The following is a 433,504-nucleotide window of genomic DNA, read 5'->3' as shown; positions in this document are numbered from 1 at the left end:
GCGGCTGCTGCGGGCGATCTTCGGTGAGAAGGCGCGTGAGGTCCGTGACACCTCGCTGAAGGTGCCGCACGGCGAGCAGGGCAAGGTCATCGGCGTCCGGGTGTTCTCCCGCGAGGAGGGCGACGAGTTGCCGCCCGGGGTGAACGAGCTGGTCCGCGTCTATGTGGCGCAGAAGCGTAAGATCACCGATGGTGACAAGCTGGCCGGCCGGCACGGTAACAAGGGTGTCATCTCCAAGATCCTGCCGGTCGAGGACATGCCGTTCCTGGAGGACGGCACGCCGGTCGACATCATCCTCAACCCGCTGGGCGTGCCCGGCCGGATGAACGTCGGGCAGGTGCTGGAGACCCATCTGGGCTGGATCGCGGCCCGAGGATGGGACATCGAGGGACTGGACGAGGCGTGGGCCGAGCGGCTGCGCGACAAGGGCTTCGGCCAGGTCGCCGCCCGTACCAACGTCGCCACCCCGGTCTTCGACGGTGCCCACGAGGACGAGATCACCGGCCTGCTGAACAACACCCTGGTCAACAGGGACGGGCAGCGCATGGTCGGCGTCAACGGCAAGGCGAGGCTCTTCGACGGCCGCTCGGGCGAGCCCTTCCCGCACGAGATCTCGGTCGGCTACATCTACATCCTGAAGCTGCTGCACCTGGTCGACGACAAGATCCACGCGCGTTCGACCGGCCCGTACTCGATGATCACCCAGCAGCCGCTGGGTGGTAAGGCGCAGTTCGGCGGTCAGCGTTTCGGTGAGATGGAGGTGTGGGCGCTGGAGGCGTACGGCGCCGCCTACGCCCTCCAGGAGCTGCTGACCATCAAGTCCGACGACGTCACCGGCCGCGTGAAGGTCTACGAGGCCATCGTCAAGGGCGAGAACATCCCCGAACCGGGCATCCCTGAGTCTTTCAAGGTGCTCATCAAGGAGATGCAGTCGCTCTGCCTGAACGTCGAGGTGCTCTCGAGCGACGGCATGTCCATCGAAATGCGTGACACCGACGAGGACGTGTTCCGCGCCGCGGAGGAGCTGGGCATCGATCTCGCCCGGCGTCCTAACGAGGGTGCCATGAGCGTCGACGAGGTCTGATTCAAGAGGGGATGAGAAGTGCTCGACGTCAACTTCTTCGACGAGCTGCGAATCGGTCTCGCGACGGCCGACGATATTCGTCAGTGGTCCCACGGCGAGGTGAAGAAGCCGGAGACCATCAACTACCGGACCCTGAAGCCCGAGAAGGACGGACTCTTCTGCGAGAAGATCTTCGGTCCTACCCGGGACTGGGAGTGCTACTGCGGTAAGTACAAGCGGGTTCGCTTCAAGGGCATCATCTGTGAGCGCTGTGGCGTCGAGGTGACCCGGGCGAAGGTGCGCCGTGAGCGGATGGGCCACATCGAGCTGGCCGCTCCGGTCACCCACATCTGGTACTTCAAGGGCGTTCCGTCCCGGCTGGGCTACCTGCTGGACCTCGCCCCGAAGGACCTGGAGAAGGTCATCTACTTCGCGGCGTACATGATCACTCATGTCGACGCCGAGATGCGGGACCGCGACCTGCCGTCGCTGGAGGCGAAGATCTCCGTCGAGCGGCAGCACATCGAGCAGCGTCGCGACGCCGACGTGGAGACCAGGCAGAAGAAGCTCGAAGGCGACCTGGCCGAGCTTGAGGCGGCCGGTGCCAAGGGCGACCAGCGCCGCAAGGTCCGCGAGGGCGCCGACCGCGAGATGCGCCAGCTCCGTGACCGGGCCCAGCGTGAGCTGGACCGGCTGGAGGAGGTCTGGACCCGGTTCAAGAACCTCAAGGTCCAGGATCTCGAGGGCGACGAGATGCTCTACCGCGAGATGCGCGACCGTTTCGGCCGCTACTTCCGCGGCGGCATGGGCGCCCAGGCGATCCAGGAGCGGCTGGTCTCCTTCGACCTCAACGCCGAGGCCGAGAACCTGCGCGAGACCATCCGCAGCGGCAAGGGGCAGAAGAAGGCCCGCGCGCTCAAGCGGCTCAAGGTCGTCTCGGCGTTCCTCAACACGAGCAACTCGCCGAACGGCATGGTCCTCGACTGCATCCCGGTCATCCCGCCGGACCTGCGCCCGATGGTGCAGCTCGACGGTGGCCGGTTCGCCACCTCCGACCTGAACGACCTGTACCGCCGGGTCATCAACCGGAACAACCGCCTCAAGCGTCTGCTCGACCTCGGCGCCCCCGAGATCATCGTGAACAACGAGAAGCGGATGCTCCAGGAGGCCGTGGACGCGCTGTTCGACAACGGCCGCCGCGGTCGCCCGGTGACCGGTCCCGGTAACCGGCCGCTCAAGTCGCTGTCCGACATGCTCAAGGGCAAGCAGGGCCGGTTCCGCCAGAACCTGCTGGGCAAGCGAGTCGACTACTCCGGCCGTTCGGTCATCGTCGTCGGCCCGCAGCTCAAGCTGCACCAGTGCGGCCTGCCCAAGCAGATGGCGCTGGAGCTGTTCAAGCCGTTCGTGATGAAGCGGCTCGTGGACCTCAACCACGCGCAGAACATCAAGTCGGCCAAGCGGATGGTGGAGCGGGCCCGTCCCGTCGTGTGGGACGTGCTCGAAGAGGTCATCACCGAGCACCCGGTGCTGCTGAACCGGGCGCCCACCCTGCACCGCCTGGGCATCCAGGCCTTCGAGCCGCAGCTGGTCGAGGGCAAGGCCATCCAGATCCACCCGCTCGTCTGCACCGCGTTCAACGCGGACTTCGACGGCGACCAGATGGCCGTGCACCTGCCGCTGTCGGCCGAGGCCCAGGCCGAGGCGCGCATCCTGATGCTCTCGACCAACAACATCCTCAAGCCGGCCGACGGCAAGCCGGTGACGATGCCCACCCAGGACATGGTCATCGGGCTCTACTGGCTGACCACGCAGAAGGACGGCGCGCCCGGCGAAGGCCGGGTCTTCGGCTCCATCAGCGAGGCCCTGATGGCCTTCGACCGGCGCGAGCTGGACATGCAGGCCAACATCCAGATCCGGCTCAAGGACGTCCCGCCGCCGCGCGGCTGGGCCGCTCCGGAGGGCTGGGAGGCCGGCGAGACGCTGCGCCTGGACACCACGCTGGGCCGCTGCCTGTTCAACCAGACCCTCCCGGCCAACTTCCCGTTCGTGAACTACCAGGTCGGCAAGCGCCAGCTTTCGGCCATCGTGAACGAGCTGGCGGAGACCTACCCGAAGGTCGAGGTCGCGACGGCGCTGGACGCGCTGAAGGACGCGGGCTTCCACTGGGCGACCCGGGCCGGTGTCACGATCTCCATCGAGGACGTCGTGGCCCCGCCGAACAAGGCGAGCATCATGGAGTCCTACGAGCGCAGGGCCGACAAGGTCCAGCGCGAGTACGAGCGCGGCCTGATCACCGACGAGGAGCGCCGTCAGGAGCTCATCGAGATCTGGACGCACGCGACGGCCGACGTCGAGACCGACATGGTCAACGCCTTCCCGGCGACCAACTCGGTCTGGATGATGGTCAACTCCGGCGCCCGCGGTAACAAGATGCAGGTCCGGCAGATCGCGGGCATCCGTGGTCTGGTGTCCAACACCAAGGGTGAGACGATCCCGCGGCCGATCAAGTCCTCCTTCCGCGAGGGCCTGTCGGTGCTGGAGTACTTCATCTCCACCCACGGCCAGCGGAAGGGTCTGGCGGACACCGCGCTGCGGACCGCCGACTCCGGTTACCTGACCCGTCGTCTGGTCGACGTCGCGCAGGACGTCATCGTGCGCGAGATCGACTGCGGCACCGACCGCAGCGTCCCGCTCCCGGTGGGCGAGCGCGACGCCTCGGGCAACCTCGCCAAGGCCGAGAACGCCGAGAGCAACGTGCACGGCCGCATCCTGGCCGAGGACGTCGAGGTGGACGGCAAGCTGGTCGCGGCCGCCGGTGTCGACATCAACGACAACACGGTCACCGCGCTGGTCGAGGCCGGCGTGGAGACGGTGCGCACCCGCAGCGCGCTGGTCTGCGAGGCCAAGATCGGGGTCTGCGCGACCTGCTACGGCCGCTCGCTGGCCACCGGCAAGCTGGTGGACGTCGGCGAGGCGGTCGGCATCATCGCCGCCCAGTCGATCGGTGAGCCGGGCACCCAGCTGACGATGCGGACCTTCCACACCGGTGGTGTGGCGGGCGCCGACATCACCCACGGTCTGCCCCGTGTCACCGAGCTGTTCGAGGCGCGCATCCCCAAGGGTGTCGCCCCGATCACCGAGGTCACCGGCCGGATCAGGATCGACGAGACCGACAAGACGCGCAAGGTGGTGATCGTTCCGGACGACGGCTCCGAGGAGATCGCCTACCCGGTGTCCATGCGGTCCCGCCTGCTGGTCTCGGAGGGGCAGCACGTCGAGGTGGGCAACCAGCTCATCGCCGGTGCGGTCAACCCCAACGAGGTGCTGCGCATCCTCGGCCCGCGGGCCGTGCAGCTGCACCTGGTGGCGGAGGTCCAGCAGGTCTACCGCTCGCAGGGTGTGTCGATCCACGACAAGCACATCGAGATCATCGTCCGCCAGATGCTCAAGCGCGTGAACGTGCTGGAGTCCGGCGACACGGACCTGCTGCCCGGCGAGCTCGTCGAGCGGCCCCGGTTCGAGATCATGAACCGCGAGTGCGTGGCGGAGGGCGGCCAGCCGGCTTCCGGCCGTCCCGTCCTCATGGGCATCACCAAGGCGTCGCTGGCCACCGAGTCGTGGCTGTCGGCGGCGTCCTTCCAGGAGACGACCAGGGTGCTCACGGACGCGGCCATCCACGCCAAGTCCGACTCCCTGCTCGGCCTCAAGGAGAACGTCATCATCGGTAAGCTCATCCCGGCCGGCACGGGCATGCCCCAGTACCGCAACATCCGGGTCGAGCCCACCGAGGAGGCCAAGGCCGCCATGTACACGGTGGGCGGCTACGACGGTTCCGCGGCCGACTACACCTTCGGCACGGGCAGCGGCGAGGCCGTCCCGCTGGAGGAGTACGACTTCGGTCAGTACAACCGCTGATTGATCGCGAAGCGCCCGAAACCACTACGGTTTCGGGCGCTTCGCGCGTTTCCCGGGTGAAACCGGGCGTACGGCAGGCCGACCCGCGACAGGTGGCGAATGGGACGCGGCACCGGGGAGGAGCGGGTAAACTTTGCCACGGGCCATTTGTGGCCGGATGGACACCGGCCGCAAGACCTGTGGCGCGAAGAGACCGCCGTCGGTAACGGCGGTCGAGGGACGCAGCCGTTTTGACGTGTTGCGATGGGCTGGGTAGTCTTTCCCTTCGTGCCCGTGTCTTCATGGGCTCTCATGCGTGCGCATGGCCGGTCGCTCTTTTCAGGGCGTCCCGGACGAGGCGCGACATGACCTCTCCCCAGGGTCCGGCCTAGCCGGGAGTGTTGCGAGCAGAGTGCGACACGCCCGAGCGCGGGGGTCGGCGCTGGAAGAAAACCAGCAGGTCAAGACACCGGCAGAACCTGCGAATGCACGACGACACGAATCACCGGCCAAAGCAGGAACGGAGACGCGGTGCCCACGATTCAGCAGCTGGTCCGCAAGGGCCGCCAGGACAAGGTCAGTAAGACCAAGACACCGGCGCTCAAGGGGAGCCCGCAGCGGCGCGGCGTCTGCACGCGCGTTTACACGACTACTCCCAAGAAGCCCAACTCGGCGCTCCGCAAGGTGGCCCGTGTCCGGCTCACCAACGGCATCGAAGTGACGGCCTACATCCCGGGTGTCGGTCACAACCTTCAGGAGCACTCCATCGTGCTCGTGCGTGGCGGTCGTGTTAAGGACCTGCCGGGTGTTCGCTACAAGATCATCCGTGGTTCGCTGGACACCCAGGGTGTCCGCAACCGCAAGCAGGCCCGCAGCCGTTACGGCGCGAAGAAGGAGAAGAGCTGACATGCCGCGTAAGGGTCCCGCGGGGCGCCGCCAGCTGGTCGCCGACCCCGTGTACAGCTCGCCGCTGGTGACAGCGCTCATCAACAAGGTGCTGCTGAGCGGCAAGCGCTCGCTTGCCCAGACGATCGTCTACGACGCCCTGGAGGGCTGCCGGGAGAAGACCGGCAACGACCCCGTGGTCACCCTCAAGCGGGCGCTCGACAACGTGAAGCCCACCCTGGAAGTGCGCAGCCGCCGTGTCGGTGGCGCGACCTACCAGGTGCCGGTCGAGGTGCGCGCGGCGCGCAGCACCACGCTGGCCCTCCGCTGGCTGGTGCAGTACAGCCGCGCCCGCCGCGAGAAGACCATGACCGAGCGGCTGATGAACGAGCTGCTCGACGCGAGCAACGGCCTCGGTGCCAGCGTCAAGCGGCGCGAGGACACGCACAAGATGGCCGAGTCCAACAAGGCCTTCGCCCACTACCGCTGGTAGTGCCCTAAAGGCCGGCCGGGATCTCCGTCCCGCGACGGCCAAAGCTCTAGAGACGACGAGGACGCGAGAGAAGTGGCCACCACGACCGCTCTTGACCTGGCCAGGGTCCGAAATATCGGGATCATGGCCCACATCGACGCGGGCAAGACCACGACGACCGAGCGCATCCTGTTCTACACCGGGATCAACTACAAGATCGGTGAAGTCCACGAGGGCGCTGCCACGATGGACTGGATGGAGCAGGAGCAGGAGCGCGGCATCACCATCACCTCCGCCGCGACCACCTGTAGCTGGCTTGATCACACGATCAACATCATCGATACGCCCGGGCACGTGGACTTCACCATCGAGGTGGAGCGCTCCCTGCGCGTCCTCGACGGCGCCGTCGCGGTCTTCGACGCCGTCGCCGGCGTCGAGCCGCAGTCCGAGACCGTGTGGCGCCAGGCCGACCGGTACGGCGTGCCGCGGATCTGCTTCGTCAACAAGATGGACCGGGTCGGCGCGGAGTTCCACCGCTGCGTGGACATGATCGTGTCCCGCCTGGGTGCCACGCCGCTGGTCATCCAGCTCCCGCTGGGCGTCGAGTCGGACTTCAAGGGCGTCATCGACCTGGTGAAGATGAAGGCCCTGGTGTGGAGCGCCGAGGCCGCCAAGGGCGAGATGTACGACACCGTGGAGATCCCGGCGGATCACATCGACGCCGCCCGCGAGTGGCGCGACAAGCTCATCGAGACGGTCTCCGAGAACGACGACGAGCTCATGGAGCTCTTCCTCGAGGGCGTCGAGCCCACCGAGGAGCAGCTCGTCGCGGCGATCCGGCGGGCCACGCTGGCCAGTGCGATCAACCCGGTCCTGTGCGGCACCGCGTTCAAGAACAAGGGCGTGCAGCCCCTGCTCGACGCGATCGTCGCCTACCTCCCCGCGCCGACCGACATCCCGGCCTTCAAGGGCTATGCGGTCGGCAACGAGGAGCAGATCATCGAGCGTCACGCGGACCCGAAGGAGCCCTTCTCCGCGCTCGCGTTCAAGATCATGAGCGACCAGCACCTCGGCCGTCTCACCTACATCCGGATCTACTCGGGCACGCTCGAGACCGGCATGGCGGTGACCAACTCGGTCAAGGGCAAGAAGGAGCGGATCGGCAAGATCTACCAGATGCACGCCAACAAGCGCGAAGAGCGCGCGTCGGCGGCAGCCGGTTCGATCGTCGCCGTGATGGGCCTCAAGGACACCACCACCGGTGACACGCTGAGCGACCCGAACAACCAGGTCGTGCTGGAGTCGATGACGTTCCCGGCGCCGGTCATCAACGTGGCGATCGAGCCCAAGACCAAGGGCGACCAGGAGAAGCTCAGCACCGCGATCCAGCGCCTGGCCGAGGAGGACCCCTCCTTCCAGGTCCGCCGGGACGAGGAGACCGGGCAGACGGTCATCTGGGGTATGGGTGAGCTCCACCTGGAGATCCTCGTCGACCGGATGCGCCGCGAGTTCAAGGTCGAGGCCAACGTCGGCCGCCCGCAGGTCGCCTACCGCGAGACCATCCGCCGCAAGGTGGAGAAGGTCGAGTACACGCACAAGAAGCAGACCGGTGGTTCCGGCCAGTTCGCGCGCGTGATCATCGACCTGGAGCCGCTGGGCGAGGGCAACGACGGTTACGAGTTCCAGAACAAGGTCACCGGTGGCCGCATCCCGAGGGAGTACATCCCGTCGGTGGACGCGGGCGCGCAGGAGGCGGCCGAGTTCGGTGTGCTCGCCGGCTACCCGATGGTCGGCGTCAAGGTCACCCTCCAGGACGGGGCCTTCCACGAGGTCGACTCGTCGGAAATGGCCTTCAAGATCGCCGGTTCGATGGCCTTCAAGGAGGCCGCGCGCAGGGCGGACGCCGTACTCCTCGAGCCGATGATGGCCGTAGAGGTCACCACGCCCGAGGACTACATGGGTGACGTCATCGGTGACCTCAACGGTCGCCGCGGGCAGATCCAGGCGATGGAGGACCGGACGAACGTCAAGGTCATCAAGGCGCTCGTCCCGCTGTCGGAGATGTTCGGCTATGTGGGTGACCTGCGGAGCAGGACCCAGGGCCGGGCCGTGTACAGCATGCAGTTCGACTCCTACGCGGAAGTGCCTCCGGGCATCGGCAAGGAGATCGTCGCGAAGGCTCGGGGCGAATAGCCTCCCCGGTCCCGGACCCGGCGACGGGTCCGGGACCTGAGCCCGAGTGAAGAGACGCAAGTCAAGTCAGAATCTCTAAGGAGACAGAGCAGTGGCCAAGGCCAAGTTCGAGCGGACCAAGCCGCACGTGAACATCGGCACCATTGGGCACATCGACCACGGCAAGACCACTCTGACCGCGGCGATCACCAAGGTGCTTCACGACCGTTACCCGGACCTCAACGAGTCGACCCCGTTCGACAAGATCGACAAGGCTCCCGAGGAGAAGGCGCGCGGTATCACCATCTCCATCGCGCACGTCGAGTACCAGACCGAGAAGCGGCACTACGCCCACGTGGACTGCCCCGGTCACGCCGACTACGTGAAGAACATGATCACCGGTGCCGCGCAGATGGACGGTGCGATCCTCGTGGTCGCCGCCACCGACGGCCCGATGCCGCAGACCAAGGAGCACGTGCTCCTGGCCCGTCAGGTCGGTGTGCCCTACATCGTCGTCGCCCTGAACAAGGCCGACATGGTGGATGACGAGGAGATCCTGGAGCTCGTCGAGCTCGAGGTTCGCGAGCTGCTGTCCGCCCAGGAGTTCCCGGGCGACGACCTGCCCGTGGTCCGCGTCTCCGCGCTGAAGGCGCTGGAGGGCGACGAGAAGTGGGCCGACAGCATCATCGAGCTCATGACCGCCGTGGACGACAACGTCCCCGAGCCGACTCGTGAGACCGACAAGCCGTTCCTCATGCCGATCGAGGACGTCTTCTCGATCACCGGTCGCGGTACGGTCGTCACCGGCCGTATCGAGCGCGGTATCGTGAAGGTGAACGAGACCGTCGACATCATCGGCATCAAGGACACCAAGACCACCACCACGGTCACCGGTGTCGAGATGTTCCGCAAGCTGCTCGACGAGGGCCAGGCCGGTGACAACGTCGGTCTGCTCCTCCGTGGCATCAAGCGCGAGGACGTCGAGCGCGGTCAGTGTGTCATCAAGCCGGGCACCACGACCCCGCACACCGAGTTCGAGGCCCAGGTCTACATCCTGGCCAAGGACGAGGGCGGCCGTCACACGCCGTTCTTCAACAACTACCGCCCGCAGTTCTACTTCCGTACCACGGACGTGACCGGCGTGGTCAACCTGCCCGAGGGCACCGAGATGGTCATGCCCGGTGACAACACCGAGATGACCGTCCAGCTCATCCAGCCCATCGCGATGGAGGACGGTCTCAAGTTCGCCATCCGTGAGGGTGGCCGCACCGTCGGCGCCGGCCGGGTAACCAAGATCATCAAGTAGCACGACCGCGGGGCGGCGGTCGGCCCGTACGGGCCGACCGCCGTACCACGAAAGGGGACCTGGTCCGTATGGCCGGGTTCCTCTGCGGCCCGACGCGACCTGGGCCGTGATCTCGCAGCGGTTTCGACTCGTTCGAAACACCTGCAAGTTCACGGAAAGAGGTGGCTGGGCCGGCGGCGACAGGCCGCACGAAGCTTTTACAGGACGACAGCGAAGGACACCGAGGCCACTATGGCGGGACAGAAGATCCGCATCCGGCTTAAGGCCTATGACCACGAGGTCATCGACAGCTCGGCCAAGAAGATCGTCGAGACGGTGACGCGTACCGGAGCGAAGGTCGCGGGCCCGGTGCCGCTGCCGACCGAGAAGAACGTGTACTGCGTCATCCGCTCGCCGCACAAGTACAAGGACAGCCGCGAGCACTTTGAAATGCGTACGCACAAGCGGCTGATTGACATCATCGACCCGACGCCGAAGACCGTCGACTCGCTCATGCGACTCGACCTCCCCGCAGGCGTCGACATTTCGATCAAGCTCTGAGGGAACGCACTGACATGGCTAAGCAGATCAAGGGCGTCCTGGGCAAGAAGCTCGGCATGACCCAGGTCTTCGACGCGGACAACCGGATCGTCCCGGTCACCGTGGTCGAGGCCGGTCCGTGCGTGGTGACCCGGGTCCGCACTCCCGAGAGCGACGGCTACTCCGCCGTCCAGCTCGGGTTCGGACAGGTCGACCCGCGCAAGGTCAACAAGCCGCTGGGTGACTACCTGCGCAAGCACGAGATCACCCCGCGCCGCTACTTCGCCGAGATCCGCACGGACGACGCGAGCGAGTACACGATCGGTCAGGAACTGCTGGCCGACACTTTCGAGGCCGGCCAGTTCGTCGACGTGACGGGCAAGAGCAAGGGCAAGGGCTTCGCGGGTGTCATGAAGCGCCACGGCTTCGGTGGTCTGGGGGCCTCGCACGGTACCCAGCGCAAGCACCGTTCGCCCGGTTCCATCGGCGGCTGCGCCACTCCCGGCCGCGTTTTCAAGGGTGTGCGCATGGCGGGGCGGATGGGCAACGTCCGCACCACCATCCAGAGCCTCAAGGTGCACGCCGTGGACGCCGAGAAGGGGCTCATCCTGATCAAGGGTGCGATTCCCGGCGCCAACGGCAGCCTGGTCCTCATCCGCACCGCTGCCAAGAAGGGGGCCGCGAAGTGAGCACCGTTGACGTCCTTGACGCGAGCGGTGAGAAGACCGGCTCGGTCGAGCTGCCGGAGGAGATCTTCGGCGCCAAGGTCAATGTCCCGCTGATCCACCAGGTCGTCGTGGCCCAGCTCGCCGCTCGCCGGCAGGGCACCCACAAGGCGAAGACCCGTGGTGAGGTCAGCGGTGGCGGCAAGAAGCCGTACCGCCAGAAGGGCACCGGTCGCGCCCGTCAGGGTTCGACCCGCGCCCCGCAGTTCACCGGTGGTGGCGTCGTGCACGGCCCCGTGCCGCGCGACTACACCCAGCGCACGCCCAAGAAGATGAAGGCCGCCGCCCTCCGCGGCGCCCTGTCGGACCGGGCGACCCACGGCCGCGTGCACGTGGTCAGCACCCTGGTGAGCGGCGAGACCCCCAAGACCAAGTCGGCGCTCCAGGCGCTGCGCAAGGTCACGCAGTCCGCCCGCGTGCTCGTCGTCGTCGAAGAGAACGACGAGGTCACCTGGCTGAGCCTGCGTAACGCGCCCGAGGTCCACCTGCTGGACGCGGGCCAGCTCAACACCTATGACGTGCTCTGCAACGACGACGTGGTCTTCACCCAGGCGGCTTACGACCAGGTCGTGGCGAGGCTGAGCCAGAGCGGGAAGGATGACGCCTGATGGAGAAGATCGCCGACCCGCGCGACATCATCATCAAGCCGGTCGTCTCTGAGAAGAGCTACGGCCTGATCGATGAGCACAACAAGTACACGTTCCTGGTGAGGAAGACGGCGAACAAGACCCAGGTCAAGATCGCCGTCGAGCAGATCTTCGGCGTCAAGGTCACCAGCGTGAACACCATCAACCGGGCGGGCAAGCGCAAGCGCACCCGCACCGGCTACGGCAAGCGTCCCGACACCAAGCGCGCGATCGTGAGCCTGGTGGACGGCGACCGGATCGACATTTTCGGTCAGGTCGGCTGAACCGCCGACAGCCGTAGTGCTAACCGACGAAGGATGAACGAAAAAGATGGGCATCCGTAAATACAAGCCGACGACCCCGGGTCGCCGCGGCGCCAGTGTCTCGGACTTCGCCGAGATCACGCGTAGCACGCCCGAGAAGTCGCTGCTTGCCCCCCTGCACAACAAGGGCGGCCGTAACGTGCACGGCCGGGTGACCGCCCGGCACCAGGGCGGCGGCCACAAGCGCGCCTACCGGATCATCGACTTCCGGAGGAACGACAAGGACGGCATCCCGGCCAAGGTCGCTCACATCGAGTACGACCCGAACCGGACCTCCCGGATCGCGCTGCTGCACTACGCCGACGGCGAGAAGCGCTACATCATCGCGCCGACCGGCCTCAAGCAGGGGGACCGCATCGAGAACGGCCCGGGCGCCGACATCAAGCCGGGCAACTGCCTGCCGCTGCGCAACATCCCGACCGGTACCTTCATCCACGCGGTGGAGCTCCGTCCGGGCGGCGGCGCCAAGCTGGGCCGCTCCGCGGGAGCGCAGATCCAGCTCCTCGCCAAGGAGGGCCAGTACGCCACGCTGCGTATGCCCTCCGGTGAGATGCGCATGGTCGATGTGCGCTGCCGGGCCTCGGTGGGCCAGGTCGGCAACGCCGAGCAGGCCAACATCAACATCGGTAAGGCCGGCCGTAACCGCTGGAAGGGCAAGCGCCCGACCGTCCGCGGTGTCGCCATGAACCCCGTCGACCACCCGCACGGTGGTGGTGAGGGCAAGACCTCCGGCGGTCGTCACCCGGTGAACCCCAAGGGCAAGCCCGAGGGTCGTACCCGGCAGGCGAACAAGGCCAGCGACCGGCTGATCATCCGTCGTCGGAGCAAGAGGAAGAAGCGGTAGGAGCAGCCGATATGCCACGTAGCCTCAAAAAAGGCCCCTTCGTCGACGACCACCTGATCAAGAAGGTGGAAGTCCAGAACGACAAGGGCACCAAGAACGTCATCAAGACGTGGTCGCGGCGCTCCATGATCGTGCCCGACATGCTCGGTCACACGATCGCCGTACACGACGGCCGCAAGCACGTCCCGGTGTTCATCACCGAGTCGATGATCGGCCACAAGCTGGGTGAGTTCGCTCCCACGCGGACCTTCCGCAGCCACGTCAAGGAAGACCGCCGTAGCCGGCGATAGCAGCCTTCAGAAGCACTAAGAGGAGTAAGCGATGGAAGCCAGGGCTCAGGCGCGGTTCGTCCGTGTCACGCCCCAGAAGGCCCGCCGTGTGGTGGACCTCATTCGCGGGCTGCCCGCTTCGGAGGCGCAGGCCGTGCTGCAGTTCGCTCCCCAGGCGGCGAGCGAGCCCATCTACAAGGTGCTCTCCAGCGCCATGGCGAATGCGGAGCACAACTACCAGCTCGACCGCGACACGCTGGTCGTGAGCCGCGTGTGGGTCGACGAGGGCCCGACACTCAAGCGGTTCCGTCCTCGCGCCCAGGGCCGCGCCTATCGGATCAACAAGCGGACGAGCCACATCACAGTGATCGTCGAGTCCCGGCCCCAGGGCCAGGGCAAGCCGAAGGGAAGGACCCGCTAGTGGGCCAGAAGGTTAACCCGCACGGGTTCCGCCTCGGCATCACGACCGACTTCAAGAGCCGGTGGTACGCCGACAAGCTCTACAAGAGCTATGTCGCCGAAGACGTGTCGATCCGTCGCATGCTGCAGCGCGGCATGGAGCGGGCCGGCATCTCCAAGGTGGAGATCGAGCGCACCACCGACCGTGTCCAGGTCGACATCCACACCGCCCGGCCGGGCATCGTCATCGGCCGTCGCGGCGCCGAGGCGGACCGCATCCGTGGCGACCTCGAGAAGCTGACCAAGAAGCAGGTTCAGCTCAACATCCTCGAGGTCAAGAACCCCGAGATCGACGCCCAGCTCGTCGCCCAGGGCGTGGCCGAGCAGCTGTCCAGCCGTGTCTCGTTCCGGCGGGCCATGCGCAAGGCCATGCAGTCGGCGATGAAGAGCGGCGCCAAGGGCATCCGGGTCCAGTGCTCGGGTCGTCTGGGCGGCGCCGAGATGTCCCGTTCGGAGTTCTACCGCGAGGGCCGCGTGCCCCTGCACACGCTCCGGGCCGACATCGACTACGGCTTCTACGAGGCCCGCACCACCTTCGGCCGGATCGGCGTGAAGGTGTGGATCTACAAGGGTGAGGCCCCGACCTCTCGCGCCGAGCGCGAGGCGGCGGCGGCCGGTGCCCGGGCAGGGCAGCGCCGGGACCGCACCGACCGGCCGCAGCGCGGCCGCGGCGGTGACCGTCGCGGCGGCGGCGGTGGCGGCCGTGACGGCGGCCCCCGCGGCGGCGGCCGTGGCCCGAAGACCGAATCCACCGCGCCCGCTGGGGCGCCCGACTCCGGCCCGGCGGAACAGCCGGGTGCTGAAGGGAGCTGACCATGCTGATCCCGCGCAGGGTCAAGCACCGCAAGCAGCACCGGCCCGACCGGCACGGCGCGGCCAAGGGTGGCACGAAGGTCGTCTTCGGCGAGTTCGGCATCCAGGCGCTTGAGCACAGCTACGTGACCAACCGCCAGATCGAGGCCGCTCGTATCGCGATGACCCGGCACATCCGCCGTGGCGGAAAGGTGTGGATCAACGTCTACCCGGACCGTCCGCTCACCAAGAAGCCGGCCGAGACCCGCATGGGTTCCGGTAAGGGTTCGCCCGAGTGGTGGATCGCCAACGTCAAGCCTGGCCGCGTCATGTTCGAGCTTTCGGGTGTGGCCGAGCCGGTGGCTCGCGAGGCGCTGCGGCGTGCCATGCACAAGCTGCCCATGAAGTGCCGGTTTGTGAAGCGAGAGGTCGGTGAGGCGTGATGGCTAAGGGCCTGACCGCCGCTGAGCTGCGGCAGAATGACAAGGACGAGCTGGTCACCAAGCTGAAGGAAGCCAAGGAGGAGCTGTTCAACCTCCGCTTCCAGGCCGCGACCGGTCAGCTGGAGAGCCACGGGCGGCTCCGCGCCGTTCGTCGTGAGATCGCCCGTATCTACACCGTGATGCGGGAGCGGGAGCTTGGCATCATCACGGAAGTGAAGGAGCCGAGCGATGGCTGAGACCACCGAGCAGACCGCGACCGAGCAGCGTAACTACCGCAAGACCCGTGAGGGTCTCGTCGTCAGCGACAAGATGGACAAGACCGTCGTCGTCGCCGTCGAGGACCGCGTGAAGCACCCGCTGTACGGCAAGGTCATCCGCCGCACCACCAAGTACAAGGCGCACGACGAGGCCAACGAGTGTGGCGTCGGCGACCGCGTTCTGCTCATGGAGACCCGGCCGCTGTCCGCGAGCAAGCGGTGGCGCGTCGTGGAGATCCTCGAGCGGGCCAAGTAGAAACGCGTTCCGTGGGGGCTGCGGCCCCCACGGAGACGTCCAAGGGTGCGACGCCGAGAGGTGCCGTACCGCCTGCGGCGGCGGTCGCCGGTCGGGAGACCGGGGCTGACGCCGGGGGACCAAGACCACAGTAGGTTCCGCCAGGCTCACCACGAAGGTGAGAACCGGCGCGACACACAGGAGTTGACGTGATCCAGCAGGAGTCGCGACTCAAGGTCGCCGACAACACGGGTGCCAAGGAGATTCTCTGCATCCGTGTGCTCGGCGGCTCGGGTCGGCGCTACGCGGGAATCGGCGACATCATCGTCGCCACGGTGAAGGACGCCCTTCCCGGCGGCGGTGTGAAGAAGGGTGAGGTCGTCAAGGCTGTCGTGGTGCGCACCCGCAAGGAGCGCCGCCGCCCTGACGGCTCCTACATCCGCTTCGACGAGAACGCCGCGGTCATCATCAAGGACAGCGGTGACCCCAGGGGCACGCGTATCTTCGGTCCGGTCGGACGCGAGCTGCGCGAGAAGAAGTTCATGCGCATCATCTCGCTCGCTCCGGAGGTGTTGTAAATGCCGAAGCTGCATGTGAAGAAGGGTGACCTCGTCCAGGTCATCTCCGGCAAGGACAAGGGTGCCAAGGGCCGGATCATCGCCGCCTACCCGCGGGAGGACCGCGTGGTGGTCGAAGGCGTGAACATGATCAAGAAGCACTCCAAGGAGACCCACCAGGGTCCGCGTGGCGCCAAGACCGGCGGCGTGCAGACCTATGAGGCTCCCATCCACGTGAGCAACGTCAAGAAGCTCAAGGATGAAAAGCCGGAGAAGGACGAAAAGCCCGCCGCGAAGGCCGAGAAGGCCGACGAATCGGGTGAGGACAACTGATGACCGCCACCACTGAAGAGCGCACGATCCCGCGCCTCAAGCAGCGCTACCGCGAGGAGATCATCGCGAAGCTGCGTGAGGAATTCGGCATCGAGAACATCATGCAGGTGCCCACGCTCACCAAGATCAAGGTGAACATGGGCGTCGGCGAGGCCGCTCGCGACTCCAAGCTCATCGAGGGCGCGGTCCGCGACCTCACCGCGATCACCGGCCAGAAGCCGGCCGTGGCCCGGGCCCGCAAGTCCATCGCGCAGTTCAAGCTCCGCGAGGGCATGCCCATCGGCGCGCACGTCACGCTTCGCGGCGACCGGATGTGGGAGTTCCTCGACAGGCTGCTGTCGCTGGCTCTGCCTCGTATCCGTGACTTCCGCGGTCTGTCGCCGAAGCAGTTCGACGGCAACGGCAACTACACGTTCGGTCTGACCGAGCAGGTCATGTTCCACGAGGTCGACCAGGACAAGGTCGACCGGCAGCGTGGCATGGACATCACGGTCGTGACCACCGCGACGAATGACGAGCAGGGCCGGGCGCTGCTGAAGCTCCTCGGGTTCCCGTTCAAGGAAGCATAGGAGGGGCGGATCATGGCGAAGAAGTCGCTGATCGCCAAGGCGTCGCGCAAGTCGAAGTTCGAGGTGAGGGCATACACTCGGTGCTCCCGCTGTGGCCGGCCCCGCGCCGTCTACCGTAAGTTCGGGTTGTGCCGTGTGTGCTTCCGTGAGATGGCACACCGGGGCGAGCTGCCCGGCATCACCAAGTCGAGCTGGTAGACGCCACGGCACTGCCGTAGCACAAGTAGTCATATCAACCGGGCGCTGCCTCAAGCGCCCATGACCGCGCCGTAGGTCCACATCGAGTGGAAACCGCGGCGAGGAGGGCCACCGGCCATGACGATGACCGACCCGATCGCAGACATGCTGACGCGTCTGCGTAACGCGAACTCGGCTTACCACGACACCGTGGCGATGCCGTACTCGAAGATCAAGGCGCATATCGCCGAGATCCTCCAGCAGGAGGGTTACATCCAGGCCTGGAACGTCGAAGACGCCCAGGTCGGTAAGAACCTCGTGGTGGAGCTGAAGTTCGGGCCGACTCGCGAGCGGTCTATCGCGGGCCTGCGCCGGGTGTCGAAGCCCGGACTGCGGGTCTATGCAAAGAAGGACAATCTGCCTCGGGTTCTGGGGGGGCTGGGCATCGCGATCATCTCGACGTCCGGCGGGCTCATGACCGACAAGCAGGCCGGCAAGCGTGGCGTGGGCGGGGAAGTCCTCGCCTACGTCTGGTAACGAGGGGAGGAATCTCAGCATGTCGCGAATCGGACGGCTGCCCATCCCCGTACCGAATGGTGTGGACATCACCATCGAGGGCCGGGATGTCACGGTCAAGGGGCCTAAGGGCACGCTTTCGCACAAGGTCGCCGAGCCCATCGACGTGGCTCGGGCCGACGACGGCACCATCACCGTCACGCGTCCCAACGACGAGAACAAGATCCGTGCGCTGCACGGCCTGTCCCGGACGTTGATCGCCAACATGGTCTCCGGCGTCACCCAGGGGTACTCCAAGACCCTGGAGATCGTCGGTGTCGGTTACCGCGTCCAGGCCAAGGGCCCGACGCAGCTGGAGTTCTCGCTGGGCTTCAGTCACCCGGTGACGGTCGACGCCCCCGAGGGCGTGACCTTCCGCGTCGAGCGTCCCACGCTGTTCCACGTGGACGGCATCGACAAGCAGAAGGTCGGCGAGGTCGCCGCCAACATCCGCAAGTTGCGCAAGCCCGACCCGTACAAGGGCAAGGGTGTGCGCTACCAGGGCGAGGTTATCCGCCGCAAGGTCGGAAAGGCTGGTAAGTAGGCATGGCTCCGAAGGCCGCGTTCGGCAAGCACACGGCTGCCCGCGCCGTCTCGCGGGCCCGCCGGCACACCCGCGTCCGGAAGAAGGTCGTCGGTACGGCGGAGCGGCCGCGTATGGTCGTCAACCGCTCGACCCGGCACATGTTCGTGCAGATCGTGGACGACACCGCCGGTCACACGCTGGTGAGCGCGTCCACCATGGACGTGTCCATGCGCACGACCGAGGGTGACAAGACCTCGAAGGCGAAGAAGGTCGGCGAGCTTCTCGCTCAGCGGGCCAAGGCCGCCGGGATCACCGCTGTCGTTCTCGACCGCGGTGGCAACCGCTACGCGGGGCGCATCGCAGCCCTCGCGGACAGCGCCCGTGAAGGTGGGTTGGACTTCTAGTGACCACCCGTCTTATGAGCAACGAGAAGAGGAACCACTGATGGCTGCAGCTCCGCGCCGCGGCGCAGGCGGCGGTGGCGAGCGGCGGGACCGTCGTGACGATCGCCGCGGTGGCGCCGCCGACAAGGGCGTCTCGTACATCGAGCGCGTCGTGAAGATCAACCGAGTGGCCAAGGTCGTCAAGGGCGGTCGGCGTTTCAGCTTCACCGCCCTGGTCGTCGTCGGTGACGGCAACGGCCTGGTCGGCGTCGGCTACGGCAAGGCCAAGGAAGTCCCCGCGGCCATCGCCAAGGGCGTCGAAGAGGCCAAGAAGCACTTCTTCAAGGTGCCGCGCATCCTCGGCACCATCCCGCACACCGTGCAGGGTGAGGACGCCGCCGGCGTCGTCCTGCTGCGTCCGGCCTCGGCCGGTACCGGTGTCATCGCGGGTGGTCCGGTGCGCGCCGTCCTGGAGTGCGCCGGCATCCACGACGTGCTGTCCAAGTCGCTCGGCTCGGACAACCCGATCAACATCGTGCACGCCACCGTGGCGGCTCTGAAGGGCCTCTCGCGCCCCGAGGAGATCGCCGCCCGGCGTGGCCTGCCGATCGAGGACGTCGCGCCCAAGGCGATGCTCAAGGCCCGTGCCGAAGGCATGGCCGAGGCCGCCGCGGCGGCCAAGGCGGTGAGCTGACCATGGCGCGTCTGAAGATCACTCAGGTTCGCTCCAAGATCGGCGGCAAGCAGAACCAGCGTGACTCGCTGCGGTCGCTTGGCCTGAAGCGCATCGGCGACGTCGTCGTCAAGGAGGACCGCCCGGAGATCCGTGGCATGGTCACCGTGGTGACGCACCTTGTCACGGTGGAAGAGGTCGACTGATCATGTCTGAGAACACTCCGCTCCGCATTCACGACCTGCGGCCCGCCCCGGGCGCCAACAAGGCCAGGATCCGTAAGGGTCGCGGCGAGGCGTCCAAGGGCAAGACCGCCGGCCGTGGTACGAAGGGGACCAAGGCCAGGAAGACGACTCCGCTCGGCTTCGAGGGTGGCCAGGTTCCGCTCCAGCGCCGGTTGCCGAAGCTCAAGGGCTTCTCCAACGCGCTGTTCAAGACGACCTACCAGGTCGTCAACCTGGACAAGCTCGGCGAGCTGTTCCCCGAGGGTGGCGAGGTCACCGTCGAGACGCTGGTCGCCAAGGGCGCGGTTCGCAAGAACCAGCTGGTGAAAGTCCTCGGAACCGGTGACATCTCCGTCGCGGTGAACGTGCAGGTGCACGCCTTCTCCGCGAGCGCCAAGGAGAAGATCGCCGCGGCCGGGGGATCGACCACCGAGCTGTAATCGCACGAAGAGGCGCGGGGGCTTGTTATGGGCCTCCGCGCCCCTGGTGCGTTAGAGTTCGCTGGGCGGCGGCCGTTCCTTGAAGGCTCTTTGACGGGAATCCCCCTCGGAGAGTCATGTCGCGGGACGTCCGCGTCTGACAAGCTCGACTACAGAGATATTCGATGGACCACCCCCGCACCATCGCTGACCGATACCGCCTTTCAGGCGCGCAGGAGGGCCCGTGCTGACCGCGATTACCCGAGCGTTCCGTACGCCGGACCTGCGAAAGAAGTTGCTCTTCACTCTGGGCATCATCGCGCTGTTCCGGCTCGGCTCGGTGCTTCCGACCCCTGGCGTCAACGCCGAAAACGTCCGCCGCTGTCTGGAGCAGGCGCAGTCCAGTGACGCCGGCAACATTTACGGCATGGTGCAGCTGTTCAGCGGCGGGGCGCTGCTGAAACTTTCGGTGTTCGCGCTCGGCATCATGCCGTACATCACCGCGAGCATCATCCTGCAGCTGCTGGTCGTGGTGATCCCACGGCTTGAGGCCCTCAAGAAGGAGGGCCAGGCCGGCACCGCGAAGATCACACAGTACACGCGTTACCTGACCATCGGCCTCGCCATCCTCCAGTCGACCGCGTTCATCGCGCTCGCGAGGACCGGCCAGCTCTTCCCGCAGTGTCAGGAAGAGGTCCTCCTCAACCAGGAGATCTTCACCATCGTCACGATGGTGATCACCATGACCGCGGGCACCGCCGTGATCATGTGGCTGGGCGAGCTCATCACCGACCGCGGCGTCGGCAACGGCATGTCGATCCTGATCTTCACCCAGGTCATCGCCGTCTTCCCGTCCGAGCTGCTCAACATCTACCGGCAGAGCGCCTTCACCTTCGTCGCGGTGATGGTGGTCGGCATCTTCATGATCGCCGCCGTCGTCTTCGTCGAGCAGGCTCAGCGCCGCGTCCCCGTGCAGTACGCGAAGCGCATGGTGGGTCGCCGGATGTACGGCGGGACCTCCACGTACATCCCGCTCAAGGTCAACCAGGCGGGCATCATCCCCGTCATCTTCGCCTCTTCGCTGCTCTACCTCCCGCAGCTCGTCACCACGCTGTTCGCCAGCGCGGAGAACCCGAACGTGGTGGTCCAGTGGATCTCGGAGCACCTGGTCACGGGTGACACGCCGGTCTACATGGCCACCTTCTTCCTGCTGATCGTGTTCTTCACCTACTTCTACGTGTCCATTACCTTCAACCCCGTTGAAGTCGCCGACAACATGAAGAAGTACGGTGGGTTCATCCCGGGCATTCGCCCGGGCCGGCCGACGGCTGAGTACCTCAACTACGTGCTCACTCGTCTCACCGCTCCCGGGGCGTTGTATCTGGGCCTGATCTCCATGGTGCCGATCGTCGCCCTCGCGGTGGCCGGTGCGAGTCAGAACTTCCCGTTCGGAGGGACGAGCATTCTGATCATGGTTGGTGTTGGACTTGACACCGTGAAGCAGATCGAGAGCCAGTTGCAGCAGCGTAACTACGAGGGTTTCCTCAAGTAGTGCGTGTCGTCCTGGTCGGGCCCCCCGGAGCGGGCAAGGGGACACAGGCCCAGTTCATCGCATCGAACCTGTCCATCCCGAAAATTTCGACAGGTGACATTTTCCGTGCCAACGTTTCGGGCGGCACGGAGCTCGGCAAGCTCGCCAAGGAATACATGGACCGTGGCGACCTCGTACCCGACGAGGTCACGATAGCCATGGTCCGCGACCGCCTCTCCGAGGACGACGTGCAGGACGGTTTCCTGCTCGACGGCTATCCCAGGAACGTCCCCCAGGCCGAGATCTTGAAGAAGATGCTCGCCGAGTGGGGGGCCGCCCTGGACATCGTCCTGGAGCTGGTCGTCGACGACGAGGAAGTGGTCCGCAGGCTGGCAGGGCGCAGAACCTGCAGCCAGTGCGGGCGCATCTGGCACGTCGAGTTCGACGACAAGCAGGACGACATGTGCGACGCCTGCGGCGGCCGGCTCTTCCAGCGCGACGACGACAAGGAAGAGACCATTCGCCACCGGCTGGAGGTGTACCAGGAGCAGACCTCGCCCCTGATCGCCTTCTACGCCGACGAGGGCATCTTGGTCGGGGTGGATGCCACCGGTCCGGTCGAGGAGGTCACTCAGCGCGCGATGGAGGCCCTTCGGCCCTTCACCGATTGACGCCTTCGTCAACACGCCACTCATGGAACCCCATGAGTGGCGTGTTGGCGTTTAGGGCACAATCGGGGGAATTGGACCACCCTTTCAAACCACCCCAGGGGGTGTCTCAGTGTTCAAGAAGAACCGGCACGGAATTCAGATCAAATCGCCTGAGCAACTGGAGAAGATGCGGGCCGCCGGGCTCGTCGTCGGCCGGACCCTGGAGCTGCTCAGGAAGACCGTCGAGCCCGGCCTCACCCCGCTGGATCTGGACGCCGTCGCCGAGAAGGCCATCAGGGACGAGGGCGCCATCCCGTCGTTCAAGGGCTACCAGGGCTTCCCCGCCACGATCTGCGCCTCGGTGAACGAGGAGGTGGTGCACGGCATCCCCGGCGAGTCCCGCAAGCTGCGCGAGGGCGACATCATCTCCATCGACTGCGGCGCGATCCTGGACGGGTGGCACGGCGACTCGGCGATCACCGTGCCGGTCGGCGAGGTGGACCCGGAGCTGACCGAGCTGATGCGGGTGACCGAGGAGTCGATGTGGGCGGGCATCGCCGCGCTCACGGTCGGCCGGCACCTGTCCGACGTCGGCTACGAGGTCGAGCGGTACGTGCGCCGCCAGGGCCGTTACGGAATCCCCCAGGAGTACGGCGGGCACGGCATCGGCACCGAGATGCACATGGACCCGTGGGTGGCCAACCACGGCAGGCCGGGACGCGGCCCGAAGTTCGAGGCGGGCATGTGCTTCGCGATCGAGCCGATGGTCAACCTGGGCACCGACCGGACCAGGGTGCTGGCCGACGAGTGGACCGTGGTGACGATGGACGGCCGGCCGTCCGCGCACTTCGAGCACAGCGTCGCCGTCACGCATAATGGACCGTGGGTGCTCACGGCTCTTGACGGAGGCAAGGAGCGCCTGCAGGGTCTTCTAAGCGCGGGAGCCGATGGCGATGGCGATAAGTCCGGAGATGCGGGCCTCTGACGGCGACCGGGAGCGGGTGGCGGCAGAACTGCGCGAGCACTGCGCCGACGGCCGCCTGACGATCGACGAGTTCCACGAGCGGCTGGACCAGGTCTTCAGGAGCAAGACCCACGCCGAGCTCCAGCTGCTCACCGCCGACCTGCCGGCGACCGACCTGCGGGCCGTGGCGGAGCGGGCGCAGACCGCGGCCGAGGTCGAGAAGAAGCCCGCGCGCAACGAGCTGCGCGACGGCTGGCGGACGTGGGCCTTCGCGAGCGGTATCAACTGGATGATCTGGGTGGCCGCCAGCCTCAACTCCGATGGCTTCGTCTACCCCTGGCCGTTTTGGGTCATGATCCCGTGGGGCCTGGTCCTGCTTGTCATGGTCGGCAAGAGCAGGGGATCCAAGGGGTAGGGGCGCGTTTCCGCGCCGCGTGCGCGTGCGGCCGGCGGGGCCGGTGGCGATCCGGGGGGAGCCCGCTTCGGGAGCCCGCTTCGGGAGTCTGTCGCGACACGGCGGCGCCGGGCCTTCGCCGTCCCGGTAAGGGCCGCGGGTACGGTACGCTGGAAGTCACTAGGTGTCCTGACACCGGTCGTTGAGTTTCGCTTTTTCATCGCTGGTGCCGTACACTTCTTTGTCGGCTCACTATGACCATTGCGCTATCGGCGGCCCTCTCGGCTGCCGCTCTCTCGAAACGCGTGGTCGCGGCTGCGTAGTGATCCGATGCCTCAGACGACCGATCAGTGAAACGCGAGGGACATTGCCCAAGAAAGACGGCGCCATCGAGATCGAGGGCACTGTGGTCGAGTCGCTCCCGAACGCCATGTTCCGGGTGCAGCTCGACAACGGGCACAAGGTCCTGGCCCACATCAGCGGAAGGATGCGGATGCACTACATCCGGATCCTGCCCGACGACAGGGTTGTCGTCGAACTGAGCCCCTACGACCTGAGTCGTGGGCGGATCGTCTACAGATACAAGTAAGCCGTCTGAGGAACGACAAGGACTATGAAGGTCAAGCCGAGCGTCAAGAAGATCTGCGACAAGTGCAAGGTGATCCGCCGGCACGGTCGCGTCATGGTGATCTGCGACAACCTGCGTCACAAGCAGCGTCAGGGCTAGTCGCGCACGGCCCCTCTGAGTCCGCTCCTGGTAGCGGACTCGACGCATGAAGGGACCGTGCACAAAGTAAGCGCGTCTCACACCTGCGCAGGCGGCGTAAGCCGTACCACGCGGGCGACCCCCGGTCGGAGGCCGGGGCCCTCACCCCGGGCATTGGGGAGGGGTAGTGAGGTGCAAGACCTCCGCCACAAAGAAGGAGAATGCCCGCCATGGCTCGCCTGGTTGGCGTCGACCTCCCCCGCGACAAGCGGCTCGAGGTCGCTCTCACCTACATTTTCGGCATCGGCCGGACCCGCGCGCTGGAGACCCTTGAGGCCACCGGCATCAGCGGTGACATTCGTGTGCACCAGCTCACGGACGAGGAGCTCGTCCCGCTGCGTGACTACATCGAGGCGAATTTCAAGATCGAGGGTGACCTCCGCCGCGAGATTCAGGCCGATATCCGCCGCAAGATCGAGATCGGCTGCTACCAGGGCATCCGGCACCGCCGCGGTCTCCCCGTGCACGGTCAGCGCACGCAGACCAACGCGCGCACCCGCAAGGGCAAGAAGAAGACCGTCGCCGGTAAGAAGAAGCCCGGTAAGAAGTAGTCCCGCGCAGCAGGACCGACCACCTTTCGGAGATAGCGTTACATGCCTCCTAAGAGCCGCCAGGGTGCACCGAAGAAGGTGCGCCGCAAGGAAAAGAAGAACGTCGCTCACGGGCACGCCCACATCAAGAGCACGTTCAACAACACGATCGTCTCCATCACCGACCCCCAGGGGAACGTGATCTCGTGGGCCAGCGCGGGCCACGTCGGGTTCAAGGGCTCCCGTAAGTCCACCCCGTTCGCCGCGCAGATGGCTGCGGAGAACGCCGCTCGCCGCGCCATGGAGCACGGCATGCGCAAGGTCGACGTCTTCGTCAAGGGTCCCGGCTCCGGCCGTGAGACCGCGATCCGCTCCCTCCAGGCCACCGGCCTCGAGGTCGGCTCGATCCAGGACGTGACCCCGGTTCCGCACAACGGCTGCCGCCCGCCCAAGCGCCGGCGCGTCTGAGGCCCAGGAGACTAGAGAAATGGCTCGTTACACCGGAGCGGACTGCAAGCTCTGCCGCCGCGAGAAGACCAAGCTCTTCCTCAAGGGCAAGAAGTGTGAGTCCGCCAAGTGCCCCATCGAGATCCGTCCTTACCCGCCGGGTGAGCACGGCCGCGGGCGCCCCAAGGAGTCCGAGTACCAGCTTCAGCTTCGTGAGAAGCAGAAGACCCGCCGGATCTACGGCGTGCTGGAGAAGCAGTTCCACAACTACTACGTGGAAGCCAACCGCAAGACCGGTAAGACGGGTGAGAACCTCCTCCAGATCCTGGAGAGCCGTCTCGACAACGTCGTCTACCGCGCCGGTTTCGCCGAGTCGCGCGACGCCGCCCGCCAGCAGGTGCGCCACGGCCACATCCTGGTGAACGGCAAGAAGGTCGACATCCCGTCGTACCGGGTGCGCGAGCACGACATCATCGAGGTCCGCGAGAAGTCGCGCAACCTGATGCCGTACGAGGTGGCCCGCGCCACCGCCGGCGACCGGACCGTCCCGGCCTGGCTGGGCGTCCTGCCCGAGGCGATGCGCATCCTCGTGCACCAGCTCCCTGTTCGCCAGCAGATCGACACGCAGGTCCAGGAGCAGCTGATCGTCGAGCTCTACTCCAAGTAGTAGCGCTTTTTGCCCATGCCGTACGGCTTTCGTCGCCGTACGGCATAGGCTCGTATACCGACGGCGTCAAATAGCGGGCGTCGTGGAGAAACAGGGGAGATCCCAATGCTGATCGCTCAGCGTCCGACCCTCCTCGAGGAATCCCTTGAGGAGACCCGGTCCCGGTTCGTCATCGAGCCGCTGGAGCCGGGCTTCGGCTACACCATCGGCAACTCGCTGCGGCGCACGCTGCTGTCCTCCATCCCGGGGGCGGCCGTCACCAGCATCCGCATCGAGGGCGTGCTGCACGAGTTCTCGACCGTGCCCGGGGTCAAGGAGGATGTCACCGACATCATCCTGAACCTCAAGGAGCTGGTCGTCTCCTCCGAGCACGACGAGCCGGTCGTGATGTACCTCCGCAAGCAGGGGCCCGGCGAGGTCACCGCCGCCGACATCGCGCCGCCCGCGGGCGTCGAGGTGCACAACCCCGAGCTGCGCATCGCCACGCTGAACGGCAAGGCGAAGCTGGAGATGGAGCTGACCGTCGAGCGCGGCCGCGGTTACGTCTCCGCCGCGCAGAACAAGCAGCCGGGTCAGGAGATCGGCCGGATTCCGATCGACTCGATCTACTCCCCGGTGCTCAAGGTCACCTACAAGGTCGAGGCGACCCGAGTCGAGCAGCGCACCGACTTCGACCGTCTCATCCTCGACGTCGAGACCAAGCCCAGCATGAAGCCGCGCGACGCCGTGGCCTCCGCGGGCAAGACCCTGGTCGAGCTGTTCGGTCTCGCCCGCGAGCTGAACGTCGAGGCCGAGGGCATCGACATCGGCCCGTCGCCGACGGACGCGGCGCTCGCCGCCGACCTGGCGCTGCCGATCGAGGAGCTCAACCTCACGGTCCGGTCCTACAACTGCCTCAAGCGCGAGGGCATCCACACCGTGGGCGAGCTGGTCGCGCGCAGCGAGCAGGACCTGCTGGACATCCGCAACTTCGGCGCCAAGTCGATCGAGGAAGTCAAGCAGAAGCTGCACGAGATGTCGCTGGCGCTCAAGGACTCCCCGCCCGGGTTCGACCCGAGCGCGGTGGCCGGCGACTACAGCGACGACGACGACAGCCGGTACGTCGAGACCGAGCAGTACTGAGTTAGATCATCGGGGGCGCCCTCTCCACGGGGGGCGCCCGCCGGCCCGACCCCGGTACCTCATACGGCCGGGGCGGGTTCACTCACAAGGAGAACGCAATGCCCAAGCCCACGAAGGGTGCCCGTCTCGGCGGCAGTCCCGCGCACGAGCGGCTCATCCTGGCGAACCTCGTCACCGAGCTGTTCGACCACGGCCGCATCCGGACCACCGAGGCCAAGGCCAAGCGCCTGCGCCCGCTCGCCGAGCGCCTGATCACCAAGGCCAAGAAGGGCGACATCCACAACCGTCGCCAGGTCCTCACGGTTGTCAAGGACAAGGGCGTCGTCCACCACCTGTTCACCGAGATCGCGCCGACCTTCGCCGAGCGCCCCGGTGGCTACACCCGGATCACCAAGATCGGTCCCCGTAAGGGCGACAACGCGCCGATGGCCGTGATCGAGCTGGTGACCGAGCCGCTGAACCCGGTCACCGTCTCCCGCCAGGCCCCCGCCGCCGCGCCTGCCGCTCCCGCCGAGGAGCCCAAGGACGCCGTCGAGGAGCCGCAGGACACCGCGGAAGAGCCGAAGGACGCCGTCGAGGCGAAGGACGAGGCCGCCGAGGCGACCGACGCTCCCGCCGACGCCGACGCTCCGGCCGCCGAGTCCAAGAAGGACGAGGCCTGACCGCATCGCACGTGAGGCCCGGTGTCCCGTTCCCTGGGGCGCCGGGCCTTTCTGCTGCTCCAGGTGGTTTGCTTACCGTGTCTCCGAGGTGGGTGATTCTGTGACTTCCGGTGCGAGTTCGCCGGTTCCCTCCGGCAGCGTGCCTCCCCCGGCGCACGCGTCCTCCGCTCCGGAGGAGGTCGTACGGGTGCGGCTCGACCTCGGGTACGACGGCACGGAGTTCTCCGGCTGGGCCGTACAGCCCGGGAGACGGACCGTGCAGGGCGAGATCGAGGCGGCCCTGGGCCGGATCCTGCGGCTCGATCCGGCGCCTGCCCTGACGGTGGCCGGCCGTACCGACGCCGGGGTGCACGCGCGCGGTCAGGTGGCGCACGCCGACCTGCCGGTGGCCGCGGTCGAGGCGATGAACCGCAACCGCCGCAAGGACGCCGAGGCGGAACCCGCGGGAATCGCTGAGCGGCTCCCTGGACTGTTCCGCAGTCTCGCCGGGGTTCTGCCGCCCGATGTGCGAGTTCATCGCCTTAGCGTGGCTCCTGAGGGCTTCGATGCCCGGTTCTCGGCGCTTTCGCGGCGATATGTGTACCGGGTGAGCGACGCGCCGGGCGGGGTCGATCCGTTGCGCCGGCGCGAGGTGCTCTGGCACCCGCGCCCTCTGGACACCGCCCGGCTCAACGCGGCGGCGGCGCGACTGCTGGGCGAACACGACTTCGCCGCCTTCTGCAAGCAGCGCGAGGGCGCCACCACCATCCGCGAGTTGCAGCGGCTCGACTGGGTCCGCGGCGCGGACGGCATCCTCGCGGCCACCGTGGTCGCCGACGCGTTCTGCCACTCGATGGTGCGCGCCCTCGTCGGCTCGCTGCTCGCCGCGGGCGACGGCCGCCGCGAGGTGGCATGGCCGGGCGAGGTCCTGGCACACGCCGTACGCGACTCCGGCGTTCACGTGGCTCCCGCGCACGGCCTGTGCCTGGAAGAGGTCCGCTACCCGGCCCCCGCCGACCTGGCCCGCCGCGCCACCCTCACCCGCCGAGTCCGCACCCTCCACCTCTGAGCCACCGACCCTTAAGCCTTCACCGGCTCTGAGCCTTACCACCTCTGAGCCTTCACCGGCTCTGAAGCCTTCAGTGGCCGGGTCCGTGCGAGGTGCCTGCCGCCGCTGGGCCTTCGGCGAGGGGCCGGACGGTCCGGGTTTTCTTCCGGGGGTGGGACGCGGGACGCCCGCGCCTTCGGGGAGGAGGGCGCGGGCGTCGGGGTTGGCGGGGTCAGCCGGTGATGCGGCGTTCCAGGACCAGGGCGGTGGTGTCCCTGAAGCCGCCGCTCACCTTGCCGAGGCCGGTCTCCTTGGGGGTAGGGGTGTGGCCGTCGGCGTTCGTGGCATAGCTGAAGACGATGTAGCGTCCCCAGACCAGGCCGGAGGCGTACCCGCCGGCGATGTGCACCCGGTCCGCCCCCGACGCCGCCGAACCGGGGAGCGGGCGGAACCACACGTTCCCCATGAGGTTCTTCGCCTTGTCCGCGTGCAGGGCGTCGTCCAGGGACGGCAGTACGGCGATGCCGGTGGTGATCGCGTAACGCTTCTTGGCGTCCACGTACGTCGCGCGCAGGACCCGGCTGCACTTGTTGTCGCGCAACGCCGTCGCGAACGCGCCCGTCGCCGCCGTGTCGCATTCCATCGTCATGGCCGTCTTGACCCGGGTGAACGTCGCCCCGGACACCTCGATCTGCCGGTCCGGGAACGCCTCCGCCAGCGTGAGCGCCTTCGGATCGGTGGACTCGGTGTTCAGGATGGACGTGACCCGCGAGTCGGCGGGCCCGGGGTCACCCGGCGGCGGCGTCGGCACCGGTGCCGCGCTGACCGGCTCGGGCGCCGAGATCGCCTGGTAGCCGAAGTAGCCGCCGCTGCCGACCACCGCCAGCAGCGCCAGCGCGCCGACCCCGATCAGCACGGCCTTCCTGCGGCTGCCGCGCTCCCGCTGCGGGCCGCCGAAGTCCGTCCCCGGCGGAAAGCCCGGCTCCGCCGGACCCGGCGGCGGCGTGAACGGCCCGCGCGGCTCCGACGACAGCGGCGGCGGCCCGCCGGGAGGCATCCCATGCGGCGGCGTCGGCCACTCCGCCGGACCCCCCGGGAACGTCACCCCACCTTGGCCCTGCCCCTGTGCCTGACCCTTGACGAGGGTTGTCGTGTCTTCGTTGGTTTCCCCGCCCTCCGGGGACCCGGGGGCTTCCCCGGGCTGCGGTCCGTTGCCGCCTTGGGGGCCGGTTCCGGCGGGGGCCGCCGTTCCGGGGTGGGGAGGGATTCCGGCTGGGGACGTGGTTTCGGCTGCGGTTTCGGGTTGAAGGGTGCCTTCGGGCTGAGTTGTGCTTGCGGCTTGGAGGCCGGGTTCGAGGTGGGTCCCGTTCATGGCCTGGGTACCGTTCACGCCCTGGGGCCCTGTCACGGCCTGGGTTCCGTTTACGGGCTGAGTCCCGTTCACGGCCTGGGTTCCGGTTACGGGATGGGGGCCGCTTGCGCCCTGAGGGGCGTTTGTGCCCTGGGTTCCGCTTGTGCCTTGGGTTGCGTTCGTGCCGTCGGGGCCGGGTCCGGTCTGGGGGGTTCCCGGGGTGTGGGGGCCGGTGCCGTTGAGGGGGGCTTCGCTCGTGGAGGGTGCATGTGCGCCCGGCGTCGTTCCGGGGGCCTGCGGGGTGGCGGGGCCGCCGGGAGCGTCGAGGGCGGAGGGACCCGGTGGCAGGGCGAGAGCGGACGTGCCGCCTCCGGGGACTGTGGAGCCCGTGGAGCCCGTGGAGCCGGAGCCCGTGGAGTCGGTCGAACCAGTGGAGCCGGAGCCCGAGGAGCCCGGCGAGCTGGTGGCGCGTGGGGAGTCCGCGCCATGGCGTACGGGGACGGTGGCGTCGCCGGGGGCCAGGGGGAGGGTGCCGTCGGAGGGGGTGGGACCGGTCGGCTGGTGGCCGGGGTCCGTACCGGAGGGCGGCCATACGGGTACGTCTTCCACGTCGCGCTGCCGCACCGGCCGGGTCAGGCCGGCGTCGGCGATCTCACCGCCGGGGCCGTCCAGGACGTCGGGCGAGGGCCGGTCCGCGGAGGCGTCCTTGGGCTGGTTCCAGGAGGCCGTGTCCTGCGGCTCACTCCACCACGCCGCGTCCGCCACCGCGTCCCGCGGACCGGCGTCCCCCGGCCCCGACGCGCCGGGCGTCCAGCCGGGGGTGTCCTTCGGCTCCGAGGCGTTGGGCGTCCAACCGGGGATCTCCTGCACGCCCGATGCGCCAGGGGTCTCTTTGGGGTCGGTGGCGCCGGGGGTCCAGCCGGGAGTGTCCTTGGGCTCCGGAGAGGTGGGGGTCCAGCCCGGGGTGTCCTGGCGTTCAGACGCGTTCGGGGTCCAGCCGGGGGTGGCGGGGCGGGGGGAGCCGGGGGGCCAGGTCGGTGTTTCGACCGGTTCGCCGGTGGCGGCGGGCCAGGTGGCCTGGCCGGAGGTGTCGGAGGCGGTGGGGACCGGCATGCCGGCCGCCGCCGCGGTGTAGGCGGGCGGGGGCTGCCAGTCGGCGGGGTTCAGCGACCCAGGACGCGGCAGGTTCGGGAACGGCGGCTCGGGCTGCCTGTGGGACGGCGGGAGCGCCCCGGGCGGGACCCACGGCTGCGGACCCCCGGGTACGGCTCCGCCGGGCCCCTGGGCGCCGGGGATGGGACCGCCGGGCAGAAGCGCACCGGGCAGCGGCACACCGGAAGGCGTCCAGGGCACCGCCGGACCATCGCCATCCGCACCAAAACCAGAGCCTGAAGCACCACCCCCGCCAGAGCCGACCCCACCAGGGCCGACCCCGCCAGGGCCGAGAGCGGCGGCCGTACCGGGGCCTTGACCGGGACCGAAACCAGGGCCGGGACCGGTGCCGGGGTTGGAGTTGGGACCTGTCGCAGAGGCATAGCCGGGGCCAAGGCCACCACCAGGACCTGTACCGGGACCAAGGCCACCACCAGGGCCCGTCCCAGGACCGAAAGCAGGGCCGGGACCCGCGCCCGTGCCGAAGCCGGGGCCAGGGTTGGGACCCGTCGCGGGACCATAACCGGGCCCGAAGTCACCGCTTACAGCACCGGGGCCACCGCCAGGGTTCGTGACGGGACCGGGGCCACCGCCGGGACCCGTTCCGGGACCGAGGCCGCCGCCAGCGCTGGGACCGAAATCACGGCCGGGGCTCGTACCGGGGCCGTGACCGGGACCCGCGTTGGGTCCGAGGCCGGTACCGAAGCTGGGGCCCGGACCTGTACCGAGGCCGGGACCCGCGCTGGGGCCGCCGGGGCCGAGACCGCTCCCGGCGCCATTCCCTGGACCGAGAGCGCCGCCATTCCCCGGGCCGAGGGCGGCACCGTTCTCCGGGCCGAGGCCGTTGGGGGATGGGGGGCCGAGGTTTGGGGGTGGGGTGGCGTACCAGTCGTAGGGGGCGGCGTCGCTGGGGACCTCCCAGGGTTGGGCGGACGCGCCCCAGGGTGCCTGGTCGACGTCCGGCTCCGGGCCGGGTCGGTGGGCCGCCGCATCGCCCGTGGTGGGGGAGTGCGGTGGTGGGTACGTCTGTGCACCGGTCCGGAGCGGGGGAGACGTCGGCTGGCCGAAGCTCGGCGGGGGTGTCGCCGGTGCGGCCGAGCCGTTGATGTCAGGTTCGTGCTCGGACGACCGGGAATCCTGGCCACGCATATGCGGAAGAGTATCGAGCATCGGAGATCATCAAGCCGGTATGACCGGATCCGTTGCCCTTTTCGTTGCTCTTGTGGGCTGAATGGGGCCTTTGCTGGCTCAGCCGGGACGGCGTCCGGTGAGCGCGCGGGACTCCAGCGCCGGGTAGACGGTGACATCCGTGATGCTCACCGCGGCCTGGGTGAGCTTCTTCTGTTCCGCCTTGCTGGGCGCGTGGCCGTCCTTGTACTGGAACCACAGCAGCACCGCGTAGTGGCCGAACCGCCAGGCTCCGGCGTTCGCCTGGCCGCTGCCGAGGGCCTTGGTGACGTCGTCCTTGCCGGGGAGCGGCTTGACGTAGTCCTCCAGCTTGCCCCCGGCCGCGGCTTCGACGACCTTGGTGGCGCCGCTGCCGTTCGACAGGTTGGCCACGCCCACCGTTCCGATGATTTTTCCGGACTTGTCGCGGAAGCTCGCCCGCAGCATCTGGGTGCACTTGGCCGACGACAGCGCCTTGGTGAGCTTGTCGCCGGTGGCGCCGTTCTTGCAGGACTTGTCGCTGCGCCGGACCGTCATCTCGTAACTGCCGTCCTTGGTGGTGATCTTCTTGCGGGCGAACAGCTCGTTGAGCGTCAGCGGGTACTTGTCCGTCTTGCGCGAGGCGGCGAAACCCTCCTTGCCGCCCGGCGCGGCGGGTGCGACCGGGGCGCCCACCGACGGCGCGGGCTCCGTCGTGGCGGTGGTGTCCGAATCCCACGACGCCATCACGGTGAGCCCGTACCCGCCGGCGGCCAGCAGGAGCAGCGCGGCGACGGCGTAGTAGATCGGCCGGTACGACCGCGGTCCCTCGTCGTAGGGGCTCCACATGTCCCGGCTACGCCGTTCCTGGGGCACCTCCGACTTCTTGCCGTCGCGGCGCTTGCCCTCGGGCAGACCGAAACCCAGCTCCCCGCCCTCGGACTCCTCCCGGTCGTCGTCGATCCGCGCGAAGGGCCCCGTGCCCCCCGCCTGCTTCGCCGCCCTGCGCCCGGACGGCCCCGCGCCCTCGGGAGACTGCGCGGCCTGCGGGCCACCGCCCCGGCCGAAGGGCCCGTCGTCCGGCCCCGCGCCGAAGCCACCGGTCTTGTCCGCCCCCGAACCGAAGGACCCGGTGCCATCCGCCCCCGCGCCGAAGGAACTCGTCTTCTCCGCCCCCGCGCCGAACGAACCGGTGCCGTCCGGCCCCGCGCCGAAGGAGCCGGTGCTTCCCGGCCCCGCGCCGAAGGAGCTCGTCTTGTCCGTCCCCGCGCCGAAGGAGCCGGTGCCGTCAGGTCCTCCTCCGCCGAAGGGCGCGCCGTTCTCCGGGCCGGTGGGGCGGCCGAAGGAGCCGGTGCCCTCTGAGCCCGTGACCCGTCCGAAGGAGCCGGTGCCCTCCGGGGCGCGGGTGGACGGTCCCGTGCCCTCGGGCGCGGGGGTGGTGCCGGTGATGCGGGCGAAGGGGCCGGTGGCGGCGAAGTTGGCGGCCGGGTCTTCGGCGGGCGGCGAGCCGTACGGCTGCCCGGCGCCCGGAGACGGCTGCCCGAAAGGATCCTGGGACGGCCCGCCGAAGGGATCGGCAGGCCCCTGGCCGAAGGAGGACGGCTGACCGGAGGACGGTTGGCCGGGGGAGGGCTGGCCGAAGGGGTCGGAGGGGCGGCCCGGCGTGGGCGTCCCCTGGCCGAAGGCGTCGGGTCGGCTGTATGTGCCGGTCTGTGCCTGGCCGAAGGCGTCGGGCCGGCTGTATGTGCCGGTCTGCGCCTGCCCGTACGGGTCGGTACCGGGTTGCGCCTGTCCCGACGAGTCGGCGCCGGTGGCGGGCTGGCCGAAGGGGTCGGTGCCGCCACGGGGCTGACCGAAGGGGTCGGTGCCACGGGGCTGGCCGTACGGGTCGGTGCCCGAGCGGGGCCGGGCGTACGGGTCGGCTCCGGTCTGGGGCTGGCCGAACGGGTCGGTGCCGCTGCGCGGCTGGCCGAAGGGGTCGGTGCCGCTGCGGGGCTGGCCGAACGGGTCGCCGCCGGGGAGCGGTTGGCCCTGGGGGCCGGACGGCGGCAGGCCGGGGGACGGGGGACCGCCGGCGTCGGGGCGCGGGCGGCCGTAGGTCTGGCTGAGGCCGCCGTCGTACGTGCTCCCGGAGCCGGACCCGGGGAAGCCGGGCACGGAAGAGCCGGGACCCGAGGAGCCGGGGCCCGAGGAGCCGGGACCGGAAGGCCCGGGCCGGTCCGGGCGGGACGGCTCGGAGGGTCGGTCGTGCGTGGAGTCGAACCAGCTCTCCCCAGGAGGGGACGAGTCGGGTCCGGCGTACGGCTGGCGGCGCGGCGGTTCCCCGGGAAAGCCCATGCGGTCGAGATTAACCGTCCAACAGAGCTGAACCGGTCACGAATACCCGAAATCCTGCGTCCACCACGGGCCGCCCGCCCCGTCCGAGACCCCTACGCCGATGGCGACGAGGTCGCAGTTCACGATGTTGTTCCGGTGGCTCGGGCTGCCCATCCAGCCGCGTACGGCCTGGGAGGCGCTGGAGTAGCCGCGGCCGATGTTCTCGGCGCCGCCGCTGCGGTAACCGGCCCGCTCCATCCGCTTCCACGGGGAGCTGCCGTCCTTGGAGTTGTGCGAGAAATAGTCGAACGCCGCCATGTCGGCCGAGTGGCCCTTGGCCGAGCGGACGAGCCGGGAGTCGACGCGCAGCGGCCGGCAGCCCGCCTTGCGCCTGGCGGCGTTGGTGAGCTTGACGACCTCGGACTCCACCGGGCTCAGCCGGCCGTCGGCTTCGTCGTCACCGAGGTCGGGGCCGATGACGGTGCCGCCGCCGTCGGTCCCGTAGGAGCCGTCGATGCTGTTGCGCGGGGTCTTGGAGACGCTGACGGTCGGGCGCGCGCGCTGACTGCGGCGGGGGACGGCCGTGGGGCGGACGACCTCGCCGAGCGGGGCGCGGGTCTTCTCGGCGCGGACCTCGGCCTGCGCGCTCGGCGTGGGGGTGCCGGGGGCGGCGTTGTTCAGGAAGACCTGTTCCGGCGCTTCGGAGCCGGCCGAGACGCGTCCGATCACGATGCCGCTGATCAGCGCGGAGATAAGAAGGCAGGCGAAGACGCCCACGTGGTTCCGGCGTCGGCTGGGCCGCTGGGTGTGCCGGGGGTGAGGGGTCTGCCACATACCGCAGTCAACGATAGAGATGTTAGGTCTTGGGGAAGAAGAGGTTAGCGGGAACGAGATGCAACCGTTTGTCCACTCCCATCGAGAAATCCGGGATTTTGCGCGGTCTCGCCCGCCGTACCGGCCCCGGTAGACTGCTGTACGGATCGCCGGGTTTCCTCCGCGTCGCTTTGACCCATGAGCGTCACGGCCGGTAGTCTGCTAGTTCGTTGTGTGCGAGTCGGTCCTTGCGTGACCGAAGCGCGGCGCGTCCGGCGTCATCTCCCGTAGTGCGGAGACGGAAGGTCCGGGCCGTCGTGTGCCCGCACCCTCCGACCAGAGCTGTCACATCCGACAGCGCCGAAGACGCGAGCAAAGAAGGCTTACGACCGTGCGCACGTACTCACCGAAGCCCGCCGACGTCCAGCGTCAGTGGTACGTCATCGACGCGACCGATGTCGTCCTGGGCCGGCTGGCCAGCCACGTCGCGACGCTGCTCCGCGGTAAGCACAAGCCGACCTTCGCCCCGCATGTCGACACCGGTGACTTCGTCATCGTCGTCAACGCCGACAAGGTCGCGCTGACCGGCAACAAGCTTGAGCAGAAGAAGGCATACCGCCACTCGGGCTACCCGGGCGGTCTGCGCGCCGTGCCCTACAGCGAGCTCATGGAGAAGCGGCCCGACCGCGCCGTGGAGAAGGCCGTCAAGGGCATGCTCCCGAAGAACGCCCTCGGCCGGAAGATGGCCAAGAAGCTGAAGGTCTACGCCGGTGCCGAGCACCCGCACAAGGCCCAGCAGCCGGTTCCGTTCGAGATCACCCAGATCGCCCAGTAGCACCGTTGGCCGACGGCTGACGTCCGAGTAACCGAAAGTAAGAGGAGAACCGTGGCCGAGCCCACCGGTGTCGAGACGCCCATCGAGGGCGAGCTGGAGGAATTCTCCAGCGAGGAGTTCCCGTCCGAGTACACCACCGAGTCCGCTGGCAGCAGTGAGGCCGCCGTCCGCAAGCCCATCACGACGGGCAACTCGTACGGCACCGGCCGCCGCAAGGAGGCCATCGCCCGGGTCCGCATCGTTCCGGGCACCGGCAAGTGGACGATCAACGGTCGGTCGCTGGACACCTACTTCCCGAACAAGGTGCACCAGCAGATCGTCAACGAGCCCTTCGTGACGCTCGGCGCCGAGGAGCAGTTCGACGTCATCGCCCGCATCGACGGCGGCGGCGTGACCGGCCAGGCCGGTGCGCTGCGGATGGGCCTCGCCCGTGCGCTCGCCGTGCTCGACGTCGAGACCAACCGCCCGCCGCTGAAGAAGGCGGGCTTCCTGACCCGCGACGCGAGGGCCAAGGAGCGGAAGAAGTACGGCCTCAAGAAGGCCCGTAAGGCTCCGCAGTACAGCAAGCGTTGACGAGCCGTCTTTTCGGCACCGACGGGGTACGTGGGGTCGCGGGCCGCGACCTCACGGCCGAGCTCGCCCTGGACCTGTCCGTCGCGGCGGCGCACGTCCTCGGCGATGCGAGCGCGTCCGAGGCCACTGGGCGGCGTGACCGCCCGGTGGCCGTCGTGGGCCGGGACCCGCGTGCCTCCGGTGAATTCCTGGAGGCCGCCGTGGTCGCCGGCCTCGCGTCGTCCGGGGTCGACGTGCTCCGGCTGGGCGTGCTGCCCACCCCCGCAGTGGCCTATCTGACGTCCGCGCTTGGCGCCGACTTCGGCGTCATGCTGTCCGCGTCCCACAATCCCGCGCCGGACAACGGCATCAAGTTCCTCGCCCGCGGCGGCTTCAAGCTGCCCGACGCGGTGGAGAACGAGATCGAGCGGCGGCTCGGTGAGAAGTGGGACCGCCCGGTGGGAGCCGCCGTCGGCCGCGTCCGAGAGGCGTACGGCGAGGCCGACCGCTATATCTCCCACCTGTTGACCTCCCTGCCCCGCGGCCTCGACGGGCTGAACGTCGTGGTCGACTGCTCCCAGGGCGCCGCCCACATGGTGGCCCCCGAGGCGCTGCTGCGCGCCGGCGCCACGGTCGAGGCCATCGGCGCCCGCCCGGACGGGCTGAACATCAACGCCGGGTACGGCACGACGCACATCGAGCGCCTCCAGCAGGTCGTCGTCTCGCGTGGCGCCGATCTCGGCGTGGCCTACGACGGCGACGCCGACCGGTGCATGGCGGTCACCCACACCGGCGAGGTCGTCGACGGCGACCAGATCATGGCCATCCTGGCGATGGCGATGCGCGCCGAGGGACGGCTGGCGCACGACACCGTCGTCGCCACGGTCATGTCCAACCTCGGCTTCAAGATCGCCATGCGTGACGCCGGGGTGAAGGTGATCGAGACGGCCGTGGGCGACCGTTACGTCCTGGAGGCGATGAAGGCCGGGGGGTACAACCTCGGCGGGGAGCAGTCCGGGCACGTCCTGCTCCTCGACCACGCCACCACCGGTGACGGCCTGCTGACGTCGCTGCACCTGCTGGCCGAGGTGGCCAGGCAGGGCCGCACCCTCGCCGAGGTGGCGTCGGTGATGACCCGCCTGCCGCAGATCCTGGTGAACGTGAAGGGCGTCGACAAGGCCAAGGCCGCACAGTCGGCCGAGCTGAAGGCGGCCATCGCCGACGCCGAGGCCGAGCTGGGCGACGAGGGCCGGGTGCTCATCCGGCCCAGCGGCACCGAGCCCATGATCCGCGTCATGGTCGAGGCCGCCTCCGAGGCCCAGGCCAAGGAGATCGCCGCGCGTCTCGCCGACGTGGTGAGCACCACCTGCGGCTGACATCGCCCTGACCGCCCGTGTCCCCTTCCCGGGGGCACGGGCGGTTCGGTGTCACTCGTCGCCGGTGACGGAGAAGGACCGCAGGCGCTGCCCGGTCCACAGCAGGGCGCCGACGGTGACGATGATCAGGGCCGGGATCGCGAAGCCGAGCGTGACGTCGGTGCCGACGAACGCCGAGCCGGAGAGCCGGTCGGCGATGGCGTTGGCCCACTGCTGGACCGAGAACTGCCGGGCGCCCGGCACCAGGCCGCCGACGAGGCCCTCCCAGACCAGGGCGTAGGCGAGGCCGATGGTGACCGCGTGCCGGGTGAGGGTGCCGAGCAGCAGGAACACCGCCGCGTAGGCGATGCCGCCGACCAGGGCGCCGAGGCCGAAGCCGACCGCGATGTTCTCCTCGTTCCGCACCAGCAGCCAGGCCGCGACATAGGTGGGCAGCGCGGCGAAGACCGCCAGCAGCGACGCCGCCACCAGGAACTTCGTCAGCGCGATGACCGGGCGCGGGATCGGCTTGGCGAGCAGGTGCACGATGGTGCCGTCGTCGATCTCCGGGCCGATCACCCCGGTGCCCGCGATGAGGCCGGTCAGCGGCAGCATCGTGCCGATCGCGAACGTGCTGAGCAGGGTGCCGGCCGTGGCCTCGTCGGCGCTGCCGACCAGGCGCAGCAGCACGGCCAGGCCGATCAGCACCAGAGGCAGCAGGAGCAGCAGCCAGATCCTGCGCCGCCCGATCACGGCCCGATAGCTGATCCCGGCGACTGTGGTGTTCATCAGGTGCTCCGGGTGATGAGGTAGGAGAAGACGCTTTCGAGGTCCTCGTCGGCCGGGGAGACCTCCCAGACCCGCACGCCGGCGTCGCGGGCGACCCGGGGGAGGAGCCAGGTGAAGCGCCGGAAGTCGACCGCCTGCACTTCGAGGCCGGTCCCGGCGAGGGAGACGGCGCCCGCGGAGGCGTCGGCGATGAGGGCGGCGGCGAGGCGCCGGTCGTCGCTGGAGCGGACCTTGAACAGGTGCGGCCGGTCGGTCATCCGCCGGCGGATCTCCCTGAAGTCACCGGAGGCGGCGTGCCGCCCGGCCACCATGACCTCGATGTGCCCGGCGACCCGCTCGACCTCCTCCAGGATGTGCGAGCTGAACACGATCGTCTTGCCCGCGGCGCCCATCGCCTTGACGAGGTCCATCAGGTGCAGGCGCTGGCGGGGGTCCATGCCGTTGAACGGCTCGTCGAGCAGCAGCACCTGCGGGTCGTGCACCATGGCGGCGGCGACCTTCACCCGCTGGCGCATGCCCTTGGAGTAGGTCTCGATGCGCCGGTCCTTGGCGGCCTCCATCTCGACCGTGGCGAGCGCCCGCCTGGCGGCCTCCACCGGGTCGGGCAGGCGGTGCAGCTTGGCGCTGGAGAGCACGAACTGCCAGCCGGTGAGGAACCCGTACACGGCCTCCCGCTCCGGGACCAGGCCGATCAGCCGGTAGATGTCGTGGTTGCGCCAGACGGGCCGACCGTTGAGCGACAGCGTGCCGCCGGAGGGGGCGAGGAAGCCGGCCATCATGTTGAGCAGGGTGGACTTGCCCGCGCCGTTGGGGCCGAGCAGTCCGGTCACGCCGGGCCCGATCGTCATCGTGACGTCGTTGACCGCGACCACGTTGCCGTACCAGCGCGACACCTGCCGCAGCTCGACGGTGGCGGGGCCGGTGGCCGGCGGGGTGGGTACGGCTTGCGCGGTCATGCCGAGGCCGCCTTCCGGTAGCGGGCGGCCAGGGCGAGCAGGCCCAGCGCGACCCAGCCGAGCACGCCGAGCAGGGCGACGGGTCCGCCGGCGCCGCCGGGGTAGGGGAACGGTGCGGCCGGCTCGCTGCCGAACAGCCACACCTGGACCGCGTCGACGAGGAAGAACGGGTTGATCAGCAGCATCCACCCGGCGGTCGCCCGGTCGGTGAGGGACGCGAACACCCCGGCTAGCACGGTCGAGACGCCGGAGGCGAGCAGGTAGAACGCGATGACCGAGGCGACGCCGAGCCCGCGCCTGGGCGTGAACGAGGCGATGGCGAGGCTCAGGGCGGCCAGCAGCACGGCATAGATCACCGATGTGGCCAGCGCCCCGAGGTATTCGCCGGTGCGCGGCGGGCCGGGCATGTTCACCAGCAGCTCGCCGACGAACGTCACCGTGATCGGCGTGGCGATCAGCAGGAGCACGGCCGCGATCATCGCGACCACCTTGGCGCCCACGTAGTCCGGCACGGTCACCGGCCGGGACAGGTAGAGCGGCAGCACCCGGAAGCGCAGGTCCGGGGCGACGAGGTAGGGCGACTGGGCGGCCAGGAAGATCATGACGACCGGCTGCATGAGCGTGACGTAGTTCGAGTAGCCGATCGAGCGCTGCTGGGCGAGCGCCATGACCGCGATGGCCACGACGGCGGGCAGCAGCATGACGATCACCAGCAGGAAGGGCACGATCTTGGAGCGGGCGGTCCTGCCGAGCCCGAAGGCGCCGCGCAGGCTGTGCACGACCAGCGCGGTGAACGCGTGCCGCCGGCCGAGCCGCGCGCCCTCGTAGCGGCGGTAGCCGATGTCGTGGATGACTCCGGTGCTCATGCGGGACCCCGCCCTGTCGTCGCCATGTCGTCGTCCGCGCGGCGGGGCTCGGCCGCCGAGTCGCGGAACACGTCCTCGATGCGCCTGCGTCCCTGTTCCAGCCGGATGAGGGACAGGTCGAGGTCGCACACCGCGTCGCGTACGGCGTCGTAGGTCTCGTCGCCGCGCACCTGGACGGCGAGCAGCCGCCCGTGCGGGACGACGCTCTCGCCGAGCTCGCGCAGCCGCGCGGCGAGGACCGTCTCGCCCTCCTCCACCTCGACGGTCACGGTCTGGGTGGCCTCGGTGAACTCCGAGATCGACGAGGAGCGCAGCAACCGCCCGCCGTCCACGACGATGACGTGGTCGCAGACGCGTTCCAGCTCGCCGAGCAGGTGGGAGGTGACGAGCACGCTGATGCCGAACTCGGCGCCGATCCGCCGGATCAGGGCGAGCATCTCGTCGCGGCCCTGCGGGTCGAGGCCGTTGGTCGGCTCGTCGAGGAAGACCAGCCGCGGGTCGTGCACCAGCGCCTGGGCGAGCTTGACCCGCTGTTTCATGCCGGTGGAGTAGCCGCCGATGGACCGGTAACGCTCCTCGTGCAGGCCGACGTGGCGCAGCGTGTCCGCGGCCCGCTCCCGGGCGGCCGTGCGCGGCAGGCCGGACATCTGGGCCATGTGCACGACGAACTCGGTGGCCGACACGTCCGGCGGCAGGCAGTCGTGCTCGGGCATGTAGCCCACGGCCCGGCGGATCTCCGGGGCCTGGGTGGCGATGTCCATGCCGAGGACCTGGGCGGTGCCCGCGGAGGGCTCCAGCAGGCCGAGGAGGATCTTGATGAGGGTGGACTTGCCCGCGCCGTTGGCTCCGACCAGGCCGGTGACGCCGGGGCCGACCGTGACCGTGAGCCGGTCGAGGGCGGTGACCCGGGGAAATCGTCTGGACAGCCCCTCGGTGGCGAGGATCGTCGAGCTGCGCATGGTTCCGAAGGCTACCGCCGCGGCCCCCTGGCGTACCTCGTCCGAACGGACGAAGCCCGGGTCATCCCCGGGGGCGGGTCTCCGTCATCAGGGTGCTCCTGAGGCGCTGCGGGGCGCTCCTGCCGTAGCGCGACCACAGGAAGCGCTGGATGTACAGGGTGGCGGTGCCGGCGACGGCCATGGCCGCGATGTTCATGGCGAGCTGGGCCAGGGAGCCGCCCACGTCGTCCCAGTCGCCGAGCGCGACGGCCAGCGCGACGTAGCCGGCCGCGGGCACGGTGGTGACCGAGATGAAGACGCCGACCAGCGGCGAGGACTTGCCCGCCGTGATCGACAGGACGCCGGCCGCCCCGGCGAGCACGGCCACGATGAACGACCAGCGGTCCGGTTTGACGATGAACTGCACCGCCTCCCGCTCGGACAGCATCCCCGGGTCGAGCCAGCCGAGGCCGCGGGAGACGAAGGCGCAGGCGAAGGTCACCGCGATGCCGAAGGCGAACCCGACGAGCAGGGTGCGCAGGGACGAGCCGATCAGCCCCCACCTGCGGCCCAGCAGCCCGAAGCAGATGGCGGTCACCGCGCCGAACTCCGGCCCGAGCACCATGGCGCCGACGATGAGGACCGTCGAGTCGACCACCACGGCGATCGCCACGAGCTGCACGGCGATGGCCATGAAGGCGAGGAACGCCCAGGTGGTCCTGGACTCGGACGCGGCCCGGTCGGCGAGCTCCTCCCAGATGACCGCGTCGTCGCTCTCGCCGGGCGCCTCCTCCCGGGCCTGCTCGGCGACCTCCGACACCGACAGGTCCACCCGCTCGACCGCGATGGAGCCGACGGAGTCGAGGCGGAACTCCTTGAGGCGGGCGATCACGTCGTTGGCCGCCTCGCGGGCGACGTCGCAGATCAGCAGGTCGCCCGCGGGCCGCCTGGCGGCGCCGGGGAGCACGGCGAGGTTGGTGACGCCGGTGGCTTCGGAGAGGTAGCCGGTGATCTCCTCGGTGAGCGACGGCGGACTGATCACTCGCATGTGCAGCACGTGGCGACCTCGATCAGGTACGGCGCAGCCGCACCCGGCGCACGGCGTGGTCGGCGCTCTTCTGCAGGACGAGCCCGGCCCTGCCGCGGGTCGGTGCGATGTTCTCCACGAGGTTGCGTTCGTTGACGTCGCGCCACACGTTCTTGGCGAACTCGGTGGCCTCGTCGTGCGGCATGTCGGCGACGTACTTGAAGTAGGACTTCGGGTCGGCGAAGGCGGTGCGCCGGAGCTTGTGGAAGCGGTCGATGTACCAGTCGCGGACGTCCTCGACCTTGGCGTCCACGTAGATGGAGAAGTCGAAGTAGTCGCACACCGCCAGGGAGGTGGGCGGGGCGGGCTGGAGCACGTTGAGGCCCTCGATGATGAGGATGTCGGGCCGCCGGATCGTCTGGACGGCGCCGGGCACGATGTCGTACCCCAGGTGGCTGTAGACCGGCGCGCTCACCTCGGCCGCGCCCGCCTTGACCGCGGCGACGAACCGCACCAGCGCCCGGCGGTCGTAGCTCTCGGGGAAGCCCTTGCGGTGCGTGATGCCCCGGTCGGCCAGCACCTGGTTGGGGTAGAGGAAGCTGTCGGTGGTGACGAGCTGGACCTTCGCGTGCTCGGGCCAGCGGGCCAGCAGCGTGTGCAGCAGCCGGGCGGTGGTGGACTTGCCGACGGCGACGCTGCCCGCGATGCCCAGGATGTAGGGCGGCGGTGACGTCTTCTCGCCGAGGAAGGCGCTGACCGCGGCGCCGCGCTGCCTGGCCCCGGTGAAGTGCAGGTTGAGCAGGCGGGTGAGCGGCAGGTAGATGTCGGTCACCTCGGCGAGGTCGATGGGGTCATCGACGCCGCGCAGCTCTTCGAGCTCGTCCTCGGTGAGGGTGAGCGGGGTGTTCTTGCGCAGATCACGCCACTGCTCGCGGCTCAGCTCGACGTACGGCGACGCCGTCACCGCGGGAGACCCGTTGACCATGAACGGAAGCCTACTGACCGGCCGCCGGACGGTGCCCGGTGGGTCCGGACATGTCCACACCCTGTGGATAAATTCGGGGGATTATGGGCGACCCATTTGGGGTAATGCCTGGTCAGGGTAACGGGATGACGTCCAACTGGCGACCAAATCGGAGATTTCGGTTAACGAGCCGTAAAGCGGGTTCGCCGCCTGTGGACAACGGGCCGCACGCCGTCGCGTCGGTGATCGACGAAGGATAACGTCTGCGTCATGCGGACCGCGTACACCTCGGACCAGATCAGGACCGCCGAGCGGGCTCTCATGGCCCGGCTGCCCGACGGCACGCTCATGCAGCGGGCCGCCGCGGGGCTGGCGGTCCACTGCGCGGCCGAGCTGCGCCGGGCGCGCGGCGTCTACGGCTCGCGCGTCGCCGTCCTCGCCGGCGGCGGCGACAACGGCGGAGACGCGCTCTACGCGGGCGCCAGGCTCGCAGCCAGGGGCGCCCGGGTGGACGCGGTGCTGGCCGGGTCGCGGACCCACGAGGGCGGCCTCGCCGCCCTGCGCGCCGCCGGCGGCCGGGCCGTGCCCGCCGGGAGCGACGCGGCGCGGCGGGCGGTCGAGCGGGCCGACCTGATCGTGGACGGACTCGTCGGGATCGGCGGCTCGGGGGCGCTGCGCCCGCCGTACGCGGAGCTGGTCTCGCTGGCGGGCGGCGCACGGGGCCGGGTCGTCGCGGTGGACGTGCCCAGCGGGGTCGCGGCGGGCACCGGGGAGGTCGAGGGGCCGGCGGTCAGGGCCGCGGTCACGGTGACCTTCGGCGCGCTCAAGACCGGGCTGCTCACCGACCCCGGCGCGGAGCACGCGGGCCGGGTGGAGCTGGTGGACATCGGCCTCGGGCCTTATCTGCCCGGCCCCGACGCGACCGCGCTCACCGACGCCGACGTGGCCGAGCGGCTGCCCAGGCCGGGCGCGGAGTCCGACAAGTACCGCAGGGGAGTGGTCGGCGTCGCGGCCGGCGGGGCCCGGTTCACCGGCGCGGCCGTGCTCGCCGTGGGCGGCGCGGTCCGCTCGGGGGCGGGCCTGGTGCGCTATGCCGGGCAGGAGACGCCCGTCGGTTACGTCAGGGACCATTGGCCGGAGGCGGTCGTCACCACGCTCGCCCCTGGCCAGGGCGTCGAGGAGGTGGGCCGGGTCCAGGCGTGGGTGGTCGGCCCCGGTCTGGGCACCGACGACGACGCCCTCGCCGTGGCCCGCTCCGTGCTGGCGACCTGCGTCCCGGTCGTCGTGGACGCCGACGCGCTCACCCTGGTCGCCCGCGAGCCCTCCCTGCTGCGGCGCGGCGCGCCCGTGCTGCTCACCCCGCACGCGGGGGAGCTGTCCCGGCTGCTCGGCGTGCCCAGGGAGGCGATCGAGGAGCGCAGGGTCGAGCACGCCCGCGAGGCGGCGGCGCGGCTGGGCGTGACGGTGCTGCTCAAGGGGTCCACCACGGTGGTGGCGGAGGAGGGGCTGCCGGTGCGGGTCAACGCCACCGGCACGCCCTGGCTGGCCACCGGCGGCACCGGCGACGTGCTGTCCGGCGTGGCGGGCACGCTTCTGGCGGCCGGGCTGAGCTGCTACGACGCCGGATCGTGCGCCGCCCACCTGCACGGCTCCGCCGCCCGGATCGCCGCCGACGGCGCTCCGATCGCCGCGGGAGACGTGGCCGGGGCGATCCCGGCGGCCATCCGGGCCGTCCTCGGCGGCGGCACCGGGCGTCATGCAGCCTCATCGGCCTGAGATGCCTGCCAGACTGGGAAGATGAGTTCTCCGATCAGCTTTCCCGTGGCGGCCCCCAGCCAGGCGCGGGTCGACCTGGCCGCGATCCGGCACAACGTCGGGCTGCTGCGCGAGCACGCCGGGGGAGCCGAGACGATGGCGGTGGTCAAGGCCGACGCCTACGGTCACGGCCTGGTGCCCTGCGCCCGCGCCTGCCTGGAGGCCGGCGCCGGCCGGCTCGGCACGGCGCTGCCCGCCGAGGCGCTCGCGCTCAGGGCGGCCGGGATCACCGCGCCCATCCTGTCGTGGATCATCACCGGCGGCGAGCGGATGGACGACGCGCTGCTCGCCGACGTGGAGCTCGCCGCGGGCGCGGTCTGGCTGCTGGACGACCTCGCCGCCGCCGCGGCGCGCACCGGTCGCACGGCCCGGGTGCACCTGAAGATCGACACCGGCATCACGCGCGGCGGCGCGACGGCGGCCGAGTGGCCCGCCCTGCTGGACCGGGCGCTCGCGCTGCGCGCCGAGGGCCTGATCGAGATCACCGGTCTGTGGACCCACATGGCCTGCGCCGACATGCCCGGCCACCCCTCGATCGACGCCCAGCTCGACGCCTTCGACGAGGCGGTGGCGGTCGCGGAGAAGGCCGGGGCGGCCGGTTCACAGGTGATCCGGCACCTCGCCAACTCGGCGGCCACGGTGACCCTCCCCCGTGCCAGGTACGACATGGTCCGGCCCGGCATCGCGGTCTACGGCCTGAGCCCGATCCCCGAGCTGGGCGACTTCGGGCTGCGCCCGGCGATGACCCTCACCGCCAGGATCGCGCTGGCCAAGCGGGTCCCCGCCGGCACCGGCGTGTCGTACGGGCACCTGTACGTCACGGAGCGGGAGACGACGCTCGGCCTGGTCCCGCTCGGCTACGCGGACGGCATCCTGCGCCAGGCGACCAACACCGCCGAGGTCCTCGCGGCCGGCCGGCGCAGGCGGATCGCGGGCCGGGTCTGCATGGACCAGTTCCTGATCGACGTCGGCGACGACCCGCTGGCCGCCGGGGACGAGGTCGTGCTGTTCGGCCCCGGTGACCGGGGTGAGCCGACCGCTCAGGAGTGGGCGGATTCCCTCGGAACGATCACCCATGAGATCGTGACGAGGATCGGTGCGCGGGTGCCGCGCGTTTACCGGTAGGGAGCATTGGCAGGAAGGTCATGGCGGTTCGGAGGACATCACCGGGGGTGGCCTTGGCTAAACGTGACATTCAGGGCACAATGCCCCAAACGTCGCATGTCCGGCAACCATCGGAGGGCGGACATCGCGAGGTGGCTGGGAGGCCGGGATGAGGACACGGCGGAGGATCGGGATCGCCAGCGCGATCGTGGGCGTCGCCTCCGCGGGCGTGGCGTCGGCCGCGCTCGCCAAGCGCTATGCCGTCGGGCGTATCCGCCTCGGGCCCGACCCCGAGGCGCACGAGCCGTTCGGCGAGCTGCACGGCCGCGAGACGCTGGTCACCACGTCCGACGGCGTGGAGCTGCACGTCGAGGTGGACGGGCCGGAGGACGGCCCCCTGACCGTGGTCTTCTGCCACGGCTACACCCTCAACCTCGAATCCTGGCACTACCAGCGCCGCGACCTGCGCGACACCTGCCGCATGGTGCTGTGGGACCAGCGCTGTCACGGCCGGTCGCAGCGCACCCCGGCCGAGGACTGCACGATCGACCGGCTCGGCGACGACCTGGCCGAGCTGCTCGAAGCGCTGGTGCCGGGTCCCTGCGTGCTGGTCGGCCACTCCATGGGCGGCATGACGATCATGGCGCTGGCCGACCGGCATCCCGCGCTGTTCGCGGAGCGGGTCCGCGGCGTGGCCCTGATCTCCACCTCCGCGGGCAAGCTCGCCGAGATCTCGCTCGGGCTCCCCGCGTTGCTCGCCAAGGCCGTGCACAAGGTCGTGACGCCCACCGTCTCGGCGCTGGGCCGGCGCGGCACCCTGGTGGACAGGGGCCGGGAGGCGGGCACCGACCTGTCCTTCCTCGCCGTGCGGCTCTTCGGCTTCGGCGACTCCAAGAGCGTCAGCCCGACCGTCGTCGACTTCGTCGAGTCCATGATCCGCTCGACGCCCACCGAAGTGATCGCCAACTTCTACCCCGCGCTCATGTCGCATGACAAGCTGTCCGCGCTGGACCTGCTCACCGACGTGCCCGTCGCCGTCATCGTGGGCGACCGGGACTGGCTGACCCCGCCCGACCACAGCAGGGCGATCGCCGCGGCGCTGCCCCAGGCGCAGCTCACCGAGGTGCCGGCCACGTCGCACCTGATCCAGCTTGAGCGCCCGACCGTGGTGAACGACGCGCTGCGCGACCTGTTCAAGCGGGCAGCGGGAAAGGAGGGCCCATGACCAGACCGGTGGCCACCGCCGAGGAGATGAAAGCCTTCGGCGCCGAGCTGGCCGGGCTGCTGGGACCCGGTGACCTGGTGGTGCTGTCCGGGCCGCTCGGCGCGGGCAAGACCACCCTGGTCCAGGGCCTCGCCGACGGCCTCAGGGTGCGCGGCCCCATCACCTCGCCGACCTTCGTGATCGCCCGGGTGCACCCGTCGCTGTCCGGCGGCCCGGCCCTCGTGCACGCGGACGCCTACCGGCTGGGCGGCGAGCTGGAGATGGACGATCTCGACCTGGACGCCTCGCTGGACGACTCGGTGACCGTCGTCGAGTGGGGCGAGGGCCTGGCCGAGGGGCTCGCCGACGACCGCCTGGAGATCTCCATCGAGCGCGCCGGAGACGGCGACGAGCGCACCGTACGGCTGCGCGGCGTCGGCCGCCGCTGGTCCGACCTCGCCGTCAACTGAACCTCCGGCCAGAGTTGCGTTTTCCGCCGTCGCTCCCGGCGGAATCCTGGCACGCTTGACCTCAGTCCCACTTGGTATAGATCATCGACATTGAAGATCGCTTGATGCGGGTCGCCCTGATTTTTCTGGGTATCTCGTCAGAAGCGGTCGGGTCGGACGGTGAATGGAGCGCGCGGTGTCAAGGGTCAGGCATGTCGCGGTTTTAGGGACCGTTCTAGGAGCCGTCGCCGTGTTCGGCATCACGGGATGCACGGCGGAGGCGGGCACGGGCAACCCCTCGGGGGCGCCGACCACTCCTGCCGCCCCCGCCGATCCCAGCGGCGCGGCCCGCGAGCCGATCGAGGTCCGGCTGAACCCGGACCGGGTCATCGCCGGGGAGCGTTCCTCGGTCTGGGTCCTCGCCAACTGCCCGGTGCCCACCGCGGGCCCGGACCTCAGCGGCACCGCCAACTCCGACGCCTTCCTGCGGGCCGTCACCCTCGATCCGGTGCCCCCGCCCACCCCCACGGCCACCCCGACCGGCACCGCCACCGGGGCGCCGCTGCCCTGGGTGCGCGGCGAGGCCACCGTGTCGCGGACCGCCGATCGCGGCACCTACGACGTGGAGGTGCGCTGCGAGGGCACCAACGACTCCGGCACCGCGCGGCTCCGGGTCGCGGCCGAGCCCTCGGTCGTGCCCACCAGGGCGCCCCGCGCCGGCGGCGGCGGCACCGCGGCCAGTGGCCCGCAGGAGGAGTCCGGCATGAACCCGGCCGGGCTCGCGATCGCCGCCGTCCTGGCGGGCGGCGTCGCGGTCGCCGTCGTACGGCGCCGCCGGTCCTGAGTCCACGGCATGGCAGGTTCCTCCGGGTGGACCAGGATCGTCGTCGCGGGTGTGATCACCGGCTTCATCCTGGTCGCCGTCAGGTCCAACACGACGGATGACGCCGAGACGCCGGCCCGGGCCTCGGTCGTGCCGCGCAGCCTGGACATCCCGGCGCTCAAACTGGAGGCGCCGCTGATGAAGCTCGGCATGACCGACGACGGCGAGGTCGAGCTCCCGCCGTACGAGAAGCCGAAGACGGCGGGGTGGTTCGAGCACAGCGCGGTGCCCGGCGACGAGGGCGCCTCGGTGATCATCGGGCATGTGGACACCAAGACCGCGCCCGCCGTCTTCTACCGGCTCAAGCACATGCGCAAGGGTCAGAAGATCCGGGTCGAGCGCAGTGACGGCAAGGTGGCGGAGTACCAGGTCGACTCGGTGGAGCAGGTGCACAAGAACGACTTCCCCGCCCGCCGCGTCTACGTGGACGAGGGTCTGCGCCTCGTCACCTGCGGCGGCACCTTCGACTGGTCCGACCACCAGTACCGCGACAACGTCATCGTCTACGCCTCCATGGTCGCCCCGGCCCGCTGACCGCCGGGGGCGGAAGAGACCGGGTGGTGGTCAGGACCGGCTAGGCTTGGCGTTCGTGCTGGTCCTGGCCTTTGATACCGCGACCCCCGCTGTGACCGCCGCGCTGCACGACGGCGAGCGGGTGCTCGCGGAGTCCACCACCGTCGACGCGCGCCGCCACGGCGAGCTGCTCGCGCCCGCCGTCCAGGAGGTGCTGCGCGCCTGCGGCGCGGCGCTGGACGAGGTCACCGCCGTCGTCGCGGGCTCCGGCCCCGGCCCCTACACGGGGCTGCGCGTCGGCCTGGTCACCGCCCAGGCGCTGGCCACCGCCCTCGGCGTCCCGGCGTACGGCGTGTGCACCCTCGACGCGGTCGCCTACGGCAGCGGGCTGTCGGAGCCGTTCGTCGTCGCCACCGACGCCCGCCGCAAAGAAGTCTTCTGGGCGCGCTACGCCGACTCCCGCACCCGCCTGTCCGGGCCCGCGGTGGACCTGCCGGGCGAACTGCCCGCGGGGCTGCCGCTGGTGGGCGCGGGCGCGCGGCTCTACGCCGGGATCCTCGGCGAGGAGCGGATCGTCGCGGGCGCGCCGGAGTACCCGTCGGCGGGCGCGCTGGCCGCGCTGGCCGCCGAGCGGCTGGCGGCCGGCGCCGAGCTCCCCGCCCCGCTGCCGATCTACCTGCGCCGCCCCGACGCCAGGGTGCCCGGCGCCCCGAAACGGGTGACGGCGTGACGCCCGGCGGCGTGGTCCTGCGCGGGATGACCTTCGACGACCTGCCCGCGGTGCTGGCGATCGAGGAGAGCACCTTTCCGCTGGACGCGTGGAGCGAGGGCATGCTCCGCGGCGAGCTGGCCGACCAGCCGCGCACCCGGCACTACGTGGTGGCCACGGTGGCCGGGAAGATCGTCGGATACGCCGGCCTGGCCGCCGCCGGCGACCAGGCCGACGTGCAGACCATCGCGGTCCTGGCCGAGCACCAGGGGACCGGCATCGGCGGCGCGCTGCTGACCGAGCTGCTGGCCGAGGCCGGGCGCAGGAGCGTCGACGCGGTCTTCCTGGAGGTGCGGGCGGACAACCCGCAGGCACGCGCGGTCTACGACCACTACGGATTCGAGAGGATCGGTGTCCGGCGCGGTTACTACGACGACGGCACCGACGCGATCATGATGGTGAGGAAGCTCAATGGCTGACGAACCTCTGGTGCTCGGCATCGAGACCTCCTGCGACGAGACCGGCGTCGGCATCGTCCGCGGCCACACCCTGCTGGCCAACACGATCGCCTCCAGCGTGGAGGAGCACGCGCGGTACGGCGGCGTGGTGCCGGAGGTGGCCTCGCGCGCGCACCTGGAGGCGATGACCCCCACCGTGGAGCGCGCGCTGGAGCAGGCCGGGCTGCGGTTCGCCGACATCGACGCGATCGCGGTCACCGCCGGCCCCGGGCTCGCGGGCGCGCTGCTGGTCGGCGTCGCCGCCGCGAAGGCTTACGCGCTGGGCCTCGGCGTGCCGGTCTACGGCGTCAACCACCTGGCCGCGCACGTCGCCGTGGACCAGCTCGAACACGGCCCGCTGCCCAAGCCGGCCATCGCCATGCTGGTCTCCGGCGGGCACTCCTCGCTGCTGCTGGTGCCCGACGTCGCCCGTGACGTGATCCCGCTCGGCTCGACCGTGGACGACGCGGCGGGCGAGGCGTTCGACAAGGTCGCCAGGGTGCTCGGCCTGCCGTTCCCCGGCGGCCCGCACATCGACCGCGCCGCCCGCGAGGGCTCGGGCACGGCGATCGCCTTCCCGCGCGGCAAGTACGACGACGGCACGCTCGACTTCTCCTTCTCCGGGCTGAAGACGGCGGTCGCCCGCTGGGTGGAGGCCAGGGAGAAGGCCGGGGAGTCCATCCACGTGCCGGACGTCGCGGCCTCCTTCCAGGAGGCGGTGGTGGACGTGCTGACCCGCAAGGCGCTCACGGCCTGCCGCGAGCACGGCGTGCAGGATCTGCTCATCGGCGGCGGCGTGGCGGCCAACTCGCGGCTGCGCGCCCTGGCCCAGGAGCGCTGCGACGCCGCCGGCGTACGGCTCCGCGTGCCCCGGCCGGGACTGTGCACGGACAACGGCGCGATGGTGGCCGCGTTGGGCGCCGACCTGGTGGCCGCCGGAGTGACCCCCTCCGCGCTCGACCTGCCCGCCGACTCCTCCCTGCCGGTCACCGTCGTCAACGTGTGAGCCGGCCGCCGGGAGGCGCGGTCAGTCCTTGCCGGCGCGCACGGGGCGCAGCAGCGCTTCGGCGAGGGCGAGCATGGTCTCCTCCAGGGCGCCGAGTCGGCGCGTGAGGTCGGCGTGCGCCGGCACCACGATCTGGCTCAGCGCCTCGGTGAGCCGCTCGGCGTCGGGACGGTCGCGGACCGCGTCCATGAGCGCCCCGGCCGCCTCGCCGAGCGCGTCGAAGCGCTTGGTGTGGTCGTCGCTCTGTGCGGCGAGCAGCTCGCCGACCCGCTCCCGGATGTTGAGCGCGGCGGGGAGCTGGCCGATCCGCTGGTTGACCGCCTCCACCCGGTCGTCCACCGCCTCCAGGTGCTCGGTGGCCGCCTCGGCGTGCGCCGACAGGGTGGTGAGCCGGCCGTCGAGGCCGTCGAGCCGCCCGGCGAGCGCGCTCTCCACCTCCTCCAGCCGGCCGTCGAGGATGTCGAGCCGGTCGTCGTGGTGCACCGACGCCTCCACGACCCGCCCGTCCACGGTGCCCACCCGGGTGTCCACCACGGTGAGCCGCTCGTCGAGCGTGGTGAAGCGGCTGTCCACCCGGCCGTCGAGCGCGGTGAACCGGCTCTCCATCCGCTCGCCGAGCGCGTCGATCCGCTGCGCCTGACCGCCCAGCCGCTCGTCCACCTCACTCAGCCCGGCGTCCAGGCCGGAGAGCTTGGCGTCCATGCCGCCGACCCGGCCGCCCAGCTCGGCGATGCCGGTGTCGACGCCGGTCAGCCGGGAGTCCATCCTGCCGAGCGCGTCGTCCAGGCGCTCCTCCAGCACGCGGCCGAGCCGCTCGTCGAGGTGCCCGGAGATCGTGGCGGCCGACTCGTCCAGCCGGGCGGCCAGGCCGTGCAGGCCCTCCTCCACCCGCACGGTGCGCGCGGTGAGGTCGGTCACCGACTTGTCCAGGCGGGAGAAGCGCTGGGTCGCGGAGTCGACGCTCTCCTGAAGGTGGCCGAGGTGCCTGGCGAACTCGCCGATGCGCTCGGAGATGCCGACGGTGCCCTCGACGATCGTCTGCAGCCTGGCCAGCGCGGAGTCCATGCTCTCGCTGACCGCGCTGACGTCCGCCCACAGGCTGGGCAGCTCGGAGACCGGGGTGACCTGGTGGCCGACGGAGTCGACCCGGTCGCCGACGGCACGCACCGTGTCGCCCACCGTGTCCACGTGGTCGCGGACGGCCTCGACATGCTGCGCGAGCCCCTCGGCCCACTCGGGCGGCCGGGTGCTGATCTCGTCGAGCTTGCCCGTCACGGTGTCCAGCGACCCGCTGAGCCCGCCCAGCTCGCGCTCGCGCACCTCGCGGAGCAGCCACTCCATGCCTTCCAGCCGCTGGCGGATCTCGTCGAGGACCGCGCCCTGCGTGCGCTGCTCGTACACATGGTCCTGGGCCGCGCGCGCGAGCAGCTCGCGCATGCGGTCCGATATGGCGGTCTGGCTGCCCGCTTGGAGCAGGGTGCGGTTGGAGTGATCCACCGGAAGCTCCTTCACTCGCCGACGGCGGGCGGCGCACCGGTGGGATGATCGCGATCATCGAAGCCGAGGACGCCCGCCGGCAATGAAACAACGGGAAAGGCCCGTGGCCCAAGACTTTAGCCGTCGTGGGGTAGGGCGTACACCAGTAATGGAAAAGGCCATGATTAACGGGAGATTGTCCCGTTTAACTGGGTACTGCTTTGCTCAAGGGAGGACATCGGTTCGCAAAGCAGTGCGATTGGTTTGTCCGAGATGCGAGTCAAGACCACGACGAGCGAATTGTCCCCGGATAGTTTGAGGTCCTTCCGCAGGCGCTCGATGTCCACGGCGGAGCCGCGCTTCTTCAGGGTGACGTTGCCGACACCCCGTTCTCTCAGTGCGGCCCGCAATCGCTTACCGGAAAAGGGCATCATTTCCACTATTTCGTAGCATGACGCCCACGGGGTGGAGACGCGATCGTCCGCGGTGATGTACGCGATGTGCGGGTCGAGCAGCCGCCCGCGCACCATCGCCGCCACCTCCGCCACCAGGTGCGCCCGGATGGCGGCGCCGTCGGGCTCGTAGAGGTATCTGCCCGCCTTGCCGTGCTCCGCGGGCCCGAGCCGCGGATCGGCCACCAGCGTCTCCCCCGAGGGCAGCAGCGTCGCCCTGCGGGTGAACGGCTCGCCGCCCGTGCCGTCCCATCCGTCCGCGGCGCCCGTGCCGCCCGCGAGCGTCCCCAGCCAGAGCGCCGCCTCCTTGACCTCCCCCCGGTAGGAGACCCACTCGGCCTCCGCCCCGGCCGGCACGAACTCGTACGGCAGGCCGGGTGCGACCTTGAGGCACGCGCCCGGCGCCGCCCCGGCCAGCGCCAGCGCCTCCGGCAGCGTGGGGGAGTAGGCCAGCGGGTCGAACACCCGCCTGCCGGAGACGCGCCGGGCCGGGTCGAGGAAGACCACGTCGTAGTCGCCCGGGTCGGCGTCCTCCGCGCTCGCCGTACGGATCCGGGCGCGCGCCGAGAGGCCCAGGGCATCGGCGTTCGCCGCGGCGACCGCCGCGGTCAGCGGGTCGCGATCGGCCGCGTCCACCGCGCAACCTGCCCTGGCCAGCTCGATCACGTCGCCGCCGATGCCGCAGCACAGGTCGGCGACCCGCGGCCCGGAGCCGGTCACCTCACGGCCGGGGGCGGAGCCGGTCATGTCACGGTCGGGGGCGGTGCCGGTCATGTCACGGTCGGGGGCGGTGCCGGTCATGTCACGGTCGGGGGTGGAGCGGTCGGCGGATCGCGGGGCCCCGGAGGCGGGGGTTCGGGGGGCGCCGGAGGTGGGGGTTTGCGAGGGGCCGGAGGCGGAGGGGTGGGGGGCGCCTGAGGCGGAGAGGCGGCGGGCACGGTGGGCGGCGACCTCGGGGCGGGTGGCCTGTTCCAGGCCGGCCGGGGTGAAGTACATGCGGGCGGCGTCGGCGCCGAACTTCGCCGCCGCCCGCGCCCGCAGGCCCGCCTGGACCAGCGCGGCCGAGGTCAGATCGGCCGGATGGGAGCGGCGCAGGGTGCTCGCGGCGGTCACCGGATCGGTCCTCGACACGAGTTCCCCGGCTTCGGCCAGGGCCCGCTGCCCGTGGTCGGTCAGGAGCTCAAGAAATGTGTCAAGGTTCATGTTCCCGACGTTATCGTCACCCGGCGCCCGGCTGTGCCGTGGACTGCTGAGCGGCTGGACAAACATCCCCATTCGGGACATTGATTGATCAACATGTCTAGAGCGCTCAAGTCAAATCCCTCGCCACGCAAACAGGTAGCAAGAGACTCGTACCCGGTAAATGGCTGCCCTCGTTTGCCCTATACGGCAGAGCGGTATTGATGACGACGGAAGTCGATATGGCGGGTCGATTGATCCCCTTGGATGCGATCAAATCCCGTCTGAAGAGCGCGATTCATGGAGTTGCACCAGAATGATTAAGAAGATCGTTACCGCCGGTGCGCTGGCGACCGCCCTGGGTATGAGCTGCGCCCAGGCATATGCCTCTTCGACCCCGGTCGGACCGGTCGAGGGTAATCCCCCGAACGTGCACGTGCTTTACCACATCTACCTGTGCGGTGTGACCAACGTCAACACCGGCGACAAGTGGGCGTCCAAGATCTACGAGTACGCCGACGAGAAGAAGCCCGGCAGCCACTGCAACAACCACGACTCCTTCAAGAAGGCCGAGGACTTCCTCAACAAGAAGGTCGAGATCGAGGACTCCTTCAACAAGACGGCCCAGGACTTCAACAACAAGAAGGTCGAGGAGTCGTTCAACAAGACGGCCGAGGACTTCAACAACAAGAAGATCGAGGATTCCTTCCAGAAGACGGTGGAAGTCGAGGAGTCGTTCAACAAGAACTCTCTGAACAAGGACTCCCACGACAAGGGCTCCTTCTACAAGGACTCCTGCCACCGGCAGAACTACTACAAGAACTCCTGCCACAAGGAGACCTTCAACAAGGACATCGAGAACTCCTTCAACAAGGACATCGACGAGTCCTTCAACAAGGACAGTGACAAGTCCTTCAACGACGACAACAAGTTCGACGAGTCCTTCAACAAGGACAGCGACAAGTCGTTCAACGACGACAACAAGGTCGTCGACGAGGACACGCACGTGAACTGGTCGGACGACGACAAGTGGTCCTTCCACAGCGAGAAGAAGTGGTCCGACGACGACAAGTGGTCCTTCGAGGACCACAAGGACGACCACCACAAGGACGACCACAAGAAGGACGACCACAAGAAGTGGGACGACGAGGCGAGCGGTGACTTCGCCTGGGCCGGCGTCTGAGACAGCGCAAGATCATGGGGGGCCGGCGCACACGCGCCGGCCCCTTCGTCGTGGCCCCTGGTCCGCGCCGCCCGGGTGGACGGGGGCACGGATGTTCAGGGGACTGGGCGCTTCCGGGGGCGAAGGCGGGTGCCGGGGCGCCGGGGCGGTCACCGTTCACCCGGTGCGCGCCGAGCCGGTCGGAGAGCGGGGCTCGGTTACGTCGGCGGGCTGTTTCAGCCTGCAATTTGCCGTGGCGACAAGAGCCTTGAAGGCAAATGTCGCCGTAGAGGTTCTGATGGAGCGGGTCCGTTTCATAGCGATACGGTAAGCCCGATATGCCGTTCTTGTTGTGCTAAATCATGCTGACTAGTGCTTGATGATTCTTTACCGCTATTCGCTTGACCATTGTGCCGTCTGTCCGTTCTACTAGTTAATGGCTCGATCCTCGGATGAGTGGCGAGTCGGACTATTAGAGCGATATCGATCGGATAACACATATGTTCAGGAAGCTTCTAGTCGCTGGTGCAGTTGTCTCGGGGTTCGCGGGCCTCGCCTCTCCTGCTCAGGCGGGTGGCCACTGGCCGCCTCCGGACCACGACAACATCTCGACGCAGTCCGGCAACACCGCCGTCTGCGGTAACGAGACCATCGGCGACATCACGCTGGGCCTCATCACCCTCGCCCCGGTGACGGCCACCGGCAACGAGCCGGTGAACTGCAACTTCACGGTTAACCAGCACTAAGGGCGAGTCGATGGGCCTCGCGGCCGGCGGTCTGCTCCGCGGAGCGATGATCCGGGCCGGGGTGCGCGTGCGGAGGCGACGGGAGGGTCGTCCGGTTTCCCGGGACGCGCGGTTTTTCGGCCCGACATCGATGACGTAAAGATATTTCTTCCGGAGGATTCGGTCATTTCGTGAGGTAAGCGCAAGGAATGCGGGCGCCGCGGCAGACAGCCGCGGCGCCCGCTTCTGTGTTCGCCCGATGTACGCACCGGAGTGTCGGCGCGGGCGCGGCTCCGGTGAAACCGGTGGGGGAGGCAGGGCGCGCGAAACGTTTCCCGGAAATCGTCGTCGCTACACCTCACATTCACGCTAAGAGAGCTTCGGAGGTGATTTGACGTTTCTTTAAGGTTTGGCGGCGGCTGTTGGCTTGCTATCCGTGTCGCCCGTCGGTCTACTTGCTGTCTGGCTCGTACCTCTGGCGCGAGCCGAATCCTCAGACCGAGATCGATCGGGAGATTTAAATGCTCAAGAAGCTCGCACTTGGTGGGGCCGTCCTCACGGCCTGGGCCGGACTGGGCCTCGCCACCCCTGCCCAGGCGGACGCTCCGTGGCCCAAGCCGGGTGGCGACAACGTCGCCGCGCAGGCCAACAACGTTGTCGTCTGCGGCAACAAGGCCATCGGCGACATCTCGATTCCGCTTATTCCTCTCCAGCCGGTGACTTTCAACAACACCCAGCCGGTGGACTGCAGCATCCGGGCCTACCAGAACCAGGACTAGGCCCTGCCGGGAATCAGCGAAAGCTGATCGGCCGCGGGAGGCCGGCACCGACGGGGCCGGCCGCTTGCGGATCGCCGATCCGCCTTCCGGGGGAAGGCGGATCCTCCCGCCGGACCTGGCCGGCTTGTTCGAGACCGGCTCATGGGACGGCCACAGGCGCTGCGCTCGATGTGAACGCAGGGCTTAGAGGCTCTCTGGAACGTCTCCTCTTCAGGAGACGAGTCGGCCTGCTGGTTGGCGTTCAGGCTGGTGGACACCGCGACGGCGTCGCGGTGTCCACTTTTTTTGTTCGCGCGGATCCGGGGGCCGGCGGGGGCGGAGGCAATTCAGAAAGTGCTCGTTGTATAGGTTGACCGACATGTCGTATTTGCGGCAAGAGTGAATGTGTCAGGCTCTTGGGAATCTCGCCGGTTATTTGATTTTTCTTTAATCCGATCGATCGGTTGTCGGCTTGAGATTCCTCGCGTGGATGGGTCTACTGGCTTTGGGCTCGTCTTTTTGGTGCGAGCCGAATCCTCAGACCGAGATCGATCGGGAGAATTAGATGCTCAAGAAGCTCGCACTTGGCGGAGCCGTCCTCGCGGCATGGGCCGGGTTGGGGCTCGCCCCCGCTCACGCGGCTGCGCCGTGGCCCTGGCCGGAAGGCGGCGACAACACCGCCGCGCAGTCCAACAACGTGATTGTCTGTGGCAACCAGACCATCGGTGATATCGCGGTCACGCTGCTCAACCTCGCCCCGGTGACGTTGAACAACAAGAAGCCGGTGGACTGCAGCATCCGCGCCTACCAGGATCAGGACTGAAAACTGCGGAGGTCGGCGCAAGCTGATCGGACCGCCGGGGCCGGCGTCGATGGGGCCGGCCCCCGGCCGTCCGCGGATCGCCGAACCGTTTTCAGGGAAGGTGGGGCACTACGACGTCGGTCGTAGTGCCCCCCTTTTTTTGTTTTGGGGCCGATAACACGATACGGAGGAATGTTTCTTGCGGGACCGGTCAAAACGGGCCTTGCGCGCTTCTTCCCCGGACCGGCGGGATTCGTTGGGCGGGACGACCGAGTTTGACCTTTCTTTAATTCAATCGACGTCCGTTGGGTTGATATTCGTCGCCGCTGTCGGTCTACTTGCTGTCGGCTCGGACTTTTGGTCCGAGCTCAATCCTCAGACCGAGATCGATCGGGAGAATTAGATGCTCAAGAAGCTCGCACTTGGTGGGGTCGCCCTGGCGGCTTGGGCTGGACTGGGTCTCACCCCCGCCGAGGCGGCCGCGCCTTGGCCCGGTGGCAACGCCGCCGCGCAGAACGGAAACACGATCCAGTGCGGCAACAGTGCCATCGGTGACATCACCGCCCTCCTCGTTCCGCTGACTCCGGTGACCTTCGCCGGGTCCAAGCCGGTGGACTGCAGCATCCGGGTCTACCAGAACGGCTAAGGGCCGCCGTACCGGCGAGACCCGATGATCGTCGTGGGGTCCGGGGCGGCGCGGTGGCGTCGGGCCGGCCGCGGGGGAGCGGTGTGGCGGAAGATCGCCCCTCGTCGCCGGCCCGGTGGCTCGACCGGCTCCCGGCTGTCCGAACGCACCGAAAGTACAGGAAGTGCGTTTTTATTCGTGTTTTCGGCGTTATCACAATCCGGTTCATGAATTGCACTGGACAGATCGGGCGAGACGTACATAGCGCGGATCTAGTGGATCTTCAGGGTGAATAACAGGGTTGGCTACTATAAGTATTCCGAGCGCATCCCCGTACTAATGGCGATGGTCGGTGGAAATCGACAATGGCCTGCGGATGATGCAGGGCCCCTGTAGTTTCACTCTGCGACTGAGCGGCATTCATTGTGCCGAAGGTCAACTGGCAAGCCAGAGGCAGATTAGACCGATCAGCCTCCCCCCGATCCAATCGAGCTATGGAGTCTCACGCATGAAGAAGCTGGCAGCCACCGGAGCCATCCTCGCCGCCCTGGGCATCTCCCTTGCTGCTACCCCGGCGTACGCGCAGCCGTGGCCCGTCGGCAACGGCGGCAACGACGTCGACCAGAGCGTGCACATCCTCGACCACGTTCAGCTCTGTGACGCCCTGAACGACGTCAGCGTCGTGGAGCTGCTCGAGCTCCAGGGCGTTCTCGGCAGCAGCAACAAGGCGCGCAACTTCGCGTGCTTCAACGACACGTTCAACGACTCGCTGAGCGGCTGATCTAGCAGGTTCACCGACAGGGGGCCGGCGCGCGGGGATGCGCCGGTCCCCTTCGGCGTGCGCTCCCCTGTTCACGGCGCCGGTCAGGCCGGGCTCCGCGGCCCGGCGCGGTCGCCGCCCTCCGCCCGGTTCCTCTACCAGCGGACACGGTGGTGGCTGACCTGCGGGCGGTTCGTGTTGACGAGTCGCTGAGGCTTGCATACTGTTTCGTGTTGGCACTCAACCATTGAGAGTGCCAATAGCGACGAGGCAGGTCTGACACCCGCGACGGCAGGCCGCTGGTCGCCTCTTCAGCTCTACATAACCATCTGAAGGGGAGGTCCGATCGTGACGACCGCCACTAAGGTTCCCGTTAAGCCGCTCGGCGACCGCATCGTGGTTCAGCCGCTTGAGGCCGAGCAGACGACCGCGTCCGGCCTGGTCATCCCGGACACCGCGAAGGAGAAGCCCCAGGAGGGCAAAGTCCTCGCCGTGGGCCCGGGTAACTGGGACGAGGAAGGCGAGAAGCGCATTCCGCTCGACGTCGCCGAAGGGGACATCGTCCTCTACAGCAAGTACGGCGGCACCGAGGTGAAGTACGGCGGCGAGGAGTACCTCGTGCTCTCCGCCCGCGACGTGCTCGCCATCATCGAGAAGTAAGCGCCCCAGCCAGCGGGACTTACCAAAAAGGTGACGTGTCGGGCCCCGGGCGCTTCAGGTGAAGCCCCGGGGCTTTGATGCGCTCAAGGAGGAGTGCTCAATGCCCAAGATCCTGGAGTTCGAGGAGGACGCGCGCCGCGCTCTGGAGCGCGGCGTCAACGCCCTCGCGGACGCCGTGAAGGTTACGATCGGCCCGCGCGGCCGCAACGTGGTCATCGACAAGAAGTTCGGTGCCCCGACCATCACGAACGACGGTGTCACCATCGCCCGTGAGGTCGAGCTGGAAGGCCCGTACGAGAACCTCGGCGCTCAGCTCGCCAAGGAAGTGGCCACCAAGACCAACGACGTCGCCGGTGACGGCACGACCACCGCGACCGTGCTGGCCCAGGCCATGGTCCGCGAGGGTCTGCGCAACGTCGCGGCGGGCGCCCAGCCGCTGTCGCTGAAGCGCGGCATCGACCTGGCCGCCAAGGCCGTCAGCGACAAGCTTCTCGAGTCGGCCCGCCCGGTCGAGGACAAGAAGGAGATCGCGAACGTCGCGACGATCTCCGCCCAGGACGCCAAGATCGGCGACCTGATCGCCGAGGCGTTCGACAGGGTGGGCAAGGACGGTGTCATCACCGTCGAAGAGTCCAACGCCATGGGCATGGAGCTGGAGTTCACCGAGGGCCTCCAGTTCGACAAGGGTTACCTGTCGCCCTACATGGTCACCGACCAGGAGCGGATGGAGGCCGTCCTGGAGGACGCCTACGTCCTGCTCCACCAGGGCAAGATCGCCTCCATCGCCGACTTCCTGCCGCTGCTGGAGAAGGTCGCCCCGACCAAGAAGCCGCTGTTCGTGGTCGCCGAGGACGTCGAGGGCGAGGCCCTCGCGGTGCTCGTCACCAACAAGATCCGCGGCACCTTCACCTCCGTCGCCGTCAAGGCGCCCGGCTTCGGTGACCGCCGCAAGGCGATGCTGCAGGACATGGCCATCCTCACCGGCGGCCAGGTCGTCAGCGAGGAGATCGGCCTCAAGCTGGAGCACGTCGGCCTTGAGGTGCTGGGCACCGTCCGCCGCGTCGTGATCACCAAGGACACCGCGACCCTGGTCGACGGCGCCGGTGACGCGAAGGCGATCGAGGACCGCGTCCGCGAGATCAAGCTCGCCATCGAGCAGAGCGACTCCGACTGGGACCGCGAGAAGCTCCAGGAGCGTCTCGCCAAGCTCTCCGGCGGCGTCTGCGTGCTGCGTGTCGGCGCGGCCACCGAGGTCGAGCTCAAGGAGAAGAAGCACCGCCTTGAGGACGCGATCTCCGCGACCCGCGCCGCGATCGAGGAGGGCATCGTCTCCGGCGGTGGCTCCGCGCTCGTGCACGTGAGCAAGGTTCTCGACGACCTCGGCCTGACCGGCGACGAGGCCACCGGTGTGGCGATCGTCCGCCGCTCGCTGGTCGAGCCGGCCCGCTGGATCGCGGTCAACGCGGGCCTTGAGGGCTACGTCGCCACCTCGAAGATCGCCGAGCTGGAGCCGGGCCACGGCCTCAACGCCGCCACCGGCGAGTACGTCAACCTGCTGGAGCAGGGTGTCATCGACCCGGTCAAGGTCACCCGCTCCGCGGTGCAGAACGCCGCGTCCATCGCCGGCATGCTGCTGACCACCGAGGCCCTCGTCGTGGACAAGCCCGAGGAGGAGGCCCCGGCCGCCGCCGGTCAGGGTCACGGCCACGGCCACGGCCACTGATCGAGGTCACCGATCCAGGTCACCGATCGAGGCTTCGAGCGGCACGGCCCGCGTCCCGTCCAGGGGGCGCGGGCCGTTCTGCGTTTCCGGTCCGACCGGGCGGTACGGCGCGGCCGGACCAGACGAGAAGGATGTAGCTCTGTTTAGCCGTAAACCGGGCGAGGGCCCAAAGCGTCACGCGAAGTCACTCACAATAGTTGCAAAATACCTAATGCCATGAAATATTTCACACGGCATAATCCATAGAGTTGCCAATTGATTACCGCCCGTTATCGTCCCCTCAATGTGACCAATCCGTAGCCGTTCGCGATGACGACAGGCCCGATCAGGGCGGGCATCATGCCTATCGTGACCGAGGGACGCGTCGCCGACGCCATAAGTGGGGTAAGGCTTGCGACGAGATCGGACGAGCCCGACCTCAGGGAACTGACGAGCCTCGCCGTTCAGGGAGATCGCCGTGCGATCGAAACTCTGCTCGGGCACTTGCGCCCGATGGTGGTGCGTTATTGTCGCGCGCGCCTCGGCCGAGTTTCCGGTCAGTATCACATTGCCGATGACGTGGCCCAGGAAGTCTGCATAGCGGTGCTGTCGGCGCTGCCCCGCTATCGCGACATGGGCCGGCCGTTCGCGTCTTTCGTGTTCGGCATCGCGGCGCACAAGGTGGCCGACGCGCTCAGAAGCTCGGTGCGCTCCGCCGTACCGACCCAGGATCTGCCGGACGGGCCGGACGAGGGGCCGGGGCCGGAGGAGACCGTGGTCCGCTACATCGAGGCGGAGCACGCCCGCCGGCTGCTGTCGCGGTTACCGGACAACCAGCGGGAGCTCATCATCCTGCGGGTGGTCTCGGGACTGTCCGCCGAGGAGACCGGTAATGTACTCGGTATGTCGCCCGGCGCGGTCCGGGTCGCCCAGCACAGGGCGCTGGCCAGGCTGCGGGCGATGGCGGAGCTGGAGTCGATCGCCTGACCCCCGTGCGGTCAGCCGGGGCCGGCGAGCTAGCGGAGGAGTGGGAGACGAAGCGGGATCAGCGTGAGACCGGGGCGGGTGCGGCCCCGGATCGGCCGGCTCGGGTGGGCGGGCCGGCGCAGGACGACATCGGCGTCCTCGCCACCGACGCGGTCCTGGCCACCGACGCGGTCCTTGCGGCTCTGTCCCGGCGGGAGGGCGTCGATCCGGGCGAGAAGGACCCCGCGGTGCGGCTGCTGGCCGCGCTGATCGACGACGTGGATCAGCGGCGCTCTTCGGTGTCGATGACCCCGTCGACGTAACCCCGGGCGTATTCCCAGCTCACATAGTGGGCCGGGTCGGGCTGGAAGGCCGGCTCGTGCACCTGGGGCTGACCCTCGTCGATCATCTGGCGCAGGTTGCCGCGCAGCAGCTCCCAGTCGAAGTAGTGCTGCTCCCCGCACTCCGGGCAGTCGAGGACCAGCCCGAGAACCCCCTGCGGTTCGAGCAGGGAACGGAACACCTCCACGTCGGCGAGGTCGGTGATGGCCTCGTCGCGCTCCGCCGGGGTCAGGGGCTCGTTGTCCTCAAGCCCGCCCAGCGCTTCCGTCGGGTCTTCTGGATCGTCCGCGAACGGGTCGCGGGGCAGATCTTCCACGCATCCCACCTTGTCAACGACTATGGGGAAAGAGCCTATAGGCTGCTCACCGGTCGTGCTTGGCATGAGACGCCGGGATGGATCAGTGTTTGCCCATCGCGTCCCCGTCCAGCCATCCCCGCCTCGCGGCCTCCACGCCGGCGTGGAACCGCGACTGGGCGCCCAGCTCGGTCATCGCGTCCGCGAACCGCGCGCGTACGGTGCGCACCGAGACGCCCAGGTGCCGGGCGATCGTCTCGTCGCAGAGCCCCTGGGCGGCCAGCCTGAGCACCTGGATCACCCCGTCGCCGCCGCCCGCCCACGGCAGCGGCGCGGCCCGCGCCCACAGCTCGTCGAAGAGCGACCGCAGCACCCCCACCAGGATGGGCGCGCGCACGGAGTAGAACTTGTAGGCGTGGTCCGGCGGGTTGCCGCCCCACTGGGCGGGCAGCCCGGCCGCGTCGGGCCCCGCGGTGAAGAACCAGCTCGGCACCCGGTCCAGGGTGCGCACCCGGGCGCCGCTCGCGGTGAGCACGCACAGCTTGTCGCGCAGCCCGGGAACGGTGAGGGCGTCCACCGGGATCAGCGCGCGCAGCGAGAGCAGGCCCCGGCGGTGGGCGTCGATCCAGGTGTCCGCGTACTTCCTGGCCAGGTCGGTCATCGTGCGCTGGTCCGGGATCGCGGTGCACAGGTCCAGCGGCGGGGCCTCCACCGCCAGGCCCACCACGCTCTCGTACAGTTCGTCGGCGCCGGTGACCAGCTCGGCGGAGAACGGGCCGCCGACCTGGTCGTGGCCGGAGTCGTAGTCCCTGATGAGGGTGCGCAGCGAGCCGAGGACCGTGTCGATCTGGCGGCTCTCCGCGGCCAGCCGGTCGAGCCGTTCGGCGATGAGCCGGCCGAGGGCGCCCGCCGGGTGCCTGGCGAAGTACTCGCCGGACCGCTGGTCCACGACGCCCAGCCGGACCAGCGCGGCCAGCTGCTCGCCGAGCGGTTCCTCCGGCCCGTCTACGGCCTTCGCCAGCTCGGTGAGCGACGCCCGGTGCAGGCGCAGCACCGCGGTGTACAGCGTGGTCTGGGCCGGGCTGAGGCCGAGGCTTTCCAGCGGGTCGGGCAGCGTGGGGGAGTTGGGCATGAACGGGGCTCCTGGGGGACGACACCCTGGGGGAGACGGCGTGCGGCCGAGGATAACCGCGCACGGGTCCGTTGTCCGGACCTTGACCGTACTCGCCACCCCCACCCGCCGCCGGACCCGCCGCACCGCCCGCTGCCGGACCCCGCTCGCCGCCGCCTCTACCCGCCGCCGCCGGACGTCGCCGCCCCCACCCCCCCGCCCCCGCCCGCCGCCGGAGCCCGCCGCCGGAGCCCGCCGCGGGCGGTCGGTCATCGTACGGGCGGGTCGCGGGGTGGCGGGTGCAGGTTCGTGCAGTTGCACGTTCTCACGTTGCGTGGGAACGGTTCGTGACGCAGTCTTGACCCAGCGTCGGCACCGGTCGTGCGCGCCGCCCGCCGTCGGGAGACGGAGGGGGATCCTGCGGCGGGCGGCGCGGTGGTGCCGGTGGCCGGGGGATCCGGAGTGGTCGTCGACCGTGCCGGACCCCCGGCTGACACACGTGGGCCCGCGACCGGGCGGCGGTTCGTGGGGATCGTCGCCCACGCGGGCCCATGCCCTACCTGCCCGGCCTTTCCGGACTCCTGGGGCTCCTGAAAGGCCGTGGCAGCCCCACCCTGGGTGGAACCCCTGAAAGGCGACGCCGGCCGCCCACTAAACTGGGCCGAGGGGTCGGCGCCTTTCCCCACCCATAGCGCGCCGCGGCAGAGGGGTTCCCAGCATGGCGAAGTTCACCGAGACAGGTCTCACGTTCGACGACGTTCTGCTCGTCCCGGCCTATTCCGACCTGCAGCCCGGTGAGGCGGACACTTCGACCAGGCTGTCCAGGTCGATCACGCTGCGCATCCCGCTCGTCTCGGCCGCGATGGACACGGTGACCGAGGCCCGGATGGCGGTGGCGATGGCCCGCCAGGGCGGCATCGGCATCCTGCACCGCAACCTCTCCGTCGAGGAGCAGGCCCAGCAGGCCGACCTGGTGAAGCGGTCCGAGGCCGGCATGGTCACCAACCCGGTCACCTGCTCGCCCGGCGACACGCTGGCCGACGTCGAGGTGCTGTGCGCCCGCTACCGCATCTCCGGCGTCCCGGTGACCGACGAGACCGGCGTGCTCGTGGGCATCGTGACCAACCGCGACATGCGCTTCGAGACCGACCACAGCCGCCCGGTCAGCGAGGTCATGACCCCGATGCCGCTGGTCACCGCGCCGGTGGGGGTGTCCAGGGACGAGGCGTTCCGGCTGCTGCGGTCCAACAAGGTGGAGAAGCTGCCGCTGGTGGACGCGGGCGGCCGGCTGCGCGGCCTGATCACGGTCAAGGACTTCACCAAGAGCGAGCAGTATCCGCTGGCGACCAAGGACGCCGACGGCCGCCTCGTGGTGGGCGCCGCGATCGGCGTGGCCGACGAGGCGGAGAAGCGGGCCCAGGCGCTGATCGAGGCCGGCGTCGACGCGATCGTGGTGGACGTCGCGCACGGCCACTCCAAGGGCCTGGCCGACATGGTCGCCAAGCTCAAGGCCAACAGCAAGGTCGACGTGATCGCGGGCAACATCGCCACCCGCGCGGGCGCCCAGATGCTGATCGACGCGGGCGCCGACGCGGTCAAGGTGGGCGTGGGCCCGGGGTCCATCTGCACCACGCGGGTCGTCGCCGGGGTGGGCGCGCCGCAGGTGACCGCCATCCACGAGGCTTCCCTGGCCTGCGGCCCGGCCGGCATCCCGATGATCGGCGACGGCGGCCTGCAGTACTCCGGGGACATCGCGAAGGCCATCGCGGCCGGCGCCGACGCCGTGATGCTCGGCAGCCTGCTGGCCGGGTGCGAGGAGTCGCCGGGCGAGCTGATCTTCATCAACGGCAAGCAGTTCAAGTCCTACCGCGGCATGGGGTCGCTCGGCGCGGTCCGCAACCGGGAGCGCGGCGGGGTGTCCTTCAGCAAGGACCGCTACGCCCAGGCGGGCACGAGCGGCGAGGACGCCTACATCCCCGAGGGCATCGAGGGCCAGGTCCCCTACCGCGGTCCCGTCGCCGCGGTCGCCCACCAGCTCGTCGGCGGCCTGCGTCAGGGCATGTGGTACTCCGGGTGCCGCACGATCCCCGAAATGCACGCCAGGTGCGAGCTCATGCCCATCACCGCGGCGGGTCTCAAGGAGAGCCACCCGCACGACATCCAGATGACGGTCGAGGCTCCCAACTACCACCGTCGCTAGGCTTCGCACATCCGGGGTGTCCGGCCCCCGTTTTCAGGAAAGACAGGCAGCATGACTCAGGTGGAGATCGGCAGGGGCAAGAGCGGCCGCCGTGCCTATTCGCTCGACGAGATCGGCATCGTGCCCTCCCGGCGTACCCGCGACCCGGAGGAGGTCTCGATCGCCTGGCAGATCGACGCCTACCGGTTCGAGCTGCCGATGGTGGTGAGCCCGATGGACAGCGTGGTCTCGCCGCACACCGCGATCGAGGTGGGGCGGCTCGGCGGTCTCGCCGTGCTCGACCTCGAAGGGCTGTGGACGCGTTACGAGAACCCCGAGGGGCTGCTGGCCGAGGTGGCCGAGCTCCAGGGCGAGGCGGCCACCCGCCGGTTGCAGGAGATCTACGCCGCGCCGATCAGCGACGAGCTGATCGGCCGCCGGATCGAGGAGATCCGCGGGGCCGGGGTGACCACGGCGGTCCGCCTCTCGCCGCAGCGCACGGTGCAGCACCACAAGGCCGTGATCGACGCCGGGGTGGACATCTTCGTCATCCGCGGCACCACGGTCTCGGCCGAGCACGTGTCCGGCCGGGCCGAGCCGCTCAACCTCAAGCAGTTCATCTACGAGCTCGACGTGCCGGTGATCGTCGGCGGCTGCGCGACGTACACCGCCGCGCTGCACCTGATGCGGACCGGCGCGGCCGGCGTGCTGGTGGGCTTCGGCGGCGGCGCGGGTCACACGACCAGGACCGTGCTGGGCGTCGCGGTGCCGATGGCCACCGCGATCTCCGACGTCGCCGCCGCGCGCCGCGACTACATGGACGAGTCGGGCGGCCGTTACGTGCACGTGATCGCGGACGGCGGCATGGGCACCTCGGGCGACATCGCCAAGGCGATCGCCTGCGGCGCCGACGCCGTCATGGTGGGCTCCCCGCTGGCCCGCGCGGCCGAGGCACCCGGCCGGGGCTTCCACTGGGGCTCCGAGGCGCACCACCCGGACCTGCCGCGCGGCAGGCGGGTGGGCTTCGACACCATCGGCACCCTGGAGGAGATCCTGCACGGCCCCTCCACGGTGGCCGACGGCTCGATGAACCTCATGGGCGCCCTGAAGCGCACGATGGCCACCGCCGGTTACTCCGACATCAAGGAGTTCCAGCGGGTCGAGGTCGTCATCGCGCCCCAGACCCGCTAGACCCAGACCCGCTAGACACAGACCCGCTAGACCCAGACCCGCCGGACCCGGACCCGAATCCGCTGAACCCGGACCCCGCTGGACCGGCCCGCCCGGCTCACCGGGGTTCGGTGAGCCAGGCGCCGCGGCGCATCACGCCCTCGACCTCCAGCTCCTCGGACAGCACGACCAGGTCGGCGTCCTTGCCGACCGCGATCGAGCCGATCCGGTGGTCCAGGCCGAGGATCCGGGCCGGGGTGAGCGAGGTGATCCGGGCCGCCTCGGGCAGCGAGAGGCCGACGAGGCGCACCGCCCGGCGGAAGGCGACGTCCATCGTGAGCGTGCTGCCCGCGATGGCGCCGCCGTCCACCAGCCGGGCCACGCCGCCGGCGACGGTCACCTCCATCGTGCCGAGCACGTAGGTGCCGTCGCCGACGCCGGTGGCCGCCATCGCGTCGGTCACCAGGGCCGTACGGCCGGCGCCCGCCACCTCGTAGGCCAGCCGGACCATCGCCGGATGCACGTGCACGCCGTCGTTGATGAGCTCGACCGTGACCCGCTCGTCGGCCAGCAGGGCGGCGATCGGCCCGGGGTCGCGGTGGTGCAGGGCGGGCATCGCGTTGTACAGGTGGGTGGCGACCGTGCCGCCCGCGTCGATGCCGGCCAGCGTCTGCTCGTAGGTGGCGTCGCTGTGCCCGATGGCGGCGATCACGCCCGCGGCGGCGGCGTCCCGGATGACGTCGAGGGCGCCGGGCAGTTCGGCGGCGACGGTGAGCATCCTGGCGTGCCCGCGCCCGGCCTTGACCAGCTCGGCGAACTCGCTCCGGCTCGGCGGACGCAACTGGGCGGGGTCGTGCGCCCCGCAGCGTGACCGCGCGATGTAGGGCCCCTCGAAGTGCACGCCGGCCAGCACCCCGTCGTCGCACAGGTCGGCCAGCGCGGCCGCGGCCCTGGTCAGGTCGTCGTGGGAGCCGCTGACCAGGCTCGCCACCACGGTGGTCGTACCGTGCCCGGCGTGGAAGCCGGCCGCTCGCCGCGCGCCCTCCTGGTCGCCCGAGGGGAAGGAGGCGCCCGCTCCGCCGTGGTTGTGCACGTCCACGAAGCCCGGCACGACGTACCTGCCGGAGAGGCGGTGCCCGTTCCCGGGCGCGTTTCCCCGGCCGACGTGGGTGATGCGGCCGTCTTCGATGGTGAGCCAGCCGTCGTGGACTCCGTCCGGGGTCACGACGCGGGCGTCGGCGAGTGTGATGCTCATGAGGAAAGGATCACAGATCGCGGGGCGCGCGGGGGCCGCCGGGGGCCTTTTCCGGTGGCCCGCCACGGGCACGGAGGCGCTGGTCACACGCGGTGTCCGGGGGATGTTCGCCAAGGTAGGGTGCGGATGGTTGCCGGTTATGGGGTGAGAAAGACTACTTCCCGGCTAGTAGCGAACCCGTAGCGCGGGTACCGCCTCCGGTTAGGTACGACCGGGTGAAGAGGGTAGATAAGCAATGCAGAGCGAATGCCGAGGGGGAGCATCATGACCGCTCGAATGGGCACCGCGAGGCTGGGTCCTGCGGAGAGGTCGGCCGCGCTGGCGCAGATGGCCGGGCAGGAGTTCGACGTCGTCGTGGTGGGCGGGGGCGTGGTGGGCGCCGGCGTCGCCCTCGACGCGGCGACCAGAGGGCTGAGCGTGGCCCTGGTCGAGGTCCGCGACTACGCCTCGGGCACCTCCTCCCGCTCCTCCAAGCTGATCCACGGCGGGCTGCGTTATCTGGAGCAGCTCAACTTCGACCTGGTGCGGGAGGCGTTGCAGGAGCGGTCGCTGTTGCTCCAGCGCATCGCGCCGCACCTGGTGCGCCCGGTGCCCTTTCTCTTCCCGCTCACCCATCACACCTGGGAGCGGCCCTACGTGGGGGCGGGGCTGGCCCTCTACGACACGCTCGGCTTCGGGTTCGGCTTCATCAGGGGCGTGCCCGGTCACCGTCACCTGTCGCGCCGGCGGGCCCTGCGGGTGGCCCCGGCGCTGCGCCGCTCGGCGTTCACCGGGGCGGTGCAGTACTGGGACGCGCAGGTGGACGACGCCCGTTATGTCGTGACGATGCTGCGCACGGCTGCGACGTACGGGGCGCAGGTGGCCTCACGCAGCCAGGCGGTGGGCTTTCTGCGCGAGGGGGAGCGGGTCACCGGGGTGCGGGTGCGCGACCTGGAGACCGGCACCGAGTTCGACGTGCGCGCCCGGCAGGTGGTGAACGCCACGGGCGTGTGGACGGACGAGATCCAGGCCCTGGTCGGCGGCCGGGGCCAGATTCATGTCAAGGCGTCCAAGGGCGTCCACCTCCTGGTGCCCAGGGACCGGATCCACTCCTACAGCGGCATCATCCTGCGCACCGAGAAGTCGGTGCTCTTCGTGATCCCGTGGGGCCGGCACTGGATCATCGGCACGACCGACACCGAGTGGACTCTCGGCAAGGCCCACCCCGCCGCCTCCCGGTCCGACATCGACTACGTACTCGACCACGTCAACGCCGTCCTCTCGGTACCCCTGACCAGGGACGACGTGGAGGGCGTCTACGCCGGGCTGCGCCCGCTGCTGGCGGGGGAGTCCGACGAGACCTCCAAGCTGTCCCGGGAGCACGTGGTGGCGCATCCGGTGCCCGGCCTGGTCATGATCGCGGGCGGCAAGTACACCACCTACCGGGTGATGGCGAAGGACGCGGTGGACGCCGTGGCGCACGGGCTGGACTACCGCGTCCCGCCGTCCTGCACCCACCAGGTCCCGCTGGCCGGCGCCGAGGGCTACCAGGCGCTGTGGAACTCCCGGCACCGGCTGGCCGTGTCCTCCCGGCTGCACGTCGCCAGGATCGAGCACCTCCTCCAGCGGTACGGCTCGCTGATCGACGAGATCCTCGTGCTGATCGAGAACGACCCCTCGCTCGGCAGGCCGCTGACCGGCGCGGAGGACTACCTGCGCGCCGAGGTCGTCTACGCCGCGACCCACGAGGGCGCCCGGCACCTGAACGACGTGCTGACCCGGCGCACCCACATCTCGATCGAGACCTTCCACCGCGGCCTGGCCGTCGCCCAGGAGGCGGCCGAGCTGCTCGCCGGGCCGCTCGGCTGGGACGACGAGCAGGTCAAGCGCGAGGTGGAGCACTACACCAAGCGGGTGGAGGCCGAGCGCGCCTCCCAGGAGCAGGACACCGACCAGGAGGCCGACGCCGTCAGGATGGGCGCCCCGGACATCGTCCCGGTGGACGTCCCCACGGCGACCCCCTGAGCCGCTGAGACGACGTCTAAGCGATCTAGGAGCACAGAGGACGCACGCATCACCACACACGCGAGAGACGCTCACGTGCGCACAGACGCGCACAAGCGCAAGAGGACAGACGCATGCTCAGTTCGCGCACCAGATCGCGCCGCGACACCGCCGCGCCGCCTTGCGATCTGGGGAGTGGCCTGCCCTCAGATGAGGGCGGCTTCGCGCAGATTGGCGGCGGCCTGGGGGGAGAGTTGGGCAAGGGCGTCGCCCAACTGGCGAGCTTGCGTCATCAGGAGCGGCACCCTCCGGTGTGCGGGAACCTCGGTGACGGCGGCCGCAGCTACGGCCGCGGCCTGTCCAGCCTCGCCTTGGCCGATCAGGTAGCGGGCGCGGTCCAGCAGGATGAGCGGCCGGTCCATGGGGTCGTCGTCGGGGTAGGCGGCCAGCGCCTTATCCTGCTCGTTCCATGCCTCCGGCTTTCCGGTCAAGCTAAGCACCTGCGAGCTGTACATGGTCATCTCCGCCTGCGGGAAGCCGAAGAATGGCTCGGTCCGCTGCTCTGCGGTGAGCCGGTCGAACGTGGCGTGCGCGTTGGCGAGTTCGCGGGCCGCCTCCTCACGCTGGCCGAGGCGGGCGTAGGCACGTGCGGCCAGCCCGGTCAGCTGTGCGGCCGGGGCGCTCGGGGCGTCACCGAGCATCGCGCGGGCGCGGCCGACGATGGTGATGACCATCTGCGGTGTGGGGCCGTAGTAGGCGCTTATCGCCTGCGCCATGGCGATCCAGTAGCGCTGAGTGGTGTCGCCAGACAGATCGGCGTATCGCCGGGCGGTGTGCAGCCAGTCGCGGGCGGTGCGTTCCTGCTCCAAGTCGGTGGCGGCGGCGCCGACGAGCCCGCACAGGCGCGAGGCGATCAGGTGGAGTTCACGCTGGTGAGGATATCGGTCGGCGAAGCCCGCGATCTCGTGCAGATCGGGGCTGAGGGCATCCAGCAGCCCCTGGGGTGGCACGGTGCCGTAGGAAGCGACGTGCCCGGCGGTCACATCGGCCCAGTGGTCGAGATCCTGCGCGGGCAAGACGCGGCGCAGCCCGGCTTCCATGCGTGAGCGTGTGCTGTCCAGGCTCCAGATCATGGGTGCGGCAGCAACGACAGAGAAGAAACGGCGACGGTCCACGTCGTCCTCCAGCTCGGGATCCGGTGCCTGTCCCATCAGAGTAACGATCGGGTCCTCATCTGCCAGCCCCAGTCTGTCCAGGGGGCAACGGAACCATAGCGCCAGATACCGGCGGTAGAACCTGCTGGGCGTGCCGTGGCCGTTCTCCCAGCGAGAGTAGTGCTGGATAGAGGGGTTTCCTCTGGAGCAGGGGTGACCGTCGTCGGCCGCCAATCCCCGCACGCCGGCGATCACCTCGGCCTGAGTCTGTCCGGCGGCCAGCCGCCACGCCATCAGAAGTGATCGGGTCTCGGCCTTGCCGTGGATGGCCTGGACGAGCTGCCACGGAGTCCAGTCCTCGGCCGCTGCCGTTGCGCGGAGATCAGCAGAGATCACAAAGCGTGACTGGGGATCCACGACCGCACGGTAACACCGTGACCCGTTCCCGCAAGGGGTCCTGAGCGGGTTGCGGGCGGGTGGCAACCCCATTGCCAGTAAGTGGCAATTCCCCGACACCGTCTGACCAGGTTCGGTTGAGAGGAAGGGGAACCGCCGCCAGCGGCAAAGGCGGGACCCCGCACTGTCACCCACGCCCGGGTGCACACGAGCGAGCACTCGGGTCGTCGCTCAACGAGAGGAAACCGTAAATGTCCAACGAGAACCTGTACGAGCAGGTCGTCGCCGGCCCGTTCAAGAAGCTCTGCGGCGGTGGCGACAACAGCGACGGCACGATGGAGGACTGCCTCACCGTCGCCCCCTTGTCCGGCGGAGGCTTCGCGCTGGGCGACTCCAAGCCGGCCGGTGCCGGTCGTGAGCTGCGCATGTCCAAGGTTGAGCTCACCAGCTTCGCGAGGGCGTGGCTGAGTGGGCTGGCCGAGTAGTCCGCCGATTCGCTTCGACGTCTGACTCGTGGGCGCTCAGCGGCCAGTCGCCGCGGGGCGCCCACCCGCCCCCGCTTCGCAGACCGGAGACCATGATGCTGAAGTCCCTGATCGACAACCCCGACGAGGTCACGAAGGCGTGGCCACAGCAGCCACGGCTGTACCAGCGCACCCCTGCCTCCTTCCAACACCTGCTGACGTTGAAGGAGGTGGAGCAGTTCGTGGACGCCGAATGTCTCGCCCTGCGCAACGTCGTCCTGCTCAAGGACAGCGTCATCAGCGATCCGTGCCGCTACACCGATGAGGACCTGCCGGGCATGCCGCGGCGGGGAGCGATCCGCGCGCACCTCGACAACGGCGGGACGATCTCCCTGCGGGGCCTGGAACGGTTCAAGCCGTCGATCGCGGAGCTGCACGCCGCCCTGACCCAGGAGACTGGTTACCGCGTCCACGCGAACGCCTACCTCACTCCGGCGGGCGCCCAAGGGATCAAGTACCACTATGACCCCTACCTGACATTGATCGTCCAACTGCACGGCCGGAAGGCGTGGCCAGTTCATGCGCCGTGCGTGGACAACCCCGTCCGCGAACACGGCTCCTTCCACCTCATCGGATTCACCCCGGAGCAGCGGCATTACCTGGAGCACACCCCTCCGGAGCAGACCTTCATCCTGGAGCCTGGCCAGGTGCTGTGGCTTCCGCGCGGCTGGATGCACTCCCCATACACCGTGGGGGAGGAGCCGTCGCTGCATCTGACGATCGCGTTCAAGGAACGGACTCCCCACTGGGCGGCTCAGCAGGTCATCGCCGAGGTTCTCACGCTGGCGTTGCAGGACCCGCAGATGCGCGCCACCCTTCCGCCCGCCGCGATTGTCGGCGATTCGCGAACAGCCGTCGCCGAGGCACGCGAGTATCTGATCGGCTCGCTGGTGACGATGGACATCGAGGAGATGGCCGACCTACTTCGAACTGCGGCACGCCGCCGCGAGTGACCTCCGACTCGGCGTAGCCGCCGCTAGGGTGAGCAATCCGGAGATGAGGGAGACCGCTGTGCCCGACGAACGTTTCGTGCACCTTCACGTCCACACCGAGTACAGCACGTTGGACGGAGCGGCCAAGATGAAGCCGCTGTTCCAGGAGGCCGAGCGGCTGGGGATGCCGGCGATCGCGATGTCGGATCACGGAAACGTGTTCGGGGCGTATGAGTTTTTCCAGACGTCCAAAGACAGTGGTGTCAAGCCGATCATCGGCATCGAGGCGTACGTGGCGCCCGAATCACGGTTCCACAAAAAGCCGGTGTTTTGGGCGCCGGGCGGCAAACGGTCCGTCTCCGGAGATGACGACAGCAGCGGCAAGGACGTGTCCGGCGGTGGCCGGTACACGCACATGACCATGTGGGCGAAAGACGCTGCGGGCCTGCGCAACCTGTTCCGGTTGTCGTCGCTGGCCTACTACGAGGGTTTCATCTCCAAGTGGCCGCGCATGGACCGCGAGCTGATCGCCGAGCACTCGGGGGGGATCATCGCCACCACCGGCTGCCCGTCAGGGGAGGTGCAGACTCGGCTGCGTCTCGGGCAGTACGACGAGGCGGTCCGGGCCGCCGCCGCCTATCAGGACATTCTCGGGAAGGACCACTACTTCCTGGAGTTGATGGACCACGGCATCGACATCGAGCGGCAGGTTCGCGGCGACCTTCTGCGCCTCGCCAAACAGCTCGGCATGCCGCTGCTGGCGACCAACGACTCCCACTACGTCACCGAGGACCAGGCAGACGCCCACGACAGCCTCCTGTGCATCGGCACCAACAACCAGAAAGACGACCCCAAACGGTGGCGGTTCAGCGGGTCGGGCTACTACGTGAAAACCGCCGCCGAGATGCGGAAGCTGTTCGCCGACCTGCCGGAGGCGTGCGACAACACGCTGCTGGTCGCCGAGATGGTGGGCGACTACGGCGATGTGTTCGAGTACGTCGACCGGATGCCGCAGTTCCCCGGCGTCCCCGAGGGTGAGACGCAGGAGTCCTGGCTGCGCAAGGAGACGGAGCGCGGCCTGGAGATGCGGTACGGCGTTCCGATCCCGGCCGAGGTGCGGGAGCGGTACGAAACCGAGATGAAGGTCATCGGCCCGATGGGCTTCTCCTCCTACTTCCTCGTCGTCGCCGACATCTGCACCTATGCGCGCGACAACGGCATCGCTGTGGGGCCGGGACGTGGTAGCGCCACCGGCTCGATCGTCGCCTACGCTACCCGCATCACCGAGTTGGACCCTTTGGAGCACGGCCTGCTGTTCGAACGGTTCCTCAACCCCGAGCGGATCAGCCCGCCCGACATTGACCTCGACTTCGACGACCGCCAGCGTGACCGTATGGTGGCCTACGTCACCGAGAAATACGGTAGCGGGGCGACCGCGCAGGTCAACACGTTCGGTACGATCAAGGCCAAGGCCGCCGTGAAGGACGCGAGCCGGATCCTCGGCTACCCCTTCGCCATGGGCGACAAGATCACCAAGGCGATGCCGCCCGACGTCATGGGCAAGGGCGTCCCCCTGAAAGATCTCTTCGATGAGAACCACCCTCGCTACAACGAGGGCGCCGAGATCCGCGCGCTGTACGAAAGCGACCCGGACGTACGAAAGGTCCTCGACACCGGACGCGGCGTCGAGGGTCTGATCCGGGGTACCGGCGTGCACGCCGCCGCGGTCATCTTGTCCTCGTCTCCGTTGCTGGACCTGATCCCGATGCACATGCGGGCCAAGGACGGCGTCATCATCACCGGCTTTGACTACCCAAGCTGCGAAGCCATGGGCCTGATCAAGATGGACTTCCTGGGCCTGAGAAATCTGGGCATCATCGACCACGCCATCAAAATCATCGAGCAGAACCGAGGCGTGAAGCTCGACACCCTGACCATGCCGCTCGACGACAAAACCACCTACGAGTTGCTGGCCCGGGGCGACACACTGGGCGTCTTCCAGCTCGACGGCGGCCCCATGCGGTCACTGCTGAAGTTGATGGAGCCAACCCGGTTCGAGGACATCGCGGCGGTGCTCGCCCTCTACCGGCCGGGCCCGATGGCGGCCAACGCGCACACCAACTACGCGCACCGCAAGAACGCCCGGCAGGACATCGAGCCGATCCACCCGGAGCTGAAGGACGCGCTCGAACCTATTCTGGGCACCACCTTCCATCTGCTCGTCTACCAAGAGCAGATCATGGCCGTCGCCCGGGAACTGGCCGGATACACGCTCGGCGGCGCCGACATGCTGCGCCGCGCCATGGGCAAGAAGAAAAAAGAGGTCCTGGACGCCGAATGGGACACCTTCTCGGCCGGCATGCGCGCCAACGGCTACAGCGACGAGTCGACCCAGGCGCTGTGGGATGTCATGCTGCCGTTCTCCGGCTACGCGTTCAACAAGTCACACACTGCCGGCTACGGCCTCGTCGCCTACTGGACCGCCTACCTGAAGGCCAACTATCCCGCCGAGTACATGGCCGCTCTGCTCACGTCAGTGGGTGATGACAAGGACAAGGCGGCCCTCTACCTTGCCGAGTGCCGCAAGATGGGCGTCCAGGTGCTCCCGCCGGACGTGAACGACTCCCAGCTCGACTTCGTCGCGGTCGGTGACACGCAGGTCCGGTTCGGCCTGGGCGCGGTCCGCAACGTCGGGGAGAACGTCGTCGACGGAATCGTGAAGGCCCGTGCCGAGGTGGGACGCTTTACCAATTTCAACGACTTCCTGGGCAAGGTGCCGCTGACCGCTTGCAACAAGCGCGTCATCGAATCGCTGATCAAGGCCGGCGCTTACGACTCCCTCGGCCACGAACGCAGGGGCCTGCTCATGGTCCACGAACAAGCCGTCGACTCGGTCATTGACGTCAAGAAGAACGAGGCGCACGGTCAGGACTCGCTGTTCGGCGGCATGGCCGACGACGACGGCGCGACGTTGTCCCTCACCATCCCCGAGGGCGAGTGGGACAAGAAGACAAAGCTCGACTTCGAACGGGAGATGCTCGGCCTGTACGTCTCAGACCACCCACTGGCGGGCACGGAGCGGCTGCTCGCGCGCAACCGGGACACCACGATCGCCGACCTGCTCGACTCCGGCCGTGACGACCGCGGCGACGTCCGCGTCTGCGGCCTCATCACCAAGGTTGACAGGCGCATCAACAAGGCTGGCAACACGTGGGCGATCATCACCGTCGAGGACATGGACGCGGCGATCGAGTGCCTGTTCTTCCCCAAGAGCTACGAGCTGTACGCCTCCGAGCTGCGCAGCGATGTCGTGGTCTCGGTGGGCGGGCAGATCAACAACCGCGATGGCGCCATCTCGGTCTTCGCGCAGGACCTGACGCCGCTCGACGTGTCCGGCATCACCGGTGAGTCCGGGCATCCCGTCGTCATCATCCTGCGGGAGGAGCGCGTGACCGCTTCCTTGGTCGAGGAACTGCGCAACATTTTCACGATGCACCCGGGCAAAGTGCCGGTCCACATCCACCTACGACGGGGCGGCGGCAAGACCGTGATGATGGCGTTGCCGGACTACTTCGTGGCCGCGGACTCGTCGTTCGCCGGAGACATCAAGGCGCTGGCCGGACCGGAAGCCATCTCCCTCTGAGATGGGCGTGAGGGATCACGTCTCGAACGCGGCGGCTACTCTGGGGAAAGCTGTCAGCTCACCTGGCAGACGCCCGCCGTCGCGGGGACTTCCCCGATCTGATCGACACTGTGCGCGAGATCCACGCCCCACTGGCCTACGCCGATCCCGAAGAGATCCTCGCGCAGGTCCCCGACCTGATCCTGGCCGACTGGATCGCTCGGACCGGCGGCGGTTGCTGGGCTTCAGCGTGAGCGCCGTTCAGTCAAGGGAACGGGCAGGGCCCGCGCCACCGGATGTGGCGCGGGCCGTGCGGGTGCGGGCGGATCAGCGGATCAGTGTTCGAACGCCTGGAACTCGGCGGCGCGCACCTGGTTCCTGGCGGCGCTGGCGGTGGCGCAGTCGGTGGAGGAGTTCGGGTCGTTGTCCTGCTCGCCCAGGTAGAGCGGGTTGCCGGTGCACTGGCTGGTGACCGTGCGGAGCATCAGGTGGGTCGCCTTCGCGCTGCGCACGTCGAAGGACTTGATGAGCAGGTCGGCGCCGCGCGGACGCGGGTTCCTGGTGGGGAAGGCGTCCTGCTTGCTCTTGTAGATGCTGGAGTAGGCGGCCGGGTCGGCGCAGTTCTTGCCGGCGGCGCTGTTGCAGGCCAGCACCTCGAACGAGCGGAGCGCGCTGAAGCGGTTCTGCGCGCCCGGGTCGGCCGGGTTGCCGTCGTTGGGCCGGAGCATGGCGCTCACCTGGACCCGGCGGACGTCGACCGGGTCGGTCCCGGCGAGGTCCACGGTCACCGAGCGGCCCGCGACCGGCGCGGTCAGCGAGGCCCACTGGGTGGCCTCGGTCTCGTCGATGAGCAGGGCCTGGTTGACGCCGTCGCCGGTGGCGGTGGCGCCCGCCGCGGCGGCGGCGAGGTTGCGGTCCAGGTCCACCTTCAGGGTCGCGTTCTCGCCGCGGCGGAAGTCCTCCTTGAACCGGGTGTGGCCGAAGCCTGCGCCGACGGCCAGGAAGGAGTAGTCGCCGGGCACGGCCTCGAAGGTCTCGTCCAGCTCGGTCGCCGGGTCGGTGTCGGCCACCGGGGTGGCGCGGGCCTCGTAGTCGCCGATGTAGAGGCGGACCGGCTTGCCCGTGGCGTCACCGGACGGGCGCAGGGTGATCGTGGCGTTGTCCGCCCGGGGCGAGGCGAAGCTCGCCGTCGGGTCCTGGTCGGACGGGCCGTTGCTGGCCGCGCCCTCGCCCAGGCCGCGCTTGGCGAAGGAGTTCCAGATCAGGTCCTGGTTCTTCCCGCCGAACCGGATGGTGTCCGCCGCCAGCAGCGCGTCCCGGTGGTCCACGTAGGAGACCGCGCCGGAGGCCATCAGCAGCAGCGCGTCGAAGGAGATCTGGGCCCAGCGCCGGTTGCCCGGGCACTTCTCCACGGCCAGTTCGCCGTCGGCGCACGCCTCCTGGGTCTTGGCGTTGCCCTTGCCGTAGCGGTCGATGAACGCCTCGCGCAGGTCGTACTGCGTCGCCGTCCAGATCTCGCCGTCGGCGTGCACCTGCGCGCCCACCAGGTCGTAGGCGATGTCGCTGTAGTTCAGCGGGGAGCGCGACATGTCGTAGTTGCGGATGCCGGCCTTGTCGTCCCTGGTGACGTAGGCGCCGATGACCGACGGGGTCTCACCCGCGGGGCGGAAGCCGTACTCGGCGAGGTACTCCATGGCCATCAGGTCGGAGTTGCTCTCGTTCATGGCGCCGGCCTGGGCGCCGCTCCACCCGGCGTTCGGGCCGCCGATCATGCGGCCGGAGATCGCGTGGGTGTACTCGTGGCCGATCACCGACATGTCGTAGTCGCCGTCCACGCAGGCGCCGTAGAAGGCGCCGGCCTGCGGCTGCCAGAGGTACATGTTCGTGATCGGCGCCACGCCGTCCGGCGGGGTGATCTGGTTGGCGTTGTTCCGGACGCTCAGCACCCGGGCGCCCGCCTGGGCGTTGCCCTGCTCGGGGTCGTTGCCGACGCCGCCGCGGTCGCCGTTGTCGGTCTGCATGTTCCACGCCGTCTCGGTGAAGCCGAGACGGTAGGACCAGTCGTGCAGCCGGTTGTGCATCACGCCGAGGTTGGCGATGGCGGCTTCGAGGTCGGCCTCGCCCGGCTGGTCGAAGGTGGCCGGGTCGCACTTGGCGGTGAACCACTTGTTCGTCCACGGGAAGCGGTACACCCGGTCCGGCGTGGCGGCGCCGGTGCGGGTGCCGATGCTGTTGCTGTTGCCGCTGGCCCGGTTCTCGAAGGTGCGCGCCGCGTTGCCGAGGCTGGTGCCGGTCGGCTGGCCGGTCGCGTGGTCCACGTCCCACGCCTTGCCGGTGGCCGGGTCGCCGCCCACGACGTAGTCGCAGCCGGGCGCCTTCTTGGCACACCAGGTCTCGCGGACGTCGGCGGAGGAGTAGTTGCTCCGCGGGTTGGCCGGGAACACCTCCCAGCGCGGGTTGTCCGTGTCCTGCCCGTGTCCGTGGCCGTGTCCGCCCGACTGGAGGTCGGCCGCGGGGTCGGTCTCGTGGTCGGTCTCGTGGTCGGTCTCGTGGTCCACGAGGTTGTCGCGCACCAGGATCTCGCCGGTGACCGCGTCCACGTGCGTGGTGTAGCCCGCGGCCTCGTCGGCGCCGCCGACCAGGGTCACCTGGAAGGCCCGGTGCACGCCGTCCGCGGCGGGCACGGCCACCGCCGTGACCTGCTTCGCGGTGGCGGTCGCCAGGTCGATGCCGCCGTCGGCGGCGGCGATCTCCAGCGCCCGCTGCTCGGTGATCGCGGCGGCCGGGGGCGCGCCGGTCGCCCGGGAGAGCGACGAGGTCACATGGATGATCTTGCCGTCGAAGACGCCGATCGCGACCTGGCCGTCGACGCCGGAGGGCAGGTCGCCGAAGCGCTGCCGCAGGAGTACGGCGTGGCCCTGGCCGAGTGGGTTGACGGCGACCTTCTCCAGCGCGTCCACCGCTTCGGGAGCGAGGCCGAACAGGGTCTGGTTCGCCTTCAGGTACGCGCGCGCCGCCTGCTCGGGATCGGCGCCGAGCCCTTCGGCGAGGGGGACGCCCGAGGTGACCACGGCGGGGGTGCCGAGGGTGTTCCAGCGGACGGTCGCGTTGCTCTGTGCCCGCAGCATGGCGGGCGGGGCCACCGAGCCGCGCCTGTTGTCCAGGTCCGGCTTGCCGTGCCCGTTCACCTCCGCCTGGAAGTCCACGGGGTTGGCGGCCTGCGCGGGCTCGCCTTGGGCGGTCCCGGCCAGGGAGAGCGTCAGAGTAGCGGCGACGGCGGTGGTGAGGGTGGTACGTAACCAGGGCTTGGAAGGCAAGGATCCTCCTGCAGACGCGGCCGGCGTCGGCCAGGTCTCGACGGGCCGCACGGGGTTGCAGGGTCCGCGCGGCCCGACACGCGTTGATCACGCGCGTTGCGCAAGAGGTAGCACCCATTCACAAGTTATGACAAGACCTTGTAAAGGGTGATATGTCGGTGTAATAGGGGTTAGTTGAACGGGATCCATGCCTGGTCAGCGAGGGTGTTCAGGTCGCTCGCCTTGAGACCCGCCTCGGATACCGTCCACAATGTGTCACCGATCACAAGGAACCGGCGGATGACCGGCTCCATCCGCTGATCGGTGCCGGGCAGCTTGATCTCCGGATGCCGCACCTCGCCCACCCGGTCCACCGCGTCCGCGCCGACCCGCAGCACCAGCGCGCTGTTGGACGCCTCGGCGCCGTCCGCGCTCCAGGAGCTGAGCGGCACCACGACCAGGTCCTCCCAGGACAGGAAGGCGTGCGGGTCCCACTCGGCCTCGGTGCCGGAGTCTTTCTGGAAGAGCTGGGCCAGCCGGCGCGGGGCGGCCGGATCCCGCACGTCGAACAGCGAGATCTGCATCCCCCGGGTGCGGCCCTGCTCGGTGGCCTCCTGGCCGACGCCGATCAGCCGCCCGTCGCCCGCCGGGTGCAGGTAGGCGGAATAGCCGGTGATCTTGAGTTCGCCGGTCACCCTGGGCGCCTTCGGGTCCCGCAGGTCGAGCGTGTAGAGCGGGTCCACCTGGCGGAACGTGACGACGTAGCCGACCGGCCCGATGAACCGCACCGAGTAGATCTGCTCCCCCTTGCCCAGCCCGGTCACCCTGCCGACCTCGCCGAGCGTGGCGGTGTCCAGCACGTGGACGCCGCTCTCGGAGTCGGTCCGGGAGTTCGTCGTGGTGGTGGCGACGCGCAGGTGCCCCTCGTGCTCCGACAGCGAGTACTGGTTCAGCAGCCGTCCCGGCACCACGCCGGAGGCGACGTACCGCGGCGGGCCGGACCCGGTGATGTCGAACCGGTGGATCTCGCTCTGCTCGGGGGGAGGCGGGGGCCCGGCCGATCCCGTGGCGGTCGGAGTGACAGCCGTCGGGGTGACAGCCGTCGGGGTGACGGGGGAGGGACTGCCGGGCGGGGGCGGCTCGGCGGGGGTGGGCTCCTGGGCGGGGGCGACGCTGGACTGGGTCGGCGCGGGCTCGGGCAGCAGCGTCGGCATCTCCGGGTCGCCGGGGGGCGCGGTCGGGGTCTTGACCGGCGGCGGCGCCTGCGAAGTGGCGGGCGGGGCGTCGGTGGGCACGGGCAGCGGGGCCACGTCCACGGCCGGCGGGAACTGCGGGCGCGGGTTGCTCGCCACGTAGAGGCTGGTGGCGGTGCCGTAGACGTTCTCGCCCTCGGCGGCCACGCTGATCGGCTCGTCGGTGGTCAGGGTGCGGTCGCCGGCCGCGAGGTCCAGGGTGTGCACGGTCACCATGGACGTGCCGGTGTACTCCTCGGGATGGCTGACCCGCTCGCACGGCACCGTCTCGACCCGCTCCTCGCCGGCGGCGTCGGTCACCGTGTAGGACGGCAGCCACGCCGACAGCGGAGCCTTCATGACCAGCTCCCGGTTCCGCCTGAGCAACTCCTGCTCGCTCGGCTGCTTCTCCTGGGGCAGGTTGAAGTCCGGGTGCGGGAAGTCGATGACGGGGGCGCTCCTGACCACGAGCCTGATCGTCGAGCCGATCATCCGGGCGTCCACGTGCGCGCCGTTCGGCTTGATCGAGCCGGCCACCGACGGCTTGCCGGACAGGTCCACGAGCACGTAACGCGTCTCCGCGCCCGCCACCCGTTTCACGCTCGCGTCGAACGGCACGATGCCGCTGCCGGAGAAGAGCACCAGCGCCCGGTCACCGTTCAGCAGCAGGTCGCTGGGCGCCCAGCCGGCCTGCCCGGCAGGCACCAGGCGGACCGTGCCGGTGATCTTCCGGGACGCGGCGTCGATCACCCGGAGCACGCCGCGGTCCACGGTGACGATCCGGGTGCCGTCGGTCTTCACCATGTCCGGCTCGTCCACCCCCGCCTCGTGCACGTTGGTGGTGGAGCTCGCCGGGGCGCCCGACTTGAGGGTCCGCGCGTCGGCGGCGGGACCGCCGTCCTGCACGGCGAACGCGTACGGCTGGAGCAGCCCCCACGGGGAGACCGACTGCGCGGTCTTCTCGCGCAGGCCGGCCAGCAGGTCGTCGCAACTGGAGTAGGCCACGAGCCTGGCGGCGGAGAGGTTGACCGGCGGCGGCCCCGTACGGCCGGCCTCCCGGTCCGAGCCGGACAGGCTGCACGCGCCCGCCGTCGCGAGCACGGCGGCGGACAGGGCGGCGGCTCCGGTCCTGCGGATCAGAGAGCTCATGCCCTAACGACGGATCCCGCGGCCCGCCGGTTCAGTCGGTGCCGGTGGGCCTGCGGGTGAAGTCCACGTCGAGTTCCACGTCGGCGGGCGCCTCCAGCAGGGTCCGCACCGTGCGGCCCTGCATGTCGACGACGTTGACCTTCTTCGTGTCGCCGACCTCCCAGCAGTACAGGTGGTCGTCGTCGTACCAGCCCAGCACGTTGCCGCAGTCGGTGGGGAAGCGGCTGGTGATCTGGGCGGTCCCGGTGTCCCAGATGCACTGGCGGTTCGTCGTGTCGTCCGGGCAGCCGGTCACGAAGGACTCGCCGGAGGGGGAGAAGACGTCCAGCGAGGCGGGCACCCGGCCGACCCGCCCGATGTCGCGGACCTCGGCGCCCTTCGCGTCGAAGAAGCGCAGCGACTGGTTGTCCCCGGTCACGGCCACCGCGACGGTGCCGTCCGACGCGCCCGCCCAGCCGTAGTAGGACTTGTTCACCTCGGTGTCCTTCTCCTTGACCACCGCGACCTTAGGGTCGCCGACGGTGAGGACGGCGAACCCCTCGGTCGTCCATGCGTCGGTGCCGCCGCCGCGTTCGATGACGAGGAGGAGCCGGGTGCTGTCCTTCGACCACAGCCAGACGGTGGCGATCAGCGGATCCTTGACGGTGTTGTACGAGGTCCGCTTGCCGGTCTGCCGGTCGGTGATCACCACGGAGTCGTAGCCGTCCTCGGTGTAGGACTTGCCGCGGCCGGCGAGGTAACGCCCGTTGGGCGACACCTTCGACTCCCAGTTGTTCGGATATTTCGTGAATTTTCCGGTGAGGGAGCCGCGGGCGTAGTCCACCCATTCCTTCGACTTGGTGTCCAGCACCTCGTAGGAGGTGAGGATGAGCCGGTCATCGGGGTGCTCGTACAGCTTGGTCTGCCCGCTGCCCGGCAACGTGGTGACCGCGAGGCCGGCGGTCGGCACCGGGGACGGCACGGGCGTCGTCGGGGTGCCCGTAGGGTCGGCGACCGCGGTGGTGCCGTCGCCCGGCGTCCGGTCGTCCGCGCCCTGGCCGCGCATCACCACCACGGCGACGACGGCCACCAGCACGACCGCCAGCGCGCTGCCGAGCGCCACGGTGACCCTCCTGGCACGCCGCGGACGCCCCTCGGGACGCCCCTCCGGATGCCCCGGACCGCCCTGCTGGTGCGCCGCGTAGGGCGCGGGCGGATAGGACGGCCCGCCGTACTGGCCGGGCCCGTAGGGACCCTGGGAGGCGTACGGCGGGGCGTGCGGCGGTGACTGTGGCGCGGACTGTGGCGCGGACTGTGGCGCGGACTGTGGCGCGGAGTGGGGCGCGGAGTGGGGCGCTGGCTGTGACGTGGAGTGGGGCGGCCTGCCGTACGGCGGGGCGGCGCCCGTCGGGGTCCAGGAGCCGGGCTGGGCGGAAGGGCTCCAGGCGGTCGGCTGGCCCGGCCCGGCCGGCGACCCGAAGGTGGACGGCTGGCCCGGCGAGGCGAGGGTGGACGGCTGGTCCGGGTCCCCGCCCTCGGCGCGGAAGGCCCCGGAGACGCCGGAGGGACGGTCCTCGAAGGCTCCCGGCGCTCCGTGCGCCCCCGGCGCCCCTGGCGCCCCTGGCGCTCCGTGCGCTCCCGGTGTGGAGGCGGGGCCGGGGGCCTCGGTGGAGGAGGGCCGGGAGGAGCCGGGCGGGTCCTCCGGGGTGGCGACGGCGGCGGCCTCCCTGATGAGGCCCACGGGGTCGGCGGGCGCGGCCGGGTTCTGCAGCAGGCCGAGGATGACCTGCTCGGCCGGCGGGCGCTGGGCCGGATCCTTGCTCAGGCAGGCGGCCACCAGGTCGCGCAGCCGTCCCTCCAGGCAGGAGAGGTCCGGCTCCTTGTTCAGCACCCGGTTGATCACCGCGGGCAGTGTGTCGCTGCCGAACGGCGCCTTGCCGCTGGCCGCGAAGACCATCGTGCTGGCCCAGGAGAAGAGATCGGCCGCCGAGCCCACCGTGTGGCCGAGGATCTGCTCGGGAGCCATGTATGCCGGGGTACCGATCGGCATCGAGCTGATCGTCGAAGTGGCGTCCAGGGCGCGGGAGATGCCGAAGTCGATGACCCGGGGCCCGTCGGAGGCGAGGATCACGTTGGCCGGCTTGAAGTCCCGGTGCACGATCCCGGCCTGGTGGATCGCGGCCAGCGCGGTCGCCGTGCCGATGGCCAGCCGGTGCAGCCCGGCGCCGGTGCGCGGCCCCGACCCGGTGACCACGGCCTGTAGCGAGGTGCCCTCGATGAACTCGCTGACGATGTAGGGCCGGTCGTCCTGCACGCCGGTGCCGAGGACCTGCGCGGTGCAGAAGGGCGCGACGCGCTGGGCGACGGCGACCTCGCGGACGAAACGCTCGACCATGACGGGGTCTCCGGCGAGCTCGGGGCGCAGCCACTTGACCGCCACCTGGTTGCCCGCCTGGTCGGCCGCGAGGTACACGACACCCTGTCCGCCCTCGCCGAGCCGTCCTCGGAGGTCGTGGTCTCCCAGCCGTGCGGGGTCTCCGGATCTCAGGGGCGCTGTTGACGGCATAAGGGGATTGTGGCGGTTCGTCGTGGCGTACGGCCACCTGACCGGGAACCCCCGGGGGCGTCGTTATCGCTTGGTGGCCGGGGGTTCATCGTCCCGACGTGTGCCAAGCCCGCTGGTCAATGCTCTCTCAGGCGATCGAGATCGGACTCCATCTGCATGATCACCTTTTGGTAGCCCTCCCAGCCGTACAGCCGCACCAACTCGGCCTGCACCCTGAGCGTCTCCTCGCGGACCGCCTCGGGACCCTTCAGGTGGAGGTCGTCCAGCGCCCGGTGCGCGCGCTGCTGCCGTTCGATCGGACCTTCTTGTCGGAACACAGTCGTCCTGCCCTTTGCGCCTGCTTCGAACCAGTGGTCTACTCCTGACGCGTACCTGCCGCACTTGGTTGACCGGACTCTGTAAGCCTTACGAGTCGTTGATAATGGGGCGCATGGCGGGATACGGGTGGGCGGCCGGTGCGATCTCGAAACTCGAGGAGGAGTCGCTCCGGTGCGGGCCGACCCCGCTGCGCGAGTTCCCGCTGCCGGCCGGCTGGGGCGTGCGGCTGTGGTTGAAGGACGAGTCGGCACACCCGACGGGCAGCCTCCGGCACCGTCACGCGCGGGCGCTGTTCCGGTTCGCCATCGCCTCCGGCCGGATCCACGGGTACACCACGGTGGTCGAGGCCACCGGCGGCAACTCCGCGGTCGCCCAGGCATACTTCGCCCGGCTGCTCGGGCTGAAGTACATCGCGGTCATGCCGGGAGACCGGGAGCGCTCGGCCGGGCAGGCGGCGATGGTGGAGGAACTGGGCGGCGAGTGCCGCTTCCACAACCCGCCCCCGGCGATCTACGACGAGGCGCGGCGGCTCGCCGAGGATCTCGGCGGCCACTACCTGGACCAGTTCACCTGGGCCGAGCGGGCGATCGACTGGCAGGATCCCGGCCTCGCCGGCGAGCTGTTCGACCAGATGCCGGAGGAGCCCGAGTGGGTGGTGGCGGGCGCCGCCACCGGCGCGACCTCGGCCGCGCTCGGGCGCCGCGTCCGGGTCGGCGGATACCGCACGAAGGTGGCGGTCGCCGATCCTGAGAACTCCGCGTACGACCCGGGCTGGCTGCTCGGCGTCCCCGACTACGCGACCGGCATGCCGTCCAGGATCGAGGGGATCGGCCGGCCCAAGATCGAGCCGGGCTTCATGTTCCCGCTGGTGGACCTGGTCGTGCCGGTGCCGGACGCGGCGAGCGTGGCCGCCGCCCGCCAGTTGCGCGCCGTCACCGGGCTGCCGGTGGGCGGGTCCTCGGGCACCACGCTGTGGGCGGCGGTCGAGCTGCTGGCCAAGATGCGGGCGCGGGAGACGAAGGGCTCGGTGGTCGCGATCCTCGGTGACGCCTCGCCCCGGCACCTGCGTACCTACCACGACGACGGCTGGGCCGCCGGCAAGGGCCTCGACGTGCGCCGCCGGGCCGCCGCGCTGGACCGCTTTCTCGCCGAGGGCGTCTGGTAGCCACCCCGTCTCGGCCAACCCCGTCTCGGCCAACCCCGTCTCGGCCACCTCGATCTCGGCTTTTGGCTGCCGGGTCCGGTGGCCGTCAAGATTTCCCCTATGTGGGATATTGCGGAATTCGAGCGGGCGGCGCACGCCACCGTCGCCAGCCTGTCGGCTTACGTGGACGAGAGCACCCGCGGGCTCACGCCGGTGATCAGGACCCGCCCGCCCGCCGAGCTGTCGGCGCTGCTCGGGCTGCGGCGGTGGATCAGCGAGGGCGGCATGGACCAGGAGGGCTACCGGGACTTCCTGGCCGGGTACCTCGCCGAGGGCACCCGGATGCACCACCCCGCCTACCTGGCCCACCAGTGCCCGGCGCCGGACTTCCCCGCCGCGCTCGCCGACTTCGTGCACGGCGTGACCAACAACCCGATGGCCATCTACGAGATGGGCGCCTCGGCGGCGACGGTGGAGTTCGAGGTGCTGCGTTGGATGCTGGACAAGGTCGGCTTCGGCGTCTCGGGCGGCGGCGTGCTCACCCATGGCGGGTCGCTGGCCAACCTCACCGCGCTGCTCGCCGCCCGCGCCGCCGTGGCGCCGTCCGCGTGGACCGACGGCGTGCCCGCCGACCTCGCGCTGCTCGCGCCGCCGTCCGCGCACTACTCCGTGACCCGCGCCGCGGCGATCCTCGGCCTCGGCGAGCGCGCGGTCTTCCCGCTGGAAACCGACCCGCTCGGCCGGATCGACCCGGCCGGGCTGCCCGCCGCGCTGGACCGGGTACGGCGGGCCGGACGGCGGCCGATGGCCCTGGTCGCCTCCGCCTGCTCCACCGGCACCGGCCTGTACGACGACCTGCGCGCGATCGGCGGCTTCTGCGCCGAGCACGACGTGTGGTTCCACGTGGACGGCGCGCACGGCGCGTCCGCGCTGCTCAGCGAGGAGCACCGGCACCTGCTCGACGGCCTGGAACTGGCCGACTCGCTGATCTGGGACGCGCACAAGATGCTGCGCGTGTCCAGCCTGGCCGCGGCCGTCCTGGTGCGCAGGGAGGGCGACCTGGACCGCGCCTTCCAGCAGGAGGCCAGCTACCTCTTCTACGGCGACCGCGGGTTCGACTCGATCGGGCGCACCGTCGAGTGCTCCAAGGCCGAGCTGGGCCTGAAGATCTTCCTCAACCTGGCCTGGCGCGGCGAGCGCGGCCTCGGCGAGTACGTCGCGGGCGGCTACGCCACCGCCCACCGCCTGTGGCGGCTGGCCACGGCCCGCCCCGGTTTCAGCTGCCCCTACGAACCGGAGAGCAACATCGTCTGCTTCCGGTACGGCTCCGCCGACGTGGACCAGGCGGCGTTGCGCAGCCGGCTGATCGACGACGGCACCTTCTACCTGAGCTCGGCCGAGGTCGGCGGCGTACGGCACCTGCGGGCCACCGTGATGAGCCCGGCGACGGACGACAAGACGCTCGAAGCCCTGCTGGACGCCGTCGCCGAGGTGGGCGATCGGGCGGGTGACAGACCGGGAACCGGGCGATAACGTGCGTCAATGAGCGAACTCGAGGGGCGGCTGCGCGCGGTCTGCGACCTGATCGTGGCCGAGGTCAGGGAGGCCGCGGGGCGGCACGAGTACGACGGAGAGGTCCAGGACCTCTCACCGGACGGCGTGCGCGCGGGCGTGGCCGCGCTGGGCACGGGGTCCCTGCCGCAGGACGCCTACGACGCGGCCCACCTCCAGGTCTTCGAGCAGGCGCTGAAGGTCAGCTTCGGCGACCTCGAACTGCACCGGAGCAACCTCCTTGACCACCTCGGCAACCTGGACGCGGCCTGCTACGACCGGGAGTACGCGCCGGAGGCCGAGCGCGCCGAGGCCCGGCGGTCCCACCTCGCCCGGTGGCCGGAGGCCATCGACGGCTCGATCGCCTCCCTCGACCGGCTGAGCGCGCCGGTCGCGACGGCGCTGCTCGGCGCCACGCGCGGGCTGGCCGCGGGCGTCACCGACGAGGCCGCGCTGAAGGCGCACGCCCGGCTGGTCGGGCACGTCGAGCGGGCCGCGAAGGAGGGCGCGCCGGAGGCCGCGCTCGGCGGCGAGGCGCTGGCCGCGCTGATGAGCGCGGGCGACGGCCTGCCCGTCGACCTCGGCCGCCTGGCCGAGCGCGCCGACGCCGAGCGGGACCGCCTGCTGGCCCGGCTCGCCGACGCCTGCGCCCGGTACGGCAGGCCGGCCGAGCCGCCCCTCGACGTCGCCCGCGAGCTGGTGCGCGACCACCCCGACGCGGACGGCGTGATCGACACCGCCCGGCACTGGACCGAGAAGGCGATCGCCTTCACCAGGGAGCGCGATCTCGTGCCCTACCACGACGGCGAGTGCCGGGTCGGCCTGGCGCCCGAGTCGCGGCGCTGGGCGATGGCCATGATGAGCTGGGCCTCCCCGGGCGAGCCCGAGGGGCCGTCGTGGTACCACATCACCCCGCCCGACCCGTCCTGGCCCGAGCGTGACGCGGAGGAGTGGCTGGAGGTCTTCAGCGCCACCACCCTGCCCGGCATCACCGTGCACGAGGTCGCGCCCGGCCACTTCTCGCACGGCCGCGCCCTGCGCCAGGCGCCCACCGACGTGCGGCGCATCCTGCAGTCGTCGGCGTTCATCGAGGGCTGGGCGCACTATGCCGAGGAGCTGTGCGTCGAGGAGGGCTTCGAGGCCGGCGACCCGCGGTTCGAGATCGGCGTCTGGCTGGAGGCGCTGGTCCGGGTGACCCGGCTGGCCTGCGCGATCGGCGTGCACACCGGCGCGATGACCGTGCGGGACGGCGCCGCGAGGTTCGCCGCGGACACCCACCTGGCCGGGCCCGCCGCGCTCGCCGAGGCCGGCCGGGCGACCTACGACCCCACCTACGGTCGTTACACCTGGGGCAAGCTCGCCATCATGGACCTGCGCGAGGAGGCCAAGGCCGCCTGGGGGACCGGGTTCACCCTGCAGCGCTTCCACAAGGCCATGCTCGACCTGGGCTCCCCGCCGCTCGGCCTGCTGGACCGCGTCCTGTAGCCGCCGCGGCCGGGGGCTGTTGCTCATCCAACCTTCGCCTCGCGATCAACTCGCATACGTTCGCCGGTCGCGCCGCTCACGGATCTTGGGCGGCGGGCCGGTGGTCCTCTCCGGCCGGTGACGACGGCTACGGGTAAGGGCGGACAGCGGATGCGCGCATGGCGGAAGGTCGCGGCGGCCATATTGGCCGGGGGCATGGCCGGAGGGGCGGTCGTCGCGGCGCCGGGGGCGGCCTCGGCGGACGGCGGGCACGGGCGGCAGCGTGATCTCGACCTCCAGGCGCACCGGGGCGGGATCGGGCTGGTGGTGGAGTCCACGCTGCCCGCGTTCGCGAACGCGCTGGAGCTCGGGGTGACCACCCTGGAGCTGGACATCCAGATCACCGAGGACGGCCAGGCGGTCGTCACCCACGACCGCCGGATCAACGGCGCCAAGTGCCGAGACACCGCCCCGGTCACCGCCGCGGACCCGGAGTTCCCCTACGTCGGCAAGTACCTCAACACGCTGACCCTGGCGCAGGTCAGGACCATGGACTGCGGCTCGCAGACGCTGCCGCAGTTCCCCGGGCAGCGCGCGGTCCCCGGCGCCAGGATGCCGCTGCTGCGGGAGGTCTTCGACCTGGTCAAGGACTACCGCGCCAAGGACGTGACGCTGAACGTCGAGACCAAGGTGGAGGCCGGCGCCCCGCAGGAGACGGCGCCGCGTGAGCAGTTCGTCCAGGTCGCGGCCCGGGAGATCCGCCGGGCCGGGCTGCTGAGGCAGGTGACGATCCAGAGCTTCGACTGGGGCGCGCTGATCCGGATGGGGCAGGTCGAGCCCCGGCTGCCGCTGGTGGCGCTGACCAACATCGACTTCCTGCAGACCGGGCAGCCGGGCGCCTCCCCGTGGCTCGGCGGGATCGACATCGACGACTTCGGCGGCGACCCGCTGAGGGCGATCAAGTCCTTCGGCGCGGACGCGTTCTCGCCGGTGCACGGCACCCCGCAGGACGGTAAGATCACCGACCCCGGCTACCGCCCGTACGTGACCAGGGAGATGGTCGACCGGGCGCACCGGATGGGGCTCAAGGTGATCCCGTGGACCATCGACGACGAGCCGACGCTGAACAAGCTGATCGACGACGGCGTGGACGGCATCATCACCGACTATCCCGACCGGCTGCGCAAGGTCATGGCCGAGCGCGGCTTCAAGCTGCCCAGGCCCTACCGCCCGCGGCACCACGGGCACGACGCCTGAAGCCACCCGCGCCGCGGTTCAGCGGTCGACCGCCGTGGCCCCGCCGTCCACCACGAGGTGGGCGCCGGTGACGAACGACGCCTCCGCGCTCATCAGGAACCGTACGGCGGCGGCCACCTCCTCCGGCCTGCCGAGCCGGCCGAAGACCGACTTGGCGGCGAAGGCGTCGAGGAAGGCCGTGTCGTCCCCGACGACCTTGGTGAGCAGCGGGGTGTCGATGTAACCGGGGCAGACGGCGTTGACCCGGATGCCGTCGGGGGCGAGTTCCTGGGCCATCGAGCGGGTCAGGCCGAGCAGGCCGGCCTTGGAGGAGCAGTAGGCGGGCAGCCACGCGGAGCCGACCAGCCCCTCGATGGAGGAGATGCCCACGATGGCCGCCTGGTCCGCGGCGCGCAGGTCCGGCAGCAGCGCCCTGGTGAGCATGGCCTGGGCGCGCAGGTTCACGTTGAGCACGGCGTCCCAGCGCTCGTCGGTGAGGTCGTCCACGGTGGAGGGGCCGGCGACGCCCGCGGCGTGCACGAGGCCGCCGATGGGGCCGATGGCCTGCCGGGTGGCGGTGATCGCCGCGGGGAAGGCCGCGCTGTCGGTGACGTCCACGCCGATGCCGAAGGTGGGCAGCGGGGTCAGCATCCCCGCCTCCTTCGCCACGCCCAGCGCGCCCGGCTCGTCGATGTCCCACACGGCCACGAGGCGTCCCGACTCGGCCAGCGCGAGCGCGCACGCCCGGCCGATGCCCGACGCCCCACCTGTGACGATCACTCCGTTCACGGCGAACTCCTTCTCCCGGCGGCTGAGCGGCTGATCCGGCGACTGCCGGCGTCATTCCCGGCAACCGGGGTGGCTTACCCCTTCCGCGGCGTTTCTCACCCGGGCCGGGCGCCCCCGGCCGTGCCGCCCACCGCCGGGGCATCGGCGCAGGCCGCGCCGATAGACTGGGTCAAACCGCGTTCCTGCCTTGGGGGGTCCTCAGGTGTCTGAGTTCGACACCGTCCTAGTCGTCGACTTCGGTGCGCAGTACGCGCAGCTCATCGCCCGCCGGGTGCGTGAGTGCCACGTCTACTCGGAGATCGTCCCCTCGACGATGCCGGTCGAGGAGATGCTGGCCAAGAACCCGAAGGCGATCATCCTGTCCGGCGGTCCCTCGTCGGTCTACGCCGAAGGCGCCCCCGTGGTGTCCGCCGGGCTGTTCGAGACCGGGGTGCCCACGTTCGGCATCTGCTACGGCTTCCAGGCGATGGCGCAGGCGCTCGGCGGGCGGGTCGAGCGGACGGGGACGGCCGAGTTCGGCGGCACCGACCTGACCGTGGAGCGGGAGGGCGTGCTGTTCGCCGGTCTGCCCGTCGCCCAGCGGGTCTGGATGTCGCACGGTGACAGCGTCGCCAGCGCGCCCGAGGGCTTCGAGGTGACCGCGTCGACGAGCGAAACCCCGGTCGCCGCCTTCGAGCACCCGGGCCGGGGGTTGTACGGCGTGCAGTTCCATCCCGAGGTGTTGCACTCCGACCACGGCCAGACGGTGCTGAGGCACTTCCTCGACGCGGCGGGCTGCCGGCCGTCCTGGACCATGCTCAACATCGTGGAGGACGCGGTCACGGCGGTGCGCGAGCAGCTCGGCCCGCACGGCAGGGCGATCTGCGCGCTGTCCGGCGGGGTCGACTCCGCGGTGGCCGCCGCCATCGTGCAGCGGGCCATCGGTGACCGGCTGACCTGCGTCTTCGTCGATCACGGGCTGCTGCGCAAGGGCGAGGCCGAGCAGGTCGAGCGGGACTTCGTGGCGGTCACCGGGGTGCGGTTGCGCGTCGTGGACGCGGCCGAGCGCTTCCTGAAGGCGCTGGACGGGGTGACCGACCCCGAGGAGAAGCGGAAGATCATCGGCCGCGAGTTCATCCGCGTCTTCGAGGACGAGCAGCGCGCGATCCTCGCCGACGGTCCCGCCGACTTCCTGGTGCAGGGCACCCTCTACCCGGATGTCGTGGAGAGCGGCGGCGGCACCGGCACGGCCAACATCAAGTCCCACCACAACGTCGGCGGCCTGCCGGACGACCTGAAGTTCGAGCTGGTCGAGCCGCTGCGCTGGCTGTTCAAGGACGAGGTGCGCCGCGCGGGCGAGGAGCTCGGCCTGCCCGCCGCGATGGTGTGGCGGCAGCCGTTCCCCGGTCCCGGGCTGGCCATCCGGATCATCGGCGCGGTCACCCGCGACCGGCTCGACCTGCTGCGCGACGCCGACGCGATCGCCCGCGAGGAGTTGTCCCGTGCCGGGCTGGACCGGGAGATCTGGCAGTGCCCGGTGGTGCTCCTCGCGGACGTCCGCTCGGTCGGCGTCCAGGGTGACGGCCGCACCTACGGCCATCCGATCGTGCTGCGGCCGGTCACCTCGGAGGACGCCATGACGGCCGACTGGGCCAAGGTGCCCTACGACGTGCTGGCCCGCATCTCCACCCGGATCACGAACGAGGTCCGCGAGGTCAACCGGGTCGTGGTCGACGTCACCAGCAAGCCGCCGGGCACCATCGAGTGGGAGTGACCCCTCAGAACGCGGGCGACTCCAGCTCGCTCGGCTTCACATCCGGGTCGGGGTAGATCTCGCCCGGCTGCAGCTTCTTGCCGTTGCGGAGAAGCTGGGAGACCGTCACCATGTGGTAGCCCTGCTTCTCCAGCTCGGTCAGCAGCTTCGGCATGACCTGCACGGTCTGCTCGACCCAGTCGTGCATGAGGATGACGCGGTCGCGCTTCGCGTTGCGCAGCACTTCCTTGTAGATCGCGTCGGTGTTCTTGGTGGCCCAGTCGCGTGAGCCGCCGTTCCACAGCACGAGCGGCATCTTCATGTCCGCGGCGACCTGCTGCACGTCGGCGTTGAACTCGCCGTACGGCGGGCGGATCACACTGGAGCGCTGCCCGGTGGCCTTGACGATGGCCTCCTCGGTCCGCTCAAGCTCTTCCCTGATCTCGAACGGGGCGAGGTCGCGCAGGTGAGGGTGGGTGTAGCTGTGGTTGCCGATCTGGTGTCCCTCGGTCACCATGCGCTTGGCGAAGGCGGGACGCGCCTTGACGTACTGCCCTTCGAGCATGAAGGTCGCCTTGGCGTTGTGCTTCTTGAGGGTGTCGAGCAGGGTCCCGGCATACTTGCCGGGGCCGTCGTCGAAGGTCAGCGCGATGCACTTGACCTTCGCGCAGTCGACCGGGGTCGGCTTCGCGGGCGCCGCCTTCGTGGGGGCCTTGGAAGGAACGGGGGTAGGGGCGGTGCCGGCCTGGGCGGGTGCTGCCGCCAGGCCGAGCATGGCGGACGAGAGTGCCACGGCAAGGGTGAGCCGGGCGCGCTGATGGCGAGCCATCGCGAAAAACTCCTCGTGATCTTGGGGGAACTACTCGGAGCGGCCTACCGTATCGCCACTTCCTGTGAATTCCGTAACATGCGCCCCAGAAGTCACGATGGATACTGCTCGCCGGCCTCCAGTTTCCTGTCTCCCAGCACTGACGACACCGTGACCACGTGGTAGTCCCGTTTCCGCAGCTCGGACAGGATGCCCGGCATCGCCTTGACCGTCTCGGGGACGATGTCGTGCATGAGGATCACCCCGTTGGGCCGGACCAGGCTGAGCGCCTTCCGGGTGATCGCCTTCGTGTTCCGCAGCTCCCAGTCCCGGGTGCTGCCGGTCCACAGCACCAGCGGCAGCCCGGCCGTCTGCACCGCCGCCCGCACCCGCTGGTCCGTCGCGCCGAACGGCGGGCGCATCAGCTTGGGCCGGATCCCCGCCGCCTCGTGCACGGCCTCCTGGGTGCTGGACAGCTCCGAGACGATCTCCCCGTCCAGCGCGTCGGTCAGCCGGGTGTGGTCCCAGGTGTGGTTGCCGACCTCATGCCCTTCGCGGACCATCCGGCGCACCACCGAGGGCCGCTTCTCCACCTGTCGGCCGACGACGAAGAACGTCACCTTGACCTTGTTGCTGCGCAGCGTGTCGAGCAGCGCGCCGGTGTACGGCGAGGGGCCGTCGTCGAAGGTCAGCGCGATGCACTTGACCTTCTTGCAGTTCACGGCCGCCGCCTTGCCCGCCGCGGCGGACGCGCTCGGCGGCGCCGCCACGGTGGACGCCAGGGTCGCCGCCACCGCGATCCCCAGAACAGCACGAACCCCTCGCCACATCGCACATCCGCCCTTCAGCCGGTGAAAACCAGCCGAACGCTATACCACCCCGGACCTTCCCGGCACGGCGGCATTCCTCCTTGGTATCGGGCGAAACGGTGTGCTCATCCAGTGATCGTTACCAGCCGGGTGAACTCGGTCAGCAGGTGGACGCCGTCCCAGACGCCGTTGAAGGTGAGGGCGGAGCCGATCGGCACCATCCGGTCCAGGCCGCGCCCGGCCAGCGCGTGCGCCAGGGCGTGCAGGTCGGCCTGGCCGAAGCCGAAGTGCGTCATGGTCTGGTCCTTGCGGTGGACCACGGCGCGCAGGTCGTCCAGGGTGTCGATGCGGGTGTGCGCGAAGGTGCCCGCGCCCATCCAGCGCCGGGGCAGGGCGGCCGGGCCGGTCAGGTCGATCTCGGCGAGCGCGTTGCCATGGAAGGTGATCTTGTCGGCGAGGCCGTCCGCCGCCAGGCCGTACGCGGCGACGCGCTTCTCCACGGCCATCGCCGGGTCGATCGGCCGGCGGTCGGCGACCCGGTCGGCGAGCCTGGCGGTGAAGTCGGCGCGGGCCGCGCGGGCGGCGTCCGCCGGGCCGACCCAGAAGACGGCCCGCGGGGAGGCGCAGGCGGCCTGGTCGAACCAGTAGGCGTCGTTCACGAAGCCCTCCACGGCGCGCTCGCGGGTCTCGCCCGGGGCGGCCAGCCACGCGGCGGCGGCGATGGCGCAGAACGACGACCGGTCCGGGAAGATCAGGTCACGGGCGTGCGCGGCCAGCGGATGCCGCCGCAGGTCGTGCACGGCCGCGTCGCCGCCCCACGTCACCCGCAGGTCGCAGGCCCGGGACAGCCGCGCGGTCACCTCGTCGGACCGGTCGTAGGAGATGATCCGCTGAGAGGCGGCCACCGCCGGGTGGGTGTCGGCCAGCGCGTCCAGCATGATGCCGAGCACGGCCATGGCCGCCCCTCCGGCGCGCGGCGACAGCCGTACGACGTTGTGGTTGCCGGCCAGGGCGGACAGCGCCCAGGAGTAGACGAAGACGGTGTCCACGTTGGCGGGCGGGATGTGGAAGACGAGGCCGCGCGGCATCCGCAGCCCGTCGGCGGGGGACAGCCGGTCCAAAGCGCGGGAGATCTCGGCCCGGCGCAGGAAGAAGCCGAGCGCGGCCAGTTCGGGATGGGCGCGGGCGACCTCGACGGCGACCAGCCGCCGGGCGACCGCTTCGAGGAAGCCGCGGATCCGCTCGTCGCCGACGGCCAGCGGCCCGCCGGGAGGCTCGGCCGCGGCCTCGTCGACCAGCGCGCCCACGGACAGACCGGCCCGGCCCTCGGGGAACCGCGAGTGCACGATCATGCCGCCCGCCCGTACGTGTCGCCGCAGCCGCGTGCCTCGGCGCGGGCCAGCCTGCCGAGCACCGAGAAGCGTTTCCCCGGCCACACGCCGTCGTCCACGCCGTGCACCACGCCGAGATCCTCGGTGAGCAGCACGTGCCCCGGATAGGAGGTGGGCAGCGTGCTCACCACCTCGATCAGGCCGGGGGTGCCGGTCGGCGCCTCCTGCCAGGTGCCCGGGTCGCGGATCACCACGTCGGCGAAGTCGGGGCAGTAGAGCGATCCGCCGTCGGGGCCTTCCAGGAAGACCGTGCCGATCTGCTCCACCATGCCGTAGAAGTCGTGCGTCCGGCGCAGCCCGGTCTCCTCGGCGAGCCGCCGCCGGAACTCCCCGCTGCCCACCGCCCGCTCGGCCAGTCGTTTCCATCCGCCCGAGTGGATCAGCACCCCGGACGACAGGTCCAGCCCGTGCCGCCGGGCCGGCTCGAAAAGGTGCAGCCAGACCATGTAGGTGAACCCGAAGACGAGGTACGGCCGGCCGCCGTGCCGGTCCAGGAACCCGCGCACCGCGCCGAGGTCGAGCTCGCCCCGCTCGTCCAGCGCGAAGGCGTGATCGCGGCCGAAGCTCATCATGCCGAGGACGCCCGCGCCGCGCGCGCTCAGCGTCGGGCGCCTGGTCACCGAGCGGCTGTCCACGATCAGCATCGGCAGCCGCGCCGGGCCGAGCACCTGGCGCAGGGTCGCGGCGAGCGCCCGGGGCTGCGCGGCGGCCGCCTCGCGGTCGAGGAAGATCCGGCTCGGCCGCTGCCCGGTGGTGCCGCTGGAGGTGAGCACCCGGAAGACCCGGTCGTCGGGGACGCTCTTCAGCTCGTGCGTCTTGAACAGCCGGACCGGCAGCCACGGCAGGTCGGCCACCCTGTCCCACGGCGGCGCCGCGCCGATCGCGTCGAGCACCCGACGGTAAGGCGGGCAGGCGCGCCGGTGGTGCTCGGTGAGCGCGGCCAGGGCGGGCAGCAGCCGCGCCTCCTTCTCCCGCTGCCGCAGCGTGAACACCGACGTGAACACAGGCGCGGACGCCGCAGCGGACACAGATGCGGACACAGATGCGGACACAGATGCGGATACAGCCGCGGACGCAGGCGCGGACGGCATGCTGGACACGGGGGTGACGGGCTCGCTCACGTGCGCTCCTCCAGGGTTCGGTAGTCGACCTTGCCGGTGCCGAGCAGCGGCAGCCGGTCCACCGCGCGCACGTCGAACCCGCTCCAGTGCAGCCCGAGGCGGGCGCCCAGCTCCTTGGCGACCTCCCGGCGGGCGGCGGCACCCGCCTCCTCCACCCACACGACCACCCGGTCGTCGCCGGCGACCGCGGCCACCGGCCCGTGACCGGGCAGCAGCCACTCCAGGTCGTCGAGGTTGACCCGGACGCCGAAGACCTTGCCGATGCGCCGCAGCCGGCCGTCGATGTAGAGGAAGCCCTCGTCGTCCAGGTGGCCGAGGTCGCCGGTGCGCACCATGCCGCCGAGGTCGTCGCCGCGCATCAGGTCGGCGGCGTGCTCGGCGTAGCCCATCATCACGTTGGGCCCCCGGTAGACGACCTCGCCGTTGTCGATCGACAGGGCGCCGCCCGAGATGGCCGGCCCGACCGAGGTGGGCTTGTCGGCGAGCCGCTCCGCGGGCAGCATGCTGATCCGCGGCGCCTCGGTCATCCCGTACATCTTCACCAGGCCGCCGCCCGCCTCGGACATCCGCCGGCCGAACTCGGTGACCAGCTCGCCGCGCAGCCGCCCGCCCGCCTGGGTGATCATGCGCAGCTTGGGGTGCGCCGACGGGTCGAACCGCAGCCGGCGCAGCATCTCGAAGTGGTACGGCACGGTGGCGAGCACCGTGGCGCCGAAGGACTCGGTCAGGGACCAGAACGGCCGGTCCAGCAGCCCGTGCTCGGTGACGAGGACGCCGGCCCCGGCCGCCAGGTGGCAGTTGAGCGTGGTCAGCCCGTAGGTGTAGTGCAGGGGGAGGGTGGTGGGCCACAGGTCACCGGGGGCCAGGCGCAGGGCGCGGGCGACGGTGCGCGCGTTGGTGAAGACCGCGGACCGCGACAGCCGTACCAGTTTGGGGTTGCCGGTGGAGCCGGAGGTGGTGAGCAGGACGGCGAGCTGGTGGTGGGGCTGCGGCGCGCCGGGACACACCCAGGAGTCGCCGTCGGCGCGGTAGCCGTACGGCGGCGCGAGCGCGGCGGGCGGGCCGGCGACGACGGCGGGGGTGAACCGGGCCACCAGGTCGAGCAGGAAGTCGGCGGGCAGGCCGGGGTCGAGCAGCGCGACCGGCCGGCCTGAGGCGAGGGCCGCGAGGTAGCGGATCACCGCCTGGGTGCGGGTGGGCATCGTGGTGAGCATCAGCCCGGGAGGCTGGGCGGTCAGCCGCTCGGCGGCGGCGGCGATCTCGCCGACGAGCCGCGGCCCGGCCAGCTCGGTGCCGGTGGGGCCGTCGACCAGCCGCGCGGAGGGATGGGGGAGCGCCGTCACCGGATCACCTCACCGAGCACGCCGGCCACCGTCACGGGACCGCCCCGCTGTGGTCCGAGCGCCGTCACAGGACGGCCCTGCTGTGGTCCGAGCGCCGTCACAGGACCACCCCGCCGTCCACGCCGATCACCTGGCCGGTGACGAACCGGGCGGAGTCGGACAGTAGGAAGGACACGACGGAGGCGACGTCCTCCGGCTCGGCGAGCCGGCCGAGCGGGGTCGCGCGGACCCGCTCCCGCGCGGCGGCGTCGTCGAGGGAGGCCAGCATGGCGGTCCGCACGAAGCCCGGCGCCACGGCGTTGACCCGGATGCCGGCCGGACCGAGCTCCTTGGCCGCGGCCCGGGTGAGACCGGCCACCGCCGCCTTGGTCGCGCCGTAGACGGCCTGGCCGGGGGAGCCCTTGGTGCCCATGACCGAGGAGACCAGCACGACCGAAGGCGCGACGCCGCGGCGCAGCAGCCGGACCGCCTCCTGCAGCGTGTGCGTGGCGCCGACGGCGTTGACCTGGAACAGCCGGGCGACCGCCGGCCCGCTCATCATGCCGAGCGGCCCGGCGTCGTGGATGCCCGCGTTGACCACCAGTCCGTCCAGCCGCCGGTGCAGCCGGTGCACCTCGCGCATCATGGCGGCCACGGCGGCGAGATCGGCGACGTCGCCGTGCACGGCGGCGATCTTGGCTCCGGTCTCCGCCGCGAGCGCCGCCGCGGCGGCGGCCACCGGGCCCTCGGTGCGCCCGTGCAGGACGACGGGGTGCCCGGCGCGGGCGAGCGTGCGGGCGATCGCGTGGCCGATGCCCCTGGTCGACCCGGTGACCAGGGTGACGCGTGGCTCAGCCTGCGGTGACGACACCGTGCTTGTCCAGGAGCGTGACGGCCTTGGCGAAGGAGCTCAGATCGAGCACGTCATCGGTGTCGATCATGATGTCGAACTCGTCCTCGATCGCGGCCACCAGGGACATGTGGGCGAGGGAGTCCCACTGCGGGATCGCGCGGTACTCAAGGCCGTCGACGTCGGCGTCGGGGGCGTCGGGGGCCAGGTCGAGCGTGCTCCTGAAGACGGCGCGCAGGCGGTCCAGATCATCCATGTCGCCTCACCATATGTGTAGGGATAACAACGGAGTGTAGTCCTCTCGTGTCGACAGGTCTCCCGCATCCGCCGTCTGACGGGACCGGTGGGTTAGTGTTACCTGTCGCGACCGGATGATCACGCATCGTGATGGACCAAGGTAATGGAAGCGTATAGGCCGCCGCGCGCCTCCCGGAAGCCGTGCTTAGGTCGTGCCGAGGAGCCGCCACGGGCCGTCGTGGTGTCGCTCAGGGGGTGCTGAGGGGGTGTGATGGACGAGTCCAACCACTGGTACGGGCATTCGCGGATCCTCGCCCGCTACTGCGGGGTGGAGTCCGGCGAGGTGCCGCGCGTTCAGGGGTTCGTGCAGCACGGGTGGAACTACCTGCACGGGTTCCCGCCGAACGACCGCTGGTGCACGCCGGGCTATCCGCGGTTCGTCTGGTCCGACGTGCTGCGCAGGCGCGGCTGGTCGATGGGACGGCGCGGCCACTACGTCATCGGCTCCCCGTGGGCCTACCTTCTCACGATGGAGCCCGACCTCGGCTACGTCCCGGAGGACGAGCGGACGGGGACGATCTGGTACCCCTTCCACGGCTGGGAGAAGGCCGCGGTCCGGGGTGACCACGCCCGCCTCGTGGAGGAGATCCGCGAGGTGGAGCGGGGGCCGGTGACCGTGTGCCTGTACTGGCTGGAGTACCGCGAGCCGGAGATCCGGCACCAGTACGAGACGGCCGGTTTCCGGGTGATCTGCCACGGCGACCGGGGGAGCCGCTGGGACGCCCGCGGCGCGCACTTCCTCCGCAACCAGGCGGCCGAGCTGCGCCGCCACCGCCGGGTCGCGTCCAACCGCCTGGGCAGCGCGGTCTTCTACGGCGCCTCCCTCGGCTGTGACGTCGCCGTCTACGGCGATCCGATGGTCCTCGCCGACGAGCGCCCCGAGTACGGCGGCGCCGGGCGGCGGACCCGGCTGTGGCCGGAGCTGCACGGCCCCGACGTGGACCGGCGGACCGCGCGGGAGATCGCCGACGCCGAGCTGGGCTTCGAGCACCTGGCCGGTCCCGACGAGCTGCGCCTGCTGCTGGGCTGGGCGAGGGGGGTCGCCGCGTGAACGCCGCCGATGACGCCGCCGAGACGATCCCGCCCAACGTCCACCTCGTGGGCGGCGAAATGCTCCTCTGGTCCGACATCCCCGTCATCCCGTCTCCCGCCCCCGACCCCGCCACAAGCGACCCCGCCACCCTTGCCCCGGCGGACCCCGCGACGGCAGACCCTGCGACGAGGGGCGTCGCGAGCCCCGCTCCCGCCGCCCCCGTCATCCCCGGCCCGGCAGGCCCCGCGACGGCGGGATCTGCGCCGGCGGGCCTCGCGCCGACGGGCTCCGACGCGGCGGGCGCCGACCCGATCGGAGACCCGCCCGGACACGTGGCCGGAGATCCGGCCGGAGACCCGGCCGGAAGCGTGGCCGGTGGGGTGGTCGATGGGGCGGCTGTTTGCGTGGCGGGGGTGGGTGTCTCCCGGGATTCCGGTGCGCGGGGGGTTCCCGGTGCCGGCTGTGGGGAGGTGCTGCGCGAGCTGGTGCGGCGGGCGAGCCCGGCGCCCGGCCGGGTGTTGCTGCTGGGGCCGCACCCGGATGACTTCGTGGACTGGCTCGTCGGGCGGGCCCGGTCGGTCGCGGTGGCGCTGCGGTCGTTCCCGGACGCCCGCCGTCTCGGGGAGCGGCACGCCGGGCGGGCCGGGTTCGCCGTCTACTGCGGGCAGTTCACCAAGCTCGCCGGGATGGAGCCGTTCGACGTGGTGCTCGCGCTCGACGGGTTCGAGCGGGTGCACTCGGCCGAGTCCGCCGAGCATCCGTGGCGGGACACCCTCGCCGAGGTGGCCGCCCTGGTCGCGCCCGGCGGCACGGTGGTCATCGCCACCCGCAACGAGCTGGGCGTGCAGACGCTCGCCGACGCCCGCCCGCACGCGCGGGCCGACGGCGACTGGTTCCCCGGCGGCTTCGACGAGACCCGGCCCGGCGGCCACGAGCGGCTGATCGGCGCGCTGGAGTCGTACGGGCTCACCGCCGGCGCCTGCTACGCGGCCTTCCCGACGGCGGAGGCGCCGCGGGCGCTGTTCGCGATCGACGCCCTGCTGCACGAGGGCCGCCCGCTGCCGGACGCGGTGACGGTGCCGGCGTGCGCGCGCGACCACGACGGCAGGTCCGTGGTGGCCGACCCGGTGCAGCTCGCCAGGAAGGCGTTCCGCCGCGGGCTCGCCGCCCGGCTGGCGCCCTCCTGGGTGACGGTGGCCCGCCGCGTCCCGGCGGCGGAGGGCGGCGAGGTTCCTCCGGCGCAGAACGAGCAGGCTCAGGCGGCGGAGGGCGAGCAGGTTCCCGCGGCGAAGGGCGAGCAGGCTCTTGCGGTGGAGGGCGAGCAGGTTCGCGCGGTGATGGGCGAGCAGGCTTATGCGGTGGAGGGCGAGCAGGTTCCCGCGGTGAAGGGCGAGCAACTTCCTGTGGCCGGGGGCGGCGAGGTTGCTGCGGCCGGGCGCGGGGAGCTGCCGCTCGGGCTGGCCGAGGACGACGTGTGCGGCCCGCCGTGGACCCTGGTGCAGGAGCTGCGCAGGGACGGGCGGGGCCGGTGGACCCGGCACGTGCCCGGTGACGCGGCGCCGGTCGCGCTGGACCGGGTGCGCCGCGACCCCGCGATGCTCTCCGGCGCCGTGCCCGAGGGCAGGGTGCTGGCCGAGGTGCTGCTGACCGCCTGCGCCTACGACGACGTGCAGACCATCAGGCAGGTGCTGCGGCAGCTCGGCGGCTGGCTGGCCGCGCGCTCGCAGGACGGGATGCTGCCGGGAGAGCTGGTCTTCGCCACCGCCGACAACGTCGTCTGGGACGGCGAGCGGCTCCAGTTGCTCGACCCGAGCTGGGCGCTGGCCGAGCCGGTGCCGCTGGAGGTCGCGCTCACCCGGGTCATGCGCCGCTTCGCCGTCGCCCTGCTCCGCTCCGGCGGCCACCACCCGTGGCCGTGGTCCGCGGACCCCGAACGGCTGACCGCCACCCTGCTCTCCTTCTGCGGCCTCACCCTCGACCGGGACCACCTGGAGCGGGCCGTCGCGCTGGAGGAGGAGATCCGCGCCACTCTCGGCGCCGCCGCGCCCGGCCGGCAGGCTTCGCCGGAGAGCTACCGGCGACTGCTCGCCGTACGGGACCGGTTGAGCGAGACGCTCGCCGACGCGCAGGCGCGGATCGACCGGCTGGAGGTCAAGCTCACCGCCAGGGAGCGCGAGCTGCGCAGGGCCAAGATCAAGTTGAGGAACACCCGCAGGCGGCTGCGGGCGCTGCGCCGTAGCTTCGGCAAGCGGGTGGTGCAGGGGATGTCCCGCCCGCCCGGCATGGCGGCGCGGCTGCTCAAGGCGCTGCGCGGCTGAGGGGGGAGCACTGATGCCGCGCCCGCTGCTCTCCGTCGTCGTCCCCTTCCACAACGTGGAACGGTACGTGGACGCCTGCCTGGCCTCGATCACCGCCCAGACCCTCACGGATCTGGAGATCGTCTGCGTGGACGACGGATCGGCCGACGGCAGCGCGGACATCGTCGCCGGTCACCTGGCCGCCGATCCCAGGATCGTCCTGCTGACCCAGCGCAACCAGGGGCTCGGACCGGCGCGCAACGCGGGCGTGGCCCGGGCGACCGGGCGCTACCTCGCCTTCGCCGACAGCGACGACCTCGTGCCGCCGCACGCCTACGAGCGCCTGGTCGCCTCGCTGGAGGCCACCGGCTCCGACCTGGCCTGCGGGAACGTACGGCGGATCGTGGACGGCCGGCCGCGCGGGTCCTTCACCCACCGGGACACGTTCGCCGTGACGATCCTGGGCACCCACGTCCGCGAGCACACCGGCCTGGTCCGCGACCGGATGGCCTGGAACAAGGTCTACCGGCGCGACTTCTGGGACCTGCACCGGATCGCCTTCCCCGCCCGGCTGTACGAGGACCAGCCGGTGACCATCCCGGCGCACGTCCTCGCCCGGTCGGTGGACGTGCTGTCCGACGTGGTCTACCACTGGCGGGAGCGCGACGGCGCGGGCGGCGCGTCGATCACCCAGCGCCGGCTGGAACCGGCCAACCTGCGCGACCGGTTGATCTCGATCCAGCAGACCGCCTCCTTCCTCGCCGTGCGCGCGCCCGAGCTGAAGCCGCTGCTGGACAAGGAGTCCATGGAACGCGACCTGCCGGTGGCGGTCGAGGCGATGACGCTGCTCGGCGCGGCGGACCGGGCGCCGCTGCTCGACCTCGCCTGCCGCTACCTGGACGGCGTGGACCGGCGCACCTGGCGGGAGGTCGCCGCGCTCACCCGGCTGAAGCTGCGGCTGCTGCACCGGCGGATGATCCCGGAGATCGCCTCCGTGCTCGCGTACGAACGGGCCGAGCCGGTCGTGCTGGTGCGTCCGCGCGGGACGCTGGTGCGGCGCTGGTACGCCGACTACCCGCTGCGCGGCGACCGGCGGCTGACCGGTGACTGCCATGACGTCACCGCGGAGCTGGAGGTGGCCGGCGAGATCGACCGGCTCGGCTGGCGGGACCGGCGGCTGACCGCGCGCGGCCGGATCCGGGTGCCCGGCGTCCGGCCCGCCGACCTGGCCGGCGGCACGCTGAGCCTGGTGCTGCGGGAGGGCGGGGACGACGCGGCGCTGCTCGTGGCGGCCTGCCGGGTGCCGCGCCCGGGGCGCGCCTTCGCCGCGGGGCCGGGAGCGGTGGCGTTCCGGCCGCACGGGCAGGGGTTCGCGTTCGAGGCCGATCTGACCAGGGTGCTGACCGGGCCGGGCGGCGAGTGGCGGGAGGGGCTGTGGCAGCTCTGCGCCGAGGTGGCCGTGCGGGGCCTGCGGATCACCGGCCGGCTGGCCGCCCCGGTGGGCGACCGGGTCTTCTGCCGCGGTCCGCTGCGGGCGGGCGACGGCCTGTGGATCATCCCGTCCGCCGGTCCAGGCCGCCGCTTCCGGATCCGGGTACGGCAGGCGAGGGCGGCCGTCACCGACCGGGCGTTCGGGCCGGGCGGGCTCGCGGTGTCCGGATGGGCCTCCGGATGGGCGTCGGGGTGGGCGTCCGGCCGGGCGCGCGGGGCCACGCCGGGGACCGCCGAGATCAGCCTGATCAGCGAGGACGACGAGGAACGCGTGCTGTCCTTCCCCGCCAGGACGGACAGGACGGAACGGGCGGACGGCGGGACGCGGTTCTCCGCGATCCTCCCGTTGCACTCCGTCGCCCCGCTCGCCGGCTCCGGCTGGCGGCTCGCGCTGCGGCGCGCGGACGGCCGGGGCACGCCGCTGGCCCTCGACGCGGCGGCTCACCTCGAAGGGACCTCGGGGCAGCGGCGGTTCGTCGTGACCAGGTCCAGCCAGTGTCACTTCCTACTGCGAGAAAGGACCGAGATCCGTTGACTGCACTGCCCGCGTCTCCGTGGACGCTGGACAGCGTCCCCGGCTCGTTCACCGAGACCGACATGCGCGTGTTCGAGTGGCTGCTCAGCTACCAGGCGCGCCGCCACACGCCCGGCGACCTGCTCGAAATCGGGGTGCATCTCGGCAGGAGCGCCATCGTGCTGGGCCGCCACCTCCGTGAGGGCGACGTGTTCACCGTCTGCGACCTCTTCGGCTCCCCGGCGCCGGGCGAGGACAACCGGCGCGAGGTGACAGAGCTGTCCCCGGCCCCGGACCGGGACGCCTTCGAGATCAACTACCTCGCCTACCACAGCACGCTGCCCGAGGTCGTGCACGGACCGTCCGCGTCGGTGGCCTTCCATGTGAAGCCTGGTTCGTGCAGGTTCGTGCACCTGGACGCCTCGCACCTGCACGCCGAGATCAGCGCCGACCTCGCGGCGGCCCGGGAACTGCTCGTCGAGGGCGGCGTCGTCGCCGTGGACGGCTACCGCTGCCGGCGCACGCCGGGCGTGGCCGCCGCGGTCTGGGAGGCGTTCTCGGCGGGCGGGCTGCGGCCGGTCTGCCTGAGCCCGGGGAAGTTCTACGGCACCTGGGGCGACCCCGGCCCGATCCAGGACGAGCTGGTCGCCTGGCTGGCCGAGCGGCCGGACGAGTGGACCGTCGCCGAGGAGACCGTGGCCGGTCGGCGGGTCATCCGCCTGGACCGCGACCCCGCCGACGCCGCCGCGCCCGGCCAGACGCTGCCGCTGCCCGAGGTCGCACCGGAGGCCGCGCAGGAGGCCGCGCCGGACAGCCCCCAGGAGGGTACGCCGGCGCCCGCCCCGGTGAAGGCCCCCGCGTGGACGAGCACGCGCTCCGCCAAGTCGCGCCGGGCCAAGGGAAAGGCGGGCAGGGGGAAGCGGAAGAAGTCCTGGCGCCACCGCCTGGCCAGGAAACTCGTGCCGAACGCGCTGCGCAGGCTGCGCCGCCGCTGAACCCGCCCCGATCGGACCGCCCGATCGGACCGCCCCGATCGAGCCCATCACGATCGAACCCGTCACGATGCCACCGGGACCGCGCCGGTGGCATCGCCTTGCCCGCCCTCAACGCCCGCCCACAACGCCTCCCCTTCAGCGCAGGACGGTGGCGAGGGACTCGGCGACGTGGTCCTGCTGGGCCTCGGTGAGACCGGGGAAGAGCGGCAGCGAGAGCTGCTCGGCGTAGTAGGACTCCGCGCCGGGGCACATGCCGCGCCGGTAGCCGAGATCCTCGAAGGCCGGGTGCCAGTAGGCGGGGACGTAGTTGACCTGGACGCCGATGCCGGCCGCGCGCAGCCGGTCGTAGACCTCGCGCCTGCGACCGTCGTGCACCCGGACCGGGTAGAGGTGCCAGGCCGGGTCGGCGTGCGCCCGCCGTACCGGGAGGCTCAGGCCGGGGAGGCCGGACAGCAGGGTGCCGTAGCGGGCGGCCAGGGCGGCGCGGCGGCTGCGGAAGGCGGCGAGGCGGCGGAGCTGGCTGACCCCGAGCGCGCACAGCACGTCGGGCAGCCGGTAGTTCAGCCCGAACTCGTGCACCTCCTGGTGCCAGCCGCCGTGGCCGGGTTCGCGCTGCCGCGCCGGGTCGCGCACCAGGCCGTGGTTGCGGAACGCCGCGGCCCGCGCCCGCCGCGCCGGGTCGGGCACGGCGACCGCGCCGCCCTCGGCCGTGGTCACCGTCTTGGTGGGGAAGAAGGAGAACGTCGTCAGGTCGGCGAGTGAGCCGACCGGGCGGCCCCGGTAGGCGGACCCGATGGAGTGCGCTGCGTCCGCGACGAGCACCGCGCCGGCGGCGTCCGCCACCGCGCGCAGCTCGTCGTACTCCGCGGGGTGGCCCGCGTAGTCCACCGCGGTCACCGCCCGGGTGCGCGAGGTCATTGCCGCCCGCGCGGCGGCCGGGTCGAGGTTGGCGGTGTCCGGCTCCACGTCGGCGAAGACCACCCGGGCGCCCAGCAGGTGCGCGGTGGACGCCGTCGCCACGAACGTGATCGGCGAGGTGACCACCTCGTCCCCCGGCCCGATCCCGGCGGCGGAGTAGGCGACGTGCAGGGCCGCCGTGCCGGAGGTGACGCTGACGCACGGCACCCCGCCGGTCCACAGCGCCAGCTCCTCCTCGAAGGCGGCCACGGCCGGCCCGGTCGTCAGCCAGTCGCCGCGCAGCACGGCGGCGACCGCCTCGACGTCCTCCTCGGTCACCGACTGCCTGCCGTAGGGCAGCATCAGTCCTCCACGGCGAGTATGCCGCGCAGTTCGTCGGCCGACAGCCAGGACTCGTTGCTGTCGGAGCGGTAGGAGAAGCCTTCGGGCAGCCGCTCGCCGTCGGTCGGCGGGGTGTACCCCCAGGTGGCGATGGCCGGCTGGACGACGTAGCGGTCGGCGAGGCGCAGGGTGCGGCGGCCGTCGTCCGGGGCGATCATCTCCTCGTGCAGCTTCTCGCCCGGCCGCACCCCGATCTCGTAGATGGGGCAGTCGGGGGCGAGCGCCTCGGCCAGGTCGATGATCCGCATGCTGGGGATGCGCGGGACGTAGAGCTCGCCGCCCTTCATGAGGTCGAAGGAGTCGACGACGAAGCGGACCGCCTGGTCCAGCGTGATCCAGAACCGGGTCATCCGCTTGTCGGTGATCGGGATGCTCCCGCCCTCGCCGGCCAGCCGGAGGAAGAGCGGCACCACCGAACCCCGGCTGCCCATGACGTTGCCGTAGCGGACGACGGCGAACCTGGTGGGCCGGCCGGCCGCGTAGTGGTTGGCCGAGACGAAGAGCTTGTCGGCGACGAGCTTCGTCGCGCCGTACAGGTTGATCGGGCTGGACGCCTTGTCCGTGGAGAGGGCGACGACCCGGTGCACACCCGCGTCGATCGCCGCGTCCACGACGTTCTGCGAGCCGGAGACGTTGGTGCACACGTATTCGAACGGGTTGTACTCGGCGGTGTCCACCTGCTTCAGCGCGGCGGCGTGCACCACGTGGTCGATCCCGTGCATCGCCCGGGTCAGCCGGTCGCGGTCCCGCACGTCGCCGATGAACCAGCGCAGCCGCTCGTCGGCCCCGAAGAGCCGGCGGGCCTCGTACTGCTTCAGCTCGTCGCGGGAGAAGACCACCACCCGGCGCGGGTCTTCGTGCCGCAGGACGTGCCGGACGAACGCCCTGCCGAAGGAGCCGGTGCCGCCGGTGATGAGAATCGACGATCCGGTCAATACGCTCAACGGTTCTCCCTGTGACTGGACTGCGCCGGTAGCATAGCGCTACCGATCGACTACGGATTGTCACAATGAAGAATGGGGCATGGGTGCGCATCGCCGGGATCGTGCAAGCCCGGATGGGGTCGTCGCGGCTGCCGGGGAAGGTGCTGCGCGACCTGTCGGGCCGTTCGGTGCTGGGCTGGGTGGTGCGGGCGGCGCGGGAGTCGGGGGCGCTGGACGACCTGGTCGTCGCGACCACCGTGGACCGGGCCGACGACGCGGTGGCCGCCGAGTGCGGGCGGCTGGGCGTGCGCTGTCACCGCGGGCCGGTGGACGACGTGCTGACCAGGTTCACCCAGGTCGTCGAGGGTGACCCGGTGCCGCCCGACGCGGTCATGCGGTTCACCGCCGACTGCCCGCTGCTGGACCCGGCGGTGGTCAGGGAGGCGGCGCTCGTCTACCGGGCGGTCCCCGGGCTCGACTATCTGAGCACCGCCCTGCCCGCCACGCTGCCCCGGGGCACCGATGTGGAGATCGCGAGCCGCCGCGCGCTGGCCGAGGCCGACCGCCTGGCCGCCGGCCACCACCGCGCGCACGTCACCTCCTACCTCTACACCCATCCGGAGTCCTTCCGGGTGCTCGGCCTGACCTACCTGCCCGCCGCCGCCGACCTGCGCGTCACGCTGGACACCGAGGACGACTGGCGGCTGATCGGCGAGGTCGCGGCCGAGTTCGGCGACTGTCCCGTGCCGGTCCGCGAGCTGGTCGGCTGGCTCCGGCTCCGGCCGGAGGTCACCGCCCTCAACGCGCACGTCCGGCAGAAGGCGCTGGAGGAGAGCTGACGCCGTTCTGGATCCTGGCCAGGAAGCCGAAGGTGCGGGGCATCGACCCGGTGTATATCGGGCGGGTTGACAGGGGCGGTCGCAGGTGCGAGCCTGCGGGCCCATGTCCTCCCGTTCCGCTCGTACCGGGCGACAGCCGAGGGAGCCGGCCGCGCCCGAGATGCCCAAGACGCTCGTCGACGCCGTCCTCCCCGAACACGACCTCGACGACGAAGGGGCCTATCTCTCGCTGCGGTTCGCCGGCCTCGACCTGACATCCCGCCAGGTGAACGCGGCCGAGTTCGAGGGCTGCCGGTTCGTGGACGCGAGACTGTCGGGCACCAGGTTGCGGCGCACCCGCTTCCTCGACGTGGCGGTCGAACGCTCCGACCTGTCCAACCTGCGGGCCGAGAGCTCGACGATGAACCGCGTCCAGGTGGCCGGCAGCCGGTTGACCGGCATGGTGTGGTCGGAGTGCGCGTTCCGCGACGTCACCTTCGAGGGCTGCCGCGCCGACCTGGCCGACTTCCGGTTCTCCGTCTTCAAGGACAGTGTCTTCCGCGACTGCAAGCTCACCGAGACCAACTTCCACAACGCCGACCTGCGCGGCGTCCGCTTCGAGGAGTGCGACCTCACCGGCGCGCAGTTCTCCGGCGCCCAGATGTCCGGGGCGAGGTTCGCCGACTGCGTCCTCCTCGGCATCGGCGGGGTCACCAGCCTCAGGGGCTCGACGATCAGGAGCCGCGACGCCCTCGGCCTCGCCCACACCCTCGCGGGCGCCCTCGGCATCACCGTCGACGACGACGCCCCCTGACGGCGTCCCCGCTCCGGCGGGTGACGGTCGCCCGGTCGCCGGTGGGGGCGGGGCTGGTTGGCTGGGCGGCACGGCGTCTGCGTTCGGGGGCGAGTGGTGGTACGGGTCGGGATGCGATGTGACGCCGGGGCGCGGATAGGGGTCGGGCATCTCGTCCGGTGCGTGGCGCTGGCCGAGGAACTGCTGGGACGCGGCGTCGAGGTCGTCTTCCTCGGCGACCTCGGCGGCCTCCCGTGGGCGGCGGCGCAGCTCGGCGGCAGGGGACTGGCGCTGCTGCCCGCCGCCGCGCCGGAGGACCTCGCCGCCCAGGCGGCCGTCCTGGGGCTGGACGCCGTCGTGCTCGACTCCTACGACCTGCCGCCGGGCACCGGCGCGGGCCTGCGCCGCGCGGGGATCCGGGTCCTCGCGATCGTGGACGGCGACCGCCGCGGCCTCGACGCCGACGTCTATCTCGACCAGAACCTCGGCGCGGAGACCCGCTACCCCGAACGGGACCGCGCCGAGGGCCGCGTCCTCGCCGGCGCCGCCTACACCCTCCTCCGCGACGCCGTCCGCCGGTTACCGCGCGGAGGGGGCGGAGGGAGCGGGGGCGGGGGACAGGGCGAAGCGGACGGGGGGTCCCGGGACGACGGGGACGCCGTCCGCCGGTGGTCGCGGGGCGAGGGGGACGGCGGCCCGGAGGTGGTACGGGACGGCGGGGACGGTGGCCCGGAGGTGGTACGGGATGGCGGGGACGGTGGCCCGGGGGCGGGGTGGGGTGGTGGGGGCGGTGTTCGTGGGAGGGAGCGGGGGGAGGTGCCGCGGGTGTTGTGCTTCTTCGGGGGGACGGATGCGGCGCGGGTGATGCCGGGGTGGCTGGGGGCGCTGGCGGCGACCGGCGTGCCGTACCTCGGGACGGCGATCGGCGGGGCGGAGGTGGTGGCGCCGGACGGGGCGCCCATCGAGGTCATTCCGCCGACGGACCGGCTGCCCCTGCTGATGGCGCGCGCCGACCTGGTGGTCACCGCGGCGGGGTCGGCGATCTGGGAGCTGCTCTACCTCGGCGTGCCCGCCGCGCTCACCTGGGTGGCCGGCAACCAGCTCATCGGGTACGAGGCCGTGGTGGGGCGGGGGCTCGCGGCCGGGCTGGGCACGGATCCGCGCGCGGCGGTGCCGCTGCTGCGCCGGCTGATCGCCGACCCGGCCGCCCGCGGCCCGTACGGCAGGCGCGGCAGGGACCTGGTCGACGGCCGGGGCAGGGAACGCGTCGCCGACGCCCTCTTGGACCTCACCGGCCACCGACGTCCGGCGGCGCGGGCGTGACGGCCGCAGGGGAGGCCCGGGTGCTCGCGCCCGTGGCGGGGGCGCGAGCGGTTGGCGGGGTGTGCTGCGTCAGCGGCAGTGGACCTTGGTGAGGTTGACCTTGGTCTTCTCGATCCAGCCCGAGAGGCTGATGCACTTGTGCCGGGCCGAGACGTACACCGGGCCCGCGTACTTCTTGAAGTTGCCGTAGTCGTGGTCGGCCTGGGTGCCGTCGGTGACGCTGATGGTGACCGACTTGTAGGTCGCCTTGCCGTACGTGCTCCCGTAGCCGTACGCGAGGGCGCAGTTCTTGCCGGTCCGGGAGCTGTAGTAGACCCGCAGGACTCCCTTCTTGGGGCCCTTGGCCGGGATGTTGTAGGACTTGACCTCGGCGTAGCCGCTGCCACAGGGGCCGGTCGCGTCGGCCGGCGCGGCGGCGAAGGCCACCAGGCCGGTGGCGAAGACGGCCGTGCTCGCCAGGGCCGCGAACTTGCTGCGAATGTGCACTGCGTTCCTTCCGCTGATCGACACCGTCGCTGCGCGGGCCCACGCGGGCCCGGAGGACGGAGGCGCGGAAGATCCTATATGTGCAATAGGGGGCATATGGGGCGTTTGTGTACCCTGGTGTTCCGGTCAGAGAAGATCCCAGGTCAGGGGGGTGCCCTTGGCGGCGTCCCGGGTGAACCTGCGGCCGAGGACGGTGGCGGCCAGGTCGGGATGCAGGCCGCCGGCCGGGCGGATGGAGCGGATGTTCAGCTCGGTGACCGGTTCCCCGGCGCGCACGTCGCGCACCACGTAGAGCGAGCGGCGGAACCGCAGGCCCTCCCGCTCGCCCGGACGCGGCCCGATGCGCGCCTCGCCCAGCGCCCGCCAGGCCCGCTCGCTCTCGGTGACCAGGGCCGACAGCTCGGCGGGCTCCAGCGAGAACGCCGCGTCCACCCCGCCGTCCGCCCTGGACAGCGTCACGTGCTTCTCGACCAGGCAGGCGCCGAGCGCCACGGCGGCGACGGCCGCGCCGATCCCAGGCGTGTGGTCGGACAGCCCGACCACCGCGCCGGTGATCTCCCGCAGCAGCGGCAGGGCGCGCAGATGGCTCTCCTCGGGCCGGGCGGGATACGACGCGGTGCAGGCGAGCACGGCGAGCTCGGCGCACCCGGCCTCGCGGGCCGCCCGCACGGCCGCGCAGACCTCCTCGACGGTGGCCATGCCGGTGGAGACGATCAGCGGCTTGCCGGTCCGCGCCGCCAGCCTGATCAGCGGCAGGTCCACGATCTCCGACGACGCGATCTTGTAGGCCGGCACGCCGAGCGATTCGAGCAGCTCGACGGCGGTCGGGTCGAACGGCGAGGAGAACGCGGCGAGCCCCCGCCGCGCGGCGTGCGCGAAGATCCGCTCGTGCCACTCCCACGGAGTCTGCGCCCGCTCGTACAACCGGTAGAGGCTGGCCCCGCCCCACAGCCGGTGGTCCGCGCCGATCCGGAAGGCCGGCCCGTCGGCGTCGATCGTGATCGTGTCGGGGCGGTAGGTCTGCAGCTTCACCGCGTGCGCCCCGGCGCCGGCCGCCGCGTCGACGATGGCCAGCGCCCGGTCCAGGTCGCCGCCGTGGTTGCCGGACATCTCGGCGACGACGTACGGCGGGTGGCCGGGGCCGATCGGGCGCCCGGCGATCGAGATCACCTGGCGTCGGCCCGGTCGAGCCGCATCTCCACGACCTCCCGCATGACGCCGTCGACGTTCCGATGGTGGGCGCCCACCTCGACGAAGCCGAAGCGGTGGTGCAGCCGCCGCACCGCCATGCTCTCCGCCAGCAGCTCGCCGCGCAGGACGAGCAGGTCGAGCGTGTCGAAGGCGTGGCCGATGGCGGCGCGCTCGATGCCGATCCAGGCGTTGAGCAACTGCTTCGACCGCTCCAGCGCGGCCAGGTCGAGATAGAAGCCCCAGTGGGCGCTGCGCTCGGCCGAGCCGAGGCCGGTGAAGGTGACGACGCCGGTCGCCGTGTGCGCGTGCTCGTAGATCAGCACCCGGCGGCTCGGGTCGTCCCGGATGCCCGCCCACCAGCACGCGTGCTCGGCGCGCCGGATCTCGTGCGTGGTGAAGCTCGCGGCCCGCACCCGGGGGTGGTTGCGCCACCGCCGCAGGGTCTCGACCTCGTGATCCTCGATGAGTCGCAGCATGCCCGCCCCTGACAACCTAGAGCGCCCGGTGATGATGCAGAGGGTAGCGAAGGAGTCTCCGATGGTGAAGCCAAGACTTGGGTAAAGCCGGGATAAGCACGCGGTAGTGCCATCCTCTCGGCGGGCCCCGGGAAGGCACTCTGGGCGCATGCCGCCATTACTCAGTGTTGTCGTTCCCTTCCATGACGTGCAGCCCTACCTGGAGGATTGCCTGGCCTCGCTGGCCGCCCAGACGCTCGACGATCTGGAGGTCGTCATGGTCGACGACGGCTCGCTGGACGGAAGCGCGCTGATCGCCCAGCGGTTCGCCGCGGCGGACGGCAGGTTCGGCCTGCTGCGCGCGGCCCGGCGCGGCGGCCCGGGCCTGGCGCGCAACCTGGGCATCGCCGCCGCGGGCGGTCGCTACCTCGCCTTCGCCGACGCCGACGACGTGGTGCCGCGCAACGCGTACGCGCTGCTGGTGCGCAGCCTGGAGCGGAGCGGCTCCGACCTGGCCTGCGGCGCGGTGAACCGGCTGGACGCCGACGGGCTCACCCCCTCGCCGCTGCACGCCAGGCTGTTCCGCCGTCCCGAGGCCGGCACCCACATCAGGCGCAACCCGCAGCTGATCAGGGACCGCACGGTGTGGAACAAGGTCTACCGCCGCGCGTTCTGGGACGCGCACGACCTCGCGTTCCCCGCCGGGCTGTACGAGGACCTGCCGGTGGCCGTCGCCGCGCACGTCTACGCCGCCAGGGTGGACCTGCTGCGCAAGGTCGTCTACCACTGGCGGGTGCGTGAGACGGGGGCCACCTCCATCACCCAGCGTCGCGGGGAGGCCGCGAACGCGGCGGAGCGGATCGCCTCCCTGGAGCGGGTCCGGGCGTTCCTCGGCGGGCTGGTGCCGATGCTGCGGCCCGCCTTCGACCACATGGCCGCCTCCTGGGACCTCGGCATCGTCGCCGGCGCGGTCGAGACGGCCGAGGAGGACGAACGCGACCGACTGCTCGACGTGACCGGCGCGTTCATCGACCGGCTCGACGAGGAGGCGGTCGCCGCCCTGCCCGCGATCAGGCGGCTGGAGCTGCACCTGCTCCGCGCCCGGATGCTGCCCGAGCTGGCCCGGGTACGGCAGGTCAGGCAGCACGGCCCGCCGCAGACGCCGATCGTCAGGCGGGGACGCGAGACGCCCCGCTGGTTCGCCGCCTACCCCTACTTCGGCGACCGAGCCCGCCGCCTCCCCGACCACCTCTACGACGTCACCGCCGAACTCGAACTCCGGGCCAGGGTGGAGAGCGCCACCCTGGACGGCGGGCGGGTCCGGCTGTCCGGGCACGCCTGCATCAGGCTCGCCGAGTCGCTGCCCGCCACGCTGCGGCTGCACCTGGTGGACCAGGACTCCGGCCGGCGCGTCCCGCTGGTGGCGGTCCGGATCCGCGGGGCGGAGGAGCCGGAGACGGGGTTCACCGTCACCGTCGATCCCGCCGCGCTGACCGGCCCGGGACCCTGGACGCTGCACGCCGAACTGCGCGCCGGGGACGGCCTGGTGCGCTCGGGCCGGGTCCGGGGCGGCCGGCTGGTCGCCGAGGAACGCGACGGCGAGCTCACGGTCATCCCGGCGAGCCGTCGCAAAAGGCGGGCCAAAAGATCTGGCCAAGTCATGGGACGGAGCACCGGCAAAGCCGCCGATAAAGGCCCCGGTAAAGAGTCGGTCAGGACAGCTTCCCAAGGTGGCCAGGCTCCAGTGGCACTACGCCCCGCTTCATCATGCTGGCACTCATGACGACGTACTCGCTGGCGGACGTACGTGCCGTGTGCAAATCACGTGACGCCTGGTGGACCGTGCTCCTGGTGGATCCGATGGCGTGTCGGCTCGTCCGCTTTCTGGCCAGCCGTACCTCGGTCACTCCGAATCAGGTCACCGCCGTCGCGTTTATGTTCGGCGTGTGCGCGGCGGCCTGTTTCAGTATCGGGGAATGGCGCTTCATGGCATTGGGCGCCGTGTTCTTTCACCTGGGATTCGTCGCCGATTGCATCGACGGGAAACTCGCCAGGCTGAAGCGGAACGGCACCGTCTTCGGCCTGTGGCTGGACTTCGCGCTGGACCAGGTGCGCCTGGTGATGTGCTCCTTCGCCCTCGCCTACGGGCTGTACCTGCAGACCGGGCGGCCGGAGGCGGCTTTCCTCGCCGGGGTCATCATCGCCTTCGACCTGGTCCGCTACCTCAACGGCCCGCACATGGCCAAGGTGCGCAAGGCCATGAAGGAACGGCTGGTCGTCGCCCTCAACGTCGCGGGGGACACGCGGGGCGGCCGGGTCAGGCCCTCGGCCAAGGAGAAGGCCGAGGTGCGCGACCGGATCAGGGAGAACCCTTCCACGCGGGAGGAGGCGCAGCGCGGGCTGCAGACGGGATTCCAGGCGCGTTTCCCGTGGTATCTGCGCATGCGGCAGCGGCTGCTCGCCCGCCGTATCCGCACTCACCTGGTGAGTGGCATCGAATATCAAATGGCCGTTTTCGTGGTCGGCCCGATTCTCGGGCCCGCGGCCCTGCCGTACGTGGTCGGCGTCTTCGGGACGCTGCTGATGGTCTTCGAATCGGCCCTGGTTTACAAGCTCTGGATGTCGACGCGTGACTTCAACCGGGCCATGCGGCGCATCGAGTCACGGGAGGAGAGCCGCGCCGGCGCCCCGCTCGTCCGCTGAGACGGCGGCTTTCTCCATCGGTTACAAAGCATTCAAACGGGGGTTTCAATGCAATCGGATCGACCGATATTCATCGTCGGCTGCCCGCGGTCGGGGACCACGCTGCTGCAACTGATGATGCACGCGCACCCGCGGATCGCCATCCCGCCGGAGACCCGGTTCGTGGTGGGGGCCTACCAGCGGCGGCTGTCCTTCGGCGACCTGCGCGAGGCCGACCGGCGCCGCCAGCTCGCGAAGTGGATCGTCCAGCGCCGCCAGAGCAGGTTCTACGAACTGGGCCTGGACGGCGACGACATCACGGAGAAGATCATCGAAGGGCCGGGCACGCTCGGCTCGGCGCTCGGCATCATCCTGCGCGCCTACGCCGAGCGTTTCGGCAAGCCGCGCTGGGGTGACAAGCGCCCGTCGTACTTCCAGAACACCGAGGTGCTGCTGCGCCTCTTCCCGGACGCGCAGTTCGTGCACCTGATCAGGGACGGCCGGGACTGCGTGGCGTCGCTGAAGGAGATGCCCTGGTACAAGGGCAACATCTACAGCGCGGTGTCCGGCTGGGCCGAGGCGATCGACTTCGCCAGGAACGGCTCGCAGCGGCTGCCGGCCGACAGCTACCACGAGCTCCAGTACGAGCACCTGATCAGCGACCCGGCGACGACGCTGAAGGCGCTGTGCGAGTTCATCGGCGAGGACTTCGACCCGGCGATGTGCGAGCCGCACCTGGTGGCCAGCGTGGCGGTGCCGGAGCGCAAGACCTGGCACGCCCGCACGCACGGCGCGGTGACCACCTCCCGGTCGGGGAGCTGGCGGCAGCGGCTGGAGCCGTGGGAGATCTCGCTGTGTGAGACCGTGCTCGGCGAGCGGCTGGAGTCCTACGGGTACGAGCTGGCCGGCGCGCCGAAGGCGCCGATGTCTCGGCTGGCCGCCTACGAGCGGACGGCGGCGCGGCGCAAGCTGTCCCGGATGCGGAAGAAGACCTTCGACCGTTTCGTCCGGATGCGCGAGCCGAACCCGATGGGCGCCCAGCTCACCTCGGCCCAGCTCGCCATCGCCGGGGTGCCCCGGCAGCGGACCCAGTCGCCCGAGCTGGCCTCGAAGTAGCGTCCGGTTCACCGGGTCATGTGGGCGAACATCCGCTCCCAGTCGTCGAGGACCCGTTCCAGCCGGAAGGTCTCGGCGTGCACCCGAGCGGCGGCGCCCATCCGCCGCCGCTCGCCGGGCGAGGCCATCAGCCGGGCGAGCGCCGCGGCCAGCCCGGCGGTGTCGCCCGGTGGCACGAGCAGCCCGGTGTAACCGTGTCTCACCAGTGACCTGACCCCGCCGGACACGTCGAAGGCCACCGCGGGCACGCCGTACGACGCCGCCTCCGCGAGGGCCGGCCCCAGGCCCTCGTGCTCGCTGGACAGGCCGAGCAGCGCGCCGCCGAGGTACTCCTCGGCCATCGCCCCGGCGGGCACCCGCCCGCGGAACACCACCCGGCCGGCCACGCCCTCGGCGCGGGCGTGCCGGCGCAGCCTGCCGAGCTCCGCCCCGTCCCCGATCAGGTGCAGCTCCCACGGCTCCCCGGCGTCCCGGCGGGCGGCGGCGAACGCCGAAATGAGCCGGTCGAACCGTTTGACGCCCTCCAGCCGCCCGACGCCGAGCACCCGGTGCCCGTCGAGCGGCGCCTGCCGGCGCGGCCAGCCGGGCAGCGGGTTGGGGATGGTCCACACGTTGGGCAGCAGGGCCTGGTCGGCGAACCTGGCCGCGTCGTCCGCGCTGAGGAAGACCGCCTGGTCCAGCCGCCACCAGTGACGTCGTACCGAGGCGAGGTGCCAGCAGCCGCGGGCGTGCTCGAAGGACCCGTGGTAGTGCCCGATCGGGGACAGGTGCGGCGGCAGCAGCGCCAGCAGCCTGTTCACCGCGCCCGGCGAGGTCATCACGATGTGCCCCGGGGCCAGGGCGTCGAGCAGCGCGCGCAGCCGCCGGTCACCGAGGCGGCGCGGCAGGCGGCCGACCCGTTCCTGTGGCGCGCGGTGGATGAGGTGCCGCAGGTAGGCGGGCCGTTCGACGTACCTGACCGGCTCGGCGGCCCGGTGCAGGCCGAGCACGTGCACCTCGTAGCCGCGCCCGGACAACCCTTGCGCGATCGTGTGCGTCACCCGCTGGACGCCGCCCAGCGCGTCGGCGTCCAGGCAGGCGAACACCACGGTGCCGGGCTCTCCGCGGTCGGCCGCCCTCACCGGCCCTCACCGGCGGGCTGCCGCCGGGACGCCCCCTGCGGCGGCATGTCCGGCGGCGGCGCGTCCGGCGGCGGCGCGTACGACCGGCCGAGGAAGAAGGCGTCCACGACCCGGGCGGCGGCGTGCCCGCGCTCGTCGGCGCACCAGACCCGGCGGAACTCCGCATAACGCTCGGCGAAGGCGGCCCGGACCCCGTCGAGGTCGCCGAGCGCCTCGATCACCTGCGCGGTGGTGGTCAGGCACGGGCCGGGCGCGATGGCCGGCAGGTCGTAAAGGCTGCCGCGCTCGCACCGGCGGTACTCGTCCCAGTCGTCGATCAGGAAGAGCATCGGCCGCCCGGTCACCGCGTAGTCGCACATCAGGGACGAGTAGTCGGTCATCAGCACGTCGGAGGCGAGCATGAGGTCGTTGACCTCCGGGTACGAGCCGGCCGCGCGGACGAAGTGCCGCACCTCCTCCGGCACCTCGCAGGGCTCGGCCGGGTGGGTGCGCAGCACGAGCACCCATTCGCCGGCCAGCGCCTCGGCCAGCTCGCGCAGGTCGGCCCGGACCGACCGGCCGGAGCCCCCGTCCCGGCAGGTCGGCGCGTAGAGCAGGATCCGCCTGTCGTCGGGGATCTCCAGCCGCCGCCGCACCCTGCGCGGCGCGCCGGGGTCGCCGTGCACCAGCACGTCGCAGCGCGGCGAGCCGTGCCGCAGCACCGGCCCGGCGTACTCGTTGGCGGGCAGGAACGTCCGCTCGAACTCCGCGCCGGGGGAGACCAGCGCGTCCCAGCGGGCCACCGCGGCACGCCACCGGGCGCGCGTCCCCGGGAGGTCGGCGCGCAGGCCGGGGGCGTCGAACCCGACCGTCTTGACGCCCTGGCCGTGCCAGGTCTGCAGGTAACGGGTGCCGGGAGGCTTGGGGAAGTCGAGCGGGAAGCCGTGGCTGTCCACCCAGTAGCCGGCGCGGGCGAGCGTCCAGACGTAACGCCAGCTCATCCGGCGGACCAGCGGGGCCTCGCCGGGGAAGTCCGGCCCGCGCCGCGCGGCCGACCAGACCACTTTGAGCGGCAGCCGGCGCCTGCGCAGTTCCTCGTAGATGTACCGCGGGTTGCCCGTGTAGCCGCGGCCCACGTCGGACTCGAACAGCGCGAGGTCGGGGCGGCGCGGCAGCACCCGGACGAGCCCCCGGTAGACCCGCAGCTTGCCGGTCCGGCCGCCGAGCCGCGCGGTGGCCCGCCTGCGCAGCCGGTTCAGCCGGGGCACCTGGCGGAGCACGCCCTCGCGCCGCCACCGCATCCGCAGCACCGCCGCCGAGCCGTCGGGCAGCACGCTCACCGTGTGCCCGGGGACGCGCACCTCGATCGGCCGCATCGCGGGGCTGACCAGCAGCGCGTCGCTGGTGGTGTGCCCGTCGGGCCGGGTGAAGGAGATCCGCGGCTCCTGCCGCCCGTCGAAGCCGAGCAGGGCGCGCAGCCTGCCCTCGTCGCCGCCGCGCACGGTCGTGGCCAGGTCGACGAGGACCTCGCTGAGGTAGCTGCCGTCGTCCTGGCGGCGCGGCGCCAGCCGGATCCGCAGGTCCCTGACCCGCAGCTCGGCCCGCCAGCCCGCGTGCAGCCGGGTGTCGAGCACGCAGAAGGGGTCGTAGGTGCGCACGGTCATCGCCAGTGTCGGCCCGGCCACCGACAGCTCGGTGACCTCGTGCCGCAGCCTGCTGGCGCTGAACGGCCGCTCGGCCAGGTGCAGGGAGGTGATGTCGAGCCAGGGCTCGGGCGCGGTCCCCCAGTAGGTGCGCCCCTCCCGGCGTACGGCACGCCGCGGCGCGGCCCGCGGGCCGGTGAGCGAGCGGGCGGCGACCTCCAGCTCCTCGATCCGGTCGGTCATGATCAGGTGGCAGCACACCCGGGCGACGGGGTCGATCCGGTCGAACAGCTCGGGGTTCTCACCGGCGATCTCGGTCAGGTACGGCCGGGCGAGCGCGGCGAACTCCTTGACCCAGACCCGGTCCCCGGCGGGCAGCGGATCGAGGTGGACCCGCAGGTCGTGGCGGAGGAAGCGGTGCCGCCGCGCGGGCACGAGGTCGGCGAAGCCGCGCTCGCGCAGCACCTCGTCGGAGAGCCGGGCCGCGTGCAGGCGCTGCCGCACGTTGTCCGGCTCCCTGACGTCGAGCGAGAAGGACGGCTCCCCGGCTGCGTGGTGCCGGTCGTAGACCACCCACGGCACCACCGCGAACCTCCGCGTAGCGCAGAACAGCTTCGCGGTGAAGACGTGGTCCTCGAAGAGGATGCCCTCCTCGAACCACAGGTCGTGCCGGCGCAGGAAGTGCGCACGGAAGAGCTTGTTGGTCGCGAAGGCGTCCAGGAACATCGCGGGGTCCTCGCGGATGCCGTTGACCGCGCGCCGCCGGTAGATCTCGGGGTGGTAGAGCCGCCGGCGCCCGTCGTGCCCGGCTACCAGGCAGACCTGCCCGGTCACGAAGTCGGAGCCGGTGCGCTCGATCTCCAGCAGCATGCTCTTGCAGGCGTGCCGGGTGAGCCGGTCGCCGCTGTCCAGGAACGTCACGTAGGGGGAGGCGGCGGCGGCGAGCCCGTCGTTGCGCGGCGCGCCGCATCCTGAGCTGTTGACCGTCCTGCGGATCGACCGCACCCGGGCGTCCTCCCGGCACAGCGCCGCCACCACCTCGGGGGTCCTGTCGGTGCTGGCGTCGTCCACGATGATCACTTCGAGATTGCGCAACGACTGTCCGAGCACGGACCGCACGGCTCGTGTCAGCCGTGCGGCGTCGTTGTATGTGATCACAACAACACTGCAGTCGGGCATGTGGACCCCCCCGAGTGAACGTTGGTCCTATATATGACTGTAAGTGAGGGTTTGTCCGTTCAGTGGGGAGGATTGCCGTGTTTTTAGGCGATAGTGCCATTCATTCGAAAAGCACTGTATTTGGCCTTTTTTCGGGAAAAACGCGCATAAGTCAGCGATTGGGGGATGGGGTGGGCTGGAAGGCCGGGTAGCACGGCAGCGAGGGCACGTCCCAGTCGGCCGCCACCTCGCGCAGCAGCAGCCCCATCGTCTCCGCGAACGCCGGGTACTCCGTCAGCTCGCCCGCCTCCTCCCAGCGGTACCGGAGCAACTGGCGCAGCGTCGGGACCGGCCGCCGGATCCGGTGCGTGGGACGGTCCGGCGTGCTGCGCGGCAGCAGGTGCACCGTCGCGTTCACCGTCCAGGCCGCGACCGCCCGCCGTACCCCCGGCCGCCACAGGCCGTCGTCCGCCAGCGGCGGGTACACCTCCGCCACCTCGGCCCGGTAGGCGTCCTCCACCTGCGCCGCGACGTCCCCGGGCAGCCGGAAGACGCACCAGCAACTGGAGAACGGCATGCGGAAGTAGGCGGCCGTCAGGAAGACCGGGGCGAAGGACGCGCTCTCGAAGTCGATCAGGACCGGGCCGTCCGGGGTGAGCAGCACGTTGTCGGCGCAGGTGTCCCCCGGCGTGAAGGCGCTGAACTCCGGCCCGCTCACCGCCCCGATCGCCTCCAGGTCCGCCGCCAGCCCGTCCGGCGCGGTGATCCCCGTCCCGGCGAGCAGCGCGAGCAGCCCGTCCGCGTCCTCCGCGAGCCACGGCTCCTCATCCCACCCCGGCACGCCCTTGTGGAACCGCGCACGCAGCCCGGTGAACCGCCGGCGGTGGCGCACCGACTCCGCCGCCAACCGGCCGAGCGTCGCCGCCCAGCTCAGCAGCCCCTCCCGCGCGGCCCCGGCGTCGCCGCCGAGCAGCACGTCCACCAGCGTCGGCAGGTCCCCCAGGTCCCGCATCACGACCATCGGGTACTCCGGGTCCACGCCCAGCAACTCCGGCCCGGCGACCCCCAGCGACAACCCCGCCGCCTCGGAGGTGAACGCTCTCAGCGCGTCCCGCTCCCCGGTGTAGGCTTTCACGATCACGCTCCCGCCCGCCGCCGTACGGCAGCGCAACACGGTGCTGCGCGGGTTGCCTCCCAGATCCACCGGGTCGGACAGTTCCGTCCCCATGAGCGCCCCGGCGGCCCGCATAATCGCTTCCATCCGCGCATCCTCGCACCGCCCGTCTCGCGGCCGCACGCCATTTCCCGCCGCTCGCCGGGCCGGGCCGAGCCGCGGCACCGGGGCGGCGGGATGCGCCGGGCGTGGTGGTGGCCGAGGGAAGGACGTACGGGCGTGAGCGTGGAGGCCGTGGTTCCGGCGGGAGTGCGGGAACGGGTCGCGGAGCTGGTGAAGGCGGGGGAGACACCCGCCTTCGTCTACGACCTGGCCGGGTTGCGGGAGCACGCCGGGCGGGTGCGGGCGGCCTTCGCCGCCGGGCCGGTGGAGGTGTTCTACGCGGCCAAGGCCAACGCGGACGCGCCCGTGCTGCGGGCTCTCGCGCCCCACGTGCACGGGATCGAGGTGTCCTCAGGGGGTGAGCTGGCCCACGTGCGCGACGTGCTGCCGGAGGCGCCGCTCGCGTTCGGCGGGCCGGGCAAGACCCCGGCGGAGCTGGCCGCGGCGGTGGCGGCGGGGGCGCGGATCCACGTGGAGAGCCCGGCCGAGCTGGCCCGGCTGGGCGCGCTGGGCGAGCCGGTGGAGGTGCTGCTGAGGGCCAACCCGCCCCTCGCGGTCGCGGACGCGGCCCTGGCGATGGGCGGCGCGGCCACGCCGTTCGGCATGGACGAGACGCAGCTCGCCGCCTGCGCGGACCTGCTCCGCGACACCCCCTCGGTACGCGTGCGCGGCCTGCACGCGCACCTGGCCTCCGGACTGGACGCGCCGCAGCTGGTGAAGCTGGCCGCCCGCCTCCTGGACTGGGGCAGGGACTGGTGCGACCGGTACGGCGTCGCCGGCCCGGAGTTCAACCTGGGCGGCGGGATGGGCGTGGACTACGGCGACCCCGGGCGGCTCTTCGACTGGGCGGCGTACGCGTCCGGGCTGGGCGGCCTGGCCGGGGCCGGCGAGCGGCTGCGGATCGAGCCCGGCCGGGCGGTGACCGCCTACTGCGGGTTCTACGTGACCACGGTTCTGGACCTCAAACCGAGCCACGGCGAGTGGTTCGCGGTCCTCCAGGGCGGCACCCACCACCTGCGCACCCCCGTCACCAAGGGCCACGACCAGCCCTTCGCGGTGCTCCCCGGCGGCGGCGACCCACACCCTGGGTCACGCGAGCTGCCCCCGCCCGCCCGGCACGGCGCCCCGGTCACCCTGGTCGGGCAGCTGTGCACCCCGAAGGACGTCTTCGCCCGCGCGGTCACCGCCGGCCGCCTGGAGATCGGCGACACCGTCGTCTTCGCCATGTCCGGCGCCTACGCGTGGAACATCTCCCACCACGACTTCCTCATGCACCCCAAGCCCGCCTTCCACTACGTCGGCGGCTGACCGGGGATCAGCTGACCGGGCCCAGCTGATCGGGCTCAGCCGACCGGGCTCAGCGGTGCCGCAGGGCGCGGCGGACGACCCAGGCGACGGCGAGGAGGACGGCGAGCAGGCCGGCCACCGGGGCGAGGCGCTTGAGCAGCGGGCTGCCGGCGATCTCCAGCAGGTCGAGCGCCTCCTCCTCGGGCGTGCGCGAGGTGCGCGCCGTGCCGGTCGGGACGGTGTCCACCCGGGCCGGCGCGGCGTGCGCGGCCTCCTCGCGGACGCCGGTGTGGCGCGGCTCGGCGGGAACCGCGGACAGGTGCCGGGACTCCGCCGGCCTGCCCGGCTCCGGCCCGGCGGCCTTCCCCGCGTCCCGCTCCGCCTCGTCCCGTCCCGCCGCCTCGTCCCGCTCCGGGGCGGGCACGACGGCGGGCGGCGGGACCCGCCCGGCGCCCCCGGAGGGCTCGGCGTGCGCGGGGAGGTCGGGGTGGGCGGAGAGGAGGTCGGAGAGGTTGGCGGAGAAGCGGCCGATGAGCTTGCCTGCGACCTCGGCCATGACGCCCCTGCCGAACTGCGCGGGCCGGCCGGTCACGTTGAACGAGGTCTCCACGGTGACCTTGGTGGCGTCGCCCTCGGGGTGGAGCCGGGCGCGGATCGTCGCGTTCGTGGTCCCGGTGCCCCTGACCTCCTTGCCGGCCGCCCTGATGGAGACCGTGCGGGCGTCCTTGTCCACTTCCTCGAACACGGCGGTGCCCCGATAGGTGACCGTGATCGGGCCGACCTTCACCTTCATCCGGCCGGTGACCTCTTCACCCTCGACGGACTCCACGCTCGCCCCAGGAAGGCACGGCCCGACCCGCTCCACGTCGAGCAGGGTCGGCCACGCCTGCTCGACGGGCACCGGAACCGTGAACTCGTGCTCGAAACGCATCGCCATCGAACCGCTCCTTGGTGTGCCTATCCAGTGACAGTACGACTCCGCGTCGTCGATGAGTAGTCCTGTGCCCCGCAGGCGGGCCCGCATGCCGCAGGGGGAGAGGAGCGTCGCCCCTCTCCCCGGGCGCCCGGACGGAGGTCAGGCGCGGGCGGCGGCGCGCACCGCGCGGTGGGTGAGGGCTCTCGCGAGATGCCGCCGGTAGTCCGGCTGGGCGTGCAGGTCGGACGGGGGCGAGGAGCCCGCCGCCGCCTCCCCGCAGGCGTCCCTGATCGGGTCCGCGCCGCCGTCGTCCGGCGCGGCCGGGTGGATCCCGGCCCCGCGCAGCGCGTCCTCCACCCCGCGGGCCCGCAGCGGGGTCGGTCCCATGTTGGTCAGGCCGATCCGTGCCTCCTCGACGACGCCGTTCGACCGGCGCACGGCCGCCGCCACGCCGACGATCGCCCACGACTGGGCGGTCCGGTGGAACTTCTCGTAGTGGTATCCCCAGCCGGGTCCGAGCTTCGGCACCCGGATGCCGGTGAGGATCTCGTCCGGGGCGAGCGCGGGTTCCAGGTAGTCGACGAAGAACTCCGCCGCCGGGATCTCCCGTTCGCCGTTCGCCGAGCGGGCCGTGAACACGCAGTCCAGCGCCACCGCCACCGCGGGCAGGTCGCCCGCCGGGTCGGCGTGCGCCAGGGCTCCGCCGAACGTGCCGCGGTGCCGTACGGCCGGGTCGGCGACCGTGGCGGCGGCCAGCGCGACCAGCGGGCACGCGGCGTTGACCAGCGGCGAGCGCACCACGTCGTAGTGCGTGGCGCCCGCGCCGATGAAGACGTGGTCGCCGCCGTCGCGGATGTCGTGCAGCTCCGTCAGTCGGCCGACGTCGACGAGCGTGCTGGGGAAGGAGAGCCGCAGCCGGAGCAGCGGCAGCAGGGACTGGCCGCCGGCCAGCACCTTCGCGTCCTCGCCCGCGTCCGCGAGCGCCTCGCACGCCTCGGCGAGGGATTCCGGGCGGACATAGTCGAAGGCGGCGGGGATCATGCGGCACCTCCGCGCACACCGGCCAGGGTCCGCCATATCCGTTCCGGCGTGCACGGCATCCGCACGTCGTGCACGCCGTGCGGGCGCAGCGCGTCCACGATCGCGTTGACCACCGCGGGGGTGGACGCGATCGTGCCGGCCTCGCCGACGCCCTTGACGCCGAGCGGGTTGCTGGTGGCCGGGGTCTCCGTCCGGTCGGTCACGAAGTCCGGCAGGTCGGCGGCCGTGGGCATCAGGTAGTCGGCCATCGTCGTGGTCAGCAGGTTGCCGTCGGCGTCGTAGACGGCCTCCTCGAACAGCGCCTGCGCGATGCCCTGCGCCAGGCCGCCGTGCACCTGGCCCTCCACGATCAGCGGGTTGACCACCTTGCCGACGTCGTCCACCGCCACGTACGAGCGGATCCGGCTCTGCCCGGTCTCGGTGTCCACCTCGATCGCGCACAGGTGGGTCCCGTGCGGGTAGGAGAAGTTCTCCGGGTCGAAGGTGGCGTCCGCGTCCAGGGCGGGCTCGAACCCGTCGGGCAGGTCGTGCGCGGCGAAGACGGCCAGCGCGATCTCCTGGATGCTCCTGCCCGCGCCGGTGCCCCGCACCCGGAACGACCCCTCGGCGAACTCCAGATCCTCCGGCGACGCCTCCAGCAGGTGCGCCGCGACCTGCCTGGCCTTCTCCTTCACCTTGTCGCACGCCTGGAGCACCGCGACGCCGCCCACGGCCAGCGAGCGGGAGCCGTAGGTGTCCATGCCCCTGGGGGAGACGGCCGTGTCGCCGTGCATCACCGAGACGTCCTCGAACGGCACGCCGAGCGCGTCGGCGACGATCTGGCTCCACGCGGTCACGTGGCCCTGCCCGTGCGGGCTCGACCCGGTGACCACCTCGACCTTGCCGGTGGGCAGCATCCTGACCGAGGCGTGCTCCCAGCCGCCCGCGCCGTAGGACAGGCTGCCCAGCACCCGGCTCGGCGCCAGCCCGCACATCTCGGTGTAGGTGGACACGCCGATGCCGAGCTGCACCGGGTCCCGCCGCTCCCTGCGGTCGGCCTGCTCGGCGCGCAGCTTGTCGTACCCGAACAACGTCGTCGCCCGCTCCGTCGCCGCCTCGTAGTTGCCCGAGTCGTAGGTCAGGTTGGCGATCGTCGTGTAGGGGAACTCCTCGTGCCTGATCCAGTTGCGCCTGCGCAGCTCCAGCGGGTCGAGCCCGACCTCCGCGGCCAGCTCGTCCATGACCCGCTCCAGCGCGTACGTCGCCTCGGGACGGCCCGCGCCCCGGTAGGCGTCGGTCGGCATCTTGGTGGTGAAGACGCCGGTGCAGCCGAAGTCGTAGGCGTCCATCTTGTAGATCCCGTTGTACATGAACGCGCCGAGCAGCGGGATGCCCGGCGTCACCAGCATCAGGTAGGCGCCCATGTCGGCCAGCAGGTCCACCTTGATGCCGCGCAGCCGCCCGTCGCGCTCCGCCGCCACCGAGATGCGCTGGAGCTGGTCGCGGCCGTGGTGCACGGTCATGTTGCCCTCGGACCTGGACTCGGTCCACTTGACCGGCCGGCCGAGGCGCCTGGCGAGCAGCAGCGCGAGCACCTCCTCGGCGGTGACCTGGAGCTTGGAGCCGAACCCGCCGCCCACGTCCGGGGCGATCACCCGCAGCCTGTGCTCGGGGATGCCGGTGGTCAGCGCCAGCATCACCCGCAGGATGTGCGGGATCTGGGTCGCCGAGTAGAGCGTGAAGGCGTCGCCGTCGGTGGCCGCGACCACCGCCCGTGGCTCCATCGCGCTCGGGATCAGCCGTTGCTGCACGTACGTCCGGTCCACCACGACCGGCGCGTCGCGGAACGCCGCGTCGATGTCGCCGTTGCCGAACCGCCAGGTGAAGGCCCGGTTCCCGGCCTCGTGCACCTTCGGGGCCGTGTCGGTGAGCGCCTCGGCCATGTCGAGCACGGCGGGCAGCTCCTCGTACTCGATCTCGATCGCGGCGAGCGCGTCGGCGGCCTTGTACCGGTCGGTGGCGACCACGCAGGCCACCGCCTCGCCCACGTACCTGACCTCGTGCACCGCCATCGGCGGATGGTCGGGGATCACCACGTCCTCGCTGACCGGCCACGCGCACGGCAGGCTGCCCTGCTCCTGCGCGAAGTCCCGGCCGCTGAAGGCCGCGACGACGCCCGGCTCGCGCCGCGCGGGGCCGGTGTCCACCCGGACGATCCGGGCGTGCGCCATCGGGCTGCGCAGGTAGGCGACGTAGAGCATGCCGGGAAGCTGGATGTTGTCGGTCCACTGGGTACGCCCGGTGATCAGGCGGGCGTCCTCCTTGCGGCGACGGGCACTGCCCACCTCGGTCATGACGCGCTCACCTCCCGGCCGCTCATCGCCTGGGCGCCGCGTCGTACGGCGCGCACGATGTTGCAGTAGCCCGTGCACCGGCACAGGTTGCCCTCAAGCCCTTCGCGGACGGCCTCCTCTGAGGGGTCGGGGTCCTCCTTGAGCAGGTCGAGCGCCGCCATGATCATGCCGGGCGTGCAGTAGCCGCACTGGAGCGCGTGCTCCTCGTGGAAGGCGGTCTGCAGAGGGTGCAGCCGGCCGTCGGCGGCGAGCCCCTCGATGGTGAGGACGTCGCAGCCGTCGGCCTGGACGGCGAGCACGGAGCAGCTCTTGGCGCTCCTGCCGTCGAGCATCACGGTGCAGGCGCCGCAGTTGGTCGTGTCGCAGCCGATCGGGGTGCCGGTCCTGCCCAGGCGGTCCCTCAGCAGGTGCACGAGGAGGAGCCGCGGTTCCACCTCTTCCTCGTACGTGACGCCGTCGACGGTGACGGTGATTCGTGGCATACGTCCTCCAAGCGCGAGGTGCTGAGCGCGAGCGCACCTACGGGGGGTAGGAGTGGTGAGAGCCGATAAGGCTGAAAGTACGCCGCTGTTCCCGCCGGTCAAGCCCCATACGATCGGCGGGACGCGTATTTGGTCCTTACCTGTGGCGTATTTGGCCTTGTCGACGGCCGCCTGGATCCCACTCCGTCCCGTAGACGGTCACTTCCTGCGCGTCACCCGCGCGATGACCGCCACGAACCCCGCCAGGCCCAGCCCGGCCACCAGCGCGGGCAGCGCCGTCGTCAGCGGATCGCCGATGTCGCCGCCGACGAACCCGATGCCGAGCACGATGAACAGGATCCCGCTCAGCAGCGCCATCCAGTCGGTCCGGTGCACCCGGCGCGGGCGCTCCTCCCGCGACTCCCAGACGTCGCCGTACGGATGCTGGGGCTCATGCGCCACGGCGCACCTCCAGGTCCCCCACGCCCGCGGTGAGACGCAGCACGACGGTCGCCACCTGCCCGTCCGGCGGCACCTCGGGAGCGAGTGTGGTGTTGAACCTGACCTGCGACCCGCCGCGCATCGACTGGTCCACCGTGATGTCGCCGACCCGGTTGGTCGCGAACACCTCCGCCCGCACGTCCGGCGGCAGGATCACCTCCAGGCTGCCCACCGACACCGAACCGGTGACCTCCGTCCGCGAGCCCGGCGGCGGGTCCAGCGCGGTCAGGTCCAGCCGGCCCTCGCCGACCCCCACCTGGAACGGCGTCGCGACCGCCGCGACGCTGATCGGCCGCCACGCGCGGCTGCCGATGTTCTCCGGCACGCCGCCCACGGTCGAGGAGACGATGAGCGCGAGCGTCACCAGCGTCCCGGCCACCACCAGCCCGGCCCCGCGCCCGAACCACGCGGCGACCAGCAGGCCCGCGCCGATCGTGAGCAGCACCGCTCCGCCGGCGACCGGCACGCTGACCGCGTCTCCCGACGCTGACTGGACCGCCATGACGATCCCTCCCACGAGGATGGCGAGAAACACGGTGATCGTGCCGAGGAAGGTCCGCGGCCGCCGGGGCCGCCGGGGCCGCCGCGCCGGGGCGGCCGGGTAGGGACCCGGGAAGCCCTCCCGCCGCCGCGGATCCAGCGGCTGGTAGGGCCCGTAGGGCGCGAACGGCGCCCCCGTCGAGTCGTACGCCGCCGTCACCGGGTACCGCGGCCGGTCGTCGGCCGCCGGGTACGTCCGGGTCGGCGGCGTCCGCGTCGCCGGGTTGTCCTGCGGCAGGGTGTCGTGCGTGGTCTGTGCGGCGGGCGCGTCCTGTGGCTCCGGCGGCGTGGCGACACCGGCGCCGCGGTACGCCTCCGGGCCGAGGTGCGCGGGCATGTCCTGCGGCGGGCCGTACGGGGGCGGGTTGTCCGGCCGCGGGCCGTACGGCGGCGGGTCGTGCGGCGGGTCGTGCGGCGGGTCGTGCGGCGGAGGCGGGGCCTGGGTGCCGTACCGGGACGTCGTGTCCTGGGGGTGGTCATGCGGTCGGGCGGGAGCGGCGGGGCGGGACGGGGCGAAGGCCGCGTCCGGCGCGCCGGCGAAGTCGGCGGACCCCGCGTGGACCGGCGCGGGCTGACCCGCACGCGAGCCCTTCCTGCCGGTGATCCGGTCGGGCATCGAGCGGAGCAGGGCGAGGATGTCCACCCCGCCCGAGTGCGCCGCCAGCAGCGCCACGGCGAACAGCGTGCCGACCACGAGCGTGCCGGGGCCGATGCCGCCCGAGGCCAGGTTGACGACCAGGCCGAGCGCGAAGACGCCGCACAGCAGCGCCATCACGCTCTCGGCGTCGAAGGACCGGTGCGTGAACTGCTCCGCGTAACCGGGACGGCCGTCGCTGTCGCGCATCAGCAGGAACGCCGCGATGTACAGCAGCACGCCGATGCCCGACCCCAGCACCAGCACCCCGAAACCGACCCGGAGCAGGATGGGATCGACGCCCATGTACCGCCCGAGCCCCGCGCACACCCCGGTCAGCAGCCGTCCCTCGGAGCTCTTGGCCAGCACCTTCTCCGCACCCGGCCACTGCCCGGCCTGCTCACCCTGCCCCGTGGCGCCCTGCCCTGTGGCGCCCTGCCCTGTGGCGCCCTGTCCTGCGGCGGTCTGTCCGGAAAGGCCCGGGTCGGCGGCGCTTTCTCCGGCGGTTTTCTGTCCGGGGGCGCCTGGGTGGGCGGTGGTGGCGTGCTCGCGGGCGCCGGGCTCGGGGGCCTCGGCGGGCGGGGGGCCGTCGTGGCTCGCCGGGGCCGTGGCGTCGCGGTCGTCGCGGGCGTCGTTCCCGGTGTCGGTCATGGGTCCATCGTGGTCCCCGGCAGGGTAGCGTCGCATCCGGGACACCCCTGAGTCTTCCCCGAGCGGTGACCGGCCGGTCAGGGACGCATCAGGGGAACGCCTGATGCGCTCGTCCCAGGAGCGTGTGACCATGCTGACATATGGCTGACCGACCGACATTCCGCGACGCGCCCCCCGCCTCCCCGCCGGAGGCCGAGGACGCACCCTTCCCCCGGTTGACGCGACCGGTCGAGGGGCGGCTCGTCGCGGGCGTGGCCCAGGGCGCCGCCCAGCAGCTCGGCCTCGACCCGGTGGTCATCCGGCTCGCGTTCGTGCTGCTGACCGTGGTCAGCGGGATCGGCGTGGTGGCCTACGTGGCGCTGTGGGTGTTCACCCCGCGCCGGCCGTTCGAGGGGCACGAGCCGCCGCGGGACTGGAGCCAGTTCACCGCCTTCGCCGCGATCGGGCTCGCGCTGACCGGGTTCGGCTGGCTGACCGGCACCCCGACCGGGGGGTTCGGCACCTGGCCGATCGCGGTGGGCGGGATCGGCGCGCTCATCCTGTGGCAGCAGGCCGCGCCCGACCGGCGCAAACGCTGGATGAGCGGCGCGGTGCGCGGCGTGCGGCACAACTGGATCCGCTCGGCGCTCGGCATGGGCCTGGTGGTCATCGGCGGCATCGGCTTCCTCGCCGTGCGCGGCGAGTGGGTCCGCCCCGGCCTGCTGTTCACCGCCGTCGTGGTCGGCGGCCTCGCGGTGATCGGCGCCCCCTGGCTGGCCGGCCTGTGGCGGGAGCTCCAGCTTGAGCGCCGCGAGCGCATCCGCCAGGAGGAGCGCGCCGAGGTCGCCGCGCACGTGCACGACTCGGTGCTGCACACGCTCACCCTCATCCAGCGCAACGCGAACGACCCGCGCGAGGTCCAGCGCCTCGCCCGCGCCCAGGAGCGCGAGCTGCGCAACTGGCTCTACCAGCCCGTCCAGAACGCCGACGCCACGTTCGCCGGAGCCGTACGGCGGGCCGCGGCCGAGGAAGAGGACGCGCACGGCGTCCCGATCGAGATCGTCTGCGTCGGCGACCAGGACCTCGACGGCCCGCTGCGCGCGATGGTGCAGGCCGCCCGGCAGGCTATGGTCAATGCGGCGAAGTACTCCGGCGCGTCGGTGGTGTCCGTCTACGCGGAGGCCGAGCCGGAAGAGGCGACCATCTTCGTCCGGGATCGAGGCAAGGGCTTCGACCTGGACGAGGTGCCCCTCGACCGGATGGGCATCCGCGAGTCCATCATCGGGCGGATGGAGCGCAACGGCGGGACCGCCCGCGTGCGCACCGCGCCGGGTGAGGGAACGGAGATCATGTTGACCATGAAGCTGGAGCGGCTGTGACCACCAAGGTTCTTATCGTGGACGACCACCGGCTCTTCAGGTCCGGGGTGCGGGCCGAACTCGGCGACTCGATCGAGGTGGTCGGGGAGGCCGAGGACGTCGAGTCCGCGGTCAAGGCGATCGCCGAGCTCCGGCCGGACGTCGTGCTCCTCGACGTGCACATGCCGGGCGGCGGCGGCCAGGAGGTGCTGCGCCGGGTGCTCGGCTCCGGCTCGCAGGTCCGCTTCCTCGCGCTGTCCGTCTCCGACGCCGCCGAGGACGTCATCGGCGTCATCCGCGGCGGCGCCCGGGGTTACGTCACCAAGAACATCAGCGGCAACGAGCTCACCGAGGCCATCCGCCGGGTCGCCGAGGGCGACGCCGTGTTCTCCCCGCGGCTCGCCGGCTTCGTGCTGGACGCCTTCGCCTCCTCCGAGGCGCCGCCGATCGACCCCGAGCTGGACTCCCTCACCCAGCGCGAGCGCGAGGTGCTCCGCCTGATCGCCCGCGGTTACGCCTACAAAGAGATCGCCAAGGAGCTGTTCATCTCGGTCAAGACGGTCGAGACGCACGTCTCCTCGGTGTTGCGGAAACTCCAGCTCTCCAACCGTCACGAGCTTTCCCGATGGGCCACCGCGCGGCGCCTCGTCTGAGGTTCCGCTTTTCCGGTGAATTCCGCCGGTGACCGCGCCGGATCGGATGTCGATTTTTCCGCGTGGGTGGCTGCCGTTCTTCGTCGTCATTGGAATAATCGGCGGTGCCGGACAATGGGCCCGGCGTCCTCGCGTATTCGCGCGGGCAACCGTGCCCACCGGCATTCCCTGCTCGCGCCGAGACGCCGGGAGGTCGTCATGCGGGGGGTTATACCGGAGATCGCCTGGGCGCCGCGGGGCGCCTGCCGGGACAGCGATCCGGACCTTTTCTTTCCGCTCACCTCTTCCGCCGAGCAGGAGGAGCGGGCGAAAGGCGTCTGCGCCGGCTGCCAGGTGCTCGCCGACTGCCGGGAGTACGCGCTCCGCACCGGCGAGCCCGACGGCATCTGGGGCGGCCTCACCGTCGAGGAGCGGCGGCGGGCCCGGTTCCCCGGCGGATGGCAGCACGCCACGGCGGGCCGCTGACGTAGCGTGCGAGGGTGACCTTAGGACGATCCGTGGCCGTGCTGGCCGCCGCCAACGTGCTGAACAACCGGGTCGCCCCGCGGCTCGGCCCGCTGACCTCGGCACTCGCCACCGGCGCGCTGGTGGCCATGGCCAGGAGGTCCGGGCTGAGCTGGGAGGAGCTCGGCTTCCACCGTTCCGGCCGGGGCGCGCGCACCGGCCTCGCGCTCGCCGCCGCCGTGGCCGGGGTGTACACGGTGGGCGTCTCGTTGCCGGCCACCCGCAGGTTCTTCCAGGACGAGCGCGCCCTCGGGCTCTCCCGGGCGCGGGTGCTGGAGGAGGCCCTGCTCCAGGTGCCCGTCGGCACCGTGCTGCTGGAGGAGGTCGGCTTCCGCGGCGTTGTGTACGGCCTGGTGGCCCGCTCGCACGGCACCGGCGCGGCCACCGCCGCCTCCTCGCTGCTCTTCGGCCTCTGGCACGTGCTGCCGGCGATCGACATGGCCGGCGCCAACCCCGCTCTCGGCCACCTGACCGCGGGGAAGGGCGTCGAGGAGATCGCCGGGGAGGTGCGTCACCCCGGCACGGAGCCCGCCCCGCAGGAGGCGCCGGGCCGCGCCGACGTGGTCCGCGTGGTCGCGGGCAGCGTCGCGATCACGGCCGCGGCCGGCGTCCTCTTCTGCGAGCTGCGCAGGCGTGAGGGCCTGCTCGCGCCGTCCCTGCTGCACACGGCCACCAACTCGCTGGGCTACGTCTTCGCCCGCCTGTCCAGGCGGCTGGCGCCCCCCGGCGAGGTCAGCCGGTGACGACCCGCTGGAACGCCTCGGCGTAGCGCCCCTCGCCGAGGCCGCCGAGCCGGGCCGTCTCGCCGAAGCGCGCCCTGACGAACGCGTCGAGGTCGTCCCGGTGCGCCACCTGGCTCACGTGCGCGCGCAGCGCGGCGATCTTGTGCTCCAGCGTGGCCGTGATGTCCACGTAATGGTCGGGGGAGGGGCCGCCGGTCAGCCACACCTCGCGGACCGTCCAGGCGTCGAGCCCCTCGTCGGTCAGCAGCTCGGGGAAGGTGTAGGGGTTGCGCGCGTCGGGATACACCGCGTCGAGGGTGGAGCCGCCGACCGCGCGGTGGTCGGGGTGGCTGGGGAAGACGACCGCGTAGTTGCGCTCCGGGCTGTGCGTGATCACCAGGTCGGGCCGCACCTGGCGGATCACCCGGGTGATGTCGCGGCGCAGGCCGAGGCTCTGCTCCACGAGGCCGTCGGCGTAGCCGAGGAAGCGCACGTCGCTCACGCCCACCGCCTTGGCGGCGGCCGTCTGCTCGGCGCGGCGCAGCTCGCTCATCCCGCCGTTGTCCAGCTCCCGGTCGAAACCGCCGGCGTCGCCCGCGGTCACCAGGCAGTAACTCACCTCGACGCCGCGCCCGGTGAGCGACGCGATCGTGCCGGCCGCGCCGAAGTCCACGTCGTCCGGATGGGCGGTCACCACCAGAACCCGGTTGACCTCGTTGTCCTCCAGCACGGTCCCTCCTCGCACGATCTCTCCGGACTGTTCGCGGCAACGCCGCGACCACCGCGACTATTCCAGCCCTGGCCCCGGTTGTCGGTGGGCGGCCATAACCTAGGGACGTGCCCACCCGAACCTCTGTCGACCACCCCTTGCTCGACGGTCTCAACCCGCAACAGCGCGAGGCCGTCGTCCATCACGGCTCGCCCCTGCTCATCGTCGCCGGGGCAGGTTCGGGCAAGACGAGGGTGCTGACCCATCGCATCGCCTACCTGCTGGCCGAGCGGCAGGTCCGGCCGCCGGAGATCCTCGCGATCACTTTCACCAACAAGGCCGCCAGGGAGATGAAGGAGCGGATCGACAAGCTCGTCGGCCCGCGCTCGGCCGCCATGTGGGTGATGACCTTCCACAGCGCGTGCGTGCGCATCCTGCGCAGCGAGGGCAGGCGTCTCGGCTTCCCGAGCAGCTTCACCATCTACGACCAGGCCGACTCCCAGCGGCTGATGGCGATGGTGTGCCGCGAGATGGACCTCGACCCCAAGCGTTACCCGCCGCGCTCGTTCTCCGCCCAGGTCAGCAACTTCAAGAACGAGCTGATCGACTACGAGACGGCGATCGACAAGGCGGGCACCCACCTGGAGAAGACCCTCGCCGAGGCATATCGCGGCTACCAGCAGCGGCTGACCGAGGCCGGCGCGATGGACTTCGACGACCTCATCATGCTCACGGTCAACCTGTTCCAGGCGTTCCCCGAGGTGGCCGAGCACTATCGGCGGCGGTTCCGGCACGTCCTCGTCGACGAATACCAGGACACCAACCACGCCCAGTACATGCTGATCCGCGAGCTGGTCGGCCTGCCGGAGGCGCGCACCGCCGACGGCGACGTGGTGCGCGAGGGCGTCGACCGGTCCGAGCTGTGCGTGGTCGGCGACGCCGACCAGTCGATCTACGCCTTCCGCGGCGCGACGATCCGCAACATCCTGGAGTTCGAGCGCGACTATCCCGACGCGCGCACGATCCTGCTGGAGCAGAACTACCGCTCCACCCAGACCATCCTGACCGCCGCCAACGCGGTGATCGCCCGCAACGAGGGCCGCAAACCGAAGAACCTCTGGTCCGACCAGGGCGCCGGTCCCAAGATCGTCGGCTATGTGGCGGACAACGAGCACGACGAGGCGATGTTCGTCGCCCAGGAGGTCGACCGGCTCAGCGACGACGACGGCGTGCAGCCGGGCCAGGTGGCGGTGTTCTACCGCACCAACGCGGCCTCCCGCGTCTTCGAGGAGATCTTCATCCGGACCGGCCTGCCGTACAAGGTCGTGGGTGGGGTGCGGTTCTACGAGCGCAGGGAGGTCCGGGACCTGCTGGCCTACCTGCGGCTGCTGGCCAACCCCAACGACGTGGTGTCGCTGCGCCGGGTGCTCAACGTGCCGAAGCGGGGCATCGGCGAGCGGGCCGAGGCGATGGTGGAGGCGTTCGCCTCGCGGGAGCGGATCCCGTTCTGGGAGGGGCTGCGGCGGGCCGAGGAGGCACCCGGCCTGGCGACCCGCTCGCTCAACGCGATCAAGGAGTTCGTCGCCCTCATCGAGGAGCTGCGCGGCAAGGCCGAGGGCCTCCCGCCTGCCGCCACCGCCGAGGAGGTGCTGACCAGCACCGGCTACCGCGCCGAGCTGGAGACCTCCGGCGACCCGCAGGACGAGAGCCGCCTGGAGAACCTCGACGAGCTGATCTCGGTCGCCGCGGAGTTCGAGGAGGCCAACCCGGAGGGCACGCTGGTCGACTTCCTGGAGCAGGTCTCGCTGGTGGCCGACGCCGACCAGATCCCCGAGGGCCACGAGGGCCAGGGGGTCGTCACGCTGATGACCCTGCACACCGCCAAGGGCCTGGAGTTCCCGGTGGTCTTCCTGACCGGGCTGGAGGACGGCGTCTTCCCGCACATGCGCTCGCTGCACGAGCCGCGGGAGCTGGAGGAGGAGCGCCGGCTCGCCTACGTCGGCATCACCCGCGCCCAGCAGCGCCTCTACCTGACCCGGGCCGCCGTCCGCAGCTCCTGGGGCGGCGCCCCCGCGTTCAACCCCGCCTCCCGCTTCGTCGCCGAGGTGCCCGTCGAGCTGCTCGACTGGCGCACCGACCCGGAGAAGACCGCCTGGCAGGCCGCCACCGCCCGCCGCGACCCTGCCCCGGCGCGGAAGACCTCCGCGGGCGGCAGACCCATCCCCAGCCTCGACCCGGGCGACCGCGTCACCCACGACGCCTTCGGCCTCGGCACGGTCGTCTCGGTGGACGGCGCGGGCGACAAGACCAAGGTCAAGATCGACTTCGGCACCGGCGGCGAGAAGACCCTCCTCCTCGCCTACGCCCCGCTCGAAAAGCTCTGACCTCCGTACGGCCACCGCGCCTCGCGACGCCCGCTGACCTCCGTACGGCCACCGCGCCTCGCGACGCCCGCTGACCTCCGTACGGCCGCCGAACCTCGTGGCGGCCGTACGGAGAGCGGATTACCTGGGTAGCGGGAGCAGCTCGACGGGCGGCTCGAACGTGAGCGCCTTGTCGAGTTCCTCCTCGCTGATCACCTGGGCGGCGGGCGGCGCCTTGACGGTGATCTTCGAGTTCCAGCCGCTGATCCGCAGATCGCTGGTCGAGGTCCTCCGGTCGGTGCGCAGGCCGACGGTCTTCTCCGTCCAGGAGCTCCAGACGCGTCGCGGAAGCTGGTCCTTGCCCAGCCACAGCCGCCAGGTGACCTTGAGCACGGCCGACTCGCCGACCGGCTTCTTGCCCAGGGCCTTGCGCAGCGTCGGCGACACCGCGTAGAGGTCGCCGAGTGCGGTGGTGCCCTGGTAGAGGGTGGTGCGGGTGCCGTCGATGGTGCTCGACGGGCGCTTCGTCGTCGCGCTCGTGACCAGCTTCCGCACCGTCGCCGGTTCGAAGACGTCGACCAGCCCGGAGGTCGTCCGGACGTCAATGATCGCTGAGGAGAGGAGGGAGTCGCGCTTGGGAGCGATCCAGTGCTTGCCCTCCGGGAGAAACTCGGCGAAAAGACCGCTCCGCAGGTACGCCTTGCCCTCGGAGATGATGTAGCGCGCCGGGGTCTCGTCCTTGGCGCCCACGCCGCTGGTGACGTCGACGGCGCGCAGGGAGCCCTTGGCGAACTCCAGCACGCCGTGGGACTGGTACTTGATGCCCGCGAGGGGCCCGGTGGACGCGTTCGTCTCGGTGAACCTCACCCCCTGCCGGCCGGCGAGCCTGCTCTTCAGCACGGCGGCGGGGTCGGGGGCGGCGGTGCTCGCGGCCGGTGCGGCCGCGGTGGCCACGGCGCTCGCGGGCAGCGCGGGAACGGCGGCCAGCGCGGGGGCCGCCACGGCCACCGCGAGCGCGGTGATCCATCGCTTCATGGGGGATTCCTTCTGGTTGCGGGGCCGTGGCCTCAGCCGGTCGTGGAGACCTCGCGGAACGCGTCCTCGATGTCGGTCTCGGTGTCGACCTGGGCGGCGGCCGGCGCCTTGACGGAGGGGCGGGTGCCCCAGCCGCTGTAGCGGGTGTCGCTCACCTCGCGCCAGGTCGCGGTCCGGCTGAGCTTCTCGGTCGTCGAGCTCACGACACGGCGCGGCAGGCCCTTGCCGTCCACCCAGAGCTGCCACTTCAGAACGGTCTTGGCCGCGGACTTGCTCAGCTTGCCGTGCAGCAGCCGGAAGGTCGGCGAGACCTTGTTCAGCTCGCCGAAGGTGGTGACGCCGGAGTAGAGCGTGGTACGGGCCCCGTCCACGACGCCGCCCGCGCTCTTGCGATCGACGTCGGCGAGCAGGGCCTTCAGCGTGTTCGGCTCGAGCACGTTGACCTGCTGGTAGGCCGTTCTCAACGGAGCGGCGTGCGACGCGCTGCGGGCGGTGCCCCAGGTCTTGCCGTCGGCGAGGACCGGCGTGAGCGCAGGGTTGGAGACGTAGGCCGTCTTGTTCTGCCAGATGATGCGGGTCGGCGAGGTGACCAGTTTCAGCAGGTCGACGTCCGACTCGTCATCCTCGAACTCCTCCGCGAGCCCCGTACGGACGGACTTGTCGTAGGAGGGGCGCACGGTCAGGTCGGACGCGGTCACGCCGTTGGCGCCGAACGCGTACAAGCCGGCCAGCCGCTCGGTGATGAGCGTCTTTCCGGACGAGGTCGCCTTGGAGATCTCGGTGACGCGCAGGCCGGTGCCGTTGTTGAACTGCTTCTTGAGGGCGTCCACCGGGTTGGCGGGCGCGGCCGCGGCCGCGGGGGAGACCGTGGTGACCGTGGCGAGCGCGGGCGCGACGAGCGTGGCGGCCAGTACGGCGATGAATCGCTTCATGGGAGTCATGTCTCTCGTTGGCTCGGGGACTTACGGGACGTGCGAAGGCCCGCCGGGGGAGCGGCGGGCCGGGACAGGTCCGGGGACCTGGGAAATTACTTGATCACGTTGAAGAGCTGCGGAAGCTCGGGGATCTCCTGGAGGGCGTCCTTCTCGGTGAGGACCTCCGCGGCCGGCGGCGTCTTGATGGTGAGGCGGGAGCCCCAGCCGGTGTAGCGGGTGTCCGACACGCTGCGCGTGGTGACGCCGGAGACCTTCTCGTCCGTGAAGTTGACCACGCGGCGCGGGAGGTTCTTGGCGTCCAGCCAGAGCTGCCAGTTGACGACGCTCTTGGCCTGGCTCTTGTCCAGCTTGCCGAGCTGACGCAGGGCGGGCGACACCTTGTACAGCTCGCCGTAGGTGAGCTTGCCGGTGTAGAGGGTGGTGCGGGCGCCGTCCACGTTGCCGCCGGGCTTCTTGCTGGAGACGTCGGAGAGGAGCGCCTTCAGCGTGGCCGGTTCGAGCACGTTGAGCGTCTGGGCGACGAGCACGCGACCGCCGAGCGTGGACGACGGCAGGCCGACCCAGCTCTTGCCCTCGGGGAGCACCGGCGCGATGGCCGGGGTGGAGAGATAGGTCCCCTTCTTGGTCGAGACGAGGCGCATCGGCGAGGTGATGATCTCCAGCAGGCTGACCTCGCCCTCTTCGGTTTCGCTCAACTCCTCCAGCGAGTCGCGCGTTTCGTCGTCGATCCTGAGACGCAGAGTGGTGTCCGACGCCGAGATGCCCGAGGCGCCGAACTGGTAGGCGCCCTTCACGTCAGCGAAGATGGACGACTTTCCGCCGATGATGCTCTTCTCGACGGTGAGGAACTTCACACCGGTGTTGCTCTTGAACTGGTTCTTCAGAGCGTCCACAGGATTGACAGGTGCGGCCGTTTGCGCGCTCGCCGGGGAGACCGTGGCGAGAGCGGGCGCGATAAGCGCAGCGGCCAGGATGGCGACCAATCGCCTCATGGATGACTTTCCTCCTGTAGTGCCTTCGGACCGCCCGAAAGGCATTGCCGACACATGATGGCGGAACATGATCACCCGTGCATCCGATATTTACAGATTTATCTAGAAAATCCGTGAATCGTGATCCCGGTCCCTCTTGGGGGGGTGCGGGTGCGCCCCGGTGGGACCGCGGCGGGTGGCGCGGTTACGCTGCGGGGGACGGGCACCACGTGTACGGAGGTTCTGTATGGACGCCACGGCAAGGATCCGGGTCGTCGTCGCCAAACCTGGCCTGGACGGGCACGATCGAGGTGTCAAGATCGTGGCGCGGGCGCTGCGCGACGCCGGGATGGAGGTCGTCTACACCGGGCTGCACCAGACCCCCGAGCAGATCGTGCAGACGGCTGTCCAGGAGGACGCGCAGGCGATCGGCCTGTCGATCCTGTCCGGCGCGCACATGACGCTCTTCGCCCGGGTGCTGGAGCTGCTGCGCGAGCAGGACGCCTCCGACATCGTGGTCTTCGGCGGCGGCATCATCCCCGAGGCCGACATGCCCGAGCTGGAGCGGCTCGGCGTGGCCCGGGTGTTCACCCCCGGCGCGACCACCCAGGAGATCGTCGAGTGGGTCCGGTCGGCGATACCGTCCCGCGTTTCGTGAGACGCCTGCGGTAATTTATGGGCCTTTGTCGTATCTGTCGAACTGCTGACCTGGGGTAAACCCGCCCCCGATGACCCGCGGGGGCCGTTGGGCGGCTAGGCTTCACAGGCGAAAACGCCAGGCTTTCGGCAGATCACGATGGCCCTGGGCCTGGCCCCGTGAAAGCACGGGCAACTGAACCAGATCAGCCGGACAAGCAAGGACGGACCCTCGTGGACCTGTTCGAACATCAGGCGAAGGAGCTCTTCGCGGCCTACGGCATCCCGGTGCCGCGCGGCGTCGTCGCCCACACGGCGGACGAGGCGCGCGCGGCTGCGGTCGAGCTCGCCGGCCGCGTCGTCGTCAAGGCCCAGGTCAAGACCGGTGGCCGTGGCAAGGCGGGCGGCGTGAAGCTCGCCGATGACGCGGCCGACGCCTACCAGAAGGCCACCGAGATCCTCGGCATGGACATCAAGGGCCACACGGTGCACAAGGTCCTGATCGAGGAGGCCAGCGCGATCGCGGAGGAGTACTACTTCTCCTTCCTGCTCGACCGCGCCAACCGCACCTTCCTGGCCATCTGCTCCGCGGCGGGCGGCATGGACATCGAAGAAGTCGCCCACACGGCGCCCGAGAAGGTCGCCAAGATCGCGATCTCCCCGCTGGACGGCGTCGACCGGGCCAAGGCCCGCGAGATCGCCGAGGCGGGCGGGCTCCCGGCCAACGCCCTGGAGGGCGCCGCCGAGCTCATCGAGAAGCTCTGGTGCGCCTTCGTGGACGAGGACGCCACCCTGGTCGAGGTCAACCCGATGATCCTGTCCGCCGACGGCCAGGTGAAGGCCCTCGACGGCAAGGTCACCCTCGACGACAACGCGCACTTCCGCCAGGCGGACCACGAGCGTTTCGTGGACGTGGCGGCGGAGGATCCGCTGGAGGCGCGGGCGAAGGAGAAGGGTCTCAACTACGTCAAGCTGGACGGGAGTGTGGGGATCATCGGCAATGGTGCGGGGCTGGTGATGTCGACGCTGGACGTGGTGGCGTATGCGGGTGAGGGGTTCGCGGGGTCGCCGCGGCCGGCGAACTTCCTGGATATCGGGGGTGGTGCGTCGGCGGAGGTGATGGCGAATGGTCTGGAGATCATTTTGTCGGATCCGTCGGTGCGGTCGGTGTTCGTGAACGTGTTCGGTGGGATCACGGCGTGTGATGCGGTGGCCGATGGTGTGGTGTCGGCGTTCCGGTTGCTGGAGGGTCGTGGTGAGGCGGTGAGTCGTCCGCTGGTGGTGCGGTTGGACGGGAACAACGCGGAGCTGGGGCGGCGGATTCTGGCGCAGGCGGCTTTGCCGGGTGTGGAGCTGGTGGACACGATGGATGATGCGGCTCGTCGGGCTGCCGATCTGGCTGCGGTGGGTGTATGATGGCGATCTGGCTGACCAAGGACTCGCGGATCATCGTTCAGGGGATGACGTGGTCGGAGGGTTCGAAGCACACGCGGCGGATGCTGGCTTCGGGTGCGCAGGTGGTCGGGGGGGTGAATGCGCGTAAGGCCGGCACGGTGCATGAGGGGTTGCCGGTGTTCGGTTCGGTGGCTGAGGCGATGTCGGTCACGGGGGCGGATGTGTCGGTGGTGTTCGTGCCGCCGGCGTTCACGAAGGATGCGGTGAAGGAGGCGGTGGATGCGCGGATTCCGTTGTGTGTGGTGATCACCGAGGGTGTTCCGGTGCATGACACGGCGGAGTTCTGGGCGTATGCGGTGGCGGCGGGTGGGGTGACGCGGGTTATCGGGCCGAACTGTCCGGGGATCGCGTCGCCTGGTGCGTCGAATGCGGGGATTATTCCTGCGGATATCACGTCGCCTGGTCGGGTGGGGTTGGTGTCGAAGTCGGGGACGTTGACGTATCAGCTGATGTATGAGCTGAGGGATCTGGGGTTCTCGACGGCGGTGGGGATCGGTGGGGATCCGGTGATCGGGACGACGCATATTGATGCGTTGGCGGCGTTTGAGGCGGATCCGGAGACCGATGCGATCGTGATGATCGGTGAGATCGGCGGGGATGCGGAGGAGCGGGCGGCGGCGTTCATCGAGAGGTCGGTGTCGAAGCCGGTGGTGGCGTATGTGGCGGGGTTCACGGCGCCGGAGGGTAAGACGATGGGTCATGCCGGGGCGATCGTGTCGGGGTCGGCTGGTACGGCTCAGGCGAAGAAGGAGGCGTTGGAGAAGGTCGGGGTGCGGGTGGGTAAGACGCCCAGCGAGACCGGCCGCCTCCTGCGCGAGGTGCTCCAGGCCCGCTGAGGCCCGTTTCGCGACGCGGACGCCCGGTGAGATCTCACCGGGCGTCCCACGCTTCCGGCGCATAATGCGGCCCTTCGGCGGGAGAGCCGTACCAAAAGGGGCTCAACACCGCGACACGCGGACGCAGGAACCCGGCGGAAGCCGTACACCCTGAGACCATCGACTACTGTGACGGCCCTTCTCGACCGGCTGCGGACGGCCCCCCGGAGCATGCTCAGCAGAATCCCCCTGCCCGGTGTCACCGACGACGACGACGTCCGCAGGCCGCTTCCCGTGTCGGGAATGCTCGCCGCGGCCTGGACCCTCGGCGTCGGGCTCGCGGTGCTCACCACGCTCACGCTGGTCGGCTGGATCGCGGCGCCGCGCTCGGCGGCGTTCGGCACCGGGCTGCCCGGCGTGTTCCGGACCGCGGCGCAGCTGTGGCTGGCCGCCCACCACGCCGGGTTCGCGATCCCCGGCGGCCGGGTCGGGCTGCTCCCGCTGGGCCTGATGGTGCTGCCGGCGCTGCTGCTCTACCGGGCGGCGCTGTGGATGGCCAGGGACGCCGACCTGCGGGTCCGGCTGCCCGCCCGGCTGCCCAAGGGCAGCCCCAAGGACATGGCGAGCGCCCGGCGCAGGGCCCAGCTCGTCCTGGTCGCCCAGGCGGGCATCTCGCTGGCCGCGCCGTACGCGCTGCTCGCCGGGCTGATCGCGCTGGTCGCGCGGAACGAGATCACCCAGCCCCACCTCGGCGAGGTCCTGGTCAGCCACCTGCTGCTGGCGTTCGTCGCCGGAGCGCTGGCCACGGCGCGGACGATCGGGCCGTGGCGGACCATGCTCCGCCTGCTGCCCGAGCGGGCGCGGGCCGTCACGATCGGCACCGCGGCCGCGCTGGCGATCATGCTGTCCGCCGGGCTGCTCCTGGTCCTCGGTTCGATCGTGGTCAACTTCGCCCAGGTCAGGGAGCTGTCCGACGGGCTCGCGCCGGGTGTCGTCGGCGGCACGCTGCTGCTCCTCGTGCAGGGCCTCTACCTGCTGAACGGCGTCGTGTGGGGGATGGCGTACATCGCCGGGCCCGGGTTCGCGATCGGCACCGGCACCCTCGTCGCGCCGACCGGCGTCCAGCTCGGCCACGTGCCCAGCCTGCCGGTGCTCGGCGCACTCCCGGACGCCGGGACGACCTCGCCGTGGGTCATGGCGGTGCTCGCCGTGCCGTTCGCGGCGGGCGCGGTGGGCGGCCTGCTCATCGTGCGCATCGCCCCGACGCCGTCGTACGAGATCGCGCCCCTGTGGGGGTTCGTCTGCGGGATCACCACCGGCGTCGCCGCGGGCGCGCTGGCCGCGCTGTCCGGCGGCCCGCTCGGCGACGGGCGGATGTCGGCGATCGGCCCCTCGCCGTGGGAGGTGATGCTCTCCGTCTCCCTGGAGGTCGGCGTCGCCGCGGGCATCGCCGCCGGGCTGTCCAACTGGTGGCTGGTCTTCCGCGCGGCCCGCGGCCACGCGCCCGCCCTGGCCCGGCTGGGTACGGCTGCCGCCCCCGTGCGCAAGGCCGGAGCGGCGATCGCCAAGGTGGCCAGCAGGGTCGGGTTCGCCGAGCCCGGCGAGCCGCACCGGCTGCCCGGCCACTGGATGGACGCCACCGAGACCGACACCCAGCCCATCCCGGTGGTCAGGGACGACTGGGTGGACGAGCACGCCTCGGCCGCCGCCGAACTGCTGGCCGACCCCGGCTTCCGCAAGGCCGACCAGCAACGCCCGCAGCGCCGCGACATCGTGGACGAGACCGACGACCGCGGCGGCCACGTGATCTACGTGGACCCCTACGCCTGGGACCGGGAGTGACCGGTCAGGGCGCGATGGGGAACTGCAGCTCGCCCGGCCGCAGGAACGGCACCCGCTGCTCCATCGAGCGCTCCAGCCGCTCGACGCAGTCGCTCTGCGCCGCCACCGTGCCCGCGCCGATCTTGCACTCGGTGTAGGTGCTGAGCTCGGACGCGAAGTAGAGCTGCAACCCCGTGGTGCCTACGGCGATGAACGACGCCACCGACGAGATCACCACCCCCACGATCGCGACCGTGGCCGGTTTGCCCGCCCGGCGCAGCAGACCCACCGCACGAATCCCGATCACCAGGGCGATCAGGCCGAGCACCAGGCCGCCGACGGGGAGCAGGAAGGTCACCACCAGTGCTAGGAAGGCATAGAGCATCGCCCGTCTGCCCGCGGCTTCGGGGGGCCGCTGCCCGGTCGGACTCTGGACGGGTGTCGCCACCTGACCTCCTCTGCGTCGTTTGACCGGTCAGCCGGATACCCTGGTTGCGGCGTGCGCGACCGTGCCGGCACGTCACCCGATCAGCACCGACTGGAGCGCTCTTTGTCTGACCAGGCCATTCGGCTCGTGGTTCTCGTCTCCGGTTCTGGAACCAACCTACAGTCCCTACTGGACGCGGTGGCCGACGAATCCTACGGCGCCGTGATCGTCGCGGTCGGCGCCGACCGCGACGGCATCGAAGGACTGGCCCGCGCGGAGCGGGCGGGTGTGCCGACGTTCGTCGAGCGCGTCCGCGACCACTCCGACCGCGCGGCGTGGGACGAGGCCATCGCCGCCAGAATCGCCGCCCACAAGCCGGATCTCGTGATCTGCGCCGGGTTCATGAGGATCCTCGGGGCGCCGACGCTGTCCGCGTTCCCCGTGGTCAACACCCATCCCGCGCTGCTGCCGGCCTTCCCCGGCGCGCACGGGGTGCGAGACGCCCTGGCGTACGGCGTGCGGGTGACCGGCTGCACGGTCATGTTCGCCGACGCGGGCGTGGACACCGGGCCGATCATCGCCCAGGAGACCGTCCGCGTGTACGACGGGGACGACGAGGACACGCTGCACGAACGGATCAAGACCGTCGAGCGCGGCCTGCTCGTCGAGACGGTCGGCCGCATGGCCCGCGAGGGCTGGACGGTCACCGGCCGGAATGTTCGCCTGGGTTCGCGGACCCGGGGTGACGGAGAACCAGGGAGGACCACGAAGTGACCCGCATCGCCGTCAGGCGCGCGTTGATCGCGGTGTATGACAAGTCAGGGCTGGAGGAGCTGGCCAGGGGGCTCGACGCCGCGGGCGTGGAGATCGTTTCTACGGGGGGCACGGCGGCGAAGATCGCGTCGTTCGGCGTGCGGGTCACCCCGGTCGAGGCGCTCACCGGGTTCCCCGAATGCCTGGACGGCCGGGTCAAGACGCTGCACCCGAGAGTGCACGCCGGCCTCCTCGCCGACAGCGGCAACCCGGCCCACGTCAAGCAGCTCGAAGAGCTGGAGATCGAGCCGTTCGAGCTGGTGGTGGTCAACCTCTACCCGTTCAGCGCGACCGTGGCCTCCGGCGCGGCGCCGCAGGAGTGCGTCGAGCAGATCGACATCGGCGGCCCGGCGATGATCCGCGGCGCGGCCAAGAACCACGGCACGGTGGCGGTCGTCACCGACCCGGCGTCCTACGGCGACGTGCTCGCCGCGGTCGCCGCGGGCGGCTTCACCGTGGACGAGCGCCGCCGCCTGGCCGGGGCCGCCTACGCGCACACCGCCGCGTACGACGTGGCCGTGGCCTCGTGGTTCTCCTCTGTCTACGCGCCGCAGGACGGTCCGTGGCCGGAGTTCATGGGCGCCACCTGGGAGCGCGAGGCCGTGCTGCGGTACGGCGAGAACCCGCACCAGGAAGCCGCGCTCTACTCGGCGGGCACCGGCGGCCTGGCCGGCGCCGAGCAGTTGCACGGCAAGGAGATGTCCTACAACAACTACGTGGACGCCGACGCCGCCTGGCGGGCCGCCTGGGACTTCGCCGAGCCGTGCGTGGCGATCATCAAGCACGCCAACCCGTGCGGCATCGCGGTCGGCGCCGACGTGGCGCAGGCGCACCGCAAGGCGCACGCCTGTGACCCGCTGTCGGCCTACGGCGGCGTCATCGCGGTGAACGGCGAGGTCACCGAGGAGCTGGCCCGGCAGATCGCCGAGGTGTTCACCGAGGTCGTGGTGGCCACCGGGTTCGCGCCCGAGGCGCTGGCCGTGCTCACCCAGAAGAAGAACATCAGGCTGCTGCGCTGCCCGGCCGGTCCCGCCGGTGTCGCGGAGTTCCGCCGGATCGACGGCGGCCTGCTGGTGCAGACCGTGGACCGGGTGGACGCGCCGGGCGACGATCCGGCGAACTGGGAGCTCAAGGTGGGGGCCGCCGCCTCCGCCGAGGTGCTGGCCGACCTCGCCTTCGCCTGGCGGGCCTGCCGTTCGGTCAAGTCCAACGCCATCCTGCTCGCCGCCGACGGCGCCACCGTGGGCGTCGGCATGGGACAGGTCAACCGGGTGGACTCCGCCCGCCTCGCGGTCTCCCGCGCCGGCGACCGCGCCACCGGTTCCGTCGGCGCCTCGGACGCGTTCTTCCCGTTCCCCGACGGCCTGGAGGTGCTCGCCGAGGCGGGCGTCCGCGCCATCGTCGAGCCCGGTGGCTCGGTGCACGATCCCGAGGTCATCGAAGCCGCCGAGAAGGCCGGCATCACCCTCTACTTCACCGGCACCCGCCACTTCTTCCACTGAACCCCGCCCGCCCGGCCGCCGCGCTCCGGCGGCCGGGCCTGCCCGGGATTTCCGCGTTGGGGTGATCTCCCGGCTGATCTGGGTAGTGGGGATGGTTCGGGTGTTTCGGGGCCGCAGGCCGGATGGGGCAGGTACCCTGAGGCTTCATCGTCTGTTTCCTCCCTCGGAGTACCCGCATGTCCTTGATCGATCTGGTTCTGTACGGCGTCGTCCTGGTCAGTGGGTTCCTCCACAGCCCCTTCGTGCTCGTGATCTTCGCGGGCCTCGGGGCGTATCTCGGCAAGGTCGCCGTGGAGACCATCCCCTTCACCAGGAGGATCATCGAGCGGCGCGAGGCGGCGGCTCGGGAGGGCAGCCGGTAGGCGGCCCATATGATGGGCTGACATGAGCGCGCAGAGACTCGATGGCAAGGCCACCGCGGCCAAGATCAAGGCCGACCTGACCGCCCGGGTGGCGGAGCTGAGGAAGCGCGGGGTCGCTCCCGGGCTGGGCACGGTGCTCGTGGGCGACGATCCCGGCAGCCAGATCTACGTCGCGGGCAAGCACCGCGACTGCGCCGAGGTCGGCATCGCCTCCATCCGCAAGGACCTGCCGGAGACCGCCACCCAGGCCGAGGTCGAGGCGGCGATCGACGAGCTCAACGCCGACCCGGCGTGCACCGGCTACATCGTGCAGCTCCCGCTGCCACGCGGTCTGGACACCATGGCGCTGATCGAGCGCATCGACCCGGGCAAGGACGCCGACGGGCTGCACCCGGTCAACCTGGGCCGCCTGGTGCACATGATGGACGCGCCGCTGCCGTGCACGCCGCGCGGCATCGTGGTGCTGTTGCAGGAGTTCGGGGTGCCGCTGAAGGGCGCCGAGGTGGTGGTGGTCGGCCGCGGGATCACGGTGGGCCGCTCGCTGGGCCTGCTGCTGACCCGGCGCAGTGAGAATGCCACGGTCACCCTGTGCCACACCGGCACCCAGGACCTCGCCGCGCACGTGCGCGGGGCCGACGTCGTCGTCGCGGCGGCGGGCGTGCCCGGGTTGATCACCGCCGACATGGTCAAGCCGGGGGCCGCGGTGCTCGACGTCGGCGTCTCCCGGGTCGAGGGCAAGATCGCCGGAGACGTGGCGCCGGATGTCGCTGAGGTGGCCGGCTTCCTCACCCCCAATCCCGGCGGCGTCGGCCCGATGACCCGCGCCATGCTGCTCACCAACGTCGTGGAGGCGGCCGAGCGCCGGCACCCGGCGTAAGGGCATGCATGCCCGGCTCCGGCGTGGCACGCCGCCCCGGCATGCGGGCATGATGAAGCCCCGCCCGTGACCGGCACGGGCGGGTACGCCTCAGGACGCGCGGCGGCCCGCGGTCGGGTGCGGCTGTCCCTCCGCCGGGGTGCCCGCGGAACGCTGCGGCGGGACCACCGGTGTCGGCCGGACCAGGCCGAGGGCGACCACCTCGTTGGCCAGCCGGGTGCGCCTGTTGGTGCCCTCGGGAATCCGGAACTTCTGGTAGAGGCGGAGCAGATGCTGCTTCACCGCCGCCTCGGTCACCACCAGGTCGTCCGCTATCTCCCGCGCGGTGGCGGGCGCGACGAACGCCTCGTCGGACAGCGCCGGGCGGCACAGCGAGGTGAGCACGTCCACCTCCCGCCGGGTCAGCTCCGGGGCCGCCGCGCGTCGCAGCTCGACCTCGGGGGTGAAGTCCTCGCGGGGCACGCCTCCCACCCGGCAGCGCGCGGCGCCGAAGGACACCACGTCGCCGTCGTCGAGCACCCTCCGGGCGATCGGCCTGCCGTTCACCCGTGTGCCGTTGCGGGACAGGCCCAGGTCAACGACGTACAGGTAAGGTCCCCGCCGGACGAACTCGGCGTGCAGCCGGGACACGCTCGGGTCCGTCAGCCTGATGTCCGCACCACGGCCACGGCCGACCGTAGTGATCTCGGGCCGCAACGGGACGACCTCGCCGGTGTCCTCGATGCGTATGAACGGCCCCTCCACGGCAGTTCCTCCCCAGGTAGCCCGCCGTATCTTCTGCTATAGCTTCGGCTTACCCAAACGAGGGGATGGGGAATCGCCTTTGCCGTAAGGAGAATCCGACGCGAAATTGGTCTGGACCTCTGGAGAAGGTTTTGCCTGCTCACGGGTAGACTTCGGGCGAAGATAAGCGGAGGAAACACACATGGCGGACAAGCCCACCAAAGGCCTCGCCGATGTCGTAGCCGCGTCCACAGCGCTGAGTGACATCGACGGGAAGGCCGGTCGCCTCTTCTATCGTGGCTACGACATCCACGATCTGGCGGGGCGCACCACATTCGAAGAGACCGCCCATCTGCTCCAGTGTGGCGCTCTCCCCACCCGGGACCAGCTCGCCGCCTACGGCGCGGAGCTGGTCAACGGCCGCTCGCTCGGCGCGTTGGTCGAGGCCAACATCTCCGAGATCGCCGAGAAGCAGGCCCCCATGGAGGCCCTGCGCACCCTGGTCTCCCTGTCCGGCGCCGAGAACCCGGACAAGGACGCCAACAGCGCGGAGGCCAACCACCGCAAGGCGGCGCAGCTCACCGCCCAGCAGCCCATTCTGGTCGCCCGGTACCACGCCGCCCGCACCGGCGCCGAGATCCCCGATCCCGACCCCGGGCTGAGCATCGCGGCGAACTTCCTGCTCCAGATCACCGGCAAGGTCCCGGACCCGCGGCAGGTCGAGATCTTCGACACCTGCCTCGTCCTGCACGCCGACCACACGATGAACGCCTCGACGTTCGCCGCCCGGGTGTGCGCCGCGACCCTGTCGGACATGCACTCGGCGATCGTGGCCGCCATCGGCACGCTGAAGGGCCCGCTGCACGGCGGCGCCAACGAGCAGGTCATGCGCACGCTGCAGAGCATCGCGCCGGACCAGGTGGCCGGGACCGTCCGCGACAAGCTCGCGAACGGCGAGAAGATCATGGGCTTCGGGCACCGGGTCTACAAGACGGAGGACCCGCGCGCGACCCATCTGCGCAGGATGTCCGAGGAGCTGGCCCAGGCCGCCGGGGACGACACGTACTACCGCATGTCCAAGGAGATGGAGGAGGTCGTCCTCGCGGAGAAGGGCCTCTACCCGAACGTCGACTTCTACGCGGCGACCGTCTACCACTACCTTGGTATTCCTACCGATCTGTTCACCCCCGTGTTCTCGGTGAGCCGCATGTCGGGTTGGACCGCGCACGTGATCGAACAGCACGCGGACAACCGGCTGATCCGGCCCGACAGCGAATACATCGGTGAGCGCGACCAAAAATGGAAGCCGATCGACGAGCGTTGAACGAGCGACAGCAGGCAGGCTGGGGACCGTACCCTCTCATCGCACTGGGGACGGTTCTCGGCCTCGCCTCCATACTTCTAGGGGCATCGCCGTCGGTCGGCATGCCCGTTGCCGGCGGCTTCCTGCTGCTCGGCGCGCTGATCAGGGTGATACTCCCTGAGCGGCGCGCGGGGTGGTTCGCGATCCGCGGCAAGACGACCGACGCGCTCACCCTGACCACCTTCGGCGCTCTGCTGGTATTCGGCGGGTTGATCCTGCTCGTGGAGCGTGAATGGATCGTCGGGATCCTCGGCTTCATCCGGATCGTCGGATGACCGGGTGGCCAGCGAGGTGTTCGAACCGGTCCGATAGCCTCAACGGCCAGTGAGCCTCAAAAAGGATCGTCTGGTCAGTGTTAGTTCAGAAGGGGAACCACACGCATGCCCAAGATCAAGGTAGAGGGGGCCGTCGTCGAGCTTGACGGCGACGAGATGACCCGGATCATCTGGCAGTTCATCAAGGACCAGTTGATCCTTCCCTACCTCGACATCGATCTGAAGTACTACGACCTCGGCATCGAGCACCGCGACGCCACCGACGACCAGGTCACGATCGATGCCGCCAACGCGATCAAGCAGTACGGCGTCGGCGTGAAGTGCGCCACCATCACCCCCGACGAGGCGCGGGTCGAGGAGTTCGGCCTGAAGAAGATGTGGAAGTCCCCGAACGGGACGATCCGCAACATCCTCGGCGGCGTCATCTTCCGCGAACCGATCATCATGTCCAACGTGCCGCGCCTGGTGCCCGGCTGGACCAAGCCGATCGTGGTCGGCCGTCACGCGTTCGGCGACCAGTACCGCGCCACCGACCTCAAGATCCCCGGCGAGGGCACGCTGACGCTGACCTTCACCCCGAAGGACGGCAGCGAGCCGATCGAGCTGGACGTCTACGACTTCCCGGGCAGCGGCGTCGCGCTGGCGATGTACAACCTGGACGAGTCGATCAGGGACTTCGCCCGCGCCTCCATGCGTTACGGCCTGAACCGTAACTTCCCGGTCTACCTCTCCACGAAGAACACGATCCTCAAGGCCTACGACGGCCGGTTCAAGGACATCTTCGCCGAGGTCTACGAGACCGAGTTCAAGGGCGAGTTCGAGGCGGCCGGGCTCACCTACGAGCACCGCCTGATCGACGACATGGTCGCCGCGGCGCTGAAGTGGGAGGGCGGCTACGTCTGGGCCGCCAAGAACTACGACGGCGACGTGCAGTCGGACACGGTGGCGCAGGGCTTCGGCTCGCTGGGCCTGATGACGTCGGTGCTGATGACGCCGGACGGCCGCACGGTCGAGGCCGAGGCCGCGCACGGCACGGTCACCCGGCACTTCCGCCAGCACCAGCAGGGCAAGCCGACCTCCACCAACCCGATCGCCTCGATCTTCGCGTGGACCCGTGGCCTGCAGCACCGCGGCAAGCTCGACAACACCCCCGAGGTGGTCGACTTCGCCACGAAGCTGGAGGAGGTCTGCGTCGAGACCGTCGAGAGCGGCCAGATGACCAAGGACCTGGCGCTGCTCGTCGGCGGCGACGCCGAGTGGCTGACCACCCAGGACTTCCTGGCCGCGCTGGACGAGAACCTCAAGAAGAAGATGTCCGTCTGATCTTCTCCGGGTCAAGGGCCGCCTCCGGGCGGCCCTTTCGCCTGCCCCCGTCCTGTCTCACCGAGGCACTCCCAGGGTCACGTAGGTGTAACGCCCGGCAAGGGGCCGTGTGAAACGGTGATGGGGCCGTAAAGTTTGCCTGGTCGGAATCCACGCGACCTTGTTAGGGAAAGCGCATGCCGCAGATCGCGCCGCTCGTGGCGGGGGATCCCACCCGGCTGGGGGGCTTCCGCCTGTCCGGACGGCTCGGCGAGGGCGGCCAGGGAGTCGTCTACCTGGGGGTCAGCGAGTCCGGCGAGCAGGCGGCGGTCAAGCTCCTGCACGTGAAGTTCAGCGGTGACACGACCGCCCGCTCCCGCTTCGCCCGCGAGCTGCGCGCCGCCCAGCGGGTCGCGTCCTTCTGTACGGCCCGCGTCATCGACGCCGACCTCGAAGGGGACACCCCCTACATCGCCAGCGAGTTCATCCAGGGCCGCTCGCTGCGCGACGTCGTGGACGACGACGGCCCGCTGCGCGGCGTGGCGCTGGACCGGCTGGCCATCGGCACCGCCACCGCGCTCACCGCCATCCACCGAGCGTCGATCGTGCACCGCGACTTCAAGCCGGACAACGTGCTCATGGCCGTGGACGGCCCGCGGGTGGTCGACTTCGGCATCGCCCGCATCCTCGACTCGACGGGCACGATCACCAGCCGGGCGATCGGCACCCCGGCCTACATGGCCCCGGAGCAGATCGCCGGCGACGACGTGGGCCCGCACACCGACATCTTCGCCTGGGGCGCGACGATCACCTTCGCGGCGACCGGCGTCACCATCTTCGACGGCGGCTCGATCGCGGCGGTGCTCAACCGGATCCTCAACCACGAGGTCGACCTCAGCATGCTGCACGAGCCGCTGCGCAGTGTGGTGCGCTCGTCGCTGTTGAAGCCGGCGGCGAGCCGACCCTCGGCCGACCAGATCCTGCTGCGCCTGCTCGGCCGGCCCGACAGCGCGGGCGCGTCGCCCGACGTGCTCACCCAGGGCGTCCAGATCGCCACCCCGGCCGACGACGGGGACACCACCCGGCAGGCCAGGATGCCCACCTCCACCGGCCGGTCGGGCGCGCCGCCGCCCGCCCGCCCCGCCCCCGGCACCGCCACCGGCTTCGAGCCGCCCCCGCAGCCGTTCCCGGCACCCCAGCAGCCGCAGAAGCCGCAGAAGCCGCAGGAGTCGCAGCCCGGTCACCAGCAACCCCGCCGACAGCCCCAGCCGCCACACCAGCAGCAGCAACCCCGGCACGACCAGCACTCCCGGCCGGTGCCGCAGCAGGACCCCTGGGCCCGCCCGGCGCCCGGCAGGGACTTCGCCGCCGAATCGCCGACGCCCGCGCTCATCCCGCCGCCGAGCTGGCAGACGCCGCCCCCGGGAGGCCGCGGCGGGGAGCCGTCCACACTGGTGTCCGCCGAGCCGGCGCGCCGGAAGACCGGGAAGAAGGTGTGGGCCGTCCTGCTGGCCATCGTGGTGCTGCTCGCCGGCGGCGCGGGCGTCGCGTACGCCGCGGGCTGGCGGCCGCCGTTTCTGCAGGCGTCGGCGAGCACCGGGGGAGGGGAACCCCGCTCCTTCGCCTCGGTGGTGGACAAGGCGGCGGCGACGAAGACGCTGACCGTCGGCCTGCGCAACTTCCTGCCCGGCATCTCCCTCCAGTCCACCCAGAACGGAAGCTGGACCGGCTTCGAGGTGGACCTCGCCACCGAGATCGCCAAGGCGCTGGACGTGCCGGCCGAGGGCATCACGTTCCGCGAGACGAGCCGCGCGGAGCGGCCCGGCCTGCTGGCGGACGGCAAGGTGGACATGGTGATCGCCACCTACCCGGTCAACGACGCCGACGACGTCGTGTTCGCCGGCCCGTACTACCTGGCGCACGTGGACGTGCTGGTCAAGGACGGGTCGTCGATCCAGACGCTGGCCGGCCTGGAGGGCAGGCGGCTCTGCCAGCCGGCGGCGAGCGTCTCGGTGGGCGTGGTGCAGCGCAGGGTCGAGCGGCTCGAACTCGTGCCGGCCGACACCTACACCGAGTGCGTGAACATGCTGACCGCGGGCACCGTCGACGCGGTCCCCGGCGACGACCTCGTGCTGGCCGGGTTCGCCAACCGGGAGAGCGTCCGGTTCAAGGTGCTCGGGCTGAAGCTCACCGACGAGCGTTACGCGGTGGCGCTGAAGCCGGGCGACGAGGGCGGCTGCCGCGCCGTACGGGCCGCGATCACCGCGCTCTACGAGAACGGCGTGATCAGAAGGCTGCTCGGCAAGCACTTCTCCAACGTGGAGTTCGCGCCCGAGCTGGCCATGCCGGCGCTCGCCCCGTGCGGGTGAGCGTCGCGGGCGGGCCGTTCACCGCGCGGACGGCCGGGCGGTGACGTGTCCCGGCACCCGTGCGGGTAGCATCCCACCCGTTCACGAAATCATCCGCGAGTTGGGGGAAGGCAATGCCTGACACTCCCGTCAAGGTCACCGTCACCGGCGCAGCAGGCCAGATCGGCTATGCGCTGCTCTTCCGTATCGCCTCGGGCCAGCTGCTCGGCGCGGACGTGCCGGTGAGGCTGAGCCTGCTGGAGATCCCGCAGGCGGTGAAGGCGGCCGAGGGCACCGCGATGGAGCTCGACGACTGCGCGTTCCCCCTGCTGCGGGGCATCGAGATCACCGATGACCTCACCACGGCCTTCGACGGCACCAACGTGGCGCTGCTGGTCGGCGCCCGCCCGCGTACGGCGGGCATGGAGCGCGGCGACCTGCTGGAGGCCAACGGCGGCATCTTCGGCCCGCAAGGCAAGGCCATCAACGACCACGCGGCCGGCGACATCCGCGTCCTGGTGGTCGGCAACCCGGCGAACACCAACGCGCTGATCGCCCAGAAGCACGCCCCCGACGTGCCCGCCGACCGGTTCAACGCGATGACCAGGCTCGACCACAACCGCGCGCTGTCCCAGCTCGCGACGAAGCTCCGGGTCCCGGTCAGCGAGATCAGGAAGATGACGATCTGGGGCAACCACTCGGCGACCCAGTACCCCGACCTGTTCCACGCCGAGGTCGGCGGCAAGGTCGCCGCCGAGCAGGTGGACGAGGGCTGGCTGCGCGACACGTTCATCCCGACCGTGGCCAAGCGCGGCGCGGCGATCATCGAGGCGCGCGGCGCGTCCAGCGCGGCGTCGGCCGCCAACGCCGCGATCGACCACGTCCGCGACTGGGTGAACGGCACCGCCGAGGGCGACTGGACCTCCGCGGCCATCCCCTCCGACGGCTCCTACGGCGTGCCGGAGGGCCTGATCTCCTCCTTCCCCGTGGTCTCCCGGGGCGGCGCGTGGGAGATCGTCCAGGGCCTGGACATCGACGCCTTCTCCCGTGGGCGCATCGACGCCTCGGTGCAGGAGCTGGCCGAGGAGCGCGAGGCCGTCCGCGGCCTGGGCCTGCTCTGAGCCCGCGGAGTGTGACGTGAACGAGGCCCCGGGCACGCCGCCCGGGGCCTTCGCGCATGGCGGGGACCGGTCAGCCGAGCGCTGCCCAGGCGTCCGCGACCATCTCGCGCAGGGAGGCGCGGTCCGGCTTCCAGGCCAGCTCCTTCTGGATGAGCTCGGAGGAGGCGACGAGGACGGCGGGGTCGCCCGGCCGCCTGGCGTCCGTCACGACGGGGATGTCGTGCCCGGTGACCTCGCGGCAGACCGAGATGACCTCCTGCACGGTGAACCCGGTGCCGCTGCCCAGGTTGTAGATCCTGTGCGTGCCCTCGGCGCAGCCGGCCAGCGCGAGCTGGTGGGCGCGGGCCAGGTCGGCGACGTGGACGTAGTCGCGCACGCAGGTGCCGTCGGACGTGGGGTAGTCGGTGCCGAAGACGCTGACCGGCTTCCCGCCGCCGCGGGCGACGGCCAGGACGTTGGGGATCAGGTGCGTCTCGACGGTGTGCCGCTCGCGGTAGACGCGGCCGTCGGCGGCGGCGTAGGCGCCCGCCACGTTGAAGTAGCGCAGGCTGGTCGCACCCAGGCCGTGCATCCGGGCGAACGCGGTGAGCGTCGTGTCCACGGCCAGCTTGGAGGCGCCGTAGGGGTTGGTCGGCAGGGTCGGGTCGGTCTCCAGGATGGGCGTGCGCTCCGGCTCGCCGTACACGGCCGCGGTGGAGGAGAACACGATCCGGCGCACGCCGGCGACCCGCATGGCCTCCAGCAGCGCGAGGGTGCCGCCGAGGTTGGCGTCCCAGTAAAGGCCGGGCCGGGCCATGGACTCGCCGACCAGCGACTTGGCGGCGAAGTGCAGCACGCCGTCGAAGCCGCCGCCGCCGAGCACGCCGGCCGCGTCGGTGACGGGGGCGCGGACGAACGTCGCGCCGGCGGGCACCGCGTCCTCGTGACCGGTGGACAGGTCGTCGAGCACCACGACCTCGTGGCCGGCCTCGACGAGCTGTGCCGCGACGACGCTTCCGATATAGCCGGCGCCTCCGGTGACCAGCAGTTTCACGATGCCACTCCCGTGTTCGTCCATGTTGGATTATGTTGGAATTTGTAAGGCCAGCGGGCCCAGCATACGCGTTCCCGGACCCGCACGCCGTAAAGAGGACGGGTACGCTGGCAAATCAATATCGGCCCGTGCGGAAACGGGTAATCGCGTGAACTATGTGCTCGCCAATATCGCCCTGGTCCTCATCTTCATCCTGATCGGAGGGTTCTTCGCGGCGGCCGAGATGGCGATGGTCTCTCTGCGGGAAGGCCAGGTCCGCAGCCTCAGCAGGCGTGGCCGCAGAGGCGCCCGGGTGGCCCGGCTGGCCCGCGATCCGAACCGCTTCCTCTCCTCGGTCCAGATCGGCGTCACCGTCGCCACGATGCTGTCCGCCGCGTTCGGCGCGGACACCCTCGCCTCCGAGCTGGTGCCCGCCCTGCTCGGCTGGGGGCTGCCCGCCGGGGTCGCGACCCCGGCCGCGCTGGTCCTCGTCACCCTGGTGATCTCCTACTTCTCGCTGGTGCTCGGCGAGCTCGCGCCCAAGCGGCTCGCCCGCCAGCGCGCGGAGGGCCTGTCGCTGCTCGTCGCCCCCCTGCTGGACGGCATGGCCCGGCTCTCCCGCCCGGTCATCTGGGGACTGTCGAAGTCCACCGACCTGGTGGTCCGGCTGCTCGGCGGCAACCCGCAGGCCGACCGCGAGGAGATGAGCACCGAAGAGCTGCGCGACATCGTCGTGGGCCACCACGAGCTGGCCGACGACGAGCGGCGGCTGATCAACGAGGTCTTCTCGGCGGGCAAGCGGCAGCTCCGCGAGGTGATGCTGCCGCGCACCGAGGTGGAGTTCATGTCCGCCGACACGACGCTCGCCGAGGCGGCCGTGCTCGCCGCGACCATGCCCCACTCGCGCTTCCCGGTCTTCCGCGACTCCTACGACAACGTCATCGGCTTCGTGCACGTGCGCGACCTGCTCGACCCGGTGCTCACCGGCCGGGTCGAGCCGATCAGCGAGCTGGTCAGGATCCGCCCGGTCAAGCTGGTCCCGGCCAGCAAGCGGGTGCTGCCCACCCTGTCCGAGATGCGCGACGAGGGACACCATCTGGCGCTCGTGGTGGACGAGTACGGCGGCACGGCGGGCATCGTCACCCTGGAGGACCTCGTCGAGGAACTCATCGGCGACATCAGGGACGAGTACGACCTGGAGGACGCGCAGGCCGTACGGCTGCCCGCCGGCCAGATCGAGATCGACGGCCTGGCCAACCTGGACGACGTGGCCGAGCAGACCGGCATCCGGCTGCCCGACGGGCCCTACGAGACGCTCGGCGGCTTCGTCATGGCCGCGCTCGGCCGCCTCCCCGCGCTCGACGACAAGGTGGAGATCCCGGGCTTCGAGCTCACCGTGACCGAGATGGACGGACGGCGTGTCGCCCGGGTCCGCATCGAGCACGGCGGCCCGCCCGCCACGCCGGAGCGGACGGGGCCGGAATCCGACTCGGAGGGGCCGGAGGGGCCCGTCGAGTCGCAAGACGACAAGGATTCCTGACACAATCTGGAGCTATGGCCCGTCCTCGCGTTCTCTCCGGCATCCAGCCCACGGCAGACTCCTTCCACCTGGGCAACTACCTCGGTGCGGTCCGTCAGTGGGTCGCGATGCAGGAGACGCACGACGCCTTCTACTGCGTGGTGGACCTGCACGCGATCACCGTCCAGCCCGACCCGCAGGAGCTGCGCCGGCGCACCCGGGTGGCCGCCGCCCAGCTCTTCGCGGCCGGCCTGGACCCCGAGCGCTGCACCGTCTTCGTGCAGAGCCACGTGCGCGAGCACACCGAGCTGGCCTGGGTGCTCATCTGCCTCACCGGCATGGGCGAGGCGGGCAGGATGACGCAGTTCAAGGACAAGTCGGCGAAGTACGGCGAGGGCGCGGCGAGCGTCGGGCTGTTCACCTACCCGATCCTGCAGGCGGCCGACATCCTGCTCTACCACGCCGACCAGGTCCCGGTCGGCGCCGACCAGAAGCAGCACCTGGAGCTCACCCGCGACCTGGCCCAGCGGTTCAACCACCGGTTCGGCGACACCTTCACGCTGCCGTCGCCGAGCATCCTCAAGGAGGTCGAGAAGATCACCGACCTCCAGGAGCCGACGGCCAAGATGTCCAAGTCGTCCTCCAGCCCGCAGGGCATCCTCGACCTGCTGGAGCAGCCCGGCGCGCTGCGTAAGAAGGTCATGCGCGCGGTCACCGACACCGGCTCCGACGTCCTCGCCGACGACGAGAACAAGCCCGGCGTCACCAACCTGCTGCGCATCCAGTCGGCCCTGACCGGCACCCCGATCCCCGACCTTGAGGCGCGTTACGCGGGGCAGGGCTACGGCACCTTCAAGAAGGACGTCGCCGAGGCCGTCATCGAGGTCTTCACCCCGATCAGGGAGCGCGCCGAGAAGCTGCTCGCCGACGAGCACGAGCTGGACCGCATGCTCGCGATCGGCGCCGAGCGCGCCGGCGCCGTGGCCGCCGAGACCATGGCCAAGGTCCGCGACCGGGTCGGCTTCCTGCCCCGCCTCTGATCCTCCGGCCCCCGGGCCGGGAGGCGGCGGCGATCTCGGGTAGGAGCCTGCCGTGGGCGGTCTGGTCAGGCGGGTTCAGGAGCGGATGGCTCGGCTCCGGGAGCGGGGTCACGGCGTCCTCGAACGCGCCCGGGTCAGGTGGGCGTGGTTCGACCACCTCATGCTGACCGTGCACCGGTACCACGTGCAGTCCGGCGACCGGCTGGCCGGCGCGGTGACCTACTTCGCCTTCCTGTCGTTCTTCCCGATCGTCGCCCTGGCGTTCGCGTTGTTCGGCTACGTGGTCAGCATGCGGCCGGACGCGCTGGAGACGCTGGCGAGGGCGATCGACGAGCAGTTGCCCGGCCTGGCCGAGCGGCTCAACCTGCGGCTGATCGCCGAGTCCAGGACCGGCGCCGGGCTCGTCGGCCTGCTCGGCCTGCTGTACGCCGGCCTCGGCGCCGTGGAGGCGCTGCGCGGCGCGCTGCGGGCCATCTGGATGACCACCGAGCCGGCGCTCAACTACTTCCTCGGCAAGCTGCGCGACCTGGTGGCGCTGGTGCTGATCGGGCTGACCCTCGTGGTGTCCGTGGCCGTGAGCGGCTTCGCCACCGGCGCCACCGGCACGGTCGCCGGGTGGCTCGGCCTGTCCGCCTCTGGGCTGGGGGAGAGCCTGGTCTGGCTGGCCGGCATCACCGTGAGCGTGTGCGCCGACACCCTGGTCTTCCTCATCATCCTGGGCTGGCTGGGCAGGGCGGCCCAGGCGTTCGGCACCGTGCTGAAGGGCGCGCTCATCGCGGCGGTCGGCTTCGGGCTGCTCAAGCAACTGGCCGCGCTGCTGCTCTCGCACGTGCTGGGCAACCCGATCTACGGCACCTTCACCGTCATCGCCGGGCTGCTGATCTGGATCAACCTGGCCACCAGGCTCACGCTCTACGCGGCGGCCTGGACGGCCACGGCGAACCTCGGCCCGCCGCCGGAACCGTCCCCCGTCCCCTCCTCGGACGGCGGCGTCACCCCCGTGCCGTGAGGCGCACCTTCATGGGGTCACCGTGACCCGGCCCGCCTGCGGCGGCGCATGCCGTACCCGAGCCAGGCGAGGCCGGCGAGCACGGCCGCGCCGATGACCAGGGGGGCGGCCATCCGGGTGGCCGGGTGCTCGGTGCTCGCGGGCCCGGCGCCGGCGCCGGGTGCGGAGACGGCGGCGGGCGGCGGGCTCGACTGCACCTTGCCGACCGGGGCGGTGGCCTGGACGGCCGGGTCGGGCAGCGGATCGACCAGTTGCCCGACCGGGGTGGCCCGGCCGCGCGCGGCGAACCCCCAGTCGAGCAGGTCGGCGACCTCGTCCCAGAAGTAGCCGTCGTGCCGCATGATCGCCACGATGATCGTGTGCCCGTCGCGCTTGGCCGCGCCGACGAAGCTGCCCATGGCCTTGGAGGTCCAGCCGTTCTTGACCCCGATCATGCCCTTGTAGCGGAACAGCAGCTTGTTGTGGTTGCTGATCTCGTAGTAGCCCTTGGGCGCGGGGAATTTTGCGGACTTCATGCTGACATATCGCCGGAAGTCGGCGTTGGCGAGTCCGGCTCGGGCGATCAGCGCCAGGTCGTAGGCCGAACTCCGCTGGCCCGGCAGGTCCAGGCCGCTGGGCGTCCTGGCCACCGTGTCGAGCGCCTGGAGCCGTTTGGCCTCGGCGTTCATGTCCTTCATGGTCTGGGCCAGGCTGCCGTTGGCCTCGGCGAGCGCCATGGCCGCGTCGTTGCCCGAGGACATCATCAGGGCGCGGAACAGGTCCTCGACCCGGTAGGTGCCCTTCACCGAGATGCCCACCGCGCTGCCCTCCTGGTTGGCGGCGTTGCGGCTCGGCCGTACCTTCTCGTCCTTGTCCAGCTTGGGGATGAGGGTGAGCGCGGTCAGGGTCTTGAGGGTGCTCGCTGGCAGGTAGTGCCCGTGCGGGTCCTTGGCGGCGAGCACCTGGCCGGTCTCGGCGTCCGCGACCACGTAAGCCTTGGCGCCGGTCTTGGGCGGCGCCTTGATCCCCTCGGGGGCGACGATGCCGCGGGCGCCGAGCAGCGCGCCGCCGATCGGCACGGCCGCGCCCCGCGCCGGGGGGCGGTCGGCGGGCTGCGCGCCGGGAAGCGGATCACCCGACGGCGCCCCGGTGGGCGCCTGCGACGGCGGTTGCACCGCAGGCGGCGCGTCGGGGGGCGGCTGCACCGCAGGCGGCGCGTCGGACGGTGGCTCGGTCGGGAGCGGTGCGTCGGGCGGCGGTGAAGGAACCTGTGGCGCCAGGGCCGCGGCGCGGGCGGGGGGCGTGCCCTCCGGCACGGCGGTCGCCCGCGCCGGGGGCTGGGCGAGGGCGGCCGTGGCCAGCACCGCCATGGTGAGCAGCGCCGTGCGCGGCATCAGGTGGTTTGTCCGCATAACGGACTCAGGTTAGCTTCGAGCCGGATCGCATGTGCGGTCAGTTTCCTCCCGGGGTGCCGCGGACACCCGACCCGCCGAGGGCTTGATACTGGGCGCATGCAAATGTCACGAAGGATCGCCGGATTTCTCCTCGCACTTGCCGCTTTCATGGTCTTCGAGTGGATCAATCTTGGATTCAATCTCGCGGACGGCCACGAGACGTCGTTCTACGTCGTGCACGGCATCCTGATCGCGGTCAACATCCTGCTGGCCCTGGCACTGGCCGTGATCGGCTGGCGCGGGTGGCGGGGCGCGGCGGCCTGAGACAGCCCAGGAGGGGCTGGGACGGCACCCCGGGTCAACGCCCCGCGCCGAGTGCCCGCAGGGTCCGTACGTGCAGCTCAGCGGCCTCCTTGGTGCTGTCCGCGATGCTGGTGAAGCCCACCTTGCCGTACTCCGTCACGGCCCCGAGCAGGTGCAGCACGTTGCCGGTGCGCCGGTCGCGGTCGAAGCCGAGTCCGAGCTGCTCAACCATGCGCACCACCTCGCCCGGGCTACGGCCGCGCAGCAGGGAGGAGGCGCAGTTGTCCGTCGCCGCGTAGTGCTTCGGCCGGCCGTCCGCCACCAGTGTGCCGCCGACCGGGTCGTAGGACGCGCCGGTGGTGAGCAGGGCGGCGCCGAAGGGATGTGTGGTCCCGCCGATGCGCAGGTTGATCTCGCACAGCAGCGCGCGGTAGCCGGCGTCGGTCTTCAGCGCGAAGAAGTCCATCCCGAACATGCCGATGACGCCGCGCTCGGCCAGCACCCGGCTGATCCGCTCGGCGCACTCGCTCACCTGGCGGCGGTACCGCGCCCGCGCCGGGAACGTGCAGCCCTGGAAGACGTCGGCGTTGGCCCCGCCCAGCACCTGGTCGTGCGTGGCCACCACGTCGAAGTGGCCGCCGGGGGTGATCCTGGCCAGCGCGCTCGGGAAGTAGAGCGGCCGGTCCTCGATGAACTCCTCGATCACCGCGCCGCGCTCGCAGATCTTGTCCGCGAAGGTGTCCCAGGTCTCGCCGTGCGCGGAGAAGCTCGTGGGCGAGTCGGCGAGCGCGCGCCCGCCGGCCGTCTCGACGACGGCGTTGCCGAGCCCGGAGTAGCCGTCGTTGAGCTTGACGATGACCCGCCGGCCGGGGTTGAGCGCGCGCGCCGCGTGCTCGATCTCTGGCAGCGAGCGCAGGTCGGCGAAGCCGCGGGCCATCGGCACCCCGGCCTCCTCGCCCACCCGCCGGGAGCCGGTCTTGGAGCCGAGGTCGGCGAGCTCCCGGGACGGCCCGTAGATCGGGACGGACAGCGCCTCGGCGAGCCGGTGCTCGTCCTCGCCGACGACGAAGGGCAGCAGCCAGGCGTCCTCACCGCCGCCGACCAGGCCGCGCAGCCGGTCGAGCACGCGCGACCGGTTCAGCACCGAGCGGATCAGCGGCTGCGCGCCGGGGGTGTCCGTGCTGACCATGTGCAGCCGCCCGCGGGCGCCGGCGGGGTCCTCCAGGAAGCCGAGGTAGTAGTCCACGATCGCGGGGTCCACCGGCACGGAGGACACGTAGATCACCCGCACGCCGGGCGAGCGCAGCGTGAGCAGCAGGAAGAGCAGCCGTTCCTCGTACGCCTGGACGGCGGTGATCCGGCGCAGCTCATCCTGGGGCAGGGACAACGAGGGGACGATCACCAAGGTCCCTTCGCTGGGTTCGAAGATGCTCAATTTTGAGTATTTCTCCGCGAAGGGGATATTAGTGATCATACAGGGAGTGAACCATGCATTCTTCTCACAAGCATGAGGCGACAAGGTGCGATGACTAGCACTCATGGTCAGGCAATTGGCAGGGTTCGGCGGGTTTAAGGCCGTGGTTTGGGTCGTTCGGCGCCCCCAGGGTCTGAGCAGGGACGGAGTCGGGTGGGGCTATAAACGGACACCCGTACTGACTATACGGTCCTGACACGTACGGGTGGTTCTCCGGTCATTCACGGGGAGGTCATCCCTAGCCCTTCCCGGTGGCCCCGGGTGCGTTTCCTGTGGCCCTGGTGGTATTCGGGGGCTGTGTGGCGGGCGTCCCCACGTTGAACAATTGCAGGGGATGTCACCGCCCGGGTCCAGGGGAGAGATACAGTCGAATACATCGCCAACGTCCGCGCGGGCCTACCTGTCGCGCATGGGACGCCCGGCGACCTGCAGCCCGCGCCGGGACGGCCCGCGAACCACGGCCCTCCGGCGGGGCGCTCGCTTTCTAGAGGCACCGCGATCCGGGGCCGCCGCATTCGGCGAGCGGAGAGCGGAGCTTGACATATCGATGATCGTGGCCAGGACGCGACCATCCACCGGCCGGTTCACCCGGCCAGGCGGGGGAGGCACGGCTCGCGGCCTCCCAGGAGGCGTACTGGGCGCGACGGCAGATGGGACGGTGACTGATGCGGGCACGTGAACTGCGGGGGGAGCTCGACGCCTACCTCGCCGAAGTCGAGCCCGGGCTGGTCGACTTCCGGCGTGACCTGCACATGCACCCGGAACTCGCGTTCGCCGAATACCGTACGACGCAGCGCATCGCCGCCCGCCTCAGCGAGGCCGGGCTGGTGCCCGCCGTGCTCCCCAAGGGCACCGGGCTGATCTGCGACGTCGGCAGCGGCGACGGGCCCACGGTGGCGCTCCGCGCGGACATCGACGCGCTCGCGCTGGCCGACGAGAAGGACGTGCCCTACCGCTCCACGGTGCCCGGCTGCTGCCACGCCTGCGGCCACGACGTGCACACCGCCATCGTGCTCGGCACCGGGCTCTTCCTGGCCAGGCAGGCCGCCGCCGGGCTGCTGCCCGGCCGGGTGCGGCTGATCTTCCAGCCCGCCGAGGAGCTGCCGGGCGGCGCGCTCGAGGTGATGGCGGGCGGCGGCATCACCGGCGTCGACCGGATCTTCGCCGTGCACTGCGACCCGAAGGTGGACGTGGGCCAGGTCGGCCTGCGGGCCGGCCCGATCACCTCCGCCTGCGACAAGGTGACGATCAGGGTGGCCGGTCCCGGCGGGCACACGGCCCGCCCGCACCTCACCGTGGACCTCGTCTTCGCGCTGGCCAAGATCCTCACCGAGCTGCCCGCGGCGCTGTCCCGCCGGGTGGACCCGCGCTCGTCGCTGAGCCTGGTCTGGGGCCGGGTCGAGGCCGGGTCGGTGGCCAACGCGATCCCCGACGACGGCATCGCCCAGGGCACCGTGCGCTGCCTCGACGAGACGGCCTGGCACGGCGCCCCCGACCTGATCAAGTCCCTGCTGGAGTCGGTCGCCGGCGCCTACGGCGTCGAGACCGAGATGGACTACACCAGGGGCGTCCCGCCCACCATCAACGACGAGTCGAGCGTGCAGATGCTGCGCGAGGCGGCCGAGCGGGTGCTGGGCGAGGGCTCGGCCATCCCCACCGAGCAGAGCCTCGGCGGCGAGGACTTCGGGTGGTACCTCGAGTCCATCCCCGGCGCGATGGCCCGGCTGGGCGTGCGCAAGCCGGGTTCGACGTCCCTGGTGGACATCCACCAGGGCACCTTCGACGTGGACGAGTCCTGCATCGGCATGGGCGTGCGGTTCATGGCGGCCACCGCCCTGACCGCCCTGTGGGAGGGCCACCGCGTCAGCGCCGGGGAGCACGTGGCGGAGGCCCTCACCTGATCGGGCGTCAGAGCCTGCCCTCGGCGACGGGCAGGCTCAGCACGCTCCGCTCCGGCTGCACCTTGACCACGGTGCCGGCCGGGTAGCGGAGCGTGTAGTCGTAGTCGGTGGAGATCAGCACCACTCCGAGCCGGTGCCCGGCCTTGAACACGTAGTCCTGGGCCTGGAAGTCCCACCGGAAGTCGTACGCCCTGCCGGGCCTGAGCGGCTCGGTGCGGTCCGCCGCGTTCCGGTTGCGGGTGTCCAGCCAGCCCCTGGTCACGATCTTGAACGGGGCGGTCTCGGTGACGTGCTGGCGCAGGATCGTGCAGCCGGTGTCCCCGGGCACGCCCTGCCCGTAGCAGAGCTCCTCGCCGGTGCTGCGCAGCGCGCCGGTCGCCCGGGTGTCGGAGCCGTAGTCCACGAGCAGCGCGGTGAGGTACGGCGAGCGACCGCCCTCCAGCGAGGCCCGCACCTTGATCGTCGGCGTGCCGGAGATCCGCAGGTCGTCCTTGAGCACCGGGGACAGGTAGGCCAGCCGGTTGGCGTCGGCCGTCTCCGGCTCGGCGGCCAGTTCCTCGGCCCGGCGGGTCCGCTGGTCCACGAACGAGTCGACGTCGTGGGCCGACCGCGCCCCGCGCGACCCGAGGGAGTCCAGCGGCGTCGAGACGTCACGGGTGCGCGGCAGCGGCCAGGAGGCGTGCCGGCCCCACTGGCCGGGGGCGAACTCCACGTCGGCCTGCGGCTCACGCATGATCCCGTTCTGGATGCCGTAGAGCCAGTAGTCGAACCAGCCGTGCAACTGACGCAGCCACTCGGCGGTGCGCACGTTGAACGGGCTGGTGTGCGCGCCCTGGTGCAGCCAGATCTTGCGCGGGGTGCCCTGCTCGGCGAGGGCGTCCCACCACTGGGCGGCCTGCTTGGTCTTCACGTTCCAGTCGTTGAGACCGTGCACCAGGAAGACGCTGGCCTTGACCCTGCGCACGTCGTTGAGGTAGTTGCGGTCGTCCCAGAAGTCGCTGTAGTCGCCGGTGAGCCGGTCCTGGTCCTGCCCGATCCGGTCGATCAGCCCGCCGCATACGGCCTGGCCGTCGGCCCGGGTGAGCACGTACTTCGCCAGCACGTCGGCGTCCTCGCCCTGGAAGCCGCCGGGGGCGAGCACGCCGCCGTTCGCGCGGTAGTAGTCGTACCAGGAGGAGATCGCGGCGATCGGCACGATCGTCTTCAGCCCGTCGACGCCGGTGGCCGCGACGGCGTTCGGCAGGGTCCCGTTGTAGGAGACGCCGATCATCCCGACCTTGCCGGTGGTCCAGTCGGCGCGCACCCGGTTGCCGTCGGCGTCGAAGCCGCGGGCGCGGCCGTTCAGCCAGTCGATGGCCGCCTTCGGGCCGAGCGTCTCGTTGCGGTCGCCGGTGGTCGGGCAGCCGGTCGCCCGGCCGCTGCCGAGGTTCTCCACCAGGGCGACCGCGTAGCCGCGCGGCACGAAGTAGTTGTCGTAGTAGCTGTCGAACGGCCCGGCCTCGGCCCTGGCGATCTCCGACTTGGTGGTGACGCCGGCCTCCATCAGGTCGGCCAGCTTGTTCCGCGCGGTGCGGCTGCCGGAGCGGCCCTCCTCGTCCGGCTCGATGTCCACGTCGTGGTTCTGCACGTCGTTGCCGCCCGCGTAGTACGGGCTGGCCTCCATGATGACCGGCACCTTCAGGCCGCGCTCGGTCTCCCTGGGGCGCATGATGTCGACGGCGACGCGGTCCGGCCTGCGGTCGAAGTCGCTGTCCACCCCGGCGACCTCGACGTAGACGGTCTCGACGATCGCGTCCGCCCGGGAGAAGACGGGTTGCGTCGCGTGCGCGGCCACGCTCGACGCCGGCGGGGGTTCCGCCGAGGCCGGCATGGCCGTGCCCGTGATCGCGAGAAGCACGGCTAGCGGGACGGCGGCGGCCTTCCAGGTGCGCATGGGGTCTCCAGTGACACGTGTGGGCAATCTCCACGACTGCGAGCAATGTCCGTCAGGAAACCTTCTGACGCAAGATCTCGACAGAAACCCATCTTTCGATCAAGCTTGTGCCCGAGCCCTCGGTTGCGGACGGGGCCAGGATGGGTTTCGGCGCTGGCTTGGGCGATATGTCGGCTTTGCGGGGCGGGCTGGGCCAGGGGTGAAAGTACCGGCTCGTGATGGTTGGTCCGGCTTCGGTCTGGTCACAGACGTGCTTGAGGTCGGTAACAGAGCAGTTGCGGACCTCTTCCCGGCTTTCGTTTTCCCTGGTCAAACAACTATCTTCCGTGCAGGGTCGCTGCGCGGTCAGCATCGCGCGCGACGGAAGCAGTATGGCGGGGAACTGGGAGGAGTCACCTTGCTCCGCAAGAGATTCGGCAGGCTGGCCGTAACCACGCTGGCCGGTGCCATGCTCATGGCCGTCACCGCCTGTGGCGGCGGGGGCGACACCGGGGCGACAAGCGCGAGTCCGGGCGCCTCCGACGCGGGCGCGGGCTCGGGCCTGAAGGTCGGCCTCGCCTTCGACGTCGGCGGCCGGGGCGACAAGTCGTTCAACGACTCCGCCTACGCGGGCCTGGAGCGGGCCAAGACCGAGCTGGGCGCCGACATCAGGGAGCTGAGCCCGGCGGGCGACGGCTCCAACCGGGGCGCGATGCTTCAGCAGCTCGCCGACGCCGGCTACAACCCGATCATCGCCGTGGGCTTCGCCTACGAGCCCGAGCTCAAGACGGTCGCCGCCGAGTACCCGGACGTGCAGTTCGCCATCGTCGACGCGGGCTCCGTCGGGCCCAACGTGACCGGCCTGACCTTCGCCGAGCAGCAGGGGTCCTACCTTGCCGGCGTCGCGGCCGCGGCGAAGACGAAGACGAACCACATCGGCTTCGTCGGCGGCCCGGAGAGCAAGCTGATCCAGAAGTTCGAGGCGGGCTACGTCGCCGGCGCGAAGGCCACCAAGCCGGACATCAAGATCGACATTTCCTACCTGGGCGCGGACGGCGACTTCGCCGCCTTCAAGGCCCCGGACAAGGGCAAGATCGCGGCCGAGAAGATGTACCAGGCGGGCGCGGACATCGTCTACCACGCCTCCGGCGACTCCGGCCAGGGCGTCTTCCAGGCGGCGGCCGCGGCCGGCGCCGACAAGTGGGCCATCGGCGTCGACTCCGACCAGGCGCAGACCGTCAAGGAGCCCGAGCTCCAGAAGATCATCCTGACGTCGATGCTCAAGCGGGTCGACAACGGCGTCTTCGAGTTCATCAAGGCCAACAAGGGCGGCGCGAAGGGCGGCCAGACCGTCGCCTACGACCTCAAGGTCGACGGCGTCGGCCTGAGCACCACCGGGGACCACCTCTCCGACGTCCAGGCTCAGATCGACGAGGCCAAGCAGAAGATCATCAGCGGCGAGATCACCGTCCCGGAAACGCCGTGACCTCATCCCGCGTGACCGTGCGGTGAACACCAGGGCCCGGGGAGCGGCTCCACCCGCCCCCCGGGCTCCCGCTTGTCCCCGCCCAGCCACTCGACTCCCGTCCCGCCCCCGGGACTTTCAGGAGAACGCATGTCGACGAGCTCGGAGACCCTCAAACCGGCGCGATCCGCTGTGGAGCTTGAGGGCATCACGAAGCGCTTCCCCGGCGTCGTCGCGAACCACGATGTCCGGATCACCGTCGAACCCGGCACCGTGCACGCCATCGTGGGCGAGAACGGCGCGGGCAAGTCCACCCTCATGAAGATCCTCTACGGCATGCAGCGCCCGGACGAGGGCCGGATCAGGGTCAACGGCGAAGAGGTCGTCTTCCGCACCCCCGGCGACGCCATCCGGGCCGGCATCGGCATGGTGCACCAGCACTTCATGCTGGCCGACAACCTGACCGTGCTGGAGAACGTCGTCCTCGGCGCCGAGCCGAAGAAGGCCGGCCGGCTGGACCTCGCCACCGCGCGGGCCAGGCTCGCCGAACTGGCCGAGGCGCACGGCCTGCGGGTCGATCCGGACCGGCTGGTCGAGGACCTCGGCGTGGGCGACCGGCAGCGGGTCGAGATCCTCAAGGTGCTCTACCGGGGCGCGCGGATCCTCATCCTGGACGAGCCCACCGCGGTCCTGGTGCCGCAGGAGGTCCAGGAGCTGTTCGCCAACCTGCGCGAGCTCAAGGCGGGCGGGCTCACGGTCATCTTCATCTCGCACAAACTGGACGAGGTGCTGCACATCGCCGACGCGATCACCGTGATCCGGCGCGGCACCACGGTGGCCAGCGTGCTGCCCGGCGACGTGACGGCCCGGCGGCTCGCCGAGCTGATGGTCGGTAGCGAACTGCCCACCCCGCAGACCCGCGAGTCCACCGTCACCGACCGCGTCGTCCTCGGCCTGCACGGGGTGACCGTCACCGGCGGCGACCGGACCGTGCTGTCGGAGGTGACCTTCCCGGTCCGCGCGGGCGAGGTCGTCGGGGTGGCCGGGGTCGAGGGCAACGGCCAGACCGAGCTGATCGCGGCCATCATGGGCCTGCGCCCGCTGGCCGCCGGCCGGATCACCCTCGCCGAGGAGGACGTCTCCACCTGGTCCACCCGGCGGCGCAGGGAGGCGGGCATCGCCTACGTCCCCGAGGACCGCCACCGCGAGGGGCTGCTGCTGGAGGCCCCGCTGTGGGAGAACCGGGTGCTCGGCCACCAGACCAGACCCCCGGCCCGCAGGGGCCCGTGGATCGACCGCGCCGCCTCCCGCAAGGACACCGAGCGCATCGTCGCCGAGTACGACGTGCGCACCCCGAGCGTGGACACCCTGGCCCTCGCGCTGTCCGGCGGCAACCAGCAGAAGCTCATCGTCGGCAGGGAGATGAGCGGCGACCCGAAGGTGCTGATCGCGGCCCATCCCACCCGGGGGGTGGACGTGGGCGCCCAGTCCGCCATCTGGGGCCACCTGCGCGACGCCCGCGCGGCCGGGCTCGCCGTCCTGCTCGTCTCCGCCGACCTGGACGAGCTGATCGGCTTGTCCGACACCCTCTACGTCATCTACCGCGGCCGCTTCGTGGCCGACCTCGATCCGAGCCAGGTCACCCCCGAGCAGCTCGGCGGCTACATGACCGGCGCCATCGCGAAGGACCAGCCATGACAACGGCCGGAGGACTCCGTACGCATCCCGTGAAAGGCCGGCCGTGAGGAGCGCGGCGCTGCAACGTGCGGCGCTCACCCTGGCCGGCGCGGTGGTCGCCGTGCTGCTGGCCTTCGTGGTCTCCAGCGCCGCCATCGTCATCGCGGGCGGCAGTCCGGTCACCGCCCTCCAGGCGATGTTCGACTTCGGCGAGACCACCGTCGCCGTGGTCAACGCCGTGACGCAGATGCTCAACCGGGCGACCCCGCTGTTCATCGCCGGCCTGGCGGTGGCGATCGGGTTTCGGATGAACCTCTTCAACATCGGGGTCGAGGGGCAGTACCGCATCGCCGCGATCGTCGCCGCCTTCGTCGGCGGCCAGCTCGCGCTGCCCGCGCCGATCCACCTCACGGTGATCATCCTCGTGGCGATGGTCACCGGCGGCCTGTACGCGCTGGTGCCCGCGATGCTCAAGGTCTACCGGGGGGTGAACGAGGTCATCTCCACGATCATGCTGAACTTCATCGCCCTCAGCATGGCCGCCTACCTGGTCCGCGGGCCCTTCGCCGGCGGGCAGGAGGAGGGGCTGACCACCTCGACCCCGCCGCTGCCCCCCTCCGGGCAGTTCCCCAACGCCAACTTCCTGTTCCAGATGTTCGGGCTGCCCGCCCCGCGCGGCACAGGACTGTGGGGGTTCCTGCTGGTCGCGGTGCTGGTCGGGGTGGTCATCTGGGTGCTGCTCGAACGCACGAGGTTCGGCTTCGAGATCAGGGCGAGCGGGCTGAACGGCCCCGCCGCGCTGGCCTCCGGGGTGAACCCGCGGCAGATGGTCATCTCCGCCATGGTGCTGTCCGGCGCGGTCGCCGGGCTGATCGGCCTGCCGGAGATCCTTGGCCGCACCTACAGCTACGGGACCGGCTTCACCCCGCAACTCGGCTTCCTGGGCATCGCGGTCGCGCTGCTCGGCCGTAACAAGCCGCTCGGCATCGCGCTGGCCGCGCTGCTGTTCGCCTTCCTCGACCGGGCCGCCACGCCGTTGCAGTTCGCCGACATCCCGCCGTCCGTGGTCTCCATCATCCAGGGAGCGATCGTGCTCATGGTCGTCATCGCCGGCGAGGTCACCCGGCGGATCGCGCTCCGCCAGGAGGAACGGCGGGCCGCGGCCGGCGCCGCCGCCCCGGCTCCCGCCGGAGTGAACGCATGAGCGCCGCGACCGCGACCGCCGCCGCCGCGCGCCGGGTGCGCCACTACCATCTGGCGCTCATCGGCGCGGCGCTGCTCGTCCTGCTGCTCTCGCTGGTCAGGATGGTGTCCGGCAACGCCGACCTCACCTCCTCGGGCACCTTCGCCGCCGCGCTCGGCCTCGCCGTGCCGATCGGCCTCGCGGGCCTCGGCGGCCTGTGGGCCGAGCGCGCGGGCGTGGTGAACATCGGCCTCGAAGGCATGATGGTGCTCGGCACCTGGTTCGCCGGGTGGGCGGGCTACCAGTGGGGGGCCGCCGCCGCGCTGATCGCCGGTCTGCTGGGCGGCGCGCTGGGCGGCCTGGTGCACGCCGTCGCCACGGTGTCCTTCGGCGTCGACCACATCATCAGCGGCGTGGCGATCAACCTGCTCGGCCCCGGCATCACCCGGTTCCTGTCCGAGGTGCTCTACGCCGAGGGCACCCACGCCGCGGACGCCGGCGGCGGCATCACCGCCTCGCCCACCCTGGCCTGGCAGGCGCCGCAGGTCAGCCTGCCGCTCCTGTCGTCAGGCCCGGACTGGCTCGGCGACCTGGAACGCACCCACTGGTTCCTGCTCTCCGACGTGGCCGGCATCCTGCGCGGTCTCACCTGGAACATCAACGTGCTGGTCATCCTGGCCGTCGCGCTGATCCCGGTGTCCTACTACGTGCTCTGGCACACCGCCTTCGGCCTGCGGCTGCGCTCCTGCGGGGAGAACCCGTGGGCCGCCGAGTCGCTGGGCGTGAACGTCTACCGGACGAAGTACGTCGCCACCGTGATCTCCGGCGCGTTCGCCGGGCTGGGCGGCGTGTTCCTGGTCTTCGTGACGACGAAGTACGTCGAGGGCCAGACCTCCGGCCGCGGCTTCATCGGCCTCGCCGCGATGATCTTCGGCAACTGGCGGCCCGGCGGGCTGGCCGCGGGCGCCGCGCTCTTCGGCTACGCCGACGGCCTGCAACTGCGCAGCTCCCAGGCGGTGACCGGGCTGTTCCTCTTCGGCGCCCTGCTGCTGCTCGCCTACGCGATCATCCAGGTCCGGCGCCGGCTGACCGCCCCGGTGGCCGGCGGCTCCGTCTGCGGGTACACCGTCGTCGCGGTGGCCGCGCTGGGCGCCGTCGTGCTGTTCTGGCTCTGGCTCACCGTGGACGCGCTGCCCGGCGAGTTCGTCTTCATCACCCCGCACGTGCTCACGCTGCTGGTGCTGTCGGTGGCGTCGCAGCGGCTGCGGATGCCCAAGGCCGACGGCGTCCGCTACCGTCGAGGAGAGCAACATTGACCGACATGACTGATTCCAGGCCGGCCGAGGGCGCCGAGCACAACGTGGACATCGACTGGGAGGCGTTGCATCGTGCCGCCGCCGAGGCGATGACGCGGGCCTACGCGCCCTACTCGAAGTTCCCGGTCGGGGCCGCGGCCCTGGTGGACGACGGCCGGATCATCTCCGGCTGCAACGTGGAGAACGCCTCCTACGGCATCGGGCTGTGCGCCGAGTGCGGTCTCGTGTCCACGTTGCACGCCACCGGAGGCGGCCGGCTGGTGGCCTTCACCTGCGTGGACGGGCACGAGGAGCTGCTCATGCCGTGCGGGCGCTGCCGCCAGTTGCTGTTCGAGCACGGCGGCCCGGAGTTGCTGGTGGAGACCGTGGACGGGCCGAAGCGGATGGCGGACATCCTGCCGTACGCGTTCGGCCCCGACGACCTGAGCCGAGGAGCCTGACCGGCGTGAACGTCATCGATGTGATCCTGGCCAAGCGCGACGGCGGGGAGCTGTCCGCCGAGGAGATCGGCTGGGTGGTGGACGCCTACACCCGGGGCGCGGTCGCCGACGAGCAGATGTCCGCGCTGGCGATGGCCATCCTGCTCAACGGGATGAACCGGCGGGAGATCGCCGACTGGACCCAGGCCATGATCGACTCCGGCGAGCGGATGGACTGGTCGGCGCTGGACCGGCCCACCGCCGACAAGCACTCCACCGGCGGCGTCGGCGACAAGATCACCTTGCCGCTCGCCCCGCTGGTGGCCGCCTGCGGCGCCTACGTGCCGCAGTTGTCCGGGCGCGGCCTCGGCCACACCGGCGGCACCCTGGACAAGCTGGAGTCCATCCCGGGCTGGCGGGCGTCGCTGTCCGACGACGAGATGCTCGGCGTGCTGCGCGCGGCCGGCGCGGTCGTCTGCGCGGCGGGCGGCGGGCTGGCCCCCGCCGACAAGAAGCTCTACGCGCTGCGCGACGTCACCGGCACGGTCGAGTCGATCCCGCTGATCGCCTCGTCCATCATGTCGAAGAAGATCGCCGAGGGGACGGGGTCGCTCGTCCTGGACGTCAAGGTCGGCTCGGGCGCGTTCATGAAGACCGAGGACCGGGCGAGGGAGCTGGCCACGACCATGGTCGAGCTGGGCACCGACGCGGGCGTGCGCACCGTGGCCCTGCTCACCGCGATGGACCGGCCGCTCGGCCTCGCCGTGGGCAACGCGCTGGAGGTCGCCGAGTCGGTCGAGGTCCTCGCCGGGGGCGGCCCCGCCGACGTCGTCGAGCTCACCGTACGGCTGGCCCGCGAGATGCTCGAAGCGGCCGGCGTGGAGGGCAGGGACCCGGCGCAGGCGCTGAAGGACGGCTCCGCGATGGACGCCTGGCGCCGCATGATCTCCGCCCAGGGCGGCGACCCGGACGCGCCGCTGCCCAGGGCCGCCGAGTCCGAGGTCGTCACCGCCCCGGCCTCCGGCGTGCTCTCCCGCCTGGACGCGCACGCCGTGGGCGTGGCCGCCTGGCGGCTGGGCGCCGGCCGCGAGCGCAAGGAGGACCCGGTGTCCTTCGGCGCGGGCGTCACCCTGCACGCCAAGCCCGGCGACACCGTACGGCAGGGCGAGCCGCTGCTGACCCTGCACGCCGACGACCCGGCCCGCTTCCCGCGCGCCCTCGCGGCGCTGGAGGGCGGCTACACCGTCGGCGCCGCGGACGGTGACCGGCTCCCCCTGATCATCGACCGGATCACCGCGTAACACCCTCGGGTCACTCCTCGGCCAGGATCACCGTGCGGCAGGCCAGGTGGAGGGCGAGACGGTCGTCGCGGTGGGTGAGGCTGACGCCCAGCAGGTGTTCGACGCGGTCGATCCTGGCGGCGACGGTGTTGCGGTGCACGCCCAGCACGGCGGCGGTCTCGGCCAGGGACGACTCCGCGTCCAGGTAGGCGGCCAGGGTGTGGATCAGGTCGCCCGGGATGCCGTGCAGCGGGGAGAGCAGGGCGCGGGCCGCGGGTTCGAAGGTGTCGGTACGGGTCCACTCCAGCAGCAACTGGGCCATGCCGAGCTGGTCGACGTGCAGGAAGCGGCCGGTCTCCGGGCGGGTGGCGGCCAGCCGGGCGGCGTCGGTGGCCTCGGCGATCGTGCCGGCCAGGCCGTCGGGGAGCGGGTGCGGCCTGCCGACGCCCATGTGCGCGCCCATCGTCCGTTGCAGCTCCCGGTGCGCCGCGCGCAGTCCCGCGGCCAGGGTGCGGACCCGGGTGGCGGTCGGTTCGTGGTCGAAGGTGGTCCAGGCCGTCCAGCCGGCGCCGTGCTCGACGACGACCGCCTCGATGCCCTCGGCGCGCAGGGCGCGGGTCACCTCGGGCCCTCTGGCGACGTTGTCCAGGGTGGACGGGGTGCCGACGCGGATGCCGACGTGCCATCCGCCGAGCGGCCAGCCCGCGTCCGCGGCACGCCGGCGCAGGTCCGCGCTGGGCTCGCCGTCCAGCCTGAGCAGGTCGCCGAGCAAAGCCGTACGGGTGCGCGCGTCGCGTTCGGTCTCCAGGCGGTGGGCGAGCAGCCAGCGCTGCACCGCGCCCGCGGCCACCGCGAGCGCCGGGGGCAGGATGCCGGCGGCGGCGGCCTCGGCGCCGCGTACCTCGGTGGCCAGCCACAACGCCGGCCGGGTCGCGCCCGGCAGCAGCACCGGGTGCGCGAGCAGCACGCCGTCGGCCAGTTCGACGCGTTGCGGCACCGGCCCGTCCACCCGGACCTGGGACGGCTCGGCCAGTTCGCCCGCCAGCGGTTCGCCGCGCTCGTCGAGCACCGCCACCGGCGCGTGGAACAGCGCGCGCAGCGTGGCGGCCACCTCCTGCGGCGGATGCAGCCGGGTCCCGAGCGCCCGGTGCGCCGCCATCACCAGCTCCGCGCCGTCCAGCTCGGGCACCGCCAGCGCCAGCCTGGCCGCCACCACCAGGTCCAGCGGCCCGGCGCCGGTCACCAGCAGCGGCATGCCGAGCCGGTCCGCGAGCATCCGGGTGGCCAGCAACGGCACGTCCTCGCCGCCCCGCTCGCGGTAGAGGACGGCGGCGCCGCCGGCGTCGGCGGCACGGCGCAGCAGGGCGTCGAGACGCCAGTCGCCGGGGTCCACCGGGCCGACCACGGTGAGGAGTTCGCCCGCCGTCAGGGGGTGCTCCGCGCCGGGGTCGGTGATCGGGCTGACCCGCCGCACCTCGCGGTCGAGGCCCCGGCCGCCGGCCGCGACCCGGACCGCCCCCGCCCATTCGGCGAGCGCGAGCAGCCGGCGCACGCTCGCGCTCACGCCGGTCCCGGGAGGAGCCGGCGCCCGGTCGCGCGCCCGCCGGCTGCGGGGAGGAGGACGGGGTCCGCGTCGATGCCGAAGGCGCGGGGGGCGAGCACGGGGAGCCGGGCCGGGTCGGTCCAGAAGGGGGCGGCGGGAAGCTGGAGCACGGCCACCTCGACGCCGTGCCGTACGACGTCGCACAGGATCGGCGCCCCGGTGCGGCGGTCCAGCACGGCGAGGATGTCGGGCGTGGAGGCCACCGGCGTCCCGTCGCGCAGCGCCAGCAGGTACTCGTTCTCCATCTCCAGCCTCAGCAGTTCCTTCGTGGCGTGGTCCTCGACGGTCACGCTGCCCCGGCCGAAGCCGGCGCGGCCGTACCGGGCGGGGCCGAGCCGGCGTGAGACCTCGGCGACCCGGCCGAGCGCGAGGACCCGGCCGCCGGTGGCCGCGGCCAGGGCGGCGGGGTCGGGGTTTTCCCCGGCGGCGAGGGCGCGGCGGCCGAGGGAGAGCGCGCCGCCGAGCGTGCCGAGCACCGCGCAGCCGGGCAGCTCGCCGGCGGGGACGGGGGCCAGCACGAGCGCCGCCCAGCCGCCCGTGCCGGCGAGGAAGACGCGCGCGGCGCGTTCGACCTCCGCCGCCGAGCCGCCGTCGATCAGGACCACCTGCCCGCCCGGCTCGGCGAGCACGGCGGGCGTGAGCCCCCTGCCCACGGCGGCGACGGAGAGCTGGTCCAGCCGGGGCACGCCGCGCCCGGACAGGTCGGCGTCCACCGTGGCCAGGCCCAGGTCGGCGGCCGCCACCAGGGGGATGATCCCGTTGAGCCCGCCGATCTCGATGGACACGGCGGCGGCCACCGGCGTGCCGGTCCAGCGTTCCATCGCGGCGACCGCGGCGCGGAACTCCCCGCCGCCGGGCAGTTTCTCGGTGAACACCGCGGTCGCGCCGACCACCCCGACCGGGGCCACGCCCGCCGACGGGGGCAGTTCGCCGCAGGACGTGACGGTGATCTCCCGCCCGGCGGCGAGTTGCCGGCGCAGCAGGGCGGCGGCGGTGATGGTGTCACCGCCGCCGCCCGAGCCGAGCAGGGAGACGCCCCGTTCCAGGGCCGCCACCTCCGGCATCGCGATGCGCATGGGGACAAGCCTGCCCGATGCGACAAACTCCTACAAAACGGACGACGGGACCAGTTGTTCGACCGGCGTGAAGTCGTAGGGGAGTTCGAAGGCGGAAGGGCCGAAGACGGCGAGGGCCTCCGGGGTGCGCATGATGCCGGGGGTGGAGATGCCCACGACCGTCACCCGCTGGCCGTAGCGCAGCGTCTCCGTGGTGATCGGCTCGGCCCGCTCCGCCTCCAGCACGCACACCAGGTCCGGCACCACGCAGCGCAGCTCGCCGTCCACCAGCGCGACGAGGTTCTCGTTCTGGAAGACCAGCTCCAGCTTGTGCTCGCCGTCGAACGACACCGCCGCCGCCCGGCCCCGCGCGAACCCCGCCTCGGTACGCCGCTCGACGTCGGCGATCTTGCCCCGGAAGAGCACCCGCAGATGCCGGTACAACGTCCCGCCCAGCGCGTCGGCGAGCCGGGCCACCGGGTCCGCGCCCGCCTCCCTGGCCTCGCGGATCGCCCGGCCCACGGTCAGCGCCAGGGTCAGCGTGCGCGGGATCGCCGTGCGCTTCACGTCCGCGCCGCGCATCGAGTACTCGGCGATGTGCGCGGCGCCGCCCAGCCGTACCGTGACGCCCCTGGCCAGCCACTCCATCCGGCGGTTGTCGGCACCGGTGTCGATCACCGCGGTCTCCCCGCGCTCCCCGGCGATGGCCATCGGGGAGCCGGGGACGCCGTACACGCCGAAGGTCTCCATCTGCAGCTCCGGGAACGCCCGGCCCATGCCGTCCGCGTCCACCACGGGCAGCCCGGTGCGCGCGCCCACCACCAGCGGGATCATCGAGTTGATCCCGCCGCACTCGATGGGCATGGTCGCCGACGCCCGCTCGCCCAGCCGGTCCTCCAGCGCGCGCAGCGCGGCCACCGGCTCCGTGCCGCGCGGCAGCTTCTCGAAGACCACCGTCGGCGCGCCCATCTGGGCCGTCGGGATGACCAGCGCGTCGTCGTCCACCTCGTCCGGGTCGAGCACCGTCACCGGGCCGAACTCGCGGATCGCCTGCCGCACGAGCAACTGGCCCACGTGCGGGTCGCCGCCGCCACCCGTGCCCAGCACCGCCGCGCCGCGGGCCAGATCGGGCAGCTGCTCCTCGGTCAGCAGCCAGCTCACTGGAACACCTCCACCGGGTCGATCTCGTAACCGAAGTAACGCGGCCCCACCAGTTCCAGCCCGCCGGGAGTGTGCCAGCGCGGGTCGGCGGGCGCGGCGATGACCGCGAGCCGTTGCCCGAACCGTAGCGACTCGGTGGTGATCGCCTCACCCGTTTCCCGGTCCAGGGTGCAGATCAGATCCGGTACCGAGGCCACCGGCACGCCGTCCCGCTCGGCGATCAGGTGCTCGTTCTGGAAGCGCAGCACCAGCTCGGCGCCGGAGTCGCCGTCCGTCCCGGTCAGCGTGGCCTCCCCGCGGGCGAAGCCGGTGGTCGTACGGCGGGCGACGTCGGTGACCTTGCCGGTGAACAGCGCGTGCCCGCCGAGCCGGTCCACCACGGCGGCCACCGGGTCGGCGTGCCCGGCCCTGGCCGTGCGCAGCAGGGCGCCCAGCTCGGCGCACAGGCTCAGCGTGCCGGGCACCAGGGACTCCCTGGCCTGCCCGCCGGTCATCGCGAAGAGGCTGATCATCGCCGAGCAGCCCATGTCGACGGTGACGCTGCGGGCCAGCCGTTCCGCCCAGTGGTTGTCCACGGTGTCCAGGACGCCCCGGTTGCCCTTCTCGTCGGCGATCGCCATCGGCGTGGCCTGGATCCCGTACAGCGTGGGCAGCACCATCTGGAGCTCGGGGAAGGCCCGGCCCATCGCGTCCGCGTCCACCAGGGGCAGGCCGAGCTGGGCGGCGGCGACCATCGGGATCAGCGAGTTCACCCCGCCCGCCTCGGCGCAGGCGATGTGGGTCAGCTCCCTGCCCAGGTAGGCGGCCAGGGTGCGGGCGGCCAGCGCCACCTGGTCGTTGGAGGGCAGCTTCTCCACCATCACCGTCGGGGCGCCCATCATGGCCACCGGCAGCACCGACGCCCCGGGCGGCAGCTCGTCCAGGGTGACGAGGCGGACCGGGCCGTGCTCGCGCAGCGCGGAGGCGGCCAGCAGCCGGCCGACGTACGGGTCGCCGCCGCCTCCGGTGCCCAGGATGGCCGCGCCGCGCGCGATGTCGTCCAGGTCGGCGACGTTGATCTCCCGCATGTCAGGCTCCGAGCTGGAGGTCGCCGACGGCCTTCACCCTGATCCGGGTCGCGTTGCCCGGAAGGTAGGGGATGGGCACCTCGTCGAAGTCGACGATGTCCACGGTGGACGGGCTCGCCCCGGCGGCGACCGCGCGGTCCACCGCCTCCTGCTTGGCCTCCTCGACCACCGCGTCCCTGCGGCCCGGCTCGATCGCGTACACCCGGTCCACCTCGCCGCCGATCTGCGCGATGGCGGCGCCGATCGCGTTGGCCACCGCGTAGTTCTCCGGCCGGTGCACCTCGCCCACGCCGGCCAGCTCGCCGGGCAGCAGGATCGAACCGCCGCCGACCGCGACCACCGGCAGCGGCTCGGCCGAGGTGCGCATCCGTTCGACGGCGTCCGCCGCGTCGCGGGCGATCCGGTCCAGCGCGGCCCGCACCAGGCCGGGGTCCAGGTGCGCGACCCGGCCGGGGTCGCCGATCTCGGCCAGGCCGGCGGCGACCGCGATGTCGGTGGCGGTGAGGGTGTCCCCGCCGAAGACCAGCGCCCGCGAGGTCAGCTCGTAGCCCACCGAGTCGGGGCCGACGGTCACCCCGGCGCCGGCCGCCGTGCCCCCGGCGGGCTCGCCGCGGACCAGGCTGCCGCCGCCGATGCCGATGGACAGCACGTCCGGCATCCGGAAGTTGGTCCGGATGCCGGCCACGCTCACGTCGGTGGTCGCCTCGCGCGGGAAGCCGTGCCGCAGCACGCCGATGTCGCTGGTCGTGCCGCCCACGTCCACCACCGCGCAGGTGCCGAGCCCGGAGAGCACGGCGGCGCCGCGCATCGAGTTGGTCGGCCCGGAGGCGAAGGTGGCCACGGGGTAGCGGCGGGCGAAGTCGACGTCCATCAGGGTGCCGTCGTTCTGGCTCAGGTACAGCGGGGCGGTGATGCCCGCGCCGGTCACCGACGCGGCGAGGCCGTCCACGATCTGGGCGGCCAGCTCGCGCAGGGCGGCGTTGATCACCGTGGCGTTCTCCCGCTCCAGCAGCCCGATCCGGCCGATCTCGTGGGACAGCGAGATCGCCACGTCGGGCAGCACGGCCGAGATCACCTCGGCGGCCCTCAGCTCGAACTCCGCGTTCACCGGGGAGAACACCGAGCTGATCGCCACGCTGCGGATGCCGGCCTCGCCCATGTCGTGCGCCGCCCTGCGCAGCTCGGCCTCGTCGAGTTCGGCGATGTGCCTGCCGTCGAACTCGTGGCCGCCGTGGCACAGGTAGCCCCGGCCGCTGATCGCGTCCACCAGCCGCTGCGGCCAGTCCACCATCGGCGGCAGCGAGGCGCCGGCGGGCAGGCTGAGCCGGACCGCCGCGGTGGGCGCCAGCCTGCGCGCCTCGACCAGCGCGTTGATGAAGTGCGTGGTGCCGATCATCACGGCCCGCACGCCGGCCGGGTCGAAGGCGTGCTGCCGTTGCAGGCCGTCCACGGCGGCCACGATGCCGGAGGTGACGTCGGCGGTGGTGCTCGTCTTGACCGCGGCGAGCACCCGCGTCCCGTCCAGCAGGACGGCGTCGGTGTTGGTGCCGCCGACGTCGATTCCGATACGCACGGGTCATGACTCCTTGTCGGGAAAGGGGCGGGTCATCCGGCCGTGGGGACGGGCTCGGCGTCGGCGGTACGGCTCGCGCCGACCCCGCGCACCAGGCCGAGCTTCCCGGCCACGATGTAGAGCACGAACGCGACCACGAGGGAGTTGATGCTGGGCAGGCCGAACTCGACGAACCTGCCGACCAGGGCGGAGACGAGCCAGATCACCAGCGTCATCGGCACCCAGACGGGCGCGTCCCGCGGGACGGTCCCCGCGGCGCGGGCGGTCTCCAGCTCGCCCCGCCAGCGCCGCACGACGAAGTACTCCGCGACCATGATCCCGGCGATCGGCGGGAACGCCACGCCCAGCGTGGTCAGGAAGTCGGTGAACCGGTCGAGGATGCCGGCCGCGGCGAGCACGCTGCCGACGACGCCGACCAGCGCGGTGGCCACGCCCCGGTTGATCCGCCTGCCGAACACCGTGCCGACGAAGTTCACCAGGCCGAGCCCGGAGGAGTACAGGTTCCAGTCGTTGATCTTCAGGGTGCCCGCGACGACCACGAGGACGCCGACCCAGCCCACCGAGGAGGTGATGATGGTGGTGACGTCGGAGGACCGGGCGGCGTGCGCGAGCAGCACCCCGGCCAGGCCGATCACGTACTCGCCGAGGGTGATGCCGATCAGCGTCTGCTTGACCACGTCCGCGATCGACCGGTTGAACCGGGTCATGTCCGGGGTGATCACGGCGCCGACGATGAACCCGCCGGCCACCAGGGTGGTGCCCTCCAGGAGGGAGAGCTGCGGCCCTGGCGGCGCCGAGGCGACCAGGGCGCCGACGTCGTGCCTGGACAGCTCGGTGACGATGGACCAGCCGACCAGGACGAGGAACGCGGGCACGGTGAGGTAGGCGGTCCAGGCCATCGAGTGGAAGCCGCGCAGCACGATCGCGGTGACCAGCAGCCCGAACAGCAGCGACCAGCCCCACTCGGGCAGCCCGCCGACCAGCGCGGCCAGGCCCTCGGCGGACACCGCGGACTGGATGCCGAACCAGCCGACCAGGCTGATCCCGATGGCCAGGCCGATCAGGGCCGACCCGGCGCGGCCGAACCCGGTCCAGCGGGCCAGCATGGAGGTGGACAGGCCCTCGCGCACGCCGATCACGCCGACGAAGACGGAGACCACCTCCAGGACCACCGCGCCGAGGGTGAGCGCGAGGAACGCCTGCCAGAAGCCCATGCCGAAGCCGAGGGTGGCGCCGAGCAGGAACTGGCTGAGCGCGGACACCTGGCCGAACCGCTGCACGGCGATCGACCACCAGGAATAGCGGGCGCCCATCGGCACCCTGGTCAACGCATGATCATCGACACCGACGGACGACGCCATCGCCGACCTCCTTATCGCACGGAGGAGTGTTGAGCCGTACGGTAGGCGGCGGCGTGCCGGGCGTCAGTGTGCGAAGTGCACGGCGGGGCGGCTCACAGTGTGCGGGGTGCACATGTGGGCGCGGCGGGGGTCCTCTAAGTCCCCTAGGCGGAGGGGAGGATGGCGCTGAGCACGGCCCGGTGGGTGGGCAGCGCGGCGGCGTGCCTGGCGCGGCCCTCGGAGGTGATGCAGACGAAGACGCCCCTGCGGTCGGAGGGGCACATGTCGCGGCTCACCAGGCCGGCCTTCTCCAGGCGGGCGACCAGCCGGGACAGCGCGCTCTGGCTGAGGTGAACGCAGTCGGCGAGCTCCTGGACGCGGTATTTGTCGCGGCCCGCCTCGACCATCCGGTCCAGGACCTCGAACTCGCTCGGCCCCAGGTCGTGGCGCTCACTGAGCTCGCGCTCCAGGGCGCACCACGCGGCGGCGTGCTGGGCCAGCAGCCGGCGCCACGCGATGATCACCGCTTCGTCGCTCACAGCCGGAGTGTACCACGCGTGAACATAAGCTGCACACGCATTAAATGCTGGCGCATTAGATGCGTACGCATGTATTGTCTCTCGCATGACTCCCTCCTCCACAACCACGGAGCACTGGAACGGGCGCCTGTGGGGAGCGCTCACCGTGCTCTGCGTCGTCATATTCCTCGACGCGCTGGATGTCTCGATGGTGGGCGTCGCGCTGCCCTCCATCCAGGCCGACCTCGGCATGACCACCTCCTCGCTGCAGTGGGTGGTCAGCGGTTACGTGCTCGGGTACGGCGGTCTGCTGCTTCTCGGGGGCCGGACCGCCGACCTGCTCGGCCGCCGCCGGGTCTTCCTGGTGGCTCTCGCGCTGTTCACGGTCGCCTCGCTGCTCGGCGGCCTGGTGAACGACGGCACGCTGCTCATCGCGGCGCGCTTCCTCAAGGGCATCAGCGCCGCGTTCACCGCGCCCGCCGCCCTGTCCATCATCACCACGACCTTCGCCGAAGGCCCCGCCCGCAACCGGGCCCTGAGCATCTTCACCGCGTCCGGCGCGAGCGGCTTCTCGCTCGGACTGGTGCTCAGCGGCCTGCTCACCGAGCTGGGCTGGCGCTGGACGTTCCTCATGCCGGCGCCGATCGCCGTCCTCGCCCTGATCGCCGGTTTCAAGCTGCTGCCCAGGCACACGGAGGAGCGCGCGGAGGGCGGCCACGACCTGCTCGGCGCGATCACCATCACCGGCTCCATGCTGCTTCTCGTCTACGGCGTCGTCGAGGCGCCCGAGGTCGGCTGGGCCTCCGCGCGCACCATCGCCACCCTGGGCGCCGCCGTCGTGCTGCTCGCCGCGTTCGTGCTCACCGAGAGCCGGGTCAGGCATCCCCTGGTACGGCTCGGCATCCTGCGCTCCGCCCCGCTGGTCCGGGCCAACCTCGGACTGGTGATCCTCTTCGGCTCCTACGTCGGCTTCCAGTTCGTCGCCATGCAGTACTTCCAGAACCTGCTGCACTGGTCGGCCCTGGAGACCGCGCTCGCCTTCCTGCCCGCCGGGCTGCTGGTGGCGGTCAGCTCCACCAAGATGGGCGACCTCGCCGACCGGTTCGGCACCGGGCGGCTGATCGCGATCGGCGCGGCGGCGCTGGCCGGCGGTTACGCGATCTTCCTCAACGTCGACCACTCGCCGAGCCTGGCCACCATGATCATTCCTGGCATGGTGCTGCTCGGCATCGCCTTCGGCCTGTCCTTCCCCTCGCTGAACATCCAGGCGACCAACGGCGTCGCCGACGACGAGCAGGGCCTCGCCTCCGGCCTGCTCAACACCTCGGGGCAGGTGGGCGGCGCCATCGTGCTCGGCGTCGTCACCGCCGTGATGACCTCCAGCACCGCGGCCGACCCGGTCGCCGGCATCCGCTCCGCGATCGTCGTCTCCGCCGTGCTCGCCCTGGTCGGCCTGGCCATCGCGTTGACCGGCCTGCGCCGCCCCGCCCCCCGTACGGCGGGCACGGACGCGGACGCGCCGGTCCTGGAGACCGTCTGAGCACTCACACCTACCCCGCATCCGGGCTCCGGGTGCGGGGTAGGCCCGTTCCGGTCTGGGGCGTGAACGATCGGCGGGTTCGGGGCATCTAACAGGTCATGAGAGGCAGCCCATGAACCGCACGCGCATCGTCCTCGCGCTCATCCCGCTCGCGATGTTCGCCGTAGCCTGCGGCGAAGGCGGCGTGACCTCCCAGCCCACCCGGGAGGTCACCACCGCGACCGCCACCGAGCCGGCCCCCTCCGCGGGCGCCGCGAGCCCTCCCGGCGCGACGGCGAACGGCGCCGCCGCCCTGGGCCCGCCCACCAGCATGGACGAGGTGGAGGTGACCAAGGAGCCCGCGGAGCCGCCGATGATCACCGGGGCGCGCTACGCCAGGCATCCCGGCTTCGACCGCGTGGTGCTGGACATCGACGGCTCCCTGCCCGGTTACACGGTCAACTGGACCGACGAGGTCGTGCAGGACGGCTCGGGCGACCCGGTCGACGTGGACGGCGGCGCCTACCTCCAGATCAGGATGACCCCGGCGCAGGCGCACGACGAGGACGGCGAGGTGACCTGGCCGGGCGGGCCCGTCTTCCAGGCCGGCCTCCCCAACGTCCGCACCGTCGTGCGCAACGGCGACTTCGAGGGCATCGTCAGCGTGGCGATCGTGCTGGACCGCCGGGCCGCCTTCCGGGTGCTGGAGCAACGAGCGCCGAACAGGCTGGTCGTGGACGTCGCGCACTGAGCCCCGGCGCGGGACCGGTCGCCGGTCGCGGCGGCGGCCGTGCCAGACTGGCCCGCGTGGGACGACTCATCAACACCGCGACCCGGATCCCGGTGCCGGGCGGCAAGATCATCGACGAGCATGTCGGCAGAGTGAACACCGGGGACGACCGCGTCTCGATCGCGCGCATGGTGGCTCCGGCGGGCTGGTCGGAGCCCGCGCAGACGCCCGAGTTCGCCGAGTACACGCTCGTGCTGCGCGGCGCCGTGCTGATCGAGCACGACGGCGGCACCGACGAGGTCACGGCCGGTCAGGCGTTCGTCAGCGAGCCCGGCGAGAAGATCCGTTACAGCACCGGCCCCGAGGGCGCCGAGTACGTCGCCGTCTGCCTGCCCGCCTTCTCCCCGGACACCGCCCACCGCGACGAGTAGGGCGGTCCCCGTCAGCCGCGGCCGGCCCGCCCGAGCGGCTCGGCGGCCTCCTGCCGCAGGCCGGCCGGCCGGTGCCGGCCGCGCAGCGCCGAGGCGACCGCCGAGATCAGCGCCATGCCCGCGGCCACGCCGAACACGATCACCAACCCGTGGTGGAACGGCCCGGAGACCAGCCCGGGGAAGAAACCGGACCCGGTCAGCGTGTCGCGCTGCGCGGCGGTCAGCCCGGACAGCGTCTCCGCGCCGAGCAGGTGCCGGATCGGGTTGTCGCCGAGGAACGTCGCGAACAGCGTGCTCACCGGCGGCAGCGACGCCACCCGGTGCGCGGTGTCCGCGGGCACGCCGTTCGCCTGGAGCCCGCCGCTCAGCGTGGCCGGCAGCGACGACGCGAGCCCGGAGACCATCAGCGAGAAGAACACGCCGATGGACAGCGCGGTGCCGGAGTTCTGGAAGGTGGACCGCATCCCGGACGCCACCCCGCGGTGCTCCGGCGGCACGCTGCCCATGATCGAGGACGTGTTGGGCGAGGAGAACATCCCCTGGCCCAGGCCGTTGAGCAGCAGCAACAGGGCGAACGCGGTGTAGTCGAAGTTCACCGGCAGCAGGAGCAGGCCGACGAACGAGCACGCCACCACGACCAGCCCGGTGGTGGAGAACAGCCGGGCGCCGAACCGGTCGGACAGGTAGCCCGAGAGCGGGCCCGCGACCAGGAATCCGAAGGTCAGCGGCAACATGAAGATCCCGGCCCACAGGGGCGTGTCCTCGAAGGCGTAGCCGTGCAGCGGCAGCCAGATCCCCTGCAACCAGATGATCAACATGAACTGCAGCCCGCCGCGCGCGATCGCGGTGAGCAGCGCCGCGAGGTTGCCCGCCGCGAACGCCCGCATCCTGAACAGCGCGAGCTTGAACATCGGCTCCGCGGCCCGCACTTCGACGACGCAGAACACCGCCAGCAGCAGGACGCCGCCGAACAGCCCGGCGAGCACCTTCGGGTTGCCCCAGCCGGTCGCGCCGCCGTCGTACGGCTGGATCCCGTAGGTGATGCCCGCCAGCAGGATCCCGGCGCCGGCCGCGAACGTGACGTTGCCGAGCCAGTCGATCCGGCCGCGCCGGCCGGACGCCGTCTCGCGCAGGCTGAGGTAGGACCAGACGGTGCCCGCCACGCTGAGCGGCACGCTCACCCAGAACACCGCGCGCCAGTCGACGGCGGCCAGCAGCCCGCCCGCGAGCAGGCCGAGGAACTGCCCGGCGAGCGCGGTGATCTGGTTGACGCCGAGCGCCATGCCGCGCTGGCCGGGCGGGAACGCGTCGGTGAGGATGGCGGCCGAGTTGGCGGTGATCATCGAGCCGCCGAACGCCTGGACGACCCGCCAGAGGATGAGCCACATCGCCCCGCCGCCGCCCGTGAACGGGTCGAGGGACAGCGCGACCGACGCGACGGCGAAGATCAGGAAGCCGAGGTTGTAGATCCTCACCCGGCCGAACATGTCGCCGAGCCGGCCGAGCACGACGACCAGCACGGCGGACACCAGCAGGTAGCCCAGGATCATCCAGAGCAGATAGCCGATGTTGCCGGCGGCGAGCGGATCGAGCCCGATGCCGTGGAAGATCGCGGGCAGCGAGATGATCACGATGGAGGCGTCCATGGTGGCGATCAGCACGCCGAGGGTGGTGTTGGACAGGGCGATCCACTTGTAGCGGGGGCCGCCGTCCACCGTGCTCCTCACAGCCGGTCCGCCAGCCGTTCCAGGAGGGGCATGACCTCCGCCAGCCGCTGCCGCTCGGCCGGGGTGAACTCCCCGTCGAGCACCTCGGCGAGCCGCCGCACCGACTCGGAGCGCCGCTCCCCGAGCACCCGCCGCCCCTCCTCGCTGATCGTCATGACCGCCCGCCGCCCGTCGGCCGCGTCCTGGCCGCGCCGGACGAGCCCGCGTTCCTCCAGCGCGGCGAGCGTGGTCGCCATGGCCTGCGGGCGTACCCGCTCCAGCTCGGCGAGCGAGCCCGGCGAGTCCGGGCCGTCGGCGGCGAGCCGGGAGAGCACGGACACGCCGGCGATCGTGACGTCTCCGACGGCGTGCGTCTGGCGCAGCCGGCGGGCGATGCGGGAGACGGCGAGCCGCAGGGCGGCGCCTAGCCGGGCGCCCTCAGTGGTTTCGGGTGATTCGTCCGGATTCATAGATACTTACAATAGATTTATCAATCAACCGTAACTACATCGGGGTGCCCGCAGGACGTCGACGGCGGACACCGGGAGACCCGCTCTAAGATGTCGGGATGAGCCAGCCGACGCTTGACGAGATCCGCCGCGCCCCCAAGGTGCTGTTGCACGACCATCTCGACGGCGGGTTGCGCACCGAGACGATCGCCGACCTGGCCCGGGAGAGCGGCTACGACCGGCTTCCGACCGCCGACCCGGACAACCTGCGCGCCTGGTTCGAGGAGTCGGCCGACTCCGGCTCGCTGGAGCGCTACCTGGAGACCTTCGCGCACACCGTCGGCGTCATGCAGTCCCGCGAGGCGCTGACCCGGGTGGCGGCCGAGTGCGCGGAGGACCTCGCGGACGACGGCGTCGTCTACGCCGAGGTGCGCTACGCCCCCGAGCTGCACACCTCCACCGGCCTGTCGCTGGACCAGGTCGTCGAGGCCGTGCTCGAAGGGTTCCGGCTCGGCTCGGCCGGCCGGACGATCAAGGTGCGCTCGCTGCTGACCGCGATGCGGCACCAGGCCAGGTCCAGGGAGATCGCCGAGCTCGCCGTCCGCTACCGCGACGCGGGCGTGGCCGGGTTCGACATCGCGGGCGCCGAGGCGGGTTACCCGCCCACCAGGCACCTCGACGCCTTCGAATACCTCCAGCGGGAGAACGCGCACTTCACCATCCACGCCGGCGAGGGGTTCGGGCTGCCCTCCATCTGGCAGGCGATCCAGTGGTGCGGCGCCGACCGGCTCGGCCACGGCGTGCGCATCATCGACGACATCGCGGTCTCCGGCGACGAGGCCAAGCTCGGCAGGCTCGCCGCCTACGTGCGGGACAAGCGCATCCCGCTGGAGATGTGCCCGACCTCCAACCTGCAGACCGGCGCCGCCGCCTCGATCGGCGAGCACCCGATCGGCCTGCTGCGCGGCCTCAACTTCCGGGTCACCGTGAACACCGACAACCGGCTGATGAGCGGCACCACGCTCTCCCTGGAGTTCGCCAAGCTGGCCGCGGCGTTCGGCTACGGCTGGGACGACCTCCAGTGGTTCACGGTGAACGCGATGAAGTCCGCTTTCATCCCGTTCGACGAGCGGCTGGCGCTCATCAACGGGCTGATCAAGCCGGGGTTCGCCCAGCTCAAGTGGGCGGTGGAGGGCGCGTGAAACAGGTCTTCCGGTCCAAGGGCGCCTACATCCTCGCCTGGCTGTGGGTGGTCTTCGCGGCACTGATGGCGTTCGACCTGGTCCGGCGGTACAACGGCGCGCCGTCGCTGGTCGCCGCCGCGGTGCTCGCCGTGCTGACCGCGCTCATCTACGTGACGTCGATGCGCCCGGCCACCGTGCTGCTCGAAGACGGCGTGCGGGTGCGCAACCCGCTGCGCGACACGTTCGTCCCGTGGGTGCGGATCGACGACGTGCGGGTGTCGCACGCCATCCTCATCGAGTACGGCGAGCAGTCCGTGCGCTGCTGGACCCCGCAGTCCTCGGCCCGCGAGCGCGCCTCCGCGGCCCGGCGCGGCACCGGCGCCCCGCGCCGCGGCCGGTTCCAGACCGAGCCCGTCCGCACCTCGGGCGAGCAGGCCGCCCTGGAGGCGCTGGCCGGCCGCACGCACGCCGACTTCGTGGCCCAGCAGCTCACCGAGCGCGCCGAGCGGGCCCGCCGTACCGCGCAGTTCGCCGACGCCCCCGCCGCCGAGAGCGTGCCCGTGCCCGGCACCACCTGGTCCTGGGACGCCGTCGCCGCCTGCGTGGCCGCGGCCGGCTTCGTCGTCGCCGCGATCATCGCCTCCTGAGCGGCGCCGCCCCTCAGAGGGCGAGCACCGCCGACAGGTCCTCCGTGACGGCGGCCAGCGCGCGGGCGGCCTCGGCGCGGGCGTCCGCGACGTCCCCGGTGACCGGGACGACGACCTCCAGATAGCACTTCAGCTTGGGCTCGGTGCCGCTCGGCCGTACGACGACGCGGGCCCGCCCGGACAGCGTGTAGCGCAGGGCGTCGGTGGGCGGCAGGCCGGCGGAGCCGGCGGCGAGGTCGTCGGCCGACTCGACCGCGCGCCCGCCCAGCGACGCGGGCGGAGCCTCACGCAGCCGCCGCATCGCCCCGTCGATCAGGGACAGGTCCGCGACCCGCACGGAGAGCTGGCTCGTCGCGTGCAGCCCGTAGCGCCGCGCCTGGTCGTCCAGCAGGTCGAGCAGCGTACGGCCGGCCCGCTTGGCGGTGGCGGCCAGCGCGGCGACGGTCAGGGCCGCGCCGATGCCGTCCTTGTCGCGCACCGGCAGCCCCTGCCCGGAGCCGACGCTGTAACCGAGGGCCTCCTCGTAGCCGTAGACGAGTCCCTCGCCCGCCCGCATGATCCACTTGAAGCCGGTGAGGGTCTCCGCGTAGCGGGCGCCGTGCGCCGCGGCGATCCCGGCCAGCAGGGAGGAGGACACGATCGTGGTCGCGACCAGCCGGGACGGGTCGCTCGTGTGCGTGAGCACGTGCTCGGCGAGCAGGCCGCCCAGCTCGTCGCCGGTCAGCATCCGGAAGCCGTCAGGCGTCGGGACGCCCACCGCGCAGCGGTCCGCGTCCGGGTCGTTGGCCAGCACGATGTCGGCGCCGATCCGCGCGGCCAGGCCGAGCGCGAGGTCCATCGCGCCGGGCTCCTCCGGATTGGGGAAGGGAACCGTGGGAAAGTCCGGATCCGGCTCCGCCTGGGCCGCCACCATCTCCGGCGCCGCGAACCCGGCCCGCTCGAACGCCGCCGCCAGCGTCGCCGCCCCCACCCCGTGCAACGGCGTGTAGGCGACCCGCAGCTCACGATCCTCGCCGAGCGGCAGCGCGGTCACCGCGGCCAGGTAGGCGTGCACGACGTCCTCGCCGAGCGTCGCCCACGGGCCCCGGGGCAGCTCGCCGACCGGTCCCACGGCGTCGATCGCGGCCGAGATCTCCCCGTCCACCGGGGGCACGATCTGCGACCCGTCGCCCCAGTACACCTTGTAGCCGTTGTCCCGCGGCGGGTTGTGGCTGGCCGTCACGGTGACCCCCGCGTCGGCGCCCAGGTGGCGCACGGCGAAGGCCAGCACCGGCGTGGGCAGCGGGCGGGGCAGCACCGAGACGCGCAGCCCCGCGCCCGCGAGCACGGCCGCCGAGTCGTGCGCGAACACCTCGGAGTTGTGCCGGGCGTCATACCCGATCACGACGTGCCCGCCCGGGCCGAGCACCGCGGCCAGGCCCGCCGCGGCCCGCATCACGGTGACGCGGTTCATCCGGCCGGGGCCCGCGCCCAGCTCACCGCGCAGGCCGGCGGTGCCGAACTCCAGTTTCGCGCCGAAACGGCTCTCCAGCTCGGCCAGGTCACCGGAGTCGAGGATCTTGGCGAGTTCCTCCCCGGTCTCCGGATCGGGATCCTGGGCCAGCCATTCCTCCGCCTGCCGCACGAGATCGCGCACCACGGTCTCCCTCAGAGTTTGCCGACCACGTCCGCCAGCAGGACGCCCATCCGGGCGGCCGTCGCGCGGCCGACCTCCAGGACCTCCTCGTGGTTGAGCGGCTCGCCCACGAGGCCCGCGCCCGGGTTGGTGACCAGCGACAGGCCGAGCACCTCGGCGCCGCCCTCGCGGGCCGCGATCGCCTCCAGCGCGGTGGACATGCCGACCAGGTCGCCGCCGATCGCCCGGCACATCCGGATCTCGGCCGGCGTCTCGTACGTCGGGCCGCGGAAGGCGACGTAGACGCCCTCGGCGAGGGACGGGTCGGACTCCTTGGCCAGCGCGCGCAGCCGGGGGCTGTACACCGAGGTCAGGTCCACGAACCGGGCGCCGGTGAGCGGGTTGGCGCCGGTGAGGTTGATGTGGTCGCCGATCAGGACCGGGTCGCCGACCCGCTGCGTCTCCGGGCGCAGCCCGCCCGCCGCGTTGGTCAGCACCACCGTGCCGGCCCCGGCGGCGAGCGCGGTGCGCACGCCGTGCACCACCGGCTCCACGCCGAGACCCTCGTACAGGTGGGTACGGCCGAGGAAGATCAGCGCGTTGCGGCCGGTCCCGGTGGTCACGGCGCGGATCCGGCCCGCGTGGCCCGCCACGGCCGGCGGCGCGAACCCGGGCAGGTCGGTCACCGCGATCTCCGCGACGGTCGTGCCGATGGCCTCGGCCGCGGCGACCCAGCCGGATCCCATGACCAGCGCGACGTCGAAGGACTCGACACCGGTGACGTTCTTCAGTGCGGCCGCGGCGTCGACGGCGAGCGCATAGGGGTCTTTGCTCACATGCAGGAGGTTACCGGTCCGGCCGGCGAAGGTCCGCGGCGCTCCACCGAGCGAACCCCAGGCGGGGTGACAGGTACACGGCGCGTTACGAGTCGGGTTCGTCATCACATGGGCTTTCCGTGAGGAGGGTGGTGAAACGATGGTCCAATCGCCTCTCTGCCTCCAGGTGGCGCGCCAACTCCCCCAGGGTTGCCCCGTATCGGACATCGGACATACCGAGCCGCTGTGCGTATGTGGAGATGAAGGTGCGCAGCGCATACCAGCCTCCCCCGACCGCCTCGCGAATCATCCAGGTTCGCCCGAAAGCATGCATCAGTTCTGCGAGCGTCACCGGCCGCGCGCTCCAGCCGGTGCGCCACAGAATTTCTGCCCGTCGCACCAGACGACCACGCCCACCCAGACGGACACCAGTGCCAGGTTGTGCCCTTCAAGTACATCGGCGGTGATGTGCCGACGTCCGAGTTCGAGCCGCAGTGACTCGGCTGCCTCCAGAGGCGTAACCATCTTCCGACCCGTCGCCTCATTCACAGCTGTCGCCTGCATGTACAGACACCTACTCATCTAGAGGAGCCCGCGCCCATGCTCGGCAACGGTCAGTCCTTCGCCCTGGATCACCTGCAGCGCATTGCGGATGGTCATCCGCGCGACGCCGTAATGTTGCATGAGCCGGGCCTCCGAGGGCACCTTGTCCCCCTCGGCGAGCACGCCGTGCTCGATCGCGGTACGGAGGTGGTCGGCGATCTGCCGGAAGATGGCCCGGTCGCTGGTCGGGTCCAGATCCGGCAGCGGCAGCTCGGCCACGACCACTCCTCAACTCGTACGTACGTACCGCAGTCCGAGAATAGCGACCGGCGGCCCCGGGAGGTCATGCGATGGATCATCACAACGCACACTCCGTGAGCGTGGCCGGTGTGATCGTCGACGATCAGGGCCGGGCACTCCTCACCCAGCGCCGCGACAACGGCCACTGGGAAGCCCCTGGCGGCGTCCTGGAACGCGACGAGGACATCACCAGCGGCCTGCTCCGCGAGATCCGCGAAGAGACCGGCCTCGACGTCGAACCCATCGCCCTGACCGGCGTCTACAAGAACATGACCCGCGGCATCGTCGCGCTGGTCTTCCGTTGCAAGGTCATCAGCGGCCATCTCACCGAAACCGACGAGACCCGTGCCTTCCGCTGGGTCACTGCCGGCGAGGTCGGGCAACTCGCCTCCGAGGCATTCGCCGTTCGTGTCCTCGACGCCATGCACCACACCCAGCCGCCGGCCGTCCGTCACCATGACGGCACTTATCTGCTCGGCACGTAAACCCACTGGCGAACCGCTCTTCAGAGCGCACCGGGCAGCAGCCCGCCGGTTGGCTAGCTGCCGAGCGACGTGCACGGACGGCCGCGCAGGTCCTTCACGTAGTCGTCCGGTGCGCCCGCCTTCTCGGCGGCGTCGGACAGGATCCCGAGGTAGCGGGCCGAGGGCAGGCCGCCCTCGTAGTCGTCCAGCACGTAGAACCAGGCGACCACCTCGCCCTCCAGCGTCTGCACCCGCAGCCGCACCTTGCGGTACAGCCCGAGCGCCGCCCCCTCCCACTGGTCCAGGGAGGGCTCGTCCCACTCCGGGACGTCGTAGAGGACGACGAACACCTGCTCGGCCGCATCCTCGGCGATGGTGGCGAGCGCGCCCTCCCACCCGACGTCCTCACCGCCGAACGTCAGGCGCCAGCCCTCCAGCCAGCCGGTCACCCGCATAGGGGAGTGCGGAGCCCGCTGGGCCATCTGCTTGGGGTCCATGTTGCTGCCGTAGGCGGCGTAAACAGGCACGGCACACAAGAATAATCCAAGATCCCGCACTGATCCCGCTCCATCGCGCGGTACCCCGGCCGTGTTGGGGACATGCCGACCGGCTGCCGTACTCCGGCCCGCGTGCCGCCCGGGGGAAACGGGTGTCCGCCTGGGGATGTCGCCGGGTCCTTCTGTGCCGGGGAGGGCGAGTCTCCGCGGGATCCGGCCCGGGGCGGGCAGTGGTCAGGGGCTTATACATTTGGGTGGGGGATTTGTGCCTCCATCGGTGGAGTACTCGTGGGCATGCGGAAGGATAGGGACCGTGACGAGGATCGTGATCATCGGTGGCGGGCCAGGCGGATATGAGGCGGCTCTGGTAGCCGCGCAACTCGGCGCCCAGGTCACGGTTGTCGAACAGGAGGGCATCGGCGGCGCGTGCGTGCTCACCGACTGCGTGCCCTCCAAGACGCTCATCGCCACCTCCGTGCGTAAGCAGGCCCTGCTCGACGCCGAGTCGCTCGGCGTGCACTTCACCGGCGGCGACGACGGCGACGTGGGCGGGGTGAGGGTGGACCTGCCCCTGGTGAACAAGCGGGTCAAGGAGCTGGCCCAGGCCCAGTCGGCCGACACCGCGGCCCGGGTCGCCGCCGAGGGCGTCGAGGTGATCAGGGCGACCGGGCGGCTCGTGGACCCGCAGGTGGTCAAGGCGGGCGACCGTACGATCAAGGCGGACGTGGTGATCGTCTCGACCGGGGCGACGCCGCGCGTGCTGCCGGGGGCCGAGCCCGACGGCGAGCGCATCCTCAACTGGCGCCAGCTCTACGACCTGCCCGAGCTGCCCGAGCACCTCATCGTCGTCGGCTCCGGCGTCACCGGCGCGGAGTTCGCCGGCGCCTACCGCTCGCTCGGCTCGGAGGTCACGCTCGTCTCCAGCCGCGACCGCATGATGCCCAACGAGGACGCCGACGCCGCCGAGGTGCTGGAAGAGGTCTACCGCCGCCGCGGGATGAACGTCATGGGCCGCTCCCGCGCCGCATCCGTCCGGCGTACCCCGCACGGCGTGCAGGTCACCCTCGAAGACGGCCGCACCGCCGAGGGCTCGCACTGCCTGATGACGGTCGGCATGGTGCCCAACACCGCGGGGCTCGGCCTCGCGGAGGCCGGGGTCGCCCTCGACGCCAACGGCTTCATCCAGGTCGACAAGGTCTCCCGCACCTCCGCCCCCGGCGTCTACGCGGCCGGCGACTGCACCGGCGTGCTCATGCTCGCCTCGGTGGCGGCCATGCAGGGCCGCATCGCCGTCTGGCACGCGCTCGGCGAGGCCGTGCAGCCGCTCCGGCTGGCCACGGTGGCGGCCAACATCTTCACCGACCCCGAGATCGCCACGGTGGGCGTCGCGCAGAAGCAGATCGAGTCCGGCGAGATCGAGGCCAACGTGGTGAAGCTGCCGCTCGCCACCAACGCCAGGGCCAAGATGCAGGGCTTCAACGACGGCTTCGTCAAGCTCTTCTGCCGCCCGCACACCGGCATCGTGCTCGGCGGCGTCGTCGTGGCGCCGCGCGCGTCGGAGCTGATCCTCGCGGTGTCGATCGCGGTGCACGAGCGGCTGACCGTGGACCAGCTCGCGCACACGTTCGCGGTCTACCCGTCGCTGGCCGGTTCGGTCACCGAGGCCGCCCGCCGCCTCATGCAGCCCATGACCCCCACCGGCATCTGACCCCCGGGCCTCCCACGGCTTCGGCGCGTCCCCGCCGGGGCTCGCCCGAGGCCGGGGCTCACCTGAGGCGGTCGTGGCCGCGCAGGCGGTCCAGGGCCGCGCGCCCGTCCCGTACGGCCTGCGTCACGAAGAGCAGCTGTTCCCGGGAGCGGGCCCCGGCCAGCGCGTTCTTGGCCGCCTCGTAGGCGTCCAGCGCATACCGCCACTCCCGGTCCGCCGACATGCCGCCGGAGGTCCCGGCGAGCTGGAACTCGTAGTCCAGGCGGTCGATCTCCTCGCCCAGCCGGGTGACGTCCTCCTCGGCGGCCCGCAGCGCGGCGCCGAACGCCGCGGCCGCGCGGGTCCGCCGCCGGTACGACCCCGCCCACAGCAGCGCCGTGAGCGCGAGGCCGACGGCGCTGAGGATCACCAGGACCAGCCCGGCGGACAGGCCGCCCGCCCCGTCCTCCGCGCCCCGCGGGTCCTCGCCGGTGAGGCCGCCGGGGAACAGGTCGCCGATGGCGGGGATGACCGGATCGGCGGACGGGACGCCGCGCGCCTCGGCGGGCACATCTTGCGGTGTGCCCTTGGCCCCGGTCAGGTCCAGGTCGTCGGCCTGGCTGAAGGACGCGTCCTGCACCTGCGCGCCGGTGAAGTCCGCGCCGTCGAGGTCCGCCTGGGTGAACTCGGTCTCCCGCAGGTCGGCGTCCTTGAAGGTGGCGTGCTGCAACTCGGCCTGACCCAGCTTGGCCTCACGCAGGACGGCCCGGGTGAAGTCGGCCTTGCGCGCCTTGATCTGGCCGGGCGAGGCGTCCGTCAGGTCGGCGCCCACAAGCTTGGCGTCGGTGAAGTCGGCCTGGGCGAGCTCGGCCCTGGTGAGCCTGGCCCCGGTCAGGTCGGCGTGCGGGAACTCCGCCTGCCCGGCGTCCGCGTCCACCAGGACGGCCTTGCGCAGGTCGGCGTGGTCGGCCTGCAGTTGCCCGAGGTCCGCCTCGGTCAGGTTCGCGCCGCGCAGGTCGGCGTACTCCAGGTGCGCCTGGGTGAGGTTGGTCTCCTTCAGCGACGCGTCGCGCAGGATGGCGCCGGTGAGGTCCTTCTGGACCAGGGGGAGGCCGTCCAGCCTGGCCTTGGTGAGGTTGGCGCAGCGCAGGTCGTCGGGCAGCGCCCGGCCCTTGGTGAAGTCCTTGCCGCGCAGGTCCGCCCCCTGGCCGGGCCTGCACGGCCCCGCTGCGGCCGTCGCGGCCGTGGCGGCGGCAGGGAGCCAGGTGACCGCCACCAGGGCGGCCACGGCCGTGCTGAGGGCCAGGGGGATGGGACGACGCAACGGAGCCTCCTCGGGAACAGCTCCGATCATGGCAGCGGCTGATTACATTCCGCTTGCACCCCACCTACATCCGCGAAACCTTTCCCGCGGATCGCGCTCCCATGGACGCTCCGGGGTCGGCGTCCCCGGATCTGGAACGCCGGGCGATCGCCCCCGGGCACGGAGGAGCCCCGGCGACGGGTGCCGCCGGGGCTCGATATGGGAACCGGATGTCCGGATCGGGGCCGGTTACCAGTCGCCGCCGCCGAAGTCGCCGCCGCCGAAGTCTCCCCAGCCGCCGCCCGCGTCGCCGCCGCCGAAGTCGCCTCCGTCGCCGCCGAAGCCCGCGTCGGCCATGCCCTGCTCGTAACCCATGCCGTAGCCGCCCATGCCGTAGCCGCCCATCATGCTGCCGAGCAGCGTCCCGACCAGCATCAGGCTCATCACGTCACCGAAGCCGCCGTAGTAACCGTAGGCGTAGGGCTGGTAGGCCGGGCCGGCGTCGTAGTAGGGCCGGCGCTGGCCGTTGACCATGACCTCGCGCATCTGCGGGTCGAAGCCGTGCTCGATCGCCTCGGCGTCGGCCGCGCAGGCGGGCACGTCGCGCAGCGCGCCGCCGGGCGGGGCCCAGCGCACGTCGCGGACGGAGGGGCCGTGCTGCGGGTTGAAGAAGCAGGGCGCCCGCCGCTCCGGCACGGGCTGCTGGTTGACCCTGGCCTTCACCACGGCGAGCGCGTAACGGCCGTCCACCAGGGTGGTGGTGACGGCGCGCACGTCGTCGGGCCGCTTGACGGCCGCGAGCTCGGCCTTGGCCTTCTCGTAGGAGTCGAGGGCCTGCTGCCACTCGTCGAGGTGCCCGCCGCCCGCGCCGAGCAGCTTGACGTCGGTGTCGAGCGCGGTGATCTCCTCACCGAACTTCGTGACGTCCTCCTCCACGGTCTGCTTGACCGCGGCCAGCTCGGCGGCCTCGCGGGCCTCGCGCTGCTGCTTCTTCTTGCGCGAGTAGAAGAACAGGCCGGTGCCGCCGACCACGGCGAGGACCAGGATGGCGATGAGCACGCCGGTGCCCGAACCCGAGCCCGCCTGGCTGCCGGACCGCAGAGCCTGGCGCACGTTGCCGTCGGCCGCGGAGTCCACCCGCTTCACGAGGTCCTGGGTGACCGCGACGACGTCGCCCGGGTTGTTCGAGGCGGCCAGGCCGGAGATCCGGCCCGCGACGTCCTGCCGGATCGCGGTGGAGCCGGCGAACACCGTGGTGCCGTCGAGCACGACGACGGTCGCCTGCGGGCGCCCCGCGGAGGCGAGCGCGGCTTCGAGCTGCTGGATGTAGGGGCCGGCCGTCTGCACGTTGGGGAACGTGCCCTCGGGCAGCGCGGCCATGTAGATCTTGGAGTCGGCGGACTTCAGCGCCTCGGAGACCTCGGGCCGCTGACCCGAGGACAGGGCCGCCCCGGACTGCACGAAGAGCGGGTCCTGAGTGTCGTGCCAGGCTGAGACGACCGAGTTGGCGTCGGGCGGTGCCGCGGCACTCGCCGCCGGCGCCAGAGCGAAGAGCGTGAGAATCCCTGCGAGCAGCGTGACGAACGCTGCGCCCGCACGGCGAACCGGATGGGTCATGTTCACGGCAGCAAAGCCTCCTTCGCCCATGAGGACGAACGGCCGATCGACGGAGTTCCCTCCCCAGACCGTACCTCTCTCCGCCCTCTTCCGCCCTTACGCCGCTCCCTTCCCCGGCGGGGAAGGATCAGTCGGCCTCCGGACAGGCGGGATGCCCCGCCGCAGCGGGATCCGCCCTCCCGGTGGGATATCCGGATTCGGGTCCGTTTCCTCCCAAATGGGCATCTGTCCACGGGGGCGTCGTACCGGAAACCGCGCGGAGCGAGCCGCCTCTCCTCACTGCGGCGAGCGCCCGCCGGCGCGGGGCTCCCTCGGGCGGGCGCCGGCGGGTCAGGCGTCCTTGATCTCGCAGATGGCGGCGCCGGCGGTGACCGTCTGGCCGACGGAGGCGTTGAGGCCGGTGACGGTGCCGGCCTTGTGGGCGGTGAGCGGCTGTTCCATCTTCATCGCCTCCAGGACGACGACGGTGTCGCCGGCCGCGACCGTGTCGCCGTCGGCGGCGACCACCTTGACGATGGTGCCCTGCATCGGGCTGACCAGCGAGTCCCCGGTGGCCACGGCCTTCTGCGCGGCCCGGCCGCCGCGTCTCGGCGCCTGCGCGCCGCCGCCGCCGCGGCCGGTGCCCGCGCCGAACCCGGCGGGGAGCACCACCTCCAGGCGCCGGCCGCCGACCTCGACCGTGATGCGCTCGCGCTCGCCCGGCTCGGCGGCCTCCGCCGCGCCCTCATAGGGCGGGATCGTGTTGTCGAACTCGGTCTCGATCCACCGGGTGTGCACGCTGAACGGCTCGCCGGTGAACGCGGGATCGTCCACCACGGCACGGTGGAAGGGGATGACGGTGGGCATCCCGTCGATCTCGAACTCGCCGAGCGCCCGCCTGGCCCGCTCCAGCGCCTCCCGCCTGGTGCGCCCGGTCACGATCAGCTTGGCGATCAGCGAGTCGTACGCCTGCGGGACGGTCATGCCCGCCTCGTAACCCGCGTCGAGCCGGACTCCGGGGCCGGTGGGGGCGTGCAGGGTGGTCAGGGTGCCGGGGGCGGGCAGGAAACCGCGCCCCGGGTCCTCGGCGTTGATCCGGAACTCGATGGAGTGGCCGCGCAGCGGCGGGTCGTCGTAGCCGATCTCCTCGCCGGAGGCGATCCGGAACATCTCCCTGACCAGGTCGATCCCGGACACCTCCTCGGTGACGGGGTGCTCGACCTGGAGCCGGGTGTTGACCTCCAGGAAGGAGATCGTGCCGTCCTGTCCGACGAGGAACTCGCAGGTGCCGGCGCCGACGTAGCCCGCCTCCCGCAGGATCGCCTTGGAACTGGTGTGCAGCAGCTCCATCTGGGCGGCGGAGAGGAAGGGCGCGGGGGCCTCCTCGACCAGCTTCTGGTGGCGGCGCTGGAGAGAGCAGTCCCGGGTGCTGACCACGACGACGTTGCCGTGCGCGTCGGCCAGGCACTGGGTCTCCACGTGCCGCGGGCGGTCGAGGTAGCGCTCGACGAAGCACTCGCCGCGGCCGAAGGCGGTGACCGCCTCGCGGACCGCGCTCTCGTACAGCTCGGGGATCTCCTCGCGCGTCCTGGCGACCTTCAGGCCGCGCCCGCCGCCGCCGAACGCCGCCTTGATCGCGATCGGCAGGCCGTGCTCGTCGGCGAACGCGACGACCTCCGCCACACCGGCGACCGGGTCGGCGGTGCCCGCCACCAGCGGCGCGCCGGCGCGCTGGGCGATGTGCCGCGCCGAGACCTTGTCGCCGAGCGACATGATCGCCGAGGGCGGCGGGCCGATCCAGGTCAGCCCGGCGTCGATGACCGCCTGGGCGAAGCCGGCGTTCTCGGCGAGGAACCCGTAACCGGGGTGCACCGCGTCCGCGCCGCTGCGGGCGGCGACGTCGAGCAGCTTGTCGATGGCGAGGTAGGTGTCGGCCGGGGTCTGCCCGGGCAGCGCGAACGCCTCGTCGGCGACTCTCACGTGGAGCGCGTCCAGATCGTGGTCCGAGTAGACGGCCACGCTGGTCAGCCCGGCGTCGCGGCAGGCGCGGGCCACCCGGACGGCGATCTCGCCGCGGTTGGCGATCAGGACCTTCTGCACCGAACGTTCCTTCCTCACAAGGGCGGCGGGCCTCCCACGGAGTGTAAGCGCCTGCTGATCGCACGGTGGCGGGTGCCCCCCGGAAGCGCGTTCGCATCTTAGTGTCCGGCCGCCCGTCGCCCGCCGGTACGGCTGCCCGCCAGCGGTTGGGGACACCATTAGCGTACATATTCGGTCATGTCCCTTTTTGCGATTAATGTAGGCCAGGAGGAAAACCGGACCATTTCGTGATTCCATTTCTCATAGCCAGTCGGCATAACCGGCCGTCGGGGGGCGATCTGACGTATCGTGAGGTCGCTTGGCTGCCCCCTACTGTCACCTTGACGAGTCGAGCCACAGTCGATCCAGAAGGAGACCTGCATGAGCCAGAGCTTGCTCGGTGGTAATCCCGCGGAAATGCAGCAGATGGCCACCCAGTTCACCCAGCAGGCCGATGCGGTCCGCACGACGATGGCGGCCCTCGACCGTGAGGCGGCGAAGGTCGGCACGGCGTGGACCGGCCCCGGCGCCGAGCGCTTCCGCGACTCCTGGCAGACCTACCGCGCCGCCTTCCAGCGGATGTCCGAGGAGCTTCAGGAAGCCGCCCGTGTCATCAACACCTACCGCGGCAACATCGAGTCGGCCACCCGCTGACCTGGCCTCTCAGCCCCAAGGCGCACCCTCACGGAAGAGGGTGCGCCTTTCGCGTCTCCAGACGGCCCGCACACGGCGGCCTGCGTACGGGGGCGCGCGTACGGCGGCAGGGGGTAGCGGCCGGGGGTGGCGGCCGGGGGTGGCGGACGGGCCTCAGGACGGCAGCGCGGCCTGGACCGGGACGGCCGTGCCCAGGGTGACCAGCAGGCCGCGCCCCGACGGCCCGCCGACCGCGCCGCGCGGCAGCCGTACGTTGAACAGGTCGCCGTCGGCGGGGCTCTGCACCGACAGCAGCAGGCCGGTGCGCGACTTGCGCGCCTCCGCCACGAAGCCGCGGTAGGCCGCGGTCAGGTCGCCGGTGGTGCCCGCGATGATCAGGCCGTGCTCGGCGTCCCTGCCCGAGCGCAGCACCTCCTCCAGCGCCATTCCGAGCGCCGAGTCGGCCGAGACCAGTTCCGCGTCGTCCACCAGCACCACGTAGCGGTCCTGCCCGGCGACCAGCGCGGGCAGGTCGGCCGCCTGGCCGCCGAGCACGGCGAGCACGCCGCGCTCCTCCGCCAGCGCGCGGAGCGGGCTGCGCCGCGGGGCCACCACGACGAGCGGCGTGCCCTGGGCGAGGAGTGAGCGGGCGGCGGCGAGCAGCGCCGACGAACGGCCCGAGCGCGCCGGCCCGGCGATGACCGCCCCCGGTCCCTGGGCCAGCAGGTCCACGCCGAGCGGCTCCAGCGCGTCGCCGCCGACGCCCAGCAGCGCCCACAGCGGGGACGGCGGGACGAACGACGGGGACAGCTCCATCGCCTGTTCCACGGTGATCCGCATCGGCAGCGCGTCCACCCGGATCAGCTCCGCCACGCCGCCGGCCGCCGACGTCCTGGCCAGCGCCTGGAGGGCGGCGACCTGGGCGGGACCGGCCGGATCTTCGGCCAGCAGGGCGATCTGGCTCTCCACGACGCCCTGCTCGCCGACGGTCAGCCCCCGCCCCGGCGGCATCGAGGACGGCAGGTCCTTCAGCGGCAGCCCCACCAGGCCGTAGTCGGACGGGTCGGCGAGCCGGAGCACCAGGCGGTCGTCGAACACGGTGGAGACCTGCCCCAGCAGCCCCGACCGGTCGGCCGTGACCACCGCCCGCAACCCGACCGCCGGCCCCTCCCGCAGCAACTGGAGCATGGCGTCGATCAGCCTGCCGTAGTCGTAGTTCTCGAACGCCGCGAGGAATCCCTCCCACCGGTCCAGCATCAGTACCAGCCACGGCGGCACCCCCTGCCCGGCGATGTCGTGCCCGGCGGCGCGCAGTTCGGTGAGGGAGGCGTAGCCGGCGGAGGCGAGGAGTTCCTGACGGCGTCCCACCTCGGCGCGCAGCCGGCCGATCAGGCGTTCCACCCGGTCGAGCTGGTCCCGGGTCACCACGGCGCCGCAGTGCGGCAGCGCCACCAGCGGCAGCAGCGCGCCGGAGCCGCAGTCGATCGCGTGCACGTGCACGTCGCCGGGGCCCGCCTGCCGGGCGATCACGCCGGCCAGGGTGCGCAGCGCCGTCGAACGCCCGCTCCGCGGCGCGCCCGCGATCAGCAGGTGCCCGCCGTGCGCCAGGTCCAGCGCCAGTTCCCGCCGCCCCTGCACCCACGGCAGGTCGGTCAGCCCGAACCCCAGCGGCGCCACGTCCCCCGCCACCCGGCGCCCCGTCCCGAATTCCGAGGCGGCCGTCTCGGCGCGGACGCCGTCCAGGGTGATGTGCTCGGGGAGCGGGTCGAGCCAGGGGGTGGGCTGGGCGGGGACCTGGAGGAGGCGGGCGGCGTCGATCAGGGCCTGGGTGAGGGCCGACAGGTCGCTCTCCGCCTGGCTGTCCGCCGTGGCGGCGGTCGCCGGGACGGCCGGCGGATGGCCGAGCGCCCGCCAGTCCAGCGTCACGGCGGACACCTGCCCGTCGGCGTCGCCGCCGCCGCTGCGCCTGCCGCCGATCCTGGCGGTCTGCACGGCGGTCGCCCCGCCCGCCCCGGACTTCACGTAGCAGCGTCCGGGCGTGGACTTGGAGATGTGGGCCGCGTCCGGCCGGTCGATGATGTCGGAGGACTCGACCGCCTCGGTCACCCGCAGGGCGATCCGCAACGACGTGTTCGCCTGGATGTCGGCCGTCACCACACCGCCCGGCCGCTGCGTGGCGAGGATGAGGTGGATGCCGAGCGAACGGCCACGCCGCGCGATGTCCACCAGCCCGGTGACGAAGTCCGGCAACTCGGTCACCAGCGCGGCGAACTCGTCGATGATCAGCACGAGCCTGGGCAGCGGCGCACGCCTGCGGCCGGGCCCGGCGGCGAGTTCCTGGTAGTCCTCGATGTCCTTGGCGCCCGCCGCCAGCAGCAGGCGTTCCCTGCGCCGGATCTCGGCGGCCAGCGAGGACAGCGCCCGCCCCGTGAGATGGCCGTCCAGGTCGGTCACCATGCCGACCGTGTGCGGCAGCCGTACGCACTCCTTGAACGCCGCGCCGCCCTTGTAGTCGATCAGCACGAACGTCATCTCGTCCGGCCGGTTGGCCGCGGCGAGCGAGCAGATCAGCGTCTGCAGCAGCTCCGACTTGCCCGCGCCGGTGGTGCCCGCGATCAGGGCGTGCGGGCCGTCCAGGCTCAGGTCCACCGCGAACGGGCCGTCGGGGCCGGCGCCGATCACCGCGCGGGTGGTCGCGCCCCGCCAGCGCCTGGCCACGGCGGGGCCGGTCGGGTTCGGCAGGTCCAGGAGGTCGAGGAGGCGGGCCGCGCCGGGCAGGGCGGAGCCGGCGTCCTCGCGGCTGACGTCGCGGATCGGGGCCAGCGACCGGGCCAGCCGTTCGCACCAGGGCACCGGCACCTGGTCGCCCCTGATGTCGCCGAGCGCGTCCAGGCCGCCGCCGCCGAGCCGTACCAGGCCGTCCGGGCCGCAGGCCGCCACGGTGGCGCACTCCTCGGGGAGCAGCCGCTGGTTCTCGTCGAGCGCGAGCGTGTAGACCCCGGCGCGCGGCCCCTGCCTGAGCACCTGCGGCATGCCGGGCAGGGCGCGGAGCACCTGGGCGCCGTCGAGCACGACGAGGACGTCGTAGGGGCGTTCGTCGTAGGAGGAGAAGGCGGGTTCCTCGGTGGCGCCCCGGCCGTTCCTGGGGGCGCCCCAGCCGAGGTCGTCCCAGCCTGCGGGCATCTTGCCGAGGGAGGCGGCGCCGTTCTCCTCGCCGAGGCGTTCGTCGATCAGCGCGGTCAGCTCGGCGACGCGCCGGGCGGCGGCCTCCGGGTCGGCGCCGATCAGCGCCACGCAGTCCTCGACGCCGTGCGGGGCGCAGTGCGGCAGCCAGCGCGTCCAGCTCCACCGGGCGCCGCCGTCGGCGTGCGCGGACAGCACCACGATCGCCAGGTCGCGCGGGCTGTGCAGCGCCGCGGCCTGGCCGACCAGCCAGCGGACCAGCCCGGTGGCGGCGTCGCGGGAGCCGGTGACGCCGGCCACGCCGAGCCGGCGCATGGCCAGCGCCACGGGTACGGCGTGGCACAGCGGCGGGTCGGGCACCGGCGAATCGTGCGGCGCCCCTCGCTCCGGCACCAGTTCCAGGTCCGCGGGCAGGTCGGCCAGCCCGACCCGTAGCCGCAGGGCGTCGGCGTCGTGGATCCGCCGCTCCCACAGCCGCCGCCGCGGCCCGGTCGCGGTCAGCAGCAGCTCGGCGGGATCCGGCGCGCCCGCCCTGCGGACCACCTCGTCCGCCGCCCTGGCGGCCTCCAGCGCCTCGTCGAAGGCGGCCAGCCGCTCCTTGTACTCCTTGACCGCCTGCCGGTACTGCTTGCGCCCGTGCCGCTTGTCGCTCCACCACTGGCCGATCATGATCAGCGGCGTCATCAGGGCGAACAGCAGGAAGTACCACATCTGGAACACGAAGGCGAAGCCCAGCCCGAGCACCGCCGGCAGGAACGCCGCGAGCAGTTGCAGCCGTACGCCCTCGCCCCTGCGCGGTTCGGCCGGCACCTCCAGCCGCCGCACCGGGTCGGGGCGGCGCAGCCGGGGCGGCCGGTTGTAGGCGTACCCCCCGTCCGGGCGAGGGTCCAGGTGCGCGTCCGGCGCCTCGATGTCCACCAGCGTGAACGCCGAAAGCCCGCACGCCACCAGCGCCCCCCGCGGCCAAGGCGTGGCCTCCTCACCCTCCACGGGCCCCTCCAACGGACACCCGTCCAGCAACGGCGGCGAACCCCCCACCCCAAGCCCCGCCTCCAGCCCTGCCCCGAGCCCCGCTCCTAGCCCCGTGCCGAGCCCCGCTTCCAGTCCTGTGCCGAGCCCCGCTCCCGGCCCTCCCGGCTTCCCCGGATACCACCCCCGCACTCCGCCGTACTCGCCGCCGTCCTCCACGCCACCGCGCCGCGCCCCCATCCCCGCCCCGCCCTTCACACCTCCGCGCCGCGCCTTCCCCCCGTCCTTCCCATCGCCGCGCCGCGCCTTCGCCCCCGCCCTGCTCTCCGCACCACCGCGCCGGGCGTTCGTTCCCGCCTCGTCCTGCACACCGCCGCGCCGGGCGTTCGTCCCTCCGGTTCTCGGCCTGTTCTTGCCGCGCCTGCGGAACCAGCGGCGGCGGCGCTCGGCGCCGTTCGGCGCGGGCGGCCCGTACACGGCGGGGACCGGCTCCACGCTCACCCCGTCCGGCGTCACCCGCACGACGAGCGCCTCCGGCGGCAGCCGCCCGTCCGGCACGGCCACCGCGCACGCCCGCGAGGAGCCGATCACATGCGCGCCCGGCCCGAGACGGTGGACGCTTCCCGCCGCGGGCCCGCCGACCACCCGCACCTCGACGATCCCGCCCGGCTCCGCCACCACCGTCGCGCCGGCGAGCCCGGCCTCCAGCGTGACCAGGTCGCCGTCTCGCAGCAGCCCGGCCATCGCGCCGTCCGGATCGAGCAGCCTGCCCTTGGACCACAGCTTCTCCCGGGGCGCCGGGGGCGGCGGGGGAGCCTTCCGCAGATGCCGGTCCATGCCGTACGGCGCCCGCGCCCGCGGCAACCGCACCACCTTGGCCAGCCGCTCCCCTCCGGCCCCCTCTCCACCCACACCCCCACGCCCCACGCCCCCCGACCCGCCGAGCCCCGGGCCACCCACACCCCCACGCCCCACGCCCCCCGACCCGCCGAGCCCCGGGCCACCCACACCCCCACGCCCCACGCCCCCCGACCCGCCGAGCCCCGGGCCACCCACACCCCCGCGTCCGGCGCCGGCCCCTCCGGCGCGGTCGGTGGACGGCTGCCCGAAGCCGGGGGACCAGGTGTCACCTGCGGGCGGGCGGGGGCCACCCCGGCCGTCGCCGCCGGGGTGGATCCGCCCCGCGTCCGCGGACCGGGCGGCCTCATGCCGTGCCACGCCGTCCGGGGCCGCACGGTCGTAGGGAGGGCGGTCGTGAGACGCGTGGCCCGATGCCGCGCCATACCGGTCCGCGCCGTACTTGTCCGCTTCGTTCTGGCTCGCTCCGTATCGGTCCGCGCCATACCGGTCCGCTCCGTATCGGTCCGCGCCAGACCGGTCCGCTCCGTATCTGTCCGCTTCGTTTCGGTCGGTGCCGTTTCGGTCGGCGATGTTTCGGTTGGTGTTGCTCTGGTGGGGGGTGGGGGTTCTGGAGGTGGTGCGGAGGGCTGCGGCGAGTTCGCCCACGGTGGTGGACTTGCCGGCCTCGACCACGACGTCACGGGCGCCGTGGCCGTCCAGCACGGTGAGCATGATCCGCATGCCGTCTCCTCGGGTTTTCCGACCCCGGCTCGACATGGCGACCGGCAGCCTTCGAGCCGCGCTCTCTCGCCTTCGCATGGTCACCCAACTCCGGGCCGCGGTCCACCGACTCGCGCGGATACGCAGCACGGGAGGCCCCGCGTGCGGCGGTTCGCGGTCGAGGGTGACGAAACGTGGAACCGGCGTGACGGTGAGTGCGTATCGTGGCTGGGGACCTACAGGGTCAAAGAAGTGGGAATTATGGTGCGCTTGTTACTCGTGTTAATTACTGTCGCATATCACGATTTTTCATTGCGAACCAGGTGTTCTAACGAATCGGTCTTGCTCGACAGGCGTTGACGTGGTCGGCTCAAGGAAACGAGTATGGATCCTCGCATTTGTCTCCAGACCCGACGCCACTGACACATAATCAGCGTGAATTCCCCCATTCACGTTCGTCCAATAGTGTGATCACAGCCCTCGCTTCCCGCGTGGGCGGATCCTCCGATCACCGGGAGCCCCCGACCCATGAGGATCAGTGAGAAGTCCGCCCGCGACAGCCGCACTCCTGTGACCGGCGCCGCGGGTGCCACCGGCGCGCTGTCCGGGCCCGCCTCGCGCAAGCTGCCCGTCCCGCCGCGCGAGCGCAGGCCCGCGCTGGCCGCGCTCGCCGTGCTCCTCATCCTCGGCGGCGCGCTCACCACCACGCTGCTGGTGCTGCGCAGCGGCGACCGGATCTCGGTGATCCGGATCAGCCAGCAGGTCGCCGCCGGGCAGCCGCTCAGCGAGGGCGTGCTGGAGGAGGTGCAGATCGCCGACACCGGGATCGAGCACGTGCTGTGGGCCGAGCGCGGCGAGGTGGCCCAGACCTTCGCCCGGGTCACCCTGCTCCCGGGCACGCTGCTCACCGAGTCCATGGCGGTCACGGCGAGCGAGGAGCTCGGGCCGGGCAAGGCGCGGGTCGGCCTGGCGCTCAAGGCCGGTCAGATGCCCACCCGGCTGCGCAGGGGCGACCGGGTCCAGGTGATCCACGTGTCCGGGCGCAGCGAGAGCCGCGAGGGAGACGTCGAGGTGCTGGCGCAGAGCGCGCTGGTGGACAGCGTGGGCGCGCCGGAGCGCAGCGGCTCCAGCGGCCTGGTCACCGTCATCGTGGACAGCACGGTCTCCCCGCAGGTCGCCGCCTACGCCTCCAACGGTCAGATCGCGCTGGCCGAGCTGCCCGGAGCGCACTGAGGTGGCGCTCATCGTGCTGGCCGCCGACAAGGGGGCGCCGGGCGTCACCACCGCCGCGACGGCGCTGGGGGCGGTCTGGCCGCGCCCGGTGCTGCTGGCCGAGTGCGACCCCGCCGGCGGCGACCTCGCCTACCGGCTGCCCGCCCAGGACGGCGGGGTGCTCAACCCCAGCAAGGGCCTGCTCACCCTGGGCGCCGTCGCGCGCAAGGGGCTGCGGCCGGACCAGATCCACGAGCACACCCAGAAGATCATCGGCGGTCTGGACGTGCTGGCCGGGCTCACCCACGGAGAGCAGGCGGCCGGCCTGACCTGGCTGTGGGGGCCGCTCGGCCGGGCGCTGGCCGCGCTGCCGGACGCCGACGTGCTCGCCGACTGCGGTCGTCTCGGCGGTCACCCGCAGCTCAACGACCTGATCGCCGAGGCCGAGCTGGTCGTGCTGTTCACCCGGGCGAGCCTCGACCACGTGGCGCACCTGCGGGAGCGGCTGGTGTCCTTCGGCGGCGGCCCGAAGCTGGGCGTGGTGGTGATCGCCGACCCCCGGCAGTACCGCGCCTCCATCGACGACGTCCGGCGCATCGTCGCCGCCACCGGCACGCAGGTCGCCTTCGTCGGCGGCGTCGCGCACGACCCGAAGGGCGCCGAGCTGCTGCGCGGCCAGTGGGGCGGGCGGCTGGACCGTTCGCTCCTCATCCGCACCTGCCGCGAGCTGGCCGGGCGCCTGGCCGCCCAGGTCGGCAGCGCGCAGCCGGCCCACGAGCGGGGGGTGAGATCGTGACCATGGACCACTCGCTGGTCAAGCGCTTCCGCCAGGAGGTCGGCGACCGCCTGGCCCACCAGCGCAGGCTGGACCAGGCGAGCGGCCTGCCGCCGATGACGAGCGAGGACGAGCGGCAGTTCGCCAGGGCGCTGATCGCCCAGGTGCTGGAGGAGTTCGCCAGGGGGGAGATCGGCGTCGGGCGCACGCCGCCGTCCGCGGAGGAGGAGGAGGCACTCGCCGCCGGCATCCACGCGGCGCTCTTCGGCGTGGGCCGGCTCCAGCCGCTGCTCGACGACGCCGAGGTCGAGAACATCGACATCAACGGCTGCGACCGCGTCTTCGTCGGGTACGCCGACGGCCAGGAGCTCATGCACGAGCCGGTGGCCGACTCGGACGAGGAGCTCGTCGAGCTCATCCAGATCCTCGCCGCCTACAGCGGCCTGTCCAGCAGGCCCTTCGACACCGCCAACCCCCAGCTCGACCTGCGCCTGCCCGACGGCTCCCGGCTCTCGGCGGTCATGGACGTCACGGTACGGCCGGCCGTCTCGATCCGCCGGGCCAGACTGGGCAAGGTCTTCCTCAGCGACCTCGTCGGCAACGGCACCCTGACCCCGGAGCTGGGCCGCCTGCTGTCCGCCGCCGTCGCGGCCAGGAAGAACATCATGATCGCCGGGTCCACCAACGCGGGGAAGACGACCCTGCTCCGCGCCCTGGCCAACGAGATCACGCCCACCGAGCGCCTGATCACCGTGGAGCGCGCCCTGGAGCTGGGCCTCGACCAGTTCCCCGAGCTGCACCCCAACGTCGTCGCCTTCGAGCAGCGGCTGCCCAACTCCGAGGGCCAGGGCGAGATCACCATGGCCGAGCTGGTCCGCCGCAGCCTGCGGATGAACCCCAGCCGGGTCATCGTCGGCGAGGTCCTCGGCGACGAGATCGTCACCATGCTCAACGCGATGACCCAGGGCAACGACGGCTCGCTGTCCACCATCCACGCGAACTCCAGCATGGAGGTGTTCAACCGCATCGCCACCTACGCCCTCCAGGCCGCCGAGCGGCTGCCGATCGAGGCGACCCACATGCTCATCGCGGGCGCGATCGACTTCGTGGTCTTCATCGAGAAGCGCAACGACTACGCCCAGGGCGGCACGCTGCGGCGTTACGTGTCCAGCGTGCGCGAGGTGACCGGCTGCGACGGCCGGGTGCTCTCCTCGGAGGTGTTCCAGCCGTCGGCGAGCGGCATCGCCGTACCGCACGCGCCGATCTCCTGCATCGACGAGCTGGCCGCGCACGGCTACACCCTCGGAGGCTGGTCGTGACCGGGATCCCGCCCGGACTACTGGACCCGCTGGTGCTGCTGGCCGGCGCGGTCGCCGGCGGCGGCCTGTTCCTGCTCGCCCTCGCGCTGTACGGCACGCGTCCCCGGCCGCCCTCCCCGGACCGGCGGGCCGACCGCCGGCGGCTGCTCAGAGTGCTGTCCACCCGTTCGGCGATCGCCTCCATCGTCGGGGTGGGCGTCCTGCTGCTCACCCGGTGGCCGGTGATGGCGGCCGGCGCGGTCGCCCTCGTCCTGGCCTGGCGCGGGCTGTCCGGCGGCGCCGCCGAGGAACGTTCCGCGATGCGGCGGCTGGAGGGGCTCGCGGCGTGGACCGAGTCCCTGCGTGACACCATCGCCGGCGCGGCCGGCCTGGAACAGGCGATCCCCTCCTCCATCCGGGCCGCGGCCCCCCAGCTGAAGCCGCACCTGCGGTCGCTGGTCGACCGGCTGCACACCCGGATGGCGCTGCCCGACGCGCTGCGCCTCTTCGCCGACGAGCTGGACGACCCGTCGGCCGACCTGGTGATCGCCGCGCTGATCCTGAACTCCCGGCTGCGCGGCCCCGGCCTGCGCGACGTGCTGGGCGCGCTCGCCGTCTCGGCCCGCGAGGAGCTCGACATGCGCCGCCGGGTCGAGGCCGAGCGCCGCGCGACCCGGCGCAGCGCCCAGATCGTGGTCGGCACCGCCCTCGCCTTCGCCGGCGTGCTCATCGTGTTCAACCCGTCCTACGTCGCCGAGTACGACGACCCGCTGGGCCAGGCCGTCCTGGTCGTGGTGGGCGCGCTGTTCGGCGCCGGGTTCGCGTGGATGCGCCGGCTGGCGCGGTTCGACAAGCCGGCCCGGCTGCTCTCGCCCGCCGACGGCCCCGGCGCCCGCCCCGCCGCCGACCCGGCGGCCAACGGCGCGGGCCACACCGCCGGCAACGGCGCCTCCCCCGCGGGCGCGTACGCGGCCCGGGTGGCGGGCGCCGCCGCCTGGAAGGAACGCGGAGGCGCCCATGAGTGAGACGACCGGCCGCCCGCGCACCGGCCGGCGGCCCGCACGGGACCCGGAACGCATGACGGCGCCGGGCTGGAGGCGGGCATGACCGAGGGACTGCTGGCCGGCGGCGTGTTCGGGCTGGGGCTGTTCCTGCTGGTGCGGGCGCTCTTCCCGGCCAGGCCGGGACTGGTCGCCCGGCTGCTGGCGCTCGACGCGGCACGCCAGGGCGGCGACGCGCCCAAGATCCAGCTCGTGCTGCCGGACGAGGAGGTCAGCGCGTTCCGCCGCGGGCTCGGCGAGCGGCTGGCCCGGATCTACGCGGCCCGCGGCTGGGAGGCCAGGTCCGTCAAGGCCGACCTCACGCTGCTCGGCCGGTCCTTCGAGGGCTTCCTCGCCACCAAGGTGCTGCTCGGCGCGTCGGGGCTGCTCGCGTTCCCGCTGCTGCTCGGCTGGCTGGCCCTGATGGGGTGGGGCACCTCGTTCGCGATCCCGCTGTGGGCCGCGCTGCTGGTGTCGTTCGTCTTCTTCCTGCTGCCCGACGTGCAGATCCGGCGGGACGCGGCGGCCAGGCGGCGGGACTTCCGGCACGTCGTCGGAGCCTTCCTCGACCTGGTCTCGATGAACCTCGCGGGCGGGCGCGGCGTGCCCGAGGCGCTGCTGCTGTCGGTGTCGGTCAGCGGCGGTCCCGACGAGGCCAACTGGCCGATGGCGCGGATCCGCGAGGCGCTGTCGAACGCCCGGATCGTCGGCATCACCCCCTGGCAGGCCCTCGGCCAGCTCGGCGACGAGATCAACGTGGACGAGCTGCGCGACCTGTCCGCCGCGCTCGGGCTGGTCGCCGACGACGGCGCGAAGGTCCGCGCGTCGCTGTCCGCCCGCGCCGCGACGCTGCGCAGGCGGGAACTCGCCGAGATCGAAGGCCGGGCGGGGGAGCGCTCACAGTCCATGCTCGTGGCCCAGCTCCTGCTGTGCGCGGGCTTCGTGGTTTTCATCACCTATCCGGCCGCGATGAAGATGTTGGGGTTCTGAATGTTCGGACATCCGTGGATCACCTATGTGACGGCGCTGCTCTCGGTACGGATCGAACGCGCGCGCAACGCCCCCACCAGGGGCGCGTCGGCGGTCGAGTGGGCGATCATCACCGCGATCATCGCGGGCGTCGCGCTCGGGCTCGCCACCCTGATCCGGACGCTGGTGACGAACCAGCAGGCCGAGATCGAGAGCAACTTCGGCGGTGGCGGCGGCGGTGGTGGCGCAGGCGACGGCGGCGGCGGGGGTGGTGACACCGAGCCGTGAGCGACCGCCGGGAGCGCGGCGCGACCGTGATCGAGCTCGCCATGATCATGCCCGTGGTGCTGGCGGTGATCCTGCTCATCGTGCAGGTGGCCCTGTGGTTCCACGGCAGGCAGGTGGCCGACGCGGCGGCCCGCGAGGGCGCCAGGATCGCCCGCTCGGCCGGCGCCGAGTCCTCCGGCTGGGAGGGCGAGGCGGAGGACCGCGCCCGGCAGATCGTGGAGGCGGTCGGTCCGCGACTGCTGCGCGACGCGGACATCACGGCGTGGGAAGACGCCGACCAGCGAGGAGTCGAGGTGACCGGTCAGGTGGTGCAGGTGGTCCCGCTGCTGCCCGAGCTGACCTTCACGATCACGTCCAGGTTCGGCGGGCCGGTGGAGTGCTTCCGGCCGGATGTCGAGGGCGGAGGCGACGAGTGCGGCTGACCGGACCGTCCCCGCGTACGGCACGGCGGGCGGGCAGGCGGGACAGGGGGTCGATGTCGGCGGAGGCGGTGCTGCTCGCCCCGGTCTTCCTGCTGTTCCTCATGTTCCTCGCCGCCGCCGGCCGGGTGGTGGAGGCGCAGGGCGAGGTCAACGGCGCGGCCAGGGACGCCGCCCGCGCCGCGTCCGTCCAGCGCAGCGAGAGCGACGCCGAGGACGCCGCCACCGAGGTCGGGACGACCGTGCTCGAAGGGCAGTGCGACGGCCCGCGGGTCAGCCTGGCCGGTTCCGAGTGGGAACAGGGCGGCCAGGTCGAGGCCGAGGTCACCTGCACGCTGGACCTGGGCTTCCTCGGCTTCGGCGCGGCCGTCGACATGTCGGGCACCTCGGTGGTCCCGCTGGAGGTGTACAGGAGGGTGGAAGATGCGGGCGGGTCGTGACCGGCCGCGCGAGGCCCGGACCGGCAATGGGCGCCGGCGCCGCGCGGGCCGCGAGCGCGGGTCGATGTCGGTGTTCACCGTGCTCTTCTCCGTCGCGGTCTTCCTGCTCGCGGGCCTGCTCGTGGACGGCGGCGCCGCCATCAACGCCCGGCTGCGCGCCGCCGACATCGCCGAGCAGGCGGCGCGGGCGGGCGGCGACCGGATCGACGTCGAGTACCTGCGGGAGACCGGCCAGGCGCGGCTGCTCGGCGACGGCGAGGTGTGCGACCGCGCCGAGGAGATCGTCGCCGCGCACGACGACGACGGTGTCCAGATGGCGGACTGCTCGGGCGGCGCGGGACAGACCGAGGTGACGGTCACGGTGAGCGTGACATGGGAGGCGTTCTTCCTGGCCGCGCTCGGCTACGCGGGCACCGAGATGGAGGCGTCCGCCACCGCGGGGCCGGACACCGGCGAGCCCGCGGGCGCGCCCTGACCGCATGAGCGCCGGCCCGCGGGGGTGGCCGGTGGGAGGAGCGCCGGCCCGCGGGGTGACCGGCGGGAAGGCTTCGAGGAGGAAGGAACACGGCATGCCCACGCGACAGCCGCAGCGCATCACGTCCCGGCGCACCCTCGGCGACGTGCTGGCCGGCATCGGGGCGCTGGTCATGCTGCTGGCACTGGTGGGCGGCGTGCCGTACGCGCTGCTCCGGCTGGCCGGGCCGCCGGTCGCGCCCGAACTGCTCGACCTGGACCTGCTGACCAGCACCGTGGGGACCGGCACGGTGATCGCGATCCTCGTGCTCTTCGTCTGGCTCGCCTGGTTGCAGCTCACGCTGTGCGTGATCGTCGAGGTGTACGCCGGGTTGCGCCGGGTGGGGATGCCGGCCAGGGTCCCGCTGTCCGGAGGTACCCAGCTCCTGGCCAACAAGCTGGTCTCCGCGGCGCTGCTGCTGTTCACCGCCTCGGCCGCGGTCGTCCCCCTGGCGAAGATGGGCGGCCCGCCGCCGGCCGGGCCCGCCGTGACGGCCACCGGCGTGCTCGCCCCCGCCGAGGCCGCGCGGGCCGCGTTGCACGAGGTGGGCGAGGTCAAGAAGGTCTACGTGGTACAGCCGCCGCACGGCAGGCACCACGAGAGCCTGTGGGAGATCGCCGAGAAGTGCCTGGGCGACGGACGCCGTTATCCCGAGATCTACCGGCTCAACCAGCACAAGGAACAGCCCGACGGCACCCGGCTGCACATGGCCGACCTGATCCGTCCCGGCTGGGTGCTCGACATGCCGAAGGACGCGGTCAACGTGCACGTCGTCCCGGCCGACCGGCCCCGCGCGGAGATCCTGGCCGACCACCCGCGCAAACCGGCCGAGCTGGACGGCCGTACCCAGACCGTCCCCGTGGGCCCGGCCCACACCCTGAAGGACCCCGCCGAACGCACCGTGCCCGACCGTGTCCCCGATCGTGTCCCCGATCGCGTCCCCGACCTGTCGCCCGGGGGGACCGCGGACCCCGCCCGCGACCTGCGGTCCCCGCTCTCCCCGCCGGAGGAGCCGGCGCGGCCGGGGACGGCGGCGGACCGGGACCAGCCACGACCGGACGCCGCGACCGCCGACGGCGGCGCCGCGACCGGGGACGGCGGTACAGGGGCCGGGGACGGCGGTACGGAGGCCGGGGACGGCGGTGCGGCGGGTGAGGGGGACGGGTTCGCGGCGGGCGACTACCTCATGGTGATGTCGCTGGCCGCGGCCGGGCTGCTGCTCGCCCTGGGCAGGAAGCGCAGGGAGCAGTTGTGGCACCGCGCCTTCGGCCGGCGGGTCGCCCGGCCGACCGGGGACGCGGCGGCGGCGGAGATGGAGCTGCGGCTCGGCGCGGACGGGCCGGGGACGCGGATGCTCGACGTCGGGCTGCGGGTGCTCGGCAGGGCGCTGGCGCTGCGCGGCCGCACACCTCCGACGATCTACGCGGCGCACCTGTCCGCGGCCGGCCTGGACCTGTGGATCCACCCGGCGGAGCCGGACGCCCCCGCGCCGTGGACGGCGCACGACGGCGGGCAGGTGTGGCGGCTGGCCGCGCACGAGGGGCGGATGCTGGACGACCACGCCGTGGCCGACGCGGCGGCGCCGTACCCGGGGCTGGTGTCGCTCGGCGTCGACGCCACCGGCAGGGTGCTGGTGGACCTGGAGGCCGCGCACGGGCTGATCAACATCCGGGGCGCGCACACCACGGCCGCCCTGGCGGCCCTCGCCGTCGAGTTGGCCACCAACCGCTGGTCGGACCGGATGCGGATCACCCTCGTCGGGTTCGGCGAGGAACTCGTGGCGATCGCGCCGGAGCGGATCGCCTGCGCGGGCAGCCTCGCCGAGGTGCTGCCCGCGCTGGAGGACCGCGCGCGCGAGCACGAGGGCGCGGGCGACGTGCTGACCGGCCGGATCAACGGGCGGCCGGACGACCCCGCGTGGTCGCCGCACTTCCTGCTCTCCGCGATCGGCCCGACCCCGGAGGAGGCCGGACGGCTGGCGGTGCTGGCCAGGACCGGCACCCGGATGGCGGCCGGGTACATCGTCGCGGGCGACGTGCCGCACGCCACCTGGACCTGGCAGGTCTCCGAGGAGGGCCGCGGCTCGATCGACGCGCTCGGCTTCGAGGTCCGCGCGCAGCTTCTGCCGCGCAGGCAGTACCGGGCGCTGGTGGAGCTGTTCCGCACGGCCGCGCGGCACGAGGGCGAGCCCGTCCCCGCCGCCGCCGAGATGCCGCCCACGGCCCGGCCGCCCGCGATCGAGGTGCGCATCCTCGGCCCGATCGAGATCTCCTGCCCGCATCCGCTGGAGGAGGGCAGGCTGGCCCTGGCCACCGAGCTGATCGTCTACCTCTCCACCCACCCGGGCGGCGTGCACCCCGTCGTGCTCGGCGGCGTGCTGTGGCCGCGCGGCGTGCAGCCGGAGGTGCGCGACGCGACGATCGCCAGGGTGGCCGAATGGCTCGGCCTGGACAGCGCCGGCCGCCCGCACCTGTCCGGCGACTCCTCCGGCAGGATCCGGCTCGGCCCGGAGGTGCGCACCGACTGGGCGCTCTTCCGCGAGCTGGTCAGGAGGTCGCACGGCGACCCGGCGGCCGGCGCCGTGCTGCTGGAACGGGCCCTCGGGCTGGTCCGCGGGCCGCTGCTCAACGGCCGCCCGCGTGGCCGCTACACCTGGCTCGCCGACGACGACCTGGAGTACGACGTGACGGCCGCGGTCGCGGACGCGGCGCACCGGCTGCACGAGATACGCATGGCCCAGGGGGAGACGGCCGAGGCGGTCGCCGCGGCCCGGGCCGGCCTGCTGCTGGCCGCCGACGACGAGGGCCTGTGGCGGGACCTGCTGCGAGCCACCCACGCGAGCGGCGACCCGGCGCGGCTGCGGGCCGTGGTCGACGCGCTGCACCGCAGGGCGTCCTCCCACCCGTACGGCGGAGGCATGGCCCCGGAGACCGAGGCCCTCATCGACGAGTTGCATCCCTCCTGGCGCATTTCCTCGGTGCCGTCGGCGTGAACGGGAGAAAAGTGATGGACGAAGAGCCATGCCGATCCGCGCATAGCGGTGGTCGCCGTTCAGGTGGGCGGCCTAGCGTGAACGGTGTGCGCGGGCTGCTGATCACGCCGCTGGCCGGCGCCGTCCTCGCGGCCGGATGCGCCGCGCCCGGCGCCGGAAACTCCTTCGATCCCGGAGACCTGCCGGCCACGTCCGGTGCGCGGGCCGCCACCGGTTCGCCGGTCCCGTCCGCCGAGACGGTCGAGGTGGGCGAGGGGCTGAAGCTCGTGGTGGAGTGGCCGGCGGCGGTCCCCGCCGAGCACAGGAAGATGTTCGAGACCTACCGCGACACGCAGACCCGGCTCTACCGGGCGGTCCTCACCCGCGGGGAGGAGGAGGGGTACGCCGCACGGATGGACGCCGAGGTGGCCCAGGAGTCCTACCGGTGGGTCAAGGACTTCCTGGACCAGCGGCGTTCGCTGAGCGGCACGGTCCGGCTCTACCACCTCCGGGTGCCCTCGGTGACCGGCGACGGCGCCCAGGTGGACGTGTGCGTCGACCAGACGGGGCTGCGGCTCACCGACGCGCGCACCGGGAAGGCCGTCACCACACAGCCCGCCTGGGCCAGGCCGCCCGAGTCCACCTACCTGCAGTCCGCCTTGATGCACCGGCAGGACGACGGGACGTGGCGGATCAGGTCCTACCGCCACGCCGTGCCGCCGCACGAACGCGCGAAGGGATGCCAACGATGAAGCGTCTGCCCGCCCTGGCCCTCGCCCTGGCCGCCATGATCGCGTTTCCCGCCCTGCCCGCCGAGGCGGCGCCCGCCCCGCCGGGCACCCCGTACGGCGAGGGGTGGCAGGAAGGGCGCAGGGCCGGTGTCACGCTGCGCAACTCGGAGATCGTCATCACCGGCGACGGCGTCGACGGCGGGCGCGGCGACGGCTACCGCGTCCCGCAGCCGTGCTGGTACGAGCCCGGTCCCAGCGCCGAGGAGATGCTCAGCAGGCAGCAGGGCGGCAGCAAGACCTGGCACATGTTCAACCGGGCCAACCCCGACGTCCAGGCCGACTTCGAGGAGCACCTGAGCCAGTACGAGGAGCGGGTCGGCGAGGACGGTCGCTGGTGGAGCTCGGCCGCCAACGACGCCGACCCGGACGCCGCGTCCTGTTACGCCGACCTCCCGCCCTACGTGTGGGTGCCCGAGGGCGAGACTCCGGCGGCCGGGATCACCATGCAGGAGCTCGCCGACCTCGCCCGCGCCGCGCTCACCGTGCCCGAGCCGCAGATCCGGCTCAACCCCGCCGCGAAGAGCTACGTCAACCTGGACACCTGGGTCTGGCTGGAAGGCGCGGGCGACACCTCCCGGTCGGTGACCGCGACCCTGCCCGGCGTCATGAGCGCGACGGTGACCGCCACGATGGACAGCCTGGAGATCGACCCCGGCACGGAGGAATGGGCGAAGGTGGTCGACGAGGGTTGCGGCCAGACCGGGACGCCGTACACGCCGGGCGGGGAGCTCACCTGCGGCGTCCGCTACCTGCGCGCGTCGCTGAACGAGCCGCGCGAGGTCTACGAGCTGACGGTGACCTCGATCTGGGAGATCACGGGCGAGGGCGAGGGCGGGATCGCGCCGTTCGCCTACGACCCGATCGAGGTCGGCGCCACCGTGGACGTGCCGGTGGGCGAGGTGCAGAGCACGGTCAGGCGGTCGGGCTCGTGACCCGCGCCTCGTGGGCCAGCAGCCATTCCTTGACCGGGGTGCCGTAGTAGTAGCCGCCGGCCCCGCCGGACGCCGGCAGCACCCGGTGGCAGGGGACGAAGGGCACGATGAGGTTCTGCGAGCAGGCCGACGCGGCGACCCTCGCCGAGCCCCGGGACAGCCCGGCGCGCTCGGCCAGCTCGGCGTAGGTGACGGTGGTCCCGGCCGGGACGTCCCGCAACGCGGCGTGCAGCCGCTGCCGGGTGGGCGAGCCCTGCCGCTCCACCGGCACCGCGTCCAGCGCGGCGAGGTCGCCGCCGAGGTAGTCCCGTACGGCATGCGCGACCGGTCCCAGGTCGCCGGACGGGGCCAGCCCCCCGGCCCGGACCGCGGGCGACAGCCGGGCGAACAGCTCGGTGGGGTCGGCGGTGAAACCGGCCGCGACGACCACCTCGCCGCGGGCCAGCAGGGACAGCGCGCCGGCGGGCGTGGGGATGACCTGTGCTTCGATCACTGCGTGCTCCAGAGGTGCAGCGCGGCGTAGGCCCGCCAGGGCCGCCACCGCGGGATGTGGTGTTCGGAGATGGCCAGGCAGCTCATGATCCGGCGGAGGGCGATGTCGCCGTCCGGCCAGGCGTCCGGGTCGCGCAGCGCCCGCATGGCGATGTAGCCGGCGGTCCACGGCCCGATGCCGGGCATCCTGAGCAGTTCCCGGGTCGTGGTGGCGGGGTCCTGCGCGCCGTCCAGGTCGATGTCGCCGTCGATGATCGCCCGGGCGATGGCCTTCAGGGACGCCGCCCGGCCGGGCGGGATGCCGGCGCCGTCCAGGTCGGCCCCGGCCAGGCTCTCCGGCGTGGGGAACGGGTGGGGGCCCGGCCGCCCGGCGCCGGCCAGCCGGCCCAGGATGCCGCGGGCGGTCGCCGGGGCGAGGCCGCGGCCCACGACGGCCCGCACGGCCAGCTCGAAGCCGTCCCACGCGCCGGGGACCCGCAGGCCGGGCCGGGCCAGGAGCAGGGGGCGCAGCGCCGACTCACCGAGGGTCTCGCTGATCGCGGCCGGATCGGCGTCGAGGTCGAGCAGGCGGCGGCAACGGGCCACGATCCTGGCCAGATGTCGGGTGTCGGCCACCGCGACCTCCAGCCTGACGTGCCCGTCCACCGGGGTCAGCGTGATCGTGCCGCCGGGCACCGTCCTGGCGTACCGGGTGGCGTCCGCGCTCTCCAGGCCGGGGATCGCCCGGGTGGCCAGGAAGCGCAGCAGGGGTCCGCCGTCGAACGGCGGCCGGTAGTTCAGCCGCAGCGTGAGCACGGGGCCGCCGGGCACGGAGCCGGTGTCCTCGGCCACGCCCGTGCCGCGCCGGCGCGGCCCCGCGGTGGCGCGCAGCTCGCCGGGGGCGAAGCCGTACGTCTCCTTCATCGTCGCGTTGAACTGCCGGACGCTGCCGAAACCGGCCGCGAACGCGACGTCGGTGACCGGCAGGGACGTCTCGGTCAGCAATTGCTTGGCGAGGAGCAGGCGTTTGGTCCTGGCCACGGCGAGCGGGCTCGCGCCCAGGTGCGCGGTGAACAGCCGGTGCAGGTGGCGCTGGGTGATGTGCAGCCGGTTCGCCAGCCCGGCCACCCCGGCGTCGTCCGCCACCCCTTCGTCGATCAGCCGCAGCGCACGGGAGACCAGGTCGCCGCGGACGTCCCAGCCGGGGTCCCCCGGGCTGATCTCCGGACGGCACCGCTTGCACGGGCGGAACCCCGCGGCCTCGGCGGTGGCGGCGTGCCGGTAGAACCGGACGTTGCGCGCCTCGGGCGTGCGCGCCGGGCAGATCGGACGGCAGTAGATCCTCGTCGAGGTGACCGCGGTGTAGAACCGCCCGTCGAACCGGGCGTCCCTGGCCGCCAGGGCGCGGTAGCACGCGGAGAAGTCGAGCTCGGTGGTCGTGGTCACGCCTCCGACACTATGCGCATCTCAGGGTGGCCGACCGGCGGGAATCGGACCTCGCCGTGCCACCCTTCGGACCGGCCCCGGGAGCGCTTACGCGGAGCCGACGCGTGGGGTCACTTGGACGAGACGCCCACGCCGAGGTCGAACTCACGGTAGACCCTGGCCCAGAAGCCGTCGCGCAGCCACACCCGGGCCTCCGGGTAGGGACGCAGGGAGTGGCCGAGCTCCTTCTCCGCCTCGATGAGCAGCTCGGTGTCGATGACCGTGGGCAGGATCGGGCCGGGCAGCAGGTCGCGGATGTTGTCCCGGCCACGGGTGAGGATCCACTTCTGCGCCACGTGCTCGCCGACCTCCTCGACGTGCGGCCGGCTCGGGCCGAGCTTGGCCACCTGGCCCGTCTTGACCGGCGGCTTCGCGCCCAGCGCGGTGCGGCCGGCGAAGACCTGGGCCGGCGACGGCGTGGCCGGGGCGGCGGGCACGGCCTGCGGGGTGCGGCTGAAGAACGGCCGCAGGAAGTCGGCGTTGATCACCTCGACCGTGTCGGCCTCCCACACGAGCCGCTCGGCCTGGTTGGTGCCGTAGGGCGGCTCGACCCCCCACAGGTGCACCCGGACGCCGAACGCCTGGGCCGCCTCCACCGCCGGCACCATGTCCTCGTCACCGGCCAGCAGGATGGTGTCGCTCACCGCGTGGTGCCGGGCCAGTGCCTCCAGGTCGCTCCTGATCTGCGCGTCCACGCCTTTCTGCTGGCCGCGCGCGTTCAGGTTGCCGAGGCGGACCTTGACCCAGGGAAGCTGGGCGATCACCCGTTGGTCCACGGTGGGCACCCGGTCACGCGCGGCGTCGTACCAATAGATCCTCAGCAACTCACCGGAAATGCGTTCTTCGGCGTGTTTCTGCAGGGCCTGGATGAGCGCATCGGCGGCGACCCGGTATTCCTTGCGCTCCTTGGCGCCCAGGAGGACCTCGCCGGCCGCGGCGTACAGATAACCGACGTCGACCAGGACGGCGTACTTGGCCGCCACAGGATGTGGCATGAGGTCCGGGATGGCCATGTCGTCCTCCAGGCCTCGGGACTAGGTGATCGGCTGACTATATTCGCCCATTTCTAGATAGTCCCAACACTTGGGGAAGTTGACACCCCATTCCGTGGACGCATCTGGTCTAAATCGGGAGGGAGCTACTCCGCCAAGCGCCAGGCCCGTGGGCCAGCGGCTTTCGCATCCTATGCGCGGGGTCACGCCAGGGGTGCCTGACTGGGAAACTCGGGCTCTCGGGTGTGGCGTCGCGCCCGGTGAGCGCGATGACGAGAGCGGCGATCTCCTCGGGGCCGGCGTCTCCGCGCACTATGCGCAGTCGCGGCTCGGTCATGCTGGTCCTTTCCGTCCTTGGACTTGTCTTGGGCTTACGCCGGTTCGCCTCGGGCCGGCGAAGTTAACTCTTCCCCATGCGCCTTGGCCGAACCCTTGACGAGATGGGCGTGGTCAGAGAGGAATGTTGCCGTGCTTCTTGGGCGGCAGCGTCTGGCGCTTGTTGCGCAGGGCGCGCAGGGCCTTGGTCACGTGCGTCCGGGTGGCCGAGGGCGCGATCACCGCGTCCACGTAACCGCGCTCCGCGGCGAGGTAGGGGTTGGCCAGCGTGTCCTCGTACTCGGTGACGAGCCTGGCCCGCTCGGCGTCGGGGTCCTCGGCGGCGGCGAGTTCCCGCCGGTAGAGGATGTTGACCGCGCCCTGGGCGCCCATCACCGCGATCTGCGCGGTCGGCCAGGCCAGGTTGATGTCCGCGCCAAGGTGCTTGGACCCCATGACGTCGTACGCGCCGCCGTACGCCTTGCGGGTGATGACGGTGACGAGGGGGACGGTGGCCTCGGCGTAGGCGTAGAGGAGCTTGGCGCCGCGGCGGATGATGCCGTTCCATTCCTGGTCGGTTCCGGGCAGGAACCCTGGCACATCTACAAATGTGAGCACAGGAATGTTGAAAGCATCGCAGGTGCGTACAAACCGTGCGGCTTTTTCGGAGGCGGCTATGTCCAGGGTCCCGGCGAAACTCATGGGCTGGTTGGCCACGACGCCGACCGAGCGGCCTTCCACCCGGCCGAAGCCGACCACGATGTTGGGTGCGAATTGCGCGTGGATCTCCAGGAATTCGCCCTCGTCGAGAACGTGCTCGATCACCTCGCGCATGTCGTAAGGCTGGTTCGGCGAGTCCGGGATCAGCGTGTCGAGGACGCGGTCCGCGGTGGTGATTTCCAGCGCCGGATCGGCTTCGAAGGCGGGCGCCTCGTCCATGTTGTTGCTCGGCAGGTAGGAGAGCAGCGCCTTGGCGAAGTCGAGGCAGTCCTGCTCGTCCGCCGCTTCGTAGTGGGCGACGCCGGACTTGGAGTTGTGCGTGTGCGCGCCGCCGAGTTCCTCGAAGGTGACCTCTTCGCCGGTGACCGTCTTGATGACGTCGGGCCCGGTGATGAACATGTGCGATTTTTCCTGAACCATCAGCACGAAATCGGTGAGGGCGGGGGAGTAGACCGCCCCGCCCGCGCACGGGCCCATGATCAGGGAGATCTGCGGGATCACGCCCGAGGCGTGCACGTTCCGCTTGAAGATCTCGGCGTAGAGGCCCAGGCTCACCACGCCCTCCTGGATCCGCGCGCCGCCGGAGTCGTTGATGCCGACCACCGGGCAGCCGGTCTTGAGCGCGTGGTCCATCACCTTGACGATCTTCTCGCCGAAGACCTCGCCCAGCGAGCCGCCGAACACCGTGAAGTCCTGCGCGAAGACCGCCACCGGCCGCCCGTCCACCGTGCCGTGGCCGGTCACCACGCCGTCGCCGTACGGCCGCTCCCGGTCGAGCCCGAAACTGGTGGACCGGTGCCGGGCGAACTCGTCGAACTCCACGAAGCTGCCCGGGTCGAGGAACGCCTCCAGCCGCTCGCGGGCCGTCATCTTGCCCTTCGCGTGCTGCTTCTCCACAGCCCTCGCGGACCCCGCGTGCGCCGCCTCGTAGATGCGGCGCTCCAGATCGGCGATCTTGCCCGCGGTGGTGTGTATGTCGATGCCGTCTGGCACAGGCTGCGTGCTCATGAGCAGCACGATAATCGCAGTTCCTGAGGTTAGGAGCCGGGTGGGGTCGCCTTGGGGCAAGATCTGGCAGAGTGAGGTTATGAGTGAGGGCATACCCGATTCGGTGCGAACGCGAGGATTGTTCAAACGATTCGGGCAGCAGGTGGCCGTCGCCGGAGTCGATCTCGTGGTGCCCCGGGGCAGCTTCGCCGGCCTCGTCGGGCCGAACGGCGCGGGCAAGACGACCACCCTCAGCATGATCACCGGTCTGCTCCGCCCCGACGGGGGGATCACCGAGATCGACGGCGTCAACGTCTGGCGCGACCCCGTGCTCGTCAAGTCCCGCATCGGCGTGCTGCCCGAGGGACTGCGGCTGTTCGAGCGGCTGTCCGGCCGCGAGCTCCTCTCCTACAACGGGCAGCTCCGCGGGATCCCCCGGCAGGAGGTGGAACGGCGGTCCGAGGAGCTGATCAAGGTCATGGACCTCGCCGAGTCCGCCGACAAGCTCGTCGTCGACTACTCCACCGGCATGCGCAAGAAGATCGGCCTGGCCGCCGCGCTGCTGCACAACCCAGTCGTGCTCTTCCTCGACGAGCCCTTCGAAGGAGTCGACCCGGTGAGCGCCAACACGCTCGTCGAAGTGCTCCAGCGCTACACCGCCTCCGGCTCCACCGTCGTCTTCTCCAGCCACGTGATGGACCTGGTGGAACGGCTGTGCGACTGGGTCTCGGTGATGAACCGCGGCCAGATCGTGGCACAGGGCCCGCTCCAGGAGGTCCGCGGCGGGCGCAGCCTCAACCAGGCGTTCCTCGACCTGGTCGGGGTCCGGGGCGGCGGAGAGGAGGAAGGGCTCACATGGCTGGGGTCCACTCCGGCGTGAGCGCGGCGCCCCCGGCCGCCGCGCCGCTGGGCCTCGGCCGGACCGTGGGACTGTTCGTCCGGCTCAAACTCCGGCTCATCGCGGGCAACCTGCGCGGCGAGCTGACCTACCGGATCGGGTTCCTGTTCACCCTGCTGGCCGCGGCGGCGGTCGCGGTGATCGGCTTCCTCGCGATGTCCCTGCTCCGCCTGGTCCCCGCCGGCATCGCCGTGGACCTCGGAATCGTCGCCTTCGCCCTGGTCTTCCTCGGCTGGGCGGTGCTCCCGCTGCTCGCCTTCGGCCTGGACGACACCCTCGACCCGGCCAGGCTCTCGCTGCTGCCGCTGCGCACCCGCCAGCTCGCGGCCGGCCTGTTCGTCACCTCGGCCATCGGGCCGTGGCCGTTCGCCTCCCTGGTCGTCACCAGCGGCGCGATCATCGGCCTGGCCGCCGGGGCGGGCGGCGCGCTGCTCGGCATGCTGGCGGTCCTGCTGCAGTTCGCCCTCTGCCTGGTCGTCTCCCGGCTGATCACCACCTCGCTGTCCAGGGTCCTGCGCACCAGGCGGGGCAGGGACCTGCTGGCGGTGGCGGCGATCTTCGTCGTGGTGCTGGCCCAGCTGCCCAACCTCGTCATCAACCGCGGCCTGTCCGGCGACTGGGCCGGCATGCTGGCCGACACCGCCGCCGTGCTGCGCTGGACCCCGCCCGGCATGGCCGCGCACGCCATGGCGGACGGCGGCCCCGCCGCCCTCGCCGAACTCGCCCTGCTCGCCGTGCTCGCCCTGCTGCTCGGCCTGCTCTGGATCGAGGTCCTGCGCCGCGCCCTGGTCACCGCCGACGCCTCCACCCAGGCCGGCGGGGTGCGCCGCTCGCGCGGCGGCGTGGCCCGCCTGCTGCCCGACGGCCAGCTCGCCGCCGTGGTCACCAAGGAGCTCAAGTACGCCAGGCGCGAGCCCAGGGGCCGGGTCGGCTGGTTCGCCTCGGTCGCGGTGACCGCCGTGCTCGGCTTCTCCCTCAGCGGCCAGTCCGACGAGTGGGCCGGCGTCGAGGGGGCGGCAGCCCTGGTGGTCGTGCCGGCCGGCCTCGGCGCCCTGATGATCGGCCTCCAGTCGTGCAACGCGTTCGGCATCGACGGCCGCTCCCTGTGGATGAACTCCGTGGTCTACGGCTCGGAGCGGGAACTGCGCACCGACCTCGCCGGCCGCCACCTCGCCGTCTCTCTGATCGCGTGCCCGCTGCTGGCCGTCCTGTCGATCATCGCCGCGCTGCTCGCCGGGAACCTGCTGTGGAGCCTGCCCGCGACGCTGACCGCCTGGGGCGTGCTCGGCCTCGCCCTCGGCGTGGGCGCGGTGACCAGCGTCATCTTCCCCTACACGACACCCGACCGGCTCAACGCCTTCACCGGGGCCGTGCCGGGCCAGGGCGGCGTCGCCTTCCTCGGCTCCTTCGCCGCGATCATCGGGACGAGCGTGCTGGTCGCGCCCATCGTCGTGCCGGTGCTTTTCAGCCTGCCCTGGCTCAGCGTGGCGGCGGTGCCGTACGGGCTGGTCGTCGCGTGGGGCGGGCGGCGGCTCGCGGCGCTGATCGGGTTCGCCCGCTTCCCTGAGTTGCTGGCGGCGGTGTCGCGCTCCGCGTGATCCACAGTGGTCTAGTCCAATGGGTGCCCCGGTATCCGGTCGGGAAAAGCCGGTCGCTACCCTTCGAGTCATGGCCGCGATCGCTTCCCAGCGGGCAGACCACGCCTCTGCCGAACGCCACAGCGCTGTCACCGAGATGCCCGATGAGCTGCGCGCCAACGTGCGGCTCCTCGGCGAGCTGCTCGGTCAGGTGATCGCCGAGCAAGGCGGTCCCGACCTGCTCGCCGACGTCGAACGGCTGCGCAAAGCCGTGATAGCCGCCCGGCAGCGGCGGCTGCCCGCAGACGAGGTCGCCGCCCTGGTGGCCGAGTGGCCCGTCGATCGCCTCGTGGAGATCGCCAGGGCCTTCACCTGCTACTTCCACCTGGCCAACCTCGCGGAGGAGCACTACCGGATCGGCATCCTGAACGAGCGCGACACCGGCGCCGTCCCGCTGGACGGCTCCCTCGCCGCCGCCGTCCAGGAGGTAGGCCCCGAACGGGTCGCCGACCTGGTGAGCGGCCTGGAACTGCGCCCCGTCCTCACCGCGCACCCCACCGAGGCGCGGCGGCGCGCGGTCGCCACCGCCATTCAGCGGATCAGCGCCAGGCTCGCCGAGTACAACACGCCGGGCGCCGCCGCGGCGGGCGTCAGCGAGCGGGCCGAGACCAGGCGCAGGCTCCTGGAGGAGATCGACCTGCTCTGGCGTACGGCACAGCTGCGGCACACCCGGCTCAACCCGCTGGACGAGGTCCGCACCGCGATGGCCGCCTTCGACGAGACGCTGTTCCGCGTGGTGCCGACGGTCTACCGCTCGCTGGACGCCGCGCTCGGCGCGGGCACCGGCACCCGCCCGCCGCTCGCCCGCGCCTACATCCGCTACGGAAGCTGGATCGGCGGCGACCGCGACGGCAACCCGAACGTCACCGCCTCCGTCACCCGGCAGGCCGTCCTCATCCAGGCCGAGCACGTGCTGACCGCCCTGGAGAACGCCGCCACCAGGATCGGCCGCAGCCTCACCGTCGGGGCGATGTTCGCGGCGCCGTCCGCCGCCCTGCGCGGCGCCATCGCCGAGGCCGCGGACGCCCACCCGGAACTGCTCGCCGAACTCGGCACCCGCTCGCCGCGCGAGCCGCACCGGCAGTGGCTGCTCTACGTCGCGGCCAGGATCGCCGCCACCCGCCGCCGCGACCTCGACCTCGCCTACCTGTCCCCGGCCGACCTGCTGAGCGACCTGCGGCTGTGCCAGGACTCGCTGGCCAGCGGCGGCGCGCCCCGGCAGGCGTACGGAGAGATCCAGCACCTGATCTGGCAGGTCGAGACCTTCGGGTTCCACCTGGCCGAGCTGGAGGTGCGCCAGCACTCCCAGGTGCACGCCGCCGCCCTGGCCGAACTCGCGGAGGGCGCCCCTTCGGAGCGGACCGAGGAGGTGCTCGCCACGATCCGGGTGATCGCCTGGATCCAGGAGCGGTTCGGCGTCAAGGCGTGCCCGCGTTACGTCGTCTCCTTCACCAGGAACGCCGGGGACATCGCCGCCGTCTACGACCTGGCCGAGCACGCGCTCGGCGAGCGGGCGCCCACGCTCGACGTGGTGCCGCTCTTCGAGTCCGGCGAGGACCTCGCGAACGCGCCGGACGTGCTGTCCGGAATGCTGGAACTGCCCGCTGTCCAGGCCAGGCTGGCCGCGACCGGGCGGCGGCTGGAGGTCATGCTCGGCTACTCCGACTCCGCCAAGGAACTCGGCCCCGCCGCCGCCACGCTCAAGCTCTACCAGGCGCAGGAGGCGCTGTCGGCCTGGGCCCGCGAGCACGACGTCAAGCTGACGCTCTTCCACGGCCGCGGCGGCGCGCTCGGCCGCGGCGGCGGCCCCGCCAACCGGGCGGTGCTCGCCCAGGCCCCCGGCTCGGTGGCCGGCCGGTTCAAGGTCACCGAACAGGGCGAGGTCATCTTCGCCAGGTACGGCCACGCCGCCATCGCCCGCAGGCACATGGAACAGGTGACCAACGCCGTCCTGCTTGCCTCCACCGCCTCGGTCGAGGAGAGCACGGCCGCCGCCGCGGACAGGTTCCGCGCGCTCGCCGAGCAGGTCGCCTCGGCGTCCGAGCGGGCCTACCGGGGCCTGACCGAGGCCCCCGGCTTCCCCGAGTGGTTCGGCCTGGTCAGCCCGCTGGAGGAACTCGGCTCGCTCAGCCTCGGCTCCCGCCCGGCCCGGCGCGGCCTCGGCGCCCCCCGCTCGCTGGACGACCTGCGCGCGATCCCGTGGGTCTTCGCCTGGGCGCAGACCCGGGTCAACCTGCCCGGCTGGTACGGCCTGGGCAGCGGCCTGTCCGCCGTGGTCGGCACGGACTCCGGCCTCGCGGAGCTGAAGCGGGCCTACGCCGAATGGCCGCTGTTCGCCTCGCTGCTGGACAACGTGGAGATGTCGCTGGCCAAGACCGACCGCGCGATCGCCGAACGCTATCTCGCGCTCGGCGGCCGAGCCGACTTCGCGGCCCAGGTGCTGGAGGAGTACGACCTGACCCGCAGGCTGGTGCTCGCCGTGACCGGCCACGGGCGGCTGCTGGAGAACCGCCGGGTCCTCTCCCGCGCCGTCCAACTGCGCGACCCCTACGTGGACGCGCTCTCCCACCTCCAGCTCCGCGCACTCTCCGCACTCCGCTCAGGCGACCCGCTGTCCGACGACGAACGAGAGCGCCTCTCAGTCCTCCTCCTCCTGACGGTGAACGGCGTAGCCGCCGGCCTGCAGAACACCGGCTGACACGCCCACCCAACAGCAACCGGCCCCCCACCAGTGCGCGGGGCGCCGGTTGCGGGTGTCGGGTGTTGGTGGGGCGTCCCCTGATGGTGGAGCCTCCCGTGTTGGGGGGTGTCGGGTGTTCGTGTGTGGGGTGCTGGTTCGGGGTGTCACAGGTCGAGGCGGCCGGGGTCGGTGTAGACGTTGAACCGCTCTCCGCGTAGAGAGCCCACCAGCGTCATGCCGAACTCCCCGGCCAGGCTCACCGCCAGCGACGAGGGCGCGGCCACCCCGCACACCACCGGCACCCCCGCGACCAGCGCCCTGCGCACGACCTCGTAACCGACCTCGCCGCCGACCAGCAGAATGTGCCCGGCCAGCGGCAACCGGCCGGCCAGCAGCCCCCACCCGGTCAGCTTGTCCACCGCGTTGACCGCGCGCACATCCGTGCGAACGGCCACCGGCGTCCCGTCGAACCCGAACAGCCCGGCGGCGAGCAGACCACCCCCCTTGCCCTGCGCCATCCGCTCCGGCAGCCCGCACAGCACCTCGGCGGAGATCCCCCCACCCGTCTCCCCGAGTGGAACCGCCCCCCGCCCCCGCAACGCCTCGATCCCCGCCGCCCCACACACCCCGCCCGCCGCCCCAAGCAACGCCCCAAGCCCAGGAGGCTCAGGCGGCCCGGACGGCTCAGTCCCCACCGGCTCGGGCGCTGGAGGCGTCGGCCCCACCGGCTTTGGCGCCCCTGACTCGGGCGCCCCTGACTTGGGCATCACTGGCTCGGGCGCTGGAGGCGCCGGCCCCACTGGCTCAGGCCCTACTGGCCGAGGCCCCACCGGCTCGGGCCTGGGCGGTGCAGGCGGTGGCCCAGGCGGCTCAGGCGGCCCGGCAGGTCGAGGCGGCCACGGCGGCCCGGGCGGGTTCCGAGGCTCAGCCGGCCTGGGACGCTCCGGCGGTCCTGACGCTCCTGATGGTTTAGGAAGCCCAGGAGGCCCGCTCGGTGCTGACGGCCCAGGAGGCTCGGGAGGCCCGCTCGGTCCGGAGGGCTTGGGTGGCTCGGAGGGAGCGGGTGGTATGGGGTGTCCCAGTGCTCTTTGGGGTGCTGAAGACTCAGGTGGTCCGGGCTGCTTCGATGGTTCGGACGGTTCGACCGGTCCGAAGTGATCCTTTGCTTCGATTGGTGCGCCGTGTTCTTGTGGTGCTGGTGCTGGTGCTGGTGCTGGTGCTGGTGCTGGTGCTGGGGTCGGGGTCGGGGTCGGTGTTGGTGGGTGGGAGCGGAGGCGGACGGTGACGGTGTTGTAGCGGGCCTCGGCGGGCACGTCTTCGTCCGTGCAGTAGCCGATGGCGGCGATGTCCCCTTCTACGGCCACGCCCTCGCCGTACAGGAAGCCCGCCGCGAGCTCGAAGTCGGCGCCCGGCGTGCGCATGGTGACGGTCAGGGTGCGCCACGGTGCGTCCGGCCCTTGGCCCGCCTGGACCCTGATCTCCAGCGGCTCCTCGGTGGCAAGCTCCTCGCGCCGCTCCCGGGCCACGCCGCCGATCACCTCCCGGATCCGCGCCCTGGTGGCGGGCCCCGGCCGCCAGGCGGTCACGCCCCGCACCCCTCACCAGCCGACCACCCGTCCCCCGGCCGCACACCCCTAGGCCGCAAAGCCCTCGGCCCCACGACCTCAAACCCCACGACGCTCAGTCCCTCAACCCTCGACCCCACGACGTTCAGGTCCACGCTCTCCGGCCTCTGGGTCTTCAACCCCGCGACCGTCGGCCGTACGGTTTGTGGGCGTCGGTTTGTGGGTGTGGCGGGTGTTCTGGGGTGGCGTGCGGGGACGGGTTGGGTGGTCACCGGAGCCTCCTTGCCGGGGTTTTCAAACACTTGCGCGATACCATCCGAGCGTACACGAGGGTGTGCGTTGCGTTGCGGAGCGTGTGGACGTCGTGTTCAGCGGGCCGGAGGCGAGATGATGGCCTCGTGTCCGAATCGCCTTACTCTGATCTTGAACGGCCGCCGCTCTCGGAGCAGGCGCTGAACCGTGCCCTGGTGCGTCCGGGCTCCCTGTGGTCCGCGATCGGCGTCGTAGGCGAGACCGGGTCCACCAACGCCGACCTCGTCCGGGCGGTGCGAGACGGCGCGGGGGAGGGGACCGTGCTCGTCGCGGAGTCGCAGACGGCGGGTAGGGGAAGGCTCGGGCGGACGTGGTCCACGCCGCCGCGCTCGGCCCTGACGTTCTCGATGGTGCTGCGCCCGGTCGTGCCGATCACCCGGTACGGCTGGCTGACGCTGCTCGTCGGGGTCGCCGTCGCGACGGCGGTGCGCAGGCTTGCAGAGGTGGACGCCCGGCTGAAGTGGCCCAACGACGTGCTGATCGGCGAGCGGAAGCTGGCCGGCGTGCTCGCCGAGCGCGCGGGGGACGCCGTGGTCGTCGGTGTCGGGCTCAACGTCAGCCTGCGCGAGGAGGAGCTGCCGGTGCCGACCGCCACCTCGCTGACCCTCCAGGAGGCGGCCTGCACCGACCGCGACCCGTTGCTGCGGGCGGTACTGCGCGAGGTCGAGAGCCACTACCGCGACTGGACGGAGGCGGACGGCGACGCGGACGCCTGTGGGCTGCGCGCGGCCTATCTCGCGTCCAGCGCGACGATCGGCTCCCGGATCAGGGTCGAGTTGCCGGGCGAGCGTACGCTGACCGGCCTGGCCGCCGGGATCGATCCCGCGGGGCACCTCGTGGTCACCCCCGACGACCCCGCCGAGGGCCCCGAGCGCGTCCTGAGCGCCGGCGACGTCGTCCACGTCCGCCCCCGCACCTGAGACCCCAGCGGTCGTTCACACAGGGCCCGGTCCTCGCGGTCGTCCACAGGTCGGGCATTCGCCGTCGTCTACAGGTCGGGCATTCGCCGTCTTCCGCAGGTCGTGCAGGTGTATTCGCCCGCCGTCCACAGGCCGGGCAGGTGTATTCGCCGTCGTCCACAGGCGGGGCGAGTGCGTGGCCGGAGGGCGGGCGGGCGTGCCACGATTTGGCACATGGGTCTGCCCGATCACCACCTGACCGACGGCGAGACGCTCGTCAGCTCCTTCCACCCACACTGGAAGCGGCTCGTCGTGCCCGTCGTCGCGTTCGTCCTCATCGTCGTCGCCGCGGCGGCGGCGATCTGGTTTCTGCCCTCCGACTTCTCCTATGCCTTCCAGGCGCGGATCGCGGTCGCGGTCATCGCCGTCCTTCTGCTGATCGTCTGGTCCGTCGTGCCCTACCTCCAGTGGCGGACCACCTCCTATCTGCTGACCAGCCACCGCTTCACGATCAGTTCCGGCCTGCTCAGCAAGTCCACCGACGAGATCCCCATGAGCAAGGTCAACACCGTCAGCTCGGACCAGACGCTCGTGGAGCGGCTGTTCGGCAGCGGCACGCTGGTGGTGGAGTCCGCGGGGGAGCGGGGACAGCTTGCGCTGAGGGACATCCCGCGGATCCAGGAGGTGCGCTCACAGCTGTTCCGCCTGGTGGAGGACGCTCCAGACGAAACCCCGGATTAAAGGTGAGGTCCCCTCATATGGGACGTCGGGCGGGGTCGTGGCGTAATGTCCAGGGCTGGGGGGATGGATGGGTGATTCGGAAGTGGCCGGGCGTTCCGTGCCGGAGACTGCCAGGCGTGGCGGCGCGGACGGTTCGGGCCGTCGTGTGCCCGGCGACGCCTCTGTCACAGGCGATCCCGCCGTGACGGCAGACGCCGCTTCCGCCGTCGTGGGACATATCGCCGTTGCGGCAGACACCGCCGTCGTGGGGCATGCCGCCGTCTCGGGAGACGCCGCCTCCGCCATCGAGGGAGACGCCCCCTCCGTCGTCGCGGCAGACGTCGGGGTCGCGGGAGATTCCCCCGTCGCGGGAGATTCCGTCGTCGTGGAAGGTTCCGCTGTCGTGGGAGATTCCTCGGTCGTGGAGGATGCCGCTTCCGCCGTCGTGGACGGCGGGGGCGGGCGGTCTCTGTTGGACGGGGGTGGGATTCCGCTGGTGGGGGCGGCGGGGCGGCCCACGGCGGAAGAGGTCGAGCAGGTCTTCGTGGGTCCGACGGCGCGGTACACCAGGATCGAGGTGGCCGCCATCGCGGGCGTGCCGCAGAGTCTGGCCGAGCGCATCTGGCGGGCACTGGGCTTCGCCACCCGCGCCGACGACGCCGTCGCCTTCACCGACGCCGACGTGGCGGCGCTCCAGCGGGTCCGCACGATGCTGGACCGGGGGCTGCTGAACGAGCGCACCGTGATCCGGATGGCCAGGGCGCTCGGCCAGACAACGGCCCGGCTCGCCCAGTGGCAGGCCGAGATCATGATCGACGCCGTGCTCGACGGCCGCAGGCACCCGGCGGACGAAGACCTCGCCAAGGTCCTGTCCACCGCCGAGCGGTTGCTGCCCGACTTCGAGCACGTGCTGCTGCACGTCTGGCGGTCCCAGCTCGCCGCCGCGGGCACCCGCCTGCTCACCGTGACCGACCTGAACGACGAGATCGTGCCCACCCGGCTCACCCTCGCCGTGGGCTTCGTCGACCTGGTCTCCTTCACCCAGGTGTCCAGGGAGCTGGACGAGCACGCGCTCGGCGACCTCGTGGAGGGGTTCGAGGCGCGCGCCGCCGACGTCATCGCCGCGCACGGCGCCCGGCTGGTCAAGACGCTGGGCGACGAAGTGCTGTTCACCGCGATGACGCCGCGCTTGGCCGCGGAGATCTCCCTCGACCTGGTCGAGGCCATCACCGGCGCGGGCGACGGCCCCAACGTGCGGATCGGACTGGCCCACGGCCCCGTCGTGCCCATGATGGGCGACGTGTTCGGCACGACGGTCAACCTCGCGGCCCGGCTCACCGCCATCGCCCGGCCGGGCACGATCGTGATCGACGGCAGCATGGCGCAGGCGCTCGACGACGCACCGGATCTGGAGATCCACCGCATTCGCCGCCGTCCCGCCCGCGGTTTGGGAGTCGTGCAGCCATATGTCTTGCGACGGCCTCCCTGATCGGTGGTAAGCAAGGGCAGAATCGCGATCGTTGGTTTGTCGAGAGTGAGGTGCGGGCGATGCCGTACGAAGTGCGTGGTGTGGTGGCGCGGGGCAAGGGGGAGGCCGTCTCCCTGGAGACCGTCCTGGTGCCGGACCCCGGACCGGGTGAGGCGGTGGTGAACGTCCAGGCGTGCGGCGTCTGTCACACCGACCTGCACTACCGGGAGGGCGGCATCAACGACGACTTCCCGTTCCTGCTCGGGCACGAGGCCGCCGGGGTCGTGGAGGCCGTCGGGCCCGACGTCACCGGCGTCGAGCCGGGCGACTACGTGATCCTGAACTGGCGGGCCGTGTGCGGCAACTGCCGTGCCTGCCTGCGTGGCCGTCCGTGGTACTGCTTCGCCACGCACAACGCCGCGCAGAAGATGACGCTGGCGGACGGCACGGTGCTCAGCCCGGCGCTCGGCATCGGCGCGTTCGTGGAGAAGACCCTGGTGGCGGCCGGTCAGTGCACCAAGGTCGACCCCAAGGCCAAGCCCGCCGTGGCCGGTCTGCTGGGCTGCGGCGTGATGGCCGGGCTCGGCGCCACGCTCAACACCGGCAACGTGACCCGCGGCGACAGCGTGGCCGTGATCGGCTGCGGCGGCGTGGGCAACGCGTCCGTGCTGGGCGCGTCCCTGGCCGGCGCCTCGAAGATCATCGCGGTCGACGTGGACGACCGCAAGCTCACCTGGGCGCGCGACTTCGGGGCGACCCACACGGTCAACTCGCGCACGACCGACCCGGTGGAGGCGATCCGCGAGCTGACCGGCGGCAACGGCGCCGACGTGGTGATCGAGGCGGTCGGCCGCCCGGAGACGTACAAGCAGGCGTTCTACGCCCGCGACCTCGCCGGGACCGTGGTCCTCGTCGGGGTGCCGACCCCGGAGATGACGCTGGACCTGCCGCTGCTCGACGTCTTCGGCCGGGGCGGCGCGCTCAAGTCCTCCTGGTACGGCGACTGCCTGCCCAGCCGCGACTTCCCCATGCTCATCGACCTCTACCTGCAGGGCCGGCTCAACCTCGACGGCTTCGTCTCCGAGACGATCGCCATCGACGAGGTGGAGGAGGCGTTCGCCAAGATGCACCGCGGCGAGGTGCTGCGCTCGGTGGTGGTCCTGTGAGCGTTCACGCGGAGCGGGCGGGCGAGAGGAGCGGCCGATGAGCATCGACCACGTGGTGACCTCGGGCACCTTCAGCCTGGACGGCGGCACCTGGGAGGTCGACAACAACGTCTGGATCGTCGGCGACGACCAGGAGGTCGTGGTGATCGACGCCGCCCACGACGCCCCGGCCATCCTCGACGTGGTGGCCGGTCGCCGGGTCAAGGCGATCATCTGCACCCACGCGCACAACGACCACGTCAACGCGGCGGGCGCGCTCGTCGAGGCGACCGGCGCCCCGGTGCGGCTGCATCCCGCCGACGACATGCTGTGGAAGATGGTCTATCCCGACGCGCCCGGCTACGCCCCGCTGGCCGACGGCGACGCGTTCACCGTCGGCGGGATCCGGCTGGAGGTGCTGCACACGCCGGGCCACGCGCCCGGCGCGGTGTGTCTGCACGCCCCCGAGCTGAAGACGGTCTTCACCGGCGACACCCTCTTCCAGGGCGGCCCCGGCGCGACCGGCCGGTCCTACTCGTCCTTCGACACGATCATCGAGTCGATCCGCGGGCGGCTGCTCAGCCTCCCTGCGGACACCGTCGTCCGCACCGGCCACGGCGACTCCACCACGATCGGCGCCGAGGCCCCGCACCTGGAGGAGTGGATCACCCGGGGACACTAGCCCCGGACCTAGCCCCGGACAGAGAGGGACCCGCCGCGCAGGTGCAAGGGCGCGGCGGGTCACACGTCGGTCGTGGAGGCCGCGGCATCGCGTGAGGAATGCCGCGGGGATGGAGACCGCAGCGCGGGTGGATAAAGCCGGACGGGCCCAGGTCCAGGGCAGGGCCGAGGGCACAGCGTGGGTGGCCGGCGTGGCGTGAGTGCAACGGCCAGGTGGGTGCGGGGCGCGGCAGGGTGGGAGACCGTAGCGCGCGGGTGCCGGAGCGAGACGGGTGTGGGTCTGCGGTGGGGTGGATGGGCGCGGTGGGGTGAGGTGGGGGAAAGGGCTGTGGTGGGATGAGGTGGGGGAAAGGGATGTGGTGGGGGGAAGGGCTGTGGGGGGGTTATGCGGCTGGGGCCGGGTGGCCGGTGTCGCGTTCCGTCGCCGGTGTTCGCTGGGCGCGGGGCTCGTGGCGGTACAGGATTCCCCGTGCGGCCACCACGACGCAGCACACGCCTAGCAGCAGCCCCCACAGGACATCCGTGACGAAATGCATGCCCCGGTACAGCCGGGAGAAGCCGACGATGAGCGGGACGGCCGCGCCGAGTGCCCAGATCGCCACCTGGAGCGGCCGGTTGCGGACGCGCGTGCTGAGGATGAGCGCGACCGCGCAGTAGAACCCGACGGCGGCGCTGACATGGCCGGAGGGGAAGCTGGAGGTGGGTGGGGCCGGGTCGAGGTGCCGTACCGGCGGCCGGTGCCGGTCGATGAGCACGGTGGTGGTGAGGAAGACCAGCGACTGGCTCCAGACGGCCACGACGAGGAACGCCGACTCGCGCCAGCGCCGGTACGCGAGCCGGAAGACGATCGCGCCGATCGCGGTGAGCGCCACGATGTACGGGGTGTCCGACAGGCTGGTGCCGTAGTCGGTGAGCGTGTTCCACAGGGCGGTGCGGTCGGCGGCCATGCCCCTGCTCACGGCCGCCTCACCGGTGGGCCACGCGAGGACCAGCCGCCCCGCGCCGTACGTCATCGCGGTGAGCAGGAGCAGGGGTGTGACGATCGACAGAGCGTAGTACTTCACATGTTCACTTATGGCCATGGCGTACCCTCACCGACTCGGGTTCCAGTCCTTCGGTCAGCGGCGTGGCGGGCTCGCGGCCCTGCTCCCGCCGCCATGTTTCGAACGCCGCCGTGGTGGCCGCGATTACGGCCGCGCCCAGTACGATCCCGGCGACCACGTCGCTCACCCAGTGCACGCCGAGCGCGACCCTGGTGTAGGCGACCGACAGCACCAGGAACCACGCGACGCCCCAGGCGACGGGCCGCCCCCGCCGGGGCAGCGTGGGCAGCAGGAGCAGGACGATCACCCCCGCGCCGAGGGTCACGGTCATCGCGTGGCCCGACGGGAAGGAGTCGCCCGGCGCCAGTGCGACGGGGTCCGGCAGGTGCGGCCTGGCCCGGGCGATGATGATCTTGAGGACGAGGCCGAGCAGCCCGCCCACCGTCACCGTGGTGATCGCCCACAGGGCGAGCCTGGGCGCGCCCCGGTACAGCAGCCACGCGGCGAACGCGCCGACCGAGACCCGCCACGGCCACGGCCCGAACACGTCGGTCCACACGATGAGCAGCCTGGTCACACCGGGATGGCCGAGCGCGTACGCGTGCAGCGCCTGGGCGACCCCGGAGTCCAGCCGGTTGACGGGCATCTTGGCCACGACGAGCAGCAGGCCGAACGGGATCAGGACGAGGGCCGCCGCGACACCGGCGACCGCCAGCCGCACACCCAGATCGCGGTCGCCGGCCCGCAGCCACGGGCGGCTCACGGCACGGCCCTCCCGCGGCCGGGACCGGGCGAGGGCCGGGCCGTCTCCCCGTCCCGGCCGGGCCGGCGGGCGTCGTCGTCTCCGGTGAGACACCGTTCCTGGTTTCGCATCCGGTCACGATTACCCCGGCGGTGGCCGCTGATTCCTGCCCGGCCGGAGCGGACGGGGATCGCATGTAAACCGCCGCCGAGGGTAATCGGGGAGCATGTCCCCCACCGTGGCGGTTGTCGCGCATCGTAAGAAGACCCTCGGCGCCGGCCTGGACAGGCTGCGCGTGCTGCTCTCCGAGCAGGATGTCGGCGACCTGGTCTGGTACGAGGTGTCCAAGAGCAGGAAGGCGCCGAAGAAGGTGCGTAAGGCGCTGGAGAAGGGCGCCGGGCTGGTGTTCGTCTGGGGCGGCGACGGCATGGTGCAGCGGTGCGCCGACGCGATGGCCGGTTCCGGCGTCCCGATGGCGATCCTCCCGGCCGGCACCGGGAACCTGTTCGCCGGCAACCTCGGCGTCCCCGCCGACCTGGAGGAGGCGGTGCGGATCGGCTTCCACGGCCGGCACGGGAAGCTGGACCTCGGGCTGCTGAACGGCGAGCACTTCGCGGTGATGGCCGGCGCCGGGTTCGAGGCCGAGATGATCGCCGACGCCGACGGGCGGGCCAAGCGGCGGCTCGGCAAGCTCAGCTACGTCCGGGCCGCCGTCCGGCACGTGGACGGGCCGCTGGTGCCGATGGAGATCGAGATCGACGGGACGACCTGGTTCGAGGGGAAGGCGAGCTGCCTGCTGCTGGGCAACGTGGGCACGATCGCCGGCGGCATCGAGGCGTTCGACGACGCCCGGCCGGATGACGGCTGGCTTGAGGTCGGCGTGTCCACCGCGCAGGGGCCGATCCAGTGGGCCAGGGTGCTCGGTAGGATGGCCACCGGACGGTCCGAGGAGTCGCCGTTCCTCCGGATCACCCGTGCCAAGCAGGTGTCCGCCCGCTTCGGGGCCCCGCTGAGGTACGAGCTGGACGGCGGCGAGCGCGAGGCCACCACCCGGCTCAAGGCCGAGGCCGTCCCGGGCGCGCTCACCGTCTGCCTGCCCGAAGCGCGGGACTGAGGCGCCGTACGGCCGGCCGGCAGCGTAACTGATGGGCTGCGGTCTGCGGTCTGCGGTCGGTAACGATGGGCTGCGGGTTGCGGGCTGCGGTCGGCCGTCTGCTCGTGGCGGGGCGGCCGGTAAGGGGCGGGTTGCGGGCGGGAGGAAAGGCGGCGCGGGAGAGTGTGGCCGTCTTCACATAGGCAAGGCTTACCTGTGGTGGTACCTTAGGCATGCCTTACCTAATTGGCCCCCTTTTCCTCCCCTCCCCACGAGAGGCTTCCCCCGAAGATGTACGTGTGCGTCTGCCGTGCCGTGACGGAAAGTGAAGTGCACGACTGCATCTCGGCCGGTGCGAAGAGCGCGCGGCAGGTCCGCGACGCTACCGGTGCCGGCGGGGACTGTGCGTCATGTGTCAGGAAGATATGTGCGATCCTGAAACGGTCTGAGGAATTGATGGCGACCGCATAGACACAAGGGGCCCCTATGCAGGGCGACAAGCAGATCATCGAGCTGCTGAACGAGCAGCTCACATCGGAGTTGACCGCGATCAACCAGTATTTCCTGCACGCCAAAATGCAGGAGAACTGGGGTTTCACCAAGCTGGCCGAGCACACCCGCGCCGAGTCCATTGACGAGATGCGGCACGCGGAGCGGCTCACGGACCGCATCCTCTTTCTCGAAGGACTGCCCAACTACCAGCGCCTGGGCACGCTGCACATCGGGCAGACGGTGGCCGAGCAGCTCAGGGCCGATCTGGACCTCGAGCTCGGCGTGGTGCAACGGCTCAAACCGGCCGTCATCCTGATGCGCGAGAAGGGCGACGCCACCTCCGCGCGGATCTTCGAGGACATCCTCGAAGACGAGGAGCGCCACATCGACTACCTGGAGACCGAGCTGGGGCTGATCGAGAGCCTCGGCGAGAAGCTCTACCTCGCGCGCTACGCGGAGCCGCCCAGCGCGGAGTGACGCGTGGGCGCGCCGCCCGCCGCGACCGGCGGCGAGCACGGACGGCCCCGGCCCCGCGGTGTCCACGAGACGCCGCGGGGGCCGGGGCCGCCGTCATTCCGGATGTACATAATGGGCGTACGTTGAGATGGTCGGCTTTATCGATAATGCGGCGACACGCCAGTAGAGTGCCGTACGGCCAGGCGATGTCCCCTCTGGGGATTATGTGATAGGTGAGGTTGTACGATCCGTGGGCGTACGCATGTGACGGCTACCCGGGAGGGTGCGAGCCGTACCCGGAAATCTACAACCGTTGCGTGACCACTAACCGTGATTTATCAGTGTTTGCCCAGGTCAATGGATAGGTCAACGACGAGTCAAACCGTGCGCTGTGCCCGGGAAACGATCCCCTAAGGTCCTACGATCGGTTCATGACCTGCGTACTTCTCGCCGAGGATGACACCTCGATCTCTGAGCCGCTGGCGCGCGCGTTGCGCCGGGAGGGCTATCAGGTGGAGGTGAGCCCCGACGGCCCGCAGGCCCTGGAAAGGGCACTGTCGGGGGGCATCGACCTCATAGTTCTCGATTTGGGCCTGCCTGAAATGGACGGCCTGGAAGTCGCCCGCCGGATTCGGGCGGAGGGACACGGCACGCCCGTGCTGATCCTCACCGCCCGCGTCGACGAGGTCGACACCGTCGTCGGACTCGACGCCGGGGCCGACGACTACGTCACGAAACCGTTCCGGCTGGCCGAACTTCTCGCAAGAGTCCGCGCGCTGCTGCGGCGCGGCACGTCCGAGACGCCCGTGGTCCAGGGTGTGCGGATCGACGCCGACTCCAGGCGGGCCTGGATGGGCGACAAGGAGCTGCACCTGACGACCAAGGAGTTCGACCTGCTCAGGGTGCTGGTCCGGGACGCCGGCAAGGTGGTGACCCGGGAGCAGATCATGCGCGAGGTGTGGGACACCAACTGGTGGGGTTCCACGAAGACCCTCGACATGCACATCTCCTGGCTTCGCCGGAAACTCGGCGACGACGCGGCCAAGCCCCGTTACATCACGACGGTTCGAGGGGTCGGCTTCCGGTTCGAGCGAGAATAGGTAATGCGCCGCCGGCTACTGACCTCCACCTTGGTCGTCGCGGTCATCGCTGTTCTCCTGCTCGGTGTTCCCCTTGGCGTCGTCGTGAGTCGGCTCATAGTCGACGAGGCCGGGCAGGCGTTGCAGTCCGACGCGAGGCGGCTGCTCAAGGAGGTCGAGTATGCCCGACTCCAAGATGAACCCATCAACTCCGAACAAATAGGACGAAACTACCTCGATCGCTATATTCAGGTATATGAGGGCGGCAATCCCCCTAAAGCCACCATTGTGGGGAAGGAGCCGTCCGCGGATCACAAGATGACCGCGGACGCTCACTCGGAAAGCGGTGTGTGGGTCCAGGTCAGCCGGGACCGAGCCGAGGTGGAGCAGGACGTGCGTGCGCGGCTCCTGCTCATCGTCGCGCTCGCCGCGGCCGCGCTGGCGGTCGCCGTCGGGCTGGCCATCGTGCAGTCCCGGCGGCTGACGCTGCCCCTCCGGGACCTCGCGATGATCGCCGAACGCCTCGGGTCGGGCGACGCCCGGCCGAGCAAGCACCGCTACGGGATCCAGGAACTTGACCGGGTCGCCGAGGTCCTCGACCGCAGCGCCACCCGCATCTCCGATCTGCTGAGCAGGGAGCGGGACTTCGCGACCGACGCCTCACACCAGCTCAGAACCCCCCTCACCGGCCTGAGCATGCGCCTGGAGGAGATCGTCGCGGCGGCCGGTGATCCGACGGTCGTGCGCGAGGAGGGCGAGGCCGCCATCGTGCAGGCCGAGCGCCTCACCGCGGTGATCGACGAGCTGCTCGCCGCCGCGCGCCGTCAGCGGCACGCCCAGGCGGCGCCGATCGACATCGACGAGGTACTCAAACAGCAGCTCACCGAGTGGGAGCCGGCCTTCCGCAGGGCCGGCAGGAAGCTGATGCTGGACGGCGACCGCGGCCTGCGGGCGATGGCCACCACCGGAGGTCTCGGCCAGGTCGTGGCCTCGCTGCTGGAGAACTCGCTGGAGCACGGCGGCGGGCCGGTCGTGGTCGCCACGAGCAGCAGCGCGAAGTCCATCGTCATCGAGGTCGGCGACCAGGGGCCGGGCATCTCCGAGGAGCTCGTGCCCCGGGTTTTCGAGCGGAACGTGAGCGGCGGCGGCGGCACCGGCCTCGGCCTGACGCTCGCCCGCGCCCTCACCGCGGCCGACGGCGGACGGCTGGAGCTCGTACGGCCGCGTCCGGCGGTCTTCGCGGTCTTCCTGCTCCCCGTGCGGGAACACGACCGCAAGCGCCGCGTGGTGAGCGGCCCCGCCTAGCGCGAGGGGGGAACGGGCTCGGGCTCGGTGAGCGTGTCCGGGAGCGCGGGCTCCAGGAAGACCCACTTCTTGTAGGACCAGAACCGGAACAACGTGCCGAGCCCGGTACCGATGATCAGCGCGATGTTGTAGCTCAGCGGATCGTGCAGGTTGAGCGTGTAGCTGACGAAGCCGATCACCAGCAGCGAGATCAGCAGCCCGATCCCGTTGAGCACGAAGAACAGGATGTACTCCCTGGCCATGCCGTTCTGCTCGCGGTGCCGCCAGGTCCAGAACCGGTTGCCCAGGTAGGCGAACGTCGCGGCGATCACGGTGGCGATGACCTTGGAGATCATGGGGCCGAGGTCCAGGCCGTAGCGCGCCCAGTTGGTGACGCCGAAGTCGATGACGAAGGCCACGGCGCCGATGACGCCGAACTTGGCGAGCTCGTGGAAAAGGACCGCGAAGCGCTGCTGGGCGCGTCGAAGAAGTTTCACGACTCCTGACGGTCCTTTCGTTCGCCGACTCCGCCTGCCTCGCCGAGCGTGGTCGGGGGTTCCCTTGGACTGCTTGGTTCAGGCTACCGGGGTCCACGCCTGCACGTTGAAGCTCCCGGGAGCACCGGCTCCCTACCCCAAGATCAGGCCATATGTCACCAAGCGACGATCTTTGACTGATATTTCAGTCAATAAGCCGATACTCTAGAAGAGTCCGGTGGAGCGCAACTCCACCAAAGTGGCACTCGGCCGCCTTCCGTGCTGCCACCTCGCCTGAGGGCCGCCCGCGCCCGAGCCGGTAGGCTCGTGCGACGTGAGCAGCAGTAACACCCACCTCGTAGGCCCGGTCGTCGGTATGGTCGGCGCCGGCCAGCTGGCAAGGATGACCCAGCAGGCCGCCATCGCGCTCGGCATCGACCTGCGCGTCCTCGCGGCCTCCCCGGACGAGAGCGCCGCCCGCGTCGTCTCTTCAGTACGGCTAGGCGACCACCGCGACCTCGGCGACCTGCGCGACTTCGCCAAGGGCTGCGACGTGCTCACCTTCGACCACGAGCACGTCCCCACCGAGCACATCCGCGCCCTGGAGGCCGGTGGCGTCGCCGTACGTCCGGGGGCCGGCGCGCTGGTGCACGCGCAGGACAAGGCGGTCATGCGCGAGCGGCTGACCGCGATCGGCGCGCCCTGCCCCGCGTGGCGGCGGGTGGCGTCGGCGGCCGACGTGACGGAGTTCGCCGCGGAGCACGGCTGGCCGGTGGTGCTCAAGGCGGTGCGCGGCGGGTACGACGGCCGCGGCGTCTGGGTGTGCGACGGTGAGGAACAGGCGGCCGAGGCGGTGGCCACCGGGATCCCGCTGCTCGCCGAGGCGTTCGTGCCGTTCGAGCGCGAGCTCGCCGTGCTGGTCGCCCGCTCGCCGCACGGCCAGGGGGTCAGCTACCCGGTGGTGGAGACCGTCCAGCGGGACGGCATCTGCGTCGAGGTCCTCGCCCCGGCCCCCGGGCTCGACCCGGAGGACGCCGCGGTCGCCCAGCGCATCGCCCTCGGCATCGCCGACGAGCTGGGCGTGACCGGCCTGCTCGCGGTGGAGATGTTCCAGACCCGCGCCGGCCTGGTCGTCAACGAGCTGGCCATGCGCCCGCACAACAGCGGCCACTGGACCATCGAGGGCTCGCGCACCTCCCAGTTCGAGCAGCACCTGCGCGCCGTGCTCGACCTGCCCCTCGGCTCGCCCGCGCAGACGGCGCCCGTCGTCGTGATGGCCAACCTGCTCGGCGGCGATGACCCGGATGTCTTCTCCCGCTACGAGCACGTCATGGCGCACGACCCGGGGATCAAGGTGCACTTCTACGGCAAGGAGGTGCGCCCCGGGCGGAAGATCGGCCATGTGACGGCCCTCGGCGACGACCTCGACACCGTCCGCGCCCGCGCCCGGCACGCCGCCGTCTACCTCACCGAAGGGATCTACACGTGACCCAGCCGCAGGTCGGGATCGTCATGGGCAGCGACTCGGACTGGCCGGTCATGCGGCTCGCCGCCGAGGCCCTCGCCGAGTTCGGCGTGCCGTTCGAGGCCGACGTGGTCTCCGCGCACCGGATGCCGGACGAGATGATCGCCTATGGCGCGCAGGCGGCCGGGCGCGGCCTGCGCGTCGTCATCGCCGGCGCGGGCGGCGCCGCCCACCTGCCCGGCATGCTCGCCTCGGTCACGCCGCTGCCGGTCATCGGCGTCCCGGTGCCGCTCAAGTACCTCGACGGCATGGACTCGCTGCTGTCGATCGTGCAGATGCCCGCCGGGGTCCCGGTGGCCACGATGGCGATCGGCGGCGCGCGCAACGCCGGCCTGCTCGCCGTACGGATCCTGGCCGCCGCCGACCCGGAGCTCCAGCAGCGCATGCGCGCCTTCCAGGACGACCTGCGGGCCCAGGCGCACGCCAAGGGCGAGAAGCTCAGGGCCGAGGTCGCGGGACTGAACGGCACCTGAGCGGGCGCTGCGGTCACCACCGATCCCAGTGCAGGACCTCCTCCCTCGGGACCCGGGGGGCGGGCCTGAAGTCGGTCCCGACGGTGTAGGCCAGCGGGATGAAAGCGGCCAGCATGACCTCCTCGTACGGCACGCCGAGAACTTCGGCGAGTTCCGGTTCGAGCGGTCCCTGCGCGGTCGTCCACACCGTGCCGAGGCCGCGTGCGCGGGCGGCCAGCATGAAACTCCACACGGCGGGCAGGATCGATCCCCACACGCCCGCCTGAACAGCCACGGTGGCCCGGTCCGTCCGCCCTTCCACGGCCGGGATGACGAACGCGGGTACCCGGTGGATGTTGTCGGCCAGGTGGCGCAGGCCGTCGAAGACCCGCGCGGTGGAGCCGGCGTGGTAGCTCATCCGCCACATGTCACGTTCGGTCAGCGGGTGTCCGGTGGCCAGGGGCAGGGCGCGCAGGAAGATGTCGGCCACGGCCCGCCGCCGCTCGGGCTCGGTGACGACGAGGAAGTGCCAGCGCTGCCGGTTGCGCCCGGTGGGCGCCTGCACGGCCAGGTCCACACACTCCTCGATCAGCTCACGCGGCACGGGCCGGGTGAGGTCGAGGCGCCTGCGGACGGCGCGGGTCGTGCTCAGCAACTCGTCGGGGGTCAGGTCCAGCCTCATGACGCGGCTCCTCGGGCAGCGGTGGCCGGGCGCGCCGGGGCGGCACGGCCACTCTCCATCTGAGTTCAAACAGTTTGCCGACAGATGATTGGGACCGTAGGACCGACAATCATCTTCTGTCAAACAATCTGGAGCAAGATGGTGCGATAGGCTGACCGCTTACCGAAGGGGAGGGCAATCGTGGCCACGACCAGGACGGCCGGCCGCGCCCGGCCGGCGTACTTTCCGCGGCTCGCCGCCGAGCGGCTGGACATCGCGCTGTGCCGGGCCTCGGCCGCCGTGGCGCGCGCCGCGGAGACGCACGCCGCCGAGGAAGGGCTCGGCGTGGGGCAGCATCTCGTGCTCCAGATGCTCGACGCCGTCGGCCCCTGCTCCCAGCAGGCGCTCAGCGAGGAGCTGCGCATCGACCGCAGCGTCATGGTCAGCGTCTGCGACGACCTGGAACGGGCGGGCCACGTCCGCAGGGAGCGCAACCCGTACGACCGCCGCTCCTACGCCGTCACCATCACCGACTCGGGCCGGCGGCGGCTGTCCGAGGCGCAGGCGTCGATCCCGGGGTTCCTCGACGAGGTCTTCCGATCCCTCACCCCCGAGGACCGCGACCAGTTGAGCGCGCTGCTCGGCAAACTCCTCGGCGCCGGCGCCTGAGGGCCGTCCCCGGCGAGCCTCACGGGCGGTTCGGGTACGGCCGGGGGCGCGGGGTCAGGGGCGGCCGAGTGCGCGGTAGTTCCAGCCCACCGCGCGCCACGCCTCCGCGTCCAGCGCGTTGCGGCCGTCCACGATCCTGCGGGTGGCGACCACCGAGCCCAGCTCCTCGGGGTCGAGGTCGATGAACTCCTGCCACTCGGTGAGCAGCAGCACCACGTGCGCGCCGCGCGCCGCGTCCAGCGCCGAGGTGCCGTAGGCCAGCTCCGGGTGCGCTTTTCGGGCGTTGTCCAGCGCCACCGGGTCGTAGACGGTCACCTGGCCGCCCTGCTCGCCGATCTTGACCGCGACGTCCAGCGCGGGGGAGTCGCGGATGTCGTCGGAGTTCGGTTTGAAGGCCGCGCCCAGCACGCCGACCGTGCAGCCGCGGAAGGAACCGCCGACCAACTCGCGGGCGAGGTCCACCATCCGGGCGCGGCGCCGCATGTTGATCGCGTCGACCTCGCGCAGAAAGGTCAGCGCCTGGTCGGCGCCCAGCTCACCGGCCCGGGCCATGAACGCCCTGATGTCCTTGGGCAGGCAACCGCCGCCGAACCCGAGGCCCGGGTTGAGGAACCTGCCGCCGATCCGCTCGTCGTAGGACAGCGCCAGCGACAACTGCTTGACGTCGGCGTGCGAGGTCTCGCACACCTCGGCCATCGCGTTGATGAAGGAGATCTTGGTGGCGAGGAACGCGTTCGCCGCCGACTTGACCAGCTCGGACGTGGGGTAGTCGGTGACGATGGTCGGCACGTCGCCGAGCGGGGTGTAGATGTCCCGCATGATCTTCTCGGCCTTCTCGCTGGCCACGCCGAGCACGATCCGGTCCGGGTGCAGGGTGTCCTGCACGGCGAAGCCCTCGCGTAGGAACTCCGGGTTCCAGGCCAGCTCCACCAGCGGGCCGGCGGGCGCGAGCCGTACGAGCTTGTCGGCCAGGCGCTGCGCGGTGCCGACCGGGACGGTGGACTTGCCCACCACCAGGCACTCGCGGGTCAGGTACGGCGCCAGCGACTCCACCACGGCGTCGAGGTAGGAGACGTCCGCCGCGTTCTCGCCCTTCTTCTGCGGCGTGCCCACGCAGACGAAGTGCACGTCGCCGAACGCGGCGGCCTCCTCGTACGACGTCGTGAACCTGAGCCTGCCGGACTCCAGGTTGCGCCGCAGGACCTCTTCCAGCCCAGGCTCGTACATGGGCAGCTCGCCGGCGCGCAATCGGGCGATCTTGCTCTCGTCGACGTCGAGGCCCAGCACCTCGAAGCCCAGGTCGGCCATGCATGCCGCGTGTGTTGCACCCAGGTATCCGGTTCCCAGCACCGTCAGGCGGTATGGCACGTCTGCGCTCCTCTCCACTGACCTCACCCCAATATTGGCGGTCAGGTCGCCGAGGCATGCTATCGGCCCTCGCCTTCCACTGTGTCACGTGCGTAAACCGCCAGCGATAGCCGCCAGGCCACACGCCTGACCAGCGAGGCTCTCCGCGCCGCCCGCGACGGCGGGCACTTTGTTGGACGTCCTACCATCTGTGCATGAGCTTCCCTCTCTATGCCCCCGCCGAAGAGCACCAGATGCTCCGAGAGGCCGTGCGAGACCTGGCCGACGCGAAGATCGCCCCCCGGGCGGCCGAGGCCGACGAGAACGAAGAGTTCCCCTGGGAGGTCTACAAGGACCTCGTCGCCTCCGACTTCCACGCCGTGCACGTTCCCGAGGAGTACGGCGGCGCCGGAGCCGACGCGCTGGCCACGGTGATCGTCATCGAGGAGGTGGCCCGCGCCTGCGCCTCGTCCTCGCTCATCCCCGCGGTCAACAAGCTCGGCACGGTCCCGCTGCTGCTGTCGGCCTCTGAGGAGCTGAAGCAGCGCTACCTGCCGCCGGTCGCCCGGGGGGAGGCGATGTTCTCCTACGCGCTCTCCGAGCCCGAGGCGGGCAGCGACGCGGCCTCCATGAAGACCCGCGCGGTCGCCGACGGGGACCACTACGTGCTCAACGGCACCAAGATGTGGATCACCAACGCGGGCATCTCTGAGTACTACACCGTGATGGCCGTGACCGAACCGGGCGCGGGGGCCCGTGGCATCTCGGCGTTCGTGGTGGAGAAGAGCGACGAGGGGGTCAGCTTCGGGGCGAAGGAGAAGAAGCTCGGCATCAAGGGCTCGCCCACCCGCCAGGTCATCTTCGAGGACGTGCGCATCCCCGCCTCGCGCATGATCGGCGCCCCCGGCACCGGCTTCAAGACCGCGCTCGCCACCCTCGACCACACCCGCGTCACCATCGCCGCCCAGGCCCTCGGCATCGCCCAGGGCGCCCTGGACTACGCGATCGGCTACGTCAAGGAGCGCGAGCAGTTCGGCAAGCCCATCGCCGAGTTCCAGGGCGTGCAGTTCATGCTCGCCGACATGGCCATGAAGCTCGAAGCCGCCCGCCAGCTCACCTACGCCGCCGCCGCCAAGTCCGAACTCGCCATGCACGGCACCCGCGCCGACGACCTCACCTTCTTCTCCAGCGCCGCCAAGTGCGCCGCCTCCGACGCCGCCATGGAGATCACCACAGAAGCCGTCCAGCTCCTCGGCGGCTACGGCTACACCCGCGACTACCCGGTCGAACGCATGATGCGCGACGCCAAGATCACCCAGATCTACGAGGGCACCAACCAGATCCAGCGCATGGTGATGGCCCGCCAGCTCCTCAAGTAGGCGTCTTGACAGCGGAAACCCGGCTGAGACGCCTGCCCTCGGCCGGGTTTCGCCGATGTTCTTCGATCTTCTCTCCGGGCTTGTTCCGTCGCTGTTCCGTGCCAGCCCGACGAGACCGGCTCGTAGGATCGGGCACGTGCAGCGGCTGGCCCTTTTCGACCTGGACAACACCCTCATCGACCTCGACGCGGCGTTCCAGGTGTGGGCCCGGGAGTTCGCCGAGGACCGCCGGTTGGGTCAGGGGGCCGTGGGGTGGCTGACCGCCCTCGACCGGGACGGTTTCCCGCACCGGGAGGTCTTCTTCGCCAAGGTCCGCGAGCGTTTCGGCCTCGCCGATCCGGTCGAGACGCTGTGGGCCGGGTATCGGGCGCGGATGCCGTACCTCGTGCGCTGCCGGCCCCAGGTGATGGAGGGCCTGGCGGGGCTGCGGGACCAGGCGTGGAAGGTGGCGATCGTCACCAATGGGATGGCCGACAACCAGCTCGGGAAGCTCCGTCAGACGGGGCTGGCCGATGTGGTGGACGCCTGCGCCCTGTCAGGTCTGGAAGGCGTCAGGAAGCCGGACAGGGCGCTGTTCGAGGTCGGCGCGCGGCGGTGTGGCATGGACCTTGCCGGCGGCGGGTGGATGGTCGGCGACCATCCCGTCGCGGACGTCGGCGGAGGTCGCGGCGCGGGCCTGCGGACCGTCTGGATCGACCGGGGGACCTGGCCGGGCCATCAAAGCGATGCGGACCACGTCGTCTCCGACGTGGTCCAGGCGATCGGCATCGTGCAGGAGAGCTAGGCCAGGTCCTTCTGAGTGTTGGCCCGAAGGAACCCGTTACGCGCCAGACCTGCCACAGGTCTTCCTGCATCTCTCCCGCGGGAGTCGCGCCCAACTCGGTCGCCCGGCCGACCGCCGCGGCGAAGTCGTCGGCGACCAGATCCAGGTGGATGCGGTTCTTGACCGTCTTGGGCTCGGGGACCAGATGGAGAGCGAGGCCGGGGCCGAGGCTGATCCAGTCGGGCTCCCGGCGGGTGACGTCCAGGTTGAGTAGTCCGCCCCAGAAGCGGGCGAGCAGGTCGAGGTCCGTGGTGTCGATGACGATGCCGCTCAGGCGGATGCCCATGATGTCCTCTCGTCCCAACCGCCGGCCGGGCGCCAAAATCAGACACAGATAGCAAAATGTGACAAAACTCTGCCCCTGCGCGCAAGTTGAACGTCCGCCGCACGCTTCGTCCCCCATCCCAGACGCCCTACTTTGATCTATTTCCTCCCAGTTCGCGTAGATGTTACGTACCACTCCGCCCTCTATGGCATGATCATCATGAAATATGACTAATCGCGACAATGGCCTCCTAAGAAGGAGCTAACGTGAGATTGACAACCGTATGGCGTGGCGTGCATCGCCGACCGTTGATGATGGCGGGAATGGTCGCCGCCTTGGTGATGTCTCTCGCCGCGCCGGCCTCGGCGGTGCCGAACTGGACACGCCCATGGCTGGACACGGATGTCTTCGCCAGTGTGCCTTATCCGGGTCACCCGGAAACGATTGTCGTCGACAACGGCACGGTCTATGTGGGCACCCATCAGGACGCCACGGGCGCTCCCGGCGTTCCTTCGAAGGTTTTCGCCTACGATCGGCAGGGTCGGCTTCAGCGCGAGTATGCCATCCGTGGGCAGGCGGCTCAGGGGCAAGGGCTCCTCGGCATGGCCATGGACGGCGACGGGTTGCTGTACGTCATCGACCACAACCCGTCGCGTGTTTTCACGCTCAACCCCAGAACGGGGGAGCAGCGTGACTACGCCTATTTCCGTGACGTCGCGCCGTGTACTCCCGGGCAGCCGGCGAACGACTGCTCGGCGACCGTCGGCGACCAGCCCGCCTTCGCCGACGACCTGGCCTTCTCGCCCGACGGGACCTTGTATGTCACGGACATCAACCAAGCCCTGATCTGGCGTGTTCCCCCGGGCGGTGGAACGCCCAAGGTCTGGTTCACCGATCCGAGGCTGGAGAGCATCTTCGGTCCCAACGGAATCCGGTTCACCGACAATGGGCGTACCCTGATGTTCGCGCAGTCGCTTCACGGGGTGTCCGACCCCAGCGGGATTCCCACGGGTCGCGGGCGTCTGTACAAGCTGCCGATCACCGCCGGCGGAAGCCCGGGTGACCTCGTTCCGTTCTGGGAGAGCAAGCCCGGTGACGGCATCGACGGCTTCGCGATCGGGAGGTCGGGCAAGATGTACGTCGCCGTCGCGAATGCCAATGCCCTCATGGTGCTCTCCACCACCGGCCAGGAGCTCGGGCGGACGCCCGCCACGCCGGAGGAGAACGCGCAGCGGGAGGTCCCGTTCAACATGCCGGCGGGCGTCGCGTTTCTCGACGATCGCGTGCTGGTCTCCAACCAGGCTTTCTTCAACGGCCCGCTCGAACATCAGGTGATGTTCGACGTGTATGTCGGCGAGCCGGGCAAGCCGCTGTTCCGCCCTTGATCGGTTGACCTGAAAAGGGAGTTCCGGGGTGGCGACGGCGACCCCGGAACTCCCTTTTCGTCAATCGAGGTCGAACAACTGGTTGATCTGGCGGTAGGGCCAGTTCGTGAGGTCCGCACCATGTCTGCCCTGGTAGTAAAGGGGGTCGTGAATGCGGTCGTAGTGAAGGCGATACCACGCCTCGTCCTGCTCGGCCGTCCTGCCGCCGTAGCCCGGTCCGCCGCCGAAATGGCCCTCACCCTTCTTGGCCACCTCGATGTGGCGGATGAACTCCCCGGCGAGCTGGTCCGGATTCCCGTAGTCCTCCGCGCCGAGGATGAGGACGTTGGTGTTGCGATAGTACTTGGACTCGTAGGCGCCCGGCCGGAGCCCGTTCCGGTAGATCGTGGTGATGTTGTGGTCCCTGGCGTAGGCGAGTGCCGCGCGGCCTTCACTCGTCTCGCTCAGGGCTCGCTCTGTGAGGTCGCGGGCTTCCTCGTTGTTCTCCCAGGGGCCGGTGGCGATCGCCACCAGGGCCGGAGGAAGGGTGGCCGCCGCCGCGACGGCGGTCCACCGCCCCGCGTTCCCCATGGCCGCCGTGCTTCCCAGCAACGCCCTCGCGTGCCGGAGCGCGGCGACCGGGTTGCGCCGGATGTTCGCCTTGATGCCGGCGAGCGCCGAACGCATCCTCTCTCTGAGAAGCGCGATGTGCTTCCTGCTCGCCACCGAACCGGCCGCCGGGCCGAAGGCGAAGTAGCGGGCGAGCGCGATCACCAGGGAGATCAGGGCGATGATGACGTACAGCCTCCAGACCACCTTGTAGGTGACCAGGAGCATGGTGGCCGTGCCGGACGCCATGGCGGCCACGCCGCCCTTGTCCGCCGCCACCTGGGCGACGGGCAGGGAGTCCTCGAAGGCCGCCATGTCGTCGCTGTCGTTGCCGGCCGCGCGAACGTGGGCGGCCGACGCGTTCGTACCGGTCCGGCTGTTCCTGGCCGCCTCGGCGATGTCCAGGTGGGACGAGACCCCCTGGAGGCGGTCGCGGTCGTCGTCGTTCCCCAGGGGCGCGACATCGGCGATCAGGCTATGGGCCCAGCGCAGGCTCTCGGGCAGTTCCCCGTTCACGGTGCTCCCCCGTTGGCGTGCTCGGCCCGGGTGTAGTTGTGTTCCGAGGCCACGTGCCTGGCCGCCATCTCGCGCAGGCGGGCGGCGATGTCCCCGAAGTGCTGCGCCATGTGGTCGATGAGGCCGGCGCACTCGGCGTCGAACTCGTCGCTCAGATCGTCGGGGGTGCCCGCGATGCGGGCCGCACCGGGCAGCGCGCCGGAGACCGCCCGCTCAAGGCGGTCGGTGACCTCGGCCAGACCTTCGGCGGTGCGGATCCGGGAGCCGAACGCGACCTGGATCCCGTCGAACGTCGCGCTCACTGCCCCATCAGCCGATCCAGGCGCAGGGTCAGCCCGTTGACGGTGGAGAGGATCTCGTTCATCTCCGCCTGGGTGTCGGCCGTGATCTCCTCGATCAGGCTGTTCAGCTCCAGCGGGTCCTGCTTCAGCACCTCTGGCATGGCCTCGGTGACGCGTTCCTGGGCCGCCGCGCGGGCCCGGCCGAACGCCTCCCTGATCGCCTCTTCCAACTCGGCGGCGGACAGTCGCAGCGCCCGCGGGTCGAGCTTCAGCCCGGTGAGGTCGGAGGTGCCGTCCACCTCCACCCTGACGAGTCCGTTCGCGGCCGTCGCGGTTTCCCGCAAGGCCGCGAATTCGTCCAGAAAGTCCATGTTTTACGAGGCTAGAGAGCCGGGAGGGGCGGTCGCCATGAAAGATCAACATCGTTCAGGCACAGTTCACCCGGCGTTGTCCATGGTGAACCGGATCGCGGGCCCGGCGCGGGCGGGTCAGCCGCCGCCCTGCCAGAAGATCTCGACGACCTTCACGATCCGGCCGTTCTCCGTGGTGATCAGCGCGGGGTGGAAGGCGTTCTCCTCGTTCAGGGCGGCCGCCTCCCGCACGTTGTCGATCAGAGTACGGCGGGGGCAGGACTCGGTGGCGAGACCGGTGGCCCTGTCGTAGGTCTGGGCGGTGCCGTCGCAGCCGCCGGCGGCGAGGAACTCCACATCCTGCGCGACCGGCGCCAGATAACGGACCACGTCGCCCTCCGGGGGACCTTCGAAGTGGCCGTCCTCGCCGCCCGACTGGGTGAACCGGATCGGCTCGTACTCGGCGACGCCGTCGTCGTCCACCGAGGTGAGCCAACCTCGCAGGACCCCCTCGAAGGGCGGTGGCCGGCCCTTGCTCCAGTCGTGCTCCGGGGCGGGCTGGAACTCGGTGCCGAAGACCTCCGGAGCCGCGGCCGGAGCCGCGGCCGGGGCCGCCGGGGAGGTGGCGGGCGGAGCCGCGGAGGTGGCGGGGGCCGCCGGGGAGGAGGCCGGGGGTGTGGCGGAGGGAGTGGTCTGCTCGGCGGCGCAGGCCGAGGTGAGGGCGACGGCGGCGAGTACGGCGAGCGCCACCGCGGACCGCCGGCGGCCGGCCGGACCGGACCTGGCGGATTCGGACTCGGCACGGGTCCGAATCGTTGCGTTGTTCACCTCCTGTAGACCGGCGGGGGACGGATCCGGTTGACCGCGAGGCATGTGATCTGCGCCACCCGCAGAAAGCTCGTCGATCCACCTTCTCGGGGCGGTTGGGTTTAGAGGCGGTCCGGCGAGTCATATGAGGCGGTATGAGCCCGAACACAGTGAGCGTCCGCATGCCTGACGCAGGTGCCCGATGAACTACACGCCGGATGAGCAGGGCGTCGTCGATCCGCGTACCGCCGCGGAGAACAGTGAGCTCATAGACACCATCCCCGGGTTGTGGGTGGACGATGTCGAGGACGACGACCCGGTGCTCATGCGGGTCGACGGACGGCCGGTCGACACCTGGCGCGAGCACTACCCGTACGAGGAACGGCTGTCGCGCACCGTCTACGAGCAGGACAAGCGGCTGCTGCAGATCGAGCTGCTCAAGTTGCAGTACTGGATCAAGGACACCGGGAACCGGCTCGTGGTGCTCTTCGAAGGGCGTGACGCGGCCGGCAAGGGCGGCACGATCAAGCGGTTCATGGAGCATCTCAACCCCCGCGGCGCGACCGTGGTGGCGCTGGAGAAGCCCAGCGAGCGCGAGCGGACCCAGTGGTACTTCCAGCGGTACGTCGCCCATCTGCCGGCCGCCGGGGAGATCGTGCTGTTCGACCGCTCCTGGTACAACCGCACCGGAGTGGAACGGGTGATGGGCTTCTGCACCCCGGGCGAGTATCTGGAGTTCATCGACCAGGCGCCGCAGTTCGAGCGCCTGGTCGTCGACTCGGGGATCCATCTGGTCAAGCTGTGGTTCTCGGTGTCCCGCTCCGAGCAGCGCACCCGGTTCATCATCCGCCAGGTGGACCCGGTGCGGCAGTGGAAGCTGTCCCCGATGGACCTGGCCTCGCTGGACAAGTGGGACGAGTACACCGCGGCCAAGGAGGACATGTTCCTGCACACCGACACCGACTTCGCCCGGTGGACGGTCATCAAGAGCAACGACAAGAAGCGGGCCAGGGTGGAGTCGATGCGGCACGTGCTGAGCCTCTTCGACTACGCGAACAAGGACGAGCAGGTCGTCGGCACCCCCGACCCGCGTATCGTGATCAGCGCCGCCGACATCTTCGACGAGGACCACTCGACGACCTGACGGCCCGCGGCCTGGAGCCGCCCGGTTCTCCGACCCCGGTCAGTCCTGTCCGGGGGAGGCCAGGCGGGCGGTGTGGGCTTTGAGCACGGCGACGGTCCTGGTGACGTAGTCGGTGATCGCCGCGATCTCGCGCTCGTCGTAGTCGGCCATGAAGGCGCTCATGTCGCGGCCGAGGGCGGCGAAGATGTCCGAGAGGTCGGGGACGTGCCCGGTGTCGGCGGAGACGAGCACCCGGCGGCGGTCGCCCGGGTCGGTGACCCTGCGCACGTAGCCGGCCCGGGCCAGCCGGTCCACCAGCGCGGTCACGGCGCTCGCGCCGATGCCCAGCTCGGCCGCGAGCGCCCCGGCGGGCAGCGGACCCCGCCTGGTGATCAGGCCGAGGGCCTTGTGGTCGACGGCGCTGAGGCCGAGCCTGCGGGCGACCGCCTCGTGGAACAGCACCACCGCCGTGCTGAGCTCCCAGCCGAGTTCCGCGCCGTCCACGCCGCCTCCATATGCTTCGATGCAGTGAATAGTTCAACTCAATGAACTACTATAGCGGTATGACCGTCTCCTCAGGATTACTTCTGGGCCGCGACGCGGCCCGCTGGGGTGCGCGCTTCTATCTGCGGCACTTCTGGCTCGTATGCGGCGTGTCCACCATCCCCACGGTCCAGCGGTTCGCCGCCGTGCGGTGGGGCGACGACCTGCCCTCGTGGGCCGCGATCGGCGGCGAGGCCCTCACCGGCGTGAGCCGGGTGGTGCTCTTCTACCTGGTTCTCCGGCTCGCCTTCGGGCGGGATCCCGTACTCGCCGGGCTTAGAGCGGGCGAGATCTGGCGGCGGCTGGGAGAGGGGATCGACCGGCGGCCGGCCGACTTCGTCCTCCAGTTCGTCCTGCTCGGGGCGGCCTTCGTCGTGCTGGACGTGCTGCCCGGCCTGGCCGTCGGGCACTGGGTGGCCGCGGGCAGCCGCGAGCTGGTGATGTCGATCCTCGTCGCGGCGAAGAACCCCACGGTGATCGCCTTCACCTTCGTCTGGATGGCGGGGGTGGCCAGGCTCCTCGTCCTGCGCGAGGCGGCCACCGCCCCGCCGCCCGTCACTCGATGACCGACGCCGCCGTACGGCGCGGCCCGGTGTACCGCCACACGAAGTTGATCAGCACGCTCATTCTGTTCCGCCCGCCCAGCAGATAGGCGACGTGCAGGACGATCCAGGCCAGCCAGGCGGGCAGGCCGTGCATGGTCCAGCCGTTGGGGAACTGCAGCACGGCCTCGGCGCGGCCCACCGTCGCCATGATCCCCGGATCCCGGTAGGCGAAGGGCCGGACGGGCCCGCCCCTGGTGGCGGCGACGATCTGCCGGCCCACGTGCTCGCCCATCTGGATGGCGGGCTGGGCGAGCTGCGGCAGCGGGTCGGGCGGCCCGGCGAGGTCCCCGGCGACGAAGATCTCGGGATACCGCTCCACGTTGAGCGCCTCGGTGACCGTGATCCGGCCACCCTTGCCCTGCGGCAGCCCCCAGTCCGCGGCCTCCGGCGGCGCGGCGACGCCGAGCGCCCACACGGTCACGTCGCTGGGCAGCCGGGTGCCGTCGCCGAGCACCACCGCGTCCGGGCAGACCTCGGCCACCGTGGAGCCGAGCCGCAGCCGCACCCCGCGCTTCGCCAGGGCGCGGGCCGCCGCCGCGCGCAGCCGCGGCTTGTACGGCGAGAGCACGTGGTCGAACCGCTCGACCAGGGTGACACTGGTCTGTCCGGGGCCGATCTCGGGATGGGTCAGCGGAATCGTCCGGCGGCGCAGCTCGGCGAGCGTGCCGGCCATCTCCACGCCGGTGGCCCCGCCGCCGACCACGACCACGTGCGTGCTCGCGCGCCGGCCGGCCGCCGTGTCCTCCAGCCGCCGCTGAAGCCGTTTGCGCAGCGTGATCGCGTCGCCGACGGAGTAGATCGGCAGCGCGTCCCGCTCCGCGCCGGGCACGCCGAGCCAGTTGGTGGTGACGCCGGTGGCCAGCACCAGATAGTCGTACTCCAGGCCGGTGCCGTCGTCGAGCTCCACCCGCCGCTCGTCGGGCAGCACCTTGCTCAGCGCGGCCTGCCGGGTACGCATCGTGGGATACTTCGCCGCGAAGCTGCGCGTCGGGTAGGACACGTCGCCGGGGCTGAGGCCGGCCGTGGCCACCTGGTAGAGCAGCGGCTGGAACGTGATGTAGGTGTTCCGGTCGACCAGCGTCACCCGGGCGCCGCCGCGGGCCGCCCGCCGCGCGGCGGCGAGGCCGGCGAAGCCCGCGCCGACGATCACGACGCGCGGTCCCCGCGCCGAGTTCTGAGCCGTCACGTGCCGTCCTTCCGATGGGAATGCCGTCGTGCGTCCATCTGCCACCGAGAGACCTGGCCGAACCTGCGCCACGCCGACATGGGGGAGAAATGGACTACCCCGCTTCGCCCCCCGCCGGCTCGGCCGCGGGTACGGGTATCGGGGCGGGGGCCCGGCACGGCGCGCCGGTGGCCGCCTGGGTCTGCCGGATCAGAAGGTCGGCGACGTCGAGCAGGGAAACCCTGCGACGCAGGGCGTGCCGCTGGCGGACGGCTCCGGAGCCGTGCCTGCGCAGCCGGTCCAGGCCGCTGACCACCAGGGGCAGGTCGCCGGTGACCGCGAGCGCCGGCCGTACCCGGTCCAGCAGGCGGCCGACCGACTCCCAGACCGGCACCCGGGCGCCGGAGAGCAGGTCGAGGTTCTCGCCCTCCAGGCCGCCGCGGGCGGCGCCCCAGCAGGCCGCGCTCAGCAGGGTCTGGTCCACCTCCGGCGGCGCCACCCCGGCGCGCACGTCGGCCAGCGCCGTGGCGGAGAGCGCCCGGATCAGCCCGGCCAGCAGCACGGCCTCGCCCGCCGTGGCACAGGAGTCGGACAGCCGGAACTCCATGGTGGGCCAGGTGCGCGACAGCCTGACCTGCCAGTACACCATCCCCTCGTCCAGGATGACGCCCGCGTCGCCCAGGCCGGCCACGAGGGCGTCATAGTGCTCGGCGGAGTGGAAGAAGGGCGGCGGGTCGGTGCTCGGCCACCTGCCCCACACGATCGCCCGCCAGCTCGCGTAGCCCGTGTCGTGCCCGTAGGAGATGGGGGAGTTGCTGGTCAGGGCCTGCAACACCGGGAGCCAGGGGCGCACGTGGTTGCTCACCTGGACCGCCTCCTCGCGGTCCTCGATCCCGACGTGCACGTGGCAGCCGCACACGCCCTGCCCGCGCAGGATGTCGCGGTAGTGCCGGCGCATGTTCCGGTACCGGGCCGAGTGCGTCAGCGGCGGCAGGTCGGTGTGCCCGAACAACGCCGTCCCGCAGGCGGCGAGGCGGGCGCCGCAGCCCGCCGCGGCCTCGCCCACCGTACGGCGCAGCCGCAGCAGCTCCTCCTCCAGCCGGCGCAGATCCGTGTGCACCCCGCTGTTCGTCTCGATCTGGAACTGCGCCAGCTCCGACACCACCTGCTCGGCCTCGGGCCCCCCGAGCCGGCTCCGGACGTCCTCGCACACCGGCAGCACCTGCCCGGTCTCCGGGTCGATGAGCAGGAACTCCTCCTCCACGCCCACGGTGAGCGCGGGCGGATCGGGCCGTCCCATCACGACCGCCCCCCAGTGGAGCCGGTCATCGCGGCCACCGTGTCGCACACGTCATCCGCCCTGTCTCCCTTCTCGCGCCGCCCGCACCCGGGCGATCGGACCGCTCCTCTACCCCTTGCGGGTCCGGGAAACCACCGAGGGATCTCCGCGCGTCGTGAACGGCGGCCGGATGACATTTCCGGAAGGGAAAGTCACTCCTTTTCCGGCGTGTTCTCCATGGAACGCGGAGGCGGCAGGAAAAGGGCGCGGACCGATTCCGGTCCCCACAGAGTCCACACGGCGAGCGGGATCGCCGCGCAGACGAGCAGCAGGGCCGGCGTGACCCAGCCGGGCAGGTCGGAGAAAGCGCTGAGCACGGCCAGGATCGCGAAGGCGCGGAGTTTCAGCCGGGTCCGGGAAAGGGAGATCGGGATCGGCGGTCCCTCCGCGTCCGATTTCACGCGGCACTTGTCCAGGGGGCGCATCGCGGGGCTCCTCGGTGGGGGTCAGAACAGCATGGTGATCGGCAGGGAGCAGGCGAGCAGGGCGACGACGGCTCCGGCGGTGCCCGCGATCCAGGTGGTGAGCGGGGCGTTGACCAGCGGGCCCATCAGCTTCCTGTCGCGGCAGAAGTAGACGAGCAGGAACAGCGCGACCGGCACGCCGAGGGAGATGACCACCTGGCTGAGCACCAGCATCGCGGTCAGGGACGCGCCGGAGAGCAGCGCGGCGACGGCCGGCGCCATCGTCACCAGCCGGCGGATGTGCACGGGTACCCGCCAGCCGAGGAAGCCCTGCATGACGATGTCGCCGGCGAGCGTCCCGATGCCGGCGGAGGAGACGCCGGAGGAGAGCAGCGCGACGGCGAAGGCGAGGGCGGCGGCGCCGCCGATCCGGGCCGCCAGTTCGGCGTGCGCGGCGACGAGGTCCCCGGTCCAGCCGCCGCTCGTGGCGGCGGCGAGCCCGGCGCCGAGGGCGATCATCGAGACGTTGATGACGGTGGCGACGCCCAGGGCGAGCGAGCAGTCCAGCCGCAGGATCCGGCGGACCAGCGCGGGCTGCCTGCGCGCGTCGGCGGTGGACAGGCCGCGGCCCTGGACCAGGGCCGAATGCAGGTAGACCGCGTGCGGCATGACCGTGGCGCCGACGATCCCCATGGCCAGCAGCAGCGCGCCCTCGCCGCCCAACGTCGGGATCAGCCCGGCGGCGAGCCCGCTCGCGGACTGCTCGCCCACGGCGATGATGTCGTAGCCGACGCCCGCGCCCACCAGCAGCAGGGCCGCGGCGCTCATCAGCTCGAACGGGCGGGTCCGGCCCTTGCGTCGCAGTTCCAGCAGCGCCAGCGACACCACGGCGGTCACCACCGCCGACAGCGCCACCGGCATCCCGAACAGCAGTTGCAGCCCGATCGCCGCGCCGACGAACTCCGCCAGGTCGGTGGCGAGCACCACGATCTCGGCCTGGAGCCACAGCATCCGGTTACCCCACCGGGTGAACCGCCGCCGGCACAGCTGGGACAGGCTCAGGCCGGTGGCCATGCCCAGCTTGGCCGCCTGGAACTGCACGAGGATGGCGACGAGACTGGCCATCACGACCACCCACACGAGTGAGTAGCCGAGGGTGGCGCCCGCCGTGAGGTTGGTGGCGACGTTGCCCGGATCCACGTACGCGATCGCCGCCACGAAGGCCGGCCCCAGCATGGGGGCGATCCTGGTGACGCCGGTACTCTGCCGCGTGCCCCCGGTATCGCGAAGTTCCGCGGCCACGCCGTCGGTGCGCCTGGTGGGGATCACCCACAACGAGATGCGCTTACCCGTCCGCCTGCTCGAACCCGTCGTTTTGTTACGAACGATCACTGGCTTCCCCAAATAGCCCGGCATCCGAAAGATCAGAACTTTTCTGGAGTGCATCACCAGAGTGGGCATGCTGGGTCAGAAATACCCATATAAAGAGGCGGGTGAAACGTAGATCACGATATAAGCGGGTTGTCGAGTCGCGATTTATGCATAAATGCTGATTAATAATCTCAAGGCGGGCTTTTTTCGCAAATACCGGCAAATTAGGGCGAATGGTGAGGCGAACTTCGTGCCTGTGGGAAAGGGGGTGCGGGGATGGTGTCGGGTGGCGGGCCGGGGAGCGGGTTCCTATGTGCGGGAAGGGGCGGGCGGGCATGCGGAGAGGCCGTCTCCGGGTCGTGGAGACGGCCTCGCGGTCAGGGTCAGGGTCAGGGTCAGGGGCGGGGGCGGGGGCAGGGTCAGGCGGCTCGTGTCTTCGAGGTGACCTCCGCCAGGACGTCCGGGCGGTTGGTGATGACGCCGTCCACGCCGTGGCCGATCACGCGTCGCATGACCGCCGGGTCGTCCACGGTCCAGGTGAGGATCTCCATGCCGTTCGCGTGGACCCGCCGGACGTACTCCGCGGTGACATCGGCGTGCGGTGGGTTGATCTGGGCGGCGAAGGAGGCGAGGCCGGGGAGTTGTCCGACCGTGGGCGTGCCGAGCAGGCCGACCGGTACGGTGGGCAGCGCGCGATGGAAGGTGCGCATCGAGTCCCAGTCGAAGGACTGCACGACGAGCCGGCCGGGCCGCAGCCACGCGGAGTGCCGGCGCAGCTCGGCGGCGATGCGGCCCTCGATGCCCTCGTAGAGCTCCGGCGCCTTCACCTCCAGCAGCAGGCCGAGGCCGCCGCCGTTCATGGCGCGCAGCGCGTCGGCGAGCGTGGGCACCGGCTCCCCGGCGAAGTCGCGGCCGAACCAGGAGCCCGCGTCCAGCCTGCGGATCTCGGCCAGGGTGAAGTCGCCGACCCGGTACGGCGACCGGCCGGGGAAGACGTTCTCGACGTTCGTGGTGCGGGCCAGCGTGGTGTCGTGCATCAGGACCAGCTTGTGGTCCCTGGTCTCCTGCACGTCCAGCTCGAACAGGTCGGCGCCCTGGCCGCGCGCCAGTTCGAAGGCGGCGACGGTGTTCTCCGGCGCGTACGCGGACGCCCCCCGGTGGGCGACGTTGACGACCGGGGGCGGCGCCACGGCGGCCGCCTGGGGGACGGTCGCCGCGAGAACCGCGAGCGCGATCGAGGTGATGAGGCCGAGTCGGCGGAACATGGGTCTCCTCTGGCTGTGGGAGGCGGCCTGTGTTCCGAACCTGACTCGGCTGGATGACGCCGAGTTGATGGCCGAGTGGCCGATCGATGCCGGGCAGATGAGCAGTGGCATCGCTCGAATGATGTTCTAGATCTTGCTTCCGGTGAGGGAGGCGGCGATGGGCGGCCCGTGCGGGGGACATGCGTCGGCCCGGCGGCCGTTGTCTGCGCCGGGGAGCGTCAGCGACCGCCGGGCCGGGGCGCCGGGCCGGAGGGAGGGCGGGTCACGCCGCCTTCGCGAGGGACAACTGGGCGGCCTGCGTGGTCTCGTGGATCTCGAAGTGCTTGTCGAGGTTGGTGATCGTCAGCAGGTTGGTGATCATTCCGGGGGTCACCGCCAGGACCAGGCGGCCGTTCGCGTCGCGCACCCGGGTCAGGGTGTTGATGAGGAGCCCGAGGCCGGCCGAGTCGCAGAACGGGACCTTGGTCAGGTCGATCACCAGGCGTGGGGGCCGGTGCGTCGCGAGGACCTCGTCGAGTACCTCCCGCAGTCGCGGTGTGGCCGCGAGATCGAGGTCGCCGTCCGGTTGGATCACCGTGCTCGTTCCTTCGCGCCAGGAGAGGATTTCCATCGCCGTCATCACCTCCTTCCGCCCCGGGCAGGGGTTCCTTCACAGGTACCCCCTCGTGGCGTAAGCATTCCCCCAAAACCGGTTATTACCGACAAATGTTTTGAGTCGCGGTCCGGGCGGTGGGCGTCGCGGTGGGCGTGGCCGCCGCGGAGCCCGGCTCCTTCACCGTCACCTTCTTGGCCCCGGGGTACTCCCGGCCCACGATGACCTCGATCCGGCTGCCCACACTGGCCACCTCGCGGAGCTCCGCGCCGGGCAGCGCGGCGGCCACGGTGGCGGCGGAATCCTCGCGGCCGGGGCCGTACCTGATCACCGTCCTGGCGTAGTCGGTGGTCGCCGTGTCGCCGGGCTCCGCGGGGACCAGGAAGCCCGCCTTGAGCAGGTCGGCCTTCGTCGAGGCGCCGCGGCCGGTGATGCCGGTGCCGTTGAGCACCTTGATCGCGATCCGCTCCGGCGGCACGGTCAGCGGCGTCTCCGAGGGCTTCGGCGACGGCTTCCCGGACGCGGGGGCGGACGGAGGGGCGGACCCGGACGCGGACCCGGACGCGGACCCCGTGGGGGACGGGGCCGGCTTGGCGGTCGGGCCGGTCAGCGGCTCGTCGGCGGCGATGCGGCGGAAGAGCTCCCTGGCAGCGGGCTTGTCCCACAGCACCGCCGACTCCTTGGTGGGCGTGGTGTAGTTCGCGTTGGCCACCGGCACCGTGGCGAAGGAGACGTCGTCGGTCGAGACGTCGCTGAGCTGCCTGGCCAGGCCGATCATGTCGTCCGCGAGCTGGTCGTCCACGGTGAGCGTGCGCAGCGTGGAGTTGACCAGGGCGGTCAGCCGCGCCGGGTTGCCCAGCGTGCCGCCGCTCAGCGCCTGGTTCAGCAGGGCCGAGATGACCTGCTGCTGACGGTCGATGCGGTCGAGGTCGGACCGGGCGGTGGCCCGGGTGCGCGCGTAGGCGAGCGCCTTGACGCCGTCGAGCTCGTAGGTGCCCGGCTGGAGGTCGAGGTCGGTCTTGGAGTCGTTGATCGGCACGGGGGTGCAGACGGAGACGCCGCCGAGCGAGTCGACGACGTCGATGAAGCCCAGCACGTTGATCTCGACGTAGTGGTTGATCTTCAGGCCGGTGACGTTCTGCACGGTGCGCACGGCGAGCTTCGCGCCGCCGAACTGGTAGGCGGAGTTGATCTTGTGGTCGCCCTGGCCGGGGATCGTCACCCAGGTGTCCCTGGGCAGGCTGACCACGGTGACCTTGCTGTGGTCCTCCGACAGGTGCACGACCATCATCGTGTCGGTGCGCTGGCCGGACTCCCTGCCGAGCTTCAGCTGGTTCTGCTGGCGGCGGGTGAGATCGTCGCGCTTGTCCACCCCGACCACCAGGATGTTCAGCGCGCCCCGCGCCTCGGACCCGGCCACCCCGGCGTCCACCTGCCTGATCTGGCCCGCCGCGTAGTTCGGCAGCGCCCACGAGGCGCACGCGCCCGCCAGCACGACCGTGGACAGCGAGCCCGCGAGGAGCAGCCGGCCACGTCGGGCCCGGGCGCCGCGGGCTGCCTTGGAGCCGCGCCGGGAGGTCAGCCGGACGCCGCCGTAGGCGTCGCCGCCCACGTGCACCGCCGAGTCGTCCTCCGGCTTCCGCATACCCACCCTCCCACCGCAGTTCACCGGCCGATGTCGAGAAGGTTGCCGTCACCGCCCGCTCGTACAGTAGCGTGAGCGCAGCCATGAAGCAGTTCCCCGACTCGCATGCGCAGACCGCCTCTTCGAGCACTTCAGCCTCGAAGACCCGTGTCTGGCCCCCCGTCTCTGTCGTCATGCCCGTGCTCAACGAGGAGCGCCACCTCCGTGAGGCGGTGCGGCAGGTCCTCGCCCAGGCGTACGAAGGCCCGATCGAGGTGGTCCTCGCCATCGGTCCCTCGCGCGACCGCACCCAGGAGGTCGCCGACGCGCTCGCCGCGGAGGACCCGCGGGTGCGGGTGGTCGCCAACCCCACGGGCCGCACCCCGAACGCGCTGAACGCCGCGATCGGGGCGTCCTCCTCCGACATCGTCGCCCGTGTGGACGGCCACGCCCTGCTCCCCGCCGACTACCTGAAGGTGGCGGTGGAGACCCTGGAGCAGACCGGCGCCGACAACGTGGGCGGGATCATGGCCGCCGAGGGGGTGACCCCCTTCGAGAAGGCCGTGGCCTGCGCGATGACCTCCAAGCTCGGCGTCGGCGGCGCGCGCTTCCACACCGGCGGACAGGCCGGCCCGTCCGACACCGTCTACCTCGGCGTGTTCCGCCGCTCGGCGCTCGACCGGGTGGGCGGCTACGACGAGCACTTCCAGCGCGCCCAGGACTGGGAGATGAACCACCGGATCCGGGAGACCGGCGGCCTGGTCTGGTTCGAGCCGCGGATGCGGGTCACCTACCGGCCGCGCCCCGACCTGCGGGCCCTCGCCAGGCAGTACTTCCACTACGGTCGCTGGCGCAGGGTGGTGGGCAGGACCCACCAGGGCACGATCAACCTGCGCTACCTGGCGCCGCCCGCCGCGGTGGTCGCGATGCTGCTCGGCCTGGTGGTCTCGCCGTTCTTCTGGCCCGGCCTGCTGATCCCCGCCGGCTACGTGGCGGGCGTGCTCGCCGGGTCGGTGCTCACCGGCCGCGGCCTGCCCGCCGCCGCCCTGGTACGGCTGCCGCTCGCCTATGCTGCCATGCACGTCGCCTGGGGATGGGGGTTCCTCACCAGCCCGGCGAAACTCAGCAAGACCCGTTGACGGTCAGTGTGGCCCGGCGACCCGTCCCGTGAAACCGGACGCCAGCACGCCCAGCGCCGCCGCCGCGCCCTGCTCGGCGCGGACGCAGTTGACCCGCACGCCCTCGCCCGCCCACTCCCGGGCGAGCTCGCGGGTCAGCTCGCCGAGCGCCGCGACGGTGGCCGCGTACAGCGCGTGCGGGCCGGCGGGCGGGGAACCGGTCTGGAACAGCAAGTGCCCCCCGGTCTCGCGCAGGTGACCGAGCGCGGCGCGCGCCACGTGCACCGAGCCGAGCAGGTTGACGCCCACCACCTCGGCGACGGTGGCCTCCTCGGCCTCGGCGAGCGGGCCCATGTGCCGCACCTCGGCCGCGCTCACCACGTAGTCGATCCGGCCGGTCTCCTTGGCCGCCTGGTCCAGCGCGTCGGTCACGGCGGTCGCGTCCGCGACGTGCACGGTCCCGTGCGCCCGGGAGTGGGTGTAGACCCGGGCGCCGTGCTCCGCGGCCAGCTCGGCCAGCTCGGCGGCGGCGCCGTACCCGCCGAAGACCACGACGGTGCGCCCGGCCAGCGCCTCCCGGTAGTCCATGAACCGGGTCGTCTCCGGCGACAGCCGGAGCAGCGTCTCCGCCACGGCCAGGTCGGCCGGATGGGTGATCTTGATGTTGAGCTCGCTGCCCGGCACGAGGTGGATCGGCACCTCCGGCAGGTAACGGCGGACCACCCCGCAGTCGTCGGTGGCCGGCCGGTCGCCGAAGGCGGGGTCGGCGAGCGCCCGCTCGTAGGCCTCGCGGATCACCGACAGCCGGAAGCACTGCGGCGTCTGGCTGCGGCGCAGCGCCGCCCGCTCGGGCACGTCGCCGATCACCTCGCCGTGCGGCCCGGCCTGCGCCACCAGCACGGTGTCGGAGCTGGGCACGGCCACGTTGACCGCCCGGTGGTCGCGCAGCGCCTCGACGCACTCGGTGATGATCCTCGGCTCCACCAGCGGTCGCGCGGCGTCGTGCAGCAGCACGTCGCACTCGCGCGCCCCGATCGCCGAGAGCGCCCGCCACGTCGTCTCGGTACGGCTGGCGCCGCCCTCCAGCACCATGCGCACCTTGGCGAAGCCGTTGCGCGCGACGAGCTCCTCCACCTCGCCGGTGAAACCGGGAGTCATCAGCACGATGATGTCGTCGATCTCGGGGGCCCGCTCGAAGGCGTCCACGGCGCGCTCCAGGATCGTCCTGCCGGAGATCTCGAGCAACTGCTTGGGCAGGTCGTGACCGAGGCGCTGTCCGACGCCGCCGGCGAGGATCACGCCGACGGTGGGCAGGCGGGGTTCGGGTGCGGCCAAAATCGGTGTCCTCCGTTAAGGGATCGCCCAGCGGGACGGCCGGTCCGGACGGGATATTCCGAGCGTAGCGGTCTTGGCACGGCACCACCCGATCGCCGGGGAAACGTCTCGGCGCACCCGTGATATTCGGTCAACATCTCGCTACGCTGGGTGCGCGCTTCCCGTTCGTACGGCGATCCCGACGCGAAGGAGCAAGCCGCTTGCCGGATACCTCGGGTCCCAAGGCCCCCCAAACGGCGGCCGTGGTGCTGGCGACGACGCCCGCAGCCCGGCTCGCCTGCGCAGAAGGCACCATCCTGGAACGACTGACCGCGCAGCTCGACGGTCTCTTCGTGCTCGACCTGCACGTCGTAGCCCGCACCGCGGTGGCCGCCGGTCCGCGGCCGGTCGAGGCCGCCAGGGGCCTGGTGGAGGACCTGCGCGCCGTCGCCAAGACGGCCGCCGCGGCCTCCGGCCCCGTCGCGGTGCTGCCCGGCGACATCGTCGCGCACACCGACGCCCTCGCCGCGCTGCTCGACCACCCGGCGCGCGACACCGGCGCGCTCGTCGCGGTGGGGGAGCCCGCCGGGCCGCTCCGCCCGCCGGTGCGGGCGCAGGACGGCCGGGTGGCGGAGGCGGGCACCTCCTTCCACCGCGTCACCGAGGCCAACGCCGCCTTCTGCGGGGTGCTCCAGGTCGGCGAGGCCCACCTGGGCAGCCTCGCCAGGGTCGCCGAGGAGCTCGCCGAGCACGTCGGCGCGGGCGCCTTCGGCCCGGTGAGCGGCGCCGAGGTGGGCGACCTGCTCCTCGTCGGGCTGGTGCGCTCGGGCGTCCCGGTCCGCGCGGTGCCGCTCGGCAGGCTGCACTGCGACCGGGTGACCGGGCAGGCGAGCGCCGACGACGCCGTCCGCCGCCTCGCCGGGGTGGACGAGTCCGCCGTGCGGCTGGACGCCGCGATCAAGTCCGACGACGGCTTCGTCAGCACCTTCCTGGTCAGCTCCTGGTCCCGGCACCTCGTACGGCTGGCCGCGCGGCTCTCCCTGACCCCCAACGCCGTCACCGGGATCTCGCTCGGCCTGGCCTTCCTCGCCGCGGTCTGGTTCTCCGCCGGCACCAGGGGGGCCATGATGTTCGGGGCCGCGCTGCTGTGCCTGTCGTTCGTGCTCGACTGCGTGGACGGCCAGCTCGCCCGCTACAGCCGCGCCTTCTCACCGCTCGGCGCCTGGCTGGACGCCACGGCCGACCGGGCCAAGGAGTACATGGCCTATCTGGGGCTGGCGATCGGCTACGCCGCCTGGCATCCGCACACCGGCGCCGGGCCGTACGACCTGTGGAACGGCGGGCCGCACGGGATCTGGGCGCTGGCCGTGGCCGCGCTGGTGCTCCAGACGTTGCGGCACGCGATCGACTTCTCCTTCCGCGCGTCCCGCGAGGACGCGGGGAAGGTCGGCGCGGCCTGGGGGACGGCCTGGGCGCGGACGCCGCGCTCGCTGCTGCTGCCCGACGACCCGCCGGCGCGCGCGGCGCCCGCCGGGGGCGGCGTGGTGGGCCTGTCCCGCCGCCTGGAAGGGCGCCAGGCGAGCCGCTGGCTGAAGAAGATCATCGTGTTGCCGATCGGCGAGCGGATGGCCCTGATCGCCGTCACGGCCGCGTTCTTCGACGCGCGGATCACCTTCCTCGCCCTGCTGCTGTGGGGCGGCGTGGCCGCGGCCTACACCGTCACGGGACGCATAGCGAGATCCCTGGCGTGAGCGGGGCGCGGCGGTTCGGCGAGGGCTGGTGAGGGGAGGCGGGTGAAATAGTGATCTCTGTGCAGATGACTCCGGTTCCGCAGAGCACGCTGGTGGCCTATCGCGACGACGGGGTGCTCTCCCGGGGGATGGGCCTGCTGGTGGCGGGGCAGCTTCCGCCGCTGCCCCCCGCGCTGGCGGGCGCCTTCGTGACCGCGATCCTGCTGCTGGTCGGCGTCGCGGGCACCGAGGGGCTCGCGGTCTTCGCGCCGGCCGTCGCGCTGCTGCTGTCCGGGCCGGGCAGCTCGCACCTGCACGACGGGCGGCTGGACTGGCTGGTGCCGCCGATCCTGCGGCTCATCGAGTACGTTTTCATCGCGTCGGTGGGATTCGCCCACGAGGTGCCGCCGGTGATCGTGTTCATGCTGCTGGGCGCGATGGCGTTCCACCATTACGACGTGGTCTACCGGGTCCGCCAGCGGGTCTACCCGCCGGCCTGGCTGGCCACCGCCGGCCTGGGCTGGGACGGCCGGATGCTGCTCGTCGCGCTCGGCGGGCTGGTCGGCTGGGTGACCGCGGTCTTCGTGCTGCTCGCGCTCTATCTGTGGTGCCTCTTCGGCTGGGAGAGCCTCACCACCTGGCTGGCGGCCCCGCGCAGCGGGGTGGATGCGGCCGATCTCGGCGCCGAAGATTGATGCGATCCCACCCCCAGGCCAACGGGCGATTACACGATCACGACCAGAAGGCAACTAACCTTTGGGCCTACGAAGTCACACTCGGACGAGGAGTGCACGTTGCTGGGAATGGTGCTGGCCGCTGGGGCCGGCAGACGTCTGCGGCCGTATACCGACACACTGCCCAAGGCGCTCGTGCCGGTCGACGGGGACACCACGATCATGGACATCTCGCTGCGCAACCTCGCCGCGGTGGATCTTCGTGACATCGTGATCATCGTCGGTTACCAGGCGCAGGCCGTACACGATCGCAAGGCCGAGTTCGAGCGCAGGTACGGCGTGCGGCTGACCCTCGTGCACAACGACAAGGCCGAGGAGTGGAACAACGCCTACTCCCTGTGGTGCGCCCGCGACCACTTCGCCGAGGGCGCGCTGCTGGTCAACGGCGACACCGTGCACCCGGAGTCGGTGGAGAAGACGCTGCTGGCCGCGCCCGCCACCAGCGACATCCTCCTCGCGGTGGACAACGTGAAGCCGCTGGCCGACGAGGAGATGAAGGTGACGCTCTCCGCCGAGGGCCACCTGGACCGCATCACGAAGCTCATGGACCCGGCGCTGGCCTACGGCGAGTACATCGGCGCCACCCTGATCCGCCCCGCCGCCGCCGAGCGGCTGGCCGACGCGCTGCGCGCGACCTTCGAGCGCGACCCCCAGCTCTACTACGAGGACGGCTACGCCGAGATGGTCGCGCGTGGCGAGCAGATCGCCGTCGCCCCCATCGGCGAGGTGGCGTGGGTCGAGGTCGACAACCACGATGACCTGGCCAAGGCCAGGGAGATTGCATGCCGATACTAGCCAGAATGCTGCCCGCCCCCCTGCGGATGGAGGTGCGCCGGGGGGCCATCGCGCAGCTCGGCTCGCTGCTCGCCGACAGCCGGGTGGCGACCTCGGGCCGGGTGGCCGTGGCCGTCGGCACCGCCCAGGGTGACAAGATCGCGTCGGTGATCGCGCCCACCCTGGGCGAGGCCCAGCTCTTCCGGGTGCCCGACGGCTCGGTCGACGCCGCCGTCTCGCTCGGCGCCGACCTGCGCAAGGGCGCCTACGAGGCGGTCGTCGGCATCGGCGGCGGCAAGACCATCGACGCGACCAAGTACGCGGCGTCGCTGGCCGGCATCCCGATGGTGGCCGTGGCCACCAACCTCTCGCACGACGGCATCTGCTCGCCGGTGGCCTCGCTCGTGCACGAGGGCGGCAAGGGCTCCTTCGGCGTGCCCATGCCACTGGCGATCATGGTCGATCTCGACTTCGTGCACGACGCGCCGTCCTCCCTGGTCAGGGCGGGCGTCGGCGACGTGGTGAGCAACCTGTCGGCGATCGAGGACTGGCAGCTCGGCGCGGCCGAGCGGGGCGAGCCGATCGACGGCCTCGCCTGCTCGATGGCCCGGACCGCCGCGGAGGCGGTGATCGGCCGGTCCGATTCCATCGAAAGCGACGCGTTCCTCACCGTTCTGGCCGAGGCTTTGGTCCTTTCGGGTATGTCGATGGTCATCGCAGGGTCATCTCGTCCGTCGAGTGGCGGCGACCATGAGATCCTGCATGCCGTGGATCAGCTCTTTCCCGGCACGTCCAACCACGGCGAGCTCGCCGGCATCGGCGCTGCCTTCTGTTTCTTCCTGCGGAAGGACGAGCCGCGTCTCACCCAGGTGACCGACTGCCTGCGCCGGCACGAGTTGCCGGTGTCGCCCGGCGACGTCGGGCTGACCGCCGAGCAGTTCACCGAGGCCGTGATGCTGGCGCCCGCCACGCGTCCGGGCCGTTACACGATCCTGGAGCACCTGCGGTTGTCGGAGTCCGAGGCACGGGAGCGGGTGGAGGACTATGTCCGGGCCGTCGGTCGCTGAGATCCGGGCGGTCGCCCAGCCGCAGAGCACGATGGATCGCCGCAGCGGCGAGCACTGGGCGGGTCTGCTCTACATGCGCAGGCTCTCGGTCTACGTGACCTGGGCGCTCGCCAAGACGCCGATCACCCCCAACCAGGCCACCGGCCTGATGATCCTGTGCGGCGTGCTGGCCGGTGTGGTGCTCGCGCTGCCCGGCCTCGCGGCGGCGGTCGGCGCGGCCCTGCTGGTGCAGGTCTACCTGCTGCTCGACTGCTCCGACGGCGAGCTGGCCAGGTGGACCGGCCGCACCTCGATCACCGGGGTGTACCTCGACCGGGTCGGCCACTACTTCGCCGAGGCGGCGCTGCTGATCGGCCTGGGCTTCCGCGCCTCGGAGACCCTGCCCGACTGGTACACCGTGCTCGGGTTCACCGCCGCGCTGGGCGCGATCCTGATCAAGGCGGAGACCGACCTGGTGGACGTGGCGCGGGCCCGTTCCGGGCTGATCGCGGCTACCGAGGCGTCCGCCGGGCAGTTCCGGTCGCGCGGGCTCGGCCTGGCCCGCAAGGCCGCCGCGGCGTTGCAGTTCCACCGGATCGTCCAGGCGGTGGAGCTGTCCCTGCTGGTGGTGCTCGCCGCGATCCTCGACCTGATGGTCGGCGGGCAGGCGGTCACCCGGGTGCTGGTGGTGGCGTGCGCGGTCGTCGCCGTCGTCCAGCTCATCCTGCACCTCGTCAGCATTCTGGCCTCCCGGCGGCTGTCATGAGGAACCAATCGCGGGGTTTGCGCGTCGTATGGGTCAGTGGTGGACACCTACTGTTCGGTGGGGGTTTGCCTGGAGTTCCGATACCCTTATTTCCCGGTAAAACAGGAACAGGGCGGTCGGACGTCTTGCCCGGCGATGCAGACTCGGTGATCATGAAAGTACGCTCCGCAGCTACGAATCACGCGTCGGGGCGATGACGCGTTGAAGATCTCGTGCGTCATCCTCACCATGGGCAACCGGGTAGCCGAGCTGGACCGGGCGGTCGAATCCGCCCTGACCCAGGACGACGGCGACATCGAGGTGGTCATCGTCGGAAACGGCGCCGACGTGCCTCCGCTGTCGGCTCAGCCGCTGCCCGGTTCCGATGTCAAGATCGTGCGGTTGTCGCACAACAGCGGCATTCCCGCCGGCCGCAACCGCGGCGTCGAGGAGTGCTCGGGGGACGTCGTCCTCTTCCTCGACGACGACGGCTGGTATGCCAACACCAAGCTCGCGTCGCACGTGCGGGAGCGGTTCGCCACCGAGCCGGACCTCGCCGTGATCAGCTTCCGGGTGATGGACCCCGACGGAGGCGTCGGGCAGCGCAGGCACGTCCCGCGGCTGCGCGCCGGCGATCCGGAGCGCTCGTCGCCGGTCACCACCTTCCTCGGCGGCGCCTGCGCGATCCGCCGCTCCGCCTTCCTCCAGGTCGGCGGCCTGCCCGAGCGCTTCTTCTACGCGCACGAGGAGACCGACCTGGCCTGGCGGCTGCTCGGTGAGGGCTACCGCATCGAGTACGACGCCGAGACGGTCATGTACCACCCGCAGGTGCCGCCCACCAGGCACGCCGACTTCTACCGTCTCAACGCCCGCAACCGGGTGTGGCTCGCCAGGCGCAACCTGCCCTGGCCGCTCGCCGCGCTCTACCTGCTCGACTGGATGGTCCTCACCCTGCTCCGCGAGCGTTCCGGCCTGGCCCTGCGCGCCTGGTTCAAGGGCTTCTCCGAAGGCCTGCGCGAGCCCGCCGGCGAGCGCCGCGCGATGGCCTGGCGCACCGCCTGGCGGATGCTCCGCCTCGGCCGCCCGCCCATCGTCTAGCGCTCCCGGTTCCCGCCGGGGGCCGGTCAGTGTTCCAGAGGTTGCTCGGTGGCGTCGCCGAAGGACATGGCGGCGTGCGCGACGGTGACGGTGAGCAGGGCGTGCTTGGGCAGGCCCAGCTCGCTCAGCTCCTTGGCGATCGGGTGGTTGCCCAGCCGGATCAGCGCGCCGCCCGGCCGTACCCTGACCCCGCGCGGGGAGACCGACCACGACGTGCGGCGGGTGACGCCGTCGCGCTGGGTGAAGGCGTCGAGCGGCGCGAGCGCGCCGCGCGCCGGGAGCGGGATGCCCGGGCGCAGCAGCAGGTCCAGCACCAGGCGGCCGTCCTTGCGCAGGATGCACCGCTTGAACGGCGAGCGGAGCCGCAGGTCGATCTCGGCGAGTTCCTTGGGGAAGCCCCAGATCGTCCGCCCGGCCTCCAGCGTGAAGTCCTGGTCCACCGGCAGCCAGTGCACGAAGGCGCCCGCCCCCACCCGCCGGATGTCCGACAGCAGCGCCGGCAGGCCACGGCGGCCCGGCGCGCGGGCCGCGCCCGGCGGGCGCATCAGGAACCCCATCCCGAACTCGTGGTAGGCGTCGAGGTCGGAGTCGGCGTACTTGACGAACACCAGTGCGCAGAGCGCCTTACCGGGGAGCACCTCGGTGACGTCCAGCCCCGAGTAGGCCATCACCGCCCGGGCCGCGTCGGCCCGCACGAGGTAGGCGGCGCCGCCGAAGGCGGCATCCCTGACCTGCACCGGCGTGCTCACGGTGCGTCCCTGGATCACATGCCTTGCCATGTGTCCTAGTGAATCAATCCCAGGCCGCCCGCGTCACCGTCCCCCCGGGTCAAACCGGCAGGACGCGACGCGGCCGGGCGGGCACCCCGGTGGTGGCGGTGGCCCACTCCTCCAGTTGTGCCACGAACTCGGCGGCCTGGTCGGGCCAGTTGTAGTGGTTGAGCGCCTCGGCGTAGCCCCTGGCGCCCATCGCGGCCCGCCGTTCGGGGTCCTCCCGCAGCCGCAGGACGGCCTGCGCGACGGCCTCCACGTCACCGAAGGGGACGATGGTGCCGCAGTCCACCCGGCCCACCATCGAGGCGGCCAGCGGCAGCGGCGTGGTGATCACCGGCACCCCCCTGGCCATGTACTCGATCACCTTGGTGGGCAGCGACTGCCGGTAGTTGGGCACGTCGTGCAGCAGGGAGAGCCCGGCGAGGGCGCCCTCCGCCATCCGCAGGGCGTGCCGGTTGGGCACGTAGCCGTACCAGTCGAGCACGCCCTCGCGCTGGGCGTCGCGCAGCATCGGCCGGATGGCCACGTCGGCGGCGCCGATGAGGTCGGTCCTGACGCCGTGCGGGGCGAGCCTCCTGGCCAGTTCGATCAGCTCGGCGGCGCCCCGGGCGGCGGAGAGGTGGCCGACGTAGACGACCCGGTCGGCGCCGGAGGGCTTCGGCGGCGCCGGCGGCACGTAGGTGGTGTTCCTGACCACCGGGTGCCGCCGGGTGAAGCGGTCCTGGTAGGCGTCCTCGGCGAGGATCAGGTGCATCCGGCGCTCGGCGTGCGCCTCGGCCCAGCGGATCAGCGGCGGCATGACGACCCGCATCCCCTCCGGCAGGTAACCCTTCGCGCCGAGGGCGCCGGCGGTGTCCTCGTGCACGTCCCACACCATGGGCGGGTGGTGGCGCCCGGAGGGCAGCGCGAGCAGCAGCTCGATGTCGTGCACGATGATGAGATCGGATTCCTTGGCGGCGCGCCTGAGCGCCTTCCTGGCGGCGCTCAGCGCCCGCCTCCGGCGGCGGCCGACGGCCCTCGGCACGTCGACGGCCCGCAGCCCGGGGGCGGGGGTCACGTTGCAGTGGGTGAACGGGGCGATGTACGTCACCTCGTGCCCGGCATCAAGGAGGGCTCGGATCTGCCGGTGCATGATCCGGGCGTCCTCCGGATGGTGAACGATCGTCCCGACACATACCCTCATGCCAGAATGCTGAGCGCCTATCCCGTCAAACGCGGAGTCCCCAAGTAAATGACGGGGTAATTACCGCTGAACATCACTGTTTCGCGCTACGCCGGTAGAGCCACGTCAGCCGGGGCTCCAGCATCCATTTGAACGCGGTGCGCGTGATCGGCATGCACAGCAGGATCGCCAGGGCGAAGCAGCTCGCCGAGATGGCCAGGGCGCCCAGCGGGCCGTACAGCCAGGGGAAATCGAGCCAGCCCTGGTCCTTGGCGATCAGGACGGGCACGCCGTGCAGCAGGTAGGCGTAGAGGGTCCGGGTGCCGAGGTCGGAGTACCAGGTCTCCTTGCGCGGCACCAGCGCGAGGACGGCGGCGGTCATGGCGAGCGCGGCGACCAGCAGCCCCATCCGGGTGGACAGCCCCATCCACCACGACATGTCCATCGCGGCGTAGCTGTTCTTGTAGTAGAACGGCGCCAGGCTCTGGCCCGGGGCGATGAGGATGGCGACGGCCGCCGCGCCGGCCAGCGTGACCACCCCGAGGATCTTCACCCAGGTGCGGTTGAGCATCTCGAAGTGCTCGGGCTTGAGCATCAGGCCCAGCACGTAGAACGGCAGCAGCCCGAAGAACCGGTCGATGCTGAAATCGCCGGAGATCTCGGAGAAACCGGCGGCGAGATAAATGACCACCGCGACCAGCAAAGGCTGCTTCATTCGCGTCCACAGCGGCGTGGAGATCCGCCACAGGAAGAGCGCCAGCAGATACCAGTTGAGCCAGGCCGGGTCGGTGATGGTCAGGCTCCATTTCTGGCCCAGCGCGAAGCGGAGCACGGCATAACCGACCTCCACCACGGCGAAGGGCACCAGGAGCGTGTCCACCAATTTGTTGATCTTGGCGTTGGAGTGCCAGAAGTTACGGCTCAGGTAACCGCTGATCAGTACGAACGCCGGCATGTGGAAGACGTAGACGAAGATGTAGAGCGACCGCGCGGAGTCGGCCGCCAGGGTCGGCACCAGCGAGTGCCCGATCGGCACCAACGCGATCAGCACGAACTTGACGTTGTCCAGGTAGGGGTCGCGCCGCCGCCTCGGCGCCGGGGCGGCCGGCTCCTGCCGCCGCGCCGTCTCCGGCCGCTCCGCCGTCTCCACCGCGGCCCCCCGCGTGCCGGGCCGGTCGCCGCGCTCCCGTCCCGCCTCCTCCGGCGTCCGTTCCCCCCAGGCGGCCCCCTGCCGCTCGCCAGGGGGCTGGGGAGGCGGCCAGGCGGCCGGTCCCTCCTTCCCTGCGGCTGGGGGCGACGCGGGCGCGCCAGGGGCGCCGTCACTCCGCGGGCCCGGGATCTGGAAGGGGGAACGGGTCTCACTCACGAGGGAACGCTCGGCTATCTGTTGGAAACAGTGGGCTACCGGGCATCGGCACAGGGCGTCCGGGTAGACGCCCGGCGGCTCGGGGCGGAACGCCCGGCGGATCTTCTCAGCCTAACGGGGGATGGATCAGAAGTCGCGGCCAAGTGAACAAAGGGCGGCGCATCCGGCACCGGCCGGATGCGCCGCGATCGCGCGAACCTACTGGCAGACGTTGGTCTTGGAGTCGACCACGTTGTCCTTGAGCTCGTCCGGGATCTTGACGGGCGCGGACACGCCCTCCCAGTCGCTGCCGATGACGAGCTGGATGACCGGAGTGCCGCCGGCGGCCGGCTGGGCCGGGGTGGCGGGGGCGGTGGGGACGGCGGGCTGCCCGGCCGCGCCTCCCACGACGTACGGCTGCACCGTGGCCGGCTTGATCTTGCCGGAGGCCGGCGTGACCTTCTTGATCAGCTTGCCGGCGACGGGGGCGGCGTAGTCGGCGCCGTCCGCCGCGTTCTTCGGGAAGAGGAGCCTGGTCTTGGCCTGGTCGCCGCCGGTGAGGGGGGCGTTGCCGATCTCGGTGACGGTGAAGCCCTGCTCGGTGAGCGCGTCGGCGACCGTCTGGGCCCGGCCCGACACGCTGGTGCCGTTGATCACCTGGATCTGCACCTGCGCGGGCTTGATCGCGGGCTTGGCGGGCGCGGAGGAGGAGGACGCCGCCGCCGAGGGCTTGGGGGTCGAGGTGGGAGTGACCTCGATGTCGCTGCGGATCCGGTCGAAGAGCTGGGTGGCCTGCGGCTCCTTCCAGATGACCCGGTTGGGGTTCTCAGGCCAGGGCGCCCAGGGGATCGTCACGAACTTCACGCCGCTGGAGGTCAGCGCCCTGGCGCTCTGCGCGATCTGGATCAGCGTCTCGGTGTTGTTGGCGAGCTGGGGGTCCATCTTGACCGACGCCGTCGCGGCCCGGATGAAGCCGATCAGCTTGGTGGGATCGGTGATCAGGTCGCTGCTGGTGGCCTTCTTGACCACCTGGGACAGGAAGACCTGCTGCCGCTTGATCCGATCGATGTCGCTGCCGTTGCCGTAGTGGCGCAGCCGCACGTAGCCGAGCGCGGCCTCACCCCGCAGGTTGTGCCAGCCGGCGTCGAGCTTCAGCTTGGACGCCTTGTCGTCGACCGGCTCCTTCAGGCAGACCCGGATGCCGTCCAGCGCGTTGACGATGTTCTTGAAGCCGGTGAAGTCGACCTCGACGAAATGGTCGATCCGGATCTTGGTGAGGCTCTCCAGCGTCTTGACCGTGCAGGCGATGCCGCCCTCGTTGTACGCGGCGTTGATCATCTCCGTCCGCGGGGCGAGCTGGGTGCCGTTGTCCGCCACGCAGGAGGGGATCTGCACCATCGAGTCGCGCGGGAAGCTGATCAGTGTCGCGTTGTCCCGGTTGGGGGAGATGTGCATGAGGATCATCGTGTCGGTGCGCTTGCCGGCGTTGGCCATCTTCTGGCCGTACCTCAGGTTGTCGCCCTCACGGGTGTCGGAGCCGACGAGCAGCACGTTGAGCGCGCCGGTGGCGTTGACCGGGCGGTTGTTGCCGAGCTTGCCCTCGATGTCCTCGGTCTCCACGCCGCTCAGCAGGGAGCGGTAGAACGTGTAGCCGGTGAGGGTGCCGGCCACCATGAGACCGGTCAGCGCGATGCTGCCCCAGGCGAGCACCCGCATCTTGCCGCCGCCGCCGTCGCCGTCCTTGCGGCGGCGGCCCTTCGGCGGGTCGTCGTAGGGCGGCTCGGCGAACTGCGGCTCCGGGGCCTCGGGCGCCTGCCCGCGGCGCGGCGGCCGGGGACGCTCGCCCGGCCTCGGCGGGTCCTCGTAGAAGCTGCGCTCGACCCGCTGGTCCATGCCGGAGCCCGCGCCGCGCCCGGCAGCCCTCCCGGGGGCGCGCTCCTCCGTGGGCAGGTCGCGGTGCGCGCGGCGGGAGCCGCGCCGGCCTGTCTCAGGCCCCGCCGGAGACACCCGCTGATCCTGAACCGCGCCATGCCTGCGCTCGCTCATAGGGCCTCCTCCGCCGACCCCGCGCGCGGCGTGGCGCCTGGTTCAATCCCTCGCTCGCTCACGGGTCCCTTCCCTGCTGCCGCAAGATCCGCTCACGAGCGGACACCACGTGCCAGTCCGGTCGGTCATCGCGAAAGAAGACTAGGTCACGGGCCATAAGCCGGGCGTCATGAACTGCCGAATCGAGGCGTGACCAGTCAGGCTTCCGTGGCGATGAACCGGCGCTAAGCATACTCAGATTCGGACATTTCATGGCATCGATTCGTAGATCGAGTTATGAGTTGTTCATCGATTTCACAGCTTCTCATCGGCGTGCCGGTCACCTCTCCGCCGGAGGGCGTTCCCGTGCCGCCGCCACCGCCGCGGCCAGGCACGCGAGGGGGACGACGGGCAGGACGTAGCGGTAGTCGAACTCGGCGACCGCGGGCGGCATGACGACCAGCACCCACGAGCACAGCCACGGCAGCGTCCAGGACATCCGGCCCGCCTGACGCCTCCTGACCCACCTGACCGCGGCCACCACCGGCGGGACGAGCAGCACGGCCAGCAGCACCGCGCCGGGCAGCCGGGCCACGTGCTGGTAACCGCGCATCAGCACCCCGAACGGCTCGGTGACCCGGGTCCAGATCTCCCCCCGCTCGTACTCCCGCGCCAACTCGACCCCCCGTTGCGCCGGATGCCTGCCCGGTGGCGCCGGCGTCTCGCTCGGGAACTGGTAGTAGTCGTAGATCTCCTGGTCGGGGTAGACGGGGCGGCCCCATTCGAAGGTGCGGCCCAGCTCCGACAGCATCGAGGCGGCGTAGTCCAGCGGCTGGCTGCGGATCGCCAGCGACGCGAAACGCCCCGCGAGGGCGTCGTTGTCCCGGCTGAAGGTGATGTCGGGCAGGACGACCAGCGGGGAGTCGAGGGCCCAGACGTACTCCTGGGACGGCGGGCGCTGTGCGGGCGGTCGCGGGTCGCACAGCACCGCCAGGTCGGGCGGGGGCCGCATGACCCCGCAGTCGGCGAAGGCCATCGTGCGCGCGTAGAGGAACACGCCGTTCGCGCCCACCAGCCCGGCCCGCTGGTAGGTCGCGTAGAACCAGCCGCCGTACGCCAGCAGCGGCACCACGGCCGCCGCCAGCATCACCCCGGCGCGCACCGCCCGGTCCCGCGACTCGCGCCGCGGATCGGCGTGCGCCCCCAGGACGGAGCCGCGGGCCAGCAGCCAGCCCGCGATGATCACGAGCAGCGGCTGGCCGACCGTCCTGGTCAGCGTGGCGGCCGCCACCAGCAGCCCGATCGCGCCCGCCGTACGCCAGCGGATCCGCCGCCCCGGCCGGGACAGGGCCAGGCACACCGCCGCCACCACGAGGAACATGAACAGCGTGTCGGAGACGAGCAGGTGCTCAAGCTGGATCTGGTACGCGTCGAGCAGCACCGGCACCGAGGCCAGCGTGGCCACCCACCTGGCCGCCCCCAGCCGCCGCGCCGTCGCGTAGACCAGCACCCCGACCGCCAGCCCCAGCACGTGCTGCGCCAGCGCCACCACCCCGAACGAGTGGAAGGGCTCGAACAGCCGCAGGAACATCGAGTACCCCGCCGGCCGCACCAGGTCGGGCCGTGGCCGCAGCGCCGTCACGACATAGCTGTAACTGTCCGGGAACCACAACGCCGGCCGGTATCCCAGCATCGTCACGACCCGCAGCACCGCCCCGGCGGCCAGCACCCCCGCGAACCATCGATGCCTGGACAACCACAGCCGCAACCGGCTCACCCGACCTCCCTCAACTCCCGCCCAGAACCTACCGGCTCCACCCCCACCCCCATTCCGCGCCGGTTGCGGTCACGGGGTGGTCGCCGCGAAGGGGGGAGGGGACACCGACGCCCCGACCATCGGCGGCAGCCAAGGGGGCGGTGTGGCGGGGTGGGGGTGGCACGGGGGCAGGCGGCGCCGGGTTAGGGGGCGTGGCGGGGTGGAGGGTGGCGGCGGGTAGGGGTGGCGCGGGTTTTCGGCTGTCCGGGGGTTGGGCGGGTAGGGTGCGGGCCTTGGCAGGCGATCAGGGGTGGCGGGGAGTGGCGGTGGAGACGCAGGTGCCGTCGGCGGGGAGGGTGCTCACCGTGGTGACGGTGGTGCCCGCGCTCGCGCTGGCCGGATGGTTGGTGGCCGGGCTGCCGTTGCTGCTCCTCGGCTGGTACACGCCGTTGCCCGCGCTGCTGCTCGGCGTGCCGGTCGCCGCCGCCTTCTGCTGGTACGGCATACGCCCCACGCTCCCGACCACCGGAACCACCGGGACGACCGGAACCATCAAGCCCACCGGAACCACCGGAACCGCGAAGACCAGCACCACCAGCACCACCAGCACCACCGCAGTCAACCGGGCGGGCGACGGGGTGGCTGGGCGGGTGGGGGGGTGGGGGGTGGTTTGGGTTGTGGTGGTTGCTGTGGGGGGCGGGGTGTTCAACGCCGTCTTTCACGCCGAGCAGTTGATGGTCCGGCGGGATCCCGCGACCTACGCGCAGTATGCGATGTGGGTGGCCGGGCACGGCTCGTTGCCGATTCCCTACCAGGAGGCGGCCTTCGGCGGTCCCGACCCGGCCCTGGACTTCGCCAGCATCGGGTTCTACGACTTCCACGGGGCGGTGGTGCCGCAGTTCATGCCGGGGCTGCCGCTGGTCCTCGTGGTGGGGCACTGGCTCGGCGGGGTCACCGGGCTGCTGCTCACGCCGCCGGTGCTCGGCGCGCTCGCCGTACTCACCCTCGCCGGGACCGCGGCGCGCCTGGTCGGGCCGGGCTGGGCCGCGCCCGCCGCGCTGACCGCGGCGGTGAGCCTGCCCGTCCTCTACACCTCGCGCACCTCCTACAGCGAGATCCTCTCCCTGATCATGCTCTTCGGCGGCCTGTCCCTGCTCCTAGACGCCCGGCGGGCCCGCGCGGCCGTGCCGGTGGGCGGCGGGGGAGGGGCGGCGCGGATCGCCCTGCTCGCCGGTCTGGTGCTCGGGCTGGCCACGCTGGTCCGCATCGACGGCCTGCGGGACGTGCTCCCCGCGCTCGTCTACGCCGGGCTCCTCCTCGCGCTGCGCCGCGCGGCGGCCCGCCCGGGGCCGGTCGGGGAGGCCGGGTGGGGGACGGTCCTCGCGGACGGACGGCTGGGCGGCCGGCTGCTGGGCGGGCTGGTCGCGGGGGTGGGGGCGGCGTTCCTGGCGGGGTGGCTGGTGGCCCGGCCCTACCTCGCGTACCTGTGGGGGTCGCTGCTGCCGTTGCTGCTGATCTGCGCCGCCGTGCTCGTGGCCGCCGCGCTCGGCGTGTGGCTGGCGCCCCGGCTGGCGGGCGCGGCCCGGCGGGCGGCGGGGTCGCGGCTCGTGCGGTGGGCGCCCGGCGTGGCGGCGGCGGCCGTGGTGCTGGTCATGGCGGCCTTCGCCGTACGGCCGTGGCTGCAGACCGTGCGCCGGGTGCCGACGACGCCGGAGGACGCCGCGACGGCGCAGTTCATCGGCGTGATCCAGCGGGCCAACGGCCTGCCCGTGGACGAGACCCGGCTCTACTACGAGAACTCGCTGCACTGGGTGATCTGGTACGTCGGGATCCCCGTCGTCGTGCTGGCCACGCTGGCCGCGGCCGTGCTCACCCACCGGCTGGTCCGCGGGAGGGAACCGGGCTGGCTGCTGCCGCTCGCGATCATCGGCTGGACCACGGTCACCACGTTGTACCGTCCCGCGATCACGCCGGACCACCCCTTCGCGTCCAGGCGGCTGGTCCCGATCGTCGTCCCGGGGCTGATCCTGCTCGCCTTCTGGGGGTTGCGCCTGCTCCGCGAGAGCGCCCGGCGGTGGTACGGCCCGCGGGCCGGGCGTGCGGTCCTGGTGGCCGGCGGGGTGCTCGTGCTCTTCTTCCCGGCGTTCACCTCGGGCGGCACGGCGTTCACCCCGGTCGAGCGCGGTGAGGCCGCCGCCGTCTCCCGGCTGTGCGCCGCCATCCCGCGGGACGCCTCGGTGCTCGTCGTGGAACGCGTCACCAACGACCGGTTCACCCCGATCGTGCGCGGCATGTGCGGCGTCCCGGCGGCCGAGGTGCGCATCCGGGCCGGGGCCGACGTCTCGCCGGGCGCGGACGTGCGCCGCCTGGTGGAGCGCACCCGCGCCGCGGGCCGCCGCCCGGTGCTCATGGCCGCCGAGCGCGACCAGCTCACCCCCTACGCCGCGACCCCCCGGCACGCCCTCACCCTCCGCACCCGCCAGGACGAACGCTCCCTCACCTCCGCGCCCGACACCACCTGGACCCTGTCGGCCGACGTCTGGCTCGCCACCCCCTGATATCGGGCTGTAGCGGGCGTGGGAGCGTGATGTGCGCTCGGTGCGGGGCCGGGAAAGGTATCCTCGCCCGTCGTAAGCCTGCCGAACCAGACTTGGACCGGACTGTGGAAGCGAAGCCGTACGTCACGATCGTCCTGCCCTGCTACAACGAGCAGGACCACGTCCTGGACGAGGTCGAGAGGATATGCAGGGCGATGGACGGCAGCGGCTACACGTATGAGCTGCTGGCCGTCGACGACTGCTCCAGCGACCAGACGCTGGCGAAGCTGCGCGAGGCCGAGCCGCTCTATCCGCAGATGCGGGTGCGGGCGTTCCACCGCAACGGCGGGTCGGGCACGGTGCGCAGGATCGGCACGCACGAGGCGCGCGGCGAGATCGTCGTGTGGACCGACGCCGACATGACCTACCCCAACGAGCGCATCCCCGAGCTGGTCAGGATCCTGGAGAAGGACGACTCGATCGACCAGGTGGTCGGGGCGCGCACCAGCGAGCAGGGGTCGCACAAGTTCCTGCGGGTGCCGGCCAAGTGGTTCATCAGGAAGGTCGCCGAGCGGCTCGCCGGGCAGTCGATCCCGGACCTGAACTCCGGGCTGCGCGCGTTCCGCCGGTCGGTGTCGCTGCCCTACCTGCGGCTGCTGCCGCCCGGGTTCTCCTGCGTCACCACGATCACGCTGGCGTTCCTGTCCAACCAGCACGACGTGTACTACCTGCCGATCGACTACAGCAAGCGGGCGGGCAAGTCGAAGTTCGGCTTCATCTCCGACGCCTACCGGTACATCCTCCAGGTGCTGCGGATGGTGATGTACTTCAACCCGCTCAAGGTGCTCATGCCGCCCGCGTTGTGGCTGGTCGGCATCGGCCTGGGCAAGGGCGTGGTGGACGTCGTCCGCTACGGGTTCTACCTGACCAGCAACACCATCGTGATCTTCCTGTCCGGTCTGCTCATCGGCTCGCTGGCGTTGCTGGCCGACCTGATCGTCCGGTCCAGGGGCGAGTAACCGGATGCGCATCGCCATCGTCGGCCCGACATATCCCTACAAGGGGGGCGGCGCACAGCACACCACCGAGCTGGCCCACCGGCTCGACGCCCTCGGCCACGACGTGGTGATCGAGTCGTGGCGGGCCCAGTATCCCGCCTTCCTCTATCCGGGGCAGCAGACGATCGACAGCCCGGAGGGCACGCCGTTCCGGACCGTGCGGCGGAAGCTCGACTGGCGCCGCCCCGACGGCTGGGTGCGCTGCGGCAGGCGGCTGCGGCGCACCGACCTGGCCGTGCTCACTGTGCTCAGCCCGGTGCAGGTGCCCCCCTACCTCGGCATCCTGTACGGCGCCGCCCGCTCGACCCCGGTGCTGGCGCTGTGCCACAACGTCCTCCCACACGAGCGCAAGCCGTACGACACGCCGCTGGTGCGGGCCCTGCTGAGGCGGGTGGACCGGGTGCTCGCGCACTCCGAGGAGCAGGCGGCGCTGGCCCGGTCGCTCGCGCCCGCGCCGGTGGCGGTGGCCGGGCTGCCACCGCACCTGCCCGCACGGAGGGACGGGCGGGCGGCGGCGGACGGGGTGCGCCGGCGGCTGCTGTTCTTCGGCATCGTGCGCCCCTACAAGGGGCTCGACCTGCTGCTGCGCGCGCTGCCCGAGGGGGTGTCGCTGACCGTGGCCGGGGAGTTCTGGGGCGGGCTCGACGCCACCAGGGACCTCGTGGCCGAGCTGGGCATCGCGGACCGGGTGGAGCTGCGGCCGGGCTACGTCGCGGCGCACGAGGTGCCCGCGCTCTTCGCCCGGGCCGACGCGCTGGTGCTGCCCTACCGCAGCGCCACCGCCAGCCAGAACGTGTGGCTCGGCCACGAGCACGGCGTGCCGGTGATCGCGACCAGGGTCGGCGCGCTGGCCGACAACGTCACGGACGGCGTGGACGGCCTCCTCGTCGAGCCGGGCTCGGCGGAGGCGCTGCGCGAGGCGATCGGCCGGTTCTACGCCCCGGGCGAGCCCGAACGGCTGCGCGCGGGCGTCAAGTCCGTCGACCCCGAGCCGCACTGGGCCGCCTACCTGTCCGCGCTGCTGTCCTGAGCGCGTCACCCCGAGCGCGTCACCCCGAGCACGTCACCCCGAGCACGTCACCCCGAGCACGTCAAGGCGTGCGCGAGGGCCGCACGGCGCGGGCCCCGCGCGGGTACTGTTGGGCGGCGTGGGAAAGGAACGCCTAGCTCAGCTTGAGTACTCCGAGTTCCAGTCCGCGATGCTCGACGAGGACAAGCGCCGCCGCAAGGCAGCGAAGATCATCGCGGTGCTCGGGCACTTCCTCGGCACCGGCAGGTCGCTCGACGGGCTGACCGTGGCCGACATCGGCTGCTCCGCCGGGTTCATCGCCGACGAGCTGGCCGCCGCGGGCGCGCGTCACACCTTCGGGGTGGACATCGACGTGCCGGGGCTGCGTAAGGCGGCCGAGCGGTTCGGCGGACGGGTGACGTTCGTGTGCGCCGACGGCACCGCGCTGCCGTTCCCCGACGGGTCGGTGGACGTGCTGGTCTTCAACCACATCTACGAGCACGTCGTCGACCCCGACGCGATCATGGCCGAGCTGCACCGGGTGCTCGCCGACGACGGCGTGCTCTACCTCGGCCTCGGCAACCGGCTCGGCGTCATGGAGCCGCACTACAAGCTGCCCTTCCTGTCCTACCTGCCGCCGGCGCTGGCCGACCGCTACGTGCGGCTGTCCGGCCGGGCCGACCACTACTACGAGCGGTACCGCACCCGCAAAGGGCTGCGCCGCATGGTGCGCGGCTTCCACGTGCACGACTACACGTTCCCCGTGCTCGCCACGCCGGAGCGGTTCGCGGGCGGCGAGCTCTTCCCCGGTCCGGCGGGCCGCCTCGCACGGGCCGTGCTGGGCGCGACGCCGCGCCCGGTGCTGCGCGCGCTGCTGCCGGTCGTGCCGACCTACCTGTGGGTGGCGACCAAGAGCGGCAGGGGACCGGGCGGCCCGGTCCTGCCGCAGCCGCCCGATCCGGTCCGGTCTCTGTGAGCCGGCCGGCGCGCGGCTCCGTACGCAGGTCGGCGCGCGGCGCGCTCAGGGTCGTCTTCCTGCTCGCCGCGCTCGGCTTCGGCGGCTGGGCCGTCGCCCGTGAGTGGGACGCCGTGGTCGCCGGATTCGCCCGCCTGTCCTGGCAGTCCCTCGCGTTGTCGGTGGCCGGCGTGGTCGCCGCCCTCTGCGGCGGCATGCTCACCTGGCGCGCCCTCCTCGCCGACCTCGGCTCCCCCCTCCCGGTACGGCGGGCCGCCAAGGTCTTCTTCGTGGGCCAGCTCGGCAAGTACATCCCCGGCGCGGTCTGGCCGATGCTGGCCCAGATGGAGATGGGCCGCGACCTCGGCATCCCCCGCCCGCGCAGCGCGGCGGCGTTCTTCCTGACCCTGCCCGTGCAGCTCGGCAGCGGCCTCCTGGTGGCCGCGGTCACCCTGCTCACCGCCGGGCCCGGCGCGTTCCCCTACGCGTGGGCGCTGCTCCTGGTGCCGGTGCTGGCGGTGCTGCTCGAACCGCGGGTGATCAACGCCGTGATCGCGTTCGGGCTGCGCAGGCTCGGCCGGCCGCCGCTGGAGCGCGAGCTCACCCGGCGCGGCATGCTCACCGCGCTCGGCTGGGCGCTGGCCGGCTGGATCGCCTACGGGCTGAGTCTCGCGGCGATCCTCACCGAGGTGCGTCCGGGGGGAGCGGGGATCGTCGTCTTCTCCGTGGGCGCGTTCGCGCTGTCGTGGTGCCTGGGCATCATGACCTTCGTGGTGCCGGCGGGCGCCGGGGTGCGCGAAGTCGCCATGGTGGTGGTGCTCTCGCCGGTCCTCGACCAGGGGACCGCGCTCGCGGTGGCGCTGTGTTCGCGGATGGTCATCGTCGCGGGCGACCTTATCTGCGCTGGAAGCGCCGCCGTAGTGGCACGTTCCGTGTTTCACCCACGGAAAGACGACAGCCCGCGAAATGCCATGTGATTTACCCCACTCTTTCCGAGGGGCGGGCCATAGAGTTGTCTGTAGAAGGGGGGACGACGGTCCCACAGTGACCTTGAGGGGAGCGATCCTTCTTGACACCTCGAGTGCTCGTCGACGCGGCCGCGGTGCCGGCCGATCGCGGTGCGCTGATCAGGTATGTCGATGGACTCGTCACCGCTCTGGACCGGATCGGCGCGGACCTGGCAGTGGTCTGCCAGCGTGCCGACGGCGAGCGATACGGCAGGCTGGCGCCGAACGCCCGGGTGATCCCCGGGCCGCCCTCGATCACGAACAGGGCGGCCAGGCTCGCATGGGAACAGACCAGTCTGCCCGTCGTCGCCCAGCAGGTCCGGGCCGGAGTGATCCATGCGCCTTACTACTCGATGCCGTTGCGGGCCGGCCTGCCCACGGTCGCCACCGTGCACGACGTCACCTGGTTCACCGACCCCGACCAGCACAGCGCGGTGAAGGCGTCCTTCTTCCGCTCGGCCATCCGCACGTCCGCGCGCCACGCGACCCGGGTGATCGTGCCGTCCAAGGCGACCCGCGAAGAGATGATCAGAGTGCTGGCCGCCGACTCGACCAGGATCGACGTGGCCTACCACGGGGTGGACACCGCGCTGTTCCACCGGCCGGACGACCGGGAGGTCAGGCGGGTCACCGGCCGGCTGGGCCTGCACGGCCGGCCGTACGTCGCGTATCTCGGCGCGCTGGAGCCGAGGAAGAACGTGCCGAACCTCATCCGCGGGTTCGCCCGCGCGGTGGAGGGGCTGGCCGAGCCGCCGGTGCTGGTGCTGGCCGGGGGCGTGCGCGACGCGGGGGTGGACGAGGCGGTGAGCGAGGTGGCCGACAAGGTCCGCGTGGTGCTGCCCGGATACCTCGCCTTCGCCGACCTGTCCGGTTTCCTGGGCGGGGCGCAAGTCGTCGCCTTCCCCTCCAGGGGAGAGGGCTTCGGGCTGCCGGTGCTGGAGGCGATGGCGTGCGGCGCGCCGGTGCTCACCACGCACCGCACCTCGCTGCCCGAGGTCGGCGGCGACGCGGTCGCCTACACCGAGCCGGACGCGGACAGCATCGGGCGGGAGCTGCGCGCGCTGCTCACCTCACCGGACCGGCGCGGGCAACTGGCCTCGGCCGGGCGCAGCCGGGCCATGGAGTTCACCTGGCAGGCGTCGGCGGAGGCGCATCTGCTTTGTTATCAACGCGCCGTGGAATAGTAAGCTAGCCTCACGGCGTGACGGAGAACATTCGGCCTGCATCAGGTGATCTTGAGGCGATTCTCCTCGTGGGAGGGCAGGGCACCCGGTTGCGTCCGCTGACGCTCGGCGTCCCCAAGCCCCTGCTGCCCACGGCGGGAGTCCCCTTCCTGGCTCATCAGCTCACCCGGGCGCGGTCCTTCGGAGTGCGTCACGTCGTCTTCGCCACCTCCTACCGCGCCTCGATGTTCTCCGAGGCGTTCGGCGACGGCTCCGGGTTCGGGCTCAGGCTCACGTACATGACCGAGGAGCACCCGCTGGGCACGGGCGGCGCGATCCGCAACGCGGCCCAGGCGCTGACCGGCGGGCCGGACGCGCCCGTCCTGGTGCTCAACGGCGACATCCTCTCCGGGCACGACATCGGCGAGCAGGTCGGGCGGCACGTCGCCAGGGGCGCCGGGGTGACGCTGCACCTCACCGAGGTCGACGACCCCTCCCGGTTCGGCTGCGTCCCCACCGACGAGTCCGGCAGGGTCACCGCGTTCCTGGAGAAGACGCCCAACCCGGTGACCAACCGGATCAACGCCGGGTGCTACGTGTTCACCCGCTCGGTGATCGACGACATCCCGGCCGGCCAGGTCGTGTCGGTGGAGCGGGAGACGTTCCCCGGGCTGATCGAGTCGGGCACGCTCGTGCTGGGGTACGCCGACCGGTCCTACTGGCTCGACGTGGGCACCCCGGCGGCGTTCGTCCGGGGGTCGCGCGACCTGGTGCTCGGCCGGCTGCGCTCACCCGCCCTGCCGGGGACGCCCGGCGAGATGCTCGCCATGCCGGGCGCCCAGGTGTCCGCCGAGGCCAAGGTCTCCGGCGGCTCCACGGTCGGCGCCCGCGCGGTCGTGGGCTCCGGCGCCATCGTCACCGGCAGTGTGCTGTGCGACGGCAGCCAGGTGTGCCAGGGGGCCACCGTGATCGACTCGGTGGTGGGCAGGGAGGCGGTCGTGGCGTCCGGGGCCGTGCTGCGTGACGCCGTGGTCGGCGACGGCGCGGTGATCGGCTCGGGCAACGAGCTGCTGGCCGGGACCCGGGTGTGGCCGGGCATCGTGCTTCCCGAGCGCGCCGTCCGCTTCTCCAGCGACGTCTGAGCCCGCCCCGGGCCACGCCTTCTGCCGGGCGGAGCCGACCGGACCGTACGGCCCGTACGACGAACCGGCCCGTACGACGAACCGGCCCGTACGACGAACCGGCCCGTACGACGAACCGGCCCGTACGGACGGTCGGCCTGTGCGGACGAACCGGTCCGTACGGGCGGTCGGCTCAGGGCCTCAGCAGACGAGGTCGCCGGCCCGTGTCCCGCGCGGGTCGTGGTCCTCGCCGAGCAGCGCGCGGGCGGCCTCCAGCACCGCGCCGATCGGCACGTCGGCGACCCATGACACGTCGTGCGGGCAGCGCTCGGCGTCGCCTCCCAGGCCGGTGGCCCCGCACACCGGGCAGGCGGCGGTCCAGGAGATCAGCGGCCGGTGCCGGGTGCGGGTCAGCGGGCCGGCGGTGACGAGGTTGCCGCACCAGTAGACGCCCACGGTGGGGGTGCCGACCGCCGCCGCCAGATGGCGGGGTCCGGTGTCGTTGGCGATCACCAGGGCGCACCGCTCGTACAGCGCGGCCAGGCCGCCGAGGCTCAGCGAGTCCACCGCAGGGGTCGCGGGCCGGCGCATCTCCGCGATCACCTCCTCGACGAGGTCGCGCTCCTCCTCGGTGCCGGTGACCACGACCGGCCGGCCCAGCCGGTCGGCGACGGCCGCGAACCGGTAGGCGGGCCACCGCCGGCGCGGGTCGGCGGCGCCGGGGTGCACCGCCACCAGGTCGGGCGGCGGCTCGCCGTGCGCGCGGGCCAGCTCCGCGCGGTCGGCCGCGGTGACCGCCACGCTCGGCTCGATGGCCCCGGCGCGCCCGCCCACCAGGGCGGCGACCTCCAGCAGCCGCATCGTCTCGTGCTGGTAGAACACGTAGGGGGTCCACCGGTCCAGCCGTTCCGCCTCCGGCACGCACAGCCCGGCGGTGAGTCTCGCGCCGAGGCGGCGGACGAACGGGTTGCTGCTCACCCCGCCGCCGTGCATCTGCAGGGCGAGGTCGAAACGCCGCTCGCGCAGGCTTTCGAGGAGTCCCGGCGGGGGCCGCTGGCCGGTTTCCGGCGCGGACACCCCGGGCACCGGAGGGAGCGCGATCACCTCGTCCACCGGGCCGGGCCGGCCGGTGAGGAAGCGCGCGTGCCACTCCCTGCCCAGCAGGGTGAGCCGGGCGGAGGGATAGGCGCGCTTGACCGCCTCAAGCGCGGGGAGCGCCACGATGAGGTCGCCGACCGCGTTGGCGCGCAGCACCGCGATCCGCCGCACCCCTTCGACCAGGGCGCTCATGCCGTCCGCCCGCCTGCGTTCTTGCCCATGTTCGGTCCCTCCTCAGGCCACCGGCTCGTCTTCCTCGTGCCCGCCCGCCGTGCCGCCACCCGACTCGAACGCCCGGATGCGCTCGATGACCTCGCCGCTCGACCGGCCGGCGACGTGGCCGAGCGTCATGACCTCGCCGCCGAGGGCGCGGACCACCGGGCTCTCCGGCAGCGTGCCGGGCGGGTGGTCGCCGCCCCTGACGTAGAGGTCCGGTCTGATCATGCGGATGAGCCGCTCGGGGGTGTCCTCCTCGAACCAGGTCACGTAGTCGACGTGGTTCAGCGCGGCCAGCGCCGACATCCGGTCCGCGCAGGGGTTGACCGGCCGGCCCGCCCCTTTCAGCCGGGTCACGCTCGCGTCGCCGTGCACCGCCACGACGAGGACGTCGCCGAGCCTGCGGGCCTGTTCCAGGTAGGCGACGTGGCCCCGGCGCAGCCCGTCGAAGCAGCCGTGGGTGAACACGATCCGCTCGCCGCGCCGCCGGTGCTCGTCCAGCCGCTCGGCGACCCGTTCGGCCGGCCGTACCACGCCGTCCGTGCCGCGCAGGGCGCGGAGCAGTTCGTGCCAGGTGCAGACGGTGGTGCCGGGGCGGCGCGCCACGACGCCCGCGGCGGCCTGGGCCGTCCGCGCCGCCTCCTCGGGCACGGCGCCGGCGGCCAGCCAGAGCGCGAAGACGGCGGTGTAGGTGTCGCCCGTGCCGGCGGCCATGTGGGCCGGGGCGGGCTCGGCGTAGGTCCGGTACGGCTGCCGCCCGCGCTGGTGCAGCAGCGTGCCCTCGCCGTCGAGCGCGGTGACGACCAGCTCCGCGCCGGTCACCGCGAGCAGCCGGGCGGTCCGGGCGGCGAGGAAGCCGGCCCTGTCCTCCTCCGCGCCCCCCGCGGCCTCCTCACCGAGCAGCCGGAGCGTCTCGCGGTAGCTCGGCAGCACGGCGGCGGAGCAGCCGCGCCACGGGGCGACGGCGTGCGCGTCCACCACGAGCAGCGGCAGACCGGTGAGCGCGCGCCGCACGGCGGGGGTGCACACCCCGGCGGCGTGGTCGCAGGCGATGACGACGTGCGCGGAGCTCGCCGCCTCGCGCAGCCGGGCGATCAGCGCCCGCTCGGCCTGCGGCGGGATGGGCTCGCGGTCCTCCTCGTCGTAGCGGGCGACCAGCCGTCCGCCGGTCATCAGCCGTCGCCTGTGCGCGGTGCGCCGGCCGGGCACGGCGGGCAGGAAGGTCTCGACGCCGCGCAGCCGCAGCTCGCGGGTGAGCCGCTCGCCGCACGGATCGTCGCCGATCACGCCCAGGAGCTGGACCCGGGCGCCCAGGGCGGCGAGGTTGGCGGCGGTGTTGCCGGCCCCGCCGGGCGCGTCGTCGTCCTCCCGCACGCTGACCACGGGCACCGGCGCCTCCTGCGCGACGCGGCTGACCGGCCCTCGCAGCCAGGAGTCGAGCATCACGTCCCCGACTACCACGGCCTCGATGAACCTGTCGGTCATGTGAAGTGGTTACCCAGCGCAGTCATTTGGTATCGGAGCGGATGCTCAATTTTTGTTTTGACCTCATTACTTGTCTTTAGCCCCATATGTACCTCGGAGCCGGTCAGCCATCCCACGGCACCCGGAACCAGACGCAGCAGCCGGAGGCGTCGATGACCACGCCCCAACTGGCGGAGAACTCCCGGACGAGCCGCAGGCCCCGCCCGCGCTCCGCGCCCAGCGGCAGGTGCAGCACCGTGGGGGTGCTCCACCGGGAGCCCGCGTCGATCACGTCGATCTCCGCGAAGCGGGCGTCGCGGGCCAGCACCACCGACACGGTCCCCGGGCGCGCGGCGAGGCCGGACTCGCTGTACCGGACCGAGTTGGTGACCAGCTCGCTCACCAGCAGCGACACGGTGTCGAGGTCGCCGTGGAAGGTCTCCTCGCGCAGCCGGGCGCGCACGTGCCCGCGCGCGGTCCGCGCGCTGGCCGCCACGCAGGGCAGGTCCCACAGGCCGAGCAGGCCCGTCGTCCGCGCCGGACCGCCGGTCCGGCGGCCCGTGATCCCGGCGCTCACCGGACCCCGCACCCGTGAGCCGCCCCGCGCCGGTGGCACGGGTACGGATCCGTACGGGTTCCGCGCGGGCGCCGGTGGCACGCGTACGGGCCTCGGCAGGTCCCGCGCGGGCGCCGGGGGCGCGTACAAGGGCTTCGGCCGGTCCCGCGTGCGTGGGCCGTCGGCGGCTTCGGTTTCGCTGGATCACCGCCTGTCATGTTTCCTCCATCGCGTTAAGGCGAATTGTCTTCATATCGTCATGTCCCGTGCAAAGGGCTGTTGAGACACCAGAATGCCCACGGTTAAAGTGGCGTCGCAGGAGGACGCGGTCGACAACGGCGGACAAAGACCTTCGACAGGCGTAGGCATTCGTCATCGGTTCGTCATCGAAGAAGGTGCTTGTGAACGACCTGGATCCACGTTTGACGCCGGCGCAGCGCTTCGGTCGCGAGTTGGCCCGGGTGCGCAAAGAGTCGGGGTTGTCGCAGGCGCGGCTGGGCGCGCACTTGGGCGTCTCTTCGTCACTGGTCGGACACATCGAAATCGGTAACAGAATCCCCAAACCCGACCTTGCACGTCGATGCGACGAAATCTTCAAGACAGGTGACCTGTTCGCCCGACTTTGTCGGGGTATCAGTTCGCCGACCGGCCCGCGCTGGTTCATGGGCTGGGCCGACGAGATCGAGCCCCGGGCGCGCGTGCTGCGCAGCTGGGATCCGTTGCTGATCCCCGGGTTGCTGCAGACGGAGGGCTACGCGCGAGCCGTTTTCCGCGGCGGTCTCGCCAGGTCCGAACGCGAGGTGGAGGACCAGGTGGCCGCCAGAATGCGGCGGAAAACCATCTGGGAAAGGGACGGCCCGCCCACGTTGTGGGTGCTGATCGACGAGTGGGTGCTGCGCCGTCCCATCGGCGGCCCACATGTTATGTACGAGCAACTTGACAACCTCGCGGCCGTCGCCGTGCGGCACGATGTGAAGATTCAACTCGTTTCCCACGAGACACCGTGCACGGCCGGCCTGATATCCAGCTTCATCATTGCCGAACTCGCTGACGCGCCCACCGCCGTCTCCGTAGACTCCGCAGGGAGAGGCGAAGTGTCCACGGAACACGACCTGGTGACCATCATCTGGGACAGATATGACAGAATTCGCGCGGAAGCGCATCGTCCCGGCCAGTCACTAGAAATGATCAAGGAGGCTCGGGACGAGTGGAAGCGGAAGACTTGACAGGCGTCGACCTTTTCCGGGCCGCCTGGAAGAAGAGCTCCCATAGCGGCGACAACGGCGGCAACTGCGTCGAGGTCGCCGGTCTCCCGCGCCTGGTGGCGGTCCGCGACTCCAAGGATCCCGGCGGCCCGGTGCTCGTCTTCGCCCCGGGGGAGTGGCGGGCCTTTCTCGCCGGCGTGAAGCTGGGGCAGTTCGACCGCCTGGCGTGACCGGTCCTCCCCCGGCGGCGTGTGAGGTTGGGCGTTTCGTGGCGAAGTGCGCCACCGGCGGCCAATCGCACATAAACTATGTTCGTCCAAACGTGATGGATGTGGGATTGCTCTGCCGGGGCGAGTGAGGAGTGCACGTGGACTGGGTCGTCGTCGGTTTCGCCGGGGTCATCGGCCGTCCGCCGTCGCAGGACGAGCTCGCCCGGCTGCCCGCCGCCCTCGACGCCGCGCCGGAGCGCTTCTGGCCGGTCTACCGGCAGGCGCGGGCGGACTACGACCGGGGCGTGGTGGACGCGGCCGGTTTCTGGGGCGAGGTGTGCGGCCTGCTCGGCCGGGTCGCCACGCTGCGGATGCTGGACACGCTGCTCGCCCTCGACCTCGACGTCTGGAGCCACGTCGACCGCGACATGATCGGCGTGGCGACCGAGATCGCCGGGCGCGGCCTGCCGGTCGCACTGCTGTCCGACGCCTCCGTGGAGCTGGCCCGCCATCTCGACGCCCAGTCGTGGTCCGGTCTGTTCGCCCACCGCTTCTTCAGCGCCGACCTGCGCCGCCTCCTGCCCGATCCGGAGATCTTCCGGCTCGTCTGCGAGAAGCTCGGCGCCCTCCCGGCCGACGTCCTGCTCATCGACGCCGACGCCCGCGTGATCGACGCCGCCCGCACCGCCGGCCTGGCCACCCTCGCCTGCACCACCCCCGACCGGCTCCGCGCCGACCTCGCGACCCTGCTGCCCTCCCCGGCCCAGCGCCGCCCCGCCGCCCGAACCCGCAGAATCCGCCCGCTCCCCACTCCGAAGGACGCCCCCGGCCTCTTAACGTGAGGCCATTCAACGTGCGGCCATGCTCCAGGTGACGCCCGGCCGGGCGTGACGCGCGGGGCGGTTCCGGGGTGGTGCGGGCGGGCGGCACACTTGGGTGGGTGATGGAGCGCAGGTGGCGGCCGGACGGGCCGGTGGACGTGCGGCTGGTGCTCGCCGCCCACCGGCGCGGAAGCGGCGATCCCGCCTGGCGCGCCACCCCCGACGGCACCGTCTGGCGCACCTCGCGCACCCCGGAGGGGCCGGTCACCCTGCGGGTGACGGTGAGCGCGGCCGAGCGGACCGTGACCGGCACGGCGTGGGGGCCGGGCGCCGGCCGCACGCTGGAGGAACTGCCCGCCCTCCTCGGAGCCGCCGACGACGTCTCGGGATTCGAAGGACTGCTCGGCGCCTTCCGCCACCGCGCCGAGGCGTCTCAGGCACCCGCGGCCGGGCAGGCGGGCATCCTGGTCCGGGAACTGGCCAAGAGGTACGGAGGGCTGCGGATCGGGCGGACCGGGCGGGTGTTCGAGGCGTTGGTGCCCGCCGTGCTGGAGCAGAAGGTGGTCGGGCGGGAGGCGTGGCGGGCCTGGCGGTGGCTGCTGGGACGGTACGGCGACGCCGCGCCCGGCCCGGCGCCCGACGGGATGCGGGTGACGCCGGCGCCGGAGGTGTGGCGGCGCGTCCCGAGCTGGGACTGGCACCGCGCCGGGGCGGAAGCCGTACGCGCTCGCACGATCGTCAACGCGGCCCGGTACGCGGACAGGCTGGAGGCGGCGGCCACCAGCGCCGAGGCGGACCGGTTGCTGCGGGCGCTGCCCGGGATCGGGGTGTGGACCTCGGCCGAGATCCGGCAGCGTTCGTACGGCGACGCCGACGCCGTGTCGGTGGGCGACTACCACCTGCCCTCGCTGGTCGGCTGGGCGCTGACCGGCGAGCGGACCGACGACGCGGGCATGCTGCGGCTGCTCGCCCCCTACCTGGGACACCGCCACCGGGTCACCCGCCTCCTGGAGCTGAGTGGCCGCCGCCCGCCGGCCCGGGGCCCGAGAATGCCCGCCCGGGACTACCGCGCCTTCTGATCCCCGCGGACGAGCCCGCGTGCACCTGACAGGGATACCTCCGGTCCCCGCGGACGAGCCCGGGTGCACCTGACAGGGGTACCTCCGGTCCCCGCGGACAAGCGTGGGTGCACCTGGCAGGGATACCTCCGGCAGGGGGCTGGGTGCGGGCCGGGGAGGACGGGAGGCTGACCGCCGGAATGCCGTGCCGACAGGGGAGGCGGTCGTTGTGGTCACCGATACCTCACGGGGGACGCCCGGGGCGGGGCTGGGGGTGCGGGACTGGCTGGTGCTGGTCACGTTGTGCGGGGCGACGTTCGTCACGGGGCTGGACTTCTCCATCGTCACGGTGGCGCTGCCGGAGATCGGGCGCGACCTGGGCTTCGCCTCGACCAGTGATCTCCAGTGGGTGTCCACCGCGTGCGTGCTGCCCACGGCGGCGCTGCTGCCGCTGTTCGGCCGGTTGTCCGACCTCACCGGGCGGCGCCGGTTGTTCCTCGCGGGAGTGGCCGGGTTCGACGTGATGTCGCTGGTGGCGGGCCTGGTCGCGTCGCCGGGCATGCTCGTCGCCGCGCGCGCGGGGCAGGGGATCGCGGCGGCGGCGATCGGCGCGACCGCCATCGCCCTGATGACCTCGGCCTTCCCCGAGGGGCCGCGGCGGACCAGGGCGCTCGGCGTCAACGGGGCGATCCTGTCGCTGGGCTTCGTCGCGGGGACGATCGGCGGCGGCGTCGTCACCAGCGGGCTGAGCTGGCGGTGGACCATGGGCGTCCTCGTCGTCATCGGCGTCGCGGTGCTCGCGGGCGGGCTGACCCTGCTGCCGGGTACGGAGGTCCGGGCCGCCACGCGGCTGGACGTGCCCGGTGCGCTGCTGGCCGGCGCCGGACTGTTCGCGCTCGTCTACGCGATCTCCGGTGGGGCCGCCGCCGGCTGGCGGGGCGTGGCCGTACTGGCGGCGGCGGTGCTGCTCGGCGCGTTCTTCGCGGTGGAGGCGCGTCATCCCAGCCCGCTGGTGCCGCTCGGGCTGCTCGGCCGGCCCACGGTGAAGTGGAGCTTCCTCGTCGGCGTGGTCACCTTCGGCATGTGCGGGGGGACGACGGTGCTGCTCAGCGTCTACATGCAGGACGTGCTCGGCCTCTCGGCGCTGGCCACCGGGTTCGGATTCCTGGGCGAGGGCGTCGCGGCCCTGGTCGCGGGCGGGATCGCCGCGCGGTTCATCGGCGCCCGCGGCGTCGTCCCCGCCCTGGCCGCCGGGCTGCTCGCGCAGGCGGCCGGCACCGGGGCGATGGTCTTCCTGCCGGTCGGGGGGAACCTCCCGCTGCTGGTCGCGACCTCGGCGGCGATGGGGTTCGGGCACGTGCTCGCGGTCGTGGCGTTCGTCACAACGCTCACCTCCGGCCTGCGCGACGACGAGCAGGGGGTGGCCGGCGGGCTGGCGCAGATGCCGCAGTTCGTCGGATCGATCGGGGTGGCCGGGCTGGCCGCGGTCGCCGACGCGCGGGCCGGGGCGCTGGACGGGGCGCTGGACGGGGCGCTGGACGGGGGCGCCGCGCAGGCGCTCCTCGGCGGGCTGCACGCCGCGGTGCTCGTGGCCGCGCTGGTGCTGCTCGCCGCCGTGCCGATCGCGGCGATCTTCCTGCGTGGCACGGGAGTGGCGTCGCCCGCACAGAGGGACCTGGGTGCGTAAGAGGGACCCAGGCGGACGTAGTGTGCCTGGTATGAGTGATCCCCAGTCACCGGTAACCGATTCCTCCCTGCGTCGTGCCCTGGCCAGAGCGCGCGACGGCAAGACCTTGGACCTGACCGAGGCGGGCATCCTGCTGCGTGCCCGCGGCGAGCACCTCGGCACGCTGCTCGAACACGCCGCCCGGGTCAGGGACGCCGGTCTGGCCGCCGTGGGACGCCCCGGTGTCATCACCTACAGCCGCAAGGTGTTCATCCCGCTGACCAGGTTGTGCCGGGACCGGTGCGGTTACTGCACGTTCGCCACGGCGCCGCACAAGTTGCACAGCGAGTTCCTCAGCCCGGACGAGGTGCTGGAGATCGCCAGGCAGGGCGCGGCGATGGGGTGCAAGGAAGCGCTGTTCACCCTCGGCGACCGGCCCGAGGACCGCTGGCACCAGGCCAGGGAGTGGCTGGACGCGCACGGTTACGACGACACGCTCTCCTACGTGCGGGCGATGGCGATCCGGGTGCTGGAGGAGACCGGCCTGCTGCCGCACCTCAACCCGGGCGTGCTGACCTGGCGGGACCTCCAGCGGCTCAAGCCGGTGGCGCCGTCCATGGGGATGATGCTGGAGACCACGTCCCGGCGGCTGTTCGAGGAGAAGGGCCAGGCGCACTACGGCTCCCCGGACAAGGACCCGGCCGTACGGCTGCGCGTGCTGGAGGACGCGGGCCGCAGCAACGTGCCCTTCACCACCGGCATCCTGATCGGCATCGGCGAGACGATCGAGGACCGCGCCGAGTCGATCTTCGCGATCCGCCGGGTGGCCAGGGAGTACGGCGGTGTCCAGGAGGTCATCGTGCAGAACTTCCGCGCCAAGCCGGACACGGCGATGCGCGGCATGCCGGACGCCGACCTGGAGGAGCTGGCCGCCACGATCGCGGTGACCCGGCTCGTACTGGGCCCCCGGATGCGGGTGCAGGCCCCGCCGAACCTCATCGGCGCGGAGTACGCGCTGATGATCAGGGCCGGGATCGACGACTGGGGCGGCGTCTCCCCGCTCACCCCGGACCACGTCAACCCCGAGCGGCCCTGGCCGCAGATCGACGAGCTGGCCGAGCGTACGGCGGCGGCCGGGTTCACGCTGCGCGAGCGGCTGACGATCTACCCCGAGTACGTCCAGGCGGGGGAGCCGTGGCTGGACCCGCGGCTGCGCGAGCACGTGGCCGCGCTGGCCGACCCGGAGACCGGCCTGGCCCGCGAGGACGCGACCCTGACCGGGCGGCCCTGGCAGGAGCCTGACGGCGGATTCGCCGCGATCGGGCGGACCGACCTGCACGTCGCGGTGGACACCGAGGGCCGTTCGGCCGACCGGCGTGACGACTTCGACAACGTCTACGGCGACTGGGACGCGCTGAAGGACCGGCTGAAGTCCGGCCAGAACGGCGGCGGGGTGGTGCGCGGCGACGTGCGCGAGGCGCTGCGCAGGGCCGAGCGCGACCCGGGCGGGCTCGCCGAGGCCGACGCGCTCACCCTGCTCGGGCTGGCCGGCGACCCCTCGGGCCAGGGGGCCGACGACGCCGCCCTGGACGAGCTGTGCCGCATCGCCGACGGGCTGCGCCGGGAGGCGGCCGGGGACGACGTCACCTACGTCGTCAACCGGAACATCAACTTCACCAACGTCTGCTACACCGGCTGCCGGTTCTGCGCCTTCGCCCAGCGCAGGACGGATGCCGACGCCTACACGCTCTCCCTGGACCAGGTCGCCGACCGGGCGCACGAGGCGTGGGAGGCCGGGGCGACCGAGGTGTGCATGCAGGGCGGCATCCACCCGGACCTGCCCGGCGACGCCTACTTCGACATCGCGCGGGCGGTCAAGGCGCGGGTGCCGGACATGCACGTGCACGCGTTCTCGCCGATGGAGGTGGTCAACGGCGCCAGCCGGACGAACCTGTCGATCGAGGACTGGCTGGTCGCCGCCAGGGAGGCCGGGGTGGACTCGCTGCCCGGCACCGCGGCGGAGATCCTCGACGACGAGGTGCGCTGGGTGCTCACCAAGGGCAAGCTGCCCACCCGGGAATGGGTGGAGGTGATCAGCACGGCCCACAAGGTAGGCATCCCGACCACGTCCACGATGATGTACGGGCACGTGGACACGCACGCGCACTGGGTGCGGCACATCCGGCTGATCCGGTCCATCCAGGAGGAGACCGGCGGGTTCTCCGAGTTCGTGCTGCTGCCGTTCGTGCACCACAGCGCGCCGATCTACCTGGCGGGGGTGGCCCGTCCCGGTCCCACGGCCAGGGAGAACCGCGCGGTGCACGCACTGGCCAGGATCATGCTGCACGGCGCGATCAAGAACATCCAGTGCTCGTGGGTCAAGCTCCAGGACGATCTGTGCCGCGACGTGCTGGCGGGCGGGGTGAACGACCTGGGCGGCACGCTGATGGAGGAGACGATCAGCCGGATGGCCGGCTCGGAGAACGGCTCCTACAAGACGATCAGCGAGATCGCCGCCATGGTCGCGCCCACCGGCCGGCCGCTGCGCCAGCGGCTGACCGGGTACGGCGAGCCGGACGCGGAGCGCAGGGCCGCAGCCGCGGCCAGCGACGGCGTCTGCCGCAGCGTCCGCCGGGTGCTGCCGCTCGCGGCGCCCTGACCCGGCCGGGCCGGGACGCCGGCGAACGACGAAGGGTGACGAAGGGGGACGGAGGGGGGCGGAGGGTGACGCCGGGGGACGTCAGCGGACGAGGATGAAGTCCGCGGCGTCCCTCGGCGGCCGGTCGCGGGGCGGGGCGGCGGCGTGGCCGACGGCGACGGCGCCCATCGGGTCCCAGCCCTCGGGCAGCCCGAGCACCTCCCTGACCACCGGGCGGCAGAACATCGTGGAGGACACCCAGGCCGAGCCCAGCCCCTCCATCGCGAGCTGGACCAGGAAGTTCTGCACCCCCGCGCCGGTCGCGACGACGAACATCTCCCGCTCGGCCGCGGCCCGCCGCTCGTCGGGATAGGCGTGCGAGCCCTCCATGACCAGGCAGGGCACCACGAGGTAGGGCGCGTCGCGCAGCACGTCGCCGCGGCGGATCCGCTTGGCGATCGACTCCTCGGAGAAGCCGTCGCGGCGCAGGTCGGCGATCCAGGCGTCGCGCATCGCGTCCACCAGCTTGGTGCGCGTCTGCGGGCTCTCCAGCAGCACGAACCGCCACGGCGTCGTGTGGTGCGGCGCGGGCGCGGCGATGCCCGCCGCCACCGCCCGCCGCACGGCCTCGCCGTCCACCGGCTCGGCCGAGAACTCCCTGATCGTACGGCGGGCGAAGACGACGTCGCGGGAGCCGTACCGGAAGAGGTCCTCGTCGGCGGGGCGGACGAGGAGCCGCGCGCCCGGTCCGTCCTCCTCGGTGACCAGCGTGGACAGGCCGCGCACGAGCGCCACGGGGACGCCGGACAGCTTGCCCTTGACCAGCTCGGCCCCGGCCGCGATCTCGTCGATGAGCGCGGTGACGGTGACCGCCAGCGGGTTGCCGTACGGGTCGGTACGGCCGCGGAGGTCGTCCACCGGGAGCACGCCGGCGGCGCCGACGGCGACGTCGGTCAGGCCGGTGCGCCACGGCCGGCCGAAGGTGTCGGAGACGATGACGCCCACGGACACCCCGAGCCGCTCGCGCAGCCCGGCCCTGATCCGCCGGGCGGAGACGTCGGAGTCCTCGGGCAGCAGCAGGACCGTGCCGGGCTCGGTGTTGGAGGCGTCGACGCCGGCGGCGGCCATCACCAGGCCCTGCCTGGTCTGCGAGATCACCGTGTCGCCGCGCCGCGCGACCACCCGCGCGGTCTCCTCGGCGACGGCCTCCGCGCGGGTGGCGGCGGTGCGGACCCGGCCCTCGGCCTTGCTGACGATCTTGGAGGTGACCACGACGATGTCACCGTCCGCCAGGCCGGGGCCGGTGGCGGCGATGAGCGCGGCCAGGTCGTCGCCGGGCCGCACCTCGCCGATCCCGGTCAGGCCGGTGATCGTGATCACGTGAGCTCACCGGCCAGGTCGAGGGCGGCACGGGCGATGGCGGCGGTGGCCTCGGGGTCGCTCATGAGCAGCGGCCTCGCGACCACCCGGACGCCGTCGAGCGCCACGCCCGCGTCCTCCTCGGCGACCAGCCAGCCGTCGATCAGGTCGGCCCCGTAGTGCTCCAGCACGGCCTGGGCGGAGGTCTCCACGCCGATCGCGGTCAGGCAGGCGTCGGCCATGCCGCGGACCGGCGCGCCGCCGATGATCGGGGAGACGCCGACGACCGTCTTGGCCGTCAGCGCCTCGCGGATGCCCTTGACCTGGAGGATCGTGCCGATGCTCACCACGGGGTTGGACGGCGGCAGGATGACGACGTCGGCCTCCTGGATCGCCTCGACCACGCCCGGCGCGGGCCGCGCGTCGTCGGCGCCGACCAGCACGATCTCCTCGGCGGGCAGCGAGGCGCGCAGCCGGACCCACCACTCCTGGAAGTGGATCGCCCGCCTGCCCTGGGAGTCGGAGACGACGACGTGGGTCTCGGTGCGGTCGTCGCTCATCGGGATGAGCCGGACACCGGGCTGCCAGCGCGTGCACAGCGCCTCGGTGACCTGGGAGAGGGGGAAACCGGCGCCGAGCATCTGGGTGCGGACGATGTGGGTGGCGAAGTCGCGGTCGCCGAGCCCGAACCACTGCGGCTGCATGCCGTAGGCGGCCAGCTCCTCCTTGACGACGTGCGACTCCTTGGCCCGGCCCCAGCCCTGCTCCTCGTCGATGCCGCCGCCGAGGGTGTACATCACGGTGTCGAGGTCGGGGGAGACCCGGAGGCCGAAAAGGGTGATGTCGTCGCCGGTGTTGCCGATGACGGTGATCTTCGCGTCGGGGGCCGCGGACTTCAGGCCACGGAGGAAACGCGCGCCGCCGATACCGCCGGCAAGGGAGACAATGCGCATGCGTCCCAGTCTTCCACTGGCCGGTGACAGAGCGTCGCGGGGTCCGAGTTGCCACCCGGAGAAGCCGAAAAAATCGGGAAAAAGCGTGCGATTGAGCACTTACGGGGGTGATGAGGTTGTTGGGACGACCGACACCAAAGTCGACCATGTGCAAAACTTCCCGGGTGCCATTTGGACCTCTTGGGGGGCAGTTGTGATCAGAGTCGATGCGGCTCGGCTGCGAGAACCGGCCGCGTGGATCATGTTCGCGGTGGCTGCGATCGGCATATTGGTGGCCGTCGAGCGGCTGCTGATCGGTGAGTCCTCGCCGTTCGGCGGCGCGGTGGTCGGCTTCGGGGGCCGCGCGCTCGGCGCACTCAGCGGATTCGACTCGCTCGTCTCCCCGGTGAGCACCGCCCTCCTCGTCGGCGCGGTCCTGCTCTGCACCAAGCTCGGCGAGCCGACGCCCAAGGCGAAGCAGATCACGCTGGGATCCTTCGGCGCGCTCGCCGTCGCCGCGCTCTTCGGCGTGATCGCGCTCTTCGGCGGCCTGTTCTCCGGCGACCTCGCCTTCCGGTCCGGGCTGGAGTTCCTGCTCGGCGGCGTGGCCGGGCTCGCGCTCACCGCCGTCGCGCTGCTCTACCTGCTGCCGCAGGCGCTGCCCGCCAAGGAGGAGCCCGCCCACGACTTCGGCTTCGGCTTCAACCCAGGCCAGCAGGGCCAGTACGGCCAGAGCCCCATGGCCCCGCCCCCGGCACAGCAGCCCGCCCCCGGTCAGATCCCCAACCAGGCCCCAGGTCAGGCTCCAGGTCAGGCCCCGGGTCAGGTCCCGGGTCAGGTTCCCGGTCACGCCGCCGCCCAGAGGCCCGGCCAGGTCCCCACGCAGGACTCCGGCCAGCCCCCCGTGCAGGTGGCGGCCCAGGCGCAGGGGCAGCAGGGGCAGTTCGGCGCCCCCGGTCAGCAGTTCGGGCAGCCCTCGCAGTACGGCACGCCGCAGCAGCCCTCCTACGACCAGCAGGGACAACCCACCCCCCAGTCCCCCTTCCAGCAGGAACCCGGCCAGCCCTTCCAGCAGGAGCAGGCGCAGCCGTTCCAGCAGGAGGCGCAGCCGCACTTCCAGCAGGACGCCCCGCAGGCGTTCCAGCAGGAGACGCACCAGCCGTTCCAGGAGGCCCAGCAGTCCTTCCAGCCGGGCCAGCAGTACGCCACCCAGCAGGTCCAGCATCCCCAGGCGCAGTCTCCGCAGTCCCCGCTGGGCCAGCAGCAGCCCGCCCCCCAGCACGCCGCCGCTCAGCAGCCCCAGCCCCAGTCCCAGTCTCAGCCCCAGCCCCAGCAGTCGTACGCGCCGGCGCCGGTCACCCTCCCGGCCCTGCCGCCGCCCCCCGCCGCCGAGACCGCGCCCCCCGCCCAGGAGTCCTTCGGCAGGCACTACGCGCAGCCCGCCGCGGCCGAGTACCCGCAGAGCGCACCGGACTACGGTCAGCAGGCCCCCGCGGCCGGTGGTTTCCCGCCGCCCGCCCCGGACTTCGCCCAGCCGACCGAGGGTTACGCGTTCGGCGGGCAGTTCCAGTCCGCGGAGTACGGCGGGCAGCAGCCCCAGGCTCCCGACTACGGCACGCAGCAGCACGCCCAGACCTCCGACTACGGCGCGCAGGCGCCCTACTCCGCCGAGCAGCAGCACGGTCAGGGCGCCTTCGGCGACCACCGCCAGGCGGCACCCGCCGGGCCGGAGAACGGTGCGGGCGCGTTCGGCGGGCAGTCCTACCAGCAGGAACAGCGGCCCGCCTCCTACGGCGCCGCGGAGGCCGGCCCCTACGGCAACGAGGGCTTCGCCCGCCAGGACGCCCCCTACGCCCAGCAGAACCAGAACCAGCCCTACGACTCCTACGCGCAGAACGGGTTCGGCCAGGACGCGCAGGGCGGGTTCGGCCAGCAGGGCGGGTTCGGCCAGGACGCCGCCCAGGGCGGGTACGCGCGGCAGGACGCCCAGGGAGCGGCCCAGCACTCCGGCTACGACTACGGCCAGCAGGCCGAGCAGCCGCGTTACGAGGACCCCGTGCCCTTCGACCCGCGCGGCCAGCAGCTCGCGCAGGCGTACCAGCAGGCCGAGAGCTACCAGCAGTCGCAGGCGGGCACCCAGCCCCAGGTGGGCGGTTTCGGGTCGGAGACGGCGCAGCCGTACGACGACCCGTTCGGCCACCCGCAGACGCCGCCGGCCTCATACTCCGGGTCGTACGCCGGGCAGCCGGGCGGCTGGGAGGAGCCCACGGGCGAGTCGACCATGCGCTTCGACCCCAAGGCCTACCAGGGGGGAGACGCGCTGATGGGGCACAGCCAGACTCCCCAGGCGCAGCCCTCCGCGCAGCCACGGTCGCACCAGGGCGACGAGCCCATCGACCCGACCGCCATATACACGCCGGGCGATCCGCGTAGGTAATGACCGGGCAATAAGTGGACAGAGAGAAGGTGGGCCCGGGTCACGGTCGGAACATGTCCTGATACGTTGCCGATCTCCGATGGCTCCAGGGCCGGTGATCGTGTCCCCCCGCGAAACGGGCGGGTGGGCTTTCACCGTGGCGCCCGAGCGGACGAGCACGCGGTTGAGAACCGGGGCGAGCGGGTCTTTCCCCGGGATACCGGCATGCCGCTTGACGTCACACCCGGCACGTGCGTGTAATTACAGACGTGTTGTTACGCCTTCCGCGAGGGTGGGTATACAGGAGGGCGTCCATGGGGGGCTCCATAGCGGGCGGGCGGCAGGGAGGTGTGCAGTGGCCGACCTGGTCGATGCACAGGCGCTCAGCGCTGAAGAACTTGGCTGGCAGGAGCGCGCCTTGTGCGCGCAGACCGACCCGGAGGCGTTCTTCCCGGAAAAGGGAGGATCGACTCGGGAGGCCAAGAAGGTGTGCCGTTCGTGCGAAGTGCGGGCCGAATGTCTGGAATACGCACTAGAGCACGATGAACGGTTCGGTATCTGGGGTGGTCTGTCCGAGCGCGAGCGTCGCCGGATCAAGCGTGAGGCCGGCTAGGGCACACCAAGAAGGTGAAGATCCAAGGCGCCAGGCATAAGCCGGGCGCCTGCGACGATATGTACGAAGGGGTCGCGCGACCAGCGCGGCCCCTTCGTTCTTCCCCGAGCCGCCGGGCGGCGGGCCCGGCTAAGTGATCACTTACCGGATGCCTGAATAGCGGCTTCGGTACACCGATGTCCGGCCGCAACCGCGGTGCCGTATCTTTGTCGGACGCCGAGTCACCCCGCCGGCCGTACCCGACCCCCGACCCCCGGGACAGATGTCCAGCACCAGCGCCCCTCCCTCCCACCGCGTGGTCACCGCGATCGTCGTCGCCCATGACGGCGCCCGCTGGCTCGGCGACACCCTCACCGCGGTGACGCGCCAGACCCGGCGGGTGGACCGGCTGGTGGGCGTGGACAACGGCAGCCGCGACGGCAGCGGGCAGATCTTCGCCGGGGCGCTCGGCCAGGGCAACGTGCTGGCGCTGCCGCGCTCGACCGGGTTCGGCGAGGCGGTGGCCGAGGTGCTCGCCCGGCTGCCCGCGGGCGGCGGCGCCGAGTGGATCTGGCTGCTGCACGACGACTGCGCGCCCGACGAGCGCGCCCTGGAGGCGCTGCTGTGGGCGGCCGACCAGGACCCCAAGGCCGCGGTGCTCGGCCCCAAGCTGCGCGACTGGCTGGACCGGCGGCTGCTGCTGGAGGTCGGCGTCACCGTCGACCGCACCGGGCGCAGGGACACCGGCCTGGAGGCCAGGGAGTACGACCAGGGGCAGTACGACGGCGTGCGCGACGTGCTGTCGGTGTCCACGGCCGGGATGCTGATCCGGCGCGACGTGTGGGACGAGGTCGGCGGGCTGGACCCGGCGCTCGCGGTGTTCCGCGACGACCTGGACCTGTGCTGGCGGGTGCGCAACGCCGGCCACCGGGTGCTGAACGTGACCTACGCCGTCGCCTGGCACGCCGAGGCCGCCACCAGGCGCCGCCGCCGCGTCACCGCGAGCGTGCACCACCCGCGCCGGCTGGACCGGCGCAACGCGATGTTCGTGATCATGGCCAACCTGCCGTTCCTGCCGATGCTGTGGGCGCTGCTGCGCAACGTCTTCGGCTCGCTGTTCCGCACGGTGCTCTTCATCCTGGCCAAGCAGCCCGCCAACGCGCTCGACGAGTTCAGCGCGCTCGGCTCGATCCTCGCCCACCCCGGCCGGGTGATCACGGCCCGCAGAAAGCGCGCCAAGGGCAGGAAGAAGAACTACCCGCAGGTCAAACGGCTGATGACGCCGCCGGGCGCGGCCTACAGGCGGCTCGCAGACATGGTGCAGGGCTACCTGTCGGGGGCGGGGCCGGTCGAGTCGGCCGGACGGCACCACGCCGCCTCCGCCGAACCCTCCCAGGACGACGGCGAGGAACTGCTCGCCGACGCCGGCGTGCTGCAGCGCGTCTTCGGCAACCCCGGCGTCCTGCTCTTCCTCGCGCTGCTCGCGATCACCGTCGCCGCCGAGCGGTCGCTGCTCGGCGGCACCCTGCTCGGCGGCGGCGCGCTGGTGCCGGTCGCCGGCGGCGCGTCGGACCTGTGGCGCTTCTACCTCGACGCCTTCCACGCCACCGGGGTCGGCACCGACGCCTGGGCGCCGCCGTACGTCGCGGTGGTCGCCGCCGTCTCCACGCTCTTCCTGGGCAAGACCTGGCTGGCCGTGACGGTGCTGCTGCTCGGCAGCGTCCCGCTGGCCGGCGTCTCGGCCTATCTGGCCACCCGGTCCATGATCCCCAGGGCGGGCGCGCGGGTCTGGCTGGCCGCGACGTACGCGCTGCTGCCCGTCGCCACCGGGGCGATCGCGGCCGGGCGGCTCGGCACCGCCGTGGTCCTCGCGCTGCTGCCCGTCTACGCCTCGCTGGCCACCGTGCTCCTCGCCGGGGAGGGCCGCCGGGCCCGGCGCGCCGCCTGGGGGCTCGGCCTGCTCCTCGCGGTCGGCACCGCCTTCGTCCCGCTGGTCTACCTGCTCACCGCCGTCATCGGCGTGCTCGGCGCGACCGCGTTCGGCTCGGCCAGGCGCGGCGTCGGCGTCTCGGTGGGCATCGCGCTCGGCGTGCCGGTCCTGCTGCTCTTCCCGTGGTTCGCGCAGATCGCCCGGCATCCGGGCCGGCTTCTGCTGGAGGCGGGCCTGCACCAGCCCGCGCTGGTCGATCCCCGGCTGCCCGCCGCCGACCTGCTGACGCTGAGCCCCGGCGGCCCCGGCGTGCCGCCGTTGTGGACGGTGTCCGGCCTGCTCGCGGTCGCGCTGGCCGCCCTGCTGATGCGGCGCAGGCGGATCCCGGTGGCGGTCGGCTGGGGCGTCACCGTCTTCGGGGTGCTGGTCGCGATCCTGGTGAGCAGGATCCCGGTGACCTCGATGGCGGGCAGCCCGCAGGCGCCCGGCTGGCCCGGCGTGCCGCTGGCGTTCGCGGCCACCGGGATGCTGGTCGTGGCGGCGCTGACCGCCGACCGGCTGGCGGAGTTCCGCGCGGCGGGCGGGGTACGCAGGATCGGCGCCCTGCTCATCGCCGCGGTCGCCTTCAGCGCGCCGCTGCTCGCCGCGGGCCAGTGGGTCCTGGCCGGCGCCGGCGGGCCGCTCAGAGCCGATCTGCCGGACGCGATGCCCATCCTGGCCGCCGCGGGCTCACGGCAGGGCGAGAGCACGCTGGTGATGCGCTCCAGCCCCGCAGGTGGCCTCACCTACACCGTGCTGCGCGGCCGTACCCCGCTGATCGGGGAGAGCGACCTGCCCGCCGGGGCGCCGGCCCGCGACCGGCTCGCCGTCGCCGCCTCCGGGCTCGCCTCGGGGCGCGGCGGCGACGACACCGACGTCCTCGCCACGTACGGCGTGCGGTTCGTGGTGCTGGCCGCCCCCATCGACCCCGAGGTCGGCCACGCGCTGGACTCCCAGCCCGGCCTGGCCAGGCTGAGCCTGTCGAGGTCCGCGGGCGTGTGGCGGCTCACCCGGCCGCTCGGCCGCACCTGGATCGCGGGCCCGGGCGGCGCCCGCACCCCGTTGGCCGCGAGGCGGGACGCGGACGGCGGCCTGACGGTGAACGTGCCCGCGGGCGCGGCGGGCAGGACGCTGGTGCTCGCCGAACCCGCGGGCGGCTGGACGGCCACCGCGGAGGACGAGTCCCTCACGGCGAAGACCGTGGACGGCTGGGCGCAGGGCTTCACCCTGGGCGCGGAGGCGACCGGCGTGCGGATCGCCTTCCGGGACACCTGGCACACGGTGTGGCTGTGGGCGCAGGCCGCGCTGCTGGTCGTGATCCTGGTGCTCGCCTCGCCGGGCTCCCGCGACGACGACGGGGCGCCCGACTACGCCGACCCGGCCGAGCCCGCGGAACAGCCCGCCCAGCCCGCCCAGCCCGACCGCGCGGCCCCGGCGGGCAGGCGCGGCCGCCGCGCGAAGGCGGCCACCCGATGAAGACGCCGGCCGAGGCGAAGGCCCCGATGAAGACGCCGGTCGAGGCGGAGGCGGCCACCAGATGAAGACGCTGGTCGAGGCGGAGGCGGCCACCAGATGAAGACGCTGGTCGAGAACAGGTTCGGGCTGCTCGCCCTGGTGGTGCTCGCGCTCCTCGCGCTGTACGGCGTGGCCTACGCCACCCAGCCCGTCGCGGCGCAGCCGCCGCCGCCCGCGCCGGTCAAGGTGGCCGTCGAGTCGGTGCGCACCGTGTGCCCCGATCCGGCCGGCGGCACGGTCAGCGCGGTCGTCCCGGCGGCTCGGCCGGGCGCCGCGCCCGGCACGGCGACGATGCGGGAGATCGCGAAGGACGCGAAGCCCGCGGCCACGGTGGACCGGCCGGGTGTCCTGTGGCAGCACAAGGCCGCCGCCCGCTCCCTGCCGCTGCTCCTCACCGGCACGGGCAGCCTGGCGGCGGGCATGGAGACCGCCCAGACGGCCAGGAACGCCGCCGGCGACCGGCGCGGCCTGGCCGGCGTCCGGTGCACCGAGCCCACCTCGCAGGCATGGCTGATCGGACCGGGCCCGGCCGCCGCCGACGTCACGCTCTACCTGGCCAATCCCGACGACGCGCCCGCCTACGTGCAGCTGGCCATCTACGCGGGGGAGGGGCCGGTGGTCGGCGACCACGGGTTCATGGTGGAGCCCGGCGGCCACCAGGCGATCCGGCTGAAGGACCTCGCCCCCTCGCCGCTGATCATGGCCGTGGAGGTGCGCACCAGCAGCGGACGGGTCGCCGTCGCCGCCCGGGCCGAGATGAGCAGGTCGGGCGGGGTGGACTGGCTGCCGCTGTCCGCCGCCCCGGCGAAGCGGGTCGTGGTGCCCGGCGTCCCGGACGGCGGCGGGAAGCGGGAGCTCTACGTCGCCGCGCCCGGCGAGGCCGACACGGTCGTGCGCATCAGGGCCGTGACCGCGGACGGCGCGTACGCGCTGAAGGGCAGGGAGACCCTGGACGTGCCGGCGGGCTCGGTGGCCCAGCTCGACCTGACCACCGGCGTCGGCGGGCAGCCCGCGGCGATCGAGGTCACCTCCGACACCCCGGTGGTGGCCGGTGTGGTCGCCACCGGGACCGGCGTCCGGCCCGACATCGCGTTCACCGCGGGCGCCGATCCGATCGACCTGGGCAGCGTCGTCGCCGACAACCTGATCGCCAAGGGCGCGGGCTCGGCGCTGGTGCTGACCGCGCCGGGCAGGGCGGCCAGGGCGCGGGTGCAGATCGTCCCCGCGCGGGGCGCCGCCCCCGCGCCGGTGGACGTCGAGATCCCGGCCGCCCGGACCAGGCAGGTGAAGCTCCCCGCGGTCAAGGGGCCGTTCAGCATGGTGGTGACGCCGCAGCCCGGCTCCGGCCCGGTGTACGGCGGGCGGATCATGGACGGCGACACGCCGGAGGGCCTCCTCATCACGATCCAGCCCCTGGCTCCCGGCCGCACCTGGGCGATCGTCCCACCCATGATCGACTCGCCCTCGACCGTGCTGCCCTGATCAGTTGCGGTCGGAGTAACCCGGGTCGACGGTCTCGGGGGACAGGCCGAGCAGGTTGGCCACCTGTTCCACCACGGCGTCGTGCACCAGCGCGCCCAGCGTGTCGCGGTCGCGGGCCCTGGCCTCCAGCGGGCGCCGGTAGACCACCACCACGGCGGGATGGGACCCGGCGGCCGACTGGGCGCGGCCGAACGGGATCGGGTCCCCGCCCAGCAGGTCGGGCCCGTCGCCCAGCTCCGACAGCGGGGGGACCTCCTCCACCGCGAACTCCACGGCGGCGAGTTGCTTGCTCCAGCGCGGCTTCAGCCGGTCGACGGCATCGAGGACGAGATCGTCGAAGCGCTCGCTCCTCGACCTGGCGATCGGCACGTGCGAGGGCGCTATGGGACCGCGCATGCCCCGGCCGTGCCGGTCGCGCCGGCGCGGTCCGCGGGACCGGGGCCTTCCCCCTTCTGGTGCCGAACTCACAGAGCAAGCCTAGAACTCACAGCGCCCAGCTTAAGGCGAAGGGCCGGGAACGCCAGCAGGGCATGGAGCGGATCTGTGCGGCAAGACGGGAGAAGCCGTGACAGCTGTCCGAATTGTGGCGACACGCTCTTTAAGAGTGCTCGGATAGTGGCGTCCCGGACTCTTACCGGATACGGTCCCTCCGTGAGCCCCGTCCGCCGCTGTTCCCGCACCGCCTGCAGTCAGCCTGCCGTCTTCACGCTCACGTACGTATACGCCGACTCGACCGCTGTTCTCGGCCCCTTGGCGACGTACGCCGAGCCGCACTGTTATGACCTGTGCGCCGAGCACGCCGAGCGGCTCACCGCGCCGCGCGGCTGGGAAGTGGTCCGCCTGCCCAGCGAGGCCGGCCAGCCCAGCAGCGACGACCTGGAAGCGCTCGCCAACGCCGTCCGCGAGGCGGCCAAGCCGTCGTCCCCCGGTGGGGGCGAGCCGGTGGGCCAGGGGGTCGAGGTGGGCCGTCGCGGCCACCTCAGAGTTCTGCGCTCCGCGCAGCCCCAGCGTGACCGCTAGTAAGCTCTAAGCGTTCGCGCTAACCGACCAGCAGGGCGGAGCAGGAGTGGGCGACCTCGCCAGGATCTTCAAGGCCTACGACATCCGCGGCGTCGTGCCCGATGAGCTCGACGAGGAGATCGCGGAGGCCGTGGGCGCGGCCTTCGCCGAGGTGACCGGAGCCGGTTCCGTGGTCGTCGCCCGGGACATGCGCGCGTCCTCGGGCCCGTTGTCCGCCGCCTTCGCCAGGGGCGTGACCGGCCGGGGCGCCGACGTCGTCGACGCCGGGCTCGGCTCCACCGACCTGCTCTACTACGCCAGCGGCGCGCTCTCGCTGCCCGGGGTGATGTTCACCGCCAGCCACAATCCCGCCCGGTACAACGGGATGAAGATGTGCCGGGCCGGCGCGGTGCCGGTCGGCACCGACACCGGCCTGACCGAGATCCGCGACCGTGCCGCCGCCCTGCTCGCCGGCGGCCTCGCCGCCACCGCTCCGGCCGGCTCCGTGCGGAGCGAGGACCTGCTCCAGGGGTACGCCGACCACCTGCGCACGCTGGTCGACCTCTCCGGGATCCGGCCGCTCAAGGTCGTCGTCGACGCGGGCAACGGCATGGCCGGGCACACCGTCCCGGTGGTCTTCGAGGGCCTTCCGCTGCGACTGACCCCGCTCTACTTCGAGCTCGACGGCGCCTTCCCCAACCACGAGGCCAACCCGATCGAGCCCGCCAACCTCGTCGACCTGCAGAAGGCGGTGGTGGAGACCGGCGCCGACATCGGTCTCGCCTACGACGGCGACGCCGACCGCTGCTGGGTGATCGACGAGCGGGGCGAGTCCGTCTCGCCGTCCACGATCACCGCGCTGGTCGCCGCCCGTGAGCTGGCCAAGCATCCCGGAGCGCCGATCATCCACAACCTGATCACCTCCAGGGGCGTGCCGGAGATCGTCGCGGAGCACGGCGGCGTGCCGGTCCGCACCCGGGTGGGCCACTCGATCATCAAGGCCGAGATGGCCAGGACCGGCGCGGTCTTCGGCGGCGAGCACTCGGCGCACTACTACTTCCGCGACTTCTGGTTCGCCGACTCCGGCATGCTGGCCGCGCTGCACGTGCTGGCCGCGCTCGGCGAGCAGGACCGGCCGCTGTCGGAGGTGCTGGCGTCCTACGCCCGTTACGCGGCGTCCGGCGAGATCAACAGCACCGTCGGCGACCAGGCGGCGACCCTGCGCAGGGTCCGGGAGATTTTCACCGGCCGGGACGCCGTGACCTTCGACGAACTCGACGGTCTGACGGTCGGCGGACCCGACTGGTGGTTCAATCTTCGTCCGTCCAACACCGAGCCGCTTCTCCGGTTGAACGCGGAGGCGGCCGACGAGCATCTGATGGCGGCGGTCCGGGATGAGGTCCTGGCCGTCGTGAGGAGTAAGCAGTGAAGATCGACGACTGGTTGATGGAGATCCTGACCTGCCCGGCGTGCAAGTCCCCCTTGCGCGCCTCGGCCGAGGCGGAGGAGCTGACCTGCACCTCGGCGGAGTGCGGCCTGGTCTACCCGGTGCGGGATGACATCCCGGTGCTGCTCGTCGACGAGGCCCGCAAGCCGTGACCCGGCGCCTTCGGGGACCGGGGCGCCACGCCGGCCTCTCCGCGGGAGCGTGATCGGGATGCCCGACCACCACTGGGATCCGGACCGGCTCGACGACCAGGCCCATCTGGCCGCGGGCGACCCCGGGGGCATGCTGCCCGCGGTCGCGTCGTCGGCGGCCCAGATCCGGGTCGCCCACCGCGCCGCCGTCGCGGCCGGCCTCGGTGCGCTGGCCCGGTACGGCAGGCCGCGGGCCCTGGTCGTCGTGGGCATGGGCGGGGCGGGCATCGCGGGCGACCTGCTCGCCGCCGTGTGCGGCCAGGGCGCCCCGCTGCCGATCGTCACCGTGCGCGACTACCGGCTGCCCGGCTGGGTGGGCGCCGCCGACCTGGTCGTCGCGGTGTCCTCCTCCGGCAGGTCGGAGGAGACGCTCGCCGCCGCGGCCGAGGCCGTGCGCCGGGGCTGTCACCTGCTCGCGGTGGCCGCCGCGGACAGCCCGCTGCACGCCGTCGCCGCGCAGGCGGGCGCGCCCTTCGTGCCGGTGCACGTGGACGCGCCGTCCCGGGCCACCATGTGGGGCCTGACGGTGCCGCTGCTGGTCCTGGCCGGGGAGCTCGGCCTGGTCCGGGCCGGCGAGGAGGTCTTCGAGGGTACGGCGAAGCGGCTGGAGGACATCGCCCACCGCTGCCGGCCGTCCAGCGAGTCCTTCATCAACCCGGGCAAGATGCTGGCGCTGGATCTCGCCGAGACCGTCCCGATGATCTGGGGATCTTCGCCGCTCACGGCGGTCGTGGCACACCGCCTGGCCGACCAACTCCACAAAAACGCGAAATATCCCGCTATTTGGGGGCAGATACCGGAGGCCACCCACAACCAGGTGGTGGCCTTCGACGGCCCGCTCGCCACCCGCGACCTCTTCGCCGAGGACGCGGGGCGGTCGCTGCGGCTGTTCGTGCTACGGGACACGGAGGAGCACCCCCAGGTGGCCAGGCGCAGGGAAGCGTCCGTCCGGGTGGCGGAGGAGCGTGACGTGCGGGTGACCGAGCTGGTCGCCGAGGGGGAGGGACCGCTGGAGCGGGTCGCCGGGCTGATCGCGCACGCCGACTACGCGAGCGTGTACCTCGCGCTCGGCTACGGCATCGATCCCGGTCCGGTTCCCCCGGTGACCGAGCTGAAGGCGCGCATAACCCAATAGGATCCGACGGGATCGTCCCCTTACTTTCTTGACGAGCGGAGAAGGCACGTGAGCGCGTCTGGCGGTACCAAGGCGATCGTCGCCGCACTGATCGCGAATCTGTCGATCGCGGTGGCGAAGTTCGTCGCCTTCGTGATCACGAGCTCATCCTCCATGCTCGCCGAGTCGATCCACTCGCTCGCCGACTCGGGCAACCAGATCCTGCTGCTGGTCGGCGGCAAGCGGGCCACCCGGGCGAGCACCCCGCAGCATCCCTTCGGCTATGGGCGGGAGCGTTATTTCTACGCCTTCGTCGTGGCGGTCGTGCTGTTCACCGTCGGCGCGCTCTTCTCGCTCTACGAGGGCTATCACAAGATCAGTGAACCGCACGGAGTGGACACCCCGATCGTCGCCTTCGGGGTGCTGATCTTCGCGATCATCGCCGAGGCGTTCTCCTTCCGCACCGCGATCAGAGAGGCGAACGCGGTGCGCGGGAAGCAGTCGTGGGTGCAGTTCATCCGGCGTTCCAAGTCGCCGGAGCTGCCGGTCATCGTGCTGGAGGACCTCGGCGCCCTGCTCGGCCTGATCTTCGCGCTCTTCGGCGTGACCATGGCGGTCGTCACCGGCGACGGCATCTGGGACGGCATCGGCACCCTGATGATCGGCGTCCTGCTCGCCTGCATCGCGGTCATCCTGGCCATCGAGACGAAGTCGCTGCTGATCGGCGAGAGCGCGGGCCCGGAGATCGAGCGGGAGATCGTCACCGCCCTCACCGCCGGGCCGGAGGTGCCGCAGGTCATCCACCTGCGCACCCTGCACCTCGGCCCGGAGGAGCTGCTCGTCGCAGCCAAGATCGCGATGGCGCACGACGACACGGCTGCCGAGGTCGCCCGTGGCATCGACGCCGCCGAGCAGCGGATCCGCGCCGCCGTGCCGAGCGCCCGGGTGATCTACCTGGAGCCCGACCTCTACGAGACCCGCAGGACGAACGGCGCGGCCGGGCAGACTCCCGCCCAGGTCGGCCACGACGCCCCGCCCGCCGTGGACGCGGGCACGCCCGGCGACTCCCCGGGCGGCGACTCCCCGGGGGGCGCGGACGCCACGGTCTCCTAGAGCGGCCTGCCGGTCCGGCGTCCGGGGGGCTGTGCCTCGCGCAGCAGGCGCAGGGCCTTCTCCTTCTCGAAGTCCAGGGCACGGCGCGGTGCCTGGATACGGCCGATCCGCAGGCCGAGATCCCGTACGGCGTGCGCCACGGCGGGCTCGGTGAGCACCCGCAGGGCGAAGGCGAGCTCGGCGGGGGAGACGTCGAAGCGCCGCTCCAGGTCCATCGCCTGGGCCACGGCGCCCAGCTCCTCCTCGCCGAACCTGCGGTGGGCGCCACGGTCGCGGACCGGCGGCAGCAGGCCGAGCGCCTCGCGGTAGCGGAGCATGCGCGGGGACATGCCGAGCCGCTTGGCGGCTTCCGTTATTCGCATTCTTACATTCTTGTGTAAGGTTCCCCGGCCTGAAGATGCGGCCCGCCGTACCGGAGCCTAGACTCGCTGGCGACCACTTCCGGTAGAGGGGAACATCATGGACTTCAAGGTCGCCGACCTGTCACTCGCCGGCTTCGGCCGTAAGGAGATCCAGCTCGCGGAGCACGAGATGCCGGGGCTGATGGCGATCCGCCGGGAGTACGCGGACACGCGTCCCTTGAGCGGGGCCAGGATCATGGGCTCGCTGCACATGACCATCCAGACCGCGGTGCTCATCGAGACGCTGGTCGAGCTGGGAGCCGACGTCCGCTGGGTGAGCTGCAACATCTTCTCCACCCAGGACCACGCCGCCGCGGCCGTGGTCGTGGGCGTGGACGGCACGGCCGAGGAGCCCAAGGGTGTCCCGGTCTTCGCCTGGAAGGGCGAGACGCTGGAGGAGTACTGGTGGTGCACCGAGCAGGCGCTGACCTGGCCTGACGGTGAGGGCCCCAACATGATCCTGGACGACGGCGGCGACGCCACGCTGCTCGTGCACAAGGGCGCCGAGTACGAGGCCGCCGGGGCCGTCCCCGCCGCCGCCGAGGGCGACGCCGAGGAGTGGAAGATCATCCTGGACACGCTGCGCCGCTCCATCGCCGAGCACCCGGGCCGGTGGACCGCGATGGCCGACCGGATCAAGGGCGTCACCGAGGAGACCACCACCGGTGTCCACCGCCTCTACGAGATGCACAGGTCCGGCAGCCTGCGCTTCCCGGCGATCAACGTCAACGACTCGGTGACCAAGTCGAAGTTCGACAACAAGTACGGCTGCCGCCACTCGGTCATCGACGGCCTGAACCGCGCCACCGACGTGCTCATCGGCGGCAAGGTGGCGGTCGTCTGCGGCTACGGCGACGTGGGCAAGGGCTGCGCCGACGCGCTGCGCGGCCAGGGCGCCCGGGTGATCGTCACCGAGATCGACCCGATCTGCGCGCTCCAGGCCGCGATGGACGGCTTCCAGGTCACCACGCTGGAGGACGTCGTCGGCATCGCCGACATCTTCGTCACCACCACCGGCAACTTCAACATCATCACCGCCGACCACATGGCGTCGATGAAGCACCAGGCGATCGTCTCCAACATCGGCCACTTCGACAACGAGATCGACATGGCCGGCCTGGCCCGCGTCCAGGGCGTCAGGCGCAACAACATCAAGCCGCAGGTCGACGAGTGGGTCTTCCCCGACGGCCACTCGATCATCGTGCTCGCCGAGGGCCGCCTGATGAACCTCGGCTGCGCCACCGGCCACCCGTCGTTCGTGATGTCCAACTCCTTCACCAACCAGGTGATCGCGCAGATCGAGCTGTTCACCAAGTCCGACGCGTACCCGCTGGGCGTCTACACCCTGCCCAAGCACCTGGACGAGAAGGTCGCCCGGTTGCACCTCGACGCCCTCGGCGTCAAGCTGACCGAGCTGACCAAGGAGCAGGCGGAGTACATCGGCGTCCCGGTCGAGGGCCCGTACAAGGCCGACCACTACCGCTACTGAGATGACCGGCCCGGCCGCCCCTGGTGGGGCGGCCACGGTGGAAGGCGAGCCGCAGGTGGAAGGCACGCAGATCGCGCAGGCGGGAGAGCGGCGGATCGACTGGGCGGCGCGGGCGATGCCCGTGCTGCAGGCGCTCGGCACCCGCTTCGCCGCCGAGCGTCCGCTCGACGGCGTGCGGATCGCCGCCTGCCTGCACGTGACCGCCGAGACCGCGGTGCTCATGGGCGCGCTGAAGGCGGGCGGCGCGGACATCGCGCTGGCCGCCTCCAACCCGCTCTCCACCCAGGACGACGTGGCCGCGGCCCTCGCCGGGTACGGCATCGCCGTGCACGCCAAGGCCGGGGTGGACCGGGACACCTACTACCGGCACATCCACGCCGCCCTGGACATCGCCCCGGAGATCGTCCTGGACGACGGGTGCGACCTGGTGAACACCCTGCACACCGAGCGGGTCGAGCTGCTGCCCGGGGTGAGCGGGGGCTGCGAGGAGACCACCACCGGGATCATCCGGCTGCGCCAGATGGCGGCCGAGCAGGCGCTCCGGTTCCCGATGGTGGCGGTGAACGACACCCGCACCAAGCGCATGTTCGACAACCGGTACGGCACCGGCCAGTCCACCCTGGACGGCATCATGCGTGCCACGAACACCCTGCTGGCGGGCAAGACCGTGGTGGTGGCCGGGTTCGGCTACTGCGGCAGGGGAGTGGCCGAGCGGGCCAAGGGCCTGGGCGCGCGGGTGATCGTCACCGAGATCGACCCGGTCAAGGCGCTGGACGCCCTGCTCCAGGGGTATGAGGTGCGCCCGATGTCGGCGGCGGCCGAGACCGGGGACGTGTTCGTCACGGTCACCGGTAACCGCGACGTGATCAGGGGCGAGCACCTGGAGCGGATGAAGGACGGCGCCATCCTCGCCAACGCCGGCCATTTCGACGTCGAGGTGGACGTGCGCGCCCTGGAGTCGCTCGCCCTGACCGTCAACCCCGCCGTTCGCCCCAGCACCGACGAGTACGTGCTGGCCGACGGCCGCCGCCTGCTGCTGCTCGCCGAAGGCCGCCTCGTCAACCTCACCGCCGCCGAGGGCCACCCGGCCGCCGTGATGGACATGTCCTTCTCGGCCCAGGCCCTCGCCATCACCTGGCTGGCCCGCGAGCGCGCCACCCTCGCCCCCGGCGTCTACGACGTCCCCGCCGAGATCGACGCCGAGGTCGCCCGCCTGAAGCTGGCCGCCGCGAGCGTCGAGATCGACACCCTCACCGCCACCCAGGAGGACTACCTCCACTCCTGGCGCGCCGGCTCCTGAGCCCGGCGCCGTGCCGCCGGGCGTCTGATTCGTGCAAGACCGTGGCGCCGAGCCGCAGGTAGCGTCCGCCGGATGAACGACTTCACGGGGCCGGTTCTCCGGCCGGGGGACGACGGTTACGACGCGGAACGGGCAGGGTTCAACCACGCCGTGGAGCATCGGCCGGCGATCGCCGTCGGGGCGACCGGCGCGGGGGACGTCCAGGCGGCCGTGGCCCTGGCCGCGTCCCAGGGCAGGCCGGTGGCGGTGCTGGCGACCGGGCACCAGCCGGCCCTGCCGTCCGCCGGGGCCGTGCTGATCAACACGCGGCGGATGGCCGGGGTGCTGGTCGATCCGGTGGCCGCGACCGCCCGGGTCGAGGCGGGGGCACGCTGGCAGCGGGTGCTGGAGGCGGCCACGCCGTACGGGCTGGCGCCGCTGAACGGGTCGAGCCCGCACGTCGGCGCGGTCGGCTACACGCTCGGCGGCGGAGCGGGACTCCTCGGCCGCCGGTACGGCTTCGCGGCCGACCACGTGCGCGGGTTCGAGGTCGTGACCGCCGACGGGCGGCTGCGGCACGTGTCGGCCGACGCCGAGCCGGACCTGTTCTGGGCGCTGCGCGGCGGCAAGGGCAACTTCGGCGTGGTGGTCGCCATGGAGATCGGCCTCTTCCCGGTGGCCCGCCTCTACGGCGGAGGGCTGTACTTCCCCGGCGAGGCCGCCTCCGACGTGCTGCACGCCTACGCCGGGTGGACGGCGGCGGTGCCGGACGAGATGGCGTCCTCGGTGATGCTGCTCCACTATCCGGACGACCCGGCCGTCCCCGAACCGCTGCGCGGGCGGTTCGTCACGCACGTCCGGATCGCCCACAGTGGTCCCGTCGAGGAGGGCGAACGGCTGACCCGCCCGCTGCGCGACATCGGCCCGCGGCTGCTCGACACGGCGGGCGAGATGCCGTACGCCCGGGTCGGCTCCATCCACCACGAGCCCACCGATCCCGTCGCCGCCTACGACCGCGTCACGATGCTCGCCGGGCTGGACGCCGCCGTCGTGGACACGCTGCTGTCACTGGCCGGGCCGCAGGCCGGGACGGCGCTCGCGGTCGAGCTGCGCCACTTCGGCGGCGCCTACGCGCGCCCGCCCGCCGTGCCGAACGCCGTCGGCGGACGCGACGCGGCCTTCTCCCTCTTCTCCGGCTCCCTCCTCGACCCCGCCCGCCTGGCGGAGGCCCGGCAGGCGCACGACACGGTGCACGGCAAGATGCGTCCCTGGAGCACCGGCGGCACCTTCGCCAACTTCCTCGGCGTCGACGACACCACCCCCGGCCACGTCCGCACCGCCTACCCCCCGGCCGTCTTCGCCCGGCTCACCGACGTCAAGACCCGTTTCGACCCCGCCAACCTCTTCCGGATCAACCACAACATCCCGCCGCGCTGACCCGGCGCGGGGATGTGGGATTCCGGGGAGAAGGTCGCCATGCGCTGTTACGCCGCCCGGTGACCACGGGCGGCGCACCAGGTCCTTTCGGTCGCAAATGGGACCTGTTTGGCGGTGCCTTGACGGCCGTGCGCGCCGCGACCGGAAAACGTTATCCTTTTTCATTTCGGCGGGCGCTCGGATGATATCCGGATGGTCGCATTACGGGCTTTCCGAGGGGTGAAGGCCGAGGTCAGGGGCGGGTTCGGAAAGGTGACGGGTGGGGGGACCGTGGCCGCAGGGTGGGCCGGGAAGGGGGGCCGGGCGCATTGACCTTTCGGCCCAGAGTAAGAGCGGACGGCCGTGAGTTATATTCCGGGAATGGTATGAAACGCGATGGCTCTGGGACTATCCTGTGCCCATATGCCATCGAATGATCGAGGAAGTGAAGCGGAAATGGACCTCAGCGCGGCCGTATGGCGGAAGTCCTCGCGTTCCAGTGCGAGCGGCGGCCAGTGTGTGGAAGTCGCCTCCAACCTGGCCGGCGTGGTCGCGGTCCGTGACAGCAAGAACCCCGACGGAGCCACCCTCCTTTTCGACCCCGGCGACTGGCGGGCCTTCATCGCCGGTGCCAAGAACGGCGACTTCGACCGGTGACCGGCGCTCGCCGAGCTGATCGATGCCACCTGCCAGGGGGCGTCCGCGGCGAAGGTTAGGTGAACCCATGCCTTCTTCTCACTCCCCCGGCGCCCAGCGGCGGCGAGAAGAGCTCAGGGACTTCCTGCGGACGCGGCGGGCCCGGCTCTCCCCGCAGGATGTGGGGATGCCCGGCGGCGGGCGCAGGCGCACGCCCGGCCTGCGACGTGAGGAGGTCGCGGTGCTGGCGGCTCAGGCTCCGACGGTGCCGTCGATCGCCTCGCGCAGGAAGTCGGCGTGGCCGTTGTGCCGGGCGTACTCGTGGATCAGGTGCAGCATCACCAGCCGCAGTGACACGTCCGCCTGCCACTTGGCGTTGTGGCCGACGACGTCGAGGGACTCCGCCTCCCGCTCGATCCGCCGCGCGTGCTCGACCTCCGCCTGCCAGGCGTCGAACGCCTCGGACCGGGTGGCCGCGCCCGCGTCGTACGCCGCCTGGTAGTCGCCCTCGTCCGACCACACCAGCGGGAGGTCCTCCGCGTTGATCACCCGGCGGAACCAGGTGCGCTCCACCTCGGCCATGTGGCGTACCAGGCCGAGCAGGGAGAGCGCCGAGGGCGGCATCGACCGGCGGCGCAGGTCGTCGTCGGACAGCCCGTCGCACTTCATGGCGAGCGTCGCCCGGTGGTAGTCGAGGAAGGCGCGCAGTGTCTCCCGCTCGCCCGCGACCAGCGGTGGCGGAACTCGATCGGTGGTCATGTCGCGGACGCCTTTCGGGGTGGTCACGGCTGACTGCGGTGTCAGTCGCCCGTGGGGGAGCGCCGGCCGCGGCGCGGCTTCGCCGAGGTGTTCGCCTCGGCGAGCGCGATGTCCTGCACGACCGTGCAGGGCTCGGCGCCGGAGGGCTCGCTGTTGGTGGCCATGCGCCGGATCAGGTCGCGGAAGACGTCGCGCTCCGGGCCTTCCAGGGCGGCCAGCACCTCGTCCTCCACGTGGCGCAGCCGTAGCTGCAACTCGTCGAGGCGGGCGTGGCCCCGCTCGGTGGCGATGATGTGCCGGGCGCGCCGGTCGGTGGGGTCGGGGCGTCGCTCGATGAGGCCCGCCTGTTCGAGGTCGTCCAGCAGGTAGGTCATGACCGTGCGGTCGACGCCGAGCTGCTGGGCGAGCGCGAGCTGCGTCGAAGGCACGCCCTGCACGGCGGTGGTCAGGACCTGGTAGCCGCGGGGACCGCCGGGAAGGTCGGTCATCGCCAGGTTGGCGGCCTTGAGGTAGGAACGGAAGACCATGCCGAGCGCCCACCCAAGATCGCCGTCCACCGCGCAGGGGTCGCCCGGCGCCTGAGGGGGGTCCTGCGTGGTACTCACCGTTTCATCATAACTTCGCGTGCCCGCAGACAGATATTCTGTGCGGCCGGATGTCACGGCCGGCGGGCGCCCTCCAGGAACACGGTGATGACCGCGGCGCTGCCCTGCTCGACGCCGAGACGCTGACCGGCGACCATGTGCAGCACGTTTCTCAGCAGGCCGGTGAGCAGCCCGAGCAGCACGTCCACCGGCAGGTCGTCGCGGAGGGTGCCGTCGGCCACACCCCGGCGGAGCAGCTCGCGGACCGGCTCGGTGAGCCTGCGGTCGAGCTCCTCGACGTCCTCCATCCGGGACTTGTCGATCTCGGTCAGCGCGGCGTACTTCCCGCCCGCGGTGACGAAACCCCGGACGAGCCTGGCGAGACCCTCCCGGACCGGGACGTCGTCGATCCCGGCGTCGGCGATCCTGGCGCACACCTCGTCGAAGGCCGCCCTGGTCAGCCCCTGGATCAGGGCGTCACGGCTGGGGAAGTAACGGTACAGGGTCGCCCGCGCGACGCCGGCCGCCTCGGCGATCTCGGCCATGCTCGCCGAATCGCCGCGCTCGGCGAGCACCGCCGCCGCCGCGTCCAGGATGCCCGCGGCGATGCGATCGTGCAGTGCCGGCTGCCTCACCATGGGAACAGCATATGGGCCTGTCTCTTCATTGGACATCAATGTATCGTGATGAGACATCAGTGTCTCAGAAGTGGGGAAGCGGATGAGAAGACTCGGGACCACGGACATCGAGATCACGCCCATCGGGCTGGGCTGCATGCAGTTCTCCGGGCCGGGCCTGATGGCGAGGTTCTACAGCGCGGTCGCCCAGCCCGTCGTCGACACGGTGGTGGACGCGGCGCTCAAGGGCGGCGTCTCCTGGTTCGACACCGCCGAGATGTACGGCAGGGGCGCCTCGGAGCGGGCGCTCACCACGGCGTTGCGCGGGAGCGGCATCGCCCCCGGCGAGGTACGGATCGCCACGAAGTGGGCGCCGTTGCTCCGTACGGCGTCGAACATCGAGCGTTCCGCCGAGGCGCGGCTCGCCTCGCTCCAGGGCTATCCGATCGACCTGCACCAGATCCACCTGCCCTGGGGGAGCCTGTCCTCCATCCCCAGCCAGGTGCACGCGATGGCCCGGCTCTGCCAGGCCGGGAAGATCACGTCGGTCGGGGTGAGCAACTTCTCCGCCCGGCAGATGGAGGCGGCGAGCCGGATCCTCGCCTCCTACGGGATCGCGCTCGCCGCCAACCAGGTCCGGGTCAGCCTGCTCGACCGCGAGATCGAGCGCGACGGCGTGCTCGACGCCGCCCGCCGGCTGAACGTCACGCTGATCGCCTACTCCCCGCTCAAGACCGGCCTGCTCACCGGGAGGTTCCACGAGGACCCGGCCCGGGTGAAGGCGCTGCCGGTGATGCGCAGGCGGTTCGGCGGGTACGACGCCGCCTCGATGGCCCGGACCGCGCCGCTCGTCGCCGAGCTGCGCGCGATCGGCAAGGCGCACGGCGTCTCCGCCACTCAGGTCGCGCTGGCCTGGGTCATCGGCTTCTACGGTGACACCGTGGTCGCGATCCCGGGCGCCTCCAAGCCGCACCAGGCCGAGGAGATCGCCGCGGCGATGCACCTGCGCCTGACGGAGAAGGAGACCCGCGCCCTTGAGGAGGTCTCCCGGGCGGTCGCACGGAAGTGAGGCCGAGTGGCGGCGTACGGGCAGATAGTCGTGATCGACCGGAAATGATGGCCCCGGCCGCGTACATAGACCTGGTGTCCGTGTCACCCGCTGACTAAGGAGACCAGCCATGGGGGCAGCCCGTGGATGACGAACGGCTCGCCGGGTTCGAGGCCGTCTACCGCGAGACGTACAGCCGGATCGCCGACTACGCCGCGCGTCGCTGCGACTCGCCACAGGACGCGGCCGACGTCGTGGCGGAGACGTTCGCGGTCGCCTGGCGGCGGACGGACGAGATGCCGCGGGGGGAGGAGGCGATGCCCTGGCTGTACGGCGTGGCGCGCAGGGTGCTGGCCAACCACCGGCGCGGCGAGGTACGCCGTCAGGCGCGCAGCGCCGAGCTGGACGCGGAGATGGCCGACCTCTACGGCGCGGATCCGGAGAGCACGGTGGAGCTGAGAGTGATCGGCGAGGCGTTCCGGACGCTGTCCGAGGAGGACCGCGAGGTGCTGGCGCTGGTCGCCTGGGAGGAGCTCGACCGCGAGGAGATCGCCGCGGTGCTCGGCCTGTCGCGCAACGCCGTGCGGATCCGGCTCCACCGCGCGCGCCGGCGGTTCTCCGGCGCGCTCACCAGGGCGGGTGTCAGGCACACCGCAGAGAACAGATTGTTTCCCGTTGGGAGGTCGCTGTGAAGGACGTCGAAGCGATGGTGAGGGCGCTGGCCCGGGTCGAGCCGGGAGCGGGGCGAGGCCGCCCGGCGGGCGCGGGGGCACCGCCGTTGCTGGCCTCGATCACAGCCGAGAGGCCCGGCCCCGCCGCGGCCCCCTACCCCGCCGTGGAGCCCTACCCTGCCGTGGAGCCCTTTCCGGCCGCGGAGCCCTTTCCCGCTGTCGGGCCCGCCCGCCGCGCCGGTCGGCTGCGGCGGATCGGGCCGGCCGTGGCCGCGGTGGGCCTCCTCGCCGCCGCCGTGGTCCTCGGTCCGAGCCTGCTGCCGGACGGCCGCGGCGTGGCGACGTCGTACGCCAACTCGGCGGTCGAGATCCGGCTCGAAGGCGATCGGTACGTCGCCCGGATCAAGGATCCGTTCGCCGAGAGCGCGAAGTACACCCAGGCGTTCGAGGCGGTCGGGCTCGACGTCGACCTGCTCGTGGTGCCCGTCTCGCCGAGCGGGGCCGGTCACCTGGTGCAGATAGGGATGAAGGGCAGCGGTGGCGAGAGCGGGCTGGGCTCCGGGACCACGCCGGCGGGGTGCGAGCTGCGAGAGCCGGGCTGCTTCCTCACGGTCGAGGTGCCGGCCGATCTCACCGGGTCGGCCTGGCTCAAGCTCGGCCGGCAGGCCAGGCCGGGCGAGACCTACCAGAACTCCGCGTCGGCCGCCGCCACGGGCGAGGACCTCGCCGGGGTCAAGGTGCAGGGCGTGCCGGTCGGGACCGTCCTGGCCGAGGTACAGGACCGGAACCTGACCGCCCTCTTCGCCCTCGTGGTGCCGCTGGAGAACGACTCGCACACCGTGGAACCGCTGACCGCCGCCGAGGTCGGCGACGACTGGACCGTCTGGGACGTCGAGGCGGTGAAGGCGGGCACGGTGCGCCTCATGGTCACCCGGGAACACCTGCCCAACAATCCGCTCTACGCCGACTGACTCCCACAATTCACACAATTCGGACAATCGGCGTGTGATGTGCTTATAGGGCTACAGATCGTGCATCCGGGCGATTTCCACGGATTGGCTGACCGAAATGTCCTCGGCCAGTTCCTGGACCCGGATGTGCGAGCCCTTCCTGAGGACCTCTTCCGCCATCTTGATGGCGCCCTGGTGGTGGGCGGTCATGAGCTGGATGTAGAGCTCGTCGAAGGCCGTGCCGGAGGCCGCCTTGAGGGCCGCCATCTGCTCGGGGGTCGCCATGCCCGGCATGTTCCCGTGTGCGGCGTGGTGCTCGGGCACCGGCTGGCTCTGCTGCTGGAGCCAGGTGCTCATCATGGTGATCTCGGGCCCCTGGACGTCCTGGATGCGCGCGGCCAGCCGCTTGAGCGGCTCGGACTGCGCCCGGGAGGGGGCGAGCACGCTCATGTCCAGCGCCTGGCGGTGATGGATGATCATGTCCTGCATGAACCGGATGTCCGCGGCGTTGGCGGCCTGGGCGGGGGCGGCGGTGGCGGCCTCCTCGGGGCCGAGGGTCCTGGCCTGCTCGCCGGGCCTGCCCGGGGCGATCACCGGAGCGGTCTGCGCCGCGGCCGGCGCCGGGGTGTCGCTGCACCCGGTCAAGGCGATCAGGGTGGCTCCGGTGACGCAGAGAAGTGCGGCGCGCACCCGACCTCCTTGTACGTGTGGTGTGGCAGGGTGCACGGTAACGTCCGGCGGCGAGGACTGTAAAGGGGTCAGATAGGCACTTTTCTTGACAGTTTGCCAGCTAGATCATTCGGGGTTCAGGGGTAAGACTTCATGTCATTTATGCGCACCTTATGTGCGCAAGAGCAAGGAGGTCCTGAGTGTCCACCCCCTCCAGGTCTGGCTGGGCGAGTCGTATCCTCGCCGTGGCCGGCGCCGCTGTGGCGATGGTGCTCTCGGGTATGCCCGCGCAGGCCGCTGACATTCCCGCACCCGACACGATCGTGATGAGCAACAACATCTCTCACGTTGCGAACGTCCCGAAGCCGGAGCCCATTGCCGGCAACATCAACACCGACATGGCGTTCCAGGACAACTACGCCTACGTCGGCAATTACAACGGCTTCTCCATCTACGACATCCGGAACCCCAAGCGTCCCCGGGTCGTGAGCTCGGTCGTCTGCCCGGGTTCGCAGATGGACGTGTCCGTCTATGGCAACCTGCTGTTCGGGTCGGTCGACTCGTCCCGCAACGACGACTCCTGCAACAGCGTGGGCCAGAGCGCTGCCGTGGAGACGTCCTGGGAAGGCATCCGGATCTTCGACATCAGCGACAAGGCGAACCCGGTCTACATCAAGTCGGTCGAGACCGACTGTGGTTCGCACACCCACACGCTGGTGCCGGCCAAGGACAAGAAGTCGGTCTACCTGTACGCTTCGTCGTACTCGCCGTCGGCCAGCTTCCCGGACTGCCAGCCGCCGCACGACAAGATCTCGATCGTCAAGGTTCCGCTGAAGAACCCGACGGCCGCCGCGGTCGTGTCCACCCCGGTGCTGTTCCCGGACGGCGGTAACGAGACCCCGGTCCCCGGCGCCAGCCGTACGACCGGTTGCCACGACATCACCGTGTACGCCGAGAAGGACCTCGCGGCCGGCGCCTGCATGGGCGACGGTGTGCTGTTCGACATCCGCGACCGGGAGAACCCGAAGGAGATCGACCGGGTCCAGGACGCGAACTTCGCCTTCTGGCACTCCGCCACCTTCAACAACGAGGGTGACAAGGTCATCTTCACCGACGAACTCGGTGGCGGCGGCGCGGCGACCTGCAACGAGGCGACCGGCCCGAACCGCGGCGCTGACGCGATCTTCGACGTCAAGCGGCGTGAGCTCGTCTTCAAGAGCTACTTCAAGATCGACCGCTTCCAGGCCGACACCGAGAACTGCGTCGCGCACAACGGCTCCCTGATCCCGGTCAAGGGCAAGGACATCATGGTGCAGGCGTGGTACCAGGGTGGCATCTCGGTGTGGGACTTCACCGACTCCACGCGCCCGCGGGAGATCGGCTACTTCGAGCGTGGCCCGTACGCGGCGGCCAACCTCTCCGGCGGTTTCTGGTCTGCCTACTACTACAACGGCTACATCTACGGTTCTGACTTCAACTACGGCCTCGACGTCCTGAAGATCAACGACAGGCTGACGAACCCGGCCAACGGTGTGAAGGACGACCTGCTGAACGTCCAGACCCAGGAGTCGTACGCCGAGCGTGGCCGCGGCCACGGTCACGACCGCGACTGATCGGGCTGAACGCACAGGTGACGGATCGCTGATCGATCGGTGACCGGACGGCGGCGGGTCCCCCCGGACCCGCCGCCGTTTCACGTCCGGGCGAGGCTCACCGGCACACCGGTGCCGGGCCGAGGTCCGCCTGCGGCGGCGGTGGAGTTCGTGCGGACATGATTGGGGCGGCCCGCACCGGCCTCTCCCACCGGCGCGAACCGCCCCGCTCCCCCAGGCGAGCAATGTCCCATCGCCCGCGCCGACCACACCTGCCCCACTTCGGGGACACCATGCGTCCCCGGCCGTGATTTCTCAGGCGGGCGGGACGAATCCGCCCGGAGTCGGCCCCTGCTCGGGCGCCGCGGCGGGCGAGGAAGCCGCCGGGCCCCGACCACCGGCCGAAGGCGGCCCGGCCTGCGCGGGCGGGCCGTAGGGGGAGGGCTGCGGCGGCGTGGGGGCGGGCGGGGCGCCGTAGGGAGCCGGTCGGGATCCCAGGCCGTACGCGGGCGCCTGCGCGGCATTGCCGTACGCGCCCGTGCCGTACGAGGGTGTGGGGTGCGGGGTGGGGCGGCGGGCCAGGCGGGCTTCTTCGCGGTGGCGGCGTTCGGCGAGGACGGCGGACAGGTAGGCGTGCGGCGGGACCTGGGCGGGCGGCGGCGGCGAGACGTACGAGGCCATCTGGGTGGCGATGCGCACGCCCATCTCGTGCCGCACGGCGGGTGCGAGGTCGTGCCAGCGCAGCAGGTACTGCCGCGCGGTGTCGGCGACCTCGGCCGGCAGCCGGGACAGCTCCAGCCGGGACGCCCACCCGGCGAGCTGCGGCGGCATCTCCACCGGCGCCCGGCCCAGCCGGGGAGCGCGCTCGGAGATGACGATGGTGCCCGCGAACAGGTCGCCGAGCCGTTTGCCCTTCTCCGAGATGAGCGAGGTGATCAACGCGGGCGCCCCGGTGAGCATCCAGATCTCCGGGAACCCGGCCAGCCCGCGGAAGAGCGCCTGGCGGAACCGCTCGGGGCCGCCGTCGTCGCTCACCACCCGCAGGCCCAGCGCCATCTTCCCGAGGGTGCGGCCACGGGTCAGCGTTTCGAAGATCACCGGGTAGCCGACCAGCACCAGCACCGTGAACAGGATCGACACCGCGATCGCCAGCGCGCTGTCGGCGATGCTCGCGAACCGGCCGACCACCACGAACGCGGCGATCAGGAACACCAACTGCACGGCCACGTCGATGAGCTGGGCGACGGCCCGGCTCGGCACCTGCGCCACACGCACCTCGACGACGACGGCCTCGCCGGTCACCACATCGGACACTCGTCTGCTCCGCCCCACTCGGTCTGCGCATAGCCGCCCGCGCCGCCCATTCTGCCGCACGTCCCGCCTCCCCCGAGGTCCACGCCCCCGCCCGGGAACGCAATAGGGTCAGGGCGTGGACATCGACGCATTCGTCACCGCGCACCGGCCGGACTGGGACCGGCTGGAGGAGCTGGTGCGCCGTAAGAGGTCGCTGACCGGGGAGGAGGCCGACGAACTGGTCGACCTCTACCAGCGGGTCGCCACCCACCTGTCCATCGTGCGCTCGGGGTCGGCCGACGGGCCCCTGGTCGGACGGCTGTCGGTGCTCGTCGCGCGGGCGCGTTCCGCCGTGACCGGGGCGCACACGCCCGCCTGGCGGGAGTTCGTCAGGTTCTTCACCGTTTCGTTCCCGGTGGTGGCCTACCGGGCGCGCTGGTGGTGGCTCGGCACCACCGCCGCCTTCCTCGTGGTGTCCACCGTGCTGGCGTTCTGGGTGGCGCGCAATCCGGACGTGCAGGCCACGATCGCCACCCCGGCGGAGATCAAGCAGCTCGTCGAGCACGACTTCGCCGACTACTACTCCGCCGACCCGGCCGGCTCCTTCGCGAGCCGGGTCTGGCTCAACAACGTGTGGGTGTCCATGCAGGCGATCGTGTTCTCGATCTTCCTCGGCCTGCCGATCCCCTACATCCTGTGGCAGAACGCGGCGAACGTCGGGATCACCGCGGGCCTGATGGGGTCGCGCGACAAGCTGGACGTCTTCTTCGGCCTGATCACCCCGCACGGCCTGCTGGAGCTGACGGCGGTGTTCCTCGCCGCCGCGGTCGGCATGCGTCTCGGCTGGACCGCGATCGACCCCGGCCCGCGCCGCCGCGGCGAGGCGCTGGCCGAGCAGGGCCGGGCGGTGATGAGCGTGGCGCTCGGCCTGATCGTGGTCCTGCTGGTCTGCGGTCTCATCGAGGCCCTGGTGACCCCGTCCGGCCTGCCCACGTGGGCGCGGATCGGCATCGGAGTGCTGGCCGAGGTGCTCTTCCTCGGCTACGTGGTGGTGCTGGGCCGCAGGGCGGTGTCCAGGGGCGAGAGCGGCGACCTCGAACGCGCGCCGGACGTCGCCCCCTCGACCGGCTGACTCACAGTCGCCCGGCGGCCTTGAGGGCGAGGTAGGCGTCGGCCAGGGCCGGGGCGATGTCGTCGGGCAGCGCGTCCACGACCTCGACGCCGTTGCGGCGCAGCCGGGCGGTGATGGCCCGCCGGTCCGCGGCCAGCCGTTCGGCCGCCGCCGCGTCGTAGACCCGCTCCGGCGTGCCCCTGCCCCGGGCCATGGCGGCGACCTGCGGGTCGGAGACGGCGGCGAGCAGCACCAGGTGCCGGGAGGAGAGCTGGGGGAGCAGCGGCAGCAGCCCCTCCTCCAGGGAGGCGGAGTTGAGGTCGGTGAGCACGACGACCAGGCAGCGCCGCTTCGCCCGGGCGAGCACCGCCGCGACCATCCCGGCCGAGTCGGCCTCGATCAGCTCCGCCTCGATCGGCGCCATCACGTTCACCAGCACCGAGAGCAGCTCCGTACGGCCGGCGCCGGACACCCAGGCCCGCACCTCCCGGTCGTAGGCCAGGAAGTCGACCCGGTCGCCGGCCCGGGCGGCGAGCGCGCCGAGCAGCAGGGCGGCGTCCATCGACCAGTCGAGCCGGGGCCAGCCGGGCGGCGTCCCACCCGTCGCGGGATCGGCGGGCGTGCCCGCGGCCTGCCCGGCCTGCGGGATCGGCGCCGCGCCCACCCGGCCCGCCGAGGTGCGGCCGGTGTCCAGCACGATGAGCACCCGGCGGTCCCGCTCGGGCCGCCAGGTGCGCACCACCACGTCGCGCCGGCGCGCGGTGGCCCGCCAGTCGATGGACCGCACGTCGTCGCCGACCACGTACTCGCGCAGGGAGTCGAACTCGGTGCCCTGCCCGCGCACCAGGGCGGGGTGGCGGCCCTCCAGCTCCCTGAGCCTGGCCAGCCTGGAGGGCAGATGCTTGCGGCTGAGGAAGGGCGGCAGCACGCGCACCGACCACGGCACCGCGTGCGTGCCCTGCCGGGCGGCCAGCCCGAACGGGCCCAGCGCGCGGACCGTCACGGTCACCGCCTCGCGGTCGCCGCGCCGGGTCGGGGTCAGCGTCGTGACCAGGCGGCGCCGCTCGCCCGCCGGGACGTCCAGCGCCAGGTGCCGGGGGGACGCGCCCGCCGAGGGCGGCCACGCGTCGCGCAGCACGCCGCGCACCCGGCGCGGACCGGGGTTCTCCACGATCAGCTCGACCCGCGCCGACTGCCCCAGCCGCACGGCCACGTCCCCGCTTCTGCGCAGCCGCAGCGGGCGCACCCCGCCGGCCAGCGCCAGATCGGCCAGCACCAGGGCGACGAGCAGCAGGCAGACGCCCCCGAACGCGAGGTCCGGCCTGGGCGCGACCAGCACCACCACGGCCCCCAGCGCCGCGAGCAGCCCCGCCCGTCCCGTCAACGCCACGACACGACCTCCAGCACGCGGATCAACGGGGGACCGGGACGGAGGCGAGGATGCCGTCGAGCACGCCGTCCGCGGTCGCCCCCTCCAGCTCGGCCTCGGGACGCAGTTGCACCCGGTGCCGCAGCGCGGGCCTGGCCAGCGCCTTGACGTCGTCGGGGGTGACGTAGCCGCGGCCGGACAGCCACGCCCACGCGCGGGCGGCGGCGAGCAGCGCCGTGCCGCCGCGCGGTGAGACGCCGATCTGCAACGAGGGCGACTGGCGGGTGGCCCTGGCCAGGTCGACGACGTAGCCGAGCACCTCGGGGCCCACGTGCACCCGCGCCGTCGCGGCCCGGCCCGCGGCCAGGTCGGCGGCCGTGGCCACCGGCTTGACGTGCGACAGGTCGCGCGGGTCGAACCCCTGGGCGTGCCGTTCCAGCACGGCGATCTCCTGGTCGCGCGGCGGCAGCGGCACGGTCAGCTTGAGCAGGAAGCGGTCGAGCTGGGCCTCGGGGAGCTGGTAGGTCCCCTCGTACTCGATCGGGTTCTGGGTGGCGGCCACGACGAAGGGGTCGGGCAGCTTACGTGCCGTGCCCTCGATGCTGACCTGCCGCTCCTCCATCGCCTCCAGCAGCGCCGCCTGCGTCTTGGGCGGGGTGCGGTTGATCTCGTCGGCGAGCAGCAGGTTGGTGAACACCGGCCCCTCGCGGAACTCGAACTCCGTCGTCCTCGCGTCGTAGATCAGCGAACCGGTCACGTCGCCCGGCATCAGGTCGGGGGTGAACTGCACCCGCTTGAAGTCCAGCGACAACGCGGCGGAAAGGGTTCGCACGAGCAGCGTCTTGGCCACCCCCGGCACGCCTTCGAGCAGCACGTGCCCCCGGCACAACAGGGCGATCACCATTCCGGTGACCACCGCGTCCTGGCCGACCACGGCCTTGGCCACCTCTGAACGAAGCGCGCCCAGGGCCGAAAACGCCTGTTCGGCACCCAGGTCCGGTGTGCTCACGAGTCTTTAACCTGCCTCTCCAACGTGTCCAGGTAAGCGGCCAGGGCGACGAGCCCGGGATCGTCCGCGGGCGGCGGGCCGTACAGCAGCGCCGCCACGCCATGGGCATCCTGCCCGGTTCGCGCGGCGACCGCGGAGATGACGGCGTCCCGCCCGGCGTCCACCGGCAGGCCGAGCCGCGGGATGAGCCGGTTCAGCACGGCCGCGCGCAGCGCCGCGGCGGCCTGGCCGCGGGCCCGCCTGGCCCGGTAGAGCCGGCCGCGGCCCTCGACGGTCTCGGCGGCGCGCACCACGACGGGCAGCCGCTCGGCGACCACCGGGCCGAGCCTGCGCCCGCGCCACAGCGCGACCACCACGACCGCGACGGCCAGTTGCACCAGCGCCCAGGTGACCCCGGCCGGGATCAGCTCCTCCAGCGACCTGCCCTGCGGCCCGGCCGTCGCCGGCGACTCCTCCGGCACGTCGGGCGCGACCAGCCAGATCAGCGTGGGCCGCGCGCCGGCGAGGTTCATCGCCAGCGCGGCGTTGCCGTCCTCGGCGAGCCGCATGTTCGTCATGAACTCGCCGCTGCCGGTCACGGTGATCGTGCGCCCGCCCTGCCGGTAGGAGACCAGGGTGGGCGCGTCGTCCGCGAGGTAGCAGCGGGCCGCGCCCGCCGGGGCCGCGAACGAGGACCCGCCGATGTACGCGCTGCCCGCCTTGGCGGCGGCGGGGAGCGGGCAGTCCGGCTCGCGGGAGCGGGGGCGCGCCTGCTCCTCGACGCGCACGCCCGGGGCCAGGTCGCCCCAGGCCCAGGAGGCGTCGAAGCCCACGAGTAGCCGGTCGCCGGGCAGCTGCTCCAGCTGTCGCAGCTCCTCGGAGTCGAGCGGGACGGAGCCGGTGACCAGCAGCAGGGAGTCGTCCGAGGCCAGCGCGCCGGCGGCGGCCGGGTCGGTCACCCGCTCGACCCGGACGCCCGCGTCGCGCAGCAGCTCGGCGAGCGCCCTGGAACCGGTCAGCGTGCTGTCCGCGGGGTCGAGGCTCCTGCCCTGGTCTCCGCCGGTCAGCAGCGCGCCGACCAGGGCGGCGGCCACCACGATCGCCGCCACCACCAGCGCCGCCCGCCAGCCGCGCCAGATGCCGCGCGCCGTCGGCGAGACGGAGGTGCCGGCCTGCGCGGGGTCCGGGGCCGAGCCCGAGCCCGGGGCCGGGGCCGGGGCCGAGCCCGGGGCCGGGGCCGGGCCCGGGGCCGGGGCGTCGGCGTGCGGGGCCGGGGCGTCGGGGGAAGGGGAGGCGAGCGCGGTGCCGGGGGAGGCCGGCGGCGTGTCACCGCTCGCGGGTCCCTCGTCCGTCCGGCCGTCCCCGGGCACGGGGCCCGTCCCGCTCATCCGGCCGCCCCCGTGCCGCCGGGCCGGGTGGCGAGGGCGGGTCTGGCGGCGCGGAGGCGGTCGTCGAGGTCGCGGAGCGTCTCGTACGCCTGCGAGGTGGCGGGCACCTCGCCGTAGGTGACGTCGTCGAAGACGCGGGCGGCGCGGGACAGGTCGGCGGCGAAGGCGGGCAGCGCGCGGCCCGCTTCCGCGGCCAGCTCGCCCGCCGTACGGCCGGGCTGCGGCTCGACGATCGCCCGCTCCTCCAGGTCACGGGCGATCGCCCGCAGCCGCTCGCGCACGGCCCGCGCGAAGAGGCCCTCGCCGGCCAGCCGCACGGACTCGGCGCGGTGCTCGGCGGCGCTGAGCGGGCGGTCGCCGAACAGGCCCCCGGCCGCCGCCCCGCCGCCGCGGGTGGCCCTCTTGGCCTGCCACAGCAGCAGCCCGGCCAGCGCCACGACCACGAGGATCACGATCAGCGCGCCCATGCCGCCGCTCAGCCCGCCGCTCCGCCCCTCCAGCAGGTCGCCGAGGAACTGCTGGATGATCCGCAGGATCCGGTCGGGCAACGGCTCCTGCGCGTAACCCCCGGTGAAGAGCTCGTGCGCGGCGCGGCTCTGCGCCTCGCCGCGCCCTATGTCGATCGGGCTCACGGCGAGCCGTAGGGCCGCTGCTGAGGGTCGTCCGAGCGGGCGGCGGCGTAACCGGGATGCCACAGGTCGTCGGCGGAGGCGTGCACCCAGCCCTGACGCTGCTGCTCGATCGCGGCGGTCTGCAACACCAGGTCGAACGCCTCGGCCCGCATCCGCCGGTCGGCGTAGAGCAGGCCGTTGACCCCAGCCTGCACCGGATAGGTGATCATCGCGGCGAGCACCGAGCCGACGGCGGTCAGCAGCGAGTAGACGATGATCGAACCCGTGCTCGCCTGGCCGGTGCCGAGCACGACGGCGCCCACGAGGCTGAAGGGCACGGTGAACACCGAGCCGATGAGCCCGACCAGCAACTGGGTGAGCACCAGGATGCCCAGCACCCGCCAGAAGTCGCCCTTCACCAGTCGCCAGGACCGGCGCATGGCGTCGATCACGCCGCGCCGCTCCAGCACCACGGCGGGCGCGGACAGCGCGAAGAACGTGGTGAAGACGAGGGCGTAGACGATGAAGAGGAGCAGGAAGAACAGCGTCAGCAGGAGGACCGTGCCCGGCCCCGCGCCGGCCGACACGGCCCCGACGACCACCAGGACCAGCACGACCAGCGGCGCCAGCACGATGAGCCCGGTGAGCACCACCACCCCGAACAGCGCGGGCAGCCTGGACACCGTGAGCCGCCACGCCTCGCCCGCCGTGATCCGGCCGCCGAAGACCGCCCGCCCGAGTATCCGGGTGATGATGCCGCTGAGCAGGGTGACCGCGACGAACTGGACGAGGAGCGAGATCAGCGTGCCGGTGGTGGACCCGAGGAGAGCGCCGGCCGGGAACTCGTCCGGTGGCGCGGAGATGATGTCGTCGACCAGCACCACCTGCCCCACGATGACCGGGATCGTGCCGATCGCCGCGGCGATGGCGCTGAGTCCCAGGGTGGCCTTGGGGTTGGACCGGACCAGCTTGATCGTGCCGTCGAGGATGTCGCCCAGCCCGAGCGGCCGCAGCGGGATGATCCCGGGCCGCAGCGCGGGCGGCGGGCGGTAGCCGTGGGGAGGCTGCCCGTAGGCGGGCTGGCCGTACCCCGGCTGCCCGTAGGGCTGCTGCCCGTATCCGGGCTGTCCGTGCTGCGGCGGGCCGTACTGCGGCTGTCCGTGCTGCGGCGGGCCGTGGGGAGGCCGGCCGTGCGGCGGGCCGGGCTGCCCGTGGGGGGCGCCGGGTGGGACGTCGGACGTGGGGGGACCGCCGGGCACGGCCCACGGCGAGGCGGGGCTGTTGTAAGGAGGCGGCTGCTCGGCCGACCAGCCGGGCGGGGGATCTGGCGTGGTGCCGTGGCCGTCTGACATATCCCAATCCTGGCACGGTGACGGGCCACTTGGCGTGATCGCCCGGTGGCTGTGCACGGAGGGATGGCCGAAACAGCGTTGTTTACCGCAGACTGGAAGACGGCGGGACCGGATCAGGCGTACGGCTGGGCGGTCGCGGCGATCGGTGAGGAACCAGGCATGTTCGCGGCGTGTGCGCCTAAAATTCGGCTGCCGGTGGTATGGCTGTTCGACCTTGTACCGCTGAACCGCTGGACAAGGGTACTCTTCGTCGATTGTGCGGGGTTCGCCCAGTATCTCCCAGACTGCGTAGTAACGAATGAGGGGCCATGAAAGGACGCGTGCTGGTCGTCGACGACGACGCCGCTCTCGCCGAGATGCTCGGCATCGTCTTGCGGGGTGAGGGGTTCGAACCGTCCTTCGTCTCAGACGGCGACAAAGCGCTCGACGCCTTCCGTGACACCCGGCCGGACCTGGTCCTGCTCGACCTGATGCTGCCCGGTGCCGACGGCATCGACGTGTGCCGCCGCATCCGGGCGGAGTCCGGGGTGCCGATCGTCATGCTGACCGCCAAGAGCGACACGATCGACATCGTGCTCGGCCTGGAGTCGGGCGCCGACGACTACATCGTCAAGCCGTTCAAGCCCAAGGAACTGGTCGCGCGGGTGCGGGCGCGGCTGCGCCGTACGGATGAGCCGACCCCCGAGATCCTGCAGATCGGCGACATCACCATCGACGTCGCCGGGCACTCGGTCAAGCGCGGCGAGGAGACGATCAACCTCACGCCGCTGGAGTTCGACCTGCTGGTCGCGCTCGCCCGCAAGCCGCGCCAGGTGTTCACCCGCGAGGTCCTGCTGGAGCAGGTCTGGGGCTACCGGCACGCGGCCGACACCCGGCTGGTCAACGTGCACGTCCAGCGTCTCAGGGCCAAGATCGAGAAGGATCCCGAGCATCCGGAGATCGTGGTGACCGTGCGCGGCGTGGGCTACAAGGCCGGACCGGCCTGACCGCCGCCTCCCCCCGGATCCGACGATGCTCAAGCCGAAGGGCAGGTCCCGGCGCCGGACACCGATGCAGATCATGCGCGGTGTCCGGCGCAGGGCGCGCCGCGCGGCGGGAAAGGCCCGCCGCGTCTGGCGGCGTTCGCTGCAGCTGAGGGTGGTGACCAGCACGCTGGTCATCTCCGTGGCAGTGGTCGCCGTCCTCGGCTTCTTCCTGGTCCAGCAGATCACCACGACCGTGGTGCAGGGCCGTACGGCCTCGGCCGAGAGCGACGCGCTCGCCGACCGCGCCACCATCGTCGCCCAGCTCAACCAGAGCCTGGACGAGGTCAGCAAGCAGCCCATCCCCGGCCTCGACCCGGCCCAGACCGCGCTCAACTCGCCCATCGACCGGGCCGCCGCCGTGCTCGCCAACCGCGCAGGGGAGTCCGGCCGGTACAACGTGATCATCAGGAACGCCGCCGCGCCCGGCGAATACCGCGCCACCAACGAGATCCAGCCGCGCAGCATCCCGGCCGACCTGCACCGCGTCGTCAGCCAGGGCGAGCTGAACGAGACCTTCAGCCGTCCCGCGGAGCTCTACTACTACGGCAGGACCAGCCCCGAGCCGGGCATCGCCATCGGCGTCCGGGTGGAGAACGGCTACGAGATCTACCACTTCTTCCCGCTGACCGAGGAGGAGGCGACCCTCTCCTCGGTCCGCCAGACCCTCGTCGTGGTCGGCGTCGGCCTGGTCGCCCTGCTCGCCGCCATCGCCTCCCTGGTCACCCGGCAGGTCGTCACCCCCGTACGGCTGGCCCGCCAGGCGGCCGAGCGGCTGGCCGCCGGGCGGCTGGAGGAACGGCTCAAGGTGCGCGGCGAGGACGACCTGGCCCGGCTGGCCACCTCCTTCAACGAGATGGCCGCCAACCTCGCGGTCAAGATCCACCAGTTGGAGGAGCTGTCGCAGGTGCAGCGCCAGTTCGTCTCCGACGTCTCGCACGAGCTGCGCACCCCGCTCACCACCGTGCGGATGGCGGCCGACCTCCTGTACGAGGCGCGGGAGGACTACGACGCGTCCTCGGCGCGCGCGGCCGAGCTGATGCAGAACCAGCTCGAACGCTTCGAGTCGATGCTCACCGACCTGCTGGAGATCAGCCGCTACGACGCGGGGGCGGCCACCCTGGACATCGACTCGGTGGACATGCGTGACGTGGTGCTGCGCGCCGTCGCCGACTCCGAGGCGCTCGGCGAGAAGCAGGGCATCCGCTTCGACCTGCGGCTGCCCGGCGAGCCGTGCATGGCCGACATCGACAGCCGCCGGGTCGAGCGCATCCTGCGCAACCTGCTCTTCAACGCGATCGAACACGGCGAGGGCAAGGACATCACGGTCATCGTCGGCGGCGACCGGGACGCGGTGGCCGTCGCCGTACGGGACCACGGGGTGGGGCTGCGCCAGGGCGAGGAGAACCTCGTCTTCGACCGGTTCTGGCGGGCGGATCCCTCGCGGGCCAGGACCATCGGCGGCACCGGCCTCGGGCTGGCGATCTCCCGGGAGGACGCGTTGCTGCACGGCGGCTGGCTACAGGCGTGGGGTCTGCCCGGCGAGGGGTCGCAGTTCCGGCTGTCGCTGCCCCGGCTCGCCGGTACCGAACTGCGCGGCTCGCCGCTGCCGCTGGTCCCGCCGGAGATCGAGATGCGGCGCACCTGGCGCGGGCACGTGACCCCCGCCCTGTCACCGCCGGTGCCGGAGAGCGTGCTGGACGGAGGGGCGTCGTGAGAGCCAGGAACCTCGGCGCCGCCGGAATCGCGCTCGCCCTCGCCTGGAGCGGCGCCGCGTGCGCGGTGATCCCCACCCAGGGCAGCCCGGTGCCGGTCGGCGCGGCCGTCCAGGGAGACCCGCTGCGCAAGCCCTACGTCCGGGTGATCGCCATGCCGCCGCGCCCGGAGTGGCGGCCCGAGCAGGTCGTCACCGGCTTCCTCGCGGCGATGGCGAGCGTCGACGACCCGCGGTGGAGCGTCGCCAGGCAGTACCTCACGCCGGACGCCGGTCACCTCTGGCGCCCGGAGGCCGGCGTGACGGTCTACGAAGGCCAGTTGCCCGACGCGATCACGGTCACCCCGGACGCCAAGGAGATCACCGTGCCGCTCAAGGGCACCGTGATCGGCACCATCGACACGACCGGCAAATACCATGCCACGTCGGCGCCGGACGGGCAGCCGCTGGACCAGCCGTTCAAACTGGTCAAAGGCCCGCAGGGCTGGCGTATCACCGAGTTTCCCGACGGCCTGCTGCTGAACGCGGACGACATCCGGCGCAGCTACCGCGCGGTGAAGCTCTACTACCTGGACAACCAGCAGAAGGGCCTGGTCGTCGACGAGGTGCGGATCCGGGTGGACCCCTCCACCGACTTCGCGGAGAGCATCGTCAACCGGCTGCTCGACGGCGCCACCACCGGGCTGAAGGACGCCGTGCACAACGCGGTGCCCGCCGGCACCACCCTGCACCGGGTCAGCACCGACGACGACAAGATCATTGTAGACCTAAACGAGGCGGCCACCAACGCGATCTCCACCGGTCCCGGCGGCGGCAGCGTGGCCGCGATGGCGGCGCAGATCGGGTGGACGCTCGACCAGCTCACCGAGCGCTGGGACATCGAGATCCGGGTCAACGGCGAGCCCTTCTACCCCGACGGCGGCACGCTGGAGGTGGGCTACAACACCTACCGCGCCTTCGACCCCTGGCTCGTCCCCGGCAAGACGCCCGCTTACTACCTCAAGGGCGGCACGCTCCAGATGCTGCACGAGGACGACGAACACGTCGCCGCGGTCCCGGTGCCCGCCTCCACCGACCGGCTCGGCGACGACTACGACGACTTCGCGCTGTCCGGCCTGGGCCCCTACAAGCTGGCCGCGCTGCACAAGGACCACAAGGTGATCTCGGTGGCCCCGCTGGTCCAGGGCGCCCAGTGGCAGCAGACGATCGCCGGCACCTCGCTGCTCCGGCCCTGCTGGGATCGCTACGACAACCTGTGGACCGTCGACAAGCTCGGCGAGCACTCCTCGCGCGTCCTGCGCTACGACGGCAAGCAGGTCGTCCAGGTCTCGGCGCCCAGCCTGGAGGGGGTCGACGTGCGCGAGCTGCGGGTCGCCCGCGACGGCGTGCGGGTCGCGGCGGTGGTGGACGGCGAGCACGGCACCCAGGTGCTCGTCGGCACCGTCGTGGTCAAGGGCAGCGAGGTGCGGATCAGCAACTTCCAGCCCTTCGTCACGGCGGGCGACGGTGAGATCAAGGACATCGCCTGGCGCGACGCCACCACCCTCCTCGTGCTGACCGGCGGCAGGGCCGGCCAGGAGGTACGCGCCGTGTCCGTCACCGACGGCACCTCCGAGTCCTTCAAGGCCGACGCCCGCATCACGTCCATCACCGCGCTGGGCGACAGCATCCTCGCCGGCGCCGAGGACGCCGCCGACGGCAAGCGCGAGGTCCTCCGCTGGGAGGCCGCCAAGAGCGCCTGGGTCGCCGCCGCCAAGGACGACGCCACCTACCCCCTCCTCCCCCTCGGCTGACCTCCTCCTGCTCGGTCGGCTGACCTCCCCGTCCGCTTCGGCTGACCACCTCTGCCCTCCCCGTCCGCTTCGGCTGACCTCCCACCTGCCCGCTCGGCTGACCACCTCTGCCCGCTCGGCCGACCTCCCTTCCTGCCCGCGCGGCGGGATTGTCGGTGCGGGGTGGCAGGGTCGGGGGCGTGATGGGGGACGTGCTCGATCTGTTGTTGCCGCCCCGGTGCGCGGGGTGCGGCGGGGCGGGCGCCGTGCTGTGCGCGGCCTGCGCGGCGGAGCTGGCCGGCGGTCCGCGCCGCCGGATGCCGGTGCCCGTGCCGCCCGGCCTGCCCGACTGCTGGTCCGCCGCGCCGTACGAGGGCGCTGCCCGGCGGGCGATCATCGCCTACAAGGAGCGCGGCCGTACGGCTCTCGCCCGGCCGCTGGCCCACTCGCTGGCGGCGACCCTGGCCGCCTCCCTGACCCCGTCCTTGGGTGCCTCCCTCGCCGCCTCCCGCGACGGCCGGGGGGCCCGGCCGCCGCGCCGGGAGGTCGTGGTGGTGCCGGTGCCCGGCTCGCCCGGGGGGCGACGGCGGCGCGGGCACGACCCGGTGGGCAGGATCGCCGCGCTCGCGGTGCGGCGGCTGCGGGCGGAGGGCTGGCCGGTGACCCTGCTGGCCGCCGTGGAGCACCGGCGGCGGGTGGCCGACCAGGCGGGCCTCAGCTCCTCCGAGCGGGCCGCCAACCTGTCGGCGGCCTATCGGATCAAGAAACCGGCGGGCGTCGCCCTGCGGGCGTTGTGCGCCCGCTCCTGCACGGTCGCGCTCGTGGACGACGTCGTGACCACCGGCGCGACCCTCGCCGAGACCGCCAGGGTCCTGCGCGAGGCCGGAGCCCACGTCCCCGTGGCGATCACCCTCGCCGCCACCCCCCGGCGACACGCCCGGGCGTCCGAAAAGCGGGGGGATCACTTAGCGTGAGGGGCGATCCGGGCGGTGATCCGCTCACCTCGGGGTCATATCTTGCTACCTGCCCTCGTCCGCGATGCTGTTCAAGGGATGTGAGATCTCCTCGCATAACGGACGTGTCTCGGGCGATGTGAAGATCGACCCTCCGATGGCCTCCACATTCCGTCACGGTAAGTGATCATTTGACTGATGGCCCGGCTGACATTCCGCCGGGATACGGATAGCGTTCGACACATGGCACCCGTTCGGGTCCGTGGTTGCGCAGAGCCGGTGGCCCCGGCTCCGCTAGCCGATGCCAGCCGCAGGCAAAACGGTCCACGTAAGGCGACTTTTCGTCGTTCGATCACGGTGCGGCTTAGAAGTAAGTCCTGCCTTCCCGGGAGGTCAGATACCTCCCGTCAGAGGAGAAGGGCAGTAGTGGCAAAGAGCTGCGAGACCCTCAGCAGGCGGATGTGGGGACGAAGACCAGGTCGGCCGGACGGGTGCCATCAAGATTCCCTGGTGCAAAACAGCCGGATTCTGGGAACTGCGTCTGTTGACGCGCACGGAGGTGAACGGAAGGAGACACCCGCTTGTCCACGAAGAGATGCCGGGGCGACGGATGGCCCCGCATCGTGAGCCCGGCACACCCGTCGGGCGCTCAACCACCGCAGTCGAAAGGCGAAGGGGGGCTGTTGCATGGAGATCATTGTCAAAGGGCGGCACACCGGGGTGAGTGACCGATTCCGAGACCACGTGACGACCAAGCTGGCCAAGATCGAGCGTCTGGACAACAAGCTCATTCGTGTGGATGTGGAGGTGTCGAAAGAGCGCAACCCGCGGCTGGCCGACCAGCGTGAGCGGGTGGAGCTCACCATCCGCTCCCGTGGCCCCGCGATCCGCGCGGAGGCCTCCGCGGACGACAGGTTCGCGGCCCTCGACGTCGCCCTGGGCAAGCTGGAAGGCCGTCTGCGCCGGATCAGCGACCGGCGCAAGTTCCACCACGGCAACCACTGCCCGCCCTCCGTCGCCGAGATGACCGCCCCGGCGGCGGAACCGCTCGGGATGCAGATCCCGGCGCCCCAGGAGGCTCCCCGGCCCGCCGAGCCGGTCGTCGAGGAGGCGCCGCAGGCGACGGGAACTTACGACGACGAACCCATCGTTCCCATTGAGATGGACGGCGACGGCCCTCTGGTGGTGAGGGAGAAGTTCCACGACGCCGACCCGATGACCATCGACCAGGCACTCCTGGAGATGGAGCTCGTAGGGCATGACTTCTACCTGTTCCGCGACAAAGAGTGCGGCAGGTGCAGTGTCGTCTACCGACGGCGTGGTTACAACTACGGGGTGTTGCGGCTGGTCGAGCCCTAGCCATCGAGTATGAAGATCCTCTCGACCAACCCGAAGACCGCGTAACCCGTGTAATCATGGCGGTCCAGAGGCTCTGGGGCCCCCACGAGGAGGTGGCGTGACGGAACCCGACGAGGCGGTTCGCCCGGCAGGGCAGGGCGAGCCGATCCGCGTGCTGATCGTCGACGATCACGCGTTGATCCGCCGCAGCTTGGAGCTGGCACTGGCCGCGGAGGCGGACATCGAGGTGGTCGGCGAGGCGAGCGACGGCCAGGAGGCGGTCGAGCTGGCCGACCGGTTGCTGCCCGACGTCGTGCTGATGGACGTGCGGATGCCCCGGCTGAGCGGCATCGAGGCCACCAGGGGCATCAAGGCGTCGGTGCCGAGCACCCGGATCGTCATGCTGACCGTGAGCGACGAGGAGGAGGACCTCTTCGAAGCGATCAAGGCGGGTGCCACCGGATACCTGCTCAAGGACGTCCAGCTCGACGAGGTCCCCGACGCGGTGCGCGGAGTCCACGAGGGCCAGTCTCTGATCAACCCGGCGATGGCCGCCAAGCTCATCAGCGAGTTCCAGACCATGAGCCGCAAGGAGGCCGAGCGCCCGCCTCAGCTCCCGGTGCCGCGCCTGACCGAGCGGGAGATGGAGGTCCTCCGGCTGGTCGCCAAGGGGATGAACAACCGGGAGATCGCCAAGCAGCTCTTCATCTCCGAGAACACGGTGAAGAACCACGTCCGCAACATCCTGGACAAGCTCCAGCTGCACTCCCGCATGGAGGCCGTGGTCTACGCCGTGCGCGAGCGCATGCTGGAGATCACCTGACCTTCAGCCGTCTGCCGGTCCGGGCGTACCCGTGACCGGCGGACGGCTCTGGGCCTGCGCTGGCGGGCGTCCGGGGCGCTAGCGGGCGTCCGGGGCCTGCCGGACGGCCGCGCGGATCGCGTCACCCGCCCCGGCCGGGTCCACCACCTCGACGCGGACGTCGTCGCAGCCCACCCAGGCCGCCGCCGACCACAGCGCCTCGCGCACGGCCTCGATGTCCCGCGGCCCGCCGCCGCCCGGCTCCAGGCTCAGCCGCCGGGCCACCAGGGTCGAGCCCTCCCGCGCCGGGTCGACCCGGCCGATGAGCCGCCCCCCGGCCAGCAGCGGCATCGTGAAGTAACCGTGCACCCGCTTCTCCTTCGGCACGTAGGCCTCCAGCCGGTGGTTGAGGCCGAAGACGCGCAGCGTGCGGGCGCGGTCCCAGATCAGGGAGTCGAAGGGCGAGAGCAGCGTGGTGCGGTGCCGGCCCCGGGGCGCGCTCTCCAGCGCGGCGGGATCGGCCCACGCGTTGGCCGCCCCGGCGTCGCCCGCCGCGCCCCGCCGTACGGCGGGCCAGCCGGCGACGTGCACCGGGACCAGGCCGCTCGCGCCACCGGCGAGGGCCTCGTCCAGCAGGGCGGCGTGCTCGCCCTTGACCCGGATGAAGTCGGCCAGGTCGGCGCGGTTCGCCACGCCCAGGGCACGGCCCGCCATCCCGGTCAGCCGGGCGATGCACTCGGCGTCGGAGAGCTCCTCGGCGAGCAGGTCCGCGGGCACGGCGCGCTCGGCCAGGTCGTAGACCCGGCGCCAGCCGACCCGGCGGGAGCAGACCACCTCGCCGAGGTCGAGCAGCCACTCCACGGCGATCTTCACGTCCGACCAGTCCCACCAGGGGCCGCCGTTCTTCGCCCCGCCGAGGTCGGTGGCGGTGAGCGGGCCGCTGTCGCGGACCTGCTCCAGCACCTTGTCCAGGGTGGGCGGCACGTCGTGCCAGCGGCGGCGGCGCAGTCGGACGGCCCGGCGGCGGAACTCGTAGAGCGGCCAGTCGGCCATCGGCAGGATGCACGCCGCGTGGCACCAGTATTCGAACGCGTCGCCGTCCCAGTAAGCCCGCTCCACCTTGCCCCTGCCCACGGCGCCGAGCCGGGAGTAGGCGACCAGTTCGTGCGAACGGGCCAGCACCGAGATCGTGTCGAGTTGCACCGCGCCCAGCCTGCGCAGCATGGCGGGAACCCCGCCGCGCCGGGCGTCGGCCCCCAGGAAGCCCTGCGCCCGCAGGATCAGTCGGCGGGCCTCGTCGGGGGTCAGGGTCGTCACCATGGGGGCGATGCTAACCCGCGTCACCGACGAAAACCGAATGCCGGTGTCCTCGGGGGCCGGCCGAACCCGGGTAAATGTCGCGTCAGGTACGGTCCACCAAGTCGTGTGGCCGGCCCTCTTCGTCGAACATCACCCGGGGCGTGTCGACGACGACGTCCGAGAAGACGTCGAAGACCAGCGCGAGCACGCCGCCGAGCACGAAGATCCCCGCGCCCAGCCAGAACGCGAACCAGTGCGGACCCAGGCACAATGCCACGCCGCCCACCGTGAAGCCGAGCAACATCACCGTGACCGCCAGCCACGACGACGCCCGGCCGCTGTGGCCCGACTGCCGCCCGAACGTCTTGGGCCGCGAACCGAGCTCGCCCTCGACGAGTTCGCCGCCCTCTTCCTGTTGTGGCCTCTGAGAGTCGATCTCGGCCATCGTCCCTTCTCTCCTTGCCGTCGCCAGCAGTGCGATAGGCACCGACATACCCCAAGGGAGAGGACATACCCATCCAAGGAACTCCCCGGGGAACTCCACACACGGTCACACCGTTCTTGACGGTGGCTGTGTCTGGTGGTGGAAGCGCCTACGATGGCACCGGGGAAGTATGTCTCGTCAGCCCGGCCGGGGTCGACCTGCGAGGAGCTTTACATAAAGTGGCTGCCATTCTCGACAAGATCCTTCGCGCAGGCGAAGGCAAAATCCTGCGTAGGCTCAAGCGGATCGCTGACCAGGTCAACGACATTGAGAGCGACTTCACGAGCATGTCCGACGAGGAGCTGCGCGCTCTGACGGACGAGTACCGTCAGCGGCACGCCGGCGGCGAGTCGCTGGACGACCTACTCCCCGAGGCGTTCGCCACGGTTCGCGAGGCCGCCCGCCGGGTGCTCGGCCAGCGGCACTTCGACGTCCAGATCATGGGCGGCGCCGCGCTGCACATGGGCAACATCGCCGAGATGCGCACCGGTGAGGGCAAGACCCTGACGTGTACGCTGCCCGCCTATCTCAACGCCATCGCGAGCAAGGGCGTGCACGTCGTCACCGTCAACGACTACCTCGCCAGGCGCGACGCCGAGACGATGGGCCGCGTGCACCGCTTCCTCGGCCTCGAGGTCGGCGTGATCCTGGCCAACATGCCGCCGGACGAGCGCCGCAAGCAGTACAACGCCGACATCACCTACGGCACGAACAACGAGTTCGGCTTCGACTACCTGCGCGACAACATGGCCTGGTCGCTGGAGGAGTGCGTCCAGCGCGGCCACTTCTTCGCCGTCGTCGACGAGGTCGACTCGATCCTCATCGACGAGGCCCGCACGCCGCTGATCATCTCCGGCCCGGGCGAGCAGTCCGGCAAGTGGTACCAGGAGTTCGCCAAGATCGTGCCCCGGCTGCGCCGCGGCACCGAGGGCAAGGACGGCCAGGAGCAGTCCGGCGACTACGTCGTGGACGAGAAGAAGCGCACGGTCGGCATCTTCGAGTCCGGCGTCGAGAAGGTCGAGGACTGGCTCGGCATCGACAACCTGTACAAGCCGGAGCACACCCACCTGGTCGGCTTCCTCAACAACGCGTTGAAGGCCAAGGAGCTCTACAAGAAGGACAAGGACTACATCGTCGTCGAGGGCGAGGTCCTGATCGTCGACGAGTTCACCGGTCGAGTCCTGCACGGCCGCCGCTACAACGAGGGCATGCACCAGGCCATCGAGGCGAAGGAAGGCGTGAAGATCAAGGACGAGAACCAGACTCTCGCCACCGTCACGCTGCAGAACTACTTCCGTCTCTACGACCGGCTCTCCGGCATGACCGGTACCGCCGCCACCGAGGCCAACGAGTTCCACCAGACCTACAAGCTCGGCGTCGTCCCGATCCCGACCAACAAGCCGATGGTCCGCAAGGACCAGGCCGACGTGGTCTACAAGTCCGAGGACGCGAAGTTCAACGCGGTCGTCGAGGACATCAAGGAGCGGTACGAGCTGGGCCAGCCGGTCCTCGTCGGAACCACCTCCGTGGAGAAGTCCGAGCGGCTGTCCCGGCTCCTCCGGCACCGCGGCGTCAAGCACGAGGTGCTCAACGCGAAGAACCACGCGCGTGAGGCGGCGATCGTGGCCGAGGCCGGCCGCAAGAGCGCGGTGACCGTCGCGACCAACATGGCCGGTCGAGGCACCGACATCATGCTGGGCGGCAACCCCGAGTTCCGGGCCGACCTGGAGCTGCGCCAGCGCGGTCTCGACCCGGTGGACACCCCGGAGGAGTACGAGAAGGCCTGGCCGGAGGCGCTGGAGAAGGCGAAGGCCGTGGTCAAGACCGAGCACGAGGAGGTCACCTCCCTCGGCGGCCTCTACGTCCTCGGCACCGAGCGCCACGAGTCGCGCCGCATCGACAACCAGCTCCGCGGTCGTTCCGGCCGTCAGGGCGACCCGGGTGAGTCCCGGTTCTACCTGTCCCTCGAAGACGATCTCATGCGGCTGTTCAACTCCGCCCGCGTCGAGATGCTGATGACCCGGCTCAACATCCCGGACGACGTGCCGATCGAGTCCGGCATGGTCTCCAAGGCCATCGCCAGCGCCCAGCACCAGGTCGAGCAGCAGAACTTCGAGATCCGGAAGAACGTCCTCAAGTACGACGAGGTCATGAACCGCCAGCGCAAGGTGATCTACGCCGAGCGCCGCCGGGTCCTTGAGGGAGCCGACCTGCGCGAGCAGATCCGCGGCTTCATCGGCGACGTCGTCGACGAGTACGTCGCGGGCGCCACCGGCGAGGGCTTCGCCGAGGAGTGGGACCTCGAGAAGCTGTGGAAGGCGTTCGGCCAGCTCTACCCCATCTCGCTCACGGTCGACCAGGTCGTCGAGGAGGAGGGCGGCGGCAACCGCGAGGAGCTCACCGCCGACCGGCTCAACGAGCGGATCAAGGCCGACGCCCTGGCCGGCTACGACGGCCGCGAGGAGGAGCTCGGCGCGGAGACCATGCGCGAGCTTGAGCGCCGGGTCGTCCTGTCGGTCCTCGACCGCAAGTGGCGCGAGCACCTCTACGAGATGGACTACCTCCAGGAGGGCATCGGCCTGCGCGCGATGGCCCAGCGCGACCCGCTGATCGAGTACCAGCGGGAGGGCTTCGACATGTTCGCCGCGATGCTCGACGGCATCAAGGAGGAGTCGGTCGGTTATCTGTTCAACCTCCAGGTCGAGGTGCAGACCAACCCGATCGTCGAAGAGTCCGACGCGTCCGAGGACGTCAGCATCGCCGAGACCCGGTCGATCATCGCCCGCGGCCTGCGCGGCCCGCAGCGGCCCACCGAGCTGGAGTACACCGCGCCGGGCGAGTCCGGCGAGGTGGAGCACCACCGGGTGAGCACCGCCGAGGAGCGCGCCGCCTACGGCGACGTCAACCGCAACTCCCCGTGCCCCTGCGGCTCGGGCAAGAAGTTCAAGCGCTGCCACGGCGACCCGAAGAACACCGAGGTCTGACCGCACCCGCCGCTCGCACCGGCCCCCGGGCATCGCCCGGGGGCCGTTCGCGTCTCAAAGGCGACTGCTCACGGGGGCCTTCCGGCAAGACGGCACCCGGCGGGCTCGGGGAGGGGGTTCAGAGGGCGTCTGGAGGGTTGCCAGGGGGAAGTTGTCAGGGGGTTGTCTCGAAGTCGGTGCAGAGCCACTGGACGCCTCGGCGCTCCAGGCGCAGGGCGAGCACCCTGCGGCGGCGGGCGCAGTGGACGAGCAGGCACATCTCGATCGCGTCCGGCGTCGGCATGGAGATGTGCGGGCGGGAGGCGAACGGCGGCCCGTCGGCGTCGATGATGCGGCCGGCCCGGCGCAGCTCCGCGTAGGCGCGGGCGGTGGCGTGCGCGGCGACCGTGGCCGCGGGCCGCCGCCCGGCGAGCACCTCCGCGAACGCCTGCCCCAGCGCCCGCAGCCGCCGCTCGCCGGGCGTGCGCACCGGCCGTACCCGGCCCGGCCGCGGGAGGTCCGCCTCCTCACAGGCGAGGGCCAGCGTGCCCTGTACGTAAGGCGGCGCCGAGGCTGGGCCCGCGGCCGGGCGCTCGTCGTCGTACGGCGGGTCGGCGGTGAGGGCGGCGCCGAACCGGGGGAGGGGGACCGATCGCAGATGGCGGGGCATGGGGCGACTCCCAGAGGGGTGCGGGAACCTGACGTGCGCTGACATGGACAGGAGGTTCCGGGCCCGCCACCGGATACCCGGCCCACCAGCTTCTTCCGCCGCCGCGCCGTTTCGCGGACCTAAGCGAAGAAGATCCCCCCAAGCTGGATCGGCCGCCCGCCACCCCGAAAGCCGATCCGGATGTCACGGAAGAGCCACAGGCCCCGCCCGGAACCACCCTGCCGCCCGTGCGGCCGTTGGGCTGGGGGCTAGGGGGGCGGGGGGGAGGGGCGGGCGGGTTCGCCTGCGTCGAGGTCGGGCTCGGGTTCCCTGCCCGGGGTCATGATGTTCAGTTTCCTGATCAGGAAGCTGAAGAGCACGTAGTAGACCACGGCGTAGATCACACCTAGGCCCATGATGAGCCAGAAGTGGTGGGTGTTGGACTTGCCGTAGTTGAGCACCGCGTCGATGAGCCCGGCGGAGAAGCCGAAGCCGAGCCTGCCGTCCAGGGCCGAGGTGACCGCCATGGCGACCCCGGTGAGCAGCGCGTGCACGACGAAGAGCACCGGGGCGACGAAGATGAAGGCGAACTCGATCGGCTCGGTGATGCCGGTGACGAAGGAGATCAGCGCGGCCGAGAGCATGATCCCGCCGACGGCGGCCCTCCGGTGGGCGGGCGCGGCCTGCCACATGGCCAGCGCGGCGGCGGGCAGTCCGAACATGAACACCGGGAAGAACCCGGCCATGAACTCCCCGGCCCCCTGCTGACCGGCGAAGTAGCAGTTGAGGTCCCCGGCCGCGGTCACCCCGCCGACCTTGCACTCGGGGATGGTGAACCACACGATCGAGTTGACGAAGTGGTGCAGCCCGAGCGGCACGAGCAGCCGGTTGACCACGCCGTAGATGCCGGTGCCGATCGTCGTGTAGGAGGCGAGCCAGTCGCCGAAGCCGCGTACGGCCTCGCCGACCGGGGGCCACACGAGGCCGAAGACGACGCCGAGGACGAGGCCGGCGAGCGCCGTGACGATCGGCACGAAGCGCCGCCCGCCGAAGAACGCCAGCCAGGCGGGCAGCTTGATCCGGTGGTAGCGCTGCCACAGCAGGGCGGTGACCAGGCCGATGAGGATGCCGCCGAGCACCCGGGTGGGGTTGGCGGAGGCGAGGTTCACGGTCTCGGTCAGCCGGCCGTCGGGCCCGAGCACCTGCTGGGAGACCTGGGAGCGCAGGTTGGAGTTGAAGAACATCAGGTGGGTGACCCGGTCCCAGACGAGGTACCCGATGACGGCGGCCAGCGCGGTCGAGCCGTCCGACTTGCGGGCGAACCCGATCGCCACGCCCACCGCGAAGAGCAGCGGGAGCGCGTCGAAGAGCGCGCCTCCCGCGCCGCCGATGACGGCCGCGACCTCGTCCAGGGTGGGGTTGGCGGTGCGCCCGAGCAGGTCGTCCTGGCCCAGCCGGAGCAGCAGGGCGGCGGCGGGCAGGGCCGCGATGGGGAGCATGAGCGAGCGGCCGATCCGGGAGAGCACGGCCATGACCGACGACTGGCGGGAGGGAGCCGCGGGGAGGCCCGCGTCCGCCGAACTGGAACTCATCGGGCGTTCCTCCAGGTCAATGAGGAGTCAGTTCCGTCGTTGCGGTGTCTCCAGGACCGTACGGAGCTGGTAGCGGTCGGCGCGGTAGGTCGAGACGCCGAGTTCGGCGCACACGCCCCCGGCGAAGGAACGCCGCTGCAGCAGCAGCACGGCTCCACCACGTGGCAGTTTCAGCAGGTCGGCGTCGCCCGGGTCGGCGATGCCGCCGTCGATCGTGAGCTCTCCCGCGTCCAGTACCAGACCGTAGTCCGATTCGAGCAGGCCGTACAGCGAACGGTCGGTGAGGTCGCGGTCGATGAGGTCGGGGGCGAGGGAGACGGGGATGTGGGCCCGCTCGATGCACAGCGGCTCCCCGTCCGCGGTGCGCAGCCGCTCGATGAAGTGCACCTCGTCGCCGGGACGGATGCCCAGCTCGCGGGCGAGGTGCGCGCTGGCGCGCATGATCCGCCGGTCGAGGTCGCGGGAGCCCGGCCGCAGCCCGCGCGCCCGCATGTCGTCGCTGAACGATGTGAGCCGCAGCGCCATCTCGATCTTGGGACGGGCGACGAAGGTCCCCTTGCCCGCCACCCGGTGCAGCCGGCCCTCGGAGACCAGGTGGTCCACGGCCTGCCGTACGGTCATACGGGAGAGGCCGAACTGCTGGCAGAGGTCGCGCTCGGACGGGATGGCCGCGCCGATGGGCAGCTCGTTGCTCTCCATCAGGTCGAGCAGGATCTCGCGGAGCTGGAAGTACTTGGGCACCGGGCTGTCCGGATCGATGTGCGCCACGGATCCTCCCCCCTCGATCTGGTTTAAAAGCATGGGCTATGGTTCGTACTGGTCTAGTCCGGACTAGACCACATGCCGGAAAAGAGTGTCAACTTGGGGTCGGTCGCACGTCGGGTTCGCCGTGGGACCGAAGGATGGGGCGGAAGATGACCACGAACATGCGCAGCGAGATCGGCGACCAGCCGGCGGCGCTACGGGCCACGCTGGACGCGCTGCTGCCGCGCGTGGACGAGGTCGCCGCGCTGGCCGGCCGTACCCGGCAGCTCCTCTTCATCGCGCGCGGCACCTCCGACAACGCCGCGGTCTACGGGCGCTACCTGATCGAGGCGCACGCCGGCCGGCTGGCCACGCTGGCCGCGCCCTCGATCGCCACGACCTACCGCCGCAAGCTGGACCTCGACGGGGTGCTCGCGGTGGCGCTGTCCCAGTCCGGGCGCACCGAGGAGATCGTGGAGACCCTCGCCTGGGCGGCCGACTGCGGCGCGAAGACGGTGGCGATCACCAACGGCGGCCCGGAGAGCCCGCTCGCCCAGGCCGCCGACCTCGCCCTGTGCACCGAGGCCGGCGAGGAGAAGGCGGTGCCGGCCACCAAGACCTACACCACCCAGCTCGCCGCGCTCGCCGTCCTCGCCCTCGGCCACGGCGCCGACGTGGACCCCGCCGACCTGGCCAGGGTGCCGGACGCGGTGGAGAAGCTGATCGAGAACCCGGGCGACCTGGACGCGATCGTGGAAGCCCTGGCCGACAAGCAGGGCGTCGTCGTGTCCGGCCGGGGCCTGGCGTTCTCGACCGCGCTGGAGACCGCGATCAAGCTCAAGGAGGCGTGCTACCTGCACGCGATGGGCCTGTCCTACGCCGACCTGCTGCACGGCCCGATCGCCGTGGTGGACGAGGACACCCCGGCCATCCTGATCGCGGCCGGCGACGGTCCCACGCTGCCCGGCACGATCGCGCTGGCCGAGCGGGTCACCGGCGCGGGCGCGGCGGCGTACGGCGTGGGCGGCGGAGCCGGGCTGGCGGCGGCCTCGACCGCGTCCCTCAACGGCCCGGACCTGCCCGAGTGGGTGGCCCCCCTCGGCCTGATCGTGCCCGGCCAGTTGCTCACCGAGGCTCTCGCCCGCAGGCTGGGGATCGACCCCGACGCGCCGCGCGGCCTGAACAAGGTCACCCAGACCGACTAGCCGCCGGTCGTCTAGCCTGGTCACCGACAGAGACGACGGGAGTACGACATGGCGGCAGACGCTGACGCGATCATCGCCGGACTCGGCGGCGCCGACAACATCATCGAGATCGAGCCGTGCATCACCCGCCTGCGTACCGAAGTGCACGACGCCTCCAAGGTCGACCAGACCGCGCTCAGGGCCGCCGGCGTGCACGGGGTCATGGCCGCCGGCAACATCGTCCAGGTCGTGGTGGGGCCGCAGGCCGACACGATCGCCAGCGACATCGAGGACATCATCGGCTGAGCGCCCTCCGGCCGAGCGGCGGCACACCGGAGAGGGTGTCATGACGGCGAAGCGAGCATGACCATGAGCACGACCGTTCTCGCCCCCGTGGCGGGCCGCGCGCTCGTTCTCGCGCAGGTGCCGGACCCGGTGTTCTCCGCGGGCATGGTGGGGCCCGGCCTCGCCGTGGACCCCGAGCGCGGCGCCGCCGAGGCGGTCGCCCCGATCGACGGGCAGATCGTGAAACTGCACGCGCACGCGTTCATCGTCGCGGGCGCCGGCGGCCGGGGCGTCCTCGTCCACCTGGGCATCGACACCGTGCAGCTCAAGGGGACCGGGTTCCGGCTGCTGGCCCGCGAGGGCGACCTGGTCTCGGCGGGCCGGCCGATCGTGGCCTGGAATCCCGCCGACATCGAGGCGGCCGGCCGCTCGCCGGTCTGCCCGGTGATCGCGCTCGACGCCGCCGCGGAGGCGGTCGCGGCCCTCGCCCTCGGCCCGGTCAGGGCCGGGGACGAGCTGTTCAGGTGGGAGTGATATGACTCCCCAGATGAAGGCGGCACTCTTCGACCTCGACGGCACTCTGATCGACACCGAGCGACGCAGCCTGGCCATGTGGTCTCTGCTGCTCGACAACCACGGGATCGACCACGACATGGCGCTGCTGCGCGGATTCGTGGGCAGGCGCGGGCGCGACGTCCTGGCCGAGAAGGCCGCGTTGTTCCCCGGCAAGGGCATCGACGAGCTCTTCGCGGAGGTCCTCACCTACCGCGACCACCCGGACCTGCCGGAGATCGTGCCGGTGCCCGGCGCGGCGGAGCTGGTCCGCAGGGTCGCCGGGTTCGGCTCGCCGATCGCCGTGGTCACCTCCGCGATGCGCTGGTGGGCCGAGGAGCGCCTGGCCGACGTGGGCGTGCGGGACCTGGTACGGACCATGGTCACCGCGGAGGACGTGACGGCGGGCAAGCCGCACCCGGAGGGCTTCCTGCTGGGCGCCGAACGGCTGGGCGCCGCGCCCGCCGACTGCGTCGCCTTCGAGGACTCGGTGGCGGGGATCGCCGCCGCCAAGGCGGCGGGCATGGCCTGCGTCGCCGTGGCCACCACCCACCCCGACGAGGATCTCGCCGGGGCGGACCTCGTGGTGGCCGACCTGACCGGGATCGACTGGCCACTACCGCTTTTCTGAACAACCAAGGAGGAACCGTGGCAGAACGCAGGGTAACCGTCCAGGCGGAAGTCGGCCTGCACGCCCGTCCGGCGGCTACGTTCGTGCAGACCGCCGCGAAGGCGGGCATCGACGTCACCCTGGCCAAGGTGGGCGGACAGCCGGTGAACGCCAAGAGCATCCTGTCCGTCCTCGCCCTGGACGTCCGGCAGGGGGAGAACGTCGTGATCAGCGCGGAGGGCGACGGCGCGGAGGAGCTGGTCGAGACGCTGGCGGCGATTGCGTCGGCGCCGTGACCGGCCAGGGACCCGTGCGGGGCGTGCTCACCGGCGTCGGGGTCAGCCCCGGCGTCGGCCTGGGGCCCGTCCACCTGCTGGCGCACGAGATCCCCGAGCCGCCCGCGGGCTCCCGGCACGGCGGCGACGCCGCCGCCGAGCGGGCCCGCGCCCTGGAGGCGCTGGAACACGTCGCGATCGACCTGGAGGCGCGCGGCGCCAAGGCCGGCGGCGAGGCGCAGGACGTGCTGGAGGCCCAGGCCATGATGGCCAGGGACCCCGGCCTGGCCGACGGGATCGGCGAGCTGGTCGCCGACGGCGTCGCCGCCGAGCGCGCCGTGTACGAGTCCTTCGGCAGGTTCCGCGAACTGCTGGCCGGGGCCGGCGGCTACCTCGCGGCCCGGGTCGCCGACCTGGACGACATCAGGGACCGCACGATCGCGCTGCTCAGCGGACTGCCCATGCCGGGCGTGCCCACCGACGCGGCCGAGCCCTTCGTGCTGATCGCCCGCGACCTCGCCCCGGCCGACACGGCGGTGCTCTCCCGCGACGTGGTCGCCGCCTTCGTGACCGAGGAGGGCGGCCCGACCAGCCACACCGCCATCCTCGCCCGCGCGCTCGGCGTGCCCGCGGTGGTGGCCTGCTCGGGCGTCACCGCCGTCGCGGCCGGCACCCGCGTGCTCGTCGACGGCGCCTCGGGGTCGGTACGGCTGTCGCCGTCGGAGGAGGAGGTCGCCGTCGCGCGCAACGCCGCCGCGGCCAGGGCGGCGCTGCTGTCGGCCGCCACCGGCCCCGGCATGACCGCAGACGGCCACCTCGTGCCGCTGCTCGCCAACATCGGCGGCCCCGGCGACCTCGCCGCCGCGGTCGCCAACGGCGCCGAGGGCGTCGGCCTCTACCGCACCGAGTTCCTGTTCCTGGACCGGGCCACCCCGCCGAGCGCGCAGGAGCAGGAGGACGCCTACCGGACGGTCCTTGACGCCTTCCCCGGCGGCCGGGTGGTCGTCCGCACCCTGGACGCCGGCGCCGACAAGCCGCTGGCCTTCCTGCCGCCGCCCGGCGAGGAGCCCAACGCCGCCCTCGGCGAGCGCGGGCTGCGCCTGTTCCGGGTGCACCCCGAGGTGATGGACGCCCAGCTCGGCGCACTGGCCAGGGCCGCGGCCGGCTCGCGGGCCAAGCTCCAGGTGATGGCCCCCATGGTCGCCACCAGGGCCGAGGCGGAGTGGTTCGCCGAGGCGTGCCGCACGGCGGGGCTGCCGGAGGCCGGAATCATGATCGAGATCCCGGCCGCCGCGCTGCGCGCCGCCGACCTCGCCCAGGTCGTCGACTTCTTCTCCATCGGCACCAACGACCTCGCGCAGTACGCCTTCGCCGCCGACCGCCAGCTCGGCGCGCTGGCCGGGCTGCAGGATCCGTGGCAGCCCGCGCTGCTCGACCTGGTCCACGCCGCCGCGTCCGCCGCCAGGGCGGGTGGCAAGACGTGCGGCGTGTGCGGTGAGGCGGCGGCCGATCCGGTGCTCGCCTGCGTGCTGGTCGGGCTGGGGGTGTCCTCGCTGTCGATGGGGGCGCCCGCGCTGCCCGCCGTACGGGCGACGCTGGCCAGGCACTCGCAGGAGCAGTGCCACCTCGCGGCGCAGGCCGCCCGGGGGGCGGCCACCGCGGAGGAGGCGCGGGCCGCGGCCCGCGCGCACCTGCCCGGCCTCGCGGACCTGTCGCTGTGAGGGCGGAGTGGTCGCTGTGAGGGCGGAGTGGTCGCTGTGAGGGCGGAGCGGTCCGTCGCCGTGCGGGCGGAGCGGTCCGGAGAGCGGATAGCGTGGGCGCATGGTTCGATGGCATCGCATGGCGGGCGGAGTCGTGGCCGTCGGCTTGCTCGCGGGTTGCGCGAGCGCCGGCCGGGAGACGGGCGGGGCCACGGAGCGTCCCGCTCCCGGCCCGGTGACCACCCCGCAGGCCACCCCGAGCGAGGCGGTGAGCACTGACGTGACGCCCACTCCGGCCGCCTCCGCCGCTTCGCCGGTGGAGGCCGCCCTGCAGCGGATGTCCGTGGAGGACAAGGTCGGCCAGCTCTTCATGCCCGTCCTGTACGGCCCCGCGGCCGACACCTCCAGCCGGGAGAACGAAGCCCGTTACGGCGTCGGCACCGCGGCCAAGATGATCGAGAAGTTCCGTCCCGGCGGAGTGATCCTCTTCCCGTGGGCGGACAACGTGAAGAGCGTCCGGCAGATCGTCGCCCTGACCAACGGGTTGCAGGAGGCGTCCCCCGACGTGCCCCTGCTGATCGGCACCGACCAGGAGAACGGCCGGGTCTCCCGGCTGGCGCCGCTGGTCACCGAGCTGCCCGGCGCCGCGGACATCGGCTCGACCGGCGACCCCGAGCTGGCCCGCAAGGCGGCCGAGGTGACCGGCAAGGAGCTGCGCGCGCTCGGCGTCAACGTGGACTTCGCGCCGGTCGCCGACGTCAACATCGACCCGGACAACCCGGTGATCGGCCCCCGGGCCTACGGCGACGATCCGAAGAAGGTCGCCAAGATGGTCGCGGCGGCCGTCCAGGGGTTCCACGACGCGGGGATCGCGGCCACCGCCAAGCACTTCCCCGGACACGGCGACACCAACGTGGACAGCCACACCGGGCTGCCGGTGATCGACCACTCCCGGTCGCAGTGGTCCAAGCTGGACGCCCCGCCGTTCAGGGCGGCGATCGACGCCGGGGTGGACGCGGTCATGAGCGCCCACCTGGTGATGCCGAAGCTGGACGCCTCGGGCGATCCGGCGTCGCTGTCCAACAAGATCCTCACCGGTCTGCTCCGCGAGCGGCTGGGCTTCGACGGCGTGGTGTCCACCGACGCGCTGGACATGGGCGGCGCGCGGACCAAGTACGGCGACGGCGAGGTCGCGGTGCGAGCCGTTCTCGCCGGGGCCGACATCCTGCTGATGCCGCCGGACTTCCCCGAGGCGCGGTCGGCGCTCCTCGACGCGGTCGGGTCGGGCCGCATCTCCGCCGACCGGCTCGACGAGTCCGTCCGCCGCATCCTCGCCCTCAAGGCCGCCCGCGACCTGCTCGACGAGGCCCCGGTGGCCGACCCCGACGAGGCCGAGCGGCTGATCGGCTCGGCCGCGCACCGCAAGGTCGCCGCGCACATCGCGGATCGCATCAGGAGCTGACCTCCCGGCCGGCGGGCCGTCCGGCGACCGCCCACCGGCCGCGGCGCGGCCACCGGCGCGGCTATCGGTGGCGCGGTGTCCGGTGCTGGGGCCCGGTGGTGCGGAAAGTGTCCGGTGTGCCTAACCTTGACCGGGAATCGGCGTCTGGGAGGGCGAATGTTCAAGGGCGTGCTGATCGACTGGGGCGGGGTACTCACGACCGGGCTGGCCGAGGCGATCGACGAATGGATCGAGGCCGACCGCATCGACGCGTCCCACTATCGCGACGTGATGCGCGAGCTCGTCCTGCACGCCTACGAGGGCGCCCAGGACGGGGAGAACCCGATCCACGCCCTGGAGCGCGGCGAGATCGAGACTCTCGTCTTCGAACGCGACCTGGCGGCCCGGCTGGTGACCCTGGACGGCGTGCCCCCGGCGGCGGAAGGGCTGCTCACCCGGATGTTCGCCGGCTTCCGGCGGATCGAGCCGATGTACGACATGCTGCGCGCCATGCGGGCCGAGGGGGTGCGCACCTGCCTGCTGTCCAACTCGTGGGGCAACGAGTACCCCCGTGAGGGCTGGGACGAGACGTTCGACGCGATCGTGATCTCGGGCGAGATCGGGATGCGCAAGCCCGAGCCGCGGATCTTCGAGCACGCCCTCGGGGTCCTCGGCGTGGAAGGGCGGCAGTGCGTCTTCGTCGACGACATCGAGGCCAACATCGTGGCGGCCGGGACCCTCGGCATCACCGGGGTGCACCACCGGGACCACGCGGTGACGATCCCGCACCTGGAGAGCCTCTTCGGCTTCCCGCTGCGCACGCCCTGACCTCCGGCGAGGCGGAGCGCCACCTTTGACCGGGCGGCCGGCGGTGGAGAACAGCCTTGGCCGCCGGTGTGCTCTGCACGCGGACCGCCCCGGAGGATCTTGTTGCGTCCCCCATCCCGGCCTCGATACAATCCTTGCCAAATACCATTTCCTGAATTTACAGGGTGGTGTCGACTGCTGACTTGCGACGGGAAATCGACCCGATGGCATACGATGCGATACAAGCAGACTACGAAGGCCGGAACGCCTCTGGGCGCCGCTACCTGACAGTAGCGCAGGAGAACGAGGATTTCATCCCCGGAATGCATCCCAGCCTGAATGACGCGCTTCCGGTCTCCCACGAGGAGATAACCGGCCCTTATCTGGAGTTGCAGAGCGCGATGCTGGAGGCGTACGGGAGCCAGACAGCGGAACTGAGGTTCGTCGGTGCGGGCCAGTTGATCTCCGGCCAGAATTATCGCGAGGTCGAAGACGCCAGTCGCGCGGCGAGCGCGAAACTGAATCGAGACATCGATGACTGATCAGCTGCTCGCCCTCGGTTACGCGTTCACCGAGGACGAGCAGATGCAGCGCGTCAACGCCGACCGCAACGTGGGCGCATGGCGGGATCTCGCTCTCCATCAGACGCGGGTCGGCGCGGACGTCGCGAGCGCCCACCGCCTCGGCGGTGTCAATTATGGGGCGGACGTCGACGCCTTGCGCATGCGGGCGACCGGCGAGGGAGGCGTGCTGTCCCAGCCTGGACACCTTGCCCAGGTGAGCCACGCCTCGGCGGCCGTCGTGCGATCCATCGAAGCCGGCCACAACTACATAAAGACACTCAAGGACAATATTGCCCTTGTCGCCGGCGCGATGATCGGTGCCGGCCTCGCCGTCACTTTCAGGGCGCGTCTGTGGCGATTGATGAAGAGCGCCGGTAGCGCACTCCGTAGCTTCATGAGCAAGTTCGGAAGCATACTGAGATCCCTGACGGCGAAGATACTGAAGCGCTATTCACTTTCTTACAACATGAAGAAGGCCGATCACTGGATCGGTAGGGCCGAGCGGACCTTGGAGAGCCGCAGGACGCTCCTGGCCGACCTCAGGGGCCGCCTCGAAGAAATCCACACGAACGTCAAGAACGCAGCTCAGAAGGATTATCTGGCGGGAAAGATCACCGCCGAGCAGCGCGACCTCTACATGAACTCGGAAAGTCTGTACACGTCCCTTCGATACCCCGAGCTCTACATAGACGAGAGGGCGAGGATAAGCGCGGTCGCCAAGGAGTTGAAAGACCTGAAAAATTCCCTGGGGCGACCACTGGGCAGGCGGGACCGGGAACTGGACGTAGCCGGTGAGCATGTCGGGGAGATGCTTCGGCTCAGGATGCGCAGAAATATTTCTTCCGAAACGGATGAAGAAGTAAGCCAACTGTTCGAGCGGGCGCAGCGCCTTCACAACTGGAAAGGCGGCGAACTTTACGCGGCCGACCGTGAGCTGCGCCGTCTCCTGGATGAAGTTTATTTGCTGTGACGCCCGAGTGTGGTGAAGTGACGACCTCGATGCGGTCAGGATCCGTCATAGGGCGATGGCGTCCGCACCGCACGAAGCCTTGAAATCGCCGGCGAACGACGATTCCGGGGCGATGGTGAAGTCCCTCGACTCCATGGCCATCGTGCCCGGCGGGGCGCCGGTGCTGGCAGACTCTTGCGGGTCGTCGGCGTCTGTCCTGGCGCTCTCCGTCCACAGGGACCCACGGCGGTCCCCTCCAGATCGAGGAAGTCATGCGCGTCTACCTGCCGTGCACCCTCGCGGCGCTCGCCCGCGTGGTCACCAGCGGAGAGCTCGGCCCCGCCCCGCTGACCGGCTACGCGGTCACCCCGGCGCTGGTCGAGTGGTACGTCTCGGGCGACACCGAGGAGCTGGAGTACGTCGCCCTGACCGAGGCGGCCAGGGCCTCGCTGCGGATGCTGGCGGCCGACCGGGCCGACGGGGTGCCGGTGGACGCGCGGCGGGTGGTGGTGGCCGCCGAGGTGCCCGACGGCGCCGTGAGCGTGAGCGCCGACCTGGCCGAGCGCGGCCGGGTGCGGCTCGTCGAGGCGGTGCCGACGGCCTGGATCGCGGCGGCGCATGTGGACGACAAGGAGGCGACGGCCGACGTGGAGGCCGCGATCGCCGCCCTGCACGCCGCGGACGCGGGCGACGACGACGCGCGGTTCACCGTGGACGGCGCCGAGGCGCACGAACTGCTGTGGTACGCCACCCAGGAGATCCCCGATCTACTCCTTTGACAGGGGCCTGACCATGGTCTGACCGTGGCCGTTCACAAAAACGTAGCGTGCTGTCGCTACGCTGAAGAGCGATATGAAGCATATTGTCTGGGACTGGAATGGGACGCTCTTCCACGACATCGACGCCGTGGTCGGAGCGACGAACGAGCTGTTCAGGCCGTACGGCCTGACCACGCTGACGGCTGACGACTTCCGCTCGGTCTACACGCGCCCGATCTGGGTCGCCTACGAGCGGATGCTGGGCAGGCCGTTGCACGAGGGGGAATGGGAGCTGCTCGACGAGGGCTTCCATCTCCACTATCACCGGTTGATGCTGGAGTGCGACCTGGCCGGCGACTGCCGTACCAGCCTCGCCGACTGGGAGCGGTCGGGCGGTTCGCAGTCGCTGCTGTCGATGTGGGGCCATGACCGGCTGGTGCCCAAGGTCGCGGAGTTCGGCATCGACCACCACTTCACCCGGGTGGACGGGCTGCGCGCCCCCGCCGGCGGCCCCAAGGCGGAGCACATGGTGGCGCACATCGCCGCGCTCGGCGTGGATCCGCGCGACGTGCTGGTGATCGGCGACAGCGTCGACGACGCCGACGCCGCCCGGCACGTGGGAGCCAGGGCCGTGCTCTACACGGGCGGCATGACGCCGCGTTCGACGCTGCAGACGCTGGGCATCCCGGTGGTGGACACCCTGGCGGAGGCGCTCGACCACGCCTGAGGACGCCGCGGACGGCCGGATCTCACCGGGAGGCGAGACGACGGGACCCCGTGCCCGCCGTACGCTGTCCCTGCACGCCCTCACCCCCCCTCGGAGGAAACGATCAACCGTCTCGTCCTCTGGAACGTCGATCTGACCCTGGTCGATGTCGCCATCGTCGCCCGTGACGCCTACGCGGAGGCGTTCCGCCAGGTCACCGGGCGACCGCTGGTGAAGCTGGCGCCCGCCATGGGCCGCCCCGACTCCGAGATCATCTTCGAGACGCTGGCCGTCAACGGCATCGCCGTGCAGGACGACCATCTGCCGAGGTTCGTCGAGGCACTCACCGCGGCCTTCGCCGCCCGCCGCAGGCGGCTGGACAAGGAGGGCCGGATGATGCCGGGCGCTAAGGACGCGCTCAAGGCGGTGGCCCGGCTCGACGGCGCCGTGCAGTCCGTGCTCACCGGCACGATCAAGGGCAACGCGGCGCACAAGCTGGCCGCCTTCGGCCTGGACCGGCACCTCGACCTGGAGATCGGCGGCTACGGCGAGGAGGTCTACCCCAAGGCCACCCTCCTCCAGGTGGCCCAGGGCAGGGCGAAGGACAAGTACGGCGCCGCGTTCACCGCGGCCAACACCGTGCTGGTCGGCGACTCCGCGAGGGACGTCCAGGCGGCCAGGATCGGTGGGGCCGCCATGGTGGCGGTGGCCTCCGGCCGTGCCACGGTGAGTGAGCTGGAGGAGGCGGGCGCCGACCTGGTGCTGCGCGATCTCACCAACTCCTCGGAGGTGGTCGCCGCCGTCGCCCGTCTCACCGGCTCCGGATCCGGCTCCGGCGGGCGGGCCGGCTGAACCCCGGCGGGCGGGGCGCGCGGGTCAGGAGGCGAGGCGGGAGAGGAAGCGGGCCGCTATGGGCGCGGCGACAGCCGCTCCGGTGCCGCCGCCCTCCACGACGACCGCGAAGGCCACGTCGTCCCGGTAGCCGATGAACCACGAGTGCGTCGGCGGGTCGCCGCCGTCCTCGGCGGAGCCGTACTCCGCGGTGCCGGTCTTGCCCGCGGTGCCCGGGGGGAAGGCCACGGCGTGCGCGGTGCCCTCGCTGACGACGGCGGGCATCAGGTCGCGCAGCGCGCGTACCACGCCGTCCTCCAGCCTGCGCGGCTCGGCGCCGCCGGCGGGGACCAGGTCCCGCGCCACCAGCCGCGGCGGGCGCCAGGTGCCGCCGGCGATGGCGGCGGCGACGGAGGCCATGTTCAGCGGGCTGGCGAGCACCCTGCCCTGGCCGATGGCGGCGGAGGCGAGGTCGGTGTCGTCCTTGGGGGCGGGGAACTCCGCGCGTACGGCGGGCACGCCCGGGGTGATCGGCGCCCCGAAGCCGAAGCCGGCCGCCACCTCGGCGAGCCGGCCGCCGCCGAGCCCGGCCACGCTCATCGCGCCGAAGGTCGTGTTGCACGAGTGCGCGAACGCGTCGCGGAAGCTGATCGTCCCGTAGTCGTGGAACTCCGCGTTGTGGAAGGGGAAGCCGCCGATGGTCTGCTCGGCCGGGCAGCGCACGGTCTCCTCCGGCCGCGCGCCCCCGGCGACGAGCGCGGAGGCGGTCACCACCTTGAACGTCGAGCCCGGCGGATACTTGCCGAGGAGCGCCCGGTTGAACCCGCCCGGCTTGTTCACCGCGGCGAGGATCTCCCCGGTGGAGGGCCGCAGCGCGACGAGCGACGCGGGCTTGTCGACGTCTTCCAGCGCCGCCGCGCCCGCCTCGTGCACCCGCAGGTCGATGGTGGTCTTCAGCGGCCTGCCCTCTTCCGCGCCGCTCCTGGCCAGCGTGCGCAGCGTCTTGTCTCCCTCCACCAGGTCGATCCTGGCGGCCGCGCTGCCGGTGAGCCGGGCGCGGTAGGTCTCCTGGAGTCCTTCGACGAGCTGCTGCACCGAGCCGGGCGTGTCCGGGGTGTCGATGCGGGTGCCGTCGGCGGCGGTGACCGGCGCGAGCCGCGGTTTGACGGTGACCAGCTTGAGCCGGCGGCCCGCGCGCAGGTCGGGCTGGACGGCGGCGGGGGTCCAGGCCACCCGCCAGGCCCGCTCCCGTTCGACCAGGCGCAGCGCGCCGCGGTAGGTCCAGTCCACCGGGCCGGACAGGTCGGCGCGGAAGCGCACGGTCGTCGCGGTGTCGGCCTCCTCCGTGCCGGTGACCGTGAAGGCGGCCGAGCTGAGCTTCAGATCGGTGCGCAGCCGCCGGTACCAGTTCTCGTAGTCGGCCGGCGGGTCCACGGTCAGTGCCCGCATGGCCGCGTAGTCCCCCCTGGACCACGCGGACAGGTAGTCCGAGGCGGTCTGCCCGGCCGATCCGCGGGTGCGCAGCAGCCAGACCACCCCGGCCGCGGCGAGCAGCGGCACCAGGACCGCCGCCGTGACGATCAGCCCGGTCCGGCGTCGCCGCCGGACGGGCCGGTCTTCTTGCAGGTGAAACATGCTTCCCCCCCTGTGACGTTCGCCCACGAGGACAGCAGAGGGTCAGCTTTGTTGTCCAATACTGATATATCTCTTCACTTCATATAAATCTGGATATAGTTGCTGGTCATGGATATCGTCCGGCATCTCCATTACTTCACCGTGGTGGCGGAGGAACTCCACTTCGGCAACGCCGCCGTACGGCTCGGCATGGCCCAGCCGCCGCTCAGCCAGCGGATCAAGCGACTGGAGGAGGAGCTCGGGGTGCGGTTGTTCGACCGGTCGGCGCGGCAGGTACGGCTGACCGAGGAGGGGCGGTTGCTGCTCGGCGAGGCGCGCGAGATCGTGGCCAGGGTCGACCGTCTCAAGGACCTGCTCCGGCACGGCGGGGAGGGCGTGCTCAAGGCCGGCATCCCGCCCGATCTCGGCTCGGTCGTGATCGGCGCGCTGGTGGCCGGGTTCCGCCGGCACAACCCGGACGTGCGGCTCGCCCCGGCCGAGATCTGGACCGCCGACCAGGTGACCGCGCTCGGCGAGGGCGCCATCGACGTGGGCATCGTGCGTCACCCGGTGACCGCCCCCGGCCTGCACTTCGGCCGGATGCTGGTGCAGACGCCCGGCGTGCTGCTCCCCGCGGGCGACCCGCTGGCCGGCGGCCCCGCCGTGCACCTCGCCGATCTGGCGGACCGGGAGGTCGTGCTCTTCTCCCGGGAGGGGGAGCCGGGACCGCATGCGGAGACCATCGCGGAGTGCCGCCGCCACGGATTCGTCCCCGCCCGGATCCACTACGGGATCACGCTCGGCCTGGTGCTGGCCGGCGCGGCGGTGGCCTTCGGCGCGGAGACCGACGTGCCCGGCCTGCGGTGGCGACCGCTGCTCGGCTCGCCGATCGTCTGGCGGGTCTCCACGGCCTGGCGCGAGCAGACCCCCGCGGTGGCGGGATTCGACGAGGTGGCGGTACGGATCTTGAAGGAGAATGCCGGCATGACCGACGAGGCCGCCGTGCCCGTGCGGCGGGTCAGCCCGCGGCCCGCGATGGGCTTCCTCGCGTGAGCGGGTTCGACCCGGGCGGGCTGTTCCGCGCGGCCGGGGTCACCGGCTGGATGCACGCGGAGGACATCGACTCCGGGCGCGAGGTGGGCTTCGGCGCGGACGTGCCGGTGCCGACCGCCTCCGTCTTCAAGGTGCCGCTCCTGGTGGCGCTGGGGCGGGGAGCCGACGCCGGGCTGCTCGACCTGACCGAGCGGGTGACCGTCGCCGCGGCGAACCGGGTCTTCGGCCCGACCGGCATCTCGGCGATGTCCGACGACGTCACCGCCTCGCTGCGCGATCTCGCCTACCTGATGATCGCGATCAGCGACAACACCGCCGCGGACGCGATCGCCGCCCGGGTGGGACTCGACGCGGTCAACGCCGCCCTGGACCGCCTCGGCCTTACCGGTACCCGGGTGCTGCACGACTGCCGGGTCATGGCCGCCCGGATGGACGAGGACTCCGGCGGCGAGTGGCCGGTCACCGACGCGGCGGCACTCGCCCGGCTGCGGGTGCTCGACCCGGCGGTCACCAACCGGAGCACGGCCAGGGAGACCGCCAGGCTGTTCGCCATGATCTGGCGGGACGAGGTGGCCGAGCCGGAGACCTGCGGCTGGATGCGCAAGGTGTTCGGGCTCCAGGTCTGGCCGCACCGGCTGGCCTCGGGCTTCCCGTACGACGACGTGTCGGTCAGCGGCAAGACCGGGACGCTGCCCACCCTTCGCATAGAGGCCGGAGTCGTGGAATATCCGGATGGGGGAAGGTATGCCGTCGCCGTCTTCACCCGGTCCCTCAGCCCGGCCCTGAACCAGCCGCGCGCCGACGCGGTCATCGGCACGGCCGCGCGCATGGCCGTGGACCACTTGCGCGGCTGACGGGATATGTGGGCCGCCGGTGATGACTTTCCGCCCGGCCGTCACGAGGATGGGAACATGGTTGAGGAAGGTGCGTTGTTGTGGCGGCCGACCGACGAGGTCGTGCGTCACGCCAAGATCACGCGTTACATGGACAGGATGGGGCACTCCGGCGACTACGAGCGACTCTGGCGCTGGTCGGTCGACAGTCCGGAGGAGTTCTGGCCGTCGGTGTGGGAGTACTTCGACGTCGTCGGCGAGCGTGGTGACGGGCCCGTCATCAGTGGGACGATGCCCGGCGCCGAATGGTTCACCGGATCCCGGGTCAACTACGCGGCCAACGCGCTGCGCCGGGCCGCGTCCCAGCCGGACAAGGTGGCCGTGATCTTCCGGTCCGAAGGCGGCGAGCGGGTCACCCTCACCTATGCCGAACTGCACGAGGAGGTCGCCCGGGTGCGGACCGGCCTGGTCCGGCTCGGCGTTGGCGCCGGCGACCGGGTGGCCGCCTACGTGCCCAACATCCCCGAGGCGCTGATCGCCTTCCTCGCGACGGCGTCGCTGGGCGCCGTGTGGTCCTCCTGCTCGCCCGACTTCGGCGCGCCCAGCGTGACCGACAGGTTCGCCCAGATCGAGCCCAAGGTGCTGATCGCGGTGGACGGCTACCGCTACAACGGCAAGGGCTACGACCGCACCGGCGAGGTCCGCGACATCGCGGCCAAGCTCCCCGGCCTGCGCGCCACCGTCTGGATCCCCCACCTCCGGGCGGCCGAGCCGGGCGCGGCGGAGGGCGGGGAGCTGAGCTGGCAGGGGCTGCGCGCCGAGCGGGAGCCGCTCGTCTTCGAGCAGGTGCCGTTCGGGCACCCGCTGTGGATCCTCTACTCCAGCGGCACCACCGGCCTGCCCAAGCCGATCGTGCACGGCCACGGTGGCGTGGTGCTGGAACACCTCAAGGCGCTCAGCTTCCACCAGGACCTCGGCGAGGACGACGTCTTCTTCTGGTACACCACCACCGGCTGGATGATGTGGAACTTCCTGATCGGCGGGCTGCTGGTGGGCTCCACCGTGGTGCTCTACGACGGCAGCGCCGCCCATCCCGGGGTGGACGCGCTGTGGCGGGTGGTGGCCGAGGAGGGGGTGACCTACTTCGGCACCGGCGCGCCGTACATCATGGCGTCGATGAAGGCCGGGGTGGAGCCGAAGGGGCTGGACCGGCTGCGCGGGGTCGGCTCGACCGGCTCGCCGCTGCCGCCCGAGGGGTTCGAGTGGGTCTACTCCCACGTCAAGGAGGACGTGCAGCTCGGGTCGTTCTCCGGCGGCACCGACGTGTGCACCGGCTTCGTCGGCTCGGTGCCGCTGCTGCCGATCAGGGCCGGGGTGATCTCCTGCCGGTGCCTCGGCGCCCGGGTGGAGTCGTTCGACCCGGCGGGACGGCCGGTGACCGGCGAGGTGGGCGAGCTGGTGGTGACCGCGCCGATGCCCTCGATGCCGGTGATGTTCTGGAACGATCCGGGCGGGGAGCGCTACCGTGACAGCTACTTCGCCGACTACCCCGGCGTCTGGCGGCACGGCGACTGGATCAAGGTGCTGCCCGACGGCGGATGCGTGATCTACGGCCGGTCGGACTCCACCCTCAACCGGGGCGGCGTGCGGATGGGCACCAGCGAGTTCTACCGCGTCGTCGAGCGCTTCGAGGAGATCGCCGACAGCTTGGTGATCGACACCGGCCAGCTCGGCCAGGACGGGCGGCTGCTCCTCTACGTCGCCATGGCGCCGGGGGCCGCGCTGTCCGAGGACCTGGTCGCCGCCCTGCGCACGGCGCTGCGCACCGAGCTGTCGCCGCGGCACGTGCCGGACGAGATCCACGAGGTGCCGGGCATCCCGCGGACCCTGTCGGGTAAGAAGCTGGAGGTGCCGGTACGCAAGATCCTGCTGGGCACCCCGCTCGCCCAGGCGGCCAACCCGGACGCCTTGGCGAATCCGGAGGTGCTCCGCCACTTCGTCCCGGAGTGACAGGCATCTCATTCGCGGCGCCGTAGATCGCGTTGACGTTTGGGTGCTTTTCGGGTGGTATCGGGTACGGCGGTGCAACGCCCTTCAGCCTGTTGGGAGCCCGCGCTGTGGGATGCTGCGGCTGCACCACCTCCCCCCGCCAGAGGGAGCGCGGGCCTGGTTGTGGAGTGTTGACAGGCGATACCCCTCACAAAGGAGTGAGAGTCATATGCCGCTCGAAGAGGCCAAGGACGAGCTGCTGCGCAGCGCCGCGCGGGTGGGCGCGGACGCGACAGGCGGCGGCCGGGTGGGCGAGGAGGAGGTGCTCGCCTACCTCCGTGCCTACTATCGGCACGTGGCGCCCGAGGACCTGAGCGGCCGGGCCCCCGCCGACGTCCACGGCCCCGCGATGGCCCATCGCCGCCTCGCCGAGGTCCGCCCGCAGGGCCGGGCGCTGGTGCGGGCCTACACCCCGGCCGCCGAGCACGGCTGGGCCTCCCCGCACTCGATCGTCGAGGTCGTCAACGACGACATGCCCTTCCTGGTCGACTCGGTGACCATGGAGCTCGACCGGCACAACATCGGCGTCCACCTGCTCGTGCACCCCCAGATGCCGGTGCGGCGCGACCTCACCGGCAAGATGCTCGGCTCCGGCGACGCGGATGTCACCGGCCAGACGCTGGTCGAGTCCTGGATGCACATAGAGATCGACCGGCAGGCCGACCCCGCGGTGCTGCACGAGCTTGAGGCCGACCTCCAGCGGGTGCTCCTCGACGTGCGCTCCGCGGTCGAGGACTTCCCGAAGATGCAGGCCCTCGCCGTGCGGGCGGCCGAGGACCTGTCGATCGACCCGCCGCCGCTGGAGCCCGCCGAGGTCGAGGACAGCATCGACCTGCTGCGCTGGCTCGCCGACGGGCACTTCACCTTTCTCGGCTACCGCGAGTACCGGCTCGCCGACACCGAGGAGGGCGCGTCCCTGCACACCCTGCCCGGCACCGGGCTCGGCATACTGCGCCCGGACAAGGCGCTCTCCGACAGCTTCGCGGCCATGCCCGCCGAGCTGCGGGCCAAGGCCCGGGAGAAGCAGGTGCTGATCATCACCAAGGGCAACACCCGGGCCACCGTGCACCGGCCCGCCTACCTCGACTACGTGGGCGTGAAGCTCTTCTCGCCGGAGGGCGAGGTGATCGGCGAACGCCGCTTTCTGGGCCTGTTCACGCACGTCGCCTACAGCGAGTCGATCTCCCGCGTGCCGGTGCTGCGCCGCAAGCTCGCCGCCGTGCTGCGCGCGGCCGGGCTCGCCCCGGACAGCCACGACGGCAAGGACCTGATCGAGACGCTGGAGACCTTCCCGCGCGCCGAGCTGTTCCAGATCTCGGTCGAGGCGCTGCTGCCGATCGTCAGGGGCGTGCTCCGGCTCCGCGAGCGCAAGCAGGTCAGGCTCTTCCTGCGCCGCGACGACTACGGCCGCTACATCTCCTGCCTGGTCTACCTGCCCCGCGACCGTTACACCACCAAGGTCCGGCTGCGCATGCAACGGCTGCTGATGCAGGCGTTCGGCGGGGTGACCCTCGACTACAGCGCGATGATCGGCGAGTCCTCGCTGGCCCGGCTGCACGTGGTGATCCGCGGCGTGCGCGGCGGCCGGCTCCCCGAGACCGACGTGGACCTGGACGAGCTGGAGAGGCGGCTCGCCGCCGTCACCCAGACCTGGGAGGACGAGCTCGCCGCCGCGATCGGCGAGCTGTGCGCGGACGACGACGTGCCCGGCCTGGTCCGCCGCTACCAGACGGCCTTCCCCGAGGGCTACAAGGCCGACTTCCCGCCCCGGATCGCCGTCGCCGACCTGACCAGGCTGGAACGGCTCGCCGACGAGCCGGGCGACATCGGGCTCGACCTGTACGAGCCCGCCGACCCGACCGAGGGCGAGCGCCGCCTCAAGATCTACCGCCTGGACCAGGCGATCTCGCTCTCCCAGGTGCTCCCGCTGCTCCAGCGGCTCGGCGTCGAGGTGGTGGACGAGCGGCCGTACGAGATCGACCGCGACGGCGACCCCGCCAGTAAGAACGCCTGGATCTACGACTTCGGCCTGCGCCACCCGTCCACCGGGAAGATGCCCAAGGAGGACTTCAAGAAGCTCTTCGAGGACGCCTTCGCCGCCCTGTGGCGGGGTGACGTCGAGGCCGACGACTTCAACGCCCTGGTGCTCGCCGCCGGGCTCACCTGGGACCAGGCCGAGATCCTGCGGGCGTACGCGAAATACCTCCGGCAGGCGGGCTCCACGTTGAGCCAGAACTACATGCAGCGGGTGCTGCTCGGCAACGTACGGCTGGCGCGGCTGCTGGTGCGGCTGTTCGAGGCGCGCCTCGACCCGCGCAGGGACCCGGACGTCAGGGTGGACCTGTGCGACGCGCTCAACGAGGAGATCCTCGGCGCGCTGGACGACGTCGCCTCGCTGGACGAGGACCGGATCCTGCGGGCCTTCCTGGAGGTCGTGCACGCCACGCTGCGCACCAACTACTTCCAGTGGGTCACCGGACCCGACGGCAGGCCGCGCCGCAAGCCGTACATCTCGCTGAAGTTCGACCCGCAGGCGATCAGCGTGATGCCGCTGCCCCGGCCCAGGTACGAGATCTTCGTCTACTCGCCGCGGGTCGAGGGCGTCCACCTGCGCTTCGGCAAGGTCGCGCGCGGCGGGCTGCGCTGGTCGGACCGGATGGAGGACTTCCGCACCGAGATCCTCGGCCTGGTGAAGGCGCAGATGGTGAAGAACACCGTCATCGTGCCCACCGGGTCCAAGGGCGGGTTCGTGGTGAAGAGGCCGCCCGCCTCCGGGGCCAGGGAGGACGTGATGGCCGAGGGCGTCGCCTGCTACCGCACGTTCATCTCCGGCCTGCTGGACGTCACCGACAACCTGGTGAACAACGAGGTCGTCCCGCCGCGCGACGTGGTACGGCACGACGGCGACGACACCTACCTCGTGGTCGCGGCGGACAAGGGCACCGCGTCCTTCTCCGACATCGCCAACCAGGTGGCCAAGGACTACGGCTTCTGGCTGGGCGACGCCTTCGCCTCCGGCGGGTCGGTCGGCTACGACCACAAGGCGATGGGCATCACCGCCAAGGGCGCGTGGGAGTCGGTCGAGTACCACTTCCGCACGATGGGCGTGGACGTGCAGAGCACCGACTTCACGGTGGCCGGCATAGGCGACATGTCGGGAGATGTCTTCGGTAACGGCATGCTGCTCTCCCGGCACATCCGGCTGGTGGCGGCCTTCGACCACCGGCACGTCTTCGTCGACCCGCAGCCCGACGCGGCCCGCGGCTTCGCCGAGCGCGCCCGGCTGTTCGAGCTGCCGCGCAGCTCCTGGGCCGACTACGACCCGGCGCTCATCTCCGCGGGCGGCGGCGTCTGGCCGCGCACCGCGAAGTCCGTCCCGATCACCCCCCAGATGCGGGCCGCGCTCGGCATCGAGCGGGCCGTCACCGCGATGCCGCCGAACGACCTGATCAACGCCATCCTCAAGGCCCCGGTGGACCTGCTGTGGAACGGCGGCATCGGCACCTACGTCAAGGCGTCCCAGGAGAGCCACGCCGACGTCGGCGACAAGGCCAACGACGTCCTGCGGGTCGACGCCGGCGAGCTGCGCTGCAAGGTGGTCGGCGAGGGCGGCAACCTGGGCCTCACCCAGCTCGCCCGGATCGAGTACGCGCTCAACGGCGGGCTGATCAACACCGACTTCATCGACAACTCGGCCGGCGTGGACACCTCCGACCACGAGGTGAACATCAAGATCCTGCTCGACCAGGTCATGCGGGACGGCGACCTGACCGAGGAGCAGCGCGACCGCCTCTTCCTCGACATGACCGACGAGGTCGGCCGGCTCGTGCTGCGCGACAACTACCAGCAGAACGTCGTGCTGGCCGCGGCCCGCGCCCAGGCGGCCGGGCTGCTGCACGTGCACGCCCGGTTCCTGCGCAGGCTGGAGCGCGACGGGCTGGTCAACAGGGAGCTGGAGTTCCTGCCGTCGGACAAGACGCTCGCCGAGCGCAGGCAGGCCGGGCTCGGCCTCACGGCCCCGGAGTTCTCCGTGCTGCTGGCCTACACCAAGCTGGTCACGGACGCCGAGCTGCTCGCCTCCGACCTGCCCGACGACCCCTACCTCGCCTCCTGGCTGGTCTCCTACTTCCCCTCGCCGCTGCGCGAGCGCATGCGCGCCTCCATGGACGCGCACCCGCTGCGCCGGGAGATCATCACCACCCGCGTGGTGAACGACCTGATCAACTCGAGCGGCACCACCTTCATGTTCCGTTTCGCCGAGGAGACCGGCGCCTCCAGCGCCGAGATCGCCCGCGCCTACCTCGTCGCCCGCGACGTCTTCGACATGCCCAGCTTCTGGCAGGCGGTCGAGGACCTGGACAACAAGGTGGACACGAGCACCCAGCTCGCCATGCTCCTGGAGGGCCGCAAGCTCGTCGAGCGCGGCGCCCGCTGGCTGCTCGCCAACCGCAGGCCGCCCTACGACCTCGCCGAGACGGTCGGCTTCCTGTCCGACGGGATCGACGGCCTGCACGACGGGCTGCCCAAGCTGCTGGCCGGCCCCGACCTGGCCGCCTACGAGGAGCGCAGGGACGGGTTCGTCTCGCGCGGCGTGCCCGAGGAGCTCGCCGAGCGGGTCGCGGCCATGGTGCCCGCCTACTCCACCTTCGACCTGGTGGAGGTCGCCTCCCACACCGGCAGGCCGGTCAGGGAGGTCGCCGAGGTGTACTTCGACCTCGCAGACCGGCTCCAGCTCGCCCGGCTGCGCGAGCGGGTCATCGCCCTGCCCAGGGACAACCGGTGGAACACGATGGCCCGCGCCGCGCTGCGCGACGACCTCTACGCGGCGCACGCCTCGCTGACCCGTGACGTGCTGGCCCACAGCAAGCCGGGGCAGTCCCCCGAGGAGCGGCTGGCCCGCTGGACGGACGCCAACGCCGCGCCCGTGGCCCGGGCCAGGCAGATGCTCACGGAGATCTGGGAGAGCGACAACATCGACCTCGCCACGCTGTCGGTCGCCCTGCGCGCGATCCGCACCCTGGTCACCACCAGCAACCTGCCGGAGGCCTGACCCGGGATCACCGGCCGCCGGTCCCCGTCACCGGGGCCGGTGGCCGGGGGGCCCGCCCGCCCCGGCCGTTTCGTGAACGGGCCGTGCCGTGGGCGGCCGTCTGGTGCGCGGGCCGTGTGCCGTGGGCGGCCGTCTGGTGCGCGGGCCGTGTCGTCGGTGGCCGCGTTCAGCGGCCGGTGACCCGGGTGACCGCGCCGTCGTAGGCGATCACCCGCGCCGCGCCGTGCGTCGCACGCGGTGGGACCACGCTCACGTACTGCTGGGTCTCCACGATCCGCAGCTCCTTGGCGACCGCCGGGTCGCCGATCGCCCACCTGGCGTCGGGCGGGACCACGATCCACGGCGCGCTGGGCAGCCTGGCGCTGTAGGTCGTCGTCCGGGTGAGCGGGTAGCAGACGACCCCGCCGCCGCCGCGGGTGCGCCAGGCGAAGATCGGCGACTGGGTCGCGCTGAAGATCGAGTCGTAGCCGAGGCCCACGTCCTTGGCCTGGTCCCGCTTCTCCGTGATCTCGGTCGAGTAACCGGTCGTGTGCGTGTCGGGCGCGATGAGGGCCGCGGAGAAGCCCTTGGCGCCCTCCTCGGCCACGGTGGCGTGCAGCGGGGCCATGAGCTGCGGGGTGATCTCGATGCTCTCGTCGCGGCTGGACAGCGCCGTCGCGTAGCCGTCGGCGTCGAGGGCCGGCTCGGGGAGCTTGTCGCCGGGGTAGAGCAGCGAGGCGAAGCTGAGCTGCCAGCGCGCGTCGTCGTCCTGCTTCATCAGCGTGAGCACGGCCGAGCGCGCCGCCGCCGGGTCGGGCGCGCCGGCCGTCCGCGTCGAGGTGCGGGTCGCGGTCGCGCCGAGCGTGGCGGAGCGCGCCTCGCGCTCCACCACGGCGGTGAACCAGTAAGGCGGGGCGTCCAGGCGCGGCACGATCAGGCCGGTGGGGCGCCAGCGGTACCGGGGCGGCTGCAGGACGGTGGACCGGTAGGCGGCGCTGGTGATGGCCGACTGGCCGTCCCTGACCTGCTCCAGCGCCATTCGCAGGTCGCCGCCGGCGCGCAGCACGTCGTCGGTGGCGAGGTAGCGGTCGAGCGCCTCCTGGGCGTCGTCCCTGGTGAGCCGGGGTGCCGCGGGCGCGGCAGGCGCGCCCTGGGCGCCCTTGGTCGCGGCGACCGGCGCGGGCTCGGGGGTGCCGCCGCCGGAACACGCCGCCAGCGAGATCGTCAGAATCACGGCGGGCAGGAGCGTCCGCCGCCGCCAGATCCCTCGCACGCCCGCCTCCCGCTCTTCCCCGCCGCGGGCCCATGTTACGGCCTGGGGTACCTGAGAGGGGTCGCCAGTCGCGTACCCTTTACAGACGTGGCAGTCATCGATCCGGCAGAAGAGATCAACGAGCTCGGAAGCACCCTGAAGGGCATTCAGGACGTGCTCGACCTCGACGCTATGCGCAAGCAGATCGCGGATCTGGAAGAGCAGGCCGCCGCGCCCGACCTGTGGAACGACCCTGAGGCGGCCCAGAAGGTCACCAGCAAGCTCTCGCACCTCCAGTCGGAGCTCAACAGGGTGGAGAGCCTCGTCGGCCGTCTGGAGGACCTCACGGTCCTCTACGAGCTGGCCGAGTCCGAGGACGACACGGACACCCGCGAGGAGGCCGACCGCGAGCTGGCCTCGCTGCGCGGCGACGTCAACGCGCTGGAGGTCCGCACCCTGCTCTCCGGCGAGTACGACGCCCGTGAGGCGGTCGTCACGATCAACTCGCAGGCGGGCGGCGTCGACGCGGCCGACTGGGCGCAGATGCTGCTGCGCATGTACATGCGGTGGGCCGAGCGCAAGGGCTACTCCACGGAGGTCTACGACACCTCCTACGCGGAGGAGGCCGGCATCAAGTCGGCGACCTTCACCGTCAAGGCCCCCTACGCGTACGGCACGCTGCGCGGCGAGCACGGCACCCACCGGCTCGTCCGGATCAGCCCGTTCGACAACCAGGGCCGCAGGCAGACCTCCTTCGCCGGCGTCGACATCGTGCCGGTCGTCGAGCAGACCGACCACATCGAGATCAGCGAGGACGACCTGCGCGTGGACGTCTACCGGTCCTCGGGGCCGGGCGGCCAGGGCGTCAACACCACCGACTCGGCGGTGCGCCTGACCCACCTGCCCACCGGCATCGTCGTCTCCTGCCAGAACGAGCGCTCGCAGCTGCAGAACAAGGCGACCGCGATGGCGGTCCTGCAGTCCAAGCTGCTGGAGCGCAAGCGGCAGGAGGAGGCCGAGAAGATGTCGGAGCTGCGCGGCGAGTCCACGACCTCCTGGGGCACCCAGATCCGCAACTACGTGCTGCACCCGTACCAAATCGTGAAGGACCTGCGCACCAACGTGGAGGCGGGCAACCCGACGGCGGTGCTCGACGGCGATCTCGACGGGTTCATCGAGGCCGAGATCCGCTGGATGCGCCGCCAGGAGTCGGGCGCCGGCGAGTGACGCCCGGCGCCCCGTGGGCGGCTGTCTCAGCCGCCCACGAGGTGCTGCAACGCCAGGCTGAAGAAGAACAGCGCGAGAAGGATCACCACCACGACGGCCGGCGAGAGGCCGCCGGGCCCCTGGTGGTGCAGTTTCGCCTTGCCCGCCCGGCAGGAGGGGCAGCGCCCTTCCACCACCGGACCGGCGCACTGCGCGCAGACCAGATGTTCGCAGCTCATGGTATGCCCCACGCTCCTTTGCCGTTCCGATACCTAGGCCGGAATCGTTTTGTTTCCGTTATGGACGTTCCATGCCAGTGTTCCCCCTAGACTGGCGTTGGCCAACCGGAACGTCGATCAACGGTAAAGATCTGCGCTCCCGGCAGGCGAGCACCGGGAAGTGGCTACTACCACCCCCGCGACCGTCCTACCCCCTAGACTGGCATGCCGTGATGCGCCCGTGATCCATTTCGATAATGTCATCAAGGTCTACACGAACCAGAACCGCCCGGCCCTCGACCACATCAGTGTCGACGTGGACAAGGGCGAGTTCGTCTTTCTCGTCGGGCCCTCGGGCTCCGGCAAGTCGACCTTCCTCCGCCTGATCCTCAAAGAGGAGCGGCCCAACTCCGGCGCGATCCACGTCGCCGGCAAGGACCTCTCGCGGCTGTCCAACTTCAAGGTGCCGCACCTACGCCGCCGGATCGGCTGCGTGTTCCAGGACTTCCGCCTGCTCCCGAACAAGAACGTGTACGAGAACGTCGCGTTCGCCCTGGAGGTCATCGGCAAGCCGAGGCGCTTCATCCGTAAGGTGGTGCCCGAGGTCGTCGAGCTCGTCGGCCTGGAGGGCAAGGCCCACCGGATGCCCGACGAGCTGTCCGGTGGTGAGCAGCAACGGGTCGCCATGGCCCGCGCGTTCGTCAACCGCCCGATGATTCTTCTGGCCGACGAGCCGACAGGAAACATCGACCCCGCGACGAGCATCGGCATCATGAAGGTGCTCGACCGCATCAACAGGACCGGTACCACGGTCGTCATGGCCACCCACGACGCCGCCATCGTCGACTCCATGCGCAAGCGGGTGGTCGAGCTCGAAGACGGCAAGATCGTCCGTGACCAGTCGCGTGGCGTGTACGGCCAGGCCTACTGACCGACAGGTCGGACCGGGACCCAGAACAACAGGAAGAGCATGCGGGCCAATTTCATCTTCTCCGAGGTCTGGATCGGCCTCCGCCGTAACCTGACGATGACGATCGCCGTCATCGTCACCGTGGCCGTCGGCATGGCGCTGCTGGGCGTCGGTCTGATGATCAATGCCCAGGTGTCCAACATGAGGGACTTCTGGTCCGACAAGATCGAGCTCTCGATCTTCCTGTGTGGTAAGAACGACCCCTTCCCCAACTGTGAGAACAGCAGCGGGCTGAGCGATGCCGAGAAGATCGCCCTGCGGGACCGGATCGTCGCCATGCCCGAGGTCCAGGGCGTCGAGTTCGAGAACCAGGCCGCCGCCTACGAGAACTTCAAGGCGCAGTACGGCGCGGACAACGTGCTGGTGAGCGCGGTCAAGCCGGAGGACATGCCGGAGTCGTTCCGGGTCAAGCTCAAGGACCCGAACTCCTACGGCGCGGTCGTCGCGGCTCTGGACGGCGCTCCCGGAATCTCCAACGTGGTGAACCAGCAGGACATCCTGAAGCAGTTCTTCGGGCTGCTGGAGCGGCTGCGCTGGGCGGCCCTGGTGGTGGCGTTCATCCTGGTGATCGCGGCGATCCTGCTCATCGGCAACACGGTCCGGCTGTCGGCGTACAACCGGCGGCGGGAGACCGGGATCATGCGGCTGGTCGGCGCGTCCAACCTGTACATCCAGCTGCCCTTCGTCATGGAAGGGGTGATCGCCGGGCTCATCGGCGGCGTGGTCGCGGCCAGCCTGCTGATCATCTCCAAGGTCTTCCTGTTCGACAGCGTCCAGCAGTATCTCCCGGGCAACAGCGCGCTGGCCTGGAGCGACGTCGCCTCGGTGATCACCCTGACGATGATCTTCGGTGTGGTCATCTGTGTGCTCGCGTCGTTCGTGACGCTGCGGCGATATCTGCGAGTGTGATCGTGGCGAGTCTCACCACGGCGGGCCGCCGGTAGGCTCGTTTCATGCCACGTGAGACCGGGCGGACAGTCATCGCCCAGAACAAGCGTGCCCGCCATGACTACCACATCGAGGACACCTTCGAGGCGGGCATCGTGTTGCAGGGGACGGAGGTCAAGTCCCTGCGCGCCGGCCGGGCCTCGCTGGCCGACGGCTACGCGACCGTCAAGGACGGCGAGGTGTGGCTGATCAACGTGCACATTCCGGAGTATTCGCACGGCAACTGGACGAACCACGCGGCCCGCCGTACCAGGAAGCTGCTGTTGCATCGCAAGGAGATCGGCAAGCTCCAGGTGAAGACCAAGGAGGGCGGGCTGACCATGGTGCCGCTCTCGCTCTACTTCAAAGAGGGCAAGGCCAAGGTCGAGATCGGGCTGGCGCGCGGCAAGAAGGACTGGGACAAGCGGCAGACCCTGGCCGAGAACCAGGCCAAGCGTGAGATGGCCCGCGTCCTGCGGTACAGGAACAGGTGACGCGCGCGGTGGCCGTACCAGCCAGAACGCGGACCGTCGCGGCGGCGCTCGCGCTCGTCGCGACGGCGCCGCTGCTGACCGGGTGTTTCGAGGAGCCGTCGGCCAACGAGGCGGTGCGCGAGTTCCTCGTCGGGTGGCAGAGCGGTGACTACGAGGCGGCGGCGACGCGCACCGACGGCGACCCCAAGGTGGTGGCCAGGGCGCTCGGCGACGTGCGGGTGCAGCTCGACGCCGCGTCGATCCGGTTCGACCTCAAGGGTCTCAAGCGGACCGGGGACACCTCGCAGGCCGACTTCCAGGCCGAGATCGACCTGGGGGAGAACAACCCGCTCTGGGTCTACCAGGGCAAGCTGCCGCTGCACCTCGTGGGCGGCCGGTGGAAGGTGCGCTGGTCGCCGAGCGTGCTGCACCCGCAGCTCCGCGAGGGGCAGCGGTTCGCGGTGGAGACCAGCTCCGAGGGCCGCAAGCCGATCGTGGACCGCGACGGCGACTCCCTCCAGGGGCCGACCCGCCTCTACATCGCCGGGGTCGTCCCGGCGAACCTCAAGGGCGACCAGAAGCAGGTCTGCGAGGAGCTGGCGAAGGTCACCGGCTTCGCCGCGGACCGGCTGCTCAGCCGGATCCAGTCGGCTCCGCCGAACCTCTTCGTGCCGCTGGTCACCTTCGGGCGTAAGAAGTTCGGCCAGCTGGAGTCCCAGCTTCGGGCGATCCGGCAGGTGCAGATCAACATCGAGGAGCAGCCCTTCGCCCCCGACCCGCCCCGGCAGATCGTGGGCAGGGTCAGCGAGGTCACGCCGGAGAGCGAGCTCCAGCTCGGCGGGCCGCAGCGGGCCGGCGACTCGGTGGGCCTCACCGGGCTGCAGAAGGCATACCAGGACCAGCTCACCGGCGCCACCGACACCCGGGTGATCACCCTCGACCTCAGGACCAACGCCGAGGTGGCCCAGCTCGCGGAGTGGCCCGCGCCGACCAACACCCTGGTCGCCACCACCATCGACGCCCGCCTCCAGCAGGCGGCCGAGCTCGCGGTGCGCTCCAGCCGCCGGGCCGCGCTGGTCGCGGTGGACACCGACACCGGCGAGATCCGCGCGGTCAGCACCCAGGACATGGACCAGGAGAAGGACGCCCTGGCCGGGAAGTTCCCCGCGGGCAGCGCGTTCTCCGTCATCGCCGCCGACGCCCTGCTCAAGGCCGGGGTCGCCCCCCGGCAGAAGGTGCCCTGCCCGCCGCAGCGCAGCGTGGGCGGCGCGCAGTTCCAGCAGGTGAGCGCGCTCCCCGTCAAGCCGACCACCTTCCGCGGCGGTTTCGCCGCCGGCTGCGTGACCGCGATGGCCGCGCTGGCCCGCCGGATCAGCGCCCCGGCGCTGGCGGCCAGCGCCACCGACTTCGGCATCGGCAGCAAGTGGCAGCTCCCGCTGAAGTCCTTCGCGGGCGAGATGCCCAAGATGTCGAGCGACGCGGCCATCGCCAGGGCCATCGTGGGCCAGAACGTCAAGGTCAGCCCGCTGTCGATGGCGCTGGTCGCCGCGGCGGTCGCCAACGGCACCTGGCACCCGCCCACCCTGGTCACCTCCCCCGACTCGCCCGACCCGGTGGCCGAGGTCACCCCGGCCCCGCAGCCGAACCCGATCCGCCTCGACTCCAAGACGGTCGCCTCGCTGCGCTCCCTCATGCGCGCGGGCGTCACCTCGGGCTCGGCGCGTACGGCGAACGCCAGCGGCCCCGCGGTCCACGGCATCAGCACCGGAGCCACCGGCCCGCACTCCTGGTTCATCGGCTGGCAGGGTGACGTCGCCGTCGCCGTGCTCGCCGACCGGGTCGATCCGGCGGCCATCGCGGGCAGTTTCTTCCACAACTCCAACGCCACCGCGGCTTCGTGACTCTCCGGAAAATTATCGTCACTCTGAGCAACCATCGGGCCCGCTTCCGGCGTCTTCTCAAGTGACTGGGACCCGCTTGGGGGGTTGCGGGCTCAGTCGCCGTGATGAGACAGGGCTTCATCTCGGGGGAAGCCTTGCCGTCCGGACCGGCGCGACCCTGCCGGTCAGCCCCGGGGGCGTGTGCTAACGCCACGCTCCCGGGGCCTTCGCGCGTTCCCCTGCGCCCCCTCCCGTGTTAGAGGCGCCCGCCCGCGGGAATTGAGTTGGCACTAGGGGTGTTGTCGAGGGTATCGTTTTCATGTTCGGCTCTTACGGGAGCCGGGTTTGACAACTCAACATGGGGGTGACTGGCTTCGACTTCGATCTTGCAACTCAGTGGGAAGCGGGCCGAGGACTGCGGACATAACCTCGTTAATCCTGTGACCGCAAAACAATAAGTGCCAATAAGACGCACTCTGAGGTTTCCCAGGCCAGCCTGGGCCTCGCCGCCTAAGCAGCGAGGACCTCTGTCAGCCCGGGAGCGCCTCCGGCCCGGATCTGACATCGCTAGGAGGCTCAACCGGTCGCCCCGGCTACGGGGGTGACCGGGAAATCAAACAGTAGCTGGGCCCGTCGGCGACTCGCCTGTGTGATCGCCGGGGCCGAGAAAAGCGCAACAGGCTGCGCCCGGAGAAGCCCTGTCTTGGGATTGAAGGACGCGGGTTCGATTCCCGCCACCTCCACCGTTGTTCCGCCACCGGCGGAACGGATCGCCGAAGGCGGTCGGTCGGCATCATCGCCGATCCGGCCGCCTTTCGCGTTTTCCCCAGGCCCAGGTCGGCAGGTGGTCGGGCGGGGCCGGAGCAGGGTGCTCCGGCCCCGCGGGGGTCAGGGGGTCCAGCCGGGGACGTTGGGCAGCGGGCCGGTCCGCGGAAGGAGCGGCGCGCGCTTGGCCGTAGCCTCGGGAGCCGGTGCGGCGGGGCAGCGGGTGCCCTTGGCAGGCAGGGTTCCGGAGATCAGGTAGTCGTCGAACGCGCGGATGGTGCACGCGCCGCGGGGATAGATGCCGTGGCCCCAGCCTTCGTAGGTGAGGAGCACCGCCTGCCGGCCGAGCTGGCGGGCCGTGCTGGTCGCCCAGTTGTAGCCGGTGGCCGGGTCGTGCAGCGCGTTGCCGAGCAGCAGCGGGGCGCTGCCGCGGACGCGCAACTCGTCCTGCGGGTTGGGGATGGGCCGCGGATGGCCCAGGCAGGACGGGACGAGGCCGACGACGTTGGCACTGTAGAGCATGTCCGGCGCGGCCCGCTCGGACCTGCGCAGCAGCGAGGCGTACTCACGGTAGTCGCGGATCGGCAGGTCGTAGTCCTGGCAGAAGATCTCGACCGGCAGGTTGACCAGTTCGGCGTTCCCCGGCACGGCCCGGGGAGCCGGAGCGGCACCGGCACCGGTGGCCAGGAGTTCCGGAATGTCCGGGGTGGCGGCTTCGCCGGGTGCCGGGGCGGCCTTGGCGGCGGGGGTGGCCGGGGCGGTGTCGATGATCAGGCCGGCCAGGGTGGTGGCCAGCTGGGGCCAGTTGGGGCCGTAGAAATGGCCGAAGGCGACGGTCACGAGGTCGAGGCTGGTCACGTCGAGCTCCGGCTGGGCGGGCGGGTGCACTTCGCCCCGGTCGGCGCGGACCAGCAGGTCGCGCCAGAAGGCGCGGACGTCCCGGCCGTTCAGCGCGCAGCTCGGGTCGCGCTCGCACCAGGACACGAACTCGTCGAAGGAGTCCTGCACCGCGGCGGCCTGGGTCTCGACGAAGGCGGCGGTGCCCACGCTGTGGTCCATGTTGCTGTCCAGGGCGAGGGCGCGGACCCGGCGCGGGAACAGCTCGGCATACTGCTGGCCGATCAGCGTGCCGTAGGAGGCGCCGTAGTAGGACAGCTTGGCTTCGCCGAGCGCCGCGCGGATCGCGTCGAGGTCGCGCACCACGCTGAGCGTGTCCACGTGGTCGAAGAGCGGCCCGGTGTGCGAGCGGCAGTCCGCGCGGAGCCGCTCGTTGTAGGCGATCCAGGCGTCGTAGTCGGCCTGGCTCTTCAGGATGACCGGGGGCAACTGGTGCTCGAAGTCGGCCGAGCACAGGATGGGGTTGCTGCGGGCCACGCCGCGCGGGTCGAAGCCGACGATGTCGAACCGGCGGGCGATCTCCGGGCTGAAGTACCCGTGCGCCACGAAGGCGAAGTCGACGCCGGAGCCGCCGGGGCCGCCCGGGTTGATGACCAGGGAGCCGATCCGGGCCGCCGGGTCGGTGGCCTTGCGCCGGGCGAGGGCCAGATCGATCGTGGGGCCGTGCGGCCGGTCCCAGTCGATCGGGACCGCGAGCGTGCCGCACTCGACCGCCGGGTCCTGCGGGCACGGCTCCCAGGCGACGGCCCGCGCGCCGGGTGCGGGGGCGGGTGCGGGGGCGGGGGCCGCGGCTGCGGGGCTCGTGGGCAGCAGTGTGGCGATGAGGGCCAGGGCGAGGGTGACGAACGGCACGGTTCTTCGCACATGATCTCCAATCGTTCGGTCCCGGGCCGGGGGCCGGCCTCCGGCGGCGGCGCGCCTGTGCGAGGGTGTCCGGACCGGGCTGCGGGGGTGTGTCACGACAGGGGCGTGCACGGCCCGGCGGGCCGGGCTCACCCGATTGTCGATCATCATGCACAGGCCGCCCATCCGGAAAAAGGATGAGATGCGAGTCCTACGCAGGCAGGATCCGGCGGACGCCCCGGTAGGCTGTGGAGCCGCCGTCGCAGGGAGGTCACGAGTGGCACACGGTGAGGCGACCGTGCTCATCCGCCGTCCGGCCGAGGAGGTCCTGGAGTTCGTCCTCGACCTGCGCCGTTACCGGGAGGTGGACGGCAAGATCGGCGCGATCCACTGGTTGTGGCGCGACGGTGACACGGTCACGTTCCGGTTCCGGCCGAAACTGTTCGGGCTGCCCGGCCCGGCGATGACGCAGCGGGTGGTGCGCACCGGGGACGAGCGGGTCGACGTCGTGCCGTCGCCGAGCGTGCTGGACCGTGTCGTCCGGTTCAGCGGGTCCTTCGTCTGCGCAGGGCACCCGGACGGCACGCTGGTCACCCGGCGGATGGACCTCGTGTTCGCGCCGGCCGTCGCCGCCGTGGCCGACGCCGTGCTGACTCCGTTGCTGGTCCGCGACATGCGCAGGGAACTGCACGCGATCAGGGTGCGCCTGGAGCGCGCGGCCGGCGGGTGAGCCCCGCCGGGCTGCGCGCGGCGGGTGGCTCTCAGGCGTGGCCGAGGATCGGGTGCGGGCGGTAGGGCGCCTCCAGGCGGGCGATCTCGTCCGCGGTCAGCTCGACGTCCAGCGCGGCGATCGCGTCCGCCAGGTGGCCGAGCTTGGTGGCGCCGACGATCGGGGCGGTGACGCCCGGCTTGGCCAGCAGCCAGGCCAGGGCGATCCGCGCGGGCGGCACGTCGTGCTCGGCCGCGACCTCGCGGACCACGTCCACCACGTCGAAGTCGGCGTCGCCGTACAGCATGTCGGAGAAGACGTCGCTGTTCGCGCGTACGGTGTGCTTGACGCCGCCGCGTTCCCGGTTGCCGGCCAGGAAGCCGCGGGCGAGCGGGCTCCACGGGATGAGCCCGACGCCCTGGTCGGCGCAGAGCGGGTTCATCTCCCGTTCCTCCTCGCGGTAGACGAGGTTGTAGTGGTTCTGCATGGTGACGAATCTCGTCCAGCCGTGGCGCTCGGCGGCGTGCTGGGCCTTGGCGAACTGCCAGGCGTACATGCTGGACGCGCCGAGGTAGCGAGCCTTGCCCGCCTTGACGACGTCGTGCAACGCCTCCATGGTCTCCTCGATCGGCGTGTCGGGGTCCCAGCGGTGGATCTGGTAGAGGTCCACGTGGTCGGTGCCCAGGCGGCGCAGCGAGTTGTCGATCGAGGCCATGACGTGCTTGCGGGAGAGTCCCCTGTCGTTCACGCCGTCGCTCATGGGGTGGTAGACCTTCGTGGCCAGCACGTAGTCGTCCCGGTTCGCGAACAGCTTGCCCAGCAGCCGGCCGGTGATCTCCTCGCTCACGCCCAGCGAGTACATGTCGGCGGTGTCGAAGAAGTTGACGCCGGCCTCGACGGCGTGCGCCACGATCGGCTCGGCGACGTCCTCGCCCCGGAACCACTCCCGCTGGGAGGGGTCGCCGTAGGTCATCATGCCCAGGCAGATCCGGGAAACGCGGGTGCCGGTGGTGCCCAGTCGGGTGTACTCCATCAGATGCGCGCGGAACCGGCCCTGAGGTGCCGGCGGGGGGCCGCGCGTCCTCCTCTCACGGATTCGGTGGTGGGTAGATCGTTTCATGCCGGCGTGCACGTGACACGGCCCCGATGCCGGGGCGGTGCCGGGGCCGGGTACCGTCTGCCGCGGGGCATCGGAGTCGAGCGGGGCAGAGGAGCGGTGCGGGTGGCCAGAATCGTGGTGCGGCGGACGCTGCCGACCGAGCCCGCCGTACGGGCGTCGGCCTCGCTGTTCATGACCGAGGCGCGGCGGCAGGGCGTCAGCGCGGGCCGCCGCATGCTGTACGTGGGCCCGGAGCCCGCCGCGGAGCACGTCGCCGCCGCGCTGCGGCTGCCGGCCGGCGCCGAGGTGCTCGCCCGCCGCAAGCTGCTGCTCGCCGACGACGTCCCGGTACGCGTCGCCACCAGCTACTTCCGGCTCGACGTCTTCGGCGGCACCCCGATCGAGGCCCCCGACTTCGTACGGCCGAGCCTCCAGGCCGGGATCGAGGCGCTCGGCCACCGGTTCGGCCGTGCCGACGAGCACCTGATCGCCCGGCCGCCCGCGGGGACGGAGGCGGAGACCCTGGAACTGGACCCGGGGGAGTGGGTCGTCCAGGTGCTGCGGGCCAGCTACTCGGCCGGCGACGTGCCGATCCACACGCTGGAGACCGTCTGCGCCGCCACCCGGCACATCTTCCCGATCACCCAGGTGGCCGGCGCGGACGAGTTCTGAGGTGTCAGCCGAGGCCGGCCACCCGGGCCATCAGCATGACGCCGGCCACGATCACCACGGCGCCGATCAGGTCGAACACCACGCCCGAGCGGACCATCTTGGTGATCGGCACCATGCCGGAGCCGTAGACGATCGCGTTCGGCGGGGTGGAGACCGGCAGCATGAAGCCGTAGGACGCGCCGAAGACCGCGGCGAGCGCCGGGATGAGCGGGTTGACTCCGGCGGCGGCGGCGATCGGCAGGATGATGGGCACCACGATGCCGACGCTGGCGGTGTTGCTGGTCGTCTCGCTGATCACGATGGCGACCAGGGTGGCGAGGACGGTGAGCCCGAGCAGGGAGGACACGCCGAGCAGTGAGGCGACGTTCTGGCCGACGGTCTCGGCGAGGCCGGTGTCCGTCAGCAGCCCGCCGAGCGCGATCCCGGCGCCGAACAGCAGGATCGTGCCCCAGTCGATGCGCACCGCCTCGTTCCAGGTGAGGGTGAACCGCCGGGCGCGCCAGTCGATCGGCAGCACGAAGAGCAGCGCGGCGGCGAGGACCGCCACCACGCCCTCGTCCACGTGCCGGAGCACGCCCCGGTAGAGGTCGGAGTCGTCACCGGCGATGAGCGCGACGACGCCGGGCGTGACCCACAGCGTCACGGCCACGCCGAAGGCGATGAGCGTGTTGCGCTCGCCGGGGCTGAACCGGCCCAGCGCCGAACGCTCCCCGGCGATGTACGCCGCCGCGCCCTCGATCCGCCGCGTCTCCGGCCGGTTCAGCCAGAGCAGCACGACGACGAGCACCGCGAACATCACCAGCACGATCGGCACCGCGATCAGCATCCAGGTGAAGAACGGGATCGTGGTCCCGGTGGCCTCCTCGATGAGCCCGCGCCCGATGAGGTTGGGCGGTGAGCCGATCGGCGTGAGCAGTCCGCCGATGGAGGCGCTGTAGGCGAGCATGAGCATGACGGCGGTGGCGAAGCGCAGCCGCTGCGGGTCGGCGCCCTCGGCGACGAAGCCGGACAGCGTCGCCACCACGCCCAGCGCGATGGGCAGCAGCATCGCGGTGGTCGCGGTGTTCGACACGAAGGCGCTGAGCAGCATCGTGGTCACCCCGAAGACCACGATCGTCCGGTACGTGGAGGTGGCCACGCCCGGCAGCGACAGCATCCGGAAGGCGAACCGGCGGTGCAGCCCGTGCCGCATCATGGCCTCGGCGATGATGAAGCTCCCGATGAACAGGAAGATCGTGGAGCTGGCGAACGAGCCGAAGACGTCGGCGGCGGGGGCCACGCCGGTCAGCACGCACAGCGCGAGGCCGAGCGTCGCGGTGACCGGGATGGGGATGGGCTCGGTGATCCAGGCGATGATCACGAAGGTGAGGATGCCGGCCAGGCCGCGCTGGTCGGCGGTCAGGCCCGGGGTGGCGAGGAAGACGGCCAGCCCGCCCAGGGGGGCGAGGGCGAGACCGGCCGTACGGCGTGCCCGTTCAAACCGCTCTTCGGCCGGGCTCAGTGTTTCCCTGATCTCGTCCAGTGTGCGATAGGTCACATCGCCGATGCTCCATCGGAGATCACAGCCGGGCAAGACCCACTTTGCGAGCCGGCGTCTGGCCTGGGCTTCCCGCCCGGGTGAGCGGTGCTCTTGAAGAGGAGCGTCGCCCAGATGTTCCGGGAAAATGGATTGCGGGGCAGTAATAACTTAAGTAGGCATGGACGGCGCATGCCCTGCGCCCGGTCCATATCCCGCATGTGAGGAGCTTTGCGCCCGACGATGCCTCCAGACAGCCGAGAAACTGGGTCCACCGCCGACGAACCGCCATCTTCTCCCCGCCGCCGCATGTTCTCCGCGTCCCTGTGGCGGCTCAAGTCCTACCTCCGTCCCTACGCGCCCCGCCTGGTCCTCATCTGGCTGGCCACCATCGCCGGCATCGCGGCCGGCATCGCCATCCCGCTGGTGGGGCGGGAGATCATCGACGGTCCCATCGCCCACCGCGACGCGGGCGCCCTCCTCCCGCTCGGCCTGCTCGCGCTGGGCCTCGGGGTGACGGAGGCGTTTCTCACCTTCGTCCGCCGATGGAGCCAGACCGGGCCGGTGCTCGGCCTGGAGACCGCGATCCGCGACGACCTCTACCGGCACCTCCAGCGGCTGCCGATGAGCTTCCACAACGAGTGGCAGTCGGGACAACTGCTGTCCCGCGCGACGACCGACCTGTCCGCCATCCGGAGGTTCTTCGGATTCGGCCTGCTGTTCCTGGTGATGAACATCCTCCAGCTCATCACCGTGACGGTGGTGCTGCTGCAGATGTACTGGCCGCTGGGACTGCTCGTGGCGGCCTCGTCGGTGCCGATCGTGCTGGTGTCGCTGCGCTTCGAGCGGCGGTACATCCGGATCTCCCGCCTGGTCCAGGACCAGCAGGGCGACCTCGCCACGCTGGTCGAGGAGTCCGCGCTCGGCATCCGGACGATCCGCGCCTTCGGCCGCCGCCGGCACGTCTACGACAGCTACGACGGGTCGGCCACGAAGGTCTACGACACCTCGATGGACAAGGTGCGGCTGTCCTCCAGGTTCTTCACCTTCCTGGAGGTCATCCCGAACGTCACGCTCGCCCTGGTGCTGCTGCTCGGCGCGCTGGCGGTCGGCGGCGGCTCGCTGACCCTGGGCACCCTGGTCGCCTTCACCACGCTGATGCTGTCCCTGGTCTGGCCGATCGCCTCGCTCGGCTACATCCTGGCCATGGGACAGGAGGCGATGACCGCCGCCGACCGGGTGATGGAGGCGCTGGACACCGAGCCCGGCATCACCGGCGGCGCGGGCGGCATCGACGTCCCGCGCGGGCACCTGCGCTTCGAGGGGGCCGGGTTCCGCTTCCCCGGCGCCGAACGGCCGGTGCTGCACGACGTCTGGCTCGACGTGCGGCCGGGGGAGACGGTCGCGGTCGTCGGGGCGACGGGGTCGGGCAAGACGACGCTGACCGCCCTGGTGCCGAGGCTGCTGGACGTCACGTCGGGCCGGGTCACCATCGACGGGCACGACGTGCGCGACCTGCCGCTGACCGAGCTGCGCTCGGTGGTGGCCACGGCGTTCGAGGAGCCGACGCTGTTCTCGATGAGCGTGCGGGAGAACCTCATGCTCGGCCGCGGGGACGCCTCCGAGGAGGAGATGGAGGCCGCCATCGAGGTCGCCCAGGCCGGGTTCGTGCACGACCTGCCCTGGGGGCTGGACACCCGGATCGGCGAGCAGGGCCTGTCGCTGTCCGGCGGCCAGCGGCAGCGGCTGGCGCTGGCCCGCGCGGTGCTCAGCAAGCCCAGGATCCTCGTCCTCGACGACACCCTGTCCGCCCTGGACGTGGAGACCGAGGCCCTGGTGGAGGAGGCCCTGCGCCAGGTGCTGGCGGAGGCGACCGGCGTCGTCGTCGCCCACCGCGCCTCCACCGTGCTGCTCGCCGACAAGGTGGCGCTGCTGCGCGACGGCACGATCACGCACGTCGGGCGGCACCAGGACCTGCTGGCCGAGGTGCCGGAATACCGCGAGCTGCTCGCCCAGGACGCCGACCTCGACCAGGAGGGGGTGCTGCGATGACGACCACCGGCACCCCCGTGCGCGAGCCGCAGGGCTGGCGCGGGGTCGCGGCGGAGAACCGGGACGACCTGCCGGAGAACGTCTCCCTGCTGCTGCGGACGAGATCCCGGCGGCTGCTCGGCGACCTGCTGCGCCCGCACAAGAAGGCGATCGCCCTCCTCGTCGCGATCATCCTGGTCAGCAACGCCGCCGGGCTGGCCATCCCGTACCTCGTCAAGGTCGGCATCGACAGCGGTATCCCGCCGATGCTGCGCGGCCAGGGTTCGGGGTCGCTGCTGACCGTCGTCGCGGTGATCCTCACCGCGGCCCTGGTGCAGGCGTTCACCCGGCAGGTCTTCCTCAAGCTCTCCGGGAAGATCGGCCAGGGCATCCTGCTGGAGCTGCGCCGCCGGGTCTTCGACCACTTCCAGCGGCTGTCGCTGTCCTTCCACGAGCGGTACACCTCCGGCCGGGTGATCTCCCGGCTCACCTCCGACGTCGAGGCGATCGCCGAACTCCTCCAGTCGGGCTTCGACAGCATCGTCACCGCCGTCCTGACGCTCGTCGGCACGGCTGTCCTGCTGATCGTGCTCGACGTGCACCTGGGACTGGTCGCGCTGATCCCGCTGCCGGTGCTGCTGCTGTTCACCCGCTGGTTCCGGCGTGAGTCGAGCCTCGTCTACCGGCGCACCCGGGAGGCGGTCGCGCTGGTGATCGTCCACTTCGTGGAGTCGATGACCGGCATCCGGGCGGTCCAGGCGTTCCGCAGGGAGCCGCGCAACCAGGAGATCTTCGAGGAGCTCAACGAGAACTACCGGCTGGCCAACAGGCAGAGCATGCGGCTGGTCGCGCTGTTCATGCCGGGGGTCAAGCTCATCGGCAACGTCACCGTGGCCGCCGTGCTCCTCTACGGCGGCTGGCTCGCCTTCCAGGACGAGGTCACGGTCGGCGTGCTGGCGGCGTTCCTGCTGTACCTGCGGCAGTTCTACGAGCCGATGCAGGAGATCAGCCAGTTCTACAACACCCTCCAGTCGGCCGGGGCGGCACTGGAGAAGCTCTCCGGCGTGCTGGAGGAGGAGCCGGAGGTGGCCGAGCCGGCGCAGCCGGTGCCGCTGCCGCGCGTGGCGGGCGAAGTGCGGTTCGAGGGCGTGGAGTTCTCCTACGTCAAGGAGATGCCGATCCTGCCCCGGCTGGACCTCGTGGTGCCCGCCGGGCAGACGGTCGCGGTGGTCGGCGCGACCGGGGCGGGCAAGACGACCCTGGCCAAGCTGATCGCCCGGTTCTACGACCCGACGGCCGGGCGCGTGCTGCTGGACGGCGTCAACCTGCGAGACCTCGACGAGGAGGCCCTCCGCCGCGCCGTCGTCATGGTCACCCAGGAGAACTTCCTGTTCAGCGGCACCGTGGCGGACAACATCCGGTTCGGCCGCCCCGGCGCGTCGATGGCCGAGGTGGTCGCCGCCGCCGAGGCGATCGGGGCGCACGAGTTCATCTCCGGCCTGCCGGAGGGCTACGAGACCGAGGTCGGCAAGCGCGGCGGCCGGATGTCGGCGGGACAGCGGCAGCTCGTGGCGTTCGCCCGGGCGTTCCTGGCCGATCCCGCCGTGCTCATCCTGGACGAGGCCACCTCCAGCCTCGACGTGCCGAGCGAACGGCTGGTCCAGCGCGCCCTGCGCACGATTCTCGCCGACCGCACCGCCCTGATCATCGCGCACCGGCTGTCCACCGTGGAGATCGCCGAGCGGGTGCTGGTGATGGAGGCCGGCCGGATCGTCGAGGACGGTCCGCCCGCGCTCCTCGTCGCCGGCTCCGGCCGGTACGCGGGCCTGCACCGGGCCTGGCTGGAGAGCCTGGCCTGACGGCCGCCCGCCGGTACCCCGGTCCAGGGGTACCGGCGGAGGTCCGCGTTCAGCCGGAGGAGAGCTGGCCGAGTTTCACGTTGACGGTGCGGGTGGTGCCGTCGGGGCGGAAGAGCCGTACCTGGGCCGTGCCGCCGGGCCGCAGCGAGGCCAGGACCTCGGACAGTTCGGTGGTGGTGGGCGTCGGGGTGTTGTTGACGGCCGTGATGATGTCACCCGCGCGGATGCCCGCCGTCGCGGCGCCGCCGCCCCGGGTGACCTGCACGACGTTGACCCCGACGGGCTGCCCGTCGTTGTCGATCGCCGTGCTTGCGGTGATGCCGAGCGCCGCCCGGCGCGAGTTGGTGACCCGGCCCTGTTTGACGATCTGGGTGGCGATGTCGGTGGCGGTGTTGCTGGGGATCGCGAACCCGATGCCGGGCGCCGCCCCGCCGCCGATCTGCGGATCGACCGCCGCCAGCGTGGGGATGCCGATGACCTCGCCGCGCAGGTTCACCAGCGCGCCGCCGCTGTTGCCCGGGTTGATCGCCGCCGAGGTCTGGATCGCGTTGGTGATGGTGGCCCCGGGCGAGCCGGCTTCCTGGGGCTCGGTGACCGTACGGCCGACCGCCGAGACGATGCCGTTGGTCACGCTTCCCGACAGGCCGAGCGGATTGCCCATCGCCAGGACGATCTGCCCGACCCTGGTCCTGCTCGAATCGCCGAACTTGGCCGGGGTGAGCCCGGAGGGATCACTCACCCTGATGACGGCCAGGTCGCCGGCCGGGAACGACTGGACGAGCTGGGCGCGCCGGGGCGACCCGCCGGTCGCCGGAGTCACCTGGAACTGCTCGGAGTCGCCGATCACGTGCGCGTTGGTGATGATGTGGCCCTTGGTGTCGAAGATGACACCCGAGCCCAGGCCCTGCCTGGTGGTGATCTGGACGATGGACGGCAGCACGTTCGTGATGACGGACTGGTACGCCGCTTCGAGGGCGAACGGGGAGTTCGGTGGCAACGCCGTACGGGACGGCGCCGCGGAGGGGGTGGGCTGGGGTGAGGCGAAGTTCGTCCCGCACCCGCCGACCGCCATGAGCGTGACGGCTATCACGGCCGTTCTCAACCGAAGCCGGAGAGTTTGATGGCCCATGCGAGCCTTCTTCCCTATGAGGCGGGTAGGTACGCGTCTCGCAGGCCGCGGCGGCTCGGTTTCCCCGGTGGGGTGGGACGGGTGGGGCGGCGGTGGCGATCTCGTGGCAGCCACTCCTCACGGAATGTGACCCCGCCATCCCAGAAGGAGATTCTGTTAGTCGGGCATAGAGGCTTGACCTGGGGAGATGCGGTTTTGTTAACAGATGCCGGGCTGCGTCGGAGCGTATTCTGACGTAGCCTGCGGCCATGACGGACGTCGTCGGAGACCCTTCGCGAGACCCCGAGACGGGCCACTCGGCCGATGTCCCCGACGGCTCGGCCCATGCCCTCGACGGCTCGGCCACTGCCGCCGACGGCTCGGCCGATGTCCCTGACGGCTCTGCCGCTGCCCCCGGCCGCAACCCGGCACCCGGCGCGCCCGATCCCTACGACGCGTCCGACGCCACCACCCCGATCCCCCGCCTCCGCGCCGACGGCACCCCGGTCACCGGCCCCCAGTGGCCCGCCCGCCCCGCGGCCCCCGCCGGTCCCACCACTCCCGGGTCCACCCCTCCGTCTCGGCCCTCGTCGTCGCCCGGCCGCCGCCCCTACTCGACATCCGTGGACTCCCAGGGGCCCGCGCCGCGCCCGTCATCCTCGCCGCGCCAGTCACCCTCGTCACGTCCGTCGCACTCGTCCCCGCCGTCGCACTCGTCCCCGCCGTCGCACTCGTCCCCGCACCCGTCCTCGTCGTCGCCCGGGTCCGCGTCCTCGCCCGGGTCCTCGCCCGCGCAGCGCCGGTCGCCGCGGCCTTTCGCGCCGCCGCCGGACGCCGTCGGGGACGCCGAGGAGACGCTGACGGTACGCCGCCGGCCTTCTGGACCGTTCCCTCCCGCGACCTCCGGCCCCCGCCCACCCGCCACCTCCACGCCGCCGCCGTCCACACCGGTGCCGCCGCCGTCTTCGCCGTCGTCGGCGCCGTCGCGGTCCGGGTCGCCATCCGGGCGGTCGTCCGGCTGGGGGGCTCCGCCGTCGCCTGAGCCGTTCTCGCCCGGTGGGCCGCCGTCGTCTCCGTCCGGCCCGCATGCCCCCGGCTCGTTCCCTTCCGGCCCGTACCCCTCCGGTTCGTCGCCCTTCGCCCCGTCATCCTCCGGGCCGTCCCCCGCGTCGCCCTCCGGTCCGCCTTCCGGCGGCGCGCCGTACGGGGGGTTCGGGGGTGCGCCCCTCGGCGGCTCTCCGGGCGGGCCGGGCTTCGGTGCGGAGCGCAGGGTGGGGGCGCCGCGGGCGTCCGGGGAAGGGTTCCTGGCGCGGATGGTGACGAAGGTCGGGGACACGCCGCTGCGGGTCATCTACGGGATCGGGGCCACCCTGATCACGGCGCTGATCGTCTTCCTCATCTTCGTGTTCTTCTCGGGGGACGAGCCCAGGGGGGAGACCGGCATGGGCGCCACGGCGGGAACGGCGGCCGTGGCCGCGGCCCCCCTGCACCCGCGCGACGACGTCCCGCCGACACGCTGATCCGCCCCCGCGCCTCGACCGGCCGTGCCGGGAAGCCACGTCGCGAATGCCCAGCCTGTGCGGCGAAGTCGTGCCGAGGGAGGCCCGTGCGGTGAAGTCGTGCCGAGGGAGTCCCGGCCCTGTAGCGGATACGGCCACCGTCCGAGGTGGCGCCGCCGTCTCGTAGGTGGCCGGGGCGGTCGGTGTGAGGGCTGGTGGGGTGGGCGGTCCGGTGGGGTGGGAGGGGTGGTGTTTCCGGGTGCGGGGTCGCGGTGGAAGCATGTTCCAGAATATGATTCTGGGGATGAGGCAGGCAGCAGCCGTGTGGAGGGTGACATGGGGATCGGGCTGAGCGAGGAGCACGAGGCGCTCCGCGAGTCGGTGGCCGGGTGGGCCGAGCGGAACGTGTCCTCCGAGGTGGTGCGGGCCGCGGTGGCGGCCGAGACCGAGGAGCGGCCGGGGTTCTGGAGCGGTCTCGCCGACCAGGGGCTGCTCGGCCTGCACCTGCCCGAGGAGCACGGAGGTTCGGGGTACGGGCTGCTGGAGGCCGCGGTCGCCGTCGAGGCGCTGGCCGAGCGGGTCGCCCCGGGGCCGTTCGTGCCGACCGTGCTGGCGAGCGCCGTCATCCTCGCCTCGGACGGCAAGGCGCGGGCGGAGCTGCTGCCCGGCCTGGCGGACGGCACCGTGACCGGCGCGGTCGCGCTCGACGGGAGCCTGACCGGCGCCTGGGGCGAGGACGGCGTGCTGACCGTCTCCGGCGTCGCGGAGTTCGTGCTGGGAGCCGCGCTCGCCGACGTGATCGTGCTGCCGGTGAGCACCGGGCAGGGCGAGGAGTGGGTCGTCCTGGCCAAGGAGCACGTCACGGTCACCCCGGTCAAGTCGCTCGACCTGACCCGCGGCGTGGCCAGGGTCGAGGCCGACGGCGTCGCCGTACCGGCCGAGCGGGTCCTCGACGGGCTGCGCGCGCCGCGGGTGCGGGAACTGGCGGCGATCGTGCTCGGCGCCGAGGCGACCGGGCTGGCCTCGTGGTGCGTGCGGGCGGCGGCCGACTACGCCAAGGTGCGCGAGCAGTTCGGGCGGCCGATCGGGCAGTTCCAGGGGATCAAGCACAAGCTGTCGCGCATGCTGGTCGCGCTGGAGCAGGCCAGGGCGACGGTGTGGGACGCCACCACGGCCGAGGGCGACGAGCTGGCCTACGCCGCCGCGATCGCCGGCGTGATGGCGCCCGACGCGGCCGTGCAGTGCGCGAAGGACGCGGTGCAGACCTTCGGCGGCATCGGCTACACCTTCGAGCACGACGTGCACCTGTACTACCGCCGCGCGCTGACCCTGCGCTCCCTGCTCGGTTCCTCCGCCGAGTGGTCGTCGGCCGTGGCCGAGCTGGCGCTCAACGGCGTCTCCCGGGAGATGGAGATCGAGCTGCCCGAGGAGGCGGAGTCGCTCCGCGCCGGGCTGCGGGCGGAGATCGCGGAGATCGCCAAGCTGGAGGGCAGGGACCAGAAGCGGGCCCTGGCCGCTGCCGGCTTCGTCATGCCGCACCTGCCCAGGCCGTGGGGCCGGGCCGCGAAGCCGCTGGAGCAGGTGCTCATCCACCAGGAGCTGCGCGCGGCCAAGGTCAGGCTCCCCGCCATGATCATCGGCGCCTGGGTCGTGCCGTCGATCGCCGCCTACGGCACCAAGGAGCAGCAGGAGCGCTTCCTGCCCCCCACGCTGAGCGGCGAGATGATGTGGTGCCAGCTCTTCAGCGAGCCCGGCGCCGGTTCCGACCTGGCCGGCCTGCAGATGAGGGCCGAGAAGGTCGATGGCGGCTGGAAGCTCAACGGCCAGAAGATCTGGACGTCGGTGGCCCACTTCGCCGAGTGGGGCATCTGCATCGCACGGTCCAACCCGGACAAGCCCAAGCACGCCGGCATCACCTACTTCCTGGTGAACATGAAGGACGCCGGCGTGACCGTGCGCCCGCTCACCGAGATGACCGGAGAGAACCTGTTCAACGAGGTCTTCATGGACGACGTCTTCGTGCCGGACGCGATGGTCGTGGGCGACGTGGACGACGGCTGGCGGGTGGCCAGGAACACGCTGTCCAACGAGCGCGTGTCGCTGTCCTCGGGTTCCGGCGGCACCGGCGCCGCGCTGCCCGACCTGCTGGGCATGATCGCGCAACTGGGCCGGGAGCTGACCCCGGCCGAGCGGCTGCACCTCGCCGGCGTGGTCTGCGAGGCGCACTCGATCAACGCGCTGTCCCTGCGGGTGACGCTCAAGCAGCTCGCCGGCTCCGAGCCGGGCGCGGACGCGTCCGTGCGCAAGCTGCTGTCCACCTCGCACGCCCAGCACGTCTCGGAGTGCGCGGTGGACCTGCTCGGCCCGGCCGCCACGGCGGCGGCGGACGTCAAGGCCGGCGCCGCCGGCTTCTGGAACCGCGCCGTGCTCGCCACCCGCGCCATGACGATCTACGGCGGCACCACCGAGGTCCAGCTCAACATCATCGGCGAGCGGATGCTCGGCCTGCCCCGGGACCCCGAGCCCGGCAAGTGATCACGACGCCCGGACGGGAGTCTCCGGCTCCCGTCCGGCGGCGGACCGGTGGGTGAACCTTTCAGGACGGGCATCCCTCTGACGACCATCGGAAAGATGGATCTTCTCCGCGGACGTCAACGAACAGCCGGAAAGAGATACTGTCCCCCGACATGAAGGGTATGCGGGACGCCACCCGGCAAGCCGTACGCTCCGCGGACGTCCGCACCGTGCGCGCGGGGCGGGCCCGCGCGTTCGTCCGGGCGTTACGGCCCCGGCAGTGGGTGAAGAACACGCTGGTCCTGGCCGCGCCCGTCGCGGCCGGGGTGCTGGACACCCTCTCCGGAGTGCTGGCCGTGCTCGTCGCCTTCGCCGCGTTCTGCCTCGCCGCGAGCGGCACCTACCTGCTCAACGACGCCGCCGACGCCGAGGCCGACCGGCTGCACCCGCGCAAGCGGTTCCGGCCGGTCGCCTCCGGCGCGGTCTCCGTACGGCTGGCCCGGGTCGCCGGCACGGCGCTGCTCCTTCTCGCCCCCGCGCTGGCCGCGCTGACCGGGGACTGGCGGCTGCCCGCCGTCGTCGCCGGTTACATCGCGCTCGCCCTGCTCTACACGGTCTGGCTCAAGCACCAGCCGGTCGTCGACATGGTGGCCGTCGCCGGCTGCCACGTGCTCCGCGCCTTCGCCGGGGCGGTCGCCGTGGGGGTGCCGGTGACGAGCTGGTTCCTGGTGGTGATCTCGCTCGGCTCGCTCCAGCTCATCGCGGGCAAACGGGAGGTCGAGCTGCGCGCGCACGGCGCCGCGGGCACCCGGCCCGCCCTCGCCCACTACAGCCCCGGCTACCTGGCCCAGGTGCGCACCCTGTGCTCGGGCGCCATGATCGTGACCTACTGCCTGTGGGCGCTGAACGAGCATCCCGGCGTCCTCTACGCGGTCAGCATCGTGCCGTTCGTCCTCGTCGTCCTGCGGCACAATCTTCTCGTGGACAAGGGGCACGGCGAGGAGCCGGAGGAGCTGGCGCTGCGCGACCGGCCCACGCAGTTGTTCGTCGCCGCGCAACTGCTGCTGCTCATCCTGGCGATCTACGTACCGGGGCTGCGATGACCTTCCTGACCGGCTGGGGCCGTACCGCGCCCACCCGGGCCACCGTCGCCCGGCCCCGCACCGTCGCGGACCTCGCCGCCGTCCTCGCCCGCGCACCCGGGCGCGGGGTCGCGGTGCGCGGCCTCGGCCGCTCCTACGGCGACGCCGCCCAGAACGCCGGCGGCCTCGTGCTGGACTGCACCCACCTGCGCTCCTGGACCCTCGACGAGGCGACCGGCCTGGTCACCGCCGCCGGGGGAGTGAGCCTGCACGACCTGATGACCGGCCTGCTGCCGCGTGGCTGGTTCGTCCCGGTGAGCCCCGGTACCCGGCATGTCACGGTGGGCGGCGCGATCGCCGCCGACGTGCACGGCAAGAACCACCACGCCGACTCCTCCTTCGCCGCGCACGTCCGTTCGCTCACGCTGGTCACCGCGGACGGCCGTGCCGTGACGCTCACCCCGCGGGACCCGTTGTTCTGGGCGACGGCCGGCGGCATGGGCCTGACCGGGGTCATCGCCGAGGCGACCTTCGCCTGCGTGCCCGTCGAGTCCTCGTGGATGCGGGTGGACGTCGAGCGCACCGGCGACCTGGACGAGACCCTCGCGGTGATGACCGCCACCGACGACCGCTACCGCTACACGGTGGCCTGGATCGACCTGCTCGCCACCGGCAGGCACACCGGCAGGAGCGTCCTCACCCGGGGCGACCACGCGCGCCGCGCCGACGTGCCCGCCGGGCGCGACCCGCTCGCCTTCGCCCCGGCCGCCCGGCTCAAGGCCCCGCCGTGGGCGCCCGGCGGCCTGCTCAACCCGGTCACCGTCCGCGCCTTCAACGAGGCGTGGTACCGCAGGGCGCCCCAGGCCAGGCGCGGCCTGATCCAGGGTGTCGCGCCGTTCTTCCACCCGCTCGACGGCGTCCAGGGGTGGAACCGGATGTACGGCTCGCGCGGGTTCGTGCAGTACCAGTTCGTCGTGCCGTCCGGCGGGGAGGCGACGTTGCGGCGGATCGTGGCCCGGCTGTCGTCCGAGGGCGTGGTGTCGTTCCTGACCGTGCTCAAGCGCTTCGGCCCCGGCACGCCCGGCCCGCTGTCCTTCCCGATGCCCGGCTGGACGCTGGCGCTGGACATCCCGGCCGGGCGGCCCGGCCTGGCCGCGCTGCTGCGGCTGTGCGACCGGTGGGTGGCCGACGCGGGCGGCCGTGTCTACCTCGCCAAGGACTCCCGGCTGAGCGCAGCCGCCCTGGCCGAGATGTACCCGCGCCTGGACGAGTGGCGTGCCCTGCGCGAACAGGCCGACCCGACCGGCGTGTTCCGCTCCGACCTGGCGAGGAGACTGGACCTGTGAAGAACGCCCTCGGCTCCGTGGACACGGTGCTGCTGCTCGGCGGGCGCAGCGAGATCGGCCTGGCCATCGCCGGGCGCCTCGCCCGCGAAGGCGCCCGCAAGATCATCCTTGCCTCCCGCCCCGGTCCGTCACCGGCTCCCGCGTTCGGCGGCGCCGAGGTCCACCACCTGGACTTCGACGCGGCCGACCCGGCCGGGCACGGCGCGGTGTTCGACGCGGCGGTCAAGCTCGCCGGCGATCTCGACGTGGTCATCGCCGCCTTCGGCGTGCTCGGCGACCAGGCGGCCTACGAGGAGGACCCGCAGGCCGCCGCCGAGTCCGTCGGCGTCAACCTCGCCGGGCACGTCTCGGCCGGGCTGCACGCCGCCCGCCTGTTGCGCGAACAGGGCCACGGCACGCTCGTCGTGCTCTCCTCGGTCGCCGGGGTGCGGGTCCGCCGGGCCAACTTCGTGTACGGCGCCGCGAAGGCCGGGCTGGACGGCTTCGCCCAGGGACTCGGCGACGCGCTGCACGGCTCCGGAGCCCGTGTCATGATCGTCCGCCCGGGGTTCGTGCGCGGCAGGATGACCGCCGGCCTGCCCGCCGCCCCGATGGCCACCACGCCGGACGCCGTCGCCCGCGCCGTGGCCGCCGGGCTGCGCGCGGACGCCGGGGTCGTCTGGGTCCCGTCGAAGCTGCGCCCCGTCTTCGCCGTCATGCGCCTGCTCCCGCGGGCGATCTGGCGCAGACTACCCAGGTGAAACACGTTCTCGGTCGTACTGCCTGCCGTACTGGCCATCGTCGGTAGAACGCGTTGCAGTTGGCTGGAGTGCCGCCTACGCTCAGGCCATGCGGACACGTGTCACGGACATGTTCGGGATCGAGTTTCCGATCTTCGCGTTCAGTCACTGCCGAGACGTCGTCGCAGCGGTCAGCCGCGCCGGTGGCATGGGCGTGCTCGGCGGTGACCATGCGGGCACGGATGCGACTTAATGTCGGCATGAAGTCAAGCGCGCAACTGACCATCGGGGACGTCGCGGCGCGTTTCGGGCTGGCGACCCATGTGCTGCGCCACTGGGAGTCGGTGGGCCTGCTCGCGCCGGTCCGGGTGGCCGGCGGGCGGCGGCGGTACGGCGACGCCGACCTCTACCGGGTCGCGATCATCCTGCGGGCCAAGGAGGCGGGGCTCGGCCTGGAGGACATCCGGGAGATGCTCACCGCATCCGACCCGGCCTCCCGGCGGGAGGTCTTCCGCCGGCACCGTGCCGGGCTGGCCCGCAGGATCGCCGAGGCGCAGATCTCGCTCGACCTCATCGACCGCGCCCTGAACTGCGAACACGACGACATCACCCGCTGCCCGAACTTCCGGCGGGCGGTCCGCGACCGCGTGCGTCTCCCCACCCCGCTAGCCCCGTCGGCCCCGTCGGCCCCGCCGACCCTGCCGGCCCCGTCCGCCCCGCGAGTCGGGTAGGCCCGCGCGTCGCCCGGCGGTTCTCAGGCCGTCTTGACCGAGCCGCCGTCGATGAGGTGGTCGGCGCCGGTGACGCTGGCGGCCAGCGGGGAGCCCAGGTAGGCGATGAGCGTGGCGACCTCGGCGGGTTCGACGAGACGACCGGTGACCATGCCCGTCGCGGACGGGAGCCCGGCGAGGAGGTCCTCCAGCGGCAGCCCCATCGCGGTGGCGAGCCCGGCGCCGTACCCGTCGGGGGACTGCCACAGGGCGGTGCGCACCGGGCCGGGGGAGACCGTGTTGACCCGCACCCCCTGCGGGCCGAGCTCCTCGGTGAGGGCCTTGCCGAAGGCGGTCAGGGCGGCCTTGGCGGTGGTGTAGGGGGCGGGGCCGGCGTGCGGGACGCGGGCGCCGTTGGAGGAGACGTTGACGACGGCGCCACGCCGCCGTACGAGGCTGGGCACGGCGGCGCGGGTGACGCCGACCGTGGCGAAGAAGTTCAGGTCGAAGATCTCGTGCCAGAGCCGGTCGTCGAAGTCGAGGATGCCGCCGACGCCGCTCCCGTCGCCCCCGCCGACGTTGTTGACGAGCAGGTCGATGTCGCCCAGCTCGGCGAGCGCGGCGTCGATCAGGCGCCGCGGGCCGTCCGCGCCGGTCAGGTCCACCGCGACGGTGAACGCCCCCGACTCGCGCAGCTCGGGGGTGATCGTGCGGGCGGCGGCGACCACCCGCATCCCCTCGCCGACCAGCGTGGTGACGGTGGCCAGGCCGATGCCCCGGCTGGCACCGGTCACGACGGCGGTCTTGCCGGTCAACTGCAGATCCATGGCGTATCCCTTGGCACAAGTCGGTTCATTTGCGATGCGACAACCGTAGTAGTCGCAACATTGATGATGCAACTCTGCGTCCAGGTGTATCCTGTGCCACCAGTTCAGAGGGGGAGTGGATGACTCAGCCGCGAGCGCTTCGCGCCGACTCCGAGCGGACCGTGCGGGCGATCCTGGAAGCCGCCGAGCGGGTGCTCTCCGGCAACCCCGCGGCGACGATGGAGCAGATCGCCGAGGCCGCGCACGTCGCCCGCACCACCGTGCACCGCCGCTTCGCCACCCGCGAGGCGCTCGTCGAAGCGCTGGCCGCGTGGGCCGCCGACCAGTTCGCCGCCGCAGTCGCCGCCGCCCGGCCGGACACCGCCCCGCCCCTGGTCGCCCTCTACCAGGTCACCGCCAACGTGCTCCGAGTCAAGATCGGCTGGCGGTACGCGCTGGGCCGGGCCGCCTCGGCAAGTCCCGAGGTGGCCCGCGTGCACGCCGACGTCCTCGAAGGGTGCGACCGGCTGATCCGCCGCGCGCAGTCCGTGGGCGCCCTGCGCGCCGACATCGACCCCGTCTGGTGTCGCCGCGTCTACTACGCCCTCATCTTCGAGGTCACCCAGGGCCACGAACTCGACGACACGGACATCGACGCCCTCGCCACCCGCGTCGTGGACACCCTGCTCCGCGGCTTCGGCGCCGCCCCGCACGACGCCGCCCTGCGGGCCTGAGAAAACCTCCCGGACGGATGTCGAATCCGCGCTCCCCCGTTCGAGGCGTAGACGGCGGCCGATCCGCACGCGACAGAGGGGAACTGCACGGCATGGCCGCCCTTTCACGCAGAACGTCGTCGGCCCCGGCGAACGCACCGCGGGCCGCGGAGGAAAGGCGGCACCATGCGACACCTGGTCACCTTGAAGGCCGTCCGCACCACGTCTCCGCCGCCGCCCGAGCTGACGGCGGCGATCGCGGGGCTCGGCGAGGAGACGGCCGGGTCCGGCGCGCCGATGGACTTCGGAGCCCCCTCTTGACCGCCGACCGGGGTACGGAAGGGCGTCCAGGCGGGGACACTGCGGCGGCGGGTGATCCCGGCGGTGGTCTTGGCGAGGCGGGCGGCTCAGGCGGTGGGCCTGGCGGTGGTCCCGGCGGTGGTCTTGGCGAGGTGGGTGGCTCAGGCTGTGGTCTTGGGGGTGGTCCCGGCGAGGTGGGTGGTTCGGGCGGTGGGCCTGGTGAGGTGGATGGTTCCGGTGGGGCTGATCCGCGGAAGGCCGTCGAGGCGGTGTGGCGGATCGAGTCCGCCCGGTTGATCGCCGGGCTGGCCCGGGTCGTGGGCGACGTCGGCCTCGCCGAGGAACTCGCCCAGGACGCGCTGGTCATCGCCCTGGAACGGTGGCCGGAGGACGGCGTACCGGACATCCCGGGCGCCTGGCTCATGGCCACCGCCAAGCACCGCGCGATCGACCAACTGCGCCGCAGGACCCGCTACCAGAGCAAGCTCCAGGAGCTCGGCCGCGAGTACGAGACCAGGCAGGACACCCGGGAGGCGGAGACGGATGCCAGACTCGACGACCACATCGGCGACGACCTGCTCCGGCTGATCTTCACGGCCTGCCACCCGGTGCTGTCCACCGAGGCCCGGGTGGCGCTCACCCTGCGGCTGCTCGGCGGCCTGACCACGGACGAGATCGCGCGGGCTTTCCTGGCCGCCGAGCCGACCGTCGCCCAGCGGATCGTCCGCGCCAAGCGCACCCTCACCGCGAAGAAGGTGCCCTTCGAGATGCCCGCCCCTGCCGAGCTGACCGACCGGCTCGGATCCGTGCTGGAGGTCATCTATCTGATCTTCAACGAGGGGTACGCGGCGACCGCGGGGCCGGACTGGACGCGGCCCGACCTGTGCCAGGAGGCGCTGCGGCTCGGCCGGGTCCTCGCCGGCCTCATGCCGGGGGAGGCCGAGGTGCACGGCCTGGTGGCTTTGATGGAGATCCAGGCGTCGCGCATGCGGGCGCGGCTGGGCCCCGCAGGGGAGCCCGTCCTGCTCCTCGACCAGGACCGCAGGCTGTGGGACCGGCTGCTCATCCGCCGCGGCCTGGCCGCGCTGGCCCGCGCCGAGGCGCTGGGCGGCACGTTCGGCCCGTACGCGTTGCAGGCCGCGCTCGCCGCCTGCCACGCCCGCGCGCACACGGCGCGGGACACCGACTGGGGGCGGATCGCCGCGCTCTACGCGGTCCTCGCGTGGGTCTCGCCGTCGCCGGTGGTGGAGCTGAACCGGGCGGTCGCGGTCGGCATGGCCGAGGGCCCCGCCGCGGGCCTGGCGCTCGCCGACGCCCTGTCCGCCGAGCGAGCCCTGGAAGGGTACGCGATGCTGCCCGCCGTCCGCGGGGATCTGCTGGCCAGGCTCGGCCGGATGGCGGAGGCACGCCGCGAGTTCGAACGCGCCGCCGCTCTCACCAGGAACGAACGCGAACGCACGATCTTCCTCAACCGCGCCGCCACCTGCACCCACCCTGCCCCCTGAACCCCTCACTACCCCCCGGAAGCCAAGGGCGGAATCCAGGGTCAGCCTGTGGTGAGGGTGGGTGGTGGGTCAGTTTGTGGTGAGGGCGAGGGCTATGGGGTCGTCGGCGCCGGCGCCCTGTTTGAAGGCGGTTGCGTAGGCTTCGGCGCCCAGGGCCTTGCGGACCAGGCCGTCGGCGTCGAGGTGGGCCCGGTGGAACGGCTCGGCGAGCATGACGCCGAACGAGCGGCGCAGGGCGTGGGCCGCGCCCAGCAGCCGGGCGGCCTGGTCGTGGTCGCCGGTCGCCGCGGCCGTCCAGGCGAGCACCTCGACGCCCCAGGTGGGCGACCAGCGGTCGTCCAGGTCGCGCTGGCGGCGCACCGAGTCGCGGAACAGCCGCGCGGCCCGGTGCGGGTCGCCGTGCCGCAGCTCGGCGAGCCCCAGCCCCCACAGCGCCCAGGAGATGGCCCACGCCGCCTGGTGCGCCTCCGCCTCGGCGAGGTACTCCCGCCCGGCGGCGAGCGCGGTGTCCCGGTCGCCGAGGAACGCCGCGGCCATCGCCCACAGCAGCGTGCTCAGGTGGTGGTCGCCGACCTCCCCTTCGAGCCGGAACCGGTCCCTGGCCCGCGCCAGCAGCTCGATGGCCCGCGGATCCCCCTCGGCGAGCATCGCGTGGGCGCCCTCCCCGAGCGTGACGGTGGCCACGCTGGTGCCCGCTTCAACGGCCGCGCTGACGGCCGTGCCGGTGCCCACGCCGGTGCCGGTGCCCGCGCCGGTGGCCCCAGTGGCGGCCCCGGTGGTGGCGAGGTTGTCGCCGGGGAGGCGGTCGGCGAGGTCGCGGCAGTCGGCGAGGAAGACGTCGGCCGCACGGCGGTCGCCCTGGCTGAGCGCGATCCAGGTGACGAGCGCGGCGCCGCTCGCGCGCAGGGCGTCGGGCGAGCGGGGCTGCGCGGCGAGCGTGCGCTCCAGCCAGTGCCGCCCCTCGGCGGGCGTACCGCAGAAGAACCAGCACTGGGCCCGGGTGAGGTTCACCGCGATCTCCAGGCCGGACCGCGCCTGCCCCTCCCAGGTGACGCAGAAGTCCATCGCCGCCCGCAGGTTGGGCAGCTCGCGGCGCAGCCGGGACAGCCACTCGCCCTCGCGCGGGCCGCACCAGTCGGCGGCGGCCCCGGCGGCGAGGCCCTGGTAGTGGTCGCGGTGCCGGTGCCGCAGCGCCGCGTCCTGGCCGAGGCCGTGCAGCCGCCGCCCGCCGTACTGGCGGATGGTCTCCAGCAGCCGGTAGCGGCTGCGGCCGGCGCCGGTGCGCGCGATGACGATCGACTTGTGCACGAGACCGGCGAGCAGGTCGATGACGTCGTTCCGGTCGATCCCGTCGCCGGAGCACACGACCTCGGCCGCGGTGAGGTCGAAACCGCCGGCGAAGACGGACAGCCGGGCCCACAGCCACTGCTCCTGCTCGGTGCACAGCTCGTGGCTCCAGTCGACGACGCCCTGCAGGGTGCGCTGGTAGCGCGGGGTGGCGGGCGGGTCGGGGTCGCCGGTCAGCAGCCGGAACCGGTCGTCGAGCCGCTCCAGGATCTCCGCCACGGACAGCGTGCCCAGCCGTACGGCGGCGAGCTCGACGGCGAGCGGGATGCCGTCGAGCCGGCGGCACAGCTGGACGACGGCCTCCCGGTTGTCGTCGGTGATCCGGAAGCCCGGGGCGGCGGCCACGGCCCGGTCGGCCAGCAGCCGCACGGCCTCGGAACCGATGGGCGAGGACCCGTCGTCGCCGGGGCCGGGCACGGTGAGCGGCGGCACGGTCAGCACGTGCTCGCCCTGCACGCCGAGGCGTTGCCTACTGGTGGCCAGCACCCGCAGGCCGGGGAGCGCGCGCAGCAGGGCGCCGGTCAGCGCGGCGACCGGGGCCACCACGTGCTCGCAGTTGTCCAGCACCAGGAGCACCCGCTTGCCGCGCAGGTGCTCGACGAGGATCTGCACGCCCGGCCGGGCCGACTGGTCGCGCAGCCCGAGGGCCTCGGCGACGGCCAGCTCCAGCAGACCGGGCTCGGTGAGCGGGGCGAGGTCCACCAGCCACACGCCGTCCGGGAAGGCGGCGGACACCTGGGCGGCCGTGCGCAGCGCCAGCCGGGTCTTGCCCACGCCGCCGACGCCGGTCAGGGTGACGAGCCGGGAGGTCTCCAGCAGCTGCCCGGCCTGGGCGAGCTGCCGCTCGCGGCCGACGAACGTCGTCATCTCGGCGGGCAGGTTGCCGGTGACCTGTTCGACGCCGCGGCACACGACCGGGCCGTTCAGCGAGGGGTCGGCGGTGAGCATCCGCTGGTGCAGTCGGCGCAGCTCCTCGCCCGGGTCGACGCCCAGCTCCTCGGCGAGCAGCTCGCCGACGGCGTGGAAGCAGTGCAGCGCCTCGCTCTGCCGTCCCGACCGGTAGAGCGCCAGCATGCGCTGGGCCCAGAAGCGCTCCTGGAGCGGGTGCGCCCCGGTCAGCTCGCGCAGCTCGGGGAGCAGGTTGCGGTGCCGGCCGAGGCGCAGCTCGGCCTCGATCCTGGCCTCGACCGCGGTCAGCCGGCGCTCGGCGAGGGCGGGCGCCACCTCCTGCTGGAGCCGCTCGGAGGGCAGGCCGGCCAGCGGCTCCCCGCGCCACAGCGCGAGCGCCGCGCCGAGCAGCGCCGCCGCCCGCTCCGGGTCGTCGGCGTCCGCGGCGCGGCCCACCAGGGCGTCGAAGCGGTGCAGGTCGAGCGCGCCCTCGGCCACCCGCAGGAGGTAGCCGCCGGGCCGGGACAGCAGCGGGCACTCGGCGCCGGTGCCGCCCAGCAGCCGCCGGACCCGCAGCACGTAGTTCTGCAGGGTGTTGCGGACCCCGCCCGGCGGGTCGTCCCCCCACAGCCGGGCCACCAGCGTCTCGACCGGGACGACCCGGTTGGCGTCGAGCAGCAGCGAGGCCACGAGCACCCGCTGCTTGGCCGCGTCGATCGCCAGCGGGGTGCCGTCGCGTGACACCTCAAGCGGTCCCAGAATCCCGAACTCGAAACCCATCGCCCCTGTCCAAGCCGAGTCAAGACGACTTCACGTGGTGAGGCATGCACTCACCGTCATCATGACATGGCTCTGCGTGACTGTCGAGTGACCCGGAGGTGACCTAGCCGAGGAGCGAGGTGATCATCTTGGCGCTGTCGTCGTGGCCGGCGGCGGCGTCGGCCAGCCGTTCCATCGTGCTCAGGTACGTCTCGACCTCTTCGCGCTTGTCCATGTAGAGCACGCCGGCCGGCTGCTCCAGGAAGACCACGTCGGGCAGGTCGGGTTCGGCGAAGCGGAGCACCGTGTAGGACTGGCCGGACAGCGCGAACGTGCCGGTGGCGAACGGGACGATCTGGATGGTGACGTTGGGCAGCGTGCCCATGTGGATCAGGTGGTCGAGCTGCTCGCGCATCACCGGGGAGTCGGGGCCGAGGCGGCGGAGCGCGGCTTCGTCCAGCACCGCCCACAGCCGCAGGGCGCCCGGCTCGGTGAGGAGCCGCTGCCGGCGGAGCTGGATGTCCACGAGGCGCTCGATCTCGGCGCCGGTCGCGTCCTGGAGCATGAACCTGGTGCGGGCGCGGGCGTAGTCCCTGGTCTGGAGCAGGGCGGGGACGGTGTGCGACTCGTAGACGCGGATCACCGAGGCGGCCTCCTCCAGGCCGAGGTAGGTGCCGAACCCGTGCGGCAGGACGTCGTTGTGCCGGTGCCACCAGCCGGGCCGGCTCGCCTGCTGGGACAGGTCGAGCAGTTTGGCCCGCTCGTCGTCGTCGGCGACGCCGTACAGGGTGAGGAGGTCGGCGACGTCGCGCTCCTTGAAGGGGCTGCGGCCCAGCTCCAGGCGGCTGATCTTGGACTCGCTGGCCCGGATCGCCCAGCCCGCGTCCTCCCGCGAGATGTGCGCGTGCTCGCGCAGGCGGCGCAGGTGGCCGCCCACCTGGATGCGCAGTGCGGTGGGCCCGGCATTCGCCTGCCTGGGGAGCCCGTCGGCGCTCTCCTCCTGCTCCGCCATATCGACTTCTCCTGAAATTCACGGTCCCGGCATGTGGTCTCTGCACACAGTAGTCCTCACGGCACGCTGATGCACGTGCAGATGGCTGTGCATACAATCTTCTATTCCGCCTATGCAGATGCACGTGCATGTAGTTGACCAAAATGACCGAAAGTGTTGAGGGTACCGCGTGGGCGGAGCCCTCGGCGCGCTACCGCCCCGGTACGAGACGGGCGGCCCGGGACTCCAGGTAGCGCCGCTCGGGCAGGCTGGCCGTACGGCGGGCCGCGAGGGCGTAGGCGTCGCGGGCGGACGCCAGGTCGCCGGCGAGTTCCAGCAGGTGGGCGCGTACCGCGTCGAGCCGGTGGTGCCCGGCCAGCCGGTCGTCGGCGTCCAGCGGGGCCAGCAGGTCGAGCCCGGCGCGCGGGCCGCGCACCATCGCCACCGCCACGGCGTGGTTGAGCGTGCCCATCGGGTTGGGCGAGACCCGGTTGAGCAGCTCGTACAGCGCGAGGATCTGCGGCCAGTCGGTGTCCTCCGCGCGCTCCGCCTCGTCGTGCACGGCGGCGATGGCGGCCTGGAGCTGGTAGGGGCCGAGCGGGGCGCGGGACAGCGACGCGCTGACGAGCGCGACGCCCTCGGCGATGAGCTCCCGGTCCCACCGGTCCCGGTCCTGCTCGGCGAGCGGGATCAGCTGCCCGTCGGAGCCGGTGCGGGCCGGTCGCCGGGCGTCGGTGAGCAGCATGAGCGCGAGCAGGCCGCCGGTCTCCGCGTCGCCGGGCAGCAGCCGGCACAGCGCCCGGGTGAGCCGGATCGCCTCCCCGGTGAGCTCGGCGCGGTGCAGCTCCGGGCCGGAGGTGGCGGTGTAGCCCTCGTTGAAGATCAGGTAGAGCACGTGCAGGACCACCCGCAGCCGCTCGGCCCGCTCGGACTCGGGCGGCATCCGGAAGGCGGCCCCGGCGGCCCTGATGCGCTGCTTGGCCCGGCTGATCCGCTGGCCCATCGTCGTCTCGGGCACCATGAAGGCGTGCGCGATCTGCGCCGTGGTCAGCCCGCCGACGGCGCGCAGGGTGAGCGCGACCTGCGAGGGCGCGGACAGCGCGGGATGGCAGCACAGGAAGAGCAGGGTGAGCGTGTCGTCCTGGTCCGCGGCGGTCTCCGCGTCGGCGGCGGGCGCGAGGGAATCCTCGGGCCGCTGCGCCGCGACCGACGCCTCCCTGCGCCTGCGCGCCTCCTCGCTGCGGACCTGGTCGGCCATCCGGCGCGCGGCCACCGTGATCAGCCAGCCGCGCGGCGCCTCGGGGACGCCTTCCTGCGGCCACTGCACGGCGGCGGCGAGCAGTGCCTCCTGCACCGCGTCCTCGGCGAGGTCGAAGTCGCCGTGGCGCCGCACGAGCACGCCCAGCACCTGCGGGGCCAGCTCCCGCAACAACTCTTCGACGGCCTGTTCCGATGTCACCCGTCCATCCTGGCCGCCCTCCGCCCCGGACGGCGAACGGGGGTCACTCGCCCCGGTAGACGGCCGGGCGTTTCTCCCGGAACGCGCGGGCGCCCTCCTCGGCGTCCGCCGAGCCGATCAACGGCCAGCCGATCGCGTTCGCGACCTTGAGCGCCTCCGCCTCGGGCAGGCCGATCGTCTCCCGGTGGGCGCGCAGGATCGCCTGTACGGCGAGCGGTCCGCAGGCGGCGATCTGGGCCGCGACCTCCAGTGCGACCTCCAGCGCCCGGCCGTCCGGCACGATCCGGTTGACCAGGCCCATGGCCAGCGCCTCCGCGGCGGTGACCGCCCGGCCGGTGAGCAGGATGTCCACGCGAACGCGTGGGTGAGCACGCCGGCCCGCACGCCGCGACCGCAAGGCCGACGTGATCATCTCCGGCGGGACCAACATCTACCCCGCCGAGATCGAGAACGAGATCATGATCCATCCCAAGGTCGCCGACGTGGCCGTCTTCGGCGTCCCGGACGAGGAGTGGGGCGAGCAGATCAAGGCCGTGGTCGAGCCCGCCCCCGGCGCCGTCCCCGGCCCGGAGCTGGCACAGGAGATCATCGGCTCGCTGCGCGGCAGGCTGGCCACGATGAAGTGGCCGCGGTCGATCGACTTCATCGACGAGATGCCCAGGGAGCCCAACGGCAAGCTGCTCAAACGCAAGCTGCGCGAGCCGTACTGGAAGGGGCGCGACCGTGCCATCTGAGCTGGGCGCCGAGCACACGCTGGAGTTCCCCGGCGGCTACACCCGCAGCACCGGGCCGGTGATCGGCCGGTTCCTCACCGAGCTGCGCGAGCGCCGGATCGTGGGGGTGCGCACGGCGGGCGGCCGGGTGCTGGTGCCGCCGCTGGAGTACGACCCGGCGACCGGCGACCCGGTGACCGGCGACCCGGCGAACGGCGACCCGGTGACCGGCGACCCGGCGAACGGCGACCCGGTGACCGGCGACCCGGCGAACGGCGACCCGGCGAACGGCGAACGGCGAATACGTCGAGGTCGGGCCAGCGGGTACGGTGCGGGCCTGGGCCTGGGTGTCCTCGCCGCGTCCGGGGCACCCGTTCGACCGGCCGTTCGCCTGGGCGCTGATCCTGCTGGACGGCGCGGACACCGCGCTGGTGCACGCGGTGGACGCGGGCGCCGCCGAGGCCGTGCGCGCGGGGCTGCGGGTGCGCCCCCGGTGGCGGGCCGCCAGGTCGGGCCGGTGGTCACCGGCATCCCCGACGAGCGCTGGGGGAGCACGGTCGCCGCCGTCGTCGAGCCGCGCCCCGGCGCCGAGCCCACCGCACGGGAGCTGGACGCGCACTGCCGGGCGCGGCTGTCCGGCTTCAAGGTGCCGCGCGTCTACGCGTTCGTGGCCGAGGTGGTCCGCTCGCCCGCGGGGAAGGCGGACTACCGGTGGGCGAGGAGGGTCGCCGAGGCGGCGGCGCGGTCCTGACCGCCGCCGTCCGCCGCGGAGGCGACCAGGGCGGACAGCAGGGCGGCGGTGCCCGGCGGGTCGGGCGGTTCGCCGTAGACGACCGCGAGGACCTGCCGGGTCGAGCCGGGCAGCTCGGCGCTGGTCACGGCCGGATGCCGGTGCGCGGCCAGCGCCAGGCCGGGCAGCACGGTGACGCCCATGCCGGCCGCCACCATCGCCTGCACCGCCACGTAGTCGTCGGTGGTGAACGCGATGTCCGGCTCGAAGCCCGACGCCGCGCACAGGTCGAGCAGGTGGCTGCGGCACCGGTCGCAGCCCGCGATCCAGCGCCCCGCCGCGTGCCCGGCCAGGTCGCCCGGGGGCACGCCGGACGGGGTGACCAGGTGGCTCGGGTCGTCGAGGAGCGGGATCGCCCGGGTGCCGTTCTCCTCCGGGGCGGTGTCGTCGTAGCGGAAGATGACCGCCACGTCCACGTAGCCGGCGCGGAGCATGCGCAGCGCCTCGGGCGGCTCGGCCTCGGAGAGCTGGAGCGCGAGCCCCGGGTGCTCCGCGGCCAGCCGTACGGCGGCGCCGGGCACGAAGGTGCCGAAGGCGGAGGGGAAGGCGGCCAGCCGTACCCGGCCCGAGCGCAGGCCGACGTGGGTGGCCAGCTCGTGCTCGGCGGCGTCGAGGCGGCCGAGGATCTCCTTGGCCCGCTCGGCGAGCAGCCGTCCCGCCTCGGTGAGCCGGATGCCGCGCCCCGCCCGCTGGACCAGCTTGGCCCCCGTCTCGGCCTCCAGCCTGGCCAGGTGGTGGCTGACGGAGGGCTGCGAATAGTGCAGCTCGCGGGCCGCCGCGGTCACCGACCGGGTCCTGGCCACCGCTTCGAGGACGCGAAGCCGCACGACATCGAGCATGTATCAACCATATCTATGAGAAGTCCCCAATATAGTAATTGGACCTGATGGAACCGCAGGCGCGACCCTGGAGGCATGGAAACCACGACGCTTACCCGGCCTGGACTCGCCGAACTGGTGACCGGCATCCGCGCACTGGTGGAGCGCCGCCTGCCGGCCAGGGAGACCGCCTACGCGGTGGCCGACCTGTTCCGCGCCGCCCCGCTCACCGCCGGCATCCTCACCGACGCGGAGCGGCTCGGCAGCCCCGACGGATACGTCTCGCACGTCCTGCACGCCGAGGACGACTTCTCCCTCGCCGCCGTGGTGTGGCGTCCCGGCCAGGAGACCGTGATCCACGACCACGTGGCCTGGTGCTCGTTCGCGGTGATCAGCGGCATCGAGTACGAGACGCTGTACCGGGTCGACGGCGGGCGCCTGGTGGAGATCGGCCGCTCCGCCAACCGTCCCGGCGACGCCAGCGGCTTCGCCCCGCCCGGCGACATCCACAAGGTCAGGAACACCAGCGACGAGATCGGCGTCTCCCTGCACGCCTACGGCGCCAACCTGGACGTCCTCGGCTCCAGCGTCCGCCGCGCCTACGACCTTCCGGTCGGCTGACCCTCAGACCGGGCCGGCGCTCAGCAGGAAGATCGCCGGCCCGTGCGCGAGGACGCCGCGGGGTACCGCCACGGCCGGGTCGTGAGTGGGAGGGGCGCCCGGCCACGGCTTGGTCGCCGGGCGCGCTCGTGGTTCCGCCGGTCGTCGCAGGTGGTCGATCTCCCGCGGGTCAGAAGGCGGCGGCGAGCTCCTGGAGGAAGAGGGCCTCGGTGGTGATGGTGCGGCGCAGCTCCTCCAGGTCGAGGCGCTCGTTGGGGGCGTGGATGGCGGCGGCGTCGTCCTCCGCGCCGAAGAGCAGGATCTCGGCGGCGGGGAACTGCTTCACCAGGGTGGAGACCAGCGGGATCGAGCCGCCGGCGCCGATGTCGCGGGGGGCGCGGCCGTAGGCGCGCTCCATGGCGCGGTTCAGGGCGGCGCGGGCGGTGCCGCCGGGGTCGGCGAGGAAGCCGCTGCCGAGCACGACGTCCTCGACGCCGACGTGCACGCCCCACGGGGCCACCTGGCGGAGGAAGTCGATGACCGCCTCGACCGTGGTCTTGGGGTCACCGCCCGGAGGCACCCGGACGCTGACCCGGGCCCGGGCCCTGGGCTGCACGGCGTTGACCGCGCCGGCCACGGACGGGACGTCGAGGCCGGTGACCGTGATCGCGTAGGAGGACCAGAGCCGGTCGGCGACGGTGCCGGCGCCGACGAGGGAGACGCCGTCGAGGACGCCCGCCGACGCGCGGAACTCCTCCTCCGACGGGCCGGCGCCGAGGAAGGAGCCGCGCGGCAGGCCGGGCACCCGGATGTCGCCGTGCTCGTCGTGCAGGGCGGTGAGCATGCGCATCAGCGCGGCGAGCGCGTCCGGGGCCGCGCCGCCGAACTGGCCGCTGTGCAGCGCCTCCGCCAGGGTGCGCACCTCGACGGTGAAGGCGGCCATGCCACGCAGCGAGGTGGTCACCGACGGGTCGCCGAGGCGCGCGTTGCCGGTGTCGGCGACGACGATCGCGTCCGCGCGGACCAGCTCGGGATTGCGCTCGACGAACGCCTCCAGCCGCTCGCCCGCGTACTCCTCCTGGCCCTCGATGATCACCTTGATGCCCACCGGGAAGCGGCCCTGGAAGGCGCGCAGCGCGGCCACGTGCGCGATCACGCCCGACTTGTCGTCCGCGGCGCCCCGGCCGTAGAGCCGCCCGTCGATCAGGGTGGGCTCGAACGGCGGGGTGCGCCACAGGCGCAGGTCGCCGGGGGGCTGGACGTCGTAGTGCGCGTAGAGCAGGACGGTCGGCGCGCCGGGGGGCGCGGGGGCCGCGGCGTAGACGGCGGGGAAGCTGCCCTCGATCGGGAGCTGCTGCACGTGCGGCAGGCCAGTGCTGCGCAGGAGCTCCTCGGTCACCGCGGCGGCGGCGAGCACCGGCTCGGAGGGATGACCGGGGAAGGCCACCGAAGGCAGGGCGACGAGCCGTCTGAGGTCTTCCACGGCCTGGGGCATCGCCGCCGCGACGGCACCCTCGATCTGGTCAGGAGTCACGCTTTCCCCCGCATCTCATGCATCGGTTCATTGGATCACAGCCGGGCGGGAGTCCTCTGCCGCACCGTTTGGGCGAAAAGGCTACCTTGTCGCATTGGGCGCTGAATCGCCCTTCGATTTTCGTCGCCGTTACATGGCGGTATCACGGAATCCGAAGATCTTGCACTCTGCTGCCACGCTTTCACTTGGCAGTCGCCGAGGTGGGCGGGCAGACTGTGAAGAACCGGACGACGAGGGAAGATGCCGAGATGACCCACCCGGACAACACCGACGTGGCCGCGGTCCTGAAGGCCGCTCAGGACAACCTATGGCTGCACTTCACGCGGCACGGCGCCTACGCCGGCGGCGAGGTGCCGACGATCGTGCGCGGTGAGGGCGCCTACATCTACGACATCCACGGCAAGCGGTACCTCGACGGGCTCGCCGGGCTGTTCGTGGTCCAGGCGGGACACGGCCGCAGCGAGCTGGCCGAGGCCGCCGCCAAGCAGGCCCAGGAACTGGCCTTCTTCCCGCTGTGGTCGTACGCCCACCCCAAGGCGGCCGAGCTCGCCCAGCGACTTGCCGCCCTGACCCCGGGGGACCTCAACCGCGTCTTCTTCACCACCGGTGGCGGCGAGGCCGTCGAGACGGCGTGGAAGCTCGCCAAGCAGTACTACAAGGCCGTCGGCAAGCCCGGCAAGCACAAGGTGATCAGCCGCCAGATCGCCTACCACGGCACTCCGCAGGGCGCGCTGTCGATCACCGGCATCCCGGCGTTCAAGCTGCCCTTCGAGCCGCTGGTGCCGGGCTCGGTCCGGGTGCCCAACACCAACTACTACCGAGCCGACGAGATCAGCGGCGTGCCCGGGATGACGCCCGAGCAGTACGGCCGCTGGGCCGCCGACCGGGTGGCCCGCGCCATCGAGATGGAGGGCCCCGACAGCGTGGCCGCCGTCTTCGTCGAACCGGTGCAGAACGCCGGCGGCTGCTTCCCGCCGCCCCCCGGATACTTCCAGCGGCTGCGCGAGATCTGCGACACCTACGACGTGCTTCTCGTCTCCGACGAGGTCATCTGCGCCTTCGGCCGCCTGGGCACCATGTTCGGCGGGCAGAAGTTCGACTACGTCCCGGACATCATCACCTGCGCGAAGGGGCTGACCAGCGGCTATTCGCCGATCGGGGCCATGATCGCCAAGGAGGAGCTGTTCGAGCCGTTCAAGCGGGACGGCGTGATGTTCCCGCACGGCTACACCTTCGGCGGCCACCCGGTCTCCGCCGCGGTCGCGCTGGCCAACCTGGACATCTTCGAAGGCGAGGACCTGCTCGGCCACGTCACGCGGAACGAGCCGGTCTTCCGTGCGACCCTGGAGCGGCTGCTCGATCTGCCGATTGTCGGAGACGTTCGCGGGTCGGGGTACTTTTGGGGTATCGAGCTGGTCAAGGACAAGACGACCAAGGCCACGTTCGACGAAGGCGAGAGTGAGCGCCTGCTGCGCGGCTTCCTGTCCCACGCTCTCTTCGAGGCGGGGCTCTACTGCCGGGCCGACGACCGGGGTGACCCGGTCATCCAACTCGCGCCTCCGCTGATCTGCGGGCCCAAGGAGTTCGACGAGATCGAGTCGATCCTGCGGTCGGTCCTCACGGAGGCGTGGAACCGTCTGTGACCCCCCACGAACACCATGGCGTCCGGTCCGCCCGACGGGGTGCGGGCCGCGACCTGCGAGGAAGGGAAAACTCATGAAGATCGGCGTGCCCGCCGAGGTCAAGAACCACGAATATCGCGTAGCCGCCACTCCCGCGGGCGTGCACGAGCTCACCAGGCACGGCCACGAGGTCTACGTGCAGCGCGGCGCGGGACTCGGGTCGCACATCCCGGACGAGGAGTACCTGTTCGCCGGGGCCAAGATGGTGGACGGCGCGGACGAGGTGTGGGCCGAGGGCGAGATGGTCCTCAAGGTCAAGGAGCCCATCGCCGAGGAGTATTCGCGGATGCGTGAGGGCCAGGTGCTCTTCACGTACCTGCACCTCGCGGCGTCCCGCCCGTGCACCGACGCGCTGCTCGGGAACAAGGTCACCGGCATCGCCTACGAGACCGTGCAGGTCGGCGGCACGCTGCCGCTGCTCGCCCCGATGTCGGAGGTCGCGGGCCGGCTCGCGCCGCAGGTGGGCGCCTACAACCTGATGCGGTTCAACGGCGGGCGCGGCGTGCTGCCCGGCGGCGTGCCGGGCGTCGCCCCGGCCAAGATTCTGATCATCGGCGGCGGCGTATCCGGGCTCAACGCGGCGCAGATCGCCGTCGGCATGGGCGCCGAGGTGACGATCCTGGACGTCAACGTCGACCGCCTGCGCCACATCGACGCGATCTACCAGGGCCGGCTGAAGACCGCCGTGTCCACCGCGTACGCGATCGAGCGGGAGGCCCTGGAGGCCGACCTGGTCATCGGCGCCGTGCTCATCCCCGGGGCCAAGGCGCCGACCCTCATCTCCAACGAGCTGGTGTCGCGGATGAAGCCGGGCTCCGTGCTCGTGGACATCGCCATCGACCAGGGCGGCTGCTTCGAGGACTCGCGGCCCACCACGCACGCGGACCCGACCTTCCGGGTACACGAGTCGATCTTCTACTGCGTGGCCAACATGCCCGGCTCCGTGGCGAACACCTCCACCTACGCCCTGACCAACGCCACCCTGCCCTACGCGGTGCGGCTGGCCGAGCACGGCTGGCGGGACGCCCTGCGGGCCGACCCCGCGCTCGCCCTCGGCCTCAACACCCACGCGGGCAGCCTCACCAACGAGCCGGTCGCGGTCGCCCACGGCCTGCCGCTGCTCCCGGTGGCCGACGTCCTCGCCTGAGGAGACCGCGCTAGCGGACGCTTTCCGCGGGGGTGAGACGGGCACGCAGCTCGCGGGCCGTGCCCAGGACCAGCCCGGTCTCGGCCGGGCTCGGCCATGGCGCGTTCCCCGGGCGCAGCAGCGTCGCGCGGACCTGGCCGAGGTGCTCGACCGCGCTCCGGTGCACCCCGCTGCGCTCGGTGAGCCAGCCCACCACGTCGGAATGGTCGAGCAGCGGCCGGGTCACCAGATCCCAGGTGCTGAGGATCTCCACCAGGGCGTGCACGTCGAGGGTCACCCCGCCGCGCCGACCGGCCGCGGTGACCGCCAGCTCGGCACGCGCGGCCAGCTCCGGCTCGGGGACCCGGTCCAGGGTGGCCGGGGGCGGCGTGGCCAGCCAGCGCTCGCCCTCCTCGGGGTAGCCGGTGATCGACAGCAGCGCGCCCAGCTCCAGCGCGGCGCGATGGTGGCCGCGCCGCGCCGCCTGCCGGAACCAGTGCTGGCCGCCGCGCAGGTCGCCCTCCTCGGCGATCAGCAGCAACGCGAAGTTGAACGCCGACTCCGGGTCGCCGCCCGCCGCGGCGCGCCCGAACCAGTGGCTGGCCGCGGCCGAGTCGTTCAGCTCCACGCAGACGAATCCGGCCATCCGCTGGTCGCCCACCCGCCCGGCCTCGGCCGCCCGCTCGAACCAGGCGCGGGCCGTGCGCAGGTCGCGCCGGGACAGCGCGATCGTGCCGAGCTGGGACGCGGCGGCCGGATGCTCGCTGGTGGCGGCCAGCCGGTAGAACGCCTCGGCGCCCTCGGGATCGCGGCCCGCCTGGAGGAACAGGCCCAGGTGGTAGGCCGCGTCGGCGTGCCCGCCCCGCGCGCCGAACTCCCACCAGTGCAGCGTCTCCTCCTCCTCGCCCGCCGCGTAGGCGAGGAAGCCCAGGTCGTGCGCGGAGCACAGGTCGCCGTCGAGCGCGGCCCTGCGGTGCCAGTCGCGGGCGCTCTGCGCCTCGCCGGAGTCCTCGCAGAGCAGCGCCAGCCGCCTGGCCGCCGGCCGGGACCCGTCGTACGCCGCGCGCTCGAACCACCAGCGGGCGGTGTCCGCGTCGCCGCGCTGCTCCAGCAGCAGGGTGGCGAGGTTCATCGCGGCCTCCATGTCGCCGAGGCCGGCGGCCAGCTCGTACCAGGAGAGCGACTCGTCCAGGCTGCCGTGCTTCTCGTGCCAGACGCCCAGGTTGTAGGCGCTGTCCACGTTTCCCGCCGCGGCGGCCTGCTCCCACCAGTGGCGCGCGGCCGAACGGTCGCCGCGCTGGGCGTGCAGCCGCCCGAGCCGGTGCGCCGCCTGCCGGTCGCCGGCCTGCGCCGCGGCGAACAGCGCCGCCTCGCCGTCGTCGTCAGCGGCGGCGCCCGAGACGTGGGCGCCCAGGTCGTCCGCGAGCAGGTCGCCGTCGCGGGGCGGGGGCACGGCGTGATCCAGTACGGCCGTCTCCAGGTTGCCCTGCCACCACCCCATGTGAGCCTCCACCGTCCCTGTCCTGGCTTGTAAGCGTACGACTGCGGAGCGTAGTGACAGGAGGTCAACGGGAAATCGGAGACGACGAGCCCGTGGGTCCGGGCTTGCTTGAACTTGAGAAACCGGGCGAACATCCCAGAGTGCGCTTAGGGGAGCGCGACCGCCCGTGTCCACGGTGACACGCCGAGTATCGCACCTCGATGGCCCGCGCGGGGCAAAATCAGCTCCATCCGGGTCTGACCAGCCCGGATTCGTAGGCGATCACGACGAGCTGGGCCCGGTCCCGGGCGCGCAGCTTCATCATCGTGCGGCTCACGTGCGTCTTGGCGGTGGCGGGGGACATGAAGAGCCGCTGCGCGATCTCCTCGTTGGTCATCCCGGCCCCGACCAGGGCGAGGACCTCGCGTTCCCGGTCGGTGAGCTGGTCCAGCTCGGCCGGGTGGCGTGGCTCCTTGGCCCGCGCGGCGAACTCCGCGATCAGGCGGCGGGTGACTCCGGGGGACAGCAGCGCGTCGCCCGCCGCCACCACCCGCACCGCCTGGATCAGCTCGGCCGGCTCGGTGTCCTTCACCAGGAAGCCCCCGGCGCCGCCGCGCAGCGCCTCGAAGACGTACTCGTCCAGCTCGAACGTCGTCAGGATGATGATCTTCACATCGCGCAGGGCGGGGTCCGCGCCGATCTGCCGGGTCGCGGTCAGGCCGTCGGTGCCGGGCATCCTGATGTCCATCAGGACCACATCCGGCCGGTGCTCCCCGGCCAGCCGTACGGCCTGCGCCCCGTCGGCGGCCTCGGCCACCACGGTCATGCCCTCCTGGGCGTCGAGCAGGGCGCGGAACCCCGCCCTGACCAGCGCCTGGTCGTCGGCGAGCAGCAGCCGGATCACGTGTCCTCCTCGGGGACGGGGAGCCGGGCCTCCACGGTGAAGCCCCGGCCGTGCGGCCCGGCGGTCAGGGTGCCGCCGAGGGCGGCGGCGCGCTCGCGCATGCCGGGGACGCCGTTCCCGCCGCCCGCGTCGGCCAGCGCGCCCGGCGTCTGGGAGCCCTCGTCGGTGACCCGGATGAGCAGCCGGCCGGGACGCCGCTCCAGCAGCAGGGAGACGGCCGCGCCCGGCGCGTGCCGGGTGACGTTGGTCAGGCTCTCCTGGATGATCCGGTAGGCGGCGCGCTCGACCCCGGGCGGGAGCGTGCCCATGTCGCCGTCGACGCGCTTGGTCACCTCCAGGCCGCTGCGGGCGACCAGCTCGTCCAGCCGGTCCAGGCCGGCGGTGGGCGAGCGGGGGGCGCCCTCGCGCAGCACGTTCAGCACCGAGCGCATCTCGCCGAGCACGTCCTTGCTGGCCTGCTTGATGGTGGTCAGGGCGGTGCGGGCCTGCTCGGGGTGGTCGTTCATCAGGTGCAGCGCGGTGGACGCCTGCACGTGGATGAGGGAGATGTTGTGCGCGAGCACGTCGTGCAGTTCCTGGGCCATGGTCAGCCGCTCCTCGCTGGCCTGCCTGCGCTCCTCCTCCCGGGCCGTGCGCCGCCGCTCCGCCGCCCGGTCCCGCCGCACCTTGGCGATCTCGGAGAGGGTCAGCACGACCAGGATGAAGGCGCCGACCGACAGGTGGTGGTACCAGCCGGGCGACTCCACCGGGGCCAGCCAGGTCGTGTATACGACGACGAACGCGAAGAACGCCCCGCAGCTCAGCCAGGCGGCCCGGCGGTGTCCGCATCCGACGGCCAGGAAGACCATCACGATCGGGCTGGGGAACGGCGGGCCGTACGCGTAGCCGAGCAGGATGTAGAGCGCGGCGGCGGCCACCGAGCCGGCCATCGCCGGCACGGGCGCGCGGCGGCGCACGGCGAGCAGCAGCGGCCCCACGAGCAGCAGGGCGCCGCCGAGGAGGTCGGGCGGGAGGCGGTCCTGCTGCCAGTGCGGCGCGCCCTTGGCGATGAGCAGCTGGAGCGCGGCCACCACCACGGCGGGGAGCAGATCGGACCTCAGGCGCACATCACGCACGGTATGTCACGGTGCGCGGCCGGCGCATCGTCCCGTGGTGGCAGGTGTCTCTACCGCGCCGGGAGTAGGGGACAGCCGTGGGGGAAGATGCGTTCTGTGCTGGGTGGTCCGGATGGTGTTGAGTCGGTCGATCATTTGGGTAAAGCTGGGGTGTTTCGCAGGCCGCCATGGAGGGTCGTTCGATGACCGCACGCGTCGCCTTACCAGCTTTGGGCATCACTCTTGTCATCGGTTTGCTCGCCCCGCCGGCGCAGGCCACCCCCGCCGTGGACAAAGTCCCGGTAGCGGAGGGGTACGGCGGCGCCGTGTCCACCGTCGATCTCGACGCCAGCAAGGTCGCGATCTCGGTGTTGCGCCGCGGGGGCAACGCGATGGACGCCGCGGTCGCCGCCGCCGCCACGCTCGGCGTGACCGAGCCCTACTCCGCCGGGCTCGCCGGAGGCGGGTTCATCGTCTACTACGACGCCGGCCGGCGGAAGGTGTACACGATCGACGGCCGGGAGAAGGCCCCCGGGAGGATGACGGAGACCGCCTTCCAGGAGAACGGGCAGCCGATCCCGTTCGAGGAGGCGGTGACCAGCGGGCTGTCGGCGGGCGTGCCGGGCAGCGTCGCCCAATGGGAGCTGGCGCTGCGCAGGTTCGGCACCACCAGCCTGCGCGAGGCGCTCGCGCCGGCGGCCGAGGTCGCGTCCAGGGGCTTCGTGGTGGACCAGACGTTCTACGACCAGACCGCGTCCAACGCCGCGCGCTTCAAGGACTTCACCTCCACCGCCGCCCTCTACCTCCCCGGCGGCGCGCCGCCCCCGGTCGGCTCCACCTTCCGCAACCCCGACCTCGCCCGCACCTACCGCGAGCTGGGCAGCCGCGGCCCCTCCTGGCTGTACGGCGGGCAGCTCGGCAAGGAGCTGGTGCAGACGGTGAAGCGTCCCCCGGTCGTCCCGGGCGTCACCCGCAATGTCCGGCCGGGTCTGATGGAGGTCTCCGACCTGCGCGACTACCGGGCGCTGGAACGCACTCCGACGAAGGTCGGTTACCAGGGCCTGGACGTCTACGGCATGGCCCCGCCCTCCTCCGGCGGTTCGACCGTGGGCGAGGCGCTCAACATCCTGGAGGCGCTGCCGGAGGCCGGGCTGCCGCAGTACCTCGACGCGTCCAGGCTCGCCTTCGCCGACCGCAACAGGTACGTCGGCGACGACGACCACGTGGACGTGCCGCTCAAGCAGCTTCTGTCCGACGGCTTCGCCAAGGAGCGGGCCTGCCTGATCGGCGACCGCGCGCTGCCGCACCCCGCCGCCCCCGGCACGCCGGACGGCCGGTACGAGCGGTGCCCGGCCCCGGGCGCCGCGAGCGAGCCGGCGCCGAAGGAGGAGGGGCCGGAGACCACGCACCTCGTCGTGACCGACCGGTGGGGCAACGTCGTGGCCTACAACATCACCATCGAGTCCACCGGCGGGAACGGCATCGTCGTCCCGGGCCGCGGGTTCCTGCTGAACAACGAGCTGACCGACTTCACCTTCGGCCCCGCGCCCGGCGACCCGAACCTGCCCGCCCCCGGCAAGCGCCCGCGTTCCTCCATGGCCCCGACGATCGTCTTCGACGACGGGCGGCCGGTGCTCGCGGTCGGATCCCCCGGCGGCGCCACGATCATCACCACCGTGCTGCAGATCCTGCTCAACCGCTACGACCTCGGCATGTCGCTGCCCGAGGCGCTCGCCGCGCCGCGGGCCAGCCAGCGCAACACCGCGACCACCCAGGCCGAGCCCGCCTTCATCGAAGCCAACGGGCCCGGCCTCACCGCCAGGGGCTACGCGTTCACCCCGACGCCGGAGATCGGCGCCGCGACCGCCCTGGAGTTCCTGCGCGGCGGCAAGGTCCAGGCGGTGGCCGAGCCGGTACGGCGGGGCGGCGGCAGCGCGCTGGTGGTGTCGCCGGTCAGAAGATGAGCTCGTAGTCCGCGGGCCGCGCCCTGCGGGTGCGGGTCCGGTACTCGAAGGTGAAGCCGGGCCACAGGCTGCGGTTGCGGCCGTGCTCGTCGAGGTACCAGCTGTCGCAGCCGCCCGCCGACCAGACCCGCCGCGTGAGGCGGGTCTGGAGGCGCCGGTTGTAGGCGCGCTGGACGCCGGGGCGCACGTCCAGCGCCCTGGCCCCGGTCCTCGCCAGGAGGCGCAGGCAGCCGAGCACATAGTGCGCCTGCGCCTCGATCATGAGGAGCACCGACGTGTGGCCCAGGCCGGTGTTCGGGCCGAGCAGGAAGAACAGGTTGGGGAACCCGGCCGTGGTGACGCCCAGGTAAGCCTCGGCGCCGCCACGCCAGGCGTCCCTGAGGTCGCGGCCGGCCCTGCCGACCACGTGCTGGTTCCTGAACGCGTCCACGACCCGGAAACCGGTGCCGTAGACGATCGCGTCCACCTCGTGCCGGCGGCCGGTCGCGTCCACGACGGCGTGCCCGGTGATCTCGGTGATCCGGTCGGTGACCAGTTCGACGTTGCCGCGGGTCAGGGCGGGGTAGTAGTCGTCGGCCAGCAGGATGCGCTTGCAGCCGATGGTGTATTCGGGCGTGAGCCTGGCCCGCAGCTCCGGGTCCGGCACCTGCCGGGCCAGGTGCCGGCGGGCGAGCTCCTCCTGGCGCCGCATCAGCCGCGGGTGCACCGTGAAGCCGAGCGCACGGGCCTCCAGCGCCCAGTAGATCGCGGTCCGCAGCGCCCGGCCCGCGGGCGGGAACGCGCGCAGCGTCCGGCGCAGCCGCGGGGGCAGCGCCAGGTCGGGCTTGGGGTGGATCCACTGCGGAGTGCGCTGGAAGACGCGCAACTCGGCCGCCTGCTCGGCGATCCTGGGCACGAACTGCACGGCGGAGGCGCCGGTGCCGATGACCGCGACCCGCCTGCCGGTCAGGTCACAGGAATGGTCCCACTCGGCCGAGTGAAAGGCCGGCCCGGCAAACTTCTCCTTTCCCGGAATATCGGGAAATGAGGGGATGTGTAGGGCGCCTCGGGCGGAGATCACGGCGTTGGTCTCCAGGCGGTCCCCGTCCGCCGTGGTCACCTGCCAGCGGCGGGCGGCGTCGTCGAAGTCGAGGGCGGTGACCTCTTTGCCGAACCGCAGGTGCGGGGCGAGGCCGTACCTGGCCACGCAGCGGCGCATGTAGTCCCAGATCTCCGGTTGCGGGGAGAACAGCCGGGACCAGTCCGGGTTCGGCTCGAAGGAGAAGGAGTAGAGGGGGGAGGGGACGTCGCAGGCGCATCCGGGGTAGGTGTTGTCCCGCCAGGTGCCGCCCTGGTCGGCGGCCTTCTCCAGGATGACGAAGTCGTGGAAGCCGGCTTCCTTGAGCTTGATCGCCATGCACAGGCCGGCGAAGCCGGCGCCGATGATGATGATCCCGGGACCGTCCACATCGCCTCCTTGTGGGACTTGTCGCCCAAGGTAAGACATGGCGGGGTATGCCGGAATGCCGGCCCCGATCAGGGTCACACCGACCGGTCGGTATGTCAAGGTGAACACCGAAAGCGCCGACGCCCGCGGGCTTCGGCGCTGAAGTGCGTGGTGCGGAGGCGGGTCGCCGGTACGCCGGAGGCGCCGGCCGCCTCCGGGGTCAGGCCAGGAGCAGGTAGGCCCCCACGGCCACGATGACGACCAGGATCACGGCCGCGGTGATCGGGAGGACGTAGGACGGCCGCTGCTTGGCGGTCTCCTGCTCGTTCTGCTGAGCGAAGGCCCGGAACTGCTGGGTGCTGCCGGACGGATCGATATGCGGTTCAGACATGACGACGACTCTAACGACTGGCCCAAGGTCCCCGACACCTGTTTGTCCTATTTAAAGGCGGATGGGTATGGGCGGTCGAGGACGGGACCGGCGGCGGGTACGGATAGCGTGTAGCCATGCTGCGGACCGTTTTCCTGCCCCGGATGGTGGCGCTCCACCTGCTGACCATCGGGGTCCTGGTCTCCTTCACCCTGCTGGGCCGCTGGCAGCTCGGGGTGTTCGAGGATTCGGGCCGTCCGCAGGCGGCGCGGGATCCCGCGCCGGTGCCGGTCGCCACGCTGGCCGGCTCGGGACGGCAGATCACCGTCGACGCCGCGAGCCGCCGGGTGACCGCCCAGGGCACCTTCGACGCGTCCCGGCAACTGCTCGTGGCCGGCCGCGACGACGGTTTCTGGCTGCTCAACCCGCTCGACCTCGGCGACGGCACCGCCGTACCCGTGGTGCGCGGGTGGGTGCCCGCGACCTCCGACCCCGCCGTGCGGGCCGTGCCGCCGGGCCCGGTCACCGTGGCCGGGCGGCTGCAGCCCTCCGAGCCCACCGACATGGTGCAGCGCCGCCCGCAGGAGCTTCCCCGGGGGCAGGTGCTGACCGTCTCGACGGCGGAGCTCGTCAACATCTGGCCGGGCGTCCGGCTGCGCGACGGCTATGTGGTGGCCAGCGCCCAGAACCCGGCTCCCGCCGTCGCCGCCAAGGCGGTCACCGTGCCGCCGCCCACCGTGGGAGGCGCCCTGACCTGGCGCAACCTGGCCTACGCCGCCCAGTGGTGGATCTTCGCGCTCTTCGCCGTCTTCATGTGGTGGCACTTCCTGCGTGACGCGATCAGGAGCCGCGAGGCGGAGGCGGAGCAGGAGCCGCCGCAGGCCCCGGATAACGTAGCCCTGTCCCCATCCCACACGAGGTAGAAGACGTGGAATCCGCCCTCAAGCCCTTCCGGGTGCTCGCTTACATCGTCGGCGTCATGCTGCTGCTGCTCGTCACGGGCATGGTGCTGAAATACGGTTTCGACATCGCCGGGCCGGTTTCGGTCATCTCACCGATCCACGGCTTCCTCTACATGGTCTATCTGGTCGCCGCGCTCAACCTCGGCCTCAAGTCGCGCTGGACCTGGCCCTACACCCTGGGCGTGCTGCTCGCTGGCACCGTGCCCTTCCTGTCGTTCGTGATCGAGCGCAAGGTGACGAGCCGGGTCCACGAGCAGATCTCCGCGGCGGCCACCGCCTGAGACCACCGCCTGAGCCACCGTTTGGGGCCACCGCCTGGGGCCACCGCCGGACCGTGCGAGGCGGGCCTCCGGCGGGGGCCGGGGGCCGGGCTCAGCGGCCGATGCCGCGGCGGCGGACCCGCTTGAGCCGCTCGCGCTGCGACTGGTCGAGCATGAAGTAGGCGGCCACCGGCGCGCCCAGCGCCGCGACCACGATCAGCCAGTCGATCGGCGACGGGATCAGGATGAGGGCGATGACGGCCACCACGGCCGCGCCGACGTAATACTTGCCCAGAGGCGACATGGTCCGGCCTTTCGTCCTGCGGAGCACGCGCCCCGCCCTGCCATTCTGCGTCGCCGGGAGAACGCGCGAGCGGGTGCGCGGGGTTCCCTCGGCGTGTCTTCCGCGGCGCGGGCCGGTGACCGGCGTGTCCTCCGCGTGGCGCGGGCCGATAAGCGGCGTGTCCTCCGCGCGGCGCGGGCCGCTAACGCCGTCTGAGCGCGTCGAGGATGTACCCCGCCGCCGTGTGCGCGCCGTCGCGAGCGAAGTCGCCGGGATCCTCGGTGCCGCCGCGCTTGTACTGCGCGGCCACGATGACGTTGGCGACGCGCACGACGATCCCCACGCTGTATTCGAGCTCGTTGGTCCCCTCGACGAGATACGCCTCATCCCCGAGTCCCGGCAGGTCACCGGGTGTGACGGTGTTGATGAAGGGCAGCCCGTTCACGCTGGCCCTGGGGCTGGAATCCTGCCTGCGGAAGTCCGCGAAGGAGGCGCGCGCGACCTGGTCCGCCGTGGCCCCGCCCTCCTTGGCGAAGCGGAACACCTGGAGGTAGAGCGAGTAGCGCAGATTGGCCGGGACACCGGCGAAGTCCGCGCTGCTCCATATGCACTCGTTCTTGTCGGCCAGGGGACGCTCTTCGAGTTCCAGCCGGCTCGCCTGCGCCGGCGTGAGCAGCGCGCACGCGTCCGGACGCCGGGCGAAGTACGTCGGCAACGGGGCGGGTTTCCCGCCGGGAGCGGACGCGGTCCCCGCAGGAGCGGCCACCGGCGCGCCCGACGGTCTCAGCAGGACGACCCCCGCCGCCGCCGCGACCGCCAGGACGACCGCCGCCGCGCCCGCGACCAGCGCGATCCTGCCGCGTCCGCGCCGGGGCCGTTCCCCGGGCGGCACGAGCCGTTCCAGTGCCACGCGCACCGAGCGCGCGTCGGGGCGGTGCGCGGGGTCGTCGGCGAGCATCCCGGCCAGCAGCGGCGCGAGCGGCCCCGACGGGGTGCGGGGCTCCAGCGGGTCGCCCAGCGGGATGCCGCCCATGGTGACGGGCGAGGCGTCCCGCCCCGGCGCCTGCCCCTCGGCGGCGATGTGCAGGAGCGTGCCCAGGCCAAGCACGTCCTCGGCCGGGATGTCCCCGCCGGAACGGGCCCGCCCCGGGGCCGCCTGCCCTGGGGCCGCCTGTCCCGGGGCCGCCTGTCCCGGGGCCGCCTGTCCCGGGGCCGCCTGTCCCGGGGCCGCCTGTCCCGGGGCCGCCTGTCCCGGGGCCGCCTGTCCCGGAAAGCCGCCGGGGGACGGTGTGCCGGCAGGGCCGGGGAGGCCGAAGCCGGTGAGGACGACCCTGCCGTCGTGGCCCAGGATCACGTGGTCGGGCGTGAGGGCGGTATGCGGCACGCCCTGGGCGCGGGCCGCCGACAGCGCCTCCAGCACGCGCAGCCCGATCGAGGCCACCTGTTCGGCCGGCAACGGCCCCCGCATGCGCAGCACCTGGCTCAGGGACCGGCCCTCGACCATCTCCTGCACCAGCCAGACCCGGTCCGGCGCGGCGACCACGTCGTGGGTGACGGCGACGGCCGGGTGGCGCAGCGCGGCGACGGCCCTGATCAGGTGCACGACCTGGTCCTGGTACGGGCCGGGCGGCGGCAGCCGTACCTCGGTGACGGTCACCTCGCGGTGCAGCACCTCGTCGCGGGCGCGCCACCCGCCGCCCGCGCGGTCGAGCCGGGCGAGCAGCCGGTACCGGCCGCCGAGGAGGTGGGCGTCTCCGGCGGCTGGACGGGGGTCAGTCACGGCTGTTGAGCTCCTCCGAGACCAGGCGGGCGGCTTTGAGGGCGTTCTGCCGGATCCGCGGGGTGAGCCGCCGGCCGGGTTCGGCGTAGTAGACCTCGACCAGGAGGTTGCTCGACCGGAAGGTGATCGTGGTGGACGCGTTCTCCAGCACCTTGTTGGTGGAGTCGTAGGAGAAGGAGTCCTTGCCGACGCCGGTGACGTTCTGCAGCGGGCGGACCGTGCCCACCAGGCCGGTGCCCGCGTCGGCCTGGGTGGTGCTCCGGGCCGAGAGCAGGAACTCCTGGGCGACCTCGGGCCCCGACCGCCGGCCGGCCGGGTCGAACCGGTTGATCTCCAGCCGCACCTGCCGGTCGTCGCCCCAGACGCAGGACTTCTCGTCGGTGCCGGTGCCGGTGCCGGCAGCCGCCCCCGGCACGAGGCTCCTGACCTGCCCGATCGTGAGCAGCTCGCACGGGGCCGGCGCGGTGGGGAAGCGGCCCGCGGCGGGCGCCGCCGCACTCGGCGCGGGGCGCGGGGCCGGATCCGGTTGCCGGCCGCCCAGCAGGACGAACGCGCCCGCCGCCACGCCCACGACGGCGACCGCGCCCAGCGCCAGGGCCGGCACGGGCACCCGCCGGCGGTCCGGCCGGCCCACCGGCTCCGTCGCCACGGGCGGGGCGGGCGGCGCCGGCGGCATGCCCCTGGACACCTGCTGGAGCGCCGCGCGCAGCTCGGCGACCCCCGGGCGGTCCCTGGGGTTCTTCTCCAGCATGGCCAGCAGCACCGGCCCGAGATACCCGGCCCGCTGCGGCGGCGGCGCCGGCTGGGTGAGCACGGCGCCGAGGATGGCGACCGGCATCGGCCGGTGGAAGGGCGCCCTGCCCTCCACGGCGGTGTAGAGGGTCGCGCCCAGCGACCACAGATCGGCGGCTGGGCCGTCCTCCGTGCCGCGCAGCCGTTCCGGCGCGATGTAACCCGGCGAGCCGACCAGCCCCTCGGACGTCAGCGCGGGGTCGTCCTCCATGGTGGCGATGCCGAAGTCGGTCAGCAGCACGGTGCCGTCGTGGGCGATCATGATGTTCGCCGGCTTGACGTCGCGGTGCATGATGCCGTGCCGGTGCGCCAGGACGAGCGCGTCGAGCACCGCCAGGCCGATCATGGCGACCCGGGACGGCGGCAGCGGGCCGTCCTGCTTGACCGCCTGGTCCAGCGAACGGCCGCGTACCAGGTCCATGACGATCCACGGCCGGTCGTCCTGGGCGACGACGTCGTGCACGGCGACGATGCCGGGGTGGCCCAGCCGGGCGGCGGCCCGCGCCTCGCGCATGGTGCGCTCGCGCATCTCCTCGCGCTGCGCCTGCGGCAGGTGCGGCGACAGCCGTACCTCCTTGACGGCCACCTCGCGGTGCAGCATCTCGTCGTGGGCCCGCCACACCACGCCCATGCCGCCCTCGCCGAGGCGTTCCACGGCGCGGTAGCGGCCCGCGAGCAGCGGCATGGCGCGAGGGTCAGTCACGGGACTTCAGCGCCTCCAGCACGGTCCGGGCCGCCTTCTCGGCGCCGGCGGCCAGCTCGCCGTCCGGGTCGCCCTTCGCCTGGCCGCGCTCGTACTCCACCTCGGCCACCAGGTTGCTCACCCGCATGACCAGGACGACCTTGGTGGAGCCGCCGTAGAGGTTGATCGAGCTGGTCTCCGCGTAGGAGAACGACTCGTCGCCGAGGCCGTTCAGCGGCTTGGGCGACGGCTTCGGCGTGGAGAACTTCTGGGCCGCGTCGGACTTCCTGCCGGAGAAGTACTGCTTCGCCTTGGTGATCTCCTTGCCGGTGCGCGGGAACGACGTGATCCGCAGCCGCAGGTCGAACTTGCGGGCGTTGGGCGCGCGGTAGTCGCTGGTCAGCCAGTTGCACTCGGCGGGCTCGACCTCGGAGGTCTTCAGGGTGGGCACCAGTTCGGCGGCGACGGCGTCGCCGAGCAGGCTGCACGCGCGCGGCGTCTTGGCGAACCTGCCCTGCTCCTTCGCGCCCGGCGTCGGCGTGGGGCTCACCTCCGCGCCGGTGGCCGCCGCCTCGCGGAACATCGGGGCCGCGAGCACGCCGATGGCCACCGCCATCGCCACGCCCAGCGCCGCCGCGAGCGCCACCACGGAACGCGGCACGACCACCCCGCGCCGCGGCGGCTCGTCCCTGCCCCGCCCGCGCCCCCTGCTTCCGCCCCGCCCGCGCCCGCCGCCGCCCGGCTCCGTCGCCGGCTGCGTCGCCGGCTGCGGGAGGCCCGCCGCGGGCGGCTCGAACCGTCCGTGCGGCGTCGTGGGGTCCTCGGTGGCGGGCCCCTGATAGCCCACCCCGCCATACGCCCGCTCCGCCCCGTACGCCTGCTCCGCCCCGGGCATCCGCTCCGCCCCGGGCGGTCGCTCCGCGAGAGGTTCCGCTGCTCCCGGCGTGCGCTCGAACGCTGCTGCCGGGGTCCCCCCGAGCGCTGCTGCCGGGGTCCCCCCGAGCGCTGCTCCCGGCGCCCCGGGCGGAGTTTCGCCGGGCGCTCCCGACGGTGCTCCCGTGACCGCTTCCGCCGGTGTCCCCGCCGGTGTCCCCGCCGGTGTCCCCGTCGGCGTTCCCGCCGGTGTTCCCGCCGCGTGGGCGGGGCCGTCGTACGCCGGTGCCTCCGGTCCCTGTCCGGTGGCCGGCGGGGTGCTCGCGGGCAGCCGTCCCTCGGCCGCCGGTCCGCCGGGGAAGCCGTTCGCGGGGGGCTGCACCGCGCGCACGGTCGCGGGGAAGGGCGTGTCGTCGTCGTCCTCGTGGCCCAGGGTGGGCGGGACGGGGGCGGTGTCGGCGGGCGGGCGTCCCGAGCCCAGGGGGTCGTCCAGGACGCTGTCCCGGTGTCCCGGCGTGAGAGGCGCTCCCAGCGGCCCGTCCAGGGGGTCGGCGCCGGACGGGGTGAAGGGGGCGTCACGGGGTTCGGCGCCGTACGGCGAGCCGATCACCGGGGCGGCGTAGAGGTCGTCGTCGAACCCGCCGGCCCGCGTCGCGCCGTCCCGCGCCTCCTGACCGCGCGGCGGCGCGTACGGCGAGTCGTACGGGCCGTCCTGGACCAGGGTGCGCGGCGCGTACGGCGACTCGGCGGGGGAGCTGTACGGCGGCGCGTCCCGGTATCCCGAGCCGAACGGGGCGTCCCGGTGCTCCGTGCCGAACGGGGCGTACGGCTGGTACGGCTGGTCCGCGCCCGGCGGGTACGGCGGGGCGTCCTGGGCGGGGTACGACGGGGCGCCCGGTGGGAAGGGCGGGTGAGGGCTGCCCGGAGGCGGCGGGGTCTGGGCGGCGGGATACGGCGTCCAGGGCGACGACGACGGCGACCACTGCCCGGAACCCGGAGCCGGGAACGCGGCCTCCGAGCCCGGCTTCACCGGAGGAGCGGACGCCGCCAGCGGCAGGATGGGCCCAGGCACCGCCCCAGGCATCGCCCCAGGCACCGAGCCCGGCATCGACCCCGGCGGCGGGCCGCCGGTGGACGCGGAGCCGCCGCCGGGGGGCAGCGGGGCGCCGGACAGGGGAGGACCGCCTGGGCCGGGCGACGTGGGGAGCGGGCCGTAGCCGGGGCCGGGCGGGTGGCCGGGGGGCGGGGCGGCACGCCAGACGATCTCCTGGAGCTGCGTCCACAGCGTCCCCGGGTCGGGACGCCGGGCGGGGTCGCCGGACAGCAGCCGCTCCAGTACCGGGCCCAGCGGCCCCGCCTGGACGGGGTGCGCGCCGGGCGTGGGCGGATACCCCTCCACCGCGGTGAACAGGGTGGCGCCCAGCGCCCACAGGCCGGAGGCCGGGCCGGACATGCCCTCCGGCGGGGTGAACGCGGCGACCGGCGCCGAGTGCCGGGGGACGGGGACGAGGGAGACCCCGCCGTCCGGTCTCAGCATCACCGTGTCCGGTCGTACCTCGTGCCGGTAACCGGAGCCGCGCTCGCGCATCTCGGCCAGCAGGCCGAGGCCGATGCCCGCCACCTGCTGCGGCGGCAGCGGCCCCGACCGGCCGATGATCTGCTCAAGAGAGGTGGTCTGCATCGTTCATCCCGTCCGCTTCAGCGCCGCGACCATCCAGCCCGCCGCCTGCTTGGCGCCGTCGCGGATGGACTTCTCGTCCTGGCTGCCGTCGACGACCGTGTAGCCGACCTGGGCGACGAGGTTGTCGACCCGGAACACCATGTAGCTCTGCTCCAGCTTCAGATGATTGCGGTTGTCATAGACCTGGTAGGTGAACGCCTCGTCGCCGATCCCGCCGACCGGCTCGGGCCCGGTGGTCCGCGCCGAGCGGAGCCCCGCGCTGATCTCGGGCCAGGACCAGGCGACCGTGCCCGAGGGGATCGTCGCGTTGCGCTGGTTGACGAACCGTTCGTGGGCGAGCTGCGGGCTGGCCCCCCAGTGCTTCTCCTCCAGGCCCAGCAGGGTGGGGGCCGCCGACAGGCCCACCCCCTTGGCGGTCCAGTCGCAGCCGCCCGTGTTGTCGGGTTCGCCCTTCGGCTTGGCCACGTCCGGCACCAGCCGGCCGATCTGGGCGGGGGTGAACAGGTCGCAGAACTTCACCGGCACGGAGAACTTCCCCGGAGTCTCGCTCAGCCGGGTCGCCAGGGGAGCCGGGGCCGCCGCCGCGCCCGCGGAGGCGGTGACGTTCACCACGACGACGGTGCCGGCCGCGACCACGGCGAGCGCGGCCACCATGCTCCCCGCCAGCAGCGCGGTACGGCCCCTGCCGGGCGCGGCGGGCGTCTCCTGCTCGGGGGGCGCGGGAACGGCCTGCTCCACGCCCCACGGCACGGAGCCCGGACGCCCCTCGGTGAGGTCGCGCAGTTGCCCGGTGGCCGCGGGGATCGCCGGGCGGGCCGCGGGCTCCGGGTTGAGCAGCGCGGTCAGCACGGGGGTGAGCGGCCCGGCGCGTTCCGGCGGCCTGGGCGGTTCGACGAGCACCTTGGTGAGCACCGCGACCGGCGTTTCCGCGTCGTGCGGCGGCACGCCCTCCACGGCGAAGTAGAGCGTCGCGCCCAGCGACCACAGGTCCGACGCCGGGCCCTCCTCCTCGCCGCGCAGCCGTTCCGGCGCGACGAACGCGGGCGACCCGACGAGGTGCGCGGTGCGGTCCGTCGCCTCCCCGGCCACGCTCGCGATGCCGAAGTCGGTGAGCACCGCGCGCCCGGTCCTGGTGAGCAGGACGTTGCTCGGCTTGATGTCGCGGTGCACGACCCCGGCCGCGTGCGCGACGGCGAGGGCGGACAGCAGGTGCACCCCGATCCTGGCCGCCTGGTGCGGCGGCATCGGCCCGCGCTCGCGCACCATCTGCTCCAGCGAGGTGCCGTTGAGCAGTTCCATGACGAGCCAGGGCCGGCCGTCCTCGACCAGCACGTCGTGCACGGTGACGATCGACGGATGCTTGAGCCGGGCGGCCACGTTGGCCTCCCGCACGGCCGCCTCGCAGATCTCCCGCCGCCGGGCCTCGTCCAGCCCCGGCGCGAGCCGTACCTCCTTGACCGCCACGTCGCGGCTCAGCACGTCGTCGGCGGCCAGCCAGACGGTACCGGCTCCGCCCTCTCCCAGGGGGTTCAGCAGGCGATAGCGTCCGGCGAGGTGTCGAGCGCCGATCAATGTGCTCCCCCGTCTTACGTCTTGTGGCGCATAGCAAAATAGCCACTTACGCACAGGAGGGCTACTTGTCCGGGGGGAATAGGTGTTCTTGTGGCAGATCGCGTGGCAAAGCACCGGTGTCACGAACGTGTCCAGTGCTGAGGCGTCCGGCCGGTAAGGTGCGCTGGGGCTGATGTCGTAGCGAGGGGTGTTTCCGTGAGGGTTCCCGATGAGCCGGTCGGCGGGTGGGCCAAGGGGATCCTCGGGCCGCCGGAGGGTGAGAGCCTGTTCGACGGGCCTTTCAGCTTCCCGCTGATGGTCGCCCGCCGCGACGACCTGCGGCACAACATCGCCACGGTGGCCGCGTTCGCCCGCGACCACGGGCTGGAGCTGGCCCCGCACGCCAAGACGACCATGGCCCCCGCGCTGCTCGCCGACCAGCTCGCCGCGGGCGCGTGGGGGTTCACCGTCGCCACGCCCAGCCAGGCGCTCACGCTGCGCGGCTTCGGCGTCGGCCGGATCGTGCTCGCCAACCAGGTCGTGGACCCCGCCGGGCTGCGCGCGATCGCCGCCGAGCTGGACGCGGACCCGTCGCTTGAGTTCCTGTGCTTCGCCGACTCGGTGGCCGGGATCGAGATCCTCTCCGCGCACGCGGGGAGCCGGCCGTTCCGGGTGCTGGCCGAGCTGGGCCACGTGGGCGGCCGGGGCGGCAGCCGTACCCTTGGGGAGCTGCTCGACGTGGTCGCGGCGGCCAGGGAGGCGCCCGGAGTCGAGGTGGCCGGCGTCGCGGGGTACGAGGGCGGGCTGGGGTCGGCGGCGGAGGTGCGGGCCTACCTCGGCCGGTTACAGGAGGCCCTGGACCACGTCAGGGCGCCCAGGCCCATCCTGTCGGTCGGCGGCAGCCAGTGGTTCGACGTGATCGGCCGCGAGCTGGCCGCCTGCCAGGCCACGATCATCCTGCGCAGCGGCGCCTACGTCTCGCACGACGACGGCTACTACCGCGAGCGCACCCCCTACACCCGGATCGACGGCGAGCTGCGAGCCGCTTTGGAGGTGTGGGCGCACGTGCTGTCCGTGCCCGAGCCGGGTCTCGCCGTCCTCGGCTTCGGCAAGCGTGACGCCCCCTGTGACGAGGGCATGCCGGTGCCCAAGGCGGTCCGCCGCGAGGGGCGCACGAAGCCGCTGGAGGGCGTCGAGGTCGTCAAGGTCCAGGACCAGCACACGATCTGCGCGGGCGAGGCCGGGCTGCGCCCCGGCGACCTGGTGTGCTTCGGCATCTCCCACCCGTGCACGGCCTTCGACAAATGGCGGGTCCTGCCCGTGGTGGACGACCGCCACGTCGTCGTCGATCTGCTGAGAACCTATTTCTGAGATGGGGATCGGGGTGGACAGTTCGCTTTACGTCTTCGCCGAGGACTTCCTGGGCGAGGGGCCGGAGAGTGTGCTCGACCGGGCCGCCGGGTACGGCGTGGCCGGCGTCACCGTGGCGGTGGCCGGGGAGCGCGCCCGCGACGTCACCCCGCACGGCAGGTCCAGGGTGACGGTCCGGCACGACGGCGTCTACTTCGAGCCGCCCGCGGAGCTGTTCCGCGACCTGCGGCTCGCGCCCCCGGTGCAGGACGGCGTCGCGGGGGAGCCGCTGGCCGCCCTCCGCGCGGCGACCGCCGGGCGCGGCCTGCGGATGCACGGCTGGACGGTCTTCCTGCGCAACGCCACCCTCGGCGCCGCCCACCCCGACGTGACCGTGCGCGACTGCTTCGGCGACCCCGGCTCGCCCGCCGACCTGTGCCCGGCTCATCCGGACGTGCGGCTCTACGTCGAGGCGCTGGCCAGGGCGGTCGCCCGGCAGGGCGTGGACAGCGTGGTCGCCGAGGCGCTGCACTTCTTCGGCGGCGGGGCCGGCTACGACCGGTGCCACGTCGCGCTCGGCCCGATGGACGCCTACCTGTTCAGCCTGTGCTTCTGCGAGCACTGCATGGCCAGGGCGGAGGACCTGGGCGTGGACGCCGGCGTGGCCCGCGAGGAGTGCGTGCGCATCCTCGGCGGCGTGCTGGCCGGCGACCCGCCCGCCCAGGGCCAGGTGACCCGCGCCGCGCTGACCGCGTACGCCGGTCCCGAGGTGGTCGCCTACGCCCGCGCCAGGTCGGAGACGGTGACGTCGCTGGTCTCGGCGGTGTCCGCGGCGGTGTCCGCGGAGGGCTCCCTGCTGGTCTTCCTCGACGCCACCGGCGGGGACAAGGGCTGGGCCGACGGCCGCCCCTCGCCCGGCCTCGCGGCGCACGAGGCGTGGCAGCTCGGCGTGGACGTGCTCGCCCTCGGCGACCTGGTGCCCTGCTACGGCGTGCTCGCCTACGCCCGCGATCCGGGCAGGGTGGCCGAGGACGTCGGGGCCTACCGGCGGTCGGTCGGCAAGGACCGCGAGGTGCGGGTCGTGGTCCGGCCCGGCCTGCCGGACACCGACTCCGCCGACGCGCTGGTGGCGAAGGTGCGCGCCGCCCGCGCCGCGGGGGCGCAGGCGGTCGACTTCTACGCGTACGGCCTGCTGCCCTTCCCCGTGCTCGACCGCATCCCCGAGGCCCTCAGCCGGACTCCCTGACCACCAGCTCGGTCGGCAGGATCACCTGGTCCCTGTCCCGCTCGGCGGGCGGCGTGAGCAGCAGCCGGACCATCGCGGTGGCCTGCTCGACGATGGGATGCCGCATCGTCGTCAGCGGCGGCTCGGTGTAACGGGCCGCCTCGATGTCGTCGAACCCGACGATCGACACGTCGTCGGGCACCCGCCGCCCGGCCTGCCGCAGCGCCTGGAGCGCTCCGATGGCCATCAGGTCGTTGGCGGCGAACACCGCGTCCAGCTTCGGGTCGTCCTCCAGGAGCTGGCGCATGGCCACCGCCCCCGACTCGCGGGTGAAGTCGCCGATCGCCACGATCGACCTGCGGTCGGAGTCGCGCAGGACGTTGCGGTAGCCGGTCAGGCGGTCCTGACCGGCGATCATGTCCAGCGGCCCGGCGATGGTGGCGATCCGCCGCCGCCCGGTGTCGAGCAGCCGCCGCACCGCGCTCTCCGCGCCGCCCACGTTGTCGTTGTCCGCGTACGGCAGGTCGACGGCGACCGCCGGCCGGCCGTACGAGACGACGGGGACGCCCATCCTGGTGATCGCGGCGGGCAGCGGGTCCGCGCCGTGCATCGAGATGAGCATGACCCCGTCGACGTGGCCGCCGGCGATGTACCGCTCCACCCGCGCATGGCTCTGCGCGTTGCCGGCC

The 433,504-nt window shown here is 71.8% G+C and carries 390 protein-coding genes, 1 other RNA gene and 7 pseudogenes (1 of these 398 only partly in view); 251 read left to right on the top strand and 147 right to left on the bottom strand.

The window, feature by feature from the left end:
• The 39 genes from QSK26_RS03805 to truA form a co-directional block, all read left to right on the top strand.
• The coding region (locus QSK26_RS03805; protein WP_502888661.1) for a DNA-directed RNA polymerase subunit beta at positions 1 to 1,084 on the top strand (1,084 nt) is incomplete at its 5' end.
• Between the two features lie 18 nt (positions 1,085 to 1,102).
• Positions 1,103 to 4,978 carry a DNA-directed RNA polymerase subunit beta' gene (locus tag QSK26_RS03800; protein ID WP_285773508.1) on the top strand — a complete coding sequence of 1,292 codons (3,876 nt, stop codon included), beginning with the start codon at positions 1,103 to 1,105 and terminating at the stop codon, positions 4,976 to 4,978.
• A gap of 510 nt (positions 4,979 to 5,488) precedes the next feature.
• On the top strand, positions 5,489 to 5,863 hold the full coding sequence (gene rpsL / locus QSK26_RS03795) for a 30S ribosomal protein S12 (RefSeq protein WP_061253213.1): 375 nt from the start codon (positions 5,489 to 5,491) through the stop codon (positions 5,861 to 5,863).
• A 1-nt stretch (position 5,864) separates the two neighbouring features.
• Complete coding sequence (gene rpsG / locus QSK26_RS03790) at positions 5,865 to 6,335, top strand: 30S ribosomal protein S7 (protein ID WP_285773507.1); 471 nt, start codon at positions 5,865 to 5,867, stop codon at positions 6,333 to 6,335.
• Positions 6,336 to 6,458: 123 nt separating this feature from the next.
• Positions 6,459 to 8,507 (top strand): elongation factor G, encoded by a 2,049-nt coding sequence (gene fusA / locus QSK26_RS03785; protein WP_502888660.1) that lies wholly within the window; start codon positions 6,459 to 6,461, stop codon positions 8,505 to 8,507.
• Positions 8,508 to 8,598: 91 nt separating this feature from the next.
• Positions 8,599 to 9,792 carry an elongation factor Tu gene (gene tuf / locus QSK26_RS03780; protein ID WP_285773505.1) on the top strand — a complete coding sequence of 398 codons (1,194 nt, stop codon included), beginning with the start codon at positions 8,599 to 8,601 and terminating at the stop codon, positions 9,790 to 9,792.
• Between the two features lie 231 nt (positions 9,793 to 10,023).
• The gene (gene rpsJ, locus QSK26_RS03775) at positions 10,024 to 10,332 is read left to right on the top strand and encodes a 30S ribosomal protein S10 (protein WP_012887830.1); all 309 of its coding nucleotides are present in this window, start codon (positions 10,024 to 10,026) and stop codon (positions 10,330 to 10,332) included.
• A 14-nt stretch (positions 10,333 to 10,346) separates the two neighbouring features.
• A complete protein-coding gene (gene rplC, locus QSK26_RS03770) occupies positions 10,347 to 11,000 on the top strand; it encodes a 50S ribosomal protein L3 (protein WP_285773504.1) in 654 nt (217 codons plus the stop codon).
• Positions 10,997 to 11,644, top strand: coding sequence for a 50S ribosomal protein L4 (gene rplD / locus QSK26_RS03765; protein ID WP_285773503.1), 648 nt, complete (start codon positions 10,997 to 10,999; stop codon positions 11,642 to 11,644). Before rplC ends, rplD begins: the two co-directional genes overlap by 4 nt.
• Complete coding sequence (gene rplW / locus QSK26_RS03760; protein ID WP_285773502.1) at positions 11,644 to 11,946, top strand: 50S ribosomal protein L23; 303 nt, start codon at positions 11,644 to 11,646, stop codon at positions 11,944 to 11,946. The genes rplD and rplW overlap by 1 nt, the downstream gene beginning before the upstream one ends.
• 46 nt (positions 11,947 to 11,992) lie before the next feature.
• Positions 11,993 to 12,829: a 50S ribosomal protein L2 gene (gene rplB, locus QSK26_RS03755; RefSeq protein ID WP_285773501.1), complete on the top strand. Its 837-nt coding sequence runs from the start codon at positions 11,993 to 11,995 to the stop codon at positions 12,827 to 12,829.
• Between the two features lie 11 nt (positions 12,830 to 12,840).
• Positions 12,841 to 13,119 (top strand): 30S ribosomal protein S19, encoded by a 279-nt coding sequence (gene rpsS / locus QSK26_RS03750; RefSeq protein WP_285773500.1) that lies wholly within the window; start codon positions 12,841 to 12,843, stop codon positions 13,117 to 13,119.
• Positions 13,120 to 13,150: 31 nt separating this feature from the next.
• Positions 13,151 to 13,519 carry a 50S ribosomal protein L22 gene (gene rplV, locus QSK26_RS03745; RefSeq protein WP_285773499.1) on the top strand — a complete coding sequence of 123 codons (369 nt, stop codon included), beginning with the start codon at positions 13,151 to 13,153 and terminating at the stop codon, positions 13,517 to 13,519.
• Positions 13,519 to 14,370: a 30S ribosomal protein S3 gene (gene rpsC / locus QSK26_RS03740; protein ID WP_285773498.1), complete on the top strand. Its 852-nt coding sequence runs from the start codon at positions 13,519 to 13,521 to the stop codon at positions 14,368 to 14,370. The genes rplV and rpsC overlap by 1 nt, the downstream gene beginning before the upstream one ends.
• Positions 14,371 to 14,372: 2 nt before the next feature.
• The gene (gene rplP, locus QSK26_RS03735; protein ID WP_285773497.1) at positions 14,373 to 14,792 is read left to right on the top strand and encodes a 50S ribosomal protein L16; all 420 of its coding nucleotides are present in this window, start codon (positions 14,373 to 14,375) and stop codon (positions 14,790 to 14,792) included.
• Entirely contained in the window at positions 14,792 to 15,028 is a 237-nt protein-coding gene (rpmC, locus tag QSK26_RS03730) for a 50S ribosomal protein L29 (protein ID WP_285773496.1), read from the top strand. The genes rplP and rpmC overlap by 1 nt, the downstream gene beginning before the upstream one ends.
• Positions 15,021 to 15,305, top strand: coding sequence for a 30S ribosomal protein S17 (rpsQ, locus tag QSK26_RS03725; RefSeq protein WP_285773495.1), 285 nt, complete (start codon positions 15,021 to 15,023; stop codon positions 15,303 to 15,305). Before rpmC ends, rpsQ begins: the two co-directional genes overlap by 8 nt.
• Before the next feature lie 188 nt (positions 15,306 to 15,493).
• On the top strand, positions 15,494 to 15,862 hold the full coding sequence (gene rplN / locus QSK26_RS03720) for a 50S ribosomal protein L14 (protein WP_238499624.1): 369 nt from the start codon (positions 15,494 to 15,496) through the stop codon (positions 15,860 to 15,862).
• Positions 15,863 to 16,174, top strand: coding sequence for a 50S ribosomal protein L24 (gene rplX / locus QSK26_RS03715; protein ID WP_285773494.1), 312 nt, complete (start codon positions 15,863 to 15,865; stop codon positions 16,172 to 16,174).
• Positions 16,174 to 16,743, top strand: coding sequence for a 50S ribosomal protein L5 (gene rplE, locus QSK26_RS03710; protein WP_285773493.1), 570 nt, complete (start codon positions 16,174 to 16,176; stop codon positions 16,741 to 16,743). The genes rplX and rplE overlap by 1 nt, the downstream gene beginning before the upstream one ends.
• 12 nt (positions 16,744 to 16,755) lie before the next feature.
• Positions 16,756 to 16,941, top strand: coding sequence for a type Z 30S ribosomal protein S14 (locus QSK26_RS03705; RefSeq protein ID WP_285773492.1), 186 nt, complete (start codon positions 16,756 to 16,758; stop codon positions 16,939 to 16,941).
• A gap of 117 nt (positions 16,942 to 17,058) precedes the next feature.
• Positions 17,059 to 17,457 carry a 30S ribosomal protein S8 gene (gene rpsH / locus QSK26_RS03700; protein WP_285773491.1) on the top strand — a complete coding sequence of 133 codons (399 nt, stop codon included), beginning with the start codon at positions 17,059 to 17,061 and terminating at the stop codon, positions 17,455 to 17,457.
• Positions 17,458 to 17,476: 19 nt separating this feature from the next.
• Positions 17,477 to 18,019 (top strand): 50S ribosomal protein L6, encoded by a 543-nt coding sequence (gene rplF, locus QSK26_RS03695; protein WP_285773490.1) that lies wholly within the window; start codon positions 17,477 to 17,479, stop codon positions 18,017 to 18,019.
• Between the two features lie 2 nt (positions 18,020 to 18,021).
• A complete protein-coding gene (gene rplR / locus QSK26_RS03690) occupies positions 18,022 to 18,405 on the top strand; it encodes a 50S ribosomal protein L18 (protein WP_285773489.1) in 384 nt (127 codons plus the stop codon).
• Between the two features lie 40 nt (positions 18,406 to 18,445).
• Complete coding sequence (gene rpsE / locus QSK26_RS03685) at positions 18,446 to 19,078, top strand: 30S ribosomal protein S5 (RefSeq protein WP_285773488.1); 633 nt, start codon at positions 18,446 to 18,448, stop codon at positions 19,076 to 19,078.
• A gap of 2 nt (positions 19,079 to 19,080) precedes the next feature.
• Complete coding sequence (gene rpmD, locus QSK26_RS03680; protein ID WP_012887849.1) at positions 19,081 to 19,263, top strand: 50S ribosomal protein L30; 183 nt, start codon at positions 19,081 to 19,083, stop codon at positions 19,261 to 19,263.
• Positions 19,264 to 19,265: 2 nt separating this feature from the next.
• On the top strand, positions 19,266 to 19,721 hold the full coding sequence (gene rplO, locus QSK26_RS03675; RefSeq protein WP_285773487.1) for a 50S ribosomal protein L15: 456 nt from the start codon (positions 19,266 to 19,268) through the stop codon (positions 19,719 to 19,721).
• Positions 19,722 to 19,944: 223 nt separating this feature from the next.
• A complete protein-coding gene (secY, locus tag QSK26_RS03670) occupies positions 19,945 to 21,252 on the top strand; it encodes a preprotein translocase subunit SecY (RefSeq protein WP_285773486.1) in 1,308 nt (435 codons plus the stop codon).
• Complete coding sequence (locus QSK26_RS03665) at positions 21,252 to 21,902, top strand: adenylate kinase (RefSeq protein ID WP_285773485.1); 651 nt, start codon at positions 21,252 to 21,254, stop codon at positions 21,900 to 21,902. The genes secY and QSK26_RS03665 overlap by 1 nt, the downstream gene beginning before the upstream one ends.
• Positions 21,903 to 22,011: 109 nt before the next feature.
• On the top strand, positions 22,012 to 22,866 hold the full coding sequence (map, locus tag QSK26_RS03660) for a type I methionyl aminopeptidase (protein WP_285773484.1): 855 nt from the start codon (positions 22,012 to 22,014) through the stop codon (positions 22,864 to 22,866).
• Positions 22,853 to 23,260, top strand: coding sequence for a DUF1707 SHOCT-like domain-containing protein (locus QSK26_RS03655; RefSeq protein ID WP_285773483.1), 408 nt, complete (start codon positions 22,853 to 22,855; stop codon positions 23,258 to 23,260). The genes map and QSK26_RS03655 overlap by 14 nt, the downstream gene beginning before the upstream one ends.
• A 346-nt stretch (positions 23,261 to 23,606) precedes the next feature.
• Positions 23,607 to 23,828, top strand: a complete 222-nt coding sequence (infA, locus tag QSK26_RS03650) for a translation initiation factor IF-1 (protein WP_093171747.1) — start codon at positions 23,607 to 23,609, stop codon at positions 23,826 to 23,828.
• 24 nt (positions 23,829 to 23,852) lie between these two features.
• Positions 23,853 to 23,966, top strand: coding sequence for a 50S ribosomal protein L36 (rpmJ, locus tag QSK26_RS03645; protein WP_003956441.1), 114 nt, complete (start codon positions 23,853 to 23,855; stop codon positions 23,964 to 23,966).
• A gap of 209 nt (positions 23,967 to 24,175) precedes the next feature.
• Positions 24,176 to 24,556, top strand: coding sequence for a 30S ribosomal protein S13 (gene rpsM / locus QSK26_RS03640; RefSeq protein ID WP_285773482.1), 381 nt, complete (start codon positions 24,176 to 24,178; stop codon positions 24,554 to 24,556).
• 42 nt (positions 24,557 to 24,598) lie between these two features.
• The gene (gene rpsK, locus QSK26_RS03635) at positions 24,599 to 25,003 is read left to right on the top strand and encodes a 30S ribosomal protein S11 (protein ID WP_185056251.1); all 405 of its coding nucleotides are present in this window, start codon (positions 24,599 to 24,601) and stop codon (positions 25,001 to 25,003) included.
• A gap of 19 nt (positions 25,004 to 25,022) precedes the next feature.
• A complete protein-coding gene (gene rpsD, locus QSK26_RS03630) occupies positions 25,023 to 25,649 on the top strand; it encodes a 30S ribosomal protein S4 (RefSeq protein WP_285773481.1) in 627 nt (208 codons plus the stop codon).
• 105 nt (positions 25,650 to 25,754) lie between these two features.
• Positions 25,755 to 26,771 (top strand): DNA-directed RNA polymerase subunit alpha, encoded by a 1,017-nt coding sequence (locus QSK26_RS03625; RefSeq protein ID WP_185056249.1) that lies wholly within the window; start codon positions 25,755 to 25,757, stop codon positions 26,769 to 26,771.
• Between the two features lie 98 nt (positions 26,772 to 26,869).
• Complete coding sequence (rplQ, locus tag QSK26_RS03620) at positions 26,870 to 27,433, top strand: 50S ribosomal protein L17 (protein ID WP_285773480.1); 564 nt, start codon at positions 26,870 to 26,872, stop codon at positions 27,431 to 27,433.
• A 139-nt stretch (positions 27,434 to 27,572) separates the two neighbouring features.
• On the top strand, positions 27,573 to 28,481 hold the full coding sequence (gene truA / locus QSK26_RS03615; RefSeq protein WP_285773543.1) for a tRNA pseudouridine(38-40) synthase TruA: 909 nt from the start codon (positions 27,573 to 27,575) through the stop codon (positions 28,479 to 28,481).
• Between the two features lie 211 nt (positions 28,482 to 28,692).
• Here the strand turns inward: truA and QSK26_RS03610 are convergent, their stop codons facing one another.
• A complete protein-coding gene (locus tag QSK26_RS03610) occupies positions 28,693 to 29,565 on the bottom strand; it encodes a hypothetical protein (RefSeq protein ID WP_285773479.1) in 873 nt (290 codons plus the stop codon).
• 634 nt (positions 29,566 to 30,199) lie between these two features.
• Between QSK26_RS03610 and QSK26_RS03605 the strand changes: the two genes are divergently transcribed.
• Positions 30,200 to 30,946, top strand: a complete 747-nt coding sequence (locus QSK26_RS03605) for a hypothetical protein (RefSeq protein ID WP_285773478.1) — start codon at positions 30,200 to 30,202, stop codon at positions 30,944 to 30,946.
• A 1,265-nt stretch (positions 30,947 to 32,211) separates the two neighbouring features.
• On the opposite strand, the gene QSK26_RS03600 is transcribed toward QSK26_RS03605, so the two are convergent.
• Entirely contained in the window at positions 32,212 to 34,446 is a 2,235-nt protein-coding gene (locus tag QSK26_RS03600) for a hypothetical protein (RefSeq protein WP_285773477.1), read from the bottom strand.
• 36 nt (positions 34,447 to 34,482) lie between these two features.
• Positions 34,483 to 35,259 carry a CAP domain-containing protein gene (locus tag QSK26_RS03595; RefSeq protein WP_285773476.1) on the bottom strand — a complete coding sequence of 259 codons (777 nt, stop codon included), beginning with the start codon at positions 35,257 to 35,259 and terminating at the stop codon, positions 34,483 to 34,485.
• Positions 35,260 to 35,629: 370 nt separating this feature from the next.
• Between QSK26_RS03595 and rplM the strand changes: the two genes are divergently transcribed.
• From rplM to glmM, 3 genes are read left to right on the top strand one after another with little or no spacing between them, the layout of a single operon-like run.
• A complete protein-coding gene (rplM, locus tag QSK26_RS03590; RefSeq protein ID WP_285773475.1) occupies positions 35,630 to 36,073 on the top strand; it encodes a 50S ribosomal protein L13 in 444 nt (147 codons plus the stop codon).
• Positions 36,074 to 36,124: 51 nt separating this feature from the next.
• A complete protein-coding gene (rpsI, locus tag QSK26_RS03585) occupies positions 36,125 to 36,646 on the top strand; it encodes a 30S ribosomal protein S9 (RefSeq protein WP_285773474.1) in 522 nt (173 codons plus the stop codon).
• Positions 36,643 to 38,001 (top strand): phosphoglucosamine mutase, encoded by a 1,359-nt coding sequence (gene glmM, locus QSK26_RS03580; RefSeq protein ID WP_285773473.1) that lies wholly within the window; start codon positions 36,643 to 36,645, stop codon positions 37,999 to 38,001. Before rpsI ends, glmM begins: the two co-directional genes overlap by 4 nt.
• A 51-nt stretch (positions 38,002 to 38,052) precedes the next feature.
• On the opposite strand, the gene QSK26_RS03575 is transcribed toward glmM, so the two are convergent.
• From QSK26_RS03575 to coaA, 6 genes are all read right to left on the bottom strand, one after another.
• Complete coding sequence (locus QSK26_RS03575) at positions 38,053 to 38,769, bottom strand: ABC transporter permease (protein ID WP_285773472.1); 717 nt, start codon at positions 38,767 to 38,769, stop codon at positions 38,053 to 38,055.
• Positions 38,769 to 39,725, bottom strand: a complete 957-nt coding sequence (locus QSK26_RS03570; RefSeq protein ID WP_285773471.1) for an ABC transporter ATP-binding protein — start codon at positions 39,723 to 39,725, stop codon at positions 38,769 to 38,771. The genes QSK26_RS03575 and QSK26_RS03570 overlap by 1 nt, the downstream gene beginning before the upstream one ends.
• Entirely contained in the window at positions 39,722 to 40,591 is an 870-nt protein-coding gene (locus tag QSK26_RS03565; RefSeq protein ID WP_285773470.1) for an ABC transporter permease, read from the bottom strand. The genes QSK26_RS03570 and QSK26_RS03565 overlap by 4 nt, the downstream gene beginning before the upstream one ends.
• Complete coding sequence (locus QSK26_RS03560) at positions 40,588 to 41,550, bottom strand: ABC transporter ATP-binding protein (protein ID WP_285773469.1); 963 nt, start codon at positions 41,548 to 41,550, stop codon at positions 40,588 to 40,590. The genes QSK26_RS03565 and QSK26_RS03560 overlap by 4 nt, the downstream gene beginning before the upstream one ends.
• A 61-nt stretch (positions 41,551 to 41,611) precedes the next feature.
• The gene (locus QSK26_RS03555; RefSeq protein ID WP_285773468.1) at positions 41,612 to 42,577 is read right to left on the bottom strand and encodes a DUF389 domain-containing protein; all 966 of its coding nucleotides are present in this window, start codon (positions 42,575 to 42,577) and stop codon (positions 41,612 to 41,614) included.
• A 22-nt stretch (positions 42,578 to 42,599) separates the two neighbouring features.
• The gene (coaA, locus tag QSK26_RS03550) at positions 42,600 to 43,541 is read right to left on the bottom strand and encodes a type I pantothenate kinase (RefSeq protein WP_285773467.1); all 942 of its coding nucleotides are present in this window, start codon (positions 43,539 to 43,541) and stop codon (positions 42,600 to 42,602) included.
• 249 nt (positions 43,542 to 43,790) lie between these two features.
• Between coaA and QSK26_RS03545 the strand changes: the two genes are divergently transcribed.
• From QSK26_RS03545 to tsaD, 9 genes are all read left to right on the top strand, one after another.
• Positions 43,791 to 45,296 carry an NAD(P)H-hydrate dehydratase gene (locus tag QSK26_RS03545; RefSeq protein ID WP_285773466.1) on the top strand — a complete coding sequence of 502 codons (1,506 nt, stop codon included), beginning with the start codon at positions 43,791 to 43,793 and terminating at the stop codon, positions 45,294 to 45,296.
• Between the two features lie 21 nt (positions 45,297 to 45,317).
• Positions 45,318 to 46,460, top strand: coding sequence for an alanine racemase (alr, locus tag QSK26_RS03540; RefSeq protein WP_285773465.1), 1,143 nt, complete (start codon positions 45,318 to 45,320; stop codon positions 46,458 to 46,460).
• Positions 46,461 to 46,608: 148 nt separating this feature from the next.
• Entirely contained in the window at positions 46,609 to 47,664 is a 1,056-nt protein-coding gene (locus QSK26_RS03535; protein WP_285773464.1) for an alpha/beta fold hydrolase, read from the top strand.
• Positions 47,661 to 48,113 (top strand): tRNA (adenosine(37)-N6)-threonylcarbamoyltransferase complex ATPase subunit type 1 TsaE, encoded by a 453-nt coding sequence (gene tsaE, locus QSK26_RS03530; RefSeq protein WP_285773463.1) that lies wholly within the window; start codon positions 47,661 to 47,663, stop codon positions 48,111 to 48,113. The genes QSK26_RS03535 and tsaE overlap by 4 nt, the downstream gene beginning before the upstream one ends.
• A gap of 229 nt (positions 48,114 to 48,342) precedes the next feature.
• Complete coding sequence (locus QSK26_RS03525) at positions 48,343 to 48,936, top strand: hypothetical protein (RefSeq protein ID WP_285773462.1); 594 nt, start codon at positions 48,343 to 48,345, stop codon at positions 48,934 to 48,936.
• Positions 48,937 to 48,945: 9 nt separating this feature from the next.
• Entirely contained in the window at positions 48,946 to 49,509 is a 564-nt protein-coding gene (locus tag QSK26_RS03520) for a class F sortase (RefSeq protein ID WP_285773461.1), read from the top strand.
• Positions 49,510 to 49,564: 55 nt separating this feature from the next.
• Positions 49,565 to 50,218, top strand: coding sequence for a tRNA (adenosine(37)-N6)-threonylcarbamoyltransferase complex dimerization subunit type 1 TsaB (tsaB, locus tag QSK26_RS03515; RefSeq protein WP_285773542.1), 654 nt, complete (start codon positions 49,565 to 49,567; stop codon positions 50,216 to 50,218).
• Between the two features lie 26 nt (positions 50,219 to 50,244).
• Entirely contained in the window at positions 50,245 to 50,676 is a 432-nt protein-coding gene (rimI, locus tag QSK26_RS03510; RefSeq protein ID WP_285773541.1) for a ribosomal protein S18-alanine N-acetyltransferase, read from the top strand.
• On the top strand, positions 50,669 to 51,700 hold the full coding sequence (tsaD, locus tag QSK26_RS03505) for a tRNA (adenosine(37)-N6)-threonylcarbamoyltransferase complex transferase subunit TsaD (protein WP_285773460.1): 1,032 nt from the start codon (positions 50,669 to 50,671) through the stop codon (positions 51,698 to 51,700). The genes rimI and tsaD overlap by 8 nt, the downstream gene beginning before the upstream one ends.
• Positions 51,701 to 51,721: 21 nt before the next feature.
• On the opposite strand, the gene QSK26_RS03500 is transcribed toward tsaD, so the two are convergent.
• Positions 51,722 to 53,197, bottom strand: coding sequence for a hypothetical protein (locus tag QSK26_RS03500; RefSeq protein ID WP_285773459.1), 1,476 nt, complete (start codon positions 53,195 to 53,197; stop codon positions 51,722 to 51,724).
• A gap of 164 nt (positions 53,198 to 53,361) precedes the next feature.
• Positions 53,362 to 54,831: a class I SAM-dependent methyltransferase gene (locus QSK26_RS03495; RefSeq protein WP_285773458.1), complete on the bottom strand. Its 1,470-nt coding sequence runs from the start codon at positions 54,829 to 54,831 to the stop codon at positions 53,362 to 53,364.
• A gap of 406 nt (positions 54,832 to 55,237) precedes the next feature.
• Here QSK26_RS03495 and QSK26_RS03490 point away from each other — a divergent pair, with 406 nt between their 5' ends.
• The 10 genes from QSK26_RS03490 (at position 55,238) to QSK26_RS03445 (ending at position 63,290) form a co-directional block, all read left to right on the top strand.
• The gene (locus QSK26_RS03490; RefSeq protein WP_285773457.1) at positions 55,238 to 55,990 is read left to right on the top strand and encodes a hypothetical protein; all 753 of its coding nucleotides are present in this window, start codon (positions 55,238 to 55,240) and stop codon (positions 55,988 to 55,990) included.
• Positions 55,991 to 56,469: 479 nt separating this feature from the next.
• Entirely contained in the window at positions 56,470 to 56,715 is a 246-nt protein-coding gene (locus tag QSK26_RS03485) for a hypothetical protein (protein ID WP_285773456.1), read from the top strand.
• Between the two features lie 500 nt (positions 56,716 to 57,215).
• Positions 57,216 to 57,473 carry a hypothetical protein gene (locus QSK26_RS03480; RefSeq protein WP_285773455.1) on the top strand — a complete coding sequence of 86 codons (258 nt, stop codon included), beginning with the start codon at positions 57,216 to 57,218 and terminating at the stop codon, positions 57,471 to 57,473.
• A 544-nt stretch (positions 57,474 to 58,017) separates the two neighbouring features.
• On the top strand, positions 58,018 to 58,275 hold the full coding sequence (locus QSK26_RS03475; protein WP_285773454.1) for a hypothetical protein: 258 nt from the start codon (positions 58,018 to 58,020) through the stop codon (positions 58,273 to 58,275).
• Between the two features lie 382 nt (positions 58,276 to 58,657).
• Complete coding sequence (locus QSK26_RS03470; protein WP_285773453.1) at positions 58,658 to 58,900, top strand: hypothetical protein; 243 nt, start codon at positions 58,658 to 58,660, stop codon at positions 58,898 to 58,900.
• 487 nt (positions 58,901 to 59,387) lie between these two features.
• The gene (locus QSK26_RS03465) at positions 59,388 to 59,660 is read left to right on the top strand and encodes a hypothetical protein (RefSeq protein WP_285773452.1); all 273 of its coding nucleotides are present in this window, start codon (positions 59,388 to 59,390) and stop codon (positions 59,658 to 59,660) included.
• Between the two features lie 327 nt (positions 59,661 to 59,987).
• The gene (gene groES / locus QSK26_RS03460) at positions 59,988 to 60,299 is read left to right on the top strand and encodes a co-chaperone GroES (RefSeq protein WP_502888659.1); all 312 of its coding nucleotides are present in this window, start codon (positions 59,988 to 59,990) and stop codon (positions 60,297 to 60,299) included.
• Positions 60,300 to 60,399: 100 nt separating this feature from the next.
• Entirely contained in the window at positions 60,400 to 62,022 is a 1,623-nt protein-coding gene (groL, locus tag QSK26_RS03455) for a chaperonin GroEL (protein WP_285773451.1), read from the top strand.
• A gap of 339 nt (positions 62,023 to 62,361) precedes the next feature.
• Positions 62,362 to 62,988 (top strand): sigma-70 family RNA polymerase sigma factor, encoded by a 627-nt coding sequence (locus QSK26_RS03450; protein ID WP_285773450.1) that lies wholly within the window; start codon positions 62,362 to 62,364, stop codon positions 62,986 to 62,988.
• A 5-nt stretch (positions 62,989 to 62,993) separates the two neighbouring features.
• The gene (locus QSK26_RS03445; protein WP_285773449.1) at positions 62,994 to 63,290 is read left to right on the top strand and encodes a hypothetical protein; all 297 of its coding nucleotides are present in this window, start codon (positions 62,994 to 62,996) and stop codon (positions 63,288 to 63,290) included.
• On the opposite strand, the gene QSK26_RS03440 is transcribed toward QSK26_RS03445, so the two are convergent.
• Together QSK26_RS03440 and QSK26_RS03435 are read right to left on the bottom strand one after the other, a co-directional pair.
• Positions 63,251 to 63,625 (bottom strand): DUF5319 domain-containing protein, encoded by a 375-nt coding sequence (locus QSK26_RS03440; RefSeq protein ID WP_285773448.1) that lies wholly within the window; start codon positions 63,623 to 63,625, stop codon positions 63,251 to 63,253. The two genes, QSK26_RS03445 and QSK26_RS03440, sit on opposite strands and share 40 nt — an antisense overlap.
• An 82-nt stretch (positions 63,626 to 63,707) precedes the next feature.
• Complete coding sequence (locus QSK26_RS03435; protein ID WP_285773447.1) at positions 63,708 to 64,736, bottom strand: helix-turn-helix transcriptional regulator; 1,029 nt, start codon at positions 64,734 to 64,736, stop codon at positions 63,708 to 63,710.
• Positions 64,737 to 65,433: 697 nt separating this feature from the next.
• Between QSK26_RS03435 and guaB the strand changes: the two genes are divergently transcribed.
• Both guaB and QSK26_RS03425 read left to right on the top strand, forming a co-directional pair.
• A complete protein-coding gene (gene guaB / locus QSK26_RS03430) occupies positions 65,434 to 66,915 on the top strand; it encodes an IMP dehydrogenase (protein WP_285773446.1) in 1,482 nt (493 codons plus the stop codon).
• A gap of 51 nt (positions 66,916 to 66,966) precedes the next feature.
• Entirely contained in the window at positions 66,967 to 68,085 is a 1,119-nt protein-coding gene (locus tag QSK26_RS03425; RefSeq protein ID WP_285773445.1) for a GuaB3 family IMP dehydrogenase-related protein, read from the top strand.
• A gap of 97 nt (positions 68,086 to 68,182) precedes the next feature.
• On the opposite strand, the gene nagA is transcribed toward QSK26_RS03425, so the two are convergent.
• Positions 68,183 to 69,319, bottom strand: a complete 1,137-nt coding sequence (gene nagA, locus QSK26_RS03420; protein WP_285773444.1) for an N-acetylglucosamine-6-phosphate deacetylase — start codon at positions 69,317 to 69,319, stop codon at positions 68,183 to 68,185.
• A 264-nt stretch (positions 69,320 to 69,583) separates the two neighbouring features.
• Between nagA and QSK26_RS03415 the strand changes: the two genes are divergently transcribed.
• Positions 69,584 to 71,323, top strand: a complete 1,740-nt coding sequence (locus QSK26_RS03415) for a glycerol-3-phosphate dehydrogenase/oxidase (protein WP_285773443.1) — start codon at positions 69,584 to 69,586, stop codon at positions 71,321 to 71,323.
• Positions 71,324 to 71,508: 185 nt separating this feature from the next.
• Here QSK26_RS03415 and QSK26_RS03410 read toward each other — a convergent pair whose 3' ends face one another.
• On the bottom strand, positions 71,509 to 72,873 hold the full coding sequence (locus QSK26_RS03410; protein WP_285773442.1) for an NsdA family TPR-like regulatory protein: 1,365 nt from the start codon (positions 72,871 to 72,873) through the stop codon (positions 71,509 to 71,511).
• A gap of 230 nt (positions 72,874 to 73,103) precedes the next feature.
• Between QSK26_RS03410 and QSK26_RS03405 the strand changes: the two genes are divergently transcribed.
• The 4 genes from QSK26_RS03405 (at position 73,104) to QSK26_RS03390 (ending at position 78,184) form a co-directional block, all read left to right on the top strand.
• A complete protein-coding gene (locus tag QSK26_RS03405; RefSeq protein ID WP_285773441.1) occupies positions 73,104 to 73,337 on the top strand; it encodes a hypothetical protein in 234 nt (77 codons plus the stop codon).
• Positions 73,338 to 73,429: 92 nt separating this feature from the next.
• Positions 73,430 to 74,329 carry a JmjC domain-containing protein gene (locus QSK26_RS03400; protein WP_285773440.1) on the top strand — a complete coding sequence of 300 codons (900 nt, stop codon included), beginning with the start codon at positions 73,430 to 73,432 and terminating at the stop codon, positions 74,327 to 74,329.
• Positions 74,330 to 74,387: 58 nt separating this feature from the next.
• The gene (gene dnaE / locus QSK26_RS03395; RefSeq protein WP_285773439.1) at positions 74,388 to 77,951 is read left to right on the top strand and encodes a DNA polymerase III subunit alpha; all 3,564 of its coding nucleotides are present in this window, start codon (positions 74,388 to 74,390) and stop codon (positions 77,949 to 77,951) included.
• Positions 77,952 to 78,061: 110 nt separating this feature from the next.
• Entirely contained in the window at positions 78,062 to 78,184 is a 123-nt protein-coding gene (locus tag QSK26_RS03390; RefSeq protein ID WP_285773438.1) for a hypothetical protein, read from the top strand.
• Positions 78,185 to 78,265: 81 nt separating this feature from the next.
• Here QSK26_RS03390 and QSK26_RS03385 read toward each other — a convergent pair whose 3' ends face one another.
• From QSK26_RS03385 to QSK26_RS03370, 4 genes are all read right to left on the bottom strand, one after another.
• The gene (locus tag QSK26_RS03385) at positions 78,266 to 81,247 is read right to left on the bottom strand and encodes a M36 family metallopeptidase (RefSeq protein WP_285773437.1); all 2,982 of its coding nucleotides are present in this window, start codon (positions 81,245 to 81,247) and stop codon (positions 78,266 to 78,268) included.
• Positions 81,248 to 81,417: 170 nt separating this feature from the next.
• Entirely contained in the window at positions 81,418 to 83,607 is a 2,190-nt protein-coding gene (locus tag QSK26_RS03380) for a beta-propeller domain-containing protein (protein ID WP_285773436.1), read from the bottom strand.
• Positions 83,608 to 83,638: 31 nt separating this feature from the next.
• On the bottom strand, positions 83,639 to 86,152 hold the full coding sequence (locus tag QSK26_RS03375; protein WP_285773435.1) for a serine/threonine protein kinase: 2,514 nt from the start codon (positions 86,150 to 86,152) through the stop codon (positions 83,639 to 83,641).
• 116 nt (positions 86,153 to 86,268) lie between these two features.
• On the bottom strand, positions 86,269 to 86,469 hold the full coding sequence (locus QSK26_RS03370; RefSeq protein WP_285773434.1) for a hypothetical protein: 201 nt from the start codon (positions 86,467 to 86,469) through the stop codon (positions 86,269 to 86,271).
• Between the two features lie 113 nt (positions 86,470 to 86,582).
• Here QSK26_RS03370 and QSK26_RS03365 point away from each other — a divergent pair, with 113 nt between their 5' ends.
• The 4 genes from QSK26_RS03365 to QSK26_RS03350 all read left to right on the top strand — a co-directional run bounded on the left by QSK26_RS03365 (position 86,583) and on the right by QSK26_RS03350 (position 91,886).
• Positions 86,583 to 87,635 carry a PLP-dependent cysteine synthase family protein gene (locus QSK26_RS03365; RefSeq protein ID WP_285773433.1) on the top strand — a complete coding sequence of 351 codons (1,053 nt, stop codon included), beginning with the start codon at positions 86,583 to 86,585 and terminating at the stop codon, positions 87,633 to 87,635.
• A gap of 99 nt (positions 87,636 to 87,734) precedes the next feature.
• Positions 87,735 to 89,147 (top strand): pyridoxal phosphate-dependent decarboxylase family protein, encoded by a 1,413-nt coding sequence (locus QSK26_RS03360; protein WP_285773432.1) that lies wholly within the window; start codon positions 87,735 to 87,737, stop codon positions 89,145 to 89,147.
• A 9-nt stretch (positions 89,148 to 89,156) separates the two neighbouring features.
• Complete coding sequence (locus tag QSK26_RS03355) at positions 89,157 to 90,650, top strand: DUF885 family protein (RefSeq protein WP_285773431.1); 1,494 nt, start codon at positions 89,157 to 89,159, stop codon at positions 90,648 to 90,650.
• Positions 90,651 to 90,800: 150 nt separating this feature from the next.
• Entirely contained in the window at positions 90,801 to 91,886 is a 1,086-nt protein-coding gene (locus tag QSK26_RS03350; RefSeq protein WP_285773430.1) for a glycerophosphodiester phosphodiesterase, read from the top strand.
• An 18-nt stretch (positions 91,887 to 91,904) separates the two neighbouring features.
• On the opposite strand, the gene QSK26_RS03345 is transcribed toward QSK26_RS03350, so the two are convergent.
• Positions 91,905 to 92,654: an SDR family NAD(P)-dependent oxidoreductase gene (locus QSK26_RS03345; RefSeq protein ID WP_285773429.1), complete on the bottom strand. Its 750-nt coding sequence runs from the start codon at positions 92,652 to 92,654 to the stop codon at positions 91,905 to 91,907.
• A 202-nt stretch (positions 92,655 to 92,856) separates the two neighbouring features.
• On the opposite strand from QSK26_RS03345, the gene guaA reads away from it, so the two are divergent.
• Positions 92,857 to 94,407 (top strand): glutamine-hydrolyzing GMP synthase, encoded by a 1,551-nt coding sequence (gene guaA / locus QSK26_RS03340; RefSeq protein ID WP_502888658.1) that lies wholly within the window; start codon positions 92,857 to 92,859, stop codon positions 94,405 to 94,407.
• A gap of 4 nt (positions 94,408 to 94,411) precedes the next feature.
• Here guaA and QSK26_RS03335 read toward each other — a convergent pair whose 3' ends face one another.
• From QSK26_RS03335 to QSK26_RS03305, 7 genes are all read right to left on the bottom strand, one after another.
• A complete protein-coding gene (locus QSK26_RS03335; RefSeq protein WP_285773427.1) occupies positions 94,412 to 95,215 on the bottom strand; it encodes a polysaccharide deacetylase family protein in 804 nt (267 codons plus the stop codon).
• A 92-nt stretch (positions 95,216 to 95,307) separates the two neighbouring features.
• On the bottom strand, positions 95,308 to 95,988 hold the full coding sequence (locus tag QSK26_RS03330; protein ID WP_285773426.1) for a polysaccharide deacetylase family protein: 681 nt from the start codon (positions 95,986 to 95,988) through the stop codon (positions 95,308 to 95,310).
• 140 nt (positions 95,989 to 96,128) lie between these two features.
• A complete protein-coding gene (locus QSK26_RS03325; RefSeq protein ID WP_285773425.1) occupies positions 96,129 to 97,355 on the bottom strand; it encodes an acyl-CoA reductase in 1,227 nt (408 codons plus the stop codon).
• A complete protein-coding gene (locus QSK26_RS03320) occupies positions 97,352 to 98,386 on the bottom strand; it encodes a LuxE/PaaK family acyltransferase (protein ID WP_285773424.1) in 1,035 nt (344 codons plus the stop codon). Before QSK26_RS03320 ends, QSK26_RS03325 begins: the two co-directional genes overlap by 4 nt.
• A gap of 125 nt (positions 98,387 to 98,511) precedes the next feature.
• On the bottom strand, positions 98,512 to 99,858 hold the full coding sequence (locus tag QSK26_RS03315; RefSeq protein ID WP_285773423.1) for an AMP-binding protein: 1,347 nt from the start codon (positions 99,856 to 99,858) through the stop codon (positions 98,512 to 98,514).
• 97 nt (positions 99,859 to 99,955) lie between these two features.
• Entirely contained in the window at positions 99,956 to 100,708 is a 753-nt protein-coding gene (locus QSK26_RS03310; RefSeq protein WP_285773422.1) for an SDR family NAD(P)-dependent oxidoreductase, read from the bottom strand.
• Positions 100,689 to 100,943: an acyl carrier protein gene (locus tag QSK26_RS03305; RefSeq protein WP_285773421.1), complete on the bottom strand. Its 255-nt coding sequence runs from the start codon at positions 100,941 to 100,943 to the stop codon at positions 100,689 to 100,691. The genes QSK26_RS03310 and QSK26_RS03305 overlap by 20 nt, the downstream gene beginning before the upstream one ends.
• 252 nt (positions 100,944 to 101,195) lie before the next feature.
• Here QSK26_RS03305 and QSK26_RS03300 point away from each other — a divergent pair, with 252 nt between their 5' ends.
• From QSK26_RS03300 to QSK26_RS03285, 4 genes are all read left to right on the top strand, one after another.
• Positions 101,196 to 102,035: a hypothetical protein gene (locus QSK26_RS03300; RefSeq protein ID WP_285773420.1), complete on the top strand. Its 840-nt coding sequence runs from the start codon at positions 101,196 to 101,198 to the stop codon at positions 102,033 to 102,035.
• Positions 102,036 to 102,487: 452 nt separating this feature from the next.
• On the top strand, positions 102,488 to 104,335 hold the full coding sequence (locus QSK26_RS03295; protein ID WP_285773419.1) for a hypothetical protein: 1,848 nt from the start codon (positions 102,488 to 102,490) through the stop codon (positions 104,333 to 104,335).
• A gap of 13 nt (positions 104,336 to 104,348) precedes the next feature.
• Positions 104,349 to 106,340: a glycosyltransferase family 2 protein gene (locus tag QSK26_RS03290; RefSeq protein WP_285773418.1), complete on the top strand. Its 1,992-nt coding sequence runs from the start codon at positions 104,349 to 104,351 to the stop codon at positions 106,338 to 106,340.
• On the top strand, positions 106,337 to 107,314 hold the full coding sequence (locus QSK26_RS03285; RefSeq protein WP_285773417.1) for a class I SAM-dependent methyltransferase: 978 nt from the start codon (positions 106,337 to 106,339) through the stop codon (positions 107,312 to 107,314). The genes QSK26_RS03290 and QSK26_RS03285 overlap by 4 nt, the downstream gene beginning before the upstream one ends.
• 135 nt (positions 107,315 to 107,449) lie before the next feature.
• Here QSK26_RS03285 and QSK26_RS03280 read toward each other — a convergent pair whose 3' ends face one another.
• Positions 107,450 to 108,574 carry a DegT/DnrJ/EryC1/StrS family aminotransferase gene (locus QSK26_RS03280; protein WP_285773416.1) on the bottom strand — a complete coding sequence of 375 codons (1,125 nt, stop codon included), beginning with the start codon at positions 108,572 to 108,574 and terminating at the stop codon, positions 107,450 to 107,452.
• Positions 108,574 to 109,557: a UDP-N-acetylglucosamine 4,6-dehydratase (inverting) gene (gene pseB, locus QSK26_RS03275; RefSeq protein ID WP_285773415.1), complete on the bottom strand. Its 984-nt coding sequence runs from the start codon at positions 109,555 to 109,557 to the stop codon at positions 108,574 to 108,576. Before pseB ends, QSK26_RS03280 begins: the two co-directional genes overlap by 1 nt.
• A 65-nt stretch (positions 109,558 to 109,622) precedes the next feature.
• Here pseB and QSK26_RS03270 point away from each other — a divergent pair, with 65 nt between their 5' ends.
• The 3 genes from QSK26_RS03270 (at position 109,623) to QSK26_RS03260 (ending at position 112,470) form a co-directional block, all read left to right on the top strand.
• A complete protein-coding gene (locus tag QSK26_RS03270; RefSeq protein ID WP_285773414.1) occupies positions 109,623 to 110,375 on the top strand; it encodes a cytidylyltransferase domain-containing protein in 753 nt (250 codons plus the stop codon).
• A gap of 103 nt (positions 110,376 to 110,478) precedes the next feature.
• Positions 110,479 to 111,168, top strand: coding sequence for a pentapeptide repeat-containing protein (locus tag QSK26_RS03265; RefSeq protein ID WP_285773413.1), 690 nt, complete (start codon positions 110,479 to 110,481; stop codon positions 111,166 to 111,168).
• Positions 111,169 to 111,330: 162 nt separating this feature from the next.
• Positions 111,331 to 112,470, top strand: a complete 1,140-nt coding sequence (locus QSK26_RS03260; protein WP_285773412.1) for a hypothetical protein — start codon at positions 111,331 to 111,333, stop codon at positions 112,468 to 112,470.
• Positions 112,471 to 112,539: 69 nt separating this feature from the next.
• On the opposite strand, the gene QSK26_RS03255 is transcribed toward QSK26_RS03260, so the two are convergent.
• The 3 genes from QSK26_RS03255 to QSK26_RS03245 all read right to left on the bottom strand — a co-directional run bounded on the left by QSK26_RS03255 (position 112,540) and on the right by QSK26_RS03245 (position 114,623).
• Positions 112,540 to 112,956, bottom strand: coding sequence for a hypothetical protein (locus QSK26_RS03255; protein ID WP_285773411.1), 417 nt, complete (start codon positions 112,954 to 112,956; stop codon positions 112,540 to 112,542).
• A gap of 126 nt (positions 112,957 to 113,082) precedes the next feature.
• A complete protein-coding gene (gene pseI / locus QSK26_RS03250) occupies positions 113,083 to 114,126 on the bottom strand; it encodes a pseudaminic acid synthase (protein ID WP_285773410.1) in 1,044 nt (347 codons plus the stop codon).
• Positions 114,123 to 114,623 (bottom strand): GNAT family N-acetyltransferase, encoded by a 501-nt coding sequence (locus tag QSK26_RS03245; RefSeq protein ID WP_285773409.1) that lies wholly within the window; start codon positions 114,621 to 114,623, stop codon positions 114,123 to 114,125. Before QSK26_RS03245 ends, pseI begins: the two co-directional genes overlap by 4 nt.
• A 148-nt stretch (positions 114,624 to 114,771) precedes the next feature.
• On the opposite strand from QSK26_RS03245, the gene QSK26_RS03240 reads away from it, so the two are divergent.
• The 3 genes from QSK26_RS03240 to QSK26_RS03230 are packed head-to-tail and all read left to right on the top strand — an operon-like array spanning position 114,772 to position 118,400.
• Positions 114,772 to 116,385 carry a glycosyltransferase family 2 protein gene (locus tag QSK26_RS03240; protein WP_285773408.1) on the top strand — a complete coding sequence of 538 codons (1,614 nt, stop codon included), beginning with the start codon at positions 114,772 to 114,774 and terminating at the stop codon, positions 116,383 to 116,385.
• The gene (locus QSK26_RS03235; RefSeq protein WP_285773407.1) at positions 116,382 to 117,305 is read left to right on the top strand and encodes a CDP-alcohol phosphatidyltransferase family protein; all 924 of its coding nucleotides are present in this window, start codon (positions 116,382 to 116,384) and stop codon (positions 117,303 to 117,305) included. The genes QSK26_RS03240 and QSK26_RS03235 overlap by 4 nt, the downstream gene beginning before the upstream one ends.
• A 48-nt stretch (positions 117,306 to 117,353) precedes the next feature.
• Entirely contained in the window at positions 117,354 to 118,400 is a 1,047-nt protein-coding gene (locus QSK26_RS03230) for a sulfotransferase family protein (RefSeq protein ID WP_285773406.1), read from the top strand.
• An 8-nt stretch (positions 118,401 to 118,408) separates the two neighbouring features.
• On the opposite strand, the gene QSK26_RS03225 is transcribed toward QSK26_RS03230, so the two are convergent.
• The 3 genes from QSK26_RS03225 to QSK26_RS03215 all read right to left on the bottom strand — a co-directional run bounded on the left by QSK26_RS03225 (position 118,409) and on the right by QSK26_RS03215 (position 123,562).
• A complete protein-coding gene (locus QSK26_RS03225; protein WP_285773405.1) occupies positions 118,409 to 119,521 on the bottom strand; it encodes a glycosyltransferase in 1,113 nt (370 codons plus the stop codon).
• Positions 119,518 to 122,322 (bottom strand): bifunctional glycosyltransferase/CDP-glycerol:glycerophosphate glycerophosphotransferase, encoded by a 2,805-nt coding sequence (locus QSK26_RS03220; protein WP_285773404.1) that lies wholly within the window; start codon positions 122,320 to 122,322, stop codon positions 119,518 to 119,520. The genes QSK26_RS03225 and QSK26_RS03220 overlap by 4 nt, the downstream gene beginning before the upstream one ends.
• 151 nt (positions 122,323 to 122,473) lie before the next feature.
• Positions 122,474 to 123,562, bottom strand: a complete 1,089-nt coding sequence (locus tag QSK26_RS03215) for a hypothetical protein (protein ID WP_285773403.1) — start codon at positions 123,560 to 123,562, stop codon at positions 122,474 to 122,476.
• A gap of 132 nt (positions 123,563 to 123,694) precedes the next feature.
• Between QSK26_RS03215 and QSK26_RS03210 the strand changes: the two genes are divergently transcribed.
• Positions 123,695 to 124,885, top strand: a complete 1,191-nt coding sequence (locus tag QSK26_RS03210; protein WP_285773402.1) for an alanine racemase — start codon at positions 123,695 to 123,697, stop codon at positions 124,883 to 124,885.
• A 49-nt stretch (positions 124,886 to 124,934) separates the two neighbouring features.
• Here QSK26_RS03210 and QSK26_RS03205 read toward each other — a convergent pair whose 3' ends face one another.
• The 6 genes from QSK26_RS03205 to QSK26_RS03180 form a co-directional block, all read right to left on the bottom strand.
• Positions 124,935 to 125,801, bottom strand: a complete 867-nt coding sequence (locus tag QSK26_RS03205) for an SRPBCC family protein (protein WP_285773401.1) — start codon at positions 125,799 to 125,801, stop codon at positions 124,935 to 124,937.
• Positions 125,802 to 125,939: 138 nt separating this feature from the next.
• On the bottom strand, positions 125,940 to 126,821 hold the full coding sequence (locus tag QSK26_RS03200; protein ID WP_285773400.1) for an FAD binding domain-containing protein: 882 nt from the start codon (positions 126,819 to 126,821) through the stop codon (positions 125,940 to 125,942).
• Positions 126,818 to 129,154 carry a xanthine dehydrogenase family protein molybdopterin-binding subunit gene (locus QSK26_RS03195; RefSeq protein ID WP_285773399.1) on the bottom strand — a complete coding sequence of 779 codons (2,337 nt, stop codon included), beginning with the start codon at positions 129,152 to 129,154 and terminating at the stop codon, positions 126,818 to 126,820. The genes QSK26_RS03200 and QSK26_RS03195 overlap by 4 nt, the downstream gene beginning before the upstream one ends.
• A complete protein-coding gene (locus QSK26_RS03190) occupies positions 129,151 to 129,636 on the bottom strand; it encodes a (2Fe-2S)-binding protein (RefSeq protein WP_285773398.1) in 486 nt (161 codons plus the stop codon). The genes QSK26_RS03195 and QSK26_RS03190 overlap by 4 nt, the downstream gene beginning before the upstream one ends.
• Positions 129,637 to 129,834: 198 nt before the next feature.
• Positions 129,835 to 130,077: a hypothetical protein gene (locus tag QSK26_RS03185; protein WP_285773397.1), complete on the bottom strand. Its 243-nt coding sequence runs from the start codon at positions 130,075 to 130,077 to the stop codon at positions 129,835 to 129,837.
• A complete protein-coding gene (locus QSK26_RS03180; protein WP_285773396.1) occupies positions 130,067 to 131,941 on the bottom strand; it encodes a PspC domain-containing protein in 1,875 nt (624 codons plus the stop codon). The genes QSK26_RS03185 and QSK26_RS03180 overlap by 11 nt, the downstream gene beginning before the upstream one ends.
• A gap of 140 nt (positions 131,942 to 132,081) precedes the next feature.
• On the opposite strand from QSK26_RS03180, the gene QSK26_RS03175 reads away from it, so the two are divergent.
• The 4 genes from QSK26_RS03175 (at position 132,082) to QSK26_RS03160 (ending at position 135,178) form a co-directional block, all read left to right on the top strand.
• On the top strand, positions 132,082 to 133,299 hold the full coding sequence (locus QSK26_RS03175) for an ATP-binding protein (protein WP_285773395.1): 1,218 nt from the start codon (positions 132,082 to 132,084) through the stop codon (positions 133,297 to 133,299).
• Positions 133,296 to 133,931: a response regulator gene (locus QSK26_RS03170; protein ID WP_285773394.1), complete on the top strand. Its 636-nt coding sequence runs from the start codon at positions 133,296 to 133,298 to the stop codon at positions 133,929 to 133,931. The genes QSK26_RS03175 and QSK26_RS03170 overlap by 4 nt, the downstream gene beginning before the upstream one ends.
• A gap of 198 nt (positions 133,932 to 134,129) precedes the next feature.
• Positions 134,130 to 134,396 carry a WhiB family transcriptional regulator gene (locus QSK26_RS03165; RefSeq protein ID WP_285773393.1) on the top strand — a complete coding sequence of 89 codons (267 nt, stop codon included), beginning with the start codon at positions 134,130 to 134,132 and terminating at the stop codon, positions 134,394 to 134,396.
• Between the two features lie 14 nt (positions 134,397 to 134,410).
• On the top strand, positions 134,411 to 135,178 hold the full coding sequence (locus tag QSK26_RS03160; protein WP_285773392.1) for a CPBP family intramembrane glutamic endopeptidase: 768 nt from the start codon (positions 134,411 to 134,413) through the stop codon (positions 135,176 to 135,178).
• Here the strand turns inward: QSK26_RS03160 and QSK26_RS03155 are convergent.
• Positions 135,168 to 135,887 carry a PIG-L deacetylase family protein gene (locus QSK26_RS03155; RefSeq protein WP_285773391.1) on the bottom strand — a complete coding sequence of 240 codons (720 nt, stop codon included), beginning with the start codon at positions 135,885 to 135,887 and terminating at the stop codon, positions 135,168 to 135,170. The two genes, QSK26_RS03160 and QSK26_RS03155, sit on opposite strands and share 11 nt — an antisense overlap.
• 137 nt (positions 135,888 to 136,024) lie before the next feature.
• On the opposite strand from QSK26_RS03155, the gene pcrA reads away from it, so the two are divergent.
• Entirely contained in the window at positions 136,025 to 138,250 is a 2,226-nt protein-coding gene (gene pcrA / locus QSK26_RS03150; RefSeq protein WP_285773539.1) for a DNA helicase PcrA, read from the top strand.
• Between the two features lie 120 nt (positions 138,251 to 138,370).
• Here the strand turns inward: pcrA and QSK26_RS03145 are convergent, their stop codons facing one another.
• From QSK26_RS03145 to QSK26_RS03135, 3 genes are all read right to left on the bottom strand, one after another.
• The gene (locus tag QSK26_RS03145) at positions 138,371 to 139,264 is read right to left on the bottom strand and encodes a hypothetical protein (protein ID WP_285773390.1); all 894 of its coding nucleotides are present in this window, start codon (positions 139,262 to 139,264) and stop codon (positions 138,371 to 138,373) included.
• A gap of 32 nt (positions 139,265 to 139,296) precedes the next feature.
• Positions 139,297 to 140,196 (bottom strand): hypothetical protein, encoded by a 900-nt coding sequence (locus QSK26_RS03140; RefSeq protein WP_285773389.1) that lies wholly within the window; start codon positions 140,194 to 140,196, stop codon positions 139,297 to 139,299.
• Between the two features lie 95 nt (positions 140,197 to 140,291).
• Positions 140,292 to 141,092, bottom strand: a complete 801-nt coding sequence (locus QSK26_RS03135; protein WP_285773388.1) for a hypothetical protein — start codon at positions 141,090 to 141,092, stop codon at positions 140,292 to 140,294.
• Between the two features lie 325 nt (positions 141,093 to 141,417).
• Between QSK26_RS03135 and icmB the strand changes: the two genes are divergently transcribed.
• The 4 genes from icmB to QSK26_RS03115 all read left to right on the top strand — a co-directional run bounded on the left by icmB (position 141,418) and on the right by QSK26_RS03115 (position 145,918).
• Entirely contained in the window at positions 141,418 to 141,828 is a 411-nt protein-coding gene (gene icmB / locus QSK26_RS03130) for a coenzyme B12-dependent isobutyryl CoA mutase small subunit (protein WP_285773387.1), read from the top strand.
• Positions 141,829 to 142,040: 212 nt separating this feature from the next.
• The gene (gene sucC / locus QSK26_RS03125; RefSeq protein WP_285773386.1) at positions 142,041 to 143,222 is read left to right on the top strand and encodes an ADP-forming succinate--CoA ligase subunit beta; all 1,182 of its coding nucleotides are present in this window, start codon (positions 142,041 to 142,043) and stop codon (positions 143,220 to 143,222) included.
• Positions 143,222 to 144,097 carry a succinate--CoA ligase subunit alpha gene (sucD, locus tag QSK26_RS03120; RefSeq protein WP_285773538.1) on the top strand — a complete coding sequence of 292 codons (876 nt, stop codon included), beginning with the start codon at positions 143,222 to 143,224 and terminating at the stop codon, positions 144,095 to 144,097. Before sucC ends, sucD begins: the two co-directional genes overlap by 1 nt.
• A gap of 168 nt (positions 144,098 to 144,265) precedes the next feature.
• Positions 144,266 to 145,918: a cell division protein PerM gene (locus tag QSK26_RS03115; RefSeq protein ID WP_285773385.1), complete on the top strand. Its 1,653-nt coding sequence runs from the start codon at positions 144,266 to 144,268 to the stop codon at positions 145,916 to 145,918.
• 4 nt (positions 145,919 to 145,922) lie between these two features.
• Here QSK26_RS03115 and QSK26_RS03110 read toward each other — a convergent pair whose 3' ends face one another.
• Positions 145,923 to 146,345: a hypothetical protein gene (locus tag QSK26_RS03110; RefSeq protein WP_285773384.1), complete on the bottom strand. Its 423-nt coding sequence runs from the start codon at positions 146,343 to 146,345 to the stop codon at positions 145,923 to 145,925.
• A 102-nt stretch (positions 146,346 to 146,447) separates the two neighbouring features.
• Here QSK26_RS03110 and purN point away from each other — a divergent pair, with 102 nt between their 5' ends.
• The 4 genes from purN to QSK26_RS03090 all read left to right on the top strand — a co-directional run bounded on the left by purN (position 146,448) and on the right by QSK26_RS03090 (position 149,878).
• On the top strand, positions 146,448 to 147,098 hold the full coding sequence (gene purN, locus QSK26_RS03105; RefSeq protein WP_285773383.1) for a phosphoribosylglycinamide formyltransferase: 651 nt from the start codon (positions 146,448 to 146,450) through the stop codon (positions 147,096 to 147,098).
• Positions 147,095 to 148,639, top strand: coding sequence for a bifunctional phosphoribosylaminoimidazolecarboxamide formyltransferase/IMP cyclohydrolase (purH, locus tag QSK26_RS03100; protein ID WP_285773382.1), 1,545 nt, complete (start codon positions 147,095 to 147,097; stop codon positions 148,637 to 148,639). Before purN ends, purH begins: the two co-directional genes overlap by 4 nt.
• A gap of 176 nt (positions 148,640 to 148,815) precedes the next feature.
• Positions 148,816 to 149,001 (top strand): hypothetical protein, encoded by a 186-nt coding sequence (locus tag QSK26_RS03095; protein WP_285773381.1) that lies wholly within the window; start codon positions 148,816 to 148,818, stop codon positions 148,999 to 149,001.
• Between the two features lie 22 nt (positions 149,002 to 149,023).
• A complete protein-coding gene (locus tag QSK26_RS03090) occupies positions 149,024 to 149,878 on the top strand; it encodes a bifunctional methylenetetrahydrofolate dehydrogenase/methenyltetrahydrofolate cyclohydrolase (protein ID WP_285773380.1) in 855 nt (284 codons plus the stop codon).
• Positions 149,879 to 149,968: 90 nt separating this feature from the next.
• Here QSK26_RS03090 and QSK26_RS03085 read toward each other — a convergent pair whose 3' ends face one another.
• Complete coding sequence (locus QSK26_RS03085) at positions 149,969 to 150,622, bottom strand: FHA domain-containing protein (protein ID WP_285773379.1); 654 nt, start codon at positions 150,620 to 150,622, stop codon at positions 149,969 to 149,971.
• A 181-nt stretch (positions 150,623 to 150,803) separates the two neighbouring features.
• Between QSK26_RS03085 and QSK26_RS03080 the strand changes: the two genes are divergently transcribed.
• The 5 genes from QSK26_RS03080 to QSK26_RS03060 all read left to right on the top strand — a co-directional run bounded on the left by QSK26_RS03080 (position 150,804) and on the right by QSK26_RS03060 (position 157,010).
• The gene (locus QSK26_RS03080; RefSeq protein WP_285773378.1) at positions 150,804 to 151,925 is read left to right on the top strand and encodes a citrate/2-methylcitrate synthase; all 1,122 of its coding nucleotides are present in this window, start codon (positions 150,804 to 150,806) and stop codon (positions 151,923 to 151,925) included.
• Positions 151,922 to 152,239 carry a DUF3017 domain-containing protein gene (locus tag QSK26_RS03075; protein ID WP_285773377.1) on the top strand — a complete coding sequence of 106 codons (318 nt, stop codon included), beginning with the start codon at positions 151,922 to 151,924 and terminating at the stop codon, positions 152,237 to 152,239. The genes QSK26_RS03080 and QSK26_RS03075 overlap by 4 nt, the downstream gene beginning before the upstream one ends.
• Positions 152,240 to 152,344: 105 nt before the next feature.
• Positions 152,345 to 153,562: an NADP-dependent isocitrate dehydrogenase gene (locus QSK26_RS03070; RefSeq protein ID WP_285773376.1), complete on the top strand. Its 1,218-nt coding sequence runs from the start codon at positions 152,345 to 152,347 to the stop codon at positions 153,560 to 153,562.
• A 176-nt stretch (positions 153,563 to 153,738) separates the two neighbouring features.
• Entirely contained in the window at positions 153,739 to 155,910 is a 2,172-nt protein-coding gene (locus QSK26_RS03065; RefSeq protein ID WP_285773375.1) for a bifunctional serine/threonine-protein kinase/glutamate ABC transporter substrate-binding protein, read from the top strand.
• A gap of 113 nt (positions 155,911 to 156,023) precedes the next feature.
• Positions 156,024 to 157,010 carry a malate dehydrogenase gene (locus tag QSK26_RS03060; protein WP_285773374.1) on the top strand — a complete coding sequence of 329 codons (987 nt, stop codon included), beginning with the start codon at positions 156,024 to 156,026 and terminating at the stop codon, positions 157,008 to 157,010.
• Positions 157,011 to 157,080: 70 nt separating this feature from the next.
• On the opposite strand, the gene galE is transcribed toward QSK26_RS03060, so the two are convergent.
• The gene (galE, locus tag QSK26_RS03055) at positions 157,081 to 158,043 is read right to left on the bottom strand and encodes a UDP-glucose 4-epimerase GalE (RefSeq protein WP_285773537.1); all 963 of its coding nucleotides are present in this window, start codon (positions 158,041 to 158,043) and stop codon (positions 157,081 to 157,083) included.
• 148 nt (positions 158,044 to 158,191) lie between these two features.
• Here galE and QSK26_RS03050 point away from each other — a divergent pair, with 148 nt between their 5' ends.
• Genes QSK26_RS03050 through QSK26_RS03040 form a run of 3 tightly spaced genes read left to right on the top strand, consistent with a single transcriptional unit; the run spans position 158,192 to position 161,590 of the window.
• A complete protein-coding gene (locus QSK26_RS03050) occupies positions 158,192 to 159,562 on the top strand; it encodes a hemolysin family protein (RefSeq protein WP_285773373.1) in 1,371 nt (456 codons plus the stop codon).
• A 14-nt stretch (positions 159,563 to 159,576) separates the two neighbouring features.
• Positions 159,577 to 160,581, top strand: coding sequence for a tryptophan--tRNA ligase (gene trpS / locus QSK26_RS03045; RefSeq protein ID WP_285773372.1), 1,005 nt, complete (start codon positions 159,577 to 159,579; stop codon positions 160,579 to 160,581).
• A 52-nt stretch (positions 160,582 to 160,633) separates the two neighbouring features.
• Positions 160,634 to 161,590 carry a YihY/virulence factor BrkB family protein gene (locus tag QSK26_RS03040; protein ID WP_285773371.1) on the top strand — a complete coding sequence of 319 codons (957 nt, stop codon included), beginning with the start codon at positions 160,634 to 160,636 and terminating at the stop codon, positions 161,588 to 161,590.
• 17 nt (positions 161,591 to 161,607) lie between these two features.
• Here QSK26_RS03040 and QSK26_RS03035 read toward each other — a convergent pair whose 3' ends face one another.
• Complete coding sequence (locus tag QSK26_RS03035) at positions 161,608 to 162,963, bottom strand: D-alanyl-D-alanine carboxypeptidase family protein (RefSeq protein ID WP_285773370.1); 1,356 nt, start codon at positions 162,961 to 162,963, stop codon at positions 161,608 to 161,610.
• Positions 162,964 to 163,080: 117 nt separating this feature from the next.
• Here QSK26_RS03035 and QSK26_RS03030 point away from each other — a divergent pair, with 117 nt between their 5' ends.
• Complete coding sequence (locus tag QSK26_RS03030; RefSeq protein ID WP_285773369.1) at positions 163,081 to 163,287, top strand: SCO4848 family membrane protein; 207 nt, start codon at positions 163,081 to 163,083, stop codon at positions 163,285 to 163,287.
• Positions 163,288 to 163,321: 34 nt separating this feature from the next.
• Here the strand turns inward: QSK26_RS03030 and QSK26_RS03025 are convergent, their stop codons facing one another.
• Positions 163,322 to 164,653 carry a peptide ligase PGM1-related protein gene (locus QSK26_RS03025; RefSeq protein ID WP_285773368.1) on the bottom strand — a complete coding sequence of 444 codons (1,332 nt, stop codon included), beginning with the start codon at positions 164,651 to 164,653 and terminating at the stop codon, positions 163,322 to 163,324.
• Positions 164,654 to 165,405: 752 nt separating this feature from the next.
• Here QSK26_RS03025 and QSK26_RS03020 point away from each other — a divergent pair.
• Complete coding sequence (locus QSK26_RS03020; RefSeq protein WP_285773367.1) at positions 165,406 to 166,641, top strand: amidohydrolase; 1,236 nt, start codon at positions 165,406 to 165,408, stop codon at positions 166,639 to 166,641.
• A 7-nt stretch (positions 166,642 to 166,648) separates the two neighbouring features.
• On the opposite strand, the gene QSK26_RS03015 is transcribed toward QSK26_RS03020, so the two are convergent.
• Positions 166,649 to 168,574, bottom strand: a complete 1,926-nt coding sequence (locus QSK26_RS03015; RefSeq protein WP_285773366.1) for a Xaa-Pro dipeptidyl-peptidase — start codon at positions 168,572 to 168,574, stop codon at positions 166,649 to 166,651.
• A gap of 397 nt (positions 168,575 to 168,971) precedes the next feature.
• Here QSK26_RS03015 and QSK26_RS03010 point away from each other — a divergent pair, with 397 nt between their 5' ends.
• The 6 genes from QSK26_RS03010 to QSK26_RS02985 all read left to right on the top strand — a co-directional run bounded on the left by QSK26_RS03010 (position 168,972) and on the right by QSK26_RS02985 (position 175,914).
• Positions 168,972 to 170,039, top strand: a complete 1,068-nt coding sequence (locus QSK26_RS03010) for a BMP family lipoprotein (RefSeq protein WP_285773365.1) — start codon at positions 168,972 to 168,974, stop codon at positions 170,037 to 170,039.
• A gap of 129 nt (positions 170,040 to 170,168) precedes the next feature.
• Entirely contained in the window at positions 170,169 to 171,716 is a 1,548-nt protein-coding gene (locus tag QSK26_RS03005; protein ID WP_285773364.1) for an ABC transporter ATP-binding protein, read from the top strand.
• 43 nt (positions 171,717 to 171,759) lie between these two features.
• Positions 171,760 to 172,899: an ABC transporter permease gene (locus QSK26_RS03000; protein WP_285773363.1), complete on the top strand. Its 1,140-nt coding sequence runs from the start codon at positions 171,760 to 171,762 to the stop codon at positions 172,897 to 172,899.
• Positions 172,896 to 174,194: an ABC transporter permease gene (locus tag QSK26_RS02995; protein ID WP_285773362.1), complete on the top strand. Its 1,299-nt coding sequence runs from the start codon at positions 172,896 to 172,898 to the stop codon at positions 174,192 to 174,194. The genes QSK26_RS03000 and QSK26_RS02995 overlap by 4 nt, the downstream gene beginning before the upstream one ends.
• A 5-nt stretch (positions 174,195 to 174,199) precedes the next feature.
• On the top strand, positions 174,200 to 174,634 hold the full coding sequence (locus tag QSK26_RS02990; RefSeq protein ID WP_285773361.1) for a cytidine deaminase: 435 nt from the start codon (positions 174,200 to 174,202) through the stop codon (positions 174,632 to 174,634).
• A gap of 5 nt (positions 174,635 to 174,639) precedes the next feature.
• Positions 174,640 to 175,914: a thymidine phosphorylase gene (locus QSK26_RS02985; protein ID WP_285773360.1), complete on the top strand. Its 1,275-nt coding sequence runs from the start codon at positions 174,640 to 174,642 to the stop codon at positions 175,912 to 175,914.
• A gap of 10 nt (positions 175,915 to 175,924) precedes the next feature.
• On the opposite strand, the gene QSK26_RS02980 is transcribed toward QSK26_RS02985, so the two are convergent.
• From QSK26_RS02980 to QSK26_RS02950, 7 genes are all read right to left on the bottom strand, one after another.
• Positions 175,925 to 177,457: a helix-turn-helix domain-containing protein gene (locus QSK26_RS02980; RefSeq protein ID WP_285773359.1), complete on the bottom strand. Its 1,533-nt coding sequence runs from the start codon at positions 177,455 to 177,457 to the stop codon at positions 175,925 to 175,927.
• Complete coding sequence (locus tag QSK26_RS02975) at positions 177,454 to 178,572, bottom strand: DUF917 domain-containing protein (RefSeq protein ID WP_285773358.1); 1,119 nt, start codon at positions 178,570 to 178,572, stop codon at positions 177,454 to 177,456. The genes QSK26_RS02980 and QSK26_RS02975 overlap by 4 nt, the downstream gene beginning before the upstream one ends.
• Positions 178,573 to 178,602: 30 nt before the next feature.
• Positions 178,603 to 179,712, bottom strand: a complete 1,110-nt coding sequence (locus tag QSK26_RS02970; RefSeq protein WP_285773357.1) for an S-methyl thiohydantoin desulfurase family protein — start codon at positions 179,710 to 179,712, stop codon at positions 178,603 to 178,605.
• Positions 179,709 to 180,779, bottom strand: a complete 1,071-nt coding sequence (locus tag QSK26_RS02965; RefSeq protein WP_285773356.1) for an S-methyl thiohydantoin desulfurase family protein — start codon at positions 180,777 to 180,779, stop codon at positions 179,709 to 179,711. The genes QSK26_RS02970 and QSK26_RS02965 overlap by 4 nt, the downstream gene beginning before the upstream one ends.
• 1 nt (position 180,780) lies before the next feature.
• Positions 180,781 to 182,352 carry a hydantoinase/oxoprolinase N-terminal domain-containing protein gene (locus tag QSK26_RS02960; RefSeq protein ID WP_285773355.1) on the bottom strand — a complete coding sequence of 524 codons (1,572 nt, stop codon included), beginning with the start codon at positions 182,350 to 182,352 and terminating at the stop codon, positions 180,781 to 180,783.
• 32 nt (positions 182,353 to 182,384) lie between these two features.
• Positions 182,385 to 183,713, bottom strand: coding sequence for a purine-cytosine permease family protein (locus tag QSK26_RS02955; protein WP_285773354.1), 1,329 nt, complete (start codon positions 183,711 to 183,713; stop codon positions 182,385 to 182,387).
• A gap of 143 nt (positions 183,714 to 183,856) precedes the next feature.
• Positions 183,857 to 184,231 (bottom strand): MarR family transcriptional regulator, encoded by a 375-nt coding sequence (locus tag QSK26_RS02950; protein WP_285773353.1) that lies wholly within the window; start codon positions 184,229 to 184,231, stop codon positions 183,857 to 183,859.
• An 85-nt stretch (positions 184,232 to 184,316) separates the two neighbouring features.
• Between QSK26_RS02950 and QSK26_RS02945 the strand changes: the two genes are divergently transcribed.
• The 3 genes from QSK26_RS02945 (at position 184,317) to QSK26_RS02935 (ending at position 186,890) form a co-directional block, all read left to right on the top strand.
• Entirely contained in the window at positions 184,317 to 185,750 is a 1,434-nt protein-coding gene (locus tag QSK26_RS02945) for an MFS transporter (RefSeq protein WP_285773352.1), read from the top strand.
• Between the two features lie 112 nt (positions 185,751 to 185,862).
• On the top strand, positions 185,863 to 186,480 hold the full coding sequence (locus tag QSK26_RS02940; RefSeq protein WP_285773351.1) for an AMIN-like domain-containing (lipo)protein: 618 nt from the start codon (positions 185,863 to 185,865) through the stop codon (positions 186,478 to 186,480).
• A gap of 56 nt (positions 186,481 to 186,536) precedes the next feature.
• Entirely contained in the window at positions 186,537 to 186,890 is a 354-nt protein-coding gene (locus QSK26_RS02935) for a cupin domain-containing protein (protein ID WP_285773350.1), read from the top strand.
• Positions 186,891 to 186,901: 11 nt separating this feature from the next.
• Here the strand turns inward: QSK26_RS02935 and QSK26_RS02930 are convergent, their stop codons facing one another.
• Complete coding sequence (locus QSK26_RS02930) at positions 186,902 to 188,617, bottom strand: MFS transporter (protein WP_285773349.1); 1,716 nt, start codon at positions 188,615 to 188,617, stop codon at positions 186,902 to 186,904.
• Positions 188,614 to 189,066 carry a MarR family winged helix-turn-helix transcriptional regulator gene (locus QSK26_RS02925; RefSeq protein ID WP_285773348.1) on the bottom strand — a complete coding sequence of 151 codons (453 nt, stop codon included), beginning with the start codon at positions 189,064 to 189,066 and terminating at the stop codon, positions 188,614 to 188,616. The genes QSK26_RS02930 and QSK26_RS02925 overlap by 4 nt, the downstream gene beginning before the upstream one ends.
• A gap of 98 nt (positions 189,067 to 189,164) precedes the next feature.
• On the opposite strand from QSK26_RS02925, the gene QSK26_RS02920 reads away from it, so the two are divergent.
• Both QSK26_RS02920 and QSK26_RS02915 read left to right on the top strand, forming a co-directional pair.
• Positions 189,165 to 190,247, top strand: coding sequence for an adenosine deaminase (locus QSK26_RS02920; RefSeq protein WP_285773347.1), 1,083 nt, complete (start codon positions 189,165 to 189,167; stop codon positions 190,245 to 190,247).
• Positions 190,244 to 190,876: a PH domain-containing protein gene (locus QSK26_RS02915; protein ID WP_285773346.1), complete on the top strand. Its 633-nt coding sequence runs from the start codon at positions 190,244 to 190,246 to the stop codon at positions 190,874 to 190,876. Before QSK26_RS02920 ends, QSK26_RS02915 begins: the two co-directional genes overlap by 4 nt.
• 13 nt (positions 190,877 to 190,889) lie before the next feature.
• Here QSK26_RS02915 and QSK26_RS02910 read toward each other — a convergent pair whose 3' ends face one another.
• The 3 genes from QSK26_RS02910 to QSK26_RS02900 all read right to left on the bottom strand — a co-directional run bounded on the left by QSK26_RS02910 (position 190,890) and on the right by QSK26_RS02900 (position 194,128).
• A complete protein-coding gene (locus tag QSK26_RS02910) occupies positions 190,890 to 192,515 on the bottom strand; it encodes a phospho-sugar mutase (RefSeq protein WP_502888657.1) in 1,626 nt (541 codons plus the stop codon).
• A gap of 8 nt (positions 192,516 to 192,523) precedes the next feature.
• Positions 192,524 to 193,327, bottom strand: a complete 804-nt coding sequence (locus tag QSK26_RS02905; protein WP_285773344.1) for a purine-nucleoside phosphorylase — start codon at positions 193,325 to 193,327, stop codon at positions 192,524 to 192,526.
• 561 nt (positions 193,328 to 193,888) lie between these two features.
• Positions 193,889 to 194,128, bottom strand: a complete 240-nt coding sequence (locus tag QSK26_RS02900; protein WP_285773343.1) for a winged helix-turn-helix domain-containing protein — start codon at positions 194,126 to 194,128, stop codon at positions 193,889 to 193,891.
• A 71-nt stretch (positions 194,129 to 194,199) separates the two neighbouring features.
• On the opposite strand from QSK26_RS02900, the gene QSK26_RS02895 reads away from it, so the two are divergent.
• Positions 194,200 to 194,634, top strand: coding sequence for an NUDIX hydrolase (locus tag QSK26_RS02895; RefSeq protein ID WP_285773342.1), 435 nt, complete (start codon positions 194,200 to 194,202; stop codon positions 194,632 to 194,634).
• 53 nt (positions 194,635 to 194,687) lie between these two features.
• Here QSK26_RS02895 and QSK26_RS02890 read toward each other — a convergent pair whose 3' ends face one another.
• On the bottom strand, positions 194,688 to 195,140 hold the full coding sequence (locus QSK26_RS02890) for a gamma-glutamylcyclotransferase family protein (RefSeq protein WP_285773341.1): 453 nt from the start codon (positions 195,138 to 195,140) through the stop codon (positions 194,688 to 194,690).
• Positions 195,141 to 195,423: 283 nt separating this feature from the next.
• Here QSK26_RS02890 and QSK26_RS02885 point away from each other — a divergent pair, with 283 nt between their 5' ends.
• Positions 195,424 to 196,818, top strand: coding sequence for an NAD(P)H-quinone dehydrogenase (locus QSK26_RS02885; protein ID WP_285773340.1), 1,395 nt, complete (start codon positions 195,424 to 195,426; stop codon positions 196,816 to 196,818).
• A 58-nt stretch (positions 196,819 to 196,876) separates the two neighbouring features.
• Here QSK26_RS02885 and QSK26_RS02880 read toward each other — a convergent pair whose 3' ends face one another.
• The 3 genes from QSK26_RS02880 to QSK26_RS02870 all read right to left on the bottom strand — a co-directional run bounded on the left by QSK26_RS02880 (position 196,877) and on the right by QSK26_RS02870 (position 201,796).
• Positions 196,877 to 198,121, bottom strand: a complete 1,245-nt coding sequence (locus QSK26_RS02880; RefSeq protein ID WP_285773339.1) for a pentapeptide repeat-containing protein — start codon at positions 198,119 to 198,121, stop codon at positions 196,877 to 196,879.
• A gap of 228 nt (positions 198,122 to 198,349) precedes the next feature.
• A complete protein-coding gene (locus QSK26_RS02875) occupies positions 198,350 to 199,717 on the bottom strand; it encodes a hypothetical protein (RefSeq protein WP_285773536.1) in 1,368 nt (455 codons plus the stop codon).
• Between the two features lie 330 nt (positions 199,718 to 200,047).
• Positions 200,048 to 201,796, bottom strand: coding sequence for an acetyl/propionyl/methylcrotonyl-CoA carboxylase subunit alpha (locus QSK26_RS02870; RefSeq protein ID WP_285773338.1), 1,749 nt, complete (start codon positions 201,794 to 201,796; stop codon positions 200,048 to 200,050).
• A gap of 360 nt (positions 201,797 to 202,156) precedes the next feature.
• Here QSK26_RS02870 and QSK26_RS02865 point away from each other — a divergent pair, with 360 nt between their 5' ends.
• Positions 202,157 to 202,429, top strand: a complete 273-nt coding sequence (locus QSK26_RS02865; protein ID WP_285773337.1) for a WXG100 family type VII secretion target — start codon at positions 202,157 to 202,159, stop codon at positions 202,427 to 202,429.
• 153 nt (positions 202,430 to 202,582) lie between these two features.
• Here QSK26_RS02865 and QSK26_RS02860 read toward each other — a convergent pair whose 3' ends face one another.
• Entirely contained in the window at positions 202,583 to 207,472 is a 4,890-nt protein-coding gene (locus QSK26_RS02860; RefSeq protein ID WP_285773336.1) for an FtsK/SpoIIIE domain-containing protein, read from the bottom strand.
• A gap of 1,176 nt (positions 207,473 to 208,648) precedes the next feature.
• Between QSK26_RS02860 and QSK26_RS02855 the strand changes: the two genes are divergently transcribed.
• The 12 genes from QSK26_RS02855 (at position 208,649) to QSK26_RS02800 (ending at position 219,769) form a co-directional block, all read left to right on the top strand.
• Positions 208,649 to 209,353: a hypothetical protein gene (locus QSK26_RS02855; RefSeq protein WP_285773335.1), complete on the top strand. Its 705-nt coding sequence runs from the start codon at positions 208,649 to 208,651 to the stop codon at positions 209,351 to 209,353.
• A 1-nt stretch (position 209,354) separates the two neighbouring features.
• Positions 209,355 to 210,128 (top strand): MinD/ParA family ATP-binding protein, encoded by a 774-nt coding sequence (locus QSK26_RS02850; RefSeq protein ID WP_285773334.1) that lies wholly within the window; start codon positions 209,355 to 209,357, stop codon positions 210,126 to 210,128.
• A 2-nt stretch (positions 210,129 to 210,130) separates the two neighbouring features.
• On the top strand, positions 210,131 to 211,426 hold the full coding sequence (locus QSK26_RS02845; RefSeq protein WP_285773535.1) for a TadA family conjugal transfer-associated ATPase: 1,296 nt from the start codon (positions 210,131 to 210,133) through the stop codon (positions 211,424 to 211,426).
• Positions 211,423 to 212,430, top strand: coding sequence for a type II secretion system F family protein (locus tag QSK26_RS02840; RefSeq protein WP_285773333.1), 1,008 nt, complete (start codon positions 211,423 to 211,425; stop codon positions 212,428 to 212,430). The genes QSK26_RS02845 and QSK26_RS02840 overlap by 4 nt, the downstream gene beginning before the upstream one ends.
• 78 nt (positions 212,431 to 212,508) lie before the next feature.
• The gene (locus tag QSK26_RS02835) at positions 212,509 to 213,435 is read left to right on the top strand and encodes a type II secretion system protein (RefSeq protein ID WP_285773332.1); all 927 of its coding nucleotides are present in this window, start codon (positions 212,509 to 212,511) and stop codon (positions 213,433 to 213,435) included.
• Complete coding sequence (locus tag QSK26_RS02830) at positions 213,436 to 213,702, top strand: hypothetical protein (RefSeq protein ID WP_285773331.1); 267 nt, start codon at positions 213,436 to 213,438, stop codon at positions 213,700 to 213,702.
• Positions 213,699 to 214,124 carry a TadE family protein gene (locus QSK26_RS02825; protein ID WP_285773330.1) on the top strand — a complete coding sequence of 142 codons (426 nt, stop codon included), beginning with the start codon at positions 213,699 to 213,701 and terminating at the stop codon, positions 214,122 to 214,124. The genes QSK26_RS02830 and QSK26_RS02825 overlap by 4 nt, the downstream gene beginning before the upstream one ends.
• Positions 214,115 to 214,561, top strand: coding sequence for a TadE/TadG family type IV pilus assembly protein (locus QSK26_RS02820; RefSeq protein ID WP_285773329.1), 447 nt, complete (start codon positions 214,115 to 214,117; stop codon positions 214,559 to 214,561). Before QSK26_RS02825 ends, QSK26_RS02820 begins: the two co-directional genes overlap by 10 nt.
• Complete coding sequence (locus QSK26_RS02815; RefSeq protein ID WP_285773328.1) at positions 214,545 to 215,036, top strand: pilus assembly protein TadG-related protein; 492 nt, start codon at positions 214,545 to 214,547, stop codon at positions 215,034 to 215,036. The genes QSK26_RS02820 and QSK26_RS02815 overlap by 17 nt, the downstream gene beginning before the upstream one ends.
• Positions 215,037 to 215,130: 94 nt before the next feature.
• Complete coding sequence (locus QSK26_RS02810; RefSeq protein WP_285773327.1) at positions 215,131 to 218,067, top strand: AfsR/SARP family transcriptional regulator; 2,937 nt, start codon at positions 215,131 to 215,133, stop codon at positions 218,065 to 218,067.
• 86 nt (positions 218,068 to 218,153) lie between these two features.
• Positions 218,154 to 218,798, top strand: coding sequence for a hypothetical protein (locus tag QSK26_RS02805; protein WP_285773326.1), 645 nt, complete (start codon positions 218,154 to 218,156; stop codon positions 218,796 to 218,798).
• On the top strand, positions 218,795 to 219,769 hold the full coding sequence (locus QSK26_RS02800) for a hypothetical protein (protein ID WP_285773325.1): 975 nt from the start codon (positions 218,795 to 218,797) through the stop codon (positions 219,767 to 219,769). The genes QSK26_RS02805 and QSK26_RS02800 overlap by 4 nt, the downstream gene beginning before the upstream one ends.
• Here the strand turns inward: QSK26_RS02800 and QSK26_RS02795 are convergent.
• The 5 genes from QSK26_RS02795 to QSK26_RS02775 all read right to left on the bottom strand — a co-directional run bounded on the left by QSK26_RS02795 (position 219,750) and on the right by QSK26_RS02775 (position 224,760).
• The gene (locus tag QSK26_RS02795) at positions 219,750 to 220,262 is read right to left on the bottom strand and encodes a methylated-DNA--[protein]-cysteine S-methyltransferase (protein ID WP_285773324.1); all 513 of its coding nucleotides are present in this window, start codon (positions 220,260 to 220,262) and stop codon (positions 219,750 to 219,752) included. The genes QSK26_RS02800 and QSK26_RS02795 overlap by 20 nt on opposite strands.
• Complete coding sequence (locus tag QSK26_RS02790; protein WP_285773323.1) at positions 220,259 to 221,686, bottom strand: AlkA N-terminal domain-containing protein; 1,428 nt, start codon at positions 221,684 to 221,686, stop codon at positions 220,259 to 220,261. Before QSK26_RS02790 ends, QSK26_RS02795 begins: the two co-directional genes overlap by 4 nt.
• Before the next feature lie 110 nt (positions 221,687 to 221,796).
• The gene (locus tag QSK26_RS02785) at positions 221,797 to 222,738 is read right to left on the bottom strand and encodes an NYN domain-containing protein (RefSeq protein ID WP_502888656.1); all 942 of its coding nucleotides are present in this window, start codon (positions 222,736 to 222,738) and stop codon (positions 221,797 to 221,799) included.
• Positions 222,739 to 222,847: 109 nt separating this feature from the next.
• Complete coding sequence (locus QSK26_RS02780) at positions 222,848 to 223,054, bottom strand: acyl-CoA carboxylase subunit epsilon (protein ID WP_285773321.1); 207 nt, start codon at positions 223,052 to 223,054, stop codon at positions 222,848 to 222,850.
• A gap of 113 nt (positions 223,055 to 223,167) precedes the next feature.
• A complete protein-coding gene (locus QSK26_RS02775) occupies positions 223,168 to 224,760 on the bottom strand; it encodes an acyl-CoA carboxylase subunit beta (RefSeq protein ID WP_285773320.1) in 1,593 nt (530 codons plus the stop codon).
• 79 nt (positions 224,761 to 224,839) lie between these two features.
• Here QSK26_RS02775 and QSK26_RS02770 point away from each other — a divergent pair, with 79 nt between their 5' ends.
• The 3 genes from QSK26_RS02770 to QSK26_RS02760 all read left to right on the top strand — a co-directional run bounded on the left by QSK26_RS02770 (position 224,840) and on the right by QSK26_RS02760 (position 229,972).
• Complete coding sequence (locus QSK26_RS02770) at positions 224,840 to 225,619, top strand: ABC transporter ATP-binding protein (RefSeq protein WP_285773319.1); 780 nt, start codon at positions 224,840 to 224,842, stop codon at positions 225,617 to 225,619.
• A complete protein-coding gene (locus QSK26_RS02765; RefSeq protein ID WP_285773318.1) occupies positions 225,595 to 227,235 on the top strand; it encodes a hypothetical protein in 1,641 nt (546 codons plus the stop codon). Before QSK26_RS02770 ends, QSK26_RS02765 begins: the two co-directional genes overlap by 25 nt.
• 70 nt (positions 227,236 to 227,305) lie before the next feature.
• Positions 227,306 to 229,972, top strand: a complete 2,667-nt coding sequence (locus QSK26_RS02760; RefSeq protein ID WP_285773317.1) for a phosphoenolpyruvate carboxylase — start codon at positions 227,306 to 227,308, stop codon at positions 229,970 to 229,972.
• Between the two features lie 146 nt (positions 229,973 to 230,118).
• On the opposite strand, the gene QSK26_RS02755 is transcribed toward QSK26_RS02760, so the two are convergent.
• The gene (locus tag QSK26_RS02755; protein WP_352244279.1) at positions 230,119 to 230,553 is read right to left on the bottom strand and encodes a formate dehydrogenase accessory sulfurtransferase FdhD; all 435 of its coding nucleotides are present in this window, start codon (positions 230,551 to 230,553) and stop codon (positions 230,119 to 230,121) included.
• 745 nt (positions 230,554 to 231,298) lie between these two features.
• On the opposite strand from QSK26_RS02755, the gene QSK26_RS41695 reads away from it, so the two are divergent.
• The 6 genes from QSK26_RS41695 (at position 231,299) to QSK26_RS02725 (ending at position 236,745) form a co-directional block, all read left to right on the top strand.
• Positions 231,299 to 231,592: a hypothetical protein gene (locus QSK26_RS41695; protein WP_352244278.1), complete on the top strand. Its 294-nt coding sequence runs from the start codon at positions 231,299 to 231,301 to the stop codon at positions 231,590 to 231,592.
• 325 nt (positions 231,593 to 231,917) lie between these two features.
• The gene (locus tag QSK26_RS02745) at positions 231,918 to 232,751 is read left to right on the top strand and encodes a biotin--[acetyl-CoA-carboxylase] ligase (RefSeq protein ID WP_285773316.1); all 834 of its coding nucleotides are present in this window, start codon (positions 231,918 to 231,920) and stop codon (positions 232,749 to 232,751) included.
• Between the two features lie 213 nt (positions 232,752 to 232,964).
• Entirely contained in the window at positions 232,965 to 233,471 is a 507-nt protein-coding gene (locus QSK26_RS02740) for a PH domain-containing protein (RefSeq protein ID WP_285773315.1), read from the top strand.
• A 382-nt stretch (positions 233,472 to 233,853) separates the two neighbouring features.
• On the top strand, positions 233,854 to 234,939 hold the full coding sequence (locus QSK26_RS02735) for an adenylate/guanylate cyclase domain-containing protein (protein WP_352244277.1): 1,086 nt from the start codon (positions 233,854 to 233,856) through the stop codon (positions 234,937 to 234,939).
• Positions 234,940 to 234,998: 59 nt separating this feature from the next.
• Positions 234,999 to 236,084, top strand: a complete 1,086-nt coding sequence (locus QSK26_RS02730; protein ID WP_285773314.1) for an S-(hydroxymethyl)mycothiol dehydrogenase — start codon at positions 234,999 to 235,001, stop codon at positions 236,082 to 236,084.
• A 37-nt stretch (positions 236,085 to 236,121) separates the two neighbouring features.
• The gene (locus QSK26_RS02725; protein ID WP_285773313.1) at positions 236,122 to 236,745 is read left to right on the top strand and encodes an MBL fold metallo-hydrolase; all 624 of its coding nucleotides are present in this window, start codon (positions 236,122 to 236,124) and stop codon (positions 236,743 to 236,745) included.
• Between the two features lie 382 nt (positions 236,746 to 237,127).
• Here the strand turns inward: QSK26_RS02725 and QSK26_RS02720 are convergent, their stop codons facing one another.
• Positions 237,128 to 237,808, bottom strand: a complete 681-nt coding sequence (locus QSK26_RS02720) for a phosphatase PAP2 family protein (protein ID WP_285773312.1) — start codon at positions 237,806 to 237,808, stop codon at positions 237,128 to 237,130.
• 4 nt (positions 237,809 to 237,812) lie between these two features.
• Entirely contained in the window at positions 237,813 to 238,550 is a 738-nt protein-coding gene (locus QSK26_RS02715) for a phosphatase PAP2 family protein (RefSeq protein ID WP_285773311.1), read from the bottom strand.
• Positions 238,551 to 238,755: 205 nt separating this feature from the next.
• Between QSK26_RS02715 and QSK26_RS02710 the strand changes: the two genes are divergently transcribed.
• The 4 genes from QSK26_RS02710 (at position 238,756) to QSK26_RS02695 (ending at position 241,670) form a co-directional block, all read left to right on the top strand.
• Positions 238,756 to 239,643 (top strand): diacylglycerol/lipid kinase family protein, encoded by an 888-nt coding sequence (locus QSK26_RS02710; RefSeq protein WP_285773310.1) that lies wholly within the window; start codon positions 238,756 to 238,758, stop codon positions 239,641 to 239,643.
• 270 nt (positions 239,644 to 239,913) lie between these two features.
• Positions 239,914 to 240,093, top strand: a complete 180-nt coding sequence (locus tag QSK26_RS02705; RefSeq protein WP_285773309.1) for a (2Fe-2S)-binding protein — start codon at positions 239,914 to 239,916, stop codon at positions 240,091 to 240,093.
• A 15-nt stretch (positions 240,094 to 240,108) separates the two neighbouring features.
• Positions 240,109 to 240,591: a bacterioferritin gene (gene bfr / locus QSK26_RS02700; protein ID WP_285773308.1), complete on the top strand. Its 483-nt coding sequence runs from the start codon at positions 240,109 to 240,111 to the stop codon at positions 240,589 to 240,591.
• Between the two features lie 410 nt (positions 240,592 to 241,001).
• The gene (locus QSK26_RS02695) at positions 241,002 to 241,670 is read left to right on the top strand and encodes a response regulator transcription factor (protein ID WP_012888073.1); all 669 of its coding nucleotides are present in this window, start codon (positions 241,002 to 241,004) and stop codon (positions 241,668 to 241,670) included.
• A 15-nt stretch (positions 241,671 to 241,685) separates the two neighbouring features.
• Here QSK26_RS02695 and QSK26_RS41690 read toward each other — a convergent pair whose 3' ends face one another.
• Positions 241,686 to 241,844: a hypothetical protein gene (locus QSK26_RS41690; protein WP_352244286.1), complete on the bottom strand. Its 159-nt coding sequence runs from the start codon at positions 241,842 to 241,844 to the stop codon at positions 241,686 to 241,688.
• Here QSK26_RS41690 and QSK26_RS41685 point away from each other — a divergent pair.
• Together QSK26_RS41685 and QSK26_RS02690 are read left to right on the top strand one after the other, a co-directional pair.
• A pseudogene (locus QSK26_RS41685) lies at positions 241,791 to 241,955 on the top strand (two-component sensor histidine kinase); the annotation flags it as partial. The gene QSK26_RS41690 and the pseudogene QSK26_RS41685 sit on opposite strands and share 54 nt — an antisense overlap.
• A 12-nt stretch (positions 241,956 to 241,967) precedes the next feature.
• Positions 241,968 to 242,954, top strand: coding sequence for a sensor histidine kinase (locus tag QSK26_RS02690; RefSeq protein WP_352244284.1), 987 nt, complete (start codon positions 241,968 to 241,970; stop codon positions 242,952 to 242,954).
• Here QSK26_RS02690 and QSK26_RS02685 read toward each other — a convergent pair.
• On the bottom strand, positions 242,951 to 243,430 hold the full coding sequence (locus QSK26_RS02685; RefSeq protein WP_285773306.1) for a GtrA family protein: 480 nt from the start codon (positions 243,428 to 243,430) through the stop codon (positions 242,951 to 242,953). The genes QSK26_RS02690 and QSK26_RS02685 overlap by 4 nt on opposite strands.
• 313 nt (positions 243,431 to 243,743) lie before the next feature.
• Here QSK26_RS02685 and QSK26_RS02680 point away from each other — a divergent pair, with 313 nt between their 5' ends.
• Together QSK26_RS02680 and purE are read left to right on the top strand one after the other, a co-directional pair.
• Positions 243,744 to 244,898: a 5-(carboxyamino)imidazole ribonucleotide synthase gene (locus QSK26_RS02680; RefSeq protein ID WP_502888655.1), complete on the top strand. Its 1,155-nt coding sequence runs from the start codon at positions 243,744 to 243,746 to the stop codon at positions 244,896 to 244,898.
• Positions 244,895 to 245,407, top strand: coding sequence for a 5-(carboxyamino)imidazole ribonucleotide mutase (gene purE / locus QSK26_RS02675; protein WP_285773305.1), 513 nt, complete (start codon positions 244,895 to 244,897; stop codon positions 245,405 to 245,407). The genes QSK26_RS02680 and purE overlap by 4 nt, the downstream gene beginning before the upstream one ends.
• A gap of 13 nt (positions 245,408 to 245,420) precedes the next feature.
• Here the strand turns inward: purE and QSK26_RS02670 are convergent, their stop codons facing one another.
• On the bottom strand, positions 245,421 to 246,068 hold the full coding sequence (locus tag QSK26_RS02670; RefSeq protein ID WP_285773304.1) for a nitroreductase family protein: 648 nt from the start codon (positions 246,066 to 246,068) through the stop codon (positions 245,421 to 245,423).
• 180 nt (positions 246,069 to 246,248) lie between these two features.
• On the opposite strand from QSK26_RS02670, the gene QSK26_RS02665 reads away from it, so the two are divergent.
• Positions 246,249 to 246,716: a MarR family winged helix-turn-helix transcriptional regulator gene (locus QSK26_RS02665; RefSeq protein WP_285773303.1), complete on the top strand. Its 468-nt coding sequence runs from the start codon at positions 246,249 to 246,251 to the stop codon at positions 246,714 to 246,716.
• A 54-nt stretch (positions 246,717 to 246,770) separates the two neighbouring features.
• Here QSK26_RS02665 and QSK26_RS02660 read toward each other — a convergent pair whose 3' ends face one another.
• A complete protein-coding gene (locus QSK26_RS02660; protein ID WP_285773302.1) occupies positions 246,771 to 248,084 on the bottom strand; it encodes a UDP-glucose dehydrogenase family protein in 1,314 nt (437 codons plus the stop codon).
• Between the two features lie 194 nt (positions 248,085 to 248,278).
• Between QSK26_RS02660 and QSK26_RS02655 the strand changes: the two genes are divergently transcribed.
• Together QSK26_RS02655 and QSK26_RS02650 are read left to right on the top strand one after the other, a co-directional pair.
• On the top strand, positions 248,279 to 249,442 hold the full coding sequence (locus QSK26_RS02655; protein WP_285773301.1) for an acyl-CoA dehydrogenase family protein: 1,164 nt from the start codon (positions 248,279 to 248,281) through the stop codon (positions 249,440 to 249,442).
• A gap of 136 nt (positions 249,443 to 249,578) precedes the next feature.
• Positions 249,579 to 250,226, top strand: coding sequence for an HAD family hydrolase (locus QSK26_RS02650; RefSeq protein WP_285773300.1), 648 nt, complete (start codon positions 249,579 to 249,581; stop codon positions 250,224 to 250,226).
• Between the two features lie 61 nt (positions 250,227 to 250,287).
• Here the strand turns inward: QSK26_RS02650 and QSK26_RS41680 are convergent.
• Positions 250,288 to 250,551: pseudogene (locus QSK26_RS41680) on the bottom strand (VOC family protein); the annotation flags it as partial.
• Positions 250,552 to 250,796: 245 nt separating this feature from the next.
• On the opposite strand from QSK26_RS41680, the gene QSK26_RS02645 reads away from it, so the two are divergent.
• Complete coding sequence (locus QSK26_RS02645; RefSeq protein ID WP_285773299.1) at positions 250,797 to 251,915, top strand: SMP-30/gluconolactonase/LRE family protein; 1,119 nt, start codon at positions 250,797 to 250,799, stop codon at positions 251,913 to 251,915.
• Positions 251,916 to 251,975: 60 nt separating this feature from the next.
• Here the strand turns inward: QSK26_RS02645 and QSK26_RS02640 are convergent, their stop codons facing one another.
• From QSK26_RS02640 to QSK26_RS02625, 4 genes are all read right to left on the bottom strand, one after another.
• Positions 251,976 to 253,019: a hypothetical protein gene (locus QSK26_RS02640; RefSeq protein ID WP_285773298.1), complete on the bottom strand. Its 1,044-nt coding sequence runs from the start codon at positions 253,017 to 253,019 to the stop codon at positions 251,976 to 251,978.
• Complete coding sequence (locus tag QSK26_RS02635) at positions 253,016 to 253,321, bottom strand: hypothetical protein (RefSeq protein WP_285773297.1); 306 nt, start codon at positions 253,319 to 253,321, stop codon at positions 253,016 to 253,018. The genes QSK26_RS02640 and QSK26_RS02635 overlap by 4 nt, the downstream gene beginning before the upstream one ends.
• A complete protein-coding gene (locus tag QSK26_RS02630) occupies positions 253,318 to 253,671 on the bottom strand; it encodes a YbaB/EbfC family nucleoid-associated protein (protein ID WP_285773296.1) in 354 nt (117 codons plus the stop codon). Before QSK26_RS02630 ends, QSK26_RS02635 begins: the two co-directional genes overlap by 4 nt.
• 117 nt (positions 253,672 to 253,788) lie before the next feature.
• Positions 253,789 to 254,478 carry a hypothetical protein gene (locus QSK26_RS02625; RefSeq protein ID WP_285773295.1) on the bottom strand — a complete coding sequence of 230 codons (690 nt, stop codon included), beginning with the start codon at positions 254,476 to 254,478 and terminating at the stop codon, positions 253,789 to 253,791.
• Positions 254,479 to 254,659: 181 nt separating this feature from the next.
• On the opposite strand from QSK26_RS02625, the gene ppk2 reads away from it, so the two are divergent.
• Entirely contained in the window at positions 254,660 to 255,601 is a 942-nt protein-coding gene (ppk2, locus tag QSK26_RS02620) for a polyphosphate kinase 2 (RefSeq protein ID WP_285773294.1), read from the top strand.
• A 39-nt stretch (positions 255,602 to 255,640) separates the two neighbouring features.
• Here ppk2 and QSK26_RS02615 read toward each other — a convergent pair whose 3' ends face one another.
• Complete coding sequence (locus QSK26_RS02615; RefSeq protein WP_285773293.1) at positions 255,641 to 256,084, bottom strand: MarR family winged helix-turn-helix transcriptional regulator; 444 nt, start codon at positions 256,082 to 256,084, stop codon at positions 255,641 to 255,643.
• Positions 256,085 to 256,143: 59 nt separating this feature from the next.
• Here QSK26_RS02615 and QSK26_RS02610 point away from each other — a divergent pair, with 59 nt between their 5' ends.
• Entirely contained in the window at positions 256,144 to 256,689 is a 546-nt protein-coding gene (locus QSK26_RS02610) for a hypothetical protein (RefSeq protein WP_285773292.1), read from the top strand.
• Here the strand turns inward: QSK26_RS02610 and QSK26_RS02605 are convergent.
• The 7 genes from QSK26_RS02605 to QSK26_RS02575 all read right to left on the bottom strand — a co-directional run bounded on the left by QSK26_RS02605 (position 256,679) and on the right by QSK26_RS02575 (position 264,509).
• Complete coding sequence (locus QSK26_RS02605) at positions 256,679 to 257,914, bottom strand: NAD(P)/FAD-dependent oxidoreductase (RefSeq protein WP_285773291.1); 1,236 nt, start codon at positions 257,912 to 257,914, stop codon at positions 256,679 to 256,681. The genes QSK26_RS02610 and QSK26_RS02605 overlap by 11 nt on opposite strands.
• A gap of 94 nt (positions 257,915 to 258,008) precedes the next feature.
• On the bottom strand, positions 258,009 to 259,193 hold the full coding sequence (locus QSK26_RS02600; protein ID WP_285773290.1) for a carboxylate-amine ligase: 1,185 nt from the start codon (positions 259,191 to 259,193) through the stop codon (positions 258,009 to 258,011).
• Between the two features lie 191 nt (positions 259,194 to 259,384).
• Entirely contained in the window at positions 259,385 to 259,657 is a 273-nt protein-coding gene (locus QSK26_RS02595; RefSeq protein ID WP_285773289.1) for a hypothetical protein, read from the bottom strand.
• A gap of 21 nt (positions 259,658 to 259,678) precedes the next feature.
• Positions 259,679 to 260,872, bottom strand: coding sequence for an Nramp family divalent metal transporter (locus tag QSK26_RS02590; protein ID WP_285773288.1), 1,194 nt, complete (start codon positions 260,870 to 260,872; stop codon positions 259,679 to 259,681).
• A gap of 554 nt (positions 260,873 to 261,426) precedes the next feature.
• Positions 261,427 to 262,272 carry a glycerophosphodiester phosphodiesterase gene (locus tag QSK26_RS02585; RefSeq protein ID WP_285773287.1) on the bottom strand — a complete coding sequence of 282 codons (846 nt, stop codon included), beginning with the start codon at positions 262,270 to 262,272 and terminating at the stop codon, positions 261,427 to 261,429.
• 262 nt (positions 262,273 to 262,534) lie between these two features.
• Positions 262,535 to 262,891 (bottom strand): STAS domain-containing protein, encoded by a 357-nt coding sequence (locus QSK26_RS02580; protein ID WP_285773286.1) that lies wholly within the window; start codon positions 262,889 to 262,891, stop codon positions 262,535 to 262,537.
• Between the two features lie 76 nt (positions 262,892 to 262,967).
• A complete protein-coding gene (locus QSK26_RS02575) occupies positions 262,968 to 264,509 on the bottom strand; it encodes an LCP family protein (RefSeq protein ID WP_285773285.1) in 1,542 nt (513 codons plus the stop codon).
• Positions 264,510 to 264,592: 83 nt separating this feature from the next.
• Here QSK26_RS02575 and QSK26_RS02570 point away from each other — a divergent pair, with 83 nt between their 5' ends.
• Positions 264,593 to 265,627: a glycosyltransferase family 2 protein gene (locus tag QSK26_RS02570; protein WP_285773531.1), complete on the top strand. Its 1,035-nt coding sequence runs from the start codon at positions 264,593 to 264,595 to the stop codon at positions 265,625 to 265,627.
• Positions 265,628 to 265,630: 3 nt separating this feature from the next.
• Here the strand turns inward: QSK26_RS02570 and QSK26_RS02565 are convergent, their stop codons facing one another.
• A complete protein-coding gene (locus QSK26_RS02565; RefSeq protein WP_285773284.1) occupies positions 265,631 to 266,941 on the bottom strand; it encodes a bifunctional cytidylyltransferase/SDR family oxidoreductase in 1,311 nt (436 codons plus the stop codon).
• A 200-nt stretch (positions 266,942 to 267,141) separates the two neighbouring features.
• Between QSK26_RS02565 and QSK26_RS02560 the strand changes: the two genes are divergently transcribed.
• From QSK26_RS02560 to QSK26_RS02535, 6 genes are all read left to right on the top strand, one after another.
• Complete coding sequence (locus tag QSK26_RS02560) at positions 267,142 to 268,671, top strand: CDP-alcohol phosphatidyltransferase family protein (protein ID WP_285773283.1); 1,530 nt, start codon at positions 267,142 to 267,144, stop codon at positions 268,669 to 268,671.
• A 65-nt stretch (positions 268,672 to 268,736) separates the two neighbouring features.
• Entirely contained in the window at positions 268,737 to 269,345 is a 609-nt protein-coding gene (locus QSK26_RS02555) for a DUF5941 domain-containing protein (protein ID WP_285773282.1), read from the top strand.
• Between the two features lie 99 nt (positions 269,346 to 269,444).
• On the top strand, positions 269,445 to 270,179 hold the full coding sequence (locus QSK26_RS02550; protein WP_285773281.1) for a phosphocholine cytidylyltransferase family protein: 735 nt from the start codon (positions 269,445 to 269,447) through the stop codon (positions 270,177 to 270,179).
• 5 nt (positions 270,180 to 270,184) lie between these two features.
• Complete coding sequence (locus QSK26_RS02545) at positions 270,185 to 271,225, top strand: iron-containing alcohol dehydrogenase family protein (protein ID WP_285773530.1); 1,041 nt, start codon at positions 270,185 to 270,187, stop codon at positions 271,223 to 271,225.
• The gene (locus tag QSK26_RS02540) at positions 271,203 to 271,970 is read left to right on the top strand and encodes a CDP-alcohol phosphatidyltransferase family protein (protein ID WP_285773280.1); all 768 of its coding nucleotides are present in this window, start codon (positions 271,203 to 271,205) and stop codon (positions 271,968 to 271,970) included. Before QSK26_RS02545 ends, QSK26_RS02540 begins: the two co-directional genes overlap by 23 nt.
• A 201-nt stretch (positions 271,971 to 272,171) precedes the next feature.
• Positions 272,172 to 273,047 carry a glycosyltransferase family 2 protein gene (locus tag QSK26_RS02535; RefSeq protein WP_285773279.1) on the top strand — a complete coding sequence of 292 codons (876 nt, stop codon included), beginning with the start codon at positions 272,172 to 272,174 and terminating at the stop codon, positions 273,045 to 273,047.
• Positions 273,048 to 273,073: 26 nt separating this feature from the next.
• Here QSK26_RS02535 and QSK26_RS02530 read toward each other — a convergent pair whose 3' ends face one another.
• The 5 genes from QSK26_RS02530 to QSK26_RS02510 form a co-directional block, all read right to left on the bottom strand.
• A complete protein-coding gene (locus QSK26_RS02530) occupies positions 273,074 to 273,826 on the bottom strand; it encodes an acetoacetate decarboxylase family protein (RefSeq protein WP_285773278.1) in 753 nt (250 codons plus the stop codon).
• Between the two features lie 49 nt (positions 273,827 to 273,875).
• A complete protein-coding gene (locus QSK26_RS02525; protein WP_285773277.1) occupies positions 273,876 to 275,003 on the bottom strand; it encodes a glycosyltransferase in 1,128 nt (375 codons plus the stop codon).
• Positions 275,004 to 275,076: 73 nt separating this feature from the next.
• Positions 275,077 to 276,348, bottom strand: coding sequence for an acyltransferase family protein (locus QSK26_RS02520; protein WP_285773276.1), 1,272 nt, complete (start codon positions 276,346 to 276,348; stop codon positions 275,077 to 275,079).
• 198 nt (positions 276,349 to 276,546) lie between these two features.
• Complete coding sequence (locus QSK26_RS02515) at positions 276,547 to 278,373, bottom strand: LCP family protein (RefSeq protein WP_285773275.1); 1,827 nt, start codon at positions 278,371 to 278,373, stop codon at positions 276,547 to 276,549.
• A 319-nt stretch (positions 278,374 to 278,692) separates the two neighbouring features.
• A complete protein-coding gene (locus QSK26_RS02510) occupies positions 278,693 to 280,129 on the bottom strand; it encodes a phospholipid carrier-dependent glycosyltransferase (RefSeq protein ID WP_285773274.1) in 1,437 nt (478 codons plus the stop codon).
• A gap of 305 nt (positions 280,130 to 280,434) precedes the next feature.
• On the opposite strand from QSK26_RS02510, the gene QSK26_RS02505 reads away from it, so the two are divergent.
• The 7 genes from QSK26_RS02505 (at position 280,435) to manB (ending at position 288,979) form a co-directional block, all read left to right on the top strand.
• Positions 280,435 to 282,666: a hypothetical protein gene (locus tag QSK26_RS02505; protein ID WP_285773273.1), complete on the top strand. Its 2,232-nt coding sequence runs from the start codon at positions 280,435 to 280,437 to the stop codon at positions 282,664 to 282,666.
• A gap of 104 nt (positions 282,667 to 282,770) precedes the next feature.
• Positions 282,771 to 283,664 carry a glycosyltransferase family 2 protein gene (locus QSK26_RS02500; RefSeq protein ID WP_285773272.1) on the top strand — a complete coding sequence of 298 codons (894 nt, stop codon included), beginning with the start codon at positions 282,771 to 282,773 and terminating at the stop codon, positions 283,662 to 283,664.
• A 4-nt stretch (positions 283,665 to 283,668) separates the two neighbouring features.
• On the top strand, positions 283,669 to 284,733 hold the full coding sequence (locus tag QSK26_RS02495) for a glycosyltransferase family 4 protein (RefSeq protein WP_285773271.1): 1,065 nt from the start codon (positions 283,669 to 283,671) through the stop codon (positions 284,731 to 284,733).
• 118 nt (positions 284,734 to 284,851) lie between these two features.
• Positions 284,852 to 285,688, top strand: coding sequence for a class I SAM-dependent methyltransferase (locus tag QSK26_RS02490; protein WP_285773270.1), 837 nt, complete (start codon positions 284,852 to 284,854; stop codon positions 285,686 to 285,688).
• Positions 285,685 to 286,644, top strand: a complete 960-nt coding sequence (locus tag QSK26_RS02485) for a lysylphosphatidylglycerol synthase domain-containing protein (protein WP_285773269.1) — start codon at positions 285,685 to 285,687, stop codon at positions 286,642 to 286,644. Before QSK26_RS02490 ends, QSK26_RS02485 begins: the two co-directional genes overlap by 4 nt.
• A gap of 92 nt (positions 286,645 to 286,736) precedes the next feature.
• Positions 286,737 to 287,858 (top strand): glycosyltransferase family 4 protein, encoded by a 1,122-nt coding sequence (locus QSK26_RS02480; protein WP_285773268.1) that lies wholly within the window; start codon positions 286,737 to 286,739, stop codon positions 287,856 to 287,858.
• A 17-nt stretch (positions 287,859 to 287,875) separates the two neighbouring features.
• Positions 287,876 to 288,979, top strand: a complete 1,104-nt coding sequence (gene manB, locus QSK26_RS02475) for a mannose-1-phosphate guanylyltransferase (RefSeq protein ID WP_285773267.1) — start codon at positions 287,876 to 287,878, stop codon at positions 288,977 to 288,979.
• A gap of 180 nt (positions 288,980 to 289,159) precedes the next feature.
• Here manB and QSK26_RS02470 read toward each other — a convergent pair whose 3' ends face one another.
• From QSK26_RS02470 to QSK26_RS02460, 3 genes are all read right to left on the bottom strand, one after another.
• Positions 289,160 to 290,248, bottom strand: coding sequence for a glycosyltransferase family 9 protein (locus QSK26_RS02470; protein WP_285773266.1), 1,089 nt, complete (start codon positions 290,246 to 290,248; stop codon positions 289,160 to 289,162).
• Between the two features lie 42 nt (positions 290,249 to 290,290).
• Positions 290,291 to 291,757 (bottom strand): PfkB family carbohydrate kinase, encoded by a 1,467-nt coding sequence (locus QSK26_RS02465; RefSeq protein ID WP_285773265.1) that lies wholly within the window; start codon positions 291,755 to 291,757, stop codon positions 290,291 to 290,293.
• A gap of 103 nt (positions 291,758 to 291,860) precedes the next feature.
• Positions 291,861 to 292,313: an ATP-binding protein gene (locus QSK26_RS02460; RefSeq protein ID WP_285773264.1), complete on the bottom strand. Its 453-nt coding sequence runs from the start codon at positions 292,311 to 292,313 to the stop codon at positions 291,861 to 291,863.
• Positions 292,314 to 292,693: 380 nt separating this feature from the next.
• Here QSK26_RS02460 and QSK26_RS02455 point away from each other — a divergent pair, with 380 nt between their 5' ends.
• The 6 genes from QSK26_RS02455 to QSK26_RS02430 all read left to right on the top strand — a co-directional run bounded on the left by QSK26_RS02455 (position 292,694) and on the right by QSK26_RS02430 (position 299,910).
• Positions 292,694 to 293,518: a helix-turn-helix domain-containing protein gene (locus tag QSK26_RS02455; RefSeq protein WP_285773263.1), complete on the top strand. Its 825-nt coding sequence runs from the start codon at positions 292,694 to 292,696 to the stop codon at positions 293,516 to 293,518.
• The gene (locus tag QSK26_RS02450) at positions 293,500 to 293,727 is read left to right on the top strand and encodes a DUF397 domain-containing protein (RefSeq protein ID WP_285773262.1); all 228 of its coding nucleotides are present in this window, start codon (positions 293,500 to 293,502) and stop codon (positions 293,725 to 293,727) included. Before QSK26_RS02455 ends, QSK26_RS02450 begins: the two co-directional genes overlap by 19 nt.
• Before the next feature lie 137 nt (positions 293,728 to 293,864).
• On the top strand, positions 293,865 to 294,548 hold the full coding sequence (locus tag QSK26_RS02445; RefSeq protein WP_285773261.1) for an HAD family hydrolase: 684 nt from the start codon (positions 293,865 to 293,867) through the stop codon (positions 294,546 to 294,548).
• 101 nt (positions 294,549 to 294,649) lie between these two features.
• Positions 294,650 to 295,606, top strand: coding sequence for a DNA-3-methyladenine glycosylase family protein (locus QSK26_RS02440; RefSeq protein ID WP_285773529.1), 957 nt, complete (start codon positions 294,650 to 294,652; stop codon positions 295,604 to 295,606).
• Between the two features lie 208 nt (positions 295,607 to 295,814).
• The gene (locus QSK26_RS02435) at positions 295,815 to 297,272 is read left to right on the top strand and encodes an MFS transporter (protein ID WP_285773260.1); all 1,458 of its coding nucleotides are present in this window, start codon (positions 295,815 to 295,817) and stop codon (positions 297,270 to 297,272) included.
• Between the two features lie 31 nt (positions 297,273 to 297,303).
• The gene (locus tag QSK26_RS02430) at positions 297,304 to 299,910 is read left to right on the top strand and encodes a bifunctional FO biosynthesis protein CofGH (RefSeq protein WP_285773259.1); all 2,607 of its coding nucleotides are present in this window, start codon (positions 297,304 to 297,306) and stop codon (positions 299,908 to 299,910) included.
• Between the two features lie 81 nt (positions 299,911 to 299,991).
• Here QSK26_RS02430 and QSK26_RS02425 read toward each other — a convergent pair whose 3' ends face one another.
• On the bottom strand, positions 299,992 to 301,269 hold the full coding sequence (locus QSK26_RS02425; protein ID WP_285773258.1) for a coenzyme F420-0:L-glutamate ligase: 1,278 nt from the start codon (positions 301,267 to 301,269) through the stop codon (positions 299,992 to 299,994).
• Positions 301,266 to 302,201: a 2-phospho-L-lactate transferase gene (cofD, locus tag QSK26_RS02420; protein ID WP_285773257.1), complete on the bottom strand. Its 936-nt coding sequence runs from the start codon at positions 302,199 to 302,201 to the stop codon at positions 301,266 to 301,268. Before cofD ends, QSK26_RS02425 begins: the two co-directional genes overlap by 4 nt.
• Positions 302,202 to 302,451: 250 nt before the next feature.
• Between cofD and QSK26_RS02415 the strand changes: the two genes are divergently transcribed.
• From QSK26_RS02415 to QSK26_RS02400, 4 genes are all read left to right on the top strand, one after another.
• Entirely contained in the window at positions 302,452 to 304,617 is a 2,166-nt protein-coding gene (locus QSK26_RS02415) for a hypothetical protein (protein WP_285773256.1), read from the top strand.
• A 334-nt stretch (positions 304,618 to 304,951) separates the two neighbouring features.
• Positions 304,952 to 305,209: a WhiB family transcriptional regulator gene (locus tag QSK26_RS02410; RefSeq protein ID WP_285773255.1), complete on the top strand. Its 258-nt coding sequence runs from the start codon at positions 304,952 to 304,954 to the stop codon at positions 305,207 to 305,209.
• A 262-nt stretch (positions 305,210 to 305,471) separates the two neighbouring features.
• Positions 305,472 to 308,633, top strand: coding sequence for a glycosyltransferase family 2 protein (locus tag QSK26_RS02405; protein ID WP_285773254.1), 3,162 nt, complete (start codon positions 305,472 to 305,474; stop codon positions 308,631 to 308,633).
• A gap of 96 nt (positions 308,634 to 308,729) precedes the next feature.
• A complete protein-coding gene (locus QSK26_RS02400) occupies positions 308,730 to 310,154 on the top strand; it encodes a DUF5719 family protein (protein ID WP_285773253.1) in 1,425 nt (474 codons plus the stop codon).
• On the opposite strand, the gene QSK26_RS02395 is transcribed toward QSK26_RS02400, so the two are convergent.
• Positions 310,155 to 310,550: a metallopeptidase family protein gene (locus tag QSK26_RS02395; RefSeq protein WP_285773252.1), complete on the bottom strand. Its 396-nt coding sequence runs from the start codon at positions 310,548 to 310,550 to the stop codon at positions 310,155 to 310,157.
• Positions 310,551 to 310,805: 255 nt separating this feature from the next.
• Here QSK26_RS02395 and QSK26_RS02390 point away from each other — a divergent pair, with 255 nt between their 5' ends.
• From QSK26_RS02390 to QSK26_RS02370, 5 genes are read left to right on the top strand one after another with little or no spacing between them, the layout of a single operon-like run.
• Positions 310,806 to 311,174: a DUF3499 domain-containing protein gene (locus QSK26_RS02390; protein WP_285773251.1), complete on the top strand. Its 369-nt coding sequence runs from the start codon at positions 310,806 to 310,808 to the stop codon at positions 311,172 to 311,174.
• Between the two features lie 46 nt (positions 311,175 to 311,220).
• Positions 311,221 to 312,582, top strand: coding sequence for a phosphomannomutase/phosphoglucomutase (locus tag QSK26_RS02385; RefSeq protein WP_285773250.1), 1,362 nt, complete (start codon positions 311,221 to 311,223; stop codon positions 312,580 to 312,582).
• Positions 312,579 to 312,752: a Trm112 family protein gene (locus QSK26_RS02380; RefSeq protein WP_285773249.1), complete on the top strand. Its 174-nt coding sequence runs from the start codon at positions 312,579 to 312,581 to the stop codon at positions 312,750 to 312,752. Before QSK26_RS02385 ends, QSK26_RS02380 begins: the two co-directional genes overlap by 4 nt.
• Positions 312,753 to 312,810: 58 nt before the next feature.
• Complete coding sequence (locus tag QSK26_RS02375) at positions 312,811 to 313,926, top strand: SIS domain-containing protein (RefSeq protein ID WP_285773248.1); 1,116 nt, start codon at positions 312,811 to 312,813, stop codon at positions 313,924 to 313,926.
• Between the two features lie 48 nt (positions 313,927 to 313,974).
• Positions 313,975 to 315,018 (top strand): cation diffusion facilitator family transporter, encoded by a 1,044-nt coding sequence (locus QSK26_RS02370; protein WP_285773247.1) that lies wholly within the window; start codon positions 313,975 to 313,977, stop codon positions 315,016 to 315,018.
• Here the strand turns inward: QSK26_RS02370 and QSK26_RS02365 are convergent.
• Positions 315,015 to 315,380 carry a MerR family transcriptional regulator gene (locus QSK26_RS02365; protein WP_285773246.1) on the bottom strand — a complete coding sequence of 122 codons (366 nt, stop codon included), beginning with the start codon at positions 315,378 to 315,380 and terminating at the stop codon, positions 315,015 to 315,017. The two genes, QSK26_RS02370 and QSK26_RS02365, sit on opposite strands and share 4 nt — an antisense overlap.
• A 97-nt stretch (positions 315,381 to 315,477) precedes the next feature.
• On the opposite strand from QSK26_RS02365, the gene ahcY reads away from it, so the two are divergent.
• The 5 genes and pseudogenes from ahcY to QSK26_RS02340 form a co-directional block, all read left to right on the top strand.
• Entirely contained in the window at positions 315,478 to 316,908 is a 1,431-nt protein-coding gene (gene ahcY, locus QSK26_RS02360) for an adenosylhomocysteinase (protein ID WP_285773245.1), read from the top strand.
• Between the two features lies 1 nt (position 316,909).
• Positions 316,910 to 318,208 carry an adenosylhomocysteinase gene (locus QSK26_RS02355; protein ID WP_285773244.1) on the top strand — a complete coding sequence of 433 codons (1,299 nt, stop codon included), beginning with the start codon at positions 316,910 to 316,912 and terminating at the stop codon, positions 318,206 to 318,208.
• Positions 318,209 to 318,280: 72 nt separating this feature from the next.
• A complete protein-coding gene (locus tag QSK26_RS02350) occupies positions 318,281 to 319,624 on the top strand; it encodes an FAD-binding oxidoreductase (RefSeq protein WP_285773243.1) in 1,344 nt (447 codons plus the stop codon).
• Between the two features lie 435 nt (positions 319,625 to 320,059).
• Complete coding sequence (locus tag QSK26_RS02345) at positions 320,060 to 320,260, top strand: DUF397 domain-containing protein (protein WP_285773242.1); 201 nt, start codon at positions 320,060 to 320,062, stop codon at positions 320,258 to 320,260.
• A gap of 67 nt (positions 320,261 to 320,327) precedes the next feature.
• A pseudogene (locus QSK26_RS02340) lies at positions 320,328 to 320,489 on the top strand (XRE family transcriptional regulator); the annotation flags it as partial.
• A gap of 2 nt (positions 320,490 to 320,491) precedes the next feature.
• Here QSK26_RS02340 and QSK26_RS02335 read toward each other — a convergent pair.
• The 3 genes from QSK26_RS02335 to QSK26_RS02325 are packed head-to-tail and all read right to left on the bottom strand — an operon-like array spanning position 320,492 to position 322,220.
• Positions 320,492 to 320,998, bottom strand: a complete 507-nt coding sequence (locus QSK26_RS02335; protein WP_285773241.1) for a DinB family protein — start codon at positions 320,996 to 320,998, stop codon at positions 320,492 to 320,494.
• 41 nt (positions 320,999 to 321,039) lie between these two features.
• Positions 321,040 to 321,603, bottom strand: a complete 564-nt coding sequence (locus tag QSK26_RS02330) for a MarR family winged helix-turn-helix transcriptional regulator (RefSeq protein ID WP_285773240.1) — start codon at positions 321,601 to 321,603, stop codon at positions 321,040 to 321,042.
• Between the two features lie 53 nt (positions 321,604 to 321,656).
• Positions 321,657 to 322,220, bottom strand: a complete 564-nt coding sequence (locus QSK26_RS02325; protein WP_285773239.1) for a TetR/AcrR family transcriptional regulator — start codon at positions 322,218 to 322,220, stop codon at positions 321,657 to 321,659.
• A gap of 82 nt (positions 322,221 to 322,302) precedes the next feature.
• Between QSK26_RS02325 and QSK26_RS02320 the strand changes: the two genes are divergently transcribed.
• The 3 genes from QSK26_RS02320 to QSK26_RS02310 all read left to right on the top strand — a co-directional run bounded on the left by QSK26_RS02320 (position 322,303) and on the right by QSK26_RS02310 (position 324,889).
• The gene (locus QSK26_RS02320; RefSeq protein WP_285773238.1) at positions 322,303 to 323,268 is read left to right on the top strand and encodes an aldo/keto reductase; all 966 of its coding nucleotides are present in this window, start codon (positions 322,303 to 322,305) and stop codon (positions 323,266 to 323,268) included.
• 122 nt (positions 323,269 to 323,390) lie between these two features.
• Positions 323,391 to 323,939, top strand: coding sequence for an RNA polymerase sigma factor (locus QSK26_RS02315; protein WP_285773237.1), 549 nt, complete (start codon positions 323,391 to 323,393; stop codon positions 323,937 to 323,939).
• Positions 323,936 to 324,889 carry a hypothetical protein gene (locus QSK26_RS02310; RefSeq protein ID WP_285773236.1) on the top strand — a complete coding sequence of 318 codons (954 nt, stop codon included), beginning with the start codon at positions 323,936 to 323,938 and terminating at the stop codon, positions 324,887 to 324,889. The genes QSK26_RS02315 and QSK26_RS02310 overlap by 4 nt, the downstream gene beginning before the upstream one ends.
• A gap of 51 nt (positions 324,890 to 324,940) precedes the next feature.
• On the opposite strand, the gene QSK26_RS02305 is transcribed toward QSK26_RS02310, so the two are convergent.
• Complete coding sequence (locus QSK26_RS02305; protein WP_285773235.1) at positions 324,941 to 325,558, bottom strand: DUF305 domain-containing protein; 618 nt, start codon at positions 325,556 to 325,558, stop codon at positions 324,941 to 324,943.
• Positions 325,559 to 325,803: 245 nt separating this feature from the next.
• Between QSK26_RS02305 and QSK26_RS02300 the strand changes: the two genes are divergently transcribed.
• A complete protein-coding gene (locus QSK26_RS02300; RefSeq protein WP_285773528.1) occupies positions 325,804 to 327,150 on the top strand; it encodes an LVIVD repeat-containing protein in 1,347 nt (448 codons plus the stop codon).
• Positions 327,151 to 327,444: 294 nt separating this feature from the next.
• Here the strand turns inward: QSK26_RS02300 and QSK26_RS02295 are convergent, their stop codons facing one another.
• Entirely contained in the window at positions 327,445 to 328,443 is a 999-nt protein-coding gene (locus tag QSK26_RS02295; protein ID WP_285773234.1) for an RDD family protein, read from the bottom strand.
• 115 nt (positions 328,444 to 328,558) lie between these two features.
• On the opposite strand from QSK26_RS02295, the gene QSK26_RS02290 reads away from it, so the two are divergent.
• On the top strand, positions 328,559 to 329,554 hold the full coding sequence (locus tag QSK26_RS02290) for a stage II sporulation protein M (RefSeq protein WP_285773233.1): 996 nt from the start codon (positions 328,559 to 328,561) through the stop codon (positions 329,552 to 329,554).
• Position 329,555: 1 nt separating this feature from the next.
• Here QSK26_RS02290 and QSK26_RS02285 read toward each other — a convergent pair whose 3' ends face one another.
• The 5 genes from QSK26_RS02285 to QSK26_RS02265 are packed head-to-tail and all read right to left on the bottom strand — an operon-like array spanning position 329,556 to position 335,241.
• Entirely contained in the window at positions 329,556 to 330,923 is a 1,368-nt protein-coding gene (locus QSK26_RS02285; protein WP_285773232.1) for a DUF58 domain-containing protein, read from the bottom strand.
• A gap of 22 nt (positions 330,924 to 330,945) precedes the next feature.
• Positions 330,946 to 331,911 carry an AAA family ATPase gene (locus tag QSK26_RS02280; protein ID WP_285773231.1) on the bottom strand — a complete coding sequence of 322 codons (966 nt, stop codon included), beginning with the start codon at positions 331,909 to 331,911 and terminating at the stop codon, positions 330,946 to 330,948.
• On the bottom strand, positions 331,908 to 333,278 hold the full coding sequence (locus QSK26_RS02275) for a DUF4350 domain-containing protein (protein ID WP_285773230.1): 1,371 nt from the start codon (positions 333,276 to 333,278) through the stop codon (positions 331,908 to 331,910). The genes QSK26_RS02280 and QSK26_RS02275 overlap by 4 nt, the downstream gene beginning before the upstream one ends.
• The gene (locus QSK26_RS02270) at positions 333,275 to 333,910 is read right to left on the bottom strand and encodes a DUF4129 domain-containing protein (protein WP_285773229.1); all 636 of its coding nucleotides are present in this window, start codon (positions 333,908 to 333,910) and stop codon (positions 333,275 to 333,277) included. The genes QSK26_RS02275 and QSK26_RS02270 overlap by 4 nt, the downstream gene beginning before the upstream one ends.
• Positions 333,907 to 335,241, bottom strand: a complete 1,335-nt coding sequence (locus tag QSK26_RS02265; RefSeq protein WP_285773228.1) for a proline-rich domain-containing protein — start codon at positions 335,239 to 335,241, stop codon at positions 333,907 to 333,909. The genes QSK26_RS02270 and QSK26_RS02265 overlap by 4 nt, the downstream gene beginning before the upstream one ends.
• Before the next feature lie 308 nt (positions 335,242 to 335,549).
• Here QSK26_RS02265 and mtrA point away from each other — a divergent pair, with 308 nt between their 5' ends.
• The 6 genes from mtrA (at position 335,550) to QSK26_RS02235 (ending at position 342,863) form a co-directional block, all read left to right on the top strand.
• A complete protein-coding gene (gene mtrA / locus QSK26_RS02260) occupies positions 335,550 to 336,227 on the top strand; it encodes an MtrAB system response regulator MtrA (protein WP_204021975.1) in 678 nt (225 codons plus the stop codon).
• 25 nt (positions 336,228 to 336,252) lie between these two features.
• The gene (gene mtrB / locus QSK26_RS02255) at positions 336,253 to 337,980 is read left to right on the top strand and encodes an MtrAB system histidine kinase MtrB (RefSeq protein ID WP_285773227.1); all 1,728 of its coding nucleotides are present in this window, start codon (positions 336,253 to 336,255) and stop codon (positions 337,978 to 337,980) included.
• A complete protein-coding gene (locus tag QSK26_RS02250; protein WP_285773226.1) occupies positions 337,977 to 339,770 on the top strand; it encodes an LpqB family beta-propeller domain-containing protein in 1,794 nt (597 codons plus the stop codon). The genes mtrB and QSK26_RS02250 overlap by 4 nt, the downstream gene beginning before the upstream one ends.
• Positions 339,771 to 339,952: 182 nt before the next feature.
• Positions 339,953 to 340,723: a ComF family protein gene (locus tag QSK26_RS02245; RefSeq protein ID WP_285773527.1), complete on the top strand. Its 771-nt coding sequence runs from the start codon at positions 339,953 to 339,955 to the stop codon at positions 340,721 to 340,723.
• Positions 340,724 to 341,389: 666 nt separating this feature from the next.
• Positions 341,390 to 342,061, top strand: a complete 672-nt coding sequence (gene hpf / locus QSK26_RS02240) for a ribosome hibernation-promoting factor, HPF/YfiA family (RefSeq protein WP_285773225.1) — start codon at positions 341,390 to 341,392, stop codon at positions 342,059 to 342,061.
• 97 nt (positions 342,062 to 342,158) lie between these two features.
• Positions 342,159 to 342,863, top strand: a complete 705-nt coding sequence (locus tag QSK26_RS02235; RefSeq protein ID WP_285773224.1) for a response regulator — start codon at positions 342,159 to 342,161, stop codon at positions 342,861 to 342,863.
• A gap of 78 nt (positions 342,864 to 342,941) precedes the next feature.
• Here the strand turns inward: QSK26_RS02235 and QSK26_RS02230 are convergent, their stop codons facing one another.
• Complete coding sequence (locus QSK26_RS02230) at positions 342,942 to 344,162, bottom strand: winged helix-turn-helix domain-containing protein (RefSeq protein WP_285773223.1); 1,221 nt, start codon at positions 344,160 to 344,162, stop codon at positions 342,942 to 342,944.
• A gap of 82 nt (positions 344,163 to 344,244) precedes the next feature.
• Positions 344,245 to 344,586, bottom strand: a complete 342-nt coding sequence (locus QSK26_RS02225) for an HGxxPAAW family protein (protein ID WP_285773222.1) — start codon at positions 344,584 to 344,586, stop codon at positions 344,245 to 344,247.
• A gap of 218 nt (positions 344,587 to 344,804) precedes the next feature.
• On the opposite strand from QSK26_RS02225, the gene secA reads away from it, so the two are divergent.
• Complete coding sequence (secA, locus tag QSK26_RS02220) at positions 344,805 to 347,609, top strand: preprotein translocase subunit SecA (RefSeq protein ID WP_285773221.1); 2,805 nt, start codon at positions 344,805 to 344,807, stop codon at positions 347,607 to 347,609.
• 154 nt (positions 347,610 to 347,763) lie between these two features.
• Here secA and QSK26_RS02215 read toward each other — a convergent pair whose 3' ends face one another.
• The 3 genes from QSK26_RS02215 to QSK26_RS02205 form a co-directional block, all read right to left on the bottom strand.
• Positions 347,764 to 348,258, bottom strand: coding sequence for an Rv3235 family protein (locus tag QSK26_RS02215; RefSeq protein WP_285773220.1), 495 nt, complete (start codon positions 348,256 to 348,258; stop codon positions 347,764 to 347,766).
• Between the two features lie 248 nt (positions 348,259 to 348,506).
• Positions 348,507 to 349,829: a PTS transporter subunit EIIC gene (locus QSK26_RS02210; RefSeq protein ID WP_285773219.1), complete on the bottom strand. Its 1,323-nt coding sequence runs from the start codon at positions 349,827 to 349,829 to the stop codon at positions 348,507 to 348,509.
• A gap of 27 nt (positions 349,830 to 349,856) precedes the next feature.
• On the bottom strand, positions 349,857 to 350,597 hold the full coding sequence (locus QSK26_RS02205; RefSeq protein ID WP_285773218.1) for a GntR family transcriptional regulator: 741 nt from the start codon (positions 350,595 to 350,597) through the stop codon (positions 349,857 to 349,859).
• 146 nt (positions 350,598 to 350,743) lie between these two features.
• Between QSK26_RS02205 and QSK26_RS02200 the strand changes: the two genes are divergently transcribed.
• The 13 genes from QSK26_RS02200 (at position 350,744) to QSK26_RS02140 (ending at position 361,255) form a co-directional block, all read left to right on the top strand.
• Positions 350,744 to 351,778 carry an SIS domain-containing protein gene (locus QSK26_RS02200; protein WP_285773217.1) on the top strand — a complete coding sequence of 345 codons (1,035 nt, stop codon included), beginning with the start codon at positions 350,744 to 350,746 and terminating at the stop codon, positions 351,776 to 351,778.
• A gap of 48 nt (positions 351,779 to 351,826) precedes the next feature.
• Positions 351,827 to 352,063 carry a PTS sugar transporter subunit IIB gene (locus QSK26_RS02195; protein ID WP_285773216.1) on the top strand — a complete coding sequence of 79 codons (237 nt, stop codon included), beginning with the start codon at positions 351,827 to 351,829 and terminating at the stop codon, positions 352,061 to 352,063.
• A 63-nt stretch (positions 352,064 to 352,126) separates the two neighbouring features.
• Entirely contained in the window at positions 352,127 to 352,576 is a 450-nt protein-coding gene (locus QSK26_RS02190) for a PTS sugar transporter subunit IIA (RefSeq protein WP_285773215.1), read from the top strand.
• A 1-nt stretch (position 352,577) separates the two neighbouring features.
• A complete protein-coding gene (locus QSK26_RS02185) occupies positions 352,578 to 353,225 on the top strand; it encodes an HAD family hydrolase (RefSeq protein ID WP_285773214.1) in 648 nt (215 codons plus the stop codon).
• 17 nt (positions 353,226 to 353,242) lie between these two features.
• Positions 353,243 to 353,500 (top strand): HPr family phosphocarrier protein, encoded by a 258-nt coding sequence (locus tag QSK26_RS02180; RefSeq protein WP_285773213.1) that lies wholly within the window; start codon positions 353,243 to 353,245, stop codon positions 353,498 to 353,500.
• On the top strand, positions 353,497 to 355,200 hold the full coding sequence (ptsP, locus tag QSK26_RS02175) for a phosphoenolpyruvate--protein phosphotransferase (RefSeq protein ID WP_285773212.1): 1,704 nt from the start codon (positions 353,497 to 353,499) through the stop codon (positions 355,198 to 355,200). Before QSK26_RS02180 ends, ptsP begins: the two co-directional genes overlap by 4 nt.
• A 100-nt stretch (positions 355,201 to 355,300) precedes the next feature.
• Positions 355,301 to 356,641: a glycoside hydrolase family 3 protein gene (locus QSK26_RS02170; RefSeq protein ID WP_285773211.1), complete on the top strand. Its 1,341-nt coding sequence runs from the start codon at positions 355,301 to 355,303 to the stop codon at positions 356,639 to 356,641.
• A 156-nt stretch (positions 356,642 to 356,797) separates the two neighbouring features.
• Positions 356,798 to 357,448: an HAD family hydrolase gene (locus QSK26_RS02165; protein WP_285773210.1), complete on the top strand. Its 651-nt coding sequence runs from the start codon at positions 356,798 to 356,800 to the stop codon at positions 357,446 to 357,448.
• 182 nt (positions 357,449 to 357,630) lie between these two features.
• Positions 357,631 to 357,969, top strand: coding sequence for a hypothetical protein (locus QSK26_RS02160; RefSeq protein WP_285773209.1), 339 nt, complete (start codon positions 357,631 to 357,633; stop codon positions 357,967 to 357,969).
• Positions 357,962 to 358,960 (top strand): hypothetical protein, encoded by a 999-nt coding sequence (locus tag QSK26_RS02155; RefSeq protein WP_285773208.1) that lies wholly within the window; start codon positions 357,962 to 357,964, stop codon positions 358,958 to 358,960. The genes QSK26_RS02160 and QSK26_RS02155 overlap by 8 nt, the downstream gene beginning before the upstream one ends.
• A 251-nt stretch (positions 358,961 to 359,211) precedes the next feature.
• Positions 359,212 to 359,718, top strand: a complete 507-nt coding sequence (locus QSK26_RS02150) for a DUF6912 family protein (RefSeq protein WP_285773207.1) — start codon at positions 359,212 to 359,214, stop codon at positions 359,716 to 359,718.
• A 73-nt stretch (positions 359,719 to 359,791) separates the two neighbouring features.
• Positions 359,792 to 360,424, top strand: a complete 633-nt coding sequence (locus QSK26_RS02145) for an HAD family hydrolase (protein ID WP_285773206.1) — start codon at positions 359,792 to 359,794, stop codon at positions 360,422 to 360,424.
• 102 nt (positions 360,425 to 360,526) lie between these two features.
• Positions 360,527 to 361,255 carry an HAD family hydrolase gene (locus tag QSK26_RS02140; protein WP_285773526.1) on the top strand — a complete coding sequence of 243 codons (729 nt, stop codon included), beginning with the start codon at positions 360,527 to 360,529 and terminating at the stop codon, positions 361,253 to 361,255.
• A 24-nt stretch (positions 361,256 to 361,279) separates the two neighbouring features.
• Here the strand turns inward: QSK26_RS02140 and QSK26_RS02135 are convergent, their stop codons facing one another.
• On the bottom strand, positions 361,280 to 362,869 hold the full coding sequence (locus QSK26_RS02135) for a penicillin-binding transpeptidase domain-containing protein (RefSeq protein ID WP_285773205.1): 1,590 nt from the start codon (positions 362,867 to 362,869) through the stop codon (positions 361,280 to 361,282).
• A 108-nt stretch (positions 362,870 to 362,977) separates the two neighbouring features.
• Between QSK26_RS02135 and QSK26_RS02130 the strand changes: the two genes are divergently transcribed.
• The 4 genes from QSK26_RS02130 (at position 362,978) to QSK26_RS02115 (ending at position 371,833) form a co-directional block, all read left to right on the top strand.
• Positions 362,978 to 363,901, top strand: a complete 924-nt coding sequence (locus tag QSK26_RS02130) for a LysR family transcriptional regulator (RefSeq protein WP_285773204.1) — start codon at positions 362,978 to 362,980, stop codon at positions 363,899 to 363,901.
• Positions 363,898 to 364,755, top strand: a complete 858-nt coding sequence (locus tag QSK26_RS02125) for a serine hydrolase (protein WP_285773203.1) — start codon at positions 363,898 to 363,900, stop codon at positions 364,753 to 364,755. The genes QSK26_RS02130 and QSK26_RS02125 overlap by 4 nt, the downstream gene beginning before the upstream one ends.
• 57 nt (positions 364,756 to 364,812) lie before the next feature.
• The gene (locus tag QSK26_RS02120) at positions 364,813 to 366,744 is read left to right on the top strand and encodes an acetoacetate--CoA ligase (protein ID WP_285773202.1); all 1,932 of its coding nucleotides are present in this window, start codon (positions 364,813 to 364,815) and stop codon (positions 366,742 to 366,744) included.
• Between the two features lie 208 nt (positions 366,745 to 366,952).
• A complete protein-coding gene (locus QSK26_RS02115) occupies positions 366,953 to 371,833 on the top strand; it encodes an NAD-glutamate dehydrogenase (protein WP_285773201.1) in 4,881 nt (1,626 codons plus the stop codon).
• Between the two features lie 166 nt (positions 371,834 to 371,999).
• Here QSK26_RS02115 and QSK26_RS02110 read toward each other — a convergent pair whose 3' ends face one another.
• On the bottom strand, positions 372,000 to 373,085 hold the full coding sequence (locus QSK26_RS02110; RefSeq protein WP_285773200.1) for a DUF8094 domain-containing protein: 1,086 nt from the start codon (positions 373,083 to 373,085) through the stop codon (positions 372,000 to 372,002).
• Positions 373,086 to 373,172: 87 nt separating this feature from the next.
• Between QSK26_RS02110 and prfB the strand changes: the two genes are divergently transcribed.
• Positions 373,173 to 374,291, top strand: a complete 1,119-nt coding sequence (gene prfB, locus QSK26_RS02105) for a peptide chain release factor 2 (protein ID WP_285773199.1) — start codon at positions 373,173 to 373,175, stop codon at positions 374,289 to 374,291.
• A gap of 26 nt (positions 374,292 to 374,317) precedes the next feature.
• Here the strand turns inward: prfB and QSK26_RS02100 are convergent, their stop codons facing one another.
• Positions 374,318 to 374,509, bottom strand: a complete 192-nt coding sequence (locus QSK26_RS02100; RefSeq protein ID WP_285773198.1) for a hypothetical protein — start codon at positions 374,507 to 374,509, stop codon at positions 374,318 to 374,320.
• A gap of 220 nt (positions 374,510 to 374,729) precedes the next feature.
• Between QSK26_RS02100 and ftsE the strand changes: the two genes are divergently transcribed.
• From ftsE to ssrA, 5 genes are all read left to right on the top strand, one after another.
• Positions 374,730 to 375,419, top strand: coding sequence for a cell division ATP-binding protein FtsE (gene ftsE, locus QSK26_RS02095; protein ID WP_285773197.1), 690 nt, complete (start codon positions 374,730 to 374,732; stop codon positions 375,417 to 375,419).
• A 39-nt stretch (positions 375,420 to 375,458) separates the two neighbouring features.
• Positions 375,459 to 376,367, top strand: a complete 909-nt coding sequence (ftsX, locus tag QSK26_RS02090) for a permease-like cell division protein FtsX (RefSeq protein WP_285773196.1) — start codon at positions 375,459 to 375,461, stop codon at positions 376,365 to 376,367.
• Between the two features lie 44 nt (positions 376,368 to 376,411).
• On the top strand, positions 376,412 to 376,879 hold the full coding sequence (gene smpB / locus QSK26_RS02085) for an SsrA-binding protein SmpB (RefSeq protein WP_285773195.1): 468 nt from the start codon (positions 376,412 to 376,414) through the stop codon (positions 376,877 to 376,879).
• On the top strand, positions 376,876 to 378,759 hold the full coding sequence (locus QSK26_RS02080) for a penicillin-binding transpeptidase domain-containing protein (protein ID WP_285773194.1): 1,884 nt from the start codon (positions 376,876 to 376,878) through the stop codon (positions 378,757 to 378,759). Before smpB ends, QSK26_RS02080 begins: the two co-directional genes overlap by 4 nt.
• Positions 378,760 to 379,098: 339 nt before the next feature.
• Positions 379,099 to 379,484, top strand: a transfer-messenger RNA (tmRNA) gene (gene ssrA / locus QSK26_RS02075).
• A gap of 142 nt (positions 379,485 to 379,626) precedes the next feature.
• On the opposite strand, the gene QSK26_RS02070 is transcribed toward ssrA, so the two are convergent.
• On the bottom strand, positions 379,627 to 381,264 hold the full coding sequence (locus QSK26_RS02070; protein WP_285773193.1) for an alpha/beta hydrolase: 1,638 nt from the start codon (positions 381,262 to 381,264) through the stop codon (positions 379,627 to 379,629).
• A gap of 256 nt (positions 381,265 to 381,520) precedes the next feature.
• Between QSK26_RS02070 and QSK26_RS02065 the strand changes: the two genes are divergently transcribed.
• The gene (locus tag QSK26_RS02065; RefSeq protein ID WP_285773192.1) at positions 381,521 to 381,973 is read left to right on the top strand and encodes an SRPBCC family protein; all 453 of its coding nucleotides are present in this window, start codon (positions 381,521 to 381,523) and stop codon (positions 381,971 to 381,973) included.
• A gap of 31 nt (positions 381,974 to 382,004) precedes the next feature.
• Here QSK26_RS02065 and QSK26_RS02060 read toward each other — a convergent pair whose 3' ends face one another.
• Positions 382,005 to 382,985 (bottom strand): aldo/keto reductase, encoded by a 981-nt coding sequence (locus QSK26_RS02060; RefSeq protein ID WP_285773191.1) that lies wholly within the window; start codon positions 382,983 to 382,985, stop codon positions 382,005 to 382,007.
• A 189-nt stretch (positions 382,986 to 383,174) separates the two neighbouring features.
• Here QSK26_RS02060 and QSK26_RS02055 point away from each other — a divergent pair, with 189 nt between their 5' ends.
• Positions 383,175 to 383,723: a GntR family transcriptional regulator gene (locus QSK26_RS02055; protein ID WP_285773190.1), complete on the top strand. Its 549-nt coding sequence runs from the start codon at positions 383,175 to 383,177 to the stop codon at positions 383,721 to 383,723.
• 4 nt (positions 383,724 to 383,727) lie between these two features.
• On the opposite strand, the gene QSK26_RS02050 is transcribed toward QSK26_RS02055, so the two are convergent.
• Entirely contained in the window at positions 383,728 to 385,260 is a 1,533-nt protein-coding gene (locus tag QSK26_RS02050; RefSeq protein WP_285773189.1) for an SLC13 family permease, read from the bottom strand.
• 288 nt (positions 385,261 to 385,548) lie between these two features.
• Here QSK26_RS02050 and QSK26_RS02045 point away from each other — a divergent pair, with 288 nt between their 5' ends.
• Together QSK26_RS02045 and QSK26_RS02040 are read left to right on the top strand one after the other, a co-directional pair.
• Positions 385,549 to 387,291: an ABC transporter ATP-binding protein gene (locus tag QSK26_RS02045; RefSeq protein WP_285773188.1), complete on the top strand. Its 1,743-nt coding sequence runs from the start codon at positions 385,549 to 385,551 to the stop codon at positions 387,289 to 387,291.
• The gene (locus QSK26_RS02040; RefSeq protein ID WP_285773187.1) at positions 387,288 to 389,129 is read left to right on the top strand and encodes an ABC transporter ATP-binding protein; all 1,842 of its coding nucleotides are present in this window, start codon (positions 387,288 to 387,290) and stop codon (positions 389,127 to 389,129) included. Before QSK26_RS02045 ends, QSK26_RS02040 begins: the two co-directional genes overlap by 4 nt.
• Positions 389,130 to 389,178: 49 nt before the next feature.
• Here QSK26_RS02040 and QSK26_RS02035 read toward each other — a convergent pair whose 3' ends face one another.
• On the bottom strand, positions 389,179 to 390,219 hold the full coding sequence (locus QSK26_RS02035; protein ID WP_285773186.1) for a S1C family serine protease: 1,041 nt from the start codon (positions 390,217 to 390,219) through the stop codon (positions 389,179 to 389,181).
• A gap of 628 nt (positions 390,220 to 390,847) precedes the next feature.
• A complete protein-coding gene (locus QSK26_RS02030; RefSeq protein ID WP_285773185.1) occupies positions 390,848 to 391,573 on the bottom strand; it encodes a hypothetical protein in 726 nt (241 codons plus the stop codon).
• Here QSK26_RS02030 and QSK26_RS02025 point away from each other — a divergent pair.
• The 7 genes and pseudogenes from QSK26_RS02025 to QSK26_RS01995 all read left to right on the top strand — a co-directional run bounded on the left by QSK26_RS02025 (position 391,551) and on the right by QSK26_RS01995 (position 398,128).
• Positions 391,551 to 391,757: a hypothetical protein gene (locus tag QSK26_RS02025; protein WP_285773184.1), complete on the top strand. Its 207-nt coding sequence runs from the start codon at positions 391,551 to 391,553 to the stop codon at positions 391,755 to 391,757. The two genes, QSK26_RS02030 and QSK26_RS02025, sit on opposite strands and share 23 nt — an antisense overlap.
• A gap of 315 nt (positions 391,758 to 392,072) precedes the next feature.
• Positions 392,073 to 394,271, top strand: coding sequence for an acyl-CoA dehydrogenase family protein (locus tag QSK26_RS02020; protein ID WP_285773183.1), 2,199 nt, complete (start codon positions 392,073 to 392,075; stop codon positions 394,269 to 394,271).
• Positions 394,272 to 394,432: 161 nt separating this feature from the next.
• Entirely contained in the window at positions 394,433 to 395,353 is a 921-nt protein-coding gene (locus QSK26_RS02015; protein WP_285773525.1) for a decaprenyl-phosphate phosphoribosyltransferase, read from the top strand.
• Positions 395,350 to 396,678 (top strand): FAD-binding oxidoreductase, encoded by a 1,329-nt coding sequence (gene dprE1 / locus QSK26_RS02010; protein ID WP_285773182.1) that lies wholly within the window; start codon positions 395,350 to 395,352, stop codon positions 396,676 to 396,678. Before QSK26_RS02015 ends, dprE1 begins: the two co-directional genes overlap by 4 nt.
• Complete coding sequence (dprE2, locus tag QSK26_RS02005) at positions 396,675 to 397,418, top strand: decaprenylphospho-beta-D-erythro-pentofuranosid-2-ulose 2-reductase (RefSeq protein ID WP_285773181.1); 744 nt, start codon at positions 396,675 to 396,677, stop codon at positions 397,416 to 397,418. Before dprE1 ends, dprE2 begins: the two co-directional genes overlap by 4 nt.
• An 88-nt stretch (positions 397,419 to 397,506) precedes the next feature.
• Positions 397,507 to 397,620, top strand: a pseudogene (locus QSK26_RS02000) (nitronate monooxygenase); the annotation flags it as partial.
• 37 nt (positions 397,621 to 397,657) lie between these two features.
• Positions 397,658 to 398,128: a MerR family transcriptional regulator gene (locus QSK26_RS01995; protein WP_285773180.1), complete on the top strand. Its 471-nt coding sequence runs from the start codon at positions 397,658 to 397,660 to the stop codon at positions 398,126 to 398,128.
• Positions 398,129 to 398,151: 23 nt separating this feature from the next.
• On the opposite strand, the gene QSK26_RS01990 is transcribed toward QSK26_RS01995, so the two are convergent.
• Positions 398,152 to 398,934, bottom strand: a complete 783-nt coding sequence (locus QSK26_RS01990; RefSeq protein WP_285773179.1) for an SDR family NAD(P)-dependent oxidoreductase — start codon at positions 398,932 to 398,934, stop codon at positions 398,152 to 398,154.
• A 119-nt stretch (positions 398,935 to 399,053) separates the two neighbouring features.
• Between QSK26_RS01990 and QSK26_RS01985 the strand changes: the two genes are divergently transcribed.
• The 3 genes from QSK26_RS01985 to QSK26_RS01975 all read left to right on the top strand — a co-directional run bounded on the left by QSK26_RS01985 (position 399,054) and on the right by QSK26_RS01975 (position 401,431).
• Positions 399,054 to 399,647 (top strand): TetR/AcrR family transcriptional regulator, encoded by a 594-nt coding sequence (locus tag QSK26_RS01985; protein WP_285773178.1) that lies wholly within the window; start codon positions 399,054 to 399,056, stop codon positions 399,645 to 399,647.
• Between the two features lie 165 nt (positions 399,648 to 399,812).
• Positions 399,813 to 399,947 (top strand): hypothetical protein, encoded by a 135-nt coding sequence (locus QSK26_RS01980; protein ID WP_285773177.1) that lies wholly within the window; start codon positions 399,813 to 399,815, stop codon positions 399,945 to 399,947.
• 203 nt (positions 399,948 to 400,150) lie between these two features.
• Positions 400,151 to 401,431, top strand: coding sequence for an RNA polymerase sigma factor (locus QSK26_RS01975; protein WP_285773176.1), 1,281 nt, complete (start codon positions 400,151 to 400,153; stop codon positions 401,429 to 401,431).
• 69 nt (positions 401,432 to 401,500) lie between these two features.
• Here QSK26_RS01975 and QSK26_RS01970 read toward each other — a convergent pair whose 3' ends face one another.
• The 4 genes and pseudogenes from QSK26_RS01970 to QSK26_RS01955 form a co-directional block, all read right to left on the bottom strand.
• The gene (locus QSK26_RS01970; RefSeq protein WP_285773175.1) at positions 401,501 to 404,446 is read right to left on the bottom strand and encodes an AfsR/SARP family transcriptional regulator; all 2,946 of its coding nucleotides are present in this window, start codon (positions 404,444 to 404,446) and stop codon (positions 401,501 to 401,503) included.
• A gap of 103 nt (positions 404,447 to 404,549) precedes the next feature.
• Positions 404,550 to 405,437, bottom strand: a complete 888-nt coding sequence (locus QSK26_RS01965) for a helix-turn-helix domain-containing protein (RefSeq protein WP_285773174.1) — start codon at positions 405,435 to 405,437, stop codon at positions 404,550 to 404,552.
• Positions 405,438 to 405,627: 190 nt separating this feature from the next.
• A complete protein-coding gene (locus QSK26_RS01960) occupies positions 405,628 to 406,875 on the bottom strand; it encodes an RNA polymerase sigma factor (protein WP_285773173.1) in 1,248 nt (415 codons plus the stop codon).
• 43 nt (positions 406,876 to 406,918) lie between these two features.
• Positions 406,919 to 407,227 (bottom strand): annotated as a pseudogene (locus QSK26_RS01955) (enoyl-CoA hydratase-related protein); the annotation flags it as partial.
• 37 nt (positions 407,228 to 407,264) lie between these two features.
• Between QSK26_RS01955 and QSK26_RS01950 the strand changes: the two are divergent.
• The 3 genes and pseudogenes from QSK26_RS01950 to QSK26_RS01940 form a co-directional block, all read left to right on the top strand.
• Positions 407,265 to 407,609 (top strand): annotated as a pseudogene (locus QSK26_RS01950) (AMP-binding enzyme); the annotation flags it as partial.
• A gap of 308 nt (positions 407,610 to 407,917) precedes the next feature.
• Positions 407,918 to 408,028, top strand: a pseudogene (locus QSK26_RS42065) (DNA-binding protein); the annotation flags it as partial.
• 53 nt (positions 408,029 to 408,081) lie between these two features.
• Complete coding sequence (locus QSK26_RS01940; RefSeq protein ID WP_502888663.1) at positions 408,082 to 408,339, top strand: AMP-binding enzyme; 258 nt, start codon at positions 408,082 to 408,084, stop codon at positions 408,337 to 408,339.
• Here QSK26_RS01940 and QSK26_RS01935 read toward each other — a convergent pair.
• Entirely contained in the window at positions 408,294 to 409,217 is a 924-nt protein-coding gene (locus tag QSK26_RS01935; protein ID WP_285773172.1) for a LysR family transcriptional regulator, read from the bottom strand. The genes QSK26_RS01940 and QSK26_RS01935 overlap by 46 nt on opposite strands.
• A 75-nt stretch (positions 409,218 to 409,292) precedes the next feature.
• Here QSK26_RS01935 and QSK26_RS01930 point away from each other — a divergent pair, with 75 nt between their 5' ends.
• Entirely contained in the window at positions 409,293 to 409,817 is a 525-nt protein-coding gene (locus tag QSK26_RS01930; protein ID WP_285773171.1) for a cysteine dioxygenase family protein, read from the top strand.
• A gap of 169 nt (positions 409,818 to 409,986) precedes the next feature.
• On the opposite strand, the gene QSK26_RS01925 is transcribed toward QSK26_RS01930, so the two are convergent.
• Entirely contained in the window at positions 409,987 to 411,330 is a 1,344-nt protein-coding gene (locus tag QSK26_RS01925; RefSeq protein WP_285773170.1) for a M20/M25/M40 family metallo-hydrolase, read from the bottom strand.
• 248 nt (positions 411,331 to 411,578) lie between these two features.
• Here QSK26_RS01925 and QSK26_RS01920 point away from each other — a divergent pair, with 248 nt between their 5' ends.
• On the top strand, positions 411,579 to 412,973 hold the full coding sequence (locus QSK26_RS01920; RefSeq protein ID WP_285773169.1) for an aspartate aminotransferase family protein: 1,395 nt from the start codon (positions 411,579 to 411,581) through the stop codon (positions 412,971 to 412,973).
• Between the two features lie 73 nt (positions 412,974 to 413,046).
• Positions 413,047 to 414,159 carry an alanine dehydrogenase gene (ald, locus tag QSK26_RS01915; RefSeq protein WP_285773168.1) on the top strand — a complete coding sequence of 371 codons (1,113 nt, stop codon included), beginning with the start codon at positions 413,047 to 413,049 and terminating at the stop codon, positions 414,157 to 414,159.
• 10 nt (positions 414,160 to 414,169) lie between these two features.
• On the opposite strand, the gene QSK26_RS01910 is transcribed toward ald, so the two are convergent.
• The 3 genes from QSK26_RS01910 to QSK26_RS01900 form a co-directional block, all read right to left on the bottom strand.
• A complete protein-coding gene (locus tag QSK26_RS01910) occupies positions 414,170 to 415,639 on the bottom strand; it encodes a tetratricopeptide repeat protein (protein WP_285773167.1) in 1,470 nt (489 codons plus the stop codon).
• A 220-nt stretch (positions 415,640 to 415,859) separates the two neighbouring features.
• Positions 415,860 to 416,522, bottom strand: coding sequence for a response regulator (locus QSK26_RS01905; protein WP_285773166.1), 663 nt, complete (start codon positions 416,520 to 416,522; stop codon positions 415,860 to 415,862).
• Positions 416,519 to 417,628, bottom strand: coding sequence for a sensor histidine kinase (locus QSK26_RS01900; protein WP_285773165.1), 1,110 nt, complete (start codon positions 417,626 to 417,628; stop codon positions 416,519 to 416,521). Before QSK26_RS01900 ends, QSK26_RS01905 begins: the two co-directional genes overlap by 4 nt.
• A 191-nt stretch (positions 417,629 to 417,819) precedes the next feature.
• Between QSK26_RS01900 and ggt the strand changes: the two genes are divergently transcribed.
• On the top strand, positions 417,820 to 419,580 hold the full coding sequence (gene ggt, locus QSK26_RS01895; RefSeq protein WP_285773164.1) for a gamma-glutamyltransferase: 1,761 nt from the start codon (positions 417,820 to 417,822) through the stop codon (positions 419,578 to 419,580).
• Here the strand turns inward: ggt and QSK26_RS01890 are convergent.
• Both QSK26_RS01890 and QSK26_RS01885 read right to left on the bottom strand, forming a co-directional pair.
• Complete coding sequence (locus QSK26_RS01890; protein ID WP_285773163.1) at positions 419,570 to 421,027, bottom strand: flavin-containing monooxygenase; 1,458 nt, start codon at positions 421,025 to 421,027, stop codon at positions 419,570 to 419,572. The two genes, ggt and QSK26_RS01890, sit on opposite strands and share 11 nt — an antisense overlap.
• A 199-nt stretch (positions 421,028 to 421,226) precedes the next feature.
• Positions 421,227 to 421,397, bottom strand: a complete 171-nt coding sequence (locus tag QSK26_RS01885) for a hypothetical protein (RefSeq protein WP_285773162.1) — start codon at positions 421,395 to 421,397, stop codon at positions 421,227 to 421,229.
• 116 nt (positions 421,398 to 421,513) lie between these two features.
• On the opposite strand from QSK26_RS01885, the gene QSK26_RS01880 reads away from it, so the two are divergent.
• Both QSK26_RS01880 and QSK26_RS01875 read left to right on the top strand, forming a co-directional pair.
• On the top strand, positions 421,514 to 422,299 hold the full coding sequence (locus tag QSK26_RS01880; RefSeq protein WP_285773161.1) for an SURF1 family protein: 786 nt from the start codon (positions 421,514 to 421,516) through the stop codon (positions 422,297 to 422,299).
• 5 nt (positions 422,300 to 422,304) lie between these two features.
• Positions 422,305 to 422,619, top strand: a complete 315-nt coding sequence (locus tag QSK26_RS01875; protein WP_285773160.1) for a DUF3817 domain-containing protein — start codon at positions 422,305 to 422,307, stop codon at positions 422,617 to 422,619.
• Between the two features lie 91 nt (positions 422,620 to 422,710).
• Here QSK26_RS01875 and QSK26_RS01870 read toward each other — a convergent pair whose 3' ends face one another.
• The 5 genes from QSK26_RS01870 to QSK26_RS01850 all read right to left on the bottom strand — a co-directional run bounded on the left by QSK26_RS01870 (position 422,711) and on the right by QSK26_RS01850 (position 430,261).
• The gene (locus tag QSK26_RS01870; protein WP_285773159.1) at positions 422,711 to 422,902 is read right to left on the bottom strand and encodes a tail-anchor membrane protein; all 192 of its coding nucleotides are present in this window, start codon (positions 422,900 to 422,902) and stop codon (positions 422,711 to 422,713) included.
• A gap of 181 nt (positions 422,903 to 423,083) precedes the next feature.
• On the bottom strand, positions 423,084 to 424,661 hold the full coding sequence (locus QSK26_RS01865; protein WP_285773158.1) for a protein kinase domain-containing protein: 1,578 nt from the start codon (positions 424,659 to 424,661) through the stop codon (positions 423,084 to 423,086).
• A complete protein-coding gene (locus QSK26_RS01860) occupies positions 424,654 to 426,156 on the bottom strand; it encodes a serine/threonine-protein kinase (RefSeq protein WP_285773157.1) in 1,503 nt (500 codons plus the stop codon). Before QSK26_RS01860 ends, QSK26_RS01865 begins: the two co-directional genes overlap by 8 nt.
• Positions 426,149 to 428,689, bottom strand: a complete 2,541-nt coding sequence (locus QSK26_RS01855) for a serine/threonine-protein kinase (protein ID WP_285773156.1) — start codon at positions 428,687 to 428,689, stop codon at positions 426,149 to 426,151. The genes QSK26_RS01860 and QSK26_RS01855 overlap by 8 nt, the downstream gene beginning before the upstream one ends.
• Before the next feature lie 3 nt (positions 428,690 to 428,692).
• Positions 428,693 to 430,261 carry a serine/threonine-protein kinase gene (locus tag QSK26_RS01850; protein ID WP_285773155.1) on the bottom strand — a complete coding sequence of 523 codons (1,569 nt, stop codon included), beginning with the start codon at positions 430,259 to 430,261 and terminating at the stop codon, positions 428,693 to 428,695.
• Between the two features lie 195 nt (positions 430,262 to 430,456).
• Between QSK26_RS01850 and QSK26_RS01845 the strand changes: the two genes are divergently transcribed.
• Positions 430,457 to 431,611, top strand: a complete 1,155-nt coding sequence (locus QSK26_RS01845; RefSeq protein ID WP_285773154.1) for an alanine racemase — start codon at positions 430,457 to 430,459, stop codon at positions 431,609 to 431,611.
• Between the two features lie 13 nt (positions 431,612 to 431,624).
• On the top strand, positions 431,625 to 432,836 hold the full coding sequence (locus QSK26_RS01840) for a hypothetical protein (RefSeq protein WP_285773153.1): 1,212 nt from the start codon (positions 431,625 to 431,627) through the stop codon (positions 432,834 to 432,836).
• Here QSK26_RS01840 and QSK26_RS01835 read toward each other — a convergent pair.
• Positions 432,820 to 433,504, bottom strand: partial view of a LacI family DNA-binding transcriptional regulator gene (locus QSK26_RS01835; protein ID WP_285773152.1) — the 3' portion only. It continues 311 nt past the right edge of the window; the window shows 685 of its 996 coding nt (coding positions 312–996); its start codon lies off the right edge, out of view — the gene reads right to left on this strand; its stop codon occupies positions 432,820 to 432,822. The two genes, QSK26_RS01840 and QSK26_RS01835, sit on opposite strands and share 17 nt — an antisense overlap.

Origin of the sequence: Microtetraspora sp. NBRC 13810 (genome assembly GCF_030268685.1) — a bacterium.
Taxonomy (GTDB): Bacteria; Actinomycetota; Actinomycetes; order Streptosporangiales; family Streptosporangiaceae; genus BSRQ01.
Note: the sequence above shows the minus strand (reverse complement) of the source record. Positions and strands in the feature narration are given on the sequence as shown.

What these genes read in the sequence shown, in the direction of transcription:
- QSK26_RS02730 (WP_285773314.1), top strand. Translation starts at nt 234,999, where the DNA reads ATGCCGTACGAAGTGCGTGGTGTGGTGGCGCGGGGCAAGGGGGAGGCC.
- QSK26_RS02025 (WP_285773184.1), top strand. Translation starts at nt 391,551, where the DNA reads ATGGTGACGAAGGTCGGGGACACGCCGCTGCGGGTCATCTACGGGATC.
- guaB (WP_285773446.1), top strand. Translation starts at nt 65,434, where the DNA reads ATGGCGAAGTTCACCGAGACAGGTCTCACGTTCGACGACGTTCTGCTC.
- QSK26_RS02995 (WP_285773362.1), top strand. Translation starts at nt 172,896, where the DNA reads ATGAGCGCCGCGACCGCGACCGCCGCCGCCGCGCGCCGGGTGCGCCAC.
- QSK26_RS02815 (WP_285773328.1), top strand. Translation starts at nt 214,545, where the DNA reads ATGCGGGCGGGTCGTGACCGGCCGCGCGAGGCCCGGACCGGCAATGGG.
- QSK26_RS03655 (WP_285773483.1), top strand. Translation starts at nt 22,853, where the DNA reads ATGCGGGCCTCTGACGGCGACCGGGAGCGGGTGGCGGCAGAACTGCGC.
- QSK26_RS03265 (WP_285773413.1), top strand. Translation starts at nt 110,479, where the DNA reads ATGTCCTCCCGTTCCGCTCGTACCGGGCGACAGCCGAGGGAGCCGGCC.
- fusA (WP_502888660.1), top strand. Translation starts at nt 6,459, where the DNA reads ATGGCCCACATCGACGCGGGCAAGACCACGACGACCGAGCGCATCCTG.
- sucD (WP_285773538.1), top strand. Translation starts at nt 143,222, where the DNA reads ATGGCGATCTGGCTGACCAAGGACTCGCGGATCATCGTTCAGGGGATG.
- QSK26_RS03070 (WP_285773376.1), top strand. Translation starts at nt 152,345, where the DNA reads ATGCCCAAGATCAAGGTAGAGGGGGCCGTCGTCGAGCTTGACGGCGAC.
- rpsH (WP_285773491.1), top strand. Translation starts at nt 17,059, where the DNA reads ATGACGATGACCGACCCGATCGCAGACATGCTGACGCGTCTGCGTAAC.
- QSK26_RS02525 (WP_285773277.1), bottom strand. Translation starts at nt 275,003, where the DNA reads ATGAGGGTATGTGTCGGGACGATCGTTCACCATCCGGAGGACGCCCGG.
- QSK26_RS03485 (WP_285773456.1), top strand. Translation starts at nt 56,470, where the DNA reads ATGTTCAGGAAGCTTCTAGTCGCTGGTGCAGTTGTCTCGGGGTTCGCG.
- QSK26_RS01990 (WP_285773179.1), bottom strand. Translation starts at nt 398,934, where the DNA reads ATGGATCTGCAGTTGACCGGCAAGACCGCCGTCGTGACCGGTGCCAGC.
- QSK26_RS03020 (WP_285773367.1), top strand. Translation starts at nt 165,406, where the DNA reads ATGCGGGCACGTGAACTGCGGGGGGAGCTCGACGCCTACCTCGCCGAA.
- QSK26_RS02920 (WP_285773347.1), top strand. Translation starts at nt 189,165, where the DNA reads ATGAGCCAGCCGACGCTTGACGAGATCCGCCGCGCCCCCAAGGTGCTG.
- QSK26_RS01930 (WP_285773171.1), top strand. Translation starts at nt 409,293, where the DNA reads ATGGAAACCACGACGCTTACCCGGCCTGGACTCGCCGAACTGGTGACC.
- ggt (WP_285773164.1), top strand. Translation starts at nt 417,820, where the DNA reads ATGACCGCACGCGTCGCCTTACCAGCTTTGGGCATCACTCTTGTCATC.
- ftsX (WP_285773196.1), top strand. Translation starts at nt 375,459, where the DNA reads ATGCGGGCCAATTTCATCTTCTCCGAGGTCTGGATCGGCCTCCGCCGT.
- QSK26_RS03305 (WP_285773421.1), bottom strand. Translation starts at nt 100,943, where the DNA reads ATGGATGATCTGGACCGCCTGCGCGCCGTCTTCAGGAGCACGCTCGAC.
- rpsM (WP_285773482.1), top strand. Translation starts at nt 24,176, where the DNA reads ATGGCTCGCCTGGTTGGCGTCGACCTCCCCCGCGACAAGCGGCTCGAG.
- QSK26_RS02155 (WP_285773208.1), top strand. Translation starts at nt 357,962, where the DNA reads ATGACTGATCAGCTGCTCGCCCTCGGTTACGCGTTCACCGAGGACGAG.
- groL (WP_285773451.1), top strand. Translation starts at nt 60,400, where the DNA reads ATGCCCAAGATCCTGGAGTTCGAGGAGGACGCGCGCCGCGCTCTGGAG.
- QSK26_RS03060 (WP_285773374.1), top strand. Translation starts at nt 156,024, where the DNA reads ATGCCTGACACTCCCGTCAAGGTCACCGTCACCGGCGCAGCAGGCCAG.
- QSK26_RS03095 (WP_285773381.1), top strand. Translation starts at nt 148,816, where the DNA reads ATGTCCTTGATCGATCTGGTTCTGTACGGCGTCGTCCTGGTCAGTGGG.
- QSK26_RS02470 (WP_285773266.1), bottom strand. Translation starts at nt 290,248, where the DNA reads ATGAGCGCCCTGGTCGAAGGGGTGCGGCGGATCGCGGTGCTGCGCGCC.
- QSK26_RS03145 (WP_285773390.1), bottom strand. Translation starts at nt 139,264, where the DNA reads ATGAAGCGATGGATCACCGCGCTCGCGGTGGCCGTGGCGGCCCCCGCG.
- QSK26_RS02630 (WP_285773296.1), bottom strand. Translation starts at nt 253,671, where the DNA reads ATGGACTTTCTGGACGAATTCGCGGCCTTGCGGGAAACCGCGACGGCC.
- trpS (WP_285773372.1), top strand. Translation starts at nt 159,577, where the DNA reads ATGGCCCGTCCTCGCGTTCTCTCCGGCATCCAGCCCACGGCAGACTCC.
- QSK26_RS41695 (WP_352244278.1), top strand. Translation starts at nt 231,299, where the DNA reads ATGTCCCCTTCTACGGCCACGCCCTCGCCGTACAGGAAGCCCGCCGCG.
- QSK26_RS03415 (WP_285773443.1), top strand. Translation starts at nt 69,584, where the DNA reads ATGACCGCTCGAATGGGCACCGCGAGGCTGGGTCCTGCGGAGAGGTCG.
- ppk2 (WP_285773294.1), top strand. Translation starts at nt 254,660, where the DNA reads ATGAACTACACGCCGGATGAGCAGGGCGTCGTCGATCCGCGTACCGCC.
- QSK26_RS02810 (WP_285773327.1), top strand. Translation starts at nt 215,131, where the DNA reads ATGCCCACGCGACAGCCGCAGCGCATCACGTCCCGGCGCACCCTCGGC.
- mtrA (WP_204021975.1), top strand. Translation starts at nt 335,550, where the DNA reads ATGAAAGGACGCGTGCTGGTCGTCGACGACGACGCCGCTCTCGCCGAG.
- ald (WP_285773168.1), top strand. Translation starts at nt 413,047, where the DNA reads ATGAAGATCGGCGTGCCCGCCGAGGTCAAGAACCACGAATATCGCGTA.
- QSK26_RS01855 (WP_285773156.1), bottom strand. Translation starts at nt 428,689, where the DNA reads ATGCAGACCACCTCTCTTGAGCAGATCATCGGCCGGTCGGGGCCGCTG.
- ahcY (WP_285773245.1), top strand. Translation starts at nt 315,478, where the DNA reads ATGGACTTCAAGGTCGCCGACCTGTCACTCGCCGGCTTCGGCCGTAAG.
- QSK26_RS02690 (WP_352244284.1), top strand. Translation starts at nt 241,968, where the DNA reads ATGACCGCGGACGCTCACTCGGAAAGCGGTGTGTGGGTCCAGGTCAGC.
- QSK26_RS03520 (WP_285773461.1), top strand. Translation starts at nt 48,946, where the DNA reads ATGGCAGGTTCCTCCGGGTGGACCAGGATCGTCGTCGCGGGTGTGATC.
- QSK26_RS02320 (WP_285773238.1), top strand. Translation starts at nt 322,303, where the DNA reads ATGAGAAGACTCGGGACCACGGACATCGAGATCACGCCCATCGGGCTG.
- QSK26_RS02595 (WP_285773289.1), bottom strand. Translation starts at nt 259,657, where the DNA reads ATGCGCCCCCTGGACAAGTGCCGCGTGAAATCGGACGCGGAGGGACCG.
- QSK26_RS03195 (WP_285773399.1), bottom strand. Translation starts at nt 129,154, where the DNA reads ATGACCGAGGTGGGCAGTGCCCGTCGCCGCAAGGAGGACGCCCGCCTG.
- QSK26_RS02800 (WP_285773325.1), top strand. Translation starts at nt 218,795, where the DNA reads ATGAAGCGTCTGCCCGCCCTGGCCCTCGCCCTGGCCGCCATGATCGCG.
- QSK26_RS03400 (WP_285773440.1), top strand. Translation starts at nt 73,430, where the DNA reads ATGATGCTGAAGTCCCTGATCGACAACCCCGACGAGGTCACGAAGGCG.
- coaA (WP_285773467.1), bottom strand. Translation starts at nt 43,541, where the DNA reads ATGGTCAACGGGTCTCCCGCGGTGACGGCGTCGCCGTACGTCGAGCTG.
- nagA (WP_285773444.1), bottom strand. Translation starts at nt 69,319, where the DNA reads ATGAGCATCACACTCGCCGACGCCCGCGTCGTGACCCCGGACGGAGTC.
- QSK26_RS02440 (WP_285773529.1), top strand. Translation starts at nt 294,650, where the DNA reads ATGGAGCGCAGGTGGCGGCCGGACGGGCCGGTGGACGTGCGGCTGGTG.
- QSK26_RS03470 (WP_285773453.1), top strand. Translation starts at nt 58,658, where the DNA reads ATGCTCAAGAAGCTCGCACTTGGTGGGGTCGCCCTGGCGGCTTGGGCT.
- QSK26_RS02610 (WP_285773292.1), top strand. Translation starts at nt 256,144, where the DNA reads ATGACCGTCTCCTCAGGATTACTTCTGGGCCGCGACGCGGCCCGCTGG.
- QSK26_RS03545 (WP_285773466.1), top strand. Translation starts at nt 43,791, where the DNA reads ATGCGGACCGCGTACACCTCGGACCAGATCAGGACCGCCGAGCGGGCT.
- QSK26_RS02300 (WP_285773528.1), top strand. Translation starts at nt 325,804, where the DNA reads ATGGTGCTCTCGGGTATGCCCGCGCAGGCCGCTGACATTCCCGCACCC.
- QSK26_RS03240 (WP_285773408.1), top strand. Translation starts at nt 114,772, where the DNA reads ATGCCGCCATTACTCAGTGTTGTCGTTCCCTTCCATGACGTGCAGCCC.
- QSK26_RS03005 (WP_285773364.1), top strand. Translation starts at nt 170,169, where the DNA reads ATGTCGACGAGCTCGGAGACCCTCAAACCGGCGCGATCCGCTGTGGAG.
- rplP (WP_285773497.1), top strand. Translation starts at nt 14,373, where the DNA reads ATGCTGATCCCGCGCAGGGTCAAGCACCGCAAGCAGCACCGGCCCGAC.
- QSK26_RS02760 (WP_285773317.1), top strand. Translation starts at nt 227,306, where the DNA reads ATGGCCGCGATCGCTTCCCAGCGGGCAGACCACGCCTCTGCCGAACGC.
- rimI (WP_285773541.1), top strand. Translation starts at nt 50,245, where the DNA reads ATGACCTTCGACGACCTGCCCGCGGTGCTGGCGATCGAGGAGAGCACC.
- hpf (WP_285773225.1), top strand. Translation starts at nt 341,390, where the DNA reads ATGGAGATCATTGTCAAAGGGCGGCACACCGGGGTGAGTGACCGATTC.
- QSK26_RS03355 (WP_285773431.1), top strand. Translation starts at nt 89,157, where the DNA reads ATGAGCGAACTCGAGGGGCGGCTGCGCGCGGTCTGCGACCTGATCGTG.
- QSK26_RS02325 (WP_285773239.1), bottom strand. Translation starts at nt 322,220, where the DNA reads ATGGTGAGGCAGCCGGCACTGCACGATCGCATCGCCGCGGGCATCCTG.
- QSK26_RS02830 (WP_285773331.1), top strand. Translation starts at nt 213,436, where the DNA reads ATGTTCGGACATCCGTGGATCACCTATGTGACGGCGCTGCTCTCGGTA.
- QSK26_RS02405 (WP_285773254.1), top strand. Translation starts at nt 305,472, where the DNA reads ATGTCCAGCACCAGCGCCCCTCCCTCCCACCGCGTGGTCACCGCGATC.
- rplX (WP_285773494.1), top strand. Translation starts at nt 15,863, where the DNA reads ATGCCGAAGCTGCATGTGAAGAAGGGTGACCTCGTCCAGGTCATCTCC.
- QSK26_RS02215 (WP_285773220.1), bottom strand. Translation starts at nt 348,258, where the DNA reads ATGCCCCGCCATCTGCGATCGGTCCCCCTCCCCCGGTTCGGCGCCGCC.
- rpmJ (WP_003956441.1), top strand. Translation starts at nt 23,853, where the DNA reads ATGAAGGTCAAGCCGAGCGTCAAGAAGATCTGCGACAAGTGCAAGGTG.
- QSK26_RS01965 (WP_285773174.1), bottom strand. Translation starts at nt 405,437, where the DNA reads ATGGCGGAGCAGGAGGAGAGCGCCGACGGGCTCCCCAGGCAGGCGAAT.
- QSK26_RS02265 (WP_285773228.1), bottom strand. Translation starts at nt 335,241, where the DNA reads ATGTCAGACGGCCACGGCACCACGCCAGATCCCCCGCCCGGCTGGTCG.
- bfr (WP_285773308.1), top strand. Translation starts at nt 240,109, where the DNA reads ATGCAGGGCGACAAGCAGATCATCGAGCTGCTGAACGAGCAGCTCACA.
- QSK26_RS03565 (WP_285773470.1), bottom strand. Translation starts at nt 40,591, where the DNA reads ATGAGCACCGGAGTCATCCACGACATCGGCTACCGCCGCTACGAGGGC.
- QSK26_RS01980 (WP_285773177.1), top strand. Translation starts at nt 399,813, where the DNA reads ATGCGACACCTGGTCACCTTGAAGGCCGTCCGCACCACGTCTCCGCCG.
- rplC (WP_285773504.1), top strand. Translation starts at nt 10,347, where the DNA reads ATGGCTAAGCAGATCAAGGGCGTCCTGGGCAAGAAGCTCGGCATGACC.
- QSK26_RS02725 (WP_285773313.1), top strand. Translation starts at nt 236,122, where the DNA reads ATGAGCATCGACCACGTGGTGACCTCGGGCACCTTCAGCCTGGACGGC.
- QSK26_RS02115 (WP_285773201.1), top strand. Translation starts at nt 366,953, where the DNA reads ATGCCGCTCGAAGAGGCCAAGGACGAGCTGCTGCGCAGCGCCGCGCGG.
- QSK26_RS02965 (WP_285773356.1), bottom strand. Translation starts at nt 180,779, where the DNA reads ATGCGGGAGATCAACGTCGCCGACCTGGACGACATCGCGCGCGGCGCG.
- QSK26_RS02655 (WP_285773301.1), top strand. Translation starts at nt 248,279, where the DNA reads ATGAGCTTCCCTCTCTATGCCCCCGCCGAAGAGCACCAGATGCTCCGA.
- QSK26_RS02275 (WP_285773230.1), bottom strand. Translation starts at nt 333,278, where the DNA reads ATGAGCGGGACGGGCCCCGTGCCCGGGGACGGCCGGACGGACGAGGGA.
- QSK26_RS01880 (WP_285773161.1), top strand. Translation starts at nt 421,514, where the DNA reads ATGCTGCGGACCGTTTTCCTGCCCCGGATGGTGGCGCTCCACCTGCTG.
- icmB (WP_285773387.1), top strand. Translation starts at nt 141,418, where the DNA reads ATGGACGCCACGGCAAGGATCCGGGTCGTCGTCGCCAAACCTGGCCTG.
- QSK26_RS02200 (WP_285773217.1), top strand. Translation starts at nt 350,744, where the DNA reads ATGACCACGAACATGCGCAGCGAGATCGGCGACCAGCCGGCGGCGCTA.
- rplW (WP_285773502.1), top strand. Translation starts at nt 11,644, where the DNA reads ATGGAGAAGATCGCCGACCCGCGCGACATCATCATCAAGCCGGTCGTC.
- QSK26_RS02135 (WP_285773205.1), bottom strand. Translation starts at nt 362,869, where the DNA reads ATGTTTCACCTGCAAGAAGACCGGCCCGTCCGGCGGCGACGCCGGACC.
- QSK26_RS01970 (WP_285773175.1), bottom strand. Translation starts at nt 404,446, where the DNA reads ATGGGTTTCGAGTTCGGGATTCTGGGACCGCTTGAGGTGTCACGCGAC.
- QSK26_RS03200 (WP_285773400.1), bottom strand. Translation starts at nt 126,821, where the DNA reads ATGATCCCCGCCGCCTTCGACTATGTCCGCCCGGAATCCCTCGCCGAG.
- QSK26_RS02395 (WP_285773252.1), bottom strand. Translation starts at nt 310,550, where the DNA reads ATGCGCGGTCCCATAGCGCCCTCGCACGTGCCGATCGCCAGGTCGAGG.
- rpsK (WP_185056251.1), top strand. Translation starts at nt 24,599, where the DNA reads ATGCCTCCTAAGAGCCGCCAGGGTGCACCGAAGAAGGTGCGCCGCAAG.
- QSK26_RS02705 (WP_285773309.1), top strand. Translation starts at nt 239,914, where the DNA reads ATGTACGTGTGCGTCTGCCGTGCCGTGACGGAAAGTGAAGTGCACGAC.
- QSK26_RS03270 (WP_285773414.1), top strand. Translation starts at nt 109,623, where the DNA reads ATGAAGAATGGGGCATGGGTGCGCATCGCCGGGATCGTGCAAGCCCGG.
- QSK26_RS02670 (WP_285773304.1), bottom strand. Translation starts at nt 246,068, where the DNA reads ATGAGGCTGGACCTGACCCCCGACGAGTTGCTGAGCACGACCCGCGCC.
- rpmD (WP_012887849.1), top strand. Translation starts at nt 19,081, where the DNA reads ATGGCGCGTCTGAAGATCACTCAGGTTCGCTCCAAGATCGGCGGCAAG.
- QSK26_RS03480 (WP_285773455.1), top strand. Translation starts at nt 57,216, where the DNA reads ATGCTCAAGAAGCTCGCACTTGGTGGGGCCGTCCTCACGGCCTGGGCC.
- QSK26_RS03555 (WP_285773468.1), bottom strand. Translation starts at nt 42,577, where the DNA reads ATGCGAGTGATCAGTCCGCCGTCGCTCACCGAGGAGATCACCGGCTAC.
- QSK26_RS03465 (WP_285773452.1), top strand. Translation starts at nt 59,388, where the DNA reads ATGAAGAAGCTGGCAGCCACCGGAGCCATCCTCGCCGCCCTGGGCATC.
- QSK26_RS03475 (WP_285773454.1), top strand. Translation starts at nt 58,018, where the DNA reads ATGCTCAAGAAGCTCGCACTTGGCGGAGCCGTCCTCGCGGCATGGGCC.
- QSK26_RS02350 (WP_285773243.1), top strand. Translation starts at nt 318,281, where the DNA reads ATGAACGACTTCACGGGGCCGGTTCTCCGGCCGGGGGACGACGGTTAC.
- QSK26_RS02975 (WP_285773358.1), bottom strand. Translation starts at nt 178,572, where the DNA reads ATGCGCATCGCGATGCCGGAGGTGGCGGCCCTGGAACGGGGCGTCTCC.
- QSK26_RS02770 (WP_285773319.1), top strand. Translation starts at nt 224,840, where the DNA reads ATGAGTGAGGGCATACCCGATTCGGTGCGAACGCGAGGATTGTTCAAA.
- QSK26_RS02740 (WP_285773315.1), top strand. Translation starts at nt 232,965, where the DNA reads ATGGGTCTGCCCGATCACCACCTGACCGACGGCGAGACGCTCGTCAGC.
- QSK26_RS02045 (WP_285773188.1), top strand. Translation starts at nt 385,549, where the DNA reads ATGTTCTCCGCGTCCCTGTGGCGGCTCAAGTCCTACCTCCGTCCCTAC.
- rplQ (WP_285773480.1), top strand. Translation starts at nt 26,870, where the DNA reads ATGCCCAAGCCCACGAAGGGTGCCCGTCTCGGCGGCAGTCCCGCGCAC.
- QSK26_RS02785 (WP_502888656.1), bottom strand. Translation starts at nt 222,738, where the DNA reads ATGGCCATCCCGGACCTCATGCCACATCCTGTGGCGGCCAAGTACGCC.
- QSK26_RS03380 (WP_285773436.1), bottom strand. Translation starts at nt 83,607, where the DNA reads ATGAGCTCTCTGATCCGCAGGACCGGAGCCGCCGCCCTGTCCGCCGCC.
- rpsG (WP_285773507.1), top strand. Translation starts at nt 5,865, where the DNA reads ATGCCGCGTAAGGGTCCCGCGGGGCGCCGCCAGCTGGTCGCCGACCCC.
- QSK26_RS03375 (WP_285773435.1), bottom strand. Translation starts at nt 86,152, where the DNA reads ATGCCGTCAACAGCGCCCCTGAGATCCGGAGACCCCGCACGGCTGGGA.
- smpB (WP_285773195.1), top strand. Translation starts at nt 376,412, where the DNA reads ATGCCACGTGAGACCGGGCGGACAGTCATCGCCCAGAACAAGCGTGCC.
- QSK26_RS02375 (WP_285773248.1), top strand. Translation starts at nt 312,811, where the DNA reads ATGCCCGACCACCACTGGGATCCGGACCGGCTCGACGACCAGGCCCAT.
- QSK26_RS02165 (WP_285773210.1), top strand. Translation starts at nt 356,798, where the DNA reads ATGTTCAAGGGCGTGCTGATCGACTGGGGCGGGGTACTCACGACCGGG.
- QSK26_RS02530 (WP_285773278.1), bottom strand. Translation starts at nt 273,826, where the DNA reads ATGGCAAGGCATGTGATCCAGGGACGCACCGTGAGCACGCCGGTGCAG.
- QSK26_RS03450 (WP_285773450.1), top strand. Translation starts at nt 62,362, where the DNA reads ATGCCTATCGTGACCGAGGGACGCGTCGCCGACGCCATAAGTGGGGTA.
- QSK26_RS02015 (WP_285773525.1), top strand. Translation starts at nt 394,433, where the DNA reads ATGCGGGACGCCACCCGGCAAGCCGTACGCTCCGCGGACGTCCGCACC.
- QSK26_RS03570 (WP_285773471.1), bottom strand. Translation starts at nt 39,725, where the DNA reads ATGACCGCGCAAGCCGTACCCACCCCGCCGGCCACCGGCCCCGCCACC.
- QSK26_RS03180 (WP_285773396.1), bottom strand. Translation starts at nt 131,941, where the DNA reads ATGACCGACACCGGGAACGACGCCCGCGACGACCGCGACGCCACGGCC.
- QSK26_RS03560 (WP_285773469.1), bottom strand. Translation starts at nt 41,550, where the DNA reads ATGCGCAGCTCGACGATCCTCGCCACCGAGGGGCTGTCCAGACGATTT.
- QSK26_RS03405 (WP_285773441.1), top strand. Translation starts at nt 73,104, where the DNA reads ATGTCCAACGAGAACCTGTACGAGCAGGTCGTCGCCGGCCCGTTCAAG.
- QSK26_RS02875 (WP_285773536.1), bottom strand. Translation starts at nt 199,717, where the DNA reads ATGACCCATCCGGTTCGCCGTGCGGGCGCAGCGTTCGTCACGCTGCTC.
- QSK26_RS03325 (WP_285773425.1), bottom strand. Translation starts at nt 97,355, where the DNA reads ATGATCGTGCACTCGCGGTTCCCCGAGGGCCGGGCCGGTCTGTCCGTG.
- QSK26_RS02130 (WP_285773204.1), top strand. Translation starts at nt 362,978, where the DNA reads ATGGATATCGTCCGGCATCTCCATTACTTCACCGTGGTGGCGGAGGAA.
- QSK26_RS02940 (WP_285773351.1), top strand. Translation starts at nt 185,863, where the DNA reads ATGAACCGCACGCGCATCGTCCTCGCGCTCATCCCGCTCGCGATGTTC.
- QSK26_RS02600 (WP_285773290.1), bottom strand. Translation starts at nt 259,193, where the DNA reads ATGGGACGGCCCGATCCGCCCGCGCTCACCGTGGGCGTGGAGGAGGAG.
- QSK26_RS03065 (WP_285773375.1), top strand. Translation starts at nt 153,739, where the DNA reads ATGCCGCAGATCGCGCCGCTCGTGGCGGGGGATCCCACCCGGCTGGGG.
- QSK26_RS02515 (WP_285773275.1), bottom strand. Translation starts at nt 278,373, where the DNA reads ATGAGCGAGCGCAGGCATGGCGCGGTTCAGGATCAGCGGGTGTCTCCG.
- QSK26_RS01910 (WP_285773167.1), bottom strand. Translation starts at nt 415,639, where the DNA reads ATGGGGTGGTGGCAGGGCAACCTGGAGACGGCCGTACTGGATCACGCC.
- QSK26_RS02575 (WP_285773285.1), bottom strand. Translation starts at nt 264,509, where the DNA reads ATGCGGAAGCCGGAGGACGACTCGGCGGTGCACGTGGGCGGCGACGCC.
- rplR (WP_285773489.1), top strand. Translation starts at nt 18,022, where the DNA reads ATGGCTCCGAAGGCCGCGTTCGGCAAGCACACGGCTGCCCGCGCCGTC.
- rplV (WP_285773499.1), top strand. Translation starts at nt 13,151, where the DNA reads ATGGAAGCCAGGGCTCAGGCGCGGTTCGTCCGTGTCACGCCCCAGAAG.
- QSK26_RS03435 (WP_285773447.1), bottom strand. Translation starts at nt 64,736, where the DNA reads ATGCCCAACTCCCCCACGCTGCCCGACCCGCTGGAAAGCCTCGGCCTC.
- mtrB (WP_285773227.1), top strand. Translation starts at nt 336,253, where the DNA reads ATGCTCAAGCCGAAGGGCAGGTCCCGGCGCCGGACACCGATGCAGATC.
- QSK26_RS02835 (WP_285773332.1), top strand. Translation starts at nt 212,509, where the DNA reads ATGACCGAGGGACTGCTGGCCGGCGGCGTGTTCGGGCTGGGGCTGTTC.
- rpsQ (WP_285773495.1), top strand. Translation starts at nt 15,021, where the DNA reads ATGGCTGAGACCACCGAGCAGACCGCGACCGAGCAGCGTAACTACCGC.
- QSK26_RS02040 (WP_285773187.1), top strand. Translation starts at nt 387,288, where the DNA reads ATGACGACCACCGGCACCCCCGTGCGCGAGCCGCAGGGCTGGCGCGGG.
- QSK26_RS02955 (WP_285773354.1), bottom strand. Translation starts at nt 183,713, where the DNA reads ATGGCGTCGTCCGTCGGTGTCGATGATCATGCGTTGACCAGGGTGCCG.
- QSK26_RS02145 (WP_285773206.1), top strand. Translation starts at nt 359,792, where the DNA reads ATGAAGCATATTGTCTGGGACTGGAATGGGACGCTCTTCCACGACATC.
- QSK26_RS02990 (WP_285773361.1), top strand. Translation starts at nt 174,200, where the DNA reads ATGACTGATTCCAGGCCGGCCGAGGGCGCCGAGCACAACGTGGACATC.
- QSK26_RS02925 (WP_285773348.1), bottom strand. Translation starts at nt 189,066, where the DNA reads ATGAATCCGGACGAATCACCCGAAACCACTGAGGGCGCCCGGCTAGGC.
- alr (WP_285773465.1), top strand. Translation starts at nt 45,318, where the DNA reads ATGAGTTCTCCGATCAGCTTTCCCGTGGCGGCCCCCAGCCAGGCGCGG.
- QSK26_RS02020 (WP_285773183.1), top strand. Translation starts at nt 392,073, where the DNA reads ATGGGGATCGGGCTGAGCGAGGAGCACGAGGCGCTCCGCGAGTCGGTG.
- rplO (WP_285773487.1), top strand. Translation starts at nt 19,266, where the DNA reads ATGTCTGAGAACACTCCGCTCCGCATTCACGACCTGCGGCCCGCCCCG.
- QSK26_RS01995 (WP_285773180.1), top strand. Translation starts at nt 397,658, where the DNA reads ATGAAGTCAAGCGCGCAACTGACCATCGGGGACGTCGCGGCGCGTTTC.
- QSK26_RS02245 (WP_285773527.1), top strand. Translation starts at nt 339,953, where the DNA reads ATGGGGGACGTGCTCGATCTGTTGTTGCCGCCCCGGTGCGCGGGGTGC.
- QSK26_RS03280 (WP_285773416.1), bottom strand. Translation starts at nt 108,574, where the DNA reads ATGCTGCCCTACGGCAGGCAGTCGGTGACCGAGGAGGACGTCGAGGCG.
- QSK26_RS03575 (WP_285773472.1), bottom strand. Translation starts at nt 38,769, where the DNA reads ATGAACACCACAGTCGCCGGGATCAGCTATCGGGCCGTGATCGGGCGG.
- QSK26_RS03190 (WP_285773398.1), bottom strand. Translation starts at nt 129,636, where the DNA reads ATGCCACGAATCACCGTCACCGTCGACGGCGTCACGTACGAGGAAGAG.
- QSK26_RS03090 (WP_285773380.1), top strand. Translation starts at nt 149,024, where the DNA reads ATGAGCGCGCAGAGACTCGATGGCAAGGCCACCGCGGCCAAGATCAAG.
- QSK26_RS03300 (WP_285773420.1), top strand. Translation starts at nt 101,196, where the DNA reads ATGGACGAGTCCAACCACTGGTACGGGCATTCGCGGATCCTCGCCCGC.
- QSK26_RS02775 (WP_285773320.1), bottom strand. Translation starts at nt 224,760, where the DNA reads ATGAGCACGCAGCCTGTGCCAGACGGCATCGACATACACACCACCGCG.
- dprE1 (WP_285773182.1), top strand. Translation starts at nt 395,350, where the DNA reads ATGACCTTCCTGACCGGCTGGGGCCGTACCGCGCCCACCCGGGCCACC.
- QSK26_RS02195 (WP_285773216.1), top strand. Translation starts at nt 351,827, where the DNA reads ATGGCGGCAGACGCTGACGCGATCATCGCCGGACTCGGCGGCGCCGAC.
- QSK26_RS03030 (WP_285773369.1), top strand. Translation starts at nt 163,081, where the DNA reads ATGCAAATGTCACGAAGGATCGCCGGATTTCTCCTCGCACTTGCCGCT.
- QSK26_RS02855 (WP_285773335.1), top strand. Translation starts at nt 208,649, where the DNA reads ATGAGGATCAGTGAGAAGTCCGCCCGCGACAGCCGCACTCCTGTGACC.
- QSK26_RS02365 (WP_285773246.1), bottom strand. Translation starts at nt 315,380, where the DNA reads ATGCGAATAACGGAAGCCGCCAAGCGGCTCGGCATGTCCCCGCGCATG.
- QSK26_RS03595 (WP_285773476.1), bottom strand. Translation starts at nt 35,259, where the DNA reads ATGTGGCAGACCCCTCACCCCCGGCACACCCAGCGGCCCAGCCGACGC.
- QSK26_RS03205 (WP_285773401.1), bottom strand. Translation starts at nt 125,801, where the DNA reads ATGGCGATGCGTTTCGAGCACGAGTTCACGGTTCCGGTGCCCGTCGAG.
- QSK26_RS02355 (WP_285773244.1), top strand. Translation starts at nt 316,910, where the DNA reads ATGACCGGCCCGGCCGCCCCTGGTGGGGCGGCCACGGTGGAAGGCGAG.
- QSK26_RS02570 (WP_285773531.1), top strand. Translation starts at nt 264,593, where the DNA reads ATGAAGCAGTTCCCCGACTCGCATGCGCAGACCGCCTCTTCGAGCACT.
- QSK26_RS02120 (WP_285773202.1), top strand. Translation starts at nt 364,813, where the DNA reads ATGGTTGAGGAAGGTGCGTTGTTGTGGCGGCCGACCGACGAGGTCGTG.
- rpmC (WP_285773496.1), top strand. Translation starts at nt 14,792, where the DNA reads ATGGCTAAGGGCCTGACCGCCGCTGAGCTGCGGCAGAATGACAAGGAC.
- QSK26_RS01885 (WP_285773162.1), bottom strand. Translation starts at nt 421,397, where the DNA reads ATGTCTGAACCGCATATCGATCCGTCCGGCAGCACCCAGCAGTTCCGG.
- QSK26_RS03495 (WP_285773458.1), bottom strand. Translation starts at nt 54,831, where the DNA reads ATGAACCTTGACACATTTCTTGAGCTCCTGACCGACCACGGGCAGCGG.
- tsaE (WP_285773463.1), top strand. Translation starts at nt 47,661, where the DNA reads ATGACCAGACCGGTGGCCACCGCCGAGGAGATGAAAGCCTTCGGCGCC.
- QSK26_RS03165 (WP_285773393.1), top strand. Translation starts at nt 134,130, where the DNA reads ATGCGGGGGGTTATACCGGAGATCGCCTGGGCGCCGCGGGGCGCCTGC.
- QSK26_RS02580 (WP_285773286.1), bottom strand. Translation starts at nt 262,891, where the DNA reads ATGACGGCGATGGAAATCCTCTCCTGGCGCGAAGGAACGAGCACGGTG.
- QSK26_RS01935 (WP_285773172.1), bottom strand. Translation starts at nt 409,217, where the DNA reads ATGCTCGATGTCGTGCGGCTTCGCGTCCTCGAAGCGGTGGCCAGGACC.
- rpsD (WP_285773481.1), top strand. Translation starts at nt 25,023, where the DNA reads ATGGCTCGTTACACCGGAGCGGACTGCAAGCTCTGCCGCCGCGAGAAG.
- QSK26_RS03015 (WP_285773366.1), bottom strand. Translation starts at nt 168,574, where the DNA reads ATGCGCACCTGGAAGGCCGCCGCCGTCCCGCTAGCCGTGCTTCTCGCG.
- tsaD (WP_285773460.1), top strand. Translation starts at nt 50,669, where the DNA reads ATGGCTGACGAACCTCTGGTGCTCGGCATCGAGACCTCCTGCGACGAG.
- QSK26_RS02100 (WP_285773198.1), bottom strand. Translation starts at nt 374,509, where the DNA reads ATGAGCTGCGAACATCTGGTCTGCGCGCAGTGCGCCGGTCCGGTGGTG.
- QSK26_RS02945 (WP_285773352.1), top strand. Translation starts at nt 184,317, where the DNA reads ATGACTCCCTCCTCCACAACCACGGAGCACTGGAACGGGCGCCTGTGG.
- QSK26_RS02765 (WP_285773318.1), top strand. Translation starts at nt 225,595, where the DNA reads ATGGCTGGGGTCCACTCCGGCGTGAGCGCGGCGCCCCCGGCCGCCGCG.
- QSK26_RS02190 (WP_285773215.1), top strand. Translation starts at nt 352,127, where the DNA reads ATGAGCACGACCGTTCTCGCCCCCGTGGCGGGCCGCGCGCTCGTTCTC.
- QSK26_RS03360 (WP_285773432.1), top strand. Translation starts at nt 87,735, where the DNA reads ATGTGGGATATTGCGGAATTCGAGCGGGCGGCGCACGCCACCGTCGCC.
- QSK26_RS02590 (WP_285773288.1), bottom strand. Translation starts at nt 260,872, where the DNA reads ATGCTGGGGCCGGCCTTCGTGGCGGCGATCGCGTACGTGGATCCGGGC.
- QSK26_RS03350 (WP_285773430.1), top strand. Translation starts at nt 90,801, where the DNA reads ATGCGCGCATGGCGGAAGGTCGCGGCGGCCATATTGGCCGGGGGCATG.
- QSK26_RS02230 (WP_285773223.1), bottom strand. Translation starts at nt 344,162, where the DNA reads ATGGTGACGACCCTGACCCCCGACGAGGCCCGCCGACTGATCCTGCGG.
- QSK26_RS02865 (WP_285773337.1), top strand. Translation starts at nt 202,157, where the DNA reads ATGAGCCAGAGCTTGCTCGGTGGTAATCCCGCGGAAATGCAGCAGATG.
- QSK26_RS03335 (WP_285773427.1), bottom strand. Translation starts at nt 95,215, where the DNA reads ATGGCTCGCCATCAGCGCGCCCGGCTCACCCTTGCCGTGGCACTCTCG.
- QSK26_RS02495 (WP_285773271.1), top strand. Translation starts at nt 283,669, where the DNA reads ATGCGCATCGCCATCGTCGGCCCGACATATCCCTACAAGGGGGGCGGC.
- QSK26_RS02335 (WP_285773241.1), bottom strand. Translation starts at nt 320,998, where the DNA reads ATGACCACCGATCGAGTTCCGCCACCGCTGGTCGCGGGCGAGCGGGAG.
- QSK26_RS02345 (WP_285773242.1), top strand. Translation starts at nt 320,060, where the DNA reads ATGGACCTCAGCGCGGCCGTATGGCGGAAGTCCTCGCGTTCCAGTGCG.
- QSK26_RS03215 (WP_285773403.1), bottom strand. Translation starts at nt 123,562, where the DNA reads ATGGAAGCGATTATGCGGGCCGCCGGGGCGCTCATGGGGACGGAACTG.
- QSK26_RS01870 (WP_285773159.1), bottom strand. Translation starts at nt 422,902, where the DNA reads ATGTCGCCTCTGGGCAAGTATTACGTCGGCGCGGCCGTGGTGGCCGTC.
- rpsJ (WP_012887830.1), top strand. Translation starts at nt 10,024, where the DNA reads ATGGCGGGACAGAAGATCCGCATCCGGCTTAAGGCCTATGACCACGAG.
- QSK26_RS02710 (WP_285773310.1), top strand. Translation starts at nt 238,756, where the DNA reads ATGTCCCCCACCGTGGCGGTTGTCGCGCATCGTAAGAAGACCCTCGGC.
- QSK26_RS03365 (WP_285773433.1), top strand. Translation starts at nt 86,583, where the DNA reads ATGGCGGGATACGGGTGGGCGGCCGGTGCGATCTCGAAACTCGAGGAG.
- QSK26_RS01985 (WP_285773178.1), top strand. Translation starts at nt 399,054, where the DNA reads ATGACTCAGCCGCGAGCGCTTCGCGCCGACTCCGAGCGGACCGTGCGG.
- QSK26_RS02545 (WP_285773530.1), top strand. Translation starts at nt 270,185, where the DNA reads ATGCTGCCCGCCCCCCTGCGGATGGAGGTGCGCCGGGGGGCCATCGCG.
- QSK26_RS03035 (WP_285773370.1), bottom strand. Translation starts at nt 162,963, where the DNA reads ATGCCGCGCACGGCGCTGCTCACCATGGCGGTGCTGGCCACGGCCGCC.
- rplB (WP_285773501.1), top strand. Translation starts at nt 11,993, where the DNA reads ATGGGCATCCGTAAATACAAGCCGACGACCCCGGGTCGCCGCGGCGCC.
- QSK26_RS03080 (WP_285773378.1), top strand. Translation starts at nt 150,804, where the DNA reads ATGGCGGACAAGCCCACCAAAGGCCTCGCCGATGTCGTAGCCGCGTCC.
- QSK26_RS02060 (WP_285773191.1), bottom strand. Translation starts at nt 382,985, where the DNA reads ATGGAGTACACCCGACTGGGCACCACCGGCACCCGCGTTTCCCGGATC.
- QSK26_RS02210 (WP_285773219.1), bottom strand. Translation starts at nt 349,829, where the DNA reads ATGAGTTCCAGTTCGGCGGACGCGGGCCTCCCCGCGGCTCCCTCCCGC.
- QSK26_RS03230 (WP_285773406.1), top strand. Translation starts at nt 117,354, where the DNA reads ATGCAATCGGATCGACCGATATTCATCGTCGGCTGCCCGCGGTCGGGG.
- QSK26_RS03140 (WP_285773389.1), bottom strand. Translation starts at nt 140,196, where the DNA reads ATGAAGCGATTCATCGCCGTACTGGCCGCCACGCTCGTCGCGCCCGCG.
- QSK26_RS03290 (WP_285773418.1), top strand. Translation starts at nt 104,349, where the DNA reads ATGCCGCGCCCGCTGCTCTCCGTCGTCGTCCCCTTCCACAACGTGGAA.
- QSK26_RS03625 (WP_185056249.1), top strand. Translation starts at nt 25,755, where the DNA reads ATGCTGATCGCTCAGCGTCCGACCCTCCTCGAGGAATCCCTTGAGGAG.
- QSK26_RS03245 (WP_285773409.1), bottom strand. Translation starts at nt 114,623, where the DNA reads ATGCTGCGACTCATCGAGGATCACGAGGTCGAGACCCTGCGGCGGTGG.
- QSK26_RS03220 (WP_285773404.1), bottom strand. Translation starts at nt 122,322, where the DNA reads ATGCCCGACTGCAGTGTTGTTGTGATCACATACAACGACGCCGCACGG.
- rpsS (WP_285773500.1), top strand. Translation starts at nt 12,841, where the DNA reads ATGCCACGTAGCCTCAAAAAAGGCCCCTTCGTCGACGACCACCTGATC.
- QSK26_RS02225 (WP_285773222.1), bottom strand. Translation starts at nt 344,586, where the DNA reads ATGGCCGAGATCGACTCTCAGAGGCCACAACAGGAAGAGGGCGGCGAA.
- QSK26_RS02170 (WP_285773211.1), top strand. Translation starts at nt 355,301, where the DNA reads ATGGTTCGATGGCATCGCATGGCGGGCGGAGTCGTGGCCGTCGGCTTG.
- QSK26_RS02540 (WP_285773280.1), top strand. Translation starts at nt 271,203, where the DNA reads ATGTCCGGGCCGTCGGTCGCTGAGATCCGGGCGGTCGCCCAGCCGCAG.
- QSK26_RS02465 (WP_285773265.1), bottom strand. Translation starts at nt 291,757, where the DNA reads ATGACCGACAGGTTCATCGAGGCCGTGGTAGTCGGGGACGTGATGCTC.
- rplE (WP_285773493.1), top strand. Translation starts at nt 16,174, where the DNA reads ATGACCGCCACCACTGAAGAGCGCACGATCCCGCGCCTCAAGCAGCGC.
- QSK26_RS02845 (WP_285773535.1), top strand. Translation starts at nt 210,131, where the DNA reads ATGGACCACTCGCTGGTCAAGCGCTTCCGCCAGGAGGTCGGCGACCGC.
- QSK26_RS03600 (WP_285773477.1), bottom strand. Translation starts at nt 34,446, where the DNA reads ATGGGCTTTCCCGGGGAACCGCCGCGCCGCCAGCCGTACGCCGGACCC.
- cofD (WP_285773257.1), bottom strand. Translation starts at nt 302,201, where the DNA reads ATGCGCATTGTCTCCCTTGCCGGCGGTATCGGCGGCGCGCGTTTCCTC.
- QSK26_RS02400 (WP_285773253.1), top strand. Translation starts at nt 308,730, where the DNA reads ATGAAGACGCTGGTCGAGAACAGGTTCGGGCTGCTCGCCCTGGTGGTG.
- rpsE (WP_285773488.1), top strand. Translation starts at nt 18,446, where the DNA reads ATGGCTGCAGCTCCGCGCCGCGGCGCAGGCGGCGGTGGCGAGCGGCGG.
- QSK26_RS03425 (WP_285773445.1), top strand. Translation starts at nt 66,967, where the DNA reads ATGACTCAGGTGGAGATCGGCAGGGGCAAGAGCGGCCGCCGTGCCTAT.
- QSK26_RS02150 (WP_285773207.1), top strand. Translation starts at nt 359,212, where the DNA reads ATGCGCGTCTACCTGCCGTGCACCCTCGCGGCGCTCGCCCGCGTGGTC.
- QSK26_RS02555 (WP_285773282.1), top strand. Translation starts at nt 268,737, where the DNA reads ATGACTCCGGTTCCGCAGAGCACGCTGGTGGCCTATCGCGACGACGGG.
- QSK26_RS02185 (WP_285773214.1), top strand. Translation starts at nt 352,578, where the DNA reads ATGACTCCCCAGATGAAGGCGGCACTCTTCGACCTCGACGGCACTCTG.
- QSK26_RS01920 (WP_285773169.1), top strand. Translation starts at nt 411,579, where the DNA reads ATGACCCACCCGGACAACACCGACGTGGCCGCGGTCCTGAAGGCCGCT.
- QSK26_RS02585 (WP_285773287.1), bottom strand. Translation starts at nt 262,272, where the DNA reads ATGTTCCGCCGACTCGGCCTCATCACCTCGATCGCGCTCGCGGTTCTC.
- QSK26_RS03535 (WP_285773464.1), top strand. Translation starts at nt 46,609, where the DNA reads ATGAGGACACGGCGGAGGATCGGGATCGCCAGCGCGATCGTGGGCGTC.
- QSK26_RS02895 (WP_285773342.1), top strand. Translation starts at nt 194,200, where the DNA reads ATGGATCATCACAACGCACACTCCGTGAGCGTGGCCGGTGTGATCGTC.
- QSK26_RS02780 (WP_285773321.1), bottom strand. Translation starts at nt 223,054, where the DNA reads ATGACCGAGCCGCGACTGCGCATAGTGCGCGGAGACGCCGGCCCCGAG.
- QSK26_RS03705 (WP_285773492.1), top strand. Translation starts at nt 16,756, where the DNA reads ATGGCGAAGAAGTCGCTGATCGCCAAGGCGTCGCGCAAGTCGAAGTTC.
- QSK26_RS03175 (WP_285773395.1), top strand. Translation starts at nt 132,082, where the DNA reads ATGGCTGACCGACCGACATTCCGCGACGCGCCCCCCGCCTCCCCGCCG.
- QSK26_RS02695 (WP_012888073.1), top strand. Translation starts at nt 241,002, where the DNA reads ATGACCTGCGTACTTCTCGCCGAGGATGACACCTCGATCTCTGAGCCG.
- QSK26_RS03235 (WP_285773407.1), top strand. Translation starts at nt 116,382, where the DNA reads ATGACGACGTACTCGCTGGCGGACGTACGTGCCGTGTGCAAATCACGT.
- rplF (WP_285773490.1), top strand. Translation starts at nt 17,477, where the DNA reads ATGTCGCGAATCGGACGGCTGCCCATCCCCGTACCGAATGGTGTGGAC.
- QSK26_RS02430 (WP_285773259.1), top strand. Translation starts at nt 297,304, where the DNA reads ATGAGTGATCCCCAGTCACCGGTAACCGATTCCTCCCTGCGTCGTGCC.